The 450662-nt window shown below is 67.1% G+C and carries 415 protein-coding genes, 10 pseudogenes and 2 riboswitches (1 of these 427 running past the window's edge); of the genes and pseudogenes, 246 read left to right on the top strand and 179 right to left on the bottom strand.

The window, feature by feature from the left end:
- On the bottom strand, nt 1–415 hold the 5' portion of the coding sequence (locus ACSFBM_RS21130) for a hypothetical protein (RefSeq protein WP_435486126.1). The gene continues 680 nt to the left of window position 1, outside the view; only the first 415 of its 1095 coding nucleotides appear in the window; its start codon is at nt 413–415; its stop codon lies off the left edge, out of view.
- Between the two features lie 72 nt (nt 416–487).
- Between ACSFBM_RS21130 and denD the strand changes: the two genes are divergently transcribed.
- The 4 genes from denD (at nt 488) to ACSFBM_RS21110 (ending at nt 4374) form a co-directional block, all read left to right on the top strand.
- Nucleotides 488–1507, top strand: coding sequence for a D-erythronate dehydrogenase (gene denD, locus ACSFBM_RS21125; RefSeq protein WP_435486125.1), 1020 nt, complete (start codon nt 488–490; stop codon nt 1505–1507).
- 44 nt (nt 1508–1551) lie between these two features.
- The gene (locus ACSFBM_RS21120) at nt 1552–2520 is read left to right on the top strand and encodes a TRAP transporter substrate-binding protein (protein WP_435439367.1); all 969 of its coding nucleotides are present in this window, start codon (nt 1552–1554) and stop codon (nt 2518–2520) included.
- The gene (locus ACSFBM_RS21115; RefSeq protein ID WP_435439368.1) at nt 2517–3011 is read left to right on the top strand and encodes a TRAP transporter small permease; all 495 of its coding nucleotides are present in this window, start codon (nt 2517–2519) and stop codon (nt 3009–3011) included. Before ACSFBM_RS21120 ends, ACSFBM_RS21115 begins: the two co-directional genes overlap by 4 nt.
- A gap of 85 nt (nt 3012–3096) precedes the next feature.
- Entirely contained in the window at nt 3097–4374 is a 1278-nt protein-coding gene (locus ACSFBM_RS21110) for a TRAP transporter large permease (RefSeq protein ID WP_435486124.1), read from the top strand.
- On the opposite strand, the gene ACSFBM_RS21105 is transcribed toward ACSFBM_RS21110, so the two are convergent.
- Nucleotides 4362–5147 (bottom strand): AraC family transcriptional regulator, encoded by a 786-nt coding sequence (locus ACSFBM_RS21105; RefSeq protein WP_435486123.1) that lies wholly within the window; start codon nt 5145–5147, stop codon nt 4362–4364. The genes ACSFBM_RS21110 and ACSFBM_RS21105 overlap by 13 nt on opposite strands.
- Before the next feature lie 91 nt (nt 5148–5238).
- Between ACSFBM_RS21105 and ACSFBM_RS21100 the strand changes: the two genes are divergently transcribed.
- The 6 genes from ACSFBM_RS21100 to gcvP all read left to right on the top strand — a co-directional run bounded on the left by ACSFBM_RS21100 (nt 5239) and on the right by gcvP (nt 12633).
- The gene (locus ACSFBM_RS21100; protein WP_435486122.1) at nt 5239–6429 is read left to right on the top strand and encodes an MFS transporter; all 1191 of its coding nucleotides are present in this window, start codon (nt 5239–5241) and stop codon (nt 6427–6429) included.
- A 177-nt stretch (nt 6430–6606) separates the two neighbouring features.
- Complete coding sequence (locus ACSFBM_RS21095; protein WP_435486121.1) at nt 6607–7056, top strand: YybH family protein; 450 nt, start codon at nt 6607–6609, stop codon at nt 7054–7056.
- Nucleotides 7057–7156: 100 nt separating this feature from the next.
- Nucleotides 7157–7708: a hypothetical protein gene (locus tag ACSFBM_RS21090; protein WP_435439373.1), complete on the top strand. Its 552-nt coding sequence runs from the start codon at nt 7157–7159 to the stop codon at nt 7706–7708.
- Between the two features lie 33 nt (nt 7709–7741).
- Nucleotides 7742–7832: riboswitch (glycine riboswitch) on the top strand.
- A gap of 12 nt (nt 7833–7844) precedes the next feature.
- A riboswitch (glycine riboswitch) is annotated at nt 7845–7957 on the top strand.
- Between the two features lie 45 nt (nt 7958–8002).
- Nucleotides 8003–9181 (top strand): glycine cleavage system aminomethyltransferase GcvT, encoded by a 1179-nt coding sequence (gcvT, locus tag ACSFBM_RS21085; protein ID WP_435486120.1) that lies wholly within the window; start codon nt 8003–8005, stop codon nt 9179–9181.
- 41 nt (nt 9182–9222) lie between these two features.
- Nucleotides 9223–9594, top strand: a complete 372-nt coding sequence (gene gcvH, locus ACSFBM_RS21080; RefSeq protein WP_435439389.1) for a glycine cleavage system protein GcvH — start codon at nt 9223–9225, stop codon at nt 9592–9594.
- Nucleotides 9595–9723: 129 nt separating this feature from the next.
- Complete coding sequence (gene gcvP, locus ACSFBM_RS21075; RefSeq protein WP_435486119.1) at nt 9724–12633, top strand: aminomethyl-transferring glycine dehydrogenase; 2910 nt, start codon at nt 9724–9726, stop codon at nt 12631–12633.
- Nucleotides 12634–12679: 46 nt separating this feature from the next.
- Here the strand turns inward: gcvP and ACSFBM_RS21070 are convergent, their stop codons facing one another.
- On the bottom strand, nt 12680–13582 hold the full coding sequence (locus tag ACSFBM_RS21070) for a DUF3014 domain-containing protein (protein WP_435486118.1): 903 nt from the start codon (nt 13580–13582) through the stop codon (nt 12680–12682).
- A gap of 209 nt (nt 13583–13791) precedes the next feature.
- Between ACSFBM_RS21070 and hisD the strand changes: the two genes are divergently transcribed.
- From hisD to ACSFBM_RS21040, 6 genes are read left to right on the top strand one after another with little or no spacing between them, the layout of a single operon-like run.
- Nucleotides 13792–15111, top strand: a complete 1320-nt coding sequence (hisD, locus tag ACSFBM_RS21065) for a histidinol dehydrogenase (RefSeq protein WP_435486117.1) — start codon at nt 13792–13794, stop codon at nt 15109–15111.
- Nucleotides 15111–15878: an SDR family NAD(P)-dependent oxidoreductase gene (locus ACSFBM_RS21060; protein WP_435486116.1), complete on the top strand. Its 768-nt coding sequence runs from the start codon at nt 15111–15113 to the stop codon at nt 15876–15878. The genes hisD and ACSFBM_RS21060 overlap by 1 nt, the downstream gene beginning before the upstream one ends.
- Entirely contained in the window at nt 15875–16957 is a 1083-nt protein-coding gene (locus ACSFBM_RS21055) for a LacI family DNA-binding transcriptional regulator (protein ID WP_435486115.1), read from the top strand. The genes ACSFBM_RS21060 and ACSFBM_RS21055 overlap by 4 nt, the downstream gene beginning before the upstream one ends.
- Before the next feature lie 34 nt (nt 16958–16991).
- Entirely contained in the window at nt 16992–17990 is a 999-nt protein-coding gene (locus ACSFBM_RS21050) for a Bug family tripartite tricarboxylate transporter substrate binding protein (protein WP_435486114.1), read from the top strand.
- A gap of 10 nt (nt 17991–18000) precedes the next feature.
- Entirely contained in the window at nt 18001–19029 is a 1029-nt protein-coding gene (locus tag ACSFBM_RS21045) for a Bug family tripartite tricarboxylate transporter substrate binding protein (protein ID WP_435486113.1), read from the top strand.
- Nucleotides 19026–19841: an HpcH/HpaI aldolase family protein gene (locus ACSFBM_RS21040; protein WP_435486112.1), complete on the top strand. Its 816-nt coding sequence runs from the start codon at nt 19026–19028 to the stop codon at nt 19839–19841. Before ACSFBM_RS21045 ends, ACSFBM_RS21040 begins: the two co-directional genes overlap by 4 nt.
- Before the next feature lie 44 nt (nt 19842–19885).
- Here ACSFBM_RS21040 and ACSFBM_RS21035 read toward each other — a convergent pair whose 3' ends face one another.
- Together ACSFBM_RS21035 and ACSFBM_RS21030 are read right to left on the bottom strand one after the other, a co-directional pair.
- Complete coding sequence (locus ACSFBM_RS21035) at nt 19886–20560, bottom strand: alpha/beta hydrolase (RefSeq protein WP_435486111.1); 675 nt, start codon at nt 20558–20560, stop codon at nt 19886–19888.
- A 61-nt stretch (nt 20561–20621) separates the two neighbouring features.
- Nucleotides 20622–21665, bottom strand: a complete 1044-nt coding sequence (locus ACSFBM_RS21030) for an NAD(P)H-dependent flavin oxidoreductase (RefSeq protein WP_435486110.1) — start codon at nt 21663–21665, stop codon at nt 20622–20624.
- A 115-nt stretch (nt 21666–21780) separates the two neighbouring features.
- Between ACSFBM_RS21030 and ACSFBM_RS21025 the strand changes: the two genes are divergently transcribed.
- The gene (locus ACSFBM_RS21025; RefSeq protein ID WP_435486109.1) at nt 21781–22800 is read left to right on the top strand and encodes a hypothetical protein; all 1020 of its coding nucleotides are present in this window, start codon (nt 21781–21783) and stop codon (nt 22798–22800) included.
- A 31-nt stretch (nt 22801–22831) separates the two neighbouring features.
- Here ACSFBM_RS21025 and ACSFBM_RS21020 read toward each other — a convergent pair whose 3' ends face one another.
- Nucleotides 22832–24133: a UDP-N-acetylglucosamine 1-carboxyvinyltransferase gene (locus ACSFBM_RS21020; RefSeq protein ID WP_435439401.1), complete on the bottom strand. Its 1302-nt coding sequence runs from the start codon at nt 24131–24133 to the stop codon at nt 22832–22834.
- A gap of 221 nt (nt 24134–24354) precedes the next feature.
- On the opposite strand from ACSFBM_RS21020, the gene ACSFBM_RS21015 reads away from it, so the two are divergent.
- The gene (locus ACSFBM_RS21015) at nt 24355–25002 is read left to right on the top strand and encodes a DUF2625 domain-containing protein (RefSeq protein ID WP_435486108.1); all 648 of its coding nucleotides are present in this window, start codon (nt 24355–24357) and stop codon (nt 25000–25002) included.
- A gap of 10 nt (nt 25003–25012) precedes the next feature.
- On the opposite strand, the gene ACSFBM_RS21010 is transcribed toward ACSFBM_RS21015, so the two are convergent.
- A complete protein-coding gene (locus ACSFBM_RS21010; protein ID WP_435486107.1) occupies nt 25013–26452 on the bottom strand; it encodes an N-acyl-D-amino-acid deacylase family protein in 1440 nt (479 codons plus the stop codon).
- A gap of 10 nt (nt 26453–26462) precedes the next feature.
- A complete protein-coding gene (locus ACSFBM_RS21005; protein ID WP_435486106.1) occupies nt 26463–27464 on the bottom strand; it encodes a Bug family tripartite tricarboxylate transporter substrate binding protein in 1002 nt (333 codons plus the stop codon).
- Nucleotides 27465–27636: 172 nt separating this feature from the next.
- On the opposite strand from ACSFBM_RS21005, the gene ACSFBM_RS21000 reads away from it, so the two are divergent.
- From ACSFBM_RS21000 to ACSFBM_RS20990, 3 genes are all read left to right on the top strand, one after another.
- On the top strand, nt 27637–28536 hold the full coding sequence (locus ACSFBM_RS21000; RefSeq protein ID WP_435486105.1) for a LysR substrate-binding domain-containing protein: 900 nt from the start codon (nt 27637–27639) through the stop codon (nt 28534–28536).
- A complete protein-coding gene (locus ACSFBM_RS20995) occupies nt 28503–29510 on the top strand; it encodes a helix-turn-helix domain-containing protein (RefSeq protein WP_435486104.1) in 1008 nt (335 codons plus the stop codon). Before ACSFBM_RS21000 ends, ACSFBM_RS20995 begins: the two co-directional genes overlap by 34 nt.
- 106 nt (nt 29511–29616) lie before the next feature.
- On the top strand, nt 29617–30030 hold the full coding sequence (locus ACSFBM_RS20990) for a GFA family protein (protein ID WP_435486103.1): 414 nt from the start codon (nt 29617–29619) through the stop codon (nt 30028–30030).
- 38 nt (nt 30031–30068) lie between these two features.
- Here ACSFBM_RS20990 and ACSFBM_RS20985 read toward each other — a convergent pair whose 3' ends face one another.
- Nucleotides 30069–30896, bottom strand: a complete 828-nt coding sequence (locus tag ACSFBM_RS20985; RefSeq protein WP_435486102.1) for an HDOD domain-containing protein — start codon at nt 30894–30896, stop codon at nt 30069–30071.
- Nucleotides 30897–31074: 178 nt separating this feature from the next.
- On the opposite strand from ACSFBM_RS20985, the gene ACSFBM_RS20980 reads away from it, so the two are divergent.
- Nucleotides 31075–31497: a hypothetical protein gene (locus ACSFBM_RS20980; RefSeq protein ID WP_435486101.1), complete on the top strand. Its 423-nt coding sequence runs from the start codon at nt 31075–31077 to the stop codon at nt 31495–31497.
- Nucleotides 31498–31519: 22 nt separating this feature from the next.
- Here ACSFBM_RS20980 and ACSFBM_RS20975 read toward each other — a convergent pair whose 3' ends face one another.
- Nucleotides 31520–32107 carry a ferritin-like domain-containing protein gene (locus tag ACSFBM_RS20975; RefSeq protein ID WP_435486100.1) on the bottom strand — a complete coding sequence of 196 codons (588 nt, stop codon included), beginning with the start codon at nt 32105–32107 and terminating at the stop codon, nt 31520–31522.
- Nucleotides 32108–32326: 219 nt separating this feature from the next.
- On the opposite strand from ACSFBM_RS20975, the gene ACSFBM_RS20970 reads away from it, so the two are divergent.
- A complete protein-coding gene (locus ACSFBM_RS20970) occupies nt 32327–32986 on the top strand; it encodes a hypothetical protein (RefSeq protein ID WP_435486099.1) in 660 nt (219 codons plus the stop codon).
- A gap of 11 nt (nt 32987–32997) precedes the next feature.
- Here ACSFBM_RS20970 and ACSFBM_RS20965 read toward each other — a convergent pair whose 3' ends face one another.
- Entirely contained in the window at nt 32998–33402 is a 405-nt protein-coding gene (locus ACSFBM_RS20965; RefSeq protein WP_435439409.1) for a RidA family protein, read from the bottom strand.
- Between the two features lie 133 nt (nt 33403–33535).
- On the opposite strand from ACSFBM_RS20965, the pseudogene ACSFBM_RS20960 reads away from it, so the two are divergent.
- The 5 genes and pseudogenes from ACSFBM_RS20960 to ACSFBM_RS20940 form a co-directional block, all read left to right on the top strand.
- Nucleotides 33536–34222 (top strand): annotated as a pseudogene (locus ACSFBM_RS20960) (LysR family transcriptional regulator); the annotation flags it as partial.
- Between the two features lie 121 nt (nt 34223–34343).
- Nucleotides 34344–34985: a hypothetical protein gene (locus ACSFBM_RS20955; protein WP_435486098.1), complete on the top strand. Its 642-nt coding sequence runs from the start codon at nt 34344–34346 to the stop codon at nt 34983–34985.
- Nucleotides 34986–35079: 94 nt separating this feature from the next.
- Nucleotides 35080–35541 carry a GNAT family N-acetyltransferase gene (locus ACSFBM_RS20950; RefSeq protein ID WP_435486097.1) on the top strand — a complete coding sequence of 154 codons (462 nt, stop codon included), beginning with the start codon at nt 35080–35082 and terminating at the stop codon, nt 35539–35541.
- A 72-nt stretch (nt 35542–35613) separates the two neighbouring features.
- Nucleotides 35614–35943, top strand: coding sequence for a 1-deoxy-D-xylulose-5-phosphate synthase (locus tag ACSFBM_RS20945; protein ID WP_435486096.1), 330 nt, complete (start codon nt 35614–35616; stop codon nt 35941–35943).
- A gap of 69 nt (nt 35944–36012) precedes the next feature.
- Entirely contained in the window at nt 36013–36648 is a 636-nt protein-coding gene (locus ACSFBM_RS20940; RefSeq protein WP_435486095.1) for a hypothetical protein, read from the top strand.
- Nucleotides 36649–36778: 130 nt separating this feature from the next.
- Here the strand turns inward: ACSFBM_RS20940 and ACSFBM_RS20935 are convergent, their stop codons facing one another.
- The 5 genes from ACSFBM_RS20935 to ACSFBM_RS20915 all read right to left on the bottom strand — a co-directional run bounded on the left by ACSFBM_RS20935 (nt 36779) and on the right by ACSFBM_RS20915 (nt 41093).
- Nucleotides 36779–37171: a VOC family protein gene (locus ACSFBM_RS20935; RefSeq protein WP_435486094.1), complete on the bottom strand. Its 393-nt coding sequence runs from the start codon at nt 37169–37171 to the stop codon at nt 36779–36781.
- Nucleotides 37172–37501: 330 nt separating this feature from the next.
- On the bottom strand, nt 37502–38440 hold the full coding sequence (locus ACSFBM_RS20930; RefSeq protein ID WP_435486154.1) for a 2-hydroxyacid dehydrogenase: 939 nt from the start codon (nt 38438–38440) through the stop codon (nt 37502–37504).
- Between the two features lie 222 nt (nt 38441–38662).
- Nucleotides 38663–39208: a hypothetical protein gene (locus ACSFBM_RS20925; RefSeq protein ID WP_435486093.1), complete on the bottom strand. Its 546-nt coding sequence runs from the start codon at nt 39206–39208 to the stop codon at nt 38663–38665.
- 188 nt (nt 39209–39396) lie between these two features.
- A complete protein-coding gene (locus ACSFBM_RS20920) occupies nt 39397–40059 on the bottom strand; it encodes a tRNA-uridine aminocarboxypropyltransferase (protein WP_435486092.1) in 663 nt (220 codons plus the stop codon).
- A 152-nt stretch (nt 40060–40211) separates the two neighbouring features.
- A complete protein-coding gene (locus ACSFBM_RS20915) occupies nt 40212–41093 on the bottom strand; it encodes a LysR family transcriptional regulator (protein WP_435486091.1) in 882 nt (293 codons plus the stop codon).
- Between the two features lie 97 nt (nt 41094–41190).
- Between ACSFBM_RS20915 and ACSFBM_RS20910 the strand changes: the two genes are divergently transcribed.
- Entirely contained in the window at nt 41191–42585 is a 1395-nt protein-coding gene (locus tag ACSFBM_RS20910) for an MFS transporter (protein ID WP_435486090.1), read from the top strand.
- Nucleotides 42586–42690: 105 nt separating this feature from the next.
- A complete protein-coding gene (locus ACSFBM_RS20905; protein ID WP_435486089.1) occupies nt 42691–44139 on the top strand; it encodes an IS1182 family transposase in 1449 nt (482 codons plus the stop codon).
- A gap of 220 nt (nt 44140–44359) precedes the next feature.
- On the opposite strand, the gene ACSFBM_RS20900 is transcribed toward ACSFBM_RS20905, so the two are convergent.
- Together ACSFBM_RS20900 and ACSFBM_RS20895 are read right to left on the bottom strand one after the other, a co-directional pair.
- Complete coding sequence (locus ACSFBM_RS20900; protein WP_435486088.1) at nt 44360–44800, bottom strand: GNAT family N-acetyltransferase; 441 nt, start codon at nt 44798–44800, stop codon at nt 44360–44362.
- Between the two features lie 184 nt (nt 44801–44984).
- Nucleotides 44985–45392: a hypothetical protein gene (locus tag ACSFBM_RS20895; RefSeq protein ID WP_435486087.1), complete on the bottom strand. Its 408-nt coding sequence runs from the start codon at nt 45390–45392 to the stop codon at nt 44985–44987.
- A gap of 66 nt (nt 45393–45458) precedes the next feature.
- On the opposite strand from ACSFBM_RS20895, the gene ACSFBM_RS20890 reads away from it, so the two are divergent.
- Nucleotides 45459–46028: a hypothetical protein gene (locus ACSFBM_RS20890; RefSeq protein WP_435486086.1), complete on the top strand. Its 570-nt coding sequence runs from the start codon at nt 45459–45461 to the stop codon at nt 46026–46028.
- A gap of 335 nt (nt 46029–46363) precedes the next feature.
- Here the strand turns inward: ACSFBM_RS20890 and ACSFBM_RS20885 are convergent, their stop codons facing one another.
- Together ACSFBM_RS20885 and ACSFBM_RS20880 are read right to left on the bottom strand one after the other, a co-directional pair.
- Nucleotides 46364–46633 carry a hypothetical protein gene (locus ACSFBM_RS20885; protein WP_435486085.1) on the bottom strand — a complete coding sequence of 90 codons (270 nt, stop codon included), beginning with the start codon at nt 46631–46633 and terminating at the stop codon, nt 46364–46366.
- A gap of 550 nt (nt 46634–47183) precedes the next feature.
- Nucleotides 47184–48071 (bottom strand): LysR family transcriptional regulator, encoded by an 888-nt coding sequence (locus ACSFBM_RS20880; protein WP_409171121.1) that lies wholly within the window; start codon nt 48069–48071, stop codon nt 47184–47186.
- Between the two features lie 278 nt (nt 48072–48349).
- On the opposite strand from ACSFBM_RS20880, the gene ACSFBM_RS20875 reads away from it, so the two are divergent.
- Entirely contained in the window at nt 48350–51904 is a 3555-nt protein-coding gene (locus ACSFBM_RS20875; RefSeq protein WP_435486084.1) for an indolepyruvate ferredoxin oxidoreductase family protein, read from the top strand.
- Nucleotides 51905–52009: 105 nt separating this feature from the next.
- Complete coding sequence (locus tag ACSFBM_RS20870; RefSeq protein ID WP_435486083.1) at nt 52010–53314, top strand: ArgE/DapE family deacylase; 1305 nt, start codon at nt 52010–52012, stop codon at nt 53312–53314.
- Here the strand turns inward: ACSFBM_RS20870 and ACSFBM_RS20865 are convergent, their stop codons facing one another.
- Nucleotides 53315–54334, bottom strand: coding sequence for a phosphotransferase enzyme family protein (locus tag ACSFBM_RS20865; RefSeq protein WP_435486082.1), 1020 nt, complete (start codon nt 54332–54334; stop codon nt 53315–53317).
- Nucleotides 54335–54470: 136 nt separating this feature from the next.
- Here ACSFBM_RS20865 and ACSFBM_RS20860 point away from each other — a divergent pair, with 136 nt between their 5' ends.
- Nucleotides 54471–56333 (top strand): sensor histidine kinase, encoded by a 1863-nt coding sequence (locus tag ACSFBM_RS20860; protein ID WP_435486081.1) that lies wholly within the window; start codon nt 54471–54473, stop codon nt 56331–56333.
- Nucleotides 56334–56371: 38 nt separating this feature from the next.
- Here ACSFBM_RS20860 and ACSFBM_RS20855 read toward each other — a convergent pair whose 3' ends face one another.
- The 4 genes from ACSFBM_RS20855 to ACSFBM_RS20840 all read right to left on the bottom strand — a co-directional run bounded on the left by ACSFBM_RS20855 (nt 56372) and on the right by ACSFBM_RS20840 (nt 58873).
- Entirely contained in the window at nt 56372–56680 is a 309-nt protein-coding gene (locus ACSFBM_RS20855) for a hypothetical protein (protein ID WP_435486080.1), read from the bottom strand.
- Between the two features lie 8 nt (nt 56681–56688).
- Nucleotides 56689–57168 (bottom strand): hypothetical protein, encoded by a 480-nt coding sequence (locus ACSFBM_RS20850; protein WP_435486079.1) that lies wholly within the window; start codon nt 57166–57168, stop codon nt 56689–56691.
- A gap of 78 nt (nt 57169–57246) precedes the next feature.
- Nucleotides 57247–57690 carry a hypothetical protein gene (locus tag ACSFBM_RS20845; RefSeq protein ID WP_435486078.1) on the bottom strand — a complete coding sequence of 148 codons (444 nt, stop codon included), beginning with the start codon at nt 57688–57690 and terminating at the stop codon, nt 57247–57249.
- A 376-nt stretch (nt 57691–58066) separates the two neighbouring features.
- Nucleotides 58067–58873 (bottom strand): DUF3601 domain-containing protein, encoded by an 807-nt coding sequence (locus ACSFBM_RS20840; RefSeq protein WP_435486077.1) that lies wholly within the window; start codon nt 58871–58873, stop codon nt 58067–58069.
- A 100-nt stretch (nt 58874–58973) separates the two neighbouring features.
- Here ACSFBM_RS20840 and ACSFBM_RS20835 point away from each other — a divergent pair, with 100 nt between their 5' ends.
- The 3 genes and pseudogenes from ACSFBM_RS20835 to ACSFBM_RS20825 form a co-directional block, all read left to right on the top strand.
- Nucleotides 58974–59657, top strand: coding sequence for a hypothetical protein (locus tag ACSFBM_RS20835; protein WP_435486076.1), 684 nt, complete (start codon nt 58974–58976; stop codon nt 59655–59657).
- A gap of 177 nt (nt 59658–59834) precedes the next feature.
- Nucleotides 59835–61076, top strand: a complete 1242-nt coding sequence (locus ACSFBM_RS20830) for a D-alanyl-D-alanine carboxypeptidase family protein (RefSeq protein ID WP_435486075.1) — start codon at nt 59835–59837, stop codon at nt 61074–61076.
- Between the two features lie 133 nt (nt 61077–61209).
- Nucleotides 61210–62607 (top strand): annotated as a pseudogene (locus ACSFBM_RS20825) (GTP-binding protein); the annotation flags it as partial.
- 73 nt (nt 62608–62680) lie between these two features.
- Here the strand turns inward: ACSFBM_RS20825 and ACSFBM_RS20820 are convergent.
- The gene (locus ACSFBM_RS20820) at nt 62681–63604 is read right to left on the bottom strand and encodes a LysR family transcriptional regulator (RefSeq protein ID WP_435486074.1); all 924 of its coding nucleotides are present in this window, start codon (nt 63602–63604) and stop codon (nt 62681–62683) included.
- Between the two features lie 130 nt (nt 63605–63734).
- On the opposite strand from ACSFBM_RS20820, the gene ACSFBM_RS20815 reads away from it, so the two are divergent.
- The 9 genes from ACSFBM_RS20815 (at nt 63735) to ACSFBM_RS20775 (ending at nt 70276) form a co-directional block, all read left to right on the top strand.
- Nucleotides 63735–65000 carry an aromatic ring-hydroxylating dioxygenase subunit alpha gene (locus tag ACSFBM_RS20815; RefSeq protein ID WP_435486073.1) on the top strand — a complete coding sequence of 422 codons (1266 nt, stop codon included), beginning with the start codon at nt 63735–63737 and terminating at the stop codon, nt 64998–65000.
- A 1-nt stretch (nt 65001) separates the two neighbouring features.
- Nucleotides 65002–65472, top strand: a complete 471-nt coding sequence (locus tag ACSFBM_RS20810; RefSeq protein ID WP_435486072.1) for an aromatic-ring-hydroxylating dioxygenase subunit beta — start codon at nt 65002–65004, stop codon at nt 65470–65472.
- 8 nt (nt 65473–65480) lie between these two features.
- A complete protein-coding gene (locus ACSFBM_RS20805; protein ID WP_435486071.1) occupies nt 65481–65804 on the top strand; it encodes a non-heme iron oxygenase ferredoxin subunit in 324 nt (107 codons plus the stop codon).
- Nucleotides 65805–65871: 67 nt separating this feature from the next.
- Nucleotides 65872–67089: an NAD(P)/FAD-dependent oxidoreductase gene (locus ACSFBM_RS20800; RefSeq protein ID WP_435486070.1), complete on the top strand. Its 1218-nt coding sequence runs from the start codon at nt 65872–65874 to the stop codon at nt 67087–67089.
- 210 nt (nt 67090–67299) lie between these two features.
- Nucleotides 67300–68289, top strand: coding sequence for a hypothetical protein (locus tag ACSFBM_RS20795; protein WP_435486069.1), 990 nt, complete (start codon nt 67300–67302; stop codon nt 68287–68289).
- A gap of 33 nt (nt 68290–68322) precedes the next feature.
- On the top strand, nt 68323–68664 hold the full coding sequence (locus ACSFBM_RS20790; protein WP_435486068.1) for a hypothetical protein: 342 nt from the start codon (nt 68323–68325) through the stop codon (nt 68662–68664).
- Nucleotides 68665–68858: 194 nt separating this feature from the next.
- Nucleotides 68859–69263: a hypothetical protein gene (locus tag ACSFBM_RS20785; protein WP_435486067.1), complete on the top strand. Its 405-nt coding sequence runs from the start codon at nt 68859–68861 to the stop codon at nt 69261–69263.
- Nucleotides 69264–69414: 151 nt separating this feature from the next.
- A complete protein-coding gene (locus tag ACSFBM_RS20780; RefSeq protein ID WP_435440715.1) occupies nt 69415–69612 on the top strand; it encodes a hypothetical protein in 198 nt (65 codons plus the stop codon).
- A gap of 22 nt (nt 69613–69634) precedes the next feature.
- On the top strand, nt 69635–70276 hold the full coding sequence (locus ACSFBM_RS20775) for a glutathione S-transferase family protein (protein ID WP_435486066.1): 642 nt from the start codon (nt 69635–69637) through the stop codon (nt 70274–70276).
- Between the two features lie 25 nt (nt 70277–70301).
- Here the strand turns inward: ACSFBM_RS20775 and ACSFBM_RS20770 are convergent, their stop codons facing one another.
- Nucleotides 70302–70682 (bottom strand): nuclear transport factor 2 family protein, encoded by a 381-nt coding sequence (locus ACSFBM_RS20770; RefSeq protein WP_435486065.1) that lies wholly within the window; start codon nt 70680–70682, stop codon nt 70302–70304.
- A gap of 325 nt (nt 70683–71007) precedes the next feature.
- Here ACSFBM_RS20770 and ACSFBM_RS20765 point away from each other — a divergent pair, with 325 nt between their 5' ends.
- Both ACSFBM_RS20765 and ACSFBM_RS20760 read left to right on the top strand, forming a co-directional pair.
- Complete coding sequence (locus ACSFBM_RS20765) at nt 71008–73143, top strand: sensor histidine kinase (protein WP_435486064.1); 2136 nt, start codon at nt 71008–71010, stop codon at nt 73141–73143.
- 14 nt (nt 73144–73157) lie between these two features.
- Nucleotides 73158–73772 (top strand): response regulator transcription factor, encoded by a 615-nt coding sequence (locus tag ACSFBM_RS20760; RefSeq protein ID WP_435486153.1) that lies wholly within the window; start codon nt 73158–73160, stop codon nt 73770–73772.
- A 443-nt stretch (nt 73773–74215) separates the two neighbouring features.
- On the opposite strand, the gene ACSFBM_RS20755 is transcribed toward ACSFBM_RS20760, so the two are convergent.
- On the bottom strand, nt 74216–75115 hold the full coding sequence (locus ACSFBM_RS20755) for a LysR family transcriptional regulator (RefSeq protein WP_435486063.1): 900 nt from the start codon (nt 75113–75115) through the stop codon (nt 74216–74218).
- A gap of 100 nt (nt 75116–75215) precedes the next feature.
- On the opposite strand from ACSFBM_RS20755, the gene ACSFBM_RS20750 reads away from it, so the two are divergent.
- Both ACSFBM_RS20750 and ACSFBM_RS20745 read left to right on the top strand, forming a co-directional pair.
- Entirely contained in the window at nt 75216–76082 is an 867-nt protein-coding gene (locus tag ACSFBM_RS20750; RefSeq protein WP_435486062.1) for an SDR family oxidoreductase, read from the top strand.
- 38 nt (nt 76083–76120) lie between these two features.
- Entirely contained in the window at nt 76121–76795 is a 675-nt protein-coding gene (locus tag ACSFBM_RS20745; RefSeq protein WP_435486061.1) for an NAD(P)-dependent oxidoreductase, read from the top strand.
- 27 nt (nt 76796–76822) lie between these two features.
- Here ACSFBM_RS20745 and ACSFBM_RS20740 read toward each other — a convergent pair whose 3' ends face one another.
- On the bottom strand, nt 76823–77488 hold the full coding sequence (locus tag ACSFBM_RS20740) for a hypothetical protein (protein WP_435486060.1): 666 nt from the start codon (nt 77486–77488) through the stop codon (nt 76823–76825).
- 350 nt (nt 77489–77838) lie between these two features.
- Here ACSFBM_RS20740 and ACSFBM_RS20735 point away from each other — a divergent pair, with 350 nt between their 5' ends.
- On the top strand, nt 77839–79173 hold the full coding sequence (locus tag ACSFBM_RS20735; RefSeq protein WP_435486059.1) for an MFS family transporter: 1335 nt from the start codon (nt 77839–77841) through the stop codon (nt 79171–79173).
- 5 nt (nt 79174–79178) lie between these two features.
- Here ACSFBM_RS20735 and ACSFBM_RS20730 read toward each other — a convergent pair whose 3' ends face one another.
- Entirely contained in the window at nt 79179–79430 is a 252-nt protein-coding gene (locus tag ACSFBM_RS20730; protein WP_435486058.1) for a hypothetical protein, read from the bottom strand.
- 213 nt (nt 79431–79643) lie between these two features.
- On the opposite strand from ACSFBM_RS20730, the gene glgX reads away from it, so the two are divergent.
- The 3 genes from glgX to ACSFBM_RS20715 are packed head-to-tail and all read left to right on the top strand — an operon-like array spanning nt 79644 to nt 83417.
- On the top strand, nt 79644–81785 hold the full coding sequence (glgX, locus tag ACSFBM_RS20725) for a glycogen debranching protein GlgX (protein ID WP_435486057.1): 2142 nt from the start codon (nt 79644–79646) through the stop codon (nt 81783–81785).
- Between the two features lie 60 nt (nt 81786–81845).
- Entirely contained in the window at nt 81846–82298 is a 453-nt protein-coding gene (locus ACSFBM_RS20720; RefSeq protein WP_435486056.1) for a CopG family transcriptional regulator, read from the top strand.
- Nucleotides 82299–82325: 27 nt separating this feature from the next.
- Nucleotides 82326–83417, top strand: a complete 1092-nt coding sequence (locus ACSFBM_RS20715) for an extracellular catalytic domain type 1 short-chain-length polyhydroxyalkanoate depolymerase (RefSeq protein WP_435486055.1) — start codon at nt 82326–82328, stop codon at nt 83415–83417.
- 42 nt (nt 83418–83459) lie between these two features.
- On the opposite strand, the gene ACSFBM_RS20710 is transcribed toward ACSFBM_RS20715, so the two are convergent.
- Nucleotides 83460–83861 carry a hypothetical protein gene (locus tag ACSFBM_RS20710; RefSeq protein WP_435440682.1) on the bottom strand — a complete coding sequence of 134 codons (402 nt, stop codon included), beginning with the start codon at nt 83859–83861 and terminating at the stop codon, nt 83460–83462.
- A 190-nt stretch (nt 83862–84051) separates the two neighbouring features.
- Between ACSFBM_RS20710 and ACSFBM_RS20705 the strand changes: the two genes are divergently transcribed.
- The gene (locus ACSFBM_RS20705; protein WP_435486054.1) at nt 84052–84864 is read left to right on the top strand and encodes a transglutaminase-like domain-containing protein; all 813 of its coding nucleotides are present in this window, start codon (nt 84052–84054) and stop codon (nt 84862–84864) included.
- On the opposite strand, the gene ACSFBM_RS20700 is transcribed toward ACSFBM_RS20705, so the two are convergent.
- Nucleotides 84861–85835 carry a ferritin-like domain-containing protein gene (locus tag ACSFBM_RS20700; RefSeq protein ID WP_435486053.1) on the bottom strand — a complete coding sequence of 325 codons (975 nt, stop codon included), beginning with the start codon at nt 85833–85835 and terminating at the stop codon, nt 84861–84863. The genes ACSFBM_RS20705 and ACSFBM_RS20700 overlap by 4 nt on opposite strands.
- A 153-nt stretch (nt 85836–85988) precedes the next feature.
- On the opposite strand from ACSFBM_RS20700, the gene ACSFBM_RS20695 reads away from it, so the two are divergent.
- The 4 genes from ACSFBM_RS20695 to ACSFBM_RS20680 all read left to right on the top strand — a co-directional run bounded on the left by ACSFBM_RS20695 (nt 85989) and on the right by ACSFBM_RS20680 (nt 89239).
- Nucleotides 85989–86537, top strand: a complete 549-nt coding sequence (locus ACSFBM_RS20695; protein ID WP_435486052.1) for an MOSC domain-containing protein — start codon at nt 85989–85991, stop codon at nt 86535–86537.
- A 41-nt stretch (nt 86538–86578) separates the two neighbouring features.
- Nucleotides 86579–87982: a MocR-like pyridoxine biosynthesis transcription factor PdxR gene (gene pdxR / locus ACSFBM_RS20690; protein ID WP_435486051.1), complete on the top strand. Its 1404-nt coding sequence runs from the start codon at nt 86579–86581 to the stop codon at nt 87980–87982.
- 124 nt (nt 87983–88106) lie between these two features.
- Nucleotides 88107–88574: a GNAT family N-acetyltransferase gene (locus ACSFBM_RS20685; RefSeq protein WP_435486050.1), complete on the top strand. Its 468-nt coding sequence runs from the start codon at nt 88107–88109 to the stop codon at nt 88572–88574.
- Nucleotides 88571–89239 (top strand): FMN-dependent NADH-azoreductase, encoded by a 669-nt coding sequence (locus ACSFBM_RS20680; protein ID WP_435486049.1) that lies wholly within the window; start codon nt 88571–88573, stop codon nt 89237–89239. Before ACSFBM_RS20685 ends, ACSFBM_RS20680 begins: the two co-directional genes overlap by 4 nt.
- A 35-nt stretch (nt 89240–89274) precedes the next feature.
- Here the strand turns inward: ACSFBM_RS20680 and ACSFBM_RS20675 are convergent, their stop codons facing one another.
- From ACSFBM_RS20675 to msrB, 6 genes are all read right to left on the bottom strand, one after another.
- Entirely contained in the window at nt 89275–90108 is an 834-nt protein-coding gene (locus ACSFBM_RS20675) for an anti-sigma factor family protein (RefSeq protein WP_435486048.1), read from the bottom strand.
- On the bottom strand, nt 90105–90659 hold the full coding sequence (locus ACSFBM_RS20670) for a sigma-70 family RNA polymerase sigma factor (RefSeq protein ID WP_435440674.1): 555 nt from the start codon (nt 90657–90659) through the stop codon (nt 90105–90107). Before ACSFBM_RS20670 ends, ACSFBM_RS20675 begins: the two co-directional genes overlap by 4 nt.
- 35 nt (nt 90660–90694) lie before the next feature.
- A complete protein-coding gene (locus tag ACSFBM_RS20665; protein ID WP_435486047.1) occupies nt 90695–92173 on the bottom strand; it encodes a YncE family protein in 1479 nt (492 codons plus the stop codon).
- A gap of 53 nt (nt 92174–92226) precedes the next feature.
- Nucleotides 92227–92691 carry a DUF305 domain-containing protein gene (locus ACSFBM_RS20660; RefSeq protein ID WP_435486046.1) on the bottom strand — a complete coding sequence of 155 codons (465 nt, stop codon included), beginning with the start codon at nt 92689–92691 and terminating at the stop codon, nt 92227–92229.
- A gap of 179 nt (nt 92692–92870) precedes the next feature.
- Nucleotides 92871–93383 (bottom strand): peptide-methionine (S)-S-oxide reductase MsrA, encoded by a 513-nt coding sequence (msrA, locus tag ACSFBM_RS20655; RefSeq protein ID WP_435440672.1) that lies wholly within the window; start codon nt 93381–93383, stop codon nt 92871–92873.
- Nucleotides 93380–93829 carry a peptide-methionine (R)-S-oxide reductase MsrB gene (gene msrB, locus ACSFBM_RS20650; RefSeq protein WP_435486045.1) on the bottom strand — a complete coding sequence of 150 codons (450 nt, stop codon included), beginning with the start codon at nt 93827–93829 and terminating at the stop codon, nt 93380–93382. Before msrB ends, msrA begins: the two co-directional genes overlap by 4 nt.
- 290 nt (nt 93830–94119) lie before the next feature.
- On the opposite strand from msrB, the gene ACSFBM_RS20645 reads away from it, so the two are divergent.
- The 6 genes from ACSFBM_RS20645 (at nt 94120) to ACSFBM_RS20620 (ending at nt 102103) form a co-directional block, all read left to right on the top strand.
- The gene (locus ACSFBM_RS20645; protein ID WP_435486044.1) at nt 94120–96450 is read left to right on the top strand and encodes an EAL domain-containing protein; all 2331 of its coding nucleotides are present in this window, start codon (nt 94120–94122) and stop codon (nt 96448–96450) included.
- Nucleotides 96451–96676: 226 nt separating this feature from the next.
- Nucleotides 96677–98011: a C4-dicarboxylate transporter DctA gene (locus ACSFBM_RS20640; RefSeq protein ID WP_435486043.1), complete on the top strand. Its 1335-nt coding sequence runs from the start codon at nt 96677–96679 to the stop codon at nt 98009–98011.
- Nucleotides 98012–98025: 14 nt separating this feature from the next.
- Nucleotides 98026–98733, top strand: coding sequence for a GntR family transcriptional regulator (locus ACSFBM_RS20635; protein ID WP_435441592.1), 708 nt, complete (start codon nt 98026–98028; stop codon nt 98731–98733).
- 92 nt (nt 98734–98825) lie between these two features.
- Nucleotides 98826–99974: an AI-2E family transporter gene (locus tag ACSFBM_RS20630; RefSeq protein ID WP_435486042.1), complete on the top strand. Its 1149-nt coding sequence runs from the start codon at nt 98826–98828 to the stop codon at nt 99972–99974.
- A 147-nt stretch (nt 99975–100121) separates the two neighbouring features.
- Nucleotides 100122–100568 (top strand): DUF2141 domain-containing protein, encoded by a 447-nt coding sequence (locus tag ACSFBM_RS20625; protein ID WP_435486041.1) that lies wholly within the window; start codon nt 100122–100124, stop codon nt 100566–100568.
- Between the two features lie 11 nt (nt 100569–100579).
- Nucleotides 100580–102103 carry a carotenoid oxygenase family protein gene (locus ACSFBM_RS20620; protein WP_435486040.1) on the top strand — a complete coding sequence of 508 codons (1524 nt, stop codon included), beginning with the start codon at nt 100580–100582 and terminating at the stop codon, nt 102101–102103.
- 37 nt (nt 102104–102140) lie between these two features.
- On the opposite strand, the gene ACSFBM_RS20615 is transcribed toward ACSFBM_RS20620, so the two are convergent.
- A complete protein-coding gene (locus ACSFBM_RS20615; protein WP_435441588.1) occupies nt 102141–103043 on the bottom strand; it encodes a LysR family transcriptional regulator in 903 nt (300 codons plus the stop codon).
- A gap of 112 nt (nt 103044–103155) precedes the next feature.
- On the opposite strand from ACSFBM_RS20615, the gene gcl reads away from it, so the two are divergent.
- Genes gcl through ACSFBM_RS20600 form a run of 3 tightly spaced genes read left to right on the top strand, consistent with a single transcriptional unit; the run spans nt 103156 to nt 106690 of the window.
- Nucleotides 103156–104949, top strand: coding sequence for a glyoxylate carboligase (gcl, locus tag ACSFBM_RS20610; RefSeq protein ID WP_435486039.1), 1794 nt, complete (start codon nt 103156–103158; stop codon nt 104947–104949).
- 11 nt (nt 104950–104960) lie between these two features.
- The gene (gene hyi, locus ACSFBM_RS20605; protein ID WP_435486038.1) at nt 104961–105758 is read left to right on the top strand and encodes a hydroxypyruvate isomerase; all 798 of its coding nucleotides are present in this window, start codon (nt 104961–104963) and stop codon (nt 105756–105758) included.
- 23 nt (nt 105759–105781) lie between these two features.
- Nucleotides 105782–106690: a 2-hydroxy-3-oxopropionate reductase gene (locus ACSFBM_RS20600; RefSeq protein WP_435486037.1), complete on the top strand. Its 909-nt coding sequence runs from the start codon at nt 105782–105784 to the stop codon at nt 106688–106690.
- Between the two features lie 14 nt (nt 106691–106704).
- On the opposite strand, the gene ACSFBM_RS20595 is transcribed toward ACSFBM_RS20600, so the two are convergent.
- On the bottom strand, nt 106705–108042 hold the full coding sequence (locus ACSFBM_RS20595) for an NAD(P)/FAD-dependent oxidoreductase (protein WP_435486036.1): 1338 nt from the start codon (nt 108040–108042) through the stop codon (nt 106705–106707).
- Between the two features lie 207 nt (nt 108043–108249).
- Here ACSFBM_RS20595 and ACSFBM_RS20590 point away from each other — a divergent pair, with 207 nt between their 5' ends.
- The gene (locus ACSFBM_RS20590) at nt 108250–110550 is read left to right on the top strand and encodes an NADP-dependent malic enzyme (RefSeq protein ID WP_435486035.1); all 2301 of its coding nucleotides are present in this window, start codon (nt 108250–108252) and stop codon (nt 110548–110550) included.
- Between the two features lie 18 nt (nt 110551–110568).
- Here the strand turns inward: ACSFBM_RS20590 and ACSFBM_RS20585 are convergent, their stop codons facing one another.
- From ACSFBM_RS20585 to ACSFBM_RS20575, 3 genes are read right to left on the bottom strand one after another with little or no spacing between them, the layout of a single operon-like run.
- Nucleotides 110569–111360: an aspartate/glutamate racemase family protein gene (locus ACSFBM_RS20585; protein ID WP_435486034.1), complete on the bottom strand. Its 792-nt coding sequence runs from the start codon at nt 111358–111360 to the stop codon at nt 110569–110571.
- Between the two features lie 30 nt (nt 111361–111390).
- Complete coding sequence (locus tag ACSFBM_RS20580) at nt 111391–112461, bottom strand: S-methyl thiohydantoin desulfurase domain-containing protein (protein ID WP_435486033.1); 1071 nt, start codon at nt 112459–112461, stop codon at nt 111391–111393.
- Nucleotides 112462–112505: 44 nt separating this feature from the next.
- A complete protein-coding gene (locus ACSFBM_RS20575) occupies nt 112506–114158 on the bottom strand; it encodes an OPT/YSL family transporter (protein ID WP_435486032.1) in 1653 nt (550 codons plus the stop codon).
- A 156-nt stretch (nt 114159–114314) separates the two neighbouring features.
- Between ACSFBM_RS20575 and ACSFBM_RS20570 the strand changes: the two genes are divergently transcribed.
- The 5 genes from ACSFBM_RS20570 (at nt 114315) to ACSFBM_RS20550 (ending at nt 118489) form a co-directional block, all read left to right on the top strand.
- Nucleotides 114315–115088 (top strand): IclR family transcriptional regulator, encoded by a 774-nt coding sequence (locus ACSFBM_RS20570; protein WP_435486031.1) that lies wholly within the window; start codon nt 114315–114317, stop codon nt 115086–115088.
- A gap of 143 nt (nt 115089–115231) precedes the next feature.
- Nucleotides 115232–116263: an ABC transporter substrate-binding protein gene (locus ACSFBM_RS20565; RefSeq protein WP_435441581.1), complete on the top strand. Its 1032-nt coding sequence runs from the start codon at nt 115232–115234 to the stop codon at nt 116261–116263.
- The gene (locus ACSFBM_RS20560) at nt 116263–117120 is read left to right on the top strand and encodes an ABC transporter ATP-binding protein (protein ID WP_435486030.1); all 858 of its coding nucleotides are present in this window, start codon (nt 116263–116265) and stop codon (nt 117118–117120) included. Before ACSFBM_RS20565 ends, ACSFBM_RS20560 begins: the two co-directional genes overlap by 1 nt.
- 9 nt (nt 117121–117129) lie before the next feature.
- Complete coding sequence (locus tag ACSFBM_RS20555) at nt 117130–117897, top strand: ABC transporter permease (RefSeq protein ID WP_435486029.1); 768 nt, start codon at nt 117130–117132, stop codon at nt 117895–117897.
- 115 nt (nt 117898–118012) lie between these two features.
- On the top strand, nt 118013–118489 hold the full coding sequence (locus ACSFBM_RS20550; RefSeq protein WP_435486028.1) for a nucleoside deaminase: 477 nt from the start codon (nt 118013–118015) through the stop codon (nt 118487–118489).
- Here ACSFBM_RS20550 and ACSFBM_RS20545 read toward each other — a convergent pair.
- The gene (locus ACSFBM_RS20545) at nt 118486–120195 is read right to left on the bottom strand and encodes an acyl-CoA dehydrogenase family protein (protein WP_435486027.1); all 1710 of its coding nucleotides are present in this window, start codon (nt 120193–120195) and stop codon (nt 118486–118488) included. The two genes, ACSFBM_RS20550 and ACSFBM_RS20545, sit on opposite strands and share 4 nt — an antisense overlap.
- A gap of 316 nt (nt 120196–120511) precedes the next feature.
- Between ACSFBM_RS20545 and ACSFBM_RS20540 the strand changes: the two genes are divergently transcribed.
- From ACSFBM_RS20540 to ileS, 9 genes are all read left to right on the top strand, one after another.
- Nucleotides 120512–121351, top strand: coding sequence for an AraC family transcriptional regulator (locus tag ACSFBM_RS20540; RefSeq protein ID WP_435486026.1), 840 nt, complete (start codon nt 120512–120514; stop codon nt 121349–121351).
- 269 nt (nt 121352–121620) lie between these two features.
- Complete coding sequence (locus tag ACSFBM_RS20535; protein WP_435486025.1) at nt 121621–122613, top strand: class I SAM-dependent methyltransferase; 993 nt, start codon at nt 121621–121623, stop codon at nt 122611–122613.
- A gap of 47 nt (nt 122614–122660) precedes the next feature.
- Nucleotides 122661–123476 carry a hypothetical protein gene (locus ACSFBM_RS20530; protein ID WP_435441575.1) on the top strand — a complete coding sequence of 272 codons (816 nt, stop codon included), beginning with the start codon at nt 122661–122663 and terminating at the stop codon, nt 123474–123476.
- Between the two features lie 59 nt (nt 123477–123535).
- On the top strand, nt 123536–123859 hold the full coding sequence (locus ACSFBM_RS20525) for a DUF1330 domain-containing protein (RefSeq protein WP_435441574.1): 324 nt from the start codon (nt 123536–123538) through the stop codon (nt 123857–123859).
- A gap of 112 nt (nt 123860–123971) precedes the next feature.
- Nucleotides 123972–124832 carry a DMT family transporter gene (locus tag ACSFBM_RS20520; RefSeq protein ID WP_435486024.1) on the top strand — a complete coding sequence of 287 codons (861 nt, stop codon included), beginning with the start codon at nt 123972–123974 and terminating at the stop codon, nt 124830–124832.
- A gap of 22 nt (nt 124833–124854) precedes the next feature.
- On the top strand, nt 124855–125589 hold the full coding sequence (locus ACSFBM_RS20515) for an alanyl-tRNA editing protein (RefSeq protein ID WP_435486023.1): 735 nt from the start codon (nt 124855–124857) through the stop codon (nt 125587–125589).
- 7 nt (nt 125590–125596) lie between these two features.
- Complete coding sequence (locus tag ACSFBM_RS20510; protein ID WP_435486022.1) at nt 125597–126280, top strand: Rieske 2Fe-2S domain-containing protein; 684 nt, start codon at nt 125597–125599, stop codon at nt 126278–126280.
- Between the two features lie 278 nt (nt 126281–126558).
- Nucleotides 126559–127710, top strand: coding sequence for an acetylornithine deacetylase (gene argE, locus ACSFBM_RS20505; protein WP_435441570.1), 1152 nt, complete (start codon nt 126559–126561; stop codon nt 127708–127710).
- 7 nt (nt 127711–127717) lie between these two features.
- Nucleotides 127718–130522 carry an isoleucine--tRNA ligase gene (gene ileS, locus ACSFBM_RS20500; protein WP_435486021.1) on the top strand — a complete coding sequence of 935 codons (2805 nt, stop codon included), beginning with the start codon at nt 127718–127720 and terminating at the stop codon, nt 130520–130522.
- Nucleotides 130523–130532: 10 nt separating this feature from the next.
- On the opposite strand, the gene ACSFBM_RS20495 is transcribed toward ileS, so the two are convergent.
- The 5 genes from ACSFBM_RS20495 to ACSFBM_RS20475 all read right to left on the bottom strand — a co-directional run bounded on the left by ACSFBM_RS20495 (nt 130533) and on the right by ACSFBM_RS20475 (nt 134145).
- Nucleotides 130533–130805 (bottom strand): oxidoreductase-like domain-containing protein, encoded by a 273-nt coding sequence (locus ACSFBM_RS20495; RefSeq protein WP_435486020.1) that lies wholly within the window; start codon nt 130803–130805, stop codon nt 130533–130535.
- Nucleotides 130806–131013: 208 nt separating this feature from the next.
- Nucleotides 131014–131310, bottom strand: coding sequence for a type II toxin-antitoxin system RelE/ParE family toxin (locus ACSFBM_RS20490; protein WP_435486019.1), 297 nt, complete (start codon nt 131308–131310; stop codon nt 131014–131016).
- Nucleotides 131307–131615, bottom strand: coding sequence for a type II toxin-antitoxin system RelB/DinJ family antitoxin (locus ACSFBM_RS20485; protein WP_435486018.1), 309 nt, complete (start codon nt 131613–131615; stop codon nt 131307–131309). Before ACSFBM_RS20485 ends, ACSFBM_RS20490 begins: the two co-directional genes overlap by 4 nt.
- A gap of 467 nt (nt 131616–132082) precedes the next feature.
- Complete coding sequence (locus ACSFBM_RS20480; protein ID WP_435486017.1) at nt 132083–133435, bottom strand: sensor histidine kinase; 1353 nt, start codon at nt 133433–133435, stop codon at nt 132083–132085.
- Entirely contained in the window at nt 133432–134145 is a 714-nt protein-coding gene (locus ACSFBM_RS20475) for a response regulator transcription factor (RefSeq protein ID WP_435486016.1), read from the bottom strand. Before ACSFBM_RS20475 ends, ACSFBM_RS20480 begins: the two co-directional genes overlap by 4 nt.
- A 132-nt stretch (nt 134146–134277) precedes the next feature.
- On the opposite strand from ACSFBM_RS20475, the gene ACSFBM_RS20470 reads away from it, so the two are divergent.
- A complete protein-coding gene (locus ACSFBM_RS20470; RefSeq protein WP_435486015.1) occupies nt 134278–134976 on the top strand; it encodes a phosphatase PAP2 family protein in 699 nt (232 codons plus the stop codon).
- Nucleotides 134977–135015: 39 nt separating this feature from the next.
- Here ACSFBM_RS20470 and ACSFBM_RS20465 read toward each other — a convergent pair whose 3' ends face one another.
- Complete coding sequence (locus tag ACSFBM_RS20465; protein ID WP_435486014.1) at nt 135016–136107, bottom strand: threonine aldolase family protein; 1092 nt, start codon at nt 136105–136107, stop codon at nt 135016–135018.
- Nucleotides 136104–137096: a Bug family tripartite tricarboxylate transporter substrate binding protein gene (locus ACSFBM_RS20460; RefSeq protein WP_435486013.1), complete on the bottom strand. Its 993-nt coding sequence runs from the start codon at nt 137094–137096 to the stop codon at nt 136104–136106. Before ACSFBM_RS20460 ends, ACSFBM_RS20465 begins: the two co-directional genes overlap by 4 nt.
- A 125-nt stretch (nt 137097–137221) precedes the next feature.
- Between ACSFBM_RS20460 and ACSFBM_RS20455 the strand changes: the two genes are divergently transcribed.
- Nucleotides 137222–138106, top strand: coding sequence for a LysR family transcriptional regulator (locus tag ACSFBM_RS20455; RefSeq protein WP_435441560.1), 885 nt, complete (start codon nt 137222–137224; stop codon nt 138104–138106).
- Between the two features lie 3 nt (nt 138107–138109).
- Here the strand turns inward: ACSFBM_RS20455 and lpxO are convergent, their stop codons facing one another.
- The 3 genes from lpxO to ACSFBM_RS20440 form a co-directional block, all read right to left on the bottom strand.
- The gene (gene lpxO / locus ACSFBM_RS20450) at nt 138110–139006 is read right to left on the bottom strand and encodes a lipid A hydroxylase LpxO (protein WP_409171275.1); all 897 of its coding nucleotides are present in this window, start codon (nt 139004–139006) and stop codon (nt 138110–138112) included.
- Nucleotides 139007–139109: 103 nt separating this feature from the next.
- Nucleotides 139110–140537, bottom strand: a complete 1428-nt coding sequence (locus ACSFBM_RS20445) for a sensor histidine kinase (protein ID WP_435486012.1) — start codon at nt 140535–140537, stop codon at nt 139110–139112.
- Nucleotides 140534–141217 (bottom strand): response regulator, encoded by a 684-nt coding sequence (locus ACSFBM_RS20440; protein WP_435441557.1) that lies wholly within the window; start codon nt 141215–141217, stop codon nt 140534–140536. The genes ACSFBM_RS20445 and ACSFBM_RS20440 overlap by 4 nt, the downstream gene beginning before the upstream one ends.
- 157 nt (nt 141218–141374) lie before the next feature.
- Between ACSFBM_RS20440 and ACSFBM_RS20435 the strand changes: the two genes are divergently transcribed.
- Nucleotides 141375–142520: an alpha/beta fold hydrolase gene (locus tag ACSFBM_RS20435; protein ID WP_435486011.1), complete on the top strand. Its 1146-nt coding sequence runs from the start codon at nt 141375–141377 to the stop codon at nt 142518–142520.
- A 57-nt stretch (nt 142521–142577) separates the two neighbouring features.
- Here the strand turns inward: ACSFBM_RS20435 and ACSFBM_RS20430 are convergent, their stop codons facing one another.
- The 3 genes from ACSFBM_RS20430 to ACSFBM_RS20420 are packed head-to-tail and all read right to left on the bottom strand — an operon-like array spanning nt 142578 to nt 143978.
- Complete coding sequence (locus tag ACSFBM_RS20430; protein ID WP_435486010.1) at nt 142578–142979, bottom strand: OsmC family protein; 402 nt, start codon at nt 142977–142979, stop codon at nt 142578–142580.
- Nucleotides 142980–143016: 37 nt separating this feature from the next.
- Nucleotides 143017–143514 carry a GNAT family N-acetyltransferase gene (locus tag ACSFBM_RS20425; RefSeq protein WP_435486009.1) on the bottom strand — a complete coding sequence of 166 codons (498 nt, stop codon included), beginning with the start codon at nt 143512–143514 and terminating at the stop codon, nt 143017–143019.
- Nucleotides 143511–143978 carry a winged helix-turn-helix transcriptional regulator gene (locus ACSFBM_RS20420; RefSeq protein WP_435441553.1) on the bottom strand — a complete coding sequence of 156 codons (468 nt, stop codon included), beginning with the start codon at nt 143976–143978 and terminating at the stop codon, nt 143511–143513. Before ACSFBM_RS20420 ends, ACSFBM_RS20425 begins: the two co-directional genes overlap by 4 nt.
- A 128-nt stretch (nt 143979–144106) precedes the next feature.
- On the opposite strand from ACSFBM_RS20420, the gene ACSFBM_RS20415 reads away from it, so the two are divergent.
- Both ACSFBM_RS20415 and ACSFBM_RS20410 read left to right on the top strand, forming a co-directional pair.
- Complete coding sequence (locus tag ACSFBM_RS20415; protein ID WP_435486008.1) at nt 144107–145408, top strand: D-amino acid dehydrogenase; 1302 nt, start codon at nt 144107–144109, stop codon at nt 145406–145408.
- A gap of 129 nt (nt 145409–145537) precedes the next feature.
- Complete coding sequence (locus ACSFBM_RS20410; protein ID WP_435486007.1) at nt 145538–146788, top strand: diguanylate phosphodiesterase; 1251 nt, start codon at nt 145538–145540, stop codon at nt 146786–146788.
- 17 nt (nt 146789–146805) lie between these two features.
- Here the strand turns inward: ACSFBM_RS20410 and ACSFBM_RS20405 are convergent, their stop codons facing one another.
- Entirely contained in the window at nt 146806–147885 is a 1080-nt protein-coding gene (locus ACSFBM_RS20405) for an aromatic ring-hydroxylating dioxygenase subunit alpha (RefSeq protein ID WP_435486006.1), read from the bottom strand.
- 348 nt (nt 147886–148233) lie between these two features.
- Here ACSFBM_RS20405 and ACSFBM_RS20400 point away from each other — a divergent pair, with 348 nt between their 5' ends.
- The 19 genes from ACSFBM_RS20400 (at nt 148234) to ACSFBM_RS20310 (ending at nt 168568) form a co-directional block, all read left to right on the top strand.
- Nucleotides 148234–149268: an ABC transporter substrate-binding protein gene (locus ACSFBM_RS20400; RefSeq protein ID WP_435486005.1), complete on the top strand. Its 1035-nt coding sequence runs from the start codon at nt 148234–148236 to the stop codon at nt 149266–149268.
- The gene (locus ACSFBM_RS20395; protein WP_435486004.1) at nt 149265–149795 is read left to right on the top strand and encodes a nucleoside deaminase; all 531 of its coding nucleotides are present in this window, start codon (nt 149265–149267) and stop codon (nt 149793–149795) included. The genes ACSFBM_RS20400 and ACSFBM_RS20395 overlap by 4 nt, the downstream gene beginning before the upstream one ends.
- A gap of 85 nt (nt 149796–149880) precedes the next feature.
- Nucleotides 149881–150888 (top strand): quinone oxidoreductase family protein, encoded by a 1008-nt coding sequence (locus ACSFBM_RS20390; RefSeq protein WP_435486003.1) that lies wholly within the window; start codon nt 149881–149883, stop codon nt 150886–150888.
- Between the two features lie 35 nt (nt 150889–150923).
- Nucleotides 150924–151754: an urease accessory protein UreD gene (locus ACSFBM_RS20385; RefSeq protein WP_435486002.1), complete on the top strand. Its 831-nt coding sequence runs from the start codon at nt 150924–150926 to the stop codon at nt 151752–151754.
- A gap of 254 nt (nt 151755–152008) precedes the next feature.
- The gene (locus ACSFBM_RS20380) at nt 152009–153514 is read left to right on the top strand and encodes a DUF4331 domain-containing protein (RefSeq protein WP_435486001.1); all 1506 of its coding nucleotides are present in this window, start codon (nt 152009–152011) and stop codon (nt 153512–153514) included.
- Nucleotides 153515–153528: 14 nt separating this feature from the next.
- Nucleotides 153529–153825, top strand: a complete 297-nt coding sequence (locus ACSFBM_RS20375; protein ID WP_435486000.1) for a hypothetical protein — start codon at nt 153529–153531, stop codon at nt 153823–153825.
- Between the two features lie 10 nt (nt 153826–153835).
- Nucleotides 153836–155041: a tetratricopeptide repeat protein gene (locus ACSFBM_RS20370; RefSeq protein ID WP_435485999.1), complete on the top strand. Its 1206-nt coding sequence runs from the start codon at nt 153836–153838 to the stop codon at nt 155039–155041.
- Entirely contained in the window at nt 155028–156245 is a 1218-nt protein-coding gene (locus tag ACSFBM_RS20365) for a HupE/UreJ family protein (protein WP_435485998.1), read from the top strand. Before ACSFBM_RS20370 ends, ACSFBM_RS20365 begins: the two co-directional genes overlap by 14 nt.
- 258 nt (nt 156246–156503) lie before the next feature.
- A complete protein-coding gene (locus tag ACSFBM_RS20360; RefSeq protein WP_435485997.1) occupies nt 156504–157358 on the top strand; it encodes an STAS domain-containing protein in 855 nt (284 codons plus the stop codon).
- A 12-nt stretch (nt 157359–157370) separates the two neighbouring features.
- Nucleotides 157371–157745, top strand: a complete 375-nt coding sequence (locus tag ACSFBM_RS20355; RefSeq protein ID WP_435441540.1) for an STAS domain-containing protein — start codon at nt 157371–157373, stop codon at nt 157743–157745.
- A complete protein-coding gene (locus tag ACSFBM_RS20350) occupies nt 157735–158139 on the top strand; it encodes an anti-sigma regulatory factor (RefSeq protein ID WP_435485996.1) in 405 nt (134 codons plus the stop codon). The genes ACSFBM_RS20355 and ACSFBM_RS20350 overlap by 11 nt, the downstream gene beginning before the upstream one ends.
- A gap of 38 nt (nt 158140–158177) precedes the next feature.
- Complete coding sequence (locus ACSFBM_RS20345) at nt 158178–159194, top strand: ATP-binding protein (protein ID WP_435485995.1); 1017 nt, start codon at nt 158178–158180, stop codon at nt 159192–159194.
- Nucleotides 159191–160069, top strand: a complete 879-nt coding sequence (locus tag ACSFBM_RS20340; protein ID WP_435485994.1) for a sensor histidine kinase — start codon at nt 159191–159193, stop codon at nt 160067–160069. Before ACSFBM_RS20345 ends, ACSFBM_RS20340 begins: the two co-directional genes overlap by 4 nt.
- Nucleotides 160066–162090, top strand: coding sequence for a hybrid sensor histidine kinase/response regulator (locus tag ACSFBM_RS20335; protein WP_435485993.1), 2025 nt, complete (start codon nt 160066–160068; stop codon nt 162088–162090). Before ACSFBM_RS20340 ends, ACSFBM_RS20335 begins: the two co-directional genes overlap by 4 nt.
- 144 nt (nt 162091–162234) lie before the next feature.
- The gene (locus ACSFBM_RS20330) at nt 162235–164673 is read left to right on the top strand and encodes a catalase (RefSeq protein WP_435485992.1); all 2439 of its coding nucleotides are present in this window, start codon (nt 162235–162237) and stop codon (nt 164671–164673) included.
- A 97-nt stretch (nt 164674–164770) separates the two neighbouring features.
- The gene (locus ACSFBM_RS20325) at nt 164771–165694 is read left to right on the top strand and encodes an iron-containing redox enzyme family protein (RefSeq protein WP_435485991.1); all 924 of its coding nucleotides are present in this window, start codon (nt 164771–164773) and stop codon (nt 165692–165694) included.
- Nucleotides 165688–166632 carry a methyltransferase gene (locus ACSFBM_RS20320; RefSeq protein WP_435485990.1) on the top strand — a complete coding sequence of 315 codons (945 nt, stop codon included), beginning with the start codon at nt 165688–165690 and terminating at the stop codon, nt 166630–166632. The genes ACSFBM_RS20325 and ACSFBM_RS20320 overlap by 7 nt, the downstream gene beginning before the upstream one ends.
- On the top strand, nt 166632–167753 hold the full coding sequence (locus ACSFBM_RS20315) for a hypothetical protein (RefSeq protein ID WP_435485989.1): 1122 nt from the start codon (nt 166632–166634) through the stop codon (nt 167751–167753). Before ACSFBM_RS20320 ends, ACSFBM_RS20315 begins: the two co-directional genes overlap by 1 nt.
- An 8-nt stretch (nt 167754–167761) precedes the next feature.
- Entirely contained in the window at nt 167762–168568 is an 807-nt protein-coding gene (locus ACSFBM_RS20310; RefSeq protein ID WP_435485988.1) for a GNAT family N-acetyltransferase, read from the top strand.
- 117 nt (nt 168569–168685) lie between these two features.
- Here the strand turns inward: ACSFBM_RS20310 and ACSFBM_RS20305 are convergent.
- The 3 genes and pseudogenes from ACSFBM_RS20305 to ACSFBM_RS20295 all read right to left on the bottom strand — a co-directional run.
- Nucleotides 168686–168853: pseudogene (locus ACSFBM_RS20305) on the bottom strand (hypothetical protein); the annotation flags it as partial.
- Between the two features lie 213 nt (nt 168854–169066).
- On the bottom strand, nt 169067–169960 hold the full coding sequence (locus tag ACSFBM_RS20300) for an alpha/beta hydrolase family protein (protein ID WP_435485987.1): 894 nt from the start codon (nt 169958–169960) through the stop codon (nt 169067–169069).
- Nucleotides 169957–170400, bottom strand: a complete 444-nt coding sequence (locus ACSFBM_RS20295) for a hypothetical protein (RefSeq protein ID WP_435485986.1) — start codon at nt 170398–170400, stop codon at nt 169957–169959. Before ACSFBM_RS20295 ends, ACSFBM_RS20300 begins: the two co-directional genes overlap by 4 nt.
- Before the next feature lie 791 nt (nt 170401–171191).
- On the opposite strand from ACSFBM_RS20295, the gene ACSFBM_RS20290 reads away from it, so the two are divergent.
- The gene (locus ACSFBM_RS20290) at nt 171192–172826 is read left to right on the top strand and encodes an SMI1/KNR4 family protein (RefSeq protein WP_435485985.1); all 1635 of its coding nucleotides are present in this window, start codon (nt 171192–171194) and stop codon (nt 172824–172826) included.
- Nucleotides 172827–172870: 44 nt separating this feature from the next.
- Here ACSFBM_RS20290 and ACSFBM_RS20285 read toward each other — a convergent pair.
- From ACSFBM_RS20285 to ACSFBM_RS20245, 9 genes and pseudogenes are all read right to left on the bottom strand, one after another.
- A pseudogene (locus ACSFBM_RS20285) lies at nt 172871–173323 on the bottom strand (IS3 family transposase); the annotation flags it as partial.
- A 32-nt stretch (nt 173324–173355) separates the two neighbouring features.
- The gene (locus ACSFBM_RS20280) at nt 173356–173856 is read right to left on the bottom strand and encodes an Lrp/AsnC family transcriptional regulator (protein WP_435485984.1); all 501 of its coding nucleotides are present in this window, start codon (nt 173854–173856) and stop codon (nt 173356–173358) included.
- Nucleotides 173857–173871: 15 nt separating this feature from the next.
- Nucleotides 173872–175230 carry an aspartate aminotransferase family protein gene (locus ACSFBM_RS20275; protein WP_435485983.1) on the bottom strand — a complete coding sequence of 453 codons (1359 nt, stop codon included), beginning with the start codon at nt 175228–175230 and terminating at the stop codon, nt 173872–173874.
- Nucleotides 175227–176291, bottom strand: a complete 1065-nt coding sequence (locus tag ACSFBM_RS20270) for a phosphotransferase (RefSeq protein ID WP_435485982.1) — start codon at nt 176289–176291, stop codon at nt 175227–175229. The genes ACSFBM_RS20275 and ACSFBM_RS20270 overlap by 4 nt, the downstream gene beginning before the upstream one ends.
- Nucleotides 176292–176329: 38 nt before the next feature.
- The gene (locus ACSFBM_RS20265) at nt 176330–176995 is read right to left on the bottom strand and encodes a haloacid dehalogenase type II (protein ID WP_435486152.1); all 666 of its coding nucleotides are present in this window, start codon (nt 176993–176995) and stop codon (nt 176330–176332) included.
- Between the two features lie 556 nt (nt 176996–177551).
- The gene (locus ACSFBM_RS20260; RefSeq protein ID WP_176659645.1) at nt 177552–178046 is read right to left on the bottom strand and encodes an Lrp/AsnC family transcriptional regulator; all 495 of its coding nucleotides are present in this window, start codon (nt 178044–178046) and stop codon (nt 177552–177554) included.
- Between the two features lie 91 nt (nt 178047–178137).
- Nucleotides 178138–179541, bottom strand: a complete 1404-nt coding sequence (locus ACSFBM_RS20255) for an aspartate aminotransferase family protein (protein ID WP_435485981.1) — start codon at nt 179539–179541, stop codon at nt 178138–178140.
- A 151-nt stretch (nt 179542–179692) separates the two neighbouring features.
- A complete protein-coding gene (locus ACSFBM_RS20250; RefSeq protein ID WP_435485980.1) occupies nt 179693–180628 on the bottom strand; it encodes a 2-hydroxyacid dehydrogenase in 936 nt (311 codons plus the stop codon).
- A gap of 11 nt (nt 180629–180639) precedes the next feature.
- A complete protein-coding gene (locus ACSFBM_RS20245; RefSeq protein ID WP_435485979.1) occupies nt 180640–181518 on the bottom strand; it encodes a GNAT family N-acetyltransferase in 879 nt (292 codons plus the stop codon).
- A gap of 504 nt (nt 181519–182022) precedes the next feature.
- Here ACSFBM_RS20245 and ACSFBM_RS20240 point away from each other — a divergent pair.
- The 13 genes from ACSFBM_RS20240 (at nt 182023) to ACSFBM_RS20180 (ending at nt 196297) form a co-directional block, all read left to right on the top strand.
- A complete protein-coding gene (locus ACSFBM_RS20240) occupies nt 182023–182688 on the top strand; it encodes a haloacid dehalogenase type II (protein ID WP_435485978.1) in 666 nt (221 codons plus the stop codon).
- A 31-nt stretch (nt 182689–182719) separates the two neighbouring features.
- Entirely contained in the window at nt 182720–184012 is a 1293-nt protein-coding gene (locus tag ACSFBM_RS20235) for an NAD(P)/FAD-dependent oxidoreductase (protein ID WP_435485977.1), read from the top strand.
- 92 nt (nt 184013–184104) lie between these two features.
- A complete protein-coding gene (locus tag ACSFBM_RS20230) occupies nt 184105–185727 on the top strand; it encodes an ABC transporter substrate-binding protein (protein WP_435485976.1) in 1623 nt (540 codons plus the stop codon).
- Nucleotides 185728–185761: 34 nt separating this feature from the next.
- Entirely contained in the window at nt 185762–186718 is a 957-nt protein-coding gene (locus ACSFBM_RS20225; protein WP_435485975.1) for an ABC transporter permease, read from the top strand.
- 10 nt (nt 186719–186728) lie between these two features.
- Nucleotides 186729–187637: an ABC transporter permease gene (locus ACSFBM_RS20220; protein ID WP_435485974.1), complete on the top strand. Its 909-nt coding sequence runs from the start codon at nt 186729–186731 to the stop codon at nt 187635–187637.
- Nucleotides 187637–189295, top strand: coding sequence for an ABC transporter ATP-binding protein (locus ACSFBM_RS20215; RefSeq protein WP_435485973.1), 1659 nt, complete (start codon nt 187637–187639; stop codon nt 189293–189295). The genes ACSFBM_RS20220 and ACSFBM_RS20215 overlap by 1 nt, the downstream gene beginning before the upstream one ends.
- The gene (locus ACSFBM_RS20210; protein WP_435485972.1) at nt 189292–190380 is read left to right on the top strand and encodes a tartrate dehydrogenase; all 1089 of its coding nucleotides are present in this window, start codon (nt 189292–189294) and stop codon (nt 190378–190380) included. Before ACSFBM_RS20215 ends, ACSFBM_RS20210 begins: the two co-directional genes overlap by 4 nt.
- A 38-nt stretch (nt 190381–190418) precedes the next feature.
- Nucleotides 190419–191897, top strand: a complete 1479-nt coding sequence (locus ACSFBM_RS20205; protein ID WP_435485971.1) for an NAD-dependent succinate-semialdehyde dehydrogenase — start codon at nt 190419–190421, stop codon at nt 191895–191897.
- Between the two features lie 205 nt (nt 191898–192102).
- Complete coding sequence (locus ACSFBM_RS20200) at nt 192103–192456, top strand: cupin domain-containing protein (RefSeq protein ID WP_435485970.1); 354 nt, start codon at nt 192103–192105, stop codon at nt 192454–192456.
- 33 nt (nt 192457–192489) lie between these two features.
- Nucleotides 192490–193908, top strand: coding sequence for an aldehyde dehydrogenase family protein (locus ACSFBM_RS20195; RefSeq protein WP_435485969.1), 1419 nt, complete (start codon nt 192490–192492; stop codon nt 193906–193908).
- A 74-nt stretch (nt 193909–193982) separates the two neighbouring features.
- Nucleotides 193983–195308, top strand: a complete 1326-nt coding sequence (locus ACSFBM_RS20190; protein ID WP_435485968.1) for an NAD(P)/FAD-dependent oxidoreductase — start codon at nt 193983–193985, stop codon at nt 195306–195308.
- A 67-nt stretch (nt 195309–195375) separates the two neighbouring features.
- Nucleotides 195376–195591, top strand: a complete 216-nt coding sequence (locus ACSFBM_RS20185; protein WP_435485967.1) for a hypothetical protein — start codon at nt 195376–195378, stop codon at nt 195589–195591.
- Nucleotides 195592–196099: 508 nt separating this feature from the next.
- On the top strand, nt 196100–196297 hold the full coding sequence (locus ACSFBM_RS20180; protein ID WP_435485966.1) for a hypothetical protein: 198 nt from the start codon (nt 196100–196102) through the stop codon (nt 196295–196297).
- Nucleotides 196298–196468: 171 nt separating this feature from the next.
- Here ACSFBM_RS20180 and ACSFBM_RS20175 read toward each other — a convergent pair whose 3' ends face one another.
- Nucleotides 196469–197221: an IclR family transcriptional regulator gene (locus ACSFBM_RS20175; protein WP_435486151.1), complete on the bottom strand. Its 753-nt coding sequence runs from the start codon at nt 197219–197221 to the stop codon at nt 196469–196471.
- 185 nt (nt 197222–197406) lie between these two features.
- On the opposite strand from ACSFBM_RS20175, the gene ACSFBM_RS20170 reads away from it, so the two are divergent.
- The 9 genes and pseudogenes from ACSFBM_RS20170 to ACSFBM_RS20130 form a co-directional block, all read left to right on the top strand.
- Complete coding sequence (locus ACSFBM_RS20170; protein ID WP_435485965.1) at nt 197407–198393, top strand: Bug family tripartite tricarboxylate transporter substrate binding protein; 987 nt, start codon at nt 197407–197409, stop codon at nt 198391–198393.
- A 6-nt stretch (nt 198394–198399) separates the two neighbouring features.
- Nucleotides 198400–199320 (top strand): amidohydrolase family protein, encoded by a 921-nt coding sequence (locus tag ACSFBM_RS20165; protein ID WP_435485964.1) that lies wholly within the window; start codon nt 198400–198402, stop codon nt 199318–199320.
- Nucleotides 199317–200303 carry a Bug family tripartite tricarboxylate transporter substrate binding protein gene (locus tag ACSFBM_RS20160; RefSeq protein WP_435485963.1) on the top strand — a complete coding sequence of 329 codons (987 nt, stop codon included), beginning with the start codon at nt 199317–199319 and terminating at the stop codon, nt 200301–200303. The genes ACSFBM_RS20165 and ACSFBM_RS20160 overlap by 4 nt, the downstream gene beginning before the upstream one ends.
- Before the next feature lie 39 nt (nt 200304–200342).
- Nucleotides 200343–201032 carry an RraA family protein gene (locus ACSFBM_RS20155; protein ID WP_435485962.1) on the top strand — a complete coding sequence of 230 codons (690 nt, stop codon included), beginning with the start codon at nt 200343–200345 and terminating at the stop codon, nt 201030–201032.
- Nucleotides 201029–201970, top strand: coding sequence for an NAD(P)-dependent oxidoreductase (locus tag ACSFBM_RS20150; protein WP_435485961.1), 942 nt, complete (start codon nt 201029–201031; stop codon nt 201968–201970). The genes ACSFBM_RS20155 and ACSFBM_RS20150 overlap by 4 nt, the downstream gene beginning before the upstream one ends.
- 36 nt (nt 201971–202006) lie before the next feature.
- Nucleotides 202007–202987, top strand: coding sequence for a Bug family tripartite tricarboxylate transporter substrate binding protein (locus tag ACSFBM_RS20145; RefSeq protein WP_435485960.1), 981 nt, complete (start codon nt 202007–202009; stop codon nt 202985–202987).
- Between the two features lie 46 nt (nt 202988–203033).
- Nucleotides 203034–203990: a tripartite tricarboxylate transporter substrate binding protein gene (locus tag ACSFBM_RS20140; RefSeq protein ID WP_435485959.1), complete on the top strand. Its 957-nt coding sequence runs from the start codon at nt 203034–203036 to the stop codon at nt 203988–203990.
- Between the two features lie 7 nt (nt 203991–203997).
- Nucleotides 203998–204885: an amidohydrolase family protein gene (locus tag ACSFBM_RS20135; protein ID WP_435485958.1), complete on the top strand. Its 888-nt coding sequence runs from the start codon at nt 203998–204000 to the stop codon at nt 204883–204885.
- A 30-nt stretch (nt 204886–204915) separates the two neighbouring features.
- Nucleotides 204916–205824: pseudogene (locus ACSFBM_RS20130) on the top strand (SMP-30/gluconolactonase/LRE family protein); the annotation flags it as partial.
- 257 nt (nt 205825–206081) lie between these two features.
- Here the strand turns inward: ACSFBM_RS20130 and ACSFBM_RS20125 are convergent.
- The 3 genes and pseudogenes from ACSFBM_RS20125 to ACSFBM_RS20115 all read right to left on the bottom strand — a co-directional run.
- Nucleotides 206082–206783: a winged helix-turn-helix domain-containing protein gene (locus ACSFBM_RS20125; RefSeq protein ID WP_435485957.1), complete on the bottom strand. Its 702-nt coding sequence runs from the start codon at nt 206781–206783 to the stop codon at nt 206082–206084.
- Nucleotides 206784–206853: 70 nt separating this feature from the next.
- Nucleotides 206854–208509 carry an EAL domain-containing protein gene (locus tag ACSFBM_RS20120; protein ID WP_435485956.1) on the bottom strand — a complete coding sequence of 552 codons (1656 nt, stop codon included), beginning with the start codon at nt 208507–208509 and terminating at the stop codon, nt 206854–206856.
- A 308-nt stretch (nt 208510–208817) separates the two neighbouring features.
- Nucleotides 208818–209108, bottom strand: a pseudogene (locus ACSFBM_RS20115) (helix-turn-helix domain-containing protein); the annotation flags it as partial.
- Between the two features lie 222 nt (nt 209109–209330).
- Here ACSFBM_RS20115 and ACSFBM_RS20110 point away from each other — a divergent pair.
- A complete protein-coding gene (locus ACSFBM_RS20110) occupies nt 209331–209528 on the top strand; it encodes a hypothetical protein (protein WP_435485955.1) in 198 nt (65 codons plus the stop codon).
- Nucleotides 209525–210751 (top strand): lysophospholipid transporter LplT, encoded by a 1227-nt coding sequence (lplT, locus tag ACSFBM_RS20105; RefSeq protein ID WP_435485954.1) that lies wholly within the window; start codon nt 209525–209527, stop codon nt 210749–210751. The genes ACSFBM_RS20110 and lplT overlap by 4 nt, the downstream gene beginning before the upstream one ends.
- Here the strand turns inward: lplT and ACSFBM_RS20100 are convergent.
- A complete protein-coding gene (locus tag ACSFBM_RS20100) occupies nt 210739–212826 on the bottom strand; it encodes a TonB-dependent receptor (protein ID WP_435485953.1) in 2088 nt (695 codons plus the stop codon). The genes lplT and ACSFBM_RS20100 overlap by 13 nt on opposite strands.
- Before the next feature lie 209 nt (nt 212827–213035).
- Between ACSFBM_RS20100 and ACSFBM_RS20095 the strand changes: the two genes are divergently transcribed.
- From ACSFBM_RS20095 to ACSFBM_RS20080, 4 genes are all read left to right on the top strand, one after another.
- On the top strand, nt 213036–214265 hold the full coding sequence (locus ACSFBM_RS20095; protein ID WP_435485952.1) for an ABC transporter substrate-binding protein: 1230 nt from the start codon (nt 213036–213038) through the stop codon (nt 214263–214265).
- Between the two features lie 83 nt (nt 214266–214348).
- On the top strand, nt 214349–215224 hold the full coding sequence (locus ACSFBM_RS20090) for a branched-chain amino acid ABC transporter permease (RefSeq protein ID WP_435485951.1): 876 nt from the start codon (nt 214349–214351) through the stop codon (nt 215222–215224).
- Between the two features lie 25 nt (nt 215225–215249).
- Nucleotides 215250–217175, top strand: coding sequence for a branched-chain amino acid ABC transporter ATP-binding protein/permease (locus ACSFBM_RS20085; protein WP_435485950.1), 1926 nt, complete (start codon nt 215250–215252; stop codon nt 217173–217175).
- A 49-nt stretch (nt 217176–217224) separates the two neighbouring features.
- Nucleotides 217225–217947 (top strand): ABC transporter ATP-binding protein, encoded by a 723-nt coding sequence (locus ACSFBM_RS20080; RefSeq protein ID WP_435485949.1) that lies wholly within the window; start codon nt 217225–217227, stop codon nt 217945–217947.
- Here ACSFBM_RS20080 and ACSFBM_RS20075 read toward each other — a convergent pair.
- The gene (locus ACSFBM_RS20075) at nt 217944–218846 is read right to left on the bottom strand and encodes an SMP-30/gluconolactonase/LRE family protein (RefSeq protein WP_435485948.1); all 903 of its coding nucleotides are present in this window, start codon (nt 218844–218846) and stop codon (nt 217944–217946) included. The two genes, ACSFBM_RS20080 and ACSFBM_RS20075, sit on opposite strands and share 4 nt — an antisense overlap.
- 153 nt (nt 218847–218999) lie before the next feature.
- On the opposite strand from ACSFBM_RS20075, the gene ACSFBM_RS20070 reads away from it, so the two are divergent.
- A complete protein-coding gene (locus ACSFBM_RS20070) occupies nt 219000–220226 on the top strand; it encodes a PQQ-dependent sugar dehydrogenase (RefSeq protein ID WP_435485947.1) in 1227 nt (408 codons plus the stop codon).
- Nucleotides 220227–220272: 46 nt separating this feature from the next.
- Here the strand turns inward: ACSFBM_RS20070 and ACSFBM_RS20065 are convergent, their stop codons facing one another.
- Nucleotides 220273–221115, bottom strand: a complete 843-nt coding sequence (locus tag ACSFBM_RS20065; protein WP_435485946.1) for a dienelactone hydrolase family protein — start codon at nt 221113–221115, stop codon at nt 220273–220275.
- A gap of 629 nt (nt 221116–221744) precedes the next feature.
- On the opposite strand from ACSFBM_RS20065, the gene ACSFBM_RS20060 reads away from it, so the two are divergent.
- Entirely contained in the window at nt 221745–224054 is a 2310-nt protein-coding gene (locus ACSFBM_RS20060; RefSeq protein WP_435485945.1) for a LamG-like jellyroll fold domain-containing protein, read from the top strand.
- A 187-nt stretch (nt 224055–224241) separates the two neighbouring features.
- Nucleotides 224242–225066: a winged helix-turn-helix domain-containing protein gene (locus ACSFBM_RS20055; protein WP_435485944.1), complete on the top strand. Its 825-nt coding sequence runs from the start codon at nt 224242–224244 to the stop codon at nt 225064–225066.
- On the opposite strand, the gene ACSFBM_RS20050 is transcribed toward ACSFBM_RS20055, so the two are convergent.
- Entirely contained in the window at nt 225036–225587 is a 552-nt protein-coding gene (locus tag ACSFBM_RS20050) for a MarR family winged helix-turn-helix transcriptional regulator (RefSeq protein ID WP_435485943.1), read from the bottom strand. The two genes, ACSFBM_RS20055 and ACSFBM_RS20050, sit on opposite strands and share 31 nt — an antisense overlap.
- A gap of 87 nt (nt 225588–225674) precedes the next feature.
- Between ACSFBM_RS20050 and ACSFBM_RS20045 the strand changes: the two genes are divergently transcribed.
- From ACSFBM_RS20045 to ACSFBM_RS20020, 6 genes are all read left to right on the top strand, one after another.
- Nucleotides 225675–225818, top strand: a complete 144-nt coding sequence (locus ACSFBM_RS20045; RefSeq protein WP_435485942.1) for a hypothetical protein — start codon at nt 225675–225677, stop codon at nt 225816–225818.
- Nucleotides 225819–225906: 88 nt separating this feature from the next.
- Nucleotides 225907–226821: a LysR family transcriptional regulator gene (locus tag ACSFBM_RS20040; protein ID WP_435485941.1), complete on the top strand. Its 915-nt coding sequence runs from the start codon at nt 225907–225909 to the stop codon at nt 226819–226821.
- 297 nt (nt 226822–227118) lie between these two features.
- Nucleotides 227119–227805, top strand: a complete 687-nt coding sequence (locus ACSFBM_RS20035) for a hypothetical protein (RefSeq protein WP_435485940.1) — start codon at nt 227119–227121, stop codon at nt 227803–227805.
- Nucleotides 227806–227828: 23 nt separating this feature from the next.
- A complete protein-coding gene (locus ACSFBM_RS20030; protein ID WP_435485939.1) occupies nt 227829–228353 on the top strand; it encodes a GTP-binding protein in 525 nt (174 codons plus the stop codon).
- A complete protein-coding gene (locus tag ACSFBM_RS20025) occupies nt 228350–228745 on the top strand; it encodes a roadblock/LC7 domain-containing protein (RefSeq protein WP_435485938.1) in 396 nt (131 codons plus the stop codon). The genes ACSFBM_RS20030 and ACSFBM_RS20025 overlap by 4 nt, the downstream gene beginning before the upstream one ends.
- A gap of 60 nt (nt 228746–228805) precedes the next feature.
- Complete coding sequence (locus tag ACSFBM_RS20020) at nt 228806–229165, top strand: hypothetical protein (RefSeq protein ID WP_435485937.1); 360 nt, start codon at nt 228806–228808, stop codon at nt 229163–229165.
- Nucleotides 229166–229235: 70 nt separating this feature from the next.
- Here ACSFBM_RS20020 and ACSFBM_RS20015 read toward each other — a convergent pair whose 3' ends face one another.
- Nucleotides 229236–231233 (bottom strand): acid phosphatase, encoded by a 1998-nt coding sequence (locus ACSFBM_RS20015; protein ID WP_435485936.1) that lies wholly within the window; start codon nt 231231–231233, stop codon nt 229236–229238.
- 453 nt (nt 231234–231686) lie between these two features.
- Nucleotides 231687–232565 carry a LysR substrate-binding domain-containing protein gene (locus ACSFBM_RS20010; RefSeq protein WP_435485935.1) on the bottom strand — a complete coding sequence of 293 codons (879 nt, stop codon included), beginning with the start codon at nt 232563–232565 and terminating at the stop codon, nt 231687–231689.
- A gap of 106 nt (nt 232566–232671) precedes the next feature.
- On the opposite strand from ACSFBM_RS20010, the gene ACSFBM_RS20005 reads away from it, so the two are divergent.
- From ACSFBM_RS20005 to metC, 4 genes are all read left to right on the top strand, one after another.
- On the top strand, nt 232672–233262 hold the full coding sequence (locus tag ACSFBM_RS20005; RefSeq protein ID WP_435485934.1) for a cysteine dioxygenase family protein: 591 nt from the start codon (nt 232672–232674) through the stop codon (nt 233260–233262).
- A 90-nt stretch (nt 233263–233352) separates the two neighbouring features.
- A complete protein-coding gene (locus ACSFBM_RS20000) occupies nt 233353–234933 on the top strand; it encodes a rhodanese-like domain-containing protein (protein WP_435485933.1) in 1581 nt (526 codons plus the stop codon).
- A gap of 158 nt (nt 234934–235091) precedes the next feature.
- Nucleotides 235092–236045 (top strand): Bug family tripartite tricarboxylate transporter substrate binding protein, encoded by a 954-nt coding sequence (locus tag ACSFBM_RS19995; protein ID WP_435485932.1) that lies wholly within the window; start codon nt 235092–235094, stop codon nt 236043–236045.
- A 60-nt stretch (nt 236046–236105) separates the two neighbouring features.
- Nucleotides 236106–237323, top strand: a complete 1218-nt coding sequence (gene metC, locus ACSFBM_RS19990; RefSeq protein ID WP_435485931.1) for a cystathionine beta-lyase — start codon at nt 236106–236108, stop codon at nt 237321–237323.
- Between the two features lie 18 nt (nt 237324–237341).
- Here the strand turns inward: metC and ACSFBM_RS19985 are convergent, their stop codons facing one another.
- From ACSFBM_RS19985 to ACSFBM_RS19955, 7 genes are all read right to left on the bottom strand, one after another.
- Nucleotides 237342–240359, bottom strand: a complete 3018-nt coding sequence (locus ACSFBM_RS19985) for an autotransporter outer membrane beta-barrel domain-containing protein (RefSeq protein WP_435485930.1) — start codon at nt 240357–240359, stop codon at nt 237342–237344.
- Nucleotides 240360–240619: 260 nt separating this feature from the next.
- Nucleotides 240620–241267 (bottom strand): hypothetical protein, encoded by a 648-nt coding sequence (locus tag ACSFBM_RS19980; RefSeq protein WP_435485929.1) that lies wholly within the window; start codon nt 241265–241267, stop codon nt 240620–240622.
- Between the two features lie 31 nt (nt 241268–241298).
- The gene (locus ACSFBM_RS19975) at nt 241299–242090 is read right to left on the bottom strand and encodes a DUF899 domain-containing protein (protein WP_435485928.1); all 792 of its coding nucleotides are present in this window, start codon (nt 242088–242090) and stop codon (nt 241299–241301) included.
- A 51-nt stretch (nt 242091–242141) separates the two neighbouring features.
- Nucleotides 242142–242855, bottom strand: a complete 714-nt coding sequence (locus tag ACSFBM_RS19970; RefSeq protein WP_435485927.1) for a Vgb family protein — start codon at nt 242853–242855, stop codon at nt 242142–242144.
- A 47-nt stretch (nt 242856–242902) separates the two neighbouring features.
- The gene (locus ACSFBM_RS19965) at nt 242903–244123 is read right to left on the bottom strand and encodes a helix-turn-helix domain-containing protein (RefSeq protein WP_435485926.1); all 1221 of its coding nucleotides are present in this window, start codon (nt 244121–244123) and stop codon (nt 242903–242905) included.
- A gap of 18 nt (nt 244124–244141) precedes the next feature.
- A complete protein-coding gene (locus ACSFBM_RS19960) occupies nt 244142–245356 on the bottom strand; it encodes a PrsW family intramembrane metalloprotease (protein WP_435485925.1) in 1215 nt (404 codons plus the stop codon).
- The gene (locus ACSFBM_RS19955) at nt 245353–245916 is read right to left on the bottom strand and encodes a hypothetical protein (protein ID WP_435485924.1); all 564 of its coding nucleotides are present in this window, start codon (nt 245914–245916) and stop codon (nt 245353–245355) included. Before ACSFBM_RS19955 ends, ACSFBM_RS19960 begins: the two co-directional genes overlap by 4 nt.
- A gap of 79 nt (nt 245917–245995) precedes the next feature.
- Between ACSFBM_RS19955 and ACSFBM_RS19950 the strand changes: the two genes are divergently transcribed.
- Nucleotides 245996–246607, top strand: a complete 612-nt coding sequence (locus ACSFBM_RS19950) for a DUF938 domain-containing protein (RefSeq protein ID WP_435485923.1) — start codon at nt 245996–245998, stop codon at nt 246605–246607.
- On the opposite strand, the gene ACSFBM_RS19945 is transcribed toward ACSFBM_RS19950, so the two are convergent.
- The 5 genes from ACSFBM_RS19945 to ACSFBM_RS19925 form a co-directional block, all read right to left on the bottom strand.
- Nucleotides 246539–247660, bottom strand: a complete 1122-nt coding sequence (locus ACSFBM_RS19945; protein WP_435485922.1) for a MerR family transcriptional regulator — start codon at nt 247658–247660, stop codon at nt 246539–246541. The genes ACSFBM_RS19950 and ACSFBM_RS19945 overlap by 69 nt on opposite strands.
- Before the next feature lie 75 nt (nt 247661–247735).
- Nucleotides 247736–248122 carry a hypothetical protein gene (locus ACSFBM_RS19940; RefSeq protein WP_435485921.1) on the bottom strand — a complete coding sequence of 129 codons (387 nt, stop codon included), beginning with the start codon at nt 248120–248122 and terminating at the stop codon, nt 247736–247738.
- A gap of 68 nt (nt 248123–248190) precedes the next feature.
- Nucleotides 248191–249027 (bottom strand): alpha/beta hydrolase, encoded by an 837-nt coding sequence (locus tag ACSFBM_RS19935; RefSeq protein WP_435485920.1) that lies wholly within the window; start codon nt 249025–249027, stop codon nt 248191–248193.
- A 236-nt stretch (nt 249028–249263) separates the two neighbouring features.
- Complete coding sequence (locus ACSFBM_RS19930) at nt 249264–250361, bottom strand: alpha/beta hydrolase (RefSeq protein ID WP_435485919.1); 1098 nt, start codon at nt 250359–250361, stop codon at nt 249264–249266.
- 119 nt (nt 250362–250480) lie between these two features.
- Complete coding sequence (locus ACSFBM_RS19925) at nt 250481–250927, bottom strand: hypothetical protein (RefSeq protein ID WP_435485918.1); 447 nt, start codon at nt 250925–250927, stop codon at nt 250481–250483.
- A 146-nt stretch (nt 250928–251073) separates the two neighbouring features.
- Between ACSFBM_RS19925 and ACSFBM_RS19920 the strand changes: the two genes are divergently transcribed.
- Complete coding sequence (locus ACSFBM_RS19920) at nt 251074–253845, top strand: ATP-binding protein (RefSeq protein WP_435485917.1); 2772 nt, start codon at nt 251074–251076, stop codon at nt 253843–253845.
- On the opposite strand, the gene ACSFBM_RS19915 is transcribed toward ACSFBM_RS19920, so the two are convergent.
- Entirely contained in the window at nt 253842–254369 is a 528-nt protein-coding gene (locus ACSFBM_RS19915; protein ID WP_435485916.1) for a DUF2867 domain-containing protein, read from the bottom strand. The two genes, ACSFBM_RS19920 and ACSFBM_RS19915, sit on opposite strands and share 4 nt — an antisense overlap.
- A gap of 109 nt (nt 254370–254478) precedes the next feature.
- Here ACSFBM_RS19915 and ACSFBM_RS19910 point away from each other — a divergent pair, with 109 nt between their 5' ends.
- The 3 genes from ACSFBM_RS19910 to ACSFBM_RS19900 all read left to right on the top strand — a co-directional run bounded on the left by ACSFBM_RS19910 (nt 254479) and on the right by ACSFBM_RS19900 (nt 258638).
- On the top strand, nt 254479–254991 hold the full coding sequence (locus ACSFBM_RS19910; RefSeq protein WP_435485915.1) for a sigma-70 family RNA polymerase sigma factor: 513 nt from the start codon (nt 254479–254481) through the stop codon (nt 254989–254991).
- Nucleotides 254984–255997, top strand: coding sequence for a FecR family protein (locus ACSFBM_RS19905; protein WP_435485914.1), 1014 nt, complete (start codon nt 254984–254986; stop codon nt 255995–255997). The genes ACSFBM_RS19910 and ACSFBM_RS19905 overlap by 8 nt, the downstream gene beginning before the upstream one ends.
- A 91-nt stretch (nt 255998–256088) precedes the next feature.
- Nucleotides 256089–258638 (top strand): TonB-dependent siderophore receptor, encoded by a 2550-nt coding sequence (locus ACSFBM_RS19900; RefSeq protein WP_435485913.1) that lies wholly within the window; start codon nt 256089–256091, stop codon nt 258636–258638.
- 416 nt (nt 258639–259054) lie between these two features.
- Here ACSFBM_RS19900 and ACSFBM_RS19895 read toward each other — a convergent pair whose 3' ends face one another.
- From ACSFBM_RS19895 to ACSFBM_RS19870, 6 genes are all read right to left on the bottom strand, one after another.
- On the bottom strand, nt 259055–259327 hold the full coding sequence (locus ACSFBM_RS19895; RefSeq protein ID WP_435485912.1) for a ribbon-helix-helix domain-containing protein: 273 nt from the start codon (nt 259325–259327) through the stop codon (nt 259055–259057).
- Nucleotides 259328–259439: 112 nt separating this feature from the next.
- On the bottom strand, nt 259440–260465 hold the full coding sequence (locus ACSFBM_RS19890; protein WP_435485911.1) for a TRAP transporter substrate-binding protein: 1026 nt from the start codon (nt 260463–260465) through the stop codon (nt 259440–259442).
- Between the two features lie 24 nt (nt 260466–260489).
- Nucleotides 260490–261770: a TRAP transporter large permease gene (locus tag ACSFBM_RS19885; RefSeq protein ID WP_435485910.1), complete on the bottom strand. Its 1281-nt coding sequence runs from the start codon at nt 261768–261770 to the stop codon at nt 260490–260492.
- Nucleotides 261767–262330 (bottom strand): TRAP transporter small permease, encoded by a 564-nt coding sequence (locus ACSFBM_RS19880; protein WP_435485909.1) that lies wholly within the window; start codon nt 262328–262330, stop codon nt 261767–261769. Before ACSFBM_RS19880 ends, ACSFBM_RS19885 begins: the two co-directional genes overlap by 4 nt.
- A 14-nt stretch (nt 262331–262344) precedes the next feature.
- Nucleotides 262345–262791, bottom strand: coding sequence for a type II 3-dehydroquinate dehydratase (locus ACSFBM_RS19875; protein ID WP_435440483.1), 447 nt, complete (start codon nt 262789–262791; stop codon nt 262345–262347).
- A gap of 33 nt (nt 262792–262824) precedes the next feature.
- The gene (locus ACSFBM_RS19870) at nt 262825–263832 is read right to left on the bottom strand and encodes a TRAP transporter substrate-binding protein (protein WP_435485908.1); all 1008 of its coding nucleotides are present in this window, start codon (nt 263830–263832) and stop codon (nt 262825–262827) included.
- Nucleotides 263833–263991: 159 nt separating this feature from the next.
- On the opposite strand from ACSFBM_RS19870, the gene ACSFBM_RS19865 reads away from it, so the two are divergent.
- On the top strand, nt 263992–264774 hold the full coding sequence (locus ACSFBM_RS19865; protein ID WP_435485907.1) for an IclR family transcriptional regulator: 783 nt from the start codon (nt 263992–263994) through the stop codon (nt 264772–264774).
- Between the two features lie 7 nt (nt 264775–264781).
- Here ACSFBM_RS19865 and ACSFBM_RS19860 read toward each other — a convergent pair whose 3' ends face one another.
- The 5 genes from ACSFBM_RS19860 to ACSFBM_RS19840 form a co-directional block, all read right to left on the bottom strand.
- Entirely contained in the window at nt 264782–265687 is a 906-nt protein-coding gene (locus ACSFBM_RS19860) for an SMP-30/gluconolactonase/LRE family protein (RefSeq protein ID WP_435485906.1), read from the bottom strand.
- Complete coding sequence (locus ACSFBM_RS19855) at nt 265677–267002, bottom strand: MFS transporter (RefSeq protein ID WP_435485905.1); 1326 nt, start codon at nt 267000–267002, stop codon at nt 265677–265679. Before ACSFBM_RS19855 ends, ACSFBM_RS19860 begins: the two co-directional genes overlap by 11 nt.
- Nucleotides 266999–267712, bottom strand: coding sequence for a TetR/AcrR family transcriptional regulator (locus ACSFBM_RS19850; RefSeq protein ID WP_435485904.1), 714 nt, complete (start codon nt 267710–267712; stop codon nt 266999–267001). Before ACSFBM_RS19850 ends, ACSFBM_RS19855 begins: the two co-directional genes overlap by 4 nt.
- A 101-nt stretch (nt 267713–267813) precedes the next feature.
- Nucleotides 267814–269814 (bottom strand): penicillin-binding protein 2, encoded by a 2001-nt coding sequence (mrdA, locus tag ACSFBM_RS19845; protein ID WP_435485903.1) that lies wholly within the window; start codon nt 269812–269814, stop codon nt 267814–267816.
- Nucleotides 269815–269836: 22 nt separating this feature from the next.
- Nucleotides 269837–270535, bottom strand: coding sequence for a pentapeptide repeat-containing protein (locus tag ACSFBM_RS19840; RefSeq protein WP_435485902.1), 699 nt, complete (start codon nt 270533–270535; stop codon nt 269837–269839).
- Nucleotides 270536–270823: 288 nt separating this feature from the next.
- On the opposite strand from ACSFBM_RS19840, the gene tsaC reads away from it, so the two are divergent.
- The gene (gene tsaC, locus ACSFBM_RS19835) at nt 270824–271399 is read left to right on the top strand and encodes an L-threonylcarbamoyladenylate synthase type 1 TsaC (RefSeq protein ID WP_435485901.1); all 576 of its coding nucleotides are present in this window, start codon (nt 270824–270826) and stop codon (nt 271397–271399) included.
- On the opposite strand, the gene ACSFBM_RS19830 is transcribed toward tsaC, so the two are convergent.
- From ACSFBM_RS19830 to ACSFBM_RS19815, 4 genes are all read right to left on the bottom strand, one after another.
- Entirely contained in the window at nt 271396–273336 is a 1941-nt protein-coding gene (locus ACSFBM_RS19830; protein WP_435485900.1) for a phage integrase family protein, read from the bottom strand. The genes tsaC and ACSFBM_RS19830 overlap by 4 nt on opposite strands.
- Before the next feature lie 33 nt (nt 273337–273369).
- Nucleotides 273370–273609: a hypothetical protein gene (locus ACSFBM_RS19825; RefSeq protein ID WP_435485899.1), complete on the bottom strand. Its 240-nt coding sequence runs from the start codon at nt 273607–273609 to the stop codon at nt 273370–273372.
- 439 nt (nt 273610–274048) lie between these two features.
- Nucleotides 274049–275134: a ParB/RepB/Spo0J family partition protein gene (locus tag ACSFBM_RS19820; protein ID WP_435485898.1), complete on the bottom strand. Its 1086-nt coding sequence runs from the start codon at nt 275132–275134 to the stop codon at nt 274049–274051.
- A gap of 591 nt (nt 275135–275725) precedes the next feature.
- Nucleotides 275726–276880: an AAA family ATPase gene (locus ACSFBM_RS19815; protein WP_435485897.1), complete on the bottom strand. Its 1155-nt coding sequence runs from the start codon at nt 276878–276880 to the stop codon at nt 275726–275728.
- A gap of 613 nt (nt 276881–277493) precedes the next feature.
- Here ACSFBM_RS19815 and ACSFBM_RS19810 point away from each other — a divergent pair.
- The 3 genes from ACSFBM_RS19810 (at nt 277494) to ACSFBM_RS19800 (ending at nt 280044) form a co-directional block, all read left to right on the top strand.
- Nucleotides 277494–278876, top strand: coding sequence for a RepB family plasmid replication initiator protein (locus ACSFBM_RS19810; protein WP_435485896.1), 1383 nt, complete (start codon nt 277494–277496; stop codon nt 278874–278876).
- Between the two features lie 120 nt (nt 278877–278996).
- Complete coding sequence (locus ACSFBM_RS19805) at nt 278997–279425, top strand: hypothetical protein (protein ID WP_435485895.1); 429 nt, start codon at nt 278997–278999, stop codon at nt 279423–279425.
- 217 nt (nt 279426–279642) lie between these two features.
- Nucleotides 279643–280044 (top strand): nuclear transport factor 2 family protein, encoded by a 402-nt coding sequence (locus ACSFBM_RS19800; RefSeq protein WP_435485894.1) that lies wholly within the window; start codon nt 279643–279645, stop codon nt 280042–280044.
- A gap of 1 nt (nt 280045) precedes the next feature.
- Here ACSFBM_RS19800 and ACSFBM_RS19795 read toward each other — a convergent pair whose 3' ends face one another.
- The 5 genes from ACSFBM_RS19795 to ACSFBM_RS19775 are packed head-to-tail and all read right to left on the bottom strand — an operon-like array spanning nt 280046 to nt 285024.
- Nucleotides 280046–281005 (bottom strand): Bug family tripartite tricarboxylate transporter substrate binding protein, encoded by a 960-nt coding sequence (locus ACSFBM_RS19795; protein ID WP_435485893.1) that lies wholly within the window; start codon nt 281003–281005, stop codon nt 280046–280048.
- Between the two features lie 23 nt (nt 281006–281028).
- The gene (locus ACSFBM_RS19790; RefSeq protein WP_435485892.1) at nt 281029–281904 is read right to left on the bottom strand and encodes an amidohydrolase family protein; all 876 of its coding nucleotides are present in this window, start codon (nt 281902–281904) and stop codon (nt 281029–281031) included.
- Nucleotides 281905–281907: 3 nt separating this feature from the next.
- Nucleotides 281908–283113 (bottom strand): CaiB/BaiF CoA transferase family protein, encoded by a 1206-nt coding sequence (locus tag ACSFBM_RS19785; RefSeq protein ID WP_435485891.1) that lies wholly within the window; start codon nt 283111–283113, stop codon nt 281908–281910.
- Between the two features lie 10 nt (nt 283114–283123).
- Nucleotides 283124–284107: a tripartite tricarboxylate transporter substrate binding protein gene (locus ACSFBM_RS19780; protein ID WP_435485890.1), complete on the bottom strand. Its 984-nt coding sequence runs from the start codon at nt 284105–284107 to the stop codon at nt 283124–283126.
- A 47-nt stretch (nt 284108–284154) separates the two neighbouring features.
- Nucleotides 284155–285024: an HpcH/HpaI aldolase/citrate lyase family protein gene (locus tag ACSFBM_RS19775; RefSeq protein WP_435485889.1), complete on the bottom strand. Its 870-nt coding sequence runs from the start codon at nt 285022–285024 to the stop codon at nt 284155–284157.
- A gap of 75 nt (nt 285025–285099) precedes the next feature.
- Here ACSFBM_RS19775 and ACSFBM_RS19770 point away from each other — a divergent pair, with 75 nt between their 5' ends.
- From ACSFBM_RS19770 to ACSFBM_RS19760, 3 genes are all read left to right on the top strand, one after another.
- Complete coding sequence (locus ACSFBM_RS19770) at nt 285100–286017, top strand: LysR family transcriptional regulator (protein WP_435485888.1); 918 nt, start codon at nt 285100–285102, stop codon at nt 286015–286017.
- A gap of 104 nt (nt 286018–286121) precedes the next feature.
- Nucleotides 286122–287234 (top strand): YihY/virulence factor BrkB family protein, encoded by a 1113-nt coding sequence (locus tag ACSFBM_RS19765; protein ID WP_435485887.1) that lies wholly within the window; start codon nt 286122–286124, stop codon nt 287232–287234.
- Nucleotides 287235–287395: 161 nt separating this feature from the next.
- Nucleotides 287396–289018: a thiamine pyrophosphate-binding protein gene (locus ACSFBM_RS19760; protein ID WP_435485886.1), complete on the top strand. Its 1623-nt coding sequence runs from the start codon at nt 287396–287398 to the stop codon at nt 289016–289018.
- On the opposite strand, the gene ACSFBM_RS19755 is transcribed toward ACSFBM_RS19760, so the two are convergent.
- The 7 genes from ACSFBM_RS19755 to ACSFBM_RS19725 all read right to left on the bottom strand — a co-directional run bounded on the left by ACSFBM_RS19755 (nt 289008) and on the right by ACSFBM_RS19725 (nt 299825).
- Nucleotides 289008–292064 (bottom strand): EAL domain-containing protein, encoded by a 3057-nt coding sequence (locus tag ACSFBM_RS19755; RefSeq protein ID WP_435485885.1) that lies wholly within the window; start codon nt 292062–292064, stop codon nt 289008–289010. The two genes, ACSFBM_RS19760 and ACSFBM_RS19755, sit on opposite strands and share 11 nt — an antisense overlap.
- A 13-nt stretch (nt 292065–292077) precedes the next feature.
- Complete coding sequence (locus tag ACSFBM_RS19750) at nt 292078–293118, bottom strand: TRAP transporter substrate-binding protein (RefSeq protein ID WP_435485884.1); 1041 nt, start codon at nt 293116–293118, stop codon at nt 292078–292080.
- Between the two features lie 58 nt (nt 293119–293176).
- Nucleotides 293177–293428, bottom strand: a complete 252-nt coding sequence (locus ACSFBM_RS19745) for a hypothetical protein (RefSeq protein WP_435485883.1) — start codon at nt 293426–293428, stop codon at nt 293177–293179.
- A gap of 198 nt (nt 293429–293626) precedes the next feature.
- Nucleotides 293627–298021, bottom strand: coding sequence for a DEAD/DEAH box helicase (locus ACSFBM_RS19740; protein WP_435485882.1), 4395 nt, complete (start codon nt 298019–298021; stop codon nt 293627–293629).
- Between the two features lie 103 nt (nt 298022–298124).
- Nucleotides 298125–298529, bottom strand: a complete 405-nt coding sequence (locus tag ACSFBM_RS19735) for a BLUF domain-containing protein (protein ID WP_435485881.1) — start codon at nt 298527–298529, stop codon at nt 298125–298127.
- A gap of 116 nt (nt 298530–298645) precedes the next feature.
- Nucleotides 298646–299032, bottom strand: coding sequence for a response regulator (locus ACSFBM_RS19730; protein WP_435485880.1), 387 nt, complete (start codon nt 299030–299032; stop codon nt 298646–298648).
- Between the two features lie 271 nt (nt 299033–299303).
- Nucleotides 299304–299825, bottom strand: coding sequence for an Lrp/AsnC family transcriptional regulator (locus ACSFBM_RS19725; RefSeq protein ID WP_435485879.1), 522 nt, complete (start codon nt 299823–299825; stop codon nt 299304–299306).
- 92 nt (nt 299826–299917) lie between these two features.
- On the opposite strand from ACSFBM_RS19725, the gene ACSFBM_RS19720 reads away from it, so the two are divergent.
- Nucleotides 299918–303538, top strand: a complete 3621-nt coding sequence (locus ACSFBM_RS19720; RefSeq protein ID WP_435485878.1) for an indolepyruvate ferredoxin oxidoreductase family protein — start codon at nt 299918–299920, stop codon at nt 303536–303538.
- A 14-nt stretch (nt 303539–303552) separates the two neighbouring features.
- On the opposite strand, the gene ACSFBM_RS19715 is transcribed toward ACSFBM_RS19720, so the two are convergent.
- From ACSFBM_RS19715 to ACSFBM_RS19705, 3 genes are all read right to left on the bottom strand, one after another.
- Nucleotides 303553–304695: a hypothetical protein gene (locus tag ACSFBM_RS19715; protein ID WP_435485877.1), complete on the bottom strand. Its 1143-nt coding sequence runs from the start codon at nt 304693–304695 to the stop codon at nt 303553–303555.
- A 118-nt stretch (nt 304696–304813) separates the two neighbouring features.
- Nucleotides 304814–305668 (bottom strand): alpha/beta fold hydrolase, encoded by an 855-nt coding sequence (locus tag ACSFBM_RS19710; RefSeq protein WP_435485876.1) that lies wholly within the window; start codon nt 305666–305668, stop codon nt 304814–304816.
- Nucleotides 305669–305671: 3 nt separating this feature from the next.
- Nucleotides 305672–306652, bottom strand: a complete 981-nt coding sequence (locus ACSFBM_RS19705; protein ID WP_435485875.1) for a tripartite tricarboxylate transporter substrate binding protein — start codon at nt 306650–306652, stop codon at nt 305672–305674.
- Between the two features lie 109 nt (nt 306653–306761).
- Between ACSFBM_RS19705 and ACSFBM_RS19700 the strand changes: the two genes are divergently transcribed.
- Complete coding sequence (locus ACSFBM_RS19700) at nt 306762–307721, top strand: LysR family transcriptional regulator (RefSeq protein WP_435485874.1); 960 nt, start codon at nt 306762–306764, stop codon at nt 307719–307721.
- 209 nt (nt 307722–307930) lie between these two features.
- Here the strand turns inward: ACSFBM_RS19700 and ACSFBM_RS19695 are convergent, their stop codons facing one another.
- A complete protein-coding gene (locus ACSFBM_RS19695) occupies nt 307931–308824 on the bottom strand; it encodes a DMT family transporter (protein WP_435485873.1) in 894 nt (297 codons plus the stop codon).
- 257 nt (nt 308825–309081) lie between these two features.
- Here ACSFBM_RS19695 and ACSFBM_RS19690 point away from each other — a divergent pair, with 257 nt between their 5' ends.
- The 6 genes from ACSFBM_RS19690 to ACSFBM_RS19665 all read left to right on the top strand — a co-directional run bounded on the left by ACSFBM_RS19690 (nt 309082) and on the right by ACSFBM_RS19665 (nt 316541).
- Nucleotides 309082–310881 (top strand): FAD-dependent oxidoreductase, encoded by a 1800-nt coding sequence (locus tag ACSFBM_RS19690; RefSeq protein WP_435485872.1) that lies wholly within the window; start codon nt 309082–309084, stop codon nt 310879–310881.
- Nucleotides 310878–312758 carry a 2-oxoacid:acceptor oxidoreductase subunit alpha gene (locus tag ACSFBM_RS19685; protein WP_435485871.1) on the top strand — a complete coding sequence of 627 codons (1881 nt, stop codon included), beginning with the start codon at nt 310878–310880 and terminating at the stop codon, nt 312756–312758. The genes ACSFBM_RS19690 and ACSFBM_RS19685 overlap by 4 nt, the downstream gene beginning before the upstream one ends.
- Nucleotides 312755–313810, top strand: a complete 1056-nt coding sequence (locus ACSFBM_RS19680) for a 2-oxoacid:ferredoxin oxidoreductase subunit beta (RefSeq protein WP_435485870.1) — start codon at nt 312755–312757, stop codon at nt 313808–313810. Before ACSFBM_RS19685 ends, ACSFBM_RS19680 begins: the two co-directional genes overlap by 4 nt.
- Nucleotides 313811–313854: 44 nt before the next feature.
- The gene (locus tag ACSFBM_RS19675; RefSeq protein ID WP_435485869.1) at nt 313855–314292 is read left to right on the top strand and encodes a CBS domain-containing protein; all 438 of its coding nucleotides are present in this window, start codon (nt 313855–313857) and stop codon (nt 314290–314292) included.
- 42 nt (nt 314293–314334) lie between these two features.
- Nucleotides 314335–314607 (top strand): hypothetical protein, encoded by a 273-nt coding sequence (locus tag ACSFBM_RS19670; RefSeq protein WP_435485868.1) that lies wholly within the window; start codon nt 314335–314337, stop codon nt 314605–314607.
- 389 nt (nt 314608–314996) lie between these two features.
- Entirely contained in the window at nt 314997–316541 is a 1545-nt protein-coding gene (locus ACSFBM_RS19665) for a P-loop ATPase, Sll1717 family (RefSeq protein ID WP_435485867.1), read from the top strand.
- 154 nt (nt 316542–316695) lie between these two features.
- Here the strand turns inward: ACSFBM_RS19665 and ACSFBM_RS19660 are convergent, their stop codons facing one another.
- The 3 genes from ACSFBM_RS19660 to pdxR (ACSFBM_RS19650) form a co-directional block, all read right to left on the bottom strand.
- Nucleotides 316696–316965 carry a hypothetical protein gene (locus ACSFBM_RS19660; RefSeq protein ID WP_435485866.1) on the bottom strand — a complete coding sequence of 90 codons (270 nt, stop codon included), beginning with the start codon at nt 316963–316965 and terminating at the stop codon, nt 316696–316698.
- A 431-nt stretch (nt 316966–317396) separates the two neighbouring features.
- Nucleotides 317397–317993, bottom strand: a complete 597-nt coding sequence (locus ACSFBM_RS19655) for a DNA-3-methyladenine glycosylase (RefSeq protein WP_435485865.1) — start codon at nt 317991–317993, stop codon at nt 317397–317399.
- Nucleotides 317983–319500 (bottom strand): MocR-like pyridoxine biosynthesis transcription factor PdxR, encoded by a 1518-nt coding sequence (gene pdxR, locus ACSFBM_RS19650; protein WP_435485864.1) that lies wholly within the window; start codon nt 319498–319500, stop codon nt 317983–317985. Before pdxR (ACSFBM_RS19650) ends, ACSFBM_RS19655 begins: the two co-directional genes overlap by 11 nt.
- Before the next feature lie 122 nt (nt 319501–319622).
- Between pdxR (ACSFBM_RS19650) and ACSFBM_RS19645 the strand changes: the two genes are divergently transcribed.
- Nucleotides 319623–320891 carry a 4-aminobutyrate--2-oxoglutarate transaminase gene (locus ACSFBM_RS19645; protein ID WP_435485863.1) on the top strand — a complete coding sequence of 423 codons (1269 nt, stop codon included), beginning with the start codon at nt 319623–319625 and terminating at the stop codon, nt 320889–320891.
- A 5-nt stretch (nt 320892–320896) separates the two neighbouring features.
- Nucleotides 320897–322372, top strand: a complete 1476-nt coding sequence (locus tag ACSFBM_RS19640; RefSeq protein WP_435485862.1) for an NAD-dependent succinate-semialdehyde dehydrogenase — start codon at nt 320897–320899, stop codon at nt 322370–322372.
- A gap of 16 nt (nt 322373–322388) precedes the next feature.
- On the opposite strand, the pseudogene ACSFBM_RS19635 reads toward ACSFBM_RS19640, so the two are convergent.
- Both ACSFBM_RS19635 and ACSFBM_RS19630 read right to left on the bottom strand, forming a co-directional pair.
- A pseudogene (locus tag ACSFBM_RS19635) lies at nt 322389–323342 on the bottom strand (phosphate acetyltransferase).
- Between the two features lie 41 nt (nt 323343–323383).
- Nucleotides 323384–323776, bottom strand: coding sequence for a hypothetical protein (locus tag ACSFBM_RS19630; RefSeq protein WP_435485861.1), 393 nt, complete (start codon nt 323774–323776; stop codon nt 323384–323386).
- Nucleotides 323777–323932: 156 nt separating this feature from the next.
- Between ACSFBM_RS19630 and ACSFBM_RS19625 the strand changes: the two genes are divergently transcribed.
- Nucleotides 323933–324682, top strand: a complete 750-nt coding sequence (locus ACSFBM_RS19625) for a molybdate ABC transporter substrate-binding protein (protein ID WP_435485860.1) — start codon at nt 323933–323935, stop codon at nt 324680–324682.
- 19 nt (nt 324683–324701) lie between these two features.
- On the opposite strand, the gene ACSFBM_RS19620 is transcribed toward ACSFBM_RS19625, so the two are convergent.
- The 10 genes from ACSFBM_RS19620 to ACSFBM_RS19575 all read right to left on the bottom strand — a co-directional run bounded on the left by ACSFBM_RS19620 (nt 324702) and on the right by ACSFBM_RS19575 (nt 335047).
- The gene (locus ACSFBM_RS19620; protein ID WP_435485859.1) at nt 324702–325877 is read right to left on the bottom strand and encodes an acyl-CoA dehydrogenase family protein; all 1176 of its coding nucleotides are present in this window, start codon (nt 325875–325877) and stop codon (nt 324702–324704) included.
- On the bottom strand, nt 325874–326425 hold the full coding sequence (locus tag ACSFBM_RS19615) for a nuclear transport factor 2 family protein (protein WP_435485858.1): 552 nt from the start codon (nt 326423–326425) through the stop codon (nt 325874–325876). The genes ACSFBM_RS19620 and ACSFBM_RS19615 overlap by 4 nt, the downstream gene beginning before the upstream one ends.
- The gene (locus ACSFBM_RS19610) at nt 326422–326796 is read right to left on the bottom strand and encodes a VOC family protein (RefSeq protein ID WP_435485857.1); all 375 of its coding nucleotides are present in this window, start codon (nt 326794–326796) and stop codon (nt 326422–326424) included. The genes ACSFBM_RS19615 and ACSFBM_RS19610 overlap by 4 nt, the downstream gene beginning before the upstream one ends.
- Nucleotides 326793–327560 (bottom strand): SDR family NAD(P)-dependent oxidoreductase, encoded by a 768-nt coding sequence (locus ACSFBM_RS19605; protein ID WP_435441732.1) that lies wholly within the window; start codon nt 327558–327560, stop codon nt 326793–326795. The genes ACSFBM_RS19610 and ACSFBM_RS19605 overlap by 4 nt, the downstream gene beginning before the upstream one ends.
- Nucleotides 327557–329695, bottom strand: a complete 2139-nt coding sequence (locus ACSFBM_RS19600; RefSeq protein WP_435485856.1) for an acetate--CoA ligase family protein — start codon at nt 329693–329695, stop codon at nt 327557–327559. The genes ACSFBM_RS19605 and ACSFBM_RS19600 overlap by 4 nt, the downstream gene beginning before the upstream one ends.
- Nucleotides 329696–329698: 3 nt before the next feature.
- Nucleotides 329699–330460, bottom strand: a complete 762-nt coding sequence (locus tag ACSFBM_RS19595) for an enoyl-CoA hydratase/isomerase family protein (RefSeq protein WP_435485855.1) — start codon at nt 330458–330460, stop codon at nt 329699–329701.
- Complete coding sequence (locus ACSFBM_RS19590; RefSeq protein ID WP_435485854.1) at nt 330457–331590, bottom strand: acyl-CoA dehydrogenase family protein; 1134 nt, start codon at nt 331588–331590, stop codon at nt 330457–330459. Before ACSFBM_RS19590 ends, ACSFBM_RS19595 begins: the two co-directional genes overlap by 4 nt.
- A gap of 10 nt (nt 331591–331600) precedes the next feature.
- Entirely contained in the window at nt 331601–332827 is a 1227-nt protein-coding gene (locus ACSFBM_RS19585; RefSeq protein WP_435485853.1) for an acyl-CoA dehydrogenase family protein, read from the bottom strand.
- A 112-nt stretch (nt 332828–332939) separates the two neighbouring features.
- Complete coding sequence (locus tag ACSFBM_RS19580) at nt 332940–333935, bottom strand: flavin reductase (protein ID WP_435485852.1); 996 nt, start codon at nt 333933–333935, stop codon at nt 332940–332942.
- Nucleotides 333936–333955: 20 nt separating this feature from the next.
- A complete protein-coding gene (locus ACSFBM_RS19575; protein ID WP_435485851.1) occupies nt 333956–335047 on the bottom strand; it encodes an LLM class flavin-dependent oxidoreductase in 1092 nt (363 codons plus the stop codon).
- A 99-nt stretch (nt 335048–335146) separates the two neighbouring features.
- Between ACSFBM_RS19575 and ACSFBM_RS19570 the strand changes: the two genes are divergently transcribed.
- Nucleotides 335147–336058, top strand: a complete 912-nt coding sequence (locus ACSFBM_RS19570; RefSeq protein WP_435485850.1) for a LysR family transcriptional regulator — start codon at nt 335147–335149, stop codon at nt 336056–336058.
- A 39-nt stretch (nt 336059–336097) separates the two neighbouring features.
- Here ACSFBM_RS19570 and ACSFBM_RS19565 read toward each other — a convergent pair whose 3' ends face one another.
- On the bottom strand, nt 336098–336979 hold the full coding sequence (locus ACSFBM_RS19565) for an SMP-30/gluconolactonase/LRE family protein (RefSeq protein ID WP_435485849.1): 882 nt from the start codon (nt 336977–336979) through the stop codon (nt 336098–336100).
- A 108-nt stretch (nt 336980–337087) separates the two neighbouring features.
- Here ACSFBM_RS19565 and ACSFBM_RS19560 point away from each other — a divergent pair, with 108 nt between their 5' ends.
- From ACSFBM_RS19560 to ACSFBM_RS19530, 7 genes are all read left to right on the top strand, one after another.
- Complete coding sequence (locus ACSFBM_RS19560; protein ID WP_435485848.1) at nt 337088–338311, top strand: CaiB/BaiF CoA transferase family protein; 1224 nt, start codon at nt 337088–337090, stop codon at nt 338309–338311.
- A 160-nt stretch (nt 338312–338471) separates the two neighbouring features.
- Complete coding sequence (locus ACSFBM_RS19555) at nt 338472–339428, top strand: Bug family tripartite tricarboxylate transporter substrate binding protein (RefSeq protein WP_435441742.1); 957 nt, start codon at nt 338472–338474, stop codon at nt 339426–339428.
- A gap of 165 nt (nt 339429–339593) precedes the next feature.
- Nucleotides 339594–340406, top strand: a complete 813-nt coding sequence (locus ACSFBM_RS19550) for an aspartate dehydrogenase (protein ID WP_435485847.1) — start codon at nt 339594–339596, stop codon at nt 340404–340406.
- Between the two features lie 247 nt (nt 340407–340653).
- Nucleotides 340654–342285 (top strand): methyl-accepting chemotaxis protein, encoded by a 1632-nt coding sequence (locus ACSFBM_RS19545; RefSeq protein ID WP_435485846.1) that lies wholly within the window; start codon nt 340654–340656, stop codon nt 342283–342285.
- Nucleotides 342286–342511: 226 nt separating this feature from the next.
- Complete coding sequence (locus tag ACSFBM_RS19540) at nt 342512–343231, top strand: SDR family NAD(P)-dependent oxidoreductase (RefSeq protein WP_435485845.1); 720 nt, start codon at nt 342512–342514, stop codon at nt 343229–343231.
- Nucleotides 343232–343324: 93 nt separating this feature from the next.
- A complete protein-coding gene (locus tag ACSFBM_RS19535) occupies nt 343325–345355 on the top strand; it encodes a sensor histidine kinase (RefSeq protein WP_435485844.1) in 2031 nt (676 codons plus the stop codon).
- Nucleotides 345356–345401: 46 nt separating this feature from the next.
- Nucleotides 345402–347132: an OPT/YSL family transporter gene (locus ACSFBM_RS19530; protein ID WP_435485843.1), complete on the top strand. Its 1731-nt coding sequence runs from the start codon at nt 345402–345404 to the stop codon at nt 347130–347132.
- Between the two features lie 55 nt (nt 347133–347187).
- Here the strand turns inward: ACSFBM_RS19530 and ACSFBM_RS19525 are convergent, their stop codons facing one another.
- Entirely contained in the window at nt 347188–348573 is a 1386-nt protein-coding gene (locus ACSFBM_RS19525) for an MFS transporter (RefSeq protein WP_435485842.1), read from the bottom strand.
- A 132-nt stretch (nt 348574–348705) separates the two neighbouring features.
- Between ACSFBM_RS19525 and arr the strand changes: the two genes are divergently transcribed.
- The gene (gene arr, locus ACSFBM_RS19520; protein ID WP_435485841.1) at nt 348706–349101 is read left to right on the top strand and encodes an NAD(+)--rifampin ADP-ribosyltransferase; all 396 of its coding nucleotides are present in this window, start codon (nt 348706–348708) and stop codon (nt 349099–349101) included.
- A 52-nt stretch (nt 349102–349153) separates the two neighbouring features.
- Here the strand turns inward: arr and ACSFBM_RS19515 are convergent, their stop codons facing one another.
- The gene (locus tag ACSFBM_RS19515; RefSeq protein ID WP_435485840.1) at nt 349154–349528 is read right to left on the bottom strand and encodes a hypothetical protein; all 375 of its coding nucleotides are present in this window, start codon (nt 349526–349528) and stop codon (nt 349154–349156) included.
- A gap of 74 nt (nt 349529–349602) precedes the next feature.
- On the opposite strand from ACSFBM_RS19515, the gene ACSFBM_RS19510 reads away from it, so the two are divergent.
- Entirely contained in the window at nt 349603–350013 is a 411-nt protein-coding gene (locus tag ACSFBM_RS19510; RefSeq protein ID WP_435485839.1) for a hypothetical protein, read from the top strand.
- Here the strand turns inward: ACSFBM_RS19510 and ACSFBM_RS19505 are convergent.
- A complete protein-coding gene (locus tag ACSFBM_RS19505) occupies nt 350010–350612 on the bottom strand; it encodes a DJ-1/PfpI family protein (protein WP_435485838.1) in 603 nt (200 codons plus the stop codon). The genes ACSFBM_RS19510 and ACSFBM_RS19505 overlap by 4 nt on opposite strands.
- Nucleotides 350613–350704: 92 nt before the next feature.
- On the opposite strand from ACSFBM_RS19505, the gene ACSFBM_RS19500 reads away from it, so the two are divergent.
- The 3 genes from ACSFBM_RS19500 to ACSFBM_RS19490 all read left to right on the top strand — a co-directional run bounded on the left by ACSFBM_RS19500 (nt 350705) and on the right by ACSFBM_RS19490 (nt 354072).
- The gene (locus tag ACSFBM_RS19500; protein WP_435485837.1) at nt 350705–352054 is read left to right on the top strand and encodes an aminotransferase-like domain-containing protein; all 1350 of its coding nucleotides are present in this window, start codon (nt 350705–350707) and stop codon (nt 352052–352054) included.
- 102 nt (nt 352055–352156) lie between these two features.
- Nucleotides 352157–352825 carry a hypothetical protein gene (locus ACSFBM_RS19495; protein ID WP_435485836.1) on the top strand — a complete coding sequence of 223 codons (669 nt, stop codon included), beginning with the start codon at nt 352157–352159 and terminating at the stop codon, nt 352823–352825.
- Nucleotides 352822–354072 (top strand): trypsin-like peptidase domain-containing protein, encoded by a 1251-nt coding sequence (locus ACSFBM_RS19490; RefSeq protein ID WP_435485835.1) that lies wholly within the window; start codon nt 352822–352824, stop codon nt 354070–354072. The genes ACSFBM_RS19495 and ACSFBM_RS19490 overlap by 4 nt, the downstream gene beginning before the upstream one ends.
- Before the next feature lie 27 nt (nt 354073–354099).
- Here ACSFBM_RS19490 and mdtD read toward each other — a convergent pair whose 3' ends face one another.
- Nucleotides 354100–355479 carry a multidrug transporter subunit MdtD gene (gene mdtD, locus ACSFBM_RS19485; protein WP_435485834.1) on the bottom strand — a complete coding sequence of 460 codons (1380 nt, stop codon included), beginning with the start codon at nt 355477–355479 and terminating at the stop codon, nt 354100–354102.
- Between the two features lie 420 nt (nt 355480–355899).
- On the opposite strand from mdtD, the gene ACSFBM_RS19480 reads away from it, so the two are divergent.
- Entirely contained in the window at nt 355900–356730 is an 831-nt protein-coding gene (locus ACSFBM_RS19480; protein ID WP_435485833.1) for an alpha/beta fold hydrolase, read from the top strand.
- Between the two features lie 49 nt (nt 356731–356779).
- On the opposite strand, the gene ACSFBM_RS19475 is transcribed toward ACSFBM_RS19480, so the two are convergent.
- From ACSFBM_RS19475 to ACSFBM_RS19465, 3 genes are read right to left on the bottom strand one after another with little or no spacing between them, the layout of a single operon-like run.
- The gene (locus ACSFBM_RS19475) at nt 356780–358084 is read right to left on the bottom strand and encodes a c-type cytochrome (RefSeq protein WP_435485832.1); all 1305 of its coding nucleotides are present in this window, start codon (nt 358082–358084) and stop codon (nt 356780–356782) included.
- Nucleotides 358081–360366, bottom strand: coding sequence for a xanthine dehydrogenase family protein molybdopterin-binding subunit (locus tag ACSFBM_RS19470; protein WP_435486150.1), 2286 nt, complete (start codon nt 360364–360366; stop codon nt 358081–358083). Before ACSFBM_RS19470 ends, ACSFBM_RS19475 begins: the two co-directional genes overlap by 4 nt.
- Nucleotides 360360–360863, bottom strand: a complete 504-nt coding sequence (locus ACSFBM_RS19465) for a (2Fe-2S)-binding protein (RefSeq protein ID WP_435485831.1) — start codon at nt 360861–360863, stop codon at nt 360360–360362. The genes ACSFBM_RS19470 and ACSFBM_RS19465 overlap by 7 nt, the downstream gene beginning before the upstream one ends.
- 227 nt (nt 360864–361090) lie before the next feature.
- Between ACSFBM_RS19465 and ACSFBM_RS19460 the strand changes: the two genes are divergently transcribed.
- Nucleotides 361091–361432: a hypothetical protein gene (locus ACSFBM_RS19460; RefSeq protein WP_435485830.1), complete on the top strand. Its 342-nt coding sequence runs from the start codon at nt 361091–361093 to the stop codon at nt 361430–361432.
- Nucleotides 361433–361465: 33 nt separating this feature from the next.
- On the opposite strand, the gene ACSFBM_RS19455 is transcribed toward ACSFBM_RS19460, so the two are convergent.
- The 4 genes from ACSFBM_RS19455 to ACSFBM_RS19440 form a co-directional block, all read right to left on the bottom strand.
- Complete coding sequence (locus tag ACSFBM_RS19455; protein WP_435485829.1) at nt 361466–362218, bottom strand: hypothetical protein; 753 nt, start codon at nt 362216–362218, stop codon at nt 361466–361468.
- 102 nt (nt 362219–362320) lie between these two features.
- Nucleotides 362321–362569, bottom strand: a complete 249-nt coding sequence (locus tag ACSFBM_RS19450) for a helix-turn-helix domain-containing protein (protein WP_435440180.1) — start codon at nt 362567–362569, stop codon at nt 362321–362323.
- Between the two features lie 13 nt (nt 362570–362582).
- Nucleotides 362583–363410, bottom strand: coding sequence for an HDOD domain-containing protein (locus ACSFBM_RS19445; RefSeq protein WP_435485828.1), 828 nt, complete (start codon nt 363408–363410; stop codon nt 362583–362585).
- A 136-nt stretch (nt 363411–363546) separates the two neighbouring features.
- Nucleotides 363547–363762 (bottom strand): hypothetical protein, encoded by a 216-nt coding sequence (locus ACSFBM_RS19440; RefSeq protein ID WP_435485827.1) that lies wholly within the window; start codon nt 363760–363762, stop codon nt 363547–363549.
- A 204-nt stretch (nt 363763–363966) separates the two neighbouring features.
- Here ACSFBM_RS19440 and ACSFBM_RS19435 point away from each other — a divergent pair, with 204 nt between their 5' ends.
- Both ACSFBM_RS19435 and ACSFBM_RS19430 read left to right on the top strand, forming a co-directional pair.
- Nucleotides 363967–364713, top strand: a complete 747-nt coding sequence (locus ACSFBM_RS19435) for a Crp/Fnr family transcriptional regulator (RefSeq protein ID WP_435485826.1) — start codon at nt 363967–363969, stop codon at nt 364711–364713.
- Between the two features lie 137 nt (nt 364714–364850).
- Nucleotides 364851–365564: a Crp/Fnr family transcriptional regulator gene (locus ACSFBM_RS19430; RefSeq protein WP_435485825.1), complete on the top strand. Its 714-nt coding sequence runs from the start codon at nt 364851–364853 to the stop codon at nt 365562–365564.
- Between the two features lie 21 nt (nt 365565–365585).
- Here ACSFBM_RS19430 and ACSFBM_RS19425 read toward each other — a convergent pair whose 3' ends face one another.
- Entirely contained in the window at nt 365586–365843 is a 258-nt protein-coding gene (locus tag ACSFBM_RS19425) for a DUF1488 family protein (protein WP_435485824.1), read from the bottom strand.
- Nucleotides 365844–366081: 238 nt separating this feature from the next.
- Here ACSFBM_RS19425 and ACSFBM_RS19420 point away from each other — a divergent pair, with 238 nt between their 5' ends.
- Both ACSFBM_RS19420 and ACSFBM_RS19415 read left to right on the top strand, forming a co-directional pair.
- Entirely contained in the window at nt 366082–367371 is a 1290-nt protein-coding gene (locus tag ACSFBM_RS19420; RefSeq protein ID WP_435485823.1) for an NUDIX hydrolase, read from the top strand.
- Nucleotides 367368–368063, top strand: a complete 696-nt coding sequence (locus tag ACSFBM_RS19415; protein WP_435485822.1) for a nitroreductase — start codon at nt 367368–367370, stop codon at nt 368061–368063. Before ACSFBM_RS19420 ends, ACSFBM_RS19415 begins: the two co-directional genes overlap by 4 nt.
- A gap of 9 nt (nt 368064–368072) precedes the next feature.
- Here the strand turns inward: ACSFBM_RS19415 and ACSFBM_RS19410 are convergent, their stop codons facing one another.
- Nucleotides 368073–369683, bottom strand: a complete 1611-nt coding sequence (locus tag ACSFBM_RS19410; protein ID WP_435485821.1) for an MFS transporter — start codon at nt 369681–369683, stop codon at nt 368073–368075.
- 304 nt (nt 369684–369987) lie between these two features.
- On the opposite strand from ACSFBM_RS19410, the gene ACSFBM_RS19405 reads away from it, so the two are divergent.
- The 5 genes from ACSFBM_RS19405 to ACSFBM_RS19385 all read left to right on the top strand — a co-directional run bounded on the left by ACSFBM_RS19405 (nt 369988) and on the right by ACSFBM_RS19385 (nt 374218).
- A complete protein-coding gene (locus ACSFBM_RS19405) occupies nt 369988–371403 on the top strand; it encodes an EAL domain-containing protein (RefSeq protein ID WP_435485820.1) in 1416 nt (471 codons plus the stop codon).
- A gap of 353 nt (nt 371404–371756) precedes the next feature.
- Nucleotides 371757–372539, top strand: coding sequence for a Crp/Fnr family transcriptional regulator (locus tag ACSFBM_RS19400; RefSeq protein ID WP_435485819.1), 783 nt, complete (start codon nt 371757–371759; stop codon nt 372537–372539).
- A gap of 146 nt (nt 372540–372685) precedes the next feature.
- Complete coding sequence (locus ACSFBM_RS19395; RefSeq protein WP_435485818.1) at nt 372686–373078, top strand: response regulator transcription factor; 393 nt, start codon at nt 372686–372688, stop codon at nt 373076–373078.
- 83 nt (nt 373079–373161) lie between these two features.
- Nucleotides 373162–373875 (top strand): Crp/Fnr family transcriptional regulator, encoded by a 714-nt coding sequence (locus ACSFBM_RS19390; RefSeq protein ID WP_435485817.1) that lies wholly within the window; start codon nt 373162–373164, stop codon nt 373873–373875.
- Nucleotides 373876–373996: 121 nt separating this feature from the next.
- The gene (locus tag ACSFBM_RS19385; RefSeq protein WP_435485816.1) at nt 373997–374218 is read left to right on the top strand and encodes a hypothetical protein; all 222 of its coding nucleotides are present in this window, start codon (nt 373997–373999) and stop codon (nt 374216–374218) included.
- 29 nt (nt 374219–374247) lie between these two features.
- Here ACSFBM_RS19385 and ACSFBM_RS19380 read toward each other — a convergent pair whose 3' ends face one another.
- Together ACSFBM_RS19380 and ACSFBM_RS19375 are read right to left on the bottom strand one after the other, a co-directional pair.
- Complete coding sequence (locus ACSFBM_RS19380) at nt 374248–374595, bottom strand: hypothetical protein (RefSeq protein WP_435485815.1); 348 nt, start codon at nt 374593–374595, stop codon at nt 374248–374250.
- 179 nt (nt 374596–374774) lie between these two features.
- Nucleotides 374775–376448, bottom strand: a complete 1674-nt coding sequence (locus tag ACSFBM_RS19375) for a hypothetical protein (protein WP_435485814.1) — start codon at nt 376446–376448, stop codon at nt 374775–374777.
- Nucleotides 376449–376615: 167 nt separating this feature from the next.
- Here ACSFBM_RS19375 and ACSFBM_RS19370 point away from each other — a divergent pair, with 167 nt between their 5' ends.
- The 8 genes from ACSFBM_RS19370 to ACSFBM_RS19335 all read left to right on the top strand — a co-directional run bounded on the left by ACSFBM_RS19370 (nt 376616) and on the right by ACSFBM_RS19335 (nt 383539).
- Nucleotides 376616–377287 carry an amino acid ABC transporter permease gene (locus tag ACSFBM_RS19370; protein WP_435440165.1) on the top strand — a complete coding sequence of 224 codons (672 nt, stop codon included), beginning with the start codon at nt 376616–376618 and terminating at the stop codon, nt 377285–377287.
- A 24-nt stretch (nt 377288–377311) separates the two neighbouring features.
- Nucleotides 377312–377965: an amino acid ABC transporter permease gene (locus ACSFBM_RS19365; protein ID WP_435485813.1), complete on the top strand. Its 654-nt coding sequence runs from the start codon at nt 377312–377314 to the stop codon at nt 377963–377965.
- Between the two features lie 124 nt (nt 377966–378089).
- The gene (locus ACSFBM_RS19360; RefSeq protein WP_435485812.1) at nt 378090–378887 is read left to right on the top strand and encodes a transporter substrate-binding domain-containing protein; all 798 of its coding nucleotides are present in this window, start codon (nt 378090–378092) and stop codon (nt 378885–378887) included.
- Between the two features lie 35 nt (nt 378888–378922).
- Nucleotides 378923–379678 carry an amino acid ABC transporter ATP-binding protein gene (locus tag ACSFBM_RS19355; protein ID WP_435485811.1) on the top strand — a complete coding sequence of 252 codons (756 nt, stop codon included), beginning with the start codon at nt 378923–378925 and terminating at the stop codon, nt 379676–379678.
- On the top strand, nt 379678–380427 hold the full coding sequence (locus ACSFBM_RS19350) for a sugar phosphate isomerase/epimerase family protein (RefSeq protein WP_435485810.1): 750 nt from the start codon (nt 379678–379680) through the stop codon (nt 380425–380427). Before ACSFBM_RS19355 ends, ACSFBM_RS19350 begins: the two co-directional genes overlap by 1 nt.
- A 22-nt stretch (nt 380428–380449) precedes the next feature.
- Entirely contained in the window at nt 380450–381403 is a 954-nt protein-coding gene (locus tag ACSFBM_RS19345; protein ID WP_435485809.1) for a sugar kinase, read from the top strand.
- A 5-nt stretch (nt 381404–381408) separates the two neighbouring features.
- Nucleotides 381409–382389, top strand: a complete 981-nt coding sequence (locus tag ACSFBM_RS19340; protein WP_435485808.1) for a 2-hydroxyacid dehydrogenase — start codon at nt 381409–381411, stop codon at nt 382387–382389.
- 124 nt (nt 382390–382513) lie between these two features.
- Nucleotides 382514–383539: a LacI family DNA-binding transcriptional regulator gene (locus tag ACSFBM_RS19335; protein WP_435485807.1), complete on the top strand. Its 1026-nt coding sequence runs from the start codon at nt 382514–382516 to the stop codon at nt 383537–383539.
- Here the strand turns inward: ACSFBM_RS19335 and ACSFBM_RS19330 are convergent.
- Both ACSFBM_RS19330 and ACSFBM_RS19325 read right to left on the bottom strand, forming a co-directional pair.
- Complete coding sequence (locus ACSFBM_RS19330) at nt 383514–385169, bottom strand: GMC family oxidoreductase (protein WP_435485806.1); 1656 nt, start codon at nt 385167–385169, stop codon at nt 383514–383516. The genes ACSFBM_RS19335 and ACSFBM_RS19330 overlap by 26 nt on opposite strands.
- 92 nt (nt 385170–385261) lie before the next feature.
- Nucleotides 385262–386764, bottom strand: a complete 1503-nt coding sequence (locus tag ACSFBM_RS19325; protein WP_435485805.1) for an FAD-dependent oxidoreductase — start codon at nt 386762–386764, stop codon at nt 385262–385264.
- Nucleotides 386765–386843: 79 nt separating this feature from the next.
- Here ACSFBM_RS19325 and ACSFBM_RS19320 point away from each other — a divergent pair, with 79 nt between their 5' ends.
- From ACSFBM_RS19320 to ACSFBM_RS19260, 13 genes are all read left to right on the top strand, one after another.
- Nucleotides 386844–387293: a MarR family winged helix-turn-helix transcriptional regulator gene (locus ACSFBM_RS19320; RefSeq protein WP_435485804.1), complete on the top strand. Its 450-nt coding sequence runs from the start codon at nt 386844–386846 to the stop codon at nt 387291–387293.
- Between the two features lie 89 nt (nt 387294–387382).
- Nucleotides 387383–389773: a DNA polymerase II gene (locus tag ACSFBM_RS19315; protein WP_435485803.1), complete on the top strand. Its 2391-nt coding sequence runs from the start codon at nt 387383–387385 to the stop codon at nt 389771–389773.
- Between the two features lie 181 nt (nt 389774–389954).
- On the top strand, nt 389955–390986 hold the full coding sequence (locus ACSFBM_RS19310; RefSeq protein ID WP_435485802.1) for an ABC transporter substrate-binding protein: 1032 nt from the start codon (nt 389955–389957) through the stop codon (nt 390984–390986).
- A gap of 4 nt (nt 390987–390990) precedes the next feature.
- Entirely contained in the window at nt 390991–391785 is a 795-nt protein-coding gene (locus ACSFBM_RS19305) for an ABC transporter ATP-binding protein (RefSeq protein ID WP_435485801.1), read from the top strand.
- Nucleotides 391786–391795: 10 nt separating this feature from the next.
- Nucleotides 391796–392644, top strand: coding sequence for an ABC transporter permease (locus tag ACSFBM_RS19300; RefSeq protein WP_435485800.1), 849 nt, complete (start codon nt 391796–391798; stop codon nt 392642–392644).
- 72 nt (nt 392645–392716) lie between these two features.
- The gene (locus tag ACSFBM_RS19295) at nt 392717–394099 is read left to right on the top strand and encodes an FAD-dependent oxidoreductase (RefSeq protein ID WP_435485799.1); all 1383 of its coding nucleotides are present in this window, start codon (nt 392717–392719) and stop codon (nt 394097–394099) included.
- Nucleotides 394096–395259, top strand: coding sequence for a CaiB/BaiF CoA transferase family protein (locus tag ACSFBM_RS19290; protein ID WP_435485798.1), 1164 nt, complete (start codon nt 394096–394098; stop codon nt 395257–395259). The genes ACSFBM_RS19295 and ACSFBM_RS19290 overlap by 4 nt, the downstream gene beginning before the upstream one ends.
- Nucleotides 395256–396032 (top strand): enoyl-CoA hydratase-related protein, encoded by a 777-nt coding sequence (locus ACSFBM_RS19285; RefSeq protein ID WP_435485797.1) that lies wholly within the window; start codon nt 395256–395258, stop codon nt 396030–396032. Before ACSFBM_RS19290 ends, ACSFBM_RS19285 begins: the two co-directional genes overlap by 4 nt.
- 31 nt (nt 396033–396063) lie before the next feature.
- The gene (gene fdxA / locus ACSFBM_RS19280; protein WP_435485796.1) at nt 396064–396393 is read left to right on the top strand and encodes a ferredoxin; all 330 of its coding nucleotides are present in this window, start codon (nt 396064–396066) and stop codon (nt 396391–396393) included.
- A gap of 27 nt (nt 396394–396420) precedes the next feature.
- Nucleotides 396421–397335, top strand: a complete 915-nt coding sequence (locus ACSFBM_RS19275) for a LysR family transcriptional regulator (protein ID WP_435440146.1) — start codon at nt 396421–396423, stop codon at nt 397333–397335.
- Nucleotides 397336–397432: 97 nt separating this feature from the next.
- Nucleotides 397433–398275, top strand: a complete 843-nt coding sequence (locus ACSFBM_RS19270; RefSeq protein ID WP_435485795.1) for a MurR/RpiR family transcriptional regulator — start codon at nt 397433–397435, stop codon at nt 398273–398275.
- A 295-nt stretch (nt 398276–398570) separates the two neighbouring features.
- On the top strand, nt 398571–400025 hold the full coding sequence (locus tag ACSFBM_RS19265; protein WP_435485794.1) for an MFS transporter: 1455 nt from the start codon (nt 398571–398573) through the stop codon (nt 400023–400025).
- A gap of 21 nt (nt 400026–400046) precedes the next feature.
- Complete coding sequence (locus tag ACSFBM_RS19260; RefSeq protein WP_435485793.1) at nt 400047–400706, top strand: aspartate/glutamate racemase family protein; 660 nt, start codon at nt 400047–400049, stop codon at nt 400704–400706.
- A gap of 59 nt (nt 400707–400765) precedes the next feature.
- On the opposite strand, the gene ACSFBM_RS19255 is transcribed toward ACSFBM_RS19260, so the two are convergent.
- On the bottom strand, nt 400766–401776 hold the full coding sequence (locus ACSFBM_RS19255; RefSeq protein WP_435485792.1) for a CbrC family protein: 1011 nt from the start codon (nt 401774–401776) through the stop codon (nt 400766–400768).
- A 130-nt stretch (nt 401777–401906) separates the two neighbouring features.
- Here ACSFBM_RS19255 and ACSFBM_RS19250 point away from each other — a divergent pair, with 130 nt between their 5' ends.
- Together ACSFBM_RS19250 and ACSFBM_RS19245 are read left to right on the top strand one after the other, a co-directional pair.
- A complete protein-coding gene (locus ACSFBM_RS19250) occupies nt 401907–402809 on the top strand; it encodes a hypothetical protein (protein WP_435485791.1) in 903 nt (300 codons plus the stop codon).
- Nucleotides 402806–403822 carry a hypothetical protein gene (locus ACSFBM_RS19245; protein ID WP_435485790.1) on the top strand — a complete coding sequence of 339 codons (1017 nt, stop codon included), beginning with the start codon at nt 402806–402808 and terminating at the stop codon, nt 403820–403822. Before ACSFBM_RS19250 ends, ACSFBM_RS19245 begins: the two co-directional genes overlap by 4 nt.
- Here the strand turns inward: ACSFBM_RS19245 and ACSFBM_RS19240 are convergent.
- The 6 genes from ACSFBM_RS19240 to ACSFBM_RS19215 all read right to left on the bottom strand — a co-directional run bounded on the left by ACSFBM_RS19240 (nt 403794) and on the right by ACSFBM_RS19215 (nt 413266).
- A complete protein-coding gene (locus ACSFBM_RS19240; protein WP_435485789.1) occupies nt 403794–404408 on the bottom strand; it encodes a nucleotidyltransferase family protein in 615 nt (204 codons plus the stop codon). The genes ACSFBM_RS19245 and ACSFBM_RS19240 overlap by 29 nt on opposite strands.
- A gap of 72 nt (nt 404409–404480) precedes the next feature.
- Nucleotides 404481–404939, bottom strand: coding sequence for a RidA family protein (locus ACSFBM_RS19235; RefSeq protein WP_435485788.1), 459 nt, complete (start codon nt 404937–404939; stop codon nt 404481–404483).
- Nucleotides 404936–405895, bottom strand: a complete 960-nt coding sequence (locus tag ACSFBM_RS19230; protein ID WP_435485787.1) for a transglutaminase family protein — start codon at nt 405893–405895, stop codon at nt 404936–404938. The genes ACSFBM_RS19235 and ACSFBM_RS19230 overlap by 4 nt, the downstream gene beginning before the upstream one ends.
- 19 nt (nt 405896–405914) lie before the next feature.
- A complete protein-coding gene (locus tag ACSFBM_RS19225; RefSeq protein ID WP_435485786.1) occupies nt 405915–406736 on the bottom strand; it encodes a basic amino acid ABC transporter substrate-binding protein in 822 nt (273 codons plus the stop codon).
- A 122-nt stretch (nt 406737–406858) separates the two neighbouring features.
- On the bottom strand, nt 406859–409633 hold the full coding sequence (locus ACSFBM_RS19220; protein ID WP_435485785.1) for a circularly permuted type 2 ATP-grasp protein: 2775 nt from the start codon (nt 409631–409633) through the stop codon (nt 406859–406861).
- A 63-nt stretch (nt 409634–409696) separates the two neighbouring features.
- Nucleotides 409697–413266 carry a transglutaminase family protein gene (locus ACSFBM_RS19215; protein WP_435485784.1) on the bottom strand — a complete coding sequence of 1190 codons (3570 nt, stop codon included), beginning with the start codon at nt 413264–413266 and terminating at the stop codon, nt 409697–409699.
- Nucleotides 413267–413436: 170 nt separating this feature from the next.
- Between ACSFBM_RS19215 and ACSFBM_RS19210 the strand changes: the two are divergent.
- The 5 genes and pseudogenes from ACSFBM_RS19210 to ACSFBM_RS19190 all read left to right on the top strand — a co-directional run.
- A pseudogene (locus ACSFBM_RS19210) lies at nt 413437–414249 on the top strand (ComEC/Rec2 family competence protein); the annotation flags it as partial.
- A 208-nt stretch (nt 414250–414457) separates the two neighbouring features.
- Nucleotides 414458–415762 (top strand): tyrosine-type recombinase/integrase, encoded by a 1305-nt coding sequence (locus tag ACSFBM_RS19205; RefSeq protein WP_435485783.1) that lies wholly within the window; start codon nt 414458–414460, stop codon nt 415760–415762.
- A 4-nt stretch (nt 415763–415766) separates the two neighbouring features.
- Nucleotides 415767–417584 carry a hypothetical protein gene (locus tag ACSFBM_RS19200; protein WP_435485782.1) on the top strand — a complete coding sequence of 606 codons (1818 nt, stop codon included), beginning with the start codon at nt 415767–415769 and terminating at the stop codon, nt 417582–417584.
- 19 nt (nt 417585–417603) lie between these two features.
- Nucleotides 417604–419634, top strand: a complete 2031-nt coding sequence (locus ACSFBM_RS19195) for a hypothetical protein (RefSeq protein WP_435485781.1) — start codon at nt 417604–417606, stop codon at nt 419632–419634.
- Between the two features lie 12 nt (nt 419635–419646).
- A complete protein-coding gene (locus tag ACSFBM_RS19190; protein WP_435485780.1) occupies nt 419647–420108 on the top strand; it encodes a hypothetical protein in 462 nt (153 codons plus the stop codon).
- Nucleotides 420109–420245: 137 nt separating this feature from the next.
- Here the strand turns inward: ACSFBM_RS19190 and ACSFBM_RS19185 are convergent, their stop codons facing one another.
- Entirely contained in the window at nt 420246–420512 is a 267-nt protein-coding gene (locus ACSFBM_RS19185) for a helix-turn-helix domain-containing protein (RefSeq protein WP_435485779.1), read from the bottom strand.
- Between the two features lie 253 nt (nt 420513–420765).
- Here ACSFBM_RS19185 and ACSFBM_RS19180 point away from each other — a divergent pair, with 253 nt between their 5' ends.
- From ACSFBM_RS19180 to ACSFBM_RS19150, 7 genes are all read left to right on the top strand, one after another.
- The gene (locus tag ACSFBM_RS19180) at nt 420766–421806 is read left to right on the top strand and encodes a ParB/RepB/Spo0J family partition protein (protein WP_435485778.1); all 1041 of its coding nucleotides are present in this window, start codon (nt 420766–420768) and stop codon (nt 421804–421806) included.
- A gap of 46 nt (nt 421807–421852) precedes the next feature.
- Nucleotides 421853–422683: a metallophosphoesterase gene (locus ACSFBM_RS19175; RefSeq protein ID WP_435485777.1), complete on the top strand. Its 831-nt coding sequence runs from the start codon at nt 421853–421855 to the stop codon at nt 422681–422683.
- The gene (locus tag ACSFBM_RS19170) at nt 422680–422940 is read left to right on the top strand and encodes a hypothetical protein (protein ID WP_435485776.1); all 261 of its coding nucleotides are present in this window, start codon (nt 422680–422682) and stop codon (nt 422938–422940) included. Before ACSFBM_RS19175 ends, ACSFBM_RS19170 begins: the two co-directional genes overlap by 4 nt.
- Before the next feature lie 18 nt (nt 422941–422958).
- Complete coding sequence (locus ACSFBM_RS19165; protein ID WP_435485775.1) at nt 422959–423384, top strand: DUF2384 domain-containing protein; 426 nt, start codon at nt 422959–422961, stop codon at nt 423382–423384.
- On the top strand, nt 423381–423872 hold the full coding sequence (locus tag ACSFBM_RS19160) for an HAD domain-containing protein (protein WP_435485774.1): 492 nt from the start codon (nt 423381–423383) through the stop codon (nt 423870–423872). The genes ACSFBM_RS19165 and ACSFBM_RS19160 overlap by 4 nt, the downstream gene beginning before the upstream one ends.
- 19 nt (nt 423873–423891) lie before the next feature.
- Entirely contained in the window at nt 423892–424827 is a 936-nt protein-coding gene (locus ACSFBM_RS19155; protein WP_435485773.1) for a metallophosphoesterase, read from the top strand.
- A gap of 259 nt (nt 424828–425086) precedes the next feature.
- Nucleotides 425087–425320 carry a hypothetical protein gene (locus ACSFBM_RS19150; protein WP_435485772.1) on the top strand — a complete coding sequence of 78 codons (234 nt, stop codon included), beginning with the start codon at nt 425087–425089 and terminating at the stop codon, nt 425318–425320.
- A gap of 316 nt (nt 425321–425636) precedes the next feature.
- Here the strand turns inward: ACSFBM_RS19150 and ACSFBM_RS19145 are convergent, their stop codons facing one another.
- Complete coding sequence (locus ACSFBM_RS19145) at nt 425637–425945, bottom strand: helix-turn-helix domain-containing protein (protein WP_435485771.1); 309 nt, start codon at nt 425943–425945, stop codon at nt 425637–425639.
- Between the two features lie 99 nt (nt 425946–426044).
- On the opposite strand from ACSFBM_RS19145, the gene ACSFBM_RS19140 reads away from it, so the two are divergent.
- From ACSFBM_RS19140 to ACSFBM_RS19075, 14 genes and pseudogenes are all read left to right on the top strand, one after another.
- Nucleotides 426045–426425, top strand: a complete 381-nt coding sequence (locus tag ACSFBM_RS19140) for a hypothetical protein (protein ID WP_435485770.1) — start codon at nt 426045–426047, stop codon at nt 426423–426425.
- Nucleotides 426426–426427: 2 nt separating this feature from the next.
- Nucleotides 426428–426868 carry a hypothetical protein gene (locus ACSFBM_RS19135; protein ID WP_435485769.1) on the top strand — a complete coding sequence of 147 codons (441 nt, stop codon included), beginning with the start codon at nt 426428–426430 and terminating at the stop codon, nt 426866–426868.
- Nucleotides 426869–426898: 30 nt separating this feature from the next.
- The gene (locus tag ACSFBM_RS19130; RefSeq protein ID WP_435485768.1) at nt 426899–427732 is read left to right on the top strand and encodes a metallophosphoesterase; all 834 of its coding nucleotides are present in this window, start codon (nt 426899–426901) and stop codon (nt 427730–427732) included.
- The gene (locus tag ACSFBM_RS19125) at nt 427729–427944 is read left to right on the top strand and encodes an antitoxin Xre/MbcA/ParS toxin-binding domain-containing protein (protein WP_435485767.1); all 216 of its coding nucleotides are present in this window, start codon (nt 427729–427731) and stop codon (nt 427942–427944) included. The genes ACSFBM_RS19130 and ACSFBM_RS19125 overlap by 4 nt, the downstream gene beginning before the upstream one ends.
- 26 nt (nt 427945–427970) lie before the next feature.
- A complete protein-coding gene (locus ACSFBM_RS19120) occupies nt 427971–428477 on the top strand; it encodes an HAD domain-containing protein (protein WP_435485766.1) in 507 nt (168 codons plus the stop codon).
- 20 nt (nt 428478–428497) lie between these two features.
- Nucleotides 428498–429442: a metallophosphoesterase family protein gene (locus ACSFBM_RS19115; RefSeq protein WP_435485765.1), complete on the top strand. Its 945-nt coding sequence runs from the start codon at nt 428498–428500 to the stop codon at nt 429440–429442.
- Between the two features lie 28 nt (nt 429443–429470).
- Nucleotides 429471–429926: an HAD domain-containing protein gene (locus tag ACSFBM_RS19110; protein ID WP_435485764.1), complete on the top strand. Its 456-nt coding sequence runs from the start codon at nt 429471–429473 to the stop codon at nt 429924–429926.
- A gap of 51 nt (nt 429927–429977) precedes the next feature.
- A pseudogene (locus ACSFBM_RS19105) lies at nt 429978–430319 on the top strand (ABC transporter permease subunit); the annotation flags it as partial.
- Complete coding sequence (locus ACSFBM_RS19100; protein ID WP_435485763.1) at nt 430316–431302, top strand: branched-chain amino acid ABC transporter permease; 987 nt, start codon at nt 430316–430318, stop codon at nt 431300–431302. The pseudogene ACSFBM_RS19105 and the gene ACSFBM_RS19100, both read left to right, overlap by 4 nt.
- Complete coding sequence (locus ACSFBM_RS19095) at nt 431299–432030, top strand: ABC transporter ATP-binding protein (protein WP_435485762.1); 732 nt, start codon at nt 431299–431301, stop codon at nt 432028–432030. Before ACSFBM_RS19100 ends, ACSFBM_RS19095 begins: the two co-directional genes overlap by 4 nt.
- An 85-nt stretch (nt 432031–432115) precedes the next feature.
- Nucleotides 432116–432772, top strand: coding sequence for an ABC transporter ATP-binding protein (locus ACSFBM_RS19090; RefSeq protein WP_435485761.1), 657 nt, complete (start codon nt 432116–432118; stop codon nt 432770–432772).
- Nucleotides 432773–432809: 37 nt separating this feature from the next.
- Nucleotides 432810–433778: an isopenicillin N synthase family dioxygenase gene (locus ACSFBM_RS19085; RefSeq protein WP_435485760.1), complete on the top strand. Its 969-nt coding sequence runs from the start codon at nt 432810–432812 to the stop codon at nt 433776–433778.
- A gap of 266 nt (nt 433779–434044) precedes the next feature.
- Nucleotides 434045–434275 (top strand): hypothetical protein, encoded by a 231-nt coding sequence (locus ACSFBM_RS19080; RefSeq protein ID WP_435485759.1) that lies wholly within the window; start codon nt 434045–434047, stop codon nt 434273–434275.
- 23 nt (nt 434276–434298) lie between these two features.
- Nucleotides 434299–434625: pseudogene (locus ACSFBM_RS19075) on the top strand (transposase domain-containing protein); the annotation flags it as partial.
- 347 nt (nt 434626–434972) lie between these two features.
- Here the strand turns inward: ACSFBM_RS19075 and ACSFBM_RS19070 are convergent.
- The 13 genes from ACSFBM_RS19070 to ACSFBM_RS19010 form a co-directional block, all read right to left on the bottom strand.
- Nucleotides 434973–435587 carry an MFS transporter gene (locus ACSFBM_RS19070; protein ID WP_435485758.1) on the bottom strand — a complete coding sequence of 205 codons (615 nt, stop codon included), beginning with the start codon at nt 435585–435587 and terminating at the stop codon, nt 434973–434975.
- A 10-nt stretch (nt 435588–435597) separates the two neighbouring features.
- Nucleotides 435598–435780 carry an IS66 family insertion sequence element accessory protein TnpB gene (tnpB, locus tag ACSFBM_RS19065; protein WP_435485757.1) on the bottom strand — a complete coding sequence of 61 codons (183 nt, stop codon included), beginning with the start codon at nt 435778–435780 and terminating at the stop codon, nt 435598–435600.
- Between the two features lie 390 nt (nt 435781–436170).
- Nucleotides 436171–436950: a hypothetical protein gene (locus ACSFBM_RS19060; RefSeq protein WP_435485756.1), complete on the bottom strand. Its 780-nt coding sequence runs from the start codon at nt 436948–436950 to the stop codon at nt 436171–436173.
- A 428-nt stretch (nt 436951–437378) separates the two neighbouring features.
- Complete coding sequence (locus ACSFBM_RS19055) at nt 437379–438263, bottom strand: TauD/TfdA dioxygenase family protein (protein ID WP_435485755.1); 885 nt, start codon at nt 438261–438263, stop codon at nt 437379–437381.
- Nucleotides 438264–438463: 200 nt separating this feature from the next.
- Nucleotides 438464–439540, bottom strand: coding sequence for a DUF1254 domain-containing protein (locus tag ACSFBM_RS19050; RefSeq protein ID WP_435485754.1), 1077 nt, complete (start codon nt 439538–439540; stop codon nt 438464–438466).
- A gap of 176 nt (nt 439541–439716) precedes the next feature.
- On the bottom strand, nt 439717–441210 hold the full coding sequence (locus ACSFBM_RS19045; RefSeq protein WP_435485753.1) for a M81 family metallopeptidase: 1494 nt from the start codon (nt 441208–441210) through the stop codon (nt 439717–439719).
- A gap of 26 nt (nt 441211–441236) precedes the next feature.
- Entirely contained in the window at nt 441237–442406 is a 1170-nt protein-coding gene (locus tag ACSFBM_RS19040) for an NAD(P)/FAD-dependent oxidoreductase (RefSeq protein WP_435485752.1), read from the bottom strand.
- 62 nt (nt 442407–442468) lie between these two features.
- Complete coding sequence (locus ACSFBM_RS19035; RefSeq protein WP_435485751.1) at nt 442469–443854, bottom strand: amidase; 1386 nt, start codon at nt 443852–443854, stop codon at nt 442469–442471.
- Nucleotides 443855–443918: 64 nt separating this feature from the next.
- Complete coding sequence (locus ACSFBM_RS19030; RefSeq protein ID WP_435485750.1) at nt 443919–445565, bottom strand: dipeptide ABC transporter ATP-binding protein; 1647 nt, start codon at nt 445563–445565, stop codon at nt 443919–443921.
- A 2-nt stretch (nt 445566–445567) separates the two neighbouring features.
- On the bottom strand, nt 445568–446503 hold the full coding sequence (locus ACSFBM_RS19025; RefSeq protein WP_435485749.1) for an ABC transporter permease: 936 nt from the start codon (nt 446501–446503) through the stop codon (nt 445568–445570).
- Between the two features lie 30 nt (nt 446504–446533).
- Nucleotides 446534–447475, bottom strand: a complete 942-nt coding sequence (locus ACSFBM_RS19020; RefSeq protein ID WP_435485748.1) for an ABC transporter permease — start codon at nt 447473–447475, stop codon at nt 446534–446536.
- A gap of 133 nt (nt 447476–447608) precedes the next feature.
- Nucleotides 447609–449192: an ABC transporter substrate-binding protein gene (locus ACSFBM_RS19015; protein WP_435485747.1), complete on the bottom strand. Its 1584-nt coding sequence runs from the start codon at nt 449190–449192 to the stop codon at nt 447609–447611.
- A gap of 6 nt (nt 449193–449198) precedes the next feature.
- A complete protein-coding gene (locus ACSFBM_RS19010) occupies nt 449199–449735 on the bottom strand; it encodes a MarR family winged helix-turn-helix transcriptional regulator (protein ID WP_435485746.1) in 537 nt (178 codons plus the stop codon).
- Nucleotides 449736–450662: the final 927 nt, after the last annotated feature.

Raw genomic sequence — 450662 nt, 5'->3', positions numbered from 1 at the left:
ACGCGGCGTTGGCGGCTTGCCAGGCGGCGAGTGCTTCCAGCTCTTCTAGCTCTTCCTCGTCCTGCGCTTCATCGGCTTCGGCTTCCTGCGGCGCCATCGCGCAATACGGTGCCAGGGACGCAAGCAGCCGGCCCATCAACCCCTGCGCCGCATCGAAGAGCAGGCGCGGGTCCGCCCCGTTCTCCACGAGTGCGCCGCACAACAGCGCGAGCAACGCGGCGCGGTGCGGATGAAGGCCGGGCAGCAAGCCCGCGCTGGCCCGCAGCACGTCGTCCTTGTCCGGGTTCTCCAGGGTGTCGAAGTAGAACGACTGCACTTCCTCGCGCTCGAAGAAGGTCGCCTGCGTGTCCAGGTCGGCGTCGTGCAGAACGGGCTGTTGCAGGGTGGCGAGCAAATCGGGTGGCAATGCTTTCATGCGCAAATTGTGCTGCACCTCTTTTGCACTTCGAGGCGCTATCCTTGTTCGGCACAAGGAGACAAGACAACCATGCACATCGTCATCACCGGCGGCGCCGGCTTCCTGGGCGCCCGCCTCGCCCGCACCCTGCTCAAGCAAGGCCAGCTCTCGCTCGCGGGCGCGCCCCCCCGGACCATTGAGCGCATCACCCTGGTGGACCGCGCCCCTCCACCCGCCGACCTCGCGGCCGACCCGCGCATCGCCGCCGTCACCGGCGACCTCAACGCGCAGCTGGCCGCCGATGCAGACACCGCCCCCTGGCGCGAGGCCGACGCCATCTTCCACCTGGCCGCGGCGGTCAGCGGCGAATGCGAGGCCGACTTCGACCTGGGCATGCGCAGCAACTTCGCGGCCACGCACGCCCTGCTCGAAAAGGTACGCGCGCTCGGCACGAAGCCGGTGCTGGTGTTCGCCAGCTCGCTCGCCGTGTTCGGCGACTCGCCCGAACAGCCGCTGCCCCCGGTCATCGAAGACCACACGCTGCCCACGCCGCAGACCAGCTACGGCATCCAGAAGTTCATCGGCGAGCAGCTGGTGGCCGACTTCACCCGCAAGGGCTTCGTGCGCGGGCGCAGCGTGCGGCTCATGACGGTGAGCGTGCGCCCGGGCAAGCCCAACGGCGCGGCCTCGGGTTTCTTCAGCGGCATGATCCGCGAGCCGCTGGCCGGCCTGCCGGCCGCCTGCCCGGTGCCCGACGCCACGCCGGTCGCCATTGCGTCGCCCGCGCGCACCATCGAGGGCATCGTGCGCGCCGCCGAGGCGACCGACGCGCAATGGGGCCCGCGCACCGCGCTCAACCTGCCCTCGCTCGCCACCACCGTGGGCGAAATGGCCGCGGCGCTGGAGCGCGTGGCCGGCAAAGCGGCCACCGCGCTGCTCGACCGGACGCCCGACCCCGCCATCCAGCGCATCGTGAAGACCTGGCCCGGCCGCATCGAGACCGCGCGCGCCCGGGCGCTGGGGCTCAGGCCGGACCCGAGCTTCGAGGCGGTCATTCGCGATTACGTCCGTGAAAATCCCGACGCGGTAAAGCTCCCGGGTGTTGCATAGTCCGGTGCGCCTGACACGTTCCTGACCAAACTCCCGGAGACAACATGAAATTCGGCCCCATTGCCGCCGCCTGCCTTTCGCTCGCCCTGAGCTCGGTCGCCTTTGCACAGACGACCATGAAGATCAGCATCTCGGTCGCGCAGAACTCGCATCAGGGCGTGGCGATCGACACCTTCGCCAAGGAAGTCGAGAAGCGCACGGGAGGCCGCTACAAGGTGCAGACCTTCTACAACGGCGCGCTCGGCGGCGAGCGCGAGTCGATCGAGGCGGTGCAGTTGGGCACGCAGGAGCTCGCGTTCTCCTCGACCGGCCCGGTGCCCAACTTCGTGCCCGAGACGAAGATCCTCGACGTGCCTTTTCTCTTCCGCGACAAGGCCCATGCGCGCGCCGTGCTCGACGGCCCGATCGGGCAGGACCTGCTGACCAAGTTCGATGCCAAGGGCTTCAAGGCGCTGGCGTGGGCCGAAAACGGCTTTCGCCACATGACCAACAGCAAGCGTGACGTGAAGGCGCCCGAAGACCTCAAGGGCCTGAAGATGCGCACCATGGAAAACCCGGTGCACATCGCGGCCTACAAGGGCTTCGGCATCATCACCACGCCCATGGCCTTCCCGGAAGTGTTCACCGCGCTGCAGCAGGGCACGGTCGACGGCCAGGAAAACCCGCTTCCCGTCATCATTTCGGCCAAGTTCGACCAGGTGCAAAAGCACCTGTCGCTCACGGGCCACGTCTACTCGCCCTGCATCTTCCTGATGAACAAGGCGAGCTTCGACAAGCTCTCCGCGGCCGACAAGCAGGCCTTCCTGGACGCCGCCAAGGAAGGCACCAAGGCCAACCGCGCGCGTGTCGACGAAGACGACGCCAAGGGCGTGGCCGACCTGCGCGCCAAGGGCATGACCGTGATCGACAACGTCGACAAGGCCAAGTTCGTCGCCGCGCTCGCGCCGGTGAACGCCCAGTTCGAGAAGGACTTCGGCAAGGCCAATCTCGACAAGATCCGCGACTACAAGTGAAAGAAAAATTCTTGGGGATCGAGCGCTGGACCACCGGCTTCTCGATGCTGATGGCCTGCGCGATGCTGGTGGTTGCGTCGGCCCTGGGCGTGTTCCAGATCGTCACCCGCTTCGTGCTGGAGCAGCCGGCCGAGTGGAGCGAGATCCTGATCCGCGTGAGCCTCATCTGGATGGTGTTCATGGGCATCCCGATGGCGTTTCGCCAGGGCGCGATGGTGAGCGTGGACGTTCTGTACCGCTGGAGCCCGCCGCGCATGCGCCGCGTGCTCGACGCGGTGGTGAGCGTGGCCGCGCTGGTGCTGATGCTCATCGTGCTGTGGTGGGGCTGGGACTACGCGATGCGCGGGCGTGTGCAGTCGATGGCCGGCCTCGAAAGCCTGTCGATGATGTGGTCGTACCTGGCGTTGCCGGTCGGCTCGGTGTTCTGCCTGTTCGGCATCGTGGGTAATTTTCTCGACCCCAAGCGGCTCGAACTGGAGACCGCGCAATGAGCGCCGCGCCGGGCCGCCCCCAGCAAGCGAACGGCCCCCTCGGGGGGCAGCGAGCACAAGAAGTGCCGAGCGCGGGGGCTGCATCATGAGTGTGGTGATGGTTGCAACGATGGTGCTTTGCTTTGCACTGTCGATCTCGGTGGCGGTGTCCATCGGGCTGGCGTCGATCCTGGGCATCCAGGTGGCGAACGCCAACATGCTGATCTCCGTGAAGGAGATGTTCAACGCGATCAACAAGTTTCCGCTGGCGGCCATTCCGTTCTTCATCCTGGCGGGCAACCTGATGGAAACCGGCGGCATCTCGCGCCGGCTGGTGGAGTTCGCCAAGAGCATCGTGGGCGGCGTGCAGGGCGGCCTGCCGATGACCTGCGTGCTCACCTGCATGATCTTCGCGGCGGTGTCGGGCTCCTCGGTGGCGACCACCTTCGCGATCGGCGCGATCCTGATTCCCGCGCTCATCAAGCACGGCTATCCCACGTCGTACGCGGCAGCGCTGCAGGCCACCAGCGCGGAGCTCGGGGTGATCATTCCGCCGTCGATCCCGATGATCCTCTACGGCGTGAGCGCCGAGGTGTCCATCGGCGAGCTGTTCATCGCGGGCTTCGGCCCCGGCATCCTGATCAGCCTGGCGTTGATGCTGTTCGTGTGGATCTACTGCAAGTGGAAGGGCTGGGGCAAGAACGACGGCGAAGGCCGCATGCCCTTCGGCCGCGCACTGTGGCAGGCCGGCTGGGCGCTGCTGATGCCGGTGATCATCCTCGGCGGCATCTACGGCGGCATCTTCACGCCGACCGAGGCCTCCGCGGTGGCGGTGTTCTACGCCCTGGTGGTGGGCATGGTGATCTACCGCGAGATCAAGCTGAAGGACCTGTACGCCATCTTGCGCAAGTCGGTGATGTCGTCGGCGGTGATCATGTTCATCATCGCCAACGCGGGGCTGTTCGCGTTCCTGATCACCCGTGCGGGCGTTCCCGACGCCATCGGCCACTGGCTGCAGGAGGTGCTGAAGTCGCCGGCGATGTTCCTGCTGGGCGTGAACGCGGCGCTGTTCGTGATCGGCATGTTCATCGAGACGAGCGCGGCGATCATCGTGCTCGCCCCGATCCTGGCGCCGGTCGCGATGCACTTCGGCATCGACCCGGTGCACTTCGGGCTGATCATGGTCGTGAACCTGGCCCTGGGCATGATCACGCCGCCCTTCGGCGTGAACCTGTTCGCGGCCTGCACCGTGGCGCGCATCTCGCTGGACCGCATCGTGAAACACCTGGTGCCTTTCGTGCTGGTGATCCTGGCCTGCCTGATGGTGATCACCTACGTGCCTTGGGTCTCGCTGGCGCTGCGCGACCTGGCCTATTCCAGGTAGGTTCGGCGCAGGTACGCGCTGGGCGGCACGCCCAGCGCGCGCCGGAACATCGCGGTGAAGGCGCTCGGGCTCTCGTAGCCGTGCGCCAGCGCCACTTCAAGAATCGAGGCGCCCGCGGCCAGCTTCGGCAGGCTCAGCAGCAGCCTCGCCTGCCGGCACCAGGCGCCGAAGTTCATGCCCGTCTCGCGCTGGAACAGGCGCGCGAGTGTGCGGCTGTTCATGTGCAGGCGCAGCGCCCAGTCGTCCAGCGACGCGGGCAGCGACGGGTCGCGCACCAGCGCCTCGCACAGCGCCGCCAGGCGAACGTGGCGGGGCATGGGCACATGCAGCGACAGGGCGGGCGCGGCCTCGATCTCGTCGAGGATCAGCTCCATCACCCGTTCGTCGCGCCCGCCCGGCGCATAGTCCAGCGGAAGCGACGCGGCGGCGACGATCAACGCCCGCAGCAACTCGCCGACACGGATCACGCGGCATTCGCCGCCCAGGTCGGCGCGCGTGCCAGGCTCGACGAAGACGGTGCGCATCTTCACCTCGCCCGCCATGCGGATCTGGTGCGCCATGCCGGCCGGCACCCACACGCCGCGCCCCGGCGGTACCACCCAGCTGCCAGCCACGGCGCTGACGAGCATGACGCCTGAAATCGCATGGATCAGTTGCCCGCGCCGGTGCGTGTGCAGCGGAATGAAGGCGTCGCCGTCGGGGTCGGTCGCCAGCACGGCCATCGGGCGCGGGGTCGACTCGCCTTGTTCAGGCCGCAGGTTCAGTTTGTCCATTTCTCGACGATAGATGCTGATTCGTAGCGAGAACATCTTCGCGCGGCTTTCTACGATGGCTTTTTTCAATGGACATCCAGAAAGCGATCGAATGAACAAGCGCCGCCTCGGCCTGCTCACCGGCACCCATGCCGTCAATGACCTCTACCAGGGCCTGGTGCCGGCCCTGCTGCCTTTCATGGTGCTGGAGCGCGGCTACAGCTACACGGCCGTGAGCGGGCTGATGCTCGCGGCCACCGGCCTGTCGAGCGTGGTGCAGCCGCTGTTCGGCCTCTACGCCGACCGCCACCCGCGCAGTTGGCTGGTGCCCACGGGCTTCCTGGTGGCCGCGCTGGGCGTGGTGCTGGCGGGCATCAGCCAGAGCTACCTGCTGACCTGGATCGCCATCGCGCTGTGCGGGCTGGGCATTGCGGCCTACCACCCGCCGGCCACGGTGGCGGCACGTGCGGCCGGCGGGGCCTCGCAGAAAGCGATGAGCGTGTTCTCCGTGGGCGGCACCATCGGTGCCTCCTTTGCGCCGGTGCTCGCGGCCACGGTGGTCGGTGGTGGAGGCCTGTCGCGCAGCTACCTGCTGGGGGTGCCGGCGCTGGCGATGGGCGTGGTGTGGCTGCTGGCGAATGCGGGGCGCGGCGGTGCGTCCGCCGCCACGGCAGCCGCCGCGCGCAAGGCCGCCGGCGAGGTGCTCAAGCCCCACAACGACTGGCGCGCGTTCGGGCTGCTGGTGGCGACCATCGTGGGCTGGTCGATTCCGTACGTCACGGTGCTGTCGATGCTGTCGCTGCGCATCACGCGCGACCTGCACGGCACGGCCTTCCAGGGCGCGGCGGCGCTCACCGGCTTCACCGCCGCGGGCGCGGTGGGCGTGCTGCTCGGCGGCTGGCTCGGCGACCGCATCGGGCGCATGGGCACCATCCGCAGCGGCTACGTGCTCGCCCTGCCGTCGCTCGCCGGCCTGGTGCTTGCACCGACCCCCGGCTGGGCGCTGGCCTGCACCGCGCTGCTCGGCATGAGCATGTTCCTGCCCTTCGCCGCGCAGGTGACGCTGGCGCAGGACTACCTGCCGCGCAACCCGGCCACGGCCAGCGGCATCACGCTGGGGCTGGCGCTGTCGGTGGGCGGCCTGGTGTCGCCGCTGTTCGGCATGCTGTCGGACGCGCGCGGGCTGGGCGTGACCTTCACCGCGGTGCTGTGCGTGCTGGGCGCGGCGACAGTGCTGGCGCTGCGGTTGCGCAACAGGGCGATGCAGGTGGCGCCGGCGGGGGTGCAGCGCGCTGCGACTTGAGCCCCACCGTCACCCATGGCCGTCGAATCTCGCATTGCGCGCTTTATGCTCGATTCGACGCGCATCGAGCGACAGCCCGGCCTGGCGGGGTGATCCTTTAGCGGGAGGTGTCGTGCGAGCGCTCCACCGTTTCGGCCGATGATCGGGGCCGACAAACGACAAGGAGGAGACTTCGCCATGTACCGATCACTGAGTTGCCTTCTCGGCGGCACGCTGCTGGCCACGGCCGCCTTCGGCGCTGCGCCGGCAACGACGGGCACGCAACCGGCACCGGTGAATCCGGCCGCCAGCATTGCCGAGGTCGAAACCGCCGTGCGCACCTGGGCGGCCGCATGGTCCGCCCGTGACGTGGCGCGCTACCTGGCCACCTATGCACCCGACTTCACGCCGCCCCGCGGCCAGGACCGCAAGGCCTGGGAAGCCGACCGCCGCACGCGCATCGCCGACAAGACCGCCATCCGCGTGGACATCGACAACCTCGTCATCAGCGTCACCGGGCAGGCCGCCAGCGCGAGCTTTCAGCAGACCTACACCGCCGACAAGCTGCGCGAGAAGAGCCGCAAGACGCTGGAGCTGCAGCGCGTGGGCAACCAGTGGCTCATCCGCAAGGAAATCGCGGGCGGATGACGCAGCCAAAGACCGTTGCCCGTGTAGACCAAACGGTTCATGAAGATGTCACCGCTTGCAACAATGCTGCAGCCCTCGACTCCCGAAAGCTGTGGCTGCCATGTTCCCCACCAAGACCGACAAGGCCCGCGATGAACTCCAGGGCGGCCAGCGCACGCTCAGCCAGCGGGAGCGCGCGCTGTTGCTCATGGCCGACGGCCGCCGCTCGCTGACCGACTTCAGCCCGCTGTTCAGCACCCGTGACGAGGCCGAGCAGGCGCTCCAGGCGCTGGTGCAGCGGGGCTACCTGCAAGACCCGCAGGCCGCCGCGGCTGCGGCCGCGCGGGCGGCACAGGCGGCACAGGCCTTGGCCGTGCCCGCCGCCGACACGATCCAGGTCAGCACCTCGGCCGACAGCTTCGACGGCAAGCGCTCGCTGGCCACCACGCGCATGTTCCTGTTCGACATCTGCGAGCGCATGTTCGTGCGCCGCGACCCCAAGTTCGCGCTGCAGATGCGCGACGCCCTGCGCGAGGCGCGCGACCGCGAGGCCATGATGACCATCGCCGCGCTGATGCTCAGCGAAATCGAGAAAGCCGCCGGCCCGGAGCGCGCCGAATCGCTGCGCGAACGCATCGACCGGCTGCTGCCGCCGGCTGAAATCGTTCACTGAAACGAAAACCCCGCGCACCGCGATCCACTACACTCGCCCGGGTCAGGAGAGAGCCCCGCGCGACGGGGCCGCCGAAGGCGCAGGGGATTCCCGAACGCTCAGGCAAAAGGACTGACAAGGCGCCGGTACACACCGGCGTTTCCTTGCTGGAGAGAGGCCGCCGCACCGGAAACGATGCAGCAGCCCACCGAAGGAGCAAACCCCGATCGTGGGGCGAATCTCTCAGGTAAAGCGGACAGCAGGGGTGGCCCATGGCTTGCGTCATGGATTTCGTCTGCCCCTTTGGAGTGCCCCATGGCCTCTTCCGCTGCTTCCGCCCCCGACACTGCGCTTCTCAAGACGCCGCTGTACGACCTCCACGTGGAGCTCGGCGCCCGCATGGTGCCCTTTGCCGGCTACTCGATGCCGGTGCAGTACCCCGCCGGCCTGATGGCCGAGCACAAGCACACACGCGACGCGGCCGGCCTGTTCGACATTTCCCACATGGGCCAGCTGCGCCTGGTCGGCCCCGACGCCGCAGCGGCTTTCGAGACCCTGATGCCGGTCGATGTGATCGACCTGCCCGCCGGCAAGCAGCGCTACGGCCTGCTGCTGAACGACGAGGGCGGCATCCTCGACGACCTGATGTTCTTCAACGAAGGCAACGGCTCGCTCTTCGTGATCGTCAACGGCGCCTGCAAGGTGGCCGACATCGCCCACATCCAGCAGAAGATCGGCGCGCGCTGCGAGGTGCAACCCCTGCCCGACCACGCCCTGCTCGCGCTGCAGGGCCCGCAGGCGGCGGCCACGATGGCGCGGCTGTCGCCCGGCATCGAGCGCTTCGTGTTCATGACCGGCGGCGCGGTGCAGATCGGCGGCATTCCGGCCTTCGTCACCCGCAGCGGCTACACCGGCGAAGACGGTTTCGAGATCTCGGTGGCGGCCAAGGACGCCGAGGCGCTGGCCCGCCTGCTGCTGGCCCAGCCCGAGGTGAAGCCCGTCGGCCTGGGCGCGCGCAATTCGCTGCGCCTGGAAGCCGGCCTGTGCCTGTACGGCAACGACATCGACACCACGACCACGCCGGTCGAGGCCTCGCTCAACTGGGCGATGCAGAAGGTGCGCCGTGCCGGTGGCGCGCGCGAAGGCGGCTTTCCGGGCGCCGCGAAGATCCTGGCCCAGCTCGCCGCGGCCGCCCCGGGGGCCGCCGGCCACACCGACCATGACACGCTCAAGCGCAAGCGGGTGGGCCTCGTCGCGCTCGAACGCATTCCGGTGCGCGACGGCACGGTGCTGCAGTCCTTCGAGGGCCACGACATCGGCATCGTCACCAGCGGCCTGCTCGGCCCCACGGCAGACCGCTGCGTGGCCATGGGCTACGTGGCCACCGCTTTCGCGGAGCCGGGCACGCGCCTGCAGGCCATCGTGCGCGGCAAGCCGGTGCCCATGGAAGTCTCGACCCTGCCTTTCGTGCCGACGCGCTATTTCCGCGGCTAGGCTCTGCACCCCCGAATCATTTTTTCCACGAGGAGTTTTCCATGAGCATCAAGTACACCAAGGACCACGAATGGGTGTCGGCCGAAGGCGGCGCTGCCACCGTCGGCATCACCGTGCATGCGCAGGACGCGTTGGGCGACGTGGTGTTCGTCGACCTGCCCGAAGTCGGCAAGACCTTTGCCCAGGGCGAAGTCGCCGGCGTCGTCGAGTCGGTCAAGGCCGCCGCCGACGTGTTCATGCCCGTGTCGGGCGAGATCGTCGAAGTGAACGAAGCGCTGCGCGCCGACCCCTCGCTCGCCAACAGCGACCCGCTGGCCAGCGGCTGGTTCTTCAAGGTCAAGCTGAGCGAACCCGCGCAACTCGACGCCCTGCTGGACGCGGCCAGCTACGACAAGTTCGCCGCCGAATCCTAGAAATGTTCGCCCCTCGGCTTGCCACTTCGTGTGCTTCGCCATCCCCCATGGGGAAGGCGCGGCCCGCCTTGGGGCGGCCCGGCGGCGACCGCTGAGCCTTTCTTCTTTTTTTAGCCGATCCATCACGCCATGCCGACGCCCGCCCTTCCCTCTTTGCAAGAACTAGAGAACGCCGAAGAATTTCTCGCCCGCCACATCGGCATTGATGCGGCGGACGAGGCGCGCATGCTGCCGGTGATCGGCTCGGCCACGCGCGCGGAGCTCATCGACGGCATCGTGCCGGCGGCCATCCGCCGCGCCAAGCCGATGCGGCTGCCCGCGCCGGTGACCGAGGCCGACGCGCTGGCCGAGCTGAAGGCGCTGGCGTCGAAGAACAAGGTGTTCAGGAGCTTCATCGGCCAGGGCTACTACGGCACGCACACGCCGGGCGTGATCCTGCGCAACGTGCTCGAGAACCCCGCCTGGTACACGGCCTACACGCCCTACCAGGCCGAGATTTCGCAGGGCCGCATGGAAGCCCTGCTCAACTTCCAGACGATGGTGTGCGACCTCACGGGCATGGCCATCGCCAACGCGTCGATGCTCGACGAAGCCACGGCCGCGGCCGAAGCCATGACGCTGGCCAAGCGCAGCGTCAAAAGCAAGAGCAACGTGTTCCTGGTGTCGGGCGACTGCCACCCGCAGACCATCGAGGTCATCAGGACGCGCGCCGCGCCGCTGGGCATCGAGGTCAAGGTGAGCACCGTGTCGGAAACGCTGCCGCTGCTGATGGTGAGCGGCGAGTTCTTCGGCGTGCTCGCGCAGTACCCCGCCACCACCGGCCATGTGCATGACCTGCGCCCGCTCGCGGGCCATGCGCACCAGTGCGACGCCGCCCTCATCGTCGCGGCCGACCTGCTGGCGCTCACGCTGCTGGTCGCCCCCGGCGAGTTCGACGCCGACATCGTCTGCGGCACCACGCAGCGCTTCGGCATGCCGCTGTGCAACGGCGGCCCGCACGCCGCCTACCTGGCCTGCCGCGATTCGTTCAAGCGCTCGCTGCCGGGCCGCCTGGTGGGCGTGAGCGTCGACGCGCACGGCCAACCGGCCTACCGCCTGGCGCTGCAAACGCGCGAGCAGCACATCCGCCGCGAGAAGGCCACGTCCAACATCTGTACCGCGCAGGTGCTGCCGGCCGTGGTGGCCAGCATGTACGCCGTGTACCACGGGCCCGACGGCCTCACGCGCATCGCGCAGCGCGTGGCGGCGCTCACCGCCGTCCTGTCGAAGGGCCTGTCGCAGATGGGCCGCGAGCCGGTCAACGGCACCGCCTTCGATTCGCTCACCGTGAGCACGGGTGACGACACGCAGGCCATCCTGGAACGCGCGCAGGCCGGCGGCGTCAACCTGCGCCAGCGCCTGCAGCACCACCTGGGCATTTCGCTGGACGAGACCACCACGCGCGCCGACGTCGAGACGCTGTGGGCGCTGTTCGTGCCTGCCGGCACCGCCATGCCGCGCTTCGACGACCTGGCCGCCAGCGCCACGCCGCTGATCCCCGAGGACCTGCGCCGCACCAGCGCCTTCCTCACGCATCCGGTGTTCAACACCCACAAGAGCGAAACCTCGATGCTGCGCTACATCCGCAGCCTGTCCGACAAGGACCTGGCGCTCGACCGCAGCATGATCCCGCTGGGCAGCTGCACGATGAAGCTCAACGCGACCAGCGAGATGATCCCGATCACCTGGCCCGAGTTCGCGAACATCCATCCCTTCGCGCCGGCCGACCAGCTGCAGGGCTACGCCCAGCTCGACGCGCAACTGCGCGCTTGGCTGTGCGAGGCCACCGGCTACGCGGGCATCAGCCTGCAGCCCAACGCGGGCTCGCAGGGCGAATACGCGGGCCTGCTGGCCATCAAGGGCTTTCATGAAGCCCAGGGCCAGGGCCATCGCAACATCTGCCTGATTCCGTCTTCCGCCCACGGCACCAATCCGGCCAGCGCGCAGATGGTCGGCATGCAGGTGGTGGTGACGGCCTGCGACGCGCAGGGCAACGTCGACATGGACGACCTGAAGCGCGCCTGCGAAAAGCACGGCGCCCACCTGGCCGCCGTGATGATCACCTACCCCAGCACGCACGGCGTGTTCGAGACGCGCGTGAAGGAACTCTGCGAGCTGGTGCACGAGCACGGCGGGCGCGTGTACGTGGACGGCGCCAACATGAACGCGCTGGTCGGGGTGGCCGCGCCGGGCGAGTTCGGCGGCGACGTGAGCCACCTGAACCTGCACAAGACCTTCTGCATTCCGCACGGCGGCGGCGGACCGGGCGTGGGCCCGGTGTGCGTGGTCGAAGACCTGGTGCCGTACCTGCCAGGCCATGCGACCGCAGGTGTGGCTTCGCATGGCGTGGGGGCTGTGTCTGCCGCGCCGCTGGGCAATGCGGCTGTTCTGCCGATCAGCTGGATGTACTGCCGCATGATGGGCGCCAAGGGCCTGCAGGCCGCGACCGAGACGGCCATCCTCAGCGCCAACTACATCAGCGCACGCCTGAAGGACCACTACCCCACGCTGTACGCGAGCCCCAACGGCCACGTCGCGCACGAGTGCATTCTGGACCTTCGCCCGCTGAAGGACACCAGCGGCGTCACCGCGGAAGACGTGGCCAAGCGCCTCATCGACTACGGCTTCCACGCGCCCACGCTGAGCTTCCCGGTGCCGGGCACGCTGATGGTCGAGCCGACCGAGAGCGAGCCGCTGGTCGAGCTCGACCGCTTCATCGACGCGATGATCGCCATTCGCGGCGAGATCCGCCGCATCGAGGAAGGCGTCTGGCCGAAGGAAGACAACCCGCTCAAGCACGCACCGCACACCGCGGCCAGCCTGCTCGGCACGGAATGGGCACACCCGTACTCGCGCGAACTCGGCGCGTTCCCGCTGGCCGAACTCAAGAACGCGAAGTACTGGCCACCCATCGGCCGTGTGGACAACGTGTACGGCGACCGCAACCTGTTCTGCAGCTGCGTGCCGGTGGGCGACTACAAGGAAGCCGAAGAGGCCTGAAACGGACGCGGTGGCGGCGCCTGAAAACGCCGCCGCACCGCGATCCTCAGCCCTTCTTTTTTGCCACCTCGCCCGTGGCAACCTGCTGGCGCAGCCCGCGCAGGCTGGCCTTCACCTTGCGCTCGTTCTCCGGCCCCATGCGCACCATGATCTTCTGGCCGGCAGACATCGACTGCAGTTGCGGATCGACGTACTCGTAGCGCACCCACGGCCGTTGCGAGGGCACGTCGCCCTTCACCTCGACCAGCCGCACCAGCACCGGGCCCGTGGGCTCGGGCGCCTGTAGCAGGTGGTCGATCACGGCGATGAGCCGGTCGTTGAAGTAGCGCCCCGGGTAACCCAGCTCTTCATACGCCTGCTGGAACAGCGGATACAGCCTGGCGTACACGGCCGCGGCCTTGGCCGGGTCGATCGACTGCGCCAGCAGCACGACGGCGTTGTAGCGCGCGGCGTTGTTGGCCGAGATGGCCTGCGTCTCGCCTTCCCCTTCGGTGATGAAGCGCTGGCCCGTGGGCTGCACCGGCCATGCGTTGGCCGGCGCCTGTTCGCGCGCGAGGTTGTCGACGGTGGCCACGAAGCGGTGCACGATGCCGTCCGAACGCAGGAAGGCCTCGGCGTTCTTGGCGCCCAGCAACTCGGCCAGGGCCTTCATCACGCGCGAATCGGAGTCGGCCAGCTTGGGCAACGCGGCGTCGGGCGGCGCCAGTGCGTCGACCGGGTTCTGCGGCCCCTTGGGCTCGGCAGCGGCATGCGGCGGTGCGGCCGGCGCGTCATTGGGCGCCGCAGCCACGGGCGCGGGCTCGACGGGTGGCTGCTGTTGCTGCTGGTACCAGCGCCAGCCGAAAAATGCGGCCGCAAGCAGCACCAGCACGGCCACGACGATGGCGCCCGTGGGCGTCTCGCGGCGGGGTCGGAAGTCGGGGGCGTCGCGGGCGTCGCTGTCGGGCATGGGTCGGGTTCCTTTTCGAGGAATGTCAGGGGTGGCGAAGGGCCATGGTGCACCAATTCGGGTGGCGGGCAAGCCCTGGCGAGGTAACGCCCTGTGAGCGCAGGGATGTGCGCGCGCTTCGCTCAGTCCAAGGGTTTTCCCTGTTTGCATACGAATGCAAGCTTTCGACATTGCATTCGTATGCAACACCCAACCTGAAGGCAAAGCGAATGATCAGATACCTCAAGCGCGGCAAGGACGTGCAAGTCCGGGCCGACGACGACGCCAAGGTGCGCGCCACCGTCGAAGGCATCATCAAGGACGTGGAAGCACGCGGCGATGCGGCCGTGCGCGACTACAGCCGCCAGTTCGACAACTGGAACCCCGCCGACTTCCGGCTCTCGGACGACGCCATCGAGAAGGCGCGCAAGAGCCTGTCGGCGCGCGAGATCGAGGACATCGCCTTCGCGCAGAAGCAGGTGCGCAACTTCGCGCAGATCCAGCGCGACTCGATGAAGGACGTCGAGGTCGAAACCTATCCCGGCGTCGTGCTCGGCCACCGGCACATCCCCATGGATGCCGTGGGCTGCTACATCCCCGGCGGCAAGTACCCGCTGCTGGCCTCGGCCCACATGAGCGTGCTGACGGCCAAGGTGGCGGGCGTGAAGCGCATCGTGGCCACCGCGCCGCCCTACCAGGGCGCGCCGCACCCGGCCATCGTCACCGCCATGGCCATGGCAGGCGCCGACGAAATCCTGGTGCTGGGTGGCGTGCAGGCCGTGGTGGCCATGGCCGTGGGCACCCAGACCATCGCCCCGGTCGACATGCTGGTGGGCCCCGGCAACATGTACGTGGCCGAAGCCAAGCGCCAGCTCTACGGCCGCGTGGGCATCGACCTGTTCGCCGGCCCGACCGAGACGCTGGTGATCGCCGACGACACGGCCGACGGCGAGATGTGCGCGGTCGACCTGCTGGGCCAGGCCGAGCACGGCCCCACCTCGCCCGCCATTTTGCTGACCACGAGCGAGCAGCTTGCGCACGACACCCTGGCCGAGATCGAGCGGCAGCTGAAGATATTGCCCACCGCCGCCATCGCCGCCGTGAGCTGGGCCGAGTACGGCGAGGTGATCGTCTGCGACACGCAGCAAGAGATGCTGCAGAAGGCCAACGAGCTGGCCTTCGAGCACGTGCAGGTGCTTACGCGCGACCCCGACTACTTTCTTGCGCACATGACCAACTACGGCGCCCTGTTCCTCGGCCCGCGCACCAACGTGAGCTTCGGCGACAAGGTCATCGGCACCAACCACACGCTGCCCACCAACCGCAACGCGCGCTACACCGGCGGCCTGTGGGTCGGCAAGTTCTTGAAGACCTGCACCTACCAGAAGGTGCTGACCGACGAGGCCAGCGCGCTCATGGGCGAGTACTGCTCGCGCCTGTGCCACATGGAAAACTTTGCCGGGCACGGCGAGCAGGCCAACCTGCGCGTGCGCCGCTACGGCACGCGCGCCGAGGTGCCGTGGTACCAGCCGGTCCCGGCGCTGTCGTGATGGGTGCGCTGCCCCGCTCGCCGGGCTTTCGTGTCGATGGCCAGCGCGCGCTGGTCACCGGCGCGGGGCGCGGCATCGGCCTGGCCGCGGCGGCGGCGCTGGCGCGCGCCGGCGCCCACGTCACCCTGGCCGCGCGCTCGCAGAACGAGTTGCGCGAAGCCTGCGAACTGATCCGTGCCGATGGCGGCGCGTGCGACTGGCTGGTGCTCGACGTGACCGACCCGGCCGCCGTGACCGCCGCGCTGGGCGCCGTGGCGCCGTTCCAGGTGCTGGTCAACAACGCGGGCCTCAACCGGCCAAAGCTGCTGGTCGACGTGCAGGACGAAGACATCGACGCGGTGTTCGACCTGAACGTGAAGGCCACCCTGTATGTCACGCGCACGGTCGCGCGCGGCCTGCTCGCGGCGAAGCTGCCTGGCTCCATCGTCACCATCTCCTCGCAGATGGGCGTGGTCGGCAGCCCGCGCCGCACGCTCTACTGCGCGAGCAAGCATGCCGTCGAGGGCATGACCAAGGCGCTGGCCTGGGAACTGGGCCCGGCGAACATCCGCGTCAACACCATCTGCCCCACCTTCATCGAGACCGCGATGACGGCGAACATGTTCGCCGACCCCGCGTTCCGCGGCTGGGTGACCGAGCGCATCGCGCTGGGCCGCCTGGGCCGAACCGAGGAGATCATGGGCGCGGTGGTGTTCCTGGCGAGCGAGGCATCGAGCCTCATGACCGGCAGCGCGCTGATGCTCGACGGCGGCTGGAGCGCGGCATGAGGTCCAACGCCACCGCGCAGGACGTGGCCAGGCTCGCCAACGTGTCGCAGTCGGCCGTGAGCCGCACCTTCACGCCCGGCGCCAGCGTGTCGGAAGACACGCGCGCCCGCGTCATGATCGCTGCCAAGTCGCTGGGCTACCGGCCCAACGCCATGGCACGCAGCCTGATCACGCGGCGCAGCCGCATCATCGCGCTGGTCATGGGCTACCTGGAGAACCAGTTCTATCCGCTGGTGATCGAGAAGCTCTCGCAGAAGCTGCAGAAGCAGGGCTACCACGTGCTGATGTTCATCAGCGACGGCGACGAGACCGACGGCGTGCTCGACGAGATCCTGCAGTACCAGATCGACGGCATCGTCATGGCCTCGGCCATGCTGTCGCCCGACCTCGCGCGCCAGTGCGCCGACTCGGGCGTGCCGGTGGTGCTGTTCAACCGCGTGCCCGACACCAGCGCCTTCGCGCGCCACACGACCAGCTCGGTCACCTCCGACAACCGCGAGGGCGGTCGCATGGTGGCCGAGTTGCTGCTCGCGCGCGGCCACAAGCGCATCGCGTTCCTTGCGGGGCTGGAGAAGTCGTCGACCAACCTGGAGCGCGAGCGCGGCTTCAACGACGCGCTCGCGCAAGCCGGCGTGTCGGTGTTCCGCCGCGAGGTGGGCCACTACAGCTTCGAGCGCGCACGCGACGCGGCACGCGCCATGTTCGCCGACGTGCCCGCCACCAAGCGCCCCGACGCCGTGTTCGTGGCCAACGACCACATGGCCATCGCCGTGATGGACGTGCTGCGCCACGAACTCGGCCTGCGCGTGCCCGAGGACGTGAGCGTGGTCGGCTTCGACGACGTGCCGCAGGCCGCCTGGGGCGCCTACCGCCTCACGACCGTGGTGCAGGGCGTGGAGCCGATGGTCGAGGCCACGGTCGAGCTGCTGCACGAACAGATGCTGGACGACGCGCAGCCGCGCAACGTGGTCATTGCGTGCCGCGTGGTCGAGCGCGACTCGGTGCGCCCGGCGCGCCCGCCAAAGGCGCCAAGCCCGCGTGCGCCGCGAGGCAAGACAACCGTTTCGAAGCCCGCCTGAGCGGGCCACATCCATCCATCCAGGAGACAACCCCATGAGCCCCCGAATCCGCCCCACAGTGCTGACCGCACTTGCACTTTCCGCACTCACGGCCTTGGCCACCATGGCCGGCGTTGCCCACGCGCAGCCGGCCGGCTGGCCCACCAAGCCGATCAAGTACGTCGTGCCCTTCTCGCCCGGCGGCGTCTCCGACGGCGTGGCGCGGCTCGTCGCCCAGCACCTGGGCGAGCGCCTGGGCCAGCCGGTGATCATCGACAACCGCCCGGGCGTGTCGGGCATCGTCGGCACGCAGGCCGTGGCGCGCGCGCCGGCAGACGGCTACACCGTGATGGGCGGCACCATCACCACGCACGCGGTCAACCCCTTCTTCAACAAGAACCTCGGCTACGACCCGGTGAAGGACTTCGTGCCGGTCAACCTCGTGGGCATGGTGAGCAACGTGCTGGTGGTGCCGGAGGGCAGCCGGTTCAATTCGGTGGCGCAGGTGGTGGCCGAGCTCAAGGCCAAGCCCGACAGCCTCACCTACGGCACCGCCGGCCCCGGCACCTCGCAGCACCTGTCGGGCCAGCTGTTCGAGAACATCACGCACACGCGCATGCGACAGATCGTCTACAAGGGCGGCTCGCAGGCGATCGTCGACCTGGTCGGCGGGCAGATCGACATGGTGTTCGAGACCGTGGCGGCGGCCCGGCCGATGATCGACGGCAAGCGCGTGAAGGTGCTCGGCGTGACCGCGGCGAAGCGGCTGGCCAGCCTGCCCGGCGTGCCCACGCTGGCCGAGGCGGGCGCGCCGAACTTCGAGATGCAGTCGTGGCAGGGCGTGTTCGCGCCCGCCGGCACGCCCAAGCCGGTGGTCGAGCGGCTGGCGCGCGAGATTGCCGCCATCGTCGCGATGCCCGATGTGCAGGACAAGCTGCGCGGCCTGGGCGTTGAGCCCGACGGCCGCACGTCGGAGGCCTTCACGGCCTTCCAGCAGGCGGAGATCGTGAAGTGGGGCAAGGTCATCAAGGACGCAGGCATCCAGGCCGAATGAGGAACACAGCATGAAGCACACACCCCACACACCCATGACACAGCTGCGCCGCACCGCATGGCGGGCGGCCGCCGCGCTGGCCTTCGTCGGCGGCATCGGCAACTTCGCCGCGGCACAGACGGCCGCCGGCCCGGGCGGCTACCCCGCCACCGGCCGCGTCACCATCGTCGTGCCCTTCGCACCGGGCGGCGCCACCGACATCGTCGCGCGCCTGGTGGCCGAAGAACTCGGCAAGCGCTGGGGCACGGCCGTGGTGGTCGACAACCGGGCCGGCGCGGGCGGCGGCATCGGCACCGAGTTCGTCGCGCGCGCCAAGCCCGACGGCTACACGCTGCTGCTGGGCACTCAGACCGCGCTGTCGGTCAACCCCACGCTGCTGAAGAAGCTGAGCTACAACGTCGACAAGGACTTCGCGCCCGTCACCGAGCTCGCGAGCACGCCGCTCGTGCTGCTGGCGGGCAACAAGTCGGGCGCCACCGACGTGAAGTCGCTGGTTGCGGTCGTCAAGGCGAAGCCCGATGCGGTGTCGTACGGCTCCAGCGGCAACGGCACCTCGCAGCACCTCACGGCACTGATGTTCCTGAACCGCATCGGCGGCAAGGCGGTGCACGTGCCGTACAAGGGCAGCAGCCAGTCGCTGGTCGACTTGGCGAGCAACCAGATCGACATGCAGTTCGACAACATGAGCACCGCGCTCGCGTTCGCCAAGAACAACCAGGCCAAGGCGCTGGCCGTGACCAGCGCCGCGCGCTCGCCACTGGCGCCCGAGCTGCCAACGGTGGCCGAATCGGGCGTGCCCGGGTTCGAGGCCGCGACCTGGCTGGGCCTGCTCGCGCCGGCCGCGACGCCCGCGCCTGTGGTCACCTGGCTCAACGCCGAGGTCGTGGCGGTGCTGCGCACGCCCTCGGTGGTCGAGCGGCTGGGGGCGCAGGGCTTCACGCCCAAGCCGATGACGCCGCAGGCCTTTCGCAAGTTCATCCAGGACGAGACGCTGAAGTTCGCCGAGCTCATCAAGACCAACCACGTGAGCATCGAATGAGCACGGCCGACCAACCCCTCCATCCGACCCACCCGCTGGACACGCGCCTGCCCGCCCTGCTCAGGAGCGGCCAGCGCCTGCGCGGCCTGTTCAATTCGCTGCCCAGCCCCGCCATCGTGGAGATGTGCGGCTACGCGGGCTTCGACTTCGTCATCCTCGACAACGAGCACGGCAGCGCCAACCTGGAGACCACCGAGCACATGCTGCGGGCCGCACGCGCGAGCGGCATCGTGCCCGTGGTGCGCTGCCTGCGGCACGACATCTCGCGCGTGCTCGACATGGGCGCCAGCGGCGTGCAGATTCCCATGGTGGGCAGCGCGGAAGAAGCGCGCGACCTGGTGCAGCAGGTGCGCTACCCGCGCACGGGCCGGCGCGGCAGCGCGTTCAGCCCGCGTGCCGCCGGCTACGGCGCCTTTCCCGGCGTGGCGCACACCGAGCGCAGCAACGCGGGCGTGGCGCTGATCGTGATGATCGAGACGCCGCAAGCCGTCGAACAGGCCGCCGAGATTGCGGCCGTGCCCGGCGTGGATGCCGTCTTCGTCGGACCGAACGACCTCTCGCATGCGATGGGCTTCGACAACAACTGGAAGGCGCCCGAGGTCGAAGCGGCCATCCAGCGCGCGCTGTGCGCCATTCGCGACGCGGGCAACTGCGGCGGCGTGATCGCGCTCACGCCGGACGACGAGGCGAAGTACGCCCAGTGGGGCGCGCGCTACTTCGCGAGCACCACCACGGGGCTCATCACGCAGGCCTTCCAGCAGGCCTCGGGTGCCGGCGGGCGAAGGCCTGCGGCGGCAACGCTCGGCTACTGACGCGGTGGAATCGACAGTCGCGCCGCGCGTGCCCGACCCGTCGTCTAGGTGCCGGTCGGCGCGCTCAGCGACTGCAGCCACGCCACCGTGGCCTGCAGTTCGGCCGGACGCAGCTCGTGCGCACCCGGAAAGTCCGCGCCCGACAGCGCCAGCGGCAGCGTGCGTGCCAGGTCGCGCGTGACCTGCGCGGCGCTCGGCGGAATCACGTTGTCGGCGCTGCCATGGCTCACCCACAGCGCCTTGCCTTCGAAGGCCTCGGGCGCCGCCACCTGCGGCACCACCTGCGACAGCAGCCGGCTGTGCCACACCATCGCGGCACGCACGGTCTTGGGCTTGGTCAGCAGCAGCGACAGCGCCATGATGCCGCCCTGGCTGAAGCCGCCGACCACCACGCGCTCGGGCGGCACGCCGAGTTGCTGCGCGGCGGAGGCGATCATTTCGCCGATCAGGAAGCGGCTTTCGCGCTCCTGCACTTCATCGATCTGCCGCTCGCCATTGGGCAGCACCTGGAACTCGAACCACGCATAGGCGTCGGGCGACAGCACGTAGGGCGCGCGCAGGCTCAGCACGTGAAACTGCGGGGGCAGCATGCGCGCCAGGCCGAACAGGTCCTGCTCGTTGCTGCCGACGCCGTGCATCAGCACCAGCAGCCAGGGCTCGCGCACGGAGGGCTGGGCGGGGTGTTCGAGGAACTTGAGGGGCAGGTGAAGTTGGGTCATGGGTCAAACGCTCGGGTCGTGCAGGGTCGATGTGAAAGATTCGATGCGGATGTCGCAGCCGTCAGCGAAAGCCCTTCGCCAGCGCACGCGTGACCTCGGCCGACGACACCTCGCTGCAACCGGTGGCGTTCTGGCCCGACCACAGCGGAGAAAAGTCGCCGCTGCCCTTGGCCTCGGCCTTGGCGCGCAAGGGCGCGATGCCCGAAGTGGCCAGCGGAAATTCCGGCGCCACCGCGCCCAGCGGCCCCAGCTCGCGCATCACGCGGTTCACGATGCCGCGCGCCGGCCGGCCGGTGAAGAGGTTGGTGAGCGCGCTGTGCCGCGCGGCATCGCTCTTGAGCGCCGCGCGATGCGGCGCGCTGGTCGTCGCCTCGGGCGTGAGCAGGTAGGCCGTGCCCACCTGCACGCCCGCAGCGCCCAGCGCCATGGCCGCCGCCACGCCGTGCGCATCGGCAATGCCGCCCGCCGCGATCACCGGCACCTTCACCGCCCGCACCAGCTGCGGCAGCAGCGCGAAGGTGCCGAGCTGCTTCGTCAGGTCGTGCGACAGGAAGTGGCCGCGGTGCCCGCCCGCCTCGAGCCCCTGCGCGATGACCGCGTCGGCGCCGTGCGCTTCGAGCCACAGCGCCTCGTCCAGCGTGGTGGCCGAGGCCAGCACCTTCGCACCCCAGCCGCGCACCTGCGCCAGCAAGGCTTCGGACGGCAGCCCGAAATGAAAGCTCACCACCGGCGGGCGGAACTCGGCCAGCAGGCCGGCCACCTCGGCGCTGAAGGGGTTGCGGCCCGGCCCGGCGGCAATGCTGGCCGCGTCGATGCCGAACTCCGCGTAGTACGGCGCCAGCGCCGATCGCCACGTGGCCTCGCGTTCGGCGCTCGGCACCGGCGGCGTGTGGCAGAAGAAGTTGACGTTGTAGGGCTTGCCGGTGCCGGCGCGAATGGCAGCCAACTCGCTGCGCAGGGCCTCGGGGCTCAGCATGGCGCCGGGCAGCGAGCCGAGGGCGCCTTCGTTGCTGACCGCGACGGCCATCGCGCTGCCCTGCACGCCGGCCATGGGCGCCTGGATGAGGGGAAGTTGCGTGCCCAGAAGTTGCTGCAGCGTGGTCATGCGAAGGCTCCTTGTCTTGCGTTGCGCGTCGTCGAATGCCGCGCATTGTCCTGCCAAGCCGGAGGTCGCCGCGGCGGCAGGGTCATCGCCGAGCGGCTTGGGCAAAATGGAGGCCATGCCCCGACTCCACCCGACATCGCCCCCGTTCGCCTTTTCGAAGCTGCTGCAGCGCCCCGCCGCCGTCGCCCTTGCCGCTGCCGGCCTGCTGGCACTCGGCGGTTGCCCGCAGAAGGAAAACGCCGTTGCGTCGCAGGACACGCCTGCACCTGCGGCCGCACCCGCCGCACCTGCGGCATCCGCCACCGACGCCACCGCCGGCGCCGCGCGCTCGCACACATCGGCCACGCTGCGGCGCGCCGACCTCATGGCGCTGGTGTTCCCCGATTCGCAAAGCCCCAACGCCACGCCCCAGCAACCCGACATCGTCTCGCTGCCCGAGATCGGCAACGACGGCAAGACCGTGCCCGGCAGCGCCGCCGAGCAGACGGCCCGCGTGTCGCCGCGCGAAGTGGTGAAGCTCGACGACACGCACGCCGTGATGCTGACCGAGACCGTGCCGGTCGACGACCGGGGCCAGGCCATGGACGGCCATGCGAGCGGCGCGTGGCTCGGCGCCTACTTCTTCGAGCAAGGCGCCGACGGCTGGAAGCTCACGAGCCGCAGCGACGCGGTCGACTACCTCGGCTTCATGGGCAACCTGGGCACCACCAAGGTGGAGCGCGTGGCGCCGCAGCGATTTGCGCTGACCATCACCAGCGGCAGTTGCTGGCAGGGCTACTGCGGACAGTGGCTGTCGGTGTATGCGCTGGACGCAGGCAAGGTGCGCGTGGTCACGCCGAGCATTGCGCTGTCGGCGTCCAACGAAGGGGCCGACGAGGCCTGCGAGAAGGTGCTCAAGTCGCAAAAGCCCGAGGAGCCCGCGAACGGCGAGTGCTACGACATCAGCGGCACGCCCAGCTTCGTGGCCGGCGCCGACGACACCACCCCGGGCGAGATGCGCATCGCCTTCAAGGGCGAGCGCACGGCCAGCGCGAAGAGCAGCCGTGTGGACACCGTCGACAGCACGCTGGTCTATGCCTGGCGCAACGGTGCCTACGTGTTGACCGAGGGCAAGAACCCCGTGCCCTCGTTCTGAGGCCCGGGGCGTCTTCGCGTCACTGCTCGCATCACTCTTCGCTGGTCCACTCCACCTGCACGCCCAGGCTGCGCAGGTTCTCCACGAAGCGCGGATGCGCGCGGCGGATGGGCGCGGCGTTGCGGATCTCCGACTTGCCCTCGATGCTCGCCGCCACCATGAACAGCGCAATGGCCACGCGGATGATGTAGGGGCTCTCGACCACCGCCGGCGTCAGCGGATTGCCGCCGAAGGTGATGAGGCGGTGCGGGTCCGACGAGAACACGTGCGCGCCGAACTTCGAGAGCTCGCCGGTCCAGCCCAGGGCGCCGTCGTACACCTTGTTCCAGAACATCGCATTGCCCTGCGCGCGCACGCCCAGCGCAATGAAGATCGGCAGCAGGTCGACCGGAAAGTAAGGCCACGGCGCCGCCTCGACCTTGGTCAGCACGTTGCTCGTGAAGGGCGTCTGCACCTTCAGCGGGCCCGTGCGGATGGCGCGCGACCAGCCGTCTTCATGCACGATCTGCACGCCGAACTTCGCGAAGGTGCGGTCGAGCAGCGGAAAGTTCTCGGGCGCGCTGTTGCGCACGACCACGTCGCCGCCGGTGATGGCGCCCAGCGCCAGGAAGGTGGTGATCTCGTGGAAGTCTTCGTCGAAGCGGAACTCGCCGCCCGTCAGCGCGCCGCCGCCGTGCACCGTGAGCCGCGAGGTGCCCATGCCCTCGATGCGCACGCCGATCATGGCCATGAAGCGGCAGAACTCCTGCACATGCGGCTCCGACGCGGCGTTGGTCAGCGTCGAGGTGCCGCCCGCGGCAGCCGCGCACAGCACGAAGTTCTCGGTGGTGGTGACCGAGGCGTAGTCCAGCCAGTGGTCGGTGGGCGTGAGGCGGCCCTTGCTGTGCACCAGCAGCGAGCCCTCGGTGCGCTCCACCTCGCCACCGAAGCGCTGGAACACCTCCACGTGCGGATCGATCTCGCGCACGCCCAGCGTGCAGCCCTTGACGTTGTCCTCCAGCCGCGCCACGCCGAAGCGCGCCAGCAGCGGCGGCACCAGCATGATCGACGAGCGCATTTCCTCGGGCAGCCGGTGGCGCGCCGCGTCGAAGGTGGTCTCGCGATGGTGCAGTTCGAGCGTGCCGGTGTCGTGGTCCATGCGCACCTCGCTGCCCAGCGTGCGGAAGATGTCGAGGATCTTGCGCACGTCGGTGATGTCGGGCACGCCGTGCAGTCGCAGCGGCTCCCAGGTCAGCAGGGTGGCGCAGAGCACCGGGAGCACGGCGTTCTTGTTGGCGGAGGGGGTGATGCGGCCGCGGAGCGGCGTACCGCCATGCACGATGAGGTTGGACATGAAGAGGCGAACGGGGGGAAGGCGGAAGAGGGAGGAGGGAAGCGCGGGGAACGCAGAAAGAGTCGCGGACAATCCGAAACCGGAGACGGGCACTTTACCGTCAGAAAGCAGCACGAACGGCGCTGAAGTTGTAAGAACTTCAAAGCGAACGCCCACGAATTAACAATTCTTTTGCTTTACATGCGGCCGCCAGCCATCCGGATTCTCAAAACCAACTTCTTATGCGCACGCTCGAAGAACTGATCGACACCGAAGACGCCGCCCTGCCCCTCGTCCAGGAATGGGCCGCAAGCGCCAGCCACCCGTTCGAAATTCTCGAGCCCTCCGAAGCCGACAGGCAGCGTGTGCTGCTCGCGCTCCAGGTCACGACACGCTCGACCATGGGTGCCGTGGCCCACGACACCGGCGGCCTGCTCATCGACCATGGCTGGCTGCGCGTGCTGGGCTCGGGTCACCCGAAGCTGGCCCGCAACATCGTCGACTGGAACGAAGAGCGCTCGTCGGGCTTCTTGCTCGTAGCGGACGATGTGGTGGGCGGCTTCTTCGCGCTGAACGGCGGCGGGCTCGGGGAAGATGCTGGCGCCATGTACTACTGGGCGCCCGAGACGCTCAGGTGGGAGTCACTGGAAATCGGCTACAGCGACTTCCTGGAATGGGCGTCGACCGACCGGCTGCAGGTGTTCTATGCGGGCTCGCGCTGGAGCGGCTGGGAGGCGGACGTGCAAGCCATCCCTGCGGACCAGTGCTTCAACTTCTATCCCTTTCTCTGGGCGAAGGAAGGCTCCGTGCACACCAGTTCGCGCAAGGCCGTGGGCGTTGCCGAGCAGTACGCGCTCAATGCCGAGCTGGCGTCCACGCTGGTGAGGTAGACGCAGCCGGTCAGACCGCGCGCCCACGCCGCAGCACACGCCCCGCATGCACATCCATGCTGCGGCCGTCCCTGCAAGCCAGCCGGCCGTTGACGAACACCGCGTCGATGCCGGTGCTGACCTCGGTCGGGTTGGCGAAGGTGGCGCGATCGGCCACCCGTTGCGCGTCGAACACCACCACGTCGGCATGGCGTCCCTGCGCCAGCACGCCCCGGCCTTGCAGGCCGAAACGGCGCGCGCTCAGGCCGGTCATCTTGTACACGGCCGCTTCCAGCGAAAACAGCCGGCGTTCACGCACGTAGTGCCCCAGCACCCTGGGGAAGGTGCCCCACAGCCGGGGATGCGGGCTCACGTCGTGCGCGAGCCCGTCGGAGCCCACCATGGCCATCGGATGGCCGAGGATGCGGCTCACGTCGTCTTCACTCATGGCGAAGTAGATGGCGCCGGCGGGTTGCAGGTCTTGCGCCAGTTGCTGCGGCGTGACGCCGCGCTCGCGTGCCAGCGCGAACAGCGAGTGCCCGGCGGCGCTGGCGTCGGCCTTCGACCAGGTCACGCGCACGTCGTCCGACTGCGCCACGCGCGCGGGCAGCAGCATGGTGGAAGAGGCGTTGTAGGGATAGCAGTCGAAACACACCGACTGCCCCTGGGCGGCCTGCTCGATCATGGCCAGCGTTTCCACCGAACGGCCATGGTTCGCCTTGCCGACCAGCTTGTGGTGCGACAGCACGGTGTCCACGCCCAGCGTCCGGCCGATCAGCAGCGCCTCGCGCAGCGCTTCGTCGATGGCGTCGCTTTCGTCGCGGATGTGCATGGTGATGACGCCCGCGGCGGCGGTCAGCGGCGCGCCCACGGCAATGACCTCCTGCGTGGTGGCGGCCCTGGCCGGCGGGTAGTACAGGCCGGTCGACATGCCGAGGGCGCCCGCCTCCAGCGCCTCGGCCAGGTCGTCGGCCATGAGGCGCTCTTCGCTTGCGGTGGCGGCACGGTCCAGCCGGTCCATGCGACGCACGCGCAAGGTCGAGTGGCCGACCAGGCAGGCCGCGTTCACCGCGGGGCCGGACGCTTCCAGTTCGTCCAGGTAGTCGCCGAACCGGCCGAAGCGCCAGGCGTCGGTGCCCAGCAAGTCCAGCGGCGCCACCAGCGTGCGGGGCGCCAGCAGCGGGGCCAGGCTGATGCCGCAGTTGCCCGTGACCACGGTGGTCACCCCCTGCGACAGCTTGGGGTGCGCACCGACCGGCGTGTCGAGCAGCAGGCGGTCGTCGTGCGTGTGCACGTCGACGAAGCCCGGCGCCACGATGCGCCCGCGCGCGTCGAAGCGCTCCCGGCCCGGTACGGCCGACAGGTCGCCGATGAGCGCAATGCGCCCCGCTGCAATTCCCACGTCCGCGCGCACGCGGGGCGCACCGGTGCCGTCGATCACGCTTCCGCCTTCGATGATCAGGTCGAGCATCGCGCGCCCGTCAGTCCAGCTGCGCGCCGGAGCGCTTCACCACGTCGGCCCAGAGCGGGGTTTCGCGCGCGACACGCTCCGTCAGGCGCTCGGGCGGGCCCGTCAGTGTCTCGAACCCGATGGCCGCATATTTCTCGCGAATGCCGGGCATGGCCAGGATCGCGTTGATGGCGCCGTTCAATTGCGCCACGATGGCTGGCGGCGTCCTGGCGGGCGCCACGATGCCGCCCCACGCCACCACGTCGTAGCCCGCCACGCCGGACTCGGCCATGGTGGGGATCTCGGGGAACAGCGCACTGCGGTGGGCGCCCGTCACGGCCAGCACCTTGAGGCGGCCCGCCTTGATGTGGGGAGAGATGGAACTGAGGTTGTCGAAGATCAGGTCGACCTGCCCGCCCATCAGGTCCTGGATGGCCTGCGGACTGCCGCGGTAAGGCACGTGCGTCATCGAGATGCCGACCAGGCGCTTGAACAGCTCCCCGCTCAGGTGCCCCGTCGTTCCGTTGCCGGCAGATCCCACGCTGAGCGCGCCCGGCTTCGACCTGGCCAGCGCGACCAGCTCCTGGACGCTGTTCACGCCGAGCTCCTTGCGCACCACGAGCGCGTTCTGCACATAGCCCAGGAGCGCCACCGGAACGAGCTGCGTGTCGGGGTCGTAGGGCAGCTTCCTGAACAGCGCCTTGTTGATGGCCAGCGTGCCGACGTTGCCGTAGCCCAGCGTGTAGCCGTCGGGTGCGGCGTGCACGATGTCGATCATCCCGATGTTGCCGCCCGCCCCCGGCTTGTTGTCCACCACCAGGGGCTGGCCCAGCGCGCGCGAGAGCTCGGCGGTGAGGATGCGGCAGACGGCGTCGGGCGAGCCGCCGGCGGCCGACGGCACCACCAGGCGAACGGGCCGCTCGGGCCAGGCTGCCGCGCGCGACGGCAACGGCATGCCGGTGAAGGCGGCAGCGCAGGCGGCGGCGCAGCCCAGTTGCAGGAGATCGCGTCGCGTGGGACGGTGGGCAGTCATCGGCTCATCCTTTTCATCGTTGAAAACACCCAAGGGGGTGGCGCGATGATCTGTTCGCCGCCCGCATCGGGCAAACCATGTTTGCTGGCCCTTGCATGCGCTTTCCTCATGCATGATTGCGGTGCGTACGCCAATTCATTGGGAACTCGCGCACCGAACTTGTTCTTTTCTCATGAACCATCACGTCCGCGCCCCTTCCACCACCTCGTTGCTTTGCCTGGAGGCCAGCGCGCGCCTGCGCTCCTTCACCGCCGCGGCACAGGAGTTGAGCCTCACGCAGGGCGCGGTGAGCCGGCAGATCCAGACACTGGAAGACCGGCTCGGCGTCAAGCTCTTCACACGCAGGCGCGAGGCCCTGGCATTGACGGACGCGGGCCGCTACTACCTGGGCGAAGTCGCGCCGCTGCTCCACCGGCTCGAACGCGCCACCGCCAACGTCATGGCGTTCAAGGGCCGGGGCGGCGAGCTGTCGCTCTCGGTCGGCGCGTCGGTGGGCAGCTACTGGCTCATTCCACGCCTGCCGGCCTTCACGCGCGACCATGGCGAGATCATTCTCAACCTGGGCACGCGCGTGGGGCCGGTGGACTTTCGCAGCACCTCGGTCGATGCGTCGCTGGAGTTCGGCGACGGGCAGCGAGCGGGCCTGCACAGCGAGTTCGTGCTGCCGCTGGTCCTGTCGCCCTACGCGGCGCCGGCATGGATCGCCGAGCACGGCAAGGTCGTGGACGCGAACACTCCGCGCTCGTCGCTGATCCACCACCAGACCCTTCTCGATGCGTGGGACGAGTGGTTCGCGCTCGAAGGCATCGCCGGCGGTGCCGGGCGGGAGGGGCCGCGCTACGAGCTCATGTCGATGGCGCTGAACGCGGCCGTTGCCGGCATGGGCGTGACCCTGTTGCCGCCCTACATGGGCGAGGACATGGTCGCGGCGGGCCGGCTCAAGCGGCTGTCACGACGCAAGTGGCGCCACGCCAAGGGCTACTACCTCGTCTACCCGGAAGAGTCGGCGCAGATGCAGTCGCTGCAGGTGTTCAGGGCATGGTTGCAGGACATGGCGAAGGACAGCGCCTGAGCCTCGGTTCGCGTGCCAATGCGCAACCCACGCCAACGCCGCCGGCAGCAAGTTCGGTCAGGACAGGCCGCCTGACGGTGATTCATGATCGCCGCATGCCAAGCCCGATACCCCGCGAACCCGACCCTTTCGTCAGCCTGATCGCGTGGATCGAGGAGCGGCTGGACGAGCCCCTCACGCTCGAGCTGATCGCGCGGCGGGCGGGCTTGTCGACGCATCACTTCTCCCGGATGTTCACCGCCCGCATGGGCCGCAGCGCCATGGCGCACGTGCGCGGACGGCGACTCGTGCGCGGTGCCCGCAGGCTGGCCACGGAGCCCGACCTGAAGCTCGTCGACCTCGCCTTCGATTGCGGCTTCGAGTCTCAGGAGGCGTTTACACGCGCGTTCAAGCGCCTCTTCGGCGTCTCGCCCGGCCGCTTTAGGGTCGGCTTTTCACCCACCCCCATCGAAGGACAATTTCCCATGAATGCACCCAGCAGCACCTCCGCGGCCGTGACCCGCTTGCCGGACCTGATCCGGCTCGAGGCCTTCAGCGTCGCAGGCCCCGCCCGACGCTTCGACGACGCGACGAAGTCCGACATTCCCCAGCTGTGGGCCGCACTCGTGGGCGCCCTGCCGCTGAAGGGTCAGAGCCCGAGCTGGGCGACGTACGGCGTGGTCTGGAGCGCAGACCGGGAGACAGGCAGTTTCCAGTACATGGCGGGCGTAGGTGTGGGCCCGGACTGCGAGCTCCCCAAGGGCTTCACGGTGAAGCAGATTCCCGCGGCGACCTATGTCGTGTTTCGCATTGCCTTGAACGGGTCTGCGCTCCATCCGCAGGTGAAGAGCGCCATGGCGACCATCTGGGGCGAGTTGATTCCCGCCTCGGGACTGCGAGTGGCCGAAAGTCCCGACTTCGAGCTGTACGACGGCCGGTTCGCGCCCGAACAGCCAGGGGCCGTCATCGACTTCCATGTGCCGGTCGAGGCGTAGGGCCGCGCGCCCATTCACGACGAACTTGTTACTCCCCTTTCGCAGCGGTACGCGATTAGATTGGCCGCCATGCCGGCTTCTCGGCAACGTCGAAAGGACCCGAACCATGACCCAGGCCTACACCGGAGGTTGCGCATGCGGCGCCATCCGCTATGAGATTGCAGCCGAGCCGATTTTTCAGAACGACTGCCAGTGCCGCGACTGCCAACGCAAGAGCGGCACCGGCCACGGCTCGTACCTCACGTTTGCGCGCGGCGGCGTGACGCACAGCGGCCAGGCCGCGCTGTGGGACCTGGTCGGCGACAGCGGCAACGTGAAGACCCGCGCCTTCTGCCCGGCCTGCGGGTCGCCGGTGTACATGACCTTTGCGGCGATGCCCGACATCTTCACGGTGCACGCCGCAAGCCTCGACGAGCCCGGCCGGTACCAGCCGCAGGCGGTCACCTACGCGGTGCGCGGGCATGCATGGGATTTTCTGGATCCGGCGCTGCCGAAGTTCGACAGGATGCCGCCGATGTGAACGGCCCGCCGCGACGCACGGCGTGCCTGCGAACGCCGTCAGGCGATCATCGATTCGAGGTCCGCGGCGAGCACACGCGGGGCCGGCATCTTCTGCACCATTTCCTCGGTGATGCCGATGGCCATCGCGGACTGGCTCGGCCAGAGGCCGCCGACATGGCCCAGGTCCACGCCCTGGCGTTCCAGGGCCACGCGCCACACGGCCAGGTGAAGCACGCCGCCCAGCGCATCGACACGCTCCGACTGCCCCGGACTCACGAAGCTCGACAGCGCACCGACCAGCTCGGAAGCAAAGTCCCAGCGCTGCGCCAGAGACGCACTCACATCGCCGTAGTGATAGCCGAACTCGACGCGCTCGAGTTGCGCGCGCCCGGGCGCATCGAAGGGGTGAACGGCATTCAGCGCAGCCATGCGGCGGGGCATTGCCTGCGCCATGATCAGGTGACCGATGGCATGCATGCTGCCCGCGGTGAATGCCAGGTTGGGGTCGACGCGCGGGGTCTTGGAGGCCAGGTACCGCGAGACCGATGCCACGCGCAGGCTGTGGGCCCAGAAGTCCGGAAGGTCGACGCCCTCCACCTTCCTGAAGGCGCCCGACACACCCGAACTCACGACGAACGACCTCACGGTGGAAATGCCGAGCATCAGGATCGCGCCCTGGATCGAGGAGATCTTGCGCCGAAGCCCGAAGAACGGCGAGTTGACCATCTGCAGCACCTTGGCCGCGAGCACCTGATCGAGCTCGATGCGACGCGCCACATCCGCAAAAGACACGTTGTCGTCGCGCAGCATCTCCATCAGGTCGGACACCACCCTCGGCACGGTGGGAAGCGACGCGTCACTGGCAAAAAGTTCGTCGAGTGTCATGGTGTGGAGGGCGTATTGCCTTTGTATGCAAAAGATTTTCCTCCCGCGTACCGATTAGTAAATACTCCATTTGCGCCAATCTGTAATTTCTACGGATACCGGTAGGACCGGGGTGGACAGGCGAAATCACGCCCTCGACACTGCGCGCTCCCGGTCCACGGCATGGAGGAATATCGAGATGTCTGCTGCCATGTTTGCCGCCCTGTTCTTCACGGTGGCGCTGCTCGTCACCACCGCCTACTTCCTCATGGGTTCCTTGCCGCTTCTGGTGTTGAAGCACGACACGCCGCTCGACGCGCGCTTCGTGCGCGGCTTCTTCAACCTCTACTACGTCACCGCATTCGCGACCGCGACCGCAACGGCGATCAGCTTCTTGTTTGCGGGCCGTCCGGGCATCGCAACCGGGGCCGCGGCGCTGGCGACGATTGCCGTCGTGCTGCGCAAGAAGATCATCCCCAAGATGGATGCGCTCGGAACGCAGATCCAGTCGAACTACGTGGAAGCCATTCCGGGCTTTCGCAGGATGCACATCACCGCCATCCTGATCAACCTCGCCCAGCTCGTGGCGATCGTGTGGACGCTCATTTCGCTGAGCAAGTAGCGCCGGCGCCCCTGCGGCAAGCTCAGCCCTGCGCTCTTGCAGCATTGCGCAGGTCGCGAATCTGGTCGTGGTTTTTCTGAGCGCCCGCGGCCTGCCTTTGCACCACGGCGAGAACATCCGCCGGAAGGGCCTGTTTCAGCGCCTTGCGATAGCGGGCAATGCCCGTGTCTTCGCCGCGCTCGCAAGACTCGAGGATCGACAGCTCGCTGTCCGCGCCCACGCTGCCCTTGAGCTGAACCCAGCCGCGGTGCAGCGCACCCGCCGCCGTGCCGCCCGACGCAGGCTCTCCGCCGTACTTCTTGATGAGTTGGAGCAGCTCTTCGCCGGCCTGGCGACACCCTTCGGACCGCGTGAAGAACAACTGCTTGGCGTTCGCCGTATCGACCTGCTCCGCGCAGGTGCGAAAGCCGTATTCGCCGTCGCGCGCGTTCTCGAGCAGATCGTTCAGGACGTCGACGACGCTTTCGTTCGACAGGTCTTCGTGGCTCACGATGTCGCTGCCGTTGGCTTGCTTGGCGTAGTAGGTTTCGGCCGGTTGCACACCGGAGGTGGCCGTGAGGGGATCGCGGTTCGTCGAGCCTTCGTCGATCAAGCCGTTGTTGTTTGCCATGCGGGTCTCCTAAAGATGCCTGTCTGCAGGTGTAAAGCACTCCCCGGGATCGAAGAGTTGAGGGCACTGTGGACGGCGCACTCGACCCTGGACGTCAGCGCTTCGGTGCCGTTGATGTAGGCGCGCCACGACTGCGACCCGCCTCGCGCGGTGCGAGCCACATTCACCGCGCGGGACCCCGGACACTGAAGTACCATGGCCCATACTCCCCCCCGCCCCATGACCCTGCTGTCCCGCTTTCAAAAAGAGCAAGCGCTCAAGGCCGCTGGTGTGCCTGTGCCCCCGTATCCGAGCGCACCGGGCGGCGACGATTCGGGCACTGATGCGGACATCGCATTCGTCGACGCGGGCACGGCGTGGGAGCACGAGGTCGACCGTCTCTACATCCAGCTGCTGTCGAAGAAGTCGGAAGAGCCGTCGCGGGAGAGCATCGACAGCTTCGTCGCCGTGTGCGAGAGCCGGGGCCTGGCGGAAGCCCTTGGCCAGCTCAACAGGCGCGTGCCGCACCGCTTCACGGCGGTCTACCGGCTCGAGGGCGATCTCTTCAGAAACATCGCGCTGATCGACAAGGCCGGCGAAGCGCGCCCCGAGTACCTGGAAGAAGTGCCCATGGGCATCAGCTTCTGCCAGTTCGTGCTGCGCGACGGCGCCTTCCTGACCACCAACTCCGCGCACGACGACAGGCTGGACGGGCATCCCTACAAGGGCGTGATGGTGGCCTACCACGGCGTACCGATACCGGGCGCCGACGGCACGCTGCTCGGCACGCTCTGCCATTTCGACCTTCTGGAGCGGCCGCTGAGCGACGCCGAGTTCGAGCACCTGCGCAGCGTCGGCCTGGCACTGCCGCCGTATCTGCCGCCGTATCTGCAGCCGTAGCGCAGGCAGGGTCAGCCCCCGCTGCCCTCGGGCAGCTTGGCGATCACCTTGATTTCGAACTTGAAGCCGTAGAGCCACGTCACGCCGATGCCGGTGAGCGTCGGGTGCGGCGCGTTGCCCCAGTACTCGGGCACCAGCTTCCAGATGGTTTCGAAGTTCGCTTCCGGGTCGACGATGAAGACCGTGACATCGACCACGTCGTCGAACGTGCAGCCTGCGGCCCCCAGCACCGCGTTCAGGTTGCCGAAAGCCAGCCGCACCTGCGCTTCGAGGTCGGGCTCGGGCGAGCCGTCTTCGCGACTGCCGACCTGCCCCGAGACGAACAGGAAGCCATTGGAGCGAACCGCCGGCGAATAGCGGTTCTTTTCATAGAGCGCCTGGCGCCCGGGCGGAAAAACGACGTCACGTTGAGTCATTGGAAGGCCTTGTCGAAAGGGATTGAAGAAGAACGATGAAGGGACTTTAGGGAACTGCGCCTTGCGGATAAACGGGCAACACCAACAATCACTGTTTGCAGAACCCAAACAATCCGCGACACCAGGAGCAGACATGGACCGTTTCGATGCAATGCAGGCCTTCGCCCGCGTGGTGGAGGCAGGCAGCTTCACCAAGGCCGCCGACACGCTCCACCTGAGCAAGACCAGCGTGACGCAGTTGGTGCAGCAGTTGGAGGCCAGGCTGCGCGTGAAGCTGCTCAACCGCACCACGCGCAAGGTGAACGTCACGGCCGACGGTGCGGCCTACTACGAGCGCGTGGTGCGCCTGCTGGCCGACATGGACGATGCGGAGACCAGCCTGTCGAGCGCCGCGGCGCTGCCCCGTGGCCGCCTGCGCGTGGACGTGCCCAGCCCGCTGGCCCGCATGATCCTGGTGCCGGCGCTGCCGGCGTTCCACGCGCGCTACCCCGACATCCAGCTCGACATGGGCGTGAGCGACCGCATGGTGGACGTGATCGGCGACAACGTGGACTGCGTGGTGCGCGGCGGCGAACTCACCGACCCGTCATTGATGGCACGCCGCGTGGGCGACCTGCAGCTCGGCGTGTACGCCGCGCCGAGCTACCTGGAACGCGCCGGCACGCCCACGCACCCGAGCGAGCTGGAAGACACGCATCACCGGGTCGTGGGCTTCCTGTGGTCGCGCACCGGCAAGGCCTTTCCGTATGCCATGCACCGCAGCGGCGAGCGCATCGAGGTGCACGGCCGCCACGTGTTCTCGGTCGACGACGGCAACGCCTAGCCGCTTAGACGGCACTCGGCCAGAGCCTGACATTCGCTGTTGCAGGCGGAACCAGACGCTGGTTAGGATTCGGACTGCGCGCGACGCAGTCAGTCGTGACAGACCAGGGAGATGACACGTGCCGAGAAAATTCTTCAACTTGCGCTTTGAGAGCGAGTCCTCTCAAGATTCTGTAGGTGGAGCCTATCTGACACCGGAGGGTCAAGGTTTGCCGTGTTGTACCCAGTGCGACCGGCAGATGATTCCCTTCCTGCAGTTCACGCTTCCCGTTGCGGCCGAACTCCCTTTTATCGAAGGCAGCAGGCTGTCGGTACTCATGTGCCCGGAGCACAACGAGATTCCAAGCTTCGAATCGTTCGATGCGCTCCCTCCGGCCTATTGGGAGCAAGGTGAAGGTCACTGGTACGCATCGCTGGAAAAGCCTCGAGCCATGCATCGCGTGACGGGCACCCCGATCCTTCAACCGAATGAGCTCGTACTTGCCGATAAACCCGCGGACAAGAACTACCGCATCGCGGTCGGCGGTGCGCCCGACTGGGTACAGGATGCCGAAACCTTCACCTGCGCCTGCGGCTCGGCAATGGAGTTTGTGTGCCAGGTCAGCGATGGCTTCGAATTCCCCAAGCTACCCGATGCACCGGAGCAGCCGGACAGTTCCTCTGCAAAGAGCTACGTGCTCTTTCTGGGCAATGAGGTCTACGTGTTTGCGTGCGCGCAGCAATGCGATCCCCGGGCGGTGTGGATCACGGTTCAGAACTAGACAAGGCTGAAGTCGGCCACAACCGGCCATTCATGAGTCGCAGCCGGCTTGGTGGCTTTGGCTCTATTTATGGCACTTGCTTCTGCAACACGACATGAACTCAACTTCCGTTCGTCAAGCCGTTCTCGCCGATTTAGAGGAGCTCGCCGCGCTCTTTGACCAGTACCGACAGTTTCAGGGACAGACGAGCTCGATAGCTGCGGCACGTTCCTTTCTCCGGGAGAGGTTCAACCACGGGGAGTCGGTTGCCTTCATCTGCCACGATGGCGATGCGCCTGTGGGGTTCGCTCAACTCTATCCAAGCTTCTCATCCGTTTCGCTCTCGCGAGTGTTTGTCGTAAACGACCTATTCGTCCATGAATCGGGTCGCCGCAAGGGCGTCGCCTCCTTGCTGCTCTCGGCCGTCGAGTCATACGCTTGGTCGTTTGAGTCCGCTCGCGTGACGCTGAACGTCGCGCGGGGCAATACTTCGGCCCAAAGGCTCTACGAGGAGCGGGGCTGGAAGCAGGATGACCAGTTTTTCATGTATCACCGCTTTCCGGAAGGCTCTCCATGACGGAGACCACCGCTCTTGGCCAGAATCAGCCGTTCCCATCGACCTCTCACCCGTCATAGGAGTACGACTCTGATGAAAGACCGCATCATGTACATCGAAGCGAAGTCGGGAGGGTTGACCGGACCGGCTCGAATCGGTCGGGTCACCTGCTCCAAGTCCGGGGCAACGCTGTACTACGGAGGAAAGGCCTTTCGTAGTCTCAAGGGGAGCGGATTCAAGTCGAACTACTTCGACGTCGAGACAGGTGAGCACTACTGGATTTCAGGTCCCCGAAGAGATGGCAAAGACGCTCTGTACGCCACTCACGTCCGGCCCATCATTGACGACGACGCTCAGGACGAATACTGGTCGCAGGTTCGTGGGGTTGCCTCACAGCGAGACAGCGAGAAGCAAGTCGGGTGACTCAAGACTCCTGCGTACAGAGCAAAGGCGGAATGCGGCCACAACCGGAAGTTCCCGCCCGGACCTCGTATGAGCATCAGTAAGACCTTTCCCGCCGACGAAATGATTCGAGGCGAACACTTTGCGGACATGACGATTGAGGTTGGCCCCAGGCTGCCAACTGGCTTCCTGCGTTGCACCCTGGAGCGATGCCACGTCAAAGTGCATGGGTTCACGCCAGAGATTCGCCACTCGCGGTTAACCGATTGCGTCATCGAGTGCACAAAGAAGCTGACCGACCGTCGCTTGCCGAAGTTCTTCAGTTCCGACTATGCGCGCTGCAAGTTCGTCGGACGATTTGACGGCGTAGATTTTGGACGCGACCCGAACCCCTACTCGGGGAGGCCTGACGAGTTCGGAGAACTCGTTGATTGCGACTTCACACAAAGCACCTTAGACCTCTGTCGCTTCTTTAGCGTAGACATCGGTCGGCAGACGTTCTCGCCATGGCCTCAGTTCATCGTCGAGGGTGGACGGCGCCTTGCGGTGGCCGAATCAGGGTACGACTGGCCGGGAGAACTTTCCCGCTATGTGCGACTGGGCAAATCGGAACACCCCGCCGTAACCGCTGTGACAGGAACCGTAGAAGGTTTCACCAAACGCTACGCGGTGACTGCCGAGGAATTGAAGCGAGCCTTAGGCCACATCTGGGGCGTGCTGCGCTAGGGCGCGAGCGACCGCTTACGAGAACCCGCGACGGCTGCTTTGGGCCCGAACCGGTCTTAGGCGCCGCTCCAAAGCGGTCGTTCGGACGAGGCCAGTTCGCTCCACATGTTCACGAGCGCTTCAGCACACGTCATTGCGCTCCCCACGCTGCCTGCTGGAGCACCACGCGGTAGCCATCTAGGTCTGCAAACGTGCGACCGCGGCGTCGCCAATACGGATTGAAGGACGAGACCTCGGTGAATCCGGCGGTGAGCATGGCTTCAGATGAGCGCTGCCATTCTGCAAGGTCCGGCATATAGAAAACGGTGAGGTCCTCCACCGTGGGAGCCGGGATTACTGGCTGGTCGCTGCAATGCGTGAACGCGAAATGGTAGGGCAAGCCAGGAAACCCGACTATTGCAGCAGCAAACCCTTGGTGGTCTACAAACCTGTCGATTTCACGCAGGCCAAGGCCGTCGCAATACATGGCGAGCGAGCGTTCCACGGAGCGGACTGGGCGAACGATTCGAAGCTGAACTGTCATGCGCAAGAACCTTCCATGGCCGAATTGAATCTTTACCTCAAAGTCGTACTCACGAGAGCGGTCTAACACTACTGTGCAAATGCGGCCACCTCGCTACCGCGCGAGAAATTGCCCATCGCCTCCCAGCAAACTTCGCTGAAGCGCTCACAACGCGGTGAGCTCAGATCGATGGCACCAGTGGTGCGTCAGGAAATTGCTAATGCAGTGGGCATGTGCGTGAGAACCTCATTTGCATTCGTCCGCCCTGCTGAATCAGCCCGTGGTCCACCTTGGGCTGACCTGTAGATACGCGGTGCGGGCGCGTGTCGCCCGGCGCCACTCTGCAAGTGCCTACCTCTCGAACGGCACGGGTGTCACGACCGGCTGCCCGGCGAAATGAGCGTTCAGGTTGTCGATCACCAGTTGCACTGTGGCTGCGACGGCTTCCGGCGAACGCCCCGCGATGTGGGGTGTCAGCACGAGGTTGTCGAGGTGCACCAGTTCCGCTGGGACATCTGGCTCGCCTTCTACGACGTCGAGCGCCGCGCCAGCGATTTTTGACTGACGCAGGGCTTGGGCAAGCGCAGCGGTATCGACCACGCTGCCACGTGCAATGTTGACCAGAAAGCCTTCGGGCCCCAGCGCATCCAGCACGGCGGAATCGACCAAGTGCATGGTGCCGGCGCCGCCAGGTGTCGCAATGACCATGAAGTCGGCCCACTGCGCCAACTCCATCGGCGTCGCAAAGTGCAGAAACGAAGTGCTCTCTCGCGGGCGGCGGCTGTGATAGCCCACCGTCATCCCGAAGCCGCTCATGCCTCTTTGTGCGATCTGCATTCCGATGTTGCCAAGGCCGAGGATGCCTAGTTTCTTGCCGGAAATCATCGGGCGCGGCTGTCGCAATTGCGCCCAACGGCCCTGACGGACTGCGGCGTCCGCCTTCGGAATGCCCCGCACCACCGACAGCAGAAGCGCCATCGCATGGTCGGCAACAGAAGCATCATTGGTCCTCGGGCCGTTTGTGACGACGATGCGTCGCGCACGCGCCGCGTCGAGGTCGACTTTTTCGTACCCGGCACCAAGAGAACAGATGATTTCCAGATTGGGGAGCGCCGCGATGTCGGCTGCAGTAATGCCAGTTGAACCATTGGTCAGCACGGCTTGTATGGAGGGGCCTGCCGCTTTGATCGAAAGGGCGGAAAGAGCAGAGTGCACCTTGAAACCGGCAGCTTCGATGCGAGCAAGTCCTTCGGGCGTCAACTCGATCAGAACGAGGAGATGTTTGAGCATGCCGAACGATGCCACATGTGCCGCGCCACCGCTCAGATGCGGGCAAGGTACATCTTCCGTAGCCGTCATGCACCAGCAGCTTGATGCGCGTATGCCGGGCGTTGGCAAACAGGTATCCGTGATGCGCCTGCGCGCATGTCCATCTGTTCCTTCGTGGACATGGTCGTTACCGCCCGCGCCCGACCGTTCAAGATGGGGCGCCCAGCCCCTTACGGAAGTTGGTCATTTGGGATCGATGACATCAAACTCGAACTGCACCGGATCGGAGTTTTCGACGTAGGCGCTGATCAGGTAGTGGCCGGCCGGATCGCCATCGGCCACGTCCCAAGACTTCGAAATGGTGCCGTCGTAGATGGTCAGGGTCACGTCCAGCGAAATGGTCTTGCGATCCGCCGACGTACCGTAAGGCTGGCCACCGCTGCCCCACGTCTTCGGGGTTTCCGGCAATGTCACGCGTTCGAGAACGCGGACCTTGCCAGATTTCTCGTTGAGTTTCAGGATCCAACCGTAGTTTTGGTTGATCGTCCGTGGCACGGTTTTCGAAACCTTGAAGTCCAGCACGTCGTTGTTGGGCGCGAGCTTGAAGAGCCCAAAGACCGCATCGAGCGGGCACGCTCCATTCGCTGCCGGAGCGACGGAGCAAGCTTTGAACACGGCGGCATTGGATTCAGAAATGGATCCATGCGATGCGGCGCCCGTCGTTTGAGCGCCAATGTGGGTGCACGCGACCGCGGCGAAAAGAACAAGAAGGCGGCGTAAATATTTCATGGCAGATCACTTTGGAGAGCATGGTCGTGCGGGACCAGACGCTGCTAGAGCTTGCAGCAATGCAGCCAGGCTGGATGGCTTGGCGTGAGGCGCCCGATGCTCCTTGGAGCCGCCAGGCCGAAGCACAGCAAACAGAAGATCAAGTCAGCGGGCACAACGCGGCCAAAACCAGGCATTTAGCTGGTCAGTTAAATAAGCTCCGTAGCCGTTAGTCGAGGGCAGGACTTGTCAGTTTGCGCGTTTCGCTGCCCGCCAGTCTGCTCCAAGTACTCCACAAACCCGTCGAAGGCATCCAACAAGGGCTGGAACCGCGCCGCATCGCCTTCCAGTTGGCCCAAGGCGTAGCAGGTCGCCTCCAGCGTGGACAGTTGGTCGGGCCCATGGGCTTTGCGGATACGGTAATGCGAAGGCGGCAGGTTGCGCAGGGCCAAGCGGGGCAACTGTTGCAGTGGCGGGCTTTGGTAGAGCATCTTTCGGCTTTTGCGCCAGGTGCCGTCCAGCACGACCAGGCGCAGGCGCGACTGGGCTTGCGGCCACTCGGGCGGTAGCGGGGGTGGGACCCGCAGGTCCGGGGCGGTATCTTGCAGACTGTCTGGATACAGCAGCAGCGTGTGCTTGCCGTCCACCGGCCAAACCGGCACGGCAAATGCCTCACCCACCACCAAGCGGCAGTGCGCCAAGCTGAGGTGCAGCAGGCGGGCACTGCCTTTGGCCTGGTGTACCTCCAGCGGGTGCTGCAGCACCAGTACCTCCACCGCGTGGGCGGTGGGCGCGACCCAGCGGCAAATGCAGGCGCTGAGCGGGCGCAGGCAAGCGGTGCACTGGGGGCGTGGGAATAGAGCGGCGGACATGGCTGGATATTATTCAGCGTGCCTAGCTGGACAGTGCGTGGAAGGCGATGTCTCTTCGCTTTGACGCGACGACCGGATGCTTTAGGCAATGTCGGAAGACCGCAGTGGGGCCCGAAGCGGCTGTACACATTTCTCGATAGCGGACGTCCCGGTCAGCCATGCGTTGAAGCTGCGTTGAACGCGGAGCTTCGCTCCATCACCTCAACGAGAAAGTCCATGGCCGCCCGGACCGGGCCCGCGTTTTTCACGTCACGATGGACCACCAGCCAGATGTCTCGCGAAAAAGATGGCTCGTTGTTGGCTACGCGAAGCAATGTCTCGTCGGCTTCGCCCAAGAAGCAGGGAAGCCCGCCCACACCTGCGCCCGCACGAACCGCCGCGTGGTGGCCGTTTATCTCGCTGAGTTCGCAGGCTATAGGGCGCTTGCCCGCAATGCTACGAAGCCATTTTTGCTGCGGCATATCTTCGAATCGTGCGTCGTAGGCAATGAACTCCCAAAGCTCCGGGTGCGAGAGGGCCTCGTAGCTCCGACTCGCGTACAGAGCGAAAGCCATTGTTCCTAACTTCCGAACAACGCTGCCCGATTCGGTTGGGCGCACCAGCCGCACCGCAATGTCCGCCTCGCGCCGACTCAGCGACACCTGCTGAGCCTGGCCGGACACGGACAGCTGGATGCCAGGAAACCGTTTGCGGAACTCGGTCAGATGCTGCGCCAGAAAGCTCGCAACCAAGACCGGCGGCACGCTGAGAGAAACTTTGCCGGTGAGTGGCGACTGGCTGGCACGGACGGCCCGCTCGATGGCGAACGCGTCGTCTTCCAAGGCCCGCGCCAGCGTGAACACGTAGGACCCCACATCGGTCAGACGACAGGCCCGCGGCAGCCGTTCCACAAGGCGCACCTGCAAATCGCGTTCCAGGGATGTCAATCGACGACTGATGGTTGCGTGGTCAACCTTCAGCTCGCGGGCTGCACCCGACAGGGTGCCCACGCGGCCGACAGCAAGGAAATGCCTCAGGTCTTCCCAATCGAACATCTGTGCATTTTCTCCGGGATGGATTGCAGTTTTATGGAGTTTACGCACAGAACTCCAATCCCTAGCATACGAGTTCGCTATTTCACGGGACAGTTTGATGGGAACCATTTTCTTGAGTCACCGCCAGCGCGGGACCCTGGTTGCAGCAGGCCTTGGATTCGTCGTGGTGCTGCTGGATGTCAGCGTCGTCAACGTCGCACTCGAGACCCTGCGTGTCAGCTTCGGCACCGATATCGCTGGCCTGCAGTGGGTGGTCAATGCCTACACGCTGGTCTTCGCGGCACTGCTCTTGACCTCCGGAGCGCTTGGTGACCGGATGGGGGCCAAGCGGGTCTTCGTGGCGGGCTTCGCCGTTTTTACATTGGCCTCCCTCGCTTGCGGTCTCGCGCCGAGCTTGGCGTTGCTGGTAGTCTCGCGCGTCGTCCAGGGCATGGGGGCGGCTCTCCTGGTTCCCAGCTCGCTGATGCTGCTGCAGCAGGCATTTCCCAATCCTGCTCAACGCAGCCGTGCGGTAGGTTGGTGGGGAGCTGCCGGAGGTATCGCCCTGGCAGCCGGACCGGTGCTGGGCGGACTGCTCATTGCGCATGTGGGATGGCGTGGCATCTTTCTCATCAACCTGCCGATTGGTGCGCTCGGGTTGGCACTGACGCTGCGCTATGCGCCCACCGCAGCCGCGAAGCCAAGCCGTGGACTTGACCTGCCCGGTCAGCTCGCGGCCATGCTTGCGCTCGCTTCCCTGACCGCCGCTTTGACAGAAGCAAGTCGGCTGGGGTGGTTTCATCCCATGGTCTGTGGAGGGATAGCAATATCGCTCATCAGCGCAACCGCGTTCTACTGGCTGGAGCAGCACAGCAAGGAGCCGATGCTTCCGCTCTCGTTGTTCCGTAGCACGACCTTTTCGATAGCGACCGCGGTGGGCGTGGTTGTGAACTTTGCCTACTACGGGCTGGTGTTCGTCTTCAGCCTGTTCTTCCAAGCGGTCCAGCAGCTCTCTCCGCAACAGACCGGGTTGGCCTTCTTGCCTATGACGGCCATCCTGATGGTCATGAACATCGTCGCCGGAAGGTTGGTTACCCGCGTCGGTACGCGAGCCCTGATGGTCGCCGGACTGGCGCTCGCTTCGTTTGGCTATCTGCTGCTGCTTCGGGTCGACGCCGATCGCTCCTATCTGACACTGGTGCTACCGATGCTGCTTGCAGCAAGCGGCATCGCGTTGGTGGTTCCAACCATGACCAACGCGACTTTGTCAGCGGTCGATGCGGCGCATGCAGGCATCGCGTCCGGCGTCCTCAACTCGGCCCGTCAGATTGGAGGAATGCTGGGGGTGGCCGTGTGCGGGTTCTTCGTGCGAGACACTGAACCAGGCATCTTTCTGCACGGCATGCATGTGTCGATTGTCTTGGCGGTTGTTCTCTTGTCCGCAGGAGGCATCCTCAGCTACCTCGGTTTGAAAAAGCATACGCGTGCGGACATGGCGGCACCGCATGGTTGAACCGGTAAACCGACCGTCGGCTTCTGGCCGAGGCTGTGTGAAAAGACTTCCAGTCCCGCTCTTCCAAAATTAAAATCGGTGCACCCGTTCTGAGCGAGGTGCCCCATGAAGCGATTCATCCAAGGCGAGTCCCGCGAGCAAGTCACTTTGCTTCCCGAATGCCTTGACGACTATATCGGCCAGGACAACCCGGTGCGCATTGTCGATGCCTTCGTAGAGGAACTCGATCTCCTCTCGCTGGGCTTCGGTGGCGCCGACCCTGCACTCACCGGGCGCCCCGCGTATCACCCGGGCGTGCTGCTCAGGCTCTACATCTACGGCTATCTGAACCGCATCCAGTCCAGCCGCCGCCTTGAGCGCGAAGCCCAGCGCAACGTCGAACTCATGTGGCTCACCGGCCGTCTGGCGCCCGACTTCAAGACCATCGCCGACTTCCGCCACGACAACGGCGCGGGCATTCGCAATGTCTGCCGTCGCTTCATCGGTCTGTGCCGCGAACTCAAACTCTTCACGCAAGCCGTCGTGGCCATCGACGGCAGCAAGTTCAAGGCCGTCAACAGCCGCGACCGTAACGTCACGCCCGCCAAGATCGATGCGCGCCAGCGCCAGATCGATCAGAGCATCCAGCGCTACCTGGACGCGCTGGACACAGCGGATCGCACACAGACTGCTGAGGTAGAAGCGAAGACCGAACGCCTGCAGGACAAGATCCGAACTCTGCGCGCGCAGATGCGCCAGCTCGACGAGACCCAGGAGCAATTGAACAAGCTGCCCGACGGGCAGATCTCCACCACGGACCCCGATGCCCGCTCGATGAACTCGCAGGCTAAGGGCTCGGGCCTAGTGGGCTACAACGTGCAGACAGCGGTCGATGCCAAGCACCATCTCATCGTGGCGCACGAGGTGACGAACATCGGCAACGACCGGGCGCAGTTGAGCAAGATGGCCAAGGCCGCACGTGAGGCCATGGACACGAAGAAGCTGCAGGCCTTCGCCGACCGTGGCTACTTCAACGGCACCGAGCTCAAGGCCCGTGAGGATGCGGGCATCACGGCCTTCGTGCCCAAGCCCATGACCTCGGGCGCCAAGGCTGCGGGTCGCTTCGACAAGAGCGACTTCATCTACATCGCGAAGGACGATGAGTACCAGTGCCCTGCGGGCGAGCGGGCCATCTACCGGTTCAGCACGCTGGAGAGGAACGGGCTCAACGCCCATCTCTACTGGACCAGCGCCTGCCCCACATGCGCGATCAAAGACCAATGCACGACAGGCGACTACCGACGCATTCGCCGATGGGAACATGAAGAGGTGCTCGAGCGTGTGCAGCAGCGACTGGACAAGAAGCCCGAGGCCATGACCTTGCGACGGCGCACCGTGGAGCATGTCTTCGGGACGTTGAAGCACTGGATGGGCTCGACGCACTTCCTGACGAAGACGCTGGCGCATGTGGGCACCGAGATGAGCCTGCATGTGCTGGCTTACAACCTCAAGCGGGTGATCGCCATCCTGGGCATGAGGAAGACAATGAAGGCGGTGCGGCTGGTGGGGGCGTGAGCCTCCTTATGGCGCTTCAACGGCACGCAGAGGGCCCGCTGGGCTTCAAATCTGTTCGTGCCCGTCTACGACTACTACTTGATGGCCTGCGCGGCTGGCGGTGGCGCTCGCGAGGCGAATGCTCGGCATACTGGGGCGCCGCAGGCGTTTCCACACAGCCTCGACCGACTGTAGCCGGTCGCGCTACCGTCGATACCGGGCCTTGAGCCGCCGTACAGCTTCAACCGAGCTTCTTGAGCAGGCTTACGTATCCGCACTGCTTGTAGCCGAGGCTTTCGTAGAACTTTCTCGCGGGAGCTGATTCGCCTGTTTGAAGATTCGCACTCATGAATCCACGCGCTTGAAGATGTTCCTCGAAGCCGCGCATAAGCTTCGCTCCGAATCCTTGTCGTTGGTAACGTTCATGGATGCACATCTCTTTGATGTGAAAGACCCAGCTCTGCACCCAACGCTCGCCCCAGCCGAGAACAAGGCCGACGGCTTCTCCATGCATTGACAGGCCCATACCCTGAAACGAAGGTGACTGCGCAAAACTTGTAAGTCGCTCTGCAACTGCTGCTTCTGTCCAGCCATCATTCCAAGGGGGCGCATTAAACACTGAGCGATACAGTGGCACGAACTCAGAAATGTTCTTCAGAGATATTGAAGTGATTTTTTCCATTCGATGTGGGGACGTTACGAGTGGCTAGGTTAGACAAGGTTCGCTGAAATGTCTGCGTCTGGCCGAAGGTCGTCATACCAGCTTCAGGTTAGCGAGGCGTCGAGCCCTGGAGGCGCTGTTGTATGAGTTGTTTAGAACGCTCATTGAGTTGCTGAAACTCGCTTAGAAGGCTGTCACAAGCGACCTACGGTGCTTCGCAAAGGGCCGTTGTTTCGATGGAAGCATCACCGTTGTCGGCGACTCTGATTCCTCGGCGGACCACTGCCGGATACGCGTAGTGGCCGACGGGTGTAAACGACCATTGGATGAATGTAGGACTCGCTTCCTTGATGATGATCCAGCCGTCTGGTTTCGTGAGCGTCACCGAGGCGCCAGGCTGCGCTTTCAGGGTTCGCATCGCTTCAGCCACGCTCGCATATTCGATGGCCGGCTTCTCACGCTGAGATTCAATGCCCGACGGCTGGGCAGGTTGCGGCCTGGCGTCGCCTGCACCGGTCACCAGTAGTCCAGTAATCACCATCGCCTGGAGGGAAAGCCAGCTTTTCACCGGAGGGCTATCGGGGTTTTGGTTTGTGCAATCGGTCTTTTCCATCAATGCATCCTTCTGTTCGCCTGACTCACGAATATTATTCTTTGAACGCCAGATTGATGACAGTCGATGCATATCTGGTTCTGGCGGACTGTAGCCGGTCGCGCCGCCGTCGTGAACGGGCCCACACCCGTCATCGTCGAGGGCGCAAAGCGGTTACTTGAATCCTTGGATGACGAATCTGACCTCAGGATGGTTATCCGACTGGCGCAGCCGGAATTCGTATGCATCAGCCATGGCGTATGCGAAGCTAAATGCTTTCATCCCTTTGAGTGCGTGATGGTCAAAAAGACAACCGAACAAAAAAATGCAGAGGAGCGTCGCTACATTGCTGCCAGTGGTGCAGCCAGCGCAGTCGAGCTTGAACCCTTTTTGACGGATCCCAATCAATCTGTACGCGCCATGGCGGCCATGAACCCGTATGCAGACGCAGAGATCTTGGATCGTTTCGCGAAAGACAAATTCTGGGGCGTGCGAATGGAAGTGGTGCGCAATGCCAACGTCAGCCAGGCCACTCTACGCAGGCTTTTGGAGTCTGATATGCGCAAACGCGGCGTAGTGCATCACGCAGCGCGCGCGAAGCTGGAGGAGCGCGGTGTGGAGTTTGGTGTTGATGGCATGCCGGAAGATGCGGTGTAGAAAATAACGCCGCGTTTCCCGAGCCCCTGTCGTTGAAGATGCGCCGCGAACGTCGGCTGCCACGCGAATTTGGCCACCGCGGCGAGTGTCTGGTCCTGGCTGAATCCGGCAGTCCAGACTCGACCAACGACAGCCCGCTTCCACAGGCAAAGCAGACGCTCGCATCGTCTGCCGACGGTCAGCAACTGAGCCCAAAGCTGCCACTGAGACCTCCCAGACAAGCAACCTCAACCGAGTCAAACTTGGTCCATCGCGAAAGCTTCAGCCGTCGCGCCCAAACGAACGAACCCCGCTCTTCAGGCGGGCCGCGAAATCCGCGGCCCGCAGACCATCTGCTAACCGCCGGTCTCAGGCGTTCCGCGCCGCGCCTTCTCGTTCAACTGACACAGTTCTCCAGCCTTGCGCGCCAGTTCAGCCGCAAGCCAAAGCAAGTTGTCCAGCTGTCGAGGCCCGCTGCCGCTGCACCAATCGATGTCTTCCCCGTGGCAGACCCACAGGAGTGCTTCGAGTTGGGAGAGTGTGTTTTCGAGAAGATCCGCCGGGTCTTGGGCGTTGTCTTCGGAAGCTCCGGGCGTGCGAGGCCGGGCTATAGTCTTGGTAGCCATTTTTGTGCTTTCCTTTAGAGGTTGGTGCACGGATTTGGTTAGACGGTCGGGGTGTTACCGCACCCCGGCCGTCGCCTTTGATACCTCGCATACGCATCGCTGCTTTCGCACCGACGACCTGCCGCGAGGCAAGCAGCCTTCCAGAATTTCAGTGGTTGTGTGTGTGGCGCCCTTCCATGTTCCCTTGTTGGGTTGTTGAGTGCCAGGGGCGTCCACTTTAGAGAAGAGCCCGCCGAAGTAGCCGTTCCACGCGGCACGAAAGTCTCGGCAACCGCCAACAAATGCAGCTTCCGCAATGCGCCGCGTGCGGGCGCCATGGACGCGGTGCCAGCGTGTGACGCAAGGCCACATTCGCTTCCGCGCAAGTCACAAAAATCCAGCCCCGACACGCGACCGTGAGTTCAACGACTGCGTTGAACGCTCACGTCGATGGGGTGCCTTGCGCAGCGAAATAAAGGAGGAGGGGCGAAGCCCCGGGGGACATTCGCGGAGCAAGGTACCCCGTCGGCGTGAGCGCCGCCCTGAATGAACCCGATCCCGAACCCGATCCCTAAGGCATCCCCCGCGCCAGCAAATGATCGACAAGACGACGCTGCGGAAAACTCAACGCCTCCTGCCGCGTGCACAGGTACATGCGCCGTGAAGCCCACGCATCGGTCAGGTTGATGAAGCGCAGCTTCATCTCCTTGCGGTAAGTCACCGCAGCCCCCTCGGGCAATATGCCCACGCCCATGCCGGCCTCGATCATCCGGCACACCGCCTCGAAGCTCTTCACCCGCACACGCAAGCGCAGCACCTTGCGTGCGCTCATGGCCGCGTCTTCCATGGTGCGCGAAATGGCCGAGTCGTCCTCGAGCCCCACGAAGTCGAAGTCGAGCAGCTCCTCGAAAGACACCTCGCGCCCGCGCCACGGATGCTTCTGCCGCACGATGGCCACCAGCCGGTCGGTGCGGTACGGAATGAAGTGCAGCGCCGGGTCGGCCGCCTCGCTCGTGATGACGCCCACGTCGGCCTGGCGGTCGCGAATGGCCTGCACGATGTAGACGCTGCGGTGCTCCTCCACGCTCACGCGGATCTCGGGGTAGCGCTGGCGAAAGCTCGCCACGTCGTCGGGCAGGAACTGGCCCATGGCCGATGCATTGGCGTGCAGGCGCACGCGGCCGGTGGCGCCCTGCGCATAGTCGGACAGGTCGGCGCGCATGCGGTCGACGTCGCGCAATATCTGGCGCGCATGCATGGCCAGCGACTCGCCGGCGCCCGTGGGCGTGACGCCCTTCGAGCTGCGGTTGAGCAGCGCCACGCCCAGGTGGCCTTCGAGGATGGCCAGGCGGCGGCTCGCGGCCGACAGCACCATGTGGCTCTCGGCAGCGGCCTTCGACAGGCTGCCGTGCTCAATGGCGCGCAGGAACAGCGCGAGCGAATCGAGGTCGGGTCTCATCGGTGTGGGGTGGGGTTCCGGTCGGTCGGCGGGGGTCGCCATTGTCGGGCCAGCAAGCCGACCGGCCCTCACCGAAATCCTTTCGGCGGATGGCGCCGTCAGAAGACAGATCTTCCGTAAGGCCGGCCGGTCTGCCAAAAAGAAGAAGCACTTTCCGTTCGCAACACTGAAGAATCGTTGCTGCCCCGTCGTCTACCCCGGCGCGGCACACAGCGAGCCGGCCCCTTACCGGGGCCACGCCCGCGTTCCACGAGTCCTACCCGGAGTCTTTTTCAGTCATGGCATCCCACGAACTGGCCAGCGTTGCGCTGGACGACAAATACACGGCCACCGAAGGCCGTATCTACCTTAGCGGCATCCAGGCGCTGGTGCGCCTCATGCTCGTGCAGAAATGGCGCGACCAGCAGGCCGGCCTGAACACCGCGGGCTTCGTCTCGGGCTACCGCGGTTCGCCGCTCGGCGGGCTCGACGAAGCACTGTGGAAGGCCCAGCCGCAGCTGGAGGCCAACGCCGTCAAGTTCCTGCCCGGCGTGAACGAAGAGCTGGCCGCCACCGCCGTGTGGGGCACGCAGCAGGTGCACCTGACCGGCGAGAGCGCGGTCGACGGCGTGTTCGCCATGTGGTACGGCAAGGCGCCCGGCGTGGACCGCTGCGGCGACGTGTTCAAGCACATGAGCCATGCGGGCACCTCGCCGAACGGCGGCATCCTGCTGGTGGCGGGCGACGACCACGGCGCGTCTTCGTCCACGCTGCCCAACCAGAGCGACCACCTGTTCGCGGCCTCGATGATCCCGATGCTCTATCCGCAGAGCGTGGAGGAGTACATCGAGCTCGGCCTGCACGGCTTTGCGATGTCGCGCTTTGCCGGACTGCCGGTGGGCTTCAAGGCGCTGGCCGACACGGTGGAGTCGTCGGGCTCCATCGCGGCCGGCGCGCTCGACGTGCACACGCGCCTGCCCGCGGACTTCGTGTTTCCGCCCGGCGGCGTGCACGCGCGCCTGTCGACCGACACGCTGGGCGTGCAGGCGCGCAAGCAGGAGGCGCTGATGCAGGACTACAAGATCTACGCCGCCATTGCCTACGCGCGCGCCAACAGGCTCAACCGCGTGACCATCGACTCGCCCAAGGCGCGGCTGGGCATCGTGGCCTCGGGCAAGTCGTACCGCGACGTGCTGGAGGCGCTGGAAGAACTGGGCATCGACGCCGACGAGGCCGCGCGCATCGGCATCCGCCTGTTCAAGGTGTCGATGCCGTGGCCGCTGGAGCCGGACTCGATCCGCGAGTTCGCCGACGGGCTCGAAGAGATTCTGGTGGTTGAAGAAAAGCGCCAGATCGTCGAGTACCAGCTCAAGGAGCACCTGTACAACTGGCGCGAAAACGTGCGCCCGCGCGTGATCGGCAAGTTCGACGAGCAGGGCGAATGGGGCGCGCATCCGCGCGGCCAGTGGCTGCTGCCCGCCACGGCGGACTTCTCGGTGGCCCAGATCGCACGCGTCATTGCCGGACGCGTGGCGCGCTTTCACACCAGCGACCGCATCCGCATGCGGCTGGCGATTCTCGATGCGAAGGACGTGGTGCTCGGCAAGGCCGTGGCCACGCCCTCGCGGCCGGCCTGGTACTGCGCGGGCTGCCCGCACAACACCTCCACCAAGGTGCCCGAGGGCAGCCTGGCGCTCGCGGGCATCGGCTGCCACGTGATGGCCACGGCCATCTACCCCGAGCACAACAAGACGACCACGCACATGGGCGGCGAAGGCGCGCCCTGGTTGGGACAGGCGTGGTTCTCCAAGCGCAAGCATGTGTTCGCGAACCTGGGCGACGGCACGTACTACCACTCGGGCTCGATGGCGATCCGCGCGGCGGTGGCGGCGGGCGTGAACATCACCTACAAGATCCTCTACAACGACGCGGTCGCGATGACGGGCGGCCAGCCGGTCGACGGGCCGATCAACGTGCCGCGCATCGCACACCAGATGGCCGCAGAGGGCGTGAAGCGCCTCGCGCTGGTGGCCGAAGACCCGACGCGCTGGGCCGACCGCAGCCCCCTGCCCGCCGACCGCGACGGCTTCGTGCTCACCGTGCACCACCGCGACGACATGGACGCGGTGCAGCGCGAGCTGCGCGAGTTCGAGGGCGTGTCGGTGCTGATCTACGACCAGGTGTGCGCGGCCGAAAAGCGCCGCCGCCGCAAGAAGGGCGAGTTTCCGCAGGCCGCGCGGCGCGTGTTCATCAACGACGCGGTGTGCGAAGGCTGCGGCGATTGCGGCGAGCAGTCGAACTGCACCGCGCTGCTGCCCAAGCAAACAGACCTGGGCCTGAAGCGCAGCGTGGACCAGAGCGCGTGCAACGCCGACGAGTCGTGCATCAAGGGCTTCTGCCCTAGCTTCGTGACGGTGGAAGGCGTGAAGCCGCGCAAGCAGGCGCCGGTCGCGGCCAAGGCAGCAGCCGAAGAGCCGCCGTTGCCAGCACCGCCGCAGCCAGCGCTCGAAGGCATGCACAACATCCTGATCACCGGCATCGGCGGCACGGGCGTCATCACCATCGGCGCGCTGATCGGCATGGCGGCGCACCTGGAGGGCAAGGGCGTGAGCGTGCTCGACATGACGGGCATGTCGCAGAAGAACGGCTCGGTCACGTCGCACGTGCGCATCGCGCGCGACGCGGCGCAACTGAAGGCGCAGCGCATTCCCACCGGAGAGGCCGACCTGATCCTGGGCTGCGACATGCTCACCGCAGGCGCGCCCGACGCCATCGCGCGCATGCGGCCGGGGCGCACCTATGCGCTGGTCAACACCTTCGAGCAGCCGACGGGGCATTTCGCGCAGCAGCCCGACTGGGAGTTCCCCGCCGCGCAGGTGCGCGCGCTGATCGAGGAGTCGGTCGAAGGCCGCGCCGATTTCATCGACGCCACGCAGCTCGCCACACGGCTCATGGGCGACGCCATCGCTGCCAACCTGTTCCTGCTGGGCTTCGCATTTCAGAAGGGCTGTGTGCCACTGTCCGCCGAGGCGCTGAACAAGGCCATCGAGATCAACGGCGTGGCCGTCAAGGCGAACCAGTCGGCCTTCCGCTGGGGCCGCAAGGCGGCGCTGGACCTCGCGGCGGTGACCCGCGAGGCCGCGCCGCAGAAGGTGGTGGCGCTGCAGCGGCCGCAGAGCTTCGAAGCGCTGGTGGCAGACCGCACCGCGTTCCTCACGTCGTACCAGCACGCCGCGTATGCGCAGCGCTATGCCGACCTGGTCGAACGCGTGCGCATCGTCGAGCAGCGCGAACGCGGCACCACCCTGCTCGCCAAGGCCGTCGCGGCCGGCCTCTTCAAGCTCATGGCCTGCAAGGACGAGTACGAAGTCGCGCGCCTCTACACCGACAAGCGCTTCATGGAAAAGCTCGGCGAGCAGTTCGAAGGCACGCCGGTGCTGCGCTTTCACCTGGCGCCGCCGGTGCTGGGCCGCCGCGATGCGCAAGGCCGTGCGGTGAAGACGAGCTTCGGCCCGTGGATGATGAATGCGTTTCGCGTGCTCGCAAAGTTGCGCGGGCTGCGCGGCACCGCACTAGACGTGTTCGGCCGCACGGCCGAGCGGCGCATGGAGCGCCAGCTGATCGCCGACTACCGCGCGATGGTCGAGGACGTGCTGGCGCGTTTCGACCGCATCGACTTCGACACCGCGCTCGCGCTGGCACGCCTGCCCGAGCAGATTCGCGGGTTCGGGCATGTGAAGGAAGAAAGCGTGGTGTCGGCGCGGGTGCGATGGGGCGCGCTGGCGAAACAGCTGGACGCGAGCGTTCCGCGCGCCCCCAAGGCCGCACCGAAGGTGGCGGCACTGGCCGCCTGACCCGGCATGCGAACACGGATGCGCCGCGCACGAGAGCGGCGCATCCGCAACAGTCACGGCCCATTCCCCGTGGCGCGCCCCGCGCACTGCTGAAAGAATGGCGTCATGAACGAAGCCACCACCTTCCAAGCCGACGAAGCCGCCATCGTCGCCGCCGCGCACGCCCTGCGCGAAGAAACGATCACCATGCTCAGCGAGCTGGTCACGCACCCTTCCCTGCTGGGCCACGAGCAGAGCGCGCAGCGCTTCATGGCCGACGCCTTCGGCGCGCTCGGCCTGCAGGTGGACGAGTTCCAGATCGACGAGGAGAAGCTGCGCGCCCACCCGGCCTACTCCCCCTCGATCGTCTCGTACGAGGGCCGCACGAACGTGGTGGGCATCCACCGGCCGAGCGGGCCGTTCAAGGGCAACTCGCTGATCTTCAACGGCCACATCGACGTGGTGCCCACGGGCGCCGAGGTGCTGTGGACGCACCCGCCCTTCTCCGGCAAGGTCGAGGGCGACAGGCTGTACGGGCGCGGCTCGTCGGACATGAAGGCCGGCATCATCGCCTTCACCATGGCCTACAAGGCGCTCAAGTCGCTGGGGCTGGAACCGGCGTCCCCGGTTTACTTCCAGTCGGTCATCGAAGAAGAGTGCACCGGCAACGGCGCACTGGCCTGCCTGGTGGAGGGCTACCGCGCCGATGCGGCCGTCATCACTGAGCCGGTGTCGGCCGAGGGCATCATGACCTGCCAGCTGGGCGTGCTGTGGCTGGCCATCGAGGTGCTGGGCAAGCCGGTGCACGCATCCGTCGCTCAGACCGGCGTGGGCGCCATCGACTTCGTGCTGTACCTGTTCGGCGAGCTGAAGAAGCTCGAAGACAAGTGGAACGCACCGGGCGCACGCTACCGCTCGTTCGCGCACCACAACCACCCGGTGAACTTCAACCTGGGCAAGATCCACGGCGGCGAATGGGCCTCTTCCGTGCCCTCGGCCTGCCGCGCCGACGTGCGCCTGGGTTTCTACCCCGACATGAAGGTGGAGAAGGTCAAGGCCGAGGTCGAAGCGCTGCTGGCCGCCGCCTACGAGGCCCACCCCGCGCATGCCGCGCTGAGCTACAAGATCGTGTACGAAGGCTTCCAGGCCGACGGCTGCGAGGTGGCAGCCGACGCCCCCATCGTCACGGCGCTGTCGAAGTGCCACCTCGACATCGTCGGCAAGGTGCTGTTGCCGGTCGCCTTCACCGGCACCACCGACGCGAAGTTCTTCAACCTCTACGGCGAGACGCCGGCCATCTGCTATGGCCCCTCGGGCGGCGAGAACATCCACGGCATCGACGAGTGGGTATCGATCGACAGCGTGATGCAGGTCACCGCGGTGCTCGCGGTGTTCATGGCGCGCTGGTGCGGGGTCAACCGCATTGGCTAGCTAGCTCTGCAGCAGCGGCAGCTCCAGCGTCTGCCAGTTGCGCAGCATGGTGATCTGGCGGCGCAGGTAGTCCGTGGGGATGGCCTGGGAACCCCAGACGTCGATGCGCCCCGAATACTCGCCCAGCAGCCAGAACTGCCGGATCGACATGAAGCGCGCAATGGCGGCCAGGTCGACGTCGGCCACGGGCCTCACCTCGCGATACGCCGAGATGAAGTGCAGCCACTTGGCCTTGGCCTTGTCGCTCGCCACGCCGTCGGGCGTGTGCGGATGCAGGCTCCACGGGTACACCGCCAGTTCGTAGGCCAGGTAGCCGGGGCCGGCCTCGTCGAAGTCGAAGAACACCGCCTCGCGCCGGCCCTTCTGCGTGCCGATGCCGTCCACCACGAAGTTGTTGCTGCCGTGCGCATCGCCGTGGCACAGCACGCGGCTGAGTTCGCCCAGCGACAGGATGTCGTCCTGCAGGCGCCGGGCCAGGGCCTCGAACTGGGGGCGCAGCTCGGCCGTCATGGTCGGGGCGCGCAGCAGGCCTTCGAGCGGGTGCAGCAGCAGGTAGTCCAGGTCGAGGCAGTAGGCGCTGCTCGGCCCCTCGTAGCTCTCGCCGGCGATGTGCAGGGCGGCCAGCCCGCGCGCGAAGGCTTCGATGTCCTCGCCGGCCTCGCTGGTGAACTCGCCGTCCAGGTGCTCGAACAGCATCAGCGCCCGCGAGCCCTCGGGCAGTTTCACCTGGATGGCCACTTCACCGTTGGCCGCGGGCAGGCAGCGCGAGACACGGCATCCGGCCCCGGCCCAGTGCCGCAGCGCGGCCGACTCGAACAACCCGTTGGGCGCGCCGCGGGGCCGGTCGGCGCACAGCCGGGCCACCACGCGTTTCCCGCTCGCAAAACTCAGTCGATAGACCTGGTTGAAGCTGCGCCGTAGAAATTCACTCTCGACGACCTCGCCCAAGTCATAGCCCGCCTGCACGAGCATCGAAATGCTGGCGGCAGTGGGCGTGGATTGCGCGATCTCGATTTGCATCCGGCTTCCAAGGGAAAAGGGCGCGATTATGCAGTGGCAGCCCTCACGACCCCACCGCCTGGCAAGGCATCTGCGGCCGTGCATGCGCAAAATAACGGCAGTTTTGCAAGCAAATGTTGCTACAGTTGCCGCCGTCATGGGTCCACGAAATGAAGCGCTCGGGTGGCGCCTGCTGTTGCTGATCCTCCTCGCGGCGGTGGGACTGGGCTGGCACGTATCCGCGCAGGCGCTGACGGTGGTGGACCAGGCCAGGCTCACGCTGACCGTGCGCGGACAGGCCCAAGCCCCGCAGACCGTGGCCCTGCCGTATGACTGGGACCACCGGGACGCGGTCGACGGCGAGGCGCACTTCACGTTCGAACTCCCGGTGGCCGACCCCACCGCCCCCATGGCGCTGTTCGTGCCGCGCGTGGGCAACACCTTTCGTATCTTGGTGGACGGCCGTGAGGTGGCGCGCTTCGGTGCCTTTCCACCCGGGCCCTACGACGATGCCTCCACGACGCCGCAGTACCTCGTGCTGCCGGCCACCGGTTCAGCGGCGCCGCGGCGCGTGGAAGTTGCCATTGCGGCGCAGACCGCGCGCCAGGGCGGGCTGTCCCCGGTGGTGGCGGGCAGCGAGGCCGAGATTCTTCCGTTGTACGAAAGCGCCCTGTTCTGGCAGATCAGCGGCGGGCGCTTCATCGCCATCGTGAGCGGCGTGCTGGGCGCGCTGTCGCTGCTGGTGTGGCTGCGCCAGCGCGAATCGATCTATCTCTACTACGGCCTCGGAGAGTTGCTGTGGTCGCTGCAGACGGCACGCGTGCTCTTCACGCATGTGCCGCTGCCCTGGCCCTGGTGGGGCGTGCTCCCGCTGGCAGCGTTCCAGGCGGCGGTGCCGCTGTTGTGCCGCTTCGCGCTGACGGTGGTGGGGCGCGGCGACGGCCGGCTGGCGCGCCTGCTGGGCCTGATGGCCTGGCTGGCACCGGTGGCGGCGGTGCTGGGCATCATGGTGCCCTGGCTGTGGTTGATGCCGCTGTGGCGGGGCCTGGCCCTGCTGGCCGCACTGGCGATGATGGTCGTCGTGCTGCGCGTGGCGCTGCGCAGCGCCGTGCTGGAACATCGCGTGCTGGGCTTGGCCGTGGTGCTGATCGTGCTGTGCGGCGTGCGCGACGTGTGGGTCATGCGAACCTCCCCCGAGGCCTATGCGATGGTGCCCTGGATACGCTTCGCCTGGGTGGGGTTCGCCGTCACGCTGGCCTGGGTCATTGCAGAGCGCATGCGCAAGGACGCCCGTGCGATGGTGCAGATGAACGCCGCGCTGGAGACCGAACTCGCCGAGCGCAACGCCGCCCTGGAGGCCGCCTTCGCACGCGAACGAGAGGGCGAAAAGGCGCGCGGCGCGCTGGAGGAACGCCAGCGGCTGGTGCAGGACCTGCACGACGGGCTGGGCGGCCAGCTCGTCGGGCTGCTGCGCATCGCCCAGCAGCCGGGCGCGGCGCGCGACGACGTCACGCTGCACCTGCGCGACGCCGTCGACCAGCTCAAGCTCACCGTGGACGCCATGCATGCCGACGAGGGCGACGTGGCCTCGACCCTGGGCAGCGTGCGCTACCGGCTGGGTCCGCGCCTGCAGGCCGCCGGCATCGACCTGCACTGGGACGTCGGCCGCCTGCCACCCATGGCCGGCTGGAGCGCACGCGAGTCTCACCAGCTGCAGATGCTGCTGTTCGAGGCCTTTGCCAACTTGACGGCGCATTCAGGCGCGACACGGGCCAGCCTCAGCGCACGGCGCATTCACCGGGGCACCACTGCCGAGCCGACGGACGAGGCCATCGAAGTCACGCTGCGCGACAACGGCAAGGGCTTCGACGTGACCGCGAAGTCCGCGGGACGGGGGCTGTCGAACATGCGCGCGCGTGCCGTTGCGCTGGGCGGCACGCTGACTTTGCACTCGGCTGCCGGCGCGTCGTCGATGTGCCTGCACCTGCCGGTGCGCGCCGCCGCTCCGTTCGTCGACTGAAGAAACAGACAGAGGAAGGGGCAGCTGCTCGGCGGCTGCTACCCGACTTCTTTGAGCGAGGCCAGATCCACCGGGCCGTCTTGACTGGCGAAGGTCGGCATCCCGCCCTGCGAATTTTGCTGTTGCTGGCTGACGCCGGAGATCCGGTGGCTGCCTGTGTCGTACTGCCTGACGCGGCCGTCATGCGCCACCACCAGCCGCCGCTGTTCGGGGAAGAAGGCGTAGCGCACGCCGTCCTGCCCGCCGGTGCTGGACGGGTTGGACAAGCCTTCGGGCCACCAGGTGTCGTCCGGCGCAGGCATCGGCTTCATGGGCTCCATTGGCTTCATCGGCTGCATGGGCTTCATCGGTTCCATCACGCGCCCCTGCCCGGCGCCTGGTCGAGAAAATCGTCTCGCGGCGCATCGGTGTCCCCGAGCTGCGGAACCAGGTAGTCGGACACCATGCCGGCGATGTCGGTGCTGCGCACCACCAGCCCCACGATCATGCCGAGCGACAGCAAGCGCCACGGCTTGACCAGCACGATCAATGACCCGGTGCCCGCCGCATAGGCCACCAGCTTGCCGGGGTGCTTTGCAGCGTAGTCCTGAAGAAAGGGCCTGCCCAACTCGGTCACCGTGCTCAGATGGCTGCGGCGCCACCAGCTTCCCACCACGCTGCGCTCGATCTTGTCCTCGACGCGCCGGGTCCATGTGTCGGCGGCTGCAGCGGGTTCCTTGACCACACGCACGATCTGCTCGCCGGTGTCGGTGGCCACGTTCCTGTACCCCATCGCCGCCAGCAGGCTGGCACGGGACAGGGCGAGTCTTTCCTTGGGGGTGAGCGCTTCAGTCATTGTGGTTCCGCACGGTAGTCATGGCACGTTGGTCGGCCTCGAGTCCCACGGCCACGAAGGCCGGGGATCATCGGCGCGTCAGTTGAAGTAGCGGCGCGGCGAACGGTCGAACGCCAGCAGCAGCCCGGCCAGCAACGCGCCGCCGGCTGCTGCAACCAGCACCGACTTCACCGGCTCGGCTGCGATCTGCTTGGCGCAAGACTCCTGCCAGTGCGCCGCATGCTCCCTAAGGCTGGCGATCTTCCTGCCCGATTCGTTCACCGCATTGCGGGCGTAGGCCTTGCCGGTGTCCAGGGCGTCCGCGGCCACGTCCTTCGCGTCGGCGGCGACACCGCGCGCCGTGTCCAGCGCTTCGCCAGCAGCTGCCTTGGCATCGTCGGCGCCGGCGCGCAGGGTCCGCACCGTGTCGCCGGCGATCGCCTTGGCCTCTTCGGCAAAGCCGCTGGCGGCCCTGGCGGCGTCCTGGCCGGTCTGGCGGGCCTCGTCGGCCAGTTGGGAAGGGGTCTTAGCGTCGTCTGCCATGGCGGTCTTTCGAGAGTGAGCAACAGGTTGCGAAGACGCTATTTGTGCAAAACCCGGCCGCACGCGGTGTCGGGGTGGGCAGGCAGCGCGTGTAGGCGAAAGCAACTCCGGCTGTGCGACGGCATGACTGCGCGCTGGCGCGCGGCCTGAATGCGGGCGCTGCGCGCGGGTCAGCGATCCGGAGTTGGCGAGTGGCGCAAGTCTTGTCGGCCAAGGTGCAGGGAGAGAAGTCGGAGACCTGCGGTGCTGACGGCAGCGTATTCGAGGAAACGTCGGTGGCGGAGGGTGCGCCCAAGTCCGCCACCAACACTTGATGGCAGTTCGAGGCCGAAAATCGGTCAAGCCAAGCCACGTCCATAGCGTTGGAATGGCGCTCTCAAACCCTCCGCAGCGCCACCACCCGCTCGCGCATATCGAAGTCCACAGCCAGTCGCCCCCGATAGCGCAGTCCCGCATGCACAGCCGGCCGATACACCCATGTCGTCGCAGCATCCTTAGCAGACGCAGGAAAGAGCTCAATCCGCCCCCCATTCGGCGCACCCAAGAAAGCACTCACCGCTTCAGCAGGCGTGCCCGGTGACAACGCCGTAGCCAGCATCTCCCACTGAACGCGGCGCCGTGTTCGCCAGCCCAGCACCAGCCCGATGCCGCCGAACAGAAGCCCGGGCAGCAGCATCGAAGCCCCGGCCCACAGCGCCAGTGCAGCGGCCCCTTCAACCTGGCTGTCTGGCAGCGCGACAGCCGCAATGACTGCCCCGCCAACGGCTCCCGCCACGAAGCCGAACCCGGCATACACCGCGAACCAGCGCCACCCGCGCAGGCGCAATGCCAGATGCCATTCGCGCTCGTCCGGCAGCGCGCCCGCAGCGTTGTGCTGCGAGGCGTCGAGCGGCACCACATGGTCGCCCAGCCTGCGAACGACCGACGCCTGTTCCGTGGGCCTGTCTTGCAGCCGGATGTGCCATTCGTTGCGCCCGTCGAGCGAGACGAACAGCGACAGTCCGTCGTCGTACGGCAGGAAACTGGAGCCCAGGAAGCGCCAGCTTTCACCGACAGGGTGTTCCACACCGTCGTAGTCGAAAAAGCTCTCACAGACTTCATAGCTGCGTCCGGGCTGCAGCGGGCCCCAGGCTTTTGCGGGTTCACGGCCGGTCCAGGTGCCGGAGGGTTGGGGTCCATGCATGTTCGTCGCGTCGGAGTTGCGGGGTCGATTGCAGCCGACTTTAGTTGGTCGCGTCGAGGCGCTTCGATAATGCGGTCCCCTCGTACGGATCCCGCAAAAAATGAGCGCAGCAGATTTCCTCTTCGCCCCCGAGGTGCAGAAACTCCTGAAGGTCGTCTACGCGGCTCCCGACCAACAGTTCTCGACCGATGAGCTCGCCCAGCGTTCGAAGCTCGATGCCGCCGATGTGGCGCGCACCCTGGAGCACCTCGTCGCCAGCGGCATGCTGAAAAGGCAAAAGCCGAAGGCGCGAGCGGAGGCGGAGGCGGAGGCGGAGGAGCCCGAGGTTGCCGAAACTGTCCAGGTCGACCGTTCCTTCGTTTTCTACGCCGAGCTGCGCAGCATCGCGTTGAAGTCGTTCGCCGCCGCCGAACCGATCCGTTCGATGCTGCGCTCGAAGTTCAAGGACTCGGTCGTGCGCGCCTTCATGCTCGGCGAAGACAAGGACGGCACCGTGGAGTTGCTGGTCGCGCACGGCCAGCTCACGCCCGATGAGGCCGCCATGACCACGGCCTGCCAGAAGCTGTCGAAGACCCTCCACCGTCATCTGAAGGTGCATGTCGTACCGATTTCCAGGCTGGATGGCCTCGCGCCGCGCGACCCGCTCGCCGCGAAGCTTTCCGCGGCTTGCACGTTCGAGCTCATCGCGCTCGGAGAGACGAAGGCCCGGCTGCCCGTCGAGCGGATCGGCTTCCTGCAAAGCGCCCGAAAAAAACTGGCCACGCTGTCCCGCTCATCCGTGTGAAACAGGGGCCGCCTGAGGCGGGCGGGTTCTGCCGGTGCCACATCCCCCATGTGTCGAACCGCTTACAACTCCAGAAAACTCGCCTGTTTGGCGAACTTGCGTTGCGCTTGTTGATCCTCCAAGCACAATCGAAGTCGCTCGACGCGCCGAAATCTCCGTTTTCCCTCCTGTAAGCCAATGCAACTCAAGACTTTCTCCCTTCTCCCGCTCGCGTTCGCAATCGCCTCCGGCGCCCTGGTTCCCGGCGCAGCGGCTGTCGCTGCCTCCCATGCCGCCAAGCCAGCAGCCCACAAGAAGCCTGCCGCCGCCGCGCCTGCCGCGGAGCCCGCAGCCGGACAAACCGCAGTTGCCGGCGGGCCGCCGGCGCTGGCCTCCAAGGCATGGTTGTTGATGGACTTCGAATCGGGCGAGGTGCTCGCCTCGGCCAACCCCGACGAGCCGCTCCCACCGGCATCGCTGACCAAGATGATGACCAGCTTCCTGGTCGAGCAGGCCCTTCGGTCGGGCAAGCTCAAGAAGGACGACCTCGTGTCGGTCAGCCAGAACGCCTGGTGCCGCGGCTCGAGCACCGAGTCGTGCATGTACCTGCCGCTCAACAGCCAGGCCACGGTCATCGACATCCTGCGCGGCATCATCATCCAGTCGGGCAACGACGCGTCCAAGGCCATCGCCGAGCATATGGCCGGCTCCGAAGAGGGCTTTGCCAAGCTCATGAACGCCGAAGCCCAGCGCCTGGGCATGACGCACACGCATTTCGTGAATGCCACGGGCCTGCCCGATCCGGAGCACAAGTCGTCTGCGCGGGACCTCGCGATCCTGGCGCGCGCGATCATCCGCGACAGCTCCGACTACTACCCGATCTACGCGGAGCGCGAGTTCAAGTACAACGGCATCAAGCAGGGCAATCGCAACGCGCTGCTCTACACCGACCCCACCGTCGACGGTCTGAAGACCGGCCACACCCAGGACGCGGGCTACTGTCTCGTCACTTCGTCCAAGCGCAACGGGATGCGCCTGATCACGGTGATCCTCAACACCAACAGCATGCAGGCGCGTGCCGACCAGACGCGCTCGCTCCTCGGCTGGGGCTTTGCCAACTTCGAGCAGGCCACCCCCATTCAGCCCACCGCGGTCGTTGCGACGCCCAAGATCATCTTCGGCAAGGCCGACACCGTGGCCGCGGGCCTGGGCTCGCCTTGGACGGTGACGGTGCCGCGCGGCCAGAAAGTGAGCACCTCGGTGCAGGTCAAGCCGGACCTCGAGGCGCCGGTGGCCAAGGGAACGGTGATCGGCAAGGTCATCGCGGAATCGAACGGCAAGCCGGTGGGCGAGGCGCCGCTGGTTGCGCAGGCCGACGTGGAACGCGCAGGCTTCTTCCTGCGCATGTGGCAACGCCTGACCCGGTTGTTCGGCAAGTGAAGTCCGCGTGATGCGGCGCAATCAGCTTGCATCGGCACGGTCAATCCCGTAGGCTGACCCGACGCCAATACGCATTACCCAAGCCCTTGCGAGCCGCCGGGCCGGCCTTGCCGACGCGCAAAGGAGTGCAGACATGCCCAACCGGTCGAACGGCCCCGCGGCCGAAGTGAACGCGGTGCGAACACTGGCGCTCGTCGGCGCCGCAGCCTCCGGCAAGACCTCCCTCGCGGAGGCCCTGCTGTACAAGGCGGGTGCCATCAAGGCGTGCGGCAGCGTCGAGCGCGGCAGCACCGTCAGCGACCACGACCCGCTGGAGCGCCGCATGCAGCACTCGCTCAACGCATCGGTGATGCACCTCACCCATGGGGGCACGCGCATCCATTTCATCGACACGCCCGGCGCGGCGGACTTCCTCGGCCAGAGCCTGCCGGCGCTGGAGGCGGTCGAAACAGTGGCGGTGGTCATCAATGCCGCCACCGGCATCGAGCCGATGGCGGTGCGCATGATGGAGTACGCGGCCTCGCGCCGCCTCGCCCGCATGATCATCGTCAACAAGATCGACTCGCAGGGCGTCTCGCTGGCGGGCCTGCTGGCCGACATCCAGACGACCTTCGGGCGCGAATGCCTGCCGCTGAACCTGCCCGACAGGGTCCGCAAGCAGGTGGTGGACTGCTTCTTCAACCGGTTCGGGCAGTCCGACTTCGGCCCCGTCGAAGCGGCGCACCGCGCACTGGTGGAGCAGGTGGTCGAGGTCGACGCGGCCTTCGTCGACCGCTACCTCGAGGAGGGCGACGTGGATCCGGCCGAGCTGCACGCGCCGCTTGAGCAGGCGCTGCGTGAAGGCCACCTGATTCCCGTGTGCTTCGTCTCGTCGCGCAGCGGTGCCGGCGTGGCCGAGCTGCTGGACGTGATCGTCAAGCTCCTGCCCGACCCGACCGAGGCCAACCCGCCGAACTTCATCGTTGGCGAGGGCGAAGCGGCCACGCCCATGGAGGCCAGGCCCGACCCTTCGCTGCACGTGCTGGCGCATGTGTTCAAGGTCACGAACGACCCCTATGTCGGCAAGATGGGCATCTTGCGCGTGCACCAGGGCACGCTCACACGCGACAGCCAGCTCTACATCGGCGATGGCCGCAAGCCCTTCAAGGTGGGGCACCTGTTCATGTTCCAGGGCAAGGACCATGTCGAGGTGTCGAACGCGGTGCCGGGCGATATCGTGGCGGTGGCCAAGGTCGAGGACATTCATTTCGACGCCGTGCTGCACGACGCGGCCGAAGACAGCCACGTCCATCTCGCACCGCTGGCGTTTCCGGTGCCGATGCACGGCCTGGCCGTGGCGCCCAGGCGCCATGGCGACGAGCAGCGCACCTGGGAGATCCTTGGCAAGCTCGCGGCCGAGGACCCCTGCCTGCGCATCGAGCACGTGACGGCCACCCACGAGACGGTCCTCTACGGCCTGGGCGAGCTTCACCTGCGTACCGTGCTCGACCGCTTGCGCGAGGTGTACCACCTCGAGGTGCAGACGCGCCCGCTGCAGCCGGCTGCTTGAAGGATCTCCATGCAGCGCGGAGTCCCGGTCGCTGACTACCCCCGCCGCGACACTTTCAGCCGTCCTGGTCGGCGGTGCCTTCGCCATGCAGCCCGACGATCAGCGAGCGCAGCCACGTGATGGCCGGGTCCTTGTGGAAGCGGCCATGCCAGAACAGGTTGATCGCAATCTCGGGCAACTTGGCCGGGTGGCGGATGTAGGAAAGGCCGAAGGGCCCCGCCAGCGCCTGGGCGAGCCGTTCAGGCACGGTTGCCACCAGGTCCGAGTCATGAAGGATGTGGCCCACCGCCACATAGTGCGGAACCGTGAGGACCACCTTTCGCAGCACCTTCTTGCGCCCGAGGATGTCGTCGGCATTGCTGTGTCCCGTGCCCGCCGAGATCACGACGACGTGATCGGCCGCGGAGAACTCGCTCAATGACACCGTCCTCTTGTCCAGGGGATGCCCCCGGCGGAACATGCAAACGTAGTGCTGCTTGAACAGCCGGCGCTGAAAGTACCCCGCCTTGAGCTGCGGCAACAAGCCGATCGCAAGGTTCACATGGCCTGCTTCCATCTCGTCCTGCAGGTTCACGGCCGTGTTGCGAACGGTGCTGATCGACACGTGGGGCGCGACCCGTGCCACCTCCTTCATCAGCTTGGGCAGGAAGTAGATCTCGCCGATGTCGGTCATGCCCACCGTGAAGGCGCGCTTCGAAGTCGCCGGATCGAAGGAGGCCTTCTGGTTGATGGCCGCGTGGATGACCTGCAATGCCGTTGCGGTGGGCTCCGCGAGTTGCTGCGCGTACGGCGTGGGCTCCATGCCGTTGGGCGTTCGCAGGAACAACGGGTCATCGGTGAGCTTGCGCAAACGTGCCAGCGCGTTGCTCACTCCCGGCTGGGACAGGCCGAGGCTGCTGGCCACCTTCGAGACGCGCCGGTCGACGAGCAATTGCTGAAAAACGACCAGAAGGTTGAGGTCGATGTCCTTGAGCTCCATGGCGCCTCACATTCGCAGAATCAATTTGATCTATTGCTCATATTCTATTGAGCGATGTGAGTGGAAGGGAGATCATTGCCGCACCCACAAGACGCTGCCCTCCCCTGAGGCAGCACAGGAGACATACCACATGGATGACACATCGGCCGTCTTCCCCCAGAAGATCCACTGGGAAAACCAGGGCACCAGCCGGATCCCCTTCATGGCCTACACCGAGGCCGACCAGCATCGGCAAGAGCTGGAACGCCTCTTCTATCGCAACCACTGGTGCTACGTCGGCCTCGAAGCCGAGGTTCCGCAGGTCGGGGACTTCACGCGCACGGTCGTCGGCGAGCGCTCCGTGATCATGGTGCGCGACGCCGAGGATTCCATCAGCGTCGTCGAGAACGTGTGCGCTCACCGAGGCATGCAGTTCTGCCGCGAACGCCATGGCAACCGCAAGGCGCAGGGGTTCACCTGTCCCTATCACCAATGGAACTACAGCCTTACCGGCGACCTGCAGGGGGTTCCTTTCCGGCGGGGGGTCAAGCAGGACGGCAAGGTCAACGGCGGGATGCCCGCCGACTTCAAGCCGGCCGAGCATGGCCTGAACAAGCTCAGAGTCGCAACACGCGGAGGTGTGGTCTTTGCATCCTTCGACCCCGACGTCGAATCGCTCGAAGACTTCATGGGGCCGGAGATCCTGGGTTACTTCGATCGGCTGTTCAACGGCCGGAAGCTGACCATTCTTGGCTACAACCGCCAGCGCATTCCGGGCAACTGGAAGCTGATGCAGGAGAACATCAAGGACCCGTACCACCCGGGCCTGTTGCACACCTGGTTCGTCACCTTCGGCCTCTGGCGTGCGGACAACAAGTCCGAGCTTCGAATGGACCAGCACCATCGCCACGCCGCGATGATTTCGACGCGCGGCGCGAGCGGCAAGGCCGACGAGGTCACCCAGGTCTCGAGCTTCAAGGAAAGCATGCAGCTCAACGACCCCCGCTTCCTCGACATCGTGCAGGAGCCTTGGTGGGGCGGACCGACCGCTGTGATGATGACGCTGTTCCCGAGCGTGATCTTCCAGCAGCAGGTCAACAGCGTCTCCACGCGCCACATCCAGCCGAGCGGCCCCGGTGCCTTCGATTTCGTATGGACCCACTTCGGGTTCGAGGACGACACCGAAGAAATGACGCAGCGCCGGCTGCGTCAGGCCAACCTCTTCGGACCCGCCGGATTCGTGTCCGCGGACGATGGTGAAGTGATCGAGCTGTCGCAAAAGGGTTTCGAACAGAAGCCTTTTCATCGCACGCTCGCCGAGCTTGGCGGACGCGAGGTCGGCGACACGGACCACATGGTCACCGAGACCCTGATACGGGGCATGTACGCGTACTGGCGCAAGGTGATGGAGGCTTGACGTGGACTTCAAGGACTACTTCGAGCTGTCCCAGCTCTACGCCAGCTACGCCCAGGCCGTCAGCTCCAGCCAATGGGAACTCTGGCCCGAATTCTTCACGGAAGACTGCACCTACCGGCTGCAGCCCAGAGAAAACTACGACCGTGGCTTTCCACTGGCGACGCTGTCGTTCGAGAGCAAGGGAATGCTCAAGGACCGCGTCTACGGGATTCGAGAAACCCTGTTTCACGACCCGTACTACCAGCGCCACGTCGTCGGCGCGCCGGTTGTCCTGAAAGCCGAAGCCGACCGCTTTGAGTCGGAAGCCAACTACGCGGTATTTCGCACCAAGCTTTCCGAGTTGTCGACCGTCTTCAGTGTCGGGCGCTACATCGACGTCGTCGTGCGGACCGAACAGGGGCTGAAGTTCGCTTCGCGCCAGGTCATCTACGACAGCGAAATGATCCCGAACTCCGTCATCTATCCGTTGTAAGGCCACCCATGAGCGATTCCGAATTCCAATGGACCGATGCGGCACCGGTCGATGACGTTCCTGCAGACGATGTCGTGGGCATGCGCGTCGACGGACGCGACATCGCCCTGTACAGCGTGGACGGCCAGATCTATGCGACCGACAACCTCTGCACCCACGGACATGCCCGCCTGTGCGAAGGCTTTCTGGAGGGGCACGAGATCGAGTGCCCGCTGCACCAGGGCAAGTTCGACGTGCGCAACGGCGCACCGAAGTGCGCTCCCGTGACGGAAGCCATCCGCTCCTATCCGGTGAAGATCGAAGGCGGCCGGGTGTTCCTTTCGCTGGGCTGATTCGAATGCATGGCAATGCTCGCGCACCGGTCGCAGACACACCGTGCCTCGGCGGTCCGGAGGCCCCATGAGTGATCGGACGATCGTGATCGTGGGCGGTGGCCAGGCCGGAGGATGGGCTGCGCAGACGCTACGCAGCGAGGGCTTCGAGGGCCGGGTGGTGCTGATCGGGAACGAGCCTCATCGCCCCTACGAAAGGCCTCCCCTTTCCAAGGCGGTGCTCGCCGGCGATGCGCATGCGGACACGACCTGCCTTCAGACGCCGGAAGCCTTCGATGCGCTGAAGCTCGACTGGCGCCCCGATGTCAGCGCCACGCGCATCGACAGGACCGCCAGGCAGTTGCACCTGAGCCGCGGCGAGCCGATTCGCTACGACAGCTTGATCCTGTGCACCGGAGGCCGCGCGCGCCGCCTGGCCATCCCCGGCGCCGATCTGCCTGGCGTCTTCACGCTGCGCAGCATCGGCGATGCTGCAGCGCTCGGTGCGGCACTCGTTTCCGGAAAGCGGCTGCTGGTGGTGGGCGGAGGATGGATCGGCCTGGAGGTCGCGGCAACCGCCCGGAAGAAGGGCCTGGACGTCACGGTCGTCGAGGCGATGGGGCGGCTGTGCGAGCGCACGGTGCCTGAAGAGATTTCCGACTACCTGCTGCGGCTTCACACCGCGCATGGCGTTCAGGTCGAGCTGGGTGCGGGGATCGAGCAGCTGGCCCAAGGCCCCGGCGAAGAATTGACGGCGACCCTCGGCGACGGACGAAGGCTCGCTTGCGACGTGGTTCTTTTCGGCGTCGGGTTGATCGCGAACGATGAACTCGCACGCGAAGCGGGCCTGGCATGCGAAGGCGGCGTGCGGGTCGATTCCCAGTGCCGCACCTCGGACCCGGACATCCTGGCCGCCGGCGACGTCGCGGTGTGGCACTGCGACTGGGCCGGGCGCCGCATGCGACTGGAGTCCTGGCAGAACGCCCAGGCGCAAGGGATCGCGGCCGCACGCGCCGCGCTGGGCACCGCGGTGAACCATCAGCCGCTGCCGTGGTTCTGGTCCGACCAGTACGACGTCAACCTGCAGATCTTCGGCGTGCCGACTCCCAAGCACCAGGTGGTCATGCGCGGCGACGCGGACTCCAACAGCTTCGTGCTGTTCTTCCTCGATGGGGACCAAGTCGCCGCGGCAATGGGGCCGAACGCGGCGCGCGACCTGCGTCTTGCGCGACGCCTGATCGAGCGCCGCACGCGCGTCGACGCCCAACAACTCGCCGACCTCCAGGTCCCTCTGTCCAGGCTCTGACGGTCGGCAACGGCCGAGCGGCTCTTCATCGAAGTCGTCGTGGGCTCGGGGGTATCGACACCCCCAAGCTCCTCATGCTCGGCAGCATCGGCGACAAAGCGCAGTTGCACCCGCCGACCCTTGCACGAGCCACGCTGCCGGGCCACCGCTGGCGCCCTCGCCTGTCGCCTCAGCGATTGCGCCACGGCGCGCTTGCCCCGATGCTGCCGCATGACCTCACCCACGACACCCTTCAGCGGCACCCCCGCCCTCTGCGGCCCGCTGCGCAAGCCGCGCCAGATGCTCAACGACCAGAGCTACGACGGCCACAAATCCATCCACGACGACAGCATGGCCGAGGGCCTGGGCCTGCGCGCCGGCCCCATTGAAGGGCCGACGCATTTCAGCCAGTTCGATCCGCTGCTGTTCGACGTCTTCGGCAAGGCCTGGTTCGAGACCGGCTGCATCAGCGCGCACTACCAGAACATGGTGGTCGAGGGCGAAGAGGTGCGCGCCTTCGTGCAGCGGCCCGCGCTCGGCGAGCGCTTCGTGCGCCTGTGGGCAGAGAAGCGCGACGGCATGCCGGTGCTCACGGGCTCGGCCTCGGTGGGCGACGCCGCCGGCCTGCCGCATGAACTGGAGCAGCGCATCGCCAAGCTGCGTCCGGCCGCCGGCCTGGTCATCAACCGCGACCTGAAGGTCGGCCAGCGCGGCGCCGTGGCCGAAAACGTGCGCATGGGCTTCGACCAGCACATGGGCAACTACTACCCGTTCAGCCTGGCCGACAAGCTGCAGGTCATCACCGAGCCGAGCCCCTGGTACACGCCTGAAGGCGCCACCGGCTCGCCATGGGGCCGCGCCATCATTCCTTTCGAGATGATCTCCGTGCTGCTGGGCAGCACCGTCGGCGAGGCCGGCTTCAAGGGGCGCGGGCCGGCCGTGGGGCTGTTCGCGGGGCAGCAGATCCGGTTGCTCAAGGGCCCGCTGTTCGTCGATCATCCGTACACGCTGGAGCGCGAAATCATCGCGCTGAGCGAGAGCGCGCGCACCGAGTCGTGCTGGGTGCGCACCCGCGTCTATGACGGCCAGCCCGGGGCGGCGCGCGAGCCGCTGGCAGAGATGATCCTCAACGGCGCGGTGCTGAAAGCCTCTTACGCGAACTACGAGGCCGAGGCGCGCGAACTTGGAGCGCGACCTTCGACGGCACCGAGGCTTGCGTGACACCCGTGCTGTCGCTCGCCGAAGTGCGAAGCCATGCTCAGGCGCTCGCCGGTTTGCGGCGACGTGATCGGCGGCAGTTGCGGCGCGCTCGTCGGCGCGCGCCGTGAAAATGCAGGCATGCTTTCCCCTCCCCCCAGCAATTCCGAGCGCGTGCAGTCCATGGCGGCGAGCCTTGGCTGCACCGTCGGCGTCTACGCGCCGCCCTCCGGTGCCGCGCACCCCGCACTCCTGGGCAGTGCCGCCAGCTTCTCGGCAACGCTGGTCGAATTCGGCGCCCGTTTCGATCCGCAAGAAAAGATCTATCTTTTTTCGAACTGGCCCACGCTGGAGGCCGCGTTGCGGCACGTGCTGGACCAGCGGCAAGCGGCTCGCTGACCGGGCTGCTGCCTGGCGCCCACCAGCACGCGGCGCTTTCTCCCGCGCATTGAGCGGCTCGCCTACGGCCGGGCCCTGCGTTCCGACATACAACTGCGGCGAATACCGATGGCGCGCCGCATGTCCGAGGCGCAGAGTCAGAGCCTGACTCAAGAGGTCGTGCGCCATGAGCATGGCGAATCCAGGAGAGTTTCGTGCCCAACCCGCAAGTCCACGCCGGACTTTTGCTGCTCATTTCGAGAGGCGCCCTCCCGGCCTTGCTGTTGGCCGCTGGTTTGACTTCACAGCCATGCCATGCCGATCCGGACCACGACGCCATCGACGCGGCACTTCAGCGCGAGGCCGACTACCGTGTGATTGCGGCCCGATGCGGCACCCCGGCCTTCGAAAAGCAATTCTTCAAGCAGTCGAAGGCGGCCGTCGCCAGCGGGCTCGTGGAGGGTCTCAAGAACGCCGGGGCGGCAGAAAAGCAAATAGAGGCGCGGCGGCGCAACCCCTTGCAACTCGTCGCCACGAGTGCCGATTGCAGCGAAAGACTGGCTTTTCTGAAGACGGTGCAGCAACAGCGTGCCAAAGAAGTGCGCACCGGCCGCCGCTAGGCCACCCGCCGTGGCGGCAGAAAAGCCCGACATCGGAGACCAGCAGGTCGCTGCAGGCCCTCGTCCCTGTCGCCGCCACGGGCCATGTCACCCGACAGGACGTGGCCCTCGCCTACAGGCGGTTCGCCGGCGTTCCCCTACAACCGGTTGCATGAAAGATCGGCGCCACCTCATCGAACTCATTCAAGGCTTGTCGAAGCAGGAGGGCACCCGGCAGCCCACGCCCGAGGAATGGCTGCGGGAACAGGACGAAAAATCGCGGAACATCGCACGGCCCGTCCCGGACACCACCACAGCACGCGCCCCCGTGGATGCCGGCGAGGGCTCCGACGACAATCCTGATCGCTAGCCAGGCATTTCACCCCCACCCCATGCTCAAGATTCACCACCTCGGCCACTCCCAATCCGAACGCATCGTCTGGCTCTGCGAGGAACTGGACATTCCCTACGCACTGACGCACTACACGCGCGATGCCGTCACCGTGCTCTCGCCGCCCGAGTTCAAGGCGCTGCATCCGCTGGGCACGGCGCCGGTGATCGAAGACGGCGACGTGCTGCTGGCCGAGTCGGCCGCCATCGTCGAATACATCATCGTGAAGCATGGCGGCGGCCGCCTCAAGCCCGGCCCCGAGCACCCGGACTACGCTGCCTTTCTGTACTGGTTCCATTTCTCCAACGGCAACCTGCAACCGGCCATCGGGCGCCTCATGATGATGAGCCGGGCAAAGCTTGCCGCGGACCACCCGGTGCTGGTGTCGGTGCAGGGCAGGCTCGACCGGGTGCTGGCGCTGGTGGAGTCGCGGCTGGGCGAGGCGGACTGGCTCGCGGGCAGCGAGTTCACTGCGGCCGACATCATGAGCGTGTTCTCGTTCACCACGATGCGGCTGTTCCAGCCGATCGACCTTGCGCCTTATCCGAACATCCGCGCCTACCTGCAGCGCATCGGCGAGCGGCCGGCGTATCGCCGTGCGATGGCCAAGGGCGACCCGGACCTGGTGCCGATGCTGGGCTGACGCGGCGGGCGCTTGAGGTAGACGATCACTTTCGCTCGACCCACTGCGCGCGCCAGGCGGGGGCATCGAAGGGGTCTGCGAAGTATTGCGTCTCGCGCGCCACCTTGATGCCTTGGAACTTCATGATGCTCACGGTGTACGCGCTCTTGCCGCCGTAGTCGATCGTGTACTCCGTGATCCACAGACTGCCTTCCCCCGCGATCCGGCGCACCGTGAACCCCGATGGCTTGCCGGGGTGATGGCTGCGAAGCGCCTGCAGGTTGTGGCGACCGTGGATGACCTCGCCCGACTGCGGATACATGCACACGGCATCGTCGTGATAGATCTCATGCTCGACGACCTGATCGCCCGCGGCGGAAGCCAGCCAATGCCGCTCTACAGCCAACCGGATGTTGTGCTCTTCCATGATCGACCTCCATGCGGTTCGGCCGGCTTGCGCAACGGTGCCTGGTGCCAGGCCGGTTCTGGGCGACTGTAGCCTCGCGCATCGCTTGTGCAAGGGCCCCGACGATGAAGAGGCGCTGCTCGCGGAGGCCGGCTTCGGCCAGGCTCGACTGTTCTACGCGGGCCTGGCCTTCCGCGGCTGGGTGGCGCATGCCTGACAGGCCATGGGCGGCGGGCACGCGGCGCCGAGCCGGCCGCAGGGCAAAATCCCTGCTCGCCGCGCCGGTCGGCCTCCTTTCCCCATGCCGCCCACTTCGCCAGAACCGCCGATCACTCCGCGCCCGCGCATGCGCCGTCGCGCGCTGGCAAGCTGGGCCGCTGCCCTCGCGCTGGCCCTGCTGCTGATCGGCCTGGCCGCCCAGTGGGCCGGCATGCGCGAAGCCAACTTCCAGGCCGACTCGATCCGCCGCGCCATGGAGGTCCACGTGCTGGGCCTGCGCGACTCGGCCGGCAAGTACAACTACCTGCCGTTCACCACCGGCCTGCACCCCGAAGTGCTGGCCGCGCTGGCCCACCCACGCGACGCCGCCGTGCAGCAGCGCGCCAACCTCTACATCGAGGAAGTGAACCGCCAGGCGGGCTCCGACGCGCTGTACCTCAGCGACCTGAACGGCGTCACGCTGGCGGCGAGCAACTGGGCCACGCCGCAGAGCTTCGTGGGCGAGTCGTATGCCAACCGGCCCTACTTCATCGACGCGCGCGCGGGCCGCGGCGGCATGTTCTACGGCGTGGGGCAGACCACGGGCGAGCCGGGGCTGTTCATCTCGGCGCCGGTGCGCACGGGCGGCGGCGCAGACGGCGCAGTGCTCGGCGTGGTCACCGTCAAGGTCAGCCTGCGCCAGCTGCAGGAGGCCTGGACCTTCGTGCGCGACCCCATCCTGCTGACCGACGCGCGCGGCGTGGTGTTTTTGAGCTCGGTGCCCTCGTGGCTGTACCAGACCGCACGCGACATTGCGCCGGGCGAACTTGAGCGCATGCGGCGCGACCAGCAATACGGCGGGCGCACCAGCTTTCCGCCGCTGCCGTGGAAAGTGGAGCGCAGCGACGACCAGCCCGGCTACCTGGTGCGCACCGACATCGCCGGCAAGCCGCGCCGCTTCCTGGCCGTCGACGAGCCCCTGCCCGACCTGGGCTGGACGCTCACGGTGATGGCCGACCACGCCGAGGTCACCCGTGCCCGCGAGCGCGCCTGGATGCTCGGCCTGCTGTGCGCCGGCGTGCTGCTGCTGGGCGGCCTGTACTGGCAGTTGCGCGAGCGCCGTTTCGCCGAGCAGCGCGATGCGCGGCGCGACCTGGAGCTGCGCGTGCGCGAGCGCACCCACGCGCTGGACGAGGCGCACGCCTTCCGCAAGGCGATGGAAGACTCGCTGCTGGTCGGCATGCGCGCGCGCGACCGCGAAGGCCGCATCACCTACGTCAACCCGGCCTTCTGCGACATGACCGGCTACGGCGCCGACGAGCTGCTCGGCAAGCTGCCGCCCTACCCCTACTGGCACCCGAACGACGTCACGCAGCACTGGCAGCACTACGACGCCATGATGAGCGGCCAGCCCGCGCGCTCGGGCTTCGAGTCGCGCCTGCGGCACCGCGACGGGCACGAGGTGATCACCATGGTCTACACCGCACCGCTGATCGACGCCAACGGCGCGCACAGCGGCTGGATGAGCTCGGTGGTCGACATCACCGAGCAGAAGCGCGCCGAGCTGCGCCAGCGCCAGAACGACGAACAGCTGCAGCACGCGCAGCGCCTGGCCAGCCTGGGCGAGATGGCTTCCACCCTGGCCCACGAACTGAACCAGCCGCTGATGGCGCTGAGCAACTTCGCGAGCGCAGCCAAGGCCTTCGCGGAGCAGGGCAACCAGCAGCTGCTGGTGAGCAGCCTGGACGAGACCATGGCGCAGGCCCAGCGCAGCGCCGAGATCGTGCGGCGCATTCGCGGCTTCGTGCGCCAGCGCACGGTGGGCACCGAAGACTGCGCGGTGAGCGCGCTGGTGGCCAACGCGCTGGCGCTACTGCAGGGCGAAATGCGCCAGCGCCAGGCGCGCGCCGAGGTGCACATGCCCGCGAGCCTGCCCCCGGTGCGCGGCGACCGCGTGCTGCTGGAGCAGGTGCTGCTCAACCTGGTCTCCAACAGCCTGCAGGCCATGCAGGCCACGCCACCCGGGCAGCGTGTGGTGGAGATCGATGCCGAGCTGCTCGACGGCCGCGTGCACATCCGCGTGGCCGACCATGGCCCCGGCATCGACGCCGCGCTGGCCGAGCAGGTGTTCGCGCCCTTCTTCACCACCAAGGCCGGCGGGCTGGGACTGGGCCTGAACATCTGCCGCACCATCGTGGAGGCCCACCGGGGCCGGCTGTCCTTTGCCGACCGGCCCGGCGGCGGCACCGTATTCACCCTTGCGCTGGAGATCTCACCGCCATGACCGCAGCCCATGCCATCGCCCCCCTGGCCAACAACCTCTGCGTGGTGGACGACGACGAGGCCGTGCGCCGCTCGCTCGGCCTGCTGCTGCTGTCGCGCGGCTACGCGGTGCAGACCTTTGCGTCGGGCGAGGCCTTTCTGGCGGGCGCCGACCTGCAGCGCGCCGGCTGCGTCGTTCTCGACCTGCGCATGGAAGGCGTGAGCGGCCTGCAGGTGTTCGACGCGCTGCGCGCGCAGGACAGCCCGCTGGTCGTCATCTTTCTTTCGGGGCACGGCGACATCCCCATGGCCGTGGAGGCGGTGCAGAACGGCGCCTTCGGCTGGCTGGAGAAGCCCTGCAACGACGAGCGCCTGCTCGACAGCATTGCCCGTGCCCTGCAGCAGGCCGGAGACATTGCGGTGCGCCGCCAGGCCCGCCAGGCCGCCCAGGCCCTGTGGAACAAGCTCACCCCGCGCGAGATGCAGGTGGCGCGGCTGGTGGCCGAGGGCAAGCCGAACAAGCAGATCGCCCTGGAGCTCGCGCCGCTGGAGCAGCGCACGGTGGAAACCCATCGGGCGCATGTGTTCGGCAAACTGGGGCTGTCGAACAGCCATCAGCTGGACCGGTTCCTGCGGGAGCATGGCCTTTGAGCGCTCGACCCCTTCCATTCGCACACCTGAACCCATGCCCACGGAAAACACCCCAGCAACCCGCTTGCTCATTGGATCCGCGCTGACCTGTCTCGCAATGCTGTCGATGACCAGCGGGTGTGCCTCTGTCGAGGTGCGGGAGGGTCAAAGGCTCGATGCTGTCCTGGCGGCAGCGAAGGGAGAGCCGGCCGACAAGCTGGCCCGGACATTGGCTTCGCAGGGCTACACCTGCAGCCCCGCCCCAGGCGCCGCGTTGGGCGGGACCACGGCGCTGCAGTGCTCGAGTCAACGCGCCAATCTGTGGCCACCGTATTCCTGCATCTTCCGCGTCGACCTGCAACCCGAGCCGCAAGCAGGCGCTGCCGGCGCTTCTCCGGTCGTGAGCCATGTGTGTGCCGGCCTGTAGGCGGGGGCAGGCCCTGCGGGCCATCGCCGCATGGCTTTCAATCGACGAACGCCGCCAGCTCGTCGGGCGATCCGGTGGGAAAAGCCTCTTTCAGGAAGTCCAGGAACACTGAAACGCGGGTGCTCAGCAGCCTGCGGGACGGATACAGCGCCCACAGCGCAATCTCTGGTCCCTCGACATCGCCCCAATGCACCAAACGCCCTGCGGCCAGGTCGTGAGTGACCAGCGACAAGGGCAGGCGCGCCGCCCCGACGCCTGCCCTGACAGCGTCACGCACCATGAACAGTGAGGACAAGCGCAGCACGGTGTCCACCTCGATGCGCTTCGTGCCGGACGGACCGGTCATCTCCCATGTCGAGCGCTGTTCCCCTGCCCCGCTGCCGCCGCGCACCACGGCCGGGGCAGGCTCGGTGCCCGTCGGCCACCCGAGTTCGGGGCTCGCCACCACCACGAGCCGATCCCTCAGGAAGATCCGCCCGACCAGCCGCGCATCGGGGTCGGGGTTCACGCGGATCACCAGGTCATAACCCTCTTCCACCATGTCGACCGGCCGGTCTTCCGTGGTGACCTCGAGCCGGACGTCGCCGTACTGCAGCGCGAATCGGGCGGCGAGCTTGCCCATGGCAGCTTGCGAGAAGAGCAGCGGCGCACTCACCCTGAGGCTGCCGCGCGGGGCACCGCCGCCGGACGCGATCGCCGCTGCGGTCTCGTCGATTTCGGTCAGCAGCACCGAGGTTCTCTCGTAGAGGGCGCGCCCCTCCTCGGTGAGCTTCAGGGTGCGCGCGCCCCGCTCGAACAGGCGCAGGTTGAGCCCGCGTTCCAGGTCGGCCACCCGGCGCGACAGCGTCGCCTTCGGCCGCCCGGATTCCCGGGCAGCGCGCCCGAAGCCGCCGTGACGCGCCACGAGGTTGAAGTCGGTGAGGGCGAGGAAGTCCATGTGTTCCACCAGTGAGACGAGGTGTCCAAATATACGGTCTATCGGCCCGGCCCTGGAACTTAGAAGATCAAGGCTCCTTCAACGAACCGGAGCAAATTCCATGACCATCCTCATCACCGGCGCCAGCGGCAACATCGGCCGCCAGGTCGTCCAGCAACTCGTCGACCGCGGCGCCGCCGTGCGCGCACTGGTGCGCGATCCGTCCAAGGCCACCTTCCCCGAAAACGTCGAGGTCATGCAGGGCGACCTGCTCGACGTGGCGGCGTTGCGCCGCGCCATGGCCGGGGTCTCCACCCTGTTCCTGCTCAACGGCGTCGTGCCGGACGAGTTCACCCAGGCCCTGGTCACGCTCAACGTGGCGCGCGATGCGGGGGTCGAGCGCGTCGTCTACCTGTCGGTGATCCACAGCGACCGGTATGTGAACGTTCCCCACTTCGCGGGCAAGTTCGGGGTGGAGCGCATGCTCGAGCAGATGGGCTTCGGCGCCACCATCCTGCGGCCGGCCTACTTCATGCAGAACGACCTCACGATCAAGGATGTGGTGCTCGGCCACGGCGTCTATCCGATGCCGATCGGCGCCAAGGGGCTCGCGATGATCGACACGCGCGACCTCGCGGAAATCGCCGCCATCGAACTGCTGGCGCGCGACGCATCGCAGCCGCTGCCGCTCAAGCGCATCAACCTGGTCGGTCCCGACACGCTGACGGGCGCCGACGTTGCCGGCATCTGGTCGGCCGTGGCGGGTCGCCCGATTGCCTACGGCGGCGACGACACCGCCGGCTTCGAGAAGAACCTCCTGAACTTCATGCCGGGCTGGATGGCCTACGACATGCGCCTCATGAGCGAACGCTTCCTGTCGGACGGAATGACCCCGGAGGCCGGCGACGTGCAGCGCCTGGCGACGCTGCTGGGGCACCCGCTGCGCTCGTACCGCGACTTCGCCTCCGAGGCTGGCGCCTCGGCCTGAGCGCCGGTCCCGGCAACGTCAACGAAAAGGAGCCCCTCATGATCAACTCAAACCCCACCGCCACGTTCACCGTGCCGACCCGCAAGAAAGTCCTGGTTCTCGGCGCCACCGGCGGCACGGGCCGACTCATCGTCAAGCAGGCGCTTGCACGCGGGCACGACGTGCACGCACTGGTGCGCTCGCCCGAGAAGGCGACCGGCCTGGAGGGCGCGACGATCACCGTCGGCGACGCCAGTGACGAACGTGCGTTGCGCACCGCCCTCGGGGGCATGGACGCCGTGATCAGTGCGTTGGGCACGCCGGCCAGCCCTTTCCGGGAGGTGACCGCGCTGTCCACTGCAACGCGTGCACTCGTCGGTGCGATGCGGGCGGAAGGCGTGCAGCGGCTGGTTTGCATCACCGGCATGGGGGCTGGCGACAGCGCCGGGCACGGCGGGTTCTTTTTCGACCGGCTGATTTTTCCGGCCCTGCTGCGCAAGGTCTACGCCGACAAGAACCGGCAGGAAGCGATCGTCAGGAACAGCGGGCTGGACTGGGTGTTGGTGCGGCCTTCCGTGCTCAACGACAAGGCCTCGGGGCCCGCGGTTCGCGCCCTCACGGACCTATCCGGCTTCCACGGCGGGACCATCGCGAGGGCGGATGCGGCAAGCTTTGTTCTGGACCAAGTGAACGGCGATGCCTGGCTGCGCCGCTCACCGCTGATTTCCTGGTGAAGGGCGAGGGGCTGCTGATGGGCGACGTTACAGCCCGCCTTCCATCTTCTTCCAAAGCGTTGCATCGGGCGGCACTGCCGCATCTGCGTCGAGCGAGAACTTGTCGTGAAGCAACCGCCAGCAACCGAACGGCAGCTTGGCCCGCATGTAGTAACTGCCGAAGCCGCTGCCGCTCAGTTGCGGCGCCACGCCTGCGCACTCTTCCAGAACGATGGCTCGCCAGCGGCTCACGTCCAGCAGTTCACCCGTCTTGGCGTTCCAGCCCAGGTCGATGGGCGACGTCAGCACTTCGGGGCTGGCCGCCTGGCGACGGGCGAGCGTTGCGACGTGCAGCTCGGGGTCCTTGAATGCCGGAACACGCGTGACGGCCAGCAGCTCGAAGCCCGCCCCGACCAACACCGGCGCGACGTCGGCAACATTCAGGCCGAGCAGTGCCGCAAGTGCCCAGTAGTCCGCATCTCCCTTGTCGAGTCGCGCCACGCAGGCGGCGGCAAAAGCCGCTGTGTCGGCGCGCCAGACCTTGGCAAATGGTGCGAGGCTGTTCTTCAGCAGCCCGACTTCGTGCATTGCGCCGAGCACGTTGATGTGGTCATCGACCGTGTCGCTGGTCGAAGCGCGTGTGGCCGCGGCGGCCAGCGCCCAATGGCCTTTGTCGGCGGACTCTGCCGCGAGTTTCCTGAGTTTGTTTTGCATGCTGGTGTTGCGCGGGGTTGGCGTGAGGTGATGACGGCTCTGGGGCTCAAAGCAGATGCTTGCCGTTTCAGACAGGGGCCCGCAGCTTGCGGAGCCGCACCGGAATTTAGCCGCTGAATTTTCGTGCCCTCACGGAGCCACCCCGCCCTCTCATTGCAGCGCCGCCCTGCGCCAAGCGCACTCCCTGTAAGCCTTTCTAGGTATTTACCCTTGCGTACCGATACGTAGCCGCACGGCGGCCAGCTACGGACGACAGCGCGGCCTCTGCCCGACAGACTCGCCGGCACGGCTCCACGCGACCCCGGAAGGTCCGTGGCAGACCCCCGCCAGAGACGACAAGGACTCCTCCCATGACCACCATCGCCAACACCGGCGGCGCAAGCGCGGACACTTCCGACGCCAACGCGCCCTATACCTTCGAAGAAAAACGCAAGCGCATCTTCGCCATCTTTGCCGCATCGTCGGGCAACCTGGTCGAATGGTTCGACTTCTACGTCTACGCCTTCTGCGCCATCTACTTCGCGCCGGCGTTCTTCCCCAAGTCCGACCCGACGGTGCAGCTGCTGAACACGGCCGGCGTGTTCGCCGCCGGCTTCCTGATGCGCCCGGTGGGCGGCTGGCTGTTCGGCCGGCTGGCCGACCGCAAGGGCCGCAAGACCTCGATGGTGGTCTCGGTCACCATGATGTGCGTGGGCTCGCTGATCATTGCCTGCCTGCCCACCTACGCGCAGATCGGCGCCGCCGCGCCCGCGCTGCTGCTGGCCGCACGCTTGCTGCAGGGCCTGTCGGTCGGCGGCGAGTACGGCACCACCGCCACCTACATGAGCGAGGTGGCCATGCGCGGGCAGCGCGGCTTCTTCTCGTCGTTCCAGTACGTCACGCTCATCGGCGGCCAGTTGCTGGCCGTGGTGGTCGTGGTGGTGCTGCAGCAGGTGCTGGACGAGTCCGAACTCAAGCGCTGGGGCTGGCGCATTCCCTTCGTGCTGGGCGCCCTGGCGGCCGTGGTCGCGCTGATGCTGCGCCGCACGCTCACCGAGACCGCCAGCAACAAGACCCGCGCCGCCAAGGGCGCGGGCACCATGCGCGAACTGTTCACGCACCACAAGCGCGCCTTCCTGGTGGTGCTGGGCTACACCGCCGGCGGCTCGCTGATCTTCTACACCTTCACCACCTACATGCAGAAGTACCTGGTGAACTCGGCCGGCATGTCGATCAAGACGGCCAGCAACGTCATGACCGCGTGCCTGTTCATCTACATGTGCATGCAGCCGCTGTTCGGCGCGCTGTCCGACCGCATCGGACGCCGCACCAACATGCTGCTGTTCGGCGCACTGGGCGCGCTGATGACGGTGCCGGTGCTCAGCAACCTGCAGAACGTCGGCAGCCCGCTGATGGCGGGCGTGCTGATCACGGTGGCGCTGGCGGTGGTGAGCTTCTACACGTCGATCAGCGGCATCGTGAAGGCCGAGATGTTCCCGCCCGAAGTGCGCGCGCTGGGCGTGGGCCTGTCGTATGCGGTGGGCAACGCGATCTTCGGCGGCAGCGCGGAATACGTGGCGCTGGGGTTGAAGTCGATCGGCCACGAGTCGTACTTCTACTGGTACGTGACGGGCATGATGGCCGTGGCCTTCCTGGTGAGCCTGCTGCTGCCGAAGCAGGCAAGCTACCTGCACCACGACAAGTAGGTATTTCAGGGCGCGCCGGCGCGCCCTTTCGTGAGCCGGCCGGCGACCAGGCCGGCCAGCGCGCCACCCAGGACGGCGCCCGCGAAGGGAAGCCGGCCCAGCGCCCATCCCGCCAACGCGCCGGCACATGCGCCTGCGAACGCCCAGGCCCACACCGTACGCCGCCGCGCATACGAGCGCGAAGGCTTCTGGGCCCACATGCCGTTGGCCACCAGCCAACCGATGGCGATCACCCACAAGATCACTGTCGTGAACAAGCTGTACTCCCTGGTCCATGAAAGCCGGCATCGCGCCGGCGCTTTCACAGGGTAACCGGGCGCGCTTTCAAAACGGTTGCGAGCAGCCCGCACGGGCACGGAATGGGCGTGCCGCCTACGCGCGGCCGCGCCAATTACTACCGTGCGCGGGTGCTCCGGCGTGGAAACTCTGCAGGCTCTTTTCTGCAACCCACCCACGCCCTCCCCACATCCATGGCCGACACATCTCCCGTTCCGCAGCCCCTGACGGTGCTGGAAGGCACCTCCCACCCGCTCGGATCGACCTTCACGGGCGACGGCGTCAATTTCGCCGTGTTCTCGGCCCACGCCACGCGGGTCCAGGTCTGCATCTTCGACGAGGCCGGCACCACGCAGATCGGCTGCGTCACGCTGCCCGAATACACCGACGAGATATGGCACGGCTTCGTGCCCGGCCTGCAGCCTGGTGCGCGCTACGGCCTGCGCGTGCACGGCCCCTACGAGCCCGAGAAGGGCCACCGCTTCAACCACCACAAGCTGCTGCTCGACCCCTACGCCAAGGCGCACATGGGCGAGCTGAAGTGGGGCCCCGAGGTGTTCGGCTACACCGTGGGCCACGAAGACGGCGACCTGAGCTTCGACGAGCGTGACAGCGCGCCCTTCGTGCCCAAGTGCGTGGTGGTCGATTCGCGCTTCGAGTGGACGCAGACCGATGCGCTGCGCGTGCCATGGAAGGAAACCGTGTTCTACGAAACCCACGTGCGCGGCTTCACCATGAAGCACCCGAAGGTGCCCGAGCAGTTCCGCGGCACCTTCGCCGGCATGGCGCGCGACGAGGTGCTGGCGCCCATTCGTGCGCTGGGCGTGACCAGCGTGGAGCTGCTGCCGGTGCAGATGTTCCTCAACCAGTCGTCGCTGCTGGAGCAGGGCCTCACCAACTTCTGGGGCTACGACACCATCGGCTTCTTCGCGCTCGACCCGCGCTACATGGACGGGCCGCACATCGACGAGTTCAAGCACATGGTCGACCGTTTCCATGCGCACGGGCTGGAGGTGATCCTGGACGTGGTCTACAACCACACGCCCGAGGGCAACGAGCTCGGCCCGACGATCTCCTTCAAGGGCATCGACAACGCCAGCTACTACCGCCTGATGCCCGATGGCGACGGGCCGGGCCCGCGCTACTACATCAACGACACGGGCACCGGCAACACGGTGAACCTGAGCCATCCGCGCGTGCTGCAGATGGTGATGGACAGTCTGCGCTACTGGGTGACCGAAATGCGCGTGGACGGCTTCCGCTTCGACCTGGCGACCATCCTCGCGCGCGAGCCGCACGGCTTCGACGAAGGCGGCGGCTTCCTCAAGAGCTGCCGGCAGGACCCGGTGCTCTCCAGCGTGAAGCTGATCGCCGAGCCGTGGGACATCGGCCCCGGCGGCTACCAGGTCGGCGGCTTTCCGCCCGGCTGGGCCGAGTGGAACGACCAGTTCCGCGACACGGTGCGCGCCTACTGGAAGGGCGACGAAGGCATGGCCGGCAAGCTGGCGCAATGCCTGACCGCGAGCGGCGAGCGCTTCAACCAGCGCGGACGCCGCCCCTGGGCCAGCGTCAACTTCATCAGCGCGCACGACGGCTTCACGCTGGCGGACACGGTGAGCTACAACGAGAAGCACAACGAGGCCAACGGCGAGGACAACCGCGACGGCCACTCGGACAACCGCTCGTGGAACTGCGGCGTCGAAGGCCCGACCGACGACGAGGAAGTGCTCGCGCTGCGCGCGCGCCAGCAACGCAACCAGCTCGCCACGCTGATGCTGTCGCAGGGCACGCCGATGCTGCTGGCGGGCGACGAGTTCGGCCGCACGCAGCAGGGCAACAACAACGCCTACTGCCAGGACAGCGAGATCTCCTGGGTCGACTGGACCACGGCCGAGGGCGAGGCCGGGCGCGCGCTGGCCGAGTTCTCGGCGCGGCTGCTCGCCTTGCGCAAGGAGCTCCCGGTGCTGCGGCGCAACCGCTTCCTGGCCGGCGCCTTCTTCGAGGACATCGGCGTGAAGGACTCGACCTGGTTCACGCCGGCGGGCGAGGAAATGCAGGCGCCCCACTGGGAAGACCCGCAGACCCGCTCGTTCGCGCTGCTGCTGGACGGCCGCGCGCCCGCCTCGGCGATTCCGGTCGAGGCGCACGACGCCAGCGTGCTGCTGGTGTTCAACGGCTGGCAGGACGCCGTGCCCTTCGTGCTGCCCGCCCCGCCCGCGGGCGCGTGGACGCTGAAGATCGACACGGCCGACCCGGCACTGGGCGTGGACGATGCCACGACGAAGAACAAGTACCTTGCGACCGGACGCTCGGTGCTGGTATTCACCAGCCGGTAGGCTTTGGTCTTTACAAGAACCATCCTATCACCATCCATGCAGATGGTGATAGGATGGCCCATGCCAGCCAAGAAACATCCAGCCCCTGCAGCCGCACTCGCACCGCCCGCATCCGCGCCGGTGAAGACACCCGAGTCCGAGAAGATCACCATCAACATGGGCTTCGTCGACCTGGGCCACATCGACCTGATGGTGGCCGAGGGCTTCTATTCGAACCGCACCGACTTCATCCGCACGGCCATTCGCACCCACCTGGCGTCGCATGCCGACGTGCTGCGCCAGGCGGTGTCGCGCAAGACGCTGGTGCTGGGGCTGCAGAGCTTTTCCGCGGCAGACCTCGAGGCCGTGCGCGCTGCGGGCGAGACGCTGCAGGTGCGCGTGCTCGGCCTCGCAGTCATCGCGCCCGACGTGAGCCCGGCGCTCGCGAAAGCGACCATCGAGTCGCTCACCGTGCTGGGCGCACTTCACGCGTCGCCGGCCGTCAAGGCCGCGCTGGCCGGACGCATCCGTTAGTCAACCGGCAACCACCTGGGCCACTCAATGAATCCACTTTTCTCGGGCCTGATGAAAGAGGCGGCCGACCTCACGCGCCACGGCCGCCTGGCCGAAGCCACCGAAGCGATCCAGCGTGCCTTGCGCGGCGGCGGTGCCGACGCGCAGTCCGCAGCGCCGGGCGCACCGGCCACGGATGCCGACGTGATCGACGTCGAGGCGCGCGTGATCGAGAGCGAGCGCGCCGCGCCTTCACCCTCCCCCGCGCCGCGCGCGCCGCAAGGCGCCGACCAGTGGACCCACGGCAGCTTCGCGCACCAGGGCCGCACGCTCGACTACATGCTCTTCGTGCCTGCAGGCACCGCAGGACAACCCGCAACACCGCGCCCACTGGTGCTGATGCTGCACGGCTGCACGCAAAACGCCGAGGACTTCGCGGCGGGCACGCGCATGAACGAGCACGCACGCGAAAGCGGCGCGATCGTGCTCTACCCCGAACAACCGCTGCGCGAGCACGGCCAGAAATGCTGGAACTGGTTCAAGCCGCAGCATCAGCAGCGCGGCAAGGGCGAGCCCGCATTGCTGGCCGCACTCACCCTGCACATCGCAGAGCAACAACAGGCAGACCGCTCGCGAATCTATGTAGCGGGCCTGTCGGCAGGCGGCGCCATGGCGGATGTACTGGGCCACTGCTATCCGGACATCTACGCGGCCGTCGGCGTGCATTCGGGGCTGCCGCACGGCGCAGCGCACGACATGATGTCGGCGCTGAATGCGATGCGAAGCGGCGCCGCGCCGGTGCGCACCACCGCAGACACAACCACTCCGCCCACCATCGTGTTCCACGGCGATGCGGACACCACCGTCCATGCGAGCAACGGGTTGGCCATCGTGGCAGGCGCCACGCCAGGAAAGGTCGGCGAAGGCCAGTCCCCGTCGGGCCGGCGCTTCACGCGAACGCACTACCCGCCTCGCGCAGGCCATGCCGAGGCGGAGCACTGGCGCCTTCATGCGGCGGGCCATGCCTGGTCGGGCGGCAGCGCACAAGGCAGCTACACCCAGCCCGAGGGCGTCGATGCCAGCCGCGAGATGCTTCGCTTCTTTCTGGCGCATCGCCTGAACGGCACTGCGCAGAAATGAAAAAAAGGGCGCCAATGGCGCCCTTTTTTGAACGAAAGGAGCTTAGCCCTTCATTGCCTTGATGCTGGCCTTGGCCTTGTCGTGGTCGGCCTTGGCCTGGTTCACGCAAGCGCTCTTGGCGTCGCCCGACTGGTCGTCGCACTTTTCCTTGGCCACTTCGTAGTTCATGGTGGCGGTTTCTTCGGCAACCTTCTTGGCGTGGCCGGCGGTGGGCTTGTAGTCCTGCTCGAGCTGGGCCTTGGCGACGTTCTCGGTGCCCTTGGCTTCCTTCTCGCACACGTCCTTGGCATTGTCCTTCAGCGTGTCGCACTTGGCCTTGGCGACCTTGTAGTCGGCCGAGATCTTTTCCTTGGCGACGTTGTATTCGTCCTTGGTCATGGCGTTGGCGGCCGACATCGCGAAGCAGCTGGAAGCGATGGCCAGAACGAGAAGATGTTTTTTCATGGGAAGTCCCTCAGGAGTTGATTGATCTGTGAAGCCACCCTTTGCGGCTCCGGTGAATGCAATGTACGAAGGCCAGAATCTGCAGCGGGTAGGACGACACCGATCCCCCATCTAGGCTGCCACCACACGCATTCGCAGGCGGGTGGCGCAGCCCTTGCATGCCTGACAAACCAACCCCGGAGGAATCGCCATGAGGCTTCACGCCACCTGCAAGATGACCGTTACCGCCAGCGCCGACTGCCCCGTGGTCGCCATGCTTCGTCCGCGCAGCGGCGAGGCGCAATGGATGGTCAGCGAACGCTACGAGCTGCACCCCTGGGTGCCGACCACCGAGTACGTCGACAACTACGGCAACCTGTGCCAGCGCCTGAAGATCCCGCAGGGTGAGATGCGCATCGAGGTCGACATGATCATGGAAGCCGATGCCGACATCGCGGTGGCGCCCGACGCAGGGGCCGTGCCGGTGGAAGACCTGCCTTTCGACGCGCTGCAGTACCTGCTGCAAAGCCGCTACTGCCCGTCCGACAAGATGGGTGAGCGTGCGCAGCAGATCGCCGGAAACGTGGCGCCGGGCTATGCGCAGGTGGAAGCCATTCGAAGCTGGATCCACGCCAACCTCGAATACAGGTACGGCGTGAGCAACGGCTCCACCGATGCGCTGGACACCCTGAACGACGGCGCAGGCGTGTGTCGAGACTTCTCGCACGTCGCCATCGGCATGTGCCGTGCGCTGCGCATTCCGGCGCGGCTGGTGGTGGGTTACCTCTACCAGCTCGACCCCATGGACATGCATGCCTGGTTCGAGGCCTTCGTGGGCGGGCGCTGGTACACCTTCGACGCCACGCAAGACCGGCCGCGCGGCGGGCGCATCGTGGTGGCCTACGGCCGCGATGCGGCGGACGTGGCCTTTCTCTCCAACTACGGCCCGCTGGAAATGGGTGAAATGACCGTCAGGGTGGACGAGGTCCGCGCCGGCACCACCCGCGTTGCAATGCCGGACTAGGCGCGGGTCGCCCTTGCCGCGTTGCGCAGGTCACGGATCTGGTCGTGGTTGCGCTGTGCCGCCTGTGCCTGCGCTTGCACGACCTGCCGCACGCCCTGCGGCAGCTGTGCCTTCAAGGCCTTGCGGTAGCGCGCCACGGCGACGTCCTCGCCGCGCTCGCATTCCTCCAGGATCGACAGCTCGCTGTTCGCGCCCACGGCGCCCTTGACATGCACCCAGCCGCGGTGCAGGGCACCCGAAGCCGTGCCGCCTTCGGCGGGCTTGCCGCCGTAAGTGACGATCACCTGCGAGAGCTGCGCCGCCGCTTCACGGCACTGCGCGGCGCGCGTCGCAAACACTTCCTTCAGCCGCGCCGATTCGACTTCTTCCGCACAGGTGCGGAATCCGGCTTCGCCGTCGCGCGTGTTCTCCAGCACGTCGTTCAGCACGTCGACCACGTCGTCGTTGGAGAGCGGATCGCCTTCGGGGAAGGACATGTCTTCTTCACGCATGTAGAGCCTGTCGGCCCGCTCCCAGGCGGCATGCGAGGCCGGGCGTGCCTGCTCCCATGAGAGCGACGAGGCGCCGCGGCGCGCCTCCCACTCGCGGGCCAGCGAGGGCTCGACGGCGGCGAACTCGTCGTCCGCCGTGGCGCGGCGGCTCCAGCCGAGTTCATAGGCCGGCGCGTAATGCTCGTAGCTCAGGCCGGGTTCGTAGTAAGGCTCGCGGGTGAACGAACCTTCCCAATGGCTGTGTTCCGCGGTCGGGTTGATGCGCTCCGCCACGGCCTTGCCGCCCAGGCCGCCGACGACCGCGCCCACGAGCATGCCTGCCACCGCACCGGCCGGGCCGCCGATGGCGCCGACCGCCGCGCCGGCCACAGCACCGCCCGTGGCGCCCGCACCGGTGCCCACCGGGTGTGCGCCCGGCTCGCCGGTGATCGGGTCCAGGTGAAGGTCGTCGCGGTCGGCTTGGTTCTTGAGTTGGGTCATGGTGATTCCTTGCAAAAATGGATGAAGGTCCGCTCTGGTTTGTTCGGGTTGTTTGAACACCATGGTTCGTCGCTTGCAGCGCCCGCGAGGTCGGCGAGCGGCGCGGTGTGCTGTAGTCCATTCCGCGAGCACAGCGGTGCAGAATCCGGGCGAATGAATTCACTTCCGGTCGTCACCAGCGTTCACCTGAGCCCGGTGCACAAGTTCAGCAAGCCCGCGCAACTGGGCATCCGGCTGCTGCAGGGGCTGGGCGTGGAGGGCGACGCGCATTGCGGTGCCACCGTGCAGCACCGTTACGACAAGAGCCGCCGCCCCGCGAGCCCCAACCTGCGCCAGGTTCACCTGATCCAGGCCGAACTGCTCGACACGCTCGAAACCGAAGGCTTCCGTGTGCACCCCGGCGAGCTGGGCGAGAACCTGTCGACGCGCGGCATCGACCTGACGGTGCTGCCCACCGGCACCCGGTTGCTGCTGGGGGACGAAGCCGTCGTCGAGCTCACCGGCCTGCGCAACCCCTGTGTCTACATCGAACGGTTCAAGGCCGGCCTGCTGGCGCAGATGCGCATCAGGCGCCCGGGTGCGTCCGTGAGCGTGCGGGCCGGCGTGATGGGCGTCGTGGTGCGTGGTGGCCACGTCGCCGCGGGAGATGCCATCGTGGTCGAGCGTCCGGGCCAACCGTGGCGGGCGCTGAAGCCGGTCTGACCCGCGCCGCCGCCGAGGCACACGCCGATACCATCGCCCGCATGCCCGACCTGCAAATTCCGATCCAGCGCGGCGCGCGCGAGCCGATTGCCGTGCAGATCAGCACGGGCCTGCGCACCGCCATGCGCGACGGGCGCCTGGCACCGGGCGCGCGCCTGCCGTCGTGGCGCGACTTCGCGGCGCAGCTCGGCGTGGCGCGCGGCACGGTGCGCCTGGCCTACGAACGGCTGATCGACGAAGGGCTGGTCGTCGCCCTGGGCGCGGCCGGCACGCGCGTCGTGCAACGGCCGCCGCCGGCGCAGGTGCCGTCCACGCCGGGGGAAGGGTCCATCGCAGATGACTTCGCCACCTTCCCCTCGGCCGCCTCGGTGTTCCAGATGGGCGTGCCCGCGCACGACGCCTTTCCCGCGCAGGTGTGGTCGCGCACGGTGGCACGCGCGGTGCGCGCCGCGGCCGGCGCGCCGCAGGTGTACCCCGACCCGCGCGGGCTGCCCGCGTTGCGTGCGGAGATCGCGGCGCACCTGGCCATTGCACGCGGCCTCTCGTGCCAGCCGTCACAGGTGTTCGTGACCACGGGCTACGCCGGGGCGCTGTCGCTGGCCGTGCACGCGCTCGGCCTGGCGGGCGGCGCGGCGTGGGTGGAAGACCCGGGCTATCCGCTGGCGCGCCGCGCGCTGGGCCTGCTGGGCATCGAGGCGGTGCCGGTGCCGGTCGACACCGAAGGGCTCGACGTGGCCTGCGGCATCGCCCGCGCGCCGCAGGCCGCGCTCGCGCTGGTCACGCCGGGACAGCAGGCGCCGCTGGGCGTGGCGCTGTCGCCGCGGCGGCGCCTGGCGCTGCTCGGCTGGGCCGCGCGCTCGAAGGGCTGGATCGTCGAGGACGACTACCTCAGCGAGCTGCAGCTGCAGGGCCGCGCCGTGCCCGCGCTGGGCGCACGCGACCCGGCCGCGCGCGTGCTGCACATCGGCACCTTCAGCAAGACGCTCAGCCCGACGCTGCGGCTGGGCTTCTTGGTGGTGCCGCCGGGCGAGGTGCAGCGCTTCACGCGCGCCGCCGCGGTGCTGTCGCCCGCGGCTTCACCGCTCACGCAACGCGCGCTGGCCGAGTTCATGCGCGAGGGCCACTACCTGCGGCACCTGCGGCGCATGAAGCGCCTGTACCTGTCGCGCCGCGACGCGCTGACCGCCGCGCTCGATGCGATGTCAGCCACCTACATCCGGGCGGGCCTCGCGGTGCTGCTGCGGCTGCCGCCAGGCCTGCACGACGACGTGGCGCTGGTGAAGGCGGCGCGGGCGCACGACCTGTCGCCCACGCCGCTCTCGCCGTGGTACGCCGTGCCCGGCCCCGAACGCGCGGGCCTGCTGCTGGGCGTGACCAACCTGCACGAGGACCGCGCCCGCGCGACCTGCGAACGCCTGATGCGGCTGATCGAGCGGCACGTCTGACGCCGCCCTTGCGCTGCGCAAACCCGCGCATGGTCCACTGCGCGTTGCAATTCTTGGGTCTACCGTGCGCGCGCCGCGGTCCGCAGAATTCCTTCATGCACCCCACTCTGATGAAGGACACGGAATGAACCCGACCCGCGCGATGCCCCCGGGCTTCGCCATCCGGCACGCCGACAGCGAGGCCGAGCTGCACGCCTGCTGGCCCGCCATGCACGAACTGCGGCCGCATCTGCGCGATGCGCGCGACCTGGCCGAACGCGTGCACCGCATGCGCGAAGACGGCTACCGCCTGCTCGCCGCGTGGCGCGGCGACGAAGCCATCGCGCTCGCGGGCTACCGGCTGCAGGAGAACCTGGTCTACGGGCGTTTCCTGTACCTCGACGACCTTGTCACGCTCGAACGCGAACGCGGCGGCCAATGGGGCGCGCGCCTGATCGAAGCGACCACGCGCATCGCCGAGGAAGCCGGCTGCGCGAAGCTGGTGCTCGACACCGGCCTGGCGAACTCGCTGGCGCAGCGCTTCTACTTCCGCCAGGGGCTGCTGACCGGCGCGATGCGCTTCAGCAAGGTGCTGGGAGGTGCGGCGCGATGAGGAACATCCTGCACATCACGGCCAGCCCGCGCGGCAACGCGTCGTTCAGCGTCAACTTCTCGCAGCGCATCGTGGAGCGCCTGCTGGCGCGCGAACCCGACGCGGTGGTCGTGCGGCGCGACTTCGGCACCCTCGGCCTCGCGCACATCGACGAGACCTACGGCCACACGCTCGCGGGCTCCTGGCCGATGCAGCCCGACGCGTACGAGCGGCCCGGCTCGCTGGCGCAGTCGGAGCGGCTGATCCGCGAACTCGAGGAGGCCGGTGCGGTCGTCATCGGCACACCGATGCACAACTACACGGTGCCCTCGGTGCTGAAGGCCTGGATCGACCATGTGCTGCGCGCGCACCGCAGCTTCGGGTTCTCGGCCGAAGGCAAGGTGGGCCTGCTCGCGGACCGGCCGGTGTACATCGCCGTGGCGTCGGGCGGGGGCTACACGGGCGAAGGGGCGCGGCAACCCGACTTCCTGACGCCGTACCTCGAGGCCGTGTTCAAGACCATCGGCATCCGCGACCTGCATTTCTTTGCGCTGCAGCACACGGTGATGGGCGAGGCGGCCGTGGACAGCGCACTGCGCGGCGTGCAGACGCTGCTCGACCGGAGGCTGCCGATGCCGCTCGCGGCGGTGGAACGGCGGCATAGAGGCGGTGTAGCGGCGGTGTGAGGCCGGGGTTGCCGGCGACCGGATGCGGTGCCTCGCTAGCTCCTGAGGCTCACACCGATCTGGCGGCGCATTTCGTCCGCCAGCGGATGCAGCACTTCGGCCTTGCGCGCGCCGACCACGCCGTAGCCCAGCCCCTTGTCGGCCCAGGCATAGCCGGCGACCGGCCCTTGCCCTTCGATCGGCCGCATCACCGGCGTGTCCTTGTCGACATCCATCGGCCTGACCGTCAGCGCGAGCCGCGAGCCGCCGGCATCGTCGTACATGAAGAGCCCGGCCGGGCCGTGCGCCGTCATGACCAGGCGCCCGCCGATGAAGTTGTAGCCCGAGGCCGACAGATCGGGAATCGCGACCTTGCGCCCGAGCCGGGAAGACACCCAGTCGACCAGCTCCGTGCGCTGCGACGGGCCCATCTCCACGGGCCGCTCGGTGTCCGACGCATAGACGACGTAGCTGCGCGTGGCCTCGCGCGCCAGGGCGGCGATGCCGGCATCGCCGCCGGTGGGCACGCCGCCGCGCAATGACCATCCGGCGCCGGTGCCCAGCCCGAGTGCCAGCACGACGGCCGCGACCATGCCCCAGGGCCAGCGGCGGTGCGGCGCGTGCCGGTCGCCTCGTTCGCGCTGCGCGTGCGCTTCCACCAGCCGCGCCAGGTTCAGCGAAGGCGGCAGCGGCTCCTCTGCGATGGGTGCGAGGGCCGCCCGCAGGTCCTGCCGGTGCGTGGCGTAGGCCTCGACCTGGCGCGCCGCCTCGGGATGGTGGGCCAGGTACTCGCGCACCTCGCGGCGGCGCGGCGCATCGAGCGCGTCGTCGACGTAGGCGTGCAAGTCTTCTTCGAGGATGGGGCGTGCGTCCATGAGGTCGCCGTTCATTGGAGTACGCGCAGTTTGGGGCGCGCCGGGGCTTGCGCGTCGGAAGGCGCAGCCGAAGGCATCGGGTCGACGCCGTCGAGCATGCGGTGCACGCGCTGGCGTGCGCGCGCCAGCCGCGACATGACGGTGCCGATGGGAATGTCGAGCGTCGCGGCGGCCTGCGCGTAGCTCATGTCCTCGACCGCCACCAGCAGCAGCACCGCGCGCTGGTCCTCGTGCAGCAGGTCGAGCGCGCGCATCAGCTCGTGATGCGTCACGCGGTGCTCCTGCTGCGCGGGGGTGCTCAGTTCGGCCTCGTCGATGTCTTCCACGGCCACGTGCAGGCCGCGGCGCGTTTGCTGCCGAATTCGGTTCATCGCCAGGTTGTGCAGGATGGCAAAGACCCACTGGCGCGTGTCGTCGGCCTCGCGCCGCTGGCCCCAGCGGCTGATGACCCGCTCCAGGCAGTCCTGCACCAGCTCGTCGGCCGATTCGCGATCGCGCAGCAAGGCGCGCGCGTAGCGCCGCAGTGCGGGGATCATCGGCTCGACGAGAAGGAGCAGGTCGTTCATGTTCCGGACATCGCAGCGTGCAACGGCGCCGCGCCTTACAGGCTCTGCACCTGGACCGGGGTTCCGGGCTTGCCGCCCGATTGTGGCGCGATCACCAGGTAGCGCTTGCTGTCCGTGGGCGTCGCGCCCTGGATCTGCTGGCGGATCGGGCCGATGGCGTTCACGATGGCGGCGCCCGCGGGGTTGGTCATGAATTTCGCCAGCGGCTGCAGCGTGCCGTTGCCGTCCGGCTGGTCCGACAGCGCGAGCACGTAGGGCTGCCTGGGCACGAGACCCGTGGCCGAGGCCTGCAGCACCTGCAGCAGGCCCTGGTCGAACAGCGCAACGCTGGTCGGCGGGTTGCCGGTGGACGAGGCTTTCCGTGCCTCGGGCGTCACCAGCGCAAGGTGCGCGACCTGGCCCGACAAGCCGGGGGCCTGAAGGCCCTGCGTGCCGTCGCCCGCTTCTACCGGCACGGCGTTGGGCACGTACGCGATGGCCTGGGGCGCCTGGCCCACGGGCACGGTCGCGACCACGGTGTTGCTGTCGGTGTCGATGGCCGCGAGCGCATCGGCGTTCTCCAGGCCCACGTAAACGCGCTTGCCGTCGCCCGAAGGCCAGATGCCGTGCGGCAGCTTGCCCACGGGAATCGTGGCGACCTGCGAGAAGTCGTCGGTGCGGAACACCTTGACCACGTTCAGGCCGCCGATGGTCACGTAGGCGAAGCTGCCCTTGCGGTTGGTGACGAAATTCACGTGGTTGGTGATCGGGCCCGTGTCGAAGGACTTGATCACCGCGAACGGCGGCTTTGCGTCGAACACCATCGTGCGGCCCACGTCCTTGAGCGTCATCCACACCTGCCTGCCGTCGGGCGAGGCGGCGATGTTGGGGCAGAAGGGGCTGTCCTGCTTCACGCGGCCCACGGTCTGTTTGGTGGCGGTGTCGATCACCACCGTCTCGGGGTTGAACGACGAGCAGACGTAGCCGTACTTGCCGTCGGGCGAGAAGATCTGCATGCCGGGGCCGCCGGGCGTGGTGATGCGTGTCTTCTCCTCGAAGGTGGCCGCGTCGAGCACCGACACGTAGTTCTCGCCGCGCACCGTGACCCACACCTCCTTGCCGTCGGGCGTGAAGAAGGCCTCGTGCGGCGAGCGGCCGACATAGGTGGTGTGCTTGACCGCGTTGGTGGCGGTGTCGATGAAGGTGACGGAGTTCGAGCCGATCGAGACCACGGCCAGCGTGCGGTGGTCCGGCGAGAAGCCCATGCCGTGCACCAGCACCTGGCCCTTGTAGAGCGGGCTGAAGTTGCCGGGCGACGGGTCGCCCAGGCGAATCACGCCGAGCAGCTTGTTGTCGACCGGGTCGGTGACCGACACGGTGTTGGAGAACTGCTCGGCGGTGTAGACGCGGTCGCGGTGGCTCATGGGGACGTCGGCGTCGGCGCTGGCGCCCGGCGCCTGCCCGGCCTGCGCGCACGCGGCAATGGCGGCCAGCGCGGTGGCGGCCAGGATGTGGAAGAGGCTGTGCTTTTTCATGTTGTCGCTCTGGGTGGTGAAGGGGCTGCGAAAGCTGCGGGCGAAGAGGCGGACTACATCCGCCCGACCTGCGTGGGCGCGGCGGCCGAGGGCGGCAGCGGCTGGCCGAGCGCCAGGCGCATCGCGGCAATTTCCTGCTGCTGCTCGACGATGATTTCCTGGGCGATGCGGCGCAGCTGCTCGTTGCCGCCATGGCGCAACTCGGCCAGCGCCATGTCGATCGCGCCCTGGTGGTGGGCGATCATCATGTCGGCGAAGTCGCGGTCGACGTCGCCGGAGGGCTTGATGTTCATGCCGGCCATCATCTTGGTCATGGCGGCGTCGTTCTCCGCAGCGAAGCCGGCCTCGGCCGGGTCGCGGGTGGTGCAGATGTCCATCAGCCCGGCCATCGCGGCCGCGCCTGCGCTGCCGGGCGGCATGTGTGTCGCGGCAAGAGCCGCCGCGGCACAGGCGATGGCCGCGATGCCTACAGCCAGTGCGCCGGGGCGCAGCAAGCCGCGTCGAAATTTCATCTGCATGGGTGTCCTCTTCGTGGATGGCACTGGGCCGTCACAGAGGTAGACACCGCGGCCGGGGGCTTATTCCGGCGGGGCGAAAAGAAATGCGTCGCCGGGCGTGCCGCTGCGCTGCGGCACCGCCGGGTCGGCCGGTCGCGTCAAGCCCCGACGCGGCCGGCGCAAGCCTCGTTCACAGCAGGTCAGCGGGCTGCGTCTGCCCGCACCGGCAGCACCCAGCCGGGCCGGATGAAATGGCAGGTGTACCCGTCGGGCCGATGCTCCAGGTAGTCCTGGTGCTCGGGCTCGGCTTGCCAGAAGTCGCCTGCGGCAGCGACCTCGGTGACCACCTTGCCCGGCCACAGGCCCGAGGCGTCGACATCGGCGATGGTGTCCAGCGCCACGCGCCGCTGCTCATCGCTGGTGTAGTAGATCGCCGAGCGGTAGCTCAGGCCCACGTCGTTGCCCTGGCGGTTCTTCGTGCTCGGGTCGTGCAGTTGGAAGAAGAACTCCAGCAGCTTGCGAAAGCTGATGCGCTCGGGGTCGAACACGATCTCGATCGCCTCGGCATGGGTGCCGTGGTTGCGGTAGGTGGCGTTGGGCACGTCGCCGCCCGAATAGCCCACCCGCGTGGAAAGCACGCCGTCGTAGCGCCTGAAAAGCTGCTGCATGCCCCAGAAGCAGCCACCGGCGAGCACTGCGCGTTCTTGACTCATGAGATCTCCTTGACTTGGTCCAGATAGGCTTCGTAGCCCTCTTGCGCCATGCGGTCCCGGGGAACGAAGCGCAACGAGGCCGAGTTGATGCAATAGCGCAAGCCGCCCTGCGCCTTGGGGCCGTCGGGGAACACATGGCCCAGGTGGCTGTCGCCTTGCGCCGACCTGACTTCGGTGCGAACCATGCCGAGGCTGGCGTCCTTCAATTCGCTGACGTGCGCCGGCTCGATCGGGCGGGTGAAGCTGGGCCAGCCGCAGCCGGACTCGTACTTGTCCGACGACGCGAACAGGGGCTCGCCCGACACCACGTCGACGTAGATGCCGGGCGCCTTGTTGTCCAGGTATTCACCGGTGCCGGGGCGCTCGGTGCCGTTCTGCTGGGTGACGCGGTACTGCTCGGGGCTCAACCTGGCAATGGCGTCCGGGTCTTTTCGATAGTCGGGCATGGGGGTCCTTCGGAGGTTTCGGGCTCCAGCTATCTGGGTCCGTGCGTGTCGATATTCAACCGGTGGACGGATTTCACCCGAAATCGCCAGGCCCCGCAGCGAACGCGGTGTTCCAGCCGCCCGCGATGGCGAAGCGGCCTGCCTCTTTTCGGGGATCCCGCAGGCCGCGATGCCGACGTGGACTGTTGCAGCCGTCGATCTGATCCGGTCCTTTGGGCCCGCAACTGATCACACAGGCGGCGAAGTTTGCCGGGCAGACTCCCCGCATGGAACATGCCCCGGATCAGCGAATGTCTTACAGCGATGACGCGGTGCCCCTGTCTGCGGCAAGCCGCGTCCCACCAGCTGCCGAACGCGCGCTCCACGACGTGCTTGACCGACTGGGGCCATCGGTTTTCGCTGGTCTGCTCGACGCCGATGGCGTTCTGCGCTATGCCAACCATGCGGCGCTGCGGGCCGTCGGGTGCACGCCGGAACAGGTGATCGGCCAACGCTTCGACACCACCCCCTGGTGGCAGGGGTGCGATCTATCCCGGCGGCGATTGCAGGGGGCATTGGCAAACGCCTTGCGCGGAGAGGCCTCGCGCTTCGATGCGCGCATCGTCACGGACGGTGTTCACACACTCGTCATGGATTTTTCGCTGCTGCCTCTGTATGGTCCTGATGGCCGGGTGGTGTGGCTCATACCTTCTGCATGCGACGTCAGCGAGCGGGAGCAGGCCCAGCGCCAATTGCTGTTGACCCGCCATGCCGTTGAACAGGCCAACGATGCGCTGTTCCTGGTGGGGCCCGACAGTGCCTTTCACGATGCCAACGCAGCCGCCTGTCGACTGCTGGGCATGGACCGCCGACAGGTGCTGCGACTGCGCGTGGCGGACGTCGACACTCAGATGGAGGGGGCGGCATGGCCCCAGTGCTGGCGCCAGCTGAGCGAGCGAGGTTCGCTGCGCTTCGAGACCAGCGTGCGCCACAACGAGGGGCATGAGATTCCGGTCTCCGTCTCCGTCAGTCTTGTGACGAGCGACGGTGAGACTTTCGCTCATGTCTGCATGGACGACTTGCGGGAGCGCCGAACTGCCGAACGCCGCATTCAGCAACTGCTGCGTTTCGACGAACTGACGGGTCTTCCGAACCGCCAGGGCCTCTTTGAAAGCCTGGCGGCCACGTTGCAGACCAGCGCCCAAACGGCGGTCCTGGTCGTGGAACTCGACCGCTTCAAGCGCGTCAACGATGGCCTCGGCCTCCAGATCGGCGACGCGGTGTTGCGTGAAATGGCGCAGCGAATCGTCGCCACCGTGCGCGGCGTCGACCTGGTGGCGCGCCGGGGCGGCGATGAGTTCGTGATCGTGATGCCCGCCCCTTCGGATTCGACGCTTCCCACGGCGCAAGCGCTGCTTGGGGTCATCGCCCAACCCCTGACGATCGAAGGCCACGAGATCCACCTGACCTGCAGCATCGGCGTGGCGGTGGCACCGGAAGACAGCGACGACGCCGATTCATTGATACGCCGCGCCAATGCCGCGCTGCAACAGGCCAAGCGGCTGGGCCGCAACCAGGTCTGCGTCTACGCCGGCGCGGTGCACGATGACGACCCCGAACGGCTGACGCTGGAGACTGCGCTGCGCCATGCGCTGCGCGACGAGCAATTTGAACTGCACTACCAGCCACAAGTCGACCTGAAGCACGGACGCATCGTAGGCGTCGAGGCCCTGCTGCGCTGGCGGCACCCGACGCTGGGCAATATCGCCCCCGATCGTTTCATCCCCATCGCCGAAGAGAACGGCCTGATCGTTGCCATCGGTGACTGGGTACTGCGTTGCGCGATAGAACAGGCGGCGGCCTGGCAACGTGCCGGGCTGCCGCCGCTGCGCATGGCGGTGAACCTGTCTGCGCGCCAGTTGGTGCAGCCTGACCTGGCATGGCGCATCGAAGGACTGCTCGCTGCGGCCGGCTTGGACCCCCGACTTTTTGGCGTCGAGGTGACCGAAAGTACGCTGATCGTCAATTTCAATCAGGCGGTGCAACACCTGCAGGCGCTCCGCGCGCTGGGCGTCGAGGTCTCGCTGGACGACTTCGGCACCGGCTACTCAAGCCTGGGCTATCTGCGCCGTCTGCCGGTGGACGTGGTCAAGATCGACCGCTCGCTGGTGCCAGACGTGGCGGCACCGGCTGAAGATGTGTCGATCACGCGAGCCATCATCACCATGGCGCACCGGCTGCAGATGAAGGTGCTTGCCGAAGGCGTCGAGAGCGAAGGCCAGGCAGCCTTGCTGGCCGCCAACCGATGCGACCAGATGCAGGGATATTGGTTCAGCGCCGCGGTGACGGCTGCCACGATCGAGACGATGCTGCTCGAGGGACGTCAGGTTGATCCTGTGCTGCTTGGACAGCGCTCCGAGCAGCGCACCTTGCTGCTGGTTTGCAGCGATGAAAGCACCGTCGCAGCGCTGCGCCGGCATCTGCTCACCGACGGCTGGCAGGTACTCGACGCCCCCGACGCCGAGCAGGCACGGCAGCTGATGGCACGACAACAGGTGGACGCGGTCCTTTCTGAGCACCGCATGCCGAAGATGGCCGGCCTGCAAATGCCTGGCGGGCTTGGCGCGGACAACGAGCATTGATTGCCGCCAGAAATCGACCCGGTACCTCCCGCGCCTGCAGTCCACTGCCTTGTTCCCCGGCCCAGGGCTCTATTCCCTGGTCCACGACTTCATTCCCCGTAGCCGGCAGCCGGCGCACCGGGAATACCCTCTTCCGGCCCCGAAGTCTTCTTGCCTACATTTCTTGTATGCAAGACAAGGCGTTGCTTGCATGCAAACCTTGACAACACGGACAACAGGAGCCCCCATGCCTCGCTTCGCCAAATCGCTTTTCGGTCAGGTGGTCATCGCGCTGGTGCTGGGCGTGCTCGCGGGGCTGTTCGCCCCCGAGTACGCCGTCAAGCTCAAGCCGCTGGGTGACGGGTTCATCAAGCTGATCAAGATGATCATTCCGGTGCTGGTGTTCTGCGTGGTGGTGCACGGCATTGCCGGCGCGGGCGACCTCAAGCGCGTGGGCCGGGTGGGTGTGAAGGCGCTGATCTACTTCGAGGTGCTGACCACCATCGCCCTGGCCATGGGCCTGGTGCTGGCCTTCGTGTTCCAGCCCGGCGCGGGCATGAACGTCGACCCGGCCAAGCTCGACCCGGCCGCGATGAGCGCCTATGCGTCGAACGCCGACAAGCTCACCAGCGGCGGCACGGTCGACTTCCTGATGAAGCTCATTCCCACCACGGTGGTGAACGCCTTCGCCACCGGTGACGTGCTGCAGGTGCTGCTGTTCGCGGTGCTGTTCGGCTGCGCGCTCACGCTGCTGGGCGAGCGCGGCAAGCCCGTGGCGGCGGTGATCGACGCAACCTCGCTGGTGCTGTTCAAGATCATGGGGATCATCATCAAGCTGGCGCCGCTGGGCGTGCTGGGGGCCATCGCCTTCACGGTGGGGCAGTACGGCGTCGGCTCGCTCAAGCAGCTGGGCATGCTGGTGGCGCTGTTCTACGGCGCGGTGCTGATCTTCGTGTTCGTGGTGCTCGGCCTGGTGATGCGCCTGTCGGGCTTCAGCCTGATCAAGCTGCTGCGCTACCTGCGCGAGGAGCTCACCATCGTGTTCGCCACCACCTCGTCGGACAGCGTGCTGCCGCAGATCATGGCCAAGCTGCGCCGCATGGGCATCCGCGACTCGACGGTGGGGCTGGTGATTCCGACGGGCTACTCCTTCAACCTCGACGCGTTCTCGATCTACATCACGCTGGCGGCCGTGTTCATCGCGCAGGCCACCAACACGCCGATCTCGATGGCCGACCTGCTGACCATTCTTGCGATTGCGCTGGTCACCTCCAAGGGCGCGCACGGCGTGCCGGGCTCCGCCATCGTGGTGCTGGCGGCCACGCTGCACGCCATTCCGGCGATTCCGGCCATCGGGCTGGTGCTCGTGCTGTCGGTGGACTGGTTCATGGGCATCGCCCGCGCGCTGGGCAACCTGATCGGCAACTGCGTGGCCACGGTGGCCATCGCAGCGTGGGAAGGCGACATCGACCGCGAGCGCGCGCACGCAGTGCTCGACGGGCGCTATTCCCCCGACGACGAACCGCTGGCCGATGCCGTCGTGCTGAACACCGGCACCGCCCCAGCCTCCAGCGCCCATTGAACCGCCCCCTGCCCATGCCTGCCGCCGACGTCAGCCCCACCGCCATTGCCGAACGCGTGGTCGAGGCCATCCTCGCGCAGAAGCTCGCACCGGGTGAGCGGCTCGGCGAGCAGGCGCTGGCCGAGAACTTCTCGGTGAGCCGCACCATGGTGCGCGAGGCGCTGATGCAGCTGCAGGCGCGCGGCTTCGTGGAGGTGCAGTCGCGCCGCGGCTGGTACGTGGTGGAGCCTTCGGCCGAAGAGGCGCGCGACGCGTTCTCGGCGCGGCGCATCGTCGAGGCCGGCATCCTGGCCGCGAGCGAGGGGCGGCCGCTGGCCAAGGTGATCCGCACGCTGCGCGACCACATCGCCGACGAGCAGCGCGCCATCGACGGCGCCGATGCCGCCACGCGCGCCTTCCTGCTGGCCGATTTCCATGTGTGCCTGGCCGAGCAGATGGGGCACCAGCTGCTGGTGGACGTGCTGCGCGACCTCACGGCGCGCACCACGCTGGCCGCCACGCTGTACCAGTCGACGCACGAGGCCTGGCAGTCGTGCGCGGAGCACGGCGCCATCGTCGAGGCGCTCGAAGAGGGCGACACCGGCAAGGCCCGCCAGCTGATGCTGGCGCACATCGGCAACGTGGAGCGCGCGCTCGAGGTCGACGCCGCCGCCGAGCCCGACGCGCCGAGCCGGCTGCGCGCCACGCTGGCGCCCGTGGCGCTGCCGCGCGCGAAGCGCTGACGTCGGCGCCGGAAGGCGCCGGAACTCGCCGCACCAGGGCGCGCCCGCTGACACGTTGCCGCTTACCGGCTCGGCTACAGTCCGAGTCACATATGAACTCTCCCCAACTCCAGCGCGGCGTCTTCCTCGCCCTTCTCGCCGCTGTCACTGGTGCCTTCATCTGGGTGCTCCTGCCGTTCTTCGGGGCAGTGCTCTGGGGCGTGGCGCTGGCGATCCTGTTCACGCCGCTGTACAAGTGGCTGCTGCGCAAGATGCGCGGCAAGCCCAACGCCGCCGCACTGTCCACGCTGGCGATCTGCCTGTTCATCGTGATCCTGCCGCTGGCCATGATCGGCGTGTCGCTGGTACAGGAGGTGGCGCTGGTCACGCAGAACATCCGCTCGGGCCAGATCAACTTCGCGGCCTACTTCCAGCAGATCCTGGACGCGGCGCCGCAGTGGCTGCTGAACCTGGTGGAGCGCTTCAACCTGGGCGACATGGCCGCATGGCAGGCGCGCATCTCGGCCGGTGCCGCGCAGGGCAGCCAGGTGGTGGCAAGCCAGGCGCTCACCATCGGGCAGAACACCTTCGACTTCGTGGTCAGCTTCTTCGTGATGCTGTACCTGCTGTACTTCCTGGTGCGTGACGGCGCCACGCTGTCCAAGACCATGCGCGACGCCGTGCCGCTGGCCAAGCCGCACACGCACTACCTGCTGAACAAGTTCACCACCGTGATCCGCGCCACCGTGAAGGGCAACGTGGCCGTGGCCATCGCGCAGGGCACCATCGGCGGGCTGGCCTTCTGGTTCCTGGGGGTGCAGGGCGCGCTGCTGTGGGCGGTGCTGATGGCGTTTCTTTCGCTGCTGCCGGCCGTGGGCGCGGCCCTGATCTGGGGGCCGGTGGCCATCTACTTCCTGGCCACCGGGCATTTCTGGCAAGGCGGCGTGCTGATCTTCGTGGGCGTGTTCGTGATCGGGCTGGTCGACAACATCCTGCGCCCGCTGCTGGTGGGCAAGGACACGCAGATGCCCGACTACATCGTGCTGATGTCGACCATCGGCGGCATGGCGATCTTCGGCATCAACGGCTTCGTGATCGGGCCGGTGATCGCGGCGCTGTTCATGGCGGCGTGGAGCCTGTTCGTGGACTCCGGGCACGTGGGCAACGGGCACGAGAGCCTCGACGCGCCGCAGCCGACGCCCGAAGCCGCCGAACACGCAAGGCACGGGCAGCAAGGCGCCCAGGACCGCAAGAAGGGCTGACGCCCCGGCGGGCGCCGGCCCGCCCGGTTCCCGCCCGCGCGCACCTTGCGCACTTGGCGCACCCATTCCGGCGCTTCGTCGCATGGCACTGGGCTCTGCAGCCGACCTGCGGGATCGTCGGGCCTCCAACTTCCGAAAAGGCCCGCCATGCATGTTTTCTCTCTCCTGTCCCGCCCGGCCGTGCGCGCCCTGTGCACCGCCGCGGCCCTGGTCCCGCTGGCGCCACTCGGGGCCCTGGCTGCCGACCTGAGCCTGAGCGTCGCCGACGGCCCGGCGGCGGAAGCCACGCTCTACGTCGCGCTCTACAACGACGCCGCCGGCTACACCGCCAGCAAGGCCGTGGCATCGCAGACCGCGCCCATGCAGGGCGGCAAGGCCCGGCTGGTGTTCGCGGGGCTGGCACCGGGGCGCTACGCGCTGCGGGTGTTCGCCGACGAGAACGGCAACGGCAAGCTGGACACCAACCTCATGGGCATGCCGACGGAGCGCTACGGCTTCTCCAACGACGCCAAGGGCAACCGCGCCCCGCCCGACTTCGAGGCCGCGGCGTTCAGCGTCGACGCCGACCTGCAGACCGTCATTCACCTGCGCTGAAGGAGCCCGCCATGGAACGCCGCGAACTCCTGCGCCTGCTCGCCACTGCCGGCGCCCTGCCGCTGCTGGGCCCCTTGAGCCCCTTGGCCTCTCTGGCGCGCGCTGCCGGCTCCGAAGGCACTGACAACTGGCAGGCCCAGTTCGAAGCCGCAGGCGCGCCCTGGAAGACCGCCTTCGCCACGCCCCCGGGCGACCTGCCGCTGACCCGCGCCACGGTGCGCGGGCGCTTCCCCGACGCGGTGGCCGGCACGCTGTTTCGCATCGGGCCCGCGGGCCACGACCTGGGCGGCGAGCGCTACCACCACTGGTTCGACGGCGACGGCATGGTGCATCGCTTCGTGATCGACGGTGCCGACGTGCGCCACCAGGGCCGCTATGTCGCCACGCCCAAGCGCACGGCCGAGGTGCAGGCCGGCCGCCGCCTGATGGAAGCCTTCGGCACCATGCCGCCGGGCGTCGAGCCGCCGACCTCGGCTGACAGCATCAATGTGGCCAACACCAGCGTGCTGCCGCTGCAGGGCGAGTTGCTGGCGCTGTGGGAAGGCGGCTCGGCCACCCGTGTGGATGCGCGCACGCTGGACACGCTGGGCGTGAAGACCTGGCGCGCCGACCTCGCGGGCATGCCTTTTTCGGCGCACCCGAAGGTGGACCCGGACGGCACGGTGTGGAACTTCGGCGTCAGCTCGGGCCAGGGCCTGCTGGCGCTGTACGAGATCGCGCCCGAGGGCACGCTGCGCCGCGCGGCGGTGGTGCCTGTGGCCGACATGCCGATGGTCCACGACTTCGCCGTGACGGAACGGCACCTGGTGTTCCTGATGCCGCCGCTGGTGTACGACGGCAAGCGCAAGGAGGCCGGCGCGAGCTTTCTGGACGCCCACGTGTGGCGGCCCGAGCTGGGCATGCGCGCGCTGGTGGTCGACAAGCAGAACTGGGACAAGCGCCAGATGCTGGCGCTGCCGACCGGCTTCCTGTTCCACGTGGGCAACGCCTGGGAAGAAGAGACGCCGCGCGGCACCTTGATCCACGTCGACTATGTGCGCTCGGACAACGCCGACACGGTGTTCACGACGAACCGCGAGGTGATGCGCGCGCGCCGCGTGAAGAGCACCGACCCGCACCTGACCGTCGCCACGCTGAACCTGGCCACGGGTACGGGCACGCAGACGGCCCTGGCGCAGGAGGCCGAGTTTCCGCGCATCGATCCGCGCCGCGTGGGCCTGCGCCATCGCCAGGTGGTTCACGCCACGCAGATACGGCGCGACCTGCCGGGATTCGGCGCGGTCGCACGCACCGACGTCGAGACCGGCCGCAGCCAGCGCTTCAGCTACGGCGCGCAGGCGATCGTGGAAGAGCATGTCTTCGTGCCGGACGGCCCGAAGCCGGGGTGGGTGCTGGGCACGGTGCTCGACTTCGGCCGGCAGAAGACGGTGCTGTCGTGCTTCGCCGCAGATCAGCTCGGGGCCGGTCCGGTGGCGCAGGCCACGCTGCCTTACACACTGCCGCTGGGCCTGCACGGCGCCTTCGTGCCGGCCTGAACGAGAGGGAGGGAGAGGGAGCGAAGGTGGCGCGCCCTCAGGCGGCCCACCAGCCTTCGTCGAAGCGCCCCTGCAGGAAGGCCACGAAGCCCGACACCTTGCCCGGCACCAGCTTGGGAGAAGGAAAAACGGCGTGGATCTCCTGCTCGGGCAGCGCGTGGTCGCCGAGCACCTCGCGCACCTTGCCCGTGGCCAGCGACTCGCTCGCCACGTAGCGTGGCATCAACGCAATGCCCAGGCCGTCGCGCGTCGCAGCCAGCACCGCCGACAGGTTGTTCGAGCGGAAGCGGCCCGACACCGGCACCGTCACCGGGTCGCCCTTGGGCGTGTGCATGCGCCAGAACTCGTCGCCCACCACGCTGCTGTAGATCAGCGCCACATGCGCGCCCAGGTCCTGTGCGCGCCTGGGCGTGCCGTGCTTCTTCAGGTAGGCCGGCGAGGCGACCATGACCCACGGGTTGGCGCCCAGGTAGCGCGCGCCCAGCGACGAATCGGCCAGCTTGCCCATGCGGATCGCGATGTCGATGCCCTGCGCGATCAGGTCCACGTAGCGGTCCTCGAAGCTCAGGTCGAGCTGCACCTGCGGGTGCCTTTGCATGTATTCCAGCGCCAGCGGCACCACCACGCGCCGCCCGAAGGCCACCGAGGTGCCCACGCGCAGCAGGCCCTGCGCCTGGTTCTGGCGCAGCTGCACGATGCTCTCGGCCTCCTCGGCATCGCGCACGATGGTCTTGCACTTCTCGTAGTACAGCGCGCCGGGCTCCGTGAGGCTCACGCCGCGCGTGTTGCGGTTGAGCAGGCGCACCTTCAGCCGCGCTTCCGTGGCCGCGACCTGCTTGGTCACGGTGGGCTGCGTGGTGTTGAACTCGCGCGCCGCCTTCGAGAAGCTCCCGGTCTCGACCACGCGCACGAACATTTCCATTGCCAACAATCTGTCCATGGGCCGGATCGTAGCCAGTTATTCCATGGCGGAATAGGTTTTATGGCCTCCAGCCGTCTTCTTCGAACACGCCCCGCTTCCTACAGTGGGCCCACCTCAAGGAGACATGCAAATGGCAAAGATGACAGCGGTCCAGGCCGCGGTGCTGGTGATGGAAAAGGAAGGCGTGACGCAGGCCTTCGGTGTGCCGGGCGCGGCGATCAACCCGTTGTATTCCGCGCTGCGCCAGCGCGGCAGCATCGCGCACATCCTCGCGCGCCACGTGGAGGGCGCCTCGCACATGGCCGAGGGCTACACGCGGGCCGTGGCCGGCAACATCGGCGTGTGCATCGGCACCTCGGGCCCGGCGGGCACCGACATGATCACGGGCCTGTACTCGGCCTGGGCCGACTCCATTCCCATCCTGTGCATCACCGGCCAGGCGCCGCGTGCGCGCCTGTACAAGGAAGACTTCCAGGCGGTGGACATCGAGTCGATCTCCAAGCCGGTCACCAAGTGGTCGGTCACGGTGCGCGAGCCCGGCCAGGTGCCGCAGGTGTTCCAGCAGGCCTTTCATTTGATGCGCTCGGGCCGCCCGGGCCCGGTGCTGGTCGACCTGCCCTTCGACGTGCAGATGGCGCAGATCGAGTTCGACATCGACGCCTACCAGCCGCTGGTGCCCTACAAGCCCGCAGCCACGCGAGGCCAGATCGAGAAGGCCCTGGGCATGCTGAACGCGGCCGAGCGCCCGCTGATCGTGGCCGGCGGCGGCGTCATCAACGCCGACGCGGCCGACCTGCTGGTGCGCTTTGCCGAGGCCACCGGCGTGCCGGTGATTCCCACGCTGATGGCCTGGGGCGCGATACCCGACGACCATCCGCTGATGGCCGGCATGTGCGGCCTGCAGACCAGCCACCGCTACGGCAATGCGACGATGCTGGCGAGCGACTTCGTGCTGGGCATCGGCAACCGCTGGGCCAACCGCCACACCGGCTCGGTCGAGGTCTACACCAAGGGCCGCACCTTCGTGCACGTGGACATCGAGCCCACGCAGATCGGCCGGGTGTTCACGCCCGACTTCGGCATCGTGTCGGACGCCAAGGCCGCGCTCGAGCTGTTCGTGCAGGTGGCCGAGGAAATGAAGGCCGCGGGCAAGCTGCCGTCGCGCACAGCATGGGCCGGCGAATGCCGCGACCGCAAGAAGACGATGCTGCGCAAGACCAACTTCGCCGACGTGCCCATGAAGCCGCAGCGCGTGTACCAGTGCATGAACAACCACCTGGAGCGCGACACCTGCTACGTAAGCACCATCGGCCTGTCGCAGATCGCGGCGGCGCAGTTCCTGCACGTGTACAACCCGCGCCACTGGATCAACTGCGGCCAGGCCGGCCCGCTGGGCTGGACCATTCCCGCCGCGCTGGGCGTGCGCGCTGCAGACCCCACGCGCAAGATCGTCGCGCTCTCGGGCGACTACGACTTCCAGTTCATGATCGAGGAGCTGGCCGTGGGTGCGCAGTTCAAGCTGCCGTACCTGCACATCGTGGTCAACAACTCCTACCTCGGGCTCATCCGCCAGGCGCAGCGCGGCTTCGAGATGGACTACTGCGTGCAGCTGGCGTTCGACAACATCAACGCGGCGCCCGACAGCGGCATCGAGCGCAGCTACGGCGTGGACCACATGAAGGTGGTCGAAGGACTGGGCTGCAAGGCGATCCGCGTTCGCAAGCAGGACGAGATGGCGCCCGCCATCGCCCGCGCCGAGGCGCTGATGGCCGAGTTCAGCGTGCCCGTGGTCATCGAGGTGATGCTGGAGCGCGTGACCAACATCGCGATGGGCACCGAGATCGACGCCATCAACGAATTCGAACCGCTGGCCGAGAGCACGGCCGACGCACCCACGGCCCTCGCGGTGGCCATGCTCGATTGAGAAGGAAAGACATGCCCAAGTTCGCAGCCAACCTCACGATGCTCTTCACCGAGCTGCCCTTCATGCAACGCTTCGAGGCCGCCGCCTGCGCGGGCTTCAAGGGCGTGGAGTACCTCTTTCCCTATGCTTTCGACAAGAAGGAACTCGCCGCCGCCCTGCGTGCCAACGGCCTGCAGCAGGTGCTGCACAACCTGCCGGCCGGCGACTGGGACCAGGGCGAGCGAGGCATCGCCTGCCATCCCGAGCGCACGGGCGAATTCATCGAAGGCATCGGCATGGCGATCGACTACGCCAGCGCGCTCGGCTGCCCGCAGGTGAACTGCCTGGTGGGCAAGGTGCCCGCGGGCGTGAGCGCGGAAGCGGCGCACCGCACGGTGGTCGGGAACCTGCGCATTGCCGCGCGAGAGCTGGAAGCGGCGGGCCTGCGCCTGCTCATCGAGCCGATCAACACCTTCGACATTCCCGGCTTCTTTCTCACGCGCACCGATCAGGCGCTGGCGCTGATCGACGAGGTCGGCTCGGCCAACCTGCGCGTGCAGTACGACATCTACCACGCACAGCGCATGGAAGGCGAGCTGGGCAACACGCTCGCCAGGCACCTGGCGCGCATCGGCCACATCCAGCTGGCCGACAACCCCGGCCGCGGCGAGCCGGGCACGGGCGAGATCAACTACCCGTGGCTGTTCCAGCACATCGACGCGCTGGGCTACGACGGCTGGATCGGCTGCGAATACAAGCCCCGCAGCGGCACCGTCGACGGCCTCGGCTGGCGTGAAGCGCTCACGGCAGGACAACAGCAACCGCAATAAGCACCGGACAAGGAAACGCAGACATGACAACGCAACAGAAAATCGGATTCATCGGCCTCGGCATCATGGGCGCACCCATGGCGGGCCACCTGCTCGACGCGGGCCACCAGCTGTTCGTGAACACCCACGGCAACACGCCGGAGCCCTTCGTGTCGAAGGCCACCATCTGCGCCTCGGCCGCCGAGGTCACGCGCCAGTCGGACATCGTCTTCATCATGGTGCCCGACACGCCCGACGTGGAGAAGGTGCTGTTCGGCGAGCCGGGCAAGGACGGCGTGGCCGCTGGCCTGAAGGGCTCGAGCGGCAAGATCGTGGTGGACTGCAGCTCGATCGACCCGATCGCCACGAAGGACTTCGCACGCCGCATCGCCGCCGCGGGCGCCGGCTACGTCGACGCACCGGTGTCGGGCGGCGAGGTGGGCGCCAAGGCCGCGAGCCTGACCATCATGTGCGGCGGCGATGAAGGCAGCTTTGAGCGCGTGAAGCCGCTGCTCGAGCGCATGGGCAAGAACGTGACGCTGGTGGGCGGCGTGGGCGACGGGCAGGTGTGCAAGGTGGCCAATCAGATCATCGTGGCGCTGAACATCGCGGCCGTGAGCGAGGCGCTGGTGTTCGCCTCGAAGGCCGGCGCCGATCCGGCGCGCGTGCGCCAGGCGCTGATGGGCGGCTTCGCGAGCTCGCGCATCCTCGAAGTGCACGGCGAACGCATGATCAAGCGCACCTTTGCGCCGGGGTTCCGCATTTCGCTGCACCAGAAAGACCTGAACCTGGCAATGCAGAGCGCACGCACGCTGGGCGTGTCGCTGCCGCAGACGGCGGGGGCCGCGCAGCTGATGAACGCATGCGCGGCGCTGGGCTACGGCCAGCTGGACCACTCGGCGCTGGTGCGCGCGCTGGAGGCGCTGGCACAGCACACGGTCACCCCCGACTGAACACCGGGCTGTGCTCAGGTCTTGGCTGCGTCCAGCGACTCTTTCAGGTTGCGCCGGCGCCATGCCCAGGTCTTCACGGCCTGCGGCAGGATGCCCAGGCACGACGCGTAGTACGTCACCTTGAAGCCCCAGAAGCGCGGCCCGATGGGCGTGTCGCGGAACAGGTCGCCGGCCAGGATGGACAGCAGCGCCTCCTGCATGCGCCAGACGTTGCGCGGCGCCATGAACAGGCGACGGATGGCCGGCGAGGTGATGCGGTAGATGAACCACGAGAACATCTTCGGCCCGTGCTTCATGACCTTCTCGTAATGGCGGAAGGCGCGCTCGGCCTCCTTCGCCTCGCCCTTGAGCCAGTGGTCGGCGGCGGTGGCGGCCTCGAAGCCGCTGTTCATCGCCAGGTACACGCCCGAGGAGAACATCGGGTCGACGAAGGCGTAGGCGTCGCCGACCATCATGAAGCGGTCGCCGCGGCAGAACTTGGAGTCGTAGGCGTAGTTGCCGGTGGAGGTGGCGCCCTCCATCAGCGTGGCGTTCGCAAGGCGCGCGGCCAGCTTGGGCGCGAGCGCGATGGTTTCCATCAGGAAGTCTTCCAGCGAGCCCTTGCGGCGCTTGAAGTAGGCGGGCGACGCCACCGCGCCCACGCTCACCGTGCCGTCCTTGAGCGGGATGTACCAGAACCAGCCATGGTCGAACCAGAACAGCGAAATGTTGCCCTCGAAGCGGCCCGGCCGGCGCTCGGCATTGGCAAAGTGGCCGTACAGGGCGGCGCTGGCGTGCTTGCGGTTGCGCTGCTTCACGTCGAACTGGTTCGACAGCAGCGTGTCGCGCCCGCTGGCGTCGATCACGAAGCGCGGACGCCAGGCGGTCTCGGTACCGTCGTCGGCCCTGACCTTCACGGCCGGCCGGTTGTCCGGCGTGCCCTTGCCCGCGTCCATGTCCACGCCCGTGACGCGCTGCCCCTCGAAGGTGCGCGCGCCGCGCTTGCCGGCGTGGCGGAACAGCAGCTCGTCGAATTCCGAGCGGCGCACGTGCACCGCGTACGGAAAGCTCTTGTCCATCGCCTGGCCGAAGTCGAAATGGCTGGTGTGGTCGTGCCAGGGCGAGACGAACTCAGCGCCGTGCTTTCTGATGCCGATGGCCTCCACCTCGGTGCGCACGCCCAGGCGGTCGAACAGCGGCATGTTCATGGGCAGCAGCGACTCGCCGATGTGAAAGCGCGGATGCTGCGCTTTCTCGATCAGCACCACGTCGTGCCCCTTGTCCGCCAGCAGCGCGGCCACGGTGGAGCCCGAAGGGCCGCCGCCGATGACCACGACGTCGGGGTCGGTGGTGGTGAAAGGTCTTGTACTCATGCGCTGCCCCTCCGTTGTCGTTTTGTAGTGTCGGTTGACATGGCCTTGTTAACCTTGATTGGCTATGGTTAACAGTCGCGAAGTTTAGCGAACCGGCCGTCCTGTCCCGCGCATGCGATGGGTTCAGGCGTTTTCGGCATTTCCCCCGTAAGAACAAGCCGCGCTTTTGCGGTAGCCTCGTTGCCCGTCCGAACCAAGGAGACTTTCATGGCTGCACCCCTTTCCCCCGCAGAAGAAGCACTTCGCGAGGCAGCGCGCGAATACCACCGCTCGCCCGTCAAGGGCAAGATCTCGATCACCCCGACCAAGCCCCTGCTGAACCAGCGCGACCTGTCGCTGGCCTATTCGCCGGGCGTGGCCTATCCCTGCCTCGACATCGCGGCCGACCCCTCGCTGGCGACCGAATACACGGCGCGCGGCAACCTGGTGGGTGTCATCACCAACGGCACGGCCGTGCTGGGCCTGGGCAACATCGGCCCGCTGGCCGCCAAGCCGGTGATGGAAGGCAAGGGCTGCCTGTTCAAGAAATTCGCCGGCATCGACGTGTTCGACATCGAGCTGGCCGAGAACGACCCCGACAAGCTGGTTGAGATCATCGCGGCGCTGGAGCCCACGCTGGGCGGCATCAACCTCGAAGACATCAAGGCGCCCGAGTGCTTCTACATCGAGAAGAAGCTGCGCGAGCGCATGAACATTCCGGTGTTCCATGACGACCAGCACGGCACGGCCATCATCTCGGCCGCAGCCCTCCTCAACGGGCTGGAGCTGGTCGGCAAGAAGATCGAGGACGTGAAGATCGCCGTGTCGGGCGCCGGCGCCGCCGCCATCGCCTGCCTGGACGTGATGGTCGGCCTGGGCGCCAAGCCCGCCAACATCTACGCCTGCGACTCCAAGGGCCTGATCTATGCGGGCCGCGCGGGCGGCTTCGACGAATCGAAGGCACGCTACGCCCAGCAAGACACCGGCGCCCGCACCTTGGCCGACGTGGTCAAGGACGCCGATGTGTTCCTGGGCTGCTCGGCACCCGGTGTCATGAGCGCCGAGATGGTCAAGACCATGGGCACGCAGCCCATCATCCTGGCGCTGGCCAACCCCGAGCCCGAAATTCGCCCCGAGCTGGCCAAGGCCGTGCGGCCCGACTGCATCATCGCCACGGGCCGTTCGGACTACCCGAACCAGGTCAACAACGTGCTGTGCTTCCCGTACATCTTCCGCGGCGCGCTCGATTGCGGCGCCACCAAGATCACGGAAGAAATGAAGCTGGCCTGCGTGCGCGAGATCGCCGACCTGACCAAGGCCGACATCAGCGAAGAGGTGGCCACCGCCTACGCCGGCCAGGAGCTGGCCTTCGGCCCCGACTACATCATTCCGAAGCCCTTCGATTCGCGGCTGATCCTGCGCATTGCGCCGGCCGTGGCCAGGGCTGCCGCCGCGTCGGGCGTGGCGACCCGCCCGATCGAGGACATGGAGGCCTACCGCCAGCACCTGACGCGCTTCGTCTACCAGACCGGCATGTTCATGCGCCCGGTGTTCACCGCCGCCAAGCTGGCCACCGCCAAGCGCGTGGCCTACGCCGAAGGTGAAGACGAGCGCGTGCTGCGCGCCGCCCAGTGGGCCGTGGACGAAGGCCTGGCCAAGCCCATCCTGGTGGGCCGCCCGGCCGTGATCGAGGCGCGCATCCAGAAGGCCGGCCTGCACATCCGCGTGGGCACCGACTTCGAGATCGTGAACCCCGAGGACGATCCGCGCTTTCGCACCTACTGGGAGAGCTATCACAAGCTCATGGGCCGCCGCGGCGTGACGCCGGAGGCCGCCAAGACCATGGTGCGCCGCTCCAACACCACCATTGCCGCGCTGATGCTGCACCTGGGCGATGCCGACGCCATGATCTGCGGCCTGGTCGGGCGCTTCGACGTGCACCTGGAGCACATCCGCAACCTGATCGGCCTGAAGCGCGGCGCGCCGGGCTTCGCCACGCTGAACGCGCTGACGCTGGACAAGCGCACCGTGTTCATCACCGACACCAACGTGAACGAAGACCCGACCGCCGAGATGCTGGCCAGCATCGCGGTGATGGCCGCCGATGAGGTGCGCCGCTTCGGCCTGCCGCCGAAGGTGGCCTTCCTGTCGCACTCGAACTACGGCACCTCCAGCCGCGGGTCGGCGCGCAAGATGCGCCTGGCGCGCGACCTGTTCGCGCAGATGGCGCCCGACATCGAATGCGACGGCGAGATGCACGGCGACGCGGCCCTGTCCGAAGACGTCCGCCGCACCGCCCTGCCCGAGACCACGCTCAGCGGCGAGGCCAACCTGCTGGTGTGCCCGAACCTGGATTCGGCGCACATCCTCTACAACGTGCTGAAGATGACCGGTGCCAACGGCATCACGGTGGGCCCGGTGCTGCTGGGCGCGGCCAGCTCGGCGCACGTGCTGACGCCGTCGTCGACGGTGCGCCGCATCATCAACATGACGGCGCTGGCGGTGGCGAAGGTGACGGTCGACAAGTAAGCGGCGGGAACGGCAGGCTCAGGCGTGGAACGGTGAGGCCATCGGCACATCGGCCGGGTCGAACACCTTCCATGCCAGCAGCTCCTCGTTTTCCGGCGGCGGCTCGCTGCCGCCGACGCGGCTGGGCTTCCAGTCGAAGCGCTGCCTGGTGTCGGCCAGCGCCTCGGCGCGCTTGAAGGCAGCCAGCGCCCAGTCGATCACCGGCGCGCCCAGCACGTCCTGCAGCTGGCGGTAGAAGCCGAACTCCAGCGTGCAGCCGAGGATGAGCGCCTCGGCGCCGTCTTCGTCGATGGCGCGGCGACCCTGTTCGATCATGCGGCGCACCGTGTCGTCACGATCGCGCTGGAAGTCTTCCACGCCCAACTGCAGCGCGCGGCACGAGGCCAGCAGGTGCCCATGGCCGTACTCGCGCACGCGCGACTCGATGCGCGGCACCCACTTGCGGCGCCCCACGATCACCGACACCTTCTGCGCCAGGTTCGATGCCACCTCGAAGGAGGCCTGGCACGGCGCGACCACCACCGTCTCGCTCGAGATCTCGCGGGCCTCGACCAGCACCGGATCGTAGAAGCAGCCGAGCACCACGGCGTCGAAGCGCTTGACGGCGGCGTCGCGCACCACTCGCACGATGTCGGCGCCCAGCAGCGCCTCGTAGCTCTGGTACTCGACGTGGTGACGCACCGAGGCGTTGCGCAACGAGACCACCTCGACCTCGGTGCCGGGGTTCTTCACCTCGGCGAATTCACGGGCGAAGCGCTCGTTGTAGGTGTCGTTGCCGACCGTCCGGATCCATCGCACGCGCAGTGTCATGGCGGCTTCTCCTTGTGGGGGTTGCAGCGCTCAGGCCAGCGCTTCTTCGTCGTTTTCGGGCGCGAAGGCCTCGCCCAGCGACTTTTCCAGTGGCCGGTAGAGCTCCGGCATGAACATCGTGCGCGACAGCAGCAGCCGCGCGCGCGGCGCCACCAGCACGCGCAGCTTCGCGCCTTCGCGCACGTGGGCCGACACCACCGGCTTGCCCTCGTCCGAGAAGGTCATCACCAGGTCGGGGAAGCGCGCGATGCGCTGTCCTTCCTGTTCCAGCAGCATGTACTCGTTGATGAAGCGCAGCGTGGTGCGCACCGGGTCGTCGAGCTCGACGATGCCCACGTCCAAGCCTTCCTGCTGCTCGCAGCGATAGCTGCGCACCGTGCCCTCGGCCACGATGCGCCCGTGCAGCGAATTCACCACGGCATCGACGCCGCCGTCCAGATACGCCTGGCCCAGCGCAATGGCATGGCTGATGGCGCCCGGCGCGCCGTGCTGGCAGGCATAGCCCACGTTCACCGGGTTGCGCGCCACAGCCACCAGGCCGCCCGCTTCCACTGACGCGCGGCGCACCACGGCGGAAGTCTGCTCCAGCCGGCCCGAGACCACGCCCTCTACGTAGCGGTTCGATTCGCCGCCAGCATAGGCCTGCACCGAGAGGTAGTCCGGCTCGGTGTGCAGGCCCAGCGCACCCATCACGCTCGAGGGGTGCGCGCGGCCGTTGCAGGCCAGGTCGATCACCGGCAGGCCGCTCATGGCGGCATGGAACCAGCCGTTGACCGTGGTCTCGGCGCCGTTCTCGTTGGCGTGCAGGCCGACCAGCTTGCGGCCCGTGGGCAGTTCGCGGCGCAGCAGCTCCAGCGTACGCAGCAGGTGCGCGGGCTGCACGTGCGGATCGGGCGCGGCCGGGGCACCCACGAGCGCCATGGTGGCGGTGAGCGCGGACGGGTCGAACTCGTCCACGCTCCACAGCTGCGGCGTGCCCACCTGCAGCGCCAGCCGCGCGGCACGCTCGCCGGAGGCGATGAGTCCGCCGCCGCCGCCGCCCAGGATGGCGCCGCCCCAGATGGCCGCGCGGATGTCGTCGCTTGTCAGATTGCGTTTCATGGATGCGTTGTTCCTGTGTGTGATGAAAAGAAAGCGGGAGGGGGCTACTTGCGAACGCTCTTCAGGACGCCGGAAAAAAAGCTGTAGAGCGCGTCGCCGGCAATCACGCCGCCAGCGAACACCTCGAGCTTTTCGCGCGCGGAAACGCCCAGCACACGGTGCGCGACCAGGCGGCAGGCGATGCCGGCCGCGACCATCCAGCCGGCCATCGGGCTGGCGATGAGCAGGCCGGTGGCGAACAGCACGCCGAGTTGCTGGCGCGCGCCGCCGAGTATCTGCAGCACGGCGCCCGGCACGGCCCACAGCGCGAGGTTGCGCGCGGTGTCGCCCGAGATGCCGGCCTTGATGGCGGCCACGTAGGCTGCGTTGATGGGCGCCGTCTGGTGGTTGGCGAAGAACATGCTGTACGTGCAGGCGACCACGACGATGGCCACCGCGAAGCCCACCATGCCGGCGATCATCTGTTCGCGCCGACCCTCGGTTTCGAAGGGCGTGCCGGAGGTCTCGCCGCGCAGGATGTGCCCGGCCTTCAGGTCGTAGCCCATGTCGGCGAAGGCAGGGCCGGTGGCGGCGGAGAAGCCCGCCAGCACCACCAGCGCCTCGGGCGGAAAGCCGATGAGGATGCCGACCAGCAGCGAGATCAGCGCCACCGCGAAGGCTGGGAACCAGCCCGAGTGCATGGCCGCAATGCCCACGATCAGCTCGTGCACGAAGGCCGCAAAGGTGCCGTAGACGACGAAGCACACCAGCATGCCGGGCGACATGCCCGTGTACACGCCCGTGCCCACGGCCAGCAGCACCATGATGGCGAGGTAACCGACGCTGCCCAGGCGCAGCGAGCGGCCGAGCGCGGTGGCGCCGCGGGCCTCTTGCGCGGCGAACGAGGCCGAAGCACCCGGCGTGGCACCGCGCTTCTTCAGCACCACGCGTCCCACCTGCACCAGCGCCACGATGCCCGCGCCGATCATCATCCCGTGCGGCACGTAGAGCGCGCCGATGTCCAGCCCGAACAGCGGCGCCGAATACCCGCGCACCAGCAGGCCGACGCCGAAGGCGATCATCGCGCCCAGCCCGCCGATCAGCGCCACGCCGAAGGCCGACATCGGCAGCTTGAACACCGCGCCCGCCACGCCCGTGGCCAGGCCGCCCAGCAGCAGCCAGGCCTGCTTGCCGCCGCCGTCGCCCGCCTTGATGGCCTCGGCGGCCGCAATGCCCAGCGGCCATGGGTTCTTCGCGGGGAAAGCGGGCGTGTCGAACATGCGGTAGAGCAGCCAGGCGTCCAGCAGCATCGCCAGGCTCACGCCGACGAGCATCGGCACCACCATGTCGGGCAGCCCGAACAGGAACGGGATGCCGATCGGCAGGAACAGGCTGTTGGCCGCACCGAAGGTGGCCGACGAGATGCTGGTCTGCGCCAGGTTCTGCGCGTGCACCGAGCGGAAGCCGCGGAACATGGCCAGCGGCACGCGCGCCAGCGTCATGGCCGCCAGTGCGCCGATCAGCGAGGTGCTTGGCGTGATGCCCAGGCTCGCCAGCATCTGGATGCCGACGATGGCGCCGAACACGCTCAGCACCACGGTGAGGATCAGGTTGGCCGGGGCCAAGGCCTTCGGGTGCAGTTCGGCGTGTTGCTGCGCTTGCGCAGGGGCGGCACTGTCGGCCTGCAGCGGTGCGGCCGCCGTCACCTCATGGTTCATGGTCATTCCTTTGTAGTTCCATTTTATGGAACTCAATCCAATAAAACTGAACCAATGATAGAACCGCTCGATGCGCTGTCAAGGCCGGTTTCACCCGGATCGGGTCGCCGCCCGGCGCGTCGAACCTATGATCGCCAACCGCCACCACCCCAAAATATGAGCACTCTCGCCAACGCCATGGACGTCCTGAAGCTGATTGCGCGGCTGCGCCGCGACATCACGGTGACGGACGTGGTGACCGAGCTGGGCCTGCCCAAGAGTTCCGCCTCGCGCACGCTCAGCATGATGGCCGGCTATGGCTTTCTCGACCGCGACCCCGCCACGCGGGCCTACCGCCCGGGCGGCGTGATCATGGAAGCCTCGTACCACTTCCGTGCCTCGCGCAACGCCGCCTCGCTGGTGGAGGAAGCGCTCGACGCGCTGGTGCGCGAAACCGGCTTCACCGGCTACGTCAACGTGCTCGATGGCACCGACACGCTGGTGATCCAGATGCGCACCGGCACCGGTGCGCTGCAGATCTACACGCCACCGGGCAGCCGTGCGCCGGCCTACTCGAGCGCCATGGGCCGCGCGCTGCTGGCCCGCCTGGACGACGGCGAGGTGGCCGCGTTGCTCGGCCTGCAACTCGACAAGGGCCGCGGCGACGCACCGAAGACCCGCAAGGAACTGCTCGCGCGCTTGGCCGTCATCCGCGAGACTGGCTGGGCGCTGTCGCGCGGCGAGTACGTGACCAATGTGGCCGGCATCTCGTCGGCGGTGTTCGATGCGGCCACGCGCCAGACCTACGCCTTCGGCCTGGCCATCCCTGCCGAGCTGCTGACGCAGGCGCTGATCGATCGCTTCGGCGCCATCGTGCGCGACGCCGCGGCAGGCGTCGGAAAGAGCGTGGGCGATCCGTATTGGCTTGGTTTTGGTGCGACAAACCCCTGAAATCAAAGGGATTTCCCACGAAAGGTGCCAATAGCGCACCACCATGATTCGCAGGAAGGGTTCGCACCAATCACGTGCGGGCACCGTTTTTGCTTGAATGCGGAAGACCTACCTTGCATTCACCTTTCACGGATCGATCCCGCATGAACAAGCGCCACCTGCTCCAGTCCTTCCTCGCCGCCTCGGCCCTCAGCTTCGGCCTCACGTCGGCCTTTGCCCAGGCCCCGACGCCGATCAAGTTCCAGCTCGACTGGCGCTTCGAAGGACCGGCCGCGCTGTTCCTGCACCCCGCCGCTAAGGGCTACTTCAAGGCAGCCGGCCTCGACGTGAGCATCGACGCGGGCAATGGCTCGGGCGGCACGGTCACGCGGGTGGCCTCGGGCGCCTACGACATGGGCTTTGCCGACCTCGCGGCGCTGATGGAGTTCCACGCCAACAACCCCGACAGCCCTAACAAGCCGGTCGCGGTGATGATGGTCTACAACAACACGCCCGCCTCGGTCATGGCGCTCAAGAAGAGCGGCATCACCAAGCCCGCCGACCTCACGGGCAAGAAGCTCGGCGCGCCGGTGTTCGACGCGGGCCGCCGTGCCTTCCCGATCTTTGCCAAGGCCAACAACATCGGCGCCGTCAACTGGACCGCCATGGACCCGACGCTGCGCGAAACCATGCTGATGCGCGGCGACGTCGACGCCATCACCGGCTTCACCTTCACCTCGCTGCTCAACCTGGAAGCGCGCGGCGCCAAGACGGCCGACGTGGTGGTGCTCCCCTACCCCGACTACGGCGTGAAGCTGTACGGCAACGTGATCATCGCGTCGCCCAAGCTCATCAAGGAGCACCCCGAGGCGGTGAAGAAGTTCCTCTCGGCCTTCGCCAAGGGCGCGAAGGAAGTCATTGCCAACCCGGCCGTGGCCATCGAGTCGGTGAAGGCGCGCGACGGCATCATCGACAGCAAGCTCGAAACGCGCCGCCTGCAGCTCGCCATCGACACCGTCATCAACAGCGCCGACGCGCGCGCCGAAGGCTTCGGCGCGGTCAACGCGGGCCGCATGTCGCTGATGGCCTCGCAGGTGTCGGACGCGTTCAACACCAAGACGCGCGTGAGCCCCGACGCGGTGTGGACTGCGGCCCTGCTGCCGCCGGCGGCCGAACTGAACGTCCTGAAGAAGTGATGGCCAGCGACGCAGCGCAAGCGGCCGCCCCTTTCGTCGACTTCCAGGACGTCTGGCTCGCCTACAACGAGGAACTGCTGCGCGAGAACCACTTCGCGGTCGAGGCCATCGACCTGAAGGTCAAGCGCGGCGAGTTCATTGCCATCGTCGGCCCCTCGGGCTGCGGCAAGTCGACCTTCATGAAGCTCACCACGGGGCTGAAGATGCCCTCGATGGGCAAGATCCGCATCGACGGGCAGCCCGTGACCGGGCCGCTGAAGATCTCGGGCATGGCCTTCCAGGCGCCGTCGCTGCTGCCGTGGCGCACCACGGTCGACAACGTGCTGCTGCCGCTGGAAATCGTGGAGCCCTACCGCTCCAGCTTCAAGGCCAAGCGCAAGGAATACGTCGAGCGCGCGCGCAAGCTGCTGCAGAAGGTGGGCCTTGCGGGCTATGAAGACAAGTTTCCGTGGCAGCTCTCGGGCGGCATGCAGCAGCGCGCAAGCATCTGCCGCGCGCTCATCCACGAACCCAAGATGCTGCTGCTCGACGAGCCCTTCGGCGCGCTCGACGCGTTCACGCGCGAAGAGCTGTGGTGCATCCTGCGCGACCTGTGGACCGAGCAGCAGTTCAACGTGATCCTCGTCACGCACGACCTGCGCGAATCGGTGTTCCTGGCCGACACGGTGTATGTGATGAGCAAGAGCCCGGGGCGCTTCGTGGTCAAGCGCGACATCGAGCTGCCGCGCCCGCGCGAGCTGGAGCTCACCTACACCAAGGAGTTCACCGACATCGTGCTCGAACTGCGCAGCCACATCGGCGCCATCCGCAACACCGGCATCAGTGCCGCGCAGACCGCCGCCGCGGTGTCTCACTGAGGTCGCGCCATGAAGAACACCAAGCAAATCGAACGCTGGTCGCCCTGGCTGCTGCTGGTCGCGGTGCTGCTGCTGTGGCAAGTGATCTGCGCGGGCTTCGAGGTTTCGGACTTCATCTTTCCGAGCCCCTTGCGCATCTGGAACCAGTTCTGGGAATACAAGGAAATCATCGCGGGCCATGCATGGCGCACTTTCTGGGTCACGATGGCGGGCTTCGGCCTGGCGATCGTGGTGGGCGTGCTGCTGGGCTTCGTCATCGGCAGTTCGCGCATCGCGTATGCGGCGGTGTATCCGCTCATGACGGCCTTCAACGCGCTGCCGAAGGCGGCCTTCGTGCCCATCCTGGTGGTGTGGTTCGGCATTGGCGCGGGGCCGGCGATCCTCACGGCCTTCCTGATCAGCTTCTTCCCGATCATGGTCAACATCGCGACCGGCCTGGCCACGCTCGAGCCCGAGCTCGAAGACGTGCTTCGCGTGCTGGGCGCCAAGCGCTGGGACGTGCTCATGAAGATCGGCCTGCCGCGCTCCATGCCCTACTTCTTCGGCTCGCTGAAGGTCGCGATCACGCTGGCCTTCGTCGGCACCACGGTAAGCGAAATGACGGCCGCGAACGAGGGCATCGGCTACCTGCTGATTTCCGCCGGCTCGGCCATGCAGATGGGCCTGGCCTTCGCGGGCCTGATGGTGGTGGGCGCGATGGCCATGCTGATGTACGAGCTCTTCAGCGTGATCGAGAAGCACACCACCGGCTGGGCGCACCGCGGCTCACAAGCATGAAGCACTCCCCCAGTCTTCGCGCACTTCGTGTCGCTTCGCCAACCCCCTCGCCGGGGGCAACACCAGCGGCCCGGCAAAGCCGGTTCCGCGGCGTTCCCCGAACGGACATGCGGGCATGACGCCGGCGCAAGCGATCCGCGCGCTGCGTCGCGCCGACGAGGTGGCCCGCCGCGCGATGGCGATGGGCCGCCATCCTTTCGGTGCCGTGCTGGTCGCGCCCGATGGCGAAACCATCCTCGCCGAGCAGGGCAACATCGACACGGTGCACCACGCCGAGGCCACGCTGGCGCGCCACGCCGCTCTGAACTGGCCGCCAGAGTACCTGTGGCAATGCACGCTGGTGACCACCTTCGAGCCCTGCGCCATGTGCGCGGGGACCAGCTACTGGGCGAACATCGGGCGCATCGTCTACGGCGCGGAAGAGTCGGCGCTGCTCGCGCTCACCGGCGACCACCCCGAGAACCCGACGCTGAGCCTGCCCTGCCGCGAGGTGTTCGCGCGCGGCCAGAAGAACATCGAGGTGGTCGGGCCGGTGGCTGAAGTGGCCGACGAGATGATCGCCACGCACCGCGGGTTCTGGGACCAGCGCTAGAACGCGGAGGGCGCCGCCGCGCTCACGTCGGCGCGCGCAACGATGTCGCGCAGGTCCGACCCGACGGCCAGCGTGCCCATGACACCGGCGTGCTGCCCGCCCAGTCGCGACGCCGCAAAGCGCTCCGCAACCGCGCCGTCGCTGTGCCGGAGCATCTCGCTCGCCTGCAGCGCCAGGGCCATGCGCGTCACCACAGCGCGCGCATTGCCCTCGTCGACGGGGCCCGCGTGCAGGTCGTCGCGCAAGCCGGCAATGAACTTCGCATGCGCCGCATCGGTAACGCCCGGCTGGGAGACTTCGTCGAGAAAGACGTCGAGCGCACCCTTTTCACGGTCGAGCGCACGCACCACGTCCATGCACATCATGTTCGTCGTGCCTTCCCAGATCGAGTTGAGCGGCGCCTCGCGGTACAGCCGCGCGATGGGGTTCTCCATGATGAAGCCGTTGCCGCCGTGGACCTGCAGCGCTTCGTAGACGAAGTACGTCGCACGCTGGCAGTTCCAATACTTGACCACCGGCGTCGCCACGCGCGCGAGCAGCCGCTCCCGTTCGTCCAGTGCCATGCTGTCGGTCGCCCGTGCAACGCGCATCGACGACCACATGGCCGCTTCGCTTTCCAGCGCCAGGTCGGCCAGCACGTTGGTCTGCATCGGCAGGTCGGCCATCCGGCGGCCGAAACCGTCGCGTGTCGAGGCGTGATGGATCGCCAGTGTCAGCGCCTGGCGCATCAGACCCGCCGAGCCCACCGCGAAGTCCATGCGGGTCAGGTGCGCGTGCGACAGGATCTCGCGGATACCGCGTCCCTCCTCTCCGACCAGCATGGCCCAGGTCTTGTTGAATTCGACCTCGCTCGACGCATTGGAGCGATTGCCGCACTTGTCTTTCAGGCGCTGTACGGCAATGCGGTTGGCACTGCCGTCCGGCAGGAAACGCGGAACGAACAGGCAGCTCACGCCGGACGGGGTTCGCGCCAGCGTGTAGAAGCCGTCCGACGTGGGCACCGAAAAGAACCACTTGTGGCCCGTCACCTGGTAGACACGCGCGCCGCCCTCGGTGCCGGCGAAGACGGCCGTGGTCTGGGTCTGGCGCAGGTCGGAGCCGCCTTGTTTCTCGGTCATGGCGTAGCCGATGACGGCACCTTTTTTCTGCGAGAGCGGCAGCCGACGGGGGTCGTAGTGCACGGACAGTGTCTTGTCCCGCCAAGCTGCAAACTCAGGCCGCTGCGCAAACCCTGCACAGGCGGCGTACGCCATGCCCATGGGGCATGCGGTGCCGTTCTCGACCTGGTTCCACAGGTAGCTCAGCACCGCGCGTGCCAGGTGGCCCGACGGCTCGGTGGTGGTCCAGGCCAGGCCGGCAACGCCGTGCCCGATGCCCAGCGCCATCAGTTGATGCCAGGCGGGATGAAACTCCACCCAGTCCAGGCGGTTGCCGAAACGGTCGTGCGTGCGCAGCTGGGGGCTGTGCTCGTTGGCCAATCTGGCCAGATCCTGCACCTCTTCGTTGCCCGCCAATGCGCCAATGCGCGTCGCGTGGGGCGTGCTCCAGGCCGCATGGCGCGCCACGAGTTCCCGCAGGGCCACATCGCCGGTGAACGCGTTGTAGCCGACGCAAGGCCGGGCCTGGTTCAAGACCTTGTGCGTTTCGACGCCCTCGGGCGAAGAGAATGCCAACGCCGGTGCGGTACTTTCGAGAGGCATGTTCATGAAGATCTCCTGGGCTGGCCGCGCTGCAGGCCCACCGTGCAACGCTGCGCCGTGGCCATGGTGAACCCTTCTTCGCGATCCGTGAATCGGTAGTCGCTCTTTGCCGGCCCGCGCATCGCCTCCCGAAGCAGCCACAATGGCACAGCCTTTGCGTGCCCGAGGTGCAGCGATCCGGCGGCTCCCCTGCCACCCTGTCGCGATGTAGTCTTTGGAATACACGATGCCGAGCACGCGGCCACCGGGCTCACCATTCAGGTGCCATGCCACCGGCCGGACGCGCAGGGCGTTGCAACCGCTGATCCCCACGGAGGCTTCCTTGGCCAAGCTGGACCCGCTGAACACATCGCGCTACTGGCATGTGCCGGACCTGCCGGGCATGGACATGCTGCACGCGGACTTCACGACCCACGAGTACGCGCCCCACGTGCACCATTCCTTCGTGATCGCGGTCACCGAAATCGGCGGGTCTGAATTCAAGAGCCGCGGGCGAACGGGCGTTGCGCATGAGCAAGCGCTGCTCGTGTTCAACCCGGCCGAACCCCATTCGGGTCGCATGGGCGGCAGCGCGCGCTGGCGGTACCGGTCTTTCTACCTGGCGGAGCCGGGCATCAGGCACCTGATGACCACGCTGGGCATCGACCAGACCCGGTACTTCGGCGCGAACGTCTTCTGCGACCCGGAGCTCATCGCCAGCTTCCTGGAACTGCACCGCGCCTTCGACGGAAACAGCACGCAGTGGGACCCGTTGCGCCAGCAGGAGCTGTTCGTCCACAGCTTCGGCACGCTCTTCCAGAACCACGCGCAGCCAGGGCAGCGCGTGCTCCCGGTGCCCGCGGACGCCCGCGTGCTGGCGCCCGTGCTCGAACTGCTGCACGACGCCTTCTCGGAGCGACTGACTCTCGAACAGATGGCCTCGGCTGCCGCGCTCACGCCGTTCCAGCTGATCGGCGCCTTCAACCGAACCATCGGGTTGACGCCCCACACCTACCTGACGCAGTTGCGGCTCAGGGGCGCCATCGCTCAACTCACGGCCGGCCGGTCCCTGATCGAAGCCGCCGTTGCCAGCGGCTTCTACGACCAGAGCGCCCTCACCCGGCATTTCAAGCGCACCTTCGGCATGACGCCCCTGCAGTACGTCCGCGCCCGGACCTGCTGAGCGGCCGCTTCTGCGGCCCTCGCGCCGCGCGTTGAAGACCTTTCCCCTTTTTTGCTCCCGCAGGGCCCTGCAGGGCACGCTGCGCGCCCGCGCCACCTGCGCGGGGATGCACCCCAACAGAGTTTCGACGCCCTTTTCGGCGCCAATGCTGCGCTGCGCAATTTTTGCCAATACGGGCATCCACGCGCTGTCTATCGTGCAACTCAATGACTCAGGTCCACGCAAAGTAATCAGTTGGTTTTCAATGACATTGAACTCACAGGTGACCCATGCAAAATGTTGATCGCGGCATTACCGGTTCTTCGCTCGCAGGCTCTGCAATCCTGCTGGAAATAGGCGCGGAGTACGGAATCATCGAAATTCTCCAGAATTCGCCTGTCGTGGACGCCGCAATGGCATCACGTTCGTGCGGCATCAAGGAGTCGGTCATTTCAGCCTACCTCGACTCGCTGAGCAAGGCGGGCATCATCGAGGTATTGAATCCACAGGCACCGGCAACCTACAAGGCCGGCAGCAATTTCGACGAATTGATCAACGAGGTCGGCTACCTTTCCTGGGCATTGCGCGCCTGCGCGCCCTTGATCAACAACGCAAAAGAATTCTCGGAGAACAACGAAGAGGCGCAAGCCAAATACCCACGAAGCGGCGGGCTGGTGGCGCGCACGTCGAAATGGATGGGGGAGAAATCCTTTTACCCGCAGCCCGAAAATGCCATCGTTGCCATGGCCCCCAGGAAAATCGTGGATCTTGGATCGGGTTCAGGCGGCTTCCTGATTCGCATGCTCAAGAAGATTCCCGGCGCCACCGGCATCGGCATCGACCTGAGCGCATCAGCCACCGAACAGGCCGTTCGCGCGGCCAGCGAAGCGGGCATGAGCGAACGGCTGCAATTCGTGACCGCGCCGATCCAGATTCTGGTGGAAGACGCTTCCCTCATCCAGGACGCCGACATCATTCATGCGGGCTTCGTGATGCACGACCTTCTTCCCGCCGAAGAAGAAACGCTGGACGCATTGCTGCGCGCCTGCTGCGCCAATGCCACCAAGGGCACGCTGATCATCGTCGATGCAATTCCCGTGGCGCCGTCCAACTGGGAGAAGCCGTTTGCTGCGGCGTTCAATCATTTGCACAACCATTTCATGTCCAGAAAGCTCCTGAGCGAAGACGAATGGACTGAAAAAATGTTCCGTGCAGGCTTTTCGAATGTACGGGTCGAAGTTCTCGATCACCCTGGGGGGCGCATGCTGATGGCAAGCAAATAATGAAATTTCCACGGCATTTTTTAACCAACTGTAATTAGGAGTACGTCATGAGCGTTACCATTTCCGATCTGGTTGAGAGAGTTGAAAATCATCGCTGCTATTCCCATCCAATTTTCCGAAATTGGGTGAAGATCGAACCCGAGCCGCCCGTGGTGGGCGCACTCTTTCACCAGATCCAGAGCTTCTGCGCATCGACCCGGCCGGGATGGAATTTTCCGACCGCGCTCAAGACGCACGGGCTGCACCGGCAAAGCGAGCTGCTCGAGGAAATCGTCGAGAGCGAATCGGGCCACGGTCCCGAGCTGGCCACCATGGCGGGCTACATCGTCAACCAGTCGGCCGAGCGGCCCGTGTTCGCGGACCTCTACAACCAGGAGCAGGTCGAAGCCAAGCTCAAGGATTTTTCCAACCAATTGCTCGGCACCTTGCCCGGCTACGACATGGAGACCGGCATGACGGCGCAGGTTCGCAAGGCCATCGGCGTCTTCGAGCACCGCAAGCTGACGGACATCGAAAACACCTACCGCAATCTCGGTACCACGCTGGCGCTGGAGATGATCTCCAACAAGCAATTGATTCCGGGCGAAAAGTATTGCCTGGTCGACAGCGGCATTTACCACGCGAACCTCGACGTGCCCGAAATGCACTACCTGCTGGAGCACTGGGGCGAAGTGGGCGCCGAGCAGCACCACGAGCAAAACGCGCGCACGGCGGTCGAGCTGGCCCTGGAGACGGAATACGCCCATCTGGTCATCGAAGGCGCGGACGATTTCCTCGACTCGCTGACCGGCCTCTGGGACGTTCTGGATTCGGCCTTGCTGCAATCCGGCGTCGCGGAAGAGCGGAAATTGGCGTATGTCTAGCCAGGGGCTTCGCTGCTTTTTCGCCTGAATCGCATTTTCAGCACCGAACGAGGTTGCCCATGGCCGCTTACCTGATTGGCCGGATGTCCATTGTCGATCCGGATCAATACAACGAATACAAGCAGCTCACGCCCGGGATCATCGAGAAATTCGGCGGCAGGTTTCTGTCGCGGGGAGGCGAACGCATGCATCTGGAAGGCGTTCTGGACGATCGGCGCGTGGTTCTTGTCGAATTCAAATCGGTCGACGCCGCGAAAACCTTTTACGAGTCGCCGGAATATACCTACGCACGGACCCTGCGAAATGGCGCTGCAATCGATATGCAGCTCGTGGTGGTCGAGGGATTTGAAGCGCACCAGACCGTCGCCCCTCGGCTTGATTGAAATTAAAAAATAACCGACTGGCGCGACCGATGGAGACTCGGTCGCGCCTGAATTACAAATGACAACATCCATTGCACTACCGGTCGCATCCAAGAGTAATTTCCTGTCATTCATGGCGCTGCTGTTCGGCGCGGCGGCGCTCGCGCTGGGCGGCGTCTTTCTCCGGCACAGCGAATTGCCTCCGACGGCCAGCGCGGTGTATCGGGTAGCGCTCGCCATTCCCATCTTCTTCCTGCTCGACAGGCTTGCCGCAAGAGCAGAGCCTGTGGGCATGAGCATTTCGACACCCGAAAAAATGCCGGTAATTCCGATCAAGCTCATTCTGGTCGGCTTCATTTTTTCGGGAAACCTGGCGCTCTATCACTGGTCCATGACCTTGACCACGCTGGCCAATTCGAATTTGCTCGCCAATCTCGCGCCGATCTTCGTGGTGCTCGGGTCGAGGTTGTTCCTGGGCAAGAAATTCAGTTCCGGATTCCTGTTCGGCATGCTGTTCGCATTGGCCGGCGCGTTCATCCTGATCGGCCACCGGCTCGACTTCGGCTCCAACTACATGACCGGCAATCTGCTGGGGCTGCTGACGGCGGTTTTCTACGGGTCGTACCTGCTGGCAGTGAGCCTCGTGCGTTCGAACTACCGGACCATGACCGTGATGGCCTGGAGCAGCGTGGGCACGCTGGTCGTGCTGTTGCCCATCACGCTGCTGCGCGGCGAATCACTGGTTCCGCACACGCTCAACGGCATGCTGATGCTGCTGGCGCTGGCGGTCGTGTCCCATGTCGGCGGCCAGGGCCTCATCGCCTACGCGCTGGCCAAGCTCCCCGCGGCGCTTTCCTCGATCACCCTGCTGGTGCAGCCCGTCATTGCCACCGTGCTCGGCGCCTACCTGTTCCACGAGTACCTGAGCGTTCCCGAATTCGTGGGGGGCGCCGTCATCCTGATCGGCATCGTGACCGCGCGCCGGTTTTCCTAGACATCCCGCAACCGAGGAATTCATGTCCCCTTATCTTTGCCATACCGAGCCCGATTGCTTCAGCTTCGAAGCCAACGTCGTGGCGCGCCGCCCGAATGCCGTTCTGCTTGATCGGTCTTTCTTCTATCCGGGCGGCGGCGGGCAACTGGCGGATCGCGGCGCGCTGCAATGGGCCGGCGGCGAGGCCAGGATCGCCCGAATCGAGATGGAGGGCCGCAATGCGTGGCACTGCTTCGATGACGCGGACATTGCCGCCATGTCGGCAATGCCCGCGGAGAAAGTCGTCGCCCACGTGGACCGCGACTTCCGCCTCATGATGAGCCAGCTGCACACCGGCCTGCACATCCTCAACGCGCTGGTCTATCAGCGCTTCGAGGGTTCGCTGGTCACGGGCGTGCAGATGGCGGCCGACGGCACCGCCCGCATCGACTTCGACCTGCCCGAGGCCGACAACAACGACCTGCGCAAGCTCGAGCCCGAGCTCAACACCCTCATCAGCGACGGGCTGCAGGTGAATGCGGTGTACCTCGACGCGAGCGCGCTCGCGCGCGAGCCAGGCGTGCTGCGCAGTCGTTCGGTCGCACCTCCGAGCCAGGACGACGGCACCACGCGCATCATCGAGATCGTGGGGCTGGACCGGCAGGCCTGCGGTGGAACGCATCTCACGAAGACCTCGCAATCGGCACCACTGCGCATCCTGAAGATCGAGAACAAGGGACAGCACAACCGGCGGATCCGGATCGGCCTGGTCAGGTAGGCCGCGCATGCCCGTCGAACAGGTTCAACAGGGCCCGGCAGGCCCTCTGCCCGACGGATTCCTGCCGCCGAACTGCACCTTTGCCGCGCAGGACTGGCAGGTTCTGGCCAGGCTGTGGTTTCCCGTTTCCCGCGTCGACGAGGCCACGGCCTCGCCGCGGCAGGTGACGTTGCTGAACCTGCGGCTGGCCGTCTACCGCATGCCCGAGGGGGTTCGCATCGGCCGCGACATGTGCCCGCACCGCGGGCTGCCACTGAGCACGGGACGCATCGACGACGACCAGCTGGTGTGCGCCTACCATGGCCTGCGCTTCGATGCCGACGGGCAGTGCCTCAAGGTGCCCGAGAAGCTCGCACCCAAGCCGGCGGCATGTTTCAGGGTCACGATGTTTCCGGCCGTGGAAAGGTACGGGCTTGTCTGGACCTGCCTTGCCCCCGAAGACGAACCGGTCATACCGCACATTCCCTCGAAGATCGAGGCGACCGTCCCGGGCGGACCCGCATCCGAGATCCAACTTCAGGTCGAAGATTGGATGAACTCGGCGAAATTCGATTTTCCGGGCTGTGAAGTAACGATCACCCCCAGCCACTGCCTGTCACTGCGGGCCCTCGCCCTGAACGAGTACCGAAGGCTGTTCGACACGATGGGCCTGACCATGGCCGCACACGCCTTGCCGGCCTCCCTCGCCTGACTGTTCGGCCTCGACGCCCGGCATCAAATTTTCGCCAATATCGCAGCGCGGCCCTCTGCCATGCTGTGACGCACAGCGAGGCCATCACATGACGCACATCTTTCGCCCAGCCAGCCCAGACGTTCCGGCGCTCACGTGCGCGACAGGCGGTGTGCGGCACGTGCCGCTGGTGCTGTACCTGCATCGCCTGCTGCTGTATCTAGCTTGCATCGGAAGGTATAGATCCGCCGGTCCGGCAGCCGTGTCCGCAACCGTTCACATCCCATTCGAAGAACAAGATGACTGTCTCTCCTGGCATGACCACCGTCGAGATATTGCGGACCCTGGTGGCATTCGACACGACCTCGCATCGCTCGAACCTCGAGCTGATCCATTGGATCGCCGACTACCTGTCGGCGCACCGGGTGAAGGTGCATCTCGTGCACAGCGAAGACGCACGCAAGGCGAACCTGCTGGCCAGCATCGGCCCCGACGCGGCGGGCGGCATGGTGCTGTCGGGGCACAGCGACGTGGTGCCCGTGGCCGATCAGAACTGGCGCTCTGACCCCTTCACGCTGGTCGAGCGAGACGGTCGCTTCCATGGCCGCGGCGCGGCAGACATGAAGGGCTTCATTGCCGCGTGCCTGTCGGCCGTTCCGTCGTGGCAGCAGCGTTCACTGGGTCGTCCGATCCATCTCGCCTTCTCCTACGACGAAGAGATCGGGTGCCTGGGCGTTCCACAGCTGGTGAGCCGTCTGCAGACGCAAGTGGCGGCACCCGCGGTGGCCATCATCGGCGAGCCGACGCAGATGCGGATCGGCGTCAGGCACCGCGGTTTCTTCGGGCATCGGGCGCTCTTCAGCGGGATGCCCGCGCATTCGAGCGACCCGTCGCTCGGCGCCAGCGCCATCGAGCCGGCCGCCTACCTGGTCACCTGCCTGGCGGGGCTGCGCCGCGCCTTTGCCAGGCAGGGCAACGAGGCCACGCTCAACATCGGCCGGATCGACGGCGGCACCGCGATCAACATCGTGCCGGGCTGCTGCGAGGTGTTGTGGGAGTTCCGCCCGCAGGACGAAGCTGCGGTGCAAACCGTTCACGAGGCCGTGCGGCAAGCCCTGAGCGACCTGCCCGCCGGCGTCACGGTCGACGCCGTGCAGGTTGCGGGCGTGCCGGCGCTGTCCACGCGCAACAACGGCGCGGCGGTTTCGGTGGCGCGCGAACTCGGCGCGCTCTGGCCGGAGGCCGACCTGCCGTTCGGCACCGAGGCGGGCTTCTTCCAGCAGGTCGGCATTCCCACCGTGGTGTGCGGCCCCGGCTCCATCGCCCAGGCGCACCAGCCGGACGAGTGGATCTGCGCCACGCAGCTGCAGGCCGCCGACCGCTTCATGCAATCGGCCGGCGCATGGGCGGCGGCCCCTTTGTCCACTCCCTCGCCCATTCAAACCGCATGACCCGGAAATGACAGATCTCAAAGACACCTTGAACCTGCTGAAAACGCCGTTCCCCATGAAAGGCGACCTGCCCCGCCGCGAGCCCGAACGGGTCAGGCGGTGGGCCGAACAGCGCGTGTACCAACGCATGCGTGCTGCGGCGGCCGGCCGCCCGCCGTTCGTGCTGCACGATGGTCCGCCTTATGCGAACGGCGACATCCACATCGGCCACGCGGTGAACAAGGTGCTGAAGGACATGGTGTTCAAGAGCCGCTTCTTCGACGGCTTCGATGCACAGTGGATTCCCGGCTGGGACTGCCATGGCATGCCCATCGAGCACCGCATCGAGCAGACCCACGGCCGGGGCCTGCCGACCGAGCAGGTTCAACAGCTGTGCCGCGAGTACGCCCTGCTGCAGACGCAGAGCCAGAAGAAGGACTTCCTGCGCCTGGGACTGCTGGGCGACTGGGACCACGCCTTTCGCACCATGGACTTCGGGACCGAGGCCAACGAGATCCGCTTTCTCGACCGTATTCGCCAGCGCGGCCTGCTGTTTCGCGGCCAGAAGCCCGTCAACTGGTGTGTCGATTGCCAGTCGGCCCTGGCCGAGGCGGAACTCGAGTACGCGCCCAGGCGTTCGACCACGGCCTATGTGGGACTGCGGGTGCTGGACGCGGTCGATTTCGCCTCGCGCTTCCGATGCCACCCCGTGCCCGACAAGCCGGCGCGGCTCGCCATCTGGACCACCACGCCGTGGACGCTGCCAGGCAACAAGGCCGTGGGCCTCGACCCGAATGCCAGCTATGGCCTCTACGACACGCCCGAAGGGCTGCTGGTGATGGCCGTGGAAAGCAGCAAGACACTGCTCGGCGCCCTGGGGGTGGCGCACGAACCCTGCGCGGTCGCGCCCGGCATCGACCTCGTCGGCCTCATGCTCGCGCACCCGTGGCTGGCGGCCGAGGTGCCCGTGGTGGCGGCGGACTTCGTGTCGCTCGACACCGGCACCGGCCTGGTTCACCTGGCGCCGGCACACGGCGCGGAAGACTTCGAGCTGTGCCGCGGCCTGGGCATCACCGGCGACAACGTGATCGACGGCGCCGGCCAGTTCGTGGCCGGCTTGCCGGCCGTCGGCGGCATGGCGCTGCAGGAAGGCAGCAAGGCCATCCTCGAGACGCTGGCGGCGAACGGCGCGCTGCTGCGGCAGGCGCACATCGAACATTCGTATCCCCACTGCTGGCGCCACAAGACGCCGATCCTCTTTCGCGCGACGACCCAGTGGTTCATCGGCATGGACCGCCGGGCGGAGGGCGACGCGCGCACGCTGCGCGAAACCGCGCGCGAGGCGATCAAGGACGTGCCGTTCTACCCCGCGTCGGGCCGCTCGCGCATGGAAGCGATGATCGACGGCCGGCCCGACTGGTGCGTGTCGCGCCAGCGCTCATGGGGCGTTCCGCTCGCCTTCTTCGTGCGGCGCAGCGACAGGTCCTTGCACCCCGAGACCGCACGCCTTGTCGAGGAGGTGGCGCAGCGCATCGAACGCGAAGGCATTGCCGCCTGGACCCGGCTGAGGCCGGCGGACCTGGGGCTCGACGAAACCGAGTACGAGAAACTGGCGGACACGCTGGACGTGTGGTTCGACTCCGGCTCCATCCACGCCACGGTCTACCGGGACCCGAAGCGTCCGGACGCGCACGGCGGACAGGCCGACCTTTACCTCGAAGGCTCTGACCAGCACCGCGGCTGGTTCGGCTCCTCGCTCATGACCGGCTGCGCGGCCGACGGCCGCGCGCCGTTCAAGGCGGTGCTGACCCACGGCTTCGCCGTCGACGCCCACGGCAAGAAGATGAGCAAGTCGCTGGGCAACACGGTCAGCCCGCAAGAGGTGGCCGACACACGGGGCGCGGACATCCTTCGGCTGTGGGTGGCCAGCACCGACTACGCCACGGACATCTCGGTGTCGAACGAGATCCTGGACCGCGTCGTCGAAATGTACCGGCGCATTCGCAACACGATCCGCTTCCTTCTGTTGAACGTGTCGGACTTCGACGCCGCCGCCGACGCCGTGCCCGCACGCCATCTGGAGCCGGTCGACCAGTACGCGATGGTGCGCTGCCGTGAGCTCGTCGCGCAGTGCCGCCAGGGCTACCGCGACTACGACTTCGTGGCGGTGACACGGCTCATCCACGGCTACTGCGCGGAAGAACTCGGCGGGTTCTATCTCGACGTGCTGAAAGACCGGCTGTACGCCAGCGCACGCGACGGCCACGCAAGGCGCAGCGCGCAGACAGCGCTGCACGTCGTCCTGAAAAACCTGCTGCTCCTGGCGGCGCCGATTCTCAGCTTCACCACCGAGGAAGCCTGGGCGGTGCTGATCGGGGCCGACGACGACAGCGTGTTCGTCCACACCTGGGACGAAGCCGCGCCGCCTCAGCTCGACCTGTCGCACCTCGGCGAATTCTGGCGGCAGGTGAAACAGCTTCGCCCCGGCGTCATGAAGGCGATCGAGGACGTCCGGTCGTCCGGCGCCGTCGGCCGCTCGAGCGAGGCGAGCATCGTCATCGAGGCACCCGCGCAGGTCATCGAAGCGCTGGCGCCCCTGCGCTTCGAGCTGCCGTCGATCTTCATGGTCGCCGAAGTGGCATTGAAGGCAAGCGGCGCGGTCGACATCAAGGTGCGGCGAACCGCGGCGCTGCGCTGCGCCAGGTGCTGGCGGCATGAGGCGACCGTGGCGCCCGACGACGCCGGGCAAGACATGCTGTGCGACCGGTGCCAGGGGGTGCTGCGCGGCTTTCCCGGCTTCGCGCGGGAAACGATGTCGTCGCCAGCGGGATGACCCAGCCGATTCAGTGGCCGGTCGGTGTCCGTGGCTGCGCGCGTTGCGTTTCGGCGGTGACATCGCCGAGGCGCAGCGACGCCTCGTCGCGCCAGTAGTTCACCGCCGCGAGCCAGCCCTCCCACACGCAGCCGTTGCAGCCGCGCCCGCAGCAGGTGGTGGGCTCGGGCGGCGGCGCACGCATCGGGACGCCTGCGGCATCGAGCAGCGCCTGCACGCGCGCGATCAGCGCCTGTGCGCCAGCGAGGTTCGTCGGCTCCGGCAGCCGGTCGATGAGGTTCATGCCTGCAAGCCTTCCAGGCATCGAGGTTGTACAACGCGACCCGGCGTCACCCGGCGCTCGGCTGCGTAAGCCCGATACAGTTCGAGAAAGCTCAAGAAGCTTAGGTCGGTGTCCACGCAAGCGGCAGCAGCCCGATTGACTCGCAAGCTCTGCTCAAGCACTTTCTCACCATGCAAACACCGGAGGGCGAACAACATTCACTCCCTCTTCACAGCAGGTCTGCCAGTTCGCCAGGCCACAACTGCGCGCTGTGAAGAATTCGCAGGATGCGAATGCAATCCTTTCCAACCCGGTAGGCCACGATGTACGGCGTGCGGCGAACGATCAGCTCGCGCGTCCCTTCGATGCGCCCTGGACGCCCGCCTTCTGGAAACCGAACCAGCACCAACATCTGCGTGGCGATGCGCTCGTCCACTGCGATCGCCGCGCGCGGGTCGTCCTGCTCGATGAAGTCGAAAATCCGCTCTCGATCATCCATCGCCCACGGCGACCACTCCAGTCTCACGTGTCACCTTCACCCGCTTTGAGCCGCGCAGCGGCTCTGCGCTTGGCGAAATGCGCTTCGACTTTCTCCTGGGGGATGGCGGGGCGCGGATCATCCAAGGCCTCCTGCACCTTGGCTCGGAACCAGGCGTCGTGCGCTGCAGCGTCAACGGTAAAACCCGCCGGCAATGCGCCTTCCTTGGCCACACGGGTCAGAACGATCCTCATCACGTCCGAGACGGTGAGGCCGATGTTTTCGAGCACCGCGATGGCGCGCTCCTTCACGTCAGCGTCGATGCGGGTCTGTACCAATGCGTTTGCGGCCATGGCGGGCCTCCAAGTCAAAAAACAACGGATTCATTGTAATTCAATTGAATGACATTGCGGATGTGTAACGGTGCAGCGCCTGGTTGGCGCTGGACCCGGCAGCAGGTGGGCTCTGCTCGTTGCTTGGCTGTCGGCGCCGGTTGAACTCAGACCCACCGGGGATGCGGCAGAAAGCTTGGACTGGTCAGCAAAGAATCGGGTGCAAGCGCTCCGTACCTAGCTTTCAACGATTGCCCCCTCGGCGGGCCCGCAGCCGCAGTGAGTGCGAGGCCAGTGCTGCCACGAACCACAACGTGGCCAAGCGAGCGCTGCGCGGCGTCGCAATCGGGCGCAAGAAAACCCGCATCTCGACTCTGCCGCCGACAGGCAAAGTGCTACGGTGATCTACACGTCGATCGGCTCGGCCCAGCTCGACGGCCTAGATCCCCACAGGCGCATCTGCGCAATGTTTCATGCCTGCAAGCCCTCTAGGCGTCGAGGTTCAGCTCGAACCGCATCTTCGCCCCACCCGATTCGCTCGACCCGATGGTGAGCTGCCCGCCGTGCAGGCGCGCCACCTCGGCCACCAGGTGCAGCCCGAGCCCCGCGCCGCGGCCGCGCGGCACCAGCCGGTGGAACGGCGCCACCACGCGCTCGCGGTCGGCCTCCGGAATGCCCGGGCCCGAGTCCAGCACTTCAAAGCCCGAGGGCTCCCACAACCGCACCTGGATGTCGCAACCCGGCCCGCCATGCTCGATGGCGTTCTGGATCAGGTTGGCCAGCGCGCGCTCCAGCGAGGGCGCGTCGCCGCGCACCCACAGCGGGCGCGGCGCATCGACCGAGAGCGTGCAGCGGTTCATGATGGCCAGCGGCGCAATGTCGCCGGCCATGCGCTCGCACAGCGCCTTCAGGTCGACCTGCTGGCGGTCCTGCGAGGCGATGCGGTCCAGCCGCTGCAGGTCGAGCAGCTGCTCGGCCAGCGTGGCCAGCCGCGCCGAAGCCTGCATCAGCTTCACCTTGAGCGGGTCGTGCGGCAGGCCCTCGATGTGGATCTGCAGCGTGGTGATGGGCGTGCGCAGCTCGTGCGCGGCGTCGGCCAGGAAGCGCTCCTGTCGGTCGTACCCTTCGTTGAGCCGGTCGAACGCGCGGTTCACGGCGTTCACCAGCGGGCGGATCTCGCTCGCCACGTTCGCCAGCGGCAAGCGCGTGGTGCGCTCGTGCACGTCGATGCCCTCGGCATGCTCGGCCGTGGCCACCACGCCCTTCAGGCCGCGCTTCACCACGAAGGGCGTCGCCAGGATCACGCCCAGGCAGGTCACCAGCGCCATCGGCGCGACCAGGAACAGGAAGGCGATGCCGGTGCCCTTGAGCGTGTTGCGCACGGTCAGCGGCCCGCCGGTCTGCGCCATCACCTCGACCGGGCCCGCGCGGCTCTCGACGCGCTCGAAGCGGGCCTTGGGCCGGGTGCTGTCGGGCTCGGGGTTGATGGCAACGCGGCCCATGCCGTCGAACGCGACAAGGAGCTTGAGGTATTCGGGCGGCACCTCGCCATGGCGCAGTTCCGCGCCGCGGGCATCGCGCACGATGAACCAGTACGGCGGATCGGCCTTCTGCAGCCGCTGCAGTTCGGGCGTGGGCTCGGCCGACAGCTTGCCGTCGGCGTCGCGCACCAGCGCGCGCTGGATCGCCGCCACCGTCTCCTGGCCGGTCTCGTCGACCACGCGGCCCAGCGACCACGCCAGCCCGAGGAAGCCGCCCATCACGAGCAAGCCCACCACCACCTGCAGCAGGATCAGGCTCCAGATCAGCCGCCAGCGCAGCGAGAGCAGGCTCAGGCTCATCGCGCGGGCGATGCGGGCATCGCGGGCGTCACGGAAGGTGCCGCCGCGCAGATCAGGTAGCCCACGCCGCGGATCGCATGGATCTCGACCTGCGCACCGGCCTTGTCGAGCTTGGAGCGCAGGCGCGAGACGTGCGTGTCGAGCGCGTTGGACTGGATCTCGTCCCGGTCGCCGTACACGCGCTCCTGCATGGCCTCGCGCAGCACGGTGCGCCCGCGGTGCTCGAGCAGCGCCTCGAGCACCAGCAGCTCGCGCCGCGGCAGCGTGATGCTCGTCTCGCCCACATGGGCCTGGCGCATGTGGTGATCGAAGCGCAGCTGCCCGAGCGTCATGACGAGGTGGGCGCGCACCGCCGGGCGGCGCGCCAGCGCGCGCACGCGCGCCATCAGCTCGTCCATCGAGAAGGGCTTGGCCAGGTAGTCGTCCGCGCCGCCGTCCAGGCTCAGCACGCGCTCGGCCACGTCGCTCATGGCGGTGAGCACCAGCACCGCGGCGGCAATCTCGTTGTGCCGCAGGAAGGCCACGAGCGACAGGCCGTCGCCGTCGGGCAGGCCGCGGTCGAGCACGATCACGTCGTGCTGCGCGCACAGCGCCGCCTCTTCGGCCTCGCGCAGCGAGCCGGCCACATCGACCACCGCCTGGTTCTGCCGCAATGCCGAGGCCAGGGCTTGCGCCAGGTCGACTTCGTCTTCGACGAGCAGGATTCTCATGGGGGAGTGATGCGGGGGATGGGAGCGAAAAGGCCGGTCATTCTAGGAGAGCGCCCCTTGCAGACGACGCAATGTTCACGCAATGCAGGCACCTAAGCTGGAGCGCCCCCCAACCCTCCGAAAGCAGCACCGGTGAACTCCCGCTCGGCGATTCCCTCTCCCCTGCCCGGCATGCCTTGCGACCCCTGGTACCTGACGCTGGTCCGGCGCATCGCAACGCTCTGGGTGGCGAAGATGATCGGCACCACGGCCGGCATCTCGGGCTTCTTCTTCGTCTACTTCTGGGTGATGCACAACCCGCCGTGGACGCCGACGGTGATGCCGCTCACGCCGCTGGACCGCTGGGTGCCCGTGAGCGACGACGCGATGCTGCTCTACGGTTCGCTGTGGTTCTACATCTCGCTGGCGCCGGCCTTCGCCAAGGACAAGGCCGAGCTGTGGGCCTGCGCGCGCGACGCCGCGCTGATGGCGACCGTGGGCCTCGCGGTGTTCTGGCTATTCCCGACGGTGGTGCCCGCGTTCGGTGTCGACTGGGCGCAGTACCCGGCGCTGCAGTTCCTCAAGACCGCCGACGCCGGCGGCAACGCCTTCCCGTCGCTGCACGTCGCGTTCGCGGTGCTCGCCGCGGTGCAGCTGGGCCGCCAGTTGCGCAGCGTGCGTGCGCCGGCATGGGTGCGCGCAGTGAACCTGCTGTGGGCCGTCGGCATCGTCTATTCGACGCTGGCCACGCGCCAGCATGTGCTGCTCGACGTGCTCGGCGGCGCGTTGCTCGCGGGCGCCGTGGACTGGGCCGGCACCGCGCGCGACCGGCTGGTGTGGGCCGAGGCCTGACGGAGCCTGTGCGTCGGCCGAGCTTCACGCCACTGCCGCTCAGGTTTCCGTCGCGTCCTTGCCGGCCACCGCCGCGAAAGCCTCCAGGGCCAGGTCGACCTCGCGCTCGCCCACATGGCGATGCGTGACGCAGCGCAGCCGCTGCCGGCCCCAGGGGCGCACCAGCACGCCCAGGCGGCACAGCGCCAGCTCCCACTGCGCCGCGTCGAGCCCCGTGGCGCTGACATCGACCTGCACGATGTTCGTCTGCGGTGCGTTGGCGGCAAGCCCGCGAACCTGGCCGATGCCCTGTGCGAGCCGCCGGGCGGTGGCGTGATCGTCGGCAAGCCGCTCCACCATGGAGCTGACCGCCACCAGCCCCGCCGCCGCCACGACGCCCACCTGGCGCTGGCTGCCGCCCAGCATCTTCCTGAGCGACCTGGCGCGCTCGATGGTGCCGGCCGACCCGGCCAGCACGGCGCCCATGGGCGCGCTCAGGCCCTTGGAAAGGCACAGCGACACCGTGTCGGTGAAGGCGGTGATGTCCGCGGCCGGCACACCCAGCGCGACCGCGGCATTCATCAGCCGCGCGCCGTCGAGGTGGACGCTGGCGCCCACGCGTTTCGACGCCTCGAACACGGCCTGCATGTGGGCGAGCGGGAGCACCGCGCCGCCGGCGTTGTTGTGCGAGCTCTCCAGGCACACGACGCCGGTGCGCAGCTTGTAGCGCCCGGGTGCGAGCGCATCGGCGAGCCGGTCCAGGTCCATCGCGCCATCGACGCCGGCAATGCCTTCGTAGAAGGTGCCGGTCAGCGCGCCCGCGCCACGTTCGGTCACGTAGATGTGCGAGGCCGCCTCTGCCAGCACCAGCTCCTGGCGCCCGGCCTGCGCGAGGATCGCCAGCAGGTTGGCCATGGTCGCGCTGGGCACGTACAGCCCGGCTTCCTTGCCCAGCAAGGTCGCCGTGGCCGCTTCCAGCGCCCGTGCGGTCGGATCGCCGTCGAGCCCGTCGTCGCCCAGCGGGGCGGCTGCGATGCGCTCGTACATGGCCGGCGTGGGCCGCGTCACGGTGTCGCTGCGCAGGTCCACGGGCGGGTGCCCGGCAGAGGCGTCCGCGGCGGTGGAGGTGGAGGTGGTGTTGGCTTGCGTCATTCGGCCGTCGCGCCGGACGCTTTCACAACCTCCGCCCACTTCTTGCGTTCGCTGTTCAGGAAGGCATCGAATGCTTCCGGCGTGCCCGTGCGCACATAGATGCCGCGGGTGGCGAGGTTGGCCCGCACGTCCGGCGCGTCGAGCACGCGGTTGATTTCCCGGTTCATGGTGTGCACGACGTTTTCCGGCGTCCTGGCGGGCACCACGACGCCGTAGAGCGTGTAGTACTCGAAGCCCTTGAAGCCGCTCTCGATGAAGGTGGGCACGTCGGGCAGCGACGCGTCCCGCGCGCCCGAGGTCACCGCCAGCGCGCGCAGCTTGCGGTCCTTGATCAGCGGGAGCGCCGACACCAGGGAGGAAATGTAGAAGTCGACCTGCCCGCCCAGCATGTCGGTCATCGCCGGGCCGCCGCCCTTGTAGGGCACGTGCAGCAGGCTGGCGCCCGTGGCAACGCGCAGGTTCTCGGCCACCAGGTGGCCCACGGTGCCGTTGCCGGACGACGCATAGGCCAGCTGCTTCTTCTTCGCGCCCGCCAGCAGCGCCGCCAGGCTGTCGAAGGGGCTGTTCGCATTCACGACCAGCACCGACACGCCGGTGCCCACCAGCGCAACAGGCGCGAGGTCCTTCACGGGGTCGAAGTTCAGCTTCTTGTAGAGGAACTGGTTGACCGTGAGGTTGCTGGTTTCACCGAGCACCGCGGTGTAGCCGTCCGGCGGCGACTTGGCGCCGAACTCCAGGCCGATGTTGTTGCCGGCGCCGGGCTTCGTGTCGACCACGACCTGCCACTTGGCCTGGTCGCCCAGCTTGGCCGCGAGCAGGCGGGCGACGGCGTCGGTGCCGCCGCCCGGAGGGCTCGGCGAGATGAGGTGGATGGGCCGCTCGGGCACCCACGCGGCGGCGGCATGCGCCTGCCACGCGGTCAGCGCGATGGCGAGCATGCAGGCCAGCCGCCTGGCGTGCGTGACGGCGTGGCGTCGGGTGAGGTTCATGGCAGGTGCTTCCAGTCTGGCAGAGGGGGTGGATCGATGCGGATCGAGGTGGGAACGAGCCGATCCTAGGCACGCCATAGAATGAGTAAAGCGATATATATAAATCTCAACTGTGAGTTTTTCTCATGAATCTCACCCTGCTGGTCACGCTGCGCACCATCATCGAGCAGGGCAGCTTCACCGCCGCCGCCGGCGTCGTCGGTTGCAGCCCGAGCGCGGTCAGCCTGCAGGTCAAGCAGCTGGAGCAGTATTTCGGCCAGCCGCTGTTCGACCGCTCGACGCGCGTGATGCTGCCGACGGCCTTCGCCCGCGAGGTGGTGGACGCGGTGGGCGACTTCTCCGACCGGCTGCAGACGCTGCGCTCCCGCCCGGTCGTCGAGGTCGCGGGGCGCGTCAGGGTAGGCGTGATCACCAGCATGCAGAGCGACGTGCTGCCGCAGGCGCTGCATGCGCTGCGCCAACGGCACCCGTCGCTCGACGTCGTGGTGCCGCCGCTGAACGACAGCGACGAACTGATTTCCGAACTGAAGGCGGCGCGGCTCGACGTCGCATTGCTGGTGCGGCCGGAATCCGGCGGCTCGCGCCGGCTGATCTGGCGCGAGCTGCACCGCCAGCCCTACGTGATGCTGGCCCCGCCGAACGCCACCGCAAAGACCGCCAGGCAACTGCTGGAGGCGCACGATTGGGTGGGGTACGACCTGTCGCTGGCGGGCGGGCGCGTTGCGGCGCGGTATGTGCGCAGCCTGCTGCCGAGCGCACGTTGCGTGATGGAACTGCGCTCGATGGACGCCATCGTCGCAATGGTCGCCCAGGGCCTGGGGGTCTCGGTGGTTCCCCAGCCCAGGCGCCCGCTGGTGCGGGCCTATGCGGTGCGCGAGGTGAACCTCGGCAGCCGCGCGCCGTTCAGGAAGCTTTCTCTGGTCTGGCGAAATTCCGACGAAGGCAGTCGCAACGTCGAGGCGGTGGCGCAGGCGTTCGCAGCTGCATTCGACGCAGCCCGCCCGGCCTGAGCCTTACCAGAAGATCCAGAGCGCCAGGCCGCCGAAGATGGCCCACTTCACCAGGTAGTAGGCGCGCTTGTCCCAGGCCTTCAGGCGCTTGCCGACCACGCGAATCTGATAGATGTACTTGAACGCGCGGTTGATGCCGCCCGTCTTGTCGCCCGCTTCGTTGGGCGAGCTTGCGGCGGCCAGCAGGTTCTTGGCGAACCAGCGGTTCACCGCGCTGGCCCAGCGGTACTTCAGCGGGCGCTCGATGTCGCAGAACAGGATGACGCGGTCGTGGTCGGTGGTGTTCTCGGCGTAGTGGATGAAGGTTTCGTCGAACACCACGGCCTCGCCGTCGCGCCAGTGGTAGCGCTGGCCGTCCACGTCGATGTAGCAGCCTTCGACGCCGGGCGTCCACAGGCCCAGGTGGTAGCGCAGCGACCCGGCGAAGGGGTCGCGGTGGCGCACCAGGCGGCTGCCCGGGGGCAGCTCGGCGAACATGGCGGCCTTGATGGTGCCGATGCCCTTGAGCAGCTCGGTCGTGCGCGGGCACAACACGGCGGCCGACGGGTGGGCCTCGTCGTACCACTTCAGGTAGAAGCGCTTCCAGCCGCTCTTGAAGAAAGAATTGAAGCCCACGTCGTTGAACTGGCTCGAGGCCTTGATGCTGCCGCCGTTGCGCATGGCCAGCGCTTCCTCGCGGATGACTTCCCAGTTCTCCTCAAGGATGCGCATCTCGGGGAACTGCGCAGGCGACAGGTACGGCGTGCCCGGCACCTTCGAGAACAGGTACATGAAGACGTTCAGCGGCGCGAGGAAGGTCGAGTGATCAGAGAGCTGTCTGAAGAACTTGTGCCGCACCTGGCCGCGGAAGTGAACGTAGAGCGCGCTGAGCGCGAAGATGGCAAGAATGACCCACTTCATTGGTGAAAGTGTCCTGTAAACGGCACCCGGAGGCAGCCCGCTAGTGTAAATCGTCGCCCCAAAATGGAGCTGACCGGGTCTTTGAAGGGTATTTCGGCCTTCTTCAGCTGCACAGCAGAGGCAGCGGCGCATCCGCCTCGGCCAGCGGCAGCCGCACGGTTGCCAGCAGCCCCCCGCCCGCAGCCTCGCCAAGCACGACCTCCCCGCCATGCCGGTCGACCACCGACTTGACGATGGCCAACCCGAGCCCGCTGCCGCTCTGCGTCTGTTCCGGATTGCGAAAGAACCGGTCGAACACCCGCTCGCGCAACGGCGCCGGAATGCCCGGCCCCCGGTCGGCCACGGTCAGCGACGCGTGCGCTCCCTCGCGGGACACATGCACCACCACCGTTGCGCCCTCCGGGCTGTACTTGATGGCGTTGTCGATGAGGTTGTCGATCATCGAGACCAGGCTCTCGCGCTCGCCCAGCACCGGCGCGCGCTCGTCGCACACCAGCTCCAGCTCCACATGGCGGGCGCTGGCCAGCCCCTCGATCATCGCGAGCCGGTCCTGCACCAGCGCATCGAGCGACAGCATCACCGGCAGGCTGTCGTGCGAGACCGCGTCGCTGCGCATCAGCTGCAGCAGCTGCCCCACCAGGCGCGCCGCGCGGTCGTTGCTGCGCAGCAGGTTGCCCATGAGTTCGCGCTGGCCTTCGTCGGTGCTCTGCTCCTTGAGTGCTTCCACGTTCACGCGCATGGCCGCCAGCGGCGTTCGCAGCTCGTGCGCCGCGTCGGCAATCAGGCTGCGTTCGCGCGAGGTGCTGTCGCGCACCCGCTGCAGCAGGCTGTTGATGCTCTGCACCAGCGGCTGCAGCTCCTTGTGCGGCGGCGCGTACGACAACGGCGACAGGTCGGCCGGCCCGCGCTCGGCGGTTTCCTCAGTCACCTGCCGCCAGGGGCGCAGCGCCACGCGCATGGACAGCCACGCGGGAAAGATCAGGAACGGCAGGCTGACCACCAGCGGCAGCAGGTAATAGCCCCGGTTCATGACGGTCACCGTGAGCCGCCACACGCTGGGCTCGGCCAGCATCACGCGGGTGTCGGTGCTGGGCGAAGCCATGGTGCGTGCGCGCCATTCACGGCCACCCACCTTCACGGTCTCGATGCGGTTGAGCACGGTGTTGAGGATGACGGGAACGGCGGCCGTGGAGCGGTAGATGAGCTTGTCCTTCTGCCACACCTGCATGACCGGCGAGGTGTCCGATGCCGCGTCGCCGTCGCCCACGGACTCGAGCAGTGCCAGGTCGAAAGCCGTCAGGGTCTGCTGCTGCCGGTCGGGCTGGTCGGACAGGTTCTGCGCGATCGACAGGACCGACTGGAAGATCTTCTCGTACTTCAGCAGCTCGGGGTCGTCGTAGGAGTCGTACAGCAGCAGCGCGATGGTCATGGTCCACAGCAGCGCGACCACGGCCATCTGCGCCAGCAGCAGGCGCCGCATCAGGGACGGTTGCTTCCAGTGCTTCCAGCGGCGCGACAGCGCCGGCATCATTTCGGCGTGCTCCGCACCAGCGACTGCACATCGACCACATAGCCGATGCCGCGCACCGTGCGGATGTAGCCCTGCCCGATCTTCCTGCGCAGGTTGGAGATGTGCACCTCGAGCGAGTTGCTGCCGTTGGCCTGGCCGCCGGGCAGCACCTGTTCTTCCATCACGCGGCGCGTGACCACGCGGCCGGTGCGCTTGAGCAGCAGCGCGAGCAGGTCGAATTCGCAGCGCGACAGCTCCACCGGTTCGCCGTCGACGATCACGCCGCGCGTGGGCTCGTGCAGCGCCAGGCCGCGCATGCGGATGGTCTCGTCGTTGAAGCCGTAGCTGCGCCGCGCGAGCGCCCGCACGCGCGACAGCAGCTCGGCCAGCGCGAAGGGCTTGACGAGGTAGTCGTCCGCGCCGTCGTCCAGGCTGCGCAGCCGGTCGTTCAATGCATCGCGCGCGCTCAGCACCAGCACCGGCAGGATCTGCTTGTCGCGGCGCAGGCGAAACAGCAGGTCCAGCCCGTCGCCGTCGGGCAGGCCGAGGTCGAGCAGCACCATGTCGAAGGTGCCCCCGTCGAGCGTGCGCAGCGCGTCGTCGAGGCGGCGCACCCACACCACGTCCATGCCCTGGTTGGCCAGCGCAATGCGCACTCCGTTGCCGAGATCCAGGTCGTCCTCAACCAGCAAGAGATTCATGGCGCTCCACGTGAATTAGCCAGCACGGTGCCGGGGGAGGCCGAAGTATCTGCGAAGCACCGGCGGCGCACTTCAGGAATTCTTCATGAAGGGTGCAGCTGTCCTTCAGGGGCGAACCGGACACTGGAACGCCCCTCATCACACACGGAACACCGACGTGAACAGCCCCCTCGCACCCACGCTCCACCAACCCCGGCCGAAGCGCTTGCAGCCCCGGCGCAGGGACCTCCTGCGCGCCATGGCGATGACCGGCGTTGCCGGGCTCGCGGCCTGTGGCGGAGGGGGCGGAGGAAGTGCGGGAAGCGGCGCGGGTGCAGGCCCAGCCGTCCCACCCGCGCAGGGCACCGTCTCGGTCACCGACCGTTTCGTGAAGGTCTCGCACACGCCCGAGGTCTCGCTGCAGGTGCGCGACTGGCAACGCATGGGCAACACAGGCCCCACCATCGTGCTGCTGGCCGGCCTGGGCGCCAACGCGCGCTACTTCGACAGCCTGGCGCCCGCGCTGGCGGCCGACTCGCGCGTGGTGGCCATCAGCCGGCGCGGCTACGGCCTCTCGGACAAGCCGCAGCCGGTGCGCTCGCCCACGCAGTACTACGACACGGACACGCTCACCTCCGACCTGAAGGCGGTGCTCGACGAACTGGGCCTGCGGCGCGTGGTGCTCGCCGGCCATTCGATCGCCGGCAACGAGCTCACCCGCTTCGCGGGCCGCCACCCCGAGCACGTGCAAGGCCTCGTCTACCTGGACACCACCTTTTATTACCGGGACGTTCCCGACACGGGCGGCGAAGACCCGCCGGTCAATGCCGCGCTCGACGAACCCGTGCCGAGCGACGCCGACCACAGCTCGTTGCAAGCCGCCGTGGCCTTCAACCGACGCCTGGTGAAAAACTGGTGGCCCGCGCTCGAAGCCAACCTGCGCGACGCGCTCGACCTGCGCCCCGACGGCAGCGTGCGCCCCAACACGCCGGACAGCGCAGCCGCCGCGATGGACGTGGCCGCCCACAACTTCTTGCCGGACTACAACGCGGTGCGCGCGCCCTCCCTGGTGGTCACTGCGTTGCCCGCCACGGCGCGCGACCTGCTGCCATGGCTCGAACAGCCGTTCGACGCCGCCACCGAAAAGTACGCGGCGGACCTGCTGCGCGTGATTCGCCGCGTCTACCAGACCAACTCGGACCGCCTGGTCGCCGCCCTGGACACCCCGCACCGGCTGACGCTCGACAACGCCTGCCACGCCGACTTCCTGATGGAGCGCGAGGCCGAGGTGGTGCGCGCGATCCGGTTCATGACCTGGGCCTGAACCGCGGCGCGGTTCTCCACGGTGCGCCGCGGTACGTCGGGATGCGCCGCGGCGCGCTCAGTCCGCCCAGCCGGTCTCGATCTCGGTCTTCACCTCGGTCATGAGCTTGTGCACCGGGCACTTGGCCGCCACGCGCAGCAGCTCGTCGCGCTGCGCTTCGGTCAGGTCGCCGGTCACGCGCAGGCCCGACTTCAGGCGGTACACGCCCTTGCGCTCCTCGCGGTCGTCGCGGTCGACCACCACCTCGATGTCTTCCACCGGAATGCCCTTGCGGCGCGCATAGATCAGCACGGTGAGCGCCTTGCAGGCCGCGAGCGACGCGTCGTACAGGTCGTGCGGCTCCGCGCCGCCATCGCTGCCGCCACCGGCCGGCGAGGCATCGACCGGGATTTCGTGGTTGCGGATCTTCAGGGTGTGGCGCGTGCCGGTGGTGCCGTCGCGGCGGATCGAAATGGTCATGCCGGTGTCCTTGATGAGGCGGGGTGAAGCCAGAGAATCAGGAAGAAGAAAGCCGCTTCACGTACAGGATGGTCGTGAAGCCGCTGTGCCATTCGAGGTCGGGGTAGCGGCCGGCCTCGCGGTACCCGAGCGCCAGGTAGAAGCCCTGGCTCTGCGTGTTGAAGGTGTCGGTCTCCAGCCGTGCGAGTGCAACGCCCTCGGCGCGCATGCCGTCTTCGGCGAAGGCCATCAGGGCGCGGGCGATGCCCTTGCGCCGGTGCGCGCCGGGCACGTGCAGCGCGTGCACGAAGTCGTGTTCCCGGTGAACCATGCCGACCACCTCGCCATCGATTTCCGCGACGAAGAAAGCCGTGCCCATCTCATCGATGTAGCCCACCGGCTCGCCGCTCTCGCGGTAGGCCGCGGCGGCTTCGGGCGTCAGTTGCGGCAGCCAGGTGAGCGCGAAGCTTTCGTCGAGGATGGCTTTCACCGCGTCGAAGTCGTCCAGCCGCCAGGGCCGGATGTGGATGCCGGCCACGTCGTTGGGGCCGCTCATCGGTCCACCGCCAGCACCAGCGTCTCCTTGATTTCCTCCATGACGACGTAGCTGTGCGACTCGGCCGCCACGGGGAGCTTCTTCAGGATGTCGCCCAGCAGGTGCCGGTACTCGCTCATGCCGCTCAGGCGCGCCTTGACCAGGTAATCGAAGCTGCCCGACACCAGGTGGCATTCGAGCACCTCGGGCATGTGCAGCAGCTCCTGCTTGACCTTGTCGAACACCTCGCCCGACTTGGCCGAGAGCTTGATTTCCACGAACACCAGCAGCGTCTTGCCCAGCGCCTCGGGCGACACGCGCGCGTGGTAGCCGGTGATGACGCCGTCGCGCTCCATGCGCTTCACACGCTCGGCGCAGGGCGACGCCGACAGGCCGATGTGCTCGGCCAGTTCGGTCATGGACATGCGCCCCTGGCGCTGCAAAACATCGAGGATCTTGCGGTCGATTCGGTCGAGTTCGGGCATTTCACTTCGCGCGGGGCGTTGGACGATTTTCGGCAGCGACTTTCACTGCTGAATCTCCAAAAACGATGGAATCCACGGCATTGTGCACTTTAGATTCCATCTATTCCATCTGAATCAGCAAATACACCATGAAAGTCATCGTTCTCGGCGGCGGCGTGATCGGCACCACCACGGCCTACTACCTCGCGCGCTCCGGCGCCGAAGTCACCCTGCTCGACCGGCAGGACGGCCCGGCCGAGGAAACCAGCTTCGGCAATGCCGGCCAGGTCTCGCCCGGCTACTCCACGCCGTGGGCCGCGCCGGGCATTCCGCTGAAGGCGATCAAGTGGATGTTCAAGAAGCACGCACCGCTGTCCATCCGCCCCGACGGCACGCTGTTCCAGCTGCGCTGGATGGCCGCCATGCTGCGCAACTGCTCGCCCGAGGCCTATGCGGTGAACAAGGAACGCATGATGCGCGTGGCCGAATACAGCCGCGGCTGCCTGCAGCAGCTGCGCGCCGACACCGGCCTGCAGTACGAGCAGCGCACCGGCGGCACCCTGCAGCTGTTCCGCACGCAGGCGCAGCTCGACGCGGTGCAGCGCGACATCGCCGTGCTCGAGGAATGCGGCGTGCCCTATGAACTGCTCGACCGCGACGCGCTTGCCCGCGTCGAGCCCGCGCTGGCCGGCGCGCGCGACCGCCTCACCGGCGGGCTGCGCCTGCCGAACGACGAAACCGGCGACTGCCACCTGTTCACGCGCGGGCTGGCCGAGATCGCGCGCGGCCTGGGCGTGGACTTCCGCTTCGGCCAGACCATCGACGGCCTGGAAACCGACGGCGGCCGCATCACCGGCGTGCGCACCACCGCCGGCAAGATCCTCACGGCCGACCGCTACGTGATGGCCTTCGGCAGCTACTCGCGCGCGGCCGTCGCCTCGCTGGGGCTGGACATTCCGGTGTACCCGGTCAAGGGCTACTCGCTGACCGTGCCGCTGCTGGATGAATCGCTCGCGCCGCAGTCCACCGTGCTCGACGAGACGTACAAGGTGGCGGTCACGCGCTTCGACAACCGCATCCGCGTGGGCGGCATGGCCGAGCTCGGCGGCTTCGACCTGCGCCTGAACCCCGCGCGCCGCGCCACGCTCGAAAAGGTGGTGAGCGACCTGTTTCCCGGCGGCGACCTGCCGCGCGCCACCTTCTGGACCGGCCTGCGCCCGATGACGCCCGACAGCACGCCCATCGTCGGCGGCACGCGCTACGCCAACCTGTTCCTCAACACCGGCCACGGCACGCTGGGCTGGACCATGGCATGCGGTTCCGGGAAACTGATTTCGGACATGGTGATGGGACAGCGCCCGGAGATCCGCACGGACGGGCTCGCGATGGACCGTTATGAGCAGGGCTCGTCGCGCGCAACGCGCCCCAGCACCGCTGCCGCACCGGCCTGAAGCACCGGCCTGAAGCACCTGCCGAAGGCGTAGGGACGCCGTCACGGCACATCGGCCTACAGGATCGCCGCGACATCGCGGTTGCGCCGTCGGTTTCCGCCGCTACCCTCGAGGGGACGGATCCAACTGATGCAACCCCTCATTCACATCGCCTACGCGAGCAAAGCGACGCAAGCCTTCGACCCCCGCGCCCTGGCGCAGCTGATGCAGCGCGCAAGCAGCGCCAATGAGCGCCGCGGGCTCACGGGCTTTCTTCTCTACGACGACCGCCATTTCTTTCAGCTGCTGGAAGGTCCGCCGGCCGTGGTCGACGAGACGTTCCGCAAGATCGTCGCCGACGCGCGGCATGGCGAGATCGTCTGCATCCTGAACGAGCCCCTTCCCGCGCGCCAGTTCGACGAATGGTCCATGTCGTTCATGGCCATGACGCCGGGCGAGCTCGGCGCGATCGACGGACTGCAAGACGTCTTCGACGCAGACGCCACGTTCATGGAATTGAATGCGGCACAGGCGCGCCGGGTGATTGCCGCCTTTGCCGACGGACGCTGGCGGCAGAACATCGTCGGGCGCGCATCGCAAAAAAGGGCGACCGTCACCGGCGCGGCCGCCAACGCCACGGACGTTCCCGCGCCTGCATCGGCGACCTGGGCGTCGGCGTACGGCCGCAGCTACGCCTATCAGCCGATCGTCGACACGGTGGCCCGAAAGGTCGTGTCCTATGAGGCCCTCGTTCGCGGCGCCCGTGGCGAATCGGCGTTCCAGGTGCTGGGGGCGGTGCCTGCCGCGCAGCTCTACGACTTCGACGCCGAAGGCCGCATCGAAGCCATCGCGCAAGCGGCGCGCCTGGGGCTCGACTGCGACCTGAACCTGAACTTCATGCCGCAGAGCGCCGTCGCGTCCCCGCGCGTTCTGGACAGCACCCTGGCCGCGGCCCAGCGATGCGGCATGGCGCTCGACCGCATCGTCATCGAGATCACGGAGACCGAGGCCATTCAGGACCATCGCCGCTTCTCGGAGTCGATCGACGTGTACCGGCGCCAGGGGTTGAAGGTGGCCATCGACGACTTCGGGGCCGGTTACTCGGGGCTGAATCTGCTCGCCGAATTCCAGCCCGACCAGATCAAGGTGGACATCGCCCTGGTGCGCCAGATTCAGATCAGCGGGCCGCGCCAGTCGATCGTGCGGGCCATCGTCGGCCTGTGCCGCGAGCTGCGCATCGACGTGATCGCCGAAGGCATCGAGTCGACGGACCAGCTGCGCTGGCTGGAAGACGAAGGCGTGCACCTGTTCCAGGGCTACCTCTTCGCGAAGCCGGGCTTCGAGTGCTTGCCGATGCCCGCGTTTCCCGAGCCCCGCCAGATGCAGCCGATCCAGCCCTAGCCCCAGGGCCCAGACCCTTACGCAGCCTTGGCAACAGGAATGACCGCGCTCATGCCGCGGTGAACCTCCGCCTCCCCGTGCCTGGCGAGCAGCTGCATCAGGTGCTTGCGGATCAGCATTCCGGGCCGGTCGGACTCCATCGAGTACTCCACGCCGCGCCGGCGCGTGTCGACCAGCGCGTCGGGGTCGGTCGATTCGAGGATGTCCTTGTCTTCACGCGTCACTGCATCGTCGAAGTCGATCAGCATTTGCGCTGCGCAGTCGGCCTCCGTGTCGTTGCGGAACAGCCATTGGCACAGCTGCATGCGCCCGTCGTCGATGGGCGTGAAGCAGTTGATGATGATGTGGCGCACCCCGCTCGGGTACTCGATGTCCAGCCGGCGCGAGAACGGCAGGAAGTAGGCGTTGCGCATGTGGCGCGTGGTGATCGGGTCGGTCACGCCGCTGATCGCATGAAACTTCACCGGGTTGGTCGCCTCGATGACCGTCTCCGCGTAGAAGCCCGACGCGTTTTCCACCAGCTCGTACTTGCTCGGCTTCGGGCTCGCGGCCACGCCGAAGGTGGCGCGGTGCACGAAGCTGAAATGCGAGTTGTCGAAGGAGTTTTCCAGCGCGCGCATAGGGCTGGTCTGCCACTCTTCGTAGAACTGGAAGATGGTGCGGTAGCCCGGGTCGTCGAACTCGGGAATGGCTGGAATGTCGGCAATGGGTTCTTCCAGCGCCACCCATGCGTAGCCATAGCGCGCGGTGCAGCGGTAGGCCGTGGTCTTGTAGTCGGGCGAGATCGTGCGCTCGGGCTCGTACTGCGGAATGCGGATGACCTGGCCGCTGCGGTCGTAGGTCCAGCCGTGGTAGCCGCACTGGATGGCGCCGGTGCCGCAGGCCTGGCCTTCGCTGTCCACGCACCAGCCCTTCGAGAGCTTCGCGGTGCGGTGGCAGCAGCGGTCGCGCAAGGCGGCGGGCTGGCCGCTGGCGTCGATGAAGAGAACGATGTCCTCGCCCAGCAGCCTGAAAGGCTTGGGGCCGTGGGCCAGTTCGGTGAGCGGCATGACGGCATGCCAGAACTTGCGGAAGACGGGTTGTTGGGTAACGAGCATGCGCGGACTCCTTCTGTGGTCGTGTGGGACGAACTGAAAGAGCAATTTCCTGCCGGGGTGCGGGGAGGGGGGCACCGCGCGGCTGAACGCTTCTACTCTGCGCAACCTGCCATGCAAATTGCGAGCCCGGATTGTGACGCGGCTGCGCCGCCGCTCCAAGCCCGGGCCGCAAAGCCCGAGCAAAACCGGTTGGCATCGCCCTTGGCATGCGTCGTGCATCACCGGCCGCAAGAGTAGAAGCGTTCAGCAGCGCACGCACCATGAACGTGCGCCGCCCGGAAATTGCTCTTGAAACGCCTTCTGCTTTTTGCAGGGGGATTCAAGACCCGAAGTTTCCGAGGCCCCACCATGCAACGTCGATTCTTTCTTGCAGCCACCGGCACCACCGCAGCCGCCATCGCCGCTCCTTCCGTCTTCGCGCAGGGCAGCGGCAAGCTCACCCCGCTCAAATTCACGCTCGACTTCCGCATCAACGGGCAGACCGCGCCCTTCTTCCTTGCGATGACCAAGGGCTACTACAAGGACGAAGGGCTCGACGTGAGCATCGACACGGGCGCCGGCTCGGTCGCCTCCATCACGCGCATTGCCAGCGGCGTGTACCAGCTGGGCCTGGGCGACATCAGCTCGCTGGTGGAGTTCAACGCGCAGAACGCGGGCACGCCCATGGTGCAGGCCGTGTACCAGTACTACAACCGCGCACCGTTCGTGATCATCGGGCGCAAGGACCGCGGCGTGACCAGCGACTTCAAGAGCCTGCAGGGCAAGAAGGTGGCCGCGGCCGCCGTCGAATCGACCCGCCGCGCCTGGCCCCTGGTGGCGCGCAAGCAGGGCATGCGCGGCGATGCCTTCCAGTGGCAGACCACCGACTTCAGCGCGCGCGACAACGTGATGGTGCGCGGCGACGTGGATGCCGCCACCTACTTCCACGACTCGGCCGTCTCGCTGTTCGCGCGCATGAAGCCCGAGGAGCTGTCGGTGCTCAAGTACGCCGACGCGGGCGTCAACCTGTACGGCAACGCCATCCTCGCGAGCAGCAACCTCATTGCGCAGAACCCGAAGGTGGTGGCCGCCTTCCTGCGCGCGAGCAACCGCGCCATCGTCGAGACCTTCGCCAATCCGGCGCCCAGCATCGCGGCCATGCGCCAGCGCGAGCCCATCCTCGACGAGAAGATCGAGCTGGAGCGCTGGGGCATCACCGCCCAGTACGTGGGCGCGGCGGACACGCGCGGCCACGGCCTGGGCGACATCCGCAAGCTCACGCTCGAGCAGCAGGTCGACGAAGTGGCCGATGTGTTCGGCCTCAAGGTCAAGCCTGCGTCCGACGCCATCTTCAACACTTCGATGCTCCCATTGCGCAGCGAACGCAATCTCCCCAAGGTATGAACTTCAACAGCTACAACACCACCTCCACCTACCCCGCCGAAAGCACGCTCGACGAGCGCGACGGCCGCTACCTGCGCAAGGCCATCGTCTGGTCTCACGCGGCACGCCGGCGGGGCAACCGCCCCTTCGGCTCGGTCATCGTCTCGGCCTCGGGCGAAGTGCTGGCCGAGGCCGGCAACAGCAACATCGAGACCGGCGACTGCACCGCGCATGCCGAGGTCAATGCGCTGCGCGCGCTGGCCGGGCGCAACATCTCGCGCGAGGAACTGGCCGGTGCCACGCTCTATGCCTCGGGCGAACCCTGCGTGATGTGCGCGGGCGCCATCTTCTGGTCGAACATCGGGCGCGTGGTGTTCGGCATCGACGCCGAACGCCTGCGCGTGTTCCGCGGCGAGCGGCAGGACCAGCGCGATGCCGAGCTGTCGTGCCGCGACGTGTTCCGCGCCTCGCCGCACCCCATCGAGTGCATCGGGCCCGCGCTGGTCGACGAGGCCAGCGCGGCGCACGACGGGGCCTGGAAGGTCTGAAAGACCCGCGCCTGCCCGCAACGGCGGCTTCGCTCAGAATCGCGTCGGCCAACCACGGCCCACGAGACAAAGGAGCGAGCCCCCCATGACCCAGCCCACCCAGGCAACCCAGCCCACGCAGACCCGCGCCATTCGCGTGACCGAATTCGGCGGCCCCGAGGCCGTGCGCCTGGAGACCGTCGACCTGCCCGCGCCCGCCGCGGGCGAGGCGCAACTGCGCCAGACCGCCGCCGGCTTCAACTACATCGATGTGTACCAGCGCAGCGGCAAGTACCCGCTGCCCTCGCCCACCGGCCTGGGCCACGAGGCCACGGGCGTGGTCGAGGCACTCGGCGACGGCGTGGCCGACCTGAACATCGGCGACCGCGTGGTCTACATGAACGCCGGCGTGGGCGCGTATGCCGAGCGCCGCAACGTGCCGGCCGCCAAGCTGGTGCGCATTCCCGATGCCATCTCCGACGAGGACGCGGCCGCCGTGTTCTTCAAAGCCATGACCGCGCAGTACCTCGTGAAGAAGACGCACGCGGTGCAGCCCGGCGACATCGTGGTGGTGCATGCGGCCGCGGGCGGTGTGGGGCAGATCCTCAGCGGCTGGGCCAAGGCGCTGGGCGCCACCGTCATCGGCACCGCCGGCTCCGCGGCCAAGTGCGAGGCCGCGCGCGCCGCCGGCTGCGACGTGGCCATCGACTATTCGCAGGCCGACTGGGTGCAGCAGGTGATCGACGCCACCGGCGGACGCAAGGCACGCGTGGTGTACGACTCGGTGGCCAGGCACACCTTCATGGGCTCGCTGGACTGCACCGCGCCCTTCGGCATGGTGGTGCTGTACGGCGCAGCCTCGGGGCCAGCGCCGGCCATCGACCCCGAGCTGCTCAACAAGAAGGGCTGCCTGTTCCTCACGCGGCCTTCGGTGTTTCCGCACAACGCCGACCCCGCCACCTTCCGCGCGAACGCGAAGGACGTGTTCGACGCGATGGCCTCGGGCGCGGTGCGCGCGTCGATCGGCGCGCGCTTTGCGCTGGCCGACGCGGCCGATGCGCACCGGGCCGCGGAAAGCCGCTCGGTCGCCGGTGCGATCCTGCTGCTGCCCTGACCAGAACCGGCGCGCGCTGCCTCTAGACTCGCTGCATGCCCTGGCACGCCCGTCTCCATCTCTCCTATCAAAACGAGTCCGCCCGCACCGTCGCACGCTTTCGCCACGACGGACCGCTGCGCATCCTGCAAAGCCTGTACCCCGAGGGCGACACGGTCTGCCACAACGTGCTCGTGCACCCGCCGGGCGGCCTGGTGGGCGGCGACACGCTGGACATCGACATCGAGGCCGCCGACGGCAGCCACGGCCTCATCACCACGCCCGGCGCCTCGCGCTTCTACCGCTCCGAGGGCGAGCTCGCGCTGCAGCGCACGCGCATCCGGCTGGCGGCCGGCGCGCGGCTCGAATGGCTGCCGCTCGAAGCCCTCTGCTACAGCGGCTGCCAGGCGGAGAACCGTTTGTCCATCGAGGTCGCGCCGGGTGCCGAACTGATCGGCTGGGACGTGACCGCGCTCGGCCTGCCCAACGCCAACCAGCCCTTCGAACGGGGTACCTACCTGCAGCACATCGAGGTGCCCGGCGTGTGGCTGGAGCGCGGGCGCATCGACGCGGCCGACCAGCGGCTGCTGCAAAGCCCCATCGGCCTGGGCGGCCACCGTTGCATGGCTTCGCTGTTCTTCGTGGCGGGCACGCCGCTGGCGCGCGCGCGGCGCGACGCGCTGCTCGCGCAGGCGCGCACGCTGCTCGAGGCGAGCCCCCTGTTCGACAGCGCGGGCGCCACCAGCCCGCATGCCGAAATCGTCGTGCTGCGCGTGCTGGCCCCCGTGGTCGAGCCCGCGATGCAGCTGCTGCGGCAGGTGTGGCAGGCGTGGCGCAGCGAGCTGTGGCAGCTGCCCGCGGCCACGCCGCGCATCTGGGCGACCTGATCGCCCTTGCACCTGTGACGGGCGACCTGAGCGCCCTTGCACCTGCTTCCCAAGAGGTGATCGCGGCCTGACCGCGGGCCTGACCACGGGCGCACGCGAGTGCGCCCAACGCGCGGCGCTGGCAATGCACGTAACTACCTACCCGCATTTGCACATCCGGCTGAACTTGTTGCGCGTACTCAGACAGCGCCGGCCTTTGCGCTGCGTGAGTCGTTCGTGCCCAGTCCAACATTTCCACTATCGAGGTGACGCCGATGAGATTGCTCCCAACGCCCGTACGGGCCTGTGTTCTCGCCCTGTGCGCGGTCGCAGCCACAGCTGCCTTCGCTTCCAGCCACCGCGAGGCCCCGTCGATTGCGGGAATGCCCAAGCTGGACGGCACGGACTTCTACATGTTCCGCAGCTACGAGCCCAACCGCCAGGACTTCGTGACGCTGATCGCCAACTACCAGCCCGACCAGAGCGCCTACGGCGGCCCCAACTACTTCACCATGGATCCGAACGGGCTGTACGAGATCCACATCGACAACACCGGCAGCGCGACGGAGTCGCTGACCTTCCAGTTCCGCTTCACCAACACCTTGCGCGACATCCAGTTGTCGATCTCGGGCAAGCAGGTGTCGATTCCGCTCGTGCAGGCAGGCGCCATCACCGGGCCCAACCAGGCCACCAGCAACCTGCGCGAAACCTTCACGCTCACCGTGGTGCGCGGCGACCGCCGCAAGGGCCAGGCGGCCCCCGTCACCAACGCGGCCAACGGCTCCAACGTGTTCGACCGCCCGACCGACAACATCGGCGAGAAGACCTTCGGCGGCCCGGCCGGCTATGCCGCCTATGCGGCGCAGCACCTGTACAGCGTGAACATTCCGGGCTGCAGCACGCCGGGCCGCGTGTTCGCCGGCCAGCGCAAGGACCCGTTCACCGTGGCCCTGGGCCAGGTGTTCGACCTGATCAACCTCAACCCGCTGGGCACCACCAACGGCAACCCCGACGCGCTGGCGCAGAAGAACGTGTCGACCCTGGCGCTCGAAGTGCCCATTTCGTGCCTCACCGCGGGCGGCAACGGCGCGATCATCGGCGGCTGGACCACGGCCAGCGCGCGCCAGGGCCGCCTGATCGCCAACCCGCCCAAGAGCGGCCACGGCACCACCACCATCAACGGCGGCGCCTGGGCGCAGGTCTCGCGCCTGGGCATGCCGCTGGTCAACGAAGTGGTCATCGGCCTGAAGGACAAGGACGCCTTCAACAGCTCCCGGCCGGCCGACGACGGCCAGTTCGCCACCTACGTGACCAACCCCACGCTGCCGGCGCTGATCCAGACGCTGTACCCCAGCGCACCCGCGCCGACCAACTTCCCGCGCACCGACCTGGTCGCGGCCTTCCTGACGGGCATCGACGGCGTGAACAAGCCGGCCAACGTCAAGGCGTCCGAAATGCTGCGCCTGAACACCAGCATCGCACCCACGCCCATGGCGAGCCAGAGCAACCTCGGCGTGGCCGGCAACGACAACGCGGGCTTCCCGAACGGCCGTCGCCCGGGCGACGACGTGGTGGACATCGAGTTGCGCGTGGCCATGGGTGCCCTGTGCGTGCTGACGGGTGCCAACGACGCGCTGAAGGTCGGCTGCAAGCCCAGCGACGCACCGGCCGGCGGCGCGGCGATCACCGACGGCGCGCTGCAGAGCCCCTCGCAGTTCCCCGCCGCCTTCCCGTACCTGAACACACCGCTGCCCGGCGCCGTCAACGCCGCGGCACCGTGAACCGGAGGCACGCCATGAAGAACACACGACACCTGTCTCGCGCCGCCGGTGCGGTATTGATTGCCGCGGCCCTGGCCGGCTGCGGCGGCGGTGGGGGAGGCGGCGGCAGCGGCTTCTACCCGTTCCCGGTCGGCACCACGCCGCCGCCGCAGGACGGCCAGCCACCCGTGCAGGTCAGTGCCTACGACGCCTTCGTCGCCTACATCGTGGCGCTGGTCGCCACGCAGTCCGAGACCGATGACGCGGCCAACGTGGCGCAGTTCGATCCGCCGCCCACGTCGGAGACCAAGGACCCGGTCGCCACGCAGTAGGCAGCGCGCCATGCGAGCCCGCATCCACTTCGCGCGCGCCATCTGCGCCATCGGCCGGTGGCTGGCGCTCCCGACCGCGATGCTGGTGCTCGCCGGCGCGGCGCATGCCGTGCCGCGCGTGCCGGCCAGCGACGACGCGGTGGTGGAAACACTGCCCGCCGTGGCCGGCTGGTCGAGCGAACAACGCCGACTGCGCCGCGAGCTGGTGCAGCGGCCCGGCGATCCGGCCACCGCCATCGAGGCGGCGACCACCTACCTGAACCTCGCGCGCGACCAGGGCGATGCGCGCTACGCCGGCTACGCCATGGGCGCGCTGCAGGCCTGGGAAGCCATGCCTGTGGCCGACACGCCGCCCGCCGTGCTGGTCATGCGCGCCACCATCGCGCAGTTCCTGCACGACTTCGACGGCGCCGAGGCCACGCTCAAGGCCGCGCTGGCACGCCAGCCCAACGACGCGCAAGGCTGGATCACGCTGGCCACCATCCTGCGCGTGCGCGGGCGCTATACCGAATCCGACGCCGCCTGCCGCGCGCTGGGCCGCGCAGGCCCCGCGCTCTACGGCGTCGCCTGCCTGGCCGAGAACGCGGGCCTGCGCGGCAGGCACGACGAGGCGCGCGACACACTGCAGGAGCTGCTTGCCAACCCGGCGCTGGCCGGCGCGGCACAGGCGGGCACGCGCCAGTGGCTGCTGACCAGCGTGGCCGAGGTCGAGGAACTCGCGGGCCGCTCCGCTCAGGCCGATGCCGCCTACCGCAAGGCGGTGGCGGCGCAGCGCTCGGGCTACCTGCTGCTGGCCTACAGCGACTACCTGCAGCGCGTGGGCCGGCATGCCGAGATTCCAGGCCTGCTCGCCAAGGAAGCACGCAGCGATGCCGTGCTGCTGCGGCTGGCCATTGCCGCTGCGGCCGCACGCGACAAGGGGACCCGGGCCGAGGCCGACGAGCTGCGCCAGCGCTTCGAGGCCTCCGCGCTGCGCCCCGGCACGACCGCGCTGCATGCGCGCGAAGAAGCCATGTTCGCCCTCGACGTGCAGAACGACCCGAGGCGCGCGCTCGAACTCGCGCGCCTGAACGTCAGGCTGCAGCGCGAACCCATCGACATGCTGGTGTTCGCCCGCGCCGCGGCGGCCGCGAAAGACGACGCCGCGCGCGGCGAAGTGAAGGCCCTGATGCAACAGATCGGACTGAAGGATGCGCGTGTCGATGCGATGCTTTGAACGCGCGGTGAGGGACGTGCGGGCCGTACGGCCCGCGTGGGCCGCGTGGGCCGTGCCGATGCTGTTGGCGCTGCTGTTCGCAGCCGCGCCGGCCCATGCCCACAAGGCCAGCGACGCCTACCTGCTGCTGCACCGCAGCGGCGACACGATCGACCTGCGCTGGGACATCGCGCTGCGCGACCTGGACGCGCTGCTCGACCTCGACACCAATGCCGACCGCAAGCTCAGCTGGGGCGAGGTCCGTACGCGCCTGGCCGACATCCACGCCTATGCGCTGGCTCGCCTGCGGCTGCAGCAGGGCCGGTGCGCGCTGGCCGAAGCACGGCCCGCCGCCATCGAAGACCGCATCGACGGCGCCTACCTCGTGCTGCAGCTGCGCGGCCAATGCGCCACCATCGCCACGGGCAGCGCGCTCGACATCGACTACCGGTTGTTCCGCGAGGTCGACCCCACGCACCGCGGGCTGCTGCGCGTGGAAGTCGAGGGCGCGGCACAGCCGACGGTGCGCTCGCTCGATCCCTCGGCCGGCACGGTCGCGGTGCCCTGGCCGGGCACGCCAGTGGCAGCTTCCGCTGGTGCATCGGCCCCGTCGTCCGACACGAGCTTCTTTCGCGACGGCATCCACCACATCCTGATCGGCTACGACCACATCCTGTTCCTGGTCTGCCTGCTGCTGCCCGCCGTGCTGCGCCGCAGGCCCGAGGGGTGGGAGCCGGTCATCGGCTGGCGCGAGGCCGTGTGGCCGATGCTGGGCATCGTCACCATGTTCACCATCGCGCACTCGATCACGCTGGCGCTCGCCGGCCTGAAGGTGGTGACCATCTCGCCGCGCATCATCGAGCCGGGCATCGCCATCACCATCATGCTGGCCGCCATCGACAACATCTACCCGGTGCTGCGCGGGCGGCGCAAGCTCTTCAGCTTCCTGTTCGGGTTGATCCACGGCTTCGGCTTCGCGGGTGCGCTGGCCGAGCTCGACCTGCCGCTGCGCGACTTCGTCGTCGCCCTGCTCCAGTTCAACCTGGGCGTGGAAGCGGGCCAGCTCATGGTGGTGGCCGTGGTGCTGGTCGCGCTGCTGGCGTTGCGCCACTGGCGGCGCTACCCGCCGCTGGTGCTGCGCGGCGGCTCGGCGCTGGCGGTTCTGGTGGCGGCCATCTGGCTGGGCGAGCGGGTGTTCGACGTGAAGGTGCTGCCGTTTTCCTGAAGCGGCAGGTTCGAATCTGCTGGCGCTGCATGTCAAAAGACGTTGCATCGCCCAGGCCCGCGCGTTAAAGCGGCGCCTTCATGTAGGTCTTGGCCTACCGAAAATGGCGACGTCCTGTGTTTGCAAACTTCGTTAACTACAGTTTGCAACCGCTACGATCTGCCCAGCGGACGCTACGCATTGCAGCGAGCCGACATTGCGCGTGCTCGCACTTCGGTCGTTTCACGCGGACGCAGCCAAAAATCCAAGAGGAACTTCATGAAGAGCGAATACCAAGCGTTGCTGGACACCCTGCGCGACGAAGAAAACAACGTCGTCGACATCTGGCTCGAGGAAGCCCAGGTCAGCGAACCCGGCGCGCGGCGCGCGGCACAAGCCGAGGCTTTCGACATCCTGCGCCAGCTGCGCGACGGGCTGCAGGCCGGCGGCGATCCGGCACGCCTGGAGGCTCCCGCATGGACCGGGCTGCGCGAGACGCTCGGTGCGCTGTCGAAGACACGCGCGGCCAAGGGCCAGTCGGTGGCCGAAACGAGCCTGTTCGTGCTCGCACTCAAGAAGCCGCTGTTTGCCGCCATCCAGCGCCGCCTGGGAACCGACGCGGCTGCCATGGCAAGTTCGCTCTGGGCGCTGTCGACCACCATCGACAGACTGGCGCAGCACACCGCGGGCACGTACCAGCAGGCGCGAGAAGAGATCATTCGCCGCCAGCAGGAAGAGCTGCTGGAACTTTCCACCCCCGTCGTCAAACTGTGGGACGGCGTGCTTGCGGTACCGATGATCGGCGTGCTCGACAGCAGCCGCACGCAGATGGTGATGGAAGCCCTGCTGGAGAAGATCGTGGAGACCGGCTCCGAGCTGGCCATCATCGACATCACCGGCGTGCCCACGGTCGACACGCTGGTCGCGCAGCATCTGCTGAAGACGGTCACGGCCATCCGCCTCATGGGCGCGGACTGCATCATCAGCGGCATTCGCCCGCAGATTGCGCAGACCATCGTGCACCTGGGCATCGACCTGCAGGGCGTGCGCACCAAGGCCACGCTGGCCGACGCGCTGGCGCTCGCGTTGCAGCAGACCGGCTGGCGCGTCACGCGCGGCCCGCTCGACAAGTAAGCGGCACCCGCCATGGACCGCATTCCAATTCTCCGCATGGGCGACACGCTGCTGGTGACCATTCAGGTCGACATGCAGGACCAGACCGCCCTCACGCTGCAGGACGACCTGGCCAACCGGATCGCCACGACCGGCGCCTCGGGCGTGATGATCGACATCTCGGCGCTCGAGATCGTGGACTCCTTCGTCGGGCGCATGCTCACCAGCATCTCGGGCATCGCCCGCATCCTCTCGGCCACGACCGTGGTGGTGGGCATGCAGCCCGCGGTGGCGATCACGCTGGTCGAGCTCGGGCTGTCGCTCGACGGTGTGAAGACGGCGCTCAACGTAGAGCGTGGCATGGAGCTTCTTCGGCGTTCCCGGCTGGAGAATGTTCTTGGCCATTGACCTCACCGGCACATTGCCGCTGCTGAACGAGCAGAACATCGTCGCGAGCCGCCAGATGGTGCGCTCCCTGTGCCAGGACCTGAAGCTCTCGCTGGTCGACCAGACCAAGATGATCACCGCCGCCAGCGAGCTCTCGCGCAACACGCTGATCCACGGCGGCGGCGGACGCATGCGCTGGGAATTCGTCGAGCGCAACGGGCGGCGCGGGCTGCTGCTGCACTTCGAGGACGAGGGGCCCGGCATTGCCGACATGGCGCTCGCACTCACCGACGGATGGACCAGCGGCAGCGGCATGGGCCTGGGCCTGCCCGGAAGCAAGCGGCTGGTGAACGACTTCGACATCGTGTCGGCGCCGGGCCAGGGCACCCGAGTGAGTATCACCAAGTGGAAGTAGCCGCCACCATCCCGGGCTGGACGCACAAGGCATTTCCCATGGAGGACGCCAGCCGCGTCGGCGAGGCACGGCGGCACGCGGCGCAGGCCGCGTCGGACATGGGCTGGGGCGAGGTCGACGCGGGCCGCCTGGCGCTGGTGGTGACGGAACTCGGCACCAACCTCGTTCGCCACGCGAAGAATGGCCAGCTGCTGATCGCGGCGCGCCCACGGACCGGCACGGCCGGCGAGGCTGGTGAGATCGAGATGATCTGCATCGACGAGGGCCCCGGCATATCCGACATCGCACTGGCGATGCGCGACGGCCACTCCTCGGGCACGACACCCGGCACGGGCTTGGGCGCGGTGCGTCGGCTGGCGAGCGATTTCGACATTCATTCGTCGGTGCCGCACGGTACGGTGAGCGTTGCCCGCGTGCGCCCGTCCGCGGCGCCCGCCACACGGACCGAGGCTGCGCCGGCATTGCAGATCGGGGCGATTCGGCTGCCCGCGCCCCATGAGTCGGTCTGCGGGGACGCGTGGGCAAGCGCAACGCACGGCCCAGAGGGCACACAAACCACCTTCCTGGTGGCCGACGGCCTGGGCCACGGGCCGGAAGCGGCCAAGGCATCGCAGGCTGCGATCGACGCCTTCGCCACGGCGCCCGACGCCGACTTGCGCGACACCGTGCAGCGCGTGCACCGCGAACTGCAGACCACGCGCGGCGCCGCCGTGTGCGCGCTGCGCATCGACACCGCGAGCGCCACCGTCACTTACACCGGCGCCGGCAACATCGTGGGCCGTGTGGTCTCGGGCGTGTTCGACAAATCCGTCATCACCCAGCACGGCACCGCAGGCCTGCAGATCCGCAAGCCCGAGATCACCTCGCTTGAGCTGCCCGCCCATGCGCTGGTGGTGCTGCACACCGACGGCATCGAGACCCGCTGGAGCCTCGAGCGCATCCGTCCCCTGCTGCAAAGGGACCCCACGCTGGTGGCGGCGGTTCTTTTGCGCGACCATACGCGGCACCGCGACGACGCCACCATCGTGGTGATCCGCCAAAAGGAAAACGCATGAACAGCAACGGTCCGGCCGTCTGTGACGACCGCGAAGACGCGCTGGCCGCAAGCCGGCGCGAAGTCGAAGAACTGCGCGCGGAGCTCGAGGAGACCAACCGCGGCGTGGTGGCCTTGTACGCGGAGCTCGACGCCCAGGCTCAGGAGCTCCAGAAGGCCACCGAACTCAAGAGCCGATTCCTGGCCTACATGAGCCACGAGTTCCGTACACCGATCAGCGCGATCCGCAGCATCGCGCGCCTGCTGAGCGACCGCGTGGACGGACCGCTCACGCCCGAACAGGAAAAGCAGGTCGGCTTTGTCGATACCACCGCGACCGAGCTGGCCGACATGGTCGACGACCTGCTCGATTTGGCCAAGATCGAGGCGGGCCGGGTCGACATCTCGCCGGCGTGGTTCGAAATGGTCGACCTGTTCTCCGCGCTGCGCGGCATGTTCCGCCCGGTGCTGCACAACCCGGCCACCGCGCTGATCTTCGAGGAGCCCGAGGGGCTGCCCAAGCTCTACACCGACGACCGCAAGCTCTCGCAGATCTTGCGCAACTTCATCTCGAACGCGCTCAAATTCACGCCGCACGGCGAGGTGCGTGTCACCGCGATGCGCGTGGGCGACAACGCCATACGCTTCTCGGTCTCGGACACGGGCATCGGCATCGCGCCCGAACACCATGCTGCGGTCTTCGACGATTTCTCGCAAGTGGATTCACCGGTGCAAAAGCGCCTGCGCGGCACCGGCCTGGGCCTTTCGCTGAGCCGGCAGCTCGCGGTGCTGCTGGGTGGGCACGTCGAACTGGCCAGCGAGCTCGGCAAAGGCTCGGTGTTTTCCGTCACGCTCCCGGTGCAGCTCCAACGCCAGGCTCCGGCGCAGCCGGAATGACCATGCCACCCGAACCGCTGATCAACACCACGATCGACCGGTCGCGCCACACGATCCTGGTGGTGGACGACAACCCCACCACGCGCTACACGACCTCGCGCGTGATCCGCGCCGCGGGTTTCGATACGCGCGAGGCGAGCACCGGAGGCGAGGCGCTGGCGTTGGCCTCGCACCAGATTTCTGCCGTGGTGCTCGATGTGCACCTGCCCGACTTCAGCGGCTTCGAGGTGTGCCGCGAACTGCGCATCAAGCCGTCGACCTCCACGTTGCCCGTGGTGCACCTGTCGGCCACCTTCGTGCGCAACGAGGACAAGGTGGCAGGCCTGAACGCCGGCGCCGATGCCTACCTGGTGCACCCGGTGGAGCCCCCGGTGCTGGTGGCCACCCTGCAGGCGCTGATTCGCGCGCGCATGGCCGAGGAAAAGCAGCGCAACAGCGAAGCGCGTTTTCGCGCCATCTACGACCATGCGCCCACGGGCATGGCGCTGATCGACGCCGAGGGCCGGTTCGCCGACGTCAACCCGGCCATGGTCGCCATGCTCGGGCAGTCGCGCGACGCATTGATCGGCCAGCCGGTCAGCGCCTTCGCGCCGGACGAATGGACGGCCTTCGTGCAAGCCCACACGGCGGGCACCCTCGTGGGCACGCCCTCGCCCGCGACACCCTGGAAGGGCGAGTTCCCGTTGCTGCGGCAGGACGGCTCGTGGATCCGCCTCGAATGGACCATGTCCGCGCAGATCGACCCGGGCCTGCGCGTGGGCATTGCGCTGGACGTGTCGGAGCGCTTCGAGCTCGAGGGGCGCCGGCGCGAGGTGCTCGAGCGCGAGCAGGCCGCGCGCGCGTCCGCCGAACGCCAGAGCCGTACCAAGGACGACTTCGTGGCCGTGCTCTCGCACGAGTTGCGCAATCCGCTCAACGCCATCGGCGGTTGGGTGCACGTGCTCAAGGTGGGCAACCGCACGCCCGAGCAGATGGAAAAAGGCCTGAACGCCATCGACCGCAGCGTGAAGGCGCAGACGCGGCTGATCGCCGACATCCTGGACGTGTCGCGCATCAGTTCCGGCAAGCTGCGCCTGCACCGCGAATGGATCGAGCCGCGCGGGCTGGTCAGCTCCGCCATCGAGGCGCTGGCCGCGCCGGCGGCGGCCAAACGCCTGGCCATCGTGTTCGACCAGGCGCCGGCTGACGCACCGGCCTGGCTGGACGCCACGCGTTTCCAGCAGATCGTGTGGAACCTGCTGTCCAACGCCATCAAGTTTTCCGCCGAGGGCGGGCGCATCGTCATCGAGCTGCACCGGGAAGGCGACGTGCTCGACCTGTCGGTGCAGGACTTCGGCCGCGGCATCAGCCCCGAGTTTCTCTTGCACCTGTTCGACCGCTTCTCGCAAAGCGATTCGCCGGACAACCGCTTCCACGGCGGCCTGGGGCTGGGGCTGTCGATCGTCAAGAACCTGGCGGAGCTGCACGACGGCAGCATCTCCGCGCACAGCGAAGGCGAGGGCCGGGGCGCCACGCTGCGCGTGGTGCTGGGCGTGGTGCCCTCGGGGGATGCACCGATCGTGCTGTTCGATACGCCCCATGCGCTCCATGCGCCCGACACGCAGGGCGCGCGCGATGCAGCGGCCAGCGGCCGCATCCTCGCCGGCCTCGATGTGCTGGTGGTGGAGGACAACGCCGATGCGAGCGAGATCATGACGGTGGTGCTAGCCGACGCCGGCGCCACGGTGCGCCTGGGCGCCGACTTCGACAGCGCGCTGCAGCTGTTCGAGCAGAAATGGCCCGACGTGCTGATCAGCGACATCGGCCTGCCGGGGCGCGACGGCTACGACCTCATTCGCGAGGTGCGCCGACGCGAGCGCACCCTCGGCAAGCCGCGGCTGTTCTCGGTGGCTCACACGGCCTTTACCCGGCCGCAAGACCACGCCAAGGCGACGGAGGCGGGGTTCGATGCGCATCTGGGCAAGCCGCTGCAGCCGCATGCGCTGCTGGCGCTGATCGCCGGACGGCCCGCGACACCCTAGCCCGGGCGCCGCGGCCTCGCCGCAAGGCGGGAGCGCCGTCCGTCGGGTTTCGAGGTTTGCGCGGCTCGGTCCTACATGGGCCGCTTGGAGTGCTACTTACTGTTCGCGTCCTTCCCCGCGATACACCCCACCTCGGAGCACCCCATGGCCACACGCGCGCCCAAGAACAGCAAGCCCACCGGCACCCCCGCCACCGCCATCGCCACCCAGGCCGCCGCGCGCAACACCGACAGCGCGCCCGCCCATCCCGGCCCCGCCGTCGCGGGCGACCTGCCCACGCAGCGTGCCACCGACACGCAGGCCCTGGTGGCCGCCATACCGGCCAACGACAACAAGCCGCTGGAGCACGGCATGGACAACGCCATGGCACCGCCCCGGGGCCTCACCGCCAAGCCGGCGTCGCGCCTGCCCGGCGGCAGCTCGCTCAGCGAAAGCAACAGCTCGGCCAAGCTCGGCGGCGTGGCGGGCGAAGGCGTGAACGCGACCATCGGCTCGCTGGACCGGGTGCGCGTCGACTCGTCCGGCCAGGTGCTCACCACCAACCAGGGCGTGCCCGTTGCCGACAACCAGAATTCGCTGAAGGCCGGCCTGCGCGGCCCGGTGCTGCTCGAAGACTTCATCCTGCGCGAGAAGATCACGCACTTCGACCACGAGCGAATTCCCGAGCGCATCGTGCATGCGCGCGGCTCGGGCGCGCACGGCTTCTTCGAGTGCTACGAGCCGCTCACGAAGCACACCATGGCCGCACCCTTCCAGGAGGCCGGCAAGGTGACGCCGGTGTTCGTGCGCTTCTCCACCGTGGCCGGCGAACGCGGCTCGAAGGACACCGCGCGCGACGTGCGCGGCTTCGCCGTGAAGTTCTACACCGACGAAGGCAACTGGGACCTGGTGGGCAACAACATGCCCGTGTTCTTCATCCAGGACGCGATCAAGTTCCCCGATCTCATTCACGCGGTCAAGCCCGAGCCCCACCACCAGATGCCGCAGGCAGCCTCGGCGCACGACACCTTCTGGGACTTCGCGGGCCTGATGCCCGAGTCGACACACATGCTGATGTGGCAGATGAGCGACCGCGCCATTCCGCGCAGCTACCGCATGATGCAGGGCTTCGGCGTGCACACCTTCCGGCTGGTGAACGAAGCCGGCGAATCGGTGTTCGTGAAGTTCCACTGGCAGCCGAAGCTGGGCACGCATTCGCTGGTGTGGGACGAGGCGGTGAAGATCTCGGGCGCCGACCCCGACTTTCATCGCCGCGACCTGTGGGAAGCCATCGACGCGGGCGAGTACCCCGAGTGGGAGCTGGGCCTGCAGATCTTCACCGAGGAACAGGCCGCGGCCTTCAGCTTCGACGTGCTCGACGCGACCAAGCTGGTGCCCGAGGAACTGGTGCCGGTGCAGATCGTGGGGCGCATGGTGCTCAACCGCAACCCCGACAACTTCTTCGCCGAGACCGAGCAGGTCGCCTTCTGCACCGCGCACGTGGTGCCGGGCATCGACTTCACGAACGACCCGCTGCTGGCCGGGCGCATTCATTCGTACGTCGACACGCAGATCTCGCGCCTGGGCGGCCCCAACTTCCATGAGCTGCCGATCAACGCGCCCCTTGCGCCGGTGCACAACAACCAGCGCGACGGCATGCACCGCCAGGCCGTGCACCGCGGCCGCGTGGCCTACGAGCCCAACTCGCTGGCTGGCGGCTGCCCGTTCCAGGCGGGGGCGGCGCAGGGCTTCCAGAGCGTGGCGCGCCGCATCGACGTGCAGGAGTCCAGCGACAAGGTGCGCGGCAAGCCCGAGAAGTTCGCCGACCACTACACGCAGGCGGCCCTGTTCTTCGAGAGCCAGACGCCCACGGAGCAGGCGCACATTGCGGCCGCGTTCCGCTTCGAGCTGTCGAAGGTGACGGTGCCGGCGGTGCGCGAGCGCATCGTGGCGAGCCTGGTCAACGCCTCGCCGGAACTGGCCGCCAAGGTGGCTGCCGGGCTGGGCATGAAGACCGTGCCCGACGCCCTGCCCCGAGCGCTGCAGACGCCGGTGTCGCCCGAGGTCTCGGCGTCGCCCGCGCTGTCGCTGATGGCACGGCCTGGCGACGGCGGCATTCGCTCGCGCAAGATCGCGCTGCTGGTGGCCGACGGCGTGGACGGCGCGTCCATCGCGGCGCTGCAGGCCGCCTTGTTCGGTGCGGGTGCGGTGCCACGCCTGGTCGCCGCAAGGCTGGGGCCGGTCACCGCCGCCGGTGGCGAGACGCTGGAACCCGATGCGACCATGGAGAACAGCCCGGGTTTCCTGTTCGACGCCCTCGTGCTGCCCGACGGCGCGCCCGCGGCCGAAGCGCTCGCGGCGGACGGCCACACGATGGAATTCATCAAGGACCAGTACCGCCATTGCAAGACCATCCTGGCGCTGGGCGCATCGCAGGCTTTGCTGGGCGACGCGGGCATTCCGCTCACCCTGCCCGACGGCTCGGCGGACCCGGGCCTGCTGCTGTCGGACGCCTCGCAAGCCAAGGCAGTGGCCGCCGAGTTCATTGCGGCCGTGGGCCAGCACCGCCACCCCTCACGCGACTGCGACCCGCCCCGGGTCTGAGCACACCACGGGGGATCTGTAGCCGCTGTCTGATGGACAGCGTCTGCACAAAGGCGCACGCTCCGTTTTTTGCTCCACTGGACGAGAAGGACCGACCATGTCCGCACACGACATCAAGGACCCCGGCCTGCGCCAGCCGCTGCCGCCGCCTGCGAAACTCCACCGGCGCCTGGCCCGCTTCAACGCCACGCGCCTGAACCCGGGACAGCCTTCGTTGCAGTGGCAGGACGACCTTGCACGCGAGCACGAGCACCGCCTGCTGGAAGGCCGGTTCCTCGAAGACCTGCGCGCCACGGTGCGCACGGCGGCTTGCGTGTCGGCCGGCAATGCGGGCCACTTCATCCACTGGTTCGAATCGCTCGCGCACTCCGGTCCCGGTCAGCACCACCCGCTCTTCGACTGGCTGGCCCAGGAGGCCACCTTGCCGCAGATGCGCTGGTTTCTCACGCAGGAGGCCGCGGGCGAAGCGGGCTTCGAAGACCTGCTGGCCTACACCCAGGTCAAGCTGCCGCCGCAACCCAAGCTGGAATGCGCGCGCAACTTCTGGGACGAGATGGGCCACGGCAAGCAAAGCGCCATGCACGGCGAGATGCTCGCGCACATGGTGCGCGAGCTCGGCCTGCACCCGGCCATCGACACCACCGTGTGGGAATCGCTTGCGCTGGCCAACACCATGGTGGGCCTGGCGACCACGCGCCGCTACGCGTACCACGCCATCGGCGCGCTCGGCGTCATCGAGCTCACGGCCCCCGGGCGCGTGAAGCAGGTGGCCGCCGGCATGCGCCGCCTGGGCTTGAGCGGGCGGGCACGCGCCTACTTCGACCTGCATGGCGCACTGGATGTGTCGCACGCGCGCGCCTGGCTGCGCGAGGTGATCCACCCGCTGGTCCACGAGGACCCGGCCTGCGGACAGTTCATTGCCGAAGGCGCGCTGATGCGTCTTGTGTGCGGCGCGCGCTGTTTCGACCGCTACACCCTGGAACTCCGGGAACTGCACGCAGAAGAGGTCGCCGCATGCTGAACGCAGCCCCCGTGCTGCGACAGGTGGCGGCCACCGGCTACCGCTTCACCACCGTCACGCCGCTCACCCACCAGCGCGTGCTCGCGCGGCGCGGACGCGAGCCGGGCCTCACGCTGCGTGACGTCTTCGGCTGGAACCTGCCGTTCGAAGCGAATGTGCTGCCGCCGGCCCTGCTGGCCGACATGGAACACGCCGGCCTGGTGCGGCGCACGGGCACGCTGCTGCGCAGCACGGTGCGCATCGCCAGCCTGGGCGACGACCTGTTCTTTCACTCGGCCTACCCGACGGTGGAAGAGAACGCGGTGTTCTTCGGGCCCGACACCAGCCGCTTTGCGCGCTTCCTTCTTCAGGCGCTCGCCGGGCGCAAGGCGCAGCAGCACGCACGCGTGCTGGACGTGGGCTGCGGCAGCGGCGCGGGCGGCGTGGCGGTGGCGCGGGCGCTGGCCGCCACGGGCACGCCGGCGCAAGTGGTCATGAACGACATCAACCCGCTGGCGCTGCAGTACGCGGCGGTCAATGCCGAAGCGGCCGGTGTGACGGTGACGCTGGCGCAGGGCGACGCGCTCTCGGCCGTGGACGGCGACTTCGACCTCATCGTGTCGAACCCGCCCTACCTCGACGACGCCGCGCAGCGCGCCTACCGCCACGGCGGCACGCGGCTCGGGCGGGCGCTCAGCGCGCGCATCGCGACCGAGTCACTCAAGCGGCTGGCACCGGGCGGGCAACTGCTGCTGTACACGGGCGTGGCGATGGTCGACGGCGAAGACCCGTTCCTTGCCGAGATGCGGCCCCTGCTGGAAGGCTCGGGCTGCGAGTGGTCGTATGCAGAGATCGACCCCGACGTGTTCGGCGAAGAGCTGGAACGCTCGGTGTACGCGCACATCGACCGCATCGCGGCCATCGGGCTGGTCGTGACGCGGCCGCAGGAGAGCGCTTGATGGCGGCCAGGCTCGACCGCGATCTCGAGCTCGACCTCGGTGTGGACACGCTGGACAGCGCGAGCCTGGCGGCGGTGCGCGACTGCAGCGTGCTGGAGCGCATGCCCAAGTGGCTCATCTGCGTGCCGCTGGTCGTGCAGTGGCTGTGGCTGTCGTTGCGCTACGGCGGCCCGACGGTGCCGTCGGCGGCCAACCCGCACCTGACCTCGGGCGGGCTGGTGGGCGAAGGCAAGCTGGAGTACTTCCGCGGCATGGGACCGCTGGCGCGCGCGGTCACGGCCGCGCACTGCGCGGTGTTCAACGACGGCGCGGCCACGCACGCCTCGCTGCAGCAGACGATGCAACGCAGCGGCCTCGCCTTTCCCGTGGTCGCCAAGCCCGACCTCGGCCTGTGCGGCTACGGCGTGCGACTGGTGCAGGACATGGCGGCGCTGCAGGCCTACCTGGCCGCATTCCCGGCCGGTGAGACGGTGGTGCTGCAACGCTACCTGCCGCAGGAAGGCGAGGCCGGCATCTTCTACGCACGCGACCCGGTCACGGGCCAGGGCCGCATCATCGGCCTGGCGCTGCGCTACTTTCCGCGGGTGACGGGCGACGGCCGCAGCACCGTGGCCCAGCTGGTGGCGGCCGACGCGCGGGCGCGCCGCATCGCGCGCTCGCCGCGCCACGAGTGCAGCGTGCCGCACCACAGCGTGCCCGCCGCCGGGCAGCAGGTGCGGCTCGCCACCATCGGCTCGACCCGCGTCGGCGGGCTGTACCGGGACGGCGCGGCGCTGATCACCCCCGAGCTGGTGCGCGCCATCGACGCGGTCGCGCGCGACATGCCCGACTTTCATTTCGGGCGCTTCGACGTGCGCTACGACAGCCTGCGCGAACTGGGTGCAGGGCGCGGCTTCACCATCATGGAAATCAACGGCGCGGGCTCCGAGGCCATCGAGGCCTGGGACCCCGACACCGGTGTGCTGCAGGGCTTTCGCATGGTCTTCGCCAAGCAGCGGCTGCTGTTCGCCATCGGCGCCGCGCAGCGCAAGGCCGGCGTGCGGCCCATCGGCCTGCTGGCGCTCGCGCGTCTCAACCGGCGGCAGAACCGCCTGGTCGACCGCTACCCGCCCTCCAACTGAGTTGCCGCATGCACAACGGCACCTCTGCCACGCCCGTGCTGGAAACCCGCTGGGCCGCTTGCGAAGAAGACGTGCGCGACGCGCAACGCCTGCGCTACCGCGTGTTCGCACAGGAGATGGGCGCCCGCCTGACGCCGCCCGAGGGCACGCCGAGCGGGCTCGATGCCGATCGCTTCGATATGTTTTGCGATCACCTGCTGGTACGCGCGGTGGACCCCTTGAACGGCCCCGGCCCGCTCATCGGCACCTACCGCGTGCTGACGCCCGAGGCGGCCCGGCGCGCGGGCGGCTTCTACACCGACACCGAGTTCGACCTGTCCCCGCTCGCGTCGCTGCGCGGCCGCGCGCTGGAACTGGGCCGCTCGTGCGTGGACGCGCAGTGGCGCACGGGCAGCGTGATCATGGCGCTGTGGACCGCGCTGGGGCAGTACATGGTCGAGCACCGGCTCGACACCATGATCGGCTGCGCCAGCATCGGCCTGGATGAACAGGGCCTGAGCGCCGCGCGGCTGTGGCACCGGCTGTGCCGCACGCACCTGGTCGAGGAGCGCTGGCGCGTCGAGCCCCGTATCGCGCTGCCGCTGGACGCCGAGGCTCACCTCGACGACCACAGCGACGCCGCGCCCCCCGCACCACCGCCGCTCATCAAGGGCTATTTGCGTTGCGGCGCGCGCCTGCTCGGCCCGCCTGCGCTCGACGTCGCGTTCAACACCGCCGACCTGCCGCTGATGTTGCGGTTGGACGAAGTTTCCCCGCGCTACCGCCAGCACTTCTTTGGCGTGGCTGTTGATTGCTGTCGAAAATTGACCCTCTGATGGAGTGAGCCCCTGCGGCTGGACCACCGGGCTCATGGTCTCGTAGCCACCGACGTAGACGTCCTCGAGCGTCTTCATGAAGCTCTCGGCCTGCGCATTGTGGTACGGGTTGCCGGGCGAGCTCATCGACCCGTGCAGCCCCGCTTCCTGCAGGGCCCTGCGGCAGGTTTCACTTGCATATTGCGATCCCATGTCCGTGTGAAAGATGCAGCCAGCCGGAGGCTGTCGGTCCTGCACTGCAGATCGGAATGCGGCCAGGGCCAGCGTTGTGTCGATGCTTCTCACACGCTTCAAACAAAGAGAGAGTCCATGTCATCTTTGATCTGCGCCCCAAGTCATTTACCAGAAGAGTAAAAAACATCCTGATCTGGGCTTACCGGTATTGCATACACAGGCTACAGGGTGCCGGCAAAACAGGTGCGCCGCCGAAATCAACAGGTTGAACGAACCTACCTGCAGTTCCGGCAGCGATTCGCTTTTACTTCTTGCAGGCCTGCCTTATTGCACCCGCTCTTGCAACCCAATCTTCTTGAAAAACGCATCCACCGTCGGCGCCCAGATGCCGACATTCCCCCGCCCCTGAAAAAAGCTGTGCCCCTCGTTGCCATAAGGCGGCACGATTTCCAGGTCGAGGTCCACGCCCTTGGACTGATAGGCCTCGCCCAGCCGCTTCGCAAGCGCCGGACCAAAGAAATGATCGTTCTCCGAATAGAACCACAGCATCGGCACATGGGTGGTGCTGGCATAGTGGCTGAAGGCCGCAACCAGCTTGCCGTCGTAGCAGACATCGTCGGGCCCGCGTGAGCCGCGTCCGCCGGCGAAGCTGATCGTGCCGACGACGCCCGGCGGGCTCTGGCTGGACGAGGCCAGCACACCGAAACCACCGGAGGAATGCCCGACCAGCACCACGTGCTTCGCATCGACATACGGTTGCGCGCGGGCGTACTCGAGCGTGGCGTTGATGTCCTTGGCGCTTTCGAGTCCGGCACCGATGTAGTCGGGGTTGCCGCAGCTGAAGTAGTTTTCGGCCCATGGCCCATCAGAGATGCCATAGCCACGGCGCAAGGTATTGATCACCAAGAAGCCGTGCTTCGCAAAGAGCTGCGCCTGCCAGCCGAAATAATTTTTCCATTTCGGAAAGTCGTCCGGCGACCGCGGCGTCCCGTGGTTGATCAGCATGAGCGGAAACGGGCCCTCCCCTTCCGGTTTGTACTCGGTGGCGGCCAACTGGATGTGCGAATCGCTGAACATGCCCTTCACCGTCATCGGGATCTTGATTTCCTGCACGGTGATGTCGGCCAGTGCGGGCGCGGGCGCGAACGCGACCACTGCAAGCAACGCGAACGCCATGCCCGGCACGACGCGCTGAAAGAAACTGCTCCGGAAATTCATGGGTGTCCCTGTTGAGATTGCGTTGCACCCGCCACGATGGCGGGATAGGCGAGCGGATGAACGGTGGGGTTCGAGTTCATCTCCAATATCCAGAGCTTTTCTTCCGTATCCAGAACGGCATCCGCCGTGAACAGGGTCTGGGGCCGGGACTCCGGCGGAATGGCCTCGACCAGACGCAGGCCCATGGGCCACAACGACGACATCCAGGCCTGCCTCGATGCACGGTCGATGCGCACGACCTGCCTGTCAGCGGGCTGCATGCGCATCGAGCCATAACGGAACTTGACAACCTGCAGGACGCCCTTGTCGAGGACCGAGCCCATGTCCTTGCCGAAACGGCGCAGAAGCGGCGCGCTCTGCAACAGGATCTTTTCGCGCTCGGCGGGCTTGCTCACGCCCGTCTGGTCTGCGCGCGCCAGGATCAATGCGCGAAGGAACATTGTTTCCAGCCCTCCCTGAGCTTTGTGTGCAATAGAAATTGCTGCAGCTGATCGTAAGGAGGGGAGTAAATGAGCGGCCGGGAATATTTTTTCTGGATGGTCAGCCTCCGGTCAACCAGAGCCAAAAAAATTAACTTTGGTTTTCAAGTTAATGATGCAAAGTGCTGTGGACGGCTTGCAACATTGTTGCGGCTGTTGGTGCGGCGCAACTGCTGGGTTTCAGTTTGAACTTCCTTGAGCGCAGATCTTTCCAGTCGTGGCGCACGGGCCACAAGAACAGAACCGAGCGTTGGCGGCAAAGCTTCAACGCAGCCTTAATTCGACTTGCCTGTGCAGGCAGTTCACTCAACCGGCGACCCATTCGGATTGAGCCTTTACGAGGCGCGCGCGAGAGCACCGAGAGAGTCTTGGACTTACGGCATAAAACCAGTCCAAGTTTTTATCCGCACCCCCAGTGGCTCAATTTTTAGTGGCAATCAACATGCGCTGGATGGGTTCACAAGGCGCCCAAGTCGGCAGCATGAAAACCCGCCCTGCAGTCCTTGCGGCAAGCGTGCTCGTCTGGCGCTCCCGCGTGCGTTTTGTCAGCTCAGGTTGAAACTTGCGGCACGGCTCACACCGACCCCGAGCGTTGATTTCGATCTAAAAAGATCTACGGCGAGCCCACGTTTGCTTGGGCGCAGCCACTCCTTGGCTGCGCCCCCTTCTAATTTTCGGTCACCGTGAGACTCGGGGCAGTGGGGGCCCGTGCGGATAGGATGGCTTGATCCAAGAAGCAAAAAGGGGCGCGGATGAGCAGTAGTGTTGCTGGCGCATTGCGCATCGTCGCGGCAATGACGGTTGTGGTTTCGCTGATGGTGGCGGGGTATCTTGGCCGCTCTCCCTGGATCGTCGTGTTGGCGACGCCGGCGCTGACCTTGCTCTACGTACTGGGCAAGTTTCGCCAGTGGCAAATGGCTTGGCGCGCCGGTGGATCGAAATCCATCGGCCTCGGCGTCCTGGCGACATTGCCTGTCCAGCTGGGTCTTGGCTATGTTTTTTACTTGATTGGGCGGGGACTGGCGAGCTTGGTCGCACCCGCACCGATCGTCGCCTTTGGTACGGGAGACGCTCTTGCCATCGGCCTCATGTTTCTGATCGGCTTGGCCTGTTCCCTCGCCATCATCAAACTGGAGGGGAGCGCGATGGGACTTCAGGATGCTCGGACGGCACCTGTCGCCGATCAGACGGTGTATCCAACCGAGGAGGTGGAGCTCGACATGGATCCGAGGCCGCTGACACCAGAAACTTTCTTCCAGTCACCTGGATACTGGCGGCCCGACCCGTTGCGAGAGGCGCTGGAAGGCCGCGGCAAACGTGTCGCCAAGCCGGCGCTGGCGGCAAGCGATGCTGAGATCGCCACAGCGGAAGAGCGGATTGGCTTCCGGCTGCCGGAAAGCTTGCGCGCGCTCTACCGGATGATGGATGGCGGCTATGTGGGAACACTCTATGTGCCGCTGAAGACAGACCCGGGACCCGTCTATGACGACTGGCGTGGCGCCTTCAGCATCGACTATTCGAGCCTCAGTCCATTGACAAAGCTCCGCACGGTGCGCGCCCATTACGAAGACTTCACCGACGATCCGGATGACATGCCCGCCCATGCGGACAAACTGCTGGTGCTGCAGGCGCGCTATGGCGACATGACGCTGCTCGACTATTCCCGGCCAGGCGAACCGCAGGTCTCAATCGTCGACTTCGAAAGAAATGGCGATCTCGCCGACATCTCGTTCGAGCGCTTCGATGATTTCTTCCTGGCGTTGCGACGGCCGAAAGAAGAGACGCCCCGTCCCTTCCATCGTGAACTCTTTCGCAGCAAGCCGCTGGGAGGCTTGCCCAGGGAGGGTCGCGCGGCCGCGTTCTGGGGCAATGGCCACCATCCTTTTGTCAACATGGCGAAGGGGAGAGACGATGGCTGGGAGCCGAAGGCCATGGCCGACGAAACATTGATCGAAGAGACGGAAGCACGGATTGGCGCCAAGCTGCCTGAAGCGATCAAGGAGTTGTGGCGGGCCAGGAACGGCGGCGATGTTGCCTACCGGTTTTTGGATGACGGCCCCGACAATGAACTCCAGCCGTTCGAGGAACTGGCGCCGCTGGAATATGCCGTGACGCTGGCCGAGATTTCCCGGCGTATCGACTTTGCGCCTGGAGAAACGCCGTGGCACGAGTCGATTGCAGAAGCAGACAAGCTTGTCGTGTTGAATGCCAAACGCGATGCGCTGGTACTGCTGGACTTTCGTCGGAAGGGTGATCCGTCGCTCTTGGTGGTTGACAATTTCGGCGCCTCCGGCCTCGACAATGCACACGTCTTCGAAAACATTAATGCGTTCATCGAGAAACTACGCAAGTTCGAGCGGTCGCCGTTGTTGCCGTCGCCGCTGTGATCGCTGCTCAGTGCTGGCGCGTCAAGGGTGACCATGTACGGGGGCATCGTGCTGACGAGTTCAGCGTCCGGGCGCGTACCGAGCGACCAGCTGACGACCATGCCGTCGAAGCAGTCGATCACCGGAGACAGATACACCTTGCCAGCTGGGATCTGGAACTCCGCGATGTCAGTGAGCCACTTCTCGTTGGGCACTGCAGCCCGGAAGTCTCGGTTGAGAAGGTTGTCTGGCGCCGGACTGATCTCTCCCAGGTATGAGCCATACCTGCGCCGCTTCGGTCTGGCAACGACCAAGCTCTCTTGTTTCATCAACCGCTGCACGACCTTCTCAGAGATGGTGACGCACTGCCTTGCCAGAGAAGCCTGAAGCCTGCGGTCGCCATAGCAGCGCTGGTTCATCTCGCAGATGTCGGCGATGTTGCAGCGCACAGCGAGGTACTTGTCTGCTACCTTCACACGGGCTTGATGGTAGAAGTACGAGCTTCGTGCCATCGCCAGTCGATGCCTTCGAGCCGCGAGGCGCACACCCCTCACTCCCACCGCTTTTGCGCCGCAATGATGCCCAGCGGATACCCGCGGCGTCCGAGCGAATGGCGAAGCACGATCCGGCTGGCGAAGCGTTCGATGCCGATGTCTTCTTCCAGCATCTTGTCCATCACCGCCTGAAAGTAGCCGATGCCCGGCGCCACGATCTTCAGCAGGTAGTCGTAGCCGCCGCTGACGTTGTAGCACTCGACGATCTCCTCGTACTTCGCGGCGGCTTCCTCGAACTTGCGGAAATCGTGCGGGCGGTGACTGCCGATGGTGACCTCCGAGAACACGATGACGTGGTCACCCAGCTTTTCCAGCGCGATGTCGGCGCCGTAGCCGCGGATCAGCCCGGTCTCCTGCAGCCGCTTGGTGCGCAGCAGGCACGGGCTGGGGCTCAGGCCCACCGACTCGGCCAGATCGACGTTCGAGCAGCGCCCCTCACGCTGAAGATGCACAAGGATCTTGAGGTCGAACCGGTCGAAGGAAACTGCGGATCTCATCGCGCCATCGTACGTTCAAGCCGACGCTTGCGGCGTGCGCTGCGCCTCGGCGAGCGATGCGTCGAGCGCTTCGATCACCATGCCGGCCTGCTCCGCCGACAGCACCAATGGCGGGCGGATCTTGAGCACGTTGTGCCCCTGGGCGCAGGCGCTGAGCAGCACACCCTTGTCGCGCATCAGGTTGACCACCCGGCTGGTCAGGCCGCGATCCGGCGCGCGTGTCGCGCGGTCCGATACGAGCTCGACGCCCACGAAGAGCCCCGCGCCGCGCACGTCGCCGATGGCCTCGTGCCTTGCGGCGAGCCCGGCGATGCCATCGCGCAGCAACTTGCCGACCTGCTCGGCATGCGGCATGAGCCGATCCCGTTCGACGGTCTCCAGCACCGCCAACGCCGCTGCGCATGAGACGGTGTTGCCGGCGAAGGTGTTGAAGTAGCGCGAGTGCTTGCCGAATTCCGCCAACGCGTCGGCGGTCGCAAGCAGACCCGCGATCGGCTGGCCGTTGCCCATCGGCTTGCCGAGGGTGGCGATGTCCGGAACCAGCCCATGGCGCTGGAAACCCCACATGTGCTCGCCGGTGCGGCCGAAGCCGGGCTGCACCTCGTCGGCAATGAAGAGGCCGCCGGCGCGCTTGATCGCCTCGACCGCTCCCTTCAGGAACCCCACAGGCTCGGGCAGGATGCCGTCGCTGGTGAAAAGCGAATCGACGATCAGGGCCGCCGGCTTGATGCCGTGCCGCTGCAGGTCGGCGATCGCGGCTTCCACATCGCGCGTGAAGCGCTCTCCAAGGTCGGCGCCTTCGGCGTGGTACAGGCGCGGCGCGGGGACCAGCCGAACGTGCGCACCGAGGTCGACCGTCACGCCGAGCGATGGCGAGAACTGCGACACCGTGTCGGTGATGCCGTGGTAGGCCGTGTCGGTCACGATCACACCCGTGCCGCCCGTGCGCACCTTGGCAATGCGGTAGGCCAGGTCGTTGGCCTCGCTGCCGGTGCAGGTGAGCATCAGGTGGGCCAGGTCCGTTCCGGGCACGCTCGCGATCAGCCGTTCGGCCAGCTCGAGGATGGTGTCGTGCAGGTACCGCGTGTTGGTCGCGAGCGTCTGCACCTGGCGGCAGATCGCCTCGGTCACCGCGGGGTGGCAGTGGCCGAGCGACGTGACGTTGTTGTAGACGTCGAGGTAGCGGCGGCCTTCCGGGTCCATCAGCCAGACGCCGTCGCCGCGCACGATGTGCAGCGGGTGTTCGTACATCAGCCGGTAGGCCGGGCCGAGCAGCGCATTGCGCCGCTCGATCATCGCCTCGGTGGTGGGCCCGACGTTGGCGCGGCCGGGAATGTAGGCGTTGACCATGTTGAAGTCGGCGGTGGTTTTCATGAAGAGGTTCCGGTTCGTGTGGGTGTCAGCAAGCGGTCGCGCGCTTCCTGGCGGGAGAGGTCTGCCATCTGCGACAGCCCCTCCCAGGCCGCGGGGTTATGCCGCAGGATGTAGGCGCGGTTTTCGGGGTAGCGCAGGGCGCGCCACTCCGAGATCAACGCGGTAATGAGATGGCGCGTCGCCATCAGGTCGGCAACGACGTCCTGCTCCGGCGCGGTCAGCGGCAGTACCGCCTGGTAAGCGCCGACGAATTGCGCCGGTCCTTCGAACGGATCGGCGCTGCCGCTCATGTGGAAGGCGGCGGCCGTCGCCACTTCGCCCACCAGCGGCGCATGCAGCATGTCGCCGAAATCGATGATGCCGGTGATGCGCGCCGGGTCGTCGGGCGCGACCAGCACGTTGTAGAGGTGGTAGTCGTTGTGGATCACCTGCGCCCGCAGCGATGCAAGGCGGGGCAGCACATGCGCGGTGAAGCGCGCCATGAACGACCGCGCCAGCGCACGACGCGGCCCTTCGACCAGGCTGTCGAGCTGCACGGTCAGCCGGTGCGCTGCCGACACGTTCCACAGCAGGTCGTGCGTGGCCGCGGGATGTGTGAAGTCCCGCAGGGCAAGGTTCAGTTCGGCCAGGCCTCTGCCCATCGCAATGCGCTGGGCGGCGGTGCGCGGCGTCTCCCGGATCTGGACGCCCTCCAGGTAGGTGAGCATGCGCACGGTGGTCGGGGTGCCGTCGGCGAGCGCCACGGTGCCGCGCGCACGCCCGTCCAGCATTCGCACGACGCGGGGGACCGGTTGGCTGGGCGAGGTGCGTGCGATGTGCTCGATGGCGGCGATCTGGAAGTCGACCAGCGACACCGGCTCCGACGGGTTGCTGATCTTGAACACGTAGCGCACGCCGTCCGCGGATTCCAGCGCGCAGTTCTGGTCGCGCTCGCCGGCCAGTGCCTTCACGCCCACCTCCATGCCGTACAGATGCGCCACCAGCGCCTGCACCTCAGCCGGCGCCAGGTTGGGCACGGCGGTGCCCAGTTCGGAGGACTCGTCCGGGCGTCCTTCAGGCATCGCTCCCTGGCGGCCAGGGGAGGAGTCGAGGCTGGCCATCAGAGTCCGAGCAGTGCGGGGAGCTGGCGAACGTCTGTCAGGCGGTTCACGCCGTATTCGGTCGACGTGGGCTCGTGGCCCCGGTCGATGAAGGCCTTGGCCATGAAGCCGAGATCGGACGCCGTCATCAGGTCGTACCGGAAGCTCGAGGAGACATGCATCATCCGGTCGGGCCCGCATCCCAGCCGGTCGAACATGTGCTCGAAGGCTTGCATGCGCGGCTTGTAGGCGCGCGCTTCCTCGGCGGTGTAGACCGCGTGGAAAGGCGCCTTGAGGTGCGCGACGCTGTGGGGAATGAGGTCGACCATCGAGTTCGACAGGATCACCAGCGGCACGTGTGGCGCGATCGCCTCCAGCACTTCAACCACGTTCGGGTGCGGCTGCCAGGTTGGCACGGCGTCGTACAAGGAGACGGCATCAGAGGCCAGGCATTCGATGCCGTGGGCCTTGCAGGTGCGCTGGATGGCGTTTTCCACCACGTCGAAAAAAGGCTTCCAGTCGCCCAGCACCTCATCGAGGCGGTAGGCCTTGAAACTGTCCAGGAACGCCGGCATCCGGTCGGCTGGAACGCGGTCCTTGAACAGGACCTTTGCCGTCGGACCCATCTCGAAGTTGATGAGCGTGCCATAGCAATCGAAGCTGATGAATTTGGGTTTGAAGATCATCGGTAGACCTGCTGCGTTGAGAGGAAACAAGTCTAGGTTTGCCCCCTCTGCAGGAGATGCCATATCGCTGTGGATCCCGAGCAGTTTCTTGGTCAATCCGAAGGGGGTGCGACATTTTTGATGGCGCTGTCAGGGCGCGGATCGCGCTTGGCGCGCAGTTGCGTGTCGAAGTCTTCCTTGCACAAATGGAACCGGCGCACCTGCTTCGGCGCAACGGCCGAGCTCACGGGGCACGACCTCACTCCCCAGCGGCGGCGCAAGCCGCTCGAGAAGGCAGCACACGACCTGTGTTCCCGGCGCCGGTGTTATGCGGCGGCACAGTTCGGTCAATGCTTGATCGCCTGAGGGCGTACACCCGCAGCAGTCCTGGCAGGTGCCTATCAGGAAGAAACCGGTACGCAGCCCGTCGCGGGCCAGCGTAGGGGGCGCTTCGCCAGCGATGAGCAGGGTCAAATGCAGGGCAGTCGGTTTCCGCAAGCCGCGTGAAGCGTGCAGACGGATTGCGGGCGAGGCCTGGGTCCGGGCATGGAGGGTCGAAGACGTCGACGAGCGCCCGTCAGCGCTCGTGGGGAAAAAGCCGTTCGATTGGACAGTGCGTCTTGATGAACGGCGACTTGATGACGATGTAGCTGAAGTACTTCGAGATGCCGATATTGCGTTCGAGCAGCCCCTCGATCACTTCCTGGTAGTGGTTCACGCCGCGGGTGAGAAAGCGCAGCAGGTAGTCGTAGCCGCCGCTCACCAGGTGGCATTCGAGCACCTCGTCGATCTCGCGGATCGCGGCCTCGAAGCGCACGAAGTCTTCGCGGTGGTGGTCCTGCAGCGTGACCTCGGTGAACACGGTCAGCGTGTCGCCCAGCTTCTCGAGCCGAAGGTGGGCGCCGTAGCCGGCGATGTAGCCGGCCTGCTCCAGCCGCTTCACGCGGATCAGGCAGGGGCTGGGCGACAACCCGACCGCATCGGCCAGGTCGACGTTGGTCATGCGCCCGTTCTTCTGCAGTTGCGCCAGGATGCGCAGGTCGAGTCGGTCGATCTTGTTGGCTTCTGACATGGCGGTGCCCGATTGCGAGAGAAGTTCCGATTCTGCGTCGGCCGATGGCTCTTGCGGGGTCTTGCAGCCCCTGTGTTTGCGCGCCGGCGGCTCAGCTCGCCAGCGCGGCGCGGACGTCGGGCGCCTCGAGCACCTCGTCGAGCGTTTTCTTCAGCCGCGCGAACAGCTGTGCGAACTCGTCCTCGGCGAAGGTGAGCGCGGGCGCAAAGCCCAGGATGTGGTCGCCGAAGGAGCGGAACACCAGGCCGTTGCGGTAGCCGGCGGCGAAGATGCGGTCGGCCAGTCCCAGCGCCGGGTCGAAGCGGCGCTTGCCGGCCTTGTCGCTCACCAGTTCCAGCGCGCCCAGCAGGCCGCGGTGGCGCGCATCGCCCACCAGCGGATGCACGCGCAGCGCATCGAGCCCCGCCGCGAAGTGCGCCGCGCCGCGCTGGCCGTTGGCGAGCACGCCGCCCTCCTCGTAGAGCCGCAGCACCTCCAGCGCGACGGCGGCGCCGACCGGGTGCCCCGAATAGGTCGCGCCGTGGCCGATGGCAGCGCCCTCGGGCGCGCCGTCGGCGATGCCGGCGTAGACCTTCTCGGACATCATGGTCGCGCCCATCGGCACATACCCGGCGGTCAGGCCCTTGGCCATGGTCATCAGGTCGGGCTCCACGCCTTCGGCCTCGCAGGCGAACATCGGGCCGGTGCGGCCGAAGCCGGTGATGACCTCGTCCACCACGAAAAGAATGTCGAGCTCGCGTGCGGCCTCGCGCATGGCCTTCAGCCAGCCCTTGGGCGGCACGATGACGCCGCCCGAACCCTGGATCGGCTCGCAGAAGAAAGCGGCCACGTTGTCCGCGCCGAGCTCCGCCACCTTGGCGCGCAGGGCCGCAACCGACGCAGCGATCAGCGCCTCGGGATCGCCGCCCGCGGCATGGCGGTAGGCGTAGGGCGATTCGATGTAGTGCTGCGTCGGCAGCGGCAGGTCGAAGCCGCGGTGAAAGGCCGGCAGCGCGGTGAGGCCCGCGCCGGTGGACGACGAACCGTGGTAGCCGCGCTCCAGCGAAATGAACTGCTTCTTCGAAGGCCGGCCGGTCGCGTTGTGGTACTGCACGATGAAGCGCACCGCGGCATCCACCGCCTCGGAGCCGCCCAGCGTGAGGTACACGCGGGTCAGCGACGCGGGCGTGATCTGCACCAGCTTCTCTGCAAGCCGGATGGCCGGCTCGCTGCTGAAGTGGAAATAGCCGGTCGCGTACGGCAGCCGGCGCATCTGCTCGGCTGCGGCCTGCACCACGCTCTCCTGCCCGTAGCCGACGTTCACGCACCACAGGCCCGCGAAGGCATCGAGCAATTCATGGCCGTTGCCGTCGGTCAGCCAGGCGCCGCGGCCCGAGGCCAGCACGGTGGGGCCGCGCTGCTCGTGCACGCGCCAGGGCGAGACGGGGTGGATCAGGTGCGCGCGGTCGATCGCGTCGAGCGCGGCTTGGTGGGGCAATGCGGAAGGGTGCGTCATGGGGTGTGGGGGGTGCAAACGCGAAGGAGCTTTGAATGCCTTCAGCTTAGGCGCCGCACCGCACGACGTGGTGCTGCATTGGGGGTGCCGCACGAAGCAGGCTGCGGTTGTGTGCGCCGCGCGCAGCAGATCGTGCGGCGGGCCTTTTTTTTCAGTAGCCGCGCGTGCGGTCGACGCGGCCGAGCATCGGCTCGCCGGCCTCGAAGCGCGCGAGATTGTCGAGCACCACGTGCGCGGCGCTCGATGGCTGCGTCATGCTCGCGATGTGCGGCGTGAGCTGCACGCGCGGATGGCGCCAGAAGGCATGCGAGGGCGGCAGCGGCTCCGGGTCGGTCACGTCGAGCACCGCATCGCCGATCTGCCCGTCGGCGAGCGCGGCCAGCAGGTTGGCATCGACCAGCTGTGGGCCGCGGCCCACGTGCACCAGGCCCGCACCCCGGGGGAGCATCGAGAAGAGCGTCGCATCGAGGATGCCGCGCGTCGCATCGGTCAGCGGCAGCAGGCACACGAGGATGTCGGTGCGCGCAAGGAATGCCGGCAGTTCATCGGCCCCCGCATGGCACTGCACGCCATCGATCGCATGCCGCGAGCGGCTCCATCCCGCGCAGTCGAAACCCAGCGGGACCAGCGCCTGGAGCACCGCCTGGCCGAGCGAACCCAGCCCCAGCACACCCACGCGCCGCTCGCCCGCGGGCCGCACCGGCAGCGGCAGCCACTGGCCTTCCTGCTGCTGGCGCCGGTACTGCGGCATGTCGCGATGCAGGCCGAGCACCGCGTGCGTCACGTACTCGACCATGCCGCGCACGATGCCGGGCTCGATCATGCGGACCACCGGCAGTGCCGCCGGCAATGCGGCGAAATCGAACTGGTCGACGCCCGCACCGGACGAGAACAGCACCTCCAGATTCGGAAAGCGCGCGGCCAGGTCGTGCGGCGGCTCCCAGGCCGCGAGAAAGCGCACCTGTGCCGCGTCGCCGATCTCGGGCCAGATGCGAAAGTCGATGTCTGGCCGGCGGCGGCCGAACACTTCGGCCCACTGGCGACCGCGCACCGGATCGGACTTGTAGAGAAAGGTGAAGGCTCCCACGAACGGCTCCTTCAGCCCATGGCCTGGGTCACGAGGGCGAACAGCGCCGGTGCATCCGCAGGCCGGGCCAGCGGCGCACCACGCACCATCGTCGTGGGCGCATCCACGCGCAGCAGGCCGATGCTCTCGAGCCATTCGGCCAGGCCGCTGTCGAAGTCGACATCGATGCGCGTGAAATTGCCTGCATTCATGCCGGCGAGGTGCGCGATCAGCGCCTTCGCGCCCTCGGCATCGGGCGCCACCACCGGCCCGATGCAATGGCCCCGGCCGAAGCGGCGAAGCATGGCAAAACCCTTGGGCGTGTTGTCGTGGTCGAGCACCACGCAGGCATCGGCGCTTTGCAGCAGCGCATCGACGAGCGGCTCGCGTGGCATGCCGCGCGCCGCGGCATCGAGCGCCTGCAGCGCGGGCAGTTCGTTCAGGCCCGCAGGCCGCAGGCGCCAGCCGCGCTGCAGCGCGATCAGCGGTGCGGGCTGCGCAATGCCCTGGTGCTGCCGGACTTCACCGGTGCGCACGAAACCGAGCCGCTCGTACAGGCCCCGCCCTTCCGACGTGGCGTGCAGCAGCACGGTGCGGTCTTCCATCCCTTCGAGCAACGCAGTCATGAGCCGATGCCCGATGCGGCGGCCCTGGCATGCGGGCGTGACGATCACCAGGCCGATGGTGGCGTGGCGCTCGCCCCAGCGCCAGCGCAGGGCGGTGGCGATGATCTCGCCGTCGCGCTCGACCACGGTGCCTTCGGCGTGCGCGAACACCTGCTCCCAGTCGGCCAATCGGTGCGGCCAGCGCAGTTCGGCGGACAGCGCATGGGCGTGCGGCAGGTCGGCGGAGGTCATCGGTCTGAGCACCACGCCGTCCATGGCGGGTGCGTTCGCAGCGGGTTCGGGCATCGGGAAATCTCTCTTGTTGCGGCGGGAATGGCACGTCCATCTTGGACGACATTGCGGCGCTGCACCAGACCGAATCGGCCCTTCGCCGCAACTCGCAAGCTTCGCCTGCCACGCACCCAGGTCTTGCAATTTGCTGCTGTGGCGAGCCCGCATACGCACACAAATGCCGCGTCGATCTGCCTAGCATCGATCGGCCCATCGCCAAACCCCACCGCCCTTCTTCACCCACCCTTGCCATGCAAGTCTTCGATCCACGACACATCCAGCCGATTGCCGGCCCAAAAACGTGCCCATCGACTTCGCCGCGACGCACCGAGGTGCATGGCCGCACGCCGAAAGGGCAGACCGCACGGCATGCTGTCGCCGCCCCCGCAAACCGCAGCTTCGGTTCGGGCAACACCGTTTTTCCCTACATCCCAAAAGCGACTGCGTGCTGCAATCACTTCGTAATGAGCTTGTCGCAGTTCCCCTCTATTTGCCATCTTTGAAAAAGGATTCGAGACCATGACTTTCCGTCCCAAGTACGTGACCTTCGACTGCTACGGCACCCTCACCCGGTTCCGCATGAAGGAGATGGCCGCCGACCTGTTCGCCGACCGAATTCCGGCCGAGCGCATGGCCGAGTTCCATGCCGACTTCACCGCCTACCGCTTCGACGAGGTCCTGGGCGACTGGAAGCCCTACGAGGTGGTGTTGAAGAACGCGGTGCGGCGCCTTTGCAAGAAATGGAAGATCCAGTACTTCGACCTGGACGCGCAGAAGATCTACGACGCGGTGCCCACCTGGACCCCGCACGACGACGTGGCGGCGGGCCTTGCCAAGGTCGCCAAGGAAATCCCGCTGGTGATCCTGTCGAACGCCTCGGACGACCAGATCCAGAAGAACGTGGCCATGCTCGGCGCGCCCTTCCACCGCGTCTACACCGCCCAGCAGGCCCAGGCCTACAAGCCGCGCCTGCAGGCCTTCGAATACATGCTCGACTCGCTGGGCTGCAACCCGGAAGACGTGCTGCATGTGTCGTCCAGCCTGCGCTACGACCTGATGTCGGCGGACGACATCGGCATCGTCAACAAGGTGTTCGTCAATCGCGGCCACGGCCCGGGCAACCCGGGCTACCGCTATACCGAAATCCAGGACATCGGCGGATTGCCCGGCGTTGTCGGCCTCTGATCTCCCGCAGCCCATTCACCCGCACCACGCCATGAAGCTCGACTCCTACTGGACCGATTCAGCGCCGGCCTTCTCGCCTGCGGTGCATGCACTGCCGGGGCAGGTCGACGTGGCCGTCGTCGGCGGCGGCTTCACCGGCCTTTCGGCCGCGCTGGCCTTCGCACGGCGCGGCGCCCGCGTCGCGGTGCTGGAGGCCGGCACGCGCGTGGCGGCCGAGGCGTCGGGGCGCAACGGCGGGCACGTCAACAACGGGCTGGCCGTGGACTACGCCGACGTGGCGGCCAAGGTCGGCATCGCAAAAGCCCGCGCCTGGTACCACGCCTACGACGCCGCGGTGGACAGCGTGGCGCGGCTGGTGCGCGAGGAAGCCATCGACTGCGACTTCATGCGCCACGGCAAGCTCAAGCTCGCCACGCGTGCGAACCAGATGGGCGCGCTCGAACGCAGCGCGCAGCGGCTGATCGACGACGGCGTGGACACCGAGGTCGAGATCCTCGATGCGGCGCGGGTGCGCGGCGAGGTGCAGAGCGAGCGCTTCCATGGCGGGCTGCTCTACAAGCGCAGCGGCCAGATGCACATGGGCCGCTTCGCCCACGGCCTGGCCACGGCCGCGCAGCGCCATGGCGCACAGATACACACCGGCACGGCCGTGGAACGCATCGAGCGCCTGGGCCAGGGCCACACGCACCGGTTGCACACCGCGCGCGGTCCCGTCACCGCGCAGCAGGTGCTGCTGGCGACCGGCGCCACGCGGCATGGCGGCTACGGCAGCTTCGGCTGGCTGCGCCGGCGCATCGTGCCGATCGGCAGCTTCATCGTCGTGACCGAGCCGCTCGGCGCAGAGCGTGCGCAGGCGCTGCTGGCGGCGCGGCGCACCTATACGACGGTGGCGAACATCCATCACTACTTCCGGCTCACGGCCGATCACCGGCTGGTGTTCGGCGGGCGGGCGCGCTTCGCCATTTCCAGCCCGCAGTCGGATGCGGCGAGCGGCGAGATCCTGCGTGCAGGGCTGGCCGAGACCTTCCCGCAACTGGGCGCCGTGCGCCTGGACTACTGCTGGGGCGGCCTCGTCGACATGACGCAGGATCGCCTGCCCCATGCCGGCGAGCGCGACGGTCTCTACTACGCCATGGGCTACAGCGGCCACGGCACGCAGATGTCGGTTCACATGGGCGAGCGCATGGCCGCCGTGATGAACGGCGATGCCGACGCCAACCCCTGGCAAGACCGCGCCTGGCCCGCCATTCCCGGCCACTTCGGCGCGCCGTGGTTCCTGCCGGCGGTGGGGCTCTACTACTCGCTCAAGGACAAGCTGGCCTGAGAGCTGAGCGCCCCCACGAGTCCGCCGATTTTTCGTTCCGTGTTTGTTTGTTTTTCAACCCTCAGTCACCGGTCCCACAGGAGTACCCCACCATGAGCGACAACAGCAACAAGAGGTTCGAAAACCTCGTCGGTCCCGGCGAAAGCCTTCGCGTGATGGATTCGCTGAAACGCGGCGCCTCGCGGCGCGACATCCTGTCGATGCTGATGGCCGGCGGCATGCAGGCCACGCTGGCCGGCAGCCTGGCCGGCATGGCGGTGACCGCCCATGCGCAGACGCCACGGCGCGGCGGCCGCATCCGGGTGGCCGGCGCGACCGCTGCCGCGACCGACACGCTCGATCCGGCCAAGCAGTCGAACCAGACCGACTACTCGCGCTGCAACATGGTCTACAACGGCCTGACCTCGCTGGACGGCAGCCTCACGCCGCAGCCCGCGCTGGCCGAATCGTTCACCACCAAGGACGCCAAGACCTGGGTCTTCACGCTGCGCAAGGGCGTGACCTTCCACGACGGCAAGGCGCTCGCGCCGGCCGACGTGGTGTTCTCGGTGATGCGCCACAAGGAAGCAGCCACGGCCTCCAAGGCCAAGGTGCTTGCCGACCAGATCGAGAGCGTCAAGGCCAGCGGCCCCTCTGAAGTGACCTTCGTGCTCAGCGCGCCGAACGCCGATCTGCCGGTGATCCTGGGCACCTCCCACTTCCAGATCGTCAAGGACGGAACCACCGACTTCAACGCCGGCATCGGCACCGGGCCCTACAAGCTCAAGGAGTTCAAGCCCGGCATCCGCTCGGTGGTGGTGCGCAACGACGCCTACTGGAAGCCGGGCAAGCCCTACCTGGACGAGATCGAGTTCGTGGGCATCGGCGACGAGAGCGCGCGCGTCAACGCGCTGCTGTCGGGTGGTCTGGACCTGGTGGCTTCGGTCAATCCGCGCTCGGTGGAACGCGTGAAGGGCACGCCCGGCTTCGGCATCTTCGTCACCCAGTCCGGTCAGTACTCCGACCTGGTGATGCGCAAGGACGCAGGCCCCGGCGCCAACCCCGACTTCGTGCTCGGCATGAAGCACCTGTTCGACCGCGAGCAGATGAAAAAGACCATTGCGCTCGACTACGCGGTGGTCGGCAACGACCAGCCCATCGACCCGACCAACCGCTTCCACTTCGCCGGACTGCCGCAGCGCCCCTTCGACCTGGACAAGGCGAAGTTCCACCTGCAGAAGTCCGGCGTCACGGGCAAGGTGCCTATCGTGGCTTCTCCCGCCGCGATGTACTCCGTGGAGATGTCCCTGCTGCTGCAGCAGACCGCGCAGCGCGCGGGCCTGGAACTCGACATCAAGCGCATGCCGGCCGACGGCTACTGGTCGAACCACTGGCTCAACAGCCAAGTCGGATTCGGCAACGTCAACCCGCGCCCGAGCGCTGACGTGCTGCTCACGCAGTTCTTCCAGTCGGGTGCGGCGTGGAACGAGTCGCGCTGGAAGAGCGACAAGTTCGACCAGCTGCTGCTCGCCTCGCGCGCCGAGACCGACCTGGCCAAGCGCAAGCAGATGTATGCCGACATGCAGACCATGATCCACCAGGACGCGGGCATCGGCATTCCGCTGTTCCTCGCGAGCATCGACGGCCACACTTCCAAGCTCAAGGGGCTGTCGCCCATCCCGCTGGGCGGGCTCATGGGCTACAACTTCGCCGAGAACGTATGGCTCGAAGCATGACGCGCATGGGCCATCGCTCTGCAGGATGTTCGCCATGAACCGCGTGATCCTCAAGCTGCTCGGCCAGCGCATCGCACTCGCGCTGCTGTCGCTGCTGGCGGTGTCGGTGGTCGTTTTCTCGATCACCGCGGTGCTGCCCGGAGATGCTGCGCAGGAGCAGCTCGGCCAGGACGCCACGCCCGAAGCTGTGGCCGCCTTGCGCGCGCAGATGGGCCTGGACGTGCCCGCGCCCGAGCGCTACGCGAAGTGGTTGTTCGGCATGTTGAAGGGCGACCCGGGCCGTTCTGCCACCACCCAGATGCCGGTGGCCGAGCTGGTTGCCAGCCGGCTGCCGAACTCGCTGCTGCTGGCCGCCGTCACCGCGCTGTTCTCGGTGCCGATCGCGCTCACACTGGGCATCGCCTCGGCCGTGTGGCGCGGCTCGTGGTTCGACCGCGTGGCATCGACCACAGCGGTGGGCGTGGTGTCGGTGCCGGAGTTCCTGGTCGCGACACTGGCGGTGCTGGTGTTCGCGGTGAAGCTGCGGTGGCTGCCAGCGCTTTCCTTCGTGAGCGACATCGATTCGCTGGGCCAGATGCTGCGCGCCTTCGCCATGCCGGTGCTCGTGCTGTGCTGCGTGATCGTCGCGCAGATGATGCGCATGACGCGCGCCGCAGTCATCGACCAGCTGGAGGCGCCCTACATCGAGATGGTGCGGCTCAAGGGCGCCTCGCCGATGCGCATGGTGCTCGCGCATGCGCTGCCCAATGCGGTGGGGCCGATCGCCAACGCGGTGGCGCTGAGCCTGTCGTACCTGCTGGGCGGCGTGATCATCGTGGAGACCATCTTCAACTACCCGGGCATCGCCAAGCTGATGGTCGACGGCGTGTCGCAGCGCGACATGCCGCTGGTGCAGACCTGCGCCATGATCTTCTGCTGCGCGTACCTGATCCTGGTGACGACGGCCGACATCTTCGGCATCCTCGCCAACCCGCGGCTGCGGCACCGCTGAAGGAAGCTTCATGGAAACATCCACACCTTCAACGGCGGTGAACGCCACGGCTTCCCTGGCGCCAGCGCCGCAAGAGCGCCGGGGCGGCCCGTGGTCGTGGCTGGGGGGCTTCGGCGCCTCCGGCCTGCTCGGTCTCGCGGTGCTGCTGTTCTGGCTGCTCGCGGCGCTGCTCGGTCCCTGGCTGCTGTCGCGCGGCACAGGGGCCATGGGGACCTCCAACGTCTTCGAGCCGATGAGCGCGGCACATTGGCTTGGCACCGACTACCTCGGCCGCGACATGCTGGCACTCATCATCGAGGGTGCGCGCTACACGATCGGCGTTGCGCTGCTGGCCACGCTGCTGGCAAGCGGAACCGGCACCGTGCTGGCGCTGCTGGCCGCCGCCGCCACCGGCCGCTGGATCGACGCGGCGCTCAGCCGTGGCCTCGACACGCTGACAGCGATCCCGAGCAAGATGTTTGCGCTCATCATGGTGGCGGGCTTCGGCTCCTCGGTGCCGATGCTGGTCGCTACCGCGGCCGTCATCTACGTGCCGGGCGCCTACCGCATGGCGCGCTCGCTGGCCGTCAACATCAACGCGCTCGACTACGTGACCGTGGCGCGCACGCGCGGCGAAGGCACGCTCTACATCATGCTGCGCGAGATCCTGCCCAACATCCTGGGCCCGATGCTGGCCGACCTGGGGCTGCGCTTCGTCTACGTCGTGCTGCTGCTGGCGAGCCTGAGCTTCCTGGGCCTGGGCATCCAGCCGCCGGCCTCCGACTGGGGGTCGCTGGTGCGCGAGAACATCGGCGCGCTGGCCATGGGCGGGGCCTCGGTCATCGTGCCGGCGCTGGCCATCGCGAGCCTGACCATCGCGGTCAATCTCGTCATCGACAACCTGCCCGGCCGTGCCGCGCGCGAAAGAGGAGCACGCTGATGGGCGCCCCACTCACCGTCGAGAACCTGTGCATCGTGGCTGGCGCCACCACGCTGGTCGACAACCTGAGTTTCTCCGTACAGCCCGGCGAGGTACTGGCGCTGATCGGCGAATCGGGCTCCGGAAAGACCACCACCGCACTGGCGCTGATGGGCTATGCACGCAGCGGCTGCCGCATCTCGGCCGGCCGGGTGCGGATCGGCGAGACCGACGTGCTGACACTCGATGCGGTGCGGCAGCGCGGGCTGCGCGGTCGCACCGTCTCGTACATCGCGCAGAGCGCGGCCGCATCGTTCAACCCCTCGCGCACGATCATGGACCAGGTGGTCGAACCCACGGTCATCCACGGCCTGTGCAAGCGGTCCGAAGCCGAGGCGAAGGCGGTGCAGCTGTTCCGCGAACTGGCGCTTCCCGATCCGGAAGGCATCGGCGCGCGCTATCCGCATCAGGTCTCCGGCGGTCAGCTGCAGCGGCTGATGGCTGCGATGGCGCTGATCGGCGATCCCGAGCTTGTGATCCTGGACGAGCCGACCACCGCGCTGGACGTGACCACCCAGATCGAAGTGCTGCGCGCGTTTCGTCGCGTGGTGCGCGAACGCCGTGCCACCGCCGTGTATGTGAGCCACGACCTGGCCGTGGTGGCTCAGATGGCCGACCACATCCTGGTGCTGCGCAACGGCAGGATGAGCGAGCTGAACGCCACCGAGCAGATCCTCTCTGCCCCGGCGAACGACTACACCCAATGCCTGCTTGCGGCCGCACGGCCCGCGGTGCGCACCTCGGGCCAGACCTCGGGCGATTCGGCACTGCTGCTTCAGGTGAACGAGCTTTCATGCGGTTACGGCGCGGTCGACGCAAAGGGCCAGCCTGCCAAGCTGATCCTGGAGGACATCAACCTCAAGCTCTATCGCGGGCAAGCCGTCGGCGTGATCGGCGAATCGGGCTCAGGCAAGACCACGCTGGCGCGCGCCGTTGCGGGCCTGCTCAAGCCCTGCCACGGCAGCGTCATGTTCGACGGGCACGCACTCGAGCCCGCGCTGCAGCAGCGCAGCCCCGAGGAGTTGCGCCGCATCCAGATCGTGTTCCAGATGGCCGACACGGCGCTGAATCCGTCGCAGACCATCTGGCGCATCCTGGCGCGGCCGCTGCAGTTCTACAAGGGCTTGCGCGGCGAGCCGCTCAAGCGGCGCATCCATGAACTGCTCGATCTGGTGAAGCTGCCGCATTCGGTGGCCGACCGCCTGCCGGGCGGACTTTCAGGCGGGCAGAAGCAGCGCGTGAATCTGGCGCGCGCACTGGCGGCCGAACCCGACCTCATCCTCTGCGACGAGGTCACCTCGGCGCTGGACACCGTGGTTGCCGCGGCGGTGCTCGACCTCATGGCCGAGCTGCGGCGCGAGCTCGGCGTGTCGTACCTTTTCATCAGCCACGACCTGCACACGGTGCGCTCGGTGTGCGACGAAATCGTCGTGATGCAGCATGGACGCAAGCTCGCGCAGGTGGCGCGCGCCGACTACGAGCGCGGACCGCACCATCCCTACTACGACCTGCTGGCGCGGTCCGTGCCCGAGCTGCGCCGGGGCTGGCTGGACGACATGGACCGCACAGCGGCATCGGCGAGAGCACCCGCCCCATCAACCAGAGAGGCACAGACATGACCCCCACCTTTCGCATCGCGCTGATCGCCGGCGACGGCATCGGCAAGGAAGTGATGCCCGAGGGCCTGCGCGTGGTGCAGGCCGCCGCCGAGCGCTTCGGCTTCGAGCTCGAGTGCCGTGTCATCGACTGGGCCAGCTGCGACTATTTCGCGCAGCACGGCCAGATGATGCCGGACGACTGGAAGGAGCAGCTCAAGGGCGTCGATGCGCTGTACTTCGGCGCCGTCGGCTGGCCCGCCGCCGTGCCCGACCATGTGTCGCTCTGGGGGTCGCTGCTGAAGTTCCGCCGCGAGTTCGACCAGTACATCAACCTGCGCCCGGTGCGCCTGTTCGAAGGCGTGCCCTGCCCGCTGGCGGGCCGCAAGCCCGGCGACATCGACTACTTCGTGGTGCGCGAGAACACCGAGGGCGAGTACACCTCGCTCGGCGGCGTGATGTACGAGGGCACCGAACGCGAGATCGTGATCCAGGAGTCGGTGTTCTCCCGCCTCGGCACCGACCGCGTGCTGCGCTACGCTTACGAGCTGGCCAACAGCCGCAAGCGCAAGCACCTCACGGTGGCGACCAAGAGCAACGGCATCGCGATCAGCATGCCGTGGTGGGACGGCCGCGCCGATGCCATTGCCAGCGACTACCCCGAGGTGACGGTGGACAAGCAGCACATCGACATCCTGTCGGCGCGCTTCGTGCTGCAGCCCACCCGCTTCGACGTGGTGGTGGCGAGCAACCTGTTCGGCGACATCCTCTCGGACCTCGGCCCGGCGACCACCGGCACCATCGGCCTTGCGCCCTCGGCCAACCTCAACCCCGAGCGCAAATTCCCGTCGCTGTTCGAGCCGGTGCACGGCTCGGCGCCCGACATCTACGGCCAGAACATCGCCAACCCGATTGCCATGATCTGGTCGGGCGCGCTGATGCTGGACTTCCTCACGCAGGGCCAGGGCGCGGGCCGTGCGGCGCACGACGCGATCCTGGGCGCGATCGAGGCGGTGCTTCGCGAAGGGCCGCGCACGCGCGACCTCGGCGGCACGGCCTCGACCACCGAACTCGGCATGGCCATCGCCGAGCGCGTGGCCGCGGCCTGAAGCGCAACCTGCCGAAATTTTTCAGAAACTTTCCGACCATGCCACTCACCCTCCAACGCCAGGACCTGCTGCCGGGCCTCCACCTCATCGGCGCCGAATGGCGCGAAGCCAGCGATGCCCGCCGCCTCGACGTGACCGACCCTGCCTCCGACAGCGTCTTTGCCAGCGTGCCCGACGGCACGGCCGCCGATGCACGCGCCGCGGTGGACGCGGCGCATGCCGCCTTCCCCGCCTGGCGTGCCGTGCCGGCCAAGCAGCGCGCACAGATCCTCAAGCGCTGGAACGACCTGATGCTCGCGCACCAGGAAGACCTGGGCCGGCTCATCTCGCGCGAACAGGGCAAGCCGCTGGCCGAGGGCCGCGGCGAAGTGGCCTATGCGGCGAGCTACGTCGAGTGGTTCGCCGAAGAAGCCACGCGCGCCAACGGCGACGTGATTCCCGCGCCGGTGACCGGCCGCCGCATGCTTGCGCTGAAGGAGCCCGTGGGCGTGGTCGCGGCGATCACACCATGGAACTTTCCGGCCGCGATGATCGCGCGCAAGATCGCGCCCGCGCTGGCTGCGGGCTGCACCGTGGTGTGCAAGCCGGCCGAGGACACGCCGCTCACCTCGCTCGCGCTCGTGAAGCTGGCCCAGGAAGCGGGCGTGCCGGCGGGCGTGCTCAACATCGTCACCGCCTCGCGCGAACGCACGCCCGAGGTGGTCGATGTGTGGCTGGCCGATGCGCGCGTGCGCAAGATCAGCTTCACCGGCTCGACACCCGTGGGCAAGCACCTGGCGCGCGCCTCGGCCGATACGCTCAAGAAGCTGTCGCTCGAACTCGGCGGCAATGCGCCCTTCATCGTGTTCGAGGACGCCGACATCGACAGCGCGGTGGAAGGCCTGATGGCCGCCAAGTTCCGCAACGGCGGCCAGACCTGCGTGTGCCCGAACCGCGTGTTCGTGCAGGCCACGGTGCACGACGCCTTCGTCGACAAGCTGGCGGCTCGGGTCGGTGCGCTCAAGGTCGGCCCGGCCACCGAGCCCGATTCACAGATCGGCCCGATGATCAACGCGCGCGCGGTCGACAAGATCGAACGCCATGTGCGCGATGCCGTGTCCAGGGGCGCGCGCATCGCGGTCGGCGGCGAGCGGCTGCGTTCCGCGCGCTGCGACGGCCCCAACTACTTCGCGCCGACCGTGCTGGTGAATGCCGACGCCAGTATGGAATGCAGCTGCGAGGAGACCTTCGGTCCGGTAGTGCCGGTCACGCGCTTCGAGACCGAGGCCGAGGTGATCGCCGCCGCCAACGACACGCCCTTCGGCCTTGCCGCCTACTTCTATTCGACCGATGTGCGCCGCATCTGGCGCGTGGCCGAGGCGCTGGAATCGGGCATCGTCGGCATCAACGAAGGTGCGCTGGCCGCCGAAGCCGCTCCTTTCGGCGGCGTGAAGGAATCGGGCTACGGGCGCGAAGGTTCGGTGCACGGCCTGGACGACTACATGCACGTCAAGTACCTGTGCCAGGGGCAGCTATAGCGGCACACGGCCCCACCGCTTGCGGCACCTGTTCCGTCGTGCGGTTCGAGCCCCTCGAATCCCGACCTAGTTGCCGCGGCACGATCCACCGAGGGGCACTCGAAAACACACATTTCCCGCTTTTCTCCGTGCATGCTTCAGCATCAACGCAGCAGTGCTTTCACTAGCATTGGTCCACCATCAGATCCATGCGAAAAGGCCGTGAATGTCCAAGCTTCTTGTCCCCTTCAACCTCGACCAACTCGGCGAACCGCGTGAATACCGGCCGCCGGCGGAACGCGTCATCGAGGGCGATGTCGTATGCCGCAACTGGGATGTCGACAGTGCAAAAGACGGCAAGGTTCGTGCGGGCGTGTTCGAGTCGACGGTCGGCGTCAATCACTCCATCAAGGGAGAGACGTGGGAGTTCTGCCTGATCCTTTCGGGCGTGGTGGAGATCACGGAGCAAGGCCAGCCCCCGTTGACCTACAAGGCGGGCGACTGCTTCATCATGAAGCCGGGCTATGTCGGAACATGGCGCACCATCGAAACCGTCCGCAAGATATGGGTCATGGCCTGACCGGAAAGCGCCGTGATGACAGCTGAACCACGCATGGACGACGCCCGCTTCTACATCGATGGGTGCTGGCAGGACCGCACCCATGCCGCAGACATTGCGGTCGTCGATCCGTTTACCGAAGAGATCACCGGGCACGTCGCAGCCGGCTCGTCGACGGATGTGGACCTGGCTGTCGCTGCGGCCCGGCGCGCTTTCGAGACGTTTTCACGAAGCTCCGTCGAGGAGCGGCTTGCGCTGTTGGGCCGAATCCTGGCGCTGCTGGAGGAACGCGCGGAATTGTTCGCGCAGGCCATCGTGGCGGAGATGGGTGCCCCCATCGGATTCGCCAGAACCGCCCATGTGCCCTTCGGCATCGCGCATGTCCGCGCCCAGATGGAAGTGCTTCAACGCTACAAGTTTCTCTCCTTGGATGGCAGCGTCGCCATTTCGAAAGAGCCGATCGGCGTATGCGCCCTGATCACGCCATGGAACTGGCCCCTGTATCAGATCACCGCCAAGGTTGCACCGGCAATCGCCGCGGGCTGCACGATCGTCCTGAAGCCCAGTGAGTTGTCGCCCTACAGCGCGCAGCTCTTCGCCCAGGTGATGCACGACGCCGGCACGCCGGCCGGCGTCTTCAACCTGGTCGGGGGCAGGGGAGAGGTGGTCGGTGCGGCGTTGGCGGCGCACCCCGATGTCGACATGATCTCCATCACCGGATCGACGCGCGCCGGCGTGCTCGTGGCCCAGGCGTCTGCAGTGACGGTAAAACGCGTCGTGCAGGAACTGGGCGGCAAGTCGCCGAACCTGTTTCTGGACGATGCCGATTTCGAACAAGGCGTGGCAAAGGGCGTGTTGGCGGGAATGCGCAACGCAGGCCAGTCGTGTAGCGCGCCGACGCGCATGCTGGTGCCCGCGTCTCGGCTGGCTGAGGTGGAAGCATTGGCACATGCGGCGGCGTCCGGCATCACGGTGGGCGATCCGCGCGATGAAAAGACCTCGATGGGTCCGATTGCAAATGCCGCGCAATACGCCAGGGTGCAGGCAATGATCGCCAGCGGAATCGACGAGGGCGCCAAGCTGGTCTGCGGTGGCCCGGGCAGACCTTCCGGCCTGACCCAGGGCTACTTCGCGCGACCGACCGTTTTTTCCGATGTCACGCCCGACATGAGAGTGGCGCGAGAAGAAATATTCGGCCCCGTGCTGGTCATCCTGCCCTACCGGGACGAGGCCGAGGCCATCGCGATCGCGAACGACACGGTCTATGGGCTCAGTGCAAGCGTGCAGTCCGGCGACCGCGAACGGGCACGGCGCGTGGCGGCGCAACTGCGCGCCGGCCAGGTGCACGTCAACTACCCGGCGTGGACGAGCCATGCGCCGTTCGGCGGATACAAGCGATCCGGCAACGGTCGCGAATACGGCATTCACGGGCTTGAGGAATACCTCGAGACCAAGGCAGTCATTGGCTACTGATATCGCAGGATCTGCCAACAGCCGAAGCAAACATATTTTCACGTTTTCACTGCCCCTTCACGGACATCCCGAGAATGCCTGCACCACTGTTTCCCGTTGAGTCCAGCCCCGATCTGCCGACCCATGCGGACGTCGTCGTCATCGGCGGCGGCATCATCGGAGCGTTCACCGCTTATTACCTGGCCAAGCGCGGCATGAAGGTCGCGCTCGTGGAAAAAGGGCGCGTCGGCGCCGAGCAATCGAGCCGGAACTGGGGGTGGTGCCGTCAGCAGAATCGCGACGCGCGCGAACTGCCCATGTCCACCCGGAGCCTCGAGCTGTGGGAACAGTTTGCCGCAGACAGTGGCGAAGACACGGGCTTCAAGCGCTGCGGCTTGCTGTACCTCAGCAACGACGAAGCCCAGATTGCCGGCTGGGCCGAATGGCGCGAGTTCGCGACGACGGTTGGCGTGACCACGCACATGCTGAGCGGGCGCGAGGCATCGGAGCGCGGCCAGGCGACCGGCCGCGCGTGGAAAGGCGGCGTCTTCTCACCCAGCGACGGCACGGCCGATCCGGCCAAGGCAGCGCCCGCTGTGGCAGCCGCGCTCATGAAGCTTGGCGGCACGGTGCACCAGAACTGCGCCGCGCGCGGCATCGAGATGCAAGGCGGCCGGCTCAGCGGCGTGGTGACCGAAGCGGGGACCATCAAGACCCGCACCGCCGTACTCGCAGGTGGTGCGTGGGCGTCCTCGTTCTGCAACCAGCTCGGGGTGCAATTTCCGGTCGCCACGATTCGCCAATCGATCGTGCGACTGGCGCCGGTGGATCAGCGCCTGCCGGACGCCTTGACCAGCCCGCGCGTCGCCGTCACGCGCCGCCCGGACGGCCACTACGTCCTGGCCATCAGCGGCCGAGGGCGTGCCGACCCCACGGCGCAACTGGTGCGCTTCGCGCCGCAATTCATCCCGATGTTCGCCAAGCGCTGGCGCAACGTGTTTCCCGGCGGCCTGGAGGGCATCCGCTGGGGCCACGAAACCCGGGCCCGATGGAAGCTGGACGCGCCCACACCGATGGAACGGGCGCGCATCCTCGACCCGAAGCCCGACCCTGCGGGTGTCCGTGAAATCCACCGCCGTGCCATCGACTTGTTGCCTGCGCTGCGCGAAGCCCGCATCGCCAACACCTGGGCCGGCTACATCGACAGCACGCCCGACGGCGTGCCGGGGATCGGCGAGCTGCCGCAGGTTCCCGGGCTCATCCTGGCTGCGGGCTTTTCGGGCCACGGTTTCGGCATCGCTCCCGGCGCAGGCCACCTGATCGCCGACCTGGTGTCCGGGGCCAAGCCGATCTTGGATCCCGCGCCTTTCAACCCCGCACGGTTCAAGGAGTCGATGTGGGGCAAGGTGGCTGATTTCTAGACCTGCTCCGGGTTTGCCGCACCAGGCCGGCGACTCATCTCCTTGGATCACCACCCGAAGGGCTTCGATGATCCGGCGCATTGCCTTCATCCACACGGTCGCGATGCTGGTCGAGCGTTTCCCTCCGCGCTTCCAGTCGGAGTTGCCCGACGCAGATTGCTTTCACATGCTGGACGAAAGCGTACAGCATGATCTTGTCCGGCAGGATCCTTCGAGCGGCATCACGCGCCGCATCGTCACACTGTCGCAACTGGCGGCCGATGCCGGTCGTGCCCTTCATTGATAGGCTCCAGTTTGTGCGCCCGCAGCAGCCGGTCACGTGCTGTTGGGAGACACGCTGACCGTGTTCACCGCGGGCACGTCGCGGATCGCGGCCTCGAAGCGAAAGAGATCCTCGCGTCGTGGTCCAAGGGCTGCTGGAGCGCAATATCGGCATCGAGAAGTACTTTCAGCGACATCGTCATCAAGTCGCCGTTCGTCGAGACGTACCGCTCGATCGAGAAGCTGTTCCCCGAGCGCGCGGCTTGATGCTGTCACGCGGCCCCTGGGGCCGAAGTGGGCAGGCCCGCACCGCAAAAGCAGCATCTGCCAGGGCCCGCTCGAAAACCATACGAAGCTCGGCATCGAGCCCGAATTGCAGCATCACGCTGCGGCGACGTGTATGTACGCTCGTCAGCACGATCTCGGTGCCGGAAGCGGCTGGGCACGCCGGTGGTCCTGCTGGCCGACCGCCCGTGGCGCCACCGAGGGTGGTCCGCCCCGAGCCGCTGATTCATGGAGGGATCACACCGATGAAGACACTGTTGCTGAACAAAGAGAATGTAGGAGGCCTGATTTCCATGAGGGAAGTCATCGGGACGGTGGAGGAGGTTTGGGCTCTGTGCAGGTTGCGCAACAGCTCGATGGGCGGCCCCCCTCCCGACGCCGCTGAGTACGCACCTCGTGCTGACTTCCTCGCTCACATGGCCCACATTTCCGCCGACGCTTGATCCGTCCATGTCCCAGAGCCCGCACACCGGTCTCATGCATCGGCTGCTTGCTCATGGCACCTCCTATTGGGTCTCAGGTTTGAGACTCAGAGGTGTCTGGAAAACCCGGGGCGATTCACTTGTGGCTACACGAGTCGCCGCGTTTCGACATTTGAAACCACGCCGATTCGTCTACGGATGCCAGGTGGAGACCACTGCGGGCGTCTGCGCCGTAGGGCGACCGGCGAGTGCGTACGAAAGCTCGTTCGCGGCTTTCATGATCGTCTTCGCGTGGCCAAGGAGCTTGGGTTTCGGCAGCCGATCCGCAGGTCCGGAAATGCACACCGACCCGAGCAAGGCCCAGCGCAAACCGAACACAGGCGCCGACACCGTCGCCACGTTCTTCTCGCGCTCGCCGATGGAGAAGTGGTAGCCCTTCTTTCGGATGTCCTCGTAGAGCTTTCCCTGCTCCCCGGAAAACGCAAGGATCACCCGCCCCGGCGACCCCAACTCCAGGGGAAGCATCGCGCCCATGCGCGCGTGATGGCGAATCGGCTGCGGCCCTTCCACACGCGCGAGGCATGTGCGCGAATTGCCTTCTCGCACATAGAAGGCCGCGCTCTCGCCCGTGGCCTGCGATAGCGCAAGGAGCATCGGCTCCACCACGTTGTTGGCGTCGAAGCTGGCCTGGTAGCGCGCACCGAGCCAGCCGGCTGCGGGGCCGAGCCGCCATTCGCCGTCGTCGCGCTGCACCACATAGCCGGCCAGCGCCAGCGTGCGCAGCAACCGCAGGATGGTGGTCTTGTGCATGCCGGTGCGCCGTGTCAGCTCGGCCAGCGAGAGCCGCTCGTCCTGCATTCCGAACGTGTCGAGCAGTTGCAGGGCGCGGGTCACCGCGGTTACTCCGCCTGTCACCTCGAGATCGGCTTCGCGCGGCGCCTCGATGACTTCCGTCGATCGCTTGGGTCTTGCTGTCCTGGCGCTTTTTGCAATGGGCATTTTGTTTCACTGGGCAGTCCATGTTCCGCCTGATGGACCACCATTGTATGGCGCGAAACGCAAAACCAAAATCGGTGCATGCCCTGGAGCCCAGCTGCCAGGCACCCATCGAACGATTCGGAGACACATACATGCGTACCTCGAGCCACAGCTCCATTTCCCGCCGTGCAGCGCTCGGCGCCGCCCTGCTGCTCACCTGCGGCATGGCCCTGGCGCAGGCCTATCCCTCGCGCCCCATCCGCCTCGTGGTGCCGTTCCCGCCCGGCGGCGGCACGGACATCATTGCCCGCGAAGTGGCGAACAAGGTTGCGACCTCGGAAGGCTGGACCATCGTCATCGACAACAAGCCGGGCTCCGGCGGCAACATCGGTGTCGATGCCGCGGTCAAGGCCAACCCCGACGGCTACACGCTGGTGCTGGGGCAGACCAGCAACCTCGCGATCAATCCGTCGCTGTACGCGAAGCTGCCGTACGACCCGGTGAAGGACCTTGCGGCGGTGGGCCTTGTCGCTTCGGCGCCGCTGGTGGTGGTGGTGTCCGCCGCATCGCCCTACAAGAAGCTCTCGGACGTGGTCGCCGCCGCCAAGGCCAAGCCGACTTCGCTCAACTATGCGAGCTCGGGCAACGGCACCGTGGCCCATCTGGCCACCGAGCAGTTCCAGAAGGCCGCCGGCGTGCAGTTCACGCACGTCCCGTACAAGGGCGCGTCGCAAGGCCTTACAGACCTCGTCGGAGGGCAGATCCAGATGTACGTCTCGTCGGTGCCGACACTGATCGCCCAGATCAAGAGCGGCCAGTTGCGCGCGCTGGCGGTGACCTCGCTGCAACGCAACAGCGACCTGCCCGACGTGCCCACCGTTGCCGAGTCGGGCTACAAGGACTTCGAGGCCGTGACATGGTTCGGCGTCGCCGGCCCCGCCGCCATGCCGAAGGACGCCATCGCCAAACTGAACGCAGCATTCAACAAGGCCCTCGCAACGGCCGAGGTGAAGAAGAAGCTGGTCGCACAAGGCGCGGAAGTGATGACCGGCACGCCCGAGAAGTTCGCATCGCTGATCCGTACCGACGGCGTGCGCTGGAGCGCGATCGTGAAGTCGTCCGGCGCCAAGATGGACTGACTTCGCATGGCCGCGATTGATGCTTCGTACGCGGATGCGTTCGTCGCTCCGTTCTCCGCGGGGCGCGGCCGCACCCCTGTCGACGTTCCACCCGATGCCTGCGACTGCCATGTGCATCTGTACGACGCGCGCTATCCCGCAGCACCCGGCGCCACGCTGAGGCCGCCGGACGCCAGCGCGGCGGACTACCGCCGGCTGCAGCGGCGCACGGGAACGCAGCGGGTCGTTTTCGTGACCCCTTCGACCTATGGCATCGACAACGGACCGCTGTGCGACGCACTTGCAGCCTTCGGAACACAAGCACGCGGCGTGGCCGTGGTCGACGAACAAGTCGGCGGTTCCGGGCTGGAGGCGCTGCACGCGCGCGGGGTGCGTGGCATCCGACTGAATCTGTCGCTGGGTGTCGTGAATTCCGCATCGCAGATCGAGCCGCTCGCACGTCGTATTGCGCCGCTGGGATGGCATCTTCAGCTGCTTGCGCCCGCGCACATGTGGAGTGACCTCGCTGGCGTGCTGGGCCAGCTGCCGGTGCCGGTGGTGTTCGACCATTTCGGCCGGCTCGCGCCCTCCATGGCCGGCAGGCACGCGTCGCATGCGCTGATCCTTCGCCTGCTAGAGGAGCGCCGGGCCTGGGTCAAGCTGTCCGGTGCCTACATCGTCAGCGAGCGGGGCGCGCCGCGGTACGAAGACGTGGCCGCACTGGCGCGCAGCTTCCTGGAAGCCGCACCGGATCGCGTGCTCTGGGGGAGCGACTGGCCGCACGCGTCCGCCAGCGCCGGCCACCAGGCCATGCCGGACGACGCACAGCTGATGGCGCTGCTCGCCGACTGGACCGGCACGCGGCAAGCGCTGCGCCGCGTGCTGGTCGACAACCCGGTCGCGCTCTACGGCTTCGACCGCCCCACTGCCTCTCAGGAGACTCCATGATCCGCATTCATCGGCGCCGATTCGGCGCGCTGGGCCTGACCGCGCTTGCCGCCGTGTCGTTCCCCGCTTTCGCTCAAGGCCAGTGGCCCACCGGCAAGCCCATCACCTGGGTGGTGCCGTACCCGCCGGGCGGCACCACCGACATCCTCGGGCGTGCCATCGCGCTGCGATTGGGCACCTCCCTGGGCGCCACGGTGATCGTCGACAACAAGGCGGGCGCCACGGGCACGATCGGCTCCGCCTTCGTCGCGCGTGCCGCACCCGATGGCTACACGCTGCTGGGCACATCGATCGGCCCGCAAGCGATCGTGCCGAACCTGCTCGCGAAGATGCAGTACGACCCGGTCAAGGCCTTCGCGCCGGTGTCGCTCATCGGGACCATCCCGCATGTGCTCATCGTCGGTGCCAGCCAGCCGTTCAGAACGGTCGCGGACCTTGTCGCGCAAGCGAAGGCGCGCCCCGACGAGCTCTCGTTTGCCTCCGGCGGCAACGGCACGGTGCTGCAGATGCAGGGCGAACTGCTGCGGCTGCAGACGGGCGCGAAGCTGACGCACGTTCCCTACAAGGGCGACACGCCGGCCATCCAGGACGTCCTGGCAGGCCATGCGACCTTCATGTTCGCGCCGGTGGCGGCCGCGCTGCCGCATATCCAGAGCGGTCACCTCAAGGCTTTGGCCGTCACTTCGGCTGCACGCCTGAAGGCCTTGCCCGACGTACCGACCATGGGACAAGCGGGCTTCAAGGACTTCGTGGTGGAGCAGTGGCAGGCCATGTATGCGCCGGCCGGCACGCCTGCGCCGGTGGTCCAGCGCCTGCACGACGAAATCGTGCGCCAGCTGAAGGACCCCGAGGTCGTCGCCATGGCCGACAAGCTCGGCGTCACGCTGGTGGGAAGCACGCCGCAGCAACTCGCCGACACCCAGAAGGCCGACCTGTCCAAGTGGGCCAAGGTCATCAAGGACGCCGGCGTCAAGCCCGACTGAACTTCATTCCATTCCCCTTCCTCTCCTGAAAGTACTTCCATGTCCTCGACCCTTCCCGACATCATTCGCAACTTCGAGCGCGTGCCCGCGAACATCGTGGCGCAGGCCGCCGAATTCCAGCCAGCCATCCTCGCCGACGTGGCCGGCCGCCGCGGCGCGCTGGACGGCCGCATCAAGGCCCTGCGCCCGCGCATGAAGCTGGCCGGCACCGCCATCACGGTGGAAGTTCGCCCCGGCGACAACCTCATGATCCATGCAGCCATTGCCATGGCAAAACCCGGCGACGTGCTCGTGATCGACGGCAAGGGCGACCAGACCTCGGCCCTGATGGGCACCATCATGATGACGGCCTGCAAGAAGCTCGGCATTGCCGGCGTGGTGATGGACGGCCCCTGCCGCGACAGCCTCGAGATCGACGAGATGGACTTCCCCGTCTTCAGCGTGGGCACCAACCCGAACGGGCCGACGAAGAACATCGGCGGGCGCATCGGACACCCGGTGTCCATCGGCGGCGTGACGGTGCACCCCGGCGACTTCGTGATCGGCGACGGCGACGGCGTGGTCGTGGTCGAGCGCGAGAAGATCGAATCGCTGCTGCCGCTGGCGGCCAGGAAGGTCCGCGACGAGGCCGCGCGCATCGCCGCCATAAAGGAAGGCGACACCGCGGCCAAGTGGCTGGACTCGGCGCTGCGCGCGGCCGGTGTGCTGAAGGAAGGCGAGACGCTGTGACCGCGCCCCTCGGGAGCTCCATCCTCGTGACCGGTGCCGACCTGGCGCCGCAGGCACTCGCGCTGCTCGAAGGCCATGACATCGTCTACGCCGGCAAGACGCCGACCGAGGACGATCTGGTCGCCCTTTGCCGCGCGCACGACCCCGTGGCCATCATCGTGCGCTACGGCAAGGTGGGTGCCGCCGTGATGGACGCGGCACCTTCGCTGAAGGTGATCTCCAAGCACGGCAGCGGAACCGACACGATCGACAAGACCGCGGCGCAGGCGCGCGGCATCGAAGTGGTGGCGGCCGTGGGTGCCAATGCGGCTGCGGTGGCCGAGCAGGCGCTGGCTTTGCTGCTGGCCTGCGCCAAATCGGTGGTGGCGCTCGACGCGCGCATGCATGCCGGCCACTGGGACAAGGCGACGCACAAGAGCCTGGAGCTCGGCGGGCGCACCATCGGCCTTGTCGGCCTGGGCGCCATCGGCCTTCGCTTCGCGCGCATGGCCGACGCGCTGGGCATGCGGGTGCTTGGCTACGACCCTTTCGCAAAGAACCTTCCAGCCTGTGTGCAACCCGCCGACCTTGCGACCCTCTGGGCCGAGTCCGACGCCGTATCGTTGCACTGTCCGCTGACCGACGACAACCGCGGGCTGCTCAACGCCCGCACACTGGCGCAATGCAAGCGCGGCGTGATCATCGTCAACACGGCCCGCGGCGGGCTGATCGATGAAGACGCGTTGCTGGCGGCCGTGCGTTCGGGCCAGGTCGCCATGGCCGGGCTGGACAGCTTCGCGGTCGAGCCGATGACACCCGGCCATCCGTTCCAGGGCGAAAAGAACATCGTGCTCAGCCCTCACATCGGCGGCGTGACCAGCGATGCTTACGTGAACATGGGCGTCGGTGCGGCAAGGAACCTTCTGGAGGTGCTTTCGCGCCAGACGGCGACCACCTGAGGCATGCAGCCGGCGCTCGATACAAAGGAGACAGAAATGAAGAGAAGTGAAAGCATCCGTGGCGTGGTGGCCGCGTTCGGACTACTGACGGTCCTGGCTGCAGAGGTATACGCACAGGCATGGCCCGCCAAGCCGGTGCGCGTGCTCGTGGGCTTTTCCGCGGGCGGCCCCACCGACGTGGTGGCACGCGCCTTCGCCGACCACGCATCGCGCGCGCTGGGCCAGCCGTTCATCGTGGACAACAAACCCGGCGCCAACACGATCCTGGCGGCCGAGGCTGTCGCGGCGGCTCCGGCCGACGGCTACACGCTGCTGCTGGGTGCGACCAACCACACCATGATTCCCGCGCTCTACAGCCAGCGGGTCAAGTTCGATGCCTTGCGCTCGTTCGCGCCGGTGTGTTCGCTCGCCGTGAGTCCCACGGTGCTGGTGGTCGGCCCGTCGATGCCGGTCAACTCCTTCGGGGCCTTCCTGCAGGCGGTGAAGGCCGAGCCCGGCAAGCGCACGTATGCGACGCCGGGCTCCGGCAGCTCCGGGCATTTCGCAAGCGCGCACTTCACACAGCTGACGGGCACGTCGATGAACCACATCCCGTACAAGGGTGCGGCGCAGGCGACGACCGACCTCATGGGCGGCCAGGTCGACAGCTCCTTCGCCACGCTGGGCTCGGTGCTCACCCAGGTGCAGTCCGGCAAGCTGACGGCCCTGGCGGTGGCATCGCCCAAGCGCTCGGCGCTGCTGCCGAACGTGCCGACCTTCGAGGAAGTGGGCGTCAAGGGCTACACGGCCGACGCGTGGTACGGCCTGCTGGCGCCCGCGAAGACGCCGCCGGAGGTGGTGGCCATCTTGCGCCGTGTCGCCACCGAGTTCGCACAGTCACCGGCCACGCGGGAGAAATTGCGCTCGCTCGGCATAGAGGCGCAGAACACCTGCGGCGATGCCTTCGGCGCGCAATTGACGCGCGAGGTCAAGCTGTACGGCGAGCTGGCCCGCTCGCTCGACCTCAAGACCGAATGAACGCGCTGCGCCTTGCCCGCAGCCGTCGCCACACATCGGAGACATCATGAAATTCCTCGTCCGAGGCCTGCTCGCCCTGTGCCTGTGCGCAGCCGCCCTCGCCCACGCCGCCTATCCCGAGCGCCCCATCACCCTCGTCGTGCCCTACGCGCCAGGCGGCTCGGCCGATGCGCTGGCCCGCGTGCTCGCGGTTCGCGTCGGCCAGAAGCTCGGCACCAGCGTGATCGTCGACAACCGGCCCGGCGCCAGCGGCACCATCGGCGCGGCCTTTGCCGCCAAGGCCGCGCCCGACGGCTACACGGTGCTGTACGACGCCACGCCGTACTCGATCAACCCGCACCTGTTCCCCGGCATGCCGTATGCAAGCAATGCGCTGCAGCCACTGGCGCTCGTCGCACTGGCACCGAACATCGTGATCGTGCGTGCGGAGTCACCGCTCAAGCGCATCCAGGACCTCGTGGCCAAGGCCAAGGCCGAGCCGGGCAAGATGAACTACGCATCGGGCGGCAGCGGCACCGTGCAGCGTCTCGCGGCAGAGCTCCTGCGCCAGCGGCTCGGGCTGGACATGGTCCACGTCGGCTACAAGAGCGGCGGCCCTGCCATCGTCGACGTGATGGGCGGCCAGGTCGACTTCATGTTCAGCACAATCGCAGCCTCCTACCCGCTGGTGTCGTCGGGCAAGCTGCGCGCGCTGGCGGTGTCGTCGCCGCAGCGCTCGGCGCGCCTGCCGGAGGTGCCGACCCTGGGCGAAACGGTGGCCCCCGGCTACGAGGCCTATGAATGGAACGGCCTGCTGATACCCGCCGGCACGCCCGCACCCATTGCCGACAAGCTCCACAAGGCGGTCATCGATGTGCTGAAGGAAGACGATGTGAAGCGCCGCTTCGTGGACGTCGGCGTGCAGCCGGTGGGCTCGACGCCGGCCGAGTTCGCCGACTTCCTGAAGAAGGAAGATGCGAAGTGGGCGGACGTGATCCGCAAGGGCAACATCAAGCTCGATTGAAGACGCCATGAACAACGTGCCGGAATCTCGAACGGTTCCCCATTCCGTCGGCATCAACCGGCCCGCGCATGCACTGCCCCAGGATGCCTGCGACAGCCACATGCACATCTTCGACCCGCGGTTCGCGCCATCGCCGCACTGGAAGCGCCAGCCGCCGCTCGCCGATGTGGCGGCCTATCGCCGGTTGCAGCAGCGGTTGGGCACCTCGCGCACGGTCGTGGTCAATCCCTCGACATACGGCACGGACAACGCCTGCACGCTCGACGCAGTCGCTCAACTGGGCGAGCGTGCACGCGGCGTGGCCGTCGTCGGCCACCGGGTGGCCGACAGCGAGCTCGACGCGCTCGCGGCGCAGCGCGTGTGCGGCCTGCGCGTGAACTTCGTCACTCCGCAGTCCTGGGGCACGACCACGCCGGAGATGCTGACCACCCTGGCACGCAAGGTGGCCCGCCTGGGCTGGCACGTGCAGGTCTTCGTGCAACCGGAGCAGCTGGTGGCGCTCGCCCCCTTGCTCGCCAAACTCCCGGTGCCGCTGGTCATCGACCACATGGCCCGCATCGATCCGGCCGAAGGCATCAAGGGCGAGGCCTATGCGGTCGCGCGCCGGCTGCTGGACGGCGGCAACACATGGATGAAGCTGTCGGGCGTGTACATGCGATCGCGCGACGGGGCGCCCGCCTACGGCGATGTCTCCAGCCTCGGCCGCGCACTGGTCGCTGCCGCGCCAGAGCGCCTGGTGTGGGGCAGCGACTGGCCCCACACCACCGAGGCGCCGGACACCGTCAACGATGCCGACCTGGCCGACGTTCTCGCGGCCTGGTGCGACAGCACGGCGGTGCGCGACCGCATATTGGTGGACAACCCGGCGAAGCTCTACGGGTTCGCGGCCGCGTGAGGCGCAGCACCATCTTCCAAGGAGACCGACATGTACCTTCTGCAAGCGCCCCAGGTGCTGGAACTGCAGACCTTCACGACGATGCCCGCGTCCTTCCGGCGACCGCAGCGCAGCGTCTGGGCCGACGCCAACCGCGGCGGGCAGCCGACCGACTCGTTCCTTGAAGGGCCGGTGTTCGACGACGCCGGCAATCTCTACGTCTGCGACATTCCCTTCGGCCGCATCTTCCGGATCGACGCGGCAGGCGCATGGACGCAGGTGGCCGAGTACGACGGCGAACCCAACGGCATGAAGTTCGTCGATGCCCACACCCTGCTCGTCACCGACTACAGGAACGGCCTGATGCGCGTGGACGTGCAGACCGGGCAGGTCACGCCGCACTTGCAACGGCGCAACACCGAGAGCTTCAAGGGCGTGAACGACCTGGTGCTCGACGCCCAGGGCAACATCTACTTCACGGACCAGGGACAAAGCGGGCTTCACGACGCATCGGGCCGCCTCTACCGCCTGCGCCCGAACGGCCAGCTCGACCTGCTCCTGTCGAACGTACCCAGCCCGAACGGCGTGGCCCTCTCTCCGGACGGCAAGGTGCTCTACCTTGCGGTGACGCGGGGTAACTGCGTCTGGCGCGTGCCGCTGCTGGCCGACGGGAGCGTGTCCAAGGTGAGTCAGTTCTTCACTTCGTATGGACCCAGCGGTCCTGACGGGCTCGCGGTCGACACGCAGGGCCGGGTGCTCGTTGCCAATCCTGGCCTGGGCTACGTCTGGGTGCTCAGCACGCGCGCGGAGCCTGTCATGGTGCTGCGCGGTCCGGCCGGTGCATCGACCACGAACATCGCCTTCGGCGGGCCGAACCGGTCAACGCTGTTCGTCACCGACTCCACACATGGAAACGTGCTGATGCATGCACTCGACGCTCCAGGCGTCGTGCTGCACCGCTCGTTTCCCGCCAACAGCAAACAGCGAATCGCTGACACCCAACAAGCACGCCTCATGCCATGGAGAATGCGTAACGGCGTTCCTGCGGCAAAGTCCTCGCGGCATTCACAATTGCAGGCTGCAGACGACGTTCCAGAGCAGCCGTTAACTGCCTGCCTTTACTCTCGGTCAGCATGAGTCGGGTCCGAGAATTTCTCGGTAGCGCCCTCATGCGCACGATCGTGAGGACTGGCTCATGCGAAGACTGCATTTGCAGTTTAGGCGGCCATCAGCTTGTAGCCACGTCCATAAACCGGCACCAGCGAAAATCCATTTTCCTCGCGCAAGGCCAGGCGCTTTCGCACTCTCGTGACGCATACATCCAACGCCCGAGAGCGGCTGCTTTGCGTGGAACCATTCCACAACGAGCGCATGAGCAGTTCGCGCGACACCACATGGCCCATATTGCCGAAGAGAGTGATCGCCAAGTCGAACTGAAGCGGTTGAAGCTGGATCTCGAGGTTCTTGTGAATCACCACATGGCGGCCGTCCATCACAAAGCGATAGTCGCCCCAACTTACTTCCCGCTCAGCATCGCCGCGCACCGCACGAAAACCGGACCGGTGCAGGAGTGCTTCAATCCTCCATTCAAGTTCGTCGTCGCTCAAGTTCGTGATCCCAATGACGTTGGCGCCGAAGAAATCGGCGTTGCGCGGGAGCGACCGCCATTGCAGTTCATCCAGACAGAGAAGGACCGGAACATCCTTTGCCTGGCAAATGCCCGAGACGCCGAGCCACTCTGCATGTCGTGTGACAGTCATCACCAGCACATCGAACTGGTGATCTTTCGCGAGCTGCTCGAGAAACTCGTTGGAGTCTTGAAACTCATGCACCGAGGGGCCGATTCGTCGAAGATGCGAACTCAGTTGATCTCTGCGAATGTGGTCCTGGACGACAAGCGCTGCCCTGATGGTCTTCAATATTCCTCTCCCGATCAGATTTTTTGGATTTGCTCAGTTGTCAAGCCGTTCAGCCGCACGGCACGGATCGCTATGCCGCACTTGGCATTGCTGCGGCGGCAAGTTTTAGCTCGTACCGGACGTCGTCGGCTGGCATGTCGGCAGACCTGGAAACCTGGCCCGTTCCCCACCCCTGGGTCACCTCCAACGTGCGAATCAGCTCCCCCGAGGGCAGCGGACGACCGTAAAACCAGCCTTGCATAAGGTGCACGCCGCGGTTTCGGAAGTACTTGACCTGCTCGTTGTTTTCGACTCCCTCGACGATGATTTCTACACCCAGCTCCCTGGCCAGTTCAATCACGGATGGGACGATTCGCTCCCTCAATGTACCCGTACCCACCGTGTCGGTGAATTTCTTGTCCAGCTTGATCTTGTCGACCTTCAAGTCGCTGAGGTAGGACAGGTTGGCGTATCCAGTGCCGAAATCATCGATATAGATTTCATGGCCGCGGCCGCCCAGCTCCAGCATCACGGTCACTGCAGATTCGAGCTTTGCAGAAGTGCGCTCCGTGAGTTCAAAGGCCAGTTGCGTGGGGGCAATGCCCTCTTTGTCAAAGTGATGCTGCAGCGACTGGTGGAAGCTGCTGTCCACCATGTCCGCGGGAACGACGTTCACGCTGATCTTGAAGTCCTTGTGGGTGCGAAGAAAGTCGCCGAAGTCTTCGGAGACCCGCTGAAGCGCCAGGAGGGTCAGCTTGCCGATCAGGTCATTCGCTTCAGCAATGGGGATGAACACCACAGGTGAGACGCTTTCCCCGCTGTGGAGGGTCCAGCGCATCAACGCCTCTGCTGAGACGGTCTCGCCGGTACGGTTGTCCACGATCGGCTGGTATTGCATGAACAGCTCTTTCTTGGCAACCGCCTCGCGCAGCAACGCGTCGATGGTGCGCATTCTGAACTTGCGAGCAGACCACGACGCGACGCCGAGCGCCGTACCGATGCCGGCAAGAATTCCTGTGAAGATGAGCAGCATCAGGTTGCTCACCAAGACGGTCAATCCATGAGCCTTCAGTACATAACACGTGATCTGCCCAGGCAGACACGCGACTGAAAACAGGTCGCCCCGAAGCCAGTACGTCGAACCCGAGATGAACAACGGTTGACCAAGCCCTGGATCTGCTCCACGCACGACGAGCATCGTGCTGCTGGCCCTGTTCAACAGGACAATGCTCAAGGCGTAGTAACCATCCTCCACCGTCGCAGGCTGCTTCTCTGGTGCGATGAGGAGTTCGTAGCCGCCTTCTTTGACGAGGGTGGATTTGACGCCCGGCGAGAGCGGCAGGTCGACATTGCGCCATATCCGGCGACCTGTCTCCGTCGTGAAATCGGGACTCCTGGAAGGGAGGCTGGAAGCGGCATCGCCAAGGTTGCCGTTGCACCGCGAGCCAGCGTTTTCCCCTTGGTAAATGACGTCGCGAATGATTGCGGATCGAAAGGCGATGGACCGAAGGGCAGCAAGATGCGTCGCGGAGCACGGTTGGGCATCCAGGGCGCGAAGTTCCTCGAACGCCCCATTGATTTCGGCAACTCGCTCCAGCGGTTTGGAGATCACGGTCGCCGCGGCCGAGCGAATCTTGCGTTGTTCGTCAGCAATCAGGCATGCGCATAGCACGGCGAGTGTGACCACAATGCCGAGCACGGACCACGCAACAATGCCCCGTCTGTTTGACACGAGTTGGCCCAGCACTGACGCTCGGGGGTCGTTGTCGCGCCGAAATGTGGCTGATTTACTTGGATGAAAGTCAGCACATAACATCACGCAACTTTCATTCAAAGAAGAAAGTCGAACGATATTGCATTCACGCCCGCTTGGGGGCTATACGAAGGGAACGAGAGGAAGTAACGCATGAGGCGTGGTCCCTATCGGGGCCAAATTGTGATCCAGATCACAACTTGCGAAAGACAGGAGCCGATGCAGGTATCGATGTCGACGAGCAAAAGATGTTTCTCTGGAGACAGCCAGGAGGTTCTGAGCAGGCCGGGCAAGGCAGGGACCTATCGCAGGGCGTTGCGGGAAGCCGGGCCGCGCGGCTCGATGGGGGAGCTTGCCGGACTTGTGCAAATCGGAGGCCGAAGATAGTCCGCCACATGGATGCCGTCTACGTCACGACGTACGAGGCCGCGGCTTTCGAAGTCACGTATCGTCTTGTTCACGACTTCGCGTGACAAGCCCGAGCAGGAGGCAATGACCGCCTGTGTAATGCGCTTGTCGTAGCAATTCGAGCCCGCCGGAGCGAGTTGCGTCAGCTGATGCAGGACGCGGAACACGAGATCTTGGGACGACAGCCCCAGGGCCGTCTGCGCCGATGAAGGAACTGCCTGTGGGGGGGTTGGAAGCAGCCATCGGCAAGATACTCGGTATCGGCCAGCGCCAAAGAAACCAAGACCACGGCATGCTCGTTGGAGACCTCGGAAAATCTTATGAAAAACAACAACTTACGGACCTTTTCGGAACACCCTGGACAAGCCGGTGGCAGAGACGCCTTCTGTGAGCACCAGCTCGACACCATGATCGGCTGCGCCAGCATCGGCCTGGACGAACAGGGCCTGAGCGCCGCGCGGCTGTGGCACCGGCTGTGCCGCGCACGCCTGCTCGGCCCGCCCGCGCTCGATGTCGCGTTCAACACCGCCGACCTGCCCCTGATGCTGCGCATCGGCGGCGTGTCGCCGCGCTACCGGCAGCACTTCTTCGGCGTGGCCGCGTGACCGAACCCGTTCAACCGGTGCAGGCGTCGGCGCGCTCGCGGCGCGCGCTGCGCTCGGTGGTGGCTGCGCAGTTCTTCAGCTCGCTGGGGGACAACGCGCTGCTGATCGTTGCCATCGGCCTGCTCATGCAACGCCACGCGCCGGGCTGGATGACGCCGGCGCTGCGCGTGTTCTTCTATCTTTCCTACGTGCTGCTGGCCGCCTTCGCGGGCGCGGTGGCCGACGCCGCGCCCAAGGGCCGCGTGCTGATGGTCTCCAACCTGGTGAAGCTGGGGGGCTGCGCGCTGCTGGTGTGGCATGTGCAGCCGCTGGTTGCGTATGCGCTGGTCGGCCTCGGCGCGGCGGCCTATTCGCCGGCCAAGTACGGCATCCTGCCGGAGCTGCTGCCGCAGGACGAACTGGTCAAGGCCAACGGCTGGGTCGAGGCGAGCACGGTGGTGTCGATCCTGTTCGGCGTGGCACTGGGCGGCACGCTGGTGAACAAGGGCCATGCACTGCCGGCCATTGGCGCGGTGTACCTGCTCGCGGCCCTGTGCACGCTCTCCATTCCGCACAGCCCGGCGCGCAACCGCGCGGCGCTGGCGCATCCGGGCAAGCTGGTGCGCGATTTCGGGCACTCGCTGCAGCTGCTGTGGCGCGATGCCGAAGCACGCATTTCGCTGGCCATGACCAGCCTGTTCTGGGCGGCTTCGGCCACCCTGCAGTTCCTGGTGTTGCGATGGGGCGCCGAGCGCCTGGGGCTCACGCTGTCGCAAAGCGCGCTGCTGCAGATTGCGGTGGCAGTGGGCATGGTGGCCGGCGCCATGGGCGCGGCGCGCTGGTTCCCGTTGCAGCGCGCCATGCGCGCGCTGCCGCTGGGCGCGGCGCTGGGCGCCGTGGTCATGGCGATGACACTGGTCACGCAAACCGTGCTGGCCACTGTGATGCTGGTGGCGATCGGTGCGCTGGCCGGCCTGCTGCTGGTGCCGATGAACGCCTTGCTGCAAAGCCGCGGGCTGCTGCGCATGCACCCGGGCCAGTCGATCGCGGTGCAGAACGCCAACGAGAGCACCGCCTCGCTGGCCATGCTCGCGGTGTACGGCGCGCTGGTCTGGCTCGACGCCCCTCTGCTGCCCACGCTCGCGGGCTTCGGCGGCTTCCTGGTGCTGGCGATGGGCGCGATCTTTCTGTGGTCGCGCCGGCTCGGCACCTCGCGCGAGGCGCTCGCCGCTCAGAAGGTGTAGCGCGCGCTCACCCGCACCGTGCGTGGCTCCATGGGGTGCACGTGGCGGTCGTTCACGCCGCCGTTGCAGCTGCCGCCGGCCACCTCGCCGGCCGTGCATGAGGCGTAGTAGTACTCGATGTCGTTGCCCTTGCGGCCCGCCAGGTTGAACACGTCCAGCCCCAGCGTGAGCTGCCGGTTCACCGCATAGCGTGCGCCGAAGTTCAGCAGCGTGGTGGCGCGCGAGCGCACCGTGTTGAGCGTGTCCAGCGCGCGCGGCCCCATGTAGCGCAGCCGCAGCGACGCGGTCAGCGGGCCTTCGATGTAGGTGATGCCGGCCGCGACCACGCGCTCGACGGCGTTGTCGACGTGGTTGCCCTCGCCCTCCGGTGCCGCGCCCTTGAAGCGCGCACGCGACAGCGCGCCGTCCACCTCGAGCCGCCACGCGCGGTCGAACTTCCAGCGCAGCGTGGCCTCGATGCCGCGCCGCGTGCTGGCGCGGCCCGGCTCGGTGGTGCCGGCGTCGCCGACGTAGACCAGCTCGGAGGCCAGGTCGAGCTTCCACAGCGCCACCGTGGCCGTGAGGTCTTCGTTCGGCTGGAAGCGCCAGCCGACCTCGGCGCCGCGCCCCTTCACCAGCGCGGGCACGCGGTCGGCCGGCAGGCCGCTGCGCGGGTCGGTGGTGATGGTGGCGCCGCGCACGTCGTTGCTGTGAAAACCCACGCCCGCGTTGAAATAGAACTCGTGCGCCGCCGTAGGCGCGAAGGCCAGGCCGAACTTGGGGCTCAGTTGCGAGTCGCGGCCCTTGCCGCTGTTGAGCGGCCCATACACCGGCTCGCGGCCCTGCACGTTGTAGCGCAGCGCATCGCCGCGCAGGCCCACGTAGGCGCGCCAGCGATCGCTGAAGTTCACCAGCTGCTGGCCGTACACCGAGAACAGGTCCTGCGACACCTTGTCGTTGCGCACCGTGCCCAGGCGCTGGCGCGCTTCGGTGTCGTAGAGCCCCACCTCGGCGATGCGGTCGCCGCGCCACTGCGCGCCGAAGCTCAGCAGACCGTCGAGCCCCGCGATCTTGTTGCCCATCGAATGCAAGCCCTGCGCGCCGAAGATGCGGCGCCGGTCGGTCTGCTCGAACTGGTCGCCGTTGACGGGGTTGTTCAGGAAGTAGGTGAAGTCGGAGAACAGGTCGAAGCGGTAGTCGATGGCGTAGGCGCTGAACTCGGTGTCGCCGTTCGGTCCCTTGTCGAACCACTTGCCCGACAGGCTGATGCGTTGCGTCTTGCCGCCGTCGGTGGGGTTCAGGCTGCCGAAGCGCGGCAGCGCGCCGCTGTCGACGAGCCGCTCGGGCACCTGGTCGGTCGAGGTCCAGCTGCTCCTGTAGGCCATGCCCGTGAGGCTGAAGCCGCGCGCGGGCGAGCCCTGCGAGTAGCGCAGCACGGCGTTGGCCTTCTTCAGGTTCTCGGGCACGTTCCACGGGCCGTTGTTGCCTTCGAGCTCGACGGCGCCGAGCCAGGTCTGGTCGTCCACCGTGCGCGAGCCCGCGGCCAGCAGCCGCTTGAAGTCGTGCGAGCCCACGGTGAGCTCGGCAAAGGGCGCCTCCAGCGCGCTGAAATAGTCGAGCGACGCGCTGCCTGCCAGGGAGAAGTCGCCGCTCTGCGCAAAGTACGGGCCCTTGCGGTAGCGCACGCCCGACACCAGCTCGGGCATCAGGAAGTTGAGGTCCGCATAACCCTGACCGTGGCCGTGCGAGGGCATGTTGACCGGCATGCCGTCCACCGTCACCGCGAAGTCGGTGCCGTGGTCGAGGTTGAAGCCGCGCAGGAAGTACTGGTTGGCCTTGCCGTCGCCCGAGTGCTGCGTGGCCACCACGCCGGGCACCGCCTCGACGATGTCGCCGGGGCGCAGCTTGGGCCGCGACTGGTACGACTCACGCTCCACCGCCCCTTCGCTGGCGCTGTCGGCCGTGCCGATGGCGGTGTCGCGCGGGCCGACGACCTGGATCTCGGGCAGATGGTTCTGCTGGGCGCAGGCGGCGGCGCTGCCGAACAGGGCGCCGAGCAGCCAGGGCCGCGTGGCCGTGCGGGACGGAAGGTTCATGGGGCGGGTGTCTCCTGCGTCTGTCGTGGTGCCGCGCGGGGCGGGTACAGCGCTTACGCGGGAAAACGCCGGGCGGATGTGGTGGGTCCGGCTAGGGTTGTCACTCTCTGGGCCTGAAGGGTTATCGACTATGTTTTGCAGGCTTCGTGCTTGCGCGTCGTCCCTGTCGTTCCGACCCAGACTTTCACAACACCGTTGGAGACCTTTCCATGCAATTCCGATTCAAGCTGCTGGCCCTGAGCAGCGCTCTCGCCCTTTCGGCCGCCGCCTTCGCGGCCGATCCGATCAAGATCGGCGTGGACGGCCCCTACACCGGCGGCTCGTCCTCGATGGGTGTGAGCATGCGCGACGGCGTGCGCCTGGCTGCCGAGGAAATCAACAAGTCCGGCGGTGTGCTGGGCCGCCAGATCCAGCTGATCGAACGCGACGACGAAGCCAAGAACGAACGCGGCGTGCAGATCGCCCAGGAATTCGTCAACAAGGAAAAGGTCGTGGCCGCCGTGGGCTACATCAACACCGGCGTGGCGCTGGCCTCGCAGCGCTTCTTCCAGGAGGCGAAGATTCCGGTGCTCAACAACGTCGCGACCGGCTCGGTCATCACGCACCAGTTCGACAAGGACCCCGAGAACTACGTCTTCCGCAACGCCGCGCACGACAGCATCCAGGCGCCGATGATCGTGGAAGAAGCCATCGTGCGCCGCGGCTACAAGAAGGTCGCGATCCTGGCCGACTCCACCAACTACGGCCAGCTCGGCCGCGAGGACCTGGAGCGCGCGCTCAAGAACAAGGGCATCACGCCCGTGGCGGTCGAGAAGTTCAACATCAAGGACGTCGACATGACGGCCCAGTTGCTGAAGTCGAAGGAAGCCGGCGCAGAGGCCGTGCTCACCTACGGCATCGGCCCCGAGCTGGCCCAGATCGCCAACGGCATGACCAAGCTGGGCTGGAAGGTGCCGATCATCGGCAGCTGGACCCTGGCCATGGCCAACTTCATCGACAACGCCGGCCCCGGCGGCGACGGTGCGCGCATGCCGCAGACCTTCATCCAGGAGCCGACCACGCCCAAGCGCAAGGCCTTCATCGAAGCCTTCCTTGCCAAGTTCAAGCCGAAGAACAACCGCATGGATTCGCCGGTGTCGGCGGCGCAGGGCTACGACTCCATCTACCTGCTGGCCGCCGCGATCAAGCAGGCCGGCAGCACCGACGGCCCGAAGATCAAGGCGGCGCTCGAAGACCTGCAGGCGCCGGTCGAAGGCGTGGTGACGACCTACAACAAGCCCTTCACCAAGACCGACCACGACGCCATCACCGCCAACATTCCGGTGTTCGGCGAGGTCAAGGGCGGCCGCGTGGTCTTCGCCAGCGCCGACGACCAGAAGAGCGCCGGCACCGTGCGCATGAAGGATGCGGCGGCCAACGACGCCCTGCTGAAGAAGTAAGCACCGGCGCGAGCGCCGGCGCCGCCCCGGGGCCTGTTCCCGCGGCGGCGCATTTTTTGGTCCATCGCTTTCCTCGAGCCGCCATGCAAATCCTCACCCAACTCATCTTCAGCGGCATTGCGCTGGGCATGATCTATGCCGTCATCGCGTTCGGCTACCAGCTCACCTTCGCCACGTCGGACACCCTGAACTTCGGCCAGGGCAATGCCCTGATGCTCGGGGCCATGGTCGGCCTCACGCTGGTGAACATGGGGCTGAACTATTGGCTGATGATTCCGCTGGTGTGCCTGTTCGGCGCCTTCCAGGGCACGGTGGTGGAGCGCATCGCGGTGCGGCCGGCCATCAAGATCAAGTCCGAGTTCGGCTGGATCATGTCCACCATCGCGCTGGGCATCATCTTCACCAACGTGGCAGAGAACGTGTGGGGGCGCGACGACCTGAAGTTTCCGTCGCCGCTGCCCGAGTCGCCGCTGCACTTCCTGGGCGCCAATGTGCTGCCGATGGAAATCCTGGTGGTCGTCGGCGCGCTGCTCATGATGCTGGCGGTGGAGCTGTTCAACCGCCGCTCGATCTACGGCAAGGCCGTGGTCGCGACCTTCAACGACCGCGACGCCGCCAAGCTCATGGGCATCAACACCGGCCTGGTCATCACCTTCTCGTATGCGCTGTCGTCCATGACGGCGGCCTTCGCCGGCGTGCTGATCGCGCCGCTCACCCTGACCGGCGCCTCGATGGGCGCGGTGCTCGGCCTGAAGGCCTTCGCGGTCGCCATCATCGGCGGGCTCACCAGCGGCATGGGCATCGTGGTGGGCGGGATCATTCTCGGCATTGCCGAGACCACCACCGGCTTCTACCTGAGCACCGGCTACAAGGACGTGCCCGGGCTGGTGCTGCTGCTGATCGTGCTCGCCGTGCGCCCCTCGGGCCTGTTCGGCAAAGCCGCCATCAAGAAGGTGTGAGCGCCTCGCCATGAATTCCGAAAAAATGAAAACCAGCCATCTGCTTCTTGCGGTCGCCGGCGTGGCTGCGCTGCTGCTGTTCCCGATCGGCATCGACAACCCGTACTACATCCACCTGCTCGAGACCATCATGATCTACGCGATCCTGCTGTTCGGGCTCGACATCGTGGTGGGCTACACCGGCCAGGTCTCGCTGGGGCATGCCGGGCTGTTCGGCCTGGGCGCCTATGCCGCCGGCGTGCTCGTCTTCAAGCTTGCGATGCCGTTCTGGATCACGGTGCCGGTGGCCATTCTGCTCACGGCCGGCTTCGGCGCGCTGCTGGCATTGCCCGCGCTGCGCGTGTCGGGGCCCTACCTTGCCATGGTCACGCTGGCCTTCGGCACCATCATCCAGATCCTCATCAACGAGATGGATTTCCTGACCAACGGTCCGATGGGCATCAAGCTCGAGAAGCCCGCGCTGTTCGGCCACAAGCTCGACGACCGCGAGTACTACTGGGTGGTGGCGGTGCTGATGGTGCTGGCGCTGGTGGTGGTGCACCGCATCCTGCGCTCGCACCTGGGGCGGGCCTTCGAGGCGCTGCGCGGCAGCCCGGTGGCCTCCGACTGCATGGGGGTGTCGGTCTATCGCTACAAGGTCTACGCATTCGTCATCAGCGCCGGCTTCGCCGGGCTCGCGGGCTGCCTCTATGCCTACTCCGAGCAGTACATCTCGCCCAACTCCTACAACTTCGAGCTCACCGTGCTGTTCCTGCTGGCGGTGATCATGGGCGGACGCAAGAGCCGCATCGGGGCCATGCTCGGCGCCACCATCATCGTGCTGCTGCCCAAGCTGCTGGACGACGTGGTGCTGTTTCGCTACGTGTCGGTGGCGCTGGCCGTGCTGGTGCTGGTCTCCGCGGTGGTCGCGGTCCGGCGGCAGCGCGCCACCCCCGTGCAGATGGCCATTCCCGTGGTCGGCAGCATCGCGCTGGCGGGCCTCGCCTTCTGGCTCGATGCCATGACCGACTGGCGGCTGTCGATCTTCGGCGTGATCATGCTGTTCGTCGTGTACTACCTGCAGGACGGCATCGTCGGCTTCGTGCGCAAGGCCTTCAACATGCGCCGGCCCGTGGCATCCGTTGCGGCAGCCGACGTCGACGCGGCACCGGCCGACGCGGTGTCCATCGCGGCCCATGCCGGCGGCAGCGAAGACGTGCTCGAGGCCTCCGGCGTGCTGATGCAGTTCGGCGGCCTGAAAGCGCTCAACAACGTCGACCTGCGCATCAAGCGCGGCACCATCCACGGCCTGATCGGGCCCAACGGATCCGGCAAGAGCACCATGATGAACGTGCTGACCGGCATCTACGTGCCCACGGCCGGTGCCATCTCCTTCGGCGGCCGTTCGCTGGTCGGGCGCACCTCGGCCGACATCGCGCTGTCGGGCATTGCGCGCACCTTCCAGAACGTGCAGCTGTTCGGCGAAATGACCGCGCTGCAGAACGTGCAGGTCGGCCTGCACCACAGCTTTGCGAGCAACCTGCTCGACGTGGCGGTGCACACGCCGCGCTACCGGCGCGAGAGCGCGGCCGCTGTGCAGCGCGGGCTGGGGCTGCTGAAGTTCGTCGGCCTCGAGGCGCTCGCCACCGAGGAGGCGCGCAACCTGCCCTACGGCAAGCAGCGCCTGCTGGAGATCGCGCGTGCGCTGGCGCTTGATCCGCAGCTGCTGCTGCTCGACGAGCCGGCCGCCGGGCTGACCGCGCCCGACATCAAGGAGCTGCTCGCCATCATCCGCAAGATCCGCGAGCACGGCGTGACCGTGATCCTGATCGAGCACCACATGGACGTGGTGATGAGCATGTGCGACACCGTCTCGGTGCTCGACTTCGGCCAGAAGATTGCCGAGGGGGAGCCGGCCCAGGTGCAGGCCGACGAGAAGGTGATCGAGGCCTATCTGGGCGGCACCGCATGACACGCGCCGAAATCACACGTGCAGGAAGCGCAAGAGCAGGAAACCCATCATGCTGAGCATTCAGAATCTTTTTGCGGGCTACGGCAAGGTGCAGGTGCTGCACGGCATCTCGATCGACGTGCCCAAGGGCAAGGTCGTGACGCTCATAGGCTCCAACGGCGCCGGCAAGACCACCACCATGCGGGCCGTCTCCGGAATGATCGCGCCCACCGCCGGCGAGATCACGCTCAACGGCAAGCGCATCGAGGGCCTGGAGTCGTACCACATCGCCAAGCTGGGCCTGGCGCATTCGCCCGAGGGACGGCGCGTGTTCGCGACCATGACCGTCACCGACAACCTCACGCTGGGCGCCTTCCCGCGCCTGACCGGCAGCCGCCCGCGCGGCGACGTTGCGGGCGACCTGGAACGCGCGCTCGAACTCTTTCCGCGGCTGAAGGAGCGCCGCATGCAGTTGGCCGGAACGCTGTCGGGCGGCGAGCAGCAGATGCTCGCCATGGCGCGCGCCGTGATGCTGAACCCCGAGGTGGTGCTGCTCGACGAACCCTCGATGGGCCTGGCGCCGATCCTGGTGGCCGAGGTGTTCCGCATCATCGAGCGGCTCAAGAGCGAGGGCGTGACGATGCTGCTGGTGGAACAGTTCGCCGCCGCCGCGCTCGGCGTGGCCGACTACGGCTATGTGCTGGAGAACGGGCGCATCTCACTGCATGGGCCGGCCGAGAAGCTGCGCAGCGACCCGGCCGTCAAGGCCGCCTACCTGGGCGGCGGGCATTAGGCGCCCGGCACGCTGACCTGCGTGTGCCAGACGGCGGCCTCGCGGGCGTCTTTTCTCATGTGCTCCAGGAAGTCCGGCGCCACGCACAGGAACAGCGTCTTGCCGTCCGCACCGCCCAGCGCGCAGGCAAAGACGCCCATCTCGCCGGTCGATATTTCCTGCAGCACACGCCCGCCTTCGGCCACGCGCAGCACGCGGTGGCCCACCGCGTCGGCGATCCAGGCGGCGCCCTGCGCATCGAGCGCGGCGCCATCGGGTGCCACCTTCAGTTGCGGGATGATCGATTCGAGGTCGTGCCCGTCCGGCAGGGCGCCGAAGGTGGCCCAGTCGCGGCGCGGCCCCAGCATGCCGTCGGGCTGGATGTCGAAGGCCGAAATCCTGTTGCCGAAGGTTTCGTTCACGAGCAGCGTCTTGCCGTCCGGCGTGCACATCGCGCCGTTGGCGAAGTGCATGTCCTTGGCGACCACGGTCACGCGGCCGTCGGGGTCGACGCGGGCCAGCTGCGCGGTCTGCACCGGCGCACCGCCCATCAGGTCGAAGCCGAAGTTGCCGACGTAGGCGCGGCCTTGCGCGTCCACCGCCATGTCGTTGACGTGGCCGCCTGCGACGCCCGACAGGTCGGCGTGAACGGCCAGCCTGCCGTCGGCCTCGCGTCGCAGCAGCTTGCGATCGCGCATGGACACGATCAGCAGGCGTCCGTCGGGCAGCCAGCCCAGGCCGGAGGGCTGTTGCGGCACCTCGGCGATTTTCTCGACCTGGCCGTCCAGGCCGACGGCGATGACCTGGTGCGTGTAGAAGTCCGACACCCACAGCCGGCCTTCATGCCAACGGGGCGCCTCGAAATAGCTGTAGCCGGAAACCAGTGTGGAAAACGGGGCGGAAGAGGTGGCGGCGGTCATCGACGATGTCTCCTTGGTTGTGTTTGGCAACCAATCTACATCCGCTGCGCCCAGACCCGCTCGGGATTTGCCCCTCCTGCGCGATGGCCCGGTGCTCGGCACTGCTTTCCAGGTCGCCAGATACTCCTCGGACTACCCACTGAAGAGCGAAGCATGCAATTCCCGAAATTCGGACTCATCCCTGGGCTGGTCCTCGGTGCAGCGCCCGTGGTTGCGCAGATCAACGCCGGAACGCTGCTCCCCACCCCATCGCCGCCGTTCAAGCTCACGAAGGTCGCGCAGTTCGATCTGCCATGGCGCATCGCCTTCCTGCCGGACGGACGCATGCTCGTCACCGAGAAGACCGGCAGGCTTTACCTCACGACCCCATCCGGGCAGAAGCTCGAAGTCGCTGGCGTGCCGCCGGTGCTGTCTCAAGGCCAGAACGGCCTGCTCGGCGTGTACCTGGCCCCGTCCTATTCGAGCGACGGGGCGATCTACCTGACCTATTCGGAGCCCGGACAGGACCCGGGCACCTCAAGCTTGGCCCTCGCCCGCGCGACGCTCAAGATCGGCGCCGGCACCGCCTCGCTCGAGGACCTGAAGGTCGTCTGGCACGACCCGATCAAGGGCAAGGGGGGCCAGGTCGGCGCTGCCGTGGCCTTTTCGCCGGACCAGAAATTTCTCTTTCTCACGGCCGGCGATCGGCAGCGCTTCAGCCCCGCCCAAGACCCGAACCAACCGGCCGGCAAGATCCTGCGACTGACCCTGGACGGCAAGCCCGCGCCCGGCAACCCGATGGAGGGCAAGACCGGCGCACGGTCAGTGCCGGTGATCGATCCGCCCAGAGACACGGAGGCCGCCAGGACCGCGCCGGTCGTGCGCACCCATGTTTTCGACGGCCCCAACCAGACGCCGTCCGAGACATGGACCTCGGGGCATCGCACGCCCTACGGCCTCGCGTTCGCGCCCGATGGTCGCCTTTGGGAGCTCGAGCATGGGCCGCGCGGCGGCGACGAACTCAACCTGATCGAGCCGGGCAAGAACTACGGTTGGCCGCTCGTCTCCTATGCGGTGAACTACGACGGCGTGCCCATTGCAAGCCCCGACACGCGCCCCGACCTGGTCAAGCCGGTGATCTACTGGACGCCTGTCCTCGCGCCCGGCAACTTGATGTTCTACAGCGGCGAGATGTTTCCGAAATGGAAGGGCTCGGCGTTCGCGCCCGGTCTCGTCAGCCGCGCCCTGCACCGGATCGAGGTGCACGGCGCGACCGCGACGCCGGCAGAGCACTGGACGGTGGGCTTTCGCGTTCGCGACGTCGAGCAGGCGCCGGACGGCGCGCTGTGGTTGATCGAGGACGACCACGAGGGCGGCTTGTATCGGCTCACGCCGAAGTAGTCACGCCGAGGCCATCAAGTCCAAGTCGTGGGTGGACTTGCTGCGATCAGGCCAGCGCCGTGCCGAATGTCGCGAGCAGGCGCGTCCAGGCGCGTTCGGATTGGGCAGCGTTGTAGACCTGTGTGTCGGGCGGGCACCAGCCGTGGGCCGCTGGGTACACCTCCACCTCGGCTGGCAGCTTCGCGGCGTCGAACGCCGCACGAAGCGTGACCTTGGCTTCGGGGTCTTTGGTGTCGTCGTTCTCGGCCACTGCAATCAGATAGCGCGCCTGCGTCTGGGCCACCAGGCGATGGGGGCTGTCGGGCGCCGCGGTCACCATGGCAGCACCGTGGAAGGTTCCGACTGCGCCCACGCGGCCGGGCGCCACGGTGGCAGTTCGCACCGCGATCGGGCCGCCCATGCAATAGCCGGTCGTACCCAGCTTGCGCGCCTTGTCCACCTCGCGTTGGGCATCGAGCCAGGTCACGAAGGCTTTCCCGTCGCTCAGGTGCATGGCCGGCGTGAGGGCCTGCATCAGCGGCATCACCTCGGCGATGGGCGTCTGGCCGCCCTGCGCTGCGGTGGGCGCTTTCTTCTGTCTGTAGAAGGGGTTCACCACCAGCACGCTGTAGCCCGACTCGGCCAGCCGCCGACCCATCTGCCTGAAGGCGGGGCGAAGGCCGAAGATGTCGGGCCATACCAGCACGCCGGGTGCCGGGCCCGATGTGGGCGCGACAAAGTACGCGTCGCAGCTGCCATCTGCGGTGGTGATGATCACCTCGCGCTCGGCCACGGCCACCGCGTTGGCCACGCTGGGCAGCGCGGTCAGCAGGCCGGCGGATGCGGCCAAGGCACCGAAGTCGCGGCGGGTGTACTTCTTGAGCTCTTCCTGGTCGTTCAGATCACACACGATGGGTTTACCTCATTTGGATGACGTCAAACGTCAGCTTTTGCCATGAATCGGGGCGGCTAGCAAGCAGGCAGGTTGTCCCCTGCCCCCCGGCGTCTGAAAGGCATTCAGCGGCTCCCAAACCGCCGTGCAAATTTGGTATGCCGAAAAAATTCCAACTTCGCTCGCGCGCCGCCTACTCAGCAAAGCCTGCAGCCGGCGGTAGGCATGGGCCACGGCTTGTGCACTCTCCTGACGCGTTTGCCGAGCTTGATGCACAGCTCGACAGCTCGAATTCTGTCTTCGCATGAATACATGAACTACCTCTTGGTAGTCCAAGTTTTGGGCCACATTCCCGTCTCGCTATCGGCGCAACCTATAGCGTTCAAAGTTGAGTGCCATATCAAATCCGATATCGCAACTGAATTAAAACGTCGGATCCCGTCAGCACCGTGTCAGCATTGATTTACCTCCAGCGAAAGCCAACTGAAATGAAAAAGGATTGCATGGAAAGTTGAGTTAATTCCCCGCGAATGCGCAGATTCGCGCGGCAATCATTTCACCAAAGCATCATATTTCGCCGATAGAGTCATGGCCGCCAGAGATCTCGAAGATCCGGAAATAGTCAATGCAACCATGGAACCAGATAAATGAAGAATCGGAATGATGCGAAAGAAGCTTCCATTGATTTGAATGCGCTTGCCTCGGTGCCGGAAAACAGGCGGAGAGAATTATTGAAATTGATGGCAGCGGCCTCCGTGACGGGAATTGCAACGCTGTCTGGTTGTGGTGGCGGCGGTAATGGCACCAATATGGGATCGCTTCCCATAGCGGGCGCGGGTGGTTCATCAGGCACCGGATCTGGGGCGGGAACTCAAGATCCCTCGACCCAAGTAACGCCAACTCAAAATTCTCCTGCACAGAAGATTTCGAGCTTCAGCATTGCAGTGCTTCCGGATACCCAGTTTTATCCGAGATATGCTTCGGAAAAAATGGGCGAGCTGTACCAGAAGCTGTATGCGAAGATAAATCCGCAATACGACAATCCATTCAAGAGCCAAACCCAATGGATTGCGCAGAACTTCCAGAAGCTGAAGTTGCCCTTCACGATTCACCTGGGCGATGTTGTAGACCAGTCCTGGTATTACACCGCGGAGGGATCGGCACCCTGGAGCAGCTCCACCGATCTCGTGGGCAACGGGCAATTGAGCAACGGTCAGGTCACGAAGGAATGGGAGCTCGCAAGCCAGGCCATGCAGGTGCTCGAAGCCGCAAAATGCCCTTATTCAATCTGTGCCGGAAATCACGACATTGGGGCCGACAAAGACAACAACATGCAATGGGGCCCCGACTGGGGGGTGGGTGTCACCGGCTTTGCCAATGACGACGGTTATCAGGACGGCGGCAGCCACCGAGTCGGACTTTTCGAGCCGTATTTGCAGGTTTTCCCCCCAGAGCGCGCAAAAAAGCAGGCGACGTTCGGGGGCCGACATGCCTCTGGTTTTCATGAATACCATGTTTTTCAAGCCGAGGGAAATCAATTCCTGGTGCTCTCGATGTCATGGAGAGCATCGGACGATGCCATCAGCTGGGCGAATCAGGTCATACAGGCCAACAAGAGCATTCCTGTCATCTTGGTGAACCATCAGCTGGTTGGCATCGGGACGGACGGAAAAACCACCGCTGACACCGCCTACTCAAATTACATGTGGGACAAGCTCATCAAGGGCAACGACCAGATCTTCATGGCGGTCAGCGGTCACTACCATGGTTCCTGCATCAATACGAAGAAAAATTCGCTCGGCAACGACGTCTATTTGATGGTTGTGGATTATCAAATGGCGTACATGGGTGGCAACGGTCTCCTGCGGATGTTTGAGTTCGATCTCACCAACAAGAAGATCATTGCCAGTTCATTCTCGCCGTGGGTGCCCTTGAAGCCTGCAGAGACGCTCAATGAATTCGATGCTGCCTGGCTGACTGATCCGAATCAGTCTTTTTCTCTGGACATGGATTTTGCAAAAAGATTCTCTTCTTTCAATGCAAATTTTTCTGTTCCGGACGGATCATCGGAAGTCGCGCTTACCGACGTGGCGAAGAGTCTGATCTTGACGAATTTCAGCCAGCCTCCGCAAAAGCAGGCCAAGCTCCCGTCGGGCACGGAAGACTATCCCAAGGTGGATGGAACGCTTGCACACTGGCGTTTCTTCAATGCGGCAGCGGAAGAAGGAGATTTGTTTCCCTATCAGCCGGGGCAACAGATCCTGGATTCGTCGGTCGGAGGAAAGAACCCGATTTCGGTGAACACCTGGATGGGAAGCCCGGGCGACCTGGTGTGGTCGAAGAGCCATCACCCCTTGTCGTCGGCACCTGGAAGCCTGCGCTTTCTGAACGCCACCCAAAGCCGATCGACGTATTTCACGACCGACCAGAACTCCGCGCTCAACGTGGAGACCTTTCCGAACGGCTACACCATCGAAGCCTTTGTCAACATCGATCCGGCTTTCGATGCAAACCTCAATGGCTGGATGGGGATCCTCTATCGCCTGGGCGCGCAATCACAGCTGTCTGGCTTCGGTCCGGGCGATGGTGATTGCGCCTTGATGTTCGCGTTCTCGAATCTGATGGAGTTTCAGTGGGAGATTGTCCCGCTCGATCAAAACACGACTCAGGCTTGCTGGTCTGGCGGTGTATCCGCGGGCCAGTGGCTGCACGTTGCCATCGTCAATGATCCGGCGACCTCGTATTCGACCACCATGTATGTGGAGGGCGCTCCGGTTCTGCGGAACAACACGAACATGAAGGGCATCCGCTACGTGGCTCCCACCCAGCAAATAGCGATTGGCTGCGGCCAATGGAACGGGAAGATGTCCACCGGCTTCCTGGGGAACATGGGCGAGATCCGAATCGTCGGCGCGCCACTGTCCTCGGACAAATGGCTCACGGCGCGAGCGGCCTGAAGCCACGGGCCAGTGCGCCGCTGGTGGGGTGCAGGGTATTGAAAAATGCCTCGGCGTCACGCCAGTGAGCGCACCCCGGTTCTCATCGAGGGCGGGGCAATGCACTGTCCGATGATGGATTAGGTCAACGATTTCTCGCAAACATATAAAAGCAGGACAGCCCTTTGGCGCTGGAACAGGAGAATTCGTGCGACTGTATGTTTCCCAGCTTCCTTTCGAGACAGCACTGAGCAGCTCGTTCCTCGTCGCCAGCAGCAGCGACGCCGCCGCGCAATTCGACGACGACATCGAACCCCTTCGGATCTTGCTCATCGATCACGAGTCGACACAGTGCAGATCATTCAGCGAGGGGCTGCGCAAGCATGGGTTTTGCGTTGACATCGCGAATGGCGACAACGCCACTGCGGCCGCGGCACTCCGGGAGGACTACGCGCTGATCCTCCTGAATTCGATGCGGCCCGGCCCGGCCGGAGTCAGTGCCGTTCAGTCGATTCGGCGCAAGACCGATGCGCCCCTTCTGGTGCTTACGGAACGCGACGGCGTTGCTTCTCGCATGGCGGGCCTGGCGTTCGGCGCAAGCGACTATCTGGTCAAGCCGTTCTCGTTTTCCGAACTGCTTGCACGCGTCAGGGCATTGGCCCGCAACACGGGTGTGCGCCGGCAACCGGTGCTGCGCCTGGGCGATCTGAAACTCGACGAGCGCACTGAGAAGTGTTCCCGCGATGGCACCGAACTCGTGCTGACCCGGATCGAGTTCGCGTTGCTGTTGGTGCTGCTTCGCAATGTGGGTCAGGTACTTTCGCGGCAGTTGCTCGCACAGCGCGTATGGAACACGGAGTACGACGGCAAGACCAATGCCGTCGACGTGGCCATCCTGCGTCTGCGCGGCAAGCTCGACGCACCGTTCACCGCGAAGCTGTTGCATACGGTGCGGGGCGAGGGGTACGTCCTCAAGGAGAGCCTTCCGGCCGCGCCCCGCGATCAAGCGATGTTGATGTGTCTCGGCCAGTAGTGACGCGTGCCACCCGAGCGACGGTCGACTTTCTCCGACGCGGCGTGCCGCGCATTCATCGCGTTGCCGTGCGATTCGAGTTGGCGCAGGCACTCCAGAAACACGGCATGGTGCTCGGCATCGATACCTTCGAGCAGAGTGACGTTGAGGCTGGCGATATGCGGAAACAGGTTGTCGAAGAGTTGCCGACCGGCGGTGCTCAATTGCACATGGACTTCGCGGCCATCTTCAGCGTTCTGGCGTCGCTCGATCAGGCGCTTCTCGAGAAGACTGCGCAGGCCGCGCGATGTGCTCACGCGGTCCAGTTGCAGTTCTTCGGCGAGTGCCGATGGCCTGATCTCTCCGACCTGCGCGAGCATCCCGATCATTCCCCACTCGCGATGGGTGATACCGAAGCCTCCTTCAACAATTCGTGTCGCCATGGCCTTGCTTGCGCGCGTGGCGTGCCACAGGCGGTACAGAAGCAGGTCGTTCAGCGTGCGCGGCGCACGTAGTGCCGTCGTGTCGGGAAAGGCTTGCATGCGAATGAAGTGTTGTTGACGAAGTTGCCGGGTAGTTGATTAGGTCAATTGGTAGTTGCGTTTCTATAACCAGCAACAACGCGAAATGTGCGGCAACTCGAAGCGAACGACGAGCTTTTTTTAGCAAAGCACATCGCGCTTCTAGGTTGTCAGGTGCTGATCAGCGTGAAGCGCGAGACGCGCGCAGCCCGCGCCATGGCGCGCATCTTTGGTGCATCGGAAGCGCCTTGAATTGGTGCCTTCTGGCGCTGCCAAGAGAGTGTCGAACGAAGGCGGTCCGAACCCGGCGACGACGACGACAACAACGGGAGGAATCCTTGTGATCGATCTGAATGAAGTAGCGATGTTTGTACAGGTGGCTCGCAGCGGCAGCTTTGCCGAAGCCGCTCGACGGCTGAGCGTGCCCTCTGCCACGATCAGCCGTCGCGTCCAGCAACTCGAAGTGCGGCTGGGCACGCGGCTGATGCAGCGCTCGACCCGCAAGCTCACGTTGACGAGCGCGGGCGAATCCTTTCATGAGCGATGCGGCGCGGCGATCGAGGAGCTCATAGAGGCCGGCCATTTGCATGTGGCGGACAACGCGGAGCCGAGCGGCATCGTGAGGGTGGCCGCGCCGACCGGCTTCTTCGATTTCTTCCAGATGGAATGGGTGGGGAAGTTTCTGTCCGAGCATCCGCTGGTGCGCCTGGACTTCGTTCTCAGCGATCTCATGGCCGATCTGATCGCCGATCGCATCGACGTTGCGTTTCGCAGCGGGCCCCTGCGGGATTCGAGCTATGTGGCCCGAAGGATCTTCGCGAGCTATGGTGAACTGACTGCCAGCCCGACTTACATTGCGGCGCGTGGCATGCCATTGGCGCTTGAAGACCTGAGCGAGCACGAGTGCCTGGTGCAGCCCGATGCCAGCGGCAACGCCACGTGGCGCCTGCAGGACGTGGAGGGCGCCGAGAAGGAGGTGCGCGTGCGAGGGCGTTTCAACAGCAACGCGCCAGAGGCGCTGCGCAAGGCCGCATGTGCGGGCTTCGGGATCGCTGCGCTGCCGTCGATCCTGACGGTCTCCGACATCGCTGCCGGCAGGTTGGTGCGGGTGCTTCCGCAATACACGCGTGCCGGTCGCGGCATGAATGTGGTCTACCCCAGCCGCCAGCAGCGTCCGCTCGCCGTTTCCATGTTTGCCGATATGGCAGTAGAGAAGCTGAGCCGGCTCGAATGGATGCCTGCATCTGGTGCGTAGCGGCCCCGTGTCTTGCCCGCCGAGCAGGCCGCGCGATTGCGCTGAGAAATGATTGAGTGCATTTCATTCTTCGTGCTAGTCGAAAGCACTCATTTCTGCAAACAATTGTCACACTGGTTTCTCAATGACACCGACTATGTTGGTTTATAGGTGATCGAGCAGATGGCGATACAAACACGGATTTCGAAGACAGCAGCGCAGCGGCGTACGAACACCAGCCTGCTGAATTGGCGTGACGTGCCTGCGGCGAACTAGCGCATGGATGCGTCCGGATCACATGGGTGGCGAGAGCGCGGCATGTCCATGCTCAGGCTTGGCGTCTACAAGCTTCCGGTCGCCGAAGTCATCGTGATCGAGACGATCATCCGGCTGTATGCGAGCGACGTCGACTTTCCGTGGACGATGGTCAAGGCGCCGCCGTATGACGCACTGCTGGTCGACGGAACCACGACGCACAGTGAACATGCCGAAGTGGCTGCAATGACCGGGGCCGTGCTCACGCTCACCCGCATGCACTCGGGGGGGCAACCCGACACGATGGAGCGGCCCATCCGTGCCGACAAGCTGCAGCAATGGCTGAGAGCCACCGAGCGCACTTTGCGCGAGGCGCAACCCGAAGGCTTGAGCCTGAGTGAACAGACGGCCCTGGAGATGGAGGTCCCCGATTCGGTCCGCTTCGCGCTGCTGCGCTGGCCGCCGGCGCTGCTGCTGCGCAACGACCCCGACAAAGTGCGCATGGCGAGCCTGCTGGCGCGGCGTGCGCTGAACGCCAGCGAACTGGCCAGCCTGAGCGAACGTCCGCTTTTCCAATGCGTGACTTTCCTGCAGACCCTGCGCGCGGCAGGCATGCTGGAGTTGCATGTGGCTACGGCCGCCTCACGGGCGCACGCGGAGTTGCCGGGTGGCCAGGGAATCTCCACCGCGGTGCGTGGCGATTTCGCGCGCGGCCTTATCAACGGCATCCGTCGCCGGCTAGGGCTTTGAGCGCCATGGCGGAATACAAGATCTTGTTTACGGGCACCGTGGGTGCCGGCAAGACCACCGCGATCGGATGCGTGAGCGAGTTGCCACCCATCGTGACCGACGTGCACAACTCCGACCTGACGATCGACAAGGAGCGCACCACCGTGGGCCTGGACTTCGGCGTGCTCACGCTGGACAGCGGGGACCGCATTCGCATCTTCGGTACGCCCGGCCAGGCGCGCTTCGACTTTCTCTGGAAGATCCTCGTGCGCAACGCACTGGGTGTGATCGTGCTGATGGACAACTCGCGCCCCGACCCGCTGGCGGACCTGTCCATGTACATCGCAGGCTTCGGCGACGCACTCCAGACCATGCCTTGCGCCATCGGTGTGGGGCGGCTGCAGACACATCCGGAACCGACCCTGGACGACTATGCGGAAAGACTCGCCGGCACAGGCCGCGTGTTTCCGATTCTCGGTGTGGACGTGCGAAGAAGGCATGACGTGATCCTGCTGATCGACACGCTGTTGATGCAACTCGAAGCTGATCTGGGGAGAAAGAAGGAATGAGTCTTCAGCAAGGCTTGTCCAGAACGGCAACCGCGCTCGTGCAGCGCGAAGTGCACAAGCTGGTCGATGAGTTGAGCGGTGTGACGGCTGTGGTGGTTGCAACCATCGACGGCTTCGATGTCGCCTCCGCAACTACCGGCGACACCGACCCTGCGCGTGTGGCGGCGATGGCCAGTTCGATCGTTGCCATCAGCAGCGTTTTTTCCGAAGAAGCTCGCCTGGGTCGCCACAAGAGCGTGATCGTCCAGACGGAATCGGGCTTTGCGGTTTTCCACAGTGTGTATAGGCGCGACGCGGAGCTCGTCATCAACGTGCTTGCGCGGGATTCAGCCGTTCTGGCGCTGGTTGCCTATCGGGTCGCCCGGCTCGCCCAGACCCTCGGGGATGCGTGAGCCTGCCAAGGCAGCCGTGCCGGATTTTCTTGAACGAAACTTTTTTGACTGGAGCACCCATTGGCATCTATCAAACAGACCCTTGACGACGTCCTGGGCATCGACGGCGCTCTATGTGCCGCCGTGGTCGACTCCGTCAGCGGCATGGTCCTTGGCTCGGCAGGCTCGGGCCTGGACATGGAAGTCGCCGCGGCCGGCAACACCGAGGTCGTCCGTGCCAAGCTCAAGACCATGCGGGCCCTTGGCCTGAACGACGTGATCGAGGACATCCTGATCACGCTCGGAAGGCATTACCACATCATCCGCCCCTCGTCTTCCAAGGAGGGCGTCTTCATCTACGTTGTGTTGGACAAGCAGCGCGCCAATCTCGCGCTGGCCCGCCGCAAGACGCAGGAGGTGGACAAGTCGATGGACTTCTGAATGTCCGCAGGGCCCGCAGTGCCCGATGCATCGGCAGATGCACTGTTGCAACCGGACGGGCCAGGCGCCCTCATGCGTCGATGTGCAGCATGAGTGCGGTGTCCGTGTAGGTCGGCGTGACCTTGAAGCCTTGCACCGTGATGGCCGAGAACCTGCCGACCAGGGCGCTGCCCGAAACGAGCGTGAGTGTGTCACCCACGCTGGGCGCGAAGCCAGGCTTGAAAGTCACGTTCAGCGCGCCCTTCAGGGCCGCGACCCCGGCAACGCTCAGGCGCCCGGCACCGCTGCCGCCGATGTTCAGCTGCAGCGTGGCGCCGTCCGTCTGGGTGTATGCGCCTTTGATCGTCACCGGCGTGGGTGCGTTGCAGACCAGCATGCCGCCATCCGCGTAGACGCTGCCCTGACCGAAGGCTCCTGCCGAGTCGGCCTGCAGCGCGCCGGCCATCAACTGCGTGCCGCCGGCATAGCTGTTGGTGCCGCCGAGACGGAGCGTTCCGCTGCCTTTCTTGGTGAGCTTGCCGCCACCGGAGATGTTGTTGCGCCAACTGTCCACGGCATTGAAGCCGCCCAGGCTGGCATCCATCGTCACGACCACGTCGCCGTTGAAGATACCGTAGCCATCGGCCGCGTCGAACAGGTTCAAGCGGCCCCAGCCTTCGGGGTCGTCCATCACCGGATAGCCCGAAGGCAGCGCTGTGGTCTTGAGCACCACGCGGCGCTGTGTCGCATCGAGGTAGGGAAGCCGTGTTTCGAGCAGCACTTCAGCGCCCTTGGGTACCACGGCCGGCTTGGTGCTGTCGCCGACCTGCTTGAAGCCGAAAGTCAGGCGGCGCAGGTAGTCGGCCTTGCTGACGGCAAGGTCCGCAAAGCGATCGGCAGTGACATCCTGCGAATGCGCGAAATCGTTGAACGCGGCGGAATTGCCCGCGCCCACTGCAGCCATGAGTACCGTTTGTGCCTGCGCATAGGCTGCGGCCTTGCGGGTGGCATTGGCGCCGGTCGCCAGGCTCGCGGCCGCCACGGCCTGGCCCTGTATGCGTCCGCCGACCACGTCGAGCGGCGAATGCATGCCGGCGAGGATGCGGTTCTCGCCGAGTTCAAGGCCGCGCGCCACCATCTCCTGGAAACGTTGGGGCACCACGTAGGCGAAGGCAAGGGATTTGCGCACTGCTTCTGCCGTGTGTCCACTGACGAAGCCGCCGTCGGTCGCGGGTGTGGTGCTCTTGGCGGGCTCCAGCGCGGGCACCACCTTGACGCTGCTGCTCCAACGCCAAGGGCGCGCGTACTTGTAGTAGCGCTTGGCGGGTTCGGTAGAGCCGTTTTCGCCGATGTTGTTGAGCAGATCCACCACCGTGCCGAAGGTCGGATTGGCTGCGCCGCCTATGCCGACGTCGTTGCCCCCGTCGTTGTAGAGCACTGTGGTGGCGTCGGCGGCGATGCCGGTGATGGTGGTGCTTTGCTGCGTGGCAGTGCGCCAGGCAGCCGTGAGCGGCCCCATGCCGTCGCTGATGCTGTAGCCCTTGCCGCGGCGGTCGTCCAGGTAGGCGGCCAGTTCCTGTGCGGCGGTGCGCGCATTGGTGGCGTCGACGACGTACTGGATGTTGCTGTTCAACACAGCCGTGTTGAGTGCCTTGCCGTCGGTGGCGTCGCCGGGGATGCCGCTCCATGTGGATGCAACGACAGCGGGGAAGCTGCCTTGTGCGGGAGCCGGCGCGCCCGCGTCGACCAGCAGCGTGCTGGGCTGCCAGAAGTCGAGGAACCCGGCGACCACGCGCACGCCGGCATTCGTTTCCTTGGTCGCGTAGCGCGCATCGCCGCGCTGGTTGGTCGCGACGTTGTCGACAAAGGGTGGCGTGGCCGTCGGATCAGGCACCGGAGCGGTGTCGACGAAGCCCAGATCCTTGGGTGGCCCCGCCACCTGGACGGAGGGCGTATTCGTGTTCGCAGGCGGCGCGCCGACGATGGGAAAGGAAACACCGCCGTCATTGCCGCCGCCGCATGCCGACAGGCACAGGGCTGCAACGAGGGTGATGGCGAACGAATGACGGGAGGAAAGGAAGGATGGCATGGGGACGTGATTCAGAGATTGAAGGCGCAGCGGCCGGGCCGCCAAACGCAGCCGCGCAATCTATCCATGCAACAAGTCATGGTTATGAAACATCACGTTGTGGATCGGGTCCGCCAGGCTGGGTGACTCTGTCGAAGAGGGCCGGCAGGCCAAAGCCGCATGCGGTGTCCGGCCACCGCCGATGCGGGGGCACTGCGCAATGCAGCGGCAATACCTGGTAGAGGCTGTCGGTGTGATTGAGCGACTGCTTTCCGCAATTTCGAAGGACAGCAGCGGTCCCCGAGCTGCCGTTGCTCGCCATCCAAGACGCGATATTCAGCCGCTGAGTTCCAGACTCGACGAATCAAACCCCTGAGATTTCCAACTTGAACGAAACAGGAGTTCCCGCGATGGAGTTCAAAGGAAGTGGGGCCTCATCGTCATCGAGTACCGACAGCTGTTCCCGCGCAAGCGCTACGCCATCACGTCGGTGCGCGGCAACCTCAGCTGCGTCTTCAGCGTCTCGAACACCTGGCGTGTGACCGGGTTCACCACATGGCTGCGCACGTACAGGTGGTAGGCCAGGTCGGGCAGCCGCGGCATGCCGTCGCCGGCGCCCAGCACGCGCAGCCCCGCGTCGAGCTGCTCCACGCCGCGCGCCGTCACACCGAGCCCCGCGCGCAGCGCGGCCTTGATGCCGATCAGGCTCGACGAGGTGTAGCGCGGCGTCCAAGCCACGCCCGCCGCATCGAGCGCCTCGTGGCCGATGCGCCGGAAGATGCTGGGGCCGTCGGCCATGATGAGCGGCACGGGCTTGGCCGGGTCGTGCACGTAGCTCGCGGCGCACAGCCACACGGTGGGCGAGTTGCGCAGCACCACGCCTTCGAACTGCGACTGCGCGTCGGCGCGGTTGGAGATGATCATGTCGACCTCGCCGCTCTTGAGCGAGGTCATCAGGTAGGGGCTGCGGCCGATGTGAATGTCCAGCTGCAGCAGCGGCGAAGTACGCGCCACCTCGGTCAGCAGCAGCGGCAGCATGGTTTCGGCCACGTCGTGCGGCGCACCGATGCGCAGGTTGCCTTCGAGCTGGCCCTGGCGCAGGCTGCGCAGCGCCTCGTCGTTCAGCGCGAGCATGTGGTGCGCATAGGTGAGCAGGCGTTCGCCGTGCTCGGTCAGGCGCTTCTGCCGGCCCTGCTTGGCGAACAGCGGATGGCCGATCTGCTCTTCGAGCCGCTGCATCTGCTGCGTGATGGCCGACTGCGTGCGCTCCAGGTGCACCGCCGCCGCCGCAAAACTGTGGTGGCTGACGACGGCGGCAAAGGAGCGCAGCAGTTCAAGATCGAGGGTGGCCATACATTAATTTTATTGATGTGTTTCGTGCGCTGCTTGGATTGTTGCGTCACGCCGCCGTCACTACAGTGAATGCATACCGAACAGGCAACCCCACTGGAGAACACGCATGAGCACCCCTTCCGAGCAACGCCAGCAGGCGGTCGAGGCATCCATCGGCGAGATGAAGAAAGCCATCGGCGGCGCTGAAGCGACCCGCGACCACCTGAAGACCGTGCTCGCTGCGCTCGAAGGCCTGGCCGCGCACACCGCCTATTGGGGCGCCGCCGACTTCCCGCCGCCCGAGGCCGGCGAGCACCAGGCGCGCTACCTCATTGCCGAAGACGTGGACCAGAGCTACGCGCTCTACCTGAACGTGATGCGCCCGGGCAAGAAGATCGTGCCGCACAACCACACGACCTGGGCCTGCATCGCGGCAGTGGAAGGCACCGAGCACAACCGCGTATACGAGCGCACCGACGACGCCAGCGTGCCGGGCGTGGGCACGCTGAAGGAAACGGCGCTGGTCGTCGTGGCACCGGGAACGGGCATTGCGCTGATGCCCGAGGACATCCACTCGGTCGAGATCCAGGGCGAGCAGGTCATTCGCCACCTGCACATGTACGGCCGTGCGCTCGAAACGCTGAACCAGCGCACCGCATACGACATGGCCGCTGGCACGTACCAGACCATGGGCATCGGCGTGCAGACGCGCCGCTAGTCCGCTTCTCTTTTTCACGTTCCTTTTCTTCATGCGGGTCGCGCGTTGCGCGGCCGCGCAGGACACCGTTCGTTCCAACGACTCGCTCTCATGACCTCTTTCATCGATCCGAAGACCCTCAAGGCCTGGCTGCACGACGGCGCGGAGATTGCGCTGCTCGACGTGCGCGAGCACGGCCAGTACGGCGAGGCGCACCTGTTCTACGGCATTCCGTTGCCATTCAGCCGGCTGGAGCTCGACGCGCCGCGGCTGGTGCCGCGACGCAGCACGCGCGTGGTGGCGTACGACGAAGGCGCGGAAGACAACGTGGCGCAGCGCGCCGCCGCGCAGCTGGCGGCGCTGGGCTACACCGACGTGCATGTGTTGCAAGGCGGCGCGCAGGCCTGGCAGGCCGCGGGCTACGTGCTCTTCGCGGGCGTGAACCTGCCCTCGAAAACCTTCGGCGAACTGGCCGAGGAGGCCTATCACACGCCCCGCGTCAGCGCCGACCAGTTGGCCGAAATGCTCGCGCGCAACGACCGCGTGGTCGTGCTCGACGGCCGGCCGGTGAGCGAGTTCCACAAGATGAACATCCCGAGCGCCACCTGCTGCCCCAACGGCGAGCTGGCCTACCGCGTGCGCCAGCTGGTGCCCGACACGACCACGCCCATCGTCATCAATTGCGCGGGGCGCACGCGCAGCATCATCGGCGCGCAGACGCTCATCAACCTGGGGCTGCCCAACCCGGTGTATGCGCTGGAGAACGGCACGCAGGGCTGGTACCTGAACGACCACGTGCTGGAGCACGGCGGCACGCGCCGCTATGCCGACGACAGCGGCAACGCCGACCTGCGCCCCGCCGCGCAGGCACTGGCCGCGCGCTTCGACGTGCCGGTGGTGAACGCGCAGACGGTGCAGCAGTGGGCGGCCGACGCAGGCCGCAGCCTGTTCCTGTGCGACGTGCGCACGCCGGAAGAGTTCGCGGCCGGCAGCCTGCCGGGGGCGCAGCACACGCCGGGCGGGCAGCTGATGCAGGCGGGCGACCAGTACTTCGGCGTGCGCGGTGCGCGGCTGGTGCTGCTGGACGACGACGGTGTGCGCGCGCCCACCATCGCGAGCTGGCTGCGGCAGATGGGCCATGACGCGAGCGTGCTCGAAGGCGGGCTGGCCAGCGGGCTGGCACTGGCGCCAGCGGCGCCACCGGCCGCCCCCGCGCTGGCCGCCATCGACGCGCAGGCACTGGCCGCGCGGCTGGAGAAGAACGACGTGGCGCTGGTCGACCTGCGCGGCAGCATGCCGTTTCGCGCGGGCCACATTCCGCAGGCGCGCTGGTCGATCCGTCCGCGCCTGGCCGCCGACGTGAAGAACGAGACGCGCCAGCTGGTGCTGGTGGCCGACGACGCGGCGCTCGCGGCATGGACGGCGGCCTCCGAGCTGGCCGGCTCCCCTGCGCCGCTGCTGCTGAAGGGCGGCATGGCCGCGTGGCGCGCCGCCGGCCTGCCGGTCGAGGCCACCCCCGCGCTGCCCGCCGACAGCGACTGCATCGACTACCTGTTCTTCGTGCACGACCGGCACGACGGCAACAAGGAAGCCGCGCGCCGCTATCTGGCATGGGAGACGGGCCTCGTCGCGCAGCTCGATGCGCAGGAGAAGGCCGCGTTTCGATTGCCCGCAGGCGCATCGCACGCATGAGCGCGCGGGTGCTGCCGCACCCGCACCCGCACCCCGAATTCAAAGCACCGCAGTTTCTGTTCGTCCTTGTCCGTTCCTATTTCAGGAGTCCTGTCATGTCGTCTGTCAGCCGCACCTCACCGCTTGTTCGCCTTGCCCGTCTAGCAATTGCCGCATGGATGGCCGCACTCGCCCTGCAGCCCGCCAGCGCGCAGCCCCTGCCCCCGCGCAACGGTTTCCCGTCGCAAACGGTGAAGTTCATCTCGCCCTTCCCGCCCGGCGGCGGGAACGATGCGACCGCGCGCCTGGTGACCACGCGGCTGCCGGAAATCATGGGACAGGCCGCCGTGGTCGACAACCGGGGCGGCGCGGGCGGCAACATCGGCGCCAAGGCCGTGGCCGACGCGAAGCCCGACGGCTACACCCTGCTCACCTCGCAGGTGTCGATCATGGCCGTCAACCCCACGCTGTATGCGCAGGCCGGCTTCGACCCGGTCAAGAACTTCATTCCCATCACGCAGATCAATGCAGCGCCGCTCGCGCTGGTGGTCGATGCCAACTCGCCGCTGAAGAGCTTTGCCGACCTGGCCGCCAAGGCCAAGGCGAGCCCCGGCAAGGTGACCTATGCGACGCCGGGCAACGGCACGCTGTCGCACCTGGTCGGCGTGGTGCTGGCGAAGGACAAGGGCGTGGAAATGACGCACGTGCCCTACAAGGGCGCCGGCCCCGCGCTGACCGACCTGCTCGGCGGCCAGGTCGACGTGCTGGTCACCTCCACCGCGTCGGTGGCGGGCCTGGTGCAGAACGGCAAGCTGCGCGTGCTCGCCGTGACCAGCCCGCGGCGCATCGGCGTGTTCGCCAAGGTGCCGACGCTCGAGGAGCTGGGCTACGCCGGCGCGCGCTTCGAGGACTGGTACGGCTTCTTCGCACCGGCCAGCACGCCGCCCGAACGCGTGGCCTACCTGAACGAAGCCATCGTGCGCACCTTGCATCTGCCTGAAGTGACCAAGCTGGTGACGGACGGCGGCAGCGAGGTGGTCGCCAATTCGCCGGAAGCCTTTGCCGCGCAGATGCGCCAGGACATCGAACGCTGGTCGCGCATCGTCAAACTTTCCGGTGCCCGTGCGGATTGACCACGGATTGAAGCAACATGGCGGCCTGACCCCTCCCCGCGAACCCACCCCACGCGACCCATGACCACGCCCGACCCGCACAACGCGCCCCAAGACCTCGCACCTGGCACGCGACTCACGCGCACGGGCAAGAGCCCGTCGTATGCCGGCGGCTCGCCCGTCAACACGCCGCTGGTGCGCGCGAGCACCGTGCTGTTCGACAGCGTGGCCGCCATGCGCGACGCACGCGCGCGGCGCGACGACGAGCGCATCTTCAGCTACGGCGCGCGCGGCACGCCGACCACCTTCGCGCTCGAGGACGCGGTGAGCGAGCTCGAAGGCGCGCACCGCACGCGGCTGTTCCCCACGGGCCTGGCGGCCATCGGCATGGTGCTGCTGTCGTACCTGAAGCCGGGCGACCACGTGCTCATGTCCGACAGCGTGTACGAGCCCACGCGCAACCTGGTGCATTCGTTCCTGGAGCCCTACGGCATTCGCAGCACGTTCTTCGCGGCGGACGGCAGCGGCATCGAAGACCTGTTCGAGCCGACCACGCGGCTGGTGTATGCCGAGTGCCCCGGCTCGCTGGTCTACGAGATGTGCGACCTGCCCAGGCTGGCCGAGCTCGCGCATGTGCGCGGCGCGCTGCTGGCGGCCGACAACACCTGGGGTTCGGGCCTGCAGTACCGCCCGCTCGCGCTGGGCGCGGACATCTCGACGATGGCTGCGACCAAGTACCTGTCGGGTCACTCCGACGTGATGATGGGCACCGTCGCCACCACCGAGGCCGCATGGCGGCCGCTGAACGAACGCTGCGATGCGTTCGGCATGACGGTGAGCCCTGACGACGCGTGGCTGGTGCTGCGCGGCATCCGCACGCTGTCGGCACGGCTGCAGATGCACGAGCGCCATGCGCTGGAGGTGGCGCACTGGCTGGAGCAGCGGCCTGAAGTGGCCACCGTGTTCTGTCCGGCGCTGCCGCAGCATCCGGGGCATGCGATCTGGCGGCGCGATTGCAGCGGCACCAACGGGCTGCTGTCGATCGAGCTGCAGCCGGGCATCGAGAGTGCCGCGGTCGAACGCTTCATCGATGCGCTCACGCTGTTCGGGCGCGGCTCGTCCTGGGGCGGCTACGAAAGCCTGGTGGCGTGGACCCACATGCGCGCGGCGCGCAGCGTGACGGACTGGAGCGGGCGCGGCGCGGTGGTGCGGCTGCATGTCGGGCTGGAGGCACCGGCGGACCTGGTGGCCGACCTGGCGCGCGGCTTTGCGGCGCTCGCCAGTCCATCGGCCGCCTGACGTACGCCTGGCTCTGGCTTACCAGCGCACCTTCACGCCCAGGCTCGCCTGCACGCTGCCTTTGGTGCGCGTGTCCCCGCCTGAAGCCCACAGCTTGCCCAGCTCCGCATAGAGGCTGGTGCTCTCCGTGAGTTGCAGCGTGGCGCCGCCCGCCAGCTCGGTGCTGGTGCCGCCCGTGCGCGTGGCGATGTCGGTGTAGGCGGCCGGGCCCACGAAGCGGGTGATGTCCGTGCCGCTGCCGCTGCGGTACACGTTGAAGCGCACGTAGGGCTGCAGCAGGCCGGCGCCCGTCGCGATCTCGCCCTTGACCCGCACGCCGGCGCGCACCAGCCAGCCGTTGTGGCTGTTCTGCTGCACCAGGGCGCCGGCGATGCTGATGTCGTCCAGGCTCACGCGCTGGTGCACCAGCTGCAGCTGCGGCTCGATGGTCCAGTTCGGCGCAATGGCGAAGGCCTGGCCGACCTCGACGGAGGCCAGCAGGCTGTCGCCCTTGCCCGAGCTGCCGAAGCCCAGCGTGGGCGACACGGTGTAGCGGTGGCGTCCGGCCTGCAGCACGCCGTCGACGTACAGGCCGCCCTCGTTCTTCCAGGTGGCGTAGGCGCCCAGGTACTGGTTGCGCAGGTCGTTGGAGCCGCTCGCATAGTTCTGCACGCCGTTGGCGAAGCCGGTCACGCGCATGTCGCCGTCGAGCTGGCCCACGTACACACCCACGCGCCAGTTCGGGTCGGCCCACAGGTCAGTGCCGGCCTGGAAGCCGGTGAGGCGCCCTTCGCTGGTGGGGCTGACGGTGCCGGCCTGAGAGATGGTGCGGTCGGTGCTGATGATGCGGCCCCAGGCCTGGCGGTAGCCCTGCTCCGGCGAGGCGGTGTTGGCGCCGCTCGGGCCGTCGTCGCCCACGCGCTGGTGCAGGTTGCCCAGCATCGACAGGTTGGCTTGGCGCAGCTGTTCGGGCAGCGCCGCGTACAGGGGCACTTCGGTGCGATAGGTGGGCACGGTCGCGCCGTTGGCCGTGGTGGTGCTGGAGCGCAGGTACCAGTTCTCGCCCGCGCCGCTCGCGTCGGCGGCGTACAGCCGGTACTGGTAGGCGCCCGCATCGACGTGGCCGCCGGCCAGGCTGAAGGCGCTCTTGGTGGTTTGCGCGGTGGTGGTGGCGCCGTTCAGGGCGCTGATGATCTCGATGCCGCTGCCGGTGGTCAGCGCGCCCAGGCCGCCCAGGTTGACGATCTGCACGCTGGTCGTGCCGCTGGCAATCGCGGTGCTGCCGTTCAGGATGAGGCGGTCGCTCACGCTGGCGCTGTCGCCCAGCGCCGTGCCCAGGCGCAGCGTGCCGCCGTTGCCCACCCACGGGCCGTTGACCGTGAGGGTGGTGCCGGGGGCACTGCCCACCAGCGACACGACGCCGCTGTTGGTGACGGACGCCACGGCCTGGCTGTTGCCGGCCAGGTCCAGCGTGGCGCCAGAGGCCACCGTGAAGGCGCTGGCGCTGCTGAAAGTGTTGACCGCGCCGGCGCGCAATGTGCCGGCCGCGACGTTGGTGGCGCCGCTGTTGGTGTTGGCGCCGCTCACCGTCAGCACGCCTGCGCCGGCCTTCACCAGATCGCTTGCGCCGGAGATGGGCCCCGTCCAGCTCAGGCTGTTGCCGTTGGTGTCGATGGTGCCGGTGCCGCCCAGGATCAGTGCGTTGGGCACGCTCAGCCCGCTGGCCCCGGCGATCACGCTCGCGGTGGCGCCGGTGTCGATGGCAATGGCGCCCGACATGGCCGAGCCGGTGTTCAGCGTGAGGCTGTTGCTGCCGCCGGTGAATTCCACGGCCGAGGCACGGGTGACGCCGTCGCCACCCAAGCCGCCGGTGATGGTGCCGCTGTTGGCAAGCGCGAGGTTGGCGCCCGCCACGCCCACGCCCCCCACGCCGTTCGCGCCGTTGGGCCGGCCGTTGTTGTTGACGCCGCCGGCCCCGCCGGCACCGCCCGCGATGGTGCCGGTGTTGGTGATGGTCGCCGCGGTGCCGGTGGACGACAGGCCGATGCCGCCGTCGCCGCCTGCGCCCGGCGCGCCGGTGCCGGTCGCGCCACCGCCGCCCGCACCGCCGGCACCCCCTGCGCCGCCCGTGATCTGGCCGGTGTTGACCACGGTGACGGCGCTGCCGGCCAGCGTGGCACCGATGCCGCCCGCCCCGCCGCCGCCGCCCGAGGCGTTGAGCTGGCTGGGCAGCAGGTTGGTCCCGCCGGCACCGCCCGCGCCCGCCGCGATGGTGCCGGTGTTGGTGAAGGTGAGCCCTGGCGTCGTGCTGTTCAGGTAGAACCCGCCGCCGCCGCTGCCACCGCCGCCGGCCTGCGAAAACGCGTCGCCGCCGTTGCCGCCCGCACCGCCGATGGACGTGCCGGTGGCGGTGTAGCTGCCAAGGGGCGCGCTCAGGATCGAGCCGTACCCGCCGGCGCCGCCGCCACCGGCAGCCCAGTAGCCGTTGCCGCCCGCGCCGCCGGTGCCGCCGGTGGTGCTGTCGGAGGACGACGAGACGTTGTTCGCGATGGACGCGCCCTGGAAGCCGCCGCCGCCGCCGCCGCCGTAGCCATTGCCGTTGAGCGCGTCGCCGGTCTGCGCCTGGCCGGCGCCGCCGTTGTCGCCCTGCAGCGCGCCTGGGCCGACGACGTTGCTGGTGGTGCCCGCCGCCCCACCCGTGCCCGCGGTGGCGCCGAAGAACGTGCCGATGTTGGCCGCAGACCCCGCCGTGACGCCCGTGGGGGTCGACGACCCGCCGGCGCCGCCGCTCGCGTTGACCGTGGTGTCGTTGAGCCCGCCGGCGCCGCCGGTGCCGTTGCTGCCGCCGGCACCCGCGTTCAGTACCGGGTTGCCCACGGGCTGCCCGCCCGCGCCGCCGGCCGCCATTGCCGGGCCGGCACACGCCAGCACGACCGCCATGGCCACCGCGGTGCCACTGCCTGCGCGGGACGACCGCGCATGGCCGCGCGAGGTCTCAGGTGCGGCCACCCAGGTAGCGAGCGTTGGATTCCAAAGCGTCCGAAAGATCTTGTTCATGGTTTCAACTTGTTCGTTACCTGATCGGGCAGGCGCCCGCATGCAGCAGCAGCAATTGCTTGCCCCCCTCCACACGCTGTCGATTTCGAAATACAAGTCAAAAATGTAAGCACGCGTACCAAGCGGCGATATGCCCGAAACCGGGTACCCCTTCGTGGACCGAAATGCCGGTTTTGATCGCGCGCTGCGTCTCACGGACCGCCCTGGGTCGTGGCCGACCCTGAAGTGCATCAATGAGTAACCAATGTTTCTTGGTGGGTTCAAAAGTACCCAGTTGAAGGCGGTGGCGACGAGGCCTTGCGCCGGAAATGCCGCAGCCATCCAGCCCCCGCGCCGACGCCGCGGCACACCCCCGCGGCGATCAGGCCCGTCACTGCGAGCATGGCGGCGGTGTGAACGCCAACCGCCGCTAGCGCCAGCAGCAGCGGGCCCGGTGCGGCGAACTCGCGGGCCACAGGTGCGTCGCCCATGCACAGCGGCATCAATGCCGGCACGAGCATCAGGCCGGCGCCGTGCGCGGTGGAAATGATGAAAGACCAGAGCGCCAGCCCCGCCTGGCCGACGGGGCCGACGGGGCCAACGGGGCCAACGGGGCGAACGGGGCTTGCAGAAACCCGCCGCCTGCCTTTGCGCCCCGCCAGGTGAACCGCCGCCGCGACGGCGAGCAGCACGCCCGCCAGAACCTGCAGCAGCACGCGGTCCAGCGACTGCCCGAGCACCACTGCGGCAGCCACCAGCGCGACCGACGCGGCATGCCCGAGGGCAATGGGCACCAGCGCCCGCAGCGCCTGCGCCCGGTCACTCGACCGCAGTCCCCAGGCGGCGGCGAACATCCATCCGGTGGCGGGGTTCAGCCCGTGCAGCGCGCCGGCCCCGGCGACCGCCAGCCAAGGCCACAGGCTTGCCATGACGCTCTCGCGTGTGCGGGCGCGCGGCGCTTCAGGCGTGCGCGCCGCTGCAGCACGAACCGGCCGCGGCGTTCGGTTTCGCGGCCTGCACCGGCTCGTAGCGGTCGTGGTGGCGCACCCACTCCATCTTGTGGGGCACGTCGCGCTCGCCGCGGCCCCGGGGCACGAGGTCCATCATTGGGTACGCGCCCATCATCACTTCCACGCCGCGGCCATAGGTCGAGTAGGTGTGGAAGACATCGCCCGCGTCGTCCCTGTAGAACACGCTGACGCCGGGCGCCTCTTCCGCCGGGAAGGACTGCATGCGGTAGTTGTAGTCCACCTGGCCGGAGGCGAGTTCGTCGGGCGTGAAGCTCACGCCGAAATCGTAGTTGAAATCGCTGCCGTGCGACGAGACCCAGTCGAAGCGCCAACCCATGCGTTCGCGAAAGCGCTGGATCTGGGCCAGCGGCGCGCGCGAGATGGCGACGAAGCTGATGTCGCGCTGCGCCAGGTGCACGTTCATGCCGTCGGTGTGGTCCGCCATGAAGGAACAGCTTGGGCACCCCTGCGCCCAGTCCGGCCCCAGCATGAAGTGCTGCACCAGCAGCTGGCGGCGGCCGTCGAACAGTTCGGCGAGCGTGCGCCGGCCCTGCGGCGTGTCGAACACGTAGGGCTTGTCGACGCGCTCCCATGGCAGCGCGCGGCGCTCGCCGGCGACCTCGTCATGCAGGCGCATCAGCTCCTTTTCCCGCGCGAGCAGCGCCTTGCGTTCGGCCAGCCACCGCTCGCCAGTCACGACGGCATGGTTCGCGGTGTTTGTTTCGGTCACGGTTGTGTTCATGGAATGCTCCTTGTGACAAATGAATGCGCGGTCGGGTCGGGTCGGGTCCGTTCAGGCCCGCGCGGCCTTGGGGCGGCGCACGGCGCGCACCTTGCCGCTGTTACCGCCGCCGCAATAGAAGAGATCGGCCCCGTCGGACTCCAGCCCGCTCACGCCCACGCCGCTCGGCATCTCGAGCCGTTCGAGCACGACGCCGCTTTGCGGATCGATGCGGCGGATGTCGCTCTGGTCGCCCTCCCAGGTGCCGTGCCACAGCTCGCCGTCGACCCAGGTCACGCCGGTGACGAAGCGGTTCGACTCGATAGTGCGCACGACCGCGCCGGTCTCGGGGTTGATCTGGTGGATCTTCCGGTCGCGGTACTGGCCTACCCACAGGCTGCCCTCGGCCCAGGTGAGCCCGGAGTCGGCGCCGTGGCCCGGCGCCGGAATCGAGGCCATCACCTCGCCCGTGGCGGGGTCGATCTTGTCGATGCGCGAATCGGCGATCTGGTAGAGGTGCTTGCCGTCGAAGGCGGTGCCCGCGTCGCAGGCGACGTCGAGCGTGCGTGTCGGCTCGCTGCCGTGCGGATCGAAGGCGATCAGCTGCGCGCCCAGCGCGGCCCAGACGCGCTGGCCGTCATGGGTCACGCCGGCCACCTTGTCGCTGCCTGGGAAGGGACCGTACTCGCGCACGATCTCGGCGGGCTGCACGTCGGGCTTCGCCTTGGTCGGGGAACTGCGCCGGGAACTGTCGCGGGAATCGGCCGTGCTTGCATTGCGGGTCATCGTTGGCTCCTTGTGGTGCGCCGCGGATCGACGCCCTGGAGACAACTCTATTCAATCGGCAGCGCGGCGGGGAGTAACAAGATCGTCGTGAATCCGGCCAGCGGCGGCGCCAGCCAGCGCCGTGCCCGCGCCTGCCCGATCGCGCGCACGCGCCCCTCGGCCTCGAGCTCGGCCAGCGCGCGCTGCACCGTGCGCTGGCTGGCCCCCAGGGCCAGCGCAAGCGCCGAGGTCGACCAGGCCGCGCCATCGCTGAGCAGCGCCACCAGCGCGGCCTGCTCGCCGTCGATGGGCGGCGCCAGCAGGACCACGGCGCGTTCGGCCTGCGGCTTGAGCACGAAGCCCCGCGGCGTCGCCTCGATCCGCGCCATGGCCTTCAGGAGCGCGCGCAGCCGGCCGATCTCGACGCGCAGCCGTGCGCGATGCGTTTCGTCGGGCCGGCGGGTGCGGAATGCATCGGCGATCAGGCTTTCGCGATCGACATCGCCGGGCCACGCCGCGGCCAGCGCGCGCGCCAGCGCGAACAGCACCGGCCGCCGTGCAAGCGGCTGCCAGGCGCCACTCGCACCCACCCCGCGGCGGCAGGCATCGACCACCAGCGCCTCGGACGCCAGAAGGGCTGCGACCTCGTCGAGCCGCAGCGCCTGCTCGCCGCCGTCGACCAGGCGCCGGGCGGCCGGACGCTCGAGCACCGCCCGTGCCTCCGCCACCTCGGCCAGCAGCGCCGGCACGCGTGCGCGCTCGGCCGCGTCATGGGCGCGTGCGAGGGCCGTGCGCGCGGTGTCGATGTGCAGCGAGCGCAGCGCGAGTTCGGCGGCGCTGAGTTCGGCCACCGCGGCCAACGCAGGCGGCAGGCCGCGCGCGTCGAGCATTGCCAGCGCGGCCGATGCCTCGTCGAGGCGCCCGAGCAGCAGCAGCCGGCGCGCGGCAATCAGCCGTGCCTGCAGCGCATTCGCGTGATCGGCGCGCGCCTCGAGCGCGTGTGCCGCCGCGGCCAGCGCGCGCGGCGAGCCGCCGAGGTCGCGCATGGCCAGCGCCACCTCGGCCTCGGCGACGACGCAGCGCGCGCGCGCCAGTTCTTCGTGCGCGCCGAAGCCGCTGGCAGCGCGCCGCAACAGGGCGCGGGCGCGCGAGTGTTCGCCGAGCTGGGCCATCGCGATGCCGCGCAACGCCAGCGCCGGCGGGTCGTCGCGCAGCGCGACCCGCTTGAGCGCGCCGAGCGCATCGCCCGCAGCCAGTGCGCGGGCGGAAGCGGCGATCAGCGAGTCCATGCGGGCAGTTCGTTCGGCTCAGGCCTGCGCGGGTGCGGCGGCGATGAGCGGCTCCAGCTGGGCGCGCAGGCGCCGCACCGCGAGCTCATGGCGCAGCGTCTGCGCGCCGCGCCCGTAGGTCGCGGCCTTGCGGATCAGCCGCATCTGCTCGCGCTGCAGCTGCGCCTTCAGGCGCCGGGCCCGAAGGCCGAAGGTCCAGCCCATTTCCCGGCGCACCTTGTAGCGCGCCAGCGGGTCGCCCAGGCGCACCCACTCGTCGTCGCGGATCAGCTCGCGTTCCGGCACGAAGTACGCCGCCAGCGCATGCAGGTAGGCGCCGTTCTCGCGCGCGGCCACGCGCCAGAAGATGCCGGCCGCCACCACCGCGGGGATGCCCTTCACGGCCAGCAGGACGGCCATCTCGCCGTAGCCGTCGTCGAACAGGTCTTCCAGGAACGGCGAGTTCCAGACGAAGTGCATGGCCCACGCGAGCGCAAAGCACAGCAAGGCCACGGCGATGCGCACCGCCCTCGGGCGTTCCGGATGCAGCAGGTACCAGGCGACGCCGAAGGACGCGATGGTGGTGTAGGCCGCATGGCTCCACAGCCCGCTCATCAGGCCGCGCGTCAGCAGGTTGAGCAGCACCGGATACACCTGGTTCTCGAGCGGAAAGTGCATCGAGGCGTTGACGGTGTAGCTCAGGTTCTCGATCACCTGGAAGCCCAGGCCCGCCATGGCGCCGACGATGAGCACGGACAGGTAGGTCTCGAACTGGTTGCGCGCCACCAGCACCAGCAACATGACGCCGGCGATCTTCAGGAACTCTTCCGTGACCGGCCCCGCGATGGCCGGGCCCCACACCGCCGCGAACTCCGGCGACACCAGCTTGGCGCACAGGCTCTGGATGGCGATGTTGGCCGGTGCCGCAAAGTACAACGCGCCCATGCCGCCCCACGCAAAGGCCAGGATGTAGCCCTCCGGCGGATGCTGTTCCAGCAGGTCCAGCGTGCGAAAGGCGAGAAAGAAAAGCAGCGTGTACAAGCCCCACGCCAGCAGCCCCAGGAAGGCGGTGACCGGCACCACGCGAAACCCCATGGAGAACATGTGGACCGTGTAGAAGAGGCCGTTGACGATCAGCGCCGCCAGCACCCAGAAGGCCGCGCGACGGGGCTGGAAGAAGGAGTCGGTGCCGACCGGCCAGACACCCTGGTCCAGGGCCTGCGTATGCGCATGCGCGAAGACGGGCGTGTTCACTGCGGCTGTGCCTCCAGGTCCATCGAGTCGAGCATGCGCCGGGCGTCGGCCTGCGCTTCCTCCAGGCCGTCGTTGGCGCCGTAGAAGTCGATCTGCACGAGCGACTTGCGCGGCAGGTCGACCACCTGCCAGAAGCGCCCGGCCAGCTTCGCGCCGTAGTAGGCGAAGGTCTTGCCCTGCAGGCCCCAGGACGTGACGAAGTCGGACACGTCGCCGTCGATGGTCAGGCCCTGGCCGCGCTCCATGAGCCGCTGCTGCCGCACCATGGGCCCGTCGGGCCCGCCCTCCCACTGGCCCGTGGTGACCAGGAACTTGTGGGCGCCCTTGAACAGCATCAGCGACCTGCCGGCCCTGGAGCGCGAGACGTCCATCTGCCATCCTTCGGCGGGCACGAACCGGGCCTGGCCGACGCCCACCGTTTTCCCCTCCGCCAGAGGACGCGTGCCCGGCGTGTGGCGGTCCCAGAAGGTGAGGCCGCCCACATAGGCGGCAATGGCAAGAAGGACGGCGAGCGCGCCGGGCCAGGTGCGATACGGGATACGGCGTGACGGCTCGTGCATGCTTTGATCCTGCCATACGATCGGCCGTGCCTGCCTTGCACCGAAGCCCTTCGAACACCCCCACCCTGCCCCCCTCCGCATGACCAACCTTCCCTCCAGCACCGCAGCAGACCGCAACAAGCAGCCCATCCTCGACGTGTTGATGCAGACGCTGGGCGCACGGGGCACCGCGCTGGAAATTGCCTCGGGCACCGGCCAGCACGCCGCCTGGTTCGCGGCTGCAATGAGCGGATGGACCTGGCAGCCGACCGATGCGGACGCGCGCATGCTGCCCGCGCTTGCAAGCCGCGTTGCGCAGGCCGCGCTGCCCAACCTGCTGGCACCGCTGCTGCTGGACGTGATGTCCCCGCAATGGCCGTCGCAGGACGATGCGTTCGCTGAACGCTTCGACGCCGTCTACTGCGCCAACATGCTGCACATCTCGCCGCCGGCCACGTGCGCCGCCCTGATGGAAGGGGCCGCGCGGCACCTGCTGCCCGGCGGCTTGCTGATCACTTACGGACCGTACTTCGAAGACGGCACGCCGGCGCCAAGCAACGTGGCGTTCGACGAGAGCCTTCGCGCACGCAACCCCGCATGGGGCATCCGCCGGCTGGAGGACGTGAAGGCCCAGGCGCGCAGCTCAGGGCTCGTGTTGCGCGAGCGGCACGCGATGCCCGCGAACAACCTGCTGCTGGTCTTCGGTTCCTAGCGGGGCACTGCCGGGCACGCCCTGCGCGATGCCACTGGCCCACGACGCCACGAGGCCCTGCGTGCGCGCGCGCACTTCGGGCGCGGCCAGGCACGTGGCGACGGCCTCGTACCCGGGCGATCCCGCATAAGGCGCGACGCGCATCGGCCGGCTGTGATTGGCGGGGCACAGCAGGATCGACGCGTCCGCGCCCACCGCCGCCAGGTCCAGGATCACGCAGGAGCGCGTGAGCAGGAACAGGGGCCGGGCCTCGGGCCCGCGCCGGCGCAGGTGGGCGGCCAACGCCTGCTGGGTCGCGTGGTCGAGCCCCTGCTCCACCATGTCGACGACCAGGACGGCCGGGGCCTCGGCTTCCAGCGCGGCCAGCAAGACGGTCAGCGCGCCGCACACGGTGGCGCCATCTTCGACGAGCCAGGCCATCGCCTGATCGACACGCGAGCGCAGCGCGGGATCGGCATCGATCCGCGACGCGGCAACGCCGTTCTCCAACCGCTCCAGCCCCAGGAACGCGGCGTCGGGCAGGGTCTCGGCCAGGCGCAAGGCCAGCCGCGTCTTGCCGCTGCCCAGCGGGCCGACGATGTAGTTCAGCGAGCGGACGTCGCGCCACTCGAACCGTTCGCCGCCCCACGGCCAGGGCAGCGCGAACTCGATGCCGAGCGCCGGCGCCGGCGGCAGCAGGCGCGTCAGCTCGCCGACCGTCGGCGTCCGGCCGGCGGCGAGGTCCGTACGCAGGCTGCGGACCTTGTCGAGCGTGACCTCGAGCTGCCGCGCACGGCCTTCGAGCAAAGCCTGGTGCGCCGCCAGCGCGGGCTCCAGGCCCTCGGCGTCGCCATGCAGCACACGCGCCACCTGGGCCAAGCTGAGGCCGAGCGCGCGCAGGGCCACGATGTCGGCGCCACGGGCCATTTCCTCGGGGCCGTAGGAGCGCCATCCGGCCGCGTTGCGCGCCGGGGCGACCAGGCCGCGCTGCTCGTACAGGCGCAAGGCCTTGGCGGAAACACCGAGCCGTCTGGCGGCTTCGGCGGGGTTCAGGAATCGGGCGGAAGGGGTCACGGGCATCACCTCGGGGTTGGACGGGAGACCGCCTTTATCGAGGTGGCCGCAGGGGCCGGGTCAAGAGGACAGGGGTCAGTCGCACGGCTGAAACCGCACGCACTCGGTGGCCGGGTGGAGCGCCGTCACCGTGTTCTCCGCGTTCACACGCGCCGAGGTGAACTTGACCCACGCGCCTTCGGAAATGCCGGCCAGCAGCGAGGTGTCGAGCACCCGGAAGGTCTGCACGGTGAACGGGAGCTTGGCTCTGGGCAGCAGCTTCAGCCGCACGTAGGTCTTGCCGCCCGGCTCTTCATGAACGGACCTGAGGCGCGCCCGGGTGAAAACCTGCCCGGCCTGGGCCGCGGGCGCTGCGCCGCCGGGTTGGCCGGGTTGGCCGGATGGGTCAGGTTGTGCAGAAGCACTCGCGGTGAAGACAAGGCCGATGCCGGCGAGAACAAGGCTGTGCAGCGCAAGCGACATGGGGCGGGCTCCTCGAGGCAGGGGGTTGAAGTCGAGCCCCTGCATTCTGGCGCAGCGCACGCCGCAGCTCACGCCACCTTCGGCTCCGGAAGAATCGCGGTCAGCGCAAAGTCGATGAGGTAGAGCCACGTGGCCTCCAGGCCCATGATGCTGTGATGGTCCGAGCCGGGCACCGTCTGCACCTGGATCGGCGTCGGCCAGGCGTTGATGAGTTTGGCGGAGCGCTCGGGCAGCACCACATCGTCGTGCTCGGCCAGCAGCACCTGCGTCTTCGCCGCGACCTCGCGGCTGTGCTCGAGCGAGTTGAACTGGTGGCGCAGCAGCAGCGACAGCGGCACCAGCGGAAAGCGCTTCTTCGCCACCTCGAGCATCGAGTCGTAGGGCGTGACCAGTTGCAGGCTCTCGAAGGGCTGGCGCGCCACGAGCTGGATGGCCACGCCCGTGCCCAGGCTGCGGCCGACCACGTGCAGCCGGGCCTGCGGGAAAGCGCGGCGCAAATGGTTGGCGAACTGGCCCGCGTCCTCGACCGAAGCGATCTCCGACGGACGCCCCTGCGAGTCGGCCACGCCGCGGTAGTTGAGCGCGGCGAAGCCGAAGCCTTCCGGCAGCCAATGCAGCATCTGCGCCGTGGCGCGAACGTCTTCGCCCCGGCCGGCGAAGTAGATGAACAGGTCCTGCAGCGCGTCTTCGCCCTGCGGGTGATAGACGTAGCCACGCACCATGCCGCCGGGCACCGTGTGCGAGTAGGTGGAGAAGTCCTCGGACAAGTGGACGACGGGCAGCTTGCGGGCATTGAACAGGATGTCGCCCTGGCGCGTGGCGAGCAGGGTCCAGTACGCTGCGAGGCTGCCGATGGCAGCGGCCGACGCCGACAGTGCGATGCGAAAGACTTTGTTGGATGACAAGTGGCGGGCTCCCCGGGAATGACTGGCTGGTTGGGGGCCTAGTTTCGCCGGGTTGCAGCAACCCCGCGGCGGGGCGGTGGAAAGCCGGCTGCGCCTGCCGTGTTCAGCGGTTCGTGCAACCGAAGTTCGCCGTCTCGTTCATGCCCGCCGCATCCCGCGTCGATGCACAGCCGATGCCCCCAGCGCGAAGGCGGCAGCGCGGCCGCTGAACGCGCAAGTTGCCAGGAGCCGCGCCCCTATCGGCCCAGGTGCCTGTCGAAGAAGCGCGCGATGTCGCCGAAGGCTTCGCGGGTTTCGGGTGCGTCGGGGTTGATGCCGTACTGCGCGTGCGACTGGCCTTCGTACACGTTCAGCTCCGCCTCCACCCCCGCGCGGCGCAGCTTGCGGTGCGTGCGCACGGTGTTCGACAGGAACAGGTCGCGCGTGCCGCTGGTCAGGATGGCCGGCGGAAAGCCCTTGAAGTCGCCGTAGATGGGCGACAGCTGCGGGTCTTTCAGGTCGCGTCCGCCCGCATAGAGCAGCGCGGCGCGGCCCAGCCAGCCGTCCCAGGTGACGAGCACGTTGTCGACCCATTCGTTGGTCTGGTAGGTGTCGCCGATCTTGGCGATGTCCGACCACGGCGTGCCCGGTGCGATGGCCGCGGGCAGCGGCACGTTCTCGGCCTTGGCGCGCAGCACCAACGCCAGCGTCATCGCGCCGCCGGTGGACGTGCCGAACACGCCCATGCCGCGTGCGCGGTTGGTCTTGAGCAGTTCCTTCCACACGGCCATGGCGTCGTCCATGGCCGCGGGGTACGGGTAGTCGGGCGGCATGCGGTAGTCGACCGAGACCACCTTGTAGCCGCCGATGCTCGCCAGCAGCATCGCCTCGGGCAGCGCGGCCTCGCCGGGGCCGAACACGTAGCCGCCGCCGTGCACGTGCATCAGCAGGCGCCGCTCGTTGCCCGGCGCGAACCTGGCCGGCGTGACGACGAACACGTTCACCCCTGCGATCTTCGTGGCCAGCACGCTCACGCCGAGCTTCTGCTTGAGCGCGGGAATCGCGGCGATCACGGGCGCGGCGCGGCTGTTGACGAGCGCCTTCCACTCGGCCGCGTTCTTCGGGTCCGCGTTGAAATGCGCCGGGTACGGCCCGGCAATCAGCGCCTGCATCTGCGGGCTGACCTCGTTGGTGGGTGCGGGGCTGACCTGCGCGGGAGAGCGCCGCGCGCCGGGCTGCGCGTTGGCGGTGCCTTGGGCGGTGGCCTTCTCTGCAGAGGTCTGCGGGACTTGCGAGCAGGCGCAGAGCAACACGGCCGCGAACAGCGCCGCGAAGTGAGGGATCCGGGGGTGCATGGGTTGTTCCTGTCTGGGTGGGTGCGTTGGCATGCTCTCACCGCGACGGCACGCGGGGCCTCCGTTCAAACCCCACCTGTGCCGATGAACAGCAGGCGAAGTGCCGCAGCGCGCGACCCTCAGTGCGCGGCGCCCGGGATGGTCTTTTCGCAGTACGCGAGGAACTGGTTGATTTCTTCCGACTTGTCGAACACCGCGTCCGCGCCCAGCCGCAGGCAGGTGGCCCGGTTGCCGGGCGACGCCGCGTTGGTCAGGGCCACCACCACGCCCTTGCCGATGCCCTTTCCACCGCCCTTACCACCGTCCTTGCCGGCCCCCTGCCCGACGACCCTGCTGGCCTGCATCTGCGCCACGGCGGCGAGCACCCCCAGCCCGGAGCCTTGCGCCAGCGTGAGGTCGACCACCAGCAGGTGCCAGCGGCCATCGTTGGCGCGAAGCCATGCCAGCGCCTCGGCCTCGGAGGGCGCCCAGCCCATCACCTGGGCACGCAGGTAGGCCTCGATGACGACCTTCAGGCTGTCCTGCACCAACGGGTCGTCCTCGACGATGTAAACGGCAAGCTTCATGGCAAGCACGGTCGGGCTTTTGCGGGCACGAAACTGTAGGCAGAAGGCGCTTTCATTTGTTGGCCGGACGGCCTTCGCGGCGGCGCACCCGCGCCACAATGTCGGCTCCCGCAGTCCTCCCACAGAGACCAGAGCCCGCACCTCCCATGCGCACCCCCACCTTGTCGGCCCGCCTGTTGCTGGTTGCCGCTGCGGCGCTCCTGCCCCTGGCGGTCGTCTGCGGCTTTGCGCTGCACGGGTTGCTCCAGGTGCAGCGCGAACAGACGCAGGCGTCCACGCTCGGCGTCGCCCGGGCGCTGGCCACCGCCGTGGACAGCGAACTGCGGCTGACCGTCGCGGCGCTGCAGGCGCTCGCGCTGACGGAGCCGCTCGGCGCCCCCGAGGCGTCGGGCCTGGTGGACGCCCTGCTGCTGGCCAAGGCGTTGCGCGCCTCGCACCTCGAGTGGCGTGGGGTGCTGCTGGTGACGCCCGACGGCAAGATCGTCTTCAGCACCGAGGGCGCCGTGGGCGGCGCGAGCAACGAAGTGGTCGAAGCCGCGAGCCTGGCGCAGGTGGTGCGCACCGGCCAGCCGGCGGTCGGCCCGCTGATGCCCGGCAAGAAGGGCAACCTGGCCTTCGCGGTGCGCGTGCCGGTGGTGCGCAACGACGAAGTGCGCTACGTGCTGACGGCCATCGTGCGGCCCGAGGCCATCTCCGCGGTGCTCACGCGCCAGCGCGTGCCCGAGGGCTGGGCCGTCTCGATCTTCGACTCCAACGACCTGCGCGTGGCACGCTCGCGCGACGACGAGCGCTTTCGCGGCCAGGCCCCGAGCGACACGCTGCGCGAACTGCTCGGCTCGCGCCGCGACCGCCAGGAGTTCGTGGGCACCACCCGCAACGTCGACGGCACGCATGTGCAGACCGCCGTGTCGCGGCTGGACTTCGCCCCGTGGACGGTGGCGCTCGGCGCCCCGACCGTGGTGGCCGAGGACGCCTTGCGCCGCACGCTCATTGCCTACGGCAGCGGCTTGCTGATCTCGCTGCTCGTGGGCGGCCTGGCCGCCTGGTGGATGTCGCGCGCCATCACCCGGCCCATGGCCCGGCTGCGCAAGAGCGCCGATGCGCTCGGCCTCGGCCAGCCCGTGACCGATGTGCATTCCGGCATTGCCGAGATCGACGCGGTCGGCCGCGCCCTCGCCTCGGCGGCCGGCCAGCGCCTGCAGCACGAGGCGGAACGCGAACGCCTGCTCGGCGCCGAGCGCGACGCCCGCACCGCGGCCCAGGCCGCGCAGCTGCGGCTGGAGCGGCTGGTGAGCGCCAGTGCGGCGCTGTCGCGCTCGCTCGAGGAAGACTCGACGCTGCGCGCCATCGCCGATGTGATCGTGCCCGAGGTGGCGGACCTCTGCCGCATCGACCTGCTCGACGAGCACGACGTGCTGCAACGCAAGCTCACGCACCACGCCGACCCCGCGCGCGGCGCCGACATCGCGCGCATGGTGAGCACCCGCGAGGCCACGGCCGACACGGTGGGCTCCTTCCCCTGGGCCATTGCCACCGGCCGGACCTTTCTGCACAACCTGGACGACCCGGGCCTGGTCGAGCGGCTCGACCCGCAGCTGCGCGAGTTCGTGCAGACGCTCGGCATCACGGCCGGCTGCGTGGTGCCGCTGGTGGCGCGCGGCCGCACCATCGGCGCCATGGCCATCCTGCAGGACCGCTCGTCGCAGCGCCGCTTCAAGCCGGAAGACGGCGCGCTCATCGGCGAGCTGGCGCAGCGTGCGGCACTGGCGCTGGACAACGTGCGCCTGCTGGCGCGGGCGCGCAGCGCGCAGGCCCAGGCCGAAGTCTCGAGCAAGGCCAAGGACGAGTTCCTCGCCATGCTGGGCCACGAGCTGCGCAACCCGCTCGCGCCCATTTCGCTGGCGCTCGCGCTGATCGAGCGGCGCGACGAGAAGGCGTTTCCCCGCGAGCGGCAGATCATCGAACGGCAAGTGAAGCACCTGTCGCGGCTGGTGGACGACCTGCTCGACATCTCGCGCATCGTCTCGGGAAAGATCGTGCTGCGGCCCGAGCGGGTCGACCTGCGCGACACCGTCGCCAAGGCCATCGAGCTGACACTGCCCGCGCTGCAGGCGCGCGCCGGGATGCCGCGCGTGTCGCTGCCCGATGCGCCGGTGCCCGTGCAGGGCGACCCGCTGCGCCTGGCGCAGATCGTGGGCAACCTGCTGAACAACGCCGCGAAGTTCACCGCACCCGACGCACGCATCGACATCGCGCTGCGCACGGACGGCCACCATGCGGAACTGACCGTGGCCGACGCCGGCATCGGCATCGCGCCCGAGCTGCTCGCGCAGGTGTTCGAGCGCTTCGTGCAGGGCACGCAGCAGCTGCAACGCGCCGCGGGCGGCCTCGGCCTGGGCCTGGCCATTGCGCGCAGCCTGGTCCGCTTGCATGGCGGTTCGATCACGGCGCACTCCGCCGGCCAGGGGCAAGGCAGCACCTTCACCGTGCGCCTGCCGCTGGCGCCGGCCGAGGCGCCGGCGCAGTTGCCCGCGCCCGGGCAGGCCCCCGAGGTGCGGCCCCGCCTGCGCCTGCTGCTGGTCGACGACAACCGTGACGCGCTGAGCGTGCTGGCCGAGTGGTTCACGCTCGAAGGGCACCAGGTGACGACGGCGGACAGCGCGGAAAGCGCCCTGCCGCTGCTGGACGGCCAAGACTTCGATGCGGGCATCTTCGACGTGGGGCTGCCGGGCATGAGCGGCCACGACCTCGCCCGGCATGTGCGTTCGCACGCTGGCCGGCGCGGCATGGTGCTGCTCGCGCTGACCGGCTACGGCCAGGAGTCGGACCGCGGCAAGGCGCTCGACGCGGGCTTCGATGCGCACTTTCCCAAGCCACCGGACCTCGCGCAGATCCAGCAGGCGCTGTACCGGCGCTAGCCGCGCCAGCCGCGCGCCGCGGCCCGCGCCAGGACCGAGCGCACCACCAGGCGGTGGAAGGGCGAGATGACAAAGAGGTACACCCGCCCGAACAGGTTGTGGCAGTGCACGGCCGTGGTCATGACCAGCTCGCGCCCCTGCCCGTCGGCCGACGCGCGCTGCAGCAGCGAGGCCCTGAAGTCGAGGTGCCGGTCCTCTTCGCCGACGACCAGTTCCTTGGGGTGCCGCGCCACGATGGGAAAAAAGTCGATGTGCGTGGCTGAGCCGCCGCGGCCCAGTTCCTGGCGGATCCGCGCCGAAGTCTTGACGCCGAACGGGCCGACGATGGCGTCCCTGCAGGCCAGCAGCGCGCGAAACCACGGCGCGGGGTCGCCGAGCACGGCGCGCGCCAGCGCCTCGGTGTCTTGCGGCGCGCCAGCCGGCAGCGTGATCGCGAAGGCGTCGGCAAGATGCGCGCCGGCGAACAGGTGGGCGATGTCGCTTTCGGCGGGAAGGGCCACGGCTCTCACGGGGTGCTGGGTCATGGGCGCATTGTGCGGTCGTATCTGCGTTTTCCCGGGGCATCGCAGGCGCCGGCCGCCCCGCAGCGCCGGGTAGAATGAGAGTAATTCTCATTAGCCAACTTTTCGTTCCATGTCCTCCCCCGCTGCGGCAGCCCCGATCGACGCGCTCTACCGCGATCACCGCGACTGGCTGCAGGCCTGGTTGCGCCGGCGCCTGGGCGATGGCCACACGGCCGCGGACCTGACGCAGGACACCTTCGTGCGCGTCATCATGGGCGGCCAGACACAGGCGATCCGCGAGCCGCGCGCCTACCTGACCACGCTGGCGCAGCGCGTGCTCTACAACTTCTGGCGCCGTCGCGAACTGGAGCGCGCGTGGCTCGATGCGCTCGCCGCACAACCCGAAACGCTGGCGCCTTCGCCCGAGACCTATGCCCTGGTGCGCGAAGCCATCGAAACGCTGGACCGGTGGCTCGACGGCCTGCAGCCCAAGGTACGCGAGGCCTTCCTTCTGCGCCGGCTCGAAGGCCTGGCCTACGGCGACATCGCGGCGCGCATGGGCGTGTCGGTCACCTCGGTGGAGCGCTACGTGAAGCAGGCCATCGTGCACCTGTACACCTGCCCCGCACAACCCGATGCCTGAGGTGCCGGGGCACGCCACCGCCCCGCTGCTCGACGCCGCGACCGAACAGGCGATCGACTGGCTGGTGCGGCTCGACTCGGGCCACGACAACGACAGCGACCGCCAGGCCTTCTCGGCATGGCTCTCAGCCGCGCCTGCGCATGCCGCAGCGTGGGCCACGCTGCAACAGCGGCTGAGCCAGCGGATCGCTCCGGCGTTGACCCAGTTGCAGACGGGCGGCCACGCGCCGGCCGGCGTGCGCGCCCTGAGCACGCCGCCCGACCACCGGGCGCGCCGCCGCGCGTTGCTGGGCAGTGCCACGGTGGCGCTGTTGGGCGCCGCGGGCGGCGGCGGTGCGCTGTGGGCCGACCGGCGCGCGCCGCTGATGGCGTGGTCGGCCGACCTGCACACCGGCACCGCCGAGCGCCGGCGCTTCGTGCTCGACGACGGCAGCGACCTGCTGCTCAACGCACGCTCGGCGGCCGACCTGCACTTCAGCGCGACGCAACGCCTCGTGCGGCTGCGCGCGGGCGCGCTCATCGTCAAGGTCGCGGCCGACGCGCAGCGGCCCTTCGTCGTGCAAAGCGCGCAGGGCAGCGTGCGTGCGCTGGGCACGCGCTTCATGGTGCGCCAGCATGACGCTCGCACGCTGGTCTCGGTGCTGGAACACAGCGTGCGCCTGACGCCGCTGCACGAAGATGCCCGCATCGACTTGCACGAAGGCAGCAGCGCCTGGCTGCAGGCCGACCGCGTCGAGCCCGTGTCCGCCGCGCGCATCGATCCGAGCGCCTGGTCCACCGGCGTGCTCGAAGTGCACGACCAGCCGCTGTCGGACGTGCTCGAGGCCCTGCGCCCCTACACGCCCGCCGTGCTGCGCGCGAGCCCCGCGGCCGAGCGCGTCGGCGTCTACGGTGTCTACCCGCTGGACCGGCCGATGGAGGTGCTGCAGGCCCTGGTGGACACGCTGCCGCTGCGCGTGCGCCGCTGGGGGGACTGGGTGATCTACGTGGACGTGCGCAGCGCCTGAAACACGCATCGGCTGACGGGTTTGCGAACCCTTGCGGGACATACAGGGTTGAACGCTCCGATCAACCAGACCCGATTCGAGGATGTCCGACGTGACACTGCCCCTTCTTCCGCCCGCCCGCCTGCCGGCCGCCACACGCATGCCGGCGCGCAAGGCCACGCTGGCGCTGGCCGCCCTGCTTGCATGCGCCACCGCGCCGCTGGCACAGACCCTTCCCGCCTCCCCGGCCGTGGCCGACGGCGCGATGACGTGGAGCCTGCCGGCCGATGAACTGGGCCTCGTGCTTGCGCGCATTGCCCGCCAGGGCGGTCGCACCATCAGCGCGGCGCCCGCCCTCGTGGCCGGTCGCCGCGCCCACGCCGTGCAGGGCCGCTTCACCGTGGCGCAAGCCGCGCAGCAAGCGCTTGCGGGCAGCGGGCTGGCATTGGCGCAGACACCCGGCGGCACGCTGACGGTCGTCGCCATCGACAGCAGAGCCACGTCGGCCGCACCGGCATCAACGGCATCAACGGCAGCCGAAGCGGGGGCTACGCTGGCCGAAGTGCGCGTCACGGCGCTGGCCGACCGCACAGGCACCACCGAAGGCACGGGCAGCTACGCCGCGCGCGGCCCCAGCGTCGCGGCCACCGGGCTGAACCTGAGCCTGAAGGACACGCCGCAGTCGATCAGCGTGATGACGCAGCAGCGCATGGAGGACGAGAACCTCACCAGCGTCAACCAGGTGCTGGCGCGCACGCCAGGCATCTCGACCTCGGTGCTCGGCACTGAACGCTCCGCCGCCAGCGCGCGCGGCTATGCCATCACCAACTACCAGCTCGACGGTGTCAGCACCCACAGCGAGTTCCTGGGCCTGGACGCGCTGCCCACGCAGAGCATTGCCGACATGGCGCTGTACGACCGCGTCGAGGTGCTGCGCGGCGCCTCGGGCCTGACCACGGGCGCGGGCGATCCGTCGGGGGTAATCAACCTGGTGCGCAAGAAGCCCACGGCCGCCTTCCAGGGTTCGGTCGAAGCCAGCGTCGGCTCGTGGGGCGACCGGCGCGCCGTGCTCGACCTGTCGACGCCGCTCAATGCATCGGGCAGCGTGCGCGGCCGGATGGTGGCGCTGCACCAGCAGGGCGACAGCTACATCGACTACTACAGCAAAAAGAAGGACGTGTTCTACGGCGTCATCGAGGCGGACCTGAGCGCCTCGCTCAAGCTCACGGCGGGCATCGATCATCAGGAGAACCGCTCGCGCGGCTCACTCTCGTACCTGGGCTTTCCGCTGTTCAACAGCAGCGGCGAACAGACCGACTTTCCCGTGTCCTTCAGCGGCGCCAGCCGCAACAACCGCTTCGACACCAATTCCACCAGCAGCTTCCTCGCGCTGGAGCAGTCGCTCGCCAACGACTGGAAGCTCAAGGTCTCGGCCAACTCCCTGCGCTCCAAGCAGCGGGAAGATTCCGTCTACCTGGCGGTCAACAGCAGCCTGTTCGACAAGTTCACCGGCGACGGCCTCCGCCTGAACGGCGAGCGCCGCGACTACGACCTGCGCACCAAGACCATCGACGTGAAGCTGGGCGGCCCGTTCAGCCTGTTCGGGCGCCAGCACGAGGCCGTGATCGGCTTGGACTACACCGACTTCCGCAGCCTGACCAACGGCAGCTTCGACATCTCGGGAATCGACGGCGCACCCGTCAACGTCTACCGCTGGGACAACAGCGGCAGCCCCGTGTTCGGCGAGCGCTTCGTCACCTTCGACAGCACGCGCCGCCAGAAGAGCATCTACGGTGCGGGCCGCTTCCAGCTGAGCGACCAGCTCAAGCTCATCGTGGGCGGCAAGGTGATGAACTACGACAGCAACTACATCACCAAGACCACGGCCGGCTACGACGCGAGCTCGCCGTCTTCCGAGCGGCGCGTGTTCACGCCCTACGCCGGGCTGGTGTACGACCTGAACCCCCACCACACGCTGTACGCGAGCTTCGCGACCATCTACAACCCGCAGACCTCGCTGGACCGCCGCGGCGTCATGCTCGACCCGCAGGAGGGCAACACCTACGAGGCCGGCATCAAGAGCAGCTTCCTGGACGGCCGCCTGACCAGCAGCGCCGCCGTCTACCTGATCCGGCAGGACAACCTGGCCGAGGCGGACGAGGGGCAGTTCGTTCCCGGCACCACCAACACCGCATCGCGCGCGGTGAAGGGTGCGAAGACGCAAGGCCTTGACCTGGAGCTCAACGGTGCGCTCACGCGCGACTGGAACCTGACGGCCTCGTACAACTACAGCGGCTCCAAGGACGCGACCGGCCGACGCATCAACACCACCTTCCCGCGCCAGATGGCGCGGCTGTGGACGACCTACCGGTTACCCGGCGAATGGCGCCGGCTCACACTGGGCGGCGGCGTGGAGTGGAACGGCGGCATAAGCTACACGGGCGAGGCCTGGCAGATTGCGCGCACCGTCACCGCACGCCAGGGCGCCTATGCAGTGGCCAGCCTGATGGCGCGCTACGACGTCAACGACAAGCTGTCGGTCACGCTCAATGTGCAGAACCTGTTCGACCGCAAGTACATCGCATCGATGTCGGGCTGGTGGTACTCGGGGACGTACGGAGCGCCGCGCAGTGCGCAGGTGATTGCGCGGTACAGGTTCTGAGCTGGGAGGCGGGGCGCGTTGCAACGACGCGCCGAGCGCTTGATGTGCGTGAGTCGCAGCGCAGGGATGCTCGCAGCGCCTTACCGGATCAATGGGTCCAAGTCCGGGTCCTGCATCCACGCAGCGACGTCGCGCTGGCTGTACAGAACACGCCAGACGTCGATGCGGTCGGCTGCTCGACGTAGAACACAAGAAAGGGAAAGCGCGTCAAAGGCCATGAGCGAAGCCCTGGCAAGCCGAGGTCGTGGGCGTAGCGTGTAGCGCCAGCGCCTGGATGCCGGTCGATGTGGGTGTAGGCCCGTTTTGGTTCGTCGATCAGACCGATAGCGGCACGTTCTGCGTGTTCGCCAACGTAATGATCAATGGCCCTTCGACGTCCTGATTCGCCCGCTGCCGCGGGACGACCGGCTTCGCCTTCATGCACGCGTGCGCGGCTTGTTCGCCTTGGTCGGTGGCTTGGATTTGGCGCTGGCCCTGTCGCGCAACGACTGGAAGTAGGCGGGGTCCGCTGCGGCCGCCGGCATCGAGGTGGCCCCCTGCAAGAGCAGGCCGCGCAATTGCAGGCGGTCCTGGTCCTTGCGAATCAGCTCTCGCACATATTCGCTGCTGGTGCCGTAACCGCGTTGTGCCACCTGTTCGTTCACGAAGGACTTCATGGCATCTGGCAGGGAAACGTTCATGGTGCTCATGGACGGCAGGTTACGTGGTTTGGCAATAATTGGCGAGCAGGGAGCATCGACGTGCTGCGGCTACGCGCCACGCACGATCGATTCCGCGCCCAAGGTGCGGCCTCCTGCCGCCCTACTTGCGCGCCTTGTCGATCTCCGCCATCAGTTCCTTCACCGTCGCCTCGCCCACCGAGGCCGCGTACTTGTCGATCACCGGCTTGACCTTGGTGCGCAGCTTGGCCATTTCTTCCGGCGGCAGCTCCGACACGGTCATGCCCGCCTTCTTCAGCGCGTCGAGCGCGCTGTCGGCCGCACCGCGCGACGCCTCACGCTGGAACGCGGTCGACTCGTTCGAAGCCTCGGTGATGATCTTCTTCTCGTCCGCGCTCATGCCGTCCCAGGTCTTCTTGCTGATGAGCAGCGCCTGCGGGTTGTAGATGTGGCGCGTCTGGGTGATGTACTTCTGCACCTCGGCGAACTTGGACGACAGGATGGTGGTGTTGGGGTTCTCCTGCCCGTCGACCGCCTTCTGGTCGAGCGCCGGGTACAGCTCGGGGAACGGCAGCGGCGTGGCGTTGGCACCCAGCGCGCCGAACAGGTCGATGTAGATGGGCGACTGGATGACGCGGATCTTCAGCCCCGCGATGTCGTCCGCCTTCACGATGGGCCGCTTGCTGTTGGTGAGGTTGCGAAAGCCCAGGTCCCAGTAGCCCAGGCCGTGCAGGCCCTTGTCTTCGAGCTTGGCCATCAGCTTCTGGCCGAAGGGACCGTCGGTGACGGCATCGGCTTCCTTGCCGCTGTTGAACAGGAACGGAAAGTCGTAGGCCGCGAACTCCTTCACCTGCGCCGAGAGAATGCCGGCGTTCAGCACCGTGAGCTCGACCGTGCCGCCCTGCAATGCGGACACCGTCTGCAGGTCCCCGCCGAGCGCGCCGCCCGCGAACAGCTTGACGGTCATCTTGCCGCCGGACTTGGCAGCCACCAGGTCGGCGAACTTCTGCGCGCCCTGGGCCTGCGGATGGCCGGTCTGGTTCTGGAACGCGAACTTGAGCGTGCGCTCCTTCACCTGCGCACCGGCGCCGGACATGGCCACCGTGGCAAGCGCGGCGATGGCCGCCACGAACACTCTCTTGGTCGAAACCCTGGTCGAACTCTTCATGCGGAAGTCTCCTTGTGCGTTTTTCTAACCGTGAAACAACTTGGCCGGCCCCGTCACCAGCCATGGGAACAACACCATCAGGAACATGACGGCGAACTCCGCGATCATGAAAGGCACGACGCCGCGCGTGACGTCGTCCATCGATATCTTTCCGACGCCGGCCACCACGTTGAGCACCGTGCCCACCGGCGGCGTGACCAGCCCGATCGAGTTGTTGATGATGAACAGCACGCCGAAGTACACGGGGTCGATGCCCGCTGCCTTCACGATGGGCATGAGCACCGGCGTGAGGATCAGGATGGTCGGCGTCATGTCCATCGCGGTGCCCACCACCATCACGAGCACCATGATCGCGATCATCAGCAGGATCTGGTTGCCCATGAAGGGCTGCAGCAGGTCGACCACCTTGGCCGGCAGGTCGGCCACCGTGATGAGCCAGGCGCTCACCATGGCCGCGGCAATCAGGAACATCACGATGGCGCTGGTCTTGGCCGCGCTCACGAAAATGCCGTACAGGTCGCGCCAGGTGATCTCGCGGTAGATGACGGTCGACACGAACAGCGCATACACCGCGGCCACCACGGCGGCCTCGGTCGGCGTGAACACGCCCATGCGCAGGCCCACCAGAATGATGACCGGCAGCATCAGCGCCCACAGCGCCTTGCGGAACGCGCTGATGACCTCGGCGGCGGGCTTGCGCGGCGGCGGCACGATTTTTTCGCGCCGCACCAGCCAGGCCCAGGTGACCCACAGCGCGCCGCCGATGAGCAGCCCCGGCACGATGGCCGCCAGGAACAGCTTGGAGATCGACACGTTGGCCGCCACGCCGAAGATCACCAGCCCGATGCTCGGCGGAATGACCGGGCCGATGACGCCCGTGGCCGCAATGAGCCCGGCCGCGCGCGGCTTGTCGTGGCCGGCCTTCACCATCATCGGCAGCAGCAGCGCGGTGAGCGCGGCCGCGTCGGCCACGGCCGAACCCGAGAGCGCCGAGAGCAGGCAGCCGGCCATGATGGTCACGTAGCCGAGCCCGCCCTTCACGTGGCCGACCAGCGCCAGTGCGAAGTCGACGATGCGCTTGGAGAGCCCGCCGACGTTCATGATCTCGCCGGCCAGCATGAAGAACGGCACGGCCAGCAGCGGAAAACTGTCGGCCCCGCCGATCACGTTCTGCGCGAGGATCTGCGCGTCGAACAGGTCGAGGTGCCACATCAGCGCGACACCGCTGGCCAGCAGCGAGAACGCGATGGGAATGCCCATCGCCATGGCCAGCAGCAGCGAACCCACGAAGACGGCGATGGTCATTTGCCTGCTCCCCGTGCGTCGCCCGGCGCGCCCAGAATCTGCTGCAGTTGCACGGCCTCTTCGGACTCCTGCACCATCACGAGGTCGCTGTCGGCGATGCGCCCGGTCAGCAGGCGCAGCAGGTCGAGCGCGAGGATGAACGCGGCCAGCACCGAGAACACCACGCCCGACAGGTACACCACCGCCATCGACGCGCCGGTGACCGGGGCGGTGACGTCCCAGTTGATGCGCGTCTGCGCCATGCTGCCCTGGAACAGCAGCCACACGATGTACAGCATGACCACGTGCCCCACGGCCAGGCAAATTTTCTTGCCGATGGGCGGCAGCTTCTGCACCACCATGTCCACGCCCAGGTGGCCGTGCTCCTTCAGCGCGACGACCGCACCCAGGAAGGTCATCCAGATGAAGAGCCAGCGCGACACTTCCTCCGACAGCGTGATGCCCGAGTTGAAGCCGTAGCGCAGCACCACGTTGCCGAAGACCAGCACGACCATGACCGCGAGCGCGGCCGCGATCAGGGCTTCGATGGCGCCGCAGCACCTGTCGATCCATTGGTTCATGGCGTGGTCTCTGTTCAGGCCGCGGCGGCTTGCCGCTGCATCTCGACCAGCGCGCGCAGCGCGGCCAGGTACGACTGCGGGCCCAGGCCCTGGACGGTGCCCTTCACCGCCGGCGAGATGATCGAGTGCGCGCGCCACGCCTCGCGCGCGGCGATGTTGGACATGTGCACCTCGATGCTCGGGAACGGCATGGCCTTGATCGCGTCGTGCAGCGGCACCCCGTGCTGCGTGAGGCCGGCGGGGTTGACCAGCGCGCCCTGCGCGTCGTCGATGTTGGCGTGCAGAAAGTCGATCAGGTCGCCTTCGTGGTTGGACTGGAGGATGTCCAGCGTCACGCCGAGTTCGTCCGCGAGCCGGCCCAGCTGCGCGTTGATTTCCGCGAGCGTGGTCTTGCCGTAGATGTGGGGTTCGCGGCGGCCGAACAGGTTGAGGTTGGGGCCGTGCAGGACGAGGATTTTCATGGCGCAGTCGTGTGGCGATTGGGGGTGAAGGTCTTACTTGCGGATGCGCGCGAGTTCGTCGTTGTAGAGCTTGACGATGGCGGGGTCGTAGCTCGCGGCGAAGCGCTCGGTCACGGGCTTGGCGATCTGGCGCATGCGCGCCTGCTCGGACGGCGCGAGTTCGTTGAACTGCGCGCCCTTGGCCTGCAGCTCGCCCACGGCCTTCTGCGCGGCGGCGCGGCTCACCTGGCGCTGGTAGCCGCGTGCTTCGTCGGCGGCCTCGCGCATCATCTTCTGCTCGGTGGGTGTGAGCGAGTCCCAGAACTTCTTGCTGACCAGCACGATGTTGGCCGCGTACACGTGGTTCGTCGCGCTCACGAACTTCTGCACTTCGTAGAACTTGTTCGACAGGATCACTGCATAGGGGTTCTCCTGGCCGTCGACCGCCTTGGCCTCGAGCGCACCGTACAGCTCGGCGAAGGGCATCGGCACCGGGTTGGACTTGAAGGCCTTGAAGGTTTCCAGGAACACCGGATTCGGAATGACGCGGATCTTCAGGCCCTCGAGGTCTTCGGGCTTCGTGATGGGGCGCTTGCTGTTGGTGACGTTGCGAAAGCCCAGGTCCCAGTAGCCCAGTGCGACCAGGCCTTTCTCGGGCAGCTTCGCAATGAGCTGCTGGCCGAGCGGCCCGTCGAGCAGCGCATCGGCCTGCGCGAAGTTGCCGACCGCGAACGGAAAGTCGACCAGGCCGAACTCCTTCACGATGCCCGCCAGCGAGGTGGTGGCCGGTGCCGACATCTGCTGCACGCCGCCCTGCAGCGCCGACTGCTGCTGCATCTCGTTGCCCAGCTGCGAGGCGGGGAACTCCTGCACCTTCATCTTGCCGCCGCTCTTGGCTGCGAGCAGCTCGGCGAAGCGCTTCACGCCGAAGCTCACCGGGTGGTCGGCGTTGTTGAGGTGGCCGAAGCGGATGACGCGCTCCTGCACAACCTGCGCGAAGGCGGAACCGGCCAGGGCCAGGGCAAGGCCGGCCGCGGCCAGTGAACGATGAAGCGTGCTCAAGATGATCTCCTGCTGTGTTGTGGGTGCTCGTCGGGGCGATCCGTCGCCGCCTCCTGCCACCGGGCGGCGCGATCTTATGTTGGAAGTGGAAAGTATTTCCACTAGTGAAAACACTTGGCAAAAACGCTAGAGTGGTGCCTGCCCCACCTTCCGAACGTCATGACCGCCATACTCGAACGCAGCTTCAAGGTCCTTGAACACCTGGCCGGCCATCCCGAAGGCCGCGCGCTGTCGGCCCTCTCGGGCGAGCTGGAAATGCCGCTGAGCGCCACCCACCGCCTGCTGACCGAACTGATCCGCTGCGGCTATGTGCGCCAGGACCAGAGCCACGGCGACTACATGCTCACGATCAAGCTGGTGTCGCTGGGCCTGAGCTTCCTGAGCAACAGCGGCATCGTCGACGTGGCGCAGCCGCTGCTCGACCGGCTCGCGGCCGAATCGGGCGAGCTGGTGCGGCTCGCCGTGGTCGACGGCGACGAACTCACCTTCGTCGCCAAGGCACAAGGCGCCACCCGCGGCCTGCGCTACGACCCCGACATGGGCCTGTCGGTGAACCTTTCATGCAGTTCGGCCGGCCACGCGTGGCTCTCCACCATGACGGACGAACAGGCGCTGCAGCTGGTCGCCCGGCAGGGCTTCGGCAAGCCCGAAGACTACGGACCGAAGGCGCCGACCACCGTGAAGGCCTTGCTGAGCTACCTGCGCGCGGCGCGCAAGCGCGGCTTCGCGACGATCAACGAGGTGTTCGCACCGGCGATGACGGCCATGGCCGCGCCGGTGCGCAACGGCAACGGCGCGGTGATCGGCGTCATCACCATCGCCGGGCCGCTGGTGCGCCTGACGGAAGAACGCATGCTCGAGCTCGGGCCCACGCTGCTGCTGTCGGCCGAGGACGTGGCGCAGGCCAGCGGCGCCTCGGCGATGTTCAAGCGCAGGGCCTGAGCAGCGGTCAAGCGCCGAACATCGGTTCGGCCAGCCCGGGCACGTCGACCTCGACCGCGAGCAGCGCGCCGGCCAGCGTTTCTTGCGCCAGCACCTCGGGCGCGATCATCTTGGTGGCCGTGGTGATGTAGAGCGTCTTCAGCGCGGGCCCGCCAAGGCACACGCAGGTGGGGTGCGTCACGGGCAGTTCGATCACACGGTCGACCTCGCCTGTTGGTGCGTAGCGCACCACGCGATGACCGGCGAACACCGCGTTCCACACGAAGCCTTCGCTGTCGACGCAGGCGCCGTCCGGGCGGCCCCGGCTGTCGGTGTAGTCCACGAACACGCGGCGGTTCGAGAGCGTTCCCTGCGCCGGATCAAGGTCGAAGGCCCAGAGCTTGAAGCGCCGCGTGTCCGACATGTAGAGCGTGCGGCCGTCCGGCGAGGTCGCGACCGAGTTGGTCACGATGATGTCGTCGAACTGCCGGTGCACCTGGCCGTCGGGGTCGACGCGGTAGAAGCTGCCCAGCGGCTTCTCGATGGCCGCGTCCATGGTGCCAATCCACAGGCGGCCATGGTTGTCGCAGCGCCCGTCGTTCAATCGCGTGCCGCGTGCGAAAGGCTCGACCTCGGCGATGCGCTCCAGGGCGCGCGTTGCCGGATCGAAGCGGTGCAACGTGTTGTCCAGCGCGACGACGAAGCCGCCTCGGCGGTGCAGCGCGAGGCTGCCGAGGAAGGTGCTGTCCGGAAACGGGAACACCTGGTGCTCGCCGGTGCGCTCGTCGAAGGATTGCAGCTTCGGCCGTTCGATGTCGATCCACCAGATGCGCCCGGTGCGCGGGCACCACAGCGGCGTTTCGCCGAGCTGGTCGCGGGTGTTGACGACGCAGCGCACGGCGTTGCCCATGGCTCGCGCGCCTTCAGACGGCATCGGGCAACTCGATGCGGCGGATATCGCCGAGCAGGAAGATGTACGACAGCGCGCCCAGCAGAGCCAGCACGGCCATGAAGGCCAGCGCCCAGACGAACGAGCCGGTGCTGCCGACGATGAAGCCGATGACCAGTGGCGTGGTGATGCCCGACAGGTTGGTCATGAAGTTGTAGATGCCGCCCGTCAGGCCCATGAGCTTGGTGGGCGCGATGTCGGCAATGACCACCCAGCCCAGGCCCACCATGCCCTGGCCGAAGAAGGCGAGCGACAGGATGGCGATGACCACCGCGTCGGTCTGGACGTAGTTGGCCGCGACGATGGTCGATGCCAGCAGCAGGCCGGCCACGATCGGCAACTTGCGCGCCAGGTTGGCCGAGCCGGTGCGGGTGAGCAGGCGGTCCGACAGCCAGCCGCCGAACATCACGCCCACGCCGGCCGCGATGAAGGGCAGCACGGCAAAGAAGCCAACCTTGACCCAGCCCATGTGCCGCTCGGTCGCCAGGTAGGTCGGGAACCAGGTGACGAAGAACACGAGCGTGGCGTTGCCCGCGAACTGGCCGATGCTGGCGCCCCAGATCTGGCGGTACGACAGCAGCAGGCGCACGTTCTTCCACGAGAAGGGCACGGGCTGTTCGCGCCGGTCGGCCAGGCCGCCGCCGGCGGCGATGTGGTCGAGCTCGGCCTGGTTCGCCCACCGGCTTTCGCCGGGCTCGCGGTAGCAGACCCACCAGACGACGCCGAAGGCGATGCCCGCCAGGCCCACCATGACGAAGAGCGTCTTCCAGCCGTGCATGCCCATGACGTAGAAGAGCAGCGGGCTGAAGAACGCCAGTCCGACGTACTCGCCCACCGTGTACACGCTGGTCGCACGGGCCCTTTCCTTCTGCGGGAACCAGGTGCTCACGATGCGGCTGTTGGCCGGGAAGCACGGCGCCTCCGAAATGCCCAGGCCCAGGCGCATCGCGATCAGGCTGTACAGGCCGGTGGCAAAGCCCTGCAGCAGCGTGAACAGCGACCAGAAGGTCAGCGACAGGAAGTAGGTGAGCTTGTTGCCGAAGCGGTCGAGGAAGATGCCGCCCGGGATCTGTGCCGCGGCATAGGTCCATGCGAAGGCCGAGAAGACCAGGCCCATCATCGCGGGCGAGAGCCCCAGGTCCTTCGACAGCGAGGGGGCGGCAATGCCGAGCACCGTGCGGTCGAGGTAATTGATCATGGTGCCGGTCGCCAGCAGCGCAAGGATGCCGAAGCGCGCGCGCGTGGGGGTTGCCGAGGCGTTGCGCTGCGGGGCGCTGTCCGTGTAGGCCGAAGTGTTCATGGCGTTGTCTTGCTGTTGGAATGGTTTTTGTCGCTGGCCACGAAGCGCAGGATGCACTCGACGGTGTTGTGGCGCAGCCGCGCGATGCTCTCGGGCGTGTCGAGTTCGCTGCCGAACAGCGTGGAGAAGGTGGCGCGGTTGGAGACGTTGTAGAAGCTCATTGCGCTGATCTGCCAATGAATGTCCACCGGCTGCAGGCCGCCGCCGAACACCCCCGCCTCGACGCCGCGCAGGTAGATGCGCGCCACCCGCTCGACCGCCGCGGCGCTGAGGTCGTGGATGGTCTGCGACTGCTTGAGGAAGCGCGCGTTGTGGATGTTCTCGATCATCACCAGCCGCACGAAGTCGCGGTTCTGGAAGTGGTGGTCGAATCGGAACTCCACCATGCGTCGCAGCGCCTCCACCGGCTCGAGCGTGTCGAACCGAAGGCCGCTCTCGACGCTGCGCACACGGCGGTACACGTGTTCGAGCACCGCGAGGTACAGGCCCTCCTTGTCGCCGAAGTAGTAGTAGATGAGGCGCTTGCTGCAGTCGGTCTTGCTGGCGATCTCGTCCACGCGCGCGCCGGCCAGGCCGTGCTCGGAGAACTCGGCGGTCGCGACCTCGATGATGTTCTGCCGGTTGGCTTCGGGGTTGACGACGCGGGCCGGGGCCTTGCGCGGCGTGTCGGCAACGGGCGCCGTCGGGTCGGTGTCGGTGGCTTCTGTCATGCGATGTACTGGTTGGTACAACATTGTACGAACCAGTACATCGACATCGATTCCGGGTAATCACCGAGACCGGTCCCGCGGGGCTGCGGGCCGGCGATCCGCTACAGCTCGGACGTCTCGTCGGCTGCGCCGCCGGTTTCCGCACGGCTTTCCAGCGTCGGCACCTCGCTCGCCAGCAAGGGCTTGCCGATCGGCGCACCCGCCGTCCCCGCACGCACGGCCGCCATGTCGGCCTCGTTCGGGTACTGCCCCGCGATCCAGTAGTCGAACACGCGGCGCACGATCGGCGCCGCATGGGCCGCGCCGAAGCCCGCGTTCTCCACGATGGCCGCCACCGCGATGGTCGGATCCGCGGCCGGCGCGAAGGCCATGTAGAGCGCGTGGTCGCGCTGGCGCGCGTCGAGCGCCTTGCCGCTGGCGCGCGCCTTGGGGCTCAGGCCCACCGCCTGCGCCGTGCCCGTCTTACCGGCCGAGGCATAGGCGGCGCCCGCGAACACGCGCGTGCCCGTGCCGCCCTGGGTGACCGCGACCATGGCGTTGCGCACGACGTCGACGTGCTTTCGCGCATAGCCCAGGTCCTGGGCCGGCGGCTGCACCTGCTGCACGACCTGGCCGCTGCCGGTGTCCCGGATGGCCCGCACCAGGTGCGGCTGGTAGCGCACGCCGGCGTTGGCCAGCGTGGCGTTGGCCGAGGCGAGCTGCAGCATGGTGAAGCTGTTGTAGCCCTGGCCGATGCCCAGCGAGATGGTCTCGCCTGCGTGCCATTGCTTCATGTCGGCGCGCCGGTAGGCGTTGCGCTTCCACGCGGTGCTCGGCAGCACGCCGCGCACCTCGCCCATCAGGTCGATGCCGGTGAGCTGCCCGAAGCCCAGCGGCGCCATGAAGTCGTGGATCAGGTCCACGCCCATCTCGGTGGCGAGCGAATAGAAGTAGGTGTTGCTCGAGTGCTGGATGGCCCGGTGCATGTCGACGCCGCCCAGCCCGCCTCGGTGGCTGAGGAAGGTGCGTCCGCCGAAGTTGTAGTAGCCGGGGTCGTTCTCCACCGTGGCGGCGGCCCGCTTGCCGGTCTGCAGCGCCGCCAGCGCCATGAAGGGCTTGTAGGTGGAGCCGGGCGGGTAGGTGCCGCGCAGCGCGCGGTTCAGCAGCGGGTTGTCGGGCGACTCGGTGAGCGCCTTCCAGCTTTCGGTGTCGATGCCTTCGACGAACAGGTTGGGGTCGAAGGTGGGCTTGCTCACGAAGGCCAGCACCTCGCCGCTCTTGGGGTCGATGGCCACCAGGGCGCCGCGCCGATCGCCGAACATGTCTTCCACCAGCTTCTGCAGCTTGATGTCCAGCGACAGCATCACCGTCTGGCCCGGAACGGCGGCATGGCGCGCGAGGCGGCGCACCGCGCGGCCGCCGGCCGAGGTTTCCATCTGTTCGGCGCCGGTCTGGCCGTGCAGCACGGTCTCGTAGCTCTGCTCGACACCGAGCTTGCCGATGTGGTCGGTGCCGCGGTAGTTGGCGCGGTCGTCCTCTTCCCAGTCCTCCATCGCGGTCTTCTCGCGCTGGTTGATGCGCCCGATGTAGCCGATGACGTGCGACGCTACCTCGCCGTACGGATAGCTGCGCAGCAGGCGCGCCTTGATCTCCACGCCCGGAAAGCGGTAGCGCTGCGCGGCAAAGCGCGCCACCTCTTCGTCGCTCAGGCGGGTGCGGATCGGAATGGAGTCGAAGCTGCGCGAGTCTTCGCGCAGGCGCTGGAAGCGGCGCCGGTCGCCGGGCGTGACTTCCACGATGGTGCCCAGCTCGTCGATGGCAGTGCCGACGGCGCCGGCATCACCGACTTTGGACGGCGTGATTTCGAGCGTGTAGGCTGCGTAGTTGGAAGCCAGCACCACGCCGTTGCGGTCCAGGATCAACCCGCGGTTGGGCACGATGGGAACGATGGCGGTGCGGTTGCTCTCGGCGCGCTCGGCCAGCTCGTCGTAGCGCACGACCTGCAGGTGGACCAGGCGCGCGCCGATCAGGCCGAAGCCGAAGAGCACCACGCAGCCGATGACCAGCAGGCGGCGTCGAAAGCGCGAGAGTTCGGCGCCGGTATCGCGAATTTCGTCATTCATCGGAAAAAGAAATACCTTTCGCTCACAGCACGCGGATGCCGAGCTCGCCGATCAGCGTGGCGGCCTGGTCGGAGGAAATGATCGCGCCCTTGAAGAGCTGCGCCACGTTGGCGATGCGCAGGCCGCCGAGGTCGACCGAGCGCAGGTCGGCACCGTCGAAGCGCGCGTTCTTGAGGTTGGCATCGCGCAGGCTGCCGCCTTCGAACACCGCGTCGCGAAAGTCGCAGCCCGCGAGGTCCGCATCGGACAGGTCGAGCCGCTCGATGGTCTGCTTGCGAAACGACATGCCGCGCAGGTCGGCGCCCGGGAGCAGCGAGTCGTGAAAGCCGATGCCGAGCACCTGCGCTTCGTGGAAGTGCGCGCCGGTGAGCTTGACCTCGGCGAAGCGCGTGGCGGACAGCTTGGCGCGGTGCCAGCCGGTGTTGTTCAGGTCGCAGGCCGTGAAGCGGGCGTCCGTGAGGTCGGCCATCTGAAAGTCGGCCTGGCGGGCGCGGCACGCTGTCCAGCGGGTGTCGGTCAACACGGTCTTGCGCAAGGTGGCCTCGGCGAAGCTGCAGCCGTCGAACTGGGCGCGGCGCAGGTCGAGGTTGGACAGGTCGGTGCCGTCGAAGTCGCATTGCGCGAAGCGCAGCGGGCCCTGCGCTTCGGCCAGCAGGCGCTTCAGGCGATCCCGGTCGATGGTTTCGCCGGTGAGGGATGGGACAGTGGAAGCGTCGGTCATGGAAATGCAGGTAAGCGGGATCAGAGATGCCATGGCGCGCATCGGTTCCCCTGTATTGGGTCGGCAGTCCACCGGTGCTTTGCGCGGCCCTGCGCACGTCGTCGGGCATTGCAGGCAACGGGCTGCTGCGTGAGTCCAGGGCCGGTCGCATGTTGCGTATCGACCTCGCGCGCGAGCGGGTCGTTGAACGGCCCGTGCGGATGGCGGTTCGAGTTTACTTTGGCGACGCTGCGCGCCTCCCGCGTCGGTAGACTGGCGCGATCCATCCCAACGCCGAACTCTCCGATCATGCAGACCTTCCATGACGTGCCCGCCGAAGCGAACCGCGTGGCGCAGCGGCTGCGTGGCGGGGCGGTGGCGGCCTACCCCACCGAAGCCGTCATGGGGTTGGGCTGCGATCCGTCGAACGAAGCGGCGGTCACGCGCATCTGCCTGCTCAAGCAGCGCGAGGTCGCGCAAGGCGTGTTACTGATCGCGGCGGACTTCGCGCAGGTCGCACCCTACATCGACATGGCGCAAGTGCCCCAGTTGGCACTCGACCGGGTGCTGGCGAGCTGGCCAGGGCCCTTCACCTGGATCTTTCCGCGCAGTGCGCAGGTGCCGGCATGGATCTCCGGCCGGCATCCGGGCATTGCGCTGCGCGTGACGGCCCACGTCGGCGCTGCCGCGCTGTGCCGCGCCTTCGGCGGTGCGCTGGTGTCGACCAGCGCCAATCCGCATGGCTTGCCGGCCGCACGGACGGCGGGCGAGGTGCGGTCGTATTTTCCGGAGGGCATCGACGTGCTGGTCGACGGCGCGGTGGGTGGGCTTGCGAAGCCGAGTGAAATCCGAAACGCGCTCACCGGCGAGATCGTTCGCGGCTAACTGGGCGTGCGGGTCGCCGGCTCGGTGACCGGTGTCCAGAAGCCCTGCATTTCCATCAGGCCCGCCCTGCTCTGTGCGCTCAGGTAGCCGGCCGTCGTGCCTACCGACACGTGGCCCAGGTTGTTCTGCACGACCTGGATCGGCACGGGCGCGCGCCCTGCCCCGCCCTGCAGCGCGTGCGCGCCGTGGGCATGGCGCAGCCAATGGATGCTGGCGCGTTGCAGATGCTCGGCTTGCGCATCGTCGAGCATGCGGGCGGCCTGCGCCAGGAACAGCTTGATGGCGCTGTAGAAGCCGGAGGCCGACCACGGCTTGGGGTGCTCGGGCTTCAGGTCGAAACGGGCGAGCACGTGGATGTTGCGGTTGCCCCGCGCGCCGACACGGGGTTCGAAGCCGTGGTGCGCGAGTTCTTCCTCGAGGTCGGTCACCAGCTCGGCAGGCACCGGCACTTCGCGCTGGCGCCCGGCCTTGCCCCTGACCGACAGCAGCCAGCCGCCGGCGTCACTGCCGTCGGGCCTGCGATAGACCACCTGCTGAAGATCGCCGCACATGGCGCCGGTGATCTCGGCCAACCGCAAACCCGTGGCGTAGACCCAGCGCATGCCGCGGCGCAGGCGGCGGCCGGCTTCTGTCGCGGCATGTCCGGCAAGCAGCGAATCGAGATGCTCCCACTGGGCAAGGCTCAGCGTGCGGTGCAGGCCCAGCGCGCGCGGCGCTTCCGGCCGCTCGGTCATGGCTGCGAACGGATTGCCCGTGAGGTAGTTCTGGCGCGTCAGGAAGGCGAACAGGCTGCGCAGGATGGCCATCGCCTGGCGCAGCGCCGTGGGAGCCAAGGGCCCTTCGAGCGGCCGCCACAGCGGGGACCAGCGCTGGTTGTGGCGCGGACCGCACCACGCAGCGGGCGGGTCGCCGAGGAACAGGCGGTAGGCGGCGGCGTCCTCGGCGCCGAGCGACGACAGCGCGGTCTTGCGCTCGAGCACCGCCCACAGCAGCAGCCGCTCGGCTTCCTTGCGGTAGGAGCGCTGGGTGGGCGAGAGTTCGCCGGCCGCGTCCTGGGAGCGCTTGGCCGCGAGCCAGGCGCCGATGGCTTCATGGTCGGTCTCGGCCGCCAGCAGGCACTGGTCTCGCGGTGCACGGTAGCGGCCGGCGCGCCCGTCCAGCTCGGGGGGCGGCACGAACTTCTCGAACGGAACCATGGCGGTGCCGGCCGGCACAACCGCGACCAGGTCGAGCGGGCTCACCTGGCGGCGCCGGTGGGCGGCGTGCGTGCCCACGCGAAGGCCCAGCGGTTCCTCGTTGGCACGCAGCCAGTCGAGGATGCGTGCGGCCTTGCGTTCGCCGACGCCCGGCACCCTCACCCACCAGCGCGCGCCGGCTTCGTTGATGCATGCGACCAGCGCGGCAAGGGTCGGCAGGCCGCCGAGCTCCAGCCGCGCGGCCACGGCGGGGTTGAGCCAGGCCGAGACGCCGTCGGCCGCACGGGGGTCTTGCGCCGTGTGGCCTTCGAGCCAGCGCAGCGCCTCGAGCTGGCGCTCGACGACGCGCGCGCGGCGGGACGCCCGGCCTGCGCCGCCGCCCTGGAGTGCGCCCCCCGGGAAGGCGGCTTCGTACGCCTCGATCTGCTCGGCTTCGGAGAAGTCCTCCAGTCCCTGCGCCTGCGCAAAGTCGCTCAGGCTGGGCAACGCGGCCTTCGCCGAGAACTGCTCGGGATCGAGCAGGATCAGGCGGGCGGTGCCAGGCCGCTGCTCGCGGCGCGCCGCCGCGGCGAACTCGTCGCGGATCCACGCGATGGTGCGGCGCACGACCCGCAGGTCGGTGTGCTCGCCTTCCAGGCGGAGGTATCGGTCCCAGCTGGTGCGCTCGTCGATGCCCTGGGCCAGCGCCCGCATGAAGGCGAAGTGGCCTCGGTGCAGTTTGCGGGGCTGGAGCTTGGTCATGGAGGGATGCTGTGTGCTGTGTGCTGTGTCAGCTCAGTGCCAGAACTTCCACCAGGCGCGCTCGGGAACCGGCGCCGCTTCTTCTTCGGGTGGCGTGGGCGCAGATTCTTCAGCCTCGCGCATGCGGCGGCGCACTTCGACTTCCAGTGCATGCGCGGTGCCGAAGGCCTCACGCTCGCCGCGGTGCGCGCGAGCGCGCCAGGTCAGTGCAAGTTGCGCGAGGGTCTCGTCATCGAAGTGTGCGAAAGGGGATGACGGGCCGGTTGATGTCATGAGTTCCTATGAGGTGGTGAACTGTGTAGTGAGAGGGCATTCTATTTCGATGATTAGCAGAATAATCATCGATGCAATATTTGGATGCATTTCTAGAGTCTGCGATGTGACCTCGAACTAAGTTGTTGATCTGATTGGAATTAATCAGCACACGGGCGTTCGACCACTGTAGCAAGGATAGGCAGGAACGCTCAAGTTTGGCGTGGGAAGTGCATTCTCAGTACCCCTAGCCCGCAAACTCAACGGTACATCTGCCACCAGATCTAGATACTTGCCGCAACCTGTTGTCGCCGAATGCAAATTGCACTGTAGTCTGCACTTACTTCTTGAGGAAAACTTGCGCCTTTGACGTGCTGGACGTTGCGCGGCCATCTGCGCAACCGGGTTGAAATCCCAATGGATCTCACATCAAGGGCAGATTGCCTGCCCTCGATCCTCTTCAACTGAAGCTGCGCGCCCTGCGAAGCGCGTCGGAGATCGCGGATTCCAGCACTTCCACAGGCGCCCCGATTGCAGCGCCTGAGCTCAGGGTGATGGTGACCTCCCCTGCCTTCGATCGCACGAGCGTGCCGAACTTCTGACCGTCGGCCTGAACGTCGATGCGCTCGGTGCGCTCGAAACCGGGCGGAGCGTCCAGGAGGCGTGCCAGCACGAGCGCCGGAGACAAGGTCTGGCCTCGCAGCTTCTCCACGCGCTTGAGCAACCCGCGCCGGTCCAGCGCCATGGCGGCGTTGACCTGTTCGGCATGACGAAAGGTGATTTCCAGCGGAGACCTGAAACACTCCACGACCGCCGAGGGAAGCTGCGCCACCATCAGTGCCTTGCGGACCCAGGTGTGGCTGACGCCCAGTCCTTCTGCGAGCTGTCTCTGCGTCGGGAACAGTTGCTCTTCCAGGGCGCGCTGGTACATCACGCCTTGCTCGTACGGCGAAAGATCCGCACGCTCGCGGTTCTCCCGGTCCATGGCTGCAAAGAGCGCCGCGTCGCCGAGGTCGTCCACCCAGATCGAGGCCAGCACGGGCATGCCGAGTTCCAGCGATGCTCGGTGACGGCGATGGCCGAAGACCAGTTCGAACTGCCCTGGCTCGTCCTTCAGCGGCCGAACGAGGATCGGCTGGACGTTGCCGCCCGCGTGTTCGATGTCGGCCTTGAGCCCTGCAAACTCGCTGGTATTGAACGAAGCCTCGTGGCGGTTGGCCCAGCGGCTCGGGCGGATGGTGGCGGGGTCCATCTTGCGCGTCGGCAGGGAGCCTTCGTACTGGCGCAGCTTTTCGCGCAGCGTTGCCATCTCTCCTTCGACCTGCTGGATCTGCCCACGAAACGCGAGCATCTGGCCGGGGCCGGTGCGCGGTGCATGGCTGCCTCCGACGGCCGGTGGAAACCTGGTTTCCACACCCGTTGCCGCATGGGGCGGTGCCTGCTCTTCAGCGGGTGCAGCCTTGGGCAGATCCACGGGCTGTGCAGGCGCCTGGGGAAGCGACAGGTTGGCAGTCAGCGCTTCGAGGCGCTTTCGGGTACTAGACATGGTGCGGACTCCTGAAGCGTGGAAACCGGGTTTCCACAAGCGGGGATCGCGACGCCCCGATCGGCGGCAACGGCTGCTGTGTCCGTCGCTGTGGGGGCGCAACGCGATGGCGCCCGTTGGTGAGAAAGGAAGACTCCGCTTCCGGCTTCCCGTCAGTGTGCGGGCACGCGCTGCGCGTCGATTCGATGAACTGGTACATATGAACCGATGCGTGTGGAAACCTGGTTTCCATAGCGATGGCAGCAGCAGCAGCTGCCGCGCCCAGGTGCGCGACGCGCCCGAGCGATAGCGCCGCGCGTTCAGCAACGGCCCGGGCGTGCCGTGCCTCCGTACGAGCGCCACGTTGTCTTCTACGCTCAGGCTGCCGAACAGCCGAGAGTTCGGCGGAAAATTTGCGCCGAGTATTGAGCCTTACGGAGGGCGTCACCATGTTGGCAGACGCGCACAGTCGGCTCATCAAAGGTACAGCCTCCTGAGTCGCGCCGTGCTGTTGTCGAGCGCCGCGTGGAAACCAGGTTTCCACGCCGGTGCCCTTCACCCTGGTTTTCGTGGCGCTCAAGTGCATCCGGTCTTGACCGTGGTTCTCCCCCATCAGCGCGCTCTCCCTTGCGCGGACCATGCGCCGACGACGGACTGCTCGACCAGTTCCACAAACGCGTCGTACGCATCCACGGCACGCTTGTAGGTCTTCGCTGCGCCTTCGTACCGTTGCACGTCATAGACGGTCGCGAACTCGGCCGCCTTGTTGCTCGTCACGCTGGTCTTGGGAATCTCCACCGGCAGGGTGTACTCGCCGTATGTCGCCTGGATCCATTGCCGCACCGCCGGCATGGCCGGATCGGCCGCGTCGACGCGGCTCAGCAGCACATGCAGGAACTCGAAGGCCTTGCCCTCGCGATCCTTGCTCTGCCCGTCCAGGTTGGAACCCAGATCGGCCAGCAGCGACCAGAACTGCGCCGACGAAGCGAAGTCCAGCCCAGACGGCGGCACAGGCACCACGATACCGTTCGCGGCCCAGAGCGCATTGATCGTCACATAAGAAAGGGACGGCGGCGTGTCGATGACGATCACGTCATACAGATCACGCACGCTTTCCAGACCGACGTTGAGCACATCCCAGAACTTTGCGCCCGGCTCCTGCATCTGGCGCGCGGGCAACGCGAATTCGGCCGAGAACAGGAAAGGGGCCGCAGCCACCAGGTCGAGGCCGTCCCAGTACGTGGAGCGAATCGCATAGCGGATGTCGCTCTCGGTCCCGTCGCACAACGGGCCGATCGTCATGTCTTCCGTGACCTCGGCCTCAGGCAACAAGCCGTGCAGGGTGGTGAGAGAGCCCTGTGGATCGGTGTCGATCGCCAGCACCCGGTGGCCGCGCAGGCTCAAGCCCTGCGCCAGCACCATCGCGGTGGTCGTCTTTGCAACGCCGCCCTTGAAGTTACCGACTGCAATGGTGATCGCCTTGCGCCCGGTCGGACGCATCTTGTCGGCGCGGTAGGTGCGCGTCCAGCGGCGGAGCTCCTCGAGCTCGAAGGTCCGCTTGCCGCCGGACGGCGTCAGGCGGCCGGGCGGAAGATCGTCCTTCGTGATGCGGTAGGCGACATGCGCCTTGTCGACGCCGCAAAGCGCAGCGAGCTGCGCGGTGGAATAGACAGGCGGAATCTTGCGGGCCTCGGGGGCGAGCAGCATGCCGCGGATCTGCTCAACCATGGAGCCAGCACGCGTGGCAAGGCCTGCGATGCGCTCCATGTTGATGACTTGCCTCGGAGGCGTCTGGGGGTCGGTGGAAACCTGGTTTCCACCGACGGGAGGCACGGGGACGGACATTGGGTAGACCCTATTCGACAGAATCCGCCAATTCTACGAGAATCCATCGAATGAACAAGTTATACCGATTCCCCAGTGTCCGCACGCTTGCCTAATGTGAGAACGGATAGGGAACCCCGTCTTGGCGCCAGTCCGGGCGGGTGGATTTTGCCGTGTCACGCCCGCTCTGGGGGCCTTGCGAGCGCCGCCAGGGCCCGTTCGGGACCGGGAAAGGTGCGGAACCTGGGAAAAGAGCCCCTCGGGGTGGCGGGAACCCCATATCCACTCACATCAAACCCCATAGATACACACAACAACGGCCATAGAACCCCAACCGTTCTCACATCAAATCCCATCCGATCTCACATCAAATCCCAGAATCACTCACAAAAACAGCGCCAAGTCCTTGTCACTCAACGAGAAAGTCACTTGCCAAACTCTTCAAAGTTCCAAGTGTTACTTTTCAAATAGAACAAGACGTCTCGATTCTTTGTGAATTGACCCATTCACAATACGAAGGCATGATGTGAACCCAAGCAATTGCGATACATCAGACATGGCCGAGGAAGAAGCTCCCCCCAGCGCCCCGCGCCAACCTCCGACAGCGGAAGAACAGAGCGTTGCCAAGGCCAATGAAGCCATCGCCATCCGTCCCAAGCGCGGGCGCCTCACGCTGCTGTCGCGCCGCATCTACAACGCCCTGCTGTACCACTCCCAGCGCCAGGGCGTCGACGAACCCGTCTACAAGCTGGCGCTGAGCGAACTCATCGGCGACGCCCGGTTCAACTCCAACAACACCGAATTGCTCAAGGCGCACCTGCGCGACATGCAGGCGACCACCATCGAGTGGTCGACCAGCGGCCCCGCGCTGAAGCGCTGGGTGTCGTCCCAGCTGCTCGGCACGGTCACCATCGAGGAGCAGGGCAGGGGACGCCCCTGCATGGTCACCTGGCGCTATCCGGAAGAGATCAAGGAGCGCCTGGTGCGCCCCCACCAGTACACCCGGGTGCTGCTGGAGATCAGCGGCCAGATGCGCAGCTACTCCGCCGCCGTGCTGTACGAGATCGGCGCGCGCTACCTCACGTCGCCCGGGCGCCTCTCGATGCGCGAGGACGTGGTCTGGTGGGCGGCCGTGCTGACCGGGCGCAGCGACATCAAGGAGGTCGACTACCGCTTCCTCAAGCGCGACGTGATCTCCAAGGCGCTGGCCGAAATCGACGCGCTCTGCGAAGACTTCAGCATCGAGCTCATCGAGCACAAGCGCGGCCGCAAGATCGAGGAGATCCAGTTCCGCGTGATCCCCAAGGTGCAGCAACGCTTGGGCGACATTCCCAACGCCGAGCGCAACGTCTTCGACCTGGCGCTCGTGGGCCGGCTCATCGCGCTGGGCATCAAGCAGGAAGAGGCACAGGATCTCTACGCCACCACCGACGAGAACCAGTTGCGCGCCACGCTCGACCACGTCGATCAGCGCCTGCTCAGCCCGACCATGCCCGAGCTGAAATCGCCCGCAGCGTATTTCAAGGACGCGCTCAAGAAGGGCTATGCGGCCATCAAGTCGCTGCCGATTGCCGACACCGCGCCGCAAGCGGCGTCAGCTGGCACTAACTCCGTTGCACATCCGGTGATTCCGCTTTCGCCGTCCGATCGCATGCAGCGCATCCGCGAGCTCTGGGAAAACGACCGCATGGCGCAAGCCCGCGCGATGTTTGCGGAAATGCAGCCGCCCTCGCAAGCCGAGCTGCGCGGCCAGTTCGAAGCGCAGCGGCTGGAACAGCTGGCCCTGCCGATCGCCCGCGCCTGGCGGCGCGACGGCCCCGCCAGCCGGGTCGCGGCCAGCACGTTCTACAAGTGGGTCGCCCAGACCACTTGGCCGGAGGAGCCCTCCGATCGCGTGCTGCTCGACTTCGCGCTTCAGCGCGGTGTGGCCGGCATCTGACCACGCCACACGCTTGGGCGTGTGACTTTTTCCGCGGTTTTGCGATCGGCCTACAGACCGGGGCGTCAATGGCCTCCTCCTGGCCTTGCACTGTCGATTCAACGATGCAGTCGGACTCACTTGTTGCTGTACCAGCACGCCGAACGCATGGAAGAAGAATGGAAAAACCCGGAAAACGCCGAAGAGTGGCTGCATTTCTTTCACAAGGAAGGCAGCAGGCGCACACCCGTCAGGATCAGCCGAACCGCGCTGGAAACCTGCTTTCACTCGGCCGCCGGCGAAAGCCTGGTCAGCATCTACGTGGCCAACACGCAAACCATCCATGAACAGGTGCGCGTGCGACTCAGGGCCGGTGGACGCTTCACTTCCGAAGCGCCGCTGACCCTGGCTGCCCCCGATTTCGAAGCGCGCAGGTTGGCGATGTATGCCGATCTGGTGGCTTCGCCGATGATCGAGCAGACCGCGAACGAGCTGCTCGGCAGGTTCACGGCCGAGGAATTGGAGGCGGTTGCGTTGTGGATGCGCAGCAAGTCCAGCGCTCAAGGCTAGGGGCGATGGCCGTTCTCAGCGTCGAGCAGTTCCGCGTGATGTGTTTTTCGTCTCGCGCCGTTAGTGGATTTTGCCGATGTGGAGTCCGCACATTTCTTTCGAGCGTGTTTCTGTCCACCCTTGCGGGTTCAGCCCGCGCACAGGCGACAGCCGCAGCGGCGGGCTTCGATAGACTGCGCGCCGGTTCCCTCGCTTCACCCCACAAGGACACCTACTCATGCCCATCGACACGCTTGCAACCTGGCACCGGCTTGTCGAGAGCCACCACGCGGCAGGGCTCGACGCCTTGCTCGACGACGAAGCGGTCTTCCATTCACCGGTGGTGCACAAGCCGCAGGTGGGCAAGGCCATCACGCAGAAGTACCTGGCCGCGGCGTTCCAGGTGTTCTTCAACGAGAGCTTTCGCTACGTGCGGGAACTCAAGGCAGAGCGCGACGCCGTGCTCGAGTTCGTGGTCGAACTCGACGGCATCACCGTCAACGGCGTCGACATGATCCACTGGAACGATGCCGGCAGGATCACGGAGTTCAAGGTGATGCTGCGGCCGCTGAAGGCCGTGAACCTGATCCACGAGAAGATGGGCGCGCTGCTCCAGGCGCAGGCGCGACCCGCGCCGTAGGTCAGTCGACGCGGATGTTGCGCGCCTTCACCAGCGCGCTCACGCGGCGGCTCTCATCCTGCACGAATTTCGAGAATGCCTCGGGCGTCGTGCCGGCCGGCACCAGCCCGAGCTGCAGCAGCTTCGGCCTGACGGCCGGGTCGTTCACCGCCGCCTGCACCGCCTTGCCCAGCTTCTGCACGATGTCCGGCGGCGTGCCCTTGGGCAGGAACACGCCGTTCCACTCGACCACGTCGTAGCCCGGAAGGCCCGACTCCGCGAGCGTCGGCGTGTCGGGCAGCCCCGGCACGCGTTGGGCGGAGCTCACGCCCAGCGCGCGCAGCTTGCCGCCCTTGACGTAACCCAGCGTCGACGCCACGTTGCCGAAATAGGCCGACACCTGCTCGCCCATCACGTCGGTCAGCGCCGGCGCCCCGCCTTTGTACGGCACGTGCATCAGGTTGATCTTTGCCTGCTCGTTCAGCGCCTCGCCCGCCAGGTGCGAGCCGGTGCCGCCGCCCGCCGAGGCGAAGCTCAGCTTGCCGGCGTTCCTGCGCGCAAAGTCGATGAATTCCGCCACCGTCCTGTAAGGCGCAGTGGTCGGCACCACCAGGATCTGCGGCGCGGTGGCCACCAGCGACACGGCAATGAAGTCCTTGGTCGCGTCGAACGGCAGCTTGCGCAGCGACGGGTTCACCGAAAACGCCGACGCGTCGTAGAGCACCGTGTAGCCGTCGCCGGCCGCCTTGGCCACGTTGTCGGCGCCGATGACGCCGCCGGCGCCCGGCCGGTTGTCGATGACGATCTGCTGGCCCAGCGCGGTGCTCATCTGCTGCGCGACGATGCGCGCGGTGTTGTCCGCGCCACCGCCCGCCGCATAGGGCACGACCATGCGGATCGGCTTGTCCGGCCACGCCGCCCAGCCGAGCAGGGGAACGCAGGCGGCCAGGGCCGCGACGGATTTCAGAAGGCGTGGGTTCATGCCGATGTCTCGAGGTGGTGGGTTCAGGAAAAGTCGTAGAGCCGCGCGGGGTTGTCCACGAGCACGCGGCGGCGCGTGGCCTCGTCGGGCACCCAGCGGCCCAGCAGGTCGAACAGCTGCGCGTCGTCGGGCTTGGCATGCCGCTCGGTGGGGTGCGGCCAGTCGCTGCCCCACACCACGCGATCGGGCGCCTGTCGCACCCAGGCTTGCGCGAGGGCGGTGGTGTCGGCATAGCCGCCCGCGGCGCCGAGCCGGGAGTCGAGGTAGGCGCCAGACAGCTTGATCCAGGTGCGGCCGTTGTCGCGCAGCCGGCGCACCACCTCGAACGCGGGATGCGACGCGGCATCGGGCAGCCGCATGCGCGCGAGATGGTCGAAGACCACAGGGCAGGGCAGCCGCGCGAGCAGCGCCGCATGCTGCGCGATCTGGTCGGCGCTCCAGTGCAGCTGCACATGCCAGCCGAGCGCGTGCACGCGCTGCGCCAGCGGCTCGACCATGGCGAAATCCGTCGCCGCATTCGCCGGCGTGTACAGCGTGAAGCGAATGCCGCGGATGCCGCCGGCATGCAGCTCTTCGAGTTCGGCGTCTCCCACGTCGGGCCGCACCACCGCCACGCCGCGCGTGCGCGCGGCGCCGAGCGCCTGGATCGCCTCCAGCGTCGCGGCGTTGTCGGTGCCGTGCACGCGGGGCTGCACGACCACCGTGCGCTGCGTGCCGATGCGCCGCTGCAGCAGGCGGTAGTCGTCGGCGGTGGCGTGGTTGAGCATCGCCTCGGGCGGCCCGTGCAGCGCGAAGCGGCGGTCGTACACATGCATGTGCGCGTCGCACGCGCCGTCGGGCGCGGTACAGACGGGGCGCTGCGTGCCGCTGCTGTGCGGCACGGCGAGGTCGTTGCGCATCGCTCAGTCGTCCGAGCGTTCCGCGCTGCCTCGCGACGCCAGCACACCGCGCGTGTGCTGCCCCAGCGTGGGCGCGGCGAAGGGCTCGGGCCCCGGCGTGCGCCCGAACTGCACCGGCCGGGTGAAGCCGCGGTAGGTGCCCAGCGTGGGGTGCGCGAAGTTCGCCACCATGTCCTCGGCCAGCACTTGCGGGTTGTCGAACATGTCCTCCACGGTGCGGGCCGCCGCACAGGGCACCTCTTCGCCGAACAGTTCCTCCCATTCGAGCGCCGTGCGTTGCGCCAGCGCTTCGCGCAGCACGGGAACGATCTGCGCGAAGTGCTGGGCACGCTTGCGCACCGAGTCGTAGCGCTCGTCGCGGGCCAGCTCCGGCAGCCCGACCTTCGCGCACAGCGCCTGCCAGAAATGCGGCGTGTTGGCCGAGATGTAGAGGTGGCCCTCGCGGGTCGGGTGAAGGCCGGTGATGCCGCCCGAGCGCATGTCGCGCCCCACGTCCTTCGGCTCGCCCTCGGCCCACACCATGCGGGCCGACTGCATGGCGAGCGCGGAGCGCAGCAGCGACACGCCCACGTACTGGCCCTCGCCGCTCTTCTCGCGCTCGTACAGCGCCGAGGCCACGCCCGCGGCCACCAGTGCGGCCGCGTAGTAGTCGACCACCGAGCCGTAGATGATCTCGGGCGGCCCGCCGCGTTTTCCCTGCAGCGCGCACATGCCGGTCATGCTCTGCAGCACCTGGTCGTAGCCTGCCTTCTCGCGCAGCGGGCCGGTCTCTCCGTAGCCGGTCACGGCGCAGTAGATCAGGCGCGGGTTCAGCGTCTTCAGCTGCTCGTACGCAATGCCCAGCCGCGGCGGCACGCTGGGGCGGAAGTTGTGCACCAGCACGTCGGCCGTGCGCACCAGCGCCATCAGCGCGGCCAGGTCGCTCGCATCCTTCAGGTCGAGCACCACGCCGAGCTTGCTGCGGTTCACGCCGATGAACGCGCGGCTCTCGGCCTCCAGCGTCGAGGGGTACTTGCGCAGGTTGTCGCCGGTGGGCGGCTCGATCTTGATGACTTCCGCGCCCTGGTCGGCCAGCAGCGAGCAGCCGTACGGGCCCGCGATGTAGGCGCTCAGGTCGAGCACGCGCAGGCCGCTCAACGGCCCGCTCGGGCCCTTGCGCTCGGGAAGGCGCGCGGTGTCTGCGCTGTGCTCGGACGCGGGGATGCTCATGGGTCTTTCCTCAATCGGCGGTGATGTTCTGCTGCCTGGCCAGCTTCTTCCAGCGTTCCACGTCCTCGGCGATCACGGCGCCGAACTGCGCCGGTGAAAGCGGCGTGGCGATCGCGCCTTCGCGCAGGAAGTTGGCCGCGATGGCCGGCCTGGCCAGGATCTGGTTGACGGCGCGGTTGAGCGTGCTCACCACCTCGGGCGGCGTGCCCGCCGGCGCCAGCAGGCCCCACCAGAGTTCGAATTCGTAGCCGGGCACCGCCACGGACATCGGCGTGAGCTCGGGCGCGACCGGGCTCGGCTTCAGGCTCGTGATGCCCACGGCGCGCAGCTTGCCCGCGCGCACCATCGGCAGCAGCGACGGCCCGCTCGAAATCAGCAGCTGCGTCTGGTTGCCGATCAGGTCGGTCACCGCCGGGCCCATGCCCTTGTACGGGATGTGCGCGATCTGCAGGTCGCCCACCTTGGCCTTGAGCAGTTCGGTGCCGAACTGGTTCACGCTGCCCGAGCCCGACGACGCATAGTTGTACTGGCCCGGCTTCGCCTTGATGGCGGCGATGAGCTCGGCCGGCGTCTTGGCAGGGAAGTCGTTGTTCACCGCGACGATGAACGGTCCCTTGGCGAACATGGCCACCGGCGCGAGGCCCTTCACCGGGTCGAAGGGCAGCTTCGACTGCACGGCCGCGTTGGTCGTCATGCTGGAGGACACCGCCACCAGCGTGTAGCCGTCGGGCGCGGCCCGCGCCACCTGCCCGGTGCCGGTGTTGCCGCTCGCGCCGGGGCGGTTGTCGATGATCACGGGCTGCTTGAGCTCGTCGCCGAGTTCCTTGGCGACCTGGCGCGCGAAGGTGTCGTTCGAGCCGCCGGCCGGGTAGGGCACCACGATCGTGATGCTCTTGGTGGGGTACGTTGCCTGCGCGAAGGCGCCGGCCGACAGGAGGCCTCCGGCGGCGAGCACGGCCGCTGCCAGCGGACCAAAGGGCGAGCGAATCTTCATTTTTTGTCTCCGGTTTTTATGAATTCATCGGGGTGGCGGCCGCAGGCTCAGCCCGCAAGCAACCCCAGGGTGCGTGCACGCTCGACGATCGCGCGTGCGCGGATCACGAACGGGATGTCGATCATTTGCCCGTCCACCACATAGGCACCGACACCGCGGGCATCGGCCTCGCGCGCCGCCTCGACCACCTTGCAGGCGTGTGCGATCTCCTCGTCGGTGGGGCGGAACACGTCATTCGAGATCGCGACCTGGCTCGGGTGGATGCAGGTCTTGCCCAGAAAGCCGAGGTCGCGTGCCAGCATCGCCTCCGCACGGTATCCCTCGGCGTCGCCGATGTTCGCGAACGCGCCGTCATAGGCATACACCCCCGCTTCGCCGGCTGCGATGCGCACCGCGAACATCGCCTGGCGGATCGCGGACGGTTCGCGCCGCGCGATGCCCAGCGGCTCGAACAGGTCGCCCAGCCCCAGCTGCAGCCCCGCCACGCGCGGATGTGCCAGCGCCAGCACCGAGGCCGTGCGCAGCGCAGAGGGCGTCTCGATGTTCAGCAGCAGCCCCATGGGCGCCTGCACGCCGTTGGCCCGCTCCGCGCGCTCGATGGCTTCGACGGCCGTGCGCACATGCGCCGGGCTTTGCGGCTTGGGCAGGTTGATCAGGTGCACGCCGGGCTGCGCCGCCGCCGCCACGTCGCGCTCGAAGTGCGGCGTGTCCATGGCGTTGACGCGAACGATCAATGTCTTTCGCGACGAGGCGACGTCGCCGCGGGCCAGCAACTGGCGCACGGTCTCGCGCGCCTCGTCCTTGCGCGGTTCGGACACCGCGTCCTCCAGGTCGAGGCAGATGGCGTCCGCCGCACTGGAGAGTGCCTTGGCGAACAGCTCGGGGCGGGTGCCGGGTACGAAGAGTTTGCTTCTCATGGCCGCAGTGTCCGCAGTTCATGACACAAGAAAAACCGGTGCTTCCTGCGATCAGATCGCAGAAAATCTATCTTCATGGAAACCGCCTACCTGCACAGCTTTCTCCTGGTGGTGGAGTCGGGCTCGATGTCCGAGGCCGCGCGCCGGCTCGACCTGACACCCGGTGCCGTCGCCCAGCAGATCCGCGCGCTCGAGCGCGAGCTCAACGCGCCGCTGCTCGCGCGCGCCGGCCGCACGGTGCAGCCCACCGAGGCGGGCCACCAGCTGGTGCACCGCGCCCGCGCGCTGCTGCGCGAGGTGAGCGACATCAAGGCGCTGCTGGGCAGCGGGGCGGCCGGCGGCGAACTGGTCATCGGCACCATCAACACGGCCATTCACAGCCTGCTGCCCGACATCCTCGCGCGCTTCGTCAAGACCCATCCGGGCGCCAAGGTGTTCCTGCAGTCGGGCACCACCGCCACGCTCTACAAGGGCGTGCAGCAAGGCGAGTTCGACGCCGCCGTGTGCCTGTATCCGTCGTTCGCGCTCGCCAAGACCTTCGACTGGTCGCTGCTGCGCGAAGAGCCGCTGGTGCTGCTCGCGCCCAGCCGCCTCGCGCGGCGCGATCCGCATGAGCTGCTGCGCACCTCGCCGCTGATCCGCTACGACCGCAGCCTGGGCGGCGGCAAGCAGGCCGACCGCTACCTGCGCGCCGCGGGCATCGTGCCGCAGGAGCGCTTCGAACTCAGCTCGCTGCTGGCCATCGCGATGATGGTCGACCGCGGGCTGGGCGTCTCGCTGGTGCCCGACATCGCGTCGCCGCTGCTGGACGGCCAGAAGGTCGTGAAGATCCGGTTGCCGATGCCGTCGGAGTCGCGGCGCTTCGGCATCCTGTGGCTGCGCGCGTCGGCGCGGCTGCGGTTGATCCAGGGCTTCGTCGAGAGCGCACGCATCGTCACCGCCGGCAAGGACGGCGCGCGCCGAGCGCTCGCGCGCGCGGGCGACGCGGGCTGAGCCTGCCCCACGGATGCGCGAATTTCCTACTTCGCGTTGCCGTGGAAGCGGCGAGTCTTTGTGCAACGTGTTGCCGAGTCCGGCCGACGCTTACGGAGCACACCTTGACCACCGCCGTCCTCAAGCCCAAGTTCATGCAGCTCTACCGCCTGTGCCGGGATGCGGCCATGGCCTGGATCGACGACTTCGCCCCCAGCATGGGCGCCGCGATCTCTTACTACACCATGTTCTCTCTGGCGCCCTTGCTCGTGATCGTCATCGCGGTGGCGGGCGCGTTGTTCGGCGCGGAAGCCGTGCGCGGGCAGATCGCCGGGCAGCTGTCGGGCCTGATCGGGCAGGAGGGCGCCCTGGCGGTCCAGGGCCTGATCAAGAGCGCGAGCGAACCCTCGCGCGGGCTCATCGCGGGCGGTATCAGCATCGTCGTGCTGATCGTGGGCGCAACCACCGTCTTTGCCGAACTGCAAAGCGCGCTCGACCGCATCTGGCACGTGCCCGAGCGGGCCAAGCCCAAGGGCCTGTGGGGCATCCTGCGCGCGCGGGTGCTGTCGTTCGGCCTGATCCTGGGTCTGGCGTTCCTGCTGATGGTCTCGCTCATCGTCAGCGCGGGCCTGGCGGCGCTCGGGGCCTGGAGCACGGGCCTGTTTCCCGGGTGGGAGCTGCTGCTGCAATCGCTGAACGTGCTGGTGTCGCTGGGCATCCTCACCTTGCTGTTCGCGATGATCTTCAAGTTCATGCCGAGCGCGCCCATCGCATGGCGCGACGTCTGGATCGGCGCGGCCGTCACGGCCGTTCTCTTCGAGGTCGGCAAGGTGCTGATCGGCCTGTACCTCGGCAAGAGCGGCGTGAACGAATCCTTCGCTGCGGCCGGCTCGCTGGTGGTGCTGCTGGCCTGGGTGTACTACGCGGCGCAGATCTTCCTGCTCGGTGCCGAGTTCACCAAGGTGTATGCCACCGCGCACGGCTCCGTCGCCGCGGCCAAGGCCCAGGCCGCCACGCACGACGCGGCACGGCAGGCCGATGCGGGGACCGACGGCGCCGTGCAGCCTCCCGATGCGCAGGGCATCGCGCGCATCGAAGCCGCGCAACAGCTGGTGGCGCAACGCACGCGCAAGGCCACGGCCACGCTCACGCGGCAGGTGATTGGCCTGGCGGCCGTCAGCGTGGCCAGCGCCTGGGCGGCACGACTGCACCGCAAGCGGGCGCGGCGACGCGCATGAGGCATCGGTGCGGCCGGCGTCGCCGCTGACTGGCCGCCTCGGTCATCCGCTCACGCAAGCCGGAGTCGGCCTTGTGCCCGAGCGGTGCACCGGCCCGGGGGGCGGGGGCCTGCGCGGCTCCGGCGGCAAAATCGCCGGACATTCCACCCCCCCCACAAGCCATGCCAAGAAACTCCGGCCCTCGAGGCGCAGACGCGCTGATCCAGTCCTTGCGAACAGCGGGCGTGAAGCGCGTCTTCACGCTGTCGGGCAACCACATCATGTCGGTGTTCGACGCCGCCTTCGGCTCCGGCATCGAGCTCGTCCACACGCGCCACGAGGCCAGTGCGGTGCACATGGCCGATGCGTGGTCGCGCATCACGGGGGAGGTGGGCGTCGCCCTCGTCACCGGCGGGCCGGGCCATGCGAATGCGGTGGCAGCGCTGTACACCGCGCAGATGGCCGAGGCGCCCGTGGTGCTGCTGTCCGGCCACGCGCCCAACGATCAGCTCGGGCAAGGCGCGTTCCAGGAAATGCGCCAGGCAGAGATGGCCGCACCGGTCTGCAAGGCCGCCTGGACATGCGCCCGTCCTGAAGACGTGGCCGCCGATGTCGCCAGGGCCATCCGCCTTGCCAGGTCCGGCCGGCCGGGACCGGTGCACCTGAGCCTGCCGACCGACGTGCTCGAGGGTGCGGCCGCTGCCGGCCTGTTGGAGGTGGGCGCGTTCTCGCCCGACCCGATGCCGCTCGATCCGGCCCTCGCGGCGCAGTTGATCCAGCGCCTTGCGCAGGCCACGCACCCGATGATCCTCGTGGGGCCGTCCTGCATGACGCGTGCCGGTCGCGTGCTGACCGAGGCTCTGGAACATGCGACGGGCATCCCGGTGATCGGCATGGAGAGCCCGCGCGGCATCGCCGATGCGAGCCTCGGCGCATTCGCCGAACTGTTGCCGCGCGTGGACTGCCTGCTGCTCGTGGGCAAGCGGCTCGACTTCACCCTCAGGTTCGGCGCGGCCTTTCCCGCTGCGACGCAGGTGCACCAGGTCGATGCCGACCCGGACGAGATCGCGCGCAGCCGCCGTGCCGTGGGCGACCGGTTGCAGATCACCGCGCAAGCCGATGCGGCGTCGGCGCTGCGCGCACTGACGCAGGCGGCGCGCGGTGCGGCCGCTTCCACATGGCGGGGCGAAGTGCGCGACGCGGTGTCCTACCGGCCCGCGGCGTGGGACAGCGCCTGCGCGCAATCGCCGGAACGCCTGCATCCGGTGCAGATGCTGCGGCCCCTGCAGGCCCTGCTCGACAGCCATCCCGAGTCGGTGCTCGTGTGCGACGGCGGCGAAATCGGCCAGTGGGCCACGGCATGCCTGCGGGCGCCGCACCGCGTCATCAACGGCGTCGCCGGCGCGATCGGCGCCGGACTGCCCTACGCACTGGCCGCGCGCTGCGCCCGCCCCGGGGCGCCGGTCGTCGCGGTGATGGGCGACGGCACCGTCGGTTTCCACATCGCCGAGTTCGACACCGCGGTTCGCTACGGCCTCGCCTTCCTCGCGGTGGTCGGCAACGACGCGCGCTGGAATGCGGAGTACCAGATCCAGCTGCGCGACTACGGCCCGCAGCGCCTGATCGGCTGCGAGCTGCGACCCACGCGCTACGACATGGTCGCGCAGGCCTTCGGCGCGCACGGCGAGTGCGTGACGCATGCGGCCTCGCTGCCGGCGGCGGCCGATCGTGCGCTCGCCAGCGGGATGCCGGCCTGCCTGAACGTGATGATCGAGGGCGTGCCCGCGCCGCAGATCAGGCGGTAGCCGTACCGCCGTCGAGCGCGTGCTCGTAGGCCTCCAGCGCCTGGGGCATGCCGAACAGGTAGCCCTGGCACAGCAGGCAGCCGTGGCGCTCCAGGAAGTCGCGCTGCGCCTGCGTTTCCACGCCCTCGGCCACGATCTCCAGCTCCAGGTTGCGCGCCATGCCGATGATGGTCTGGATGATCAGCTCGACCTTCGGATTCAACCCGATGCTGTGCACGAAGAACTTGTCGACCTTGACCTGGCTGAGCGGCAACTGGGTCATGTACGACAGCGACGAGTAGCCGGTGCCGAAGTCGTCCATCGAGAACTGCAGGCCCAGCGCGGCCAGCGTGTCCATCTTCTCGATGGTGTCGATCACCTTGTCGTGCAGCAGGCTTTCGGTGAGTTCCAGCTTGAGCCTGGCCGGGTCGGCGCCGGTGCGTTGCAGCACCGCGCGGACCTGGTCAACGAAGTCGTCTTCGCGGAACTGCCGCGCGCTCACGTTCACCGACAGCTGCAGGTGGGCCCGGCCGGGTTCGGCGCGCCAGGCCGTCAGCTGCCTGCAGGCCGTCTCCAGCACCCAGAGGCCCAGCGGAATGATGAGTCCGGTGTCTTCCGCCACGTCGATGAATTCCCGCGGCATCAGCAGGCCGCGCAACGGATGCTGCCAGCGCACCAGCACCTCCGCGCCGGTCACATGGTTGTCGCTCGTGACCTGACTCTGGTAGTGCAGCACGAACTGCCGCGACGCGATGGCCGTGTGCAGCTCGTTTTCCAGCGCGGCGCGCGCGGTGATGCTGGTCTGCATGCCTGCCTCGAAGAAGCGCAGCGCGTTGCCGCCGCCGGTCTTGGCGTAGTACATCGCGATGTCGGCCTGCTTGAGCACCTCTTCCATCGACGCGTGCTTCGCTTCGAACAGCACCGCACCGATGCTGCAGGTGCTGTGATGCTGCTGCGAGCCGAGCTGGTAGGGCTGGTTCAGCCGCGCCAGGATGGCCGCGCCCATCGTCTCGGTCTGCGAGGTGGCGATCACGGCCTGCGCGCTCAGGTCTTCCAGCATCACGACGAACTCGTCGCCGCCCAGGCGCGCCACCATGTCTCCCTCGCGCAGGCAGTCCTTGAGCCGCTGCGCCACCTGCTTGAGCATCACGTCGCCGATGTCGTGCCCGAGCGCGTCGTTCAGGGTCTTGAAATTGTCGAGGTCGAGGAACAGCAGTGCGCACAGGCGCGAGCGCTGCGCGGGCGATCCGGCCGCGCCGATGGCCTGCTTCAGGCGGTCGAGCAGCAGCCGCCGGTTGGGCAGGCCGGTCAGCGTGTCGTAGAAGGCGAGGTGCTCGATCTCGTGCGCCGCGAGCTTGCTCTCGGTGATGTTGCGCAGGATCACGATGAAGCGGGTGTCGACCTCGTCGCCCACCGATTTGCGCGAGACCGAAATCTCGAACCAGGCGCTGTCGCGCGCACCGCGCCGCTCGAACTGGCGGCCTGCGGAATAGCCCGTGGCATCGGCCTCGCGCAGGGCACTCATGACCTCCGCCACCGCCTCGGCAGGCAGCAGCTCCGGCAGCCTGCGCCCGACCGGGTCTTCGACGTCGGTGACCGGCAGCGGACCGCGCGGCGCGTGGTAGCCGTGGCAGCGGCCGTCCAGGCCCACTTCCAGCAGCAGGTCGGGCAGCGCGTCGAGCGTGGCCTGCAACTGCGCCTTGCTCTCGATGATGGCGGCCGTGTGGCGGCGCTTCTCGGTGATGTCCTGGTACACGCAGACGGTGCCTCCGTCGGGCGTGCGGCTGCGCGTGGCGCGGATCACCTGGCCGCTCTGCAGCAGTGCCTCCTGCTCGGAGTGCACCTGGTTCATCTGCGGCAGGTTCAGGGCCGTCCAGTCGGCCGCGCCGCGGTCGTGCACCACGTGTTTGGCGGTCTCGTCCATGATGCGGCGAAAGGGCAGCTGCGGCGCGATCATCGGCGCGGTCCAGGGAAACATCGCGATGAAGCTGCGGTTCCAGCTGAGCACGCGGTTCTCGGCGTCCAGCAGGATGAAGCCGTCGATCATCGACTCCAGCGCCTGGTCCAGCGTGGACTTGGAGCGGCCCAGCTCGTTGCTTGCGCGCCATTGGCGGCGCAGCTGGACGTGCGTGAAGCGCGCCACCGCCAAAATCATCAGCCCGATGCCGGCGGTGGTCCAGGCGATCAGGTCGCGCTCGCGGCGCCAGTCCCGCAGGGCCGCCGTCAAAGGAATGCTCGCGACGATCAGCATGTTGCGATGCAGCGTCGGACGCGCCACCACGATGGCCGGCAGCCCGCTCAGGCGCGCCGCCATGCGCGAAGGCTTGCCGTCGCTGGTCTGCTCGTGAAGGGCGGGCTCGATCTGCTTGCCCGTGAGGTCGTCGCGCGGCGGCAGGCTCGCCAGCAGCGGGCCGGCGTCGCGTTCCAGCGTGACCTCCAGGCCGCGGATGCCCGCGCCCTGCGTCATGATCGTGGCCAGCAGCGACAGCTGCACCTCGGCCACGCCCACCATCCGCGCGCCGTCGGCCAGCGTCACGGCGCGTGCGAAGAACAGCACGTTCTGCGAGGTGACGAGGCTGGAGGCCGGCGCGCTGATCGCCAGCGTGGACACCGGGTTCGCCAGCACGCTGCGCACGAAGCCGGCGGGCAGGGCCAGCGGCAGCTGGGCGCCGCGCCGGTCGGACGAGGCGATCACCGTGCCGCCGGCATCGACGAACGCAACATGGCGCACCAGCAGGTTCTGCCTCACCACGTTGTCGAGCAGCCGGTGCGCTTCGAAGCGGCCCGCGTTGACGCCGGCACTGCCGGCGGTCGAGTCGCGCAGCAATTCGTTCGCGCCGGCCAGCAGCATGTCGACGCTCAGCAGCGCGCGATTGAGGGCTGCTTCCGAGCCGGCGACAAAGCGCACCGCCTGGCTCTCGTGGTCGCTCAGCGTCTTCTGGTGCGCCTCCCAGACGATGACGGTGGCCACGGTCGCCACCATGGCGAGGAAGAGGATCGCCACGCCGTAGACGATGGCGGTGACGCGGCGGGGAAAGTGCGGCTTCACTGCGGGGTGGGAGCTCACTGCGGGGGGAAGCTCACTGCGCGATGGAGGCGCGCAGGCCGACCACCGGTCCCAGCGTCTCGTTCCAGACCTTGGCGCACACCGGTCCGCAGCGCTGCACCCAGCCCGGCAGCACGCGGGTCGCGAAGATTTCCTGGCGACGGGCTTCGTCCTGCGGCGACGGCGCCACGGCCCCCATGCGGCCCTTGACGGGCTTGCTGCAGCCCGCCGCGCCCGTGTTGCAGGCGATGCCCTCGCCGGTTTCGCGTTCCGACTGGGCCCACACCGCAGCCTCCAGGCGCGGCAGTTCCTTGCGCAGCAGGGCCTGCAGGTCGGGCGGCAGCGCGGCGAGGCTTTCGCGGTTGGCCGCGAAGACCGCCACGCCCCAGCTCAGGGGGGTGGTGTAGAGGGTGCTGGTCACTTCGTGCAGTCCCAGCGTGTATCCCGACATGGTGCCGGTGATGGCGCAGTCGGTGTTGCCCGACTTCATGTTCGCGATGATCTGGGCGAACTCGGTGTACACCGGCGTGCCGCCGAGCGCCGTGACGAAGTCGGCCTGCGTGGCGCTCGAGACGCGCGTGCGCCTTCCCGCGAGGTCGGCCAGCTGCCGCATCGGCTTGCTGCAGAACACCTCCTGCGCCGGATAGATGTAGACCGCCAGCAGTTCCACGTTGTAGCGGTCGCGCAAGGTCTCGGTCAGGTAGGGGCGGAACGCGCTCACCACCCGGCGCAGCGTGGGAATGTCGGGGTTCAGGCCGGCCATGTCGGGGGCACCCAATTCCGGAAACTGCGTTGACATCTGGCTCATCAATGCGGTGCCGAAGGGCACGACGCCCAGCTGCATCAGGTTGAGCATTTCCTGGCCCGGCACGCCCGCGCGGTCGAAGGGCACGATGCTCGCGGTGTAGCGGCCGCCTGACAGCGCGGCGAGGTCGCGGGTCCAGAACTGTTCCTCGTGCCCCGTGTACTGCGTGACACCGCCCAAGCCGCCGACGATGCGCAGGCGCTGAACGGGCGCCGTCTGCGCGTTGCACAGCGACGCGAAGAACATCAGAAAGACAAGGAAATAAGCCACGAATTTCATCATTACACAGGATCACCGGCGCGGGACGCGCGAACGCGATCCGCAGCGCTCAACGCCGAGCGCCCGAATGCCTGGCACCCCGGGTACCGACGCGCTCGCCGACGAAGCGTTCGAGCTCCTGCAGGCCGTCGTCGGTGATGCGCTTCACCACGGCGATCCGGGGCACCACATAGGCCCCCTTGAGTGCCGGCGGCACGTTGAATTCAGCCTCGACCAGGCCCGTGGCCGCGAGGACGGAAATGCGCCGGACGTCTTCCGGCTTCTCCAGGCGAAGCGGAAAACGGGCGTGCTGGAGCCTCATCAAGCAAAAGAGTGGCATGCGATCCCCAGTGCCCGGCGTCGTTGTTTTCGCCGCGCCGGCCGGCCCCGAAACGGTGAGGACGAATGTAAATAAACGTAGATATTCCGCAATACCCAATTCGGGGGACCACACACCCCGAATACGTAGTCAGAGGTTCTCGTTTTGTGCGGTGTGTTCCTCGAACCCGTGGCCTGGCGCTCAGGCCTGCTGCTGCACGGCGAGGTCGACAAGGCGCAGCGGCGGTTCGAGCGACAGCGCGCGGCGTGCGGCCTGCGCCTGCGCCGCGTCCAGCGCCACCAGCAAGGCGATCTCCCCGGCCACGCTGGTCGCGATCGGCACACCGTCGCGGTACAGCACGCGCGAACCTGCGACGCGCGGCACCCTGGGCCCATGGACGATGCTGCCCAGCAGGTTGGCGGGGTCGCTGGCCGCGAGCGCAATCAGCACGCCGTCGCCGGGCTGCCTGCGCACCTGCCGCATCGAAGCGACCGCCTCGGGCAGCGCGAACTGCTCGCCCGATACCCCGGCGATGAAACGGCCACCGCGAATCTCGCCGCGTGCCTCCAGCCGCCGGCACACGCGCACCAGGTCGCGCCAGGGCGGCAGCCATGCGGCCTCGCGCTCGAGCAGGCGCCAGCAGATCACACCGTAGCGGCGCAGCAGCACGTGCACGACCTGCTCCATCGCCTCCGCGGAGCTTGCCGTCATCGTTTCGGCCGCGGCGGGCGGCCGCACCAAGGTCCAGCGCCCTGCGTCCTCGATGCCGAACAGCGGCGTGCGGCGGCGCCGCCGCGTGTCGGCCGACGCGCGCTTCGACGCCGGCACCAGCAAGGCGCGCAGGCCGGCATAGCTGTCGCAGCGCGCGCGACCCTTGGCGACCAGTTCGGTCAGCGCCTCCTCGATTTCCACCGGCAACAGCCGCGTGCCCGACGCGATCTCGTCGAAGAAGCAGGCGCCGTGCTGCGCCAGGTGCGCGGCCACGCGCGTGGCGCGCGAGCCAAGCGTTTCGTCGTCGACGGGGGCCGGCGCCAGGCCGGTCCACAGCGCCGCGCTGCGGCGCGGCAACAGCACGATCGGCGTGGCACGCAACGACAGGCTGCCCGCGCCTTTGCGGACGCTCTGGCCCTCCGCTGCGTTCGGGCGCAGCCGCGTCCACAGCACGCGTCCGGCCGTGCACAAGTCGTCGAGCCAGGCGCCGGCGTAGTCGCTCACGCGCGCGGGCAGCAGCTCGGCCTCCCACAGCGGCGCGGGCGCCTCGTAGCCTTCGAGCTGCGACAGGACGCCCGACAGCGCTTCAGGCCCGCTCACGCGGGAGGCCGCACCGATGCGCTGCCATTCGAAGAGAAAACGCACGAAGTCGCGCGGCTCCACCGGCTCGATCTCGCGGCGCAGCCGCTTGAGCGTGTAGCGGTGGATGCGCGCCAGCAGATGGCGTTCGCACCATTCGACGGTTGGCGTGCCCGGCGTGAAACGGCCCTGCAGCACGCTGCCTTCGGCCTGCAGCGCAAGCAGCGCGCCTTCGACGTCGGCGCTCGGCAGGCGCAGCGGCGCGGCCAGCTGCGCCACGGTGACCGGGCCGAGGCCGCCAAGGCGCGAACGCAGCAACTCGCGCAGCGCGGTGTCGCGGTCGGCCGGCTGCTCGGCGTCGGCAGGCGCTTCGATGGCGGGTTGCATGGGTGCATCGGGCGCCACGGCCTGCAGCAGGCGCAGGCGCTCGGCCGTCACCCACAGGCCGCGCGCACCGCGTCCCGTGCCTTCGCGCAGCAGACGCGTCGCGCGGCCGGCCTTCGCGAGCGCGGCGAGCCATTGCTTCCAGCCGGCACCTCGCGCCACTTCGTGCGCCACCTCGTCGTCGCTCAACGCGCCGAGCATGCCCAGCGCCTCGTGCATCTCGTCGGCGTTGCGCGGTTGCGGCCAGGCCTCCTCGCGCACGCTGGCGATGGCGTCCGCGTCGAGCTGGCCCACGTCGTCGGCGCTTTCGGGGTCGGTGTAGCGGCGGTTCTGCACGGCCTGCGTGCGGCGCTCTTCCAGCGGCGCGTCGTCCAGGAAGGCATAGGGGCGCGCGTTCAGCGCTTCCATGGCAAGCGGCGAGGGCGCGGGCAGGTCGCGCGCCAGCACGCGCACCTCGCCCGACTCCATGCGGCGCAGCAGCGCGAGCCAGCCCTCGGCGTCCATCGCGTCGTGCAGGCAGTCGTCGAGTGTCTGCGCCACCAGCGGATGCTCGGGCACCTCGCGCTCGCCGACGATGTTCTCCGCGCACGCCACCTGGTCGGGGAACACGGCCGCGAGCAGGTCTTCGGAGCGCATGCGCTGCAGCTGCGGCGCCACCTTGCGCCCGCCGCTGAAGCGCGGCAGCGCGAGCGCCGTGGTCGCGTTCCAGCGCCAGCGCACGCCGAACAGCGGCGCGTCGAGCAGCGCCTGCACCAGCACGTGCAGCGCCGAGGCCGAGTGCAGGTAGCGCGCCACCTCGTCGAGCGCGAAGCTGTGGCTGGTGGACAGCGACAGCACGATCGCGTCTTCGGTCGCCGCGGCCTGCAGCTCGAAATTGAAGGTGCGGCAAAAGCGCTTGCGCAGCGCCAGCCCCCACGCGCGGTTGAGCCGGCTGCCGAAGGGCGAGTGAATCACCAGCTGCATGCCGCCCGATGCGTCGAAGAAGCGCTCCATGACGAGCGTGCGCTGTGTCGGCAGCGCGCCGAGCACGGCGAGCGCGTGCGCGAGGTGCGCCACGATCTGGCGTGCGGCTTCGTCGTCCAGGCCGAGGGTCTGCGTCAGCAGCGCCATCGCGCCGTCGCGGCCACCTTCTTCCAGCGCCTGCGCCACTTCTTCGCGCAGCCGCGACACGCCGAACGACAACTCGTCGCTGCGCCCCGGCGCCTCGCCGAGCCAGAACGGAATGTTGGGTGCCGCGCCGTGCGCGTCTTCCACCCGCACGCGGCCCGGCTCGATCTTCAGGATGCGGTAGCTGGTGTTGCCGAGCTGGAACACGTCGCCCGCCAGGCTCTCGACCGCGAAGTCCTCGTTGACCGTGCCGATCTTGTCGGCCTGCGGCTCCAGCACGACCGTGTAGTCGCCGGTCTCCGGAATGGTGCCGCCCGAGGTGAGCGCGGTCATGCGCGCGCCCTTGCGCTCGCGCAGCAGGTGGTTCACCGCGTCGCGGTGCACGTAGCCGGCGCGCTGCCCCTGCCGCGTGGTGAAGCCTTCGGACACCATGCGCACCACGTCCATGAAGCGTTCGTGCGTGAGGGTTGCATAGGGCCACGCGCGGCGCACCAGCGCGAAGAGATCGTCCTCGTGCCATTCGCGGCAGGCGGTCTCGGCCACGATCTGCTGCGCCAGCACATCCAGCGGCGCCGGCAGCACGCGCAGCGCGTCGAGCTCGCCGCGGCGGATGCAGTCGAGCAGCGCGGCGCATTCGACCAGCTCGTCGCGTGACTGCGGGAACAGCCGCGCCTTCGGCACGCCGCCCACCGCGTGGCCCGAGCGCCCCGCACGTTGCAGGAAGGTGGCGATGGCGCGCGGCGAGCCGAGCTGGCACACCAGGTCGACGTCGCCGATGTCCAGGCCCAGCTCCAGCGAGGCGGTCGCCACCAGCACCTTCAGCTCGCCGCGCTTGAGGCGCTGCTCGGCGTCCAGGCGCGTTTCTTTCGACAGGCTGCCGTGGTGCGCGGCCACGGCCTCCTTGCCGAGGATGTCGCCCAGGTGCCGCGCCGCGCGCTCGGCCATGCGGCGCGTGTTGACGAACACCAGCGTGGTCATGTGCAGCCACACCAGCTCGGCCACGCGGGCGTACACCTGCGTCCACTGGTCGCCCGACATCACGGCTTCCAGCGGGGTCGGCGGCAGCTCGAGCGCCAGGTCCCGCTGCTTGGCATAGCCGATGTCGACGACGGCGCAGTCGGCCGTGCCGTCGGCGTGCAGCGCACCGGCGCCGACCAGGAAGCGCGCCACCTCGTCGATCGGCTTCTGCGTGGCCGACAGGCCGATGCGCACCGGCCGCGCGCCTGTGTGCGCCACGCACAGCGCCTGCAACCGTTCCAGCGACAGCGCGAGGTGGCTGCCGCGCTTGCTTGCGGCAATGGCGTGGATCTCGTCGACGATCACGCTGCGCACCGCCCCGAGCATCTTGCGGCCCGACGCCGAACCCAGCAGCACATAGAGCGACTCCGGCGTGGTCACCAGGATGTGCGGTGGCCGGCGCAGGCTCTGCTGGCGTTCGCGCTGCGGCGTGTCGCCGGTGCGCACGGCGGTGCGGATGTCGACGTCGGGCAGGCCGAGCGCCGCCAGCGCGGCGCGAATGCCCGCGAGCGGCGCGTCGAGGTTCAGGCGGATGTCGTTGGACAGCGCCTTCAGCGGCGAGACGTAGACGACGGCGGTTTCATCCGGCAGCCCGCCGGGTGCCAGCCCCCGGCGCACCAGGTCGTCCAGCGCGGCCAGGAAAGCGGTGAGCGTCTTGCCGGAGCCGGTGGGTGCCGCGACCAGCGTGTCGCGTCCGGCGCGAATCGCCGGCCACGCCGCGACCTGTGCGGACGTGGGGCGGGGAAAGGTTCCAAGGAACCACTGGGCGACGGCGGGGTGGAACGGGTTCAGGGTCACGGGGGCAAACAGGCACGCAACGGCATGCGCCTGCAGCCACGAAGATCGGGACTGCGCGGGCAAATGTCAAGGCGCCCCCTGCAGGCGCCGGTAGCGATCGCCGCTACGGCTCCATGTCCATCGACGGCACCAGCGCGACAAATGCCGCTCGCGCAGCGGCGCTTTCCCGGCTCTCGATGTGTTGCAGCGTTTCCGTGCCGTCGACACTCAGAAAGCCCATGCTGAACCGGCGAAATTGCCGTTTGTTGCTCTTGCCCCGATGCAGCAGACGTACCTCGCGGTGCCTGGGGTCGATCTCGATGCGTTCGTAGAGCCTGCGGACGTCGTCCGCCGGGCCTTCGAGGTACTGGCAGAACCTCTCGCCGTCGAACACGAGCAGGCCCGTGATGTGCACCTGGGCATTGGCTTGCCGGGCGTGGCGGGCAATCTTGCCAACCACGCCCAGTGGGGCCGCGGACGCGATCACACTGATGTAGAGCAGTTCGTGGAGGTCGGCTTCAGTTGGCATCGAGGCTCCCTCCCGGGAGCTAACTGAACTTCTCGTCTCGACGGACTACAGCCAGGCAGTGAGCGAGTGTGCGCCAAACGCCCTCGCACTGGTTGCCTGCTTTGGCGGCGACCGTGTCAGCTGCGGTCCGCCTGACCCGGAATGCGCTGCACGAAGTGAAGGAAGTTGTCCAGCTCGGTCGACTTGTCGAACACCGCGTCTGCACCCAGCGCCAGGCACTGCGCCCGCATCTCGCGTGTCGCATAGTTCGACAGGATCACCACGAGCTGGTGCGGCGCGCGCTGCTCGCAGCCGCGCAAGACCCCCAGCCCGGACCCTTCTTTCAAAAAGAGATCGACGACCGCGACGTCCCAGTCGCCGTCGTGCGACTTCAGCCAGTGAATGGCCTGCGCCTCGGTCTCGGCGGTTCCCAGCACACGGGCTCTGGTCAGGTCCTCGAGCGTGGGGATGAGCTGGTCGCGAATCGTCTTGTTGTCCTCGACGAGGAATGTGATGACAGCCATTTTTTTCCCTGAATTTTCTCTGAACGTCCCTGGTGCCAACGGTGAGGCGAACCCTGTACTGCCGTGGTGGTCCATGCACGCGTGTCGCTGTGAGCGGGTCTCCTACGCCGGCGCACGGCCGTTCGCAAGCTGCGGGCTGCGCAGGCGTCAAAAGACGATGGCGGTGCCGGAGCAGAAGCTTCGTGTGGCTGGAGGAACTACCGGCCGATCTCCATGCCCTGCGACCTCACGGATGTTGGCTTGCCCGCTGGAGGGACGTGCTGCATCGAGCTCAGCTGCGCCGCGTGCCCCCTGCCCGGGGCGCCGTGCCCAGCAGGTGCGCCAGCGGCAGCGCCGTCTCTGACTTGATCTCCCGCAGCACGATGCTCGAACGCACATGCGTCACGCCAGGCAGGCTGAACAGCACCTCGTGCAAGAAGCGCTCGTAGTGCTTCATGTCTGGCACGGTCACGTGGAGGATGTAGTCCGCCGGCCCGGTGGCCGACACGCAGCGGATGATCTGCGGGCTCGCGGCCACCACTTCCTCGAAGCGCTGCACCAGCGCCTCGCTGTGCCGGTCGAGGTTCACCTCGGCCACGGCCGACACATGCAGGCCGACCAGTTCGGGGTCGACCAGGGCGGTGTAGCCGCGGATCACGCCGGCCGCCTCCATCTCCTTGATGCGCTTCCAGCAGGGCGTGGGCGACAGCCCCACGGCCTCGGAGATCTGCTGCACCGTCTGCCGCCCGTCGTGCTGCAGTGCAGAAAGAATCTTGAGGCAATGCTCGTCAAGAGAAACAGAACCAACGTTCATGGCGAATTTCGAGAGGATTATTCTTCAAACAAGGGTCTGCGCCAGTGTATTGAAGAAACACTTCCTTCGGGTGCGGCAGAACAATTCCGGGCATGAACGCCCCACACACCGCAACCGCACTCAGACGGCCCGACTACCAGCTCTCCGACAACCTCTGGGCCGACGCCGGCTCGGTCTTCCTCACCGGCACGCAGGCGCTGATCCGTATCCTGGCGATGCAGGGCCGGCGCGACGCGGCGCGCGGCCTGCACACGCAGGGCTTCGTCAGCGGCTACCGCGGCTCGCCGCTGGGCATGGTCGACCAGGCCATCTGGAAGGCCGGCGAGCGCTTCAAGCAGACCGGCATCCGCTTCGTGCCTGCCGTCAACGAGGAGCTGGCCGCCACGCAGGTGCTGGGCACGCAACGCGTCGAGTCCGACCCCGAGCGCACCGTCGAGGGCGTGTACGCCATGTGGTACGGCAAGGGCCCGGGGGTGGACCGGGCGGGCGACGCACTCAAGCACGGCAATGCCTACGGCTCGTCGCCGCACGGCGGCGTGCTGGTGGTGGCGGGCGATGACCACGGCTGCGTGTCGTCGTCGATGCCGCACCAGAGCGACCACGCCTTCATGGCCTGGCGCATGCCCGTGATGCAGCCCGCCAGCGTGGCCGAGTACCTGGAGTTCGGCCTGTACGGCTACGAGCTCTCGCGCTATTCGGGCGCATGGGTCGGCATGGCGGCGCTGTCCGAAATCGTCGAGAGCGCGGGCACCGTGGACCTCGATGCGGTGAATGCGCGCGTGGCCGCCTGGGAAGACGCCGACGCCGTGCGCGCCGCCACCGGCCACCGCGCACCGACCGACGGCCTGCACTACCGCTGGCCCGACCTGCCGTCGCTGCGCATCGAGTCGCGCCTCGAAGACAAGCTTGCGGCCGTGGCCGCCTTCACGCAGCGCAACAGCATCGACCGCCACGTCATCGTGAGCCCGCATGCCAAGGTGGGCATCGTCACCTGCGGCAAGGCGCACCACGACCTGATGGAGGTGCTGCGCCGGCTCGAACTCTCGCCCGAGCAGCTCGCGCGCGCCGGCGTGCGGCTCTACAAGGTGGGCCTGAGCTTTCCGCTGGAGCAGACGCGCCTGAAGGCCTTTGCGCAGGGGCTCGACGAGATCCTCGTCGTCGAAGAAAAGGGTGCGGTGGTCGAGACGCAGCTGCGCGACATCTTCTACAACGCGCCTGCCGGTGCGCGCCCCGTGCTCGTGGGAAAGCACGACCGCGCGGGCCTGCCGCTGGTGTCGGCCCTGGGTGAGCTGCGCCCCTCGCGCCTCATCGAGCTGGTCGCGCACTGGCTGGCCGTGCACTTCCCCGACAACCACGACCTGGGTGACCACCTGCAGCATGTGCGCGACTTCACGCCGCCCGAGCTGCTGGGCAACGCGAGCGACGCCGTCAAGCGGCTGCCGTACTTCTGCGCCGGCTGCCCGCACAACACCAGCACCAAGGTGCCCGAAGGCTCCACCGCGCGCGCGGGCATCGGTTGCCACTTCATGGCCAACTGGATGGACCGCAGCACGGCAGGGCTCATACAGATGGGCGGGGAGGGCGTCGACTGGATCTCGCACGCCATGTTCACGAAGACGCCGCACGTGTTCCAGAACCTGGGCGACGGCACCTACTACCACTCGGGCTACCTCGCGATCCGCCAGGCCGTGGCCGCCAAGGCCACGCTCACCTACAAGATCCTGTTCAACGACGCGGTCGCCATGACCGGCGGGCAGCCGGTCGACGGCGTCATCAGCGTGGACGCCATCGCGCGGCAGGTCGAGTCCGAAGGCGTGACCAAGGTGGTGGTCGTGAGCGATGCCATCGGCAACTACGACGCCATCAGGAACCGCTTTCCGGCGGGCACCGAGTTCCACGACCGCGCCGCGCTCGACGAGGTGCAGCGCCGCCTGCGCGAGATGCCCGGCGTGACCGTGCTCATCTACGAGCAGACCTGCGCCGCCGAGAAGCGCCGCCGCCGCAAGAAGGGCGAGCTGGCCGAACCGCCCAAGCGCCTCTTCATCAACGAAGCGGTGTGCGAAGGCTGCGGCGACTGCACCGTGCAGAGCAACTGCGTGGCCGTGCTGCCGCAGGAAACGCCGATGGGCCGCAAGCGCAAGATCGACCAGACCAGCTGCAACAAGGACTACTCCTGCGCCAAGGGCTTCTGCCCCAGCTTCGTGGGCGTCACCGGCGGCAAGCTGCGCCGCAAGAGCGGCGCGCTGGCCGCGGGGCGCGATGCCTTCCTGCACCGCGTGGCCGCGCTGCCGCACCCCGCGCCGCACGCATGGAGCGCGCCGTACGACCTGCTCGTGACCGGCGTGGGCGGCACCGGCGTGGTGACGGTGGGCGCGGTCATCGCCATGGCCGCGCACCTCGAAGGCAAGTCCGCCAGCGTGCTCGACTTCATGGGCTTCGCGCAGAAGGGCGGCTCGGTGCTGAGCTTCGTGCGCCTGGCCGATGCGCCCGAGCGGCTGAACCAGGTGCGCATCGACACCCAGCAGGCCGACGCCATCCTGGCGTGCGACGTGGTGGTGGGCGCATCGGCCGATGCCCTGCAGACCGTGCGGCACGGACGCACGCGCGTGCTCGCCAACATCCACGAGATCCCGGTGGCCGAGTCGCTGCGCAACCCCGATGCCGACCTGCACGTCGACCTGCTGCTGGAGAAGATGCGCTTCGTCGCGGGCGAGGAGCAGGTCGAGACCTTCGACGCGCAGAGCCTGGCCGAGGAGTTCCTGGGCGACACGCTGGCCGCCAACATCGTGGCGACCGGCTACGCATGGCAGCGCGGCCTGGTGCCGCTGAGCCTGGAGGCGTTGATGCATGCGATCGAACTCAACGGTGTGGCGGTGGCGGCCAACCAGTCGGCCTTTTCGCTGGGGCGGCTCGCTGCGGGCGACCCTGCCGCGCTCGACCAGTTGCGCGCGGCGCCGATGAATGCGCAAGCGCAGCAGGCCGACGAGCGCCCGCTGGAAACGCTGCTGGCCGATGCGCGCCGCCATCTCACCGGCTACCAGAACGCCGCGTGGGCATCACGTTTCGAGACGCGCATTCGCGCGCTGCAGCAGGCCGAGTCCGCACTGCCGGGCGGCGATGCCAGCCTGCCCTTCACGCGCAACGCGGCGCGCAGCCTGCTCAAGCTCATGAGCTACAAGGACGAGTACGAAGTGGCGCGGCTCTACACCGACGGCGCCTTCCTGCAGAAGCTCAAGGACCAGTTCGAAGGCGACCTGAAGCTCGAGTTTCATATGGCCCCGCCGCTGCTCGCGCGCCCCGCGAACGGGCAGGCGCCGGTCAAGGTGCGCCTGGGCGCCTGGATGCTGCCGGCCATGAAGTGGCTGGCGCACGGCAAGCGGCTGCGCGGCACCGCCTTCGACCTGTTCGGCTACACCGAAGAGCGCCGCATCGAGCGCGAGCTGATCGCGCACTTCGACGGCCTGCTGCAGGACATGTGCACCGAGCTCACCGCCGACAACCAATCGACCGCCGCGCGCGTGGCCGTGCTGCCGATGTCGGTGCGCGGCTTCGGTCATGTGAAGCTCGCCAACCTCGCGTCGGCGCGCGTTCGCGAAGCCGAGCTGCTGCACCGCTTTGCGCCGTCGCGTTATGCGAAGCCGGCGTCGGCCGAAGGCGCGCCTGCCGCAGGCCAGATTCGCGGCATCGCGATCGTGGCCGGCTCAGGGGCTTGAGGTGCGCGCGCCGCTCAGGCTTGCGACTGAAGGCTCACGATTTCCTGCTTGAGAAAAGCGAGAAAGGGCTCCCGAAGCGCTGCCTCCATGTGCGCGGGCAGCGCGACGGGCTCATTCGAGCCGGTCAGCAGCTCGTCGCCCTTTTCCGTGATTTGCAGCGCGCTGGCATCCACGCTCTGCAACGCGATGCGCACCGGCGCTTCCATCAGGTCCTTGCCGTACAACGCCTGCTTGGTCAGTGCAAGGCCGTAAGGACCGCCGAACAGCGGGAAATCCACCAGCGCGAACTGCAGCGTTTCATTGGCAGGAACCTGGAACTTGCCAGACACCTTGCCGAGCTTTTTTGACAGCTTGGGGTTGAGCGGGTCGAGCAGCGTATCGGCCGCGTTGTGGTCGGCAACCAGTTCGGACAACTTCCATGTGCGCTGCGGTGCCTGCCGCTGGCTGGCATGTTGCGCGTGGTATTCGACCGCTGCGCTTACCACCGGCGCCAGCAGCGCGCCGCATCGCTCGAGCAGCATCGGCTCGGGCACGCCCGACACGCCGGCCCAGTCCTTCCAGGATTTGTAGCGTTCGAGCAGCGTCGATACGAAAGAGGGCACCTCGCCGATGCGCCCGGGCAGCACGTGGCTTTGCGCCATTGGCGCCGCCAGCAGCACCGTGAAGTCGTCCTGCACGTACATCGCCTGGTCGGTCAGCAGAAACCCCTGCGACGTGCGCTTGCCGCTGAGCCGACTCATCGCGTGATAGCCGAGAAACAGAAGCGGAATCTCGTCGCCCACGTGGGGCTTGGGCAGGTACATCTGCTCGACGGCCTGCGCGAAAACCTGCGGTGCGTCTTCGTGGTCGGGGTGGTCGGTTTGGTCGGGCAGGAAGAGGAAGGCAGACAGGCCGGAATCCGGCAAGGTGCTGATGCGCTGCTGGACTTGCGAGCGCAACGCCATGCCGTGTCGCGAAAGCTCGGGCGGCAGCGTGCCCAAGTGGTCGTTGAAAGACGAAAAGACGAGTGTCATTCTGGATCCTCCCTGATGTCGTTGATTTGATGCCGAAGTAGATGTGAGCCCCCGGGGGGCGGACAAAAACCTGGACGGTTTATGCCATGAGCCCCAAGCCTCGTCGAGCCCGACTGCTCGGATTCGATCTTCGTAGGAATGCATGAACTACTTTCAGGCAGTCCAGGTTCTTGTTCGCATCCCCGCTGGCTCACTTTTCGGTCGGCGCCAACACGCATCCACACATCGAGCATCAAGTCCGGGATTGCAGCCCGAGGTCCGTCTACGCGATGTTCAGACCCACAAGAAAGCGAAGCACCACCGAGTTGAAAAGCGCGGGGTTGTCGCGATGCACGCCATGTCCTGCTGCCGGAACTTCGATCATGCGTGCATGTGGCATCAGTGCCGCCAGCGCGCTGGATACCGCCCGGTGGATGGGTTGCGTTCGTTCGCCGCGCAGCAGCAATGTCGGGATCTGGAGCGCAGCAAGCGCCTCGACGTCCAGCGCGGGATAGGGCTCGCTCGACAAGGCGAGCGCGCGCATCGCCTGCGCGTTGCGACGGCGTCCTGCCAGCCCGGCTTCTGACATCGCCTCCTTGCTGTCGCGCCCGTTGATTCCCCCGGTCAGGATGTCGATCGCACGGTCGACCTCGCCCGCTGCAAACGCCGCGTCCGCCGGCCGCAGCACGTCGCGCTCGAAGAGTTCGCGGGCCTCTCGTCCGCCGGGCACCCGGTCTGCGAAAGGCAGCACGGGTGGCTCCGTCAACGCCAAGGCTCGAACTTTCTCCGGCCAGCGCAGGGCCAGCGCGAGCGCGGTGTACGCGCCGTAGGACGTGCCTACCAATACCGCAGGCGCGGCGTGAATGGCGTCCATGAAACCGGCAAGGTCCTGCGCCTCGTCGGTGACCGAGTGAGTGGTACTGCCCAGGAGGTTGCGGTTCGGTGAACTGAAGCGGCGGCTGTAGGTGATGCAGCGAAAGTGCGGCACAAATGCCTGCCACTGCGGCGCCCACGACTGCCAATCGCCCATGCCGCCATGCACGAAGATCAGCGGGGTGCCGATGCCGGCCTCGGCATAGTGGATTTCGATGCCGTTGCCAATGTCTGTCCGGTTCAGCGGTAGCGATGTCAGGCTCAATTTCTACTCCGGCTTGACGTTGGCGAGCAGGGGACGCACGCGCTCTTCTTCCTGGGCGAGGAACCGGCCGAAGGCGGCGGGTTCGGCAAATTCGGCCACCACGCTGCCCGACTTGAATTCGGCTTCCCGGTAGCTTGCGCTGGCCATGATCTCGCGCACCGCGCTGCTCAGGCGGGCCACCACCGCGGGAGGCATGCGCGCAGGACCTATGAGCCCGGTCCAGAGGTCGGCCTGCACGTTCTTGACTGTCTTGCCCTCGTTCACGGTGGGTATGTTGGCGGCCGTCGGGTCGCGGTGCATCGAGATGATGCCGATGGCCTTGAGCTTGCCGTCGCGGATGAACGGCAGCGCCGAAGTCAGCGCGATCGTGCCGAGTTGCACCTGCCCCGCGACAAGGTCGTTGAGCAGCGGCGAGCCGCCCTTGTAGACAACGTGGGTCATCTTGAAGCCGCCTGCGTCGGCCAGCATCGTGCCGCCGAAGGTCTGCATCGTGGCCGTGCCGGTGGCGCCGGACAGAAGAGGTTCGCGACTCTTGCGGCCCAGTTCGCTCAGCTCGTCGACAGTGTTGGCGCCGAACCCTGGATGCGCGACCAGCACCGTCGAGTTGTTGGATATCTTTGCGATGGGCGTGAAATCGCGCGCTGTGTAGCCCGCCTTCATCACGGGCGGCGCAACCACCAGTTCATTGACCGTGCCGATCATCAACGTGTAGCCGTCAGGCTGCGTGCGCAGCATGCGCTTGCCGGCCACTGTGCCCGAGGCGCCGGCCACGTTGTCGACGATCACGCTCTGCCCCAGACGCTTGCCAAGCTCGAGCGACAGTCCACGGGCCACGCGGTCGACGGCCGCGCCCGGCGGGTAGGGAACGATCAGCGTGATGGGCTTGTCGGGATAGGTCTGCGCAAAGGAGGGCAAGACGCACGCGGCGGCGCAAGCCAGGAGCAGCGACGCGCGCAGGCGTCGTCCGTGTTTGAAGGGGGCCAAGTGATGTCTCCGGTTCGATGTTTTGTGGTCTGCAGTTTGGTCGTTGAAGCGATAGACTTCCAATCGATTTTTGCCAGTTGCTATCGGCATCTCCAATACCTTCAGACGCATGACCCTGTCCGCCACCGTACTGCGAAACCGCCTGCTGAGCCGCGCGCGCATGCGCCATCTCGAGGTGTTCGTTCGCACCGCCGATCTGGGCTCCGTCAAGCGCGCTTCCGAAGCGATCGGCATGGCGCAGCCGACCGCCACGCAGGCGCTGTCGGACCTCGAAGCGCTGCTTGGCAGCGCGTTGTTCCTGCGGCATTCGAAAGGCATGTCCGCCACTGCACTGGGTGTTGCGCTGCTGCCGATGGCGCGGCGCATGCTGGCGCTGGTGGACGAAGCCGCCACGCAAACGGTGGCCATCACAAGCCGTGCCGGTTCGGTGGTTCGCGTGGCGGCCATTGCCGCAGGCATCAGCAGCCTGCTTGGCGACGCATTGCCGGCGTTCGCCGGCGCCCACCCTGACATCGTCGTGCAGTTGCAAGAGGCCGATGCGGCCAATCAGCCTTCGCTGCTGACCGCGGGCGAGATCGACTGTTTCGTGTGCCGCGCGCCAGAGGTCCTGCCTGAGGGTTGGGAATTCATCGCGTTGCAGCAAGACCGCTTTGCCGTTGTCGCTGCGCCGGGCCATCCGCTGGCATTGAAGAAGAAGGTGTCGCTGGCGCAGTTGGAGGCCGCGACCTGGCTCACAACGCCAGCGCCGGTGGCGGCACGTCAGGCCTTCGACGAGCTCTTCGCGGACTCCGCGCAGCCGCCGAAGACCTGCAATGTCCTGACTACCTCACCGACGATGGTCTGGGCGCTGCTTGCCAAGGAGGAACTGTTGGCGCTATTGCCGTGCAGCGTCGTGCGGCATCTGCTGGACGGGGGCCATCTGGTCGAAGTGCATTGGCATGCGCCTGCGGCATTTCGCGACATTGGCATCCTGCTGCCTTTGCGCGAGCGCAGCGGTGCGCTGGACCGCCTTGCAACTTTTCTCACTGCGAGGTCAGCGCCTTCTCGCACCAAGCGGCCTGCGTCGTGAGGCGGCAGCACACCCTGGCCGTGACGCACGACTTCGTCGCGAGCTTTCTGGAAGATGGTGCTGTGACGTGTTGCTCTCGGTGTCATCGGCCCTCGACTGCTACGTCGAGGGCGCTGCGCAGGAACGCAAGCATTTGCGGCTTGGCGTAAGTACGCTCTCTTGAACCTTCCACAACGGCATGCGGTTTCGCCCACACAGTTCGCCGCGGCTCAGACCGCCTGCCGCTTCTTTCCTGCAGACCTCGGCGCCTCGCTTCGCGCCAGCCAGAGTCCGCTTGCAACGATCAATGCTCCGCCGCCCAGCGTCCATGCATCGGGCGCGGCCTTCCATATCCACCAGTCGAGCATCAACGCCCATGCAAGGGCGCTGTATTCGAACGGAGCGATGGCTGCGGCCTGGCCGTGCCGGAAGGCTTCGGCGATGGCCATCTGGCCCAGGAAGCCGCTGATGGCCAGGCCCGCGAGCACCCACATGTGCTGGGGCTGAATGGGCACCCATTGCGGTGCTGCCAACAAGGTGCCCCCCACCGCCATGCCGGCGGTCGTCCAGAAGACCAAGGCGGCGCGGGGTTCCGTGCGGCTGATGAGCCGGCCCAGCATGTTCGACAGCGCATAGAAGACCGCGGCGACCAGCACCGCCAGCGCGCCCATCGAGAGAAAGGCGCCCTGCTCGGGCCGCAGTGCGATCACCACGCCGATGAAGCCCAGCCCGATGGCGATCCAGTGCCGTGGCTGCACCGACTCGCCCAGCATCGGCACGGCGATGAGCACCATCAACAGCGGGGCGATGAAGGTGAGCGTGTAGGCCTCGGCCAGGCCGAGGGTCTTCAGGCCATGCACGAAGAGCACCAGCATCGCCATGTTCAGCACGGTGCGCAGCAGGTGCAGCCGCCAACGCAGCCGGCGGTTGAAGACGCCGCCGGCCTCGCGCCGCCATGCGATGTACAGGCAGACCAGGGGCAGCGCGGTGAGGCCGCGCAGCGCCATCACCTGCACCGGCGGGTAGTGCCCGGCCAGGTTCTTGAGCAGCGCGTCCATGCAGGCAAAGAAGGCGCAGGCCAACAGCATCGCAGCGATGCCGCGCAGGGTTCCGGTCGGGTGCATGGGAGGTTTGTCTTGCGGCTGTGGCCGGGCAGGGGCCTTGTTCTTGACCGCCTAGCATAGGCGCTGCCAGCGGTCGGCCGACGGTGCGGTGCCGGGTGGTCACTTTGCGCACGGAGCGTGCGCAAGCTCGACCCCCGAGGGCTCGTGTTTCTGCGGGATTCCACCAAGTCTTGCGAGCCGCCAGTGCGGCGCATACTCGCCGCAGAGCCGCGCGCCGGCCCCTTCGGGCTCCCGGGCGACCGTCAGGAGACAACGCTTTGCAGCGAACCGACATAGCCAACCCGGCCTACTTTCACAAGGTGGTCGATTGCCAGTACGCCTGTCCGGCGCACACGCCCGTCCCCGAATACATCCGCATGATCGCGCAGCGCCGCTATGGCGACGCCTACATGATCAATTGGGTGTCCAACGTCTTTCCCGGCATCCTGGGGCGCACCTGCGACCGGCCCTGCGAGCCTGCCTGCAGGCGTGGGCGTGTGGAGGAAAGCAACGCCCAGGCCCCCGAACCGGTGGCGATCTGCCGGCTCAAGCGCGTGGCGGCCGACATGAAGGACGACGTGCGCGCGCGCATGCCCAAGCCCGGGCCGAAGAACGGCAAGCGCATTGCCTGCGTCGGCGCCGGCCCTGCGTCGCTCACCGTTGCGCGCGACCTGGCACCGCTGGGCTACGAGGTGACGGTGTTCGACGCCGAGGCCAAGGCCGGCGGCTTCATCCGCACCCAGATCCCGCGCTTTCGCCTGCCGGAGTCGGTGATCGACGAGGAGACGGGCTACATCCTGGACCTGGGCGTCGATTTCCGCGGCGGTGAGCGCATCGGCTCGATGAAGGCCTTGATGGCGCAGGGCTGGGACGCGATCTTCGTCGGCTGCGGCGCGCCGCGCGGACGCGACCTCGACGTGCCCGGCCGCCAGGAAGCGGCCGCCAGCATCCACATCGGCATCGACTGGCTCAACTCGGTGTCGTTCGGCCACGTCAGCAGCATCGGGCGGCGCGTGATCGTGCTGGGCGGCGGCAACACGGCCATGGACTGCTGCCGGTCGGCGCGCCGCCTGGGCGGCACCGACGTGAAGGTCGTCGTGCGCAGCGGCTTCGACGAAATGAAGGCTTCGCCCTGGGAAAAGGAAGACGCCCAGCACGAAGGCATTCCGATCATCGACTTCCACGTGCCCAAGGCCTTCGTGCACGAGGAGGGCAAGTTGCTGGGCATGCGCTTCGAGATTGTCCGTGCCGAATACGACGACCAGGGCCGCCGCACGCTGGTGCCCACGGGCGAGCCCGACGCCTACTTCGAATGCGACGAGGTGCTGGTCGCGGTGGGGCAGGAAAACGCCTTCCCCTGGATCGAGCGCGACTGCGGCGTCGGCTTCGACAAGTCGGGCCTGCCGACGCTCGACAAGAACACCTTCCAGTCGACGGTGCCCCACGTGTTCTTCGGCGGCGACGCGGCCTTCGGCCCCAAGAACATCATCACGGCCGTGGCCCACGGCCATGAGGCCGCGGTGTCGATCGACAAGCTGCTGCGCGCCGAGCCGGTGTATGTGCGCCCCGCGCCCATGACCAACCTGGTGTCGCAGAAGATGGGCATCCACGAGTGGAGCTACGACAACGACACCTCCAACGACCTGCGCTACAAGGTGCCATGGGCCAAGGCCGAGACGGCGCTGGCGAACATTCGCGTGGAGGTGGAGCTGGGCTTCGATGCCGCCACCGCCTTCAAGGAGGCCGAGCGCTGCCTGAACTGCGATGTGCAGACCGTGTTCACCGAGCCCGCCTGCATCGAATGCGATGCCTGCGTGGACATCTGCCCGATGGACTGCATCAGCTTCATCGACAACGCGGACGAAGCCGAACTGCGGCCCCGGCTGAAGGCGCCGGCGCTCAACCTGGCGCAAGACCTGTACGTGTCCGGCGGGCTCAAGACAGGCCGCGTGATGGTCAAGGACGAAGACGTCTGCCTGCACTGCGGCCTGTGCGCTGAGCGCTGCCCCACGGGCGCCTGGGACATGCAGAAATTCCTGCTGAAGATGACGCCCGCAGGGCAGGGGGTGGCGGCATGAGCGCCATTCCACAGATCGAAGGCGTCAACGACTTCGTCATCAAGTTCGCCAACGTCAACGGCTCGGGTTCGGCCTCGGCCAACGAGCTGTTCGCCAAGGCCATCCTGCGCATGGGCGTGCCGGTGAGCCCGCGCAACATCTTCCCGAGCAACATCCAGGGCCTGCCGACCTGGTACGAGGTGCGCGTGACCGAAGAGGGCCACCTGGGGCGGCGCGGCGGCACCGACATGATGGTGGCGATGAACCCCCAGACCTGGGACGCCGACGTGGCCGAGCTGGAGCCCGGCGGCTATCTCTTCTACGACAGCACGCGCCCGCTGCCGCCCTCGAAATTCCGCAGCGACATCCGCGTGATCGGCATGCCGCTCACCGAGATCTGCAACGCCGTCTATCAAGACCCGCGCCAGCGCCAGCTGTTCAAGAACATCGTGTACGTGGGCGCGCTGGCCATCCTGCTCGGCATCGAACCCGAGGTGGTCGAGAAGCTGTTCGGCGAGCAGTACAAGGGCAAAGAGAAGTTGCTGGCCTCCAACGTGCAGGCGCTGCACCTGGGCTGCGACTTCGCGCGGGAAAACCTGCGCGAACCCGTGGGCCTGCAGGTGCGGCGTGCCGACCGGGTGGGCAACCGCATCTTCGTGGACGGCAACAGCGCTGCGGCACTTGGCTGCGTGTACGGCGGCGCCACCGTTGCGGCCTGGTATCCGATCACGCCGTCTTCTTCGGTGGCCGAGGCCTTCCAGAAGTACTGCAACAAGTTCCGCGTCGATCCGGCCACGGGCCAGCACCGTTTTGCCATCGTGCAGGCCGAAGACGAGCTCGCCTCCATCGGCATGGTGGTGGGCGCCGGCTGGAACGGCGCGCGCGCCTTCACGCCGACCTCGGGGCCGGGCATTTCGCTGATGACCGAGTTCATCGGCCTGGCCTACTTTGCGGAGATCCCGGTCACGCTCATCAACGTGCAGCGCGGGGGCCCTTCCACCGGCATGCCCACGCGCACGCAGCAGGCCGACATTCTTTCGTGCGCATATGCGTCGCATGGCGACACCAAGCACGTGCTGCTGTTCCCCGAAGACCCGCACGAGTGCTTCGAGCACGCGGCCGCCGCACTGGACCTGGCCGACCGGCTGCAGACGCCCGTGTTCCTGATGACCGACCTGGACATCGGCATGAACCAGCGCCTGTGCGCGCCCTTTGCGTGGGACGACAGCAAGGCCTACGACCGCGGCAAGGTCATGACCGCCGAAGAGCTGGAGGCGGGCCGCGACTTCGGCCGCTACAAGGACGTGGACGGCGACGGCATTCCCTGGCGCACGCTGCCGGGCACGCACCCGACCAAGGGCAGCTACTTCACGCGCGGCACCACGCGCGATGCCTACGCCCGATATTCGGAGCGCGGGCCCGACTACATCTACAACATGGAGCGGCTGCTGAAGAAGTTTGCGACCGCGGCCACGCTGGTGCCGCAGCCGGTGCCGCGGCCGGCCGCGCAGGCCACCGAGCTGGGCGTGATCTATTTCGGTTCGACCAGCCCGTCGATGCACGAGGCGCTGGATGCGCTGGAGGCGCAGGGCATCCACCTGGACGCGCTGCGGCTGCGCGCCTTTCCTTTCCCCGAGAGCGTGGTGCAGTTCCTGGCGCAGCACAGGCAGGTGTTCGTGGTCGAGCAGAACCGCGACGCGCAGATGCGCAGCCTGCTGCTCAACGAGCTGGACGCCGACCCGGCCCGGCTGGTGCGGGTGCTGCATTTCGACGGCACGCCCATCACGGCGCGTTTCATCGTCGAGGCGATCGGCACGCATCTGAAGCAGGCGCAGGCGCAGGCGCAGGCACAGGCGTCCCGCGCCACCCCCATGAAGGAATGGAAGGAATCCGCATGACCTACCTTGCCAAGCCACGCCTGCGCCACCCGACGCTGGCCACCAACAAGGTCGGCTACACGCGGCGCGACTACGAGGGCAAGATCTCCACGCTGTGCGCCGGTTGCGGCCACGACTCGATCTCCGCCGCCATCATCGAGGCCTGCTGGGAGCTGGACATCGAGCCGCACCGCGTGGCCAAGCTCTCGGGCATCGGCTGCAGCTCCAAGACGCCCGACTATTTCCTGGGCGCGTCGCACGGCTTCAACACCGTGCACGGCCGCATGCCCAGCGTGCTGACCGGCGCCAACCTGGCCAACCGCGACCTGCTGTACCTGGGCGTGTCGGGCGACGGCGATTCGGCCTCCATCGGCCTGGGCCAGTTCGCCCACGCCATGCGGCGCGGCGTGCGCATGGCCTACATCGTGGAGAACAATGGGGTCTACGGCCTCACCAAGGGCCAGTTCTCGGCCACCGCCGACCAGGGCTCCAAGAGCAAGAAGGGCGTCGTCAACACCGACAGCCCGGTGGACCTGGTGGCCATGGCGCTGCAGCTGGGTGCCAGCTACGTGGGCCGCGGCTTCTCGGGCAACAAGGCGCAGCTGGTGCCGCTGATCAAGGGGGCCATCAGCCACGGCGGGTCGGCCTTCATCGACGTGCTCAGCCCCTGCGTTGCCTTCAACAACCACCCCGGCAGCACCAAGAGCTACGACTACGTGCGCGAGCACAACGAGGCGGTGAGCCGCATCGACTTCATCAGCGGGCGGGAAGAAATCACCGTCGACATGGGGCCGGGCGAAGTGCTGGACGTGCGCCAGCACGACGGCACGCTGCTGCGCCTGCGCAGCCTGCACCCCGACTACAACCCCGGCGACCGCTACGCCGCCATGGCCTACATGCAGCGGCACCACGAGATGGGCGAGGTGGTGACGGGCCTGCTCTACGTCGACCCGCTGGCCACCGACCTGCACACGGCGCTCAACACCAGCGACCGGCCGCTCAACGCGCTGGGCCCGGCCCAGCTCTGCCCCGGCGCCCAGGCGCTGGAGCGGCTCAACGCCTCCTTGCGCTGAGCGGCGGCCGGGCGCACCATCACGCCACTTCCGGAGGTCGCACCATGGCCGAGCGCACTGTTTTTCAGTCCATCTCGCGCACGCATGTCGTCAGCCTGGGCCCGCAGGCCAGCGTGCGCGATGCCGCCTGCGTGATGACGCGTGCCAACTGCGGCAGCGTGCTCGTCATGGAGCTGCCAGACACCCTGCTGGGCATCCTGACCGAGCGCGACCTGATGACCCGGGTGCTGGCCCGCGGGCTCGACGCCGATCGCACGGCGGTGCGCGAGGTGATGACCCCCAACCCGATCTGCGTGCCACCCGACATGCGGGTGTCCGACGCCGTGGTGCTGATGCTCGAACGGGGCTTTCGCCATCTGCCGCTGGTGTCGGGAACGAAGATTCTCGGCGTGTTCTCGGTGCGCGACGCGCTGCCGCGGGAGATCGGCACGGCGCTGAGCCAGACGGAGTTCAACGAGCAGGGGAAGGATGTTCTGGGGTGAGGAACGGCATGGGAGCCCTGCGGTTCCTTTGCCGCTGTCGCCGTGCTTCGCGCGGCTGCGTTCGCGTACCTGTCGGACTTGTGGCTCAACTTTGCGGCCGTGGGCATTCATGTGCCGCAGCTCGACCGCGATGGGGAGCGGCTGCATGTGGCGAGCCTGAACCATGCGATCTGGTTTCATCGGCCGTTCAGGGTGGATGGGTGGCTTTGCTTTGAGGTGCAGAGTCCTTGTGCGGGGAGGGGCGCGGGCTTTCTGTGGCTGCCGTTTATGACGTGGACGGTGTGCTCGTGGCTAGTGCTACTCAGGCATGTTTGAGTACGCTTGGAAGTATCTGAGTCTGAAGGATCGCTTGCCCTCGGACCTTTGATAAGGGCGACCGATTCTTCAACGGTCACAAATTCGGGTTCGTAGAGTTGCTCCAGAGCCGTCTTAGGTGCACACATGCGCGTCCACGCTACCGACCGAATACTTTGATGGATGGGCACCGATGATTCCGCCAGCCGTTAGTTGTTGAGCTTCAAAGGTGAGTCGCGGGCGTGCCCTCCAAAAAGATGTTGACTGGACAAAGAGTCATCATCATGTAACCATTCATTGCCTTTTTATGCCGCATTCCTACACGGGGCGGAACATTCCAAGCTTAATCGCGCACGCATGACATCAAAATAATGAACAATTTGGCGGACATTCAATACAGGCGTATCTCAGTGGACAAACAACAGGTTCTTGAAGCATCCGAGTTTGGCAGCCAGATTGCTGAGGATGAGATAGGAAAGCTGAGTCACTATTTTGTTGAAACAGAGCAATGGCGAAAATTCTATTCAGGCGAGTGCGATATTGTTTTTGGGGCCAAAGGATCGGGGAAAAGCGCACTTTATTCCCTTCTCACGTCTAAAAAAGAAGAATTCCGACTCGGAAAACGAACCATTTTTTTGCAAGCTGAAAATCCCCGGGGGTTGCCGGCATTTAGGGATATTGAGCAAATCACAAATGGACATCATCTGTCAGATGACCATTTCCGAAGTTTGTGGAAAATATATTTTCTTTCCATTCTTGCGCATCAAATCCGTCATCAATTAGAAGCTACAAAGTCGATTAACAAGGAATGCTCGGAAGTAATTGAGGCATTGGTGAGTAATGGGCTGCTTGAGCGAAATGCCAACCTCGTTTCTCGACTCAGGGCAGCTTGGAGTTATCTGCGTCAGATATTGCCCAGTGTTGAAGGAGGGATAACTGATCCCGGATCGGGGTTGAAAATCACAGGGAAAATAACTCTTGGAGAGCCGAGCCCTGCTCAGATTAAAGAGGGTTTCATTTCTATCGACGCCCTACTGGCGAAATTGAATATTGGTTTTTCGAAGCAAACGATAACAGCGTGGATCGTTCTTGATCGTTTAGACGTCGCGTTTGCAGATAGCGATGCGCTTGAGGCGTGTGCAATACGGTCACTATTTCGGGTTTATCTCGATATGGTTGTGTATTCTCAATTCAAGGTAAAGATTTTTCTTCGAGACGATATCTGGAAGAAGGTTGTGGCAACAGGGTTTAGAGAAGCAAGTCATATCACTCGAGTAATTACATTGAATTGGGATAATCAATCCATTCTAAACCTTATAGTTAATAGATTGGTGTCAAACGAGGGAGTCTGTGGATATTACCAAGTTGACCCTGGAAAAATCATGAGCGACTTGACGCTCCAAGAAGAATTTTTCTACAAGGTATTTCCTAGGCAAGTGGAGAAAGGCCCTAAAAAACCAAAAACTTTAGACTGGATGCTGACTCGATTGGCGGATGGCACCGGTCGAACTGCACCACGAGAGATTATTCATTTGCTCAATGCTGCGCGCGAGATGCAGTTAAATAACTATCGATTGGGAAAGCGGCATCCTGATGACGGATATCTTATTGATAATTCCCCGCTTCAAGAGGCGCTGCCGGTTGTTTCCGAGACTCGGTTTAAACAAACTCTGTGCGCAGAACATCCTTCATTAATTCGTCATTTGTACAAGTTGGAGCGCGAAAAATCCGAGCAGAACTTAGATACGCTACGCGTAATTTGGGGCGAAGATGAGAAAGACGCCTCCCGAGTTGCAGACAAGTTGGTTGACATTGGATTTTTTGCATCACGAGGCACAAAGCTTGCGCCAGTGTTCTGGGTGCCGTATTTATATAGAGACGCGCTCAAGATGGTGCAAGGGTCTGCTGCGCGGAAATCGCGGGCCAAAAAAGCTTCGCCTGATAGCGGGGCTTGAGCCCGGCCTAATTGGAAACAATGATTGCAGGCTGTACGCTGAAGATGCGACGCTGGCTGGTTGATTAGCCCTCAGCGAGGCTAGGAAGCTGCGCGCGCTGAAGCACTCCGCTTTACGAGCGAGCTGCGAAATTCGCAGCTCGCTAGACCAGCCACTACCCGCCAGTCTCAGACGCGCCCTTGCGCGCCTTCTCGTTCAGTTGAAACAACTCCCCAGCCTTCCGCGCCAGTTCAGCCGCAAGCCAAAGCAAGTTGTCCAGTTGTCGAGGCCCATCCCCGCTGCACCAGTCGATGTCTTCCCCATGGCAGACCCACAGGAGAGCTTCGAGCTGAGAGAGGGTGTTTTCAAGAAGATCCGCCGGGTCTTGGGCGTTGTCTTCGGAAGCTCCGGGCGTGGGTGGCCGGGCTATAGTCTTGGTAGCCATTTTTGTGCTTTCCTTTAGAGGTTGGTGCACGGATTTGGTTAGACGGTCGGGGTGCTAGTAACACCCCGGCCGTCGCCTTTGATACCTCGCATCTGCATCGCTGCTTTCGCACCGACAACCTGCCGCGAGGCAAGCAGCCTTCAAACATTCAGTGGTTGCGTGTGTAGCGCCTTCCTTGTCCCCTAGTTGGGGTAGTGAGTGACAGGGGCATTCACTGTAGAGAATGGCTCGGCGCAATAGCCGTTTCGAGCGGCACGAAGTCTCGATAAGCGCCAACAAATACAGCTTCTGCGCTACGCCGTGCAAGGGCTTCGTCGGCCTGCTGCCACCGTGCAAAGAAGCGCCACATTTGCTTCCACGCAAGACACAAATCCGGCAGCTGGCACCGCGTGCCGCCTGACACATCCGGCCCGAGTCGGGCATGTCTGCGTTCACTGCCGCGGAAACGGCTTGCTCAGGTAGCGCGAGCCTTTCTCACCGAAGCGCCAGGGCAGTTCGATCGCCTTCGAGATGCCTATGCGCGGCCCGACCGCGATCTCCAGCGGCGGCTGGTCGCCGGGTTGCGCCAGCAGCGCGAAGGGCGGCGCGTCCAGCGCCATGCCGTCGAAGCCATGGTCCACACCGAGCGCCTGGCCGACCCGGCCGGGGCCGGCGCACAGCAGCCGCAGGTCGTCGAGGCCGCGCCGCTCTCGCATGCGCTCGATGCCGTGGGTCGGCTCCAGCGCGCGAATCAGCACCCCGGCGCCGTGCCCGGCCTCGCGGCAGACGAAGTTCAGGCACCAGTGAATGCCGTAGGAGCGGTAGACGTAGGCGCGTCCCGGCGGGCCGAACAGCGAGGCATTGCGCGGCCGCAGGCCGCCGAAGCCGTGGGCGGCGGGCTCCGTGCTGTCGTAGGCCTCGGTCTCGACGATGCGCCCGCCCACGCCGTCGATCAGCAGGGTGACGCCGATCAGGCGGCGCGCCACCTCGAGCGACGGGCCTTCGAAGCCGATCGATGCAGCGACGGGGAGCAGGGCATCAGGAGACATGCGCGCGAATGGTAGTCGCGCCGGCGCGCTGCAGGCAGCCCAGCAGCACGCGGAACGCCGGCTCGATGTCGGCCTCCTGCACGCACGCGTACCCCAGCAGCAGCCCGCGCTGCGCGCCGCCCCGGCGGTAGTAGCGCGAGAGCGGGCGCGTGAGCACGCCGTGGGCCTCGGCGTCGCGCGCCACCGCCACGTCGTCGCTGCCCTCGGGCAGTTGCAGCACCAGGTGCAGCCCGGCATTGCTGGCCTGAGGATGCAGAAACGCCGGCCCCAGGTGCGTGGCGATGAGCCCCGCCAGCAGCGCGCGCCTTCGCGCATAGAGCACCCGCATGCGGCGGATGTGCGCCGCGTAGTGGCCCTGCTCGATCAGCTCGGCCAGCGCCGCCTGGGTGATGGCATGGCCTTCGCGGTACAGGTCGGCATGCGCGGTGCGAAAGGGTGCGGCCAGCGCGCGCGGCAGCACCATGTAGCCCACGCGCAGCCCCGGGAACAGCGTCTTGCTGAAGGTGCCCACGTAGATCACCGGGCTGTCCGCCTCCAGGCCCTGCATCGAGGGAATCGGGCGGCCCGCGAAGCGGAATTCGCTGTCGTAGTCGTCCTCGAAGATCCAGCCGCCCGAGGCGCGCGCGTGGTCGAGCAGCGCGCGGCGGCGCGCCAGGCTCATCACCGAACCCAGCGGGTACTGGTGCGAGGGCGTCACGAAGATCAGGCGCGGCGGCGTGCCTCCGCGCGGCCAGCCGGCCTGGGGGCTTTCGTCGCCGGCCTCGACCTTCAGCGCGCGCACGCGCGTGCCGTCCATCTGCAGCACCTTGTGAAAGCCCCAGTAGCCGGGCTCTTCGACCCACACCGTGTCGCGCGGGTCCGCCAGCATGCGCAGCGACAGGTCGATGGCCTGGTGCACGCCCTCGGTCACCAGCACCTGGTTTGCGTCGCAGCGCACGCTGCGCGCCACGCGCAGGTGCTCGGCGATGGCCTCGCGCAGCGCGGGGTGGCCGCCGCCGTGCGAGTAGGTCAGCAGCTCGGGCGTGGGCGCGCGCCACAGCCGCGACACGATGCGCCCGAAGGTGCGGTGCGGGAACTGCGTCACGTCGGGCACGCCGGGCATGAAGGCGCCCCATTGGCGCGGTGCGGCCGAGGCGTCGGCCACCAGCGCCTGTGCGCGCCTGGCGAGCCGCACGGTGCCGGGCGCCTCGGGCGCGACGGTGCGCGCGCGGCCGGCGCTCAGCTGGCTCTCGGGCGTGGTCGCGGCCACGAAGGTGCCGCTGCCCACGCGCGAATGCACATAGCCCTCGGCCTGCAGCTGCGCGTACGCGTGCAGCACGGTGTTGCGCGACATGGCGGTCTCGCGCGCCAGGTCGCGCGAGGCGGGCAGGGGGCTCGAAGGCGGCAGGCTGCCGTCGAGGATGGCCTCGCGCAGGCAGTCGTAGAGCTGGCGGTTCAGTGCCGTCGCCGCGGTGGCCGCGTCGGGGGCCAGGCGCTGCAGCACGAGGTCGGCACAGATGGATTTCATGCGGTTTTCAATTGGCCCCATGCACTGGAGCAAAAGTGGATCTTTTCGGTGGGGCCAATAGGGGATTCAATCAGATCTTTCGAGCGATCACCACCCCCTTCTTCTTCTTCAAGCGAGCCTCCATGACCACCAACAGCGAACTCAAGACCCGCCGCCTTGCCGCCACCCCGCGCGGCGTCGGCGTGATGTGCGACTTTCATGCCCAGCGCGCCGAGAACGCGAGCCTGTGGGACGTGGAGGGCCGCGAGTACATCGACTTTGCGGCCGGCATCGCGGTGCTCAACACCGGCCACCGCCATCCGAAGCTGGTCGCCGCCATTCAGGCGCAGCTGGCGAACTTCACGCACACCGCCTACCAGATCGTTCCCTATGAAAGCGTGATCTCGCTGGCCGAGCGCCTGAACGCGCTGGTGCCCATTTCGGGCCCGGTCAAGACCGCCTTCTTCACCACCGGCGCCGAGGCGCTCGAAAACGCCGTGAAGATCGCGCGCGCCCACACCGGCCGTGCCGGCGTGGTCGCCTTCGGCGGCGGCTTCCACGGCCGCACGCTCATGACGCTGGCCATGACGGGCAAGGTCGCGCCGTACAAGCTGGGCTTCGGCCCGTTCCCGGCCGACGTGTTCCATGTGCCGTTTCCGAGCGCGCTGCACGGCGTGAGCACGGCGGACTCGCTGGCCGCGCTGGCCCGCCTGTTCAAGACCGACATCGACCCGAAGCGCGTGGCCGCGATCGTCATCGAGCCGGTGCAGGGCGAGGGCGGTTTCAACGTCGCGCCCACCGAGCTGATGCAGGGCCTGCGCGCGCTGTGCGACGAGCACGGCATCGTGTTCATCGCCGACGAGGTGCAGACCGGCTTCGCGCGCACCGGCAAGCTGTTCTCCATGCAGCACCACGGTGTGGAGCCCGACCTCGTCACGCTGGCCAAGAGCCTGGCGGGCGGCATGCCGCTGTCGGCGGTGTCGGGCCGTGCGAACATCATGGACGCGCCCGCACCGGGCGGCCTGGGCGGCACCTACGCGGGCAACCCGCTGGCCGTGGCCTCCGCGCACGCGGTGCTCGACGTGATCGAAGACGAGAAGCTGTGCGACCGCGCCGCCGAACTGGGCTCGCGCCTGGTGTCGCGCCTGCTCGACGCGAAGGAATCGAACAAGGCCATCGCCGACGTGCGTGGGCAAGGCTCGATGGTCGCCATCGAGCTGTGCGACCCGGCCACCGGTGCGCCCGACGCCGAAGCCGTGAAGCGCGTGCAGGCCAAGGCGATGGAGCAGGGCCTGCTGCTGCTGAGCTGCGGCATGTACGGCAACGTGATCCGCTTCCTGTACCCGCTGACCATTCCCGATGCGCTGTTCGAGCGCGCGCTGGGCATCATCGACGGCGCACTGAAGGCATGAGCGGGATGACTGCGATGAACAACACCCACGCCCTGGGCCTGAAGCGCCCCGACCTGCTGAAGCCCGCCTGCCTCATCGACGGCGAATGGACCGCCGCCGACAGCGGCGCCACGCTCGCCGTGACCGACCCCGCCACGGGGCAGCACATTGCCGACGTGCCCCGCATGGGCCGCGCCGAGACCGAGCGCGCCATTGCCGGCGCCGCCGCCGCGCTGCCCGCGTGGCGCGCACGCACCGCGCGCGAACGGGCCCAGGTGCTGCGCCGCTGGGCTGACCTGATGCTCGCGCACCAGGACGACCTGGGCCGCCTCATGACGCTGGAGCAGGGCAAGCCGCTGGCCGAAGCGCGCGGCGAAATCGCGTACGCCGCCTCGTTCATCGAATGGTTCGCCGAAGAAGCCAAGCGCGTCGACGGCGAGGTGTTGCAGCCTCAGCGCGCCGGCCAGCGCATCGTGGTGCTCAAGCAGCCCATCGGCGTGTGCGCCGCCATCACGCCGTGGAATTTTCCGGCCGCGATGATCACGCGCAAGGTCGCTCCCGCGCTGGCCGCGGGCTGCACCATCGTCGTGAAGCCGGCCGAGCTCACGCCGCTGAGCGCCTTCGCGCTCGGCGTGCTGGGGCTCGAGGCCGGCCTGCCGCCGGGCGTGCTGCAGATCGTGACCGGTGACGCGCCGGCCATCGGCGCCGCGCTGTGCGAGAGCGACACCGTGCGCAAGCTCAGCTTCACCGGCTCCACCGGCGTGGGCCGTCTGCTGATGCAGCAGTGCGCGCCCACCATCAAGAAGCTGTCGCTCGAACTCGGCGGCAATGCGCCGCTGATCGTGTTCGACGACGCCGACCTCGACCGCGCGGTCGAGGGCATCGTGGCCTCCAAGTTCCGCAACGCCGGCCAGACCTGCGTGTGCGCGAACCGCATCTACGTGCAGTCGGGCATCTACGACGCGCTGTCGCAGCGGCTGGTGCAGGCGGTGGAAGCGATGCAGGTGGGCAACGGGCTGGAAGCCGGCGTCACGCAAGGACCGCTGATCGATGCGCGCGCCGTGGCCAAGGTGCGCGAGCACATCGACGACGCGCTCTCGCAAGGCGCGCAGCTGCGCACCGGCGGCAAGCCGCATGCGATGGGCGGCACCTTCTTCGAGCCCACCGTGCTTACCGGCGTGACGCAGCGCATGCGCGTGGCGCGCGAGGAAACCTTCGGTCCGCTGGCGCCGCTGTTTCGCTTCGACACCGAAGAAGAAGCCATCGCGATGGCGAACGACACGGTGTTCGGCCTCGCGGCCTACGTGTTCACCGAAGACCGCCGCCGCATCTGGCGCGTGGGCGAGCAACTGGAGACCGGCATGGTCGGCATCAACACCGGCCTCATCTCCAACGAGGTCGCGCCTTTCGGCGGCGTGAAGCAGTCGGGGCTCGGCCGCGAGGGCTCGCGCCACGGCATCGAGGACTACCTGGAGCTCAAGTACCTCTGCCTGCAGGACTGAAGAAGCGCGGGGGCGATCAGCCGATGGCCTTGATGAGCCGCTCGCGCCCCGCCTTCGCCAGCATGGACGCGACCGCGCACGAGGCGAGCCGTGCCGCCTCCGAGTCGGCGCGGCTCGTCAGGATCACCGGCACCCGGGTGCCCAGCACGATGCCCGCCGCATAGGCGCCGCCCAGGAAGGTGAGGCTCTTGGCGAGCAGGTTGCCCGCGTGCAGGTCGGGCACGATCAGCACGTTGGCGCGGCCGGCCACCGGCGAGTCGATGCCCTTGATGCGCGCGGCCTCGGGGTCGATGGCGTTGTCCAGCGCCAGCGGGCCGTCGAGTTGCGCGCCGGTGATCTGGCCGCGGTCGGCCATCTTGCACAGCGCGGCGGCGTCCAGCGTGGAGGGCACCTTCGGGTTGACGGTTTCCGTGGCCGACAGAATCGCCACCCGCACGGCAGGCATGTGCAGCGCATGCGCGAGGTCGATCGCGTTCTGCACGATGTCGACCTTTTCTTCGAGCGTGGGCGCGATGTTGATCGCCGCGTCCGAAATGATCAGCGGCTGCGAATGGCCCGGCACGTCCATCACGAAGCAGTGGCTGATCCGCCGCGAGGTGCGCAGGCCGCCTTCGCGGCGCACCACCGCGCCCATGAGCTCGTCGGTGTGCAGGCTGCCCTTCATCAGCGCGTCGACCTCGCCGCGCAGGGCCATGGCCACCGCGGCATCGGCGGCCGCATGGCTGTGCGGTGCGTCGACGATCTCGAAGGCCGACAGGTCGGCGCCGATGGCCACCGCTGCGGCCTAGATGCGTTCGCGCGGGCCGACGAGCACCGGCGCAATCAGGCCCAGCCGCACGGAAGACAGCACCGCTTCGAGCGACACGTCGTTCACCGGATGCACCACGGCCACGCGCAGCGGGGGCAGGGCGCGCGCCGCGGCGATCAGCCGGTCGTAGTGCGGATGTGCGGCGGTGGATGAAGACGCCATGCGGGCTCCGAAAAGTGGAAGAAGGGGCGCGAGCGTGGGGCTCAGGACGCCCGGATCAGCGGATGCCGCAGCACACGCTCGCAGACCGTGCGCTTGTCGGTCAGCTTCGCGTGTTCCTGCAGCCACGCCTTTTCTTCGGCCGGCGTGGCAGCCTTCGTGCCGGTGGCCTTGGCGTGCGTGAGCCGCGCCACGTCGAGCGCGCGTTCTAGGGCGTTCTTGCACGGCCGGTATTTCTCGGTGGCGTCGGTCTCGGTGGGCCATTGGCCAACCTGCTTTTCCAGCGTCTTCGTGACGGTGTCGAAGGTCTTGCGCTCGGCCATGGCCCGCAGGTCGGTCACCTGGCTGGCCAGTTCGTTGAGCATGTGCTGGGAAGTCTCGGCGAGTTCGCGCACCGACTCTTCGTCGGCAGCGAGCGCGTTCTGGAGACATGCCATCGTCAAGAGGGCTGCGCACAGCCATCGGTTCTTGGGCGGGAGCGGGAACTGCATGGCGGCAAAGCTTAGTCGATACATTGCGGCAGGGTCATTGCATCGCAACGGAAATGCGAGACTTCGACCCGTGGCGGCTGGACTCCTCCTTCAAGGCAATACATGAAAAAACTCACCCTGACCCTCGCGCTCCTGACCCTGTGCACCGGCGCCCTGGCGGCCGAGCTGAAGGTGCTGACCGCCGGCGCCTTCAAGCCCGTGGTGGTGGCGCTGGCGCCGCTGTTCGAACAGCGCACCGGTCACAAGCTCAGCATCGACAACGACACGGCCGGCGCGCTGCAAAAGCGCATCGGCAACGGCGAGGCCTTCGACCTGGTCGTGCTCACGCCGGCCGCCATCGAGCAGCTGGGTGCGTCGGGCAAGGTGGTGGCGGGCAGCGCTGCGCGGCTCGCGCGCGTGGCCATCGGCGTGGCGGTGAAGCAGGGCGCGCCCGCGCCGGACATCTCCAGCGTGGCCAGCTTCAGGCAGGCGCTGCTCGACGCACGCGCGGTCGCCTACATCGACCCCGCGGCGGGCGGCTCCAGCGGCGTGTACCTGTCGCAGCTGTTCGTGAAGATGGGCATCGCCCCGCAGATCCAGGCCAAGGCGGTGCTGGTGCCCGGCGGGCTGGTGGCGCAACGCGTGGTGAACGGCGAGGCCGACATCGCGGTGCACCAGGTCAGCGAGATCCTGGCCGTGCCGGGCGCCACGCTGGTCGGGCCGATTCCGGCGGAGGTGCAGAACTACACCGTGTACGCGGGCGCGGTGGGCTCGGCCGCACGCGACCCGTCGGCCGCGCAGGCCTTCCTGGCGCTGCTGGGCAGCGCCGAGGGGCGCGCGGTGCTGGCGCAGAAGGGCATGGAGGCGCCCTGAGTCGGCAGCGGGGGCTGCGTCAGGGCGAGGCTGTGTCCCGTGCAGCCAACGCGAGCGTCCGCTTCGCGATGTTGACCAGGTGAATCTGGCTGGTGCCCTCGTACAGCCTGAACAGCCGCACGTCGCGGTAGAAGCGCTCGGCCACGTTGCCTGCCATGAAGCCGCTGCCGCCGAAGACCTGCACCGCCCGGTCCGCCACGCGGGCGCACATTTCGGAGGCGAACAGCTTGCACATCGACGCCTCCATGGTCACGTCGGCCCCGTCGTCGCGCTTTCGCGCGGTTTCCAGCACGAGGGCGCGCGCGGCGTGCGCCTCGGTGTTGCTCTCGGCAATCATTTGCTGCACCAGCTGGAACTCGCCGATGGGCTGGCCGAACTGGCGGCGTGCGCCGGCGTGCCGCGCCATCTCCGCGACCAGCCGTATCGCGGGGCCCACGCACAAGGCGGCCAGGTTGATGCGCTGCTTGTTCAGCGTCTTCATCGCTGTGCGAAAGCCCTGCCCCTGGCGCTCGACGCCGCCGACGATGGCGCTGGCCGGCACGCGCACGCGGTCGAGGCTGACCTCGCCCACGAGCGATCCGTGCTGCCCCATCTTGCGGTAGGGCTGCGAGGTCGCGAGCCCGGGTGTGCCGCGCTCCACCAGGAAGGCGGTGATGCCGTGAGCATCCTTCGCGGCCGCGTCGGTCCGGGCGAACACGGTGAACAGGTCCGCGATGGGCGCGTTGGTGATGAAGCACTTCCTCCCGGTGATGACGAAGCCGTCGCCTTCGCGCACGGCCACCGTTTTCTGCGCAGTGGCGTCCGATCCGGCCTCAGGCTCGGTGAGCGCAAAGCAGCCGGTCAGCGTGCCACTGGCCAGGCGCGGCAGGTAGTGGCGCTGCTGCGCGGGCGTGCCGTCGGCCACGATCGACTCCGACGCAATGCCGGTGTTGCCGCCGAAGCGCGCCCGGAACGCCGTCGCCACCTGCGACACCTCGAGGTTCACCAGGGTCAGCTCCTCGGTGGTCAGGCCGGCGCCGCCGTGCGCCTCGGGAATGCTGTGGCCGAACAGGCCGATCTCGCGCATGCGCTGCACGACGGGCTCGGGAATTTCGTCGTCGCGGTCGACCTGCGCTTCCAGCGGCAGGCATTCATCGTGCACGAAGCGGCGCACCGTGGCGAGCAGGGTCTGGAACTTTTCCGGGTCTCTGATCATGAATTCTTCTCTTCGGCCGCGTTGCGCACGCCGCGCAGCAGGGCATACAGCATGTCGTGCGGCGCCGCGCGGCCGACCGGCTGGCGCGCGCCGAACAGCAGCGCGTCGTCGTGCGCAAGCTCGGGCCGCTCTCGTTCTTCGATCCAGTCGTACACCACGGTGCGCGCGGCAATGCGCCATTCGCCGGCGCGGCGCTCGAAGCGGTCGAGGTAGCGGCCACACAGCAAAGTGCGTTTCGCGGGCGCGTCGGCGGGGGCCTGTAGTGCGAAGAAGCCGCTTTCCACCGCCGCCGCGTCGCCGTGCAGCTCGATGGCGATGTTGTTCACCTGGTGCACGCGCCGCCCGCCCTGGCGCAGCCGCTGCAGGGCCTGCGCAATGAAGCCGTCGGCGCTGCCGTTCCAGGCGCCGTGACAGTCGGTGGCGTCTGGCCAGTAGGCGCCGCGCAGCGCCTCTTCGTCGACGCGGTCGATGCCGCGGCAGTAGCGAAACAGGCACTCGCGGATCGCCTCGCGATCGAGCAGGGCCTGCAGCGCGGCAGTCGGCGTCATGGCGCCGCGGCGCGCTTGAAGAGCTGCACCACGTTGCCCTGCGGGTCGCGCAGCGACATCACCGCGCCGTGCGCGCCCATGTCGCGCGTGCCCAGCACCTCGCCGCCCGCGCCGGCGATGCGCTCCCGCGCACCGGCGAAGTCGCTCACCTCGAACACCATCACCAGGCCGGAGGTCGCGGGCAAGGCCTCCTCGGCGCAGGCCAGCGCCACGCTGGTGTTGCCCACGCCGTACTGGAACCAGCGGTCCTTGTCGCGGAACTTGAGCTTCAGCCCGAGGGCGTTTTCGTAGAAGGCGTGCAGCTCGGCCGGGCGCTCGGCCACCACGTACACGTTCTGCAGGCGCAGGGGGCCGGGGTCCGCGGCGCTCACAGCGAGGTCTCCGAAGCGCCGCCGTCCAGCCGAATGGTCTCTGCGTTGACGAAGCGCGAGCCGTCGCCGGCCAGGAAGCAGATCGCGTCGGCAATGTCTTCCACGGTGCCGAGCCGGCCCAGCGGCGTGCGCGCGATGCGCTTCGCGTCGAGCTCGGCGTTGCGGTGCTTTGCCGTGCCTTCGGTGGGCACCGCGCCCGGAGCCACCGCGTTCACGCGAATGCCCCGGGCGCCCAGGTCGGCCGCTGCTGCGCGGGTGATGCCGAGCACGCCGGCCTTCAGGCCGCTGTACACCACCGAGCGGCCGGGCGACTTGAAGCCGGCGATGGACGCCACGTTGACGATGGCGCCACCGCGTTCCGGGTCCATCGCTTCGGCCGCCGCCTGGATGCCCCAGATGACCGACTTGAAGCCGATGTCGACCATGCGGTCCATCACCTCGGGCGTGATCTCCGCCAGCGGCTGGTAGCGCACCCAGGCCGCGTTGTTGACCATCACGTCGAGGCGCCCGGCTTCGCGCGCCAGGCGCTGCACGGCCTCGCGCATGCCTTCGCGGGTGGACACGTCCTGCGGCACCGGCAGGGCCTTGCCGCCGAGTTGGCGGATCTGCGCGACGGTGTCCTCCACGAACTCGGCCTTGAGATCGTTCACGCCGACCGTCGCGCCCAGGCGGGCGAGGGCCAGCGCAGTGGCACGGCCGATGCCGTGGCCGGCGCCGCTGATGAAGGCCACGCGGCCTTCGAGCGAAAGAGGGGAGGGGTTCATGGTTTGTCTTTCGTGTGCGGCACCAGCAGCGCGTCGAGCGCGAAGGCACCTTGACCGTGGTCCAGCACCACCAGCGGGTTGATGTCGATCTCGGCCACGGCCTGCGCGTGCCGCGTGGCAAAGCGCGAAAGCGCCGCCACCGCGCGCGCGGCCGCCGCCACGTCGGCCTTCGGCCGGCCGCGTGCACCGTCGAGCAGCGCAAAGGCTTTCAGCGAGCGCAGCATCTGCAGCGCCTGCACTTCGCTCACCGGCGCCACCTGGAGGGCCACGTCGCGCAGCACCTCGGCAAAGATGCCGCCCAGGCCCACCATCACGACCGGGCCGAAGACCGGGTCGGTGGTGGTGCCCAGGATCAGCTCGGTGCCGGCCTGCGCCATCTGCGCCACCAGCACGCCGGCGATGCGCGCCTGCGGCGCCTTCTGCGCCACGCGCGCGAGCATGCCGTCGTATTCGTCGCGCAGCTGCATCTCGGAGCCCACGCCCACAACCACGCCGCCGACCTCGGTCTTGTGCGCGATGTCGGGCGAGACGATCTTCAGCACCAGCGGAAAGCCGATATCGCGCGCCGCCGCCAGCGCCTCGTGCCAGTTCGCGGCCGTGACCTCTTTCAGTACCGGAATGCCTGCCTGCGCGAGCACGGCCTTGGCGCTCGCCTCGTTGGCGAAGGCCTCGCCCGGCAGCGGCTGGGCAGCGGGTGCTGCTACGGGCCCCGCCCCTGGCTCGTCGCGCGTGCCGAGCCGCACCAGCGCGGCCAGCGTCGCGCAGGCCGCGTCGATGGTCTCCACCGTGGGAAAACCCAGCTCGTTGAGTTGCGCCATCGTCTCGCGCGGCGCCTTGCAGCACAGCAGCACGAGCCGCGACGGATGCGTCCGGCGCACCTGTTCCAGCGCCGCGATGTACACGTCGCGCAGCCGCGGCATCTGGAAGGCGTAGGCCGACTGCAGGATCACCGCGTCGCAACGCTCGTCTTGCGCCACCGCAGACAACACCTGCACCAGCAGCTCGGGCCGGCTCGACACCTGCGCCGTCATGTCGACCGGGTTGCCCGGCGAGGCGTACGGCAGCGCGGCCACGATGCGCTGCTGCGTGGCCGCGGAAAGCTTGGGCAAGTCCAGCCCCTGCGCGCTGGCCGCATCGGCCATCAGCACGCCGAAGCCGCCCGATGCAGTGACCAGCGCCACGCGGTTGCCTTTGGGCGCGCGGGCCTGCCCGACCACCGACACCGCATGCCCGACCTCCAGCAACTGCTCGATGCTTGGCACGCGGATGGCACCGGCATTGCGCAGCACCACGTCGAACACCGCGTCGGAGCCGGCGAGCGCGCCGGTGTGCGATGCAGCCGCTTCGCTGCCCGCCGAAGACACGCCGACCTTCAGCACGACCACGGGCTTGCCCGCCTCGCGCGCCATGGCCAGCGCCTTGATGAGCTTGGCCGCGTGGCGGCAGGTTTCCATGCAGCACAGGATGACGGAGGTGGCAGGGTCGGTCGCCAGCGAGGCGATGCCGTCTGCAATGTCCACGTCGCATTCGTTGCCGGTGGTCAGCAGGCGGCTGATGCCGATGCCGCGCTCGGTGGCCAGGCGCATGGTGTAGCTGCCGAGGTTGCCGCTCTGCGACACGATGCCCACGGGGCCCGCGGCGGGAAACGCCGACTCCAGCGCCACCGAAAAGGTGGCGATGCTCCTGTCCGCCACGCCGATGGAGCCCAGGCAGTTCGGGCCCACCACGCGCATGCCCGACGACCTGGCAACCTGCCCGATCTCGGCTTGCAGGCGGCTGCCCGCCTCGCCCATTTCAGAGAAGCCCGAAGAAAGAATCACGGCCGCACGCACGCCGCGCGCGGCACAGTCCTTCACGGCCTGAAGCACCGCTTCGGGCGGCACCGCCATCACGGCCAGCTCGGGCGGCTGCGGCAGGTCGGCCAGGCTCGCATAGGCCTGCAGCGACTGCACCGTGCCGCCCTTGCGGTTGATGGGATAGATGGCGCCCCGGTAGCCGTACTTCTGCAGAAACTGCAGCGGCCGCCCGCCGATCTTGGTGACGTCGTCGGACGCGCCGAAGACCGCGATCGAGCGCGGCTTGAACAGGGCTTCCAGGCCTCTGCCCACCTCGACTTGCACTTGCGCAGCGTCCATCGCTCAGCGCCCCTTGAACACGGGCGCACGCTTTTCCAGGAAGGCCTGGCGCGCTTCCTTGGCGTCTTCGGTCTTCGACAGCGCCATGGTGATGTTCTGCTCGAAGCGGTAGCCGTCGCGCTGCGGCATCACGTCCATCATGTTGGCGGCTTGCTTGGCATAGGCCAGCGCAATGGGACTCTTGGAGGCCATCTCCTGCGCGATGCGCAGGGCCGCGGGCATCAGCTCGTCCGGCGACAGCACCTCGTCGAGCACGCCGCGGCGATACAACTCGGCGGCCGGCACGCGCATGCCGGTGAAGAACATGCGCCGCGTGAAGGAGCGGCCGAACATGGTGCGCAGCATCGACACGCCGCCGGCCAGGCCCACGTTGATCTCGGGCATGGCAAAGCTCGCATCGTCCGACGCCAGGAAGATGTCGCACGCGGCCATCAGGCCGAAACCCGCGCCCAGCGCCGGCCCGTTGACGGCCGCGATGACGGGCTTGGCGCACTCGCGAATGGCGTTGCCGGTTTCGCGGGTCCAGCGGTTGTGGTCCAGAAAGTCGCCGGGCTTGTCGGCCGAGGGCCGGTCTTTCAGGTCGGCGCCGGAGCAGAAAAACTTGCCCGTGCCGGTGAGGATGGCCACGCGAATGTCCTCGCGCTCGGAGACCTCGTCGAACACCTGGATCAGGCGGTGGCGGGTTTCGCGGCTCAGGGCGTTGACGGGGGGCTTGTCCAGCCGCACGACGGCAACGAACTCGGAAACTTCAAGACTGACGCTCATGACGAACTCCTGGAAATGGGGGACATGCCGCTCGCCGGCGATGCCTGTGCACAGACGTCGGGGTCTTGCGGGGACAGCAGCCGCGACGCATGCGTCATGCGGTCGCCGTAGCGGAACTCGGAGGCAAGCAGGCGCTGCGCCATGCGGGTGGCGAGCACTTCCTCGCTCACGCCCATGCCGCCGTGCATCTGGATCGCGCCCTCGGCGCACACGCGGCCCGTTTCGGCCAGCGCGACCTTCATCAGGCGCAGCGTGCGGCGCAGGCCGGGCGCCGCGTTCTGGTGTTCCTCGAAGGCATGCATCAGCAGGCCCTTGGCGCAGAGGTAGCGCACGTACATGTCGGCCGTGCGGTGCCGCAGCACCTGGAAGGACGCCAGCGCCACGCCGAACTGGCGCCGCTCCTGCAGGTGCCTGACGGTCTGCTCGATCAGCGTGGTCATCGCGGCCACCGTGTCGGCGGCCGTCAGCAGCAGCGCGGCGTTGTCTGCCTGCACCAGCGCCGTGCGGGCCGCGTCGCCCCGTGCGATGCATGCGAGCGCCGGCACCGCCACGCCGTCGAGCGAGAAGTCAGCGCTGCGCCGCCCTTCCATCGTGCGGTAGGTGGCCGTGGGCGCAGGCAGGTGCGCGCTGTCGACCAGGAACAACAGGGGCTCGTCGCCGGCCTGCAGCACCGCGGGCACCAGGTAGTGCGTGGCGGGCAGCGACACGTCCACGCCGCGCACTTCGCCACTGAAGGCAAAGCCGATGTCGAGCTGCTTCGCCGTGACCGGGATGTCGTCCAGCGAAGCCGAGAGCGCGGTGAGCGGCGCGATCTTCGCGCTGCCGTCGCACACGGCTTGCAGCCACCGCGTGGAAAGGTCGGGCGCGGCGGCCTGCAGCAGCAGCGGTGCGACGGCGCAGGTCTCGATGACGGGCAGTTGCACGCCGTGCGCGGCGAGCCCGACGACGATGGCTGCCAGGTCGGCCAGCGTGCCGCCGACGCCGCCGGCTTCTTCGGCAACGAGCGTGCAGGCCCAGCCCATCTCGCGGATGGGGTCGGTGCCGGCAAAGTCTTGCGCGGTCTCGTGGTCCTGCGCGAAGCGGGTGGCCGCGTCCAGCAGCATGCCGGGGAACAGGGGGGTGAAAGACATCGACACTTTTTCAGACTCCCAGCAATTCATTGGCAACCACGTTGCGCTGCACTTCGGAGCTGCCCCCGGCAATGGTCCGCGCGCGGGTGAACAGGTAGTTCTGCACCCAGGTGGCGCCGGGCGCGCCATCGCCTTGGTGGCCCTGGTCGTGTGGGTCGCCCAGCTCCGCCAGGAAGCGGTGCGCCGCGTCGGGCCCGACCGCGTCCAGCGCGATGGAGGTCAGCCGCTGCGCCACGTCGCTGCACATCAGCTTGATCACCGAGGGCTGCACGCCCAGCGGGCGCTGGTGCTTCAGGTCGTCGGTGGCGTGGGCGAGCAGCACGCGCGCGCCCTTGGCGTCGGCCTCGGCCAGCAGCAGGCGGTAGCGCAGGCTGCTGAAGTCGCGGCGTCCGGCCGAGGCAGTGGCCGCTTCCTCGACCACGCGCGTGACCTGCCTGCGCACCAGCTCCAGCCGCGCGACGTTGGCCGGGGGCAGGCGCTCGCGTTCGAGCAGGAACTTGGCGCAGGTCCAGCCCTTGCCGACTTCGCCGAGCAGGTTGTCGGCGCGCACGCGCACCTCGTCGAAGAACACCTCGTTCAGGTGGTGCCAGCCGTCGATGGTGCGAATGGGCCGTACCGTGATGCCGGGCGTGTCCATGGGCACGAGAAGAAGCGAAATGCCGTCCTGCTTCTTCGCCTCGCGCGAGGTGCGCACCAGCATGTAGATCATGTTGGCTTCGTGCGCGTGCGAGGTCCAGATCTTCTGGCCGTTGACCACGTAGTGGTCGCCGTCCAGCAGCGCGCTGGTGCTGAGCGAGGCCAGGTCGGAGCCCGAGCCCGGCTCTGAGTAGCCCTGGCACCACCAGTCGGTGCCGTCCAGGATGCGCGGCAGAAAGCGCGCCTTCTGCTCGGGCGTGCCGAAGCGGATGATCACGGGCCCGATGTGGCCGAGGCCATGGTGGTAGAGCGGCGGGCAATCGGCCTGCGCCATCACCTCCTCGAACACCAGGCGTTGCGCGATGTCCCAGCCGGTGCCGCCGTGCTCGCGCGGCCAGCTGGGCGCGCCCCAGCCCTTCTCGGTGAGGATCTTCTGCCAGCCGAGGTACTCGCGCTTGGTGACCTTCTGGCCCGCCGCGACGACGGCGCGGATCTCGGGCGGGCACGCGGTGCGCGCGAACGCTTCCAGCTCGCGGCGGAAGGCGGCATGGGCATTCGCTGCTGCGCCGCCGTGGCCGGCGGGGGTGTCGGGGTTCGACATGTGTTGTCTCCTGTGCTGTGTTCTGCGCGCAAGGGGGGCAGCGCTGCGCGATGGTCTTGTCGGTGCAACGCCTTGCGGGCGCTGAACAGTTGCGGGGATTGGCGTCGCGTGGCTAGGCGTTGGCGCCGGCCGGCACGGGCGCGTCCTTGCGCAGCGTGGCGATCAGTTCGTGCAGCGCGGTCTCGGCGCCGTCGGCGTCGCGCCGGCGCAGGCAATCCACGATCTTGCGGCGCAGGGGGAACAGGTCAGGCCGCGGCAGCACCGGCACCACGTGCGTCATGCGCTCGCGCAGCACGGTGGTCATGGTCTGCGCCATGAGGCGCAGCGCCTCGTTGTGGCCGGCGGCCGCAATGGCGCTGAAGAAGCGGCTGGCCGACTCGATGCGTTGCGCGAGCGTGTCGGTGTCCCGGTGCCGCTCGATGTCGTTGACCGCGGCCTCCACGGCGTCGAGCTCGTCGTCGCTCGCGCGTTCGCAGGCCAGCCGCAAGAGCGTGCCGTACAGCGTGCGGTAGGCCTCGTCGAGGTCGGGCGAGCCGAGCCGCCCCTGGATCACCAGCGTGCGCAGCGACTCCGCCAGCATCATGTAGGCGCCCTTGTAGAACACCAGCGCATGGTCGGCGCCGCCGCCGCCCATGTGCTTCACCTCGCCGATGAAGATGTAGTGGTCGCCGGCGTCGTGGCGCGCGTGCACGCTGCACTCGAAGCTGGCCAGGCAGTCGTCGATCACCGGCATGCCGAGCGGGCCGGCGCGCCAGGCCACGCCGTCGAACTTGTCGGCGACTTTGCTGGACGCGAAGCGGCCCGACAGCGCGTCTTGCCGCTGCGACAGGATGTTGATGGCAAAGCCGTCGGCGTCGCTGAATGCGCGCACCAGGCTGCTGGCCTTGCGCAGGCTGAACAGTACCAGCGGAGGCTCCAGCGAGACCGAGCTGAACGAGTTGCAGGTCAGTCCGACCGGGCGCCCTTCGGCGTCACGGGTGGTGATGACGGCCACGCCGGTCGGGAAGCACCCGAGCAACTGCCGCAACAGCGCGGGCTCGATCGGCGCGATCGCAGCGGCGGGTGCAACGCATGCATCCGCATCGGCATGGGCGACGGCTTGTGTCATGGCTTGACCCCTGGTCGGCGTCAGGCCGCGGCGAGTTCGGGCTCGACCTGGGCCACGTGCTGCGGGTCGTTGGCAATCTCGCGCTGCACGGCGGGCATGATCACCTTGGCCCACAGCGCCAACTGGCGCAGCATGGTGGCGTGGTCGAAGTCGCCCATCTGCGTTTGAAAGGCGTAGTGGCACGGCTTGAGCGCGCGAATTTCCTTCACCACGCGTTCGATCACCAGGTCCACCGAGCCGACCGGCAGGTTGGCGCGCATTTCTTCCAGGCTGGACTCGCCCTCGACGACGTTTTCCTCGACCTGGTAGTCGTCCGCCACCTGCGCGGTGCGGCGCTTCAGGCTCACGGCCACGCGGCGCTGGAAGCGGGCGCAGTCGAGGTAGCGCTCCACCTCGGCCTTGTTGTCGCTGGCGTAGGCCGCGCGCAGCACGCCGACCTTGATCTGCGCCGGGTCCTTGCCCTCGGCCAGCGCGACCCGGTCGATCAGCTTGCGGGTCTGGTGCAGCTTCTCGACGCCGCCGTCTCCGCCGGAGACGAACACATGGTGGCCGCCGCGCACGGCGCGCGTCACGAAGGTGGGGTCGACGCTGGTGATCCACATCGGCGGCATCGGCTGCTGCACCGCGCGCTGGCTGATGGCGCTCATGGGTTGCCGGTAGAACTCGCCGTCGTAGCTGAACTTGGGCTGCTTCAGGCCCAGCTCGAGCATGTCGAGCATCTCCAGCGTGCGCGCCTTGGCGGTGTCCAGCGACACGCCGAAGCGTTCGAATTCGAAGTGCTGGTAGCCCGAGCCGATGCCCAGGTTCAGCCGGCCGTTGGACAGCTGGTCGACCATGGCCACGTCGGCGATCAGGCGCGCGGGCTGGTACAGCGGTGCGACGACAATGCCGGTTCCGAGGCGGATGTTGCGGGTGACCGCGGCGCAATGCGCGATCATGGTCAGGGGCGACGAGCACAGGCCGTAGTTGCTGAAGTGGTGCTCGGCGTACCAGGCGGCGCCGAAACCCAGCTCGTCTGCCACGCGCGTCTGCTCCACGGCGTCGCGCAGGATCTCGTGCGACGTCTTATGCTTGTTTCGCTGCTGCATCAATATGAAGATTCCGAAATCCATCGCTGGTCTCCTTGTAGGCTTGGTTGCGTGCTTTGATGGTAGGAGCGCGGTCCCCGCCCGGCGCGCCATGCTTCGCACACCTTCTTTGCGCTTATTGAAATGAAGGCCCTCGATTCGCTGCGGATCTTCGTGATCGTCCAGAGAAAGGGCAGCCTGTCCGCGGCAGGCCGCAGCCTGAGCCTGTCGCCCGCGACCATCTCGCGGCGCATCAGCGCGCTGGAAGAAGAGCTGGGCGTGCAACTGGTCGACCGCACCAGCCGCAACCTCAAGGTGACGGAAGCCGGCCAGGCCTTCCTGGAGCAAGCGGAGCTGGTGCTGGAGGCGATGGCCCGCGCGGAGGAAGCGGCGCGCGACTCCAAGCTGCTGCCCGAGGGGCGCCTGCGCATTCACTCGCGCACGCAGATCGGCCTGCGCGTGATCGCGCCGCTGCTGCCGGGCTTCGCACAGCGCCACCCCGACATCCAGCTGGAGCTGGAACTGTCGGAGCACCCGGTCAACCTGGTGGAGCAGGACTTCGACATCGACATCCGCACCGGCGAGTCGAACGACTCCACCTTCGTCATCAAGCGGTTGCTGAGCAGCGACGAGGTGCTGGTGGCCAGCCCTGCCTTCATGAAGGTGCACAAGCGCATTTGCACGCCGCAGGACCTGACGCAGGTGCGCTGCCTCACCTACCGCCGCGAGCGCGAGGCCACCACCTGGAAGTACATCGATGCGCAGGGGCAGCAGCAGGAGCTGGCCATCCAGGGCGTGTTGAGCTCCAATAACGGCGAGCTGCTGCGGCTGGCGGCCATCGGCGGCATGGGCATTGCGCTGCTGTCGGAGCCGACCGTGCGCAGCAGCCTGGACGACGGCACCCTGGTGCGCCTGCTGCCCGAGCACCGGTTCGCGGTGCGCGCGTTTTCCAACGGCGTGTATGCGGTGTTCCGCCAGAGCCGCACGCTGCCGCTGAAGGTGCGAGCCTTCGTCGACTTCATCGCCGAGGCGCTGCGCGAAAGCGACGCGGCCTGACCCTGGGCCTGGGCTTTGTCCTGGGCCGGGGAGGTTGGGTCAGTCCGCGAAGCGGTGCGACGGCAGCCCGGCAGCGGGCAGGCCGCTCAGTTCGAACAAAGCACCGTCCTGCGGCCGGTTTCCCGTAAGGTGCGTGCTCCTGGAGATCGACGTGACGAAGGCCTTGTCGAGCTGCGCGCCGCCGAAGCACAGGCTGGTCGGGTGCGTGGCCGGCAGGTCCAGCACGCGGTCCAGGCGGCCGTCGGGTGCGAAGCGGGCGGTCTTGCCGGCGCGCGGCAGCACGGTCCACACGAAGCCTTCGGCGTCCACCGTGGCACCGTCGGGGCCCGAGGCGAAGCTTTCCGTCTGCGCGAACGCACGCCTGTGGGCCAGCGGCCCCCGCGGCGCGTAGTCGTAGGCCCAGATGGTGCGCAGCGGGCTGTCCGCCACGTAGAAGGTGCGCCCGTCGGGGCTGAAGCAGGGGCCGTTGGTCAACGCAAAGCCTTGCGCAAGGCACTCCACGGCGGCATCGGGCCGCAGCCGGTACAGGCCGCCCGCAATCGGGTCGCCCGGCTGGCGGTTGTTGTGCAGGGTGCCGGCAATGAAGTTGCCCCAGGGGTCGCACTTGCCGTCGTTCAGGCGCACGTCCGGGTGCTGTATGTCGATGCGCGCGAATGTCTCGAGCCGGCGGCTGGCGAAGTCGTAGCGCGCAAAGCTGTCTTTGAGCGCCACGAGCACCGCGCCGCTCTCGCACAGCGCGATCGAGCCGACCGGCGCGGGCAGGGCATGCTGCTCCGATTCACCTGTGGCGGGCCAGTGACGGCGCAGCGCGCCGGCGAGCGAATCGATCCAGCAGACGGCGCCCGTGCGCGCGTCCCAGCAGGGGCTTTCGCCCAGCAGGTCGCGGGTCGGGCCTAGCGTTCGAACAGTCAATGCATCCATGGGGCCGCAGTGTGGCGACGGATGGCGCGTGGCCGGCCGCGTGCCGTGCAAAGCAGCTTTGCGCACCGTGCGTCGCCGGGGCCGCCGCGCGCTCCTAGAGTGTCGCGAATGAACGAACCAAACGCTCCCCCGCCGCTGCAAGGCATCCGCGTCGTCGAGCTCGGCAACTACATCGCGGGCCCCGGCACCGCCATGGCGCTGGGCGACCTCGGCGCCGAGATGCTGAAGATCGAGTCCCTGGAGGGCGACATGGCGCGCCACACGGGCCACTTCGGCCACGCGATGCTGCGCGCCTACAACCGCAGCAAGAAATCGATGGCGCTGGACCTGCGCCAGCCCGCGGGCATCGCGGTCGCGCGCCGCCTGGTCGCGCGCGCCGACGTGGTGGTGCAGAACCTGCGGCCCGGCGCCGCCGATGCGCTGGGACTGGGTGCCGAGGCGTTGCGCGCGGTGCAGCCGCAGCTCATTCATGTGTCGATCAGCGGCTTTCCCGCGCGTGCTCCCTCGCGCGAGCGCCCCGGCTACGACATCGCGGCGCAGGCCGAAAGCGGCCTGATGTCCGTGACCGGCGAGGCGCAGGGCCTGCCGCAGAAGGTGGGCGCGACCATCGTAGACACGGCCACCGTGCAGGTGGCGACGCAGGCCATCCTGGCCGCGCTGTTCCGCCGCGAGCGCACCGGCCTGGGCGAGACCATTCGCGTGTCGCTGCTGGAGGTGGCGCTGAATCTGCAGTTGGCCAACTGGAGCGACTACCTGGTGCGCGGCGTCGAGCCCACGCGCAGCGGCGACGGCCAGCCGATGAACGCGCCGGCGGCGGACATCTTCCGCACGCGCGACGGCATGGTGGTGATCTCTGCCTACGTGCAGGCGCACTGGGTGCGCCTGTGCGAAACCATCGGCTGCCCCGCGCTGGCGACGGATGCACGTTTTCTGACCAACGAGTTGCGCGTGGCGAACCGGCCTGCGATGAAGGAAGCCGTGAGCGAACGTCTGTCGCGCCACGCCACCCGCGAGTGCGTCGAGCTGCTCACGCGCCACAACATCGTGGTGGGCGTGGTACGTAGCTACGGTGACGCGCTGGCGAGCGAGGACTTCAAGGCGAGCCGCATGGTGATCGAGGCAGCGCCCGACGGCGAGTTGCCCGGCTACGCCAGCTTCGGGCTGCCCTACGACCTGTGCGACACGCCGCGCCGCCAGACCCAGGCCGCGCCGGCGCACGGGGCGCACACCGACGAGCTGCTGCGCGACGCCGGTTTCAGCGCGGCGGAGATCGCGGCCCTGCACGCCGCGGGCGTGGTGAAGACGTACGCGCGGCCGGTTCAGGGGTCCTGATGCTGATGCAGCGTGGCATCGGTGGAAAACACGCCGCCGCCCATGCGCAACCTACAAAGCAGCTTTTCACTCCATGCAGCGCCCGGCGACGAGCCCGTCGATAGACTGGCTTGGCGAGTGGAACGACAGCCACCGCTTTCCAAAAGAGATCGGAGACAAAGTGATTCATCAGAAGTTCATCGCGCGGATGCTGCTCGGCCTCGCCATGGCGGCGGGCGCCGCGCATGCGGACCAGCCCATCCGCATGGTCGTGCCCTTCGCGGCGGGCGGCGGCACCGACCAGTACGTGCGCCTGCTGGCCTCCGAGCTCGCGAAAAAGGGCACGCAGATCATCGTGGAGAACAAGCCCGGCGCCAGCGGCATCGTTGCCGCGGACTACGTGGCCCGCTCGCGTCCCGACGGGCTTACGGTGCTGGTGTCGTCGCTCGGCACGCTGGCCAACAATACGGTGCTGTACGACAAGCTGCCCTACGACCCGAAGAAGGACTTCGCACCGGTCTCGCAGATCGGCTACCAGCCCGCGATCGTCGTGGGGCGGATCGACCTGCCCTACAAGAACATCAAGGAGATGGTCGCCTACGCCAAGGCGCATCCGGGCAAGATCAACCGGGGTTCGCCAGGCGAGGCCATCCTCACCAACCTGGCGCCGCTGAGCTTCGAGAAGACCCAGGGCTTCAGCACCACCCACGTGCCCTTCAACGGCGACGCGCCGGCCGTGCAGGCGCTGCTGAGCAACACCATTGACATCCACGGCACGTCGCTCACCGGTTCGCTGTCGCTGATCCAGGCCGGCAAGCTGCGTGTGCTGGGCGTGATGGACAGCCAGCGGCTGCCGCAGGTGCCCGAGGCCCAGACCTTCAAGGAGCAGGGCTACGACTTCGAGGCCGTCCTGTGGTATTCGCTGTCGGTGCCCACGGGCACGCCGGGCGAATCGATCCGCCGACTGAACAAGGCCGTGAACGACGTCATTGCGCAACCCGACTTCGTGACCCGGGCTCGCGCGATGGGCATGGAGCCGCGCGGCGGCACACCGGAAGAGCTGGGCAAGTTCGTGCAGACCGAGTTCGAACGCTGGGTGCCGATGCTGCGCAGCCTCAACCTGCCGAAGCAGCACTGACCCGGCCGGCGCAGGCCTGTTCGACCCGGCTGGTCGTACACCTGGCGAAGGCGCTGGACAGCGTGGCGCCCGGCTGCGTGTGAGCGCCAGCGGCCACGCCGCGCGGAGCCAGCGTCCGACTCCGGCGCGTTGCCAGCGCAAGCGCCATGCGACACACTCGCCGCCATGGAAAAACGCGTAGGCATCATTGGTTTTGGCGCGATCGGCCGTTCGCTGGTCGACGCCTGGTCGGCACGGCAGGTCGACGGGCATGCATTGGTGGCGCTGCTGGTGCGCGCGCACCAGCGCGACGACGCGTTGCGCAGCGTGCCGCCCGGCGTGGCGGTGTGCACCGGCATCGACGAATTCCTGGCGCACGGCCTGCACCTTGCGGTCGAAGTGGCGGGGCACGGTGCGGTGCGCGAGCACGGCGAAAAGATTCTTGCGGCCGGTGTCGGGCTGATGCTGATCTCGGTCGGCAGCCTCGCCGATGCGGCGCTGCTGCAGCGCCTGGAGCGCGCGGCGTCCCAAGGCGGCAGCCGCATGCTGCTGCCGGCCGGCGCCATCGCGGGGCTCGACGGCCTGCTGTCGCTGCGCCAGGCCGGCCTGTCGAAGGTCAAGTACACCTCGACCAAGCCGCCGGCCTCCTGGAAGGACACGCCCGCCGACGGCGCATTCCGCCTCGACGAACTCACGCAGGCGACGGTGATCTTCTCGGGCACGGCGGCCGAGGCCGCGCGCCTGTATCCGAAGAACGCCAACCTCGCCGCCGCCGTCGCGCTGGCGGGGCTGGGGCTCGAGAGGACGCAGGTCGAGCTGGTGGCCGATCCGTCCATCACCGAGAACATCGGCCGCATCGACGCCGAGGGCGCCTACGCCAGCCTAAGCGTGGTGGTCGGCGGCAAGAGCGCGGCGGACAACCCCAAGACCTCGCAGATCACCGGCATGAGCGTGCTGGCCGCGCTGGAGAACCAGGTGGGGCTGATCGCCTTCGCGTAGCGGTTGGCGCCACCGAGCCCTTCCTTGGGCCCGCTGCCATGACGCCGCGCAAGGTGGCCGTCAGTTTTCGCCGAATGGGCGAAAAATAGTTGCTCCAAGCCTGTATTTCTGCCCTGACGTGCCGATAGGAAGTTGCGGGCTCTCGCTTTGCGCAATGTGCGATGCGGTGCCCTGTTGCTTCTTACCTCCCCCGTCCGTGCCAACCGGTGTTCACACGGCCTTGTGCGGGCGAATTTTGGAAAATCACGTGAAATTCTCCGATTTGAAAGTCGCCGTACGTCTTGGGCTGGGTTTCGGCACCATCGTCGCCTTGCTCGTCGCCATCGCCGCGGTGGCGATCACACAGATTGCGCGCATCAACGCGGAGGTCGACTCCATTCTCAACGACCGCTACGTCAAGGTGCAGCTGGCGACGAGCATGCAGAAAGAGATCGACGCGCAGGCACGGCTGCTGCGCAACCTGTTGATCGCGTCCAACGACAACGAAGAGGCCGCCTCGCTGAAGGTGCGCCTCAAGGAAGCCAATGGCCGCAGCGTTGCCTTCTTCGACCGCCTGAAGGCCGAAAGCAAGTCTGCGGAAGCCAGGCAATTGCTCGCGGCGCTGGCCGAGAAGGAGGCCAGGTATTTCGACGCCCGCGATGTCGTGCTGAAGATGCTTCAGGAAAAGAATCTCGCTGAAGCCGCAACCTATGTGCTGAAGGCTTTCCGCGAGCCTCAGAACGCCTACTTCGCCGCCTTGAGCGCCGTGATCGACTTCCAGAGCAAGAAGATGAGCGAAGACGGCAAGGTGGCACAGGACCTGGGTTCCGCTGCGGTGCTGCTGACCTTGGTGCTCGCGTTCGTTGCCGTGCTCGCCGCCTTGGCCCTGGGCTGGTGGATCACGCGCGCGATCACCCGGCCCCTGAGGCGGTCTGTGGAGGTTGCGCAGTCCATCGCATCGGGCGACCTGCGCTCGACCATCGACGCACGCTCGCGCGACGAGCCCGGGCAACTGCTTCATGCGCTCAAGGCGATGCAGGAGAGCCTCATCGGCGTGGTGCGCGCCGTGCGCATGGGCACGGACACCATCGCCACCGCGTCCAACCAGATCGCCGTCGGCAACCAGGACCTGTCGTCACGAACCGAGGAACAGGCCAGCTCGCTCGAGCAGACGGCCGCCTCGATGGAAGAGCTGACCTCCACCGTCAAGCAGAACGCCGACAACGCGCGCCAGGCCAATCAGCTGGCCGTGTCTGCCTCCGACATTGCGGTGAAGGGCGGCAACGTCGTCGACAAGGTGGTGGGTACGATGGCGGCCATCGAGACGTCCTCCAGGAAGATCGTGGACATCATCTCGGTGATCGACGGCATTGCGTTCCAGACCAACATCCTTGCACTGAATGCGGCCGTGGAAGCGGCTCGCGCCGGGGAACAAGGCCGCGGTTTCGCCGTGGTCGCAGCCGAGGTGCGCAACCTTGCGCAGCGCTCGGCCGCGGCGGCCAAGGAGATCAAGGGCCTGATCGATACCTCGGTGGGCAATGTGAGCGAGGGCGCGCAGCTGGTCGGCGAGGCCGGCAAGACCATGACCGAGATTGTCGACAGCGTGAGGCGTGTGACCGACATCATGGGCGAGATCACCGCTGCCAGCCAGGAGCAGACGAGCGGCATCGACCAGATCAACCAGGCCATCTCGCAGATGGACCAGGTGACCCAGCAGAACGCGGCGCTGGTGGAAGAAGCGGCGGCCGCGGCCGGCTCGCTGCAAGAACAGGCGGTGAGCCTGGTCAAGACCGTGAGCGTCTTCAAGCTGGAGGGCCCGGGGGCGGTCGACCGGACCTTCGCCAAGAACAAACTGCTTGCGGGTCGATCGAGCCCGATGCTGACGCTGGGCTTCGCGTAGGAAGGGGCTCCCTGGCGCCGCAAAAAAACAGCCCGCACGAATGCGGGCTGAATGGCCCCGATCTCGCAAGGGGCCGGTGGAGGGAGGTGTCCGCCGGAGGAATCAAGCGGACAGGGGAATGATGGCCACCGAATTGGGAGATTTTGTGGAGGCCTGTGCCAGGCGGGTGCTTGTCTACACTGCGCACGCACATCTGTCTCCATTCTCCCAAGGCAACACTCCCACCATGACCTACCAGCCCGGACTCTTCAACGGCAAGCGCGCACTCGTGGCCGGCGGAACGCAGGGCATCGGCGCCGTCATTGCCAACCACCTGGCCGCGCTCGGTGCGCAGGTCACGGCGCTGGGGCGCAGCGGCGGCGACGGCACGCTCGATGCGGCGGTCGAGCTCAGGCAGGCCGACATCGGCTCGGGCGCCGGCCTCGATGCGGCGCTGGCCGACATCGAACGGCTGGACATCGTCTTCAACTGCGCAGGCATCCTGCAGCGCGGCGCCGAGCACGACATCGGGGTGTTCGAGAAAGTGCTTGCCGTGAACCTCACCGGCACCATGCGCGTGTGCGGCGCCACGCGAGAGCGGCTGAAGGCCAGCAAGGGCTGCATCGTCAACACGGCGTCGATGCTGAGCTTTTTCGGCGGCGGCCTGGTGCCGGCCTATGCGGCCAGCAAGGGCGGGGTGGCGCAGCTCACCAAGTCGCTGGCCATTGCCTACGCGGCGGACGGCATCCGCGTGAACGCGGTGGCGCCGGGCTGGATCGCCACGCCGATGACCCAGGCGCTGCAGGACGACCCGGCGCGCGCCGGCCCCATCCTGGCGCGAACGCCCATGGGCCGCTGGGGCACGCCCGACGATGTGGCGCGCGCGGCCGTGTTCCTGTGCACGCCGGCCGCGTCGTTCATGACCGGCGTGATCCTGCCGGTGGACGGCGGCTACATGGTGAGTTGAGGCCGCGCGAAGGAGCGAAGGTGGCATCCTCAGGCGTATGGATAATGGCCGGCCTTCCCGGCTGTTCCAGCCGCTGGTCATTTCGATCGCACCATGCCCTCACCCCGGTCTTCTTCCGCCGCCGTGAAGCTACCTAACAAGCACTCCCGGTGGCTCGGCGGCTGGACCGCGAAGCTGTGGCTGGCTCTGCCGTTGATCGCCTTGTCCTGCATGGCCGCCAGCCAATCGGCGACTGCGGATGCGCCGCCGCAGCGCGACGGCGCGGTCCACATCACTCGGGCTGAACTGCTGTCCGTTCCCGGCACCGGCTATTCCGCGCCGGTGCGGCGCATCGAGGACGCCGGGCTGCCGAGCGAAGGGTGGAAGGCGATCAGCCTGCCGCACACGGCCCCGCGCGAACTGGTGCCCACACCGAGCGGCGGCGTGCAGACCGTCACCGACTGGTACCGCATCGACCTGGCCGGGCTGGCGCCGTCGGCGCGGCCGCTGCTGCTCTACCTTCCGCGCTGGAAGACCCTGGGCCACATTGCGGTGTACGGCGACGGCGCGCTGCTGTATCAGTCGCAGGGCAGCCCCGTGCACAACGGCTACAACCATCCGCTGCTGCTGCCGCTGAACGCGGCGGCCCACACGCCGGCGCCCACGACCGTGCTCATCCGCGTGAACCGACTGCGCAGCAGCGGGAGCGGTTTTTCGACCGTGTGGGTGGGCGACCAGGATGCGCTGAACTGGCGCTACCAGGCGCGCCAGCTGCTGCAGGTGCAATTGCCCTTCATGGGCAGCGCCGCGTTCCTGGCGGTCGGCGCGTTCGCGTTCGCGGTGTGGGCGGGCAAGCGGCGCGAATCGCTCTACCTGCTGTTCTCGGCCATCTCGGCGCTGGCCTTCGTGCGCATGCTTCACTACTTCGTGAGCGGCGACTACCTGCCCATTTCCGACGAGTGGTTCGAATGGATGACCGTGGCTTCCATGCTGTGGTTGATCATTCTCATCCACCTGTTCTTGCAGCGCCTGCACCGGCAGCCCTCGGTGTGGCTGACCCGTTTGTCGGTGGCCCTGGCCGTGGTGTGCAATGTCGGCACGCTGCCGCATGTGTCCAGGTCGATCGCCAGCCTCTACCTGTTCACGCCGCTGCTCAACCTGGTGGTGCTGCCGGTGGCGGTGCTGATCTTTTCGGTGAACCTGCGCAAGGCCTTGCGCTCGAAGTTTCCCGAAGGGCGGCTGGTGGCGGGCTGGGCCGTGTTCACCGTGGCCTTCACCTCGTACGACGGGCTGCTGCAGAACAACCTGGTCAGCCCCGAGAGCGTGTACACGTCACCCTACGCCATCATCGGGCTGTTCTTCATCTTCTCGTACATCATGTTCCAGCGGTACACCGACGCGTTCGCCGAGGTGGGCCGCCTGAACACCGGCCTGGCGCAGCGCCTGCAGGCGCGCGAAGCCGAGCTGGAGCAAAGCTACCTGCGGCTGCGCGTGATCGAGAACGAGCAGATGCTCGGTGCCGAGCGCCGGCGCCTGATGCAGGACATGCACGACGGGCTGGGCTCGTCGCTCATCAGCGCCATCCGTTCGGTGGAGCAGGGCGTCATGAACGACGCGGAGGTGTCCGGCGTGCTCAAGGGCTGCATGGACGACCTGAAGCTGGCCATCGACTCCATGGAAAGCCTGGACGCCGACCTGCTGCTGCTGTTGGCCACCCTGCGCTTTCGCCTGGCGCCGCGCATCGAGAGCGCCGGCGTGGCGCTGCGCTGGGAGGTGCAGCCCGTGCCCGCGCTGCCCTGGCTGGACCCGAGCAGTGCGCTGCACATCTTGCGGATCATGCAGGAGTGCGTGGCCAACGTGCTGCGCCACACGAGAGCCACGACCATCGGCTTCAGCACCGCCGCGGACGGCCAGGGCGTGTCCGTGGTGATCGAGGACAACGGCGCGGGCTTCGCGGTGGACCACGCCCTTCAGCGCGGCGGCCGGGGCCTGCGTAACCAGCAGCGGCGCGCGCAGGCCATCGGCGGCGCCGTGCGCTGGGAATCCGGCCTCGGTGGAACGCGCTTCACGCTGTGGCTGCCGCTTCAACGCAAGCCCGACGCCGATCAGCCCGCGCTGCGCGGGCAGGCGCCGGCTGCGGTTTAGCGAGCCGTCTTCGGCCCAAGCTCAGGAGTGCGAGATCATCTCGCCCATGGATTCACCCCGAGGCCCGCGCTGGCGCTGGCTGCCCGTCGAGGGCAGCTGGCGCTATCACCTGCTGCTGGCGGCCGTGGGCATGTGCGTGCTGGGGCCGTTGGCCGGCGTGACCGCGGCCTACATGAACCTCTCGCTCGGCTTCTTCGTCGGCGGCCAGGTGCTGGCGGGCCTGCTCGGCTCCGTCGTCACCGCGGGCTACGGCGCCAGTGGGCGGCACGGCGCCAACTACATCCAGACCGCCGCCGCCTCGGTCGCCAGCATGAGCGGCCTGGGCGTGCTGCTGCAGGCCCAGGCGTGGATGGGGCTGCCGCAGCCGCCGGCCTGGCAGATGGTGCTGTACCTGGGCTGCGTCGGCATGTTCGGCGTCGGCGTGGGCATGCTCTACACGCCGGTGCTGGTCGACCGCATGCGCCTGGCGTTTCCGTCGGGGCTGGCGGTGGCCAACATCCTGAGGGCGCTGACCGACCCTGCACTGCTGCGGCGCTCGGTGCGCCAGCTCGGCGGTGGCATGGGTCTCGGGCTGATGACCGGGCTGGCCGTGGCACGCCTGCCCTGGCTGGGCGCCATCGGGTTATCGGCCTCGACCTTCGGCGCGGGGCTGGTGGTGGGCGCGCGCATCGGCATTCCCGCGGTGATGGGAGGCCTGATCGGCGTGGCACTGCAGCCGTATTTCGTCTCGATCGGCTGGCTCCAGGCCGGCGACCCGCCGCGCAAGATCATGTTTCTCATCGCCCTGGGCGCGATCATGGGTGCCGCCCTGGTGGACATGGCACTCATCTTCGCGCGGGCCCTGCCGCACGCGCGGCGTCAGGCCGCGCTCGATGCGCCGCAGCCCGTCGCCAGTGCGGGGCTGCGCATCGACGGCAGGCGCCTCGTGCTCTGGGTGGTGTTCTGGGCGGGCGCCACCGTGGCCTGCGGCCACTGGCTGCTGGGGCAGCCCGTGTTCTTTCTTGTGGTGGCGGTGGCGCTGGTCTTCGTGTTCGCGCTGGTCAACGGCATCTCGGTGGGCGTGAGCGACGCCAACCCGATCTCTTCGGCGTTCGTCGTGACCATCGTCATCCTTGCCGCCCTGGGCCTGCGCGACCCCGGCGTGGGCCTGATGGCCGGTGCGGTGCTGCTGGTGGCGACCGGCGTGGCCTGCGACATGCAGCAGGACCGCTCCACCGGCTGGCGCCTGGGCACCTCGCGCGTGGTGCAGTTCCGCTACCAGGTGCTGGGCGTCGTGGTGGGCGCCGTGCTGGCCGTGGTGTTCGCGAAGCTCTTCATGGCCGCCTACCCCGTGCTGCTGCAGGACCAGACCGTGCTGAAGGCCGACCAGCAGCCGGCCGAGTGGAGCTCGGCCATGACCTACAAGTTCGTCGGCGTGCTGCGCAGCCTGACCACCGACCTGCCGTTCCAGCGCACGGCCATCGGCGTGGGCATGGTGGCAGGCCTGGCGATCGAGGTGCTGCGCAAGTGGCTGCGTCCGCGCAGCTTCGTGCTCGACGCCATCGTGTTGCCGTCGCCGTATGCGCTGTCTTTCGGCGGCTTCGTCAGCCTGCCCACGTCGCTGTGGCTCGGCGCGGGCGGGGTCGCAGGCAGCGTGTGGACGCATCGTGCGCCCGCGCGGCAAGACGCGCCGCAGGACATGAGCGGCGCGTCGCTGTTCGGTGGCGGCCTGATCGCCGGCGATGCGCTGGCGGCGGTGGGACTGGGGGTCGCGAGCTTGCTGGCGGTGCTGGCCTGAACGGGCCGCCGGGCGACGTGCTTCGAGCGCGGGCGACGCGGCCTGCGTGACCGTGTCAGCGCAACCCCGCCCCCTCGTCCTTCGAGAGCTTGGTGAACGACAGCAGCGACAGCAGCGTCATCGCCCCCACCACGCCGAAGGCCGGCGAAAAATCGGCCGCCGTCAGCTGGGCGCCGCTGCCGTGCCACCACGCCGCCAGCGTGACCAGCGAGGCGCCCAGCGTCACGCCCAGGCTCAGCGACAGCTGCTGCGCCATGCTGTTCAGCGTGGCCGCATGGCTCGTGCGGGGCTTGGGAATCTGCGAGAAGCCCAGCGTTTGCAGCGACACCATCGCCATGGAATTCACCAGCCCGCCGAACAGCAGCGTGATGAAGATCTGCACATGCGGCGTGGTCGGGCGGAAGTGGCCGTAGCTCACATAGCAAAGGCAGGTGAGGCAGGTGGCGCCCACCAGCAGCGAACGGAACCCGACCGTGCGAATCGCCCGGGCCATGACCGTGCGCGTGGCCAGCGAGCCCAGCGCCGTGGCCATCGTCAAGCTGCCCGAGGCCAGCGGCGACAGCCCGAAGCCCAGCTGCAGCATCAGCGGCAGCAGGAACGGCGAGGCACCGATCGCAATGCGCAGCGGTGTGCCGCCGATGATCGACGCGCGGTACGTCGAGAAGCGCAAGATGCCCAGGTCGATCAGCGGACTGGCCTTGTGGCGGCTTCGCAGGTGATACACCAGCGAGGCCAGCGCACCGAAGCCCGCCAGCGCCCAGATGGCCGGCACCGGCAGCAGCGCCTTGCCCACCATCTCCAGGCTGCCCAGCAGCGCAGTGAGCCCCACGGCCAGCAGCACGAAGCCTTCAATGTCGAAGGGCGCGGGCGCGCTGTCTTCGGGCAGGTCGCTGTTGATGAAGCGCAGCGCCCCGGCAATGGCGAGCAGGCCGAAGGGAATGTTGACAAGAAAAATCCACCGCCACGAGGTGAGCGTGACGATGGCGCCGCCGAACAGCGGGCCGGCCAGCCGGCCGAACGCGGGCGGCACGGTGAACCACACCATGGCCGACACCATCTGCGCGGGCGGCACGCTGCGCAGCAGGATGAGCCTGCCCACCGGCAGCATCATCGCGCCGCCCAGCCCCTGCAGCACGCGAAACGCGATCAGCTGCGGCAGCGTCTGCGCGGCGCCGCACAGGGTGGAGCCCAGCGAGAAGAAAGCCACTGCCACGCAGAACACCCGCCGGGCGCCGAAGCGCTCGGCCAGCCAGCCGCTCACCGGCAGGAACACGGCCAGGCTCAGCAGGTAGGAGGTGATGGCAAGGTTCAGGTGCAATACGCTGACGTCGAGCGCGCCGGCGATGGTCGGCAGGGCGGTGGCCATCACCGAGGTGTCGAGGTTCTGCAGGAAGAGCGGGGAGGCGACGATGAGCGGGACGATGCGGTTGCGGGGGGGCATGGGGCGCATTGTCTGGGACGCGAATTAGGCGACGCTTCGCGGGCTGGCTGCCGCGCATGGATGCAGCAATCGCTTGAAAATCGACCCGGGTAGACTCCGCGGCTTTTCCTTTCCGCAGAGGAGCGACCCGCGATGGATGTACTGGACACCGGCCCCTACTACCACGGCACGCGGGCGGACCTCCAGGTGGGCGACCTGCTCACCGCAGGCTTCCGGTCGAACTATGACGGCCGCGTCGTCATGAATCACATCTACTTCACCGCCTTGCCAAAGGGCGCCGGGCTGGCCGCCGAAATGGCGAAGGGCGAAGGCCGTGGCCGCGTCTACATCGTCGAACCCACGGGTGCCTTCGAGAACGACCCCAACGTCACCGACAAGAAGTTTCCGGGCAATCCCACACGCTCGTACCGCAGCCGGGAGCCGCTTCGGATCGTCGGCGAACTGGCCACCTGGGAGCTTTTCGATGCGGAGTACGTACGGCAGCTCAGGGAGCGTGTGCGCGTGGGCATGGGGGAGATCATCAACTGAATTCCGCCGTCATATCGCGCTGTGTATAAGCGGCCCGGCGAAGGTCGAAATTTCATGGCTCGCACAGCTGCCCGCTCCACGGCACGAACAGGTAGCCGTTCGACGCCTCTTGCAGCGCGGCTTGCACTTCGATGAGCGTGTTGATCTCGTCGAGCGCTTCGTCCAGGTCATCGATCTCTATCTCGAAGCGTGCGGTGCACTCGCGCATTGCCGCTTCGTGCGGCGTACCCAAAGCGATCTCGCACGCCTCCGTTTGAACGTGCGGTGCGCTCGAAACGAGAATGCGAAATTGTGGAGACTCCGCACTGCTCGCAACCAACACGTCGGACACTTGCGAAACATCGAGGCCATGCTCACGCAGCGAAGAAGCTGCTGCCGCCAGATCGCATGTGCCGGCACGAAAAAATACCATGCAGACTTCTGTCATTTGAACGTTCCTCCAAGCCTGGAAATCGTTCTGCAATGTAGCCCACACCGATCGCTTCTCTGCGCCACAAGACCATGAACAGCATTCGCCGGCTCTTGCCTTTCTTTCCCCTGGTGTGGCTCACCGCATCCGCGCACTGCCTCGCCGCCTCGGGCATCGAGGGCATGCGTTCCACCGACACGGTCCACGGCCTCTACGAGATACGCGAGGCAGCGCGTGAATTCATCACCCGCGAGAACGCCAGGACCCACGGCACATGGGAAGCGACAGAGCCGAACCTCAAGGTTCTGGTGCCGAGGTGCGCGGTGCCTTTGACGGCGCGGTGGGACACGATCCGCTGGTTCGCGAACACCAAGGGCGGCGAGCTGTCGGAGCGCAGCCGTCGCGTGATTTCAGTGGTTTGCACGCGGGCCGTGAGCCCCTCGCAGAAGTGGGACGTGCACGTGCCCGTCACCCAGCAACGCAGCCAGGCCGCACGGCCCTAGTTCGGCAGGTACGGCGTGATGTTGCCGAGCGCGTTGGCCACGTACGCTTCTTTCTCGCCCACGGGCGCCACGTAGTGCAGCGCCGCCGCCGCGGCCTCCAGCCCTTCGGTGCGGGCGATGATCCAGCCGGCCAGGTAGGGCGCGGCAAAGCACCCACCCGCGGTGGCCACGTTGTCCCGTGCGTAGAAGGGTTGGTTCAGCACTTCCACACCCGCTTCCTGCACCCACGGCTTGGTGGTCAGGTCGGTGCATGCCGGCACGCTGCCCACGAGCCCGAGCTTGGCCAGGATCAAGGTGCCGGAGCACTGGGCGGCAATCAGCTGGCGCGCAGGGTCCAGCGCCAGGCGCGCCATCAACTCGGGGTTGCCGACGACCTCCCGCGTCTTGCTTCCGCTGCCGATCAAGACGGCATCCGCATGGCGTGCTTCTTCCAGCAAGGACTGCGCATGCACCGTCACACCGTTCATCGACGTGACCTGCGGGCTCGGGCAGCACAGGGTCACGCGCCAGCCCGGCGTCTTGATGCGGTGGAGCACGCCCAGCGCAATGAGCGAGTCGAGTTCGTTGAAGCCGTCGAAGGTGAGGATGGCGATGTGCATGGCGTGGGCTGTTGTGGCTTGGGGGAGCGAATGTGCCCATCGTAGGCAGGTCGATCCATACAATCAAAAAATTGTCATGGATACATCCCGCGATGGCTGAAGCCCGATACAAGCAACTGGTCGACGAGCTCGCGACCGAGATCCGCAGCGGGCGCCTGCCGCCGGGCACCCGCCTGCCCACGCACCGGCGGCTGGCCGGGCACTACGGCCTGGCGCTGGCCACGGCCTCGCGCGTGTATGCGGAGCTGGAGGCCATGGGCCTGGTCAGCGGCGAGGTCGGCCGCGGCACCTTCGTTCGCGAGACCGCGCTGCCGCCGGGCCAGGGCATCGACCAGCAGGCGGTGGCGGCGGGCCTGGTGGACCTGAACTTCAACTACCCGTCGCTGCCGGGGCAGGCCGACCTGCTGCGCGCTGCCTTGCGGCAACTCGCCGCCGGTGGCGAGCTGGAATCGATGCTGCGCTACGCGCCCCATGGCGGGCGCATGCACGAGCGCGCCTGCGTCGCCCGGCACCTGGTGTCGCGCGGGTTGGTTGTGCAGCCGTCGCGCGTGCTGCTGGTGGACGGCGCGCAGCACGGCCTGGCGGTGACGGTGATGGCGCTGCTGAAACCGGGCGACGTGGTCGCGGTCGACGCCCTGACCTACCCGGGCTTCAAGGCCCTCGCCGAGGCGCATCGCCTCGAGCTTGCACCCGTTCCCGCGTCGGGGCAGGGACCCGACCTCGACGCGCTGGAGCGCCTGTGCGCAAAGCGCCGCGTCAAGGCCGTCTACACCATGCCGACCCTGCACAACCCGCTGGGCTGGGTGATGAGCGAGAGCCGCCGCCGCCGGCTGGTCGCCATCGCGCGGCGGCACGGGTTGCTGGTCATCGAAGACGCGGCCTATGCCTTCCTGGCCGACGATCCGAAGAAGATGCCGCCCGCACCGCTGGCCACGCTGGCACCGGAGACCACGGTGTATGTCTCGGGCCTGTCGAAGAGCGTGGCGACCGGCCTGCGCGTGGGGTTCGTGGTGGTGCCCGAGGCGTGGGTGCCGAAGCTCGAACGCGCGATCCGGGCCACGACCTGGTGCACGCCGGGCGTGACGACCGCCATCGCCTGCGCGTGGCTGGACGACGGCACCGTCGGACGGCTCGAATCGCAGAAGCGGCAGGACGCCGCCCTGCGGCAGGCGATTGCCACCGAAGCGCTGGCAGGCCTCAGGTGCGTGCGGCACCCGGCGTCGTACTTCGTGTGGCTGCCTTTGCCGGAAGACACGCGCGCCGACCGGGTCGCGGCGGCGCTGGTGCGCGAAGGGGTGTCGGTGTCGACGGCCGAGCCCTTCGCCACGTCGGCGCACGTGCCGCACGCGTTGCGCCTGGCGCTGGGCTCCGTGGGTCTTGATGGCCTGCGCAGCGCGTTGCACACGGTGCGGCGGGTGGTGGGGGCGCAGGAAGGCTGCTGAACGCCTGGTGCGGCGCCGGCAGCGGCAGGGAAAGCGATGCAGCCGCTAGACTCCAGCCCGCTGTAGCATTTCCATACAAACAGGATCGAGGAGATGGTTGTCATGAACTGGCGTTTTTTGGGCCTGGGGGCCTTTGCTTGCTTGTTGTCCCTCTTGACGGGCTGCGCGTCGGTGACGCATGGCACCACGCAGGTGGTGAAGATCGAAACCCTGACCATGAGCGGCGAGCTTGTAGACGGCGCCAAGTGCACGGTGGCCAATGACAAGAGCGAAGCCGTCATGCGCTCCGGCCAAAGCGTGCCGGTGCGCCGCTCGGGCGGCAACCTCAGCATCGAATGCACACACCCCGGCCAGCCACCGGCAAGCGGCCAGGCCACGTCGCGTGTCAACGGCGGCATGGTGGGCAACATCCTGATCGGCGGCCTCGTGGGGGCGGCCATCGATTCAGGCACGGGCGCCGGCTTCAACTACCCGAGCTGGATGCAGCTGGTGTTTGGCGAGGTCCGCACTTTCGACAGGAGCAGCCAGAACGGCGACAAGGCATTGGCGGGCTTGAAGATCGGTCAAACGCGCGTTGCCTCGGCCAGTCCACCGGCGCCATCCTCGCCACTGGCCCCAGAACCGGCATCGCCCCTGCCCTCGGTGCCGGTTGCGGCGGCACCCGTCGCCCTCCCCGTCGCACCCCCCGTCGGCGCCGCGCCGCCGGTGTCTGCGCCGGCCACCCGCGTATCGATCGACGACCTCCGGGGCTTGCTGCCCGCCAAGCCATGAAGGCCGGCAACCCGCGCCTGCTGCCGCTCGCCGGCTGCGCCGTTCTTGCCTGCGGCCTTGTTTCAGGCGCCTGGGCGCTCGAGCCCGACGTGCTGTTCGGCAGGGTCTCGCCCAGCGTGTGGTCGGTGCGAACCTTCGATGCGCAGGAGCGCCCGCTGCGCAACGGCACTGCGGTCGTCGTCGCGCCGGGCCGCCTGGTCACCGCCTGCCACGTGCTCGCCAAGGCGAGCACCTTCGTGATCCGGCAGGACAACGTCACCTACGGGGCGACCCTGGAGCAACCCGACCCGGCGCGCGACCTGTGCCAGATTCGGGTGGCGAACTTCAACGCGCCGCCCGTGGCCGTGGCACCGGCCGGCGCCGCAAGGGTGGGGCAGCGCGTGTATGCCGTGGGCAATCCGCGCGGGCTCGAGAACACGCTGACCGAAGGCATGCTCACGGGCCTGCGTGGCGGCGAAGACGCCGACCTTCCGCTCCTGCAGATGACCGCCGCGGTGTCCCAGGGCGCGAGCGGCGGCGGTTTGTTCGACGCCGAGGGCCGGCTGCTGGGCATCACCAGCGCTGCGGCGCCGGACGGGGGCAACGGCGGCGTTGCCATTCCGGCGTCGTTCCTAACGGAACTGCCAGGACGAGCGCAGGCCGCCATGGCGGCGCGTGGCCGGGAGCCGGCCGGCGCCCGCGGCGCCTTGACGCCTGCAGCCGCGCTGCGCGTGGGCGACGCGCTCGAGTACGTGCGCACCGACCGCCTGACCGGTGCCCGCATTCCCGTGACCTACCGTGTCGACCGTGCCAGCGGCGACGAGCTGTCCTTCAACGCAGGCGGGCGCATCGAGAAGACGGACGGGCGCGTGGTGTCCGTGACGACGCCGGTCGGCGGCATCTACGACACCGCATCGCCGCCCGGTGGATGGGTGCGCAAGGACATCCGGCCCGGCATGCTCTGGTACCTCGACTACGTGCCCGCCACGGGCGAAAAGCTGCGCTACGAACTCAAGGCCACCGCGGGCGGCGAGCGGACGACGAAAGTGGACGGCAACGAGGTGCAGGCCATGGAGATCAGCTACGAAGGCTGGGTCTACTCGGGCTATGCAGGCGGCGCACCGCTGGCGCCGCGCGCCACCCGGCTGTCCATCAAGCTGCTGTACGCGCTCGACCTCGCACGTGTCGTACGGTTCGAGGCGCAGAACACACGACCGCCGTTCAGCGCCACCGACGAGACGCTCGAGCTGGTGCGGGTGACGCGCTGACCTTGCGGGAGGTGCAAGGCCTGGCGTTCAGGTGCGCCGGGGCTGCGCCTTGAACCGCGCCTCGTCGAGCCAGCGAAACACGCCTGCCGACAGCAGCGTGATCACCCCGACGGCGATGAAGGTGTAGCGGAACGCCAGCGCGGTGGAGGCCAGTTCGCCCGACAGCAACCCGACCAGGCCGCCGCCGATGGTGGCGCCCAGCGCAATCGCCAGCATCTGCACCATCGAGAAGAGGCTGTTGCCGCTGCTGGCATCCGCCTTGCCGAGCCCCTTGAGCGTGACGCTGTTCATGGCGGCGAACTGCATGGAGTTCGCGCCGCCGAAGACGGCGAGCTGGACCACCTGCGCCCACAAGGGCCATTCGGGCGAGATCAGGCAGAACGACACGATCGAGCTACCCACGATCAGCGTGTTGCCGAGCAGGAAGCTGTCATAGCCGAAGCGGTTGACCAGCCCGCTGATCCACGACTTCGTGACGATGCCGGCCAGCGCGGCGGGAATCATCATCAGGCCCGAATGCAAGGGGCTGTAGCCCAGCTGCAGTTGCAGGAACAGGGGCAGCAGGAAAGGCACCGCGCTGCTGCCGATGCGCGCCACCAGGTTGCCCAGCAGGCCGACGCCGAAGTTGGGCTCCCGAAAAAGGCCCAGCCGGAACAAGGGCGACCTGCGCCGGCGCGCGTGCGGCAGGTAGGCCAGCGCCGAGACGGCGCTGAGCGCGAACAGCCCGGCCGACCAGGCGCCGCGGTGCGTCGCGGTGGGCACATCTATGGCCAGCGAGAACGCCACCATGCACAGCGACAGCAGGCCGAAGCCGACAAAGTCGAAGCGCGGCGCGTCGTCCAGCCGGCCCAGGGGCACGAAGCGCCGCACCGCCCACAGCCCCACCAGCCCGATCGGCACGTTGATCAGAAAAATCCAGTGCCAGCTGGCGGACTGCACCAGCCAGCCGCCCAGCGTGGGCCCGAGCAGCGGGCCGAGCTGCCCCGCCACGCTGACGGTGGCGAGCGCCGCGATGTAGCCCTCGGCCGACACGCTGCGAAGAATGGCCAGCCGCCCGATGGGCAGCAGCATCGCGCCGCCCAGCCCCTGCAGCACGCGCGCGGCGCCCAGCTGCGTCAAGGACTGCGCGCCGGCGCACCACACCGACCCCAGCACGAACAGCAGGATCGACACGAGGTAGGTGGCGCGCATGCCGAAGCGGTCGGCGAGCCAGCCCGAGGCCGGCGTCAGCATGGCCATGGTCAGCGTGTAGGCGACCACGACCGGCTGCATCGCCAGCGGGCTTTCATGCAGGCTGCTGGCCATCGACGGCAATGCGGTGTTGACGACCGTGGTGTCGAGCGACTGCATGAAGAAGCCCCCCGCGACGATCCACAACAAGGCCTTGCGGGCGGCTTTCTCTTCCAACGGTCTGGCTTGCTGCAACTCGATTCCACAGAACGCGGCGCTGGCGCCGCAGGGTGAGCAGTATCCCGAGTTCGGGGTACCCGACGCTGCCGGTGGGGCGCAGGCGAGCGCAAACCTGCGCAGGCTGCCGGCGACAACGTTCAAAGCGCAGGCATTCCGTTCAAGATTTACCGCGTCCGTTCGACCAGAGTACCGGTGTCGGCGAGGCAATCCTGCATTCGCCGCCGAGCAACGCGAGCCATAGAAAGAAGCATGTCCCACATCCACACGAAAACATCGACAGGTGCCTCGCGGCGGAGCATTCTGGCGAGTGCGGCAGGCATCGTGACGGTTTCCGCCCTTGGCACCTCGACCCTGGCTGCCGCGCAGAAGCTTTCAGCGCCAGCCCCAACCCATCCCGACCACACCAAAGGATCCACCATGAGCTTTGTCACCACCAAGGACGGCACGAACATCTTCTATAAGGACTGGGGCCCGCGAACCGCGCAGCCCATCGTCTTCCACCACGGCTGGCCGCTGAGCGGCGACGACTGGGACACTCAGATGCTGTACTTCCTGGGCAAGGGCTTCCGCGTGATCGCGCACGACCGGCGCGGGCACGGCCGTTCCTCGCAAACCGCGGGCGGCCACGAGATGGACACCTACGCCGCCGACGTCGCCGCATTGACCGACGCGCTGGACCTGAAGGGCGCCGTGCACATCGGCCACTCGACCGGCGGCGGCGAAGTGGCGCGCTACGTGGCGCGCGCCAAGCCGGGCCGTGTGGCCAAGGCGGTGCTGGTGAGTGCCGTGCCGCCCATCATGGTGAAGACGCCGGCCAACCCCGGCGGCCTGCCCATGGAGGTGTTCGACGGCATCAGGTCCGCGCTCGCGGCCAACCGCGCGCAGTTCTACATCGACCTGCCGACCGGCCCGTTCTACGGCTTCAACCGCCCGGGCGCGAAGATCTCGCAGGGCCTCATCGACCGCTGGTGGCTGCAGGGGATGATGGGCGCGGCCAATGCGCACTACGAGTGCGTCAAGGCGTTCTCCGAAACCGACTTCACCGAAGACCTGAAGAAGATCGACGTGCCGGTGCTCGTGATGCACGGCACCGACGACCAGGTCGTGCCCTACGCGGACTCGGGCCCGCTGTCGGCCAAGCTGCTCAAGCACGGCACGCTCAAGAGCTACGACGGATTTCCTCACGGCATGCTGTCCACGCAGGCGGACGTGATCAACCCCGACCTGCTGGCGTTCGTGAAGAGCTGAGCCCGGGTTTCTGGATCCGGTCATCGACGATGCCGGATCCTCCTGCGACTCAGCGCGTGCGCTGCTTCGCCACGAACTCCGGCGTGACCGTGCCCTGCTTGTTGCCGAACTGCGCGATGACGTAGTTGGCGAGCGCCGCCACTTCGGTGTCGGTGTAGGCCTTGCCGAATGCGGGCATGTACACCTCGTTGTCGTGCACGCGCATGTTCACGCCCTGCAGGATCATCTGCGTCACGTTGGCGCCGCCCGGGTCGTTCACGCCGCGCGTGCCCAGCAGCGACGCGAAGTTGGTCTGCTGGCCTTGCCCGTTCCACTGGTGGCAGCTGGCGCACGCCGCCGCAAACAGCCGAAGCCCCTGCTCGTGGCCTTCGGCCGTGTTTGCGGCGGGCGCCGCCGCGCTGGCCGCCACGGCCCAGGGCGCCTTGGCGTCGATCTCGATCGGGTCCTTGCCCGGCTTGGCCGGCACCGTGCGCAGGTAGCTCACGAGCGCCGCCGTGTCCTGCGGCTTCAGGTGCTGCAGGCTGTGCTCCACCGCCTCGCCCATCGGGCCCGAGGCCGAGCCGCGGCCGTCGGCATGGCCGGTCGTGAGGTAGCTGGCAATGTCGGCGTCGCTCCAGGCGCCGATGCCGTTCTTCGCGTCGGACGTGATGTTGTAGGCGCGCCAGCCCTGGATCGATTCGCCCGCGAGGTTGTTGCTCGTCTCCAGCGCGAAGGCCAGGTTGCGCGGCGTGTGGCACTCCGCGCAATGGCCCAGCGCCGTGGCCAGGTACTTGCCCTGGTTCCATGCGAGCGGCTTGGCCGGGTCGGGCTCGAAGCGGCTGCTCTTGAAGAAGGCCGCGTTCCAGAAGCCCATGGCCCAGCGCTGGTTGAACGGAAAGCCCAGGTCGGCCTCCTTGTTCGGCTGGTTCACCTGCGGCAGGCTGAAGAGGTAGGCCTTGATGGCGAGCACGTCGTTGCGGCTGAGCGCCGTGTACGAGGTGTACGGGAATGCCGGGTACAGGCGCTTGCCGTCCGCGCGCACGCCGTCGTGCACCGCGCGCACGAACTGTTCGTCGCTCCAGCCGCCGATGCCCGTGGCCGGGTCGGCGGTGATGTTCGACGAATAAATCGTGCCGAAAGGCAGCACGAAGGGCACGCCGCCCGCAAAGGGCTGCCCCTTGCCGGCCACCGTGTGGCAGGCGATGCAGTCGGCGGCCTTGGTGAGGTATTCGCCGCGCACCAGCAGTGCCGCATCGCTCGGCGCGCCGGCCAGCACCGGCGCCTCGCCCTCGGACTTGTCGGTGCGGTTCAGAAAGAAATACAGCCCCGCGGCCACGACGAACAGCACCACCAGCACCTTGAAGAACCGCTTCATGCCGCGCTCCTTTCGCCGTGTGCTTCATGCGCTGAAGGCCCGGCATCGGCGACCTTCTTCTTCAGCGCCTCCTTGTCCTGCGCCAGCAGCGCGCGGTTCACCGGCAATGCGCGCAGGCGCACGCCGGTGGCCGCGAAGATCGCGTTGGCCAGCGCCGGTGCGGCGATGGCGGTGCCCACCTCGCCCAACCCGCCGGGGGCTTCGCCGCTCTTGACGGTGTGCACCTCGATCGGCGGCGATTCGTTGATGCGCAGCATCCGGTAGTCGTGGAAGTTGCTCTGCTCGATGGCGCCGCCCTGCAGCGTGATTTCGCTGAAGAGCGCCGCGCTCAGCCCGAACAGCAGGCCGCCCTGGATCTGCGCCTCGATGGAGCTGGCGTTCACGGCAATGCCGCAGTCCAGCGCGACCACCGCGCGCCGCAGGCGGACTTCGCCCTGCGGCGAAACTTCCACTTCGATCATTGCGCACACGCGGCTGCCGAAGGGGTCGCCCACGGCCACGCCGCGCCCGACGCGGCTTTCGTTTCCTTCGCGGCCCGCGCGCGCAGGCAGCGCGCCCTTGCCCCAGCCGATCTTTTCCGCGGCCAGGTCGAGCACCGCGAGCGTGCGCGGGTTCTTCTTCAGCAGCGCGCGCCGGTAGGCCACCGGGTCCTTCTTGGCGCGCTGCGCCAGCTCGTCGATGAAGCTCTCCATCACGAAAAGGTTGTGCGTGGGCCCCACGCCGCGCCACCAGCCGACGTTCAGGCCCGCGGGCATGTCGTGCCGCACCCATTCGACCTTCAGGTTGGGCAGGTCGTAGCAGGGCTCGGCCACGCATTCGATCAGGTCGCCGTCCATGCCGTCCTTGCCCATGAAGGCGGGCGCCCAGCGGCCCAGCACCGTGCCGCCCGCGATGCGGTCGCCCAACCACAGGATGTTGCCGTCGCCGTCGACCACCGCCGAGATGTCGTCGTGGTACATCGGGCGCACGATGTCGTGGCGAATGTCTTCCTCGCGCGTCCACACCACCTTCAGCGGGTAGGGCACCTGTCTGGCGAAGGCCACGGCCTGCTCGACCGAATCGGTTTCCAGCCGCCGCCCGAAACCGCCGCCCAGGTACTGGTTGTGCACCACCACCTTGTCTTCGGCCAGTCCGGTGATCTTGGCCGCCACGCTCACGCAGCGCGCCGGCACCTGCGTGCCCACCCAGATCTCGCACGCGTCGGGCCGCACATGCACCGTGGTGTTGAGCGGCTCCATGGTCGCGTGGGCCAGCATCGGCAGGTCGTAGGTCGCCTGCACCAGCGTGCCCTCGGGCCGCTTGCCGGTTTCCTTGCCGACGATGGCCTTGCCCTTGGCCAGCGCGTCGGTCAGCGCCGAGCGCAACTGCTGCGTGGTGAGGGCGGCGTTCTGCCCCGGCGTCCAGGTGAGCTTCAGCGCATCGAGGCCGCGCTTGGCGGCCCAGAAATGCTCGCCCACCACCGCGACCGCGTCCTTGATGCGAATGACGTCAATCACGCCGGGAATTGCGCGCGCCGCCTTGTCGTCCACCGAGGCCAGCACGCCGCCCAGCGTGGGGCAGGCCTTGACCGTGGCCACCTTCATGCCCGGCACGCGCACGTCGAGGCCGAACTGCGTCTTGCCGTTGACCTTGTCGGCGGCGTCAACACGGCGCAGCGGCTGGCCGATGAGCTTGAAGTCCTTCGGCTCCTTCAGCGCCACCTTGCCCGGCATCGGCAGCTTGGCGGCGGCACCGGCGAGCGCGCCGAAGCCGAGCTGGCGGTTCGAGTCCGCATGGCTCACCACGCCGCGCGCCACGGTGCAGCTCGCCGGGTCGACCTTCCACTGCGCGGCGGCGGCGGCCACCAGCAGCGTGCGCGCCACGGCGCCTGCTTCCCGCAGCACGGCATAGGTGCCGCGCGTGCTGGTCGAGCCGCCGGTGATCTGGCCGCCCAGCAGCGGCATGCCGTAAAGCGCCTCGTTCGGCGGCGAGTGTTCCACGCGCACCTGGTCGAGCTCGACGCCGAGTTCCTCGGCCAGCAGCATCGCCGAGCCGGTGTAGATGGCCTGGCCCATCTCGACCATCGGCATCACGAGCCGCACGCCGCCGTCGGCATCGATGCGGATGAAGGCGTTCGGTGCGAAGGCCGGGTTGCCGTCGGCCAGCGCGGCGGCCGCGTCGGCGGGTTGCTGCCGGGCGCTGATGGCCGCGAAGGCCTTGCTGCCCCCGACCCAGGTGAAGGCGAGCGCCAGGCCGCCGGCCTGCAGCGCGGCGCGCCGGCTGATGCCTGCGGCGCTCACGATGCGCTCCTGGCGGGCATGGCGACGACCGACTGCAGCACCTCGGGCTTGCCGGCAGCGGCCTGCTTGATGGCCGCCCGGATGCGCGAGTAGGTGCAGCATCGACAGACGTTTCCCGACATGGCCATGTCGATGTCGGCGTCGCTCGGGTTGGGCGTGCGCTGGATCAGCGCGGCGGCGGACATGATCTGCCCCGACTGGCAGTAGCCGCACTGCACCACGTCGACCTCGAGCCAGGCTTTCTGGATGCTCTGGCCGGCCGGCGTCTGGGCGATGGCCTCGATGGTGGTGATGGCCTTCTTGCCGATGCTGCCGACCGGCAGCACGCACGAGCGCACGGGCTGGCCGTCCAGGTGCACGGTGCAGGCGCCGCACTGGGCGATGCCGCAGCCGAACTTGGTGCCGGTCAGGCCGACGATGTCGCGCAATGCCCAGAGCAAGGGCATGTCGTCGGGGGCGTTGACGGCAACGGACTGGCCGTTGATGTTGAGATCGATCATGGGCCCTGCCTTCTGTTTGAAATTCGCCGTGGGGAGCGGCACCGCACCATAGCGCGACTTCGGGATTTTTGCTTGGAGCAGGGCCCGGCCGCGAATGGCTGCCGGACCTGGCGCAAGTGCTGCGCGAGATGGGGATCGACGAGGCGGGTACCGGGCTTGGGTGCTTACCCTTGTCCGGACATCGCCGCCCTCAACTTGCGCGCCCGGTTGCCGATATACGGACAGTCATGCCCGATTCGAGTTTCCCCCGCCCTTCCCAGCTCCTGGCCATCCTGCCGAGGCAGAACATCCTCCAGGACGATGGTGTGCACGTGCTCGTGTCGACCAAGGAGGTAGAGGGCGCCCGCAGCGACGGCATGCTGCTGCGGCGATGTGCCTTTTCCCTTTCAGCGCCATTCGGATACGTATGCCTCGGCCATTTCAGGAAGCTCTCTGAAAATTGCTGGCAGGCCTCGCTCGGGACAGGGGTCCTGGTCGACGAAGGAGCCGTCCGGCCCGACCGGCTCCATGCCACGGAGCTCGACGCCCTGGTCAACCTTTGGACGAGCCGGCGACAGCTGACCCTCTGAGGTGCCCGTTGAGAAGGCCGTCCTGCAAAAACCTCAGCTTCCCTCGGAAACCTCGATCGGCTGCCCGATCAACGCATCGAACTCGGCGTCGCTGCAGCGGCTGAGTTCCGCCGCGTTCGCGCTCACGTAATAAGAAAGAACGCCCTTCGGCCCGCGATCGGCGGTGAAGCCGATCTGGGCGATCGGGCCGCAGGACGCGCCATGTTGCGAGCTCGTGTGCAGGGCGCCCGCGAAGGCGCGAACGATGTCCGGCAGGCCGCCCGACCGGGTCAGTCCGGCATCGAGCGCGTCTTCCGCGCCCGCCAGCTGATCGCTGTCTGCAAGCGCCAGCGGCCAATTGACCAGGATCGGCGACTCGATCTTCTGCGGCGCGTCGCCGGCTCGTTCGGTGAGCGTGAACGCCCACGGCAGCGGCACGGCCGGCGCCTGCGCGAAGCGCGCGCACATCAGGATGGTGTCGAGAGGGCTGGCGTCCGAAAAGCTCGCGGCCCGTGCGTCCTTGAGGAGCTCGTCGGTCCGGCCAAGAACAAGCGCGCGCGCGGCGGGGCCGTCCTGCGCCGCGGCGGCGCACAGCGCGTTCAGGGCCGCCCGCAGGGCCAGCACGCCGCCCGTGCCTGTGGCCCAGCTGCGCCCGATCATCTGGATCTTGCGGCGATGGAAGGGCAGCTTGGTCCGGTGGCCGGTGCCGGCGATGTCGATGGGCAGGTCGTCGGGGCCGTCGTGGTGCTGCGCCCCAGGCGTGTTCCCCTCGAAGGTGAATCTCGTGTCGGCGATGGCCAGGCTCAAACCCGGCAATGCAAGGACAGCGCAAAAAGTCATCGGTGCTCCGGAGGTGGGTGGGCGGCGAGGATAGCGCGACCCTGGACGCTTCCGCCCCCTGATTGGGGACTACGGCCGCTGCAGCTGCGTCGTGATGCCGTACAGCACCAGCATGCCCAGCACGTGCCCGATGGCGACGCCCGGTTCGCCGGACTCGATCCGCGCGATGGTCTGCACGTGCACGCCCAGGCGGGCGGCCGCCGCGGCCTGCCCCTCGCCCGCGCCGAGGCGTCCCGCCTTGGCGGCGGCGCCCATGTCCTTGATCGCCCGAAGGGCGTCCTCGCTGATGTCTGCGGAAACTCGCTTGCCCTGTGCCATGGACTGCGCAGGCTCAGGCGATCATCGATTCGAGATCGAACGCCAGCTCGCGCGGTGCCGGCATCTCCTGGACGACCGCTTCCGACAGCCCGATGGCGTCGGCCGAGAGGGCCGGCCACACGTGCTGCGCATCGCCGATCACGAGCCCTTCGCGCTCCAGCGCAACGCGCCACACCGCCAGATGCAGCACATTGGCGAGTGGGTCCTGCTGTTCGCACGCCATCGGGTCGGCAAAGCCGGCCAGGGCGCTGGTGAAGTCGGAGGCAAATTCCCAGCGTGCGGCCAGCCGGGCGCTGACGTCGCCGTAGTGGTAGCCCCACTGCTGCTTTTCCACTTCGAGGCGGCCCATGGCGTCGAAGGGGTGGGCTGCATTGAGCACGGCCATCTGTTCCTTCATGGCGCCGGCCATGATCAGGTGGCCGATGGCGTGCATGCTGCCGACGGTGAATGCGAGGCTCTGGTCCACGCGCCGGGTCTTGCCGGCGAGGTAGCGGGCCACCGATGCCACGCGCAGGCTGTGCGACCAGAACGCCGGCAGGTTCACGCCGTCGACCTTGCGGAAGGTGCCCGTGAGGCCCGAACTCACCACCAGGGAGCGGATCGAGGAGAACCCCAGCATCTGGATGGCGTCCTGGATGGACGAGATCTTTCGGCGAAGCCCGAAATAGGGGGAGTTGACCTGGCGCAGGACCCTGGCGGTCAGCACCTGGTCGAGCTCGAGCCTGCGGGCCACCGCGCTGACCGCGGCGTCCTCGTCGCGCAGGATCTCGATCAGATCGAACACCACCTTCGGTACCGTGGGCAGCAGGTGGCTATCGGCAAACAGGTCGTCCAGCGTCATGGCGATCTTGGGATGAGTTTTCTCGAAGCCCGGGATTTTGCTGCAATCGAAAGATTTCAGGTGGATGAAAGCCGCCTTTTTTTTAAGCACCGTGGCGCGGCGGTTGAATTGGACGCCGCCCGCACAGCCATTGGGTTCAGAGCTTCTGCCCCGACGCGGAAAGGCCCTTCGGCGTCACGCGCATCACGGTGGCCTGACCCGCATACACGTGGTGCCCGCGCCGGTACAGCACCGGCGGCAGGTCGGCCTCGATGAGCCCCGCGCTGCGCAGCACTTCGCACATCTGGATTTCCTCCTGGTCGTCGATCAGCAGCGGCAATTGCGCGCAGCACAGGCGGCTGAGCATTCGCATGGGCATTCGGCCTCCTGCGTCCCCGCAAGGGTTTTCCTCCAAAGCAGAGGTGACTTGTGCCCACGCTAGCGCCAAATCGTTGCTGGCACCGTTCGCCAGCGCACCGACGCCCCCCAAACAAAAGGGCAGTCCTTTGTGCGCTACCGTACAGACGCGGGTGGATGCGCCGCAGAATCATGTGAACTTTGGAAGCCGCTCCCTGCCATGGCACTGCCTTCGCGTTCGTCTTCGTCTTCGTTGCCCGCGGCTGCCGCGCGCAACAGCCTGCTGGATGTCATCCCCGCCGAGGTGATGGCCCGGATGAAACCGCTGCTCGAACTGGTGCCGCTACGTCTGGGAGAAGTGCTTTACGAGTCCGGCGTGGTGCAGCAGTACGTGTTTTTTCCGACCGACGCCATCGTTTCGCTGCTGTATGTGCTGGAAAACGGGCAATCGGCTGAAATTGCCGTGGTGGGCTTCGAGGGCATGGTGGGGGTTTCGCTGTTGATGGGCGGGGGCAGCACGCCCAACCGCGCGGTGGTGCAAAGCGCGGGCAATGCCTACCGGGTGAGCGCGACCCATATCAAGGAACTGACCGAAAAAGGCGGGCCTTTGCTTCACCTGCTGCTGCGCTACACCCAGTCGCTCATCACGCAGATGTCGCAGACGGCGGTGTGCAATCGGCACCATTCGCTGGAGCAGCAGCTGTGCCGATGGCTGCTGTTGAGCCTGGACCGCCTGCCCGGCAACGAACTGGTGATGACGCAGGAGCTCATCGCCAACATGCTCGGCGTGCGGCGCGAAGGCGTGACCGAAGCGGCGGGCAAGCTGCAGCGCCTGAACCTGATCAAGTACGCGCGCGGCCACATCACCGTGCTCGACCGGCCGGGGCTCGAACGCCAGGTGTGCGAGTGCTATGAAGTCGTCAAGCGCGAAACCGACCGTCTGCTGCCGGATCGGCTCGCCACCTGAGCCTGCGCGCGCGGGTTCCCGCTTTCCACTCGGTACGCAGGCGCACAGATGACCACACTCCGGCGGGCAACAATGCGGATGCCGACGTGTTCATGCGAAGGCGCTTGCGCTCTTTCCTCTTTTCAACAGGCGGTTCCGTGACTCCAGACCCCGCCGCCCCGGTGCTCAACCGGCTGCTCGAAGCACTGCCGCCCGCAGACCGCGACCGCCTGCTCGCCCGCTGCGACAACGTGCAGCTGGGGGCGGCGCAGGTTCTGTACGAACCGGGCGACCCGATCCTGCACATTCACTTTCCCACCAGCGCCTTTGTCTCGCTGGTGTCGGTGGCGGACGGCCACGACGGCCTGCAGACCGGCATGGTCGGCAACGACGGTGCCTTGGGCTACGAGCTGTCGCTGGACGCCCAGCGCGCGCCGCTGCGCACGCTGGTGCAGGGCGCGGGCCTGGCATGGCGGCTGACGGCGCAGTCGTTCGAGGAGGAATTGCTGGAGAGCGCCACCTTGAAGCGCGTGCTCAATCGCTATGTGTGCGTGCTGCTGGCCGAGTTCGGCCGCCTGGGGCTGTGCCACCAGTTCCACCAGATCGAGGAGCGCCTCGCGCGCTGGCTGCTCACCACGCAGGACTGTGCGCATTCGGCGCGCCTGACGCTCACGCACGAGGTGCTGGGGCGCATGCTGGGCGTGCGGCGGGTCGGCATCACCAACGCGGCCACGGCGCTGCACACGCGCAGCCTGATCGACTACCGCCGCGGCGTCATCACCATCACCGACCGACAGGGGCTGGAGAGCGCGGCCTGCGATTGCTACCGGGCGAACCGGCGCAGCTATACGGACCTGCTCTCCCGAGGCTAGGGCTCGTCGCTCGCCGGCTGCTCATGCCGGGCTGCGCATGTCGTGCTCGCGCAGCATCACGGGCTCCATCGCGCCCTGCGCCAGCCGGCGCCGCACGGCCGACTCGATCTCCTCGACGTGGTGCCCGAAGGTTTCGAGCGAATCGGCGCTCTCGGCGGTGCGAAAGTGGTAGCGCAGCGCCTCCCTGCCGATGCTGGCGCTCACGGCCTGGCCGCCTTCCACGGTCACCGAGAAGCGGACCGTGCCGGAGGCGTCATGAAAGTAGGGGGCGTCGGACATCGTTGTGATCTTTCTGGAGGCAGGGTGGCGCTGACATCGGCGCAGGCAACTGCCCTGTGCACTGTGGCATGCGCGAGGCCTTGCGTCTGTGCGGTAGCGCTCCGAGCTTCCTCTGGCGCGTCGGCTGGAAAATACTGTGCCGGCGCCAGCGGGTGTCGCGCCCGGGACGCCCCATGGCGACCGACCCGCTACCCTTTGAAAAGATCCACCACAGATGAATGTCCCGATGAACCAAGGCATGAATACGCCTGCTGCGCCCGGGGTGCGGCCCATTCGCACGGCCGCCTCGCTCATCGTGCTGCGCGACGGCGCGGCCGGGCTCGAGGTGCTGATGCTGCGCCGGGCCGAGAAGGAGGCCGACCAGAACAGCGGCGCCAGCGTGTTCCCCGGCGGCACGGTCGACACGCACGACCCCGCCATGCACGCGGCCTGCTGCGGCCTGGACGACGCGGCCGCGAGCCTGCGCCTGGCGGTGCCCGCGAACGGGCTCGACTACTACGTGGCCGCCGTGCGCGAGTGCTTCGAGGAGGCCGGGCTGCTGTTCGCCTCCGAGGAGACGGGCGGGCTGGTGGCGCTCGACGCGTTGCCGCAGCACGAACGCGCCGCCATGCGCCACGCCGCCGAACTGGGCTCCGACGCGCTGCTGCACATGTGCGGCGCGCGCGGCTGGCAACTCGCGGTCGACCGGCTGCGCTACTTCAGCCACTGGCTCACCCCGCCGGGCATGCCGCGCCGCTTCGACACCCGCTTCTTCGTCGCGCTGGCGCCGCCGGCGCAGACGCCGAGCGCCGACACGCGCGAGACGGTGGAGTGCCTGTGGCTCACGCCCGCCGAGGCATTGAGCCCGCAGCGCGCGCTGAAGCTCATGAACGTGACGCGCCGCATCCTCGAACAGCTGCAGTCCTTCGCCACGGCGCAGGCCTGCATGGACCATGCGCAGGCGCTGCGCGAGGTGCCGATGATCATGCCGCGCGTGGCCACCGGCCCGGGCGGGCGCCATCCGGTGAACCCGTGGGAGCCGGCCTATGCCGAGCTGGGGCGCATCGACCCCGACGGCCACGGGCAGGGCCGCCACGCGCTGGAAGACGGGCTGGTGGTGCGCCTGTCGCCGCACGTGGTGCGCGTGACGACCGGCGCGCAGGCCGAGTGCAACAGCTACCTGGTGGGCGGCGGCGAACGCGGCGAATGGGCGCTGATCGATCCCCCCGGCGATGATGTCGCGCTGGCGACCGTGCGGGCGGCGGCACCGGGGGAGATCCGCTGGACGCTGTTCACCGGGGCCGGCGATCCGGCGCAAGGCGCGAGCGATCCGCTCGACTTCGGCGGCCTGACGCTGAAGGCCGTGCAGGTCTCGGGCGAGCGCTGCTTCCTGCTCGTGCAGGAGAACACGCTCTTCAGCGGCCACTGCACGCCGTCCGCGCTCTCTCAGGCGGCCGAGCTGGTGCACGCCGTCGACTGGATCGCGCCCGCGCAAGGCTTCCTGCGCACGTGCGCCGAACCCATGCCACCCTTGCTGGACCCGACATGAATCCCACGTCTTCAGACGCCTTGCAGGCCGGCGCCTTCGACGCCGTGCTCGACGCGCGCTACAGCTGCCGCGGCTACCTCGCCACGCCCGTGCCGCGCGAGGTGGTCGACGCCATCCTGCGCGCCGCGCAGCGCACCGCCTCGTGGTGCAACTCGCAGCCCTGGCAGGTGGCGGTGACCAGCGCCGCGGCCACCGAGCGGCTGCGCCGCGCCATGGCCGAGCCCGAGGCCTCGGCCGACGCGACGTTCGACATCGCACCGCCGGCCGAATACCGCGGCGTGTACCGGGAGCGGCGGCGCGAGTGCGGCTTCCAGCTGTACGACAGCGTGGGCATTGCGCACGGCGACCGCGAAGCCTCGGCGCGGCAGGCACAGCTGAACTTCGAATTCTTCGGCGCGCCGCACATGGCGCTGGTCACCACCGAGGCGGTGCTCGGCACCTATGGCGTGCTCGACTGCGGCGCCTACGTGAGCAACTTCATGCTGGCCGCCCGGGCGCGCGGCGTGGCGAGCATCGCGCAGGCCGCCATCGCGTCGCGCGCGAAGTTCCTGCACCGGTGGTTCGACATTCCGCCGGACCGGCAGGTGGTGTGCGGCATTTCCTTCGGCTACGAAGACCCGGCGCATCCGGCCAACCGCTTCCGCACCACGCGCGCCACGCTCGACGAGGCGTGCCGCTGGGTGGACGCCTGAAGCTTGCCGTCAGGGGCTGCGCTCGGCCAGGTAGTGCCGCGTGACCACCGGCACCTCGGGCACCTGGAACACGCGCGCGCTGGCCTCCAGCTCGTTGCTTGCCACCGTGGCGCGCGAGCGCTGGCGCAGGTAGTCGGCCCATGAGGTGACGATGAAGCGCTCCACGTAGCGGCTCGGGTCGCCCAGGTCGCGGTACACGCGCCAGAAGGTGGCGCCATCGCGCCGGCGCGGTACGGCCAGCTGCTGCACCGTGTCCAGAAAGCGCCGCGCGTCGGCCTCGCGGATGCAATAGACCACTTCGACGGCCACGGGCCCGGCCTCGAATTCGGGCTCTTTCGGCAGCAGCAGCTCGTCGCTGTGCGCGGCCAGCGTCACCTCGTCGTCCGCGCCCATGCGCAGCGGGTACGGCCGCGCCAGGCCCACGCTCGCCACCATGAAGGCAGCCGACAGGCACAGCGCGGCCGGCAGCCCCAGCAGGCTGGACACCGCGCCCCACAGCGCCGAGCCGAGCGCGAAGGCCCCCAGCGAACACAGCGTGTGCAGCGACGCGGCGCGCGCCCGCACCCACGGCGGCGCGCTGGTCTGCGTGGCGGCGTTGAAGGTCGACATCATCGTCATCCAGGCCGCGCCGCCAAGCACGAAGCTCAGGTACACCAGCGGGCGCCAGGTCGACAGCGCGCCCACCAGCATGGCGCTCGCGAACACCAGGCAGCAGCAGGCCGCCAGCGTGTCGAGCCCGAAGCGCGAGCGGATGCGCCCGACGAAGAAGCCCGCCGACACCGCACCCGTGCCGAGGCAGGCCATCAGCAGCCCGTAGCCCGCCGCACCCAGGTCCAGCCGCTGCGACGCGATGACCGGCAGCAGCGCCCACAGCGCCGAGCCCAGTCCGCTGAAGCCCGCGGTGCGCACCAGTTGCGCGAAGATGGTCGGCGAATGCCGCGCATAGCGCAGCGCGCTCAGCATGCCGCCCCACAGCCGCTCGGCGGGCAGCTTGGCCGGCAGGGGCGGGCGCGGCGGCCAGCGGCGGGTGGCGTAGCTCATGCCCACGGCGGTGAGCACGGCCGCCGCGAACACCGCGCTGGCCCCGGTGAGCGCGAACACCAGCCCCGCCAGCGCCGGCCCCACGGCGCGCGCCCCGTTGAAGGCCATGGACACCAGCGTGATCGCCTGGGGCAGCTCCTTGCGCTCCACCGTGTCGCTGACGGCGGAGTTCCACGACGGCGATTGCAGCGCGGTGCACACGCCCAGCAGGAAGGTGAAGAACAGCAGCGTGCCCGGCCCCACCCAGCCGGCCAGCGCCAGCCCGGTGAGCGCCAGCGCGGCTGCGGCGTACACGCCCTGGATGCGCAGCATCAGCTTGCGGCGGTCGGTGGTGTCGGCCAGCACGCCGGCGGGCAGCGACAGCAGGAACATCGGCAGGAACGAAGCGGTCTGCACCAGCGCCGCAAGGAACGACGAGGCCGTGAGCTCGATCATCAGCCACGACGCCGCCATGTTCTGCATGGCGTTGCCCACGAAGAACAGGCTGCCGGCCGTCCACAGGCCGCGAAACGGCCGGTGCGCGAGCGGAGCCCAGAGGGACGGGGCGGGGGCGGTGGCTGCGGGGGTGTTGGGGTTCAAGCGCGGGGGTCGGTCGGCGGGGCGCTCAAATCATATCGGCGCAGCCCTTTTCGTGCTCGCGGGCGTTGTGCGCACCGGGCCCGCGGCCCTCAAGGGCACGTGATTTGCTGCCCGTTCGGTAGCAGTGCGTTGCAAGTGTGACGCGGCACACAGGTAGCCAGCGAAAGTGGCTGCCAACGACCACTGCAATCCGTAGCATTCGGAACGCCTCATGGTTTCCCCCAGGCCTTCACCGGCCCGGGCGTGAAACGGCGTTCCGCTCCCTGCAGGAGTTCATCGACGAGATTCATTGAAGGAGCATCGGATGGTCGCCCTCTCACCACACACGCCGTGGACCTTGCGCGCCGCAACAGGATGCCGCGTGCAGGACGAGCACGCCGAGCGCAGCCCGCGCACCGCGCCGAGCGCCGCGCCCGGCGTCGCAGGCGCCTTGCGCACCCCGCCGCATGCCCTGCCGGACACTGCGCCGCGCAGGGCCTGCGCCTATGTGTTCATCTCGAACCTTCCGCACCTCGCGCAGGCCTACGGTCAAGACTTCGCATCGGCCGCCAGCCTCGAGGTGCAGCGCCGCCTGTGCACCCACTTTCTCAGCGCCGCCGCCACCGACATGGCCCGGCTGCGCGACGACTGCTTCCTGCTGTGGGCCAACGACGCCTTTGTGTGCGGCGCCCGCGACATCCGCGAGCTGCCGCACGACGTGCGCCGCATGAGCCGCCCCATCGAGACGCTGCTTGCCGTGCTCGGCGCCGAGCCGGTGCGTGCCAAGGGCATGGTCGCGATGGTGCAGCTGCATGCCGACTGGATCGAGGTGCGCGCGCCCGGGCAGCTGGGCACGTCGGAGATAGAGCTTGCGCTGTGGACGGCGCAACCGTTTCCGGACTCGCGCGAGAACCAGGCCGACGGTTGGAGCCAGCGCTACCGCGCCGACATGGACGTTGCCGTGCGCGTGAGCGAAGCGTTGCGCACCGAGGCGCTGTCCTTCGCGTGGCAGCCGGTGGCGCACACGGGCAGCAACGCCGGCACGCTCTATCACGCGGGCCGCGTGCGCCTTGCACCGAGCCACAGCGAGCCGGCGCTGCTCGCGCAGGAGGTGTTCCTGCCCTGCCTGCAGCGCCTGGGGCTGGCCCGCGCGTTCGATCGCATCGCGATGCGCCAGGCCCTGGCGGAGCTGCGGCGGCGGCCCGGTGCGCACCTTGGCGCGGGCATCGGCGTGGCCATCTGCGCCCAGAGCGTCAAGCTCGACCACTGGTGGGCGTCGTTGTGCGCGGCGCTCGACGAAGAGCCCGAGCTGGCCTCGCGGCTGGTGATAGAGATCACGGGCAGCGCCATGCTGGACGACCTGGAAGCCGCGCGCGACTTCTGCGTGCAGATGCAGCTGCGCGGCTGTCGCATCGCCGTGCGCGACATCGGCGGCGGCAACGACAACCTTGCCGCATTGCAGTCCTGCGGGCCCGACATCGTGAAGCTGGACGCATCGCTGTTGCGCCGTGCGCGCGACGGCGTCTTCGGCGTGGAGTGCCTGCGCGGCATGCTTTCGCTGTGCGCGCATTTCGCGGGCCAGGTGGTGCTCGACGGCATCGAGCGCGAAGAAGACATGCACATCGCCTCGCACGTGGGCGCGCGGTGGCTGCAAGGCTATGGCGTGCGAGGCACCGATGCGCCGGTGACACCCGCTGGTGCTCATCCCGCTGCCGTGCATCCCTTGGCGGGGTGCCTGTGAGACTTGCGCCCGACTTCAAACTGCGCCTGGCACGGCTGAGCAAGGATCTGTCGCAGCTGCAACGCTCCGTTCAAGAGTTGCTGGGCACGTTCGAGCAGCCGCGGGTGGATGGGCGCCGACGCAACTCCGCGGAATCGGTGCAGTACGCGGTGCTCGAGGCTGCGCTGCGAACCTCAGAGGCGACGCTGTCGCAACTGCATGGCGAGGGTGAGGCCGACGGGAGCGATGGCGTACGGGCGCGCCCCGCGCGCAGGTCGTCCAGGTCGAGGGCCTTGCGTACATGAGCCGCGTGCGCGTTCCCGCTCTGTGAACCGGGCGGCGACCCGAGCGACGGCCCGGCAGGTTCTTCAGCCATGTACCTGAACCCTCTCTTTGCCAACGTGTCGCAGGCGGAACGCGTTGCGCTGGTTCGCAGCAGCGAACTTCGCTCCTACCGGCGCAACGAAGTGGTGCTTGCCGCCGGCAGCTGGAGCGACCGCGTCTACTGCGTGGCCAGCGGGCTGCTGCGCGTGGTGGAGCACGGCAGCGGGCGCGCCCAGCCCGTCGACGTCACGACCGACTTCATCCGGCAGGACGAGTTCTTCATCGGCCCGTCTCTGGCGGAAGACGCCTTCCAGGCCAGGCACACGCTGGTGGCGGCGTTGCCCTCGTCGGTTCATCTCATCCCGATCGTGGCGCTGCGCACGCTATGCAGCGCATACCCCGAAGTGGCCATCGGCCTGCTCGAACTCGCGATCGCGCGGATGGCCGTCATGCGCAACCAGTTGCGGCGCATGTCGGCGCTGTCCACCGAAGACGTCGTGAGCCGCGTGCTGCACCAGCTCACCGTGCTCGCGCCTGCGAGCACGGGGGCCTTCGACAAGCGCATCTCCCAATCGGTGATCGCCTCCTATTCGGGCCTGTCGCGCGAAGTCGTCAACAAGACCATGCGCGACATGGAACAACGCGGGCTGGTGCGGCGCGACGACCAGGGCGTGCATGTGCCCGCCGACTTCGCGTCCACCGACTTCGGCCGCCTGCTGCCTCTCGAGAAGAACCTGGCGAGCGTCGAGCCGAACCAGGTCGGCGCGGTTTTTCCGCAGGGCATTTCGTACCCGCCGGCCGATCCATGGGGCCGAAAACCCGACGGCGAATGACGGCTCGCCGCGCTTCCCGAACTCCATTCCAGCTACTGAAGAAGGCACCAATGTCCATAGAACCCCACAAGCCCGTTGCCGCGTGGCCGGCACCCGGCATTGCGCCAACGCCTCCGAACGCCGCAAGCGCTGCAAGTGCCGCCGCCGTGCTGTTCATCGAAGCGGCCCAGCAGGAACTCGCGCATCTGATGCGCCTGATAGCCGAGGGTGACTCGGCGGCGGCGACGCGCGTCGCCTGGCGCATGGCCGAGAGGGGGCGCACGGTGCTCGCGCCCCAGCGTCCGCCTGCGGCGAGCGTTGTGCCACCGGTGGGCCCTGGCGCCGAGGCCTGCGCGCTTTCGCGGCGCGAACTCGATGTACTTCGCATGATTTCGCAAGGACTCAGCAACCGCCAGATCGCCGAGGCAACCCAACGTTCGCTGCACACTGTCGATGCGCACGTGAAGAACATCTATCGAAAGCTGGCAGTCAAGTCACGCGCGCGGGCGGTGCGCGAGGCCATGCAGAAGGGGCTGATCGATCTGGAGGCGTGCGAGTAGACGCTGCCTCTGTGCTTCCGACCGGGTCCGGTTGCGGCCCGTGCGTATCCCGAATTCGGGTGATTGCATTTCGAAGTCCGCGCTTGCACCATCGCGGCGTGTATCTGCATCCACTGTTTGCTCGCCTTTCGCAGGCGGAACGCTCGGCCGTCGAGCGGGTTTGCGAGCTGCGTTCATACGCGCGCAACGAAACGATCCTTGCACCGAACGACTGGACGCGTTGTTTCTATTGCGTGGAAAGCGGGCTCGTGCGCGTGGTGGTTCAGGGCCGCGACGGCGCGCAGGACGAAGCGGGCGTCACCACCGACTTCATTCGTCGGCACGACTTCTATCTGGGCGGCTCCCTGAGCGAGCCGCAGTACCAGGCGGCCCACCGCCTGATTGCGGTGCTTCCCTGCACTATCCACCACGTGCCCGTGGTCGCGATGAGGGCGCTGTGCGAACGGCACCACGACATCGCGTTGAACCTGCTCGAAGGCGTGGCTTCCCGCATGAACGTGCTGCGCCGGCAGATACGGCGTGTGTCTTCGCTGTCGTCCGAAGAAATGGTCGGGCGCGTGCTGCACAAGATGACGCAGATCGCTCCGGCGGGGCACGAGGTGTACGACAAGCGCGTCACGCAAGGCGTGATCGCCTCCTATGCCGGGCTGTCTCGCGAGGTCGTCAACCGGACGATGCGCGAGATGGAGCGGCGCGGTGTGTTGTTGCGCGACGCGCAGGGCGTGCATGTGCCGCAGGAATTCGCGGGAACGGACTTCGGCGAGCCGTCTCCCGCGGACAGACAAGGCGATAAATAGCGTGAACCGGGGAGTGCATTCCGCAGGGCGGGGCTGAACAATCGATGCTGCCCGCAAGCAGCGATCCATGGTCGGTTTGGGGCTTTCTCTGTCCCGTTGGGTTGCTCTTCACAGGCCATTCATGTTCCACCTGTTCCATGCTTGCTCGTGCGGCACAACGCACATCGGGCGCATCCATCGCAGCGTGTGGATGCACCTGCTGCCCGGGATGCGCCTGTACCGCTGCGAGAGCTGCGGAAAGCGCCAGCTTCGCAACGAACGCGCCGTCGACATCGCCCGCGCGCGCGAAGCGAGCGATGCGGCCTGCGCCCGCCAGGCATCGAGGCCACCACCCCTCGGGTAGGCGGCCGCGACGGCTGTTCACTGCGGTGGTTACTGCGCGCTCGGCGTTTGCGCCTGCCCGGTGCCCTGGGTGTTGTTGATCATGCCCTTCCTCGAGCTGCCATCCGACTTGCGGCCCGAGCTCATTGCGCCGCCCGGCGCCTTGGTGCTGCCCGACAGGTTGCCGCCCGAGTTCGGCGTGCCTGGCGTGGCGGTGGGCGCGGTGGTCATGCCATTGGGGTTGGTCGGCCCGGTGCTGCCCGGCGAGGTCTTCTGTTGCATGGCGGGGCTGTCGGGGCTGTTCAGGCCCGGGCCGCCGCCACCGCCTGCTTGTGCCATGGCGGATGCAGCGCCCAGGGCGATGCAACTGGCAAGGAATGTGGTCGCGATGCGGTTCATGGGGGGAGCCTCTGTACGAAGTGGTTGAAGACTTCAATAGAGGCGCTGCGCCGCAGCAGCCGGGTGGGGCTGTGGCGACGCTCGCTGTCAGCGAAGGCGCACCGTGCGTGGCCGCACCTTGAAAACGCCGGGCTCGGAACGTGTGGCTCGTCGTCGCCACCAGCCTGCGCCAGCCGCCGCTAATCGCCACCCGAGCGCCACACCCTCGCCAGCGCAGCCATCTTGCCCCTGAACCCCAGCCTGTCGTTCGACAGCGCATCGATGAAGTCCGACAGGCGCTGCGACTTCACCATGGTGTAGATCGTGAGCCAGGTGGTCGCGACGAACACCACGCCGAACCAGACCGCCTTGCGCCACAGCGGCGCATCGGCCTCGGCCAGCAGGTTCATGCCCAGGAAGCCGGTGGTGATGGTGCCGATGAGACCGAACAGCGTGACCACCGTGAGCCGCACCACGGTGCTGGCCTGGCGGCGCAGGCTGTCGGCGTCCAGGTAGGTGTTCATGTCGGCGATGCGCGACTTGACCTCGTCGTAGAGCGCGTCCAGGCCCAGGTGCGTGGCACACATGTGCGACAGCGCGCGCACCTGCGCCTGCTCCGAGATCTCGTGGAACCAGTAGCGGTGCGTGAAGCGCAGGAAGCGCTCGAAGCTCGCGCGGATGGCGCGCTTGAACTGCTTCACGCTCGGCGTGCTGCGGATGTCGAGCTTTCTCAGCGCCTCCACCAGCTGGTCGGAGAACATCAGCAGCGAGGCCTTCTGGAAGTGCGCGATCAGGAACAGCAAAAAGTGCTGGTGGCGAAATTGCGCGAGCACGCCGCGGTCGCGGCAGCAGAAGAACTCCGAATGCGCATCGCCCACCACCACGAGCGCATGGCCGTTGCACAGGTAGCGCGTGCGCGGCGCCGCGCCGGCATCGACCCAGAAGCGGTCGTAGCAGTACTTGTGCTCGAAGTCCGCGAGGTGCTGCTCGGCATAGGGCAGGTGGGCATCGGCCGCGCCCGCGCCGGTGACCAGCGCCAGCCGCACGAAGTCGTCGCGCGTGAGGCGGCGCGGATCGTCCAGCGACAGGTAGGCCATGACCGGCATGCGGTAGTAGTCGATCTGCCGGTACCGCAGCGCGCCGGGCTCCTCGGAGTAGTCGGTCACCAGCGGCTGCATCAAGAACGCCCAGTGCGACGAGATGCGCGGCGCGCGGTGCTGGGCCACGTGCGACAGGAAGGCGTCGCGCTGCTGCGCGTCGGAGCGCGCGAGCACGCGGCCGTCGGCCGCCAGCCATTCGACGCTGGCCATGCAGTGCAGGGCGGTGCCGTCGGGCTCCCAGCCCGCGGGGTAGGCACGCCCGAAGCGGTAGAGGATTTCCTGCGCCTGGGCCAGGCTCAGGTGGTCCGCGCCGACCTCGAGGTTGAGCAGCACCACGTCGATGTCGAAGAAGAAGTACAGGTCGCAATGAACCACCTGCAGCGTGACCGGCGCGTCGCCCGGCTGCGCCACCACGCGCACCGCCGCAATGTCGTGGCGGCGGAAGATGCGCATCGGCGAATCGCCGTCGCTGCCGCTGTCCCCGTGCGCGCGGCCCTCGCCGTACAGGAAGCGCTGCACGTACGGCAGAAAGCTCACGAACTCGTTGTAGTGCCGCTCGTGGAAGCGGCTGCTGTCGCCGGTGTATTCGTCGACCTCCTCGCGCCACGGCGAGGCTTCGCCCATCTCGCGCAGCACGTGCCAGGGCCCGTGGTGGGCCGGCCTGGCGCCGGGCGCGGGCACCAGCCGCAGGGGCCACAGCAGCGCCTGCCTGAAATGCTGCACGACGGGCGTGCCCGTGGGAAGCGAATCTGCCGAATCGGTCTCTGGGCGCATGGTGTCCGCGGGTGGGTTCGGGATGGCGCAGTGTAGGCAGCGGCTGGGACAAAACGACCACCTAGGGGAATCCCTAGGTCGGCCTGAAACCGGTTTCATATAAGCTGCAAGCATTGCTTTCGAGGCATGCACGCGCACACCCGGCGCCCCTGCAGCACTCGCCCACCATGAACTACCAGTTTCAATTCGACGCCGTCTTCGCCGCCTGGCCGCTGCTGCTGAAGGGCACGTGGATCACGGTCCAGCTGTCGCTCATCGCCACGGTGCTGGGCCTGCTGGTCGCCATCTTCTGCGCCTGGGGCAAGACCTCGGGGCCGGGCTGGCTGCGCTTCGTCATCAATGCCTACATCGAGGTGATCCGCAACACGCCGTTCCTCGTGCAGCTGTTCTTCTTCTTCTTCGCGCTGCCGGCCATCGGGCTGCGCTGGTCGCCGCAGACGGCCGCGCTGGTGGCCATGGTGGTGAACCTGGGCGCCTACGCCACGGAAATCATCCGTGCGGGCATCGAGTCGATTCCCAAGGGGCAGATCGAGGCGGGCCGCGCGCTCAACCTCAAGCCGTGGGAAATCTTTCGCTTCATCATCATCAAGCCCGCGCTGAAGGCCATCTACCCGGCGCTCACCAGCCAGTTCATCCTGCTGATGCTGAGCTCGGCCGTGGTGTCGGTCATCTCGGCCGACGACCTGACCTCGGTGGCCGCCAACCTGCAGTCGCAGACCTTCCGCAGCTTCGAGATCTACATCGTGGTCGCGGGCATCTACCTGGCGCTGGCGCTGGCCTTCTCGGGCATGTTCAAGCTGATCTACAAGCGCACGCTCAACTATCCGGACCGCCGGTAACAGACGACGGACGGAGACCACACCATGCGTACCTTCGGCTTTCCCGAATTCCTTTTCATCCTCGAAGCGGCCAAGTGGACGCTGGCGCTGTCGGCCATCGCCTTCGTGGGCGGCGCGATCCTGGGGCTCGCCATTGCGCTGATGCGCACGTCGGAGTCGCGCTGGGCGCGCGGCGTGTCCACCACCTTCATCCAGATCTTCCAGGGCACGCCGCTGCTGCTGCAGCTGTTCCTGGTGTTCTTCGGCGCGCCGGTGCTGGGGCTGGACATCAACCCGTGGGTGGCGGCCGGCGTGGCGCTCATCCTGAACAGCGCCGCCTTCCTCGGGGAAATCTGGCGCGGCTGCATCGAGGCCATTCCGCGCGGCCAGTGGGAAGCGGCCGAGGCGCTCAGCCTCAAGTACAGCGCGCGCATGCGCGACGTGGTGCTGCCGCAGGCCTTCAAGATCGCGCTGGCGCCCACGGTGGGCTATGTGGTGCAGATCATCAAGGGCACGTCGCTCGCGGCCATCATCGGTTTCGTGGAGGTCACGCGCGCCGGGCAGATCGTCAACAACGCCACCTTCCAGCCGCTCATCGTGTTCTCGGTGGTGGCGGCGATCTACTTCGCGATCTGCTGGCCGCTGTCGCTGCTGGCCGCGCGAATGGAGCGCAAGCGCGCCCGTGCACTGGCGCGCTGAAGTCCCACTGGCGCGCTGAAGTCCCACTGGCGCGCTGAAGTCCCACTGGCGCGCTGAAGTCCCTTTTTTCGCTTTCGCTTTTTTCTTTCTCGTTGTTCCTTCCTTTCTTCAGGAGACATATCCAATGACCCATACCACCACCCGCCGCGCAGCGCTCGCAGCCCTCGGCCTGGGCGCGGCCCTGACCGTGTTCGCACCCTTCGCCTCGGCACAAAGCGTGGCCGACATCAAGAAGAAGGGCGAGATCACCATCGGCATGCTGGTCGACTTTCCGCCCTACGGCACCACCGACGCCAAGAACCAGCCCGACGGCTACGACGCCGACGTGGCCAAGCTGCTGGCCAAGGACTGGGGCGTCAAGGCCAACATCGTGCCGGTGACCGGCCCCAACCGCATTCCCTTCCTGCTGACCAACAAGGTCGACGTGCTGGTGGCCTCGCTGGCCATCACGCCCGAGCGCTCGAAGCAGGTGCAGTTCTCGCAGCCCTACGCGGCCGCCACCATCGTGCTGTACGGCGCCACCAAGACCCCCATCAAGGCGGCAGGCGACCTGAAGGGCCTGCGCGTGGGCGTGGCCCGTGCGTCCACGCAGGACGTGGCCGTGACCAAGGCCGCACCCGAAGGCACCGAGATCCGCCGCTTCGACGACGACGCATCGGCCATGCAGGCGCTCATCTCGGGCCAGGTCGATGCCATCGGCTGCTCGGTGACCGTGGCCGCGCAGATCGCCAAGCGCGTGCCTGCCAACACCTTCGAGAACAAGTTCACGCTGGTGCAGCAGTCCATGGGCATCGCAATGCGCCCCGGCCAGGAAGAACTGGCCAAGGCCGTGAACGAGTTCGTGCAGAAGAACACCGCCAACGGCGAGCTGAACAAGCTCTATCAAAAGTGGCTGCAGGCCGACCTGCCGAAGATGCAGTAATCACCGCCATACAAAGAGGCTGAAGGAATCCTGGCATGACGACGGAATCGATCATCCGCATGGAAGCGGTCAACAAGTGGTACGGTGAATTCCAGGTGCTGACCGGCATCGACCTGTCGGTGCGCCAGGGCGAGCGCATCGTGATCTGCGGGCCTTCGGGCTCGGGCAAGTCCACGCTCATCCGCTGCATCAACCGGCTGGAGACGGTGCAGAAGGGCCGCATCGTGGTCGACGGCATCGACCTCACGGCCGGCGGCAAGAACGTGGATGCGGTGCGTGCCGAAGTGGGCATGGTGTTCCAGCAGTTCAACCTGTTCCCGCACCTGACCATCCTGGAAAACTGCACGCTCGCGCCGATGCGCTCGCGCGGCATGAGCAAGGCGCAAGCGGAGGAGGTGGCCATGAAGTACCTCACCCGTGTGCGCATTCCAGAGCAGGCCGGCAAGTACCCGAGCCAGCTCTCGGGCGGCCAGCAGCAGCGCGTGGCCATTGCGCGCGCGCTGTGCATGACGCCCAAGATCATGCTGTTCGACGAGCCCACGTCGGCACTCGACCCCGAGATGGTCAAGGAAGTGCTCGACACCATGATCGGCCTGGCCGAAGACGGCATGACCATGCTGTGCGTCACCCACGAGATGGGCTTCGCCCGCAGCGTGGCCGACCGCGTGATCTTCATGGCCGAGGGCAAGATCGTCGAGCAGGCGCCGCCCGAAGAATTCTTCGGCAACCCCAAGGACGAGCGCACGCGCCAGTTCCTCGGCCAGATCCTCAGCTCGCACCAAGGCCACTGATGTCCTTCGAGGTCCTGATTTCTCTGTCGTCCTTCGGTGCGGCCGAGGTGGGTCGGCACGGCCAGCTCTGGTGTTCGCAGCTGGCCCGCGCGGCCGGCGCCGACTCGGTGGAAGTGCGCGGCGAGATGCTGCGCGACGCCGAGGCGGAACTGCCCGCGCTGAACGGGCTCGCGTCCGTCTATTCCAGCCCCGAAGGCCTGTGGGCCCAGGGCGGCTGGCTCGACAGCGCCGCGCTCAAGCGCGGCATTGCCGCCGCCACGCGCGTGGGCGCGAAGCGGCTGAAGATGTCCATCGGCGACTTCCAGGCGTCGTCGCACGGTTCGCTGTGGGGCCTGAAGGTGCAGCTGGCCGAGACGCGCGTCGAGCTCGTCATCGAGAACGACCAGACCGTGCGCGCCGGCACGCTGGCCGCGCTGCAGACCTTCTTCGACGTGGCCGACCGTGCCGGCGTGTCGCTGGGCATGACCTTCGACATGGGCAACTGGCACTGGGTGGGCGAGTGCCCGCTGCAGGCCGCGCAGGCGCTGGGCCACCGCGTGCGCTACGTGCACTGCAAGGGCGCGCAGCGGCTGCCGCACAAATGGGTGGCGGTGCCGCTGGGCGACTCGGTCGCGCCGTGGCGCGCCGTGCTGCGCGCGCTGCCGGCCGACGTGCCGCACGCCATCGAATACCCGCTCGTGGGCGACGACCTGCCGGCCGTGACCCGCGCGCAGATCGACTTCATCCGCGCCGCGCGCGCGCAGTCGTAGACCCCAAGAAACCAAGAACGACATGACAGAACCTACTGCCTTCGACGTGGCCTTGTTCGGCGAGGCCATGCTGCTGCTCGTGGCCGACCGCCCCGGCCCGCTGGAAAACGCCGAGTCGTTCTTCAAGCGCACCGCCGGCGCCGAGACCAACGTGGCCATCGGGCTGTCGCGCCTGGGCCTGAAGGTGGGCTGGGCCAGCCGCCTGGGCACCGACTCCATGGGCCGCGCGCTGCTGGCCGCGATGCGCGCCGAAGGCATCGACTGCTCGCACGTGATCACCGACGCGGCGCAGCGCACCGGCTTCCAGTTCAAGGGCCGCGTCACCGACGGCAGCGACCCGCCGATCGAATACCACCGCAAGGGCTCGGCCGCGAGCCAGATGGGCCCGGCCGATGTCGACGAGGCCTGGCTGCGCTCCGCGCGCCACCTGCACGCCACCGGCGTGTTCGCCGCCATCTCCGACACCAGCCTGCAGGCCGCGCTGAAGACCATGGACGTGATGCGCGCGGCCGGCCGCACCATCTCCTTCGACACCAACCTGCGCCCCACGCTGTGGTCGTCCACCGAGACCATGCGCCACTGGGTCAACGAGCTCGCCTCGCGCGCCGACTGGGTGCTGCCGGGCATCGAGGAAGGTTTGCTGCTCACGGGCCACGACAAGCCCGAGGACGTGGCCAGGTTCTACCGCGAGCGCGGCGCGAAGCTGGTGGTCGTGAAGCTCGGCGCCGCGGGCGCCTACTACGACAGCGACGTGGCCGGCACCGGCCATGTCGCCGGTTTCCCGGTGAAGGAAGTGATCGACACCGTGGGCGCGGGCGACGGCTTTGCCGCCGGCGTGGTGAGCGCCCTGCTCGAAGGCAGGAGCGTGCCCGATGCCGTGCGCCGCGGCGCCTGGATCGGCGCGCGCGCCGTGCAGGTGCTGGGCGATACCGAAGGCCTGCCGACGCGGGCGCAACTCGAAGAAGCGGGGCTCTGAAGACCATGACGCAAAAGAACGTGCTCGTGTTCCGGGCGCTGCCCGAAGACCAGCTGGCGCGCCTGCAGGCCGCACACCACGTCACCGTGGTCGATCCGCGCAAGGAGCCCGAGGCCTTCGCCGCGGCGCTGCGCACCGCGAACGGACTCATCGGCTCGAGCTACAACGTCGACGCCGCGCTGCTCGACGCGGCGCCGCAGCTGCAGGTGATTTCCAGCGTGTCGGTCGGTGTCGACAACTACGCACTGGCCGAGCTGCACCAACGCGGCATCGTGCTGTGCCACACGCCCGACGTGCTCACCGAGACGGTGGCCGACACGGTGTTCGCGATCCTCATGGCCACGCAGCGCCGCGTGGTGGAGCTGTCGAACCTGGTGCGCGAGGGCCGCTGGACGAAAAACATCGGTGAAGAACTGTTCGGCACCGACGTGCACGGCAAGACGCTGGGCATCCTCGGCTTCGGGCGCATCGGCCAGGCCGTGGCGCGCCGCGCCGCCCTGGGCTTCGGCATGCCGGTGCTCTACCACTCGCGCCGCGCGGTCGACCTGGCCACGCAGGCGCCCGAGCTGCAAGGCCGCGCCATCCACACGCCGCTGGACGACCTGCTGGCGCGTGCCGACATCGTGCTGGCGATGCTGCCGCTGACGGACGCGACGCGCGGCATGATCGACGCCGGTTTCTTCGCGCGCATGAAGCCGGGTGCTTCGTTCATCAATGGTGGCCGTGGCGCCACGGTGAACGAAGAGGCGCTGCTGCACGCGCTCGATCACGGCACGCTGCGCGCCGCCGGGCTCGACGTGTTCGCCAAGGAGCCGCTGCCGGCCGAGTCGCCCTTGCGCACGCATCCGCGCGTGACGCCGCTGCCGCACATCGGCTCGGCCACGCACGAGACGCGGCATGCGATGGCCGAGCTTGCGACGACCAATCTGCTGCAGGTGCTGGCTGGAGAGAAGCCGACAGCGCCGTACGACACGGCGAGCGCATGAGCGTGCCCAGGCTTTACTCCCTCCCCCGCTGGGGGAGGGCAGGGGTGGGGGCAAGCGGCGCATCCATCGAGCGCTCTGCCCGCCCCCATCCCGACCTTCCCCCAAAGGGGGAAGGAGCAAGACCATGAAGCCGAGCGGCCGCGCCACCATCGCCGACGTCGCAGAAGCAGCCGGCGTTTCCAAAGCCACCGTCTCGCGCTTTCTCAACCACCGCGAACGCCTGCTGAGCCCCGACATCGCCGCGCGCGTCGAGGTCGCGATCGCGGCGCTGCAGTACTCGCCCAGCCCGATGGCCCAGGCGCTGAGCCACGGCCGCTCGCGCCTCATCGGCCTGATCGTGGCCGACATCACCAACCCTTACTCCGTGGCCGTGCTGCGCGGCGCCGAGAAGGCCTGCCAGGACGCCGGCTACCTCGTGATGCTGTTCAACCTCGGCAACGAGAGCGAACGCGAGCGCGAGGCCATCGATGCGCTCGCGGGCTACCAGGTCGACGGCTTCATCCTCAACACGCTGGGCCGCGGCAGCAACGTGGTCGACGCGGTCACGCTGCACGGCAAGCCGGCGGTGCTGGTCGACCGCCGCCACACCGGCATGCACACCGACTTCGTCTCGCTGGACAACCACGCCGCGATGACGGCCACCTGCGGCCACCTGGTCGAAGGCGGCTACCGCGAGCTGCTGTACGTGACCGAGCCGCAGAAGGGCGTGAGCTCGCGGCGCGAACGCACGGCGGCCTTCGGCGCCTGCGTGGCCGCGCACGAGCCGCGCGTGGCCGGCGAGATCTTCGAATGCGTCGAAGGGGGCCACGAGGCGCTCGACGAAGCGTTGCGCGCCCTGCGCCAGCGCGCCAGGCGCGGGCGCCGCGCGGCCGTGGTCGCGGGCAATGCGGTGGTCACCCTGCGCGTGGCGCAGGCGATGGCCCGGCTGCGCTGGCGGTTCGGCGACGACCTGGGCTTCGTCGGCTTCGACGATCCCGAGTGGGCCTCGCTCATCGGCCCGGGGCTGAGCACCGTGGCCCAGCCGACCGATGCCATCGGGCGCACGGCGGCCAACTGCCTGATCGAACGGTTGCGCGGCCTCGACGTGCCGCCGCGCCAGTTGCTGCTGCCCGGCGAACTGGTGGTCAGGGGCTCGTCGCAGGCGTCCTAGCGTCCTGCACGGCGCGGTCGAAGGTGATCGGCCCGCGCATCCAGTCGGCCGCGCGCTCGGCCATCATCACCGTCGGCGCGTTGGTGTTGCCGCCGATCAGCGTGGGCATGACCGAGGCATCGACCACGCGCAGGTTCTCGATGCCATGCACGCGCAGCTGCGCGTCGACCACCGCCATCGCGTCCGTGCCCATCCTGCAGGTGCCCACCGGGTGGTAGATGGTGTCGGCGCGCGCGCGGATATGGCGCACGAGCTCTTCGTCGGTGCGGGCGTCGGCGGTGTAGAGCTCGCGGTGCCGGTACTTCGCGAGCGCCGGGGCGCGCAGGATCTCTCGCGTCTTCTTCACGCCCTGGAGCAGCAGCGCCAGGTCTTGCGGCTCCGACAGGAAACGCGGGTCGATGCGCGGCGCCGACAGCGGATCGGCATCGTTCAGCCGCACGTCGCCACGGCCCTTGGGCCGCAGCACGCACACGTGGCACGAGAAGCCGAAGCCCATGTGCAGCTTGCGCGCATGGTCGTCGGTGATGGCGATCACGAAGTGCAGCTGCAGGTCGGGCCGCCGCAGTTCGGGCGAGGACTTGATGAAGGCGCCGCCCTCGGCGAACGGCGTGGCGACCAGCCCCGTGCCGCGCTTGCGCCACTCGAAGGCGGCCTTCATCAGCTTCAGCCCCGCGACCGCGCCGATGCCGAACAGGTCGGTGTCCTTCGAGGTGTACGACAGGATGAAGTCGGTGTGGTCCTGCAGGTTCTGCCCGACGCCCGGCAATGCGTGCCGTACCGCGATGCCATGTTTCCCCAGCTCGGTGGGTTCTCCGATGCCCGAGAGCATCAGCAGCTGCGGCGAGTTGAACGCGCCGCCGCACAGCACCACCTCGCGCCGCGCGGCGAGTGTCTCGGCCTTGCCGCCGCGCCGCACCTCGACGCCCACCGCGCGCCGTTCGTCGAGCACCACGCGCAGCGCCTGCGTGCCGGTCAGCACCCTGAGGTTGGAGCGCTTCATCGCCGGGTGCAGGTAGGCCGCGGCCACCGAGCAGCGCTCGCCATTCTTCGCGCCGCCATGGAACTGCGTGACCTGGTAGAGGCCCACGCCTTCCTGCTCGGGGCCGTTGAAGTCGTCGTTGCGCGGAATGCCGCAGGATTGCGCGGCGCGCACGAAGTCTTCGGTGATCGCGCGCGGGCTCTGCTGCTCGGCCACCTGCAGTGGCCCGTCGGCGCCGTGCAGCGCGCTCGCACCGCGCTGGTTGCCTTCGGCGCGAATGAAGTAGGGCAGCACCTCGTCGAACGACCAGCCGGCGCAGCCTGCGCGGGCCCAGTCGTCGTAGTCCTCGCGGTGGCCGCGCACATAGAGCATTGCGTTGATCGCGCTCGAGCCGCCCAGGCAGCGCCCGCGCGGCTGGTAGCCGCGGCGGCCGTCCAGGCCCGGCTGCGGCACGGTCCGGTAGGCGTAGTTGTTGATGCGCGGGCGGCCCGGCAGCATCGCCACTGTGGCAGCCGGTGCGCGCACCAGAATGCCGCGCCCCTCGCCGCCGGCTTCGACAAGGCAGACCTGCACGCCGGGGTCCTCGCTCAGGCGCGAGGCCAGGGTGGCGCCGCCGGAGCCGCCACCGACGATCACGTAGTCGAATTCCATGGCGCGTCTTCCTTTTGTTCTTTGCTGCCTGCGTCCGCGCGGACGGATTCGACTGTAGGAATGAACGTGGAGGCGGAGCTCGGCGTTTTCCCTCAGTGCTTCGCGTTGCGGCCGACGCCTTGCAGATAGCGCTCCAGCGCCGCGAGCTGGGCGCCGGCGACGATGGCGCCCACATGACCGTCGGGCCGCACCAGCACCCAATCGCCAGGGGCGAGTCCGTAGGCCTTGCGGAAGTGGCCACCATCGTCGCGCAGGTCGCCGCTGTCGCCGAAGGCGTGAACGTGCAGGCCCGATCGCGGCGCCACGTCGCCGCGATCGACCTCCCAGCCGAGCAGGGTCCAGTGCGCGCCCTTGAAGAGCTGGAACAGGCGCACGGGTTGCCCGGCGGCACCGGTGACCGGCGCATCGGGTGCGCGGTCTCCCGCCTGCAGGCCGTCGACGCGTGGGGGCATCTCCATCGCGAGGGACGATCCGGGGTACCCGAGGTCGAGCTGCTGCACCTCCCGCCCGCGCCGCATGTCGCCCCGCTTCGCATCGCCGAGCAGCTTCGTGGCAAGCCCGAGCACGTCTGCGGCGATGGGGCGGCGTTCTTCCTCGTAGCTGTCGAGCAATGTCGCGGGTGCCCCGGCGGCAACGGCCGCCAGCTTCCAGCCCAGGTTGTAGGCATCCTGCACGCTGGTGTTGAGTCCTTGGCCGCCGGTCGGGGGATGGACGTGTGCGGCGTCGCCGATCAGCAGCACGCGGCCTGCGCGGTAGCGATCGGCCAGACGCGCGTTCATGTGGAAGGCCGAGGCCCACGAGACCGAGTGGATCCGGATGTCGTCACGACCGGTGCGCGCGGCGACCATCGCGGTCAGGCCTTGCGCGCCGAGGTCGATGTCGCCCTCCAGCGGCATCGGTGCCTGCAGCTGGAACAACGCCGTTCCCGCGAGCGGGCACAGGGACATCTGCGCATCCATCTCTCCGTCGTTGAAACGGTGCCACGCGTCTCGCCCCAGCCCTGTCAGCACGACGTCGGCCACGATGGCACGCACGCCCAGCGTCTTGCCCGGAAAGCCGATGTCCAGCGCATGCCGCACGAAGCTGCGGCCGCCGTCGGCACCGACGAGAAAACGCGCGCGAAGCGTCTCCTCGCCCGCCACGCCGACCAGCCGCGCCGTGACGCCGCTTTCGTCCTGCGCGAAGCCGACCAGTTCGCAGCCGAATTCCGGGCGATGCCCGAGCTCGGCCAGGCGCTCGCGCATCGTGCCTTCGGTCAGGAACTGCGGCACCATCAATGGAATGCCATAGGGTTCAGCGGGCGTCGGCGCTTCGTGCGTCATCACCAGCGATTCGGTGAAGCTGCCGTCGGCGCGGTATTCCCGCGAGGGCGGGTACAGGCCGCCGGCCGCGACGATGCGATCGAGGATGCCCAGGTCCTCGAAGACCTCCTGCGTTCGCGGCTGGATGCCCTTGCCGCGCGAGCCTTTGAAAGGCGCGTCCAGCTTCTCGATCAGCCGGAAGGAAACACCTCGCCGCGCCAGGTCGATGGCGAGCGTGAGGCCGGCCGCGCCGGCGCCGCAGATCAGTACGTCAACAGAAGGATCCTGGGTCATCGAAAGCTCCAATGTGTGTAATATGCACTCAATAGGAGTGGATGCTATGCCAAAGAAAATAAATGTGCAAGATGCACATATGTCCGTGCAACTGCGCTCGCTGCACGGTGCGCTGCTGACCGTGGTGAGCGTCATGAACCGGCCGCAGCGCGACGAGGCAATGGTGCGCGAAGCGGGCATTTCGCTCGACCGCGCCCTGTTCCCGTTGCTGGTGGGCATCGAGCGGGTCGGGCCGATCGGCGTGGTCGAGCTGGCCGACCGTGTGGGGCGCGACTACACCACGGTCAGCCGGCAGGTCGCGAAGCTGGAGAGTCTGGGTCTGGTCGAGCGCCAGGGCGGTGTTCACGACCGGCGCGTGCGCGAAGCCGTGGTGACGCCGAAGGGCAAGCTGATGACCGACGCCGTCGACGCGGCGCGCGAACGCATCGCACGCGCCATCTTTGCCAACTGGGAGCCGCAGGATTTCGAGGAACTGGTGCGCCTCCTGCAGAAGTTCGCGGCCGACATCGAGGACGGCGGCCCGCGCTAGATTCCGGACGCTGCGTAGCCGCAACAACCGGGCGAAAATCGGCCGTGCCCCAGCCCGCCCTTCCGCCTCATCCGACTCTTCAAGCTCTCGTGGCGTCCACCGAACTCAAGGGCTTCATCCTCACTCGCCATTGGCGCGATGCCCCGTCGGGCACCGAAATCGAGTACTGGCTGGCCACCGATGCGGGGCCGCTGAAAGTGCTCCTGACCGCCCGGAGCTCCGTCGCATTCGTCGCGACCCGGCACAGGGCGGCGGTGCAGGCGCAGCTCGCGGGCATGCCGGGCATGCAACTGCGCGAACTCGAACTGAAGACCTTCCACCAGGAACCCGTCGTCGGTGTCTATGCAATGCACTTCCGCCAGCTCGGTCGATTGGCGCGTGCCCTGCAGCCGCAGGGTATTCCGCTGCTCGAAGCCGACGTGCGTCCGCACGACCGCTACCTGATGGAGCGGTTCATCACCGCCGGCGTGCGGGTGGAAGGAGGGCGGGTCGACGGCGCCACCCTCATCGACTGCAAGCTCAAGCCCGCGCCCGAATTCAGGCCGGTATTGAAGGTGGTGTCGCTGGACATCGAGACGAGCCAGGACGAAGCGCTCTATTCCATTGCGCTGGACGGCACGCAGGAACGGGTGGTCTTCATGCTGGGCGAGCCGCCGCCCGAGCCGGCTGAATCGGCTGAGCCGGATGAGCCCACGGACTTCTCGCTCGTCTATTGCCCGACCCGCAAGGCCATGCTCGAGCGGCTCAACGACTGGTTCGAGCGCAACGACCCCGACGTCCTCATCGGCTGGAACGTCATCCAGTTCGACCTGCGCGTGCTGCAGAAGACAGCCGACGACTGCGGGGCGCCGCTCCTGCTGGGGCGTGAGCGGCGGCCTGTCGCGTGGCGCACCCATCCGGGCAAGCAGGGCTACCTGTTCGCGCCCATGCCCGGCCGGGTGGTCATCGACGGCATCGACGCACTCAAGGCCGCGGTGTGGAGCTTTCCTTCGTTCAGCCTGGAGACCGTGTCGCAAGCGCTGCTCGGCGAGGGCAAGTCCATCGGCGACGCGTACGACAAGATGGCCGAGATCGAGCGTCGCTACCAGCAGGACAAGCCCGCGCTCGCGCGCTACAACATCCGCGACTGCGAGCTGGTGCTGCGCATCTTCGAGAAGGCGAAGCTGCTGCAGTTCATGATGGAGCGCGCCCACGCCACCGGCCTGCAGGCCGACCACTTCGGCGGCTCCATTGCCGCGTTCAGCCACCACTACCTGCCGCGCATGCATCGCCTGGGCTACGTGGCGCCGAACGTGGGAGAGATCGCGAGCAAGGCCTATCCCGGCGGGTACGTGATGGACTCCAAGCCGGGCTTCTACGACTCGGTGGTGGTGCTGGACTACAAGAGCCTGTACCCCTCGATCATCCGCACCTTCCTGGTCGACCCGGTGGGCCTGATGGAAGGTGCGAACGCCAGCGATCCGGCGATGCGCGTCAAGGGGCCGGGAGGGACTGTCTTCTCCCGCGAGAAGCACTGCCTGCCGGAAATCGTGACCACGCTCTGGCTTGCCCGCGACGAGGCCAAGCGGGTCAGGAACGAGCCGCTGTCCCAGGCCCTGAAGCTGCTCATGAACTCCTTCGCGGGCGTGCTGGGTGCGGCCGAGTGCCGCTTCTTCAATCCCCAGCTGGTGTCCGCCGTCACCCTGCGGGGCCACGAGATGATGAAGCTCACGCGCGACTTCGTGGAGCGCCGGGGGTACGAGGTCATCTACGGCGACACCGACTCCATCTTCATCTGGCTCAGGCGCACCCATAGCAACGAGGAAGCGCACGCCGTCGCGGCCGACCTGGCGGGGGACATCAACGGCTGGTGGACGCGCACCCTGCGCGAGGAGCAGGGCCTGGAGAACCTGCTCGAGATCGAGTTCGACACCCACTACAGGAAATTCTTCATGCCCACCATCCGGGGCTCGGAGGTGGGCAGCAAGAAGCGCTACGCGGGCCTGAGCATGGATGCCTCGGGCAAGGAGGAGATGGTCTACCGCGGCCTGGAGATGGCCCGCAGCGACTGGACCCCGCTGGCGCGCCAGTTCCAGGAGGGACTGCTGTCGCGCATCTTCCAGGGCGAGCCGTACAAGGCGTTCGTGACCGACTATGCACGCGCTACGCTGGCTGGCGCCAAGGACGACCTGCTCATCTACAGGAAGCGCCTGCGCCACCCGCTCGATGCCTACCTGGTCAACGTGCCGCCGCAGGTGCGCGCCGCGCGCATCGCCGACGCGTACAACGCCAGTGTCGGGCGGCCCATGCAGTACCAGAGCGGCGGCTGGATTCAATACGTCATGACCCGCAACGGGCCCGAGCCGCTGGAAACGCGCCATTCCCGCATCGACTACGAGCACTACCTGAGCAAGCAGCTGCAACCGATCGCCGACGCCATCCTGCAGCCGATGGGCGAGAGCTTCGTGGCGTTGACGACCGCGCAGCAAGGTCTTTTCTAGCCGCGGGATTCACGTTTTCCCGCATGTGGTGCACGCCGGTGCGCCTCATGCACCGCGATGTCATTGGGGAAGCGCAAGGGGACCTATTTTTTAGTTCGCCCGTTGCGAAAAACGGTGCTTGGTGCGCTCGCCGCGCGCTCCTAGCATCCGTTCACCTCATCGCATCCACAAGGAATTCGCCATGGCCAATCTCCGGGACCCCGGTCGCCGAAGTCTCCTCAAGACGTCCCTCATCGCCGGCGGTCTCTCCGCCGGCGGCCTGCTCAGCGTCGACGCCTTCGCACAGGGCAAGGCGCGCATCAACATGCAGCTGGGCTGGATCGTGGGGGGCAACCAGATCGGCGAGGTGGTCGCCAAGCGCATGGGCTTCTACGAGCAGGAGGGCATCGACTTCGCGATCCAGCCGGGCGGCCCCAACATCGACGGCGTGGCCATCATCGCCTCGGGCCGCTACGAGGTCGGGCAGGTGTCGTCGAGCCCGTCGATCATGCTGGCCGTGTCGCAGGGCCTGCCGATCAAGTGCTTCGCGGTGGGCGCGCAGAAGCATCCGTACACCTACTTCTCACTCGCGAAGAACCCGGTGCGCAAGCCGGCCGACCTGGTCGGCAAGCGGGTGGGCATTCCATCGACGGCCGCCATCCTGCTGCGCGCGCTGCTCGCGAAGAACAAGATCGCCGAGAAGGACGTGAAGGTCGTCTCCATCGGCGCGGACATGTCGCCGCTGCTCACGGGCCAGGTCGACGTGGTGACGGGTTGGCTCACCAACACCACGGCCATCAAGGTGCTGGGCCCCGACATCGCCACGCTCACGCAGTGGGACGCGGGCGTGCGCCTCTATGCGCTGCCGTACTACGCATCGACCAAGACGCTGGAGACCCAGCCCAAGGTGATCGAGGCCTTCCTGCGCGCCACCGCCAAGGGCTGGCACCACGTGCGCGCCAACCGCGACCAGGCGGTGGACATGCTGGTGAAGGAGTACCCGAACCTCAAGCGCGAAGACGAGCGCGTGGCGGTCGACGTGATGCTCGAGTACGCCTTCGGCGGTGCCGCGCAGACGCAGGGCTGGGGCGCGATGGACCCGGCCGTGTGGCAGGAGCAGATCACCACCTATGCGGACCTGGGCCAGTTCACCGCGCGCACGCCGAAGGTGGACGACGTGATCTCGCTCGACCCGCTCAAGGCCACCGCCGCCGCGCGGGCGATGAAGGCCTGACACGATGGCCGCCGTTCTAGACACAGCCCGTTCACCCGCACCGGCCATCGCGTGCCGCGACATCGGCGTGCGCTTCTTCACCGAGCGCCGCGACGTCACCGCCATCCAGAGCCTGGACCTCGACGTGGCGCTCGGCGAATTCCTCACGCTGCTGGGCCCCTCGGGCTGCGGCAAGTCGACCTTTCTGCGCGTGGTGGCCGACCTGCTGCAACCCAACCGCGGCCGCATCGAGGTGCTGTCGTCCACGCCGCAGGCCGCGCGCAAGAACCGCGACATCGGCTTCGTGTTCCAGGATGCGGCGCTGCTGCCGTGGCGCACCGCGCTGCAGAACGTGGAGCTGCCGTTGCAGGTCGGCGGCGGCGCGAGCCGCAAGGGCCGCCGCTCGCCGCAGGAGCTGCTCGAGCTGGTGGGGCTGAAGGACCGCGCGCACGCCTTTCCGCACGAACTGTCGGGCGGCCAGCGCCAGCGCGTGTCGATTGCGCGCGCACTGGCCAGCGACCCGAAGATCCTGCTGATGGACGAGCCCTTCGGCGCGCTCGACGAGATCACGCGCGACCGGCTCAACGAAGAAATCCTGCGCGTGTGGCGCGAGACCGGCGTGACGATCCTCTTCGTCACCCACAGCATCCACGAGGCGGCCTTCCTCGGCCAGCGTGTGCTGATGCTGGCCGCCAACCCCGGGCGCGTGCGCGAGATCGTGCCCGTGGAGCTGCCCGCTGAACGCACCCTCGAGATGCGCGAGACCCCCGAATTCGTTCGCCTCACGAGCCATCTACGGCGCGTGCTGGAAACCTGCTGAGGCCGATGCCATGAACACACGCTCCCTCGACACCGCCGTGCCCGGTGCCTTTGCCGCACCGGTCGACCCCGAATACCAGGCCTGGGCCACCGCGCGGCAAAGGCGCCTGTGGCGCCGGCGCATCCTGCCGGCGCTGGGCATCGCCGGCCTTCTCTTCCTGTGGTGGGCCGTGATTGCCGTGTTCGACGTCAAGCCTTTCATCGCACCCACGCCGTGGGCCGTGCTGGAGACGCTCTACGCCAAGCGCGCCGTGCTGCTCGACAACCTGCTGCCCACCGCGATGGAGGCGGCCGGCGGCTTCGTGCTGGGCAACCTCGCGGCCATTGCGGTGGCCACGGTCTTCGTGCACAACAAGACGCTGCAGGACATCTTCTTTCCGGTGGTGCTGATGTTCAACGCCGTGCCGCTGGTGGCCAAGGCGCCGGTGCTGGTGCTCATCATGGGCAATGGCATGGAGCCGAAGATCACCATTGCCGCGCTGGTGTGCTTCTTTCCGACGCTGGTGAACATGGTGCGCGGGCTCGAGTCGGTCAACCCGCAGGCGATGGAGCTGATGCGCGTGCTGTCCGCCAGCAAGACCGAGATCTTCTTCCGGCTGCGGCTGCTGAATGCATTGCCCTACCTGTTCTCGGCCCTGCGCATCGCGGCGTCGATGTGCGTGATCGGTGCGGTGGTGGGCGAGTGGGTGGGTGCCACGGTGGGCATCGGCGCCATGATCCTGCAGGCCACCTTCAACTTCGATTCGCCGCTGCTGTACGCCGCGATCGTCATGAGCGCCACGCTGTCGGGCCTGTTCTTCCTGCTGGTCACGCTGGCGGAGAAGTGGGTCATCCGCTGGCAACCCGAGAGCGTGCACTGAGCGCTGCCGCACTTCCAACAGGCGGTGGCCCGCGTGCCGCCGCATCCCAACATTTCTAAAGGAGATAGTTCTATGAGCCGTATTGGCGACTGGATGCAGGAGCCCGCGCACGACGTGCGCGTGGCGGCCGAGTCGGACGTGGTGGTGGTCGGCGGCGGGCCCGCGGGCCAGGCCGCGGCACTGGCCGCCGCGCGCAACGGCGCGAGCGTGACGCTGCTGGAGCGCTACAACCACCTGGGCGGCCTGGCCTCGGGCGGCATGGTGCTGGTGCTGGACGACATGTGGGACAGCCACCAGCAGGAAATTTCGGTGCGCGGCATCTGCCTGGAGATGATCGAGCGCATGTCCGCGCTGGGCCTGGCCGAGTACCCGCGCCAGCAGGACTGGGGCACGCTGCCCGAGTCGGTGCGGCGCTGGAAGCGCTGGGGCACCTACGACTTCCACAGCAAGGAGAAGCCGCACCCCATCTGCTTCGCCGCCGCCTTCGACCCCGATGCGTGGAAGCGCACCTCGCTGGAGATGGTGCAGCAGGCCGGCATCGAGTTGCGGCTGCATTCGTGGTTCTCGCGCACGCTGGTGGAAGACGGCAAGGTCAAGGGCGTGGTCTGCGAGACCAAGGGCGGGCGCGAAGCCATCCTGGGCAAGGTGGTGATCGACACCACCGGCGACCTCGACGTGGCGGCCTCGGCCGGCGCGCCGCACATCAGCGGCAGCTACATCGTGACCACCGTGTTCCGCCTGGGCGCGGTCGACACCGAGGAGGCGGAGCGCTTCGAGCGCGAGGAGCCCGTGGCCTGGCAGGCGCTGGACCGGGAGATCAAGCACATGCTGGGCGGTGCGTGGGAGGCCTGGTGGCTCAAGACGCCGCTGCCGGGCGTGGTGTGGTGCAACTGTCCGCACATGCCGGGCCTGGACGGCCTGAAGGTGAGCGACCTGACGCGTGCCGAGGTGCAGGGCCGCGCCACCATCCACAAGGTGATCGAGTTCGTGCGCGCCAGGCTGCCGGGTTTTTCGAAGTGCACGCTGATCGACATGGCGCCGCAGACCGGCATCCGCCAGACGCGGCTGCTCGAAGGCGCCTACGTGATGACCAAGGAAGACGTGGCGCAGCGCACGCGCTTCGAGGACAGCGTGGCCCGTGGGCGCGACTACTACTACCCCTACCGCACGCTGCTGCCGCGCAGCGTCGAGAACCTGCTGGTCGCCGGGCGCCACTACTCGGCCACCTCGGCCGCGCAGAAGATCTCGCGCGAGATTCCGCCCTGCATGGCGATGGGCGAGGCCACGGGCACGGCCGCGGCGCTGGCGCTGAATGCCGGTGTGTCGGTGCGCGAGGTCGACATCGCGAAGCTGCAGAAGACGCTGCGCGCGCAGGGCGCAGACCCGGGCGACCAGAAGGGCCCCAATGCCGACGTGCCCGACATTGCGCGTTCGTTCACCCAGGAGGCTGCATGAGCACCGGTGCACTGCCGCTGGACGGCATTCGCGTGATCGACTTCACGCAAGTGATGATGGGCCCGGTCTGCACGCAGATGCTGGCCGACCATGGCGCCGACGTGATCAAGATCGAGCGCAAGGGCGCGGGCGACCTGAGCCGCTCGACCTTCGCGCCCGTGGCGGGCCACGACAACCCGATCTTCTGCAGCCTGAACCGCAACAAGCGCAGCGTGGAGATCGACCTGCGCGATGCGCAGCAGATGGAACTGGTGAAGGCGCTGATCGCCGGCGCCGACGTGGTCACCAACAACTTCCGCGCCGGCGTGATGGAGCGGCTGGGCCTGGGCTACGAAGACTGCAAGCGCCTGAACCCGCGCATCATTTATGCGGTGGGCACCGGCTTCGGCGAGACCGGCCCGTATGCCCACAAGGGCGGGCAGGACGTGCTCGCGCAGGCGCTTACCGGCGTGATGGCGCGCCGCGCCGACGCCTCGGTGCCGGTGTCGATCTACCCGACGGCGCTGGCCGACTACACCGCGGGCATGCACATGGTGCAGGGCATTCTGCTGGCGCTGCTGCAGCGTGAGCGCACGGGCGAGGGCCAGAAGATTTCCGTGTCGCTTTACAACTCCATGCTCGCCATGCAGATGCAGGAGGCAGCCATGGTGATGATGGAAGACTCCGAGGTGAACTGGGCCGCCATGCCGCTGTCGGGGGTGTTCGACACGCAGACCGGCCCGCTGGTGCTGGTGGGTGCTTTCAAGGCCAACCCGCTGCGCGACATCTGCACGGCGCTGGGGCTCGAAGACCTGTCGCTCGACGCGCGCTACGCCACGCTGAAGGCGCAGTTCGCTAACAAGACGGCACTGCATGCGATCTTTCACGAGCGCTTTGCCAGCGGCACGCGCGAGCACTGGCTCGCCAAGCTGGAGGAGCAGGACCTGCTCTCTGCGCCGGTGCGCGACATGCGCGAGGCACTCGTCGATCCGCAGACGCTGCACAACGCGATGATCCTGGAAGGCGGTTCGTCGCCCGGGCGCAAGCTCAGGTTCATCGCCAGCCCGATCCACATGTCGGGCGCCAAGGCCGGCCTGCGGCGCGACCCGCCCAAGCTGGGGCAGCACACCGAAGAGGTGCTGGCCGAAGCGCGCGCACTGATCGAGGAGACCGGGGCATGAGCGTTCTTTTCGAGGTTGTCGATCACGTCGCCACGGTCACCATCGACCGCCCCGACGTGCTCAATGCGGTGGACCTGCCGACCGAGGCCGAGCTGCAGCGCATCTGGTCCGAGATCGAAGCGCGCGACGACATCCGCGCGGTGGTGCTCACCGGCGCGGGCGAGCGCTCGTTCTGCGCGGGCGCGGACCTGAAGAACACCTCCAACCTCAAGGGCGTGGAGTACTGGGCCGCGGCGCGCCCCGGCGGCTTCGGCGGCATCGCGCTGCGCGAGACGCTGGACGTGCCGGTGATCGCGCGCGTCAACGGCTTCGCGCTGGGCGGCGGCTTCGAGATGGTGCTGGGTTGCGACATCGTCGTGGCCTGCGAGGAGGCCAGCTTCGGATTGCCCGAGCCGCTGGTGGGCCGGCTGCCGCTGGACGGCGGCATGCTGCTGCTGCAGCGGCAGATTCCCTACCGCCAGGCCATGGGCATGATGCTCACCGGCCAGCGCGTGAAGGCGCGGCGCGCGCTGGAGATGGGCCTGGTCAACGAGGTGGTGCCGCGCGCGGAGCTGGACACGACCGTGCACCGCTGGGTGCAGCATCTGCTGGCCTGCGCGCCGCTGTCGCTCAAGGCCATCAAGCAGGTGGTGCGCCGCACCGGCACGCTGTCGCCGGCCGAGGCGCACCGCATGCGGCTGCCGGCGCTGGTGGCGGCGCTGCAGTCGCAGGATGCCGACGAGGGCGTGCTGGCGTTCCAGCAGAAGCGCAAGCCGCAGTGGCTGGGCCGCTAGGGCTCGCCCGCCGTCACGAAGGCCCGATGCCATGCCCTACGTCATCACCGCCGCCTGCATCGACGTCAAGGACGGCGCCTGCGTCAAGTGCTGCCCGGTCGATTGCATCTACGAAGGCGAGCGCACTCTGTACATTCACCCGGATGAATGCATCGACTGCGGCGTTTGCGTGTCCGCCTGCCCCACCCAGGCCATCTACGAAGACCTTCGGCTGCCGCCCGAAATGGCGCACTTCACCGGCATCAACCGCGAGTTCTTCGCGGCGAACGTCAGCGGGCTCGGCTCGCCGGGCGGCGCCGACGCGAGGCGCGTGGCCTGCGACCACCCGGCCATTGCCGCGATGCCGCACACGCACGGTTGAGCGGCTGCAAGCGGGGAGGGCCGGCTGATGCATGCCAGCATCCTCAAATACTTCATCGAGGTCGCGAGCTGCGGTTCGGTGCGCAAGGCCTCCGAGCGGCTCTTCGTGGCTGCGAGCGCCGTCAACCGGCAGATCCACAAGCTGGAAGACGAGCTGGGCGTGGAGCTGTTCGACCGCATGCCCAACGGCCTGCGGCTCAACGCGGCCGGCGAGCGGCTGCTGAAGCATGCGCAGGAAACGCTGCACGAGTACCAGGTGATGCGCACCGAACTCGATGCGCTCAAGGGCGAGCGCACCGGCCACGTCAAGGTGGCGGCCATGGACTCGTTCTTCGAGGAGATGCTGCCCTCGGCGGTGGAAGACTTTCTGCAGGTGTTCCCGGCCGTGACGTACACCATCACCGCGGTGCAGCCGATGGACGTGGCGCAGATGGTGATGTCGGGCCAGGTCGACGTGGGCATGACCTTCGTGAGCCGGCTGCCGGGCGGCGTGGCGGCGGTGGCGCTGGCCAACCTGCCGATCGGCGTGGTGATGCCGCCGGGTCATCCGCTGGCCAACCATGCGCGCGTGTCGCTGAAGGAATGCGCGCGCTATCCGTTCCTGCGCTCCAGCTCGCACCCGGTCATCAGCGCGGCGCTGTCGCCCGAGTTCGCCGCGTTCTGGGACGACATGGAACCGGCCGCCACCTGCAATTCGACACCGATGCTCAAGCGGCTGATCATGGCCGGCAAGGGCATCTCGTGCTTCTCGAAGATCGCCTTCATCGACGACCTGAAGCGCGGCGACCTGATCTGGCGGCCCTTCGAGCTGCCGGCGCTCGACCAGCTGCAGGTCGGCATCGTGGTGCCCTCGCAGCGCGTGCTGCCGCACGTGACGCAGAACTTCGTCGGGCGCATGGCGCGGCGTCTGACGCAACTGGAGATCGCGGCCGCTGCGGTCTGAAACCGGATGGCGGGCACACCGCAATCCTGCTGTCAGCGCGCAAAGGCGGATGAAATGCGGCGTGCACGCCATGGCATCATGGCGTGCCCCAACCGCCATGCCTCCACCCACCGACTCCTTCGTTCGCCGCGTGCGCAGCCAGCTCGACCAGCTGTCCGCCACGGAGCGCCAGCTTGCCGACTTCGTGCTGGAGTTTCCGGGCGAGCTGGCGAGCTATGCGGGCAACGAGCTGGCGGAGCTTGCCGGCGTGTCGCCCTCCACGGTGAGCCGCTTCATTCGCCGCCTCGGGTACGAGACCTACGAGGAAGCCCGCCGCCAGGTCCGCGAAGAAAAGCAGACCGGCTCGCCGCTGTTCCAGACCGCCACGCAGGCGTCCAAGCGAGGCCACCTGGTGGCCACGCACTTCCAGCAATCGCAGGCCAACCTGGCCAGCACCTTCGACCGGCTCGACGACCGGCAGATGGCCGAAATCGTCAAGGCGATCATCGGCGCGAACCAGGTGCTGATCTTCGGCAGCCGCAGCAGCCATGCCTTTGCGCAGTACCTGCGCTGGCAGATCATTCAGGTGGTGCCGCGCGTGACGGCGATTCCGGGACCGGGGGAAACACTGTCCGAGCACGTGGCCGCGCTGGGCATGCGCGACTGCGTCATCGTCTTCGGCATGCGCCGGCAGACGCGGCAGATGGCCATGCTGCTGGAGGCCTCGAGCCGCATCGGCGCGCGCATTCTCTACATCAGCGACCAGGCATCGCCCGACTTTGCCGGCGCCACCTGGTCGCTGCAGTGCGATTGCCGCGGCCCGGGCCTGCTGGACAACCACACGGCGGTGATGGGCGTGTGCGACCTGCTTGCCACGATGGTGATCGAGGCCTCCGGCTCCGCCGGCCGCAAGCGGCTGGCCGCCATCGAGCTCGGCCACGAGGAAAGCGGCGAGCTCTGAGCCGGCGCTGAGCCGCACCGGCGCGGCTCGATCTTCCGCCGGCTCCGCGCACCCGGCGCACTTCAACAGTGCGCAGCCGTTTGCCGACGGTGCATCTCGCACGACATTGCCTTCGCGGCGGCGCCAAAACCCGGGCACGCTGCTTGCTTGTTGCCGTGCATCACTGAAATATGAATTTCACAAAAGCCAACTAGGTGAAATCCATATGCCACGCCGAAGGAGTCGCCGATAGCATGCGACACGCGATTCCGGACGGCACCGAGCAAGCACTTCTTCCTTTCCCAAGGAGTTTTCCATGGCTGGACCTGCACTTTCATCCGGGCCCGACTCGCCCCGGGTCGCCGAGCTCGACCGTGCGCTCGACAAGATCGGCGTCACGCGGTCGCACCACACGATCATCTTCCTGATCCTGATCGGTTGCCTGTTTGACAGCTTCGAGCAGAACGCCGTCGGCATCGTGGGGCCCATGCTGCGCGCGCAGTGGGGCTTGAGCGCATCGGACATCGGCCTGCTCAACACCGTGACCTTCGCCTGCGCGGCCGTCGGGCGCATCGTCTCCGGGTTCATTGCCGACCGGTACGGGCGCCGCGTGATGCTCTCGATCGACCTGTTGCTGTTCACGCTGGGGGCGGGCGTGTGCGCGATGGCGCCGAACTTCGCCGTGATGGCGCTGGGTCGTGCCATCGTCGGCTTCGGCCTGGGCGGGGAGATTGCCATCGCGGTGACGATGCTGGCCGAGTTCTGTTCCACCAAGTTCCGCGGCACCGCGGTCGGGCTGGTGAACGTCGGCGCCGGCGGGCTCGGCAACTTTCTGGCGCCGGGCTTCGGGTTGCTGGTGTTCTGGATGTTCCCCGGCGACAACGCGTGGCGCTGGCTGTTCGCCTGCCTGATGGTGCCGGCGCTGCTGGGTGCGTTCTACCGTCGCTACATTCCAGAGACGCCGCGTTTCCTGCTGTCTCAGGGCCGGGTGAAGGAAGTCAACTCGGTGCTGTCGCGGCTGGCGTCGGGCCGGCTGTCGGCCAGGAACGTGCCGCAGCAGCAGTACATCACCGACGACGGCACCATGGCGCAGGCCGCGAAGGTCAAGGTGCGCGTGACCGAGATCTTTCGCGGTGCGCTGGCGCGCCGCACCATTCCGCTGTGCATCACCATCTGGATGACCTACGGCGCGCAGATCTCGGTGCTCACGCTGATGCCGACCATCCTCGTCGCGCTGGGCTACAGCATGTCGAAGAGCCTGCTTTTCACGATGGTGATGCAGGGCGGCAGCCTGCTGGGCGCCATTGCGGCCTCGCTGCTGGGCTTTCACTTTCCGCGCAAGCGCGTGCTGACGGCCGGCGCGGTGTGCGCCTGCCTCGCGGCCCTGACCATCGGCTTCGTGGCGAAGAGCATCGTCGTGATCCTGATCGCGGGTGCGGTGTTCCAGTTCTTCGTGCTGCTGCTGAACACCACCATCTGGATCTTTGCGCCCGAGCTGTACCCGACGCGCGTGCGCGCCTTCGGCACCGCGTTCATTCTGGCCACGGGCACTGCCGCGGGGGCGCTGATGCCGCTCGTGGCCGGACGCCTGTTCGACGCCTTCGGCCTCGTCGGCGTGTTCGGACTGGCCGCCGGCATGTACGCGGTGTTCGTGATCAGCGTGCAGAGCGTGCCGGAAACCTACGGCCAGTCGCCCGACGCGCTGCCGCTGCCAGGCGAAGGCCCGGCCACCGGCACCGCTTCGGCTGCCAAGGCCGCACAGCCAGGCTGAACTCTTCAGAAAGCGCCACGCATGACGGACATCCTGCTCATCAACCCCAACTCGTCGGCGGCCACCACCGAGATGATGGTGAAGATCGCCAACGGCGAGGCGCCGGCCGGGTGCCGCGTGACCGGTCGCACTGCCGCCGGCGGTCCGTCGATGATCGTCAACGAGCGCGAACTCGAAGCCGCGGCCGGGGAGGTGCTCAAGGTGTGGCACGAGGCCGGTCGCACACGCTGGAGCGGCGTGATCGTCAGCGCCTTCGGCGACCCGGGCATCGATCTGGTGCGCGCGAACGCGCGGGTGCCGGTCGTCGGCATCGCGGAGGCGTCGATGCGCGAGGCGAGCCAGGGGCATCGGCGCTTCGGCATCGCCACCGTCACGCCCGACCTGGTGGCGCCCATCGAGCAGCGCGCGCGCGTGCTGGGGCTGCTCGGCCTGTACACCGGCATCCGGCTGACGCAGGGTGACCCGCGCGAACTGGCGGCCGATGCGCATGCGCTGGAAGAAGCGCTGGCAGGCGCCGTGCAACGCTGTGTGGACGAAGACGGTGCGCAGGCCGTGATCATCGGCGGCGGGCCCTTGGGCCAGGCCGCGCTCGCGCTGGCGCCCCGCTTCCATGTGCCGGTGATCGCACCGATTTCGGCCGCCATGCGGCAGCTGTGTGCGCGGCTCGAAGTCGCGTCCTGAACACCAGGCGCCGTTCGTTGGCGTCAACGTGCCGTCGAGGCACCGGTCGCGCTCACGCGTCAGCTGTGGTCGACATAGCCACCCAGCCGGCCGCAGTGCAGGCAGCCGAAGACGAACACGGCGATGCCGCGCTTGCGCGACGGCGTGTCGAGCAGCCATTGCCAACCGGTGTCGCCGCCGAGGTCCGCTTCGTCGCAGGTGGCGCGCACGAAGTCGCTGGCCGCCTCCGACGCGAGCAGGGCACGGTCGACATGCTCGATCTCGCCGAGAAAGCGGCCGGCGTCGTTGCAGTGTGCCCACCACTGCTCTTGCTGGTAGCTGAAGAAGCTGGGCGTGCGTTGCGACACCTCGGCCAGCACGGCGGCGGGCAGCTCGGCCTCGCCCATGCCGATGGACGCCGCGTCGTTGAACTCGCCGTCGAACTTTGCCGCGGCCGAACCGTCGGCGATGCACCACGGGCAGAAGTTCGATGTGTCGTCCACCGCGTAGAAGCTGCCGCCGTAGATGTAGCCCGTGGCCTTGCCGCAGCATGCGCAAGCCTCGCCCGACGTGCGCAGCACGCCCGACGCGAAGGGGTCGGCGTGGTAGCGGAACTCGGGCAGCGCACGCGCGGGGTCGGGCTGCACGGCCTCAGGTACGCGGGCCTGGTCGATGGCGGCCCGCAGGTCGGCTGCATACGGCTCGCACCACGTGCCGGCGAACGCGTTGAACATGAAGATTTCTTCAGCCACCACGCCCGTCGCCTCGTCGCGCAGCACGAACAGCTGCTGCAAGAGCGTGTAGTCGTGCGCGATGCTGATGCCGTTGCGCGCAAAGCGCGCGTCCTTCAGCGCCAGCTTGGTGTAGTGCGCGATGTCTTCGCCGGTGCGCTTCATCTGCTTGCGGTCGGTGGCGTCGAAGACCGGGTGCAACTGCCATTCGCCGTCGCTGCGGCGCGGGTCGCCGAAGGTGCCGCCGTTGGAAGCGGCATAGCAGGCCTTGAGAACCGGCGGCAGCTCGACGCCGAGCTTTTGTTCGAGTGCATGGAGTGCGCTGTCGGGCGCGGGCGGTGGCGGACGGTATCGGGACATGGCGATGAAGGGTTGCTGACAAAGGTGTTTGTACCGCCTTCTAGAATCCGACCCCCGGCGGCTGCGCGCTGCCGGCTCGGAGCGCAACGCTCCCTTCCCGCTTTTCTCTTTTCTCTCTTTTTTCTTTTCGATGCCTTCCAGATTCCGACTCGCTTTTTCCTCTGCTTTCCTGGTTCTTTCACTCTCCTCGCTGGGCACCGCCGCAGCGGCCGAGCCCATTGCGTTCCTGAACGCTGGCGGCCAAGCTGAGGGCATGCAGGTGCCCGCATTGGACCGTGCCGTGGTGCGCTTCGCGGGCATGGCGTCGGGCTCGTACTTCTGGCAAGAAGGCCTCGTGGCCGAACAGCTGATCGACGGCTTGGCCACCGCCATGCACCGCAAGGAACTCGCGTTGCCCGGTGACCGTCGTTTGCTGTCGTCCTACCGCCGGATGAATGGCGGCGCCGAGCGTGCCGCCGTGCTGGTCGACGACCGCAGCGGCGAAGTGCTGGCCGCCGCGCTGGCGCATCGCGGCTGCGGCGCCGCGCCGACCTGCCGCGGCGACGACCAGCATGCGGAACTGGTGGTGTTCCTGCGTCCCGGCGTCGATCGCGCCGAGGCGCAGCCGCTGCTGACGTGGAGCACCCAGGTGCCCAAGGACGACCTGGTCTCCGGCGAGGACGAGAAGATCGTGCGCACCGACTACGTCACGCTGGACGCCGCGCACACCGCGGCCCGTCCGGCGAAGCGGCCCAAGGGCTTTGCGGCGCAGGTGCCGCTGTACCCGAACGCGCAGCTCCACAGCACCTACCAGCAGATGGTGAGCAACGCCAAGGCGGGCCGCGTGATGCGCCTGCAGACCACCGACAGCCAGGAACAGGTGATTGCCTTCTACAAGCAGCTGTCGCCGCCGCTCAAGGACTTCGTGTCCCACGTGAACGGCCCCACGGGCTTCATCGCGGGCAGCAGCAAGGGCGTGGCCTTTGTTGTCAATCTGACGCACGGGCGCCGCATGCCCGCTGTCACCAACATCGAAGTGGAACTCTCCGAATGAACGCACGGATTGCAAAAACCATCGTCGCGTCGCTGCTGCTGGCCGGCGCGCTCGGCGCGCAAGCACAAGGCGCGCAACCCGATGCCTCGGGGGCCGTCACCACCGAGTTGCCTGCGCCGCCGCTGCGCTTGAGCGAGCAGCCGGGCATTCGCGCTGCGGTGGTCGCGATGGTCGGCTATGCGCGCGGCAGCTACACCGACCCCGACAGCCTCATTGCGCAACAGGTGCTCGAGGGCATGCGCTCCAGGCACGACATCACGCGCACGGTGTGGCCCGACGGCCGCAAGGTGATCGCGTCCGTCAACGGCGGCGACCACGGCGAGAAACGCGCCGCGATGCTGATCGACGCCGAAGGCAAGCTGCTGGCGCTCGGCTTGGTCAACGGCCATTGCAAGGCGGCGGCGGAGCGCGACAAGCCGGACGTGTGCAACCCGGCACCGCAGACCGTGCTGTCGATCTTCCAGCCGGCCGGCGCCAAGCAGGCAGACGCCGCGCCGCTGGTCGTCTGGGGCAAGACGCTGCCGGCCTTCCTGGCGGCCATGGCCGAGAGCGACGACCCGGCAAAGGCCGCGGACGCGCAGAAGATCGCCAGCGTCGAGTACATCGCGGGCCAGCCCGATGTGCCGGGCTGGCGCAAGGATGAATTGCCGCCGGGCTTTCCGGCGTCGTTGCACCAGCTGCTGGTGCAGGCGGGCGAAGTGAACAGCACGGCCAGCGGCGGCAAGATCGTGCGGCCCAAGGCGCTCGCGGGCAAGCCGATGCGAACCGACTACCAGCGCTCGCAACGCAACGAGCCGCAGCTGCCCGACGCCGAAGTCACGCTGCGCAGCTACGCCGAACTCGGCGCGCTGGTCGACACCTACCGCGAACTCACCAAGGGCGCGAGCCCGGAGCAGGAGGGCCGCGAAATCGTCTTCAACGGCACCGATGGCGCCGGCCGCTACAGCGTTCGCTTGCGCGATGCGAAAGAGACTGGCGTGTTCATCACGGTGGCGAGCTGGAAGCGCAAGTAATCGCGCTATCTGTGTGCGCGGCCTCGGGCTGGACGACCTGGAGCCATGGCCAGCGGGCCTGGTAGTCGCCGGCCTTCTTGAGAAACAGCTCGCGCATCGGCAGCAGCGGGTTCATGCGCAGGATGCCCGCGGCCAGGTCGTCGAGCCCGTCGGGCGCATAGAGCGTCTCGTCGGCCAGGTCGATGCCGACGCGGGTGCATGCAATGAGGTAGCGGTCGATGCCGTCGCGCGCGGACCGCAGCTGCGGGTAGGGCGACTTGAAGCGCGCTTCGTACCAGAGGTGAACGCGCGCCTGGTTCTTCACCTCGACGGTCGCGCCCAGGTCGGCCACGGCGTGCTGCACGCGGCGGATGACGGCGTCTTCGGCGTTCCACGACAGGTCGGTGTCGTCGAAGTAGAAGACGTCGTAGTCCTTCACGCCCCAGCCGGGCGGTTTGCCGCAGCGATGGTTCCATGTCGCCTGGAAGAGGCTGCCGGCGGTGAGGAAACCCTGGGGCAGGCCGAGGCCGGGCAGGCGCGAGAGCAGGGCGGCGTTGACCGGGTCCTGCCTGGCCTGCGCAATGAACTGGGTGGGGGTCGATGTCATGGCTTCAAATGAAAAGAGGCCTGACGACCACCGCCGTCAGGCCTCGAATGTGGGTTGCCGCCCGGGGCGGAATCAGCCCACTTCGGCGATCAGCTCGATTTCCACGCAGGCACCCATCGGGATCTGCGCCACGCCGAAGGCGCTGCGGGCATGCGCGCCCTTTTCGGGGCCGAACACTTCGGCGAAGAATTCGCTCGCGCCGTTGGTCACGAGGTGCTGTTCGGTGAAGGTGCCGACCGAGTTCACCAGGCTCATCACCTTGACGATGCGCGTGACCTTGTTCAGGTCGCCCACGGCCGCGTGCAGCGTGCCCAGCAGGTCGATGGCAATGGCGCGCGCGGCCTGCTTGCCTTCGTCGGTGGTGATGCTGGCGCCGAGCTGGCCGGCCCAGACCTTGCCGTCCTTCTTGGCGATGTGGCCCGACAGGAACACGAGGTTGCCGGTGCGCACGAAGGGCACGTAGGCCGCGGCGGGCGCCGAGACCGGGGGAAGGGTGATGCCGAGGCTGGAAAGTTTGTCGTAAACGCTCATGGAGATTCCTTGTCTTGAGAAAGTGATTGTGTCCGGGTTTGCGCCAGCGCCTCGACCACTTCCCCCACGGGCTGCACGGTCACACCGACGCTCAGCGTGTGCCGGGCGCCGCCATGGAGTACACCGCGCATCGGTGACACGTCGGAGTAGTCGCGGCCGATGGCCAGGGTGACGTAGTCCTCGCCGGGCTGGCGGCCGTTGGTGGGGTCGAAGTCGGCCCAACCGCCGGGGCTGCCGTTGCCCTCGCCGGGCAGGTACACCGACACCCATGCGTGCGAGGCGTCGGCGCCCACCAGCCGGGGCTGGCCGGGCGGCGGCTGCGTGAGCAGGTAGCCGCTCACATAGCGCGCCGGCAGGCCCAGGGTGCGGAAGCACGCGATCATGATGTGGGCGAAGTCCTGGCACACGCCCTTGCGCTGGGCGAGCGCCTCGACGGCGGGGGTGTTGATCTCGGTGCTGTCGGCGTCGTAGGCGAAGTCTTCGTACATGCGCTCGGTGAGGTCCATCGCCACGTCGAAGGTGGGGCGCCCGGGCACGAAGCTGGCGCGCGCGTAGGCCGCGAAGTCGTCGTGGCGCGGCACGTAGGGCGACGGAAAGACGAACTCCGAGGCCGCGTCGAAGGTGGCGTCCTTGCGAAAGCGAAAGCGCTCGCGCACCGTCTCCCAGGGCAGATCGCGCGCGACGGCCGGCGACAGCACGGGCACCGAGGTCTCGACCACGCTCTCGGCCGTGACCACGAGCCGGTCGTGCGTGGACTCGAGCGCGAAGAAGGCGCGCGTGTTGCCGTAGAGGTCGGGCCGCTCGCCGCGCTGCGCGGGCGGCGGCTCGATGGCGAGCTTGTGGCTCACGAGGCGCTGCGAATCGGTGGCCAGCGGCTTCAGGTGGGCGAGGTGCTGCGCCGTTTCGACCGGCGGCGCGTACTCGTAGCGCGTTTCGTGGGTGACGTGGAGCAGCATGGCGCGTGGTGTGTGTGGATTACTTCGACTCGGCACCGAAGTGCGCGGCGTAGATCTTGGCGTAGGTGCCGTCGGTGCGGATGCCTTCGAGGCCCTGGTTGATCTTGGCGAGCAGCTCGGCATTGCCCTTCTTCACCGCAATGCCGTACTTCTCGACCGGAAAGCCCGCATCGCTCACGGTCTTGAAGCCGCCTGCGCTGTTGTTGGCGAGGTAGTGCACCACCACGCCGTTGTCGGCCACCACCGCCTGCACGCCGCCGGCTTCGAGTTCCTTCAGCGCGAGCGGCGTGGACTCGAAGCGCTTGATGGCGGTGTTCGACTTGCCCAGCAGCTTGCCGACCACTTCGTCGCCGGTGGTGCCGTTCTGCACGCCCACCGTGAGCGTCTTGAGGTCGTCGAACTTCGCCACGGGCGAATCGCTCTTCACGGCGATGAGCTGCTTCGCGTCGAAATACGGCTGCGAGAAGTCCATGGTCTGGCGGCGCTCGTCGGTGATGGTGATGGCCGACACCAGCAGGTCGCGGTCGCCCTGGTCGAGCGCATTGAAGATGCCTTCCCACGGCGTGTTCACGAACTTGACCTCGATGCCGGCCTTTTGCGCCACGGCCTTCACCACGTCGATGTCGAAGCCCACGATCTCGCCCTTGTCGTTCTGCGACTCGAAGGGCGTGTAGGCGGCGTCGGTGCCGACCACGAGCACGCGGGCGGGAGCGGCGGCCGGTGCTGCGCTCGAGGCCGCGGGCGTGGCGGGCTCCTGCTTGCCGCAGCCGGCGATTGCGAGCGCCATGCACAGGCCCGAGGCGGCCAGTGCGAAGCGGCGGTTGATGGCGGTGCAGCGCATGCGCGTCTCCTTGAATTTATCGTGGAACGCCGCGGAACCGGCTTTGCCGGGCCGCAGGCGTTGCCCCCGGCGAGGGGCGGTGCGAAGCGACACGAAGTGCGCGAAGCATGGGGAGTGCCCGTTCAAGCGCCTACGGAGCGCAGCGATTCCGAAGTCAGCGTGAAGTAGCGTGTGCCGATGGCGTCCGACACATGGTAGGCGGCACTCTCGCAGTTGGCGAGCAGCTCCAGAAGCGCCGGGTGGTTCGCGTCGGGTCCGGCGGCGCAGAGGTGCTCCAGCGTCCAGCTTGCCGGGTCGGGCAGTTCGTAGGACAGCGCGGTGAGCTTGCCCGGCGCGCTGCCGGCCAGCCGCGCGATGCGCCCGCGCAGTGTCTGCGTGACCCAGGCGAGCGAGCGCGGGTTCTCGGCGTCGAGCACCAGCAGGTCGACCATGGTGGCGACGTCGCGGCGCTGCTGGTAGCGCGCATGGAAGGTGATGGTGCTGTCGAACAGCGCCACCATGGCTTCGAAGCCGCTCACCTCGTGCACGGCGCCGTTCTCGAAACCGGCCTCCAGCGCGTTCGACAGGAAGCCCAGTCGCTCGATGTGGCGCCCGATGGACAGCAGCCGCCAGGCGTCGTCGCGCGTCATGCGGTCGGTCTGCGCGCCGGTCATCGCGGCCAGCGCGGTGCTGGCGGATTCGAGCGCGCGCAGCGCGGCGCTGGTGGCAAAGCTGCCTTCGCCGGCCTGCTCGGCGGCGCGGCGCAAAAATTCGGTCTCGGCGCGAACGATCTGGTTCCAGTTGTCCTGCGAAAGGCGCTCGCGCACGGCGGCGGCCGCCTCGCGGATGCAGCGCAGGCTGTAGCCAACGCTGCCGCCATGCGCCACGTCGCCCAGCTCGGCCACGAGCGCGCGTTCGAACACGCGGCGCGACTTGGGCGCGCTCGGCGCCTCGGCCGGCACCAGCGCGTTGCGCAGCGCCATGCGGTGCAGCCATTCGAGCAGCGGGCGCGAGGACTGGTCTTCGCCGCCCAGCAGGTTGAGCGTGAGGCGTGCCAGGCGCACCGCGTTCTCGGCGCGCTCGGTGTAGCGGCCGAGCCAGAACATGTTTTCCGCCGCGCGGCTGGTGACGGGCGCGCGGTGCCGCGCGAGCGAGGCCGGCGTGGCGTGCGGCTGCAGCAGGGTGGTGCGGTCGACTTCGCCATGCGTTTGCACCCACACGTCGGCACTGCTGCCGCCGCGCTGCATGGAGGCGATCTGCGCGTCGGGCCCCGCGAGCCGGGCGAGGCCGCCGGGCAGCACGCGCCACGACTGCGCACCATCGCTCACCGCGAACACGCGCAGCAGCATCGCACGCGGCGCGATGTGGCCCGGGCCCATGTCGTTGGCCCAGGTGGGCATCTGCGACAGCGGCAGGTAGCCCTGCACGGTGTGCACGTCGCCCTCGCGCACGATGCGCCCGGCCCATTCGTCGAGCTCGCGTCGGCCGAGCTGGCTGCCGAGCACGGCGTCGAAGCTGGCGCGGCCTTCGAAGCCGGGGTAGGTGGGCTTGATGGCGCAGTCGCCGAGCTGCGGCAGCACGGCCTCGAGCGCGGCGCGCTCGCCGCACCACCAGGTGGGCAGCGCGGGCAGCTTGAGCTTTTCACCGATCAGGCGGCGCGCCAGCCCGGGCAGGAAGCCCAGCAGGGCCGGCGATTCGAGGAAGGCCGAGCCGGGCATGTTGGCCACCAGCACGTTGCCGGCGCGAATGGCCTGCAGCAGGCCGGGCACGCCGAGAGTGGAGTCGGGGCGCAGCTCCAGCGGATCGAGGTACTGGTCGTCGAGTCGCTTGATGAGGCCGTGCACCGGGCGCAGGCCCTGCAGGGTCTTCAGGTACAGCCGCTGGTCGCGCACGGTGAGGTCGTTGCCCTCGACCAGCGTGATGCCCAGGTAGCGTGCCAGGTAGGCGTGCTCGAAGTAGGTTTCGTTGTACGGGCCGGGCGTGAGCAGCGCGATGTGCGGCGGCACGCCGGCCGGGCACATGCGCTGCAGCCCTTCCATCATGGCGCTGTAGGTGGCCGCCAGGCGCTGCACGTGCAGCGCCTCGAAGGCCTGCGGAAACTGCCGCGTGATGGCCAGGCGGTTCTCGAGCAGGTAGCCCAGGCCCGACGGCGCCTGCGTGCGCTGCGACACCACCCACCAGTTGCCGTCGGGACCGCGCGCCAGGTCGAAGGCCGTGATATGCAGCCAGGTGTCGCCGGGCGGCTTCACGCCGTGCAGCGCGCGCAGGTAGCCGGGGTGGCCGCTCACCAGTGCCGGCGGAATGAGCCCTTCGGCCAGCAGCTGCTGCGGGCCGTAGACGTCGGCCATCACGCGGTCGAGCACACGCACGCGCTGGAGCACGCCGGCCTCGATCTGGCTCCAGCTCTCGGGCGAGACGATCAGCGGGAACAGGTCGAGCGACCAGGGCCGCTGCGGGCCGTTGGCGTCGGCGTAGACGTTGTAGGTGACGCCGTTGTCGCGGATCTGGCGCTCGAGGCTGACGGCGCGCCGTGGCAGGTCGTTGAAGCCGCCCGGGCCCAGTTGCTCGAAGAAGGCATTCCAGGCGGGCGTGAGCGGCGGTTGTTCGCCGGACGGGCCTTGTGACTGAGACTGGGACTGCGACTGGGATTGCGACGACTGCGTTTGAGACTGCGATTGCGACAGGGGCAGCGGCGCGGCCGGCATGACCGGGCGTTCCGCCGCGGCGTCGTACAGCAGCGGGGCGGCGGCAGGAGCGGGCGCCGCTCCGGGCGCCGGCCGCGCGGGCACGGCCGGCGTGGCCTTGCCGCGCAGTTCGTCGAAGTGGCCGGGCAGCGCGGCCGGGGCGAGCGCCGACGCCAGGGCCGCTGGAAAGTCCAGTGCCTGGGCGTCGAACAGGGATTCGTTCAAAGGTTCCACAGGAGGGGGATTGTCACACCGCCGTCACGGGGTGTCCGTGGCGGCCGTGTGCGGAATGTCCCCTTATCGCCGCAGATCCAGCGTGAACGGGAATTCGCGGCTGCCCGGCAACTCGATGGTTGCCGGCGGGGTGCGCATGAGTCCGGGCGTATGGCCGGTGCGCGTGAAGCGCGAATGGCGGCGGCTTTCGGCCTCGTAGGCGTTCACCGGGAAGGTGTCGTAGTTGCGTCCGCCCGGATGGGCCACGAAGTACTGGCAGCCTCCCAGAGAGCGCTTCATCCAGGTGTCGACCAGGTCGAAGGTCAGCGGTGCATGGGCCGGAATGCTGGGGTGCAAGGCCGAAGGCGGGTTCCAGGCCTTGTAGCGCACGCCGGCCACGAACTCGCCCGTGACGCCGGTGGGCTGCAGCGGCAGCACCTTGCCGTTGACGGTGATGACGTGGCGGCTTTCGTTCAGGCCGGTCACGCGCACCTCGATGCGTTCGAGCGACGAATCGACATAGCGCACCGTGCCGCCCGCCGAACCCTCCTCGCCCATCACGTGCCACGGCTCCAGCGCGTTGCGCAGCGACAGCTCCACGCCCATGGCCTGCATCTGGCCCACCAGCGGGAAGCGGAACTCGAAGTGCGGCGCGAACCAGTCGGGATCGAACGCAAAACCGGCCTGGCGCATTTCGCTGATGACGTCGTCGAAGTCCATCTTCACGAAGGTCGGCAGCAGGAAGCGGTCGTGCAGCTCGGTGCCCCAGCGGGTGACGGGTGCCTTGTAGGGCTCGTCCCAGAAACGGGCGACCAGCGCGCGGATCAGCAGCTGCTGCGCGATGCTCATGCGCGCATGCGGCGGCATTTCGAAGGCGCGCAGTTCCAACAGGCCCAGGCGGCCGGTGCTGGAGTCGGGCGAGTAGAGCTTGTCGATGCAGAACTCGCTGCGGTGCGTGTTGCCCGACACGTCGATCAGGATATTGCGCAGCGTGCGGTCCACCAGCCACGCGGGCATGTTGGCGCCGTAGATCTCGCGGTTCTTGGCGATTTCCTGCAGGGCGATTTCGAGCTCGTAGACCTGGTCGTTGCGCGCCTCGTCCACGCGCGGCGCCTGGCTGGTCGGGCCGATGAACATGCCCGAGAACAAATAGCTCAGCGAGGGGTGGTTGTGCCAGTACAGCAGCAGGCTGGCCAGCAGTTCGGGCCGGCGCAGGAACGGGCTGTCGGCGGGCGTGGCGCCGCCCATCACGAAGTGGTTGCCGCCGCCGGTGCCGGTGTGGCGCCCGTCGGTCATGAACTTCTCGGCCGACAGGCGGGTTTCGAACGCGGCGTTGTAGAGGAACTCGGTGTGCGCGACCAGTTCCTTCCAGTTGTGGGCCGGGTGGATGTTGACCTCGATCACGCCCGGGTCGGGCGTGACGGCCAGCATCTTCAGGCGCGGGTCGCGCGGCGGCGGATAGCCTTCCATCACGATGCGCACGCCCAGGTCGCGCGCGGTGGCTTCCACGGCCGCGACCAGGTCGAGGTAGTCCTCCAGGCGCGCCAGAGGCGGCATGAAGACGTAGAGCACACCCGAGGCGCTGCCCTTCTTCTCGGCCGACGGGCCGTTGGCGCGGCGCGGGTCGCGCACTTCGACGCACAGCGCGGTGCGCGTGACCCAGTGGGCGGATTCGCCGCGCAGCGGCTGGCGCGTGGCGGCATTGCCGGTGTCTTCGGCGTCTTCGGCAGCGGCTGCGGGTCCAGTGCCTGCGGGCCCTGTACCTGCGGACGCGGAGGCAGTCGCGGCGGTTGTTGCTGCTGCGGCGGCGCTTCCGGCGCCCTGCATGCGCAGTGCGGCGGGCACCACCGGCGGCGTGCCGAAGGCGTACGGGACGGCGCCGCGGTCTCCTTGGGGTGCCGCCGTCGAAGTCTCGGCATAGCGCGCGCGGTAGTCGGTGGCGCTGGGCAGCACGCCGCGCGGCGCGGTCGGGTCGCGTTCGATCAGGTAGGGGTAGTCGCCCTTGCTGGCCCACGGCTGCGAGTCCAGCGGCAGGCGGTAGCCCATGGGCGAGTCGCCCGGAATCAGGTACAGCCGGTCGTCGCGCAGGAACCAGGGGCCGGTCTTCCAGCCCGGGCCGGCGAGCGCGGGCGCGTCGCCATCGGCGTTGCCTGGCTCGATAGGCAGCATGTAGCCGATCACCGCGTCGAGCTTCTGCGTGAACACGCGGCGCAGGCGCACGCGTTCGAGTTCGTCGTCGAGCTTCGATTCGAAGGGGTCGACGTTCACCGGCAGGCGGCGTTCGCGCCAGAGGTAGTAGTAGGTGTCTTCGTAGCCGGGCTGGATGTAGCGCTCGGTCAGGCCGAGCTTGTGCGACAGCACGGTGGTGAAGCGGCGCGCGTCTTCGCTGGTGTAGTGCGTGGGAAAGCGTTCGTCGGCGAACAGCTCGGAGTCGTGCCACAGCGTCTGGCCGTCGGCGCGCCAGAAGATCGACAGCGCCCATCGGGGCAACTGCTCGCCGGGGTACCACTTGCCCTGGCCGAAATGCAGGAAGCCGCCGCTGCCGTATTCGGCGCGCAGCTTCTGCACGAGTTCGGTGGCGTAGCCGCGCTTCGTGGGGCCGAGGGCGTCGGTGTTCCACTCGGGCGCGTCGCGGTCGCTGGTGGCCACGTAGGTGGGTTCGCCGCCCATGGTGAGGCGCACGTCGCCGGCCTTCAGGCGCGCATCGACTGCGTCGCCCAGGGCCAGCACTTCGGACCATTGTTCTTCGGTGTAGGGCTTGGTGACGCGCGGCGATTCGTAGATGCGCGTGACCTTCATCTCGTGGCCGAACTCGACCTCGGACTCGTCGACCCCGCCCTCGATGGGCGCGGCGCTCGAGGGCGACGGCGTGCAGGCCAGCGGAATGTGGCCTTCACCGGCCATCAGGCCCGAGGTGGCGTCCAGGCCGATCCAGCCGGCGCCCGGCAGGAACACCTCGCACCAGGCGTGCAGGTCGGTGAAGTCGACCGTGGTGCCGCTCGGGCCGTCGAGCGACTTCACGTCGGGCGTGAGCTGGATCAGGTAGCCCGAGACGAAGCGCGCGGCCAGGCCCATGTGGCGCAGCAGCTGCACCAGCAGCCAGCCCGAGTCGCGGCACGAGCCGCTGCCGCTGGCGAGCGTTTCTTCCGGCGTCTGCACGCCGGGCTCCATGCGAATCAGGTAGTTGACGTCCTGCTGCACCTGCTGGTTGATGCCCACCAGGAAGTCGATGGTGCGCTGTTCCTTGCGGTCGACCTTGTCGAGGTAGGCCTCCAGCAGCGGTGTGACCGGGTCGGCCACGAGGTAGGGCGCGAGCTCTTCGGCCTGCGAGGCCGTGTACTTGAACGGGAAGTTCTCGGCCTGCGGCTCGAGGAAGAAATCGAAGGGGTTGTAGACCGCCATCTCGACCACGAGGTCGACGGTGACCTTGAATTCGCGCGTTTTCTCGGGGAACACGAGCCTCGCCTGGTAGTTGGCGAACGGGTCCTGCATCCAGTTGACGAAGTGCTCGGCGGGTTCGACCCGCAGCGAGTACGAGATCACGTTGCTGCGGCAATGCGGCGCGGGACGCAGGCGCACGACCTGCGGGCCCAACTGCACCAGGCGGTCGTATTTGTAGTGAGTGACGTGGTGGAGAGCGGCGTGAATGGACATGCGTTTTTGTGTGCAGTACTGACAGATTGCATCGAAAAGATGTCTCTGGTGAGACGCATACTAGCCCAGATGCCAAGCAATTAACGCGCCATTGAGCGTGACCTGGGGAGGGTTTGCATCATGGGGATGGGGGGCTCGAGTTGACGTCGTTTCGCACGGCTGGCGGTGCCGTGGGCGGCGTTGCGGGCGGCGCAGGCACCTTCGCTGCACTGGGCGGCTCGCTGCTTGGCGCGGCCTTGCAGCTGCAGCAGTCGACGCTGTGGCCGGCATGGCTCTATGCCGCATTGCTGCTGGCTGCCGTGGCTGGCCTCGCGTGGCGGCGCCTGCCGGCGAGATCGCTCGTGACGATCGCGCTCGTGTGCGGCGCCATGGCCGGCGCGGGCCTCGCGGGGTGGCGCGCCGTGGCCTATGCGCAGGGCGCGTTGCCTCCCGGGCTCGAAGGGCGCGACCTGCAGGTGACCGGCGTCGTCGCGGAAATGCCTCAACGCAACGAGGCCGGCGTGCGATTCCGTCTGGACGTCGAATCCGCGCGCTGGGCCGGTCTCACCGAAAGCACGCCGCCGCTCGTGCCGGACCGCATCGCGCTCGGCTGGTATGCCGAAGACCTCGCCGATGCGCCGCATGCCGGCGAGCGCTGGCGCTTCACGGTGCGGCTCAAGGCGCCGCACGGCAACCGCAACCCCCATGGCTTCGACGGCGAGCTGTGGATGTGGGAGCAAGGTCTGCATGCCAGCGGCTATGTGCGCACCGGTGCGCGCGACGCCGCCCCAGCCCTGCTGTCGACCACATGGCTGCGCCCGGTCGAGCGCGCACGGGAGTCGGTGCGCGACGCCGTGTTCGCGCGGGTGCCCGACCGCGGCCAGGCGGGCGTGATCGCAGCCCTGGTCACCGGCGACCAGAGCGCCATCGACCGCGCGGGCTGGGACGTCTTTCGCGCGACGGGCGTGGCCCACCTGATGTCGATCTCGGGCCTTCACATCACTTATATGACGTTGAATCCGTTCTCGAAGTTACGCCCGAAACCGAATGAACCATAGAGGGACACAGTCTCAACGAAGCGATCCTTCATCGTCCTTGAATTCTGTATTTGCGTGGTCTATCTTGTGTTCATAACTTGGTGGGTCCTCCCCGCGATCGAGTTGCGTCTGAGGCCATCAGGTGTTCAGTATCTTTTTCCTGAAGGGAGATGCCGTGAACACTCGGGTCATAAAGGCGAGTCCGATTGAATATCCGGCTCTCACGGTCTTGCCGGAGGGATTCCCTGTTGTCACCGAACGCGAGTCTCAGAAGATCGTCAGACCGATCTTGCTATTTCTTTGGGGGCGCTATTTGCGGCGCGGCGCATATGTCCCGAACACAGTAAATGCGGTAGCCGATGACCTAGGCGTTTGGTGGTCCTACCTTCACACAGCAAAAGTCAAATGGGATGATGTATCGGCCTTCGATGTAGATGCATTCCGGGAAGGACTTTCCAAATCGATAAACCCTCGCAGCCACGAGCCCTACGCCGAACAAACCGTGATCCGCCGTGTGAGGACCGTGCTCATGTTTTATCGATATGCCCTGCGACGGGGCTGGATTGAAGAGGATCTTGAACATCCTTCGAAAGACGGCGTTTATCTTGCATCTAAAGATGGGCGTACCACCAACTCAAACGGGGACGACCTGTCCTCCGAGGATTCGCTTCTTCCTCGCCGCACTGAGCGCTCCGATGAGAAAGTCAGTGCGTTCTCTCCCAGTCAGTATCGTGCCATTGCTGCGCATCTTGGACCGACGCCGTCGGAATCCAATCCACAGAACGCCTGCGTGCGGGATCGTCTCTGGGGTGAGCTTTGCCTGCACACGGGTATGCGTCCAGGTGAGCCGGAGGCGATTTCATATTACTCGATTCTTGACCTCTCCCCTACTGATCCGAGAAATCCGACAGGTGTCACGTATTTGCGAATAAAGGGGAAAGGTGGAAATTCAAGAAAAGTTCGGCTGCCTAATCAAATTTTGGAATGGTTGATTTGGTATATAAAAAACGAGCGTAAGGATGCGATCAGAGTTGGGAAGCTAAACGAAAGCTTCTCCAAAAGAAGTGAGCCAACAGCTCTTTTCTTAAATGGCATCCACGCCCTGCACAACGCTGGGATGCCGATGAGATATTCAAGCTTCAGACGTGCATTTTCTCGTGCTGCACTTTTGGCATCGTCAGATGGATCGGCAAAAGGTTTGATGGAAAGTCGGCTTTGCGAGGATCCTGATAGCGGAGAAAAGTACGTGCGACAAATTTGTACTGCACATCCGCATATGCTTCGGCATACATTCGCAGTTTGGACCTATTGCGCTGAGAAGAAGCAAGGAAATAACGAGCCTTGGAAAGTCATTTCTAGCCTCTTAGGTCACAAGCATCTTCAGACTACAACCGACATCTATCTACGTGCGGTGGGCGAGTTTGAGAAACTCGTCAGCGATCGTCAGTGCGCTTCAATCAAGGAGATACTGGAGAGTTGAAATCATGAGAAAAGAGGAAATTTGGGCCAAAGCGCCATCTTTAGTCTCCGAGTCATCTATCCAAAAGGAAAGGTGTGAAGAGTCACTCGTAAGCGACGGTTATAAAAAGTTCATTTCTTTCCCTGGCAGCTCAACTCAACTGGATGTCACCTCTTGGTTTGAATATCCAGAATTGGCTCTCGCGTTTGTAGATGCAACGCGTTTTATAGCGTCAAAAATGACTCCTGGCAGCCGTATCAGATTTGAAGGCGAATTGCGCAGGGGGTTTTTTGCTTTTCTCCAAGACTCATCGGTTGAGGAAACGATAAAAATAGAAAACTTGAATCGCGATTTACTCCAAAAGTTTGTTGCTTGGGTGGCCGATTCCGAAGGAAATCGAAAAATCGCGGTCGATCAAAAACGAACATATTTGTCTGCACTACGAAGAATAATAAAATCTCTTAAGGAGATGGAAAAATGGTCAAAAAGGTTGCAGCCAAAACTTGAGGTCCCCCGAAAATTTTGGCCGAAATCTCCTCCGTCGGGAGGGCGAGTCCCCCTGGATCATCAGTCACTGGCTTCCTTTTTAAAAGCGAGTGACGAAGAAATGAAGTCGACGATGGTCAGGCTCGACAAAGTCTGGAGTGAAGTGGAGCTTCGGGAGAAAGAATTCATTGAAAAGAAAATTCCTCCTGATTTTGAGCTGCTGCCAGACTTCCTGATCGAGCTGCAGAAGGAGTTTGGCGATGGTCCTGTGAGCTCGAAGGAAATTTACGAAAAACGCCCAGATCTTGGAGGACTGATCAGGCTGCACGGAGGCTTTGATTCAATCAGTGAGTGCAGATATCCATCCGATCGGGGGTTGATCCCTTTTGTTTTGGTGCTGGCGTTCTACACGGCGTTCAATCCAGAAACCACGCGTGGCTTTTTACAAAAGCATGTTAAGTACTCGGAGATCCTCGGGGCAAAGCGTATTGTGTTGAAGGGCGAAAAACCTCGCGCTAACGGAAGCCAAATGCGAAGCTTCCCGTTGGATCAACCGGGTGGACCTGCGGAGATCATCAATTTCTTGGATCGATGGACCTCAAAAATTCGATTTTTAGCTCCCGTAGATATCCAAGGGCGACTCTTTTTGTTTGTTTTGTCGAGAGGAAAGTGTTCGGGTCAAGTTTGCAATTGGGACAATAATTCGGGTCGGCGCGCACCGAAGCACGGTTGGTACTGCCAGCTTATTGCTTTCCAAAAAAAGCACGGCCTCAAAAAGTTCAGTCTCGCCCACATCCGCAACACGTCGCTCGATCAAGTTCGTGACTTGTTCTTGGGTGACATCAAAGCGGTCCAGGCAGCGGGTGGGCAACGCGGTCGACAGGTCGTACAAGATCACTACAACTCTGCAGCAGCAAGGGCTAGAAATGACGAGCAACTGGCGAACGTCATGGTGGTGCGAGAACGATGGGCGTCAACTCGCGGCAAGGCCGCTGATGCAAGAGGAGAGGCCCATGGTTCTGATCTTGGGTCAGTTACGCCAGGGTTTCGGTGCTTCGATCCCTTTGATTCTCCTGTTCCCGGAGAGGTCAGTGGACGGCTTTGTCGCGCCTACGGGTGGTGCCCTGCATGCGCATTGGCGCATGTCAACAGAAACGACGCCCACTCCCTTGCGCGTCTCTTGCAGTTGAAGAACGCTTTTAATGACGCGCAGTCCCGAGTAAGCCCGCAACGCTGGCTCGAGGTATGGGCTCCAAAATCTAATCGTCTGCAAAATTATTGGCTGCACGTTTTCAATCCGGATGTATGGAAGCGTGCTGAAAGTCTTAGCCTTTCTCCTATTCCGGAAATCGAGTGAAAAATGAAAACACATACGCGTGTTGCAATTGGAAATTGCGACGAGACGGTACGGGTTTCTTCTAAAAGCTTTCTTACGGATGCGGACTGGATATTGGATTATTCGCGGTCCGGTGTCAAACCTTCATCGCTTATCATTCACTGGCGAATCGATTTTGGCAATGGAAAGAGTTTTTTGGATCCTGAATTTAAAGTATTGCTTCGAGCTTCGCGATGGCTTTTTTTTTGGTTTATTGTTTGACTCGCGATCTGCTCGTCCAGTAAAGCCTACCACTGCGGCGACGGTGACTAGGACGGCGCTTGCACGCCTGCTTCGCTGGATGATCAAGAGAGGGCAAAAATCTTTTGCGGATCTTGACAACGATGTGACTTGGGAATTCTATGAATCGATAGTGACCGAGACCCAGAAAAATCACGGTGAAGAGATCAATCCGGGGCAATTGATCAATAACCTGAAAGTGCTCCATATGATCTATCGTCAGTCAGATGTGCTGCGCGAGCATCATGTCGAAACAATGCCCGAGTCACCATATGACGGACTTTCGGCCTTGGCAGTTTCCAAGTTGGGAGCAAAGGCGGCAAATGGATGGATTCAGCCGTATCCTGATGTGGTGGTGCTTCCCATTTGGCAGTCTGCTAGCCGGCTTCTTGGAGCGCCTGCCGATGATGTGATTTGCCTTGTTCATCATTGCGCTTGGTTGACCAGCATTTACAAATACTCTGGTAAGCGTCCGGTCACGGAAAGGCGTAAATCCTTTGCGTTGGAGTTTCCTTTTTCGGTTTTGAAAAATGAAAGTCAGCCTTGGATTAATCTTGAGGAAGACCTTCCTGCGGGGATTACAAAAAAGCCGGTAAGCCGATTCGACTTCAAGGTTGTTGGCTGTCTCATCAATATTTCTGGTGCAGCAGTGGCGACCTTGCTCGGCACGACGGGGATGCATGTCAGTGAACTGTGCGCAATGGAAGGTGGTCGCGATTCAATGACGGATATGCCCGCTTGCATTCAAACTCGCATATCTCGGACGGGGCTTTCGGAGTTGTTCTACGTGCAGTCAAAAATGCTAAAGAATTTCGATGATGAGCCACTCGAATGGATCATTGGGTCGCGACCCCTTGGATCCAATTATGTGCCGCCATCGGTTCGTGCAATTGACATAATGGAGAGATTGTTCGCTCCGTGGAGGACGGCCGATTGTTCATCGCTGTTTTTAAACTTGTGTGCACCGGCTAGAAATAATTTGGCTTTGACATCGGACGCTGTTAAGCCTACATCTCAATTGCTTCGTATTTGGCAAAAAGAATTTGTATTGCGAGCGCAATGTCTGGATGCGTTGCCGGATCAAATCACGGGCCCCGGCGGCAAAGTGGATCTCCGTGGATACAAATCAGGATTGATGATCCGAACGGCGCCATGGAGAAAGACGTTCGCTCACCACGTCGTAAAGGTCGACCCGCGGCTTCTCCCGGCGATATCTCAACACTTCAAGCATCTCTCCATTGCGATGACGGAAGAAGGTTATGTAGGAAACGATCCAGAACTTCAGGAACTGATGGAAAGTGCCAGAGTTCACGAGACGGTGCGCTTTCTGCTCGAGCAAGCCTCCGATGGCGCGCCGCTCGCCGGCGGCATGGCAGCTCACATTGCGCAACATCGGAAGGAACTCGCCGAGTTGGTCGCTCGTGCTGGCCCGCCAGGAGTGGAAGCCTTGGTTCTGGAGCACGACTTGCGAATCTGGTTCGAGCCACATGGCGCGTGTCTGATTCAGTTGTCTCCGGGGCGATCACTGTGTCACAAGGCAGCGAAAACAGACCCCTGGTTTGCAAATGCCCCGAACTTCGCGTTTCGGTCACCAACAATGTGTGCCGGATGTGGCTGCTTCGCAGCAGACAAACTCACCGCTCCTTTTTGGCAAGCTCGCTACGACGGCAATCGCGCCCTCTGCGAGACTCAGAAGCGAGTGGATGGTCAACCGAGCTTGATCTCTACCCAGCGAATGCGGCAAGCTGGCGCGATTCTCAGAGCGCTTGAACCTCATTCCTCGACTGCCTGAGGGGGAAAAGGGATGTCGCGCAAAGCCAGGAGCTCGGATCAGGTCGATCCGGTAGAGAAGGACTTCGATGACGCGCTGGGCCGGCTACTGAGCGGAAAGCCGACACATCCGCGGCTCCTCGACGATTTGAAAAGGCGTGTGCTGCGCATTACGCCTACTTCCGTAGCATTGGAGGCCGGTCATTCCCGGACTTTGATCGGCTATGAGGGTTGCAAGTACCCGTTGGTACGCGCGCGCGTTTTTTCTCACAAGCCAAAGAAGGATGAAGATAGTGTTCATCTGCAAGACATCGTCATGCACAAGAGGCACGAAAATGCCGAGCTGAAGATGCAGCTTCGAAAGGCTCAGACACACAATGCGGCGCTCATCATCGAGCTTGAAAAGAGTCAGCTTCGCCAGCAGAAACTTCAGCGAAATCTGACCAGACTGAAGAGGAAGTTATCTGAAGAGGCAGGGACAGCTTGGCCCAACTGATTGCCGCAACTCCCAAGCGTCAGAGCGCTCCGCAGCCCTCGGTTTCCCGCTCAGGGCTAGAACGTAAAAGTTGGGACATCGCGATGCGCGTATACCCCGCGCAGCTATGCAGCCCACTCAAATGGGCTTAACAAGAGCTATGTTTTTCGCACTGACGCCAGCACCGGCAGACGGGATTCAAACTCCGCGACGAACGTGGCCATGTCCAGGTCGAGCGCAATCAACCAGTGCCTCAGTTCGACGAAGTCGATGCGCCGAACACCGGTCTCGACCTTGGATACGTCGCTTTGGAGCATCTTGGCGCGCTTGGCGAGTTCGGCCTGGGTCAGACCTCGCGCAGTTCTGATTTCCTTCAAGAGCCTGAGAAGCAGCCGGCTTTCCCGGCTGTAGATTGTCTTTTGCATGAGCCACTTCCTTGTGGCCTAAGGCTGAATTCGCATATCGAATATGCGAAAATCGCATAACTTGGACGACAGCCGGTCTCAGGGTGGCGATATGTCATGGCGTGCATTGCTCTGGATTCCCGATATCAATTTCGCTGTAGGCGAAATTCACCAACACTGCAGGTGTTTCTTTGTTAGCATTTTTTTAGATGAGCACGCCCGAGCATGGTCGGGCGGATAGTCGAAGCGATTCATCACCCGAGCAAGGAATCAAATGCCGAAACGGATCGGAGATAGGGTGGAAGCAGTGCGCGCGGCGCTTGCCAGCATTGACGACGAAGGGGAAGCCTCTGCCCCGCCCATGCGTCGTGCTCTTGTTCAGTACATGATCGAGCTGCCCGAGAGAGCTCGCCAAGATCGGGAGAAGCTCCTGGCTGCAGCCAACAAGCTCAATGGGGCCTTGCCCGTCCGCACCTTGGACGCGTCACGTGTCCATGCTTCAGATTGGGCAAACCGCCATCCAACCGCATTTGCATCACCGGAGTATCTGGCTCTCAAAGAGGAGATCCGATCTTCGGGGGGGAACATCCAGCCGATTAAAGTACGGCCGGTCTCGGCAGCGCTGCCGCTTTCGGCGTTGAACGGGGCAACAGACGCAACGGTTCCGGAGCAGAACTACGAAATCGTATACGGCCACCGGAGACATCGCGCGTGCCTTGAACTCGAGCTTCCCGTTTTGGCGTTGATCGAGGATCTCTCCGACGCGCAGTTGTTTGCTCAGATGGACCGGGAGAATCGACAGCGAGAGGATCTATCGCCGTGGGAGCAAGGAATGGTCTATGCGCGAGCGCTTGAGCGAGGGCTTTTTCCCTCCATGCGCCAGCTTGCGGAGAGCGTTGGCTGCAATCCTGCGACAGTAAGTCGGACCATTGCACTGGCGCGCCTTCCGAATGACATCGTCGACCTGTTCGCGTCTCCCACCGATCTGCAAACCCGATGGGCCAAGCCGCTGAGTGAATTGGTTCGTAGTGACCCACATACAACGGTCGAACGAGTGCGCGAGCTCCTGGTGGCTGACCCTGGCCTGAGTCCTCCCGACATCTTTGTTGCGCTCACTGCGGAACGTCTCAAGCCACGTGGAGGGAGATTCAACGTCGCCCCGAAAACTGCGACGTTGTGTCATGGCGGCAGGCGTATCGGGGAGGTGCTGCAGGACCCGAAGCAAGGCACGATGGTGCGCTTCTACGAGAGATTAACGCTCCCGATGTTCAGTGCTGTGGCGCAGGGGATTCAAAGAGCACTGGACAAATTCTGAGGTAGATCCGAGCTCAAGCAGGATCTCTCGCCCTTCATCGTGCTACATGAAGCTGCTCATCCTTTCGGACCTCCACGCGGAATTCGGGACCTTCGAGGTCGCTAAGGATCTCGACTACGACGTGGCTGTACTGGCTGGCGACATCATGGCGCCTGGCCGTGCTGCAGCAAGCTGGCTACGGGATCCCGCTCGTTTCGGGGACAAGCCGATCGTGCTGATTGCTGGCAACCACGAGTACTACGGGGCCACAATGGATCAGGAGCAGGTCGATATGAGACGCCACGCCGACGAGCATGGCATCCATTTCCTCGACTGCGATGAAGTCGTGATTGCCGGCGTGCGATTTCTCGGCTGCACGCTGTGGACGGACTTCCGCCTGCGAATCGACAACCCGGGGTTCGCGGGGCAGCCGGTGCGCCTTCTGTCTGACCGCGATCGCTCCATGGCAGCATGTTCGCGCCTCCTGGCCGACTACTCAGCCATTCGCATCGACGATCCGTTGATCTCCAACTCCCGGAGCACGCGGCGTCTGGTGCCGAGGGACACCCTACAAATCCACAGGCGGCATCGTTCTTGGCTGCGCGGGAAGCTTGACGAGACGTTCGATGGCCCCATCGCGGTCATCACCCACCACGCGCCGCACCGCAAGTCATTGGCGCCACGGTTTGCCGAAGACTGGGCATCGGGCGGCTTCGACAACGAAATGCTGCCGGAGTTCTTCGAGGTTCCCTCTCTTTGGGTCCATGGACACACGCACGACAGTTTCGACTACCGGGTCGGTGCCTGCCGGGTGGTTTGCAATCCGCGCGGGTACCAGAACTGGCACGGAGAGTTCGAGAACAAGAATTTCAATCCTGGGCTGGTGGTGGGCCTATGAGAGACACCACTTATTTCGCAGGCGGCGAAATCTTGATCGCCGTGATCCAAGGGGCCGAACTCGTCGCCTTCCTGCATGACAGTCGGCGCACTCAGACGAAGTCGATCATCATCGAGGCGGCGTGGCCTGCGGTGGATCGCCCTGGAGGGAAAGCGATCTCCTCATCCCGGTGGATGCTGCCTCCATCCGCGGCGACCGGGGTTCGGGCGATCCGGTCGAATCGGCACCATCGCAATACCCGTGCTGTTGTGGCGTAGGCTTATTGAAGAAACGCCATGGACCAGGCCCTAACTCAACGACTGCCGCACGACTGGGCAGTCCACGGCACCGCAAACCACCAACGTCTAGCCCAGCAGCTCTGCGAAGTGGTGGATGGGCGCCAGATTCTGTCGCCGGCGAAGTTCGTCGAGATGATGGGCCTGGATATCGCTTCGTTCGCCAGAGAAGCACATGTCCATCAAAGCACGGTCCTTCACGCTCCCGGAGCGCAGAGCATCCAGGCACATATCCGCGTGAGCCTGCAAGTATTGGCGGCCGTGGCCGCGACTTCGAGAGGTGATTTCCAGGACGCCATCTTCCGCTACAGGAACGAACCGCTTGCGCCGTTCAAATACAAGACGGCTCAAGCGATGGTAGCCGAGGGGCGAGTCGCAGACGTGCTCAATCTCCTGGAGTCCTTCCAGGCTGGGTATGTTGGATGATGTCTCTCCGCACTACCCGCTCTGGCGACTCCAGCGATTTGCTGTTCCTGGATATCGATGGTGTTCTTCATCCTGTCGGCGTGGACTACTCGTTCAGCAGCAGGTTCTTCAGCCATTTGCCGCGGCTGGAAGCGCTTCTTCGAGAGTTCGAGTCTGTCGACGTCATCATCTCGTCGGATTGGCGGCTGGCCGAGAGTATCGAGCAGCTGCAGCGCTATTTCAGTGCTGACATTCGGTGCCGAATCATCGGCGCGACGCCGCAAATTGGTTCCAATACGGCCGTCCACCACCGGCGCCAGTTGGAGATCCAAGCCTGGCTCGACGGAAACGGCCGCAGCGACGCGGAATGGGTCGCGCTTGACGATTGGCCCTCGAGCTTCGAAGCGGGCTTCACGCGGCTCGTTCTCACCGATCCCAAACGTGCGTTCGATCAAGACAGCTTCCACGAACTGCGCTCGCACTTCCTGCGGTTCGCGAATGAACGATGAACCGCCATCAGCATATGAAATGAAAACGCTCATCTCGTCGGACCTCCATGCGCGATCCGAGCACAACCAGTCGAAGCCCAAGCTCATGTTCTTCGGCGACCCGCACGGCGATCTCGATCCGGTGATCGCTGCGGTCGAGCACTTTCAGCCTGAGGCGATCGTGCTGCTGGGCGACATCCAGGCGCGCCGGCCTCTGCACGTCGAGCTAAGGCCGATCCTGGATCTCACCGAGATCTGGTTCATCCACGGGAACCACGACACGGACTCCGACGCCGACTACGACAACCTGTGGGGATCAGAGCTCGCCACCCGCAACTTCCACGGACGCATCGTCGAGATCGCCGGGTTCAAGGTCGCGGGCCTGGGTGGCGTCTTCCGCAGCAAGATCTGGGATCCGCGGCGACCGATCGAGGAGGCGGCGTTCCAGTCGAGCGATGCCATGCGCCGCACCATGAAGCGCGAGGAACGGTGGCGCGACGGCATCTCCCGCAAGCACCGGTCCTCCATCTTCCCGGCCGACTACCAGCAACTGCTGCAGAGCGGCCACTCCGACATTATGGTGACGCACGAGGCGCCAGCGGCACATCCACATGGTTGGAAGGTGATCGACGAACTCGCCGAAAAGCTTGGCGTCCAACTGGTGGTCCATGGCCACCAACATCAGAACATCGACTATCTCGGCGAGGGCCTGATAACCGCCGCGGCGCCTTTCCGTGCCTTCGGGGTTGATATGGGCTCGCACCTGGCATGGCCGCGCGATGAGCCTGGGCTGGGAGGGCCTCTACAAGACGTGCTCGATCTCGCTACTCAGGTGTTCGGCACAGCGGCCCAAGCCTGGCTGGACAAGCCGCACGAATGGCTCGATGGCCAAACGCCAACAGCGTTCGCCGCCGCGGGCGGCTCGGAAAGAGTGCGATCGATGCTCATCGCGATTCAACACGGCGATGTCGTATGAGGGCTGGTGGATATGGGCTAGGAGATTCAGGGTGATTCTGTTCCTCGACTTCGACGGCGTGCTGCATCCTGCGTATTCCAGTGCATTTGAGCACTCAGTCTGGGAACATGGTCACCGTGTCTGGTGATCATGAGCATCGGAAGATGGAGTCGGCTCTGCTCGCCTGAACACTCTTTGAGCTGAGATAGGGATGGGCTGTGGGTTTAATTTTTCAATCTTCAGGCCCCAGCCAGGCCGCCGGAGGCGCCCCGGTTGAGCCATGTACTCATGGTTCAACCTTCATCGGGATGCGCACCACCTCGGCGATGAACTCGGCGTTACTGAACCGGCTGCCCTGGTCCGTGTCGACGATCTGCGACGCTTCTCAGCGCTCGAACGCCTCCTGCTTGGCGGCAACTTAAAAGTCGGCCTCGATCGCGATGCGCAATCACTCAGTGGCTCGCCCAGTCCAGCACCACCACCTGATACACCCAGCCCCTCCATCGGCACGTAGGTGGTCCAGTGTCCAGACCTAGTTGGCACGCTCGATGTCTAGGCCCCCAGAAGGGACGCGAACACCGCACGCGCTAGGTCGTGTTGAGTTGCTGTACAGCGCCTGGATGGCCGTGCGCTGCATCAGCGTGCCTACGTACTGCCGTCCAACCTTTCGAGCCTTGCAGGCACAACAGATCGCGCAGCCTATTCACGTTGCAACGTGCTTCGATTTGCGAAGCCGGGTCTGACCGACAACGCAGAGCGATAGGCATCGGAAATTGCGCCGGCTGTCGGCGAAGTGCGCCACCGAATTCCCCCGCCGTGGCCTGATCGCCTCATCGCGCCAGGAGATTCAGCTCATCGATCTCCTCGATTAGATGAGCTGTGAGCTTTTGCACGGACGCGGGCGTCGGGTGGCGCAGATAGGAAAGCGCCAAGACCGTTAACGGGTGGACACCCAGAACCGCAGCCAGTTCGCCAACCTTGGCAACGGTGGGCTGCTTCAGTCCTCGCTCCAACGAAGAGATGTAGGTCCGGCTCGACACCTGATCGAACGATTCCTGCGGCAATCCCTTGGCCTTGCGGACCACACGCAACGCGCGTCCGAAGTCGGATTGAGGGGGGCGGTGTGCCGCAGATTTCATCCCCTCTATTGCGTCATTTAGAATCCCATAGGGCTACAACCTATAGGGCTCATTTTTATGTTTATGACGATGGATTCGTATGAGGTGAGGATCTCTTCCATGCTGGCCGGGCCTGGTGCGAGGTGCTGGAGAGCGATCCAGTTGAATTTGTCGATCCCGTTCTTCTTTCCCACCTGGGTGGTGCATGAAGACGACCTCGAGGTTCCGGAGCGAGCTCTGCTGATCTATGAGAGCGACTTCCTCGATCTCTTCGAGAGCGTAGGGCCGCAGTCGCTGCGACACCTTCAGTATCTGGCGCCGATGGAGAGCGATCGTGATCGCTGGCAAATTCGAGACATCCGAAAGATCTGGTCGGCAACCGCCGCCGATGCCGATCAAGTCGAACACCTGGTCCTCGAAGATGAGAGCGGAGCGCAGTTCACACACTATGACATGCGCACTTCGTTCAGCATTCGGCATCAGATCTGGCCGGTCAACTGAGCATGGAAATTCCGCTCCTGCTGGCCCTTGCCGTCGTCTTGGTTCTCTTCTACTGGGTCTGGATCGCCTCCCCGCGCTCCATCCAGTCCGGACGCGAACAGTTGCTCCGGGCCCAAGGCCAAACATCTGGCGCGACATTCTTCCCGGTCGACCCGCGTCGCATGCTGGGCGATTGGGATGAAACCTGCATCCTGTTCGATCCCGATGCCCGCAAAGCCTGCATCGTCAGTCGCGGAAAGAAAGCCCGAACGGTCGATTTCGAGTACTTCAACACCTGGCAGCTCAAGTGGACCGAATATCCCAGGAACCCGGTGCTTCGCTTTCAGCACGTGCACATCCTCTTCGAGACCAGTGACTTCGACCGCCCGACGATCCGCGTCGCCGTGCCCTCCAGGTCCGACGGCGAGGCATGGAACGCCAAGCTCTCGATCCTGATGCCCTGAATGCGCTAATGAAGAAATGGGCCTACCGACGTGAAGCTGCTCATCCTTTCGGACCTGCACCTCGAGTTCGGGACCTTTCTCGTCCCGAAGGTCGACTACGACGCAGTGATCCTTGCCGGGGACATCTTCGTCCCCGGTTCCAAGGCCATGCGCTGGGCCCGGCGGGCGGGGACCTTTGGGGAGACAGCCCCCATCGTGTTCGTGCCCGGCAACCATGAGTTCTACGAAGGTGTCCTCCAGACCTCGCTCAAGGAAATGGCGCTCACCGCGAGTTCGTGCAACGTGCATCTCCTGGCACCCGGCGAGGCCGTGATCGCCGGCGTCCGCTTTCTGGGCTGCACGCTGTGGACGGACTTCGAACTGCCGATTCAGGCCAAGACGGGAGCTCTGACCGACACCGAGCGGGCCATGAAGGCGGCCAAGGTCCGTCTCAACGACTACTCATCGATTCGGTGGGCCGAGGCGCAGGAATCATCCGACGCACCCGTGGTAGCAGCCAAGTCAAGAAAGCGCCGCCTGACACCCGAGGACACGCTGGCGCTCCACCAGAGTGACCGCGCCTGGCTGGCCCAGAAGCTGGCCGAGCCCTTTGACGGGCCAACGGTGGTTGTGACCCACCACGCCCCGCATCGAAACTCTCTCGCGCGGCACTATCAGTCCGACTGGCTGTCCGCATCTTTTGTGAGCGAGCTCCCAAGTTCCTTCTTCGAAGTGCCGTCACTCTGGGTGCATGGCCACATCCACGAGAGCTTCGACTATCAAGTCGGCAACTGCCGGGTGGTGTGCAATCCCCGTGGGTACTTGCAGCATGGCCGCGGCCTGGAGAACAAGCAGTTCAACCCCGAGTTCGTGGTCGAGCTATGAGTGACATCCAGTCATCTACCCGCACGATCCAGCATGTGCTGGCTGCCGCGACTGCGGTCTCGGGCGGGGACCTCGAGGCGGCCATCCTCTGGTACAGGAACGAGCCACTCGCGCTGTTTGATTACAGGACCGCCGAGTCGCTGGTAGCCGAAGGGCGAGCTGCCGATGTGCTCGATCTCCTTGAGTCCTTCCAGGCCGGGTTTGTTGGATGACGAAGCCCTGTACTTGCCGTCTCACCATGACCGAAACGACGCTGGCCCATGATGCCTTTGGCCGCACGGGTAATTCCAGCGATCTGCTGTTCCTGGATATCGATGGTGTTCTTCATCCTGTCGGCGTGGACTACTCGTTCAGCAGCAGGTTTTTCAGCCATTTGCCGCGGCTGGAAGAGCTTCTTCGAGAGTTCGAGTCTGTCGACGTCGTCATCTCGTCGGATTGGCGACTGGCCGAGAGCATCGAACAGTTGCAGCGGTATTTCAGCGCTGACATCCGGCATCGGATCATCGGAGCGACGCCGCAGATAGACCCCAATGCGGCCGTCCACCACCGGCGCCAGTTGGAGATCCAGGCCTGGCTCGACGGAAACGGCCGCCATGACGCAGAGTGGGTCGCACTCGACGATTGGCCCGGAAGCTTTGAGGCGGGCTTCGCGCGGCTCGTGCTCACCGATCCCAAGCAGGCGTTCGATCAAGACAGCTTTCAGGAGCTGCGCTCGCACTTCCTTCGGGTCGCAGCTGGCCGATGAACCGCCAGTCGGCATATGAAATGAAACCTCTCATCCCGTCGGACCTCCACGCGCGATCCGAGCACCAACAGTCGAAGCCCAAGCTGATGTTCTTCGGCGACCCGCACGGTGATCTCGAGCCGGTGATCGCCGCGGTCGAGCGCTTTCAGCCTGAGGCCATCGTGCTGCTGGGCGACATCCAGGCGCGCCGGCCGCTGCACGTCGAACTGGGCCCGATCCTGGACCGCGCCGAGGTGTGGTTCATCCATGGAAACCACGACACGGACTCGGACACCGACTACGACAACCTATGGGGATCGGAGCTCTCGGATCGCAATCTGCACGGGCGCATCGTCGAGATCGCCGGATACAAGATCGCAGGCCTGGGCGGCATCTTTCGCAGCAAGATCTGGGATCCGCAGCGGCCCATCGAAGAGGCGGCGTTCCAGTCGAGCGAGGCCATGCGCCGCACCATGAAGCGCGAAGAACGGTGGCGCGACGGCATCTCCCGCAAGCACCGGTCCTCCATCTTCCCGGATGAGTACCAGCGGTTGCTGCGGAGCGGACCCGCCGACATCATGGTGACGCACGAGGCGCCGTCGGCCCACCCACATGGCTGGAAGGTGATCGACGAACTCGCCGAAAAGCTTGGCGTCCAACTGGTGGTCCATGGCCACCACCATCAGAACGTCGACTATGTCGCCGAAGGTTTGATAACCGCCGCAGCGCCGTTCCGCGCTTTCGGGGTCGACATGGGCTCGCACCTGGCGTGGCCACTAAATCCGCAGGAGGAGACTGGATCGGAAGTTCTTCCCCAACATTTGCTGGAGCTCGCCGCCCAGGTCTTCGGCGCAGAGGCCCGGACCTGGCTGAACAAGCCTCACGAGCTGCTCGAGTGCCAGGCGCCCGCAGCGTTCGCAGCCGGGGGCGGCTCGGAAAAGGTGCGGTCGATGCTCAATGCCGTCCAGCACGGCGGTGTCGTATGAAAGCCGATGAGAATGGATTCGGAGGTCCATGGTGATCCTCTTCCTTGACTTCGACGGCGTGCTGCATCCGGAGGGAGAAGATCACATCCTCGCCGGCGGCGCCGACTTCTGCTTCCTGCCACGCCTGGAGACATTGCTGCGCGATTTTCCACACGTGAAGATCGTGATCAGTTCATCCTGGCGCGAGCAGCTTCCCTACCAGTCCTTGCTGAAACCGTTCTCCAGCGACATCCGGGCCCGGATTCTGGGGGCCACGCCGCATTCGGGTTTTGGCCTTCCACCGCCGTACAGTAGGCGCGAAGGAGAAATCCTTGCCTGGCTCCAGCTCCACAACGCGGTCGACGAGCCATGGGTCGCGCTCGACGATGCCTATTGGCAATTCGACAGGTGCAAGGACCATCTGGTGGTGTGCGGCTCGTTCACTGGCTTCGACGAGAAAGTGAGTGCCGGGCTTCGCGCGCGCTTTGACGAGGTGTCCCGATGAAAGTGTTGATCCTCTCCGACCTTCACCTCGAGTTCGCGCCCTTCGGGCGCTCGGCTGTGCGGCGTGAGCGCGACTGCGGTGTATGCGGCGACCTTTGGTGTGGGTTGCGCTTTCGCATCCGCGTCAGGTGTGCTGATTGGGGTGATGCTGCCATTCACGCCCGCAGACGAAACGCTCTGGACCGTTTACGCCTTCGTGGTCGTGACTCTGGGCGGTGTCGGCAGTCCCGCTGGCGCCATGCTCGGTGGCCTGCTACTCGGAGTCACCGCCACACTGACGGCCACGTATGTCGGGGCGGTCTACACCAACGCGGTGATGTTCCTGATCCTCCTGCTCATGCTGCTCGTACGACCGAACGGCCTCCTGGGCAGCGCTTTCAAGGCCAGCCGATGAACGCCCGCCCTGAAATCCGGCTCGCATGGTGGCTCGCCGCCGCCTTGTTGATGCTTCTGGCTCTTGCGGCATTGCCGCTGGTGCTGCCGCCTTTCTATGTGCGCATAGGAACGACGATGCTGCTGTCGGGCGGTTTTGCGATGTCCTGGTATGTCCTGGGCGGCTTCGCCGCTTACTACAGCTTCGGTCACACGGCGTTCATTGGCGTGGGAGCCTTCGCTGCAGCGCTTGCACTGGATGCATGGAAGCCCACGTCGCTGGCGGGGCAGCTTGGACTGGCCTCTGGCGCCGCCGTGCTGGCCTGCCTGCTCCTCTCTGCATTGGTTGCCTGGCCGATGCTTCGGCTCAGGGGACACTACTTCACGATCGCAATGCTCGCGGTGGCGCTGGTATGCGCCGAGGCCGTCAATGCCTTCCCCATTTTCAAGGGGTCGATGGGACTGTCGGTGCCCAACGTCGTGCCTTCGTCGGTACGCGTAGACACGTTCTTCTATTGGCTCTCCCTGTTAGGGCTGGTCGTCGTCGCGACCGTGGTGTTCTTCCTCGGGCGCAGTCGCATCGGCTACGGCTTGGCTGCGATCCGGGAGGATGAAGACGCAGCGCAGATGCTCGGCGTACCCACCACGCGTCTGAAGGTACTGGCGTTCGTGCTCAGTGCTTCACTCACCGGCATGCTCGGCGCGATCCTCGCGCTGAGTCTCGGATACATCACGACCGATTCCGTCTTTCGCGGTTCCCTGAGCCTGGGCATGATCGTCAGCAGCCTGGTCGGTGGCATGGGATCGATATGGGGCCCGCTGCTTGGGACCGTCGTGATGACCAGCGTGACCGAGCTCCTGCTTCATGACTTTCTTGAGTACCAACTGGCCATGACTGGAGCCATCATCATCGCCGTGGTGCTTCTAGCCCCTGATGGCTTGATTGGCGCATTCGCTCGCATTCGCAGAGCACGCACGGCCCAACGCGATGGGATGGAATCATGAAAGAACCAATCCTCAGCGTTCGCGCAATGACGCGAAATTTCGGCAACCTCGTCGCAGTCAAGGACGTGAGTTTCGATGTTGCCACAGGGAGCATCACCACGCTGATTGGCCCGAACGGGGCCGGCAAGTCGACCATCTTCAACCTGCTCAGCGGATACGTGCCCTTGTCGAGCGGCTCGGTCACATTCGCCGGCGAGCGCATTGACCGACTGCCCACACCCGCCATCGCACGACTCGGTGTCGCGCGCGCCTTCCAGACCTCTCGCCCGTTTCGTGGCCTGAGCGTTTATGAGAACGTGAAGGTCGGCGCATTGTTCGGTCGCGACGGCGCGCGAGATGTTGGGACCGCCATCGACAACGCATTGCGCATGGTCGGTTTGACTCAACTCTCCGCCAAACCGGCCTCGGAATTGAGCATCGGACATCTGCGCAAGCTTGAGCTCGCTCGGGCGATCGCCGCGCGGCCGACGCTTCTTCTAGCCGACGAACCGTTGGCGGGCCTCATTCCTGCGGAGAGCGAAGAAGTTCTCGTGAGCTTGCGCGCATTGGTCGACGCAGGTACTACCGTGTTGCTGGTCGAACACGACATGGCATCGGTGATGAAAGTGTCCGACCGCGTGGTCGTGCTCGACGCAGGGCAACTGATCGCGGATGGGCTGCCCGCAGACGTGGTGCGCAATCCGCGCGTGGTCGAGGCCTATCTTGGCGAGGAGTACGTAGCATCATGAATACATCCCCCCAAACATTCCCGCGACTGAAGCTGCGCTGCTGACCATCGACGGACTGCAGGTCGCTTACGACGGGGCGCTGGCGGTGCGTGGCCTGTCGTTCGCGGTGCCGGCCGGCGCGATCGTCGCGCTTGTCGGCGCCAATGGCGCAGGCAAGACCACCACCGTGCAAACGGTGGCGGGCGCGCTGAAGCCACGCGCCGGTCGGATCTTGTTCAACAGGACGGACATCACAGGCATGGACTGTCGCCAGACGGTCGCTCAGGGGGTCACACTTGTGCCGGAAGGACGGCTGGTCTTCCCGCAGATGACCGTCGAGGAGAACCTTCAGATGGGCGCCTTGAACAAGCGCGCAACTCCGTTGTTGCAAAGCAGCCTGGACTACGTCTATGACCTGTTCCCACGCCTCGCGCAGCGACGCGGCCAATTGGGCGGCAGCATGTCGGGCGGCGAGCAGCAGATGCTCGCGATCGCTCGCGGGCTGATGGCCAAACCGCGTCTCCTCATCTTGGACGAGCCCTCGCTTGGACTGAGTCCAAAGCTCGTGAGCGAACTGTTCGAGATGGTTCGCAGGCTCAATCGTGGCGGCATGACAGTGCTGCTTGTCGAACAGAACGTCCGACAAACACTGGCTATGTCGCACGTCGCCCACGTGCTCGAAAAGGGCAAGGTGGTTCTTTCCGGGGCAGGCCCGGAACTGTTGGACAACCCCTTCGTCCGCAAGGCCTTCTTGGGCCTTTGACGGATACCAATCAACCGGTCAACACAAGGAGAACATCATGCAAGAAGTTAACGCCGAGCGCGTTCCAGTCGTTAATTTGGAGCCGTTTCTTGAAGGCACCCGCGAGGGGAAGGAAGCCGTTGCTCAAGCCATTCGGCGAGCCGCTGAAACGGTGGGCTTCATGTACCTGAGCGGTCACGGGGTCGCTCAGGCCACGATCGATGCGGCCTTCAATGCATCGCGTCAATTCTTCCAACTGCCGGAGGAGGAGAAAATTAAGGTCAAGGTGAATGACGCCCATCGCGGTTTCATTCCCATGGGCAACGCGACCATTGCGGGGACCACCAAGCCCAGTGCAAACGAGAGCTTTCTTGCAGGGGTCGATCTCGGGCCTGACGATCCCGATGTGAAGGCGGGCACCCCTCTGCACGGACCGAATCGTTGGCCCGAAGCTCTACCGAGCTTCCGCCAGAACATCGAGGCCTACCAGCAGGCGTTGACAGGGCTTGGAGGCCAGCTATTGCGCGCTTTCGCAATCGCACTCGATCTCGAGGAAGAATTCTTCGTCCCGAGTTTCGTCAAACCCATGTCCTTTGTTCGGCTGCTGCACTATCCGCCGCAACCGCCGAACCGGGCCGATGACGAATTCGGCCTTGCCCCGCACACCGACTATGGCTTTGCCACTATCCTGGCACAGGACGAAGTGGGGGGGCTACAAGTGAGACGCCGTGGGGGTGGATGGATCGATGTCCCGATGATTCCAGGCACATTCGTTGTCAACATCGGCGACATGCTTATGCGTTGGACCAACGATCGCTGGATCAGCAACCCGCATCGGGTCATCAACACCTCCGGCCGCGAGCGGTTCTCAGTGCCCTTCTTCTTTGATCCGACCTATCGCACCAATGTCGAGTGCATTTCGACCTGTCAGGGGCCAGAAAATCCGGTCAAGTATGGGCAGGTGATATGGGGCGAGTACCTCAAAAACAAATTCGATACCGCTTACGCATACCGGAGGAAGGCATAGATTGACAATCAAAAGCTAACGCTCCCCCGCTGATCACGATTGCACTGGCGCTAGCAGCCAGGACGTACGGGAGCGCAGCGACCGCGCAGGGATGATGGAGGTCTTCCGGCAGATGGGTGGGCTCGTTGTTCATTTGGGGTTGAATTGATGTGAATGAGAAGCAAGAGGAAAAGGAGAGAGGCCGCGCCTGCGCGCACGCAGTACAGCCTTGTGGCGACGACAAGACACTTGTCAAGACGCGTCGACCGAGACGGCACAATCACCTCATGACGACGAAGCAGGAGCTGCCCGACGAGGCGTTGAGCACGATGGCCATCGAGTGGCGCAGGAAGGCACTCGAGGGAGACCTTCACGCACGCGGTATCGCCCATGAACTCGAAACGGAGTTGCGCCGACGTGCCGGCGCCCCATTCACGAACTACGACACCCTGGACCTGCGTTCCCTGGAGACGAAAACAGCGCGGCGCCAGTGGTGGGCGTTCTGGCGGACACGCTGACGGGAAGGCATGGCACGGCGTGCGCGCCAGCCAAAGCATTGAACTACAGCCTGCAGCGTTGGACTGCGCTCTCGCACTACATCGACGACGGGAGCGGGCCCGCGGACAACAACTGGATCGAGAACCAGATCCGTCCGATTGCAGTGGGCAGAGGCAAGTGGCTGTTCGCCGGCAGCCCGCGCGCCGGTCAACGCGCCGCTGCCGTCATGAGCTTGATCCAGTCAGCCAAGCTCAACGGGCACGATCCGTACGCCTATCTGAAGGATGTGTTCTTGCGCCTGCCGACGCAGCCGCAAAGCCGCATCGACGAGTTGCTGCCGCATCGCTGGAGTAGTTCCTGGCCCAGATGACGAGAGCCCTCACCGGGCGCGCATCCTTCGGTTAGGGGACTTGAAGACCATCTCACGTTGCCGGCGCGCGCACGTAGGCGAGCGTCGCTTGTTGCGCGAAGAGGGCTACTAGCCTCTCCCAGTCGTGCAGTTAGGTGTCGGAGATTGTTTCATTGCAGGTAAGCACGCTGTGAACACATCTTGACGGGCCCTGCAACAGGCCGATCAGGTTGACATTCAGGACTGCTTTCAGCAAATCAGCCCAAGGCAGATTGTGTTCAAGGCATCTTGCCGGGACGTTGATGTGGCATCGTCAGCAACCGCCAAGAAGCCGCATAGCTCGCGAACGTCCGACGCCGACGACTCTCTCATGCCGGTTTTTCTCGATCCCGCTGAATTCCGAACAGGCACATCAGGCTTCCTGCCAGCAGCAACGCAACGGATACACCGAGCGACCAATGCATGCCGCGCATGAACGGCTCTGGCGCCGTGTCGCGAACCAGATAACCGAACACGGCCACACCCAACATGCCGCCAATCTGACGTGCCGAGTTGAGGACACCCGAGGCGATACCGGCGCGCGAGGTGTCCACCGATGACAGCGTGGCGTTGGTCATCGTCGGCACGGTCAGTGCGATACCGCTGGCTGCCAGCAGCATCGGAACGACCAGCATCCAATAGGGGCCGGCGATGCTGATCGGCAGCAGCATCAGATAGCCACAAGCCGCAAGTGCCAAGCCCAGAACCATCAAGCGCCCGGCACCCATGCGGGTGATCAAGCGTCCGGCGACGACGTTCACCGCCATCAGCACGATCGTCATGGGCAAGAACGCCAGCCCGGTCTGCTGGGGCGAAAGCTGCTGCTCGATCTGGAAGAACAGGCTGAAGACGAAGATGAGCCCGTAGTAGGCGAAGTTCACGATCACACCAACCAGTGACGCCGCCGCGAAAGTAGGGATGCGAAAGAGCGCTAGGGGCAGCATCGGCGACCGGCTACGCCACTCGATGACGACGCATGCGGTTGGCTCTTGCGCTGGCGAACAGATAGGCGTGGTGTGCACGGGCCTCGCCGAACACCTTCACCACGCGCGCCAGCGCGGTGTCGGTGCCGCAGCGCATGTCCAGCGGCACCGTGGCCAGCCACACCGCCTCGATGCGGATCATCGGTGCGCTCACTTGAGCCACTCGCGCAGCCACGCACCGCACTCGACTGCGCCGGCCAGCGGCCAGATGACTGTGGCGCTCGCCACACCGCGGCGCAGTTCGACACGGATCTCCGGCGGCGAGCAACGCACCGGTGCCGCCGGCGCCTGCTCGGACAGCGTCGCCGGGGCAAGTTTCTGAAATTCATCAAGCGTCCATCTGAGTTAGATGGACGCCATCCTTGCCATCGCGCGTCTAACTATCAACGTGACTTCGCTGGCCCCTTACCATTGCAGGGGCGCTCAGGCCTGAGGTCCTTACCTCGGATATAGGTGACATGAGCTCACCGCACCGTGGCGAGTGCTCACAAGGGCCTTCATCGTGACGGGCGGCCTAGGGCGCCGTTTGGCGGAGTTGTCTAACTCAGTCCTTGACCAGTTCCAGGTCGAAAGGCGTAATGGGCCGGAGGCTGTCGAACCGCAGTTCAACCGCGCCGCACCATGCATGCACCAGCGCGACCATGTGGCGCACGCCCGGGCCGTCGTTGACGCGGCCCATGAGGTCGACGGGGCTCTGTTGCCCGAACGCCAGGGCCAATTGCACCAGTTGCTGGTGGATCAGCACGCCTTGGCCGGCCATGGCGCCGACATCCCAGCTGTCACGTGCGCTCACAACAACATGGCGCAGTTGGCCGAGCGGGTGGCGAGTGACGCTGCGGCGCAGCAGCGAGGCGGTACGGATCTCGATGCTGCGCTCACCGCTTTGAGGATCGACGCAGAAGCGGGTCTCGCGCAGCGGCCCGCCGAACCAGCGCAGGCGCATCAGCCTGATGCCCAACCAGCACATGAAGGCGCCTGTGCCGATCATCGCCACCGTCAGCGCGATGAACAGCAGCCAGTGGTGCCAGGCCTCGGGCGGCTCCTCCGCGAGCCCGGCCACCATCATCGGCGTGGCCGACAGCATCGCCAGCCCCAAGAGCAGGACGCCCAGGCCCATCAGCCACCACATGAACCTGCCGATGCGCATGTGGCGCGGAAAGAGCCGCAGCTGCGCCCCGTGGGGCACGCAGGCGTAGCCCGCATCGAACAGCAGGCGGTCTGGCGCCAGCACGCTCGCCAGCATGGCGAGCAAGCCGAGCGCGCCCAGTGGCGCTGCGACCCAGGGGATCAGCATTTCGGCGGCGAGAGAAAGGTCCCTGTACATGAGTTGGGCTTGTCGTTGTCCTGGCCGGTGGTGCAGCCCCACCGTGAGGGCACGCAGGATACACAAGAGCGGCGGCCCCCTCCACTTCAACCCGGTCGAATTCGTCGCGGTCCTCCTCGTCGTGCGTTCCGCCGACGTGCTGACCTGCGGCCGCTGTCAAGGTGGGATCACTGCGCGCCTACCCTGCGTCGGCCTTCACATTCGTCTCGCCTAGCCTGACAGGCGCATAGCGGACCTCTCGATCGAGAGGCTCCCGAGCATGAACAACGTGTTGAAGTTTCACACCTAGACATGATGGTCGCCGCCAATACTAGGCGGCGACCATCACGTCTAGCGTCCAGTTACGATCACGAAATATGCGAGTGAAACAGCCGTTGAACCTCTTGGGCTGTTAGCGCCAGTGCAAGCGTGATCAGCGGCGCTAACAGTCAGGCTGCCTGGGCCGTATCGGGCGTGTCGAAGGTGACGCGCTGGTTCACCCGGTGGTGCGGCCAGTAGTCCGCCACAGCGTAGTGCTGCGTGCTGCGGTTGTCCCAGATGGCGATGCCCCCGGCTTCCCATTGGTGATGCACCATGAACTCGGGCCGTTGGAGCCAGCCGAGCAGGAAGTGCAACAGCCCACGCGCTTCATGCCGGTCGATGCCGGTGATGTTGCGCGTGAAGTCCGCGTTGACGAAGATGCACTTGCGTCCTGAATCTGGATTGACGCGCACCACCGGATGCACCACGGGCTTGCCCGCCTTGATCGCGGCGATCAGCGCGTCGTCGCTTTTCTTGCCCAGGTATTCCCGAAAGCCCGACTGCTCCCAGGTGTGCACCGCGCTCAGGCCTTCAAGGTACTGCTGCATGCCCGGCGACAGCCAGTCGTAGGCCTTGCTGGTGCTGCTCCAGCAGGTGTTGCCGCCAGCCGGTGGCGTGACGGTGATCTGGATCGCGGTGCCCAACGGCGGATTGCGCTTCCAGCTGATGTCGGTGTGCCAGTTGTCGATGGCCGGCGGACGCTCGCGGTCGGAGACGATCATCTCCATGTCGGGTGCGTCTGCATTGCGCTCGAAGTACGAGCCCTTCGAGATCGGGCCGAACACCTGGCCCAGCGCGATGTGCTGCGCCGGTGTGATCGTCTGCGGCTTGAAGAAGATCACCTCGAAATCGAACAGCGCCTGCCGCAGTTCGGCCTTCACAGCGTCAGTCAGCGGCTGCGTGAGGTCGACGCCTTCGATCCAGGCCGCGAAGTTCGGCATGCGCGGCACCGGACGGATGTGCTTGTAGCGGCTGGCGATGTCAATCAATTCCATGGGCGCGGTGTTGGCCATGAGTTGTACCTTTCGATGGTGAGAATGAGATGGTGAAAAGAAGGGAAAGAAGCGAGGCCAGACCTCATCGACTCGGGGCATCTGGCGGCGCGATTCGTCTCCGTGCTCACCATTGGCCTTCATCGCACGCCAATTGGTGACCTGTTTAGGCCTTCCTTAGAACTTGGGTTCGTGGGCTGGCGAGTTATCGAAAAAAAGTCTCAGTTCACAGGTTGCGCTTCAGGGAACTTCCAGGCACCACTGGCGGCCTCCGCGCGCGGCAGGTACAGGCGCACAAAGTAATTCCAGCCTGGCGTGATCGGCAGACAATTGGCGGTCTTGCTGCCGTCGCAGCCGCCGAACTGAACAGTGATGGTGCCGTCGCTGGCGGGCCGGGCCGTCACGTTGTTGACCGTATAGGCGCTCTCGGGGTTCTTCTCGAAAAAGCCCGCAGCGTTGTACACGCTGACCGACCAGAAGCCGTCGACGGGCACGTCCTTGACGCTAAGCCGATAGACCGTCGTACCGTCGTTCTTTCTGGGATTGACGTTCAGGTAGACGGTTTCCTGCTCCGGCAATCCACCCCAGGCGGACGCTGCCCCTACAAGATGTCGTATGGGGTTCACCGAGGCCTTGGTGCCGAAGGCTTGCGTCAGATCCGGCATGGTCGATGCAAGCGTGATCAAGGCGTCGCGCACCTTCTTGAGGCTGGCCACATCCCACGCTGGCAGTTCCAGCTTGCCGGAGTCTCTCTGGCTGACCCGGATCGCATCCTGCAGCGCATGAGCCTGCTTGAGGTCGTCCGCACTGCCGGGGTCGACGAACGCGCGGATGATCACGTAGGAATAGCGCGTGCCGACGCTCTCCTTGCTCAGCGTGTGCGCACCTGCGCCGTGAAAGATGTTCGTCGTGTAGTGGTCCTGGTTGATGACGTGCGCCGAGAGATAGCGCTTGCCGGCGTCTGGAAGGGTGATGGTTACCGGCCCCGCATCCAGATCGAACGCGGCGCTGGAGTACAGCGTATCGCGGTTCATCCGAATGACTCGCTGGTTGTCGATGGGGGCCAGATCGCGCACGTGCCACAGCTTGCCAAGCCCTACGGCCTTGGACAGCATGGTCAAGTAAGTGTCGGTTTCCGCGCGAACAAAAGTGTCGACACCGACGGGCACGGCGGGCGGCGCGATCGGGTTTTGAGCGATAGCGCCTTGCGCGAGCGCATGTGAGGTCAATGCGGCGGCAATGGGTACGGCGACAAAGGTACGGTTGAACTTTTTCATGGAATGCATCGGGGTGAACATCGGATCGATTTTTGAAAGAAAACGAGGCTTAGGTGTGCGCGCGCAAGCGGACCATGTCGGCTGCCTTTCGGCAATCATCACTATGGGCGCATGCGTGTTGCCTCCGCTCCCGCCAGCAACCCGGAGGGAATCCCAGGGACCGTTGGTTCAACTGCTCCACAAGAGGAGCGCTGCATTTACCCAGCCATGACAGGATCACTCATCTCAGCGTCGGGTCGGAATTCCGTAGCGTCCAGCGGCCACTTAGGCAGACGGGCCTTTCTATAAGGCAGCATTGCGAGATCCGACGTCATGGTGCCCGGGGCGCCTACATAGATGACGTGCTTCGCAACCTTGGAGAACGAGGCGTAGAAATGTTGCGAAGATTTGACGACGATGGTTTTTTTTGCAGCGAGGTTACAGCCCAATTGCGTGAAAACGTCAGTGTCCATAGCCTGATTGCGCAGCGTGGTGAGCACGATCTCGATCCCTTCGGCTTCGAGCAGCGCGCAGTCTCCCAATGGCATGGGCGTATTTGCGAGGCCCGTCATGGTCATGCCGGCATGCAGCGCCTTGACAGTGCACATCAAGTCCATCGGCAGACCCGAGAGCGGGCCGATCTTGCCGCCAATGCGTATCGCGAGCCGCGATCCAACACCAGCATCGAAGGCGGTACGCACGGCAATGGGGTCCCACATCGGGCCGATGACCGCGTTGAGGATGCCGCGCTCGACCATACGGCGCAGAATGAAGGTGGAGTCGCCGGCCGCACCGCCCCCCGGGTTGTCGGCACTGTCGGCCAGGACAACAGGGGCGCCGTTGAAGGCTAGTGCTTCGTCGAGCGCACTGTCGATGTCGGGATAGCTCACGTTGAGCGCCTCGCGCATGCCGATCAGTTCGTCAGCGAGTTGACGCGCCAGTGCTTCGGCTTTAGCAGCGTTGTCGTTGGTATAGACCAGCAGCTTGGTGCCCATTTCAGGCACGTCGCCCCAGGAAAATCCGTGTATCACGGAGATTGACAGCACCCCATCCTTGCCCTCGAGGGCCTGCAGGCGATCGATGAAGCTGCGCGCGGGTTCACGTGGTGTGTGGATAGTTACGATCATGTCGCAGTCGACCACGGCGGCGACCGGCTTGATCTTCTTGCCGACCATCGCCGCACAGAGGTCTACCAGCTCAATGCCACGCTCCAGCACGTCGGTGTGTGGGTATTCCTTGAAAGCGATCAGCAGGTCGGCGTTCTGGACCATTTTTGGGGTCAGATGGCTGTGCGAATCGAGTTCGGCGCCGACGACCACGCCGGGTCCGACGATCGCGCGCACCCGCTGCAGCAGGTCGCCTTCGCAGTCGTCGTAATCCTCAGCCACCATTGCGCCGTGCAGGCCTAGCAAGACCATGTCAACTGGCAGCGCCGCGCGCAGGTCGGCCAGCAGTTCTTCGCGCAAAGTCTCGTAGGCGAGGCGCGTGGTCGTTCCGCTGGGCTGTGCGCCGGCCACCATACCTTCGATTAGTTCCCAGCCGCGCTCCTTACCGCGAAGCCGCGCGGCCCACAGCGGGCCCGAAAAGAAGGTCATCTGGTTCGGATGCTTGCCGGCCGGGAAGTAGCCGCGGTCTTTGAAGGACGCAATGCCGGTGGGCATTGGTCCAAAGGTGTTAGTTTCGGTGGCGAGGGATCCGCTGAAGACACGCATGGTTCGGTTCCTGAAGTTAAAAAAAGTTAGAAGGACTGAGACGTAGGATTGCGCAGCCGAACAGGTGACAACATGTCGGCGGTGAGTCCGAAGCTTGCTGCGTGGGCGGGCACCGGCAGGCCACGGGCCAGCGCAGCGCAGGTCTCACCCATGGCTGCCGAAGTCTGGATGCCATAGCCGCCCTGGGCAGCGACCCAGAAGAAGCCCGGCAGTTTGTCGTCGAAGCCGCCAACCAGGTCGCCGTCGGCCACGAAGGAGCGCAGGCCAGCCCAGGTGTGGGTTGGTCGCCTGATCGTCAGCAGGGTCATCTCTTCGAGCTTGTGGATCGCGAGAGCGATGTCTATTTCTTCGGGCTGGATATCCTGCGGCGGCACGGGGTCGGCGTTGGCTGGCGATCCGAGCAGCATCCCGGCGTCGGGTTTGATGTACCAGTCTTCCTTTGCGCCCAGGACCATGGGCCAACGCGTGGTGTCCAGGCCATCGGGCGGCGCGAAGATGAAGGCAGAGCGTCGGCGCGGCTCGATATTCAGGGGCCGCGCGCCCGCCAAGGCGGCGATCGTGTCGACCCAGGCGCCTGCGGCGTTGATAACGACCGGGGCCTCGTAGATCGTGTCGCCGGCCTGCACAACCCAACCTGCGGAGGTATGAGTCATCGCGCTCACCTCGGCATGACACGCCAGCGTGCCTCCAGCCTGGCGCATGCCGCGCAGGTAGCCCTGGTGGATTGCGTGCACATCCATGTCGGAGGCATCCGGCTCGTAGACGGCGCCCAGTATCTGCTCGTGTCGCAGCGCGGGAACCATGGCCACGGCTTCGTCCGCCGTGAAGCGGCGCGCATTCGGCGTGACGGCTCGCAGCACATCCCAGTGGGCTTCGAGTTCGGCCGCTTGGTCGTGAGCGGCGACGAACATGGCGCCTCGCGGCGTGAGCAGCGGGTGTTCGCTGAAGCCGGGCGGCGGCTCCTCAAAGAAGGCGCGGCTGGCCATGGTGAGGGCGCGCACCTGCGGCGTGCCGTAGCTCTCCATGAAGAGTGCGGCAGAGCGGCCAGTAGAGTGATAACCGGGCTGGCTCTCTCGCTCCAGCAGCACAACGCGGCCATGTGGCGCAAGCCAGTATGCGATGGAGGCACCGGCGATGCCCGCTCCGATGATGAGGAATTCGGCACGGATGGGCGCAGGTGGCGAGGCGTGGGTCATGGTGCGATGAAGGCGATGTGTTTCATGTTGACGCGGTGGGAGTCTTCAGGGACGGCGGACCCTCAGGCCGGCTCGGGCCAGGCGCTCTGTGGTCCCCGCACGGATTCGTAGAAATGCGCCATCTGCAGCACCCCCAGGTCGTCGAACCGGCGCCCCGCGATCTGCAGGCCGATCGGCAGTCCGTTGCTGGAATAACCGCAGTTGATGGACGCGGCAGGCTGTTCGGACTGGTTGAACACTGACGTGAAGTGGGAGTCCTTCAGAGGGTTCTCCGAGCCGCTGTGGATGGCTTCCGCCGCGAACGGCAGCACCGGCGAGACGGGCGACAGCACGTAGTCATAGGGCTGCGTCGCAGCCACGGTGGCGGCTCGCAGCATCTGCATGCGAGTGAAGGCGCGGAAAGTGTCCTCGGGCGTGAGCGAGCCCGCGAACTCGGCCGCCTCGTGGATGTAGCCGGCCGCGAGACTGGCGCGCTCCGGTGGCATGGCCGCCAAGTCCACGCGGCAGCGCATGGTGAAGAAGTGAGCCATCCCCATGCGCATGTCCAGTGTCGTCCAGTCGGTCAGCGGCTCAACGATGGCACCGGCTTGTTCAAAGACTCGCGCCGCGACCAGCACAGCCTCCCTCACTTCCGGGTCGATCGGCCAACCTCCCGCAGGCTCGGTCCACAGACCAATGCGCAGACTCTTGATGCTGCGTTCCAGACTGCCCCACGCAATGTCTTGTGCTGGCAGGCTCATGTAATCGCGCGGGTCCGGGCGCGAGAGGACCTTCATCAACAATGCGGCATCGGCCACGGTGCGCGTCATCGGGCCGATCACGCGGGCGGCGGCCGGCGGATCGACTGGAATGCGCCCATGGCTCGGCTTGAGCCCGAAGACGCCGCAGAAGTTGGCCGGAATGCGCACCGAGCCGCCGATGTCGGAGCCCAGGTGCAAGGGGCCGTAGCCCGCCGCAGCCGCAGCACCCGCACCGGAGCTGGAGCCGCCCGTGTTACGGCTCAGATCCCAGGGGTTGCGCGTAAGCGGGTGGAAGCTGGAGGGGGCCGCCCCCAGAAACCCGAAGTCGGGCATCGTGGTCTTGGTGACGATGACCGCGCCCGCCTCGCGCACGCGGGCCGCGGCAGGGGCATCGGCGGTGGCGGGGGCCAGTACCGTCGCGGCGCTGCCGATGGGGGAAGGCGTGCCGCGCGTGGCGATGTTTTCCTTGAGTGTGATGGGCACGCCGTCGAGCTCGCCTTGCGGCGCGCCCCTGGCCCAGCGCGCTTCCGAGGCCGCGGCAGAGGCCAGAGCCGCTTCGGCGTCGAGTTCGTAGGTGGCCTGGATGCTTGGCTCCCAGCGTTCGATGCGTGCCAGCACGGCTTTCGTCACCTCGACCGGCGAGAGCATGCGGTCGCGGTAGTGTTCCAGGAGCTGGGTGGCGCTGAGGGCGTACAGAGGTGTCTGCATGGTGTGTGCTTGTTTTTGTTGGCGTGGTTGGAAGGTAGGGATGCAAAAGATCGGCGTCGTGCGCTCAGCCCTGGCCGAACACGTAGCCCTGGCCGGGCGCGGCAGCCAGCAGGGAGCGCGTGTAGGCCTCGCGCGGCGACAGCAGGACGTCGTGGGCCGCGCCCTCTTCGACAATCCGCCCCTTGTGCATGACGATCAGTCGATCGCATATCTGGCTGGCGACGCGCAGGTCGTGGGTGATGAAGAGAATGCCGATGGACAGGCGCTGCTGGATTTCTGCGAGCAGCTTGAGGATCTGATCCTGTACCGACACGTCGAGCGCGGACACCGCCTCGTCGGCAATCAGGATCCGGGGTTCGCAGGCCAGCGCGCGCGCAATGCACAGGCGCTGCCGCTGGCCGCCGGAGAACTCGCTCGGGTAGCGGTGCAGGACGTCGGGTTTCAGCCGCACCAGGTCCATGAGCTCCTCGGCGCGCAGCCATGCCTTGTCGGGCGGCATGCCGAAATTCACCGGGCCTTCGATGATCGACTGGCCCACGGTGCGTCGCGGATTGAGTGATCGATTGGGGTCCTGGAAAACCACTTGCACCGTGCGGCGAAAGGCCGACAGCCGCGCGCGCGAAGCGCCCTGCGATTCGACGTGGGGCACCCGGACATCCCCCTGCGTGGGCTCGATCAGGCGCGCGATACAACGCGCCACCGTCGACTTGCCCGAGCCGGATTCGCCGACGATGCCCACGGTCTCGCCGGCGTGCAGTTTCAGCGACACGTCGATGGCCGCATGCACGGCGCGGCGCTTGCCGGGCCAGGAGCCGGAGCGGTAGGTCTTGGTCACACCGCGGGCATCGAGCAGGGGCGGCCCGTCCGCGACCGGGGGGCGCCGTGCCGGTTCGAGGCGAGGCACCGCACGCAGCAACATGCGCGTGTAGGCTTCCTTCGGAAAGCGCAGCACCTGGTCTTTCGGCCCACTCTCGACCTGACGGCCCAGTTCTAGCACGACGACGTGGTCGGCAATGTCCGCCACCACGCCGAAGTCGTGCGTGATGAAGAGCACCGCCGTGCCGTTCTCCTGCTGCATCTCGCGGATGAGCGAGAGGATCTCGGCCTGCGTGGTCACGTCGAGCGCGGTGGTCGGCTCGTCGCAGATGAGAAGCGCGGGGCGCAGGATCAGCGCAATGGCGATCACGATGCGCTGGCGCTGCCCGCCCGAGAGCTGGTGCGGGTAGGCGTCGTAGATGCGCTCGGGCTCGGGCAGCTTCACGCGCTCGAAAATGGCCAACACACGTTGCCGGCGCTCCGCAGCGCCGAAGTCGGTGTGCTCGGCCAGCATCTCGTCGACCTGTGCGCCGCAGCGCATCACCGGATTCAGTGCCGTCATCGGCTCCTGGAACACCATCGCCATGCGCGCGCCACGCAATGCGCGCAGACGCGAGGCGTTGGCCTCGAGCACGTTCTCTCCCTGCACCTCGATGCGTCCGGCAGAGGGCCTGAGTGTTTCGGGCAGCAGGCCCATCGCGGCCTGCGCGATCACCGATTTGCCCGAGCCCGATTCTCCCAGCAGGCACACGACCTGGCCGGGCATCACATCGAAGGAGACGGCATGCACGGCATGGGGCCGGTCCGCACCGGCGGGCAGGTCGATGCTCAGGTTGCGTACCGCGAGACAGGGTGCGTCGCCGGCCGGTGCGGCGGAAAGAGAGGTGCGAGTCATGGTCAGTTGCCCCGCTTGTTGAACTTGGGATCGAGCGTGTCGCGCAGGCCGTCGCCCAGCATGTTCACCGCGAGCACGGTGAGCGCCAGGAAGGCGCCGGGCAACAGCACGGTGGAGGGGTGTGCACTGAAGTGCGCACGGCCTTCGGACATGATGTTTCCCCAGGTCGGCACGTCGGACGGCAGGCCGATACCGAGGAAGGACATGGCTGCTTCCACCAGCATCGCCGCTGCGCAGACGAAGGTGCCCTGCACGATCAGCGGCGCTACCGTGTTGGGCAGGATGTGCCGCATCATCAACGTCCAGGTCGGCGTGTCGAGCGCGATGGCCGCTTCGACGTAAGGCTCTTCGCGCACCGACAGGACCACCGAGCGCACGAGCCGCGCCACGCGCGGGATCTCGGGCACGGTGATGGCCAGCACCACCGTCAGCAAGCTCGGGCGCCATACCGCAACGAGGACGATGGCGAACAGGATGCCGGGCACGGCCATCATGCCGTCCATGACGCGCATGATCGCGCCGTCGAAGCGGCGGAAGTACCCGGCCACCATGCCCACCATCAGCCCAAGGAAGACCGAACCGATGGCTACCGCCACGCCTACCGACAGCGAGATGCGCGCGCCGTACGCGGTGCGGCTCCACACGTCGCGGCCCATGCTGTCGGTGCCCATCGGAAAGAAGCGCTCGAAGGTGTCGCCGGCCAGCGTGGTGAACTCGGCACGCGTGCCTGGCGGCAGGTGTGAACTGGCCGGGTCCATGGCGTTGGGGTCGATGGTGTAGAGCCACGGCGCCGCCACGGCGATCACCACCATGATGGCCAGCAGCGCAGCGCCCAGGCGCACCGAGCCGTTCGAGAAGATGCGGCGCGCGAACGAGGGCCTGCGCTTGCGCCGCGCTGCGGCGACGGGAGTTGGGGTCGGAAGAGAGATGGACGTCATGGGAGTGCTTTCATCGGTGCGCCGTGCGCGTCAGTAGCGGATGCGGGGATCGAGTAGTAGGTAGCTCAAGTCCACCAGCAGGTTGACCACCACGTAGACCAGCGAGAAAAAGAGGGTGATGCCTTGGATCAGTGGGTAGTCGCGCGAGAGCACGGCGTCCACCGTAAGCTGGCCGAGGCCGGGGATCGCGTAGATGGTCTCTGTGACCACCACGCCTCCGATGAGGCCAGCAACGCTGAGCCCGACGATGGTGGCGATCGGCACGGCCGCGTTGGCGAGCGCATGGCGCATCAGCGTTCGCCACTCGGCAATGCCCTTGGCGCGCGCGGTGCGCACGTAGTCTTCGGTGAGCGCCTCCGACACCGCCGCGCGTGTGACCCGTGCGATCAGCGCCGCGTACATCACGGCCAGCGTGACGCAGGGCAGTATGAGGTTACGCAGCCACGGACCTGTGCCTTCTGCGATGCGGCTGTAGCCCTGCGAGGGCAGCCAGCCCAGTTTCATCGAGAACAGCCAGATCATCAGGTAGCCTGCGACGAAGGCAGGCACTGAGAAGCCGAGCACCGACACCCCCATGATGAAGCGGTCGAGCCGGCCGCCGCGCCGCCAGGCCGCCAGCACGCCCAGCGGCACAGCGATCAGCACAGTGAGCACGATGGTCAGCGTGGCCACGGAAAGCGTGGGCTCCAGCCGCTGACCGATCAGCGCGGTCACGCCCATCTTGTAAAAGTACGAATAACCGAGGTCTCCTCGCACGACGTGGCCTAGCCACTGGAAGAACTGGCTAAAGATCGATGCGTCCAGGCCAAGCTGCGCGCGGATCTGTGCGATCTCGTTGGCGCTGGCCGAATCGCCTGCGATGGCGGCCGCCGGGTCACCGGGGGTGATGCGCAGCAGCAAGAAGACGATGATGGCGACGATCAAGAGCACCGGCGCGGTGGCCAGGCCGCGTCGGAACAGAAAATTGAGCATGAGATGACTGCCTTGTTCGCGAAGTGGGGGGAGATACGGGACCGGCGGGCCGGTCGGTACGGGCGAAGAGATTCCCCACCCGGACGCGTCGGTGCGTCCGGGCGGCGGCATGAACCAGAGGGGGAACTGCGGGCTACTTCTTCCGCACGTTCCAGTACAGGACGGCAGGCGAGGGAAGCAGGCCACTCAGCACGCCGCGACGGACTGCGGTCAGTGCCTTGCCTTCGCCCAGCGGCGCGACCACGCCACCTTCGAGCACGCGCAATTGGATCTGCGTCGCGATCTCCTTACGCTGCGCGAGATCGACGGTCTCGATGAAGCGTGACTTCAGCGTCTCCAGTTCGGGGTCGGCGGGCCACCCGAAGTAGCCCTGGTCGCCATTGCCGGTCAGCGCGCTGTGGGTGAGCGGGTTGCTGGCATCGATGCCGCCCCAGAACGTGATGAAGGCGTTCCATCCCCCGTTCTCCGGCAAATCTTTCTTGGTGCGCCGCGTCACGAGCGTGGCCCAGTCAGTGGACTGCACGTCCACATTGAAGCCCACCTGCTTGAGTAGTTGGCCATAGACAACGGGCAACTTGTTCAACGCGGGCGAATCGCCCGGCAGCAGAATAACCACGGGCTTACCGTTGTAGCCTGATTCCTTCAGCAGTTTCCTAGCTTCTTCGAACTGCGGCTTGCCTGTAAAGAAGCCCGTCTTGTCGCTGGCGTATGTCGAGCCGCACAGGTAGATTGACGTACACGGCTTGTAGAAGTCGCGGAAGGTGGCCTGCGCGCGCAGCATGGCCTCCTGGTTGATCGCAAGCATCGCAGCCTTCAGCGCTTTCGGATTGTCGAAGGGAGGGACCTTGTGGTTGTAGATCACGGTGAATGGCCCTGCCGGCATGATCGTCAGCAGTTCGATCTTCTCATTGGTACGCATGTCGGCATAGCTAGAGGAAGGAACGGCCTCGAGCATGTCGACCTCGCCATTGAGCAGCGCGTTCGCTTGCGTCTGCGGATCACGCAGAAACACCCACTCGACGCGGTCCACGTTCACCACCTTGCCGCCGCTGAGGCCGGAAGGGGCTTCCTTGCGAGGAACGTAGGCCATGTTCTTGCGATAAACGGCCCTGTCGCCGGGACGGAAGTCCTCCTTGGCGAGCGTGAAAGGCCCTGACCCGATCATTTCCTCTATCTGCTTGTCGGCAGGGGTCTCGGCCACGCGCTTAGGCATGATGAACGGCACCATCGGACTGGGCTTGCCCAGTGCATCGAGCACCACACCGAAGGGCTGCTTGAACGTCATGCGGAAGGTGTTCGCGCTCTCTGCGGTGATGTTGTCCATGGCGGCGTACATCTTCTGGCCGAGAGGGTCGCGTTTGCCCCAGCGCGCGAGCGAGGCGATCACGTCCTGCGAGGTGACGGGGGCGCCGTCATGAAATTTCAAACCTGGGCGCAGCGTGAAGGTCCATATCTTGTTGTCGGGGCTAACGCTGTATTTGTCGACCATCTGCGGCTTGATCACGCCCTTCTCGTCCATGCCGAACAAGGTGTCGTAGATCATGAAGCCGTGGTTGCGCGTGATGTTGGCCGTGGTCCAGATCGGGTCAAGGATCTTCAGGTCCGACGAGGGCACAGTGCGCAGCACTGTCTGCGCCGATGCGGCGGCGGACAGTGTGAAGGCGAAGGCCGACAGGATGAGCGCGAGCGCGCGGCGCGGCGAAAGTGAAATCGTCATGGGGCCTTACCTTTTCGAGGAAGCATTGGAAGTTGGGGAAGCGGATGCGTCCGACGCCTTGCTTTCGCGCAGTTGCGTCAGCAGGAATTCGAAGATGTCGCGCGAGGCGGCCTCGGCGTGGATGATCTTCTGGAGGATGCGTCGCAACGACTTCATTTCCTCCTCCGTGAGGCAGTCGAGGAAGCGGGCCTCCATTTCATGGCCGAGCGGCTCAGCGCGCATTACGAGGTCGATGCCGAGATCGGTCAGGCACAGCTGAACCTGGCGAGCGTCCTCGATGCCGATGTGACGCTCGACCAATTGGCGCTGGACCAGCGAACTCACCAGTTTGGAGACAAGGGTCTTTTCTATCGCAGAGCGCTGCACGAGTTGCCCCACCGTGATGCCAGGCGAGCTACCGATCATTCGCAACAACCGGACATCGCGGCTCGGGATACCTAGCTCAAGCTCGTACACACGCGAGCCACGATCAAGAGTGCGCTCGGAAGCTATATCGAGCAGGAGATTGATGTAGTCGGATTTCAGTTTGAGCGGGAGATGCATGGCCACATTCGATTAACTTTCCAATAGTTGAAAGTTTCATTGATATGCGAGACCTACGCAAGCTTTAGGCCATCTTTCTAGGGAAACCCCTTGCTCGCGAGCAGCCCGCCACTCACCCTTGCAGGCGCAACTCGAAAGCCCCTCGTCTTGATCGCGGATCAATCAAGGCAATCCAACGCGGGTGGTGCGCACAGAGCACCAAAATGCCGCATGTGCACCGATACGATCCGAAATCGTGGTCTGAAAAAGCCCGTGCTTGCGGGGCGCGCAGTTCTTCATCTCCGTGCGTGCGATCTGCTTTGAAGCCGCCGTTTGATGAGCGATGTCATGGTCATGCACTCAATCAGGACTGCGTTGGCAAGTGTTGACCAAGACCTGGTGCCATTGATCCGCCTGGGTGGAGCACGGCTCTCGACCCGACGGCGTGAATGTTGATCTCGCGATCACCTCTGCACCGAACGCGATTCGGAGACCAGGTATGAAAAATTTCGGCTGAAGCGCTTGGGAGTGAACGCTCATCGGCTCACTGGCCTGTGTGATTCCCAGCGGCGTTGGATTCGTCGCATGAAGAGTTGTAGCGGGTCTAACCCAGCGAGGGATTGGACACAGTTGCCGCGAGCGAGGCTCGTCGCATGAGGATCGGTGACTTTGCAGGTGGGGAGGCTTCGTTATGCTGCAAAAGTAAGATTTGACGGCACAAAATGCTTTGATCTATTATTTTTTGTCGACTGATTGGAATTACATTCCATGTTTTTCGGCATAAAGTTTTGGGCGTGAATAGCTCAATTTCCGCCGACCAGATGCGCGCCTTGCTGCTCGACACGTCGCAGACCCCGCTGTCGCACGACCCCGACCCCACGGAAACCGCCGAATGGCGCGACGCCTTCCTGGCGCTGGCGCAAACGCAGGGGCCGCAGCGCGCCCGGC

The organism is Variovorax pasteuri, assembly GCF_051216435.1.
Lineage (GTDB): Bacteria > Pseudomonadota > Gammaproteobacteria > Burkholderiales > Burkholderiaceae_C > Variovorax.
This window is presented reverse-complemented; position numbering and strand designations above follow the sequence as displayed.

Bases quoted from the DNA above. Each gene is read 5' to 3' on its own strand.
- denD (WP_435486125.1), top strand. From the start codon at position 488: ATGCACATCGTCATCACCGGCGGCGCCGGCTTCCTGGGCGCCCGCCTC.
- ACSFBM_RS21120 (WP_435439367.1), top strand. From the start codon at position 1,552: ATGAAATTCGGCCCCATTGCCGCCGCCTGCCTTTCGCTCGCCCTGAGC.
- ACSFBM_RS21110 (WP_435486124.1), top strand. From the start codon at position 3,097: ATGAGTGTGGTGATGGTTGCAACGATGGTGCTTTGCTTTGCACTGTCG.
- ACSFBM_RS21105 (WP_435486123.1), bottom strand. From the start codon at position 5,147: ATGGACAAACTGAACCTGCGGCCTGAACAAGGCGAGTCGACCCCGCGC.
- ACSFBM_RS21100 (WP_435486122.1), top strand. From the start codon at position 5,239: ATGAACAAGCGCCGCCTCGGCCTGCTCACCGGCACCCATGCCGTCAAT.
- ACSFBM_RS21095 (WP_435486121.1), top strand. From the start codon at position 6,607: ATGTACCGATCACTGAGTTGCCTTCTCGGCGGCACGCTGCTGGCCACG.
- ACSFBM_RS21090 (WP_435439373.1), top strand. From the start codon at position 7,157: ATGTTCCCCACCAAGACCGACAAGGCCCGCGATGAACTCCAGGGCGGC.
- gcvT (WP_435486120.1), top strand. From the start codon at position 8,003: ATGGCCTCTTCCGCTGCTTCCGCCCCCGACACTGCGCTTCTCAAGACG.
- gcvH (WP_435439389.1), top strand. From the start codon at position 9,223: ATGAGCATCAAGTACACCAAGGACCACGAATGGGTGTCGGCCGAAGGC.
- gcvP (WP_435486119.1), top strand. From the start codon at position 9,724: ATGCCGACGCCCGCCCTTCCCTCTTTGCAAGAACTAGAGAACGCCGAA.
- ACSFBM_RS21070 (WP_435486118.1), bottom strand. From the start codon at position 13,582: ATGCCCGACAGCGACGCCCGCGACGCCCCCGACTTCCGACCCCGCCGC.
- hisD (WP_435486117.1), top strand. From the start codon at position 13,792: ATGATCAGATACCTCAAGCGCGGCAAGGACGTGCAAGTCCGGGCCGAC.
- ACSFBM_RS21060 (WP_435486116.1), top strand. From the start codon at position 15,111: ATGGGTGCGCTGCCCCGCTCGCCGGGCTTTCGTGTCGATGGCCAGCGC.
- ACSFBM_RS21055 (WP_435486115.1), top strand. From the start codon at position 15,875: ATGAGGTCCAACGCCACCGCGCAGGACGTGGCCAGGCTCGCCAACGTG.
- ACSFBM_RS21050 (WP_435486114.1), top strand. From the start codon at position 16,992: ATGAGCCCCCGAATCCGCCCCACAGTGCTGACCGCACTTGCACTTTCC.
- ACSFBM_RS21045 (WP_435486113.1), top strand. From the start codon at position 18,001: ATGAAGCACACACCCCACACACCCATGACACAGCTGCGCCGCACCGCA.
- ACSFBM_RS21040 (WP_435486112.1), top strand. From the start codon at position 19,026: ATGAGCACGGCCGACCAACCCCTCCATCCGACCCACCCGCTGGACACG.
- ACSFBM_RS21035 (WP_435486111.1), bottom strand. From the start codon at position 20,560: ATGACCCAACTTCACCTGCCCCTCAAGTTCCTCGAACACCCCGCCCAG.
- ACSFBM_RS21030 (WP_435486110.1), bottom strand. From the start codon at position 21,665: ATGACCACGCTGCAGCAACTTCTGGGCACGCAACTTCCCCTCATCCAG.
- ACSFBM_RS21025 (WP_435486109.1), top strand. From the start codon at position 21,781: ATGCCCCGACTCCACCCGACATCGCCCCCGTTCGCCTTTTCGAAGCTG.
- ACSFBM_RS21020 (WP_435439401.1), bottom strand. From the start codon at position 24,133: ATGTCCAACCTCATCGTGCATGGCGGTACGCCGCTCCGCGGCCGCATC.
- ACSFBM_RS21015 (WP_435486108.1), top strand. From the start codon at position 24,355: ATGCGCACGCTCGAAGAACTGATCGACACCGAAGACGCCGCCCTGCCC.
- ACSFBM_RS21010 (WP_435486107.1), bottom strand. From the start codon at position 26,452: ATGCTCGACCTGATCATCGAAGGCGGAAGCGTGATCGACGGCACCGGT.
- ACSFBM_RS21005 (WP_435486106.1), bottom strand. From the start codon at position 27,464: ATGACTGCCCACCGTCCCACGCGACGCGATCTCCTGCAACTGGGCTGC.
- ACSFBM_RS21000 (WP_435486105.1), top strand. From the start codon at position 27,637: ATGAACCATCACGTCCGCGCCCCTTCCACCACCTCGTTGCTTTGCCTG.
- ACSFBM_RS20995 (WP_435486104.1), top strand. From the start codon at position 28,503: ATGGTTGCAGGACATGGCGAAGGACAGCGCCTGAGCCTCGGTTCGCGT.
- ACSFBM_RS20990 (WP_435486103.1), top strand. From the start codon at position 29,617: ATGACCCAGGCCTACACCGGAGGTTGCGCATGCGGCGCCATCCGCTAT.
- ACSFBM_RS20985 (WP_435486102.1), bottom strand. From the start codon at position 30,896: ATGACACTCGACGAACTTTTTGCCAGTGACGCGTCGCTTCCCACCGTG.
- ACSFBM_RS20980 (WP_435486101.1), top strand. From the start codon at position 31,075: ATGTCTGCTGCCATGTTTGCCGCCCTGTTCTTCACGGTGGCGCTGCTC.
- ACSFBM_RS20975 (WP_435486100.1), bottom strand. From the start codon at position 32,107: ATGGCAAACAACAACGGCTTGATCGACGAAGGCTCGACGAACCGCGAT.
- ACSFBM_RS20970 (WP_435486099.1), top strand. From the start codon at position 32,327: ATGACCCTGCTGTCCCGCTTTCAAAAAGAGCAAGCGCTCAAGGCCGCT.
- ACSFBM_RS20965 (WP_435439409.1), bottom strand. From the start codon at position 33,402: ATGACTCAACGTGACGTCGTTTTTCCGCCCGGGCGCCAGGCGCTCTAT.
- ACSFBM_RS20950 (WP_435486097.1), top strand. From the start codon at position 35,080: ATGAACTCAACTTCCGTTCGTCAAGCCGTTCTCGCCGATTTAGAGGAG.
- ACSFBM_RS20945 (WP_435486096.1), top strand. From the start codon at position 35,614: ATGAAAGACCGCATCATGTACATCGAAGCGAAGTCGGGAGGGTTGACC.
- ACSFBM_RS20940 (WP_435486095.1), top strand. From the start codon at position 36,013: ATGAGCATCAGTAAGACCTTTCCCGCCGACGAAATGATTCGAGGCGAA.
- ACSFBM_RS20935 (WP_435486094.1), bottom strand. From the start codon at position 37,171: ATGACAGTTCAGCTTCGAATCGTTCGCCCAGTCCGCTCCGTGGAACGC.
- ACSFBM_RS20930 (WP_435486154.1), bottom strand. From the start codon at position 38,440: ATGCTCAAACATCTCCTCGTTCTGATCGAGTTGACGCCCGAAGGACTT.
- ACSFBM_RS20925 (WP_435486093.1), bottom strand. From the start codon at position 39,208: ATGAAATATTTACGCCGCCTTCTTGTTCTTTTCGCCGCGGTCGCGTGC.
- ACSFBM_RS20920 (WP_435486092.1), bottom strand. From the start codon at position 40,059: ATGTCCGCCGCTCTATTCCCACGCCCCCAGTGCACCGCTTGCCTGCGC.
- ACSFBM_RS20915 (WP_435486091.1), bottom strand. From the start codon at position 41,093: ATGTTCGATTGGGAAGACCTGAGGCATTTCCTTGCTGTCGGCCGCGTG.
- ACSFBM_RS20910 (WP_435486090.1), top strand. From the start codon at position 41,191: ATGGGAACCATTTTCTTGAGTCACCGCCAGCGCGGGACCCTGGTTGCA.
- ACSFBM_RS20905 (WP_435486089.1), top strand. From the start codon at position 42,691: ATGAAGCGATTCATCCAAGGCGAGTCCCGCGAGCAAGTCACTTTGCTT.
- ACSFBM_RS20900 (WP_435486088.1), bottom strand. From the start codon at position 44,800: ATGGAAAAAATCACTTCAATATCTCTGAAGAACATTTCTGAGTTCGTG.
- ACSFBM_RS20895 (WP_435486087.1), bottom strand. From the start codon at position 45,392: ATGGAAAAGACCGATTGCACAAACCAAAACCCCGATAGCCCTCCGGTG.
- ACSFBM_RS20890 (WP_435486086.1), top strand. From the start codon at position 45,459: ATGCATATCTGGTTCTGGCGGACTGTAGCCGGTCGCGCCGCCGTCGTG.
- ACSFBM_RS20885 (WP_435486085.1), bottom strand. From the start codon at position 46,633: ATGGCTACCAAGACTATAGCCCGGCCTCGCACGCCCGGAGCTTCCGAA.
- ACSFBM_RS20880 (WP_409171121.1), bottom strand. From the start codon at position 48,071: ATGAGACCCGACCTCGATTCGCTCGCGCTGTTCCTGCGCGCCATTGAG.
- ACSFBM_RS20875 (WP_435486084.1), top strand. From the start codon at position 48,350: ATGGCATCCCACGAACTGGCCAGCGTTGCGCTGGACGACAAATACACG.
- ACSFBM_RS20870 (WP_435486083.1), top strand. From the start codon at position 52,010: ATGAACGAAGCCACCACCTTCCAAGCCGACGAAGCCGCCATCGTCGCC.
- ACSFBM_RS20865 (WP_435486082.1), bottom strand. From the start codon at position 54,334: ATGCAAATCGAGATCGCGCAATCCACGCCCACTGCCGCCAGCATTTCG.
- ACSFBM_RS20860 (WP_435486081.1), top strand. From the start codon at position 54,471: ATGGGTCCACGAAATGAAGCGCTCGGGTGGCGCCTGCTGTTGCTGATC.
- ACSFBM_RS20855 (WP_435486080.1), bottom strand. From the start codon at position 56,680: ATGAAGCCCATGCAGCCGATGAAGCCAATGGAGCCCATGAAGCCGATG.
- ACSFBM_RS20850 (WP_435486079.1), bottom strand. From the start codon at position 57,168: ATGACTGAAGCGCTCACCCCCAAGGAAAGACTCGCCCTGTCCCGTGCC.
- ACSFBM_RS20845 (WP_435486078.1), bottom strand. From the start codon at position 57,690: ATGGCAGACGACGCTAAGACCCCTTCCCAACTGGCCGACGAGGCCCGC.
- ACSFBM_RS20840 (WP_435486077.1), bottom strand. From the start codon at position 58,873: ATGCATGGACCCCAACCCTCCGGCACCTGGACCGGCCGTGAACCCGCA.
- ACSFBM_RS20835 (WP_435486076.1), top strand. From the start codon at position 58,974: ATGAGCGCAGCAGATTTCCTCTTCGCCCCCGAGGTGCAGAAACTCCTG.
- ACSFBM_RS20830 (WP_435486075.1), top strand. From the start codon at position 59,835: ATGCAACTCAAGACTTTCTCCCTTCTCCCGCTCGCGTTCGCAATCGCC.
- ACSFBM_RS20820 (WP_435486074.1), bottom strand. From the start codon at position 63,604: ATGGAGCTCAAGGACATCGACCTCAACCTTCTGGTCGTTTTTCAGCAA.
- ACSFBM_RS20815 (WP_435486073.1), top strand. From the start codon at position 63,735: ATGGATGACACATCGGCCGTCTTCCCCCAGAAGATCCACTGGGAAAAC.
- ACSFBM_RS20805 (WP_435486071.1), top strand. From the start codon at position 65,481: ATGAGCGATTCCGAATTCCAATGGACCGATGCGGCACCGGTCGATGAC.
- ACSFBM_RS20800 (WP_435486070.1), top strand. From the start codon at position 65,872: ATGAGTGATCGGACGATCGTGATCGTGGGCGGTGGCCAGGCCGGAGGA.
- ACSFBM_RS20795 (WP_435486069.1), top strand. From the start codon at position 67,300: ATGACCTCACCCACGACACCCTTCAGCGGCACCCCCGCCCTCTGCGGC.
- ACSFBM_RS20790 (WP_435486068.1), top strand. From the start codon at position 68,323: ATGCTCAGGCGCTCGCCGGTTTGCGGCGACGTGATCGGCGGCAGTTGC.
- ACSFBM_RS20780 (WP_435440715.1), top strand. From the start codon at position 69,415: ATGAAAGATCGGCGCCACCTCATCGAACTCATTCAAGGCTTGTCGAAG.
- ACSFBM_RS20775 (WP_435486066.1), top strand. From the start codon at position 69,635: ATGCTCAAGATTCACCACCTCGGCCACTCCCAATCCGAACGCATCGTC.
- ACSFBM_RS20770 (WP_435486065.1), bottom strand. From the start codon at position 70,682: ATGGAAGAGCACAACATCCGGTTGGCTGTAGAGCGGCATTGGCTGGCT.
- ACSFBM_RS20765 (WP_435486064.1), top strand. From the start codon at position 71,008: ATGCGCCGTCGCGCGCTGGCAAGCTGGGCCGCTGCCCTCGCGCTGGCC.
- ACSFBM_RS20755 (WP_435486063.1), bottom strand. From the start codon at position 75,115: ATGGACTTCCTCGCCCTCACCGACTTCAACCTCGTGGCGCGTCACGGC.
- ACSFBM_RS20750 (WP_435486062.1), top strand. From the start codon at position 75,216: ATGACCATCCTCATCACCGGCGCCAGCGGCAACATCGGCCGCCAGGTC.
- ACSFBM_RS20745 (WP_435486061.1), top strand. From the start codon at position 76,121: ATGATCAACTCAAACCCCACCGCCACGTTCACCGTGCCGACCCGCAAG.
- ACSFBM_RS20740 (WP_435486060.1), bottom strand. From the start codon at position 77,488: ATGCAAAACAAACTCAGGAAACTCGCGGCAGAGTCCGCCGACAAAGGC.
- ACSFBM_RS20735 (WP_435486059.1), top strand. From the start codon at position 77,839: ATGACCACCATCGCCAACACCGGCGGCGCAAGCGCGGACACTTCCGAC.
- glgX (WP_435486057.1), top strand. From the start codon at position 79,644: ATGGCCGACACATCTCCCGTTCCGCAGCCCCTGACGGTGCTGGAAGGC.
- ACSFBM_RS20720 (WP_435486056.1), top strand. From the start codon at position 81,846: ATGCCAGCCAAGAAACATCCAGCCCCTGCAGCCGCACTCGCACCGCCC.
- ACSFBM_RS20715 (WP_435486055.1), top strand. From the start codon at position 82,326: ATGAATCCACTTTTCTCGGGCCTGATGAAAGAGGCGGCCGACCTCACG.
- ACSFBM_RS20710 (WP_435440682.1), bottom strand. From the start codon at position 83,861: ATGAAAAAACATCTTCTCGTTCTGGCCATCGCTTCCAGCTGCTTCGCG.
- ACSFBM_RS20705 (WP_435486054.1), top strand. From the start codon at position 84,052: ATGAGGCTTCACGCCACCTGCAAGATGACCGTTACCGCCAGCGCCGAC.
- ACSFBM_RS20700 (WP_435486053.1), bottom strand. From the start codon at position 85,835: ATGACCCAACTCAAGAACCAAGCCGACCGCGACGACCTTCACCTGGAC.
- ACSFBM_RS20695 (WP_435486052.1), top strand. From the start codon at position 85,989: ATGAATTCACTTCCGGTCGTCACCAGCGTTCACCTGAGCCCGGTGCAC.
- pdxR (WP_435486051.1), top strand. From the start codon at position 86,579: ATGCCCGACCTGCAAATTCCGATCCAGCGCGGCGCGCGCGAGCCGATT.
- ACSFBM_RS20685 (WP_435486050.1), top strand. From the start codon at position 88,107: ATGAACCCGACCCGCGCGATGCCCCCGGGCTTCGCCATCCGGCACGCC.
- ACSFBM_RS20680 (WP_435486049.1), top strand. From the start codon at position 88,571: ATGAGGAACATCCTGCACATCACGGCCAGCCCGCGCGGCAACGCGTCG.
- ACSFBM_RS20675 (WP_435486048.1), bottom strand. From the start codon at position 90,108: ATGAACGGCGACCTCATGGACGCACGCCCCATCCTCGAAGAAGACTTG.
- ACSFBM_RS20670 (WP_435440674.1), bottom strand. From the start codon at position 90,659: ATGAACGACCTGCTCCTTCTCGTCGAGCCGATGATCCCCGCACTGCGG.
- ACSFBM_RS20665 (WP_435486047.1), bottom strand. From the start codon at position 92,173: ATGAAAAAGCACAGCCTCTTCCACATCCTGGCCGCCACCGCGCTGGCC.
- ACSFBM_RS20660 (WP_435486046.1), bottom strand. From the start codon at position 92,691: ATGCAGATGAAATTTCGACGCGGCTTGCTGCGCCCCGGCGCACTGGCT.
- msrA (WP_435440672.1), bottom strand. From the start codon at position 93,383: ATGAGTCAAGAACGCGCAGTGCTCGCCGGTGGCTGCTTCTGGGGCATG.
- msrB (WP_435486045.1), bottom strand. From the start codon at position 93,829: ATGCCCGACTATCGAAAAGACCCGGACGCCATTGCCAGGTTGAGCCCC.
- ACSFBM_RS20645 (WP_435486044.1), top strand. From the start codon at position 94,120: ATGTCTTACAGCGATGACGCGGTGCCCCTGTCTGCGGCAAGCCGCGTC.
- ACSFBM_RS20640 (WP_435486043.1), top strand. From the start codon at position 96,677: ATGCCTCGCTTCGCCAAATCGCTTTTCGGTCAGGTGGTCATCGCGCTG.
- ACSFBM_RS20635 (WP_435441592.1), top strand. From the start codon at position 98,026: ATGCCTGCCGCCGACGTCAGCCCCACCGCCATTGCCGAACGCGTGGTC.
- ACSFBM_RS20630 (WP_435486042.1), top strand. From the start codon at position 98,826: ATGAACTCTCCCCAACTCCAGCGCGGCGTCTTCCTCGCCCTTCTCGCC.
- ACSFBM_RS20625 (WP_435486041.1), top strand. From the start codon at position 100,122: ATGCATGTTTTCTCTCTCCTGTCCCGCCCGGCCGTGCGCGCCCTGTGC.
- ACSFBM_RS20620 (WP_435486040.1), top strand. From the start codon at position 100,580: ATGGAACGCCGCGAACTCCTGCGCCTGCTCGCCACTGCCGGCGCCCTG.
- ACSFBM_RS20615 (WP_435441588.1), bottom strand. From the start codon at position 103,043: ATGGACAGATTGTTGGCAATGGAAATGTTCGTGCGCGTGGTCGAGACC.
- gcl (WP_435486039.1), top strand. From the start codon at position 103,156: ATGGCAAAGATGACAGCGGTCCAGGCCGCGGTGCTGGTGATGGAAAAG.
- hyi (WP_435486038.1), top strand. From the start codon at position 104,961: ATGCCCAAGTTCGCAGCCAACCTCACGATGCTCTTCACCGAGCTGCCC.
- ACSFBM_RS20600 (WP_435486037.1), top strand. From the start codon at position 105,782: ATGACAACGCAACAGAAAATCGGATTCATCGGCCTCGGCATCATGGGC.
- ACSFBM_RS20595 (WP_435486036.1), bottom strand. From the start codon at position 108,042: ATGAGTACAAGACCTTTCACCACCACCGACCCCGACGTCGTGGTCATC.
- ACSFBM_RS20590 (WP_435486035.1), top strand. From the start codon at position 108,250: ATGGCTGCACCCCTTTCCCCCGCAGAAGAAGCACTTCGCGAGGCAGCG.
- ACSFBM_RS20585 (WP_435486034.1), bottom strand. From the start codon at position 111,360: ATGACACTGCGCGTGCGATGGATCCGGACGGTCGGCAACGACACCTAC.
- ACSFBM_RS20580 (WP_435486033.1), bottom strand. From the start codon at position 112,461: ATGAAACGCAATCTGACAAGCGACGACATCCGCGCGGCCATCTGGGGC.
- ACSFBM_RS20575 (WP_435486032.1), bottom strand. From the start codon at position 114,158: ATGAACCATGAGGTGACGGCGGCCGCACCGCTGCAGGCCGACAGTGCC.
- ACSFBM_RS20570 (WP_435486031.1), top strand. From the start codon at position 114,315: ATGAGCACTCTCGCCAACGCCATGGACGTCCTGAAGCTGATTGCGCGG.
- ACSFBM_RS20565 (WP_435441581.1), top strand. From the start codon at position 115,232: ATGAACAAGCGCCACCTGCTCCAGTCCTTCCTCGCCGCCTCGGCCCTC.
- ACSFBM_RS20560 (WP_435486030.1), top strand. From the start codon at position 116,263: ATGGCCAGCGACGCAGCGCAAGCGGCCGCCCCTTTCGTCGACTTCCAG.
- ACSFBM_RS20555 (WP_435486029.1), top strand. From the start codon at position 117,130: ATGAAGAACACCAAGCAAATCGAACGCTGGTCGCCCTGGCTGCTGCTG.
- ACSFBM_RS20550 (WP_435486028.1), top strand. From the start codon at position 118,013: ATGACGCCGGCGCAAGCGATCCGCGCGCTGCGTCGCGCCGACGAGGTG.
- ACSFBM_RS20545 (WP_435486027.1), bottom strand. From the start codon at position 120,195: ATGAACATGCCTCTCGAAAGTACCGCACCGGCGTTGGCATTCTCTTCG.
- ACSFBM_RS20535 (WP_435486025.1), top strand. From the start codon at position 121,621: ATGCAAAATGTTGATCGCGGCATTACCGGTTCTTCGCTCGCAGGCTCT.
- ACSFBM_RS20530 (WP_435441575.1), top strand. From the start codon at position 122,661: ATGAGCGTTACCATTTCCGATCTGGTTGAGAGAGTTGAAAATCATCGC.
- ACSFBM_RS20525 (WP_435441574.1), top strand. From the start codon at position 123,536: ATGGCCGCTTACCTGATTGGCCGGATGTCCATTGTCGATCCGGATCAA.
- ACSFBM_RS20520 (WP_435486024.1), top strand. From the start codon at position 123,972: ATGGCGCTGCTGTTCGGCGCGGCGGCGCTCGCGCTGGGCGGCGTCTTT.
- ACSFBM_RS20515 (WP_435486023.1), top strand. From the start codon at position 124,855: ATGTCCCCTTATCTTTGCCATACCGAGCCCGATTGCTTCAGCTTCGAA.
- ACSFBM_RS20510 (WP_435486022.1), top strand. From the start codon at position 125,597: ATGCCCGTCGAACAGGTTCAACAGGGCCCGGCAGGCCCTCTGCCCGAC.
- argE (WP_435441570.1), top strand. From the start codon at position 126,559: ATGACTGTCTCTCCTGGCATGACCACCGTCGAGATATTGCGGACCCTG.
- ileS (WP_435486021.1), top strand. From the start codon at position 127,718: ATGACAGATCTCAAAGACACCTTGAACCTGCTGAAAACGCCGTTCCCC.
- ACSFBM_RS20495 (WP_435486020.1), bottom strand. From the start codon at position 130,805: ATGAACCTCATCGACCGGCTGCCGGAGCCGACGAACCTCGCTGGCGCA.
- ACSFBM_RS20485 (WP_435486018.1), bottom strand. From the start codon at position 131,615: ATGGCCGCAAACGCATTGGTACAGACCCGCATCGACGCTGACGTGAAG.
- ACSFBM_RS20480 (WP_435486017.1), bottom strand. From the start codon at position 133,435: ATGAGCCTGAGCCTGCTCTCGCTGCGCTGGCGGCTGATCTGGAGCCTG.
- ACSFBM_RS20475 (WP_435486016.1), bottom strand. From the start codon at position 134,145: ATGAGAATCCTGCTCGTCGAAGACGAAGTCGACCTGGCGCAAGCCCTG.
- ACSFBM_RS20465 (WP_435486014.1), bottom strand. From the start codon at position 136,107: ATGACGCAAGCCAACACCACCTCCACCTCCACCGCCGCGGACGCCTCT.
- ACSFBM_RS20460 (WP_435486013.1), bottom strand. From the start codon at position 137,096: ATGAACCTCACCCGACGCCACGCCGTCACGCACGCCAGGCGGCTGGCC.
- ACSFBM_RS20455 (WP_435441560.1), top strand. From the start codon at position 137,222: ATGAATCTCACCCTGCTGGTCACGCTGCGCACCATCATCGAGCAGGGC.
- lpxO (WP_409171275.1), bottom strand. From the start codon at position 139,006: ATGAAGTGGGTCATTCTTGCCATCTTCGCGCTCAGCGCGCTCTACGTT.
- ACSFBM_RS20445 (WP_435486012.1), bottom strand. From the start codon at position 140,537: ATGATGCCGGCGCTGTCGCGCCGCTGGAAGCACTGGAAGCAACCGTCC.
- ACSFBM_RS20440 (WP_435441557.1), bottom strand. From the start codon at position 141,217: ATGAATCTCTTGCTGGTTGAGGACGACCTGGATCTCGGCAACGGAGTG.
- ACSFBM_RS20430 (WP_435486010.1), bottom strand. From the start codon at position 142,979: ATGACCATTTCGATCCGCCGCGACGGCACCACCGGCACGCGCCACACC.
- ACSFBM_RS20425 (WP_435486009.1), bottom strand. From the start codon at position 143,514: ATGAGCGGCCCCAACGACGTGGCCGGCATCCACATCCGGCCCTGGCGG.
- ACSFBM_RS20420 (WP_435441553.1), bottom strand. From the start codon at position 143,978: ATGCCCGAACTCGACCGAATCGACCGCAAGATCCTCGATGTTTTGCAG.
- ACSFBM_RS20415 (WP_435486008.1), top strand. From the start codon at position 144,107: ATGAAAGTCATCGTTCTCGGCGGCGGCGTGATCGGCACCACCACGGCC.
- ACSFBM_RS20410 (WP_435486007.1), top strand. From the start codon at position 145,538: ATGCAACCCCTCATTCACATCGCCTACGCGAGCAAAGCGACGCAAGCC.
- ACSFBM_RS20405 (WP_435486006.1), bottom strand. From the start codon at position 147,885: ATGCTCGTTACCCAACAACCCGTCTTCCGCAAGTTCTGGCATGCCGTC.
- ACSFBM_RS20400 (WP_435486005.1), top strand. From the start codon at position 148,234: ATGCAACGTCGATTCTTTCTTGCAGCCACCGGCACCACCGCAGCCGCC.
- ACSFBM_RS20395 (WP_435486004.1), top strand. From the start codon at position 149,265: ATGAACTTCAACAGCTACAACACCACCTCCACCTACCCCGCCGAAAGC.
- ACSFBM_RS20390 (WP_435486003.1), top strand. From the start codon at position 149,881: ATGACCCAGCCCACCCAGGCAACCCAGCCCACGCAGACCCGCGCCATT.
- ACSFBM_RS20385 (WP_435486002.1), top strand. From the start codon at position 150,924: ATGCCCTGGCACGCCCGTCTCCATCTCTCCTATCAAAACGAGTCCGCC.
- ACSFBM_RS20380 (WP_435486001.1), top strand. From the start codon at position 152,009: ATGAGATTGCTCCCAACGCCCGTACGGGCCTGTGTTCTCGCCCTGTGC.
- ACSFBM_RS20375 (WP_435486000.1), top strand. From the start codon at position 153,529: ATGAAGAACACACGACACCTGTCTCGCGCCGCCGGTGCGGTATTGATT.
- ACSFBM_RS20370 (WP_435485999.1), top strand. From the start codon at position 153,836: ATGCGAGCCCGCATCCACTTCGCGCGCGCCATCTGCGCCATCGGCCGG.
- ACSFBM_RS20365 (WP_435485998.1), top strand. From the start codon at position 155,028: ATGCGATGCTTTGAACGCGCGGTGAGGGACGTGCGGGCCGTACGGCCC.
- ACSFBM_RS20360 (WP_435485997.1), top strand. From the start codon at position 156,504: ATGAAGAGCGAATACCAAGCGTTGCTGGACACCCTGCGCGACGAAGAA.
- ACSFBM_RS20355 (WP_435441540.1), top strand. From the start codon at position 157,371: ATGGACCGCATTCCAATTCTCCGCATGGGCGACACGCTGCTGGTGACC.
- ACSFBM_RS20345 (WP_435485995.1), top strand. From the start codon at position 158,178: ATGGAGGACGCCAGCCGCGTCGGCGAGGCACGGCGGCACGCGGCGCAG.
- ACSFBM_RS20340 (WP_435485994.1), top strand. From the start codon at position 159,191: ATGAACAGCAACGGTCCGGCCGTCTGTGACGACCGCGAAGACGCGCTG.
- ACSFBM_RS20335 (WP_435485993.1), top strand. From the start codon at position 160,066: ATGACCATGCCACCCGAACCGCTGATCAACACCACGATCGACCGGTCG.
- ACSFBM_RS20330 (WP_435485992.1), top strand. From the start codon at position 162,235: ATGGCCACACGCGCGCCCAAGAACAGCAAGCCCACCGGCACCCCCGCC.
- ACSFBM_RS20325 (WP_435485991.1), top strand. From the start codon at position 164,771: ATGTCCGCACACGACATCAAGGACCCCGGCCTGCGCCAGCCGCTGCCG.
- ACSFBM_RS20320 (WP_435485990.1), top strand. From the start codon at position 165,688: ATGCTGAACGCAGCCCCCGTGCTGCGACAGGTGGCGGCCACCGGCTAC.
- ACSFBM_RS20315 (WP_435485989.1), top strand. From the start codon at position 166,632: ATGGCGGCCAGGCTCGACCGCGATCTCGAGCTCGACCTCGGTGTGGAC.
- ACSFBM_RS20310 (WP_435485988.1), top strand. From the start codon at position 167,762: ATGCACAACGGCACCTCTGCCACGCCCGTGCTGGAAACCCGCTGGGCC.
- ACSFBM_RS20300 (WP_435485987.1), bottom strand. From the start codon at position 169,960: ATGAATTTCCGGAGCAGTTTCTTTCAGCGCGTCGTGCCGGGCATGGCG.
- ACSFBM_RS20295 (WP_435485986.1), bottom strand. From the start codon at position 170,400: ATGTTCCTTCGCGCATTGATCCTGGCGCGCGCAGACCAGACGGGCGTG.
- ACSFBM_RS20290 (WP_435485985.1), top strand. From the start codon at position 171,192: ATGAGCAGTAGTGTTGCTGGCGCATTGCGCATCGTCGCGGCAATGACG.
- ACSFBM_RS20280 (WP_435485984.1), bottom strand. From the start codon at position 173,856: ATGAGATCCGCAGTTTCCTTCGACCGGTTCGACCTCAAGATCCTTGTG.
- ACSFBM_RS20275 (WP_435485983.1), bottom strand. From the start codon at position 175,230: ATGAAAACCACCGCCGACTTCAACATGGTCAACGCCTACATTCCCGGC.
- ACSFBM_RS20270 (WP_435485982.1), bottom strand. From the start codon at position 176,291: ATGCCTGAAGGACGCCCGGACGAGTCCTCCGAACTGGGCACCGCCGTG.
- ACSFBM_RS20265 (WP_435486152.1), bottom strand. From the start codon at position 176,995: ATGATCTTCAAACCCAAATTCATCAGCTTCGATTGCTATGGCACGCTC.
- ACSFBM_RS20260 (WP_176659645.1), bottom strand. From the start codon at position 178,046: ATGTCAGAAGCCAACAAGATCGACCGACTCGACCTGCGCATCCTGGCG.
- ACSFBM_RS20255 (WP_435485981.1), bottom strand. From the start codon at position 179,541: ATGACGCACCCTTCCGCATTGCCCCACCAAGCCGCGCTCGACGCGATC.
- ACSFBM_RS20245 (WP_435485979.1), bottom strand. From the start codon at position 181,518: ATGCCCGAACCCGCTGCGAACGCACCCGCCATGGACGGCGTGGTGCTC.
- ACSFBM_RS20240 (WP_435485978.1), top strand. From the start codon at position 182,023: ATGACTTTCCGTCCCAAGTACGTGACCTTCGACTGCTACGGCACCCTC.
- ACSFBM_RS20235 (WP_435485977.1), top strand. From the start codon at position 182,720: ATGAAGCTCGACTCCTACTGGACCGATTCAGCGCCGGCCTTCTCGCCT.
- ACSFBM_RS20230 (WP_435485976.1), top strand. From the start codon at position 184,105: ATGAGCGACAACAGCAACAAGAGGTTCGAAAACCTCGTCGGTCCCGGC.
- ACSFBM_RS20225 (WP_435485975.1), top strand. From the start codon at position 185,762: ATGAACCGCGTGATCCTCAAGCTGCTCGGCCAGCGCATCGCACTCGCG.
- ACSFBM_RS20220 (WP_435485974.1), top strand. From the start codon at position 186,729: ATGGAAACATCCACACCTTCAACGGCGGTGAACGCCACGGCTTCCCTG.
- ACSFBM_RS20215 (WP_435485973.1), top strand. From the start codon at position 187,637: ATGGGCGCCCCACTCACCGTCGAGAACCTGTGCATCGTGGCTGGCGCC.
- ACSFBM_RS20210 (WP_435485972.1), top strand. From the start codon at position 189,292: ATGACCCCCACCTTTCGCATCGCGCTGATCGCCGGCGACGGCATCGGC.
- ACSFBM_RS20205 (WP_435485971.1), top strand. From the start codon at position 190,419: ATGCCACTCACCCTCCAACGCCAGGACCTGCTGCCGGGCCTCCACCTC.
- ACSFBM_RS20200 (WP_435485970.1), top strand. From the start codon at position 192,103: ATGTCCAAGCTTCTTGTCCCCTTCAACCTCGACCAACTCGGCGAACCG.
- ACSFBM_RS20195 (WP_435485969.1), top strand. From the start codon at position 192,490: ATGGACGACGCCCGCTTCTACATCGATGGGTGCTGGCAGGACCGCACC.
- ACSFBM_RS20190 (WP_435485968.1), top strand. From the start codon at position 193,983: ATGCCTGCACCACTGTTTCCCGTTGAGTCCAGCCCCGATCTGCCGACC.
- ACSFBM_RS20185 (WP_435485967.1), top strand. From the start codon at position 195,376: ATGATCCGGCGCATTGCCTTCATCCACACGGTCGCGATGCTGGTCGAG.
- ACSFBM_RS20180 (WP_435485966.1), top strand. From the start codon at position 196,100: ATGAAGACACTGTTGCTGAACAAAGAGAATGTAGGAGGCCTGATTTCC.
- ACSFBM_RS20170 (WP_435485965.1), top strand. From the start codon at position 197,407: ATGCGTACCTCGAGCCACAGCTCCATTTCCCGCCGTGCAGCGCTCGGC.
- ACSFBM_RS20165 (WP_435485964.1), top strand. From the start codon at position 198,400: ATGGCCGCGATTGATGCTTCGTACGCGGATGCGTTCGTCGCTCCGTTC.
- ACSFBM_RS20160 (WP_435485963.1), top strand. From the start codon at position 199,317: ATGATCCGCATTCATCGGCGCCGATTCGGCGCGCTGGGCCTGACCGCG.
- ACSFBM_RS20155 (WP_435485962.1), top strand. From the start codon at position 200,343: ATGTCCTCGACCCTTCCCGACATCATTCGCAACTTCGAGCGCGTGCCC.
- ACSFBM_RS20145 (WP_435485960.1), top strand. From the start codon at position 202,007: ATGAAGAGAAGTGAAAGCATCCGTGGCGTGGTGGCCGCGTTCGGACTA.
- ACSFBM_RS20140 (WP_435485959.1), top strand. From the start codon at position 203,034: ATGAAATTCCTCGTCCGAGGCCTGCTCGCCCTGTGCCTGTGCGCAGCC.
- ACSFBM_RS20135 (WP_435485958.1), top strand. From the start codon at position 203,998: ATGAACAACGTGCCGGAATCTCGAACGGTTCCCCATTCCGTCGGCATC.
- ACSFBM_RS20110 (WP_435485955.1), top strand. From the start codon at position 209,331: ATGATCGGCTGCGCCAGCATCGGCCTGGACGAACAGGGCCTGAGCGCC.
- ACSFBM_RS20100 (WP_435485953.1), bottom strand. From the start codon at position 212,826: ATGAACCTTCCGTCCCGCACGGCCACGCGGCCCTGGCTGCTCGGCGCC.
- ACSFBM_RS20095 (WP_435485952.1), top strand. From the start codon at position 213,036: ATGCAATTCCGATTCAAGCTGCTGGCCCTGAGCAGCGCTCTCGCCCTT.
- ACSFBM_RS20090 (WP_435485951.1), top strand. From the start codon at position 214,349: ATGCAAATCCTCACCCAACTCATCTTCAGCGGCATTGCGCTGGGCATG.
- ACSFBM_RS20085 (WP_435485950.1), top strand. From the start codon at position 215,250: ATGAAAACCAGCCATCTGCTTCTTGCGGTCGCCGGCGTGGCTGCGCTG.
- ACSFBM_RS20080 (WP_435485949.1), top strand. From the start codon at position 217,225: ATGCTGAGCATTCAGAATCTTTTTGCGGGCTACGGCAAGGTGCAGGTG.
- ACSFBM_RS20075 (WP_435485948.1), bottom strand. From the start codon at position 218,846: ATGACCGCCGCCACCTCTTCCGCCCCGTTTTCCACACTGGTTTCCGGC.
- ACSFBM_RS20070 (WP_435485947.1), top strand. From the start codon at position 219,000: ATGCAATTCCCGAAATTCGGACTCATCCCTGGGCTGGTCCTCGGTGCA.
- ACSFBM_RS20060 (WP_435485945.1), top strand. From the start codon at position 221,745: ATGAAGAATCGGAATGATGCGAAAGAAGCTTCCATTGATTTGAATGCG.
- ACSFBM_RS20050 (WP_435485943.1), bottom strand. From the start codon at position 225,587: ATGCAAGCCTTTCCCGACACGACGGCACTACGTGCGCCGCGCACGCTG.
- ACSFBM_RS20035 (WP_435485940.1), top strand. From the start codon at position 227,119: ATGTCCATGCTCAGGCTTGGCGTCTACAAGCTTCCGGTCGCCGAAGTC.
- ACSFBM_RS20025 (WP_435485938.1), top strand. From the start codon at position 228,350: ATGAGTCTTCAGCAAGGCTTGTCCAGAACGGCAACCGCGCTCGTGCAG.
- ACSFBM_RS20015 (WP_435485936.1), bottom strand. From the start codon at position 231,233: ATGCCATCCTTCCTTTCCTCCCGTCATTCGTTCGCCATCACCCTCGTT.
- ACSFBM_RS20010 (WP_435485935.1), bottom strand. From the start codon at position 232,565: ATGGCCACCCTCGATCTTGAACTGCTGCGCTCCTTTGCCGCCGTCGTC.
- ACSFBM_RS20005 (WP_435485934.1), top strand. From the start codon at position 232,672: ATGAGCACCCCTTCCGAGCAACGCCAGCAGGCGGTCGAGGCATCCATC.
- ACSFBM_RS20000 (WP_435485933.1), top strand. From the start codon at position 233,353: ATGACCTCTTTCATCGATCCGAAGACCCTCAAGGCCTGGCTGCACGAC.
- ACSFBM_RS19995 (WP_435485932.1), top strand. From the start codon at position 235,092: ATGGCCGCACTCGCCCTGCAGCCCGCCAGCGCGCAGCCCCTGCCCCCG.
- metC (WP_435485931.1), top strand. From the start codon at position 236,106: ATGACCACGCCCGACCCGCACAACGCGCCCCAAGACCTCGCACCTGGC.
- ACSFBM_RS19985 (WP_435485930.1), bottom strand. From the start codon at position 240,359: ATGAACAAGATCTTTCGGACGCTTTGGAATCCAACGCTCGCTACCTGG.
- ACSFBM_RS19980 (WP_435485929.1), bottom strand. From the start codon at position 241,267: ATGGCAAGCCTGTGGCCTTGGCTGGCGGTCGCCGGGGCCGGCGCGCTG.
- ACSFBM_RS19975 (WP_435485928.1), bottom strand. From the start codon at position 242,090: ATGAACACAACCGTGACCGAAACAAACACCGCGAACCATGCCGTCGTG.
- ACSFBM_RS19970 (WP_435485927.1), bottom strand. From the start codon at position 242,855: ATGACCCGCAATGCAAGCACGGCCGATTCCCGCGACAGTTCCCGGCGC.
- ACSFBM_RS19965 (WP_435485926.1), bottom strand. From the start codon at position 244,123: ATGGACTCGCTGATCGCCGCTTCCGCCCGCGCACTGGCTGCGGGCGAT.
- ACSFBM_RS19955 (WP_435485924.1), bottom strand. From the start codon at position 245,916: ATGCACGAGCCGTCACGCCGTATCCCGTATCGCACCTGGCCCGGCGCG.
- ACSFBM_RS19950 (WP_435485923.1), top strand. From the start codon at position 245,996: ATGACCAACCTTCCCTCCAGCACCGCAGCAGACCGCAACAAGCAGCCC.
- ACSFBM_RS19940 (WP_435485921.1), bottom strand. From the start codon at position 248,122: ATGTCGCTTGCGCTGCACAGCCTTGTTCTCGCCGGCATCGGCCTTGTC.
- ACSFBM_RS19930 (WP_435485919.1), bottom strand. From the start codon at position 250,361: ATGCACCCCCGGATCCCTCACTTCGCGGCGCTGTTCGCGGCCGTGTTG.
- ACSFBM_RS19925 (WP_435485918.1), bottom strand. From the start codon at position 250,927: ATGAAGCTTGCCGTTTACATCGTCGAGGACGACCCGTTGGTGCAGGAC.
- ACSFBM_RS19920 (WP_435485917.1), top strand. From the start codon at position 251,074: ATGCGCACCCCCACCTTGTCGGCCCGCCTGTTGCTGGTTGCCGCTGCG.
- ACSFBM_RS19915 (WP_435485916.1), bottom strand. From the start codon at position 254,369: ATGACCCAGCACCCCGTGAGAGCCGTGGCCCTTCCCGCCGAAAGCGAC.
- ACSFBM_RS19910 (WP_435485915.1), top strand. From the start codon at position 254,479: ATGTCCTCCCCCGCTGCGGCAGCCCCGATCGACGCGCTCTACCGCGAT.
- ACSFBM_RS19905 (WP_435485914.1), top strand. From the start codon at position 254,984: ATGCCTGAGGTGCCGGGGCACGCCACCGCCCCGCTGCTCGACGCCGCG.
- ACSFBM_RS19895 (WP_435485912.1), bottom strand. From the start codon at position 259,327: ATGAGCACCATGAACGTTTCCCTGCCAGATGCCATGAAGTCCTTCGTG.
- ACSFBM_RS19890 (WP_435485911.1), bottom strand. From the start codon at position 260,465: ATGAAGAGTTCGACCAGGGTTTCGACCAAGAGAGTGTTCGTGGCGGCC.
- ACSFBM_RS19885 (WP_435485910.1), bottom strand. From the start codon at position 261,770: ATGACCATCGCCGTCTTCGTGGGTTCGCTGCTGCTGGCCATGGCGATG.
- ACSFBM_RS19880 (WP_435485909.1), bottom strand. From the start codon at position 262,330: ATGAACCAATGGATCGACAGGTGCTGCGGCGCCATCGAAGCCCTGATC.
- ACSFBM_RS19875 (WP_435440483.1), bottom strand. From the start codon at position 262,791: ATGAAAATCCTCGTCCTGCACGGCCCCAACCTCAACCTGTTCGGCCGC.
- ACSFBM_RS19865 (WP_435485907.1), top strand. From the start codon at position 263,992: ATGACCGCCATACTCGAACGCAGCTTCAAGGTCCTTGAACACCTGGCC.
- ACSFBM_RS19860 (WP_435485906.1), bottom strand. From the start codon at position 265,687: ATGCCGTCTGAAGGCGCGCGAGCCATGGGCAACGCCGTGCGCTGCGTC.
- ACSFBM_RS19855 (WP_435485905.1), bottom strand. From the start codon at position 267,002: ATGAACACTTCGGCCTACACGGACAGCGCCCCGCAGCGCAACGCCTCG.
- ACSFBM_RS19850 (WP_435485904.1), bottom strand. From the start codon at position 267,712: ATGACAGAAGCCACCGACACCGACCCGACGGCGCCCGTTGCCGACACG.
- mrdA (WP_435485903.1), bottom strand. From the start codon at position 269,814: ATGAATGACGAAATTCGCGATACCGGCGCCGAACTCTCGCGCTTTCGA.
- ACSFBM_RS19840 (WP_435485902.1), bottom strand. From the start codon at position 270,535: ATGACCGACGCTTCCACTGTCCCATCCCTCACCGGCGAAACCATCGAC.
- tsaC (WP_435485901.1), top strand. From the start codon at position 270,824: ATGCAGACCTTCCATGACGTGCCCGCCGAAGCGAACCGCGTGGCGCAG.
- ACSFBM_RS19830 (WP_435485900.1), bottom strand. From the start codon at position 273,336: ATGACCAAGCTCCAGCCCCGCAAACTGCACCGAGGCCACTTCGCCTTC.
- ACSFBM_RS19825 (WP_435485899.1), bottom strand. From the start codon at position 273,609: ATGACATCAACCGGCCCGTCATCCCCTTTCGCACACTTCGATGACGAG.
- ACSFBM_RS19820 (WP_435485898.1), bottom strand. From the start codon at position 275,134: ATGTCTAGTACCCGAAAGCGCCTCGAAGCGCTGACTGCCAACCTGTCG.
- ACSFBM_RS19815 (WP_435485897.1), bottom strand. From the start codon at position 276,880: ATGGAGCGCATCGCAGGCCTTGCCACGCGTGCTGGCTCCATGGTTGAG.
- ACSFBM_RS19810 (WP_435485896.1), top strand. From the start codon at position 277,494: ATGGCCGAGGAAGAAGCTCCCCCCAGCGCCCCGCGCCAACCTCCGACA.
- ACSFBM_RS19800 (WP_435485894.1), top strand. From the start codon at position 279,643: ATGCCCATCGACACGCTTGCAACCTGGCACCGGCTTGTCGAGAGCCAC.
- ACSFBM_RS19795 (WP_435485893.1), bottom strand. From the start codon at position 281,005: ATGAACCCACGCCTTCTGAAATCCGTCGCGGCCCTGGCCGCCTGCGTT.
- ACSFBM_RS19790 (WP_435485892.1), bottom strand. From the start codon at position 281,904: ATGCGCAACGACCTCGCCGTGCCGCACAGCAGCGGCACGCAGCGCCCC.
- ACSFBM_RS19785 (WP_435485891.1), bottom strand. From the start codon at position 283,113: ATGAGCATCCCCGCGTCCGAGCACAGCGCAGACACCGCGCGCCTTCCC.
- ACSFBM_RS19780 (WP_435485890.1), bottom strand. From the start codon at position 284,107: ATGAAGATTCGCTCGCCCTTTGGTCCGCTGGCAGCGGCCGTGCTCGCC.
- ACSFBM_RS19775 (WP_435485889.1), bottom strand. From the start codon at position 285,024: ATGAGAAGCAAACTCTTCGTACCCGGCACCCGCCCCGAGCTGTTCGCC.
- ACSFBM_RS19770 (WP_435485888.1), top strand. From the start codon at position 285,100: ATGGAAACCGCCTACCTGCACAGCTTTCTCCTGGTGGTGGAGTCGGGC.
- ACSFBM_RS19760 (WP_435485886.1), top strand. From the start codon at position 287,396: ATGCCAAGAAACTCCGGCCCTCGAGGCGCAGACGCGCTGATCCAGTCC.
- ACSFBM_RS19745 (WP_435485883.1), bottom strand. From the start codon at position 293,428: ATGAGGCTCCAGCACGCCCGTTTTCCGCTTCGCCTGGAGAAGCCGGAA.
- ACSFBM_RS19735 (WP_435485881.1), bottom strand. From the start codon at position 298,529: ATGCCAACTGAAGCCGACCTCCACGAACTGCTCTACATCAGTGTGATC.
- ACSFBM_RS19730 (WP_435485880.1), bottom strand. From the start codon at position 299,032: ATGGCTGTCATCACATTCCTCGTCGAGGACAACAAGACGATTCGCGAC.
- ACSFBM_RS19725 (WP_435485879.1), bottom strand. From the start codon at position 299,825: ATGAACGTTGGTTCTGTTTCTCTTGACGAGCATTGCCTCAAGATTCTT.
- ACSFBM_RS19720 (WP_435485878.1), top strand. From the start codon at position 299,918: ATGAACGCCCCACACACCGCAACCGCACTCAGACGGCCCGACTACCAG.
- ACSFBM_RS19715 (WP_435485877.1), bottom strand. From the start codon at position 304,695: ATGCATTCCTACGAAGATCGAATCCGAGCAGTCGGGCTCGACGAGGCT.
- ACSFBM_RS19700 (WP_435485874.1), top strand. From the start codon at position 306,762: ATGACCCTGTCCGCCACCGTACTGCGAAACCGCCTGCTGAGCCGCGCG.
- ACSFBM_RS19695 (WP_435485873.1), bottom strand. From the start codon at position 308,824: ATGCACCCGACCGGAACCCTGCGCGGCATCGCTGCGATGCTGTTGGCC.
- ACSFBM_RS19685 (WP_435485871.1), top strand. From the start codon at position 310,878: ATGAGCGCCATTCCACAGATCGAAGGCGTCAACGACTTCGTCATCAAG.
- ACSFBM_RS19680 (WP_435485870.1), top strand. From the start codon at position 312,755: ATGACCTACCTTGCCAAGCCACGCCTGCGCCACCCGACGCTGGCCACC.
- ACSFBM_RS19675 (WP_435485869.1), top strand. From the start codon at position 313,855: ATGGCCGAGCGCACTGTTTTTCAGTCCATCTCGCGCACGCATGTCGTC.
- ACSFBM_RS19660 (WP_435485866.1), bottom strand. From the start codon at position 316,965: ATGGCTACCAAGACTATAGCCCGGCCACCCACGCCCGGAGCTTCCGAA.
- ACSFBM_RS19655 (WP_435485865.1), bottom strand. From the start codon at position 317,993: ATGTCTCCTGATGCCCTGCTCCCCGTCGCTGCATCGATCGGCTTCGAA.
- pdxR (WP_435485864.1), bottom strand. From the start codon at position 319,500: ATGAAATCCATCTGTGCCGACCTCGTGCTGCAGCGCCTGGCCCCCGAC.
- ACSFBM_RS19645 (WP_435485863.1), top strand. From the start codon at position 319,623: ATGACCACCAACAGCGAACTCAAGACCCGCCGCCTTGCCGCCACCCCG.
- ACSFBM_RS19640 (WP_435485862.1), top strand. From the start codon at position 320,897: ATGACTGCGATGAACAACACCCACGCCCTGGGCCTGAAGCGCCCCGAC.
- ACSFBM_RS19630 (WP_435485861.1), bottom strand. From the start codon at position 323,776: ATGGCATGTCTCCAGAACGCGCTCGCTGCCGACGAAGAGTCGGTGCGC.
- ACSFBM_RS19625 (WP_435485860.1), top strand. From the start codon at position 323,933: ATGAAAAAACTCACCCTGACCCTCGCGCTCCTGACCCTGTGCACCGGC.
- ACSFBM_RS19620 (WP_435485859.1), bottom strand. From the start codon at position 325,877: ATGATCAGAGACCCGGAAAAGTTCCAGACCCTGCTCGCCACGGTGCGC.
- ACSFBM_RS19615 (WP_435485858.1), bottom strand. From the start codon at position 326,425: ATGACGCCGACTGCCGCGCTGCAGGCCCTGCTCGATCGCGAGGCGATC.
- ACSFBM_RS19605 (WP_435441732.1), bottom strand. From the start codon at position 327,560: ATGAACCCCTCCCCTCTTTCGCTCGAAGGCCGCGTGGCCTTCATCAGC.
- ACSFBM_RS19600 (WP_435485856.1), bottom strand. From the start codon at position 329,695: ATGGACGCTGCGCAAGTGCAAGTCGAGGTGGGCAGAGGCCTGGAAGCC.
- ACSFBM_RS19595 (WP_435485855.1), bottom strand. From the start codon at position 330,460: ATGAGCGTCAGTCTTGAAGTTTCCGAGTTCGTTGCCGTCGTGCGGCTG.
- ACSFBM_RS19590 (WP_435485854.1), bottom strand. From the start codon at position 331,590: ATGTCTTTCACCCCCCTGTTCCCCGGCATGCTGCTGGACGCGGCCACC.
- ACSFBM_RS19585 (WP_435485853.1), bottom strand. From the start codon at position 332,827: ATGTCGAACCCCGACACCCCCGCCGGCCACGGCGGCGCAGCAGCGAAT.
- ACSFBM_RS19580 (WP_435485852.1), bottom strand. From the start codon at position 333,935: ATGACACAAGCCGTCGCCCATGCCGATGCGGATGCATGCGTTGCACCC.
- ACSFBM_RS19575 (WP_435485851.1), bottom strand. From the start codon at position 335,047: ATGGATTTCGGAATCTTCATATTGATGCAGCAGCGAAACAAGCATAAG.
- ACSFBM_RS19570 (WP_435485850.1), top strand. From the start codon at position 335,147: ATGAAGGCCCTCGATTCGCTGCGGATCTTCGTGATCGTCCAGAGAAAG.
- ACSFBM_RS19565 (WP_435485849.1), bottom strand. From the start codon at position 336,979: ATGGATGCATTGACTGTTCGAACGCTAGGCCCGACCCGCGACCTGCTG.
- ACSFBM_RS19560 (WP_435485848.1), top strand. From the start codon at position 337,088: ATGAACGAACCAAACGCTCCCCCGCCGCTGCAAGGCATCCGCGTCGTC.
- ACSFBM_RS19550 (WP_435485847.1), top strand. From the start codon at position 339,594: ATGGAAAAACGCGTAGGCATCATTGGTTTTGGCGCGATCGGCCGTTCG.
- ACSFBM_RS19540 (WP_435485845.1), top strand. From the start codon at position 342,512: ATGACCTACCAGCCCGGACTCTTCAACGGCAAGCGCGCACTCGTGGCC.
- ACSFBM_RS19535 (WP_435485844.1), top strand. From the start codon at position 343,325: ATGCCCTCACCCCGGTCTTCTTCCGCCGCCGTGAAGCTACCTAACAAG.
- ACSFBM_RS19530 (WP_435485843.1), top strand. From the start codon at position 345,402: ATGGATTCACCCCGAGGCCCGCGCTGGCGCTGGCTGCCCGTCGAGGGC.
- ACSFBM_RS19525 (WP_435485842.1), bottom strand. From the start codon at position 348,573: ATGCCCCCCCGCAACCGCATCGTCCCGCTCATCGTCGCCTCCCCGCTC.
- arr (WP_435485841.1), top strand. From the start codon at position 348,706: ATGGATGTACTGGACACCGGCCCCTACTACCACGGCACGCGGGCGGAC.
- ACSFBM_RS19515 (WP_435485840.1), bottom strand. From the start codon at position 349,528: ATGACAGAAGTCTGCATGGTATTTTTTCGTGCCGGCACATGCGATCTG.
- ACSFBM_RS19510 (WP_435485839.1), top strand. From the start codon at position 349,603: ATGAACAGCATTCGCCGGCTCTTGCCTTTCTTTCCCCTGGTGTGGCTC.
- ACSFBM_RS19505 (WP_435485838.1), bottom strand. From the start codon at position 350,612: ATGCACATCGCCATCCTCACCTTCGACGGCTTCAACGAACTCGACTCG.
- ACSFBM_RS19500 (WP_435485837.1), top strand. From the start codon at position 350,705: ATGGCTGAAGCCCGATACAAGCAACTGGTCGACGAGCTCGCGACCGAG.
- ACSFBM_RS19495 (WP_435485836.1), top strand. From the start codon at position 352,157: ATGAACTGGCGTTTTTTGGGCCTGGGGGCCTTTGCTTGCTTGTTGTCC.
- ACSFBM_RS19490 (WP_435485835.1), top strand. From the start codon at position 352,822: ATGAAGGCCGGCAACCCGCGCCTGCTGCCGCTCGCCGGCTGCGCCGTT.
- ACSFBM_RS19480 (WP_435485833.1), top strand. From the start codon at position 355,900: ATGAGCTTTGTCACCACCAAGGACGGCACGAACATCTTCTATAAGGAC.
- ACSFBM_RS19475 (WP_435485832.1), bottom strand. From the start codon at position 358,084: ATGAAGCGGTTCTTCAAGGTGCTGGTGGTGCTGTTCGTCGTGGCCGCG.
- ACSFBM_RS19465 (WP_435485831.1), bottom strand. From the start codon at position 360,863: ATGATCGATCTCAACATCAACGGCCAGTCCGTTGCCGTCAACGCCCCC.
- ACSFBM_RS19460 (WP_435485830.1), top strand. From the start codon at position 361,091: ATGCCCGATTCGAGTTTCCCCCGCCCTTCCCAGCTCCTGGCCATCCTG.
- ACSFBM_RS19450 (WP_435440180.1), bottom strand. From the start codon at position 362,569: ATGGCACAGGGCAAGCGAGTTTCCGCAGACATCAGCGAGGACGCCCTT.
- ACSFBM_RS19445 (WP_435485828.1), bottom strand. From the start codon at position 363,410: ATGACGCTGGACGACCTGTTTGCCGATAGCCACCTGCTGCCCACGGTA.
- ACSFBM_RS19440 (WP_435485827.1), bottom strand. From the start codon at position 363,762: ATGCGAATGCTCAGCCGCCTGTGCTGCGCGCAATTGCCGCTGCTGATC.
- ACSFBM_RS19435 (WP_435485826.1), top strand. From the start codon at position 363,967: ATGGCACTGCCTTCGCGTTCGTCTTCGTCTTCGTTGCCCGCGGCTGCC.
- ACSFBM_RS19425 (WP_435485824.1), bottom strand. From the start codon at position 365,843: ATGTCCGACGCCCCCTACTTTCATGACGCCTCCGGCACGGTCCGCTTC.
- ACSFBM_RS19420 (WP_435485823.1), top strand. From the start codon at position 366,082: ATGAATACGCCTGCTGCGCCCGGGGTGCGGCCCATTCGCACGGCCGCC.
- ACSFBM_RS19415 (WP_435485822.1), top strand. From the start codon at position 367,368: ATGAATCCCACGTCTTCAGACGCCTTGCAGGCCGGCGCCTTCGACGCC.
- ACSFBM_RS19405 (WP_435485820.1), top strand. From the start codon at position 369,988: ATGGTCGCCCTCTCACCACACACGCCGTGGACCTTGCGCGCCGCAACA.
- ACSFBM_RS19400 (WP_435485819.1), top strand. From the start codon at position 371,757: ATGTACCTGAACCCTCTCTTTGCCAACGTGTCGCAGGCGGAACGCGTT.
- ACSFBM_RS19385 (WP_435485816.1), top strand. From the start codon at position 373,997: ATGTTCCACCTGTTCCATGCTTGCTCGTGCGGCACAACGCACATCGGG.
- ACSFBM_RS19380 (WP_435485815.1), bottom strand. From the start codon at position 374,595: ATGAACCGCATCGCGACCACATTCCTTGCCAGTTGCATCGCCCTGGGC.
- ACSFBM_RS19375 (WP_435485814.1), bottom strand. From the start codon at position 376,448: ATGCGCCCAGAGACCGATTCGGCAGATTCGCTTCCCACGGGCACGCCC.
- ACSFBM_RS19370 (WP_435440165.1), top strand. From the start codon at position 376,616: ATGAACTACCAGTTTCAATTCGACGCCGTCTTCGCCGCCTGGCCGCTG.
- ACSFBM_RS19365 (WP_435485813.1), top strand. From the start codon at position 377,312: ATGCGTACCTTCGGCTTTCCCGAATTCCTTTTCATCCTCGAAGCGGCC.
- ACSFBM_RS19360 (WP_435485812.1), top strand. From the start codon at position 378,090: ATGACCCATACCACCACCCGCCGCGCAGCGCTCGCAGCCCTCGGCCTG.
- ACSFBM_RS19355 (WP_435485811.1), top strand. From the start codon at position 378,923: ATGACGACGGAATCGATCATCCGCATGGAAGCGGTCAACAAGTGGTAC.
- ACSFBM_RS19350 (WP_435485810.1), top strand. From the start codon at position 379,678: ATGTCCTTCGAGGTCCTGATTTCTCTGTCGTCCTTCGGTGCGGCCGAG.
- ACSFBM_RS19345 (WP_435485809.1), top strand. From the start codon at position 380,450: ATGACAGAACCTACTGCCTTCGACGTGGCCTTGTTCGGCGAGGCCATG.
- ACSFBM_RS19340 (WP_435485808.1), top strand. From the start codon at position 381,409: ATGACGCAAAAGAACGTGCTCGTGTTCCGGGCGCTGCCCGAAGACCAG.
- ACSFBM_RS19335 (WP_435485807.1), top strand. From the start codon at position 382,514: ATGAAGCCGAGCGGCCGCGCCACCATCGCCGACGTCGCAGAAGCAGCC.
- ACSFBM_RS19330 (WP_435485806.1), bottom strand. From the start codon at position 385,169: ATGGAATTCGACTACGTGATCGTCGGTGGCGGCTCCGGCGGCGCCACC.
- ACSFBM_RS19325 (WP_435485805.1), bottom strand. From the start codon at position 386,764: ATGACCCAGGATCCTTCTGTTGACGTACTGATCTGCGGCGCCGGCGCG.
- ACSFBM_RS19320 (WP_435485804.1), top strand. From the start codon at position 386,844: ATGTCCGTGCAACTGCGCTCGCTGCACGGTGCGCTGCTGACCGTGGTG.
- ACSFBM_RS19310 (WP_435485802.1), top strand. From the start codon at position 389,955: ATGGCCAATCTCCGGGACCCCGGTCGCCGAAGTCTCCTCAAGACGTCC.
- ACSFBM_RS19305 (WP_435485801.1), top strand. From the start codon at position 390,991: ATGGCCGCCGTTCTAGACACAGCCCGTTCACCCGCACCGGCCATCGCG.
- ACSFBM_RS19300 (WP_435485800.1), top strand. From the start codon at position 391,796: ATGAACACACGCTCCCTCGACACCGCCGTGCCCGGTGCCTTTGCCGCA.
- ACSFBM_RS19295 (WP_435485799.1), top strand. From the start codon at position 392,717: ATGAGCCGTATTGGCGACTGGATGCAGGAGCCCGCGCACGACGTGCGC.
- ACSFBM_RS19290 (WP_435485798.1), top strand. From the start codon at position 394,096: ATGAGCACCGGTGCACTGCCGCTGGACGGCATTCGCGTGATCGACTTC.
- ACSFBM_RS19285 (WP_435485797.1), top strand. From the start codon at position 395,256: ATGAGCGTTCTTTTCGAGGTTGTCGATCACGTCGCCACGGTCACCATC.
- fdxA (WP_435485796.1), top strand. From the start codon at position 396,064: ATGCCCTACGTCATCACCGCCGCCTGCATCGACGTCAAGGACGGCGCC.
- ACSFBM_RS19275 (WP_435440146.1), top strand. From the start codon at position 396,421: ATGCATGCCAGCATCCTCAAATACTTCATCGAGGTCGCGAGCTGCGGT.
- ACSFBM_RS19270 (WP_435485795.1), top strand. From the start codon at position 397,433: ATGCCTCCACCCACCGACTCCTTCGTTCGCCGCGTGCGCAGCCAGCTC.
- ACSFBM_RS19265 (WP_435485794.1), top strand. From the start codon at position 398,571: ATGGCTGGACCTGCACTTTCATCCGGGCCCGACTCGCCCCGGGTCGCC.
- ACSFBM_RS19260 (WP_435485793.1), top strand. From the start codon at position 400,047: ATGACGGACATCCTGCTCATCAACCCCAACTCGTCGGCGGCCACCACC.
- ACSFBM_RS19255 (WP_435485792.1), bottom strand. From the start codon at position 401,776: ATGTCCCGATACCGTCCGCCACCGCCCGCGCCCGACAGCGCACTCCAT.
- ACSFBM_RS19250 (WP_435485791.1), top strand. From the start codon at position 401,907: ATGCCTTCCAGATTCCGACTCGCTTTTTCCTCTGCTTTCCTGGTTCTT.
- ACSFBM_RS19245 (WP_435485790.1), top strand. From the start codon at position 402,806: ATGAACGCACGGATTGCAAAAACCATCGTCGCGTCGCTGCTGCTGGCC.
- ACSFBM_RS19240 (WP_435485789.1), bottom strand. From the start codon at position 404,408: ATGACATCGACCCCCACCCAGTTCATTGCGCAGGCCAGGCAGGACCCG.
- ACSFBM_RS19235 (WP_435485788.1), bottom strand. From the start codon at position 404,939: ATGAGCGTTTACGACAAACTTTCCAGCCTCGGCATCACCCTTCCCCCG.
- ACSFBM_RS19230 (WP_435485787.1), bottom strand. From the start codon at position 405,895: ATGCTGCTCCACGTCACCCACGAAACGCGCTACGAGTACGCGCCGCCG.
- ACSFBM_RS19225 (WP_435485786.1), bottom strand. From the start codon at position 406,736: ATGCGCTGCACCGCCATCAACCGCCGCTTCGCACTGGCCGCCTCGGGC.
- ACSFBM_RS19215 (WP_435485784.1), bottom strand. From the start codon at position 413,266: ATGTCCATTCACGCCGCTCTCCACCACGTCACTCACTACAAATACGAC.
- ACSFBM_RS19200 (WP_435485782.1), top strand. From the start codon at position 415,767: ATGAGAAAAGAGGAAATTTGGGCCAAAGCGCCATCTTTAGTCTCCGAG.
- ACSFBM_RS19190 (WP_435485780.1), top strand. From the start codon at position 419,647: ATGTCGCGCAAAGCCAGGAGCTCGGATCAGGTCGATCCGGTAGAGAAG.
- ACSFBM_RS19185 (WP_435485779.1), bottom strand. From the start codon at position 420,512: ATGCAAAAGACAATCTACAGCCGGGAAAGCCGGCTGCTTCTCAGGCTC.
- ACSFBM_RS19180 (WP_435485778.1), top strand. From the start codon at position 420,766: ATGCCGAAACGGATCGGAGATAGGGTGGAAGCAGTGCGCGCGGCGCTT.
- ACSFBM_RS19175 (WP_435485777.1), top strand. From the start codon at position 421,853: ATGAAGCTGCTCATCCTTTCGGACCTCCACGCGGAATTCGGGACCTTC.
- ACSFBM_RS19170 (WP_435485776.1), top strand. From the start codon at position 422,680: ATGAGAGACACCACTTATTTCGCAGGCGGCGAAATCTTGATCGCCGTG.
- ACSFBM_RS19165 (WP_435485775.1), top strand. From the start codon at position 422,959: ATGGACCAGGCCCTAACTCAACGACTGCCGCACGACTGGGCAGTCCAC.
- ACSFBM_RS19160 (WP_435485774.1), top strand. From the start codon at position 423,381: ATGATGTCTCTCCGCACTACCCGCTCTGGCGACTCCAGCGATTTGCTG.
- ACSFBM_RS19155 (WP_435485773.1), top strand. From the start codon at position 423,892: ATGAAAACGCTCATCTCGTCGGACCTCCATGCGCGATCCGAGCACAAC.
- ACSFBM_RS19150 (WP_435485772.1), top strand. From the start codon at position 425,087: ATGTACTCATGGTTCAACCTTCATCGGGATGCGCACCACCTCGGCGAT.
- ACSFBM_RS19145 (WP_435485771.1), bottom strand. From the start codon at position 425,945: ATGAAATCTGCGGCACACCGCCCCCCTCAATCCGACTTCGGACGCGCG.
- ACSFBM_RS19140 (WP_435485770.1), top strand. From the start codon at position 426,045: ATGCTGGCCGGGCCTGGTGCGAGGTGCTGGAGAGCGATCCAGTTGAAT.
- ACSFBM_RS19135 (WP_435485769.1), top strand. From the start codon at position 426,428: ATGGAAATTCCGCTCCTGCTGGCCCTTGCCGTCGTCTTGGTTCTCTTC.
- ACSFBM_RS19125 (WP_435485767.1), top strand. From the start codon at position 427,729: ATGAGTGACATCCAGTCATCTACCCGCACGATCCAGCATGTGCTGGCT.
- ACSFBM_RS19120 (WP_435485766.1), top strand. From the start codon at position 427,971: ATGACCGAAACGACGCTGGCCCATGATGCCTTTGGCCGCACGGGTAAT.
- ACSFBM_RS19115 (WP_435485765.1), top strand. From the start codon at position 428,498: ATGAAACCTCTCATCCCGTCGGACCTCCACGCGCGATCCGAGCACCAA.
- ACSFBM_RS19110 (WP_435485764.1), top strand. From the start codon at position 429,471: ATGGTGATCCTCTTCCTTGACTTCGACGGCGTGCTGCATCCGGAGGGA.
- ACSFBM_RS19100 (WP_435485763.1), top strand. From the start codon at position 430,316: ATGAACGCCCGCCCTGAAATCCGGCTCGCATGGTGGCTCGCCGCCGCC.
- ACSFBM_RS19095 (WP_435485762.1), top strand. From the start codon at position 431,299: ATGAAAGAACCAATCCTCAGCGTTCGCGCAATGACGCGAAATTTCGGC.
- ACSFBM_RS19085 (WP_435485760.1), top strand. From the start codon at position 432,810: ATGCAAGAAGTTAACGCCGAGCGCGTTCCAGTCGTTAATTTGGAGCCG.
- ACSFBM_RS19080 (WP_435485759.1), top strand. From the start codon at position 434,045: ATGACGACGAAGCAGGAGCTGCCCGACGAGGCGTTGAGCACGATGGCC.
- ACSFBM_RS19070 (WP_435485758.1), bottom strand. From the start codon at position 435,587: ATGCTGCCCCTAGCGCTCTTTCGCATCCCTACTTTCGCGGCGGCGTCA.
- ACSFBM_RS19060 (WP_435485756.1), bottom strand. From the start codon at position 436,950: ATGTACAGGGACCTTTCTCTCGCCGCCGAAATGCTGATCCCCTGGGTC.
- ACSFBM_RS19055 (WP_435485755.1), bottom strand. From the start codon at position 438,263: ATGGCCAACACCGCGCCCATGGAATTGATTGACATCGCCAGCCGCTAC.
- ACSFBM_RS19050 (WP_435485754.1), bottom strand. From the start codon at position 439,540: ATGTTCACCCCGATGCATTCCATGAAAAAGTTCAACCGTACCTTTGTC.
- ACSFBM_RS19045 (WP_435485753.1), bottom strand. From the start codon at position 441,210: ATGCGTGTCTTCAGCGGATCCCTCGCCACCGAAACTAACACCTTTGGA.
- ACSFBM_RS19040 (WP_435485752.1), bottom strand. From the start codon at position 442,406: ATGACCCACGCCTCGCCACCTGCGCCCATCCGTGCCGAATTCCTCATC.
- ACSFBM_RS19035 (WP_435485751.1), bottom strand. From the start codon at position 443,854: ATGCAGACACCTCTGTACGCCCTCAGCGCCACCCAGCTCCTGGAACAC.
- ACSFBM_RS19030 (WP_435485750.1), bottom strand. From the start codon at position 445,565: ATGACTCGCACCTCTCTTTCCGCCGCACCGGCCGGCGACGCACCCTGT.
- ACSFBM_RS19025 (WP_435485749.1), bottom strand. From the start codon at position 446,503: ATGACGTCCATCTCTCTTCCGACCCCAACTCCCGTCGCCGCAGCGCGG.
- ACSFBM_RS19020 (WP_435485748.1), bottom strand. From the start codon at position 447,475: ATGCTCAATTTTCTGTTCCGACGCGGCCTGGCCACCGCGCCGGTGCTC.
- ACSFBM_RS19015 (WP_435485747.1), bottom strand. From the start codon at position 449,192: ATGACGATTTCACTTTCGCCGCGCCGCGCGCTCGCGCTCATCCTGTCG.
- ACSFBM_RS19010 (WP_435485746.1), bottom strand. From the start codon at position 449,735: ATGCATCTCCCGCTCAAACTGAAATCCGACTACATCAATCTCCTGCTC.